379 protein-coding genes, 7 pseudogenes and 5 riboswitches (2 of these 391 only partly in view) are annotated in these 427,500 nt (G+C 54.8%); of the genes and pseudogenes, 326 read left to right on the top strand and 60 right to left on the bottom strand.

The annotated features are described in order from the left end of the window. The 9 genes and pseudogenes from gyrA to dnaA all read right to left on the bottom strand — a co-directional run. Positions 1-2,023: the 5' portion of a DNA gyrase subunit A gene (gyrA, locus tag IRT44_RS05335; protein ID WP_171563884.1), read on the bottom strand. The gene continues 476 nt to the left of window position 1, outside the view; the window shows 2,023 of its 2,499 coding nt (coding positions 1-2,023); the start codon lies at positions 2,021-2,023; the stop codon falls past the left edge of the window. A 105-nt stretch (positions 2,024-2,128) separates the two neighbouring features. Further along, positions 2,129-2,671 carry a YdbC family protein gene (locus tag IRT44_RS05330; protein WP_171563885.1) on the bottom strand — a complete coding sequence of 181 codons (543 nt, stop codon included), beginning with the start codon at positions 2,669-2,671 and terminating at the stop codon, positions 2,129-2,131. Positions 2,672-2,772: 101 nt separating this feature from the next. Beyond that, positions 2,773-3,960 (bottom strand): MFS transporter, encoded by a 1,188-nt coding sequence (locus tag IRT44_RS05325; RefSeq protein ID WP_212133343.1) that lies wholly within the window; start codon positions 3,958-3,960, stop codon positions 2,773-2,775. Positions 3,961-4,175: 215 nt separating this feature from the next. Further along, positions 4,176-6,101 (bottom strand): DNA topoisomerase (ATP-hydrolyzing) subunit B, encoded by a 1,926-nt coding sequence (gene gyrB, locus IRT44_RS05320; protein ID WP_171563887.1) that lies wholly within the window; start codon positions 6,099-6,101, stop codon positions 4,176-4,178. Then, positions 6,101-6,385, bottom strand: a complete 285-nt coding sequence (gene remB / locus IRT44_RS05315; RefSeq protein ID WP_171563888.1) for an extracellular matrix regulator RemB — start codon at positions 6,383-6,385, stop codon at positions 6,101-6,103. The genes gyrB and remB overlap by 1 nt, the downstream gene beginning before the upstream one ends. Before the next feature lie 12 nt (positions 6,386-6,397). After that, positions 6,398-7,516 (bottom strand): DNA replication/repair protein RecF, encoded by a 1,119-nt coding sequence (gene recF / locus IRT44_RS05310; RefSeq protein ID WP_171563889.1) that lies wholly within the window; start codon positions 7,514-7,516, stop codon positions 6,398-6,400. A 16-nt stretch (positions 7,517-7,532) separates the two neighbouring features. Beyond that, entirely contained in the window at positions 7,533-7,748 is a 216-nt protein-coding gene (yaaA, locus tag IRT44_RS05305; protein WP_029100576.1) for a S4 domain-containing protein YaaA, read from the bottom strand. Between the two features lie 31 nt (positions 7,749-7,779). Further along, positions 7,780-8,919 carry a DNA polymerase III subunit beta gene (gene dnaN, locus IRT44_RS05300; RefSeq protein ID WP_171563890.1) on the bottom strand — a complete coding sequence of 380 codons (1,140 nt, stop codon included), beginning with the start codon at positions 8,917-8,919 and terminating at the stop codon, positions 7,780-7,782. A gap of 214 nt (positions 8,920-9,133) precedes the next feature. Next, positions 9,134-10,494: pseudogene (gene dnaA, locus IRT44_RS05295) on the bottom strand (chromosomal replication initiator protein DnaA). Positions 10,495-11,062: 568 nt separating this feature from the next. On the opposite strand from dnaA, the gene rpmH reads away from it, so the two are divergent. The 15 genes from rpmH to IRT44_RS05220 all read left to right on the top strand — a co-directional run bounded on the left by rpmH (position 11,063) and on the right by IRT44_RS05220 (position 26,040). Further along, on the top strand, positions 11,063-11,197 hold the full coding sequence (rpmH, locus tag IRT44_RS05290; RefSeq protein WP_081656608.1) for a 50S ribosomal protein L34: 135 nt from the start codon (positions 11,063-11,065) through the stop codon (positions 11,195-11,197). Between the two features lie 399 nt (positions 11,198-11,596). After that, positions 11,597-11,965 (top strand): ribonuclease P protein component, encoded by a 369-nt coding sequence (rnpA, locus tag IRT44_RS05285; RefSeq protein WP_171563892.1) that lies wholly within the window; start codon positions 11,597-11,599, stop codon positions 11,963-11,965. A 7-nt stretch (positions 11,966-11,972) separates the two neighbouring features. Further along, positions 11,973-12,197, top strand: coding sequence for a membrane protein insertion efficiency factor YidD (yidD, locus tag IRT44_RS05280; RefSeq protein ID WP_171563893.1), 225 nt, complete (start codon positions 11,973-11,975; stop codon positions 12,195-12,197). A gap of 40 nt (positions 12,198-12,237) precedes the next feature. Beyond that, entirely contained in the window at positions 12,238-13,005 is a 768-nt protein-coding gene (gene yidC / locus IRT44_RS05275; protein ID WP_171563894.1) for a membrane protein insertase YidC, read from the top strand. After that, positions 13,002-13,631: an RNA-binding cell elongation regulator Jag/EloR gene (gene jag / locus IRT44_RS05270; RefSeq protein WP_230077582.1), complete on the top strand. Its 630-nt coding sequence runs from the start codon at positions 13,002-13,004 to the stop codon at positions 13,629-13,631. The genes yidC and jag overlap by 4 nt, the downstream gene beginning before the upstream one ends. A 234-nt stretch (positions 13,632-13,865) precedes the next feature. Continuing rightward, a complete protein-coding gene (locus tag IRT44_RS05265) occupies positions 13,866-15,212 on the top strand; it encodes a helix-turn-helix domain-containing protein (RefSeq protein WP_230077581.1) in 1,347 nt (448 codons plus the stop codon). Between the two features lie 331 nt (positions 15,213-15,543). Next, positions 15,544-16,920, top strand: coding sequence for a tRNA uridine-5-carboxymethylaminomethyl(34) synthesis GTPase MnmE (gene mnmE / locus IRT44_RS05260; RefSeq protein ID WP_171563897.1), 1,377 nt, complete (start codon positions 15,544-15,546; stop codon positions 16,918-16,920). A gap of 45 nt (positions 16,921-16,965) precedes the next feature. Beyond that, positions 16,966-18,861: a tRNA uridine-5-carboxymethylaminomethyl(34) synthesis enzyme MnmG gene (gene mnmG / locus IRT44_RS05255; RefSeq protein ID WP_171563898.1), complete on the top strand. Its 1,896-nt coding sequence runs from the start codon at positions 16,966-16,968 to the stop codon at positions 18,859-18,861. Between the two features lie 12 nt (positions 18,862-18,873). Further along, positions 18,874-19,590 (top strand): 16S rRNA (guanine(527)-N(7))-methyltransferase RsmG, encoded by a 717-nt coding sequence (rsmG, locus tag IRT44_RS05250; RefSeq protein WP_171563899.1) that lies wholly within the window; start codon positions 18,874-18,876, stop codon positions 19,588-19,590. Between the two features lie 360 nt (positions 19,591-19,950). Next, positions 19,951-20,496, top strand: a complete 546-nt coding sequence (locus tag IRT44_RS05245) for an MgtC/SapB family protein (RefSeq protein WP_230077580.1) — start codon at positions 19,951-19,953, stop codon at positions 20,494-20,496. Positions 20,497-21,088: 592 nt separating this feature from the next. Next, positions 21,089-21,940, top strand: a complete 852-nt coding sequence (noc, locus tag IRT44_RS05240; RefSeq protein ID WP_171563901.1) for a nucleoid occlusion protein — start codon at positions 21,089-21,091, stop codon at positions 21,938-21,940. Positions 21,941-22,195: 255 nt separating this feature from the next. Then, positions 22,196-22,954, top strand: a complete 759-nt coding sequence (locus tag IRT44_RS05235; protein WP_171563902.1) for a ParA family protein — start codon at positions 22,196-22,198, stop codon at positions 22,952-22,954. Further along, positions 22,951-23,793, top strand: coding sequence for a ParB/RepB/Spo0J family partition protein (locus tag IRT44_RS05230; RefSeq protein WP_171563903.1), 843 nt, complete (start codon positions 22,951-22,953; stop codon positions 23,791-23,793). Before IRT44_RS05235 ends, IRT44_RS05230 begins: the two co-directional genes overlap by 4 nt. Positions 23,794-23,811: 18 nt before the next feature. Next, positions 23,812-24,972: an aminotransferase class V-fold PLP-dependent enzyme gene (locus IRT44_RS05225; protein ID WP_171563904.1), complete on the top strand. Its 1,161-nt coding sequence runs from the start codon at positions 23,812-23,814 to the stop codon at positions 24,970-24,972. Positions 24,973-25,323: 351 nt separating this feature from the next. Continuing rightward, a complete protein-coding gene (locus IRT44_RS05220; RefSeq protein WP_171563905.1) occupies positions 25,324-26,040 on the top strand; it encodes a DUF554 domain-containing protein in 717 nt (238 codons plus the stop codon). 164 nt (positions 26,041-26,204) lie between these two features. On the opposite strand, the gene IRT44_RS05215 is transcribed toward IRT44_RS05220, so the two are convergent. The 4 genes from IRT44_RS05215 to IRT44_RS05200 are packed head-to-tail and all read right to left on the bottom strand — an operon-like array spanning position 26,205 to position 28,640. Continuing rightward, the gene (locus IRT44_RS05215) at positions 26,205-27,068 is read right to left on the bottom strand and encodes an arylamine N-acetyltransferase family protein (protein ID WP_171563906.1); all 864 of its coding nucleotides are present in this window, start codon (positions 27,066-27,068) and stop codon (positions 26,205-26,207) included. Next, positions 27,065-27,451 (bottom strand): NADPH-dependent FMN reductase, encoded by a 387-nt coding sequence (locus IRT44_RS05210; RefSeq protein ID WP_230077579.1) that lies wholly within the window; start codon positions 27,449-27,451, stop codon positions 27,065-27,067. The genes IRT44_RS05215 and IRT44_RS05210 overlap by 4 nt, the downstream gene beginning before the upstream one ends. Beyond that, on the bottom strand, positions 27,448-27,633 hold the full coding sequence (locus IRT44_RS05205) for an NADPH-dependent FMN reductase (protein ID WP_230077578.1): 186 nt from the start codon (positions 27,631-27,633) through the stop codon (positions 27,448-27,450). The genes IRT44_RS05210 and IRT44_RS05205 overlap by 4 nt, the downstream gene beginning before the upstream one ends. Continuing rightward, positions 27,633-28,640, bottom strand: coding sequence for a DMT family transporter (locus IRT44_RS05200; protein ID WP_230077577.1), 1,008 nt, complete (start codon positions 28,638-28,640; stop codon positions 27,633-27,635). Before IRT44_RS05200 ends, IRT44_RS05205 begins: the two co-directional genes overlap by 1 nt. 100 nt (positions 28,641-28,740) lie before the next feature. On the opposite strand from IRT44_RS05200, the gene IRT44_RS05195 reads away from it, so the two are divergent. Together IRT44_RS05195 and IRT44_RS05190 are read left to right on the top strand one after the other, a co-directional pair. Further along, complete coding sequence (locus tag IRT44_RS05195; protein ID WP_171563908.1) at positions 28,741-29,502, top strand: ArsR/SmtB family transcription factor; 762 nt, start codon at positions 28,741-28,743, stop codon at positions 29,500-29,502. 131 nt (positions 29,503-29,633) lie between these two features. Beyond that, positions 29,634-30,533 carry a diacylglycerol/lipid kinase family protein gene (locus tag IRT44_RS05190; protein WP_171563909.1) on the top strand — a complete coding sequence of 300 codons (900 nt, stop codon included), beginning with the start codon at positions 29,634-29,636 and terminating at the stop codon, positions 30,531-30,533. A 67-nt stretch (positions 30,534-30,600) separates the two neighbouring features. Here IRT44_RS05190 and yyaC read toward each other — a convergent pair whose 3' ends face one another. Further along, entirely contained in the window at positions 30,601-31,212 is a 612-nt protein-coding gene (gene yyaC / locus IRT44_RS05185) for a spore protease YyaC (protein ID WP_171563910.1), read from the bottom strand. Between the two features lie 294 nt (positions 31,213-31,506). On the opposite strand from yyaC, the gene IRT44_RS05180 reads away from it, so the two are divergent. Genes IRT44_RS05180 through IRT44_RS05170 form a run of 3 tightly spaced genes read left to right on the top strand, consistent with a single transcriptional unit; the run spans position 31,507 to position 32,912 of the window. Continuing rightward, complete coding sequence (locus IRT44_RS05180) at positions 31,507-31,782, top strand: putative Se/S carrier protein (protein ID WP_171563911.1); 276 nt, start codon at positions 31,507-31,509, stop codon at positions 31,780-31,782. 2 nt (positions 31,783-31,784) lie between these two features. After that, on the top strand, positions 31,785-32,672 hold the full coding sequence (locus IRT44_RS05175) for a mechanosensitive ion channel family protein (protein ID WP_171563912.1): 888 nt from the start codon (positions 31,785-31,787) through the stop codon (positions 32,670-32,672). 30 nt (positions 32,673-32,702) lie between these two features. Further along, entirely contained in the window at positions 32,703-32,912 is a 210-nt protein-coding gene (locus IRT44_RS05170) for a DUF951 domain-containing protein (protein ID WP_171563913.1), read from the top strand. A gap of 290 nt (positions 32,913-33,202) precedes the next feature. Here the strand turns inward: IRT44_RS05170 and IRT44_RS19455 are convergent, their stop codons facing one another. Further along, positions 33,203-33,292, bottom strand: coding sequence for a YjcZ family sporulation protein (locus IRT44_RS19455; RefSeq protein WP_171563914.1), 90 nt, complete (start codon positions 33,290-33,292; stop codon positions 33,203-33,205). 340 nt (positions 33,293-33,632) lie between these two features. On the opposite strand from IRT44_RS19455, the gene pepF reads away from it, so the two are divergent. The 11 genes and pseudogenes from pepF (at position 33,633) to IRT44_RS05110 (ending at position 45,507) form a co-directional block, all read left to right on the top strand. Next, a complete protein-coding gene (gene pepF, locus IRT44_RS05160; RefSeq protein WP_171563915.1) occupies positions 33,633-35,546 on the top strand; it encodes an oligoendopeptidase F in 1,914 nt (637 codons plus the stop codon). A 772-nt stretch (positions 35,547-36,318) separates the two neighbouring features. After that, positions 36,319-37,419, top strand: coding sequence for a redox-regulated ATPase YchF (gene ychF / locus IRT44_RS05155; protein ID WP_171563917.1), 1,101 nt, complete (start codon positions 36,319-36,321; stop codon positions 37,417-37,419). Between the two features lie 139 nt (positions 37,420-37,558). Continuing rightward, on the top strand, positions 37,559-37,846 hold the full coding sequence (gene rpsF / locus IRT44_RS05150) for a 30S ribosomal protein S6 (RefSeq protein WP_171563918.1): 288 nt from the start codon (positions 37,559-37,561) through the stop codon (positions 37,844-37,846). A 29-nt stretch (positions 37,847-37,875) separates the two neighbouring features. Further along, positions 37,876-38,334 carry a single-stranded DNA-binding protein gene (locus IRT44_RS05145; RefSeq protein WP_171563919.1) on the top strand — a complete coding sequence of 153 codons (459 nt, stop codon included), beginning with the start codon at positions 37,876-37,878 and terminating at the stop codon, positions 38,332-38,334. Positions 38,335-38,391: 57 nt separating this feature from the next. Further along, entirely contained in the window at positions 38,392-38,622 is a 231-nt protein-coding gene (gene rpsR, locus IRT44_RS05140; RefSeq protein ID WP_171563920.1) for a 30S ribosomal protein S18, read from the top strand. 88 nt (positions 38,623-38,710) lie between these two features. Continuing rightward, positions 38,711-39,619 carry a DUF2232 domain-containing protein gene (locus tag IRT44_RS05135; RefSeq protein WP_171563921.1) on the top strand — a complete coding sequence of 303 codons (909 nt, stop codon included), beginning with the start codon at positions 38,711-38,713 and terminating at the stop codon, positions 39,617-39,619. A 4-nt stretch (positions 39,620-39,623) separates the two neighbouring features. After that, on the top strand, positions 39,624-41,561 hold the full coding sequence (locus IRT44_RS05130; RefSeq protein WP_171563922.1) for a DHH family phosphoesterase: 1,938 nt from the start codon (positions 39,624-39,626) through the stop codon (positions 41,559-41,561). A gap of 67 nt (positions 41,562-41,628) precedes the next feature. After that, positions 41,629-42,072: a 50S ribosomal protein L9 gene (rplI, locus tag IRT44_RS05125; RefSeq protein WP_171563923.1), complete on the top strand. Its 444-nt coding sequence runs from the start codon at positions 41,629-41,631 to the stop codon at positions 42,070-42,072. A gap of 24 nt (positions 42,073-42,096) precedes the next feature. Beyond that, positions 42,097-43,445, top strand: a pseudogene (gene dnaB / locus IRT44_RS05120) (replicative DNA helicase). Positions 43,446-43,703: 258 nt separating this feature from the next. Further along, on the top strand, positions 43,704-44,990 hold the full coding sequence (locus IRT44_RS05115; protein ID WP_171563925.1) for an adenylosuccinate synthase: 1,287 nt from the start codon (positions 43,704-43,706) through the stop codon (positions 44,988-44,990). 313 nt (positions 44,991-45,303) lie between these two features. Beyond that, positions 45,304-45,507 carry a hypothetical protein gene (locus IRT44_RS05110; protein ID WP_371808859.1) on the top strand — a complete coding sequence of 68 codons (204 nt, stop codon included), beginning with the start codon at positions 45,304-45,306 and terminating at the stop codon, positions 45,505-45,507. Between the two features lie 71 nt (positions 45,508-45,578). On the opposite strand, the gene IRT44_RS05105 is transcribed toward IRT44_RS05110, so the two are convergent. After that, on the bottom strand, positions 45,579-45,950 hold the full coding sequence (locus tag IRT44_RS05105) for a hypothetical protein (RefSeq protein ID WP_171563927.1): 372 nt from the start codon (positions 45,948-45,950) through the stop codon (positions 45,579-45,581). Between the two features lie 268 nt (positions 45,951-46,218). On the opposite strand from IRT44_RS05105, the gene IRT44_RS05100 reads away from it, so the two are divergent. The 6 genes from IRT44_RS05100 to IRT44_RS05075 all read left to right on the top strand — a co-directional run bounded on the left by IRT44_RS05100 (position 46,219) and on the right by IRT44_RS05075 (position 53,393). Next, positions 46,219-47,715, top strand: a complete 1,497-nt coding sequence (locus IRT44_RS05100; protein ID WP_171563928.1) for a peptidoglycan DD-metalloendopeptidase family protein — start codon at positions 46,219-46,221, stop codon at positions 47,713-47,715. 160 nt (positions 47,716-47,875) lie between these two features. After that, positions 47,876-48,583, top strand: a complete 708-nt coding sequence (gene yycF / locus IRT44_RS05095) for a response regulator YycF (RefSeq protein ID WP_171563929.1) — start codon at positions 47,876-47,878, stop codon at positions 48,581-48,583. Then, complete coding sequence (gene walK, locus IRT44_RS05090) at positions 48,580-50,409, top strand: cell wall metabolism sensor histidine kinase WalK (RefSeq protein WP_212133336.1); 1,830 nt, start codon at positions 48,580-48,582, stop codon at positions 50,407-50,409. The genes yycF and walK overlap by 4 nt, the downstream gene beginning before the upstream one ends. Then, positions 50,406-51,788 (top strand): YycH family regulatory protein, encoded by a 1,383-nt coding sequence (locus IRT44_RS05085; RefSeq protein ID WP_230077576.1) that lies wholly within the window; start codon positions 50,406-50,408, stop codon positions 51,786-51,788. Before walK ends, IRT44_RS05085 begins: the two co-directional genes overlap by 4 nt. After that, complete coding sequence (locus IRT44_RS05080) at positions 51,775-52,551, top strand: two-component system regulatory protein YycI (protein ID WP_230077575.1); 777 nt, start codon at positions 51,775-51,777, stop codon at positions 52,549-52,551. Before IRT44_RS05085 ends, IRT44_RS05080 begins: the two co-directional genes overlap by 14 nt. A 53-nt stretch (positions 52,552-52,604) precedes the next feature. Next, positions 52,605-53,393, top strand: coding sequence for an MBL fold metallo-hydrolase (locus IRT44_RS05075; RefSeq protein ID WP_171563933.1), 789 nt, complete (start codon positions 52,605-52,607; stop codon positions 53,391-53,393). Positions 53,394-53,430: 37 nt separating this feature from the next. Here the strand turns inward: IRT44_RS05075 and IRT44_RS05070 are convergent, their stop codons facing one another. Further along, positions 53,431-53,643 carry a hypothetical protein gene (locus IRT44_RS05070; protein ID WP_230077574.1) on the bottom strand — a complete coding sequence of 71 codons (213 nt, stop codon included), beginning with the start codon at positions 53,641-53,643 and terminating at the stop codon, positions 53,431-53,433. Positions 53,644-53,874: 231 nt separating this feature from the next. Between IRT44_RS05070 and IRT44_RS05065 the strand changes: the two genes are divergently transcribed. From IRT44_RS05065 to IRT44_RS05030, 8 genes are all read left to right on the top strand, one after another. Then, on the top strand, positions 53,875-55,095 hold the full coding sequence (locus IRT44_RS05065; RefSeq protein ID WP_171563935.1) for a S1C family serine protease: 1,221 nt from the start codon (positions 53,875-53,877) through the stop codon (positions 55,093-55,095). Between the two features lie 253 nt (positions 55,096-55,348). Further along, a complete protein-coding gene (cls, locus tag IRT44_RS05060; protein WP_212133349.1) occupies positions 55,349-56,791 on the top strand; it encodes a cardiolipin synthase in 1,443 nt (480 codons plus the stop codon). Between the two features lie 165 nt (positions 56,792-56,956). Beyond that, positions 56,957-57,226, top strand: a complete 270-nt coding sequence (locus IRT44_RS05055) for a CxxH/CxxC protein (protein ID WP_171563937.1) — start codon at positions 56,957-56,959, stop codon at positions 57,224-57,226. Positions 57,227-57,229: 3 nt separating this feature from the next. Further along, on the top strand, positions 57,230-57,709 hold the full coding sequence (gene rlmH, locus IRT44_RS05050; protein ID WP_171563938.1) for a 23S rRNA (pseudouridine(1915)-N(3))-methyltransferase RlmH: 480 nt from the start codon (positions 57,230-57,232) through the stop codon (positions 57,707-57,709). Between the two features lie 52 nt (positions 57,710-57,761). Next, positions 57,762-58,754: a sigma-70 family RNA polymerase sigma factor gene (locus IRT44_RS05045; protein ID WP_326838948.1), complete on the top strand. Its 993-nt coding sequence runs from the start codon at positions 57,762-57,764 to the stop codon at positions 58,752-58,754. A 74-nt stretch (positions 58,755-58,828) separates the two neighbouring features. After that, complete coding sequence (locus IRT44_RS05040; protein WP_212133333.1) at positions 58,829-59,254, top strand: SRPBCC family protein; 426 nt, start codon at positions 58,829-58,831, stop codon at positions 59,252-59,254. 149 nt (positions 59,255-59,403) lie between these two features. Then, positions 59,404-60,351 carry a helix-turn-helix transcriptional regulator gene (locus IRT44_RS05035; RefSeq protein WP_212133332.1) on the top strand — a complete coding sequence of 316 codons (948 nt, stop codon included), beginning with the start codon at positions 59,404-59,406 and terminating at the stop codon, positions 60,349-60,351. A gap of 67 nt (positions 60,352-60,418) precedes the next feature. Beyond that, positions 60,419-61,000: a DinB family protein gene (locus IRT44_RS05030; protein WP_212133331.1), complete on the top strand. Its 582-nt coding sequence runs from the start codon at positions 60,419-60,421 to the stop codon at positions 60,998-61,000. Between the two features lie 225 nt (positions 61,001-61,225). Here the strand turns inward: IRT44_RS05030 and IRT44_RS05025 are convergent, their stop codons facing one another. From IRT44_RS05025 to IRT44_RS05010, 4 genes are all read right to left on the bottom strand, one after another. After that, positions 61,226-61,894 (bottom strand): YncE family protein, encoded by a 669-nt coding sequence (locus IRT44_RS05025; protein WP_230077572.1) that lies wholly within the window; start codon positions 61,892-61,894, stop codon positions 61,226-61,228. Between the two features lie 65 nt (positions 61,895-61,959). Then, entirely contained in the window at positions 61,960-62,727 is a 768-nt protein-coding gene (istB, locus tag IRT44_RS05020) for an IS21-like element helper ATPase IstB (RefSeq protein WP_230076768.1), read from the bottom strand. Further along, entirely contained in the window at positions 62,724-63,947 is a 1,224-nt protein-coding gene (gene istA / locus IRT44_RS05015) for an IS21 family transposase (protein ID WP_230076769.1), read from the bottom strand. The genes istB (IRT44_RS05020) and istA (IRT44_RS05015) overlap by 4 nt, the downstream gene beginning before the upstream one ends. Before the next feature lie 93 nt (positions 63,948-64,040). Further along, positions 64,041-64,397: a hypothetical protein gene (locus IRT44_RS05010; RefSeq protein WP_230077571.1), complete on the bottom strand. Its 357-nt coding sequence runs from the start codon at positions 64,395-64,397 to the stop codon at positions 64,041-64,043. Between the two features lie 372 nt (positions 64,398-64,769). Here IRT44_RS05010 and IRT44_RS05005 point away from each other — a divergent pair, with 372 nt between their 5' ends. From IRT44_RS05005 to IRT44_RS04925, 17 genes and pseudogenes are all read left to right on the top strand, one after another. Further along, on the top strand, positions 64,770-65,342 hold the full coding sequence (locus IRT44_RS05005) for a delta-aminolevulinic acid dehydratase (RefSeq protein WP_171563941.1): 573 nt from the start codon (positions 64,770-64,772) through the stop codon (positions 65,340-65,342). Between the two features lie 258 nt (positions 65,343-65,600). Further along, a complete protein-coding gene (locus IRT44_RS05000; RefSeq protein ID WP_230077570.1) occupies positions 65,601-66,554 on the top strand; it encodes a quinone oxidoreductase family protein in 954 nt (317 codons plus the stop codon). A gap of 8 nt (positions 66,555-66,562) precedes the next feature. Continuing rightward, positions 66,563-66,997, top strand: coding sequence for a MarR family winged helix-turn-helix transcriptional regulator (locus tag IRT44_RS04995; RefSeq protein WP_230077569.1), 435 nt, complete (start codon positions 66,563-66,565; stop codon positions 66,995-66,997). Positions 66,998-67,145: 148 nt separating this feature from the next. Next, positions 67,146-67,448 (top strand): ArsR/SmtB family transcription factor, encoded by a 303-nt coding sequence (locus IRT44_RS04990; protein ID WP_171563944.1) that lies wholly within the window; start codon positions 67,146-67,148, stop codon positions 67,446-67,448. A gap of 128 nt (positions 67,449-67,576) precedes the next feature. Continuing rightward, positions 67,577-68,763: pseudogene (locus IRT44_RS04985) on the top strand (MFS transporter). A gap of 623 nt (positions 68,764-69,386) precedes the next feature. Continuing rightward, a complete protein-coding gene (locus IRT44_RS04980; RefSeq protein WP_171563946.1) occupies positions 69,387-69,968 on the top strand; it encodes a TetR/AcrR family transcriptional regulator in 582 nt (193 codons plus the stop codon). Between the two features lie 112 nt (positions 69,969-70,080). Continuing rightward, positions 70,081-70,986 (top strand): NAD(P)-dependent oxidoreductase, encoded by a 906-nt coding sequence (locus tag IRT44_RS04975; protein ID WP_326838941.1) that lies wholly within the window; start codon positions 70,081-70,083, stop codon positions 70,984-70,986. Between the two features lie 8 nt (positions 70,987-70,994). Further along, positions 70,995-72,218 (top strand): MFS transporter, encoded by a 1,224-nt coding sequence (locus IRT44_RS04970; protein WP_171563947.1) that lies wholly within the window; start codon positions 70,995-70,997, stop codon positions 72,216-72,218. A gap of 226 nt (positions 72,219-72,444) precedes the next feature. Next, complete coding sequence (locus IRT44_RS04965; protein WP_212133146.1) at positions 72,445-74,067, top strand: MFS transporter; 1,623 nt, start codon at positions 72,445-72,447, stop codon at positions 74,065-74,067. A gap of 137 nt (positions 74,068-74,204) precedes the next feature. Further along, complete coding sequence (locus tag IRT44_RS04960; protein ID WP_230077567.1) at positions 74,205-74,660, top strand: ferritin-like domain-containing protein; 456 nt, start codon at positions 74,205-74,207, stop codon at positions 74,658-74,660. 168 nt (positions 74,661-74,828) lie between these two features. Then, the gene (locus IRT44_RS04955) at positions 74,829-75,758 is read left to right on the top strand and encodes a helix-turn-helix domain-containing protein (protein ID WP_230077566.1); all 930 of its coding nucleotides are present in this window, start codon (positions 74,829-74,831) and stop codon (positions 75,756-75,758) included. Beyond that, positions 75,745-76,197 carry a VOC family protein gene (locus IRT44_RS04950; RefSeq protein WP_230077565.1) on the top strand — a complete coding sequence of 151 codons (453 nt, stop codon included), beginning with the start codon at positions 75,745-75,747 and terminating at the stop codon, positions 76,195-76,197. Before IRT44_RS04955 ends, IRT44_RS04950 begins: the two co-directional genes overlap by 14 nt. A 166-nt stretch (positions 76,198-76,363) precedes the next feature. After that, positions 76,364-77,629 carry an MFS transporter gene (locus tag IRT44_RS04945; RefSeq protein WP_230077564.1) on the top strand — a complete coding sequence of 422 codons (1,266 nt, stop codon included), beginning with the start codon at positions 76,364-76,366 and terminating at the stop codon, positions 77,627-77,629. Positions 77,630-78,047: 418 nt separating this feature from the next. Then, entirely contained in the window at positions 78,048-79,550 is a 1,503-nt protein-coding gene (locus IRT44_RS04940; RefSeq protein ID WP_230077563.1) for a malate:quinone oxidoreductase, read from the top strand. A gap of 261 nt (positions 79,551-79,811) precedes the next feature. Further along, entirely contained in the window at positions 79,812-81,884 is a 2,073-nt protein-coding gene (locus IRT44_RS04935; RefSeq protein WP_230077562.1) for a BglG family transcription antiterminator, read from the top strand. Then, positions 81,881-82,156 (top strand): PTS sugar transporter subunit IIB, encoded by a 276-nt coding sequence (locus tag IRT44_RS04930; protein WP_171563954.1) that lies wholly within the window; start codon positions 81,881-81,883, stop codon positions 82,154-82,156. Before IRT44_RS04935 ends, IRT44_RS04930 begins: the two co-directional genes overlap by 4 nt. A gap of 7 nt (positions 82,157-82,163) precedes the next feature. Then, a complete protein-coding gene (locus tag IRT44_RS04925) occupies positions 82,164-83,426 on the top strand; it encodes a PTS ascorbate transporter subunit IIC (RefSeq protein WP_171563955.1) in 1,263 nt (420 codons plus the stop codon). Between the two features lie 79 nt (positions 83,427-83,505). Here IRT44_RS04925 and IRT44_RS04920 read toward each other — a convergent pair whose 3' ends face one another. Next, entirely contained in the window at positions 83,506-83,967 is a 462-nt protein-coding gene (locus IRT44_RS04920) for a hypothetical protein (protein ID WP_230077561.1), read from the bottom strand. Beyond that, a complete protein-coding gene (locus IRT44_RS04915; RefSeq protein ID WP_171563882.1) occupies positions 83,964-84,185 on the bottom strand; it encodes a hypothetical protein in 222 nt (73 codons plus the stop codon). Before IRT44_RS04915 ends, IRT44_RS04920 begins: the two co-directional genes overlap by 4 nt. Between IRT44_RS04915 and IRT44_RS04910 the strand changes: the two genes are divergently transcribed. The 5 genes from IRT44_RS04910 (at position 84,173) to IRT44_RS04890 (ending at position 91,478) form a co-directional block, all read left to right on the top strand. Next, the gene (locus IRT44_RS04910; protein WP_230077560.1) at positions 84,173-85,207 is read left to right on the top strand and encodes a FecCD family ABC transporter permease; all 1,035 of its coding nucleotides are present in this window, start codon (positions 84,173-84,175) and stop codon (positions 85,205-85,207) included. The two genes, IRT44_RS04915 and IRT44_RS04910, sit on opposite strands and share 13 nt — an antisense overlap. Next, positions 85,204-86,229 (top strand): FecCD family ABC transporter permease, encoded by a 1,026-nt coding sequence (locus IRT44_RS04905; protein ID WP_230077559.1) that lies wholly within the window; start codon positions 85,204-85,206, stop codon positions 86,227-86,229. Before IRT44_RS04910 ends, IRT44_RS04905 begins: the two co-directional genes overlap by 4 nt. Before the next feature lie 21 nt (positions 86,230-86,250). Continuing rightward, the gene (locus IRT44_RS04900; protein WP_230077558.1) at positions 86,251-87,075 is read left to right on the top strand and encodes an ABC transporter ATP-binding protein; all 825 of its coding nucleotides are present in this window, start codon (positions 86,251-86,253) and stop codon (positions 87,073-87,075) included. A 528-nt stretch (positions 87,076-87,603) separates the two neighbouring features. After that, positions 87,604-89,367: an ABC transporter ATP-binding protein gene (locus tag IRT44_RS04895; RefSeq protein ID WP_230077557.1), complete on the top strand. Its 1,764-nt coding sequence runs from the start codon at positions 87,604-87,606 to the stop codon at positions 89,365-89,367. Between the two features lie 2 nt (positions 89,368-89,369). Beyond that, a complete protein-coding gene (locus IRT44_RS04890) occupies positions 89,370-91,478 on the top strand; it encodes an ABC transporter ATP-binding protein (RefSeq protein WP_230077858.1) in 2,109 nt (702 codons plus the stop codon). A gap of 41 nt (positions 91,479-91,519) precedes the next feature. Here IRT44_RS04890 and IRT44_RS04885 read toward each other — a convergent pair whose 3' ends face one another. Further along, a complete protein-coding gene (locus IRT44_RS04885; RefSeq protein ID WP_171563961.1) occupies positions 91,520-91,699 on the bottom strand; it encodes a small acid-soluble spore protein H in 180 nt (59 codons plus the stop codon). Positions 91,700-91,867: 168 nt separating this feature from the next. Between IRT44_RS04885 and IRT44_RS04880 the strand changes: the two genes are divergently transcribed. After that, positions 91,868-93,229, top strand: coding sequence for an MATE family efflux transporter (locus IRT44_RS04880; protein ID WP_212133125.1), 1,362 nt, complete (start codon positions 91,868-91,870; stop codon positions 93,227-93,229). 62 nt (positions 93,230-93,291) lie between these two features. Here IRT44_RS04880 and lplT read toward each other — a convergent pair whose 3' ends face one another. From lplT to IRT44_RS04860, 4 genes are all read right to left on the bottom strand, one after another. Beyond that, positions 93,292-94,509, bottom strand: coding sequence for a lysophospholipid transporter LplT (gene lplT / locus IRT44_RS04875; protein WP_230077556.1), 1,218 nt, complete (start codon positions 94,507-94,509; stop codon positions 93,292-93,294). Beyond that, positions 94,506-96,620, bottom strand: coding sequence for an AMP-binding protein (locus IRT44_RS04870; protein ID WP_230077555.1), 2,115 nt, complete (start codon positions 96,618-96,620; stop codon positions 94,506-94,508). Before IRT44_RS04870 ends, lplT begins: the two co-directional genes overlap by 4 nt. Positions 96,621-96,748: 128 nt before the next feature. After that, a complete protein-coding gene (locus IRT44_RS04865) occupies positions 96,749-97,387 on the bottom strand; it encodes a response regulator (protein WP_171563965.1) in 639 nt (212 codons plus the stop codon). A 14-nt stretch (positions 97,388-97,401) separates the two neighbouring features. After that, on the bottom strand, positions 97,402-98,790 hold the full coding sequence (locus IRT44_RS04860) for a sensor histidine kinase (protein WP_230077554.1): 1,389 nt from the start codon (positions 98,788-98,790) through the stop codon (positions 97,402-97,404). A gap of 155 nt (positions 98,791-98,945) precedes the next feature. Between IRT44_RS04860 and fumC the strand changes: the two genes are divergently transcribed. Continuing rightward, entirely contained in the window at positions 98,946-100,334 is a 1,389-nt protein-coding gene (gene fumC / locus IRT44_RS04855; protein WP_230077553.1) for a class II fumarate hydratase, read from the top strand. Between the two features lie 31 nt (positions 100,335-100,365). On the opposite strand, the gene IRT44_RS04850 is transcribed toward fumC, so the two are convergent. Beyond that, on the bottom strand, positions 100,366-102,546 hold the full coding sequence (locus IRT44_RS04850; protein ID WP_230077552.1) for a histidine kinase dimerization/phospho-acceptor domain-containing protein: 2,181 nt from the start codon (positions 102,544-102,546) through the stop codon (positions 100,366-100,368). Then, entirely contained in the window at positions 102,524-103,216 is a 693-nt protein-coding gene (locus IRT44_RS04845) for a response regulator transcription factor (protein WP_171563969.1), read from the bottom strand. The genes IRT44_RS04850 and IRT44_RS04845 overlap by 23 nt, the downstream gene beginning before the upstream one ends. A 299-nt stretch (positions 103,217-103,515) precedes the next feature. Here IRT44_RS04845 and IRT44_RS19315 point away from each other — a divergent pair, with 299 nt between their 5' ends. Then, positions 103,516-103,644: a hypothetical protein gene (locus tag IRT44_RS19315; protein WP_268255211.1), complete on the top strand. Its 129-nt coding sequence runs from the start codon at positions 103,516-103,518 to the stop codon at positions 103,642-103,644. Beyond that, positions 103,604-104,382 (top strand): annotated as a pseudogene (locus IRT44_RS04835) (transporter substrate-binding domain-containing protein). The gene IRT44_RS19315 and the pseudogene IRT44_RS04835 overlap by 41 nt, the downstream one beginning before the upstream one ends. Positions 104,383-104,514: 132 nt before the next feature. On the opposite strand, the gene IRT44_RS04830 reads toward IRT44_RS04835, so the two are convergent. The 3 genes from IRT44_RS04830 to glpQ all read right to left on the bottom strand — a co-directional run bounded on the left by IRT44_RS04830 (position 104,515) and on the right by glpQ (position 107,683). Continuing rightward, complete coding sequence (locus IRT44_RS04830) at positions 104,515-105,393, bottom strand: putative RNA methyltransferase (protein WP_230077549.1); 879 nt, start codon at positions 105,391-105,393, stop codon at positions 104,515-104,517. Further along, the gene (locus IRT44_RS04825; protein ID WP_230077548.1) at positions 105,390-106,268 is read right to left on the bottom strand and encodes a 23S ribosomal RNA methyltransferase Erm; all 879 of its coding nucleotides are present in this window, start codon (positions 106,266-106,268) and stop codon (positions 105,390-105,392) included. The genes IRT44_RS04830 and IRT44_RS04825 overlap by 4 nt, the downstream gene beginning before the upstream one ends. Before the next feature lie 308 nt (positions 106,269-106,576). Continuing rightward, on the bottom strand, positions 106,577-107,683 hold the full coding sequence (gene glpQ, locus IRT44_RS04820; RefSeq protein ID WP_171563973.1) for a glycerophosphodiester phosphodiesterase: 1,107 nt from the start codon (positions 107,681-107,683) through the stop codon (positions 106,577-106,579). A gap of 339 nt (positions 107,684-108,022) precedes the next feature. Here glpQ and IRT44_RS04815 point away from each other — a divergent pair, with 339 nt between their 5' ends. The 13 genes from IRT44_RS04815 to IRT44_RS04755 all read left to right on the top strand — a co-directional run bounded on the left by IRT44_RS04815 (position 108,023) and on the right by IRT44_RS04755 (position 124,338). Beyond that, positions 108,023-109,417: a PTS mannitol transporter subunit IIBC gene (locus IRT44_RS04815; protein WP_171563974.1), complete on the top strand. Its 1,395-nt coding sequence runs from the start codon at positions 108,023-108,025 to the stop codon at positions 109,415-109,417. Between the two features lie 60 nt (positions 109,418-109,477). Further along, positions 109,478-111,586 carry a BglG family transcription antiterminator gene (locus IRT44_RS04810; protein WP_230077547.1) on the top strand — a complete coding sequence of 703 codons (2,109 nt, stop codon included), beginning with the start codon at positions 109,478-109,480 and terminating at the stop codon, positions 111,584-111,586. Positions 111,587-111,588: 2 nt separating this feature from the next. Next, entirely contained in the window at positions 111,589-112,026 is a 438-nt protein-coding gene (locus IRT44_RS04805) for a PTS mannitol transporter subunit IIA (RefSeq protein WP_171564192.1), read from the top strand. A 2-nt stretch (positions 112,027-112,028) separates the two neighbouring features. Next, on the top strand, positions 112,029-113,189 hold the full coding sequence (locus IRT44_RS04800) for a mannitol-1-phosphate 5-dehydrogenase (RefSeq protein WP_230077546.1): 1,161 nt from the start codon (positions 112,029-112,031) through the stop codon (positions 113,187-113,189). Positions 113,190-113,207: 18 nt separating this feature from the next. Further along, the gene (gene ptsP, locus IRT44_RS04795) at positions 113,208-114,935 is read left to right on the top strand and encodes a phosphoenolpyruvate--protein phosphotransferase (protein WP_230077545.1); all 1,728 of its coding nucleotides are present in this window, start codon (positions 113,208-113,210) and stop codon (positions 114,933-114,935) included. Between the two features lie 15 nt (positions 114,936-114,950). Next, positions 114,951-115,208, top strand: a complete 258-nt coding sequence (locus IRT44_RS04790) for an HPr family phosphocarrier protein (RefSeq protein WP_171563978.1) — start codon at positions 114,951-114,953, stop codon at positions 115,206-115,208. Positions 115,209-115,434: 226 nt separating this feature from the next. Beyond that, on the top strand, positions 115,435-116,838 hold the full coding sequence (locus IRT44_RS04785) for an alanine/glycine:cation symporter family protein (protein WP_171564193.1): 1,404 nt from the start codon (positions 115,435-115,437) through the stop codon (positions 116,836-116,838). A gap of 186 nt (positions 116,839-117,024) precedes the next feature. Then, positions 117,025-117,387 carry a hypothetical protein gene (locus IRT44_RS04780; protein WP_230077544.1) on the top strand — a complete coding sequence of 121 codons (363 nt, stop codon included), beginning with the start codon at positions 117,025-117,027 and terminating at the stop codon, positions 117,385-117,387. A 71-nt stretch (positions 117,388-117,458) separates the two neighbouring features. Continuing rightward, positions 117,459-119,483: a hypothetical protein gene (locus IRT44_RS04775; RefSeq protein WP_230077543.1), complete on the top strand. Its 2,025-nt coding sequence runs from the start codon at positions 117,459-117,461 to the stop codon at positions 119,481-119,483. Positions 119,484-119,494: 11 nt separating this feature from the next. Next, entirely contained in the window at positions 119,495-120,361 is an 867-nt protein-coding gene (locus IRT44_RS04770) for an ABC transporter ATP-binding protein (protein ID WP_230077542.1), read from the top strand. Further along, positions 120,346-121,014 carry a hypothetical protein gene (locus IRT44_RS04765; RefSeq protein WP_230077541.1) on the top strand — a complete coding sequence of 223 codons (669 nt, stop codon included), beginning with the start codon at positions 120,346-120,348 and terminating at the stop codon, positions 121,012-121,014. Before IRT44_RS04770 ends, IRT44_RS04765 begins: the two co-directional genes overlap by 16 nt. Positions 121,015-121,163: 149 nt before the next feature. Then, positions 121,164-121,263, top strand: a riboswitch (purine riboswitch). Positions 121,264-121,351: 88 nt separating this feature from the next. After that, positions 121,352-122,785, top strand: coding sequence for an NAD(P)/FAD-dependent oxidoreductase (locus IRT44_RS04760; RefSeq protein WP_171563983.1), 1,434 nt, complete (start codon positions 121,352-121,354; stop codon positions 122,783-122,785). 206 nt (positions 122,786-122,991) lie between these two features. Then, positions 122,992-124,338, top strand: a complete 1,347-nt coding sequence (locus IRT44_RS04755) for a sigma-54 interaction domain-containing protein (RefSeq protein WP_212133137.1) — start codon at positions 122,992-122,994, stop codon at positions 124,336-124,338. Positions 124,339-124,443: 105 nt separating this feature from the next. Here the strand turns inward: IRT44_RS04755 and IRT44_RS04750 are convergent, their stop codons facing one another. Further along, positions 124,444-124,782 carry a winged helix-turn-helix transcriptional regulator gene (locus IRT44_RS04750; RefSeq protein ID WP_171563985.1) on the bottom strand — a complete coding sequence of 113 codons (339 nt, stop codon included), beginning with the start codon at positions 124,780-124,782 and terminating at the stop codon, positions 124,444-124,446. Between the two features lie 265 nt (positions 124,783-125,047). On the opposite strand from IRT44_RS04750, the gene IRT44_RS04745 reads away from it, so the two are divergent. The 7 genes from IRT44_RS04745 to IRT44_RS04715 all read left to right on the top strand — a co-directional run bounded on the left by IRT44_RS04745 (position 125,048) and on the right by IRT44_RS04715 (position 132,215). Continuing rightward, on the top strand, positions 125,048-126,277 hold the full coding sequence (locus IRT44_RS04745; RefSeq protein ID WP_230077540.1) for an MFS transporter: 1,230 nt from the start codon (positions 125,048-125,050) through the stop codon (positions 126,275-126,277). 34 nt (positions 126,278-126,311) lie between these two features. After that, positions 126,312-127,280: a TIGR03571 family LLM class oxidoreductase gene (locus IRT44_RS04740; RefSeq protein ID WP_230077857.1), complete on the top strand. Its 969-nt coding sequence runs from the start codon at positions 126,312-126,314 to the stop codon at positions 127,278-127,280. 12 nt (positions 127,281-127,292) lie between these two features. Beyond that, positions 127,293-128,225, top strand: a complete 933-nt coding sequence (locus IRT44_RS04735) for an aldo/keto reductase (protein ID WP_171563987.1) — start codon at positions 127,293-127,295, stop codon at positions 128,223-128,225. 336 nt (positions 128,226-128,561) lie between these two features. Continuing rightward, positions 128,562-129,251: a CoA transferase subunit A gene (locus IRT44_RS04730; protein ID WP_171563988.1), complete on the top strand. Its 690-nt coding sequence runs from the start codon at positions 128,562-128,564 to the stop codon at positions 129,249-129,251. Positions 129,252-129,263: 12 nt separating this feature from the next. Further along, entirely contained in the window at positions 129,264-129,929 is a 666-nt protein-coding gene (locus tag IRT44_RS04725) for a CoA transferase subunit B (RefSeq protein WP_304415507.1), read from the top strand. A 51-nt stretch (positions 129,930-129,980) separates the two neighbouring features. Next, positions 129,981-131,366 (top strand): GntP family permease, encoded by a 1,386-nt coding sequence (locus IRT44_RS04720; RefSeq protein WP_171563990.1) that lies wholly within the window; start codon positions 129,981-129,983, stop codon positions 131,364-131,366. Between the two features lie 63 nt (positions 131,367-131,429). Then, on the top strand, positions 131,430-132,215 hold the full coding sequence (locus IRT44_RS04715) for a 3-hydroxybutyrate dehydrogenase (protein WP_212133140.1): 786 nt from the start codon (positions 131,430-131,432) through the stop codon (positions 132,213-132,215). 123 nt (positions 132,216-132,338) lie between these two features. Here the strand turns inward: IRT44_RS04715 and IRT44_RS04710 are convergent, their stop codons facing one another. Beyond that, positions 132,339-132,959 carry a DUF3298 and DUF4163 domain-containing protein gene (locus IRT44_RS04710; RefSeq protein ID WP_212133141.1) on the bottom strand — a complete coding sequence of 207 codons (621 nt, stop codon included), beginning with the start codon at positions 132,957-132,959 and terminating at the stop codon, positions 132,339-132,341. Positions 132,960-133,190: 231 nt separating this feature from the next. Here IRT44_RS04710 and IRT44_RS04705 point away from each other — a divergent pair, with 231 nt between their 5' ends. From IRT44_RS04705 to IRT44_RS04640, 14 genes are all read left to right on the top strand, one after another. Next, positions 133,191-134,672: a methyl-accepting chemotaxis protein gene (locus IRT44_RS04705; RefSeq protein WP_171564195.1), complete on the top strand. Its 1,482-nt coding sequence runs from the start codon at positions 133,191-133,193 to the stop codon at positions 134,670-134,672. An 87-nt stretch (positions 134,673-134,759) separates the two neighbouring features. After that, positions 134,760-134,870: riboswitch (SAM riboswitch) on the top strand. Positions 134,871-135,084: 214 nt separating this feature from the next. Continuing rightward, positions 135,085-136,107, top strand: coding sequence for a BMP family lipoprotein (locus tag IRT44_RS04700; protein WP_230077538.1), 1,023 nt, complete (start codon positions 135,085-135,087; stop codon positions 136,105-136,107). A 77-nt stretch (positions 136,108-136,184) separates the two neighbouring features. Further along, positions 136,185-137,714 carry an ABC transporter ATP-binding protein gene (locus IRT44_RS04695; protein ID WP_212133142.1) on the top strand — a complete coding sequence of 510 codons (1,530 nt, stop codon included), beginning with the start codon at positions 136,185-136,187 and terminating at the stop codon, positions 137,712-137,714. Further along, the gene (locus IRT44_RS04690; RefSeq protein ID WP_230077537.1) at positions 137,689-138,759 is read left to right on the top strand and encodes an ABC transporter permease; all 1,071 of its coding nucleotides are present in this window, start codon (positions 137,689-137,691) and stop codon (positions 138,757-138,759) included. Before IRT44_RS04695 ends, IRT44_RS04690 begins: the two co-directional genes overlap by 26 nt. Continuing rightward, positions 138,746-139,663 (top strand): ABC transporter permease, encoded by a 918-nt coding sequence (locus IRT44_RS04685; RefSeq protein WP_171563996.1) that lies wholly within the window; start codon positions 138,746-138,748, stop codon positions 139,661-139,663. Before IRT44_RS04690 ends, IRT44_RS04685 begins: the two co-directional genes overlap by 14 nt. Before the next feature lie 35 nt (positions 139,664-139,698). Beyond that, positions 139,699-140,361, top strand: a complete 663-nt coding sequence (locus IRT44_RS04680) for a sulfite oxidase-like oxidoreductase (protein ID WP_230077536.1) — start codon at positions 139,699-139,701, stop codon at positions 140,359-140,361. Positions 140,362-140,363: 2 nt separating this feature from the next. Next, positions 140,364-141,089, top strand: coding sequence for a nucleoside phosphorylase (locus tag IRT44_RS04675; RefSeq protein ID WP_230077855.1), 726 nt, complete (start codon positions 140,364-140,366; stop codon positions 141,087-141,089). Positions 141,090-141,191: 102 nt separating this feature from the next. After that, positions 141,192-141,488, top strand: coding sequence for a helix-turn-helix domain-containing protein (locus tag IRT44_RS04670; RefSeq protein WP_171566349.1), 297 nt, complete (start codon positions 141,192-141,194; stop codon positions 141,486-141,488). Between the two features lie 17 nt (positions 141,489-141,505). Next, the gene (locus IRT44_RS04665) at positions 141,506-142,351 is read left to right on the top strand and encodes an IS3 family transposase (RefSeq protein ID WP_230077258.1); all 846 of its coding nucleotides are present in this window, start codon (positions 141,506-141,508) and stop codon (positions 142,349-142,351) included. A gap of 585 nt (positions 142,352-142,936) precedes the next feature. Then, positions 142,937-144,004: an ABC transporter ATP-binding protein gene (locus IRT44_RS04660; protein WP_212133634.1), complete on the top strand. Its 1,068-nt coding sequence runs from the start codon at positions 142,937-142,939 to the stop codon at positions 144,002-144,004. Next, positions 144,004-144,948 (top strand): carbohydrate ABC transporter permease, encoded by a 945-nt coding sequence (locus tag IRT44_RS04655; protein WP_212133636.1) that lies wholly within the window; start codon positions 144,004-144,006, stop codon positions 144,946-144,948. Before IRT44_RS04660 ends, IRT44_RS04655 begins: the two co-directional genes overlap by 1 nt. Before the next feature lie 70 nt (positions 144,949-145,018). Next, positions 145,019-145,846, top strand: a complete 828-nt coding sequence (locus IRT44_RS04650) for a carbohydrate ABC transporter permease (RefSeq protein ID WP_212133638.1) — start codon at positions 145,019-145,021, stop codon at positions 145,844-145,846. Positions 145,847-145,895: 49 nt separating this feature from the next. Then, positions 145,896-147,221: an ABC transporter substrate-binding protein gene (locus IRT44_RS04645; protein WP_212133641.1), complete on the top strand. Its 1,326-nt coding sequence runs from the start codon at positions 145,896-145,898 to the stop codon at positions 147,219-147,221. 14 nt (positions 147,222-147,235) lie between these two features. Beyond that, positions 147,236-147,955, top strand: coding sequence for a glycerophosphodiester phosphodiesterase (locus IRT44_RS04640; RefSeq protein ID WP_212133643.1), 720 nt, complete (start codon positions 147,236-147,238; stop codon positions 147,953-147,955). Between the two features lie 113 nt (positions 147,956-148,068). On the opposite strand, the gene IRT44_RS04635 is transcribed toward IRT44_RS04640, so the two are convergent. Together IRT44_RS04635 and ggt are read right to left on the bottom strand one after the other, a co-directional pair. Further along, entirely contained in the window at positions 148,069-150,057 is a 1,989-nt protein-coding gene (locus tag IRT44_RS04635) for a methyl-accepting chemotaxis protein (RefSeq protein ID WP_171563999.1), read from the bottom strand. 95 nt (positions 150,058-150,152) lie between these two features. After that, positions 150,153-151,775, bottom strand: coding sequence for a gamma-glutamyltransferase (gene ggt / locus IRT44_RS04630; RefSeq protein WP_230077854.1), 1,623 nt, complete (start codon positions 151,773-151,775; stop codon positions 150,153-150,155). Between the two features lie 252 nt (positions 151,776-152,027). Next, positions 152,028-152,117: riboswitch (cyclic di-GMP riboswitch) on the bottom strand. Between the two features lie 393 nt (positions 152,118-152,510). On the opposite strand from ggt, the gene IRT44_RS04625 reads away from it, so the two are divergent. The 6 genes from IRT44_RS04625 (at position 152,511) to IRT44_RS04600 (ending at position 158,684) form a co-directional block, all read left to right on the top strand. After that, entirely contained in the window at positions 152,511-154,172 is a 1,662-nt protein-coding gene (locus IRT44_RS04625) for a glutamine--tRNA ligase/YqeY domain fusion protein (protein WP_171564197.1), read from the top strand. Between the two features lie 255 nt (positions 154,173-154,427). Next, positions 154,428-155,021, top strand: a complete 594-nt coding sequence (locus IRT44_RS04620) for a TetR/AcrR family transcriptional regulator (protein WP_171564001.1) — start codon at positions 154,428-154,430, stop codon at positions 155,019-155,021. 107 nt (positions 155,022-155,128) lie between these two features. Continuing rightward, positions 155,129-155,587 (top strand): hypothetical protein, encoded by a 459-nt coding sequence (locus IRT44_RS04615; protein WP_171564002.1) that lies wholly within the window; start codon positions 155,129-155,131, stop codon positions 155,585-155,587. A gap of 13 nt (positions 155,588-155,600) precedes the next feature. Further along, positions 155,601-156,188 carry an NAD(P)H-dependent oxidoreductase gene (locus IRT44_RS04610; RefSeq protein ID WP_171564003.1) on the top strand — a complete coding sequence of 196 codons (588 nt, stop codon included), beginning with the start codon at positions 155,601-155,603 and terminating at the stop codon, positions 156,186-156,188. A gap of 287 nt (positions 156,189-156,475) precedes the next feature. Beyond that, a complete protein-coding gene (locus IRT44_RS04605; RefSeq protein WP_171564004.1) occupies positions 156,476-157,759 on the top strand; it encodes an MDR family MFS transporter in 1,284 nt (427 codons plus the stop codon). Between the two features lie 223 nt (positions 157,760-157,982). After that, positions 157,983-158,684 (top strand): uracil-DNA glycosylase, encoded by a 702-nt coding sequence (locus IRT44_RS04600; RefSeq protein ID WP_230077535.1) that lies wholly within the window; start codon positions 157,983-157,985, stop codon positions 158,682-158,684. A 16-nt stretch (positions 158,685-158,700) separates the two neighbouring features. Here IRT44_RS04600 and IRT44_RS04595 read toward each other — a convergent pair whose 3' ends face one another. Next, the gene (locus IRT44_RS04595; RefSeq protein WP_212133648.1) at positions 158,701-159,345 is read right to left on the bottom strand and encodes a thiamine diphosphokinase; all 645 of its coding nucleotides are present in this window, start codon (positions 159,343-159,345) and stop codon (positions 158,701-158,703) included. Positions 159,346-159,643: 298 nt separating this feature from the next. Here IRT44_RS04595 and IRT44_RS04590 point away from each other — a divergent pair, with 298 nt between their 5' ends. The 5 genes from IRT44_RS04590 (at position 159,644) to IRT44_RS04570 (ending at position 166,630) form a co-directional block, all read left to right on the top strand. Then, complete coding sequence (locus IRT44_RS04590; protein WP_212133650.1) at positions 159,644-160,540, top strand: GNAT family N-acetyltransferase; 897 nt, start codon at positions 159,644-159,646, stop codon at positions 160,538-160,540. Positions 160,541-160,687: 147 nt separating this feature from the next. Continuing rightward, positions 160,688-161,845: a THUMP domain-containing class I SAM-dependent RNA methyltransferase gene (locus IRT44_RS04585; RefSeq protein ID WP_212133651.1), complete on the top strand. Its 1,158-nt coding sequence runs from the start codon at positions 160,688-160,690 to the stop codon at positions 161,843-161,845. A 31-nt stretch (positions 161,846-161,876) separates the two neighbouring features. Next, positions 161,877-164,639 carry a DUF4855 domain-containing protein gene (locus IRT44_RS04580; RefSeq protein ID WP_230077534.1) on the top strand — a complete coding sequence of 921 codons (2,763 nt, stop codon included), beginning with the start codon at positions 161,877-161,879 and terminating at the stop codon, positions 164,637-164,639. A gap of 458 nt (positions 164,640-165,097) precedes the next feature. Then, positions 165,098-165,958: a leucine-rich repeat domain-containing protein gene (locus IRT44_RS04575; RefSeq protein WP_212133652.1), complete on the top strand. Its 861-nt coding sequence runs from the start codon at positions 165,098-165,100 to the stop codon at positions 165,956-165,958. A 135-nt stretch (positions 165,959-166,093) separates the two neighbouring features. Next, complete coding sequence (locus tag IRT44_RS04570) at positions 166,094-166,630, top strand: C39 family peptidase (protein ID WP_230077533.1); 537 nt, start codon at positions 166,094-166,096, stop codon at positions 166,628-166,630. Between the two features lie 254 nt (positions 166,631-166,884). On the opposite strand, the gene IRT44_RS04565 is transcribed toward IRT44_RS04570, so the two are convergent. Beyond that, entirely contained in the window at positions 166,885-168,141 is a 1,257-nt protein-coding gene (locus IRT44_RS04565) for an MDR family MFS transporter (protein ID WP_171564011.1), read from the bottom strand. Positions 168,142-168,773: 632 nt separating this feature from the next. On the opposite strand from IRT44_RS04565, the gene IRT44_RS04560 reads away from it, so the two are divergent. The 5 genes from IRT44_RS04560 (at position 168,774) to IRT44_RS04545 (ending at position 172,866) form a co-directional block, all read left to right on the top strand. Next, positions 168,774-169,886, top strand: a complete 1,113-nt coding sequence (locus IRT44_RS04560; RefSeq protein WP_171564012.1) for an aminopeptidase — start codon at positions 168,774-168,776, stop codon at positions 169,884-169,886. A 164-nt stretch (positions 169,887-170,050) separates the two neighbouring features. Further along, the gene (locus IRT44_RS04555) at positions 170,051-171,304 is read left to right on the top strand and encodes a helix-turn-helix domain-containing protein (RefSeq protein ID WP_230077532.1); all 1,254 of its coding nucleotides are present in this window, start codon (positions 170,051-170,053) and stop codon (positions 171,302-171,304) included. Between the two features lie 14 nt (positions 171,305-171,318). After that, complete coding sequence (locus IRT44_RS19310) at positions 171,319-171,447, top strand: hypothetical protein (RefSeq protein WP_256379840.1); 129 nt, start codon at positions 171,319-171,321, stop codon at positions 171,445-171,447. Positions 171,448-171,658: 211 nt separating this feature from the next. Continuing rightward, positions 171,659-171,829, top strand: coding sequence for a hypothetical protein (locus tag IRT44_RS04550; protein ID WP_230077531.1), 171 nt, complete (start codon positions 171,659-171,661; stop codon positions 171,827-171,829). 104 nt (positions 171,830-171,933) lie between these two features. Further along, positions 171,934-172,866 (top strand): RluA family pseudouridine synthase, encoded by a 933-nt coding sequence (locus IRT44_RS04545; RefSeq protein WP_212133706.1) that lies wholly within the window; start codon positions 171,934-171,936, stop codon positions 172,864-172,866. A 73-nt stretch (positions 172,867-172,939) separates the two neighbouring features. Here the strand turns inward: IRT44_RS04545 and IRT44_RS04540 are convergent, their stop codons facing one another. Beyond that, positions 172,940-173,680 carry a YncE family protein gene (locus IRT44_RS04540; protein WP_230077530.1) on the bottom strand — a complete coding sequence of 247 codons (741 nt, stop codon included), beginning with the start codon at positions 173,678-173,680 and terminating at the stop codon, positions 172,940-172,942. A 192-nt stretch (positions 173,681-173,872) separates the two neighbouring features. Here IRT44_RS04540 and istA (IRT44_RS04535) point away from each other — a divergent pair, with 192 nt between their 5' ends. Both istA (IRT44_RS04535) and istB (IRT44_RS04530) read left to right on the top strand, forming a co-directional pair. Beyond that, complete coding sequence (istA, locus tag IRT44_RS04535) at positions 173,873-175,096, top strand: IS21 family transposase (protein ID WP_008409807.1); 1,224 nt, start codon at positions 173,873-173,875, stop codon at positions 175,094-175,096. Beyond that, complete coding sequence (istB, locus tag IRT44_RS04530) at positions 175,093-175,860, top strand: IS21-like element helper ATPase IstB (protein ID WP_008409491.1); 768 nt, start codon at positions 175,093-175,095, stop codon at positions 175,858-175,860. The genes istA (IRT44_RS04535) and istB (IRT44_RS04530) overlap by 4 nt, the downstream gene beginning before the upstream one ends. 381 nt (positions 175,861-176,241) lie before the next feature. Here istB (IRT44_RS04530) and IRT44_RS04525 read toward each other — a convergent pair whose 3' ends face one another. After that, on the bottom strand, positions 176,242-176,628 hold the full coding sequence (locus IRT44_RS04525; protein WP_230077529.1) for a YiiX/YebB-like N1pC/P60 family cysteine hydrolase: 387 nt from the start codon (positions 176,626-176,628) through the stop codon (positions 176,242-176,244). A 57-nt stretch (positions 176,629-176,685) separates the two neighbouring features. After that, positions 176,686-176,952 (bottom strand): hypothetical protein, encoded by a 267-nt coding sequence (locus tag IRT44_RS04520; RefSeq protein ID WP_230077528.1) that lies wholly within the window; start codon positions 176,950-176,952, stop codon positions 176,686-176,688. Between the two features lie 170 nt (positions 176,953-177,122). Here IRT44_RS04520 and IRT44_RS04515 point away from each other — a divergent pair, with 170 nt between their 5' ends. From IRT44_RS04515 to IRT44_RS04455, 13 genes are all read left to right on the top strand, one after another. Next, a complete protein-coding gene (locus IRT44_RS04515) occupies positions 177,123-177,719 on the top strand; it encodes a TetR/AcrR family transcriptional regulator (RefSeq protein ID WP_212132586.1) in 597 nt (198 codons plus the stop codon). A gap of 2 nt (positions 177,720-177,721) precedes the next feature. Then, positions 177,722-178,021 carry a hypothetical protein gene (locus tag IRT44_RS04510; RefSeq protein ID WP_212132585.1) on the top strand — a complete coding sequence of 100 codons (300 nt, stop codon included), beginning with the start codon at positions 177,722-177,724 and terminating at the stop codon, positions 178,019-178,021. Between the two features lie 189 nt (positions 178,022-178,210). Continuing rightward, the gene (locus tag IRT44_RS04505) at positions 178,211-179,440 is read left to right on the top strand and encodes an efflux RND transporter periplasmic adaptor subunit (protein ID WP_230077527.1); all 1,230 of its coding nucleotides are present in this window, start codon (positions 178,211-178,213) and stop codon (positions 179,438-179,440) included. After that, positions 179,437-182,550, top strand: a complete 3,114-nt coding sequence (locus IRT44_RS04500; protein WP_212132583.1) for an efflux RND transporter permease subunit — start codon at positions 179,437-179,439, stop codon at positions 182,548-182,550. The genes IRT44_RS04505 and IRT44_RS04500 overlap by 4 nt, the downstream gene beginning before the upstream one ends. Positions 182,551-182,752: 202 nt before the next feature. Further along, complete coding sequence (locus IRT44_RS04495; RefSeq protein WP_230077526.1) at positions 182,753-184,048, top strand: HD domain-containing protein; 1,296 nt, start codon at positions 182,753-182,755, stop codon at positions 184,046-184,048. Beyond that, positions 184,041-184,568 (top strand): YwgA family protein, encoded by a 528-nt coding sequence (locus tag IRT44_RS04490; protein ID WP_171564019.1) that lies wholly within the window; start codon positions 184,041-184,043, stop codon positions 184,566-184,568. The genes IRT44_RS04495 and IRT44_RS04490 overlap by 8 nt, the downstream gene beginning before the upstream one ends. A 189-nt stretch (positions 184,569-184,757) precedes the next feature. Further along, positions 184,758-185,153: a thioredoxin family protein gene (locus IRT44_RS04485; protein WP_171564020.1), complete on the top strand. Its 396-nt coding sequence runs from the start codon at positions 184,758-184,760 to the stop codon at positions 185,151-185,153. A gap of 149 nt (positions 185,154-185,302) precedes the next feature. Beyond that, positions 185,303-186,208, top strand: a complete 906-nt coding sequence (locus tag IRT44_RS04480) for an S-layer homology domain-containing protein (RefSeq protein ID WP_230077853.1) — start codon at positions 185,303-185,305, stop codon at positions 186,206-186,208. Positions 186,209-186,423: 215 nt separating this feature from the next. Further along, positions 186,424-190,212: an ABC transporter permease gene (locus IRT44_RS04475; RefSeq protein ID WP_230077525.1), complete on the top strand. Its 3,789-nt coding sequence runs from the start codon at positions 186,424-186,426 to the stop codon at positions 190,210-190,212. Between the two features lie 66 nt (positions 190,213-190,278). Beyond that, positions 190,279-192,870, top strand: a complete 2,592-nt coding sequence (locus IRT44_RS04470; RefSeq protein WP_230077524.1) for a lipase/acyltransferase domain-containing protein — start codon at positions 190,279-190,281, stop codon at positions 192,868-192,870. Further along, positions 192,860-193,171, top strand: coding sequence for a hypothetical protein (locus IRT44_RS04465; protein WP_171564026.1), 312 nt, complete (start codon positions 192,860-192,862; stop codon positions 193,169-193,171). Before IRT44_RS04470 ends, IRT44_RS04465 begins: the two co-directional genes overlap by 11 nt. Before the next feature lie 155 nt (positions 193,172-193,326). Further along, the gene (locus tag IRT44_RS04460; protein ID WP_212132589.1) at positions 193,327-193,824 is read left to right on the top strand and encodes a YwhD family protein; all 498 of its coding nucleotides are present in this window, start codon (positions 193,327-193,329) and stop codon (positions 193,822-193,824) included. A 696-nt stretch (positions 193,825-194,520) separates the two neighbouring features. Further along, positions 194,521-194,793: a hypothetical protein gene (locus IRT44_RS04455; protein ID WP_212132578.1), complete on the top strand. Its 273-nt coding sequence runs from the start codon at positions 194,521-194,523 to the stop codon at positions 194,791-194,793. An 86-nt stretch (positions 194,794-194,879) separates the two neighbouring features. Here IRT44_RS04455 and IRT44_RS04450 read toward each other — a convergent pair whose 3' ends face one another. Continuing rightward, positions 194,880-196,931 (bottom strand): transglycosylase domain-containing protein, encoded by a 2,052-nt coding sequence (locus tag IRT44_RS04450; protein ID WP_171564031.1) that lies wholly within the window; start codon positions 196,929-196,931, stop codon positions 194,880-194,882. A 302-nt stretch (positions 196,932-197,233) separates the two neighbouring features. Here IRT44_RS04450 and speE point away from each other — a divergent pair, with 302 nt between their 5' ends. The 4 genes from speE to IRT44_RS04430 all read left to right on the top strand — a co-directional run bounded on the left by speE (position 197,234) and on the right by IRT44_RS04430 (position 200,863). Next, complete coding sequence (gene speE, locus IRT44_RS04445; RefSeq protein WP_171564199.1) at positions 197,234-198,067, top strand: polyamine aminopropyltransferase; 834 nt, start codon at positions 197,234-197,236, stop codon at positions 198,065-198,067. Positions 198,068-198,088: 21 nt separating this feature from the next. After that, on the top strand, positions 198,089-198,961 hold the full coding sequence (gene speB, locus IRT44_RS04440; protein ID WP_171564032.1) for an agmatinase: 873 nt from the start codon (positions 198,089-198,091) through the stop codon (positions 198,959-198,961). Positions 198,962-199,142: 181 nt separating this feature from the next. Beyond that, positions 199,143-200,387: an MFS transporter gene (locus tag IRT44_RS04435; protein ID WP_171564033.1), complete on the top strand. Its 1,245-nt coding sequence runs from the start codon at positions 199,143-199,145 to the stop codon at positions 200,385-200,387. 47 nt (positions 200,388-200,434) lie between these two features. Next, positions 200,435-200,863, top strand: a complete 429-nt coding sequence (locus IRT44_RS04430) for a YwiB family protein (protein WP_171564034.1) — start codon at positions 200,435-200,437, stop codon at positions 200,861-200,863. A gap of 333 nt (positions 200,864-201,196) precedes the next feature. Here the strand turns inward: IRT44_RS04430 and IRT44_RS04425 are convergent, their stop codons facing one another. Next, positions 201,197-201,307, bottom strand: coding sequence for a putative holin-like toxin (locus IRT44_RS04425; RefSeq protein WP_230077523.1), 111 nt, complete (start codon positions 201,305-201,307; stop codon positions 201,197-201,199). 223 nt (positions 201,308-201,530) lie between these two features. Between IRT44_RS04425 and IRT44_RS04420 the strand changes: the two genes are divergently transcribed. The 5 genes from IRT44_RS04420 (at position 201,531) to IRT44_RS04400 (ending at position 208,037) form a co-directional block, all read left to right on the top strand. Next, a complete protein-coding gene (locus IRT44_RS04420) occupies positions 201,531-201,926 on the top strand; it encodes a hypothetical protein (RefSeq protein ID WP_230077522.1) in 396 nt (131 codons plus the stop codon). Between the two features lie 65 nt (positions 201,927-201,991). Then, positions 201,992-203,446: a sigma-54 interaction domain-containing protein gene (locus IRT44_RS04415; protein WP_171564036.1), complete on the top strand. Its 1,455-nt coding sequence runs from the start codon at positions 201,992-201,994 to the stop codon at positions 203,444-203,446. 169 nt (positions 203,447-203,615) lie between these two features. Next, entirely contained in the window at positions 203,616-204,974 is a 1,359-nt protein-coding gene (gene ablA, locus IRT44_RS04410) for a lysine 2,3-aminomutase (protein WP_171564037.1), read from the top strand. A 283-nt stretch (positions 204,975-205,257) separates the two neighbouring features. Beyond that, complete coding sequence (locus tag IRT44_RS04405; RefSeq protein ID WP_171564039.1) at positions 205,258-207,330, top strand: (Fe-S)-binding protein; 2,073 nt, start codon at positions 205,258-205,260, stop codon at positions 207,328-207,330. Between the two features lie 167 nt (positions 207,331-207,497). Continuing rightward, the gene (locus tag IRT44_RS04400; protein WP_230077521.1) at positions 207,498-208,037 is read left to right on the top strand and encodes a glucosaminidase domain-containing protein; all 540 of its coding nucleotides are present in this window, start codon (positions 207,498-207,500) and stop codon (positions 208,035-208,037) included. Positions 208,038-208,073: 36 nt separating this feature from the next. Here the strand turns inward: IRT44_RS04400 and IRT44_RS04395 are convergent, their stop codons facing one another. After that, positions 208,074-208,625: a hypothetical protein gene (locus IRT44_RS04395; protein WP_171564041.1), complete on the bottom strand. Its 552-nt coding sequence runs from the start codon at positions 208,623-208,625 to the stop codon at positions 208,074-208,076. 168 nt (positions 208,626-208,793) lie between these two features. On the opposite strand from IRT44_RS04395, the gene IRT44_RS04390 reads away from it, so the two are divergent. From IRT44_RS04390 to icmF, 8 genes are all read left to right on the top strand, one after another. Continuing rightward, entirely contained in the window at positions 208,794-209,126 is a 333-nt protein-coding gene (locus tag IRT44_RS04390) for a sigma factor-like helix-turn-helix DNA-binding protein (protein ID WP_230077520.1), read from the top strand. Between the two features lie 239 nt (positions 209,127-209,365). Further along, the gene (locus tag IRT44_RS04385) at positions 209,366-210,544 is read left to right on the top strand and encodes an acetyl-CoA C-acetyltransferase (protein WP_230077519.1); all 1,179 of its coding nucleotides are present in this window, start codon (positions 209,366-209,368) and stop codon (positions 210,542-210,544) included. A 69-nt stretch (positions 210,545-210,613) separates the two neighbouring features. Further along, complete coding sequence (locus tag IRT44_RS04380) at positions 210,614-211,465, top strand: 3-hydroxybutyryl-CoA dehydrogenase (RefSeq protein WP_171564044.1); 852 nt, start codon at positions 210,614-210,616, stop codon at positions 211,463-211,465. 30 nt (positions 211,466-211,495) lie between these two features. Next, on the top strand, positions 211,496-212,638 hold the full coding sequence (locus tag IRT44_RS04375) for an acyl-CoA dehydrogenase (protein ID WP_230077518.1): 1,143 nt from the start codon (positions 211,496-211,498) through the stop codon (positions 212,636-212,638). Positions 212,639-212,682: 44 nt separating this feature from the next. Then, a complete protein-coding gene (locus IRT44_RS04370) occupies positions 212,683-213,825 on the top strand; it encodes an acyl-CoA dehydrogenase (RefSeq protein ID WP_171564046.1) in 1,143 nt (380 codons plus the stop codon). Positions 213,826-213,861: 36 nt separating this feature from the next. Further along, entirely contained in the window at positions 213,862-214,809 is a 948-nt protein-coding gene (gene meaB, locus IRT44_RS04365) for a methylmalonyl Co-A mutase-associated GTPase MeaB (RefSeq protein WP_171564048.1), read from the top strand. A gap of 143 nt (positions 214,810-214,952) precedes the next feature. Further along, positions 214,953-215,585 carry a TetR/AcrR family transcriptional regulator gene (locus tag IRT44_RS04360; RefSeq protein ID WP_171564049.1) on the top strand — a complete coding sequence of 211 codons (633 nt, stop codon included), beginning with the start codon at positions 214,953-214,955 and terminating at the stop codon, positions 215,583-215,585. Between the two features lie 33 nt (positions 215,586-215,618). After that, the gene (gene icmF / locus IRT44_RS04355; RefSeq protein WP_230077517.1) at positions 215,619-218,870 is read left to right on the top strand and encodes a fused isobutyryl-CoA mutase/GTPase IcmF; all 3,252 of its coding nucleotides are present in this window, start codon (positions 215,619-215,621) and stop codon (positions 218,868-218,870) included. A gap of 133 nt (positions 218,871-219,003) precedes the next feature. Here the strand turns inward: icmF and IRT44_RS04350 are convergent, their stop codons facing one another. Next, positions 219,004-220,701 carry a b(o/a)3-type cytochrome-c oxidase subunit 1 gene (locus IRT44_RS04350; protein ID WP_230077516.1) on the bottom strand — a complete coding sequence of 566 codons (1,698 nt, stop codon included), beginning with the start codon at positions 220,699-220,701 and terminating at the stop codon, positions 219,004-219,006. 20 nt (positions 220,702-220,721) lie between these two features. After that, positions 220,722-221,192, bottom strand: a complete 471-nt coding sequence (locus tag IRT44_RS04345; RefSeq protein WP_171564201.1) for a cytochrome c oxidase subunit II — start codon at positions 221,190-221,192, stop codon at positions 220,722-220,724. Between the two features lie 400 nt (positions 221,193-221,592). Between IRT44_RS04345 and rpoE the strand changes: the two genes are divergently transcribed. After that, positions 221,593-222,144 (top strand): DNA-directed RNA polymerase subunit delta, encoded by a 552-nt coding sequence (rpoE, locus tag IRT44_RS04340; RefSeq protein ID WP_230077515.1) that lies wholly within the window; start codon positions 221,593-221,595, stop codon positions 222,142-222,144. Positions 222,145-222,354: 210 nt separating this feature from the next. Beyond that, entirely contained in the window at positions 222,355-223,956 is a 1,602-nt protein-coding gene (locus tag IRT44_RS04335; protein ID WP_171564053.1) for a CTP synthase, read from the top strand. Between the two features lie 177 nt (positions 223,957-224,133). Here the strand turns inward: IRT44_RS04335 and IRT44_RS04330 are convergent, their stop codons facing one another. After that, positions 224,134-224,928 (bottom strand): lipid II flippase Amj family protein, encoded by a 795-nt coding sequence (locus IRT44_RS04330; protein ID WP_171564055.1) that lies wholly within the window; start codon positions 224,926-224,928, stop codon positions 224,134-224,136. 164 nt (positions 224,929-225,092) lie between these two features. On the opposite strand from IRT44_RS04330, the gene IRT44_RS04325 reads away from it, so the two are divergent. The 20 genes from IRT44_RS04325 to glyA all read left to right on the top strand — a co-directional run bounded on the left by IRT44_RS04325 (position 225,093) and on the right by glyA (position 243,117). Further along, positions 225,093-225,467 (top strand): response regulator, encoded by a 375-nt coding sequence (locus IRT44_RS04325; protein ID WP_029100404.1) that lies wholly within the window; start codon positions 225,093-225,095, stop codon positions 225,465-225,467. Between the two features lie 108 nt (positions 225,468-225,575). Next, positions 225,576-226,430 (top strand): class II fructose-1,6-bisphosphate aldolase, encoded by an 855-nt coding sequence (fba, locus tag IRT44_RS04320; RefSeq protein ID WP_171564056.1) that lies wholly within the window; start codon positions 225,576-225,578, stop codon positions 226,428-226,430. A gap of 17 nt (positions 226,431-226,447) precedes the next feature. Beyond that, a complete protein-coding gene (gene fsa / locus IRT44_RS04315) occupies positions 226,448-227,101 on the top strand; it encodes a fructose-6-phosphate aldolase (RefSeq protein ID WP_171564057.1) in 654 nt (217 codons plus the stop codon). 67 nt (positions 227,102-227,168) lie between these two features. Beyond that, positions 227,169-228,452 carry a UDP-N-acetylglucosamine 1-carboxyvinyltransferase gene (locus IRT44_RS04310; RefSeq protein ID WP_171564058.1) on the top strand — a complete coding sequence of 428 codons (1,284 nt, stop codon included), beginning with the start codon at positions 227,169-227,171 and terminating at the stop codon, positions 228,450-228,452. 33 nt (positions 228,453-228,485) lie between these two features. Continuing rightward, positions 228,486-229,448 (top strand): class II fructose-bisphosphatase, encoded by a 963-nt coding sequence (glpX, locus tag IRT44_RS04305; RefSeq protein ID WP_171564059.1) that lies wholly within the window; start codon positions 228,486-228,488, stop codon positions 229,446-229,448. Between the two features lie 51 nt (positions 229,449-229,499). Beyond that, entirely contained in the window at positions 229,500-230,774 is a 1,275-nt protein-coding gene (rho, locus tag IRT44_RS04300; protein WP_171564060.1) for a transcription termination factor Rho, read from the top strand. A 115-nt stretch (positions 230,775-230,889) separates the two neighbouring features. Beyond that, positions 230,890-231,786, top strand: coding sequence for a peptidoglycan DD-metalloendopeptidase family protein (locus tag IRT44_RS04295; protein WP_171564061.1), 897 nt, complete (start codon positions 230,890-230,892; stop codon positions 231,784-231,786). Between the two features lie 70 nt (positions 231,787-231,856). Further along, positions 231,857-233,122 carry a radical SAM family protein gene (locus IRT44_RS04290; protein WP_171564062.1) on the top strand — a complete coding sequence of 422 codons (1,266 nt, stop codon included), beginning with the start codon at positions 231,857-231,859 and terminating at the stop codon, positions 233,120-233,122. A gap of 108 nt (positions 233,123-233,230) precedes the next feature. After that, a complete protein-coding gene (gene rpmE, locus IRT44_RS04285) occupies positions 233,231-233,431 on the top strand; it encodes a 50S ribosomal protein L31 (RefSeq protein WP_171564063.1) in 201 nt (66 codons plus the stop codon). A 180-nt stretch (positions 233,432-233,611) separates the two neighbouring features. Next, entirely contained in the window at positions 233,612-234,187 is a 576-nt protein-coding gene (locus IRT44_RS04280) for a thymidine kinase (protein WP_171564064.1), read from the top strand. Positions 234,188-234,295: 108 nt separating this feature from the next. Beyond that, the gene (locus tag IRT44_RS04275; RefSeq protein WP_171564065.1) at positions 234,296-234,793 is read left to right on the top strand and encodes a sporulation protein; all 498 of its coding nucleotides are present in this window, start codon (positions 234,296-234,298) and stop codon (positions 234,791-234,793) included. Between the two features lie 297 nt (positions 234,794-235,090). Next, positions 235,091-236,167, top strand: a complete 1,077-nt coding sequence (prfA, locus tag IRT44_RS04270) for a peptide chain release factor 1 (RefSeq protein WP_171564066.1) — start codon at positions 235,091-235,093, stop codon at positions 236,165-236,167. Then, entirely contained in the window at positions 236,151-237,059 is a 909-nt protein-coding gene (gene prmC / locus IRT44_RS04265; RefSeq protein WP_230077514.1) for a peptide chain release factor N(5)-glutamine methyltransferase, read from the top strand. The genes prfA and prmC overlap by 17 nt, the downstream gene beginning before the upstream one ends. A 250-nt stretch (positions 237,060-237,309) precedes the next feature. Next, positions 237,310-238,176, top strand: coding sequence for a stage II sporulation protein R (gene spoIIR, locus IRT44_RS04260; RefSeq protein WP_171564070.1), 867 nt, complete (start codon positions 237,310-237,312; stop codon positions 238,174-238,176). A 182-nt stretch (positions 238,177-238,358) separates the two neighbouring features. Further along, positions 238,359-239,450, top strand: a complete 1,092-nt coding sequence (locus IRT44_RS04255) for an L-threonylcarbamoyladenylate synthase (protein WP_171564072.1) — start codon at positions 238,359-238,361, stop codon at positions 239,448-239,450. 54 nt (positions 239,451-239,504) lie between these two features. Then, entirely contained in the window at positions 239,505-240,065 is a 561-nt protein-coding gene (locus tag IRT44_RS04250) for a manganese efflux pump MntP (protein ID WP_171564073.1), read from the top strand. A gap of 105 nt (positions 240,066-240,170) precedes the next feature. Next, the gene (locus tag IRT44_RS04245) at positions 240,171-240,614 is read left to right on the top strand and encodes a low molecular weight protein arginine phosphatase (RefSeq protein ID WP_171564075.1); all 444 of its coding nucleotides are present in this window, start codon (positions 240,171-240,173) and stop codon (positions 240,612-240,614) included. Between the two features lie 169 nt (positions 240,615-240,783). Further along, a complete protein-coding gene (gene rpiB / locus IRT44_RS04240; RefSeq protein WP_171564077.1) occupies positions 240,784-241,239 on the top strand; it encodes a ribose 5-phosphate isomerase B in 456 nt (151 codons plus the stop codon). 1 nt (position 241,240) lies between these two features. After that, positions 241,241-241,810, top strand: coding sequence for a TIGR01440 family protein (locus IRT44_RS04235; protein ID WP_171564079.1), 570 nt, complete (start codon positions 241,241-241,243; stop codon positions 241,808-241,810). A 56-nt stretch (positions 241,811-241,866) separates the two neighbouring features. Continuing rightward, positions 241,867-243,117: a serine hydroxymethyltransferase gene (gene glyA / locus IRT44_RS04230; RefSeq protein ID WP_171564080.1), complete on the top strand. Its 1,251-nt coding sequence runs from the start codon at positions 241,867-241,869 to the stop codon at positions 243,115-243,117. An 813-nt stretch (positions 243,118-243,930) separates the two neighbouring features. Here glyA and IRT44_RS04225 read toward each other — a convergent pair. Together IRT44_RS04225 and IRT44_RS04220 are read right to left on the bottom strand one after the other, a co-directional pair. Beyond that, positions 243,931-244,776 (bottom strand): IS3 family transposase, encoded by an 846-nt coding sequence (locus IRT44_RS04225; RefSeq protein ID WP_230077168.1) that lies wholly within the window; start codon positions 244,774-244,776, stop codon positions 243,931-243,933. A 17-nt stretch (positions 244,777-244,793) separates the two neighbouring features. Continuing rightward, positions 244,794-245,090, bottom strand: a complete 297-nt coding sequence (locus IRT44_RS04220) for a helix-turn-helix domain-containing protein (RefSeq protein WP_171566349.1) — start codon at positions 245,088-245,090, stop codon at positions 244,794-244,796. A 519-nt stretch (positions 245,091-245,609) separates the two neighbouring features. On the opposite strand from IRT44_RS04220, the gene upp reads away from it, so the two are divergent. From upp to IRT44_RS03980, 48 genes and pseudogenes are all read left to right on the top strand, one after another. Next, positions 245,610-246,239, top strand: a complete 630-nt coding sequence (gene upp, locus IRT44_RS04215) for a uracil phosphoribosyltransferase (protein ID WP_171564081.1) — start codon at positions 245,610-245,612, stop codon at positions 246,237-246,239. 13 nt (positions 246,240-246,252) lie between these two features. Beyond that, positions 246,253-247,401: a non-hydrolyzing UDP-N-acetylglucosamine 2-epimerase gene (wecB, locus tag IRT44_RS04210; protein ID WP_171564082.1), complete on the top strand. Its 1,149-nt coding sequence runs from the start codon at positions 246,253-246,255 to the stop codon at positions 247,399-247,401. A gap of 200 nt (positions 247,402-247,601) precedes the next feature. Beyond that, positions 247,602-250,751: a phosphodiester glycosidase family protein gene (locus IRT44_RS04205; protein ID WP_230077513.1), complete on the top strand. Its 3,150-nt coding sequence runs from the start codon at positions 247,602-247,604 to the stop codon at positions 250,749-250,751. A gap of 146 nt (positions 250,752-250,897) precedes the next feature. Beyond that, positions 250,898-252,289 carry an adenosylmethionine--8-amino-7-oxononanoate transaminase gene (gene bioA, locus IRT44_RS04200; RefSeq protein ID WP_376717859.1) on the top strand — a complete coding sequence of 464 codons (1,392 nt, stop codon included), beginning with the start codon at positions 250,898-250,900 and terminating at the stop codon, positions 252,287-252,289. A gap of 5 nt (positions 252,290-252,294) precedes the next feature. Continuing rightward, complete coding sequence (bioD, locus tag IRT44_RS04195) at positions 252,295-253,038, top strand: dethiobiotin synthase (RefSeq protein ID WP_230077511.1); 744 nt, start codon at positions 252,295-252,297, stop codon at positions 253,036-253,038. Then, on the top strand, positions 253,035-254,039 hold the full coding sequence (bioB, locus tag IRT44_RS04190; protein ID WP_230077510.1) for a biotin synthase BioB: 1,005 nt from the start codon (positions 253,035-253,037) through the stop codon (positions 254,037-254,039). Before bioD ends, bioB begins: the two co-directional genes overlap by 4 nt. Positions 254,040-254,044: 5 nt before the next feature. Next, positions 254,045-255,243: pseudogene (gene bioF / locus IRT44_RS04185) on the top strand (8-amino-7-oxononanoate synthase). After that, complete coding sequence (locus tag IRT44_RS04180; protein ID WP_212132564.1) at positions 255,240-255,977, top strand: alpha/beta fold hydrolase; 738 nt, start codon at positions 255,240-255,242, stop codon at positions 255,975-255,977. Before bioF ends, IRT44_RS04180 begins: the two are co-directional and overlap by 4 nt. Then, entirely contained in the window at positions 255,943-256,827 is an 885-nt protein-coding gene (gene bioC, locus IRT44_RS04175; RefSeq protein ID WP_230077509.1) for a malonyl-ACP O-methyltransferase BioC, read from the top strand. The genes IRT44_RS04180 and bioC overlap by 35 nt, the downstream gene beginning before the upstream one ends. A 37-nt stretch (positions 256,828-256,864) precedes the next feature. Then, positions 256,865-258,055, top strand: coding sequence for an acetyl-CoA C-acetyltransferase (locus IRT44_RS04170; protein ID WP_230077508.1), 1,191 nt, complete (start codon positions 256,865-256,867; stop codon positions 258,053-258,055). A 203-nt stretch (positions 258,056-258,258) separates the two neighbouring features. Then, positions 258,259-258,468, top strand: coding sequence for an AtpZ/AtpI family protein (locus tag IRT44_RS04165; RefSeq protein WP_230077507.1), 210 nt, complete (start codon positions 258,259-258,261; stop codon positions 258,466-258,468). Between the two features lie 11 nt (positions 258,469-258,479). Next, entirely contained in the window at positions 258,480-258,848 is a 369-nt protein-coding gene (locus IRT44_RS04160) for an ATP synthase subunit I (RefSeq protein ID WP_230077506.1), read from the top strand. A gap of 74 nt (positions 258,849-258,922) precedes the next feature. Beyond that, positions 258,923-259,738 carry a F0F1 ATP synthase subunit A gene (gene atpB, locus IRT44_RS04155; RefSeq protein WP_230077505.1) on the top strand — a complete coding sequence of 272 codons (816 nt, stop codon included), beginning with the start codon at positions 258,923-258,925 and terminating at the stop codon, positions 259,736-259,738. A 48-nt stretch (positions 259,739-259,786) separates the two neighbouring features. Continuing rightward, complete coding sequence (gene atpE, locus IRT44_RS04150; protein ID WP_015893623.1) at positions 259,787-260,008, top strand: F0F1 ATP synthase subunit C; 222 nt, start codon at positions 259,787-259,789, stop codon at positions 260,006-260,008. A gap of 261 nt (positions 260,009-260,269) precedes the next feature. Then, positions 260,270-260,773: a F0F1 ATP synthase subunit B gene (gene atpF, locus IRT44_RS04145; protein ID WP_171564097.1), complete on the top strand. Its 504-nt coding sequence runs from the start codon at positions 260,270-260,272 to the stop codon at positions 260,771-260,773. Next, entirely contained in the window at positions 260,770-261,297 is a 528-nt protein-coding gene (locus IRT44_RS04140) for a F0F1 ATP synthase subunit delta (protein WP_171564099.1), read from the top strand. The genes atpF and IRT44_RS04140 overlap by 4 nt, the downstream gene beginning before the upstream one ends. Before the next feature lie 30 nt (positions 261,298-261,327). Beyond that, entirely contained in the window at positions 261,328-262,839 is a 1,512-nt protein-coding gene (gene atpA, locus IRT44_RS04135; protein ID WP_171564100.1) for a F0F1 ATP synthase subunit alpha, read from the top strand. A gap of 75 nt (positions 262,840-262,914) precedes the next feature. Then, complete coding sequence (gene atpG, locus IRT44_RS04130; RefSeq protein ID WP_171564102.1) at positions 262,915-263,778, top strand: ATP synthase F1 subunit gamma; 864 nt, start codon at positions 262,915-262,917, stop codon at positions 263,776-263,778. Positions 263,779-263,824: 46 nt separating this feature from the next. Beyond that, positions 263,825-265,234: a F0F1 ATP synthase subunit beta gene (atpD, locus tag IRT44_RS04125; RefSeq protein ID WP_029100366.1), complete on the top strand. Its 1,410-nt coding sequence runs from the start codon at positions 263,825-263,827 to the stop codon at positions 265,232-265,234. Positions 265,235-265,261: 27 nt separating this feature from the next. Beyond that, positions 265,262-265,666 carry a F0F1 ATP synthase subunit epsilon gene (locus IRT44_RS04120; RefSeq protein ID WP_065067430.1) on the top strand — a complete coding sequence of 135 codons (405 nt, stop codon included), beginning with the start codon at positions 265,262-265,264 and terminating at the stop codon, positions 265,664-265,666. Positions 265,667-265,854: 188 nt separating this feature from the next. After that, positions 265,855-266,595 carry a DUF6042 family protein gene (locus tag IRT44_RS04115; RefSeq protein WP_171564103.1) on the top strand — a complete coding sequence of 247 codons (741 nt, stop codon included), beginning with the start codon at positions 265,855-265,857 and terminating at the stop codon, positions 266,593-266,595. A gap of 255 nt (positions 266,596-266,850) precedes the next feature. Beyond that, positions 266,851-267,222 (top strand): NADH-quinone oxidoreductase subunit A, encoded by a 372-nt coding sequence (locus IRT44_RS04110; RefSeq protein ID WP_171564105.1) that lies wholly within the window; start codon positions 266,851-266,853, stop codon positions 267,220-267,222. Then, positions 267,213-267,731 carry a NuoB/complex I 20 kDa subunit family protein gene (locus IRT44_RS04105; protein WP_171564107.1) on the top strand — a complete coding sequence of 173 codons (519 nt, stop codon included), beginning with the start codon at positions 267,213-267,215 and terminating at the stop codon, positions 267,729-267,731. The genes IRT44_RS04110 and IRT44_RS04105 overlap by 10 nt, the downstream gene beginning before the upstream one ends. After that, the gene (locus tag IRT44_RS04100) at positions 267,728-269,032 is read left to right on the top strand and encodes an NADH-quinone oxidoreductase subunit C (RefSeq protein ID WP_171564108.1); all 1,305 of its coding nucleotides are present in this window, start codon (positions 267,728-267,730) and stop codon (positions 269,030-269,032) included. The genes IRT44_RS04105 and IRT44_RS04100 overlap by 4 nt, the downstream gene beginning before the upstream one ends. A gap of 3 nt (positions 269,033-269,035) precedes the next feature. Then, positions 269,036-270,184 (top strand): NADH-quinone oxidoreductase subunit D, encoded by a 1,149-nt coding sequence (locus IRT44_RS04095; protein WP_171564110.1) that lies wholly within the window; start codon positions 269,036-269,038, stop codon positions 270,182-270,184. Next, a complete protein-coding gene (gene nuoH / locus IRT44_RS04090) occupies positions 270,181-271,194 on the top strand; it encodes an NADH-quinone oxidoreductase subunit NuoH (protein WP_171564203.1) in 1,014 nt (337 codons plus the stop codon). The genes IRT44_RS04095 and nuoH overlap by 4 nt, the downstream gene beginning before the upstream one ends. A 42-nt stretch (positions 271,195-271,236) precedes the next feature. Then, positions 271,237-271,650 carry an NADH-quinone oxidoreductase subunit NuoI gene (gene nuoI, locus IRT44_RS04085; RefSeq protein WP_171564111.1) on the top strand — a complete coding sequence of 138 codons (414 nt, stop codon included), beginning with the start codon at positions 271,237-271,239 and terminating at the stop codon, positions 271,648-271,650. A gap of 2 nt (positions 271,651-271,652) precedes the next feature. Beyond that, complete coding sequence (locus tag IRT44_RS04080; protein WP_171564113.1) at positions 271,653-272,159, top strand: NADH-quinone oxidoreductase subunit J; 507 nt, start codon at positions 271,653-271,655, stop codon at positions 272,157-272,159. Beyond that, the gene (gene nuoK / locus IRT44_RS04075; RefSeq protein ID WP_171564115.1) at positions 272,156-272,467 is read left to right on the top strand and encodes an NADH-quinone oxidoreductase subunit NuoK; all 312 of its coding nucleotides are present in this window, start codon (positions 272,156-272,158) and stop codon (positions 272,465-272,467) included. The genes IRT44_RS04080 and nuoK overlap by 4 nt, the downstream gene beginning before the upstream one ends. An 18-nt stretch (positions 272,468-272,485) precedes the next feature. Further along, positions 272,486-274,402: an NADH-quinone oxidoreductase subunit L gene (gene nuoL, locus IRT44_RS04070; protein ID WP_230077504.1), complete on the top strand. Its 1,917-nt coding sequence runs from the start codon at positions 272,486-272,488 to the stop codon at positions 274,400-274,402. Next, positions 274,392-275,926 (top strand): annotated as a pseudogene (locus tag IRT44_RS04065) (NuoM family protein). Before nuoL ends, IRT44_RS04065 begins: the two are co-directional and overlap by 11 nt. Positions 275,927-275,929: 3 nt before the next feature. Next, a complete protein-coding gene (gene nuoN / locus IRT44_RS04060) occupies positions 275,930-277,456 on the top strand; it encodes an NADH-quinone oxidoreductase subunit NuoN (protein ID WP_171564120.1) in 1,527 nt (508 codons plus the stop codon). A 123-nt stretch (positions 277,457-277,579) separates the two neighbouring features. Further along, on the top strand, positions 277,580-277,810 hold the full coding sequence (locus IRT44_RS04055; protein WP_171564121.1) for a DUF1146 family protein: 231 nt from the start codon (positions 277,580-277,582) through the stop codon (positions 277,808-277,810). 140 nt (positions 277,811-277,950) lie between these two features. Continuing rightward, positions 277,951-278,697 carry a YwmB family TATA-box binding protein gene (locus IRT44_RS04050; RefSeq protein WP_212132559.1) on the top strand — a complete coding sequence of 249 codons (747 nt, stop codon included), beginning with the start codon at positions 277,951-277,953 and terminating at the stop codon, positions 278,695-278,697. Positions 278,698-278,715: 18 nt separating this feature from the next. Further along, positions 278,716-280,041: a UDP-N-acetylglucosamine 1-carboxyvinyltransferase gene (gene murA / locus IRT44_RS04045; protein WP_171564124.1), complete on the top strand. Its 1,326-nt coding sequence runs from the start codon at positions 278,716-278,718 to the stop codon at positions 280,039-280,041. Positions 280,042-280,214: 173 nt separating this feature from the next. Continuing rightward, positions 280,215-281,219 (top strand): stage II sporulation protein D, encoded by a 1,005-nt coding sequence (gene spoIID, locus IRT44_RS04040; protein ID WP_171564126.1) that lies wholly within the window; start codon positions 280,215-280,217, stop codon positions 281,217-281,219. Between the two features lie 94 nt (positions 281,220-281,313). Then, entirely contained in the window at positions 281,314-282,054 is a 741-nt protein-coding gene (locus IRT44_RS04035) for a M23 family metallopeptidase (protein ID WP_230077503.1), read from the top strand. 257 nt (positions 282,055-282,311) lie between these two features. Next, positions 282,312-282,596 carry a sporulation transcriptional regulator SpoIIID gene (gene spoIIID, locus IRT44_RS04030; protein WP_003388385.1) on the top strand — a complete coding sequence of 95 codons (285 nt, stop codon included), beginning with the start codon at positions 282,312-282,314 and terminating at the stop codon, positions 282,594-282,596. Positions 282,597-282,711: 115 nt separating this feature from the next. Beyond that, on the top strand, positions 282,712-283,728 hold the full coding sequence (locus IRT44_RS04025) for a rod shape-determining protein (protein WP_171564130.1): 1,017 nt from the start codon (positions 282,712-282,714) through the stop codon (positions 283,726-283,728). 6 nt (positions 283,729-283,734) lie between these two features. Further along, the gene (locus IRT44_RS04020; RefSeq protein WP_212132556.1) at positions 283,735-284,706 is read left to right on the top strand and encodes a flagellar hook-basal body protein; all 972 of its coding nucleotides are present in this window, start codon (positions 283,735-283,737) and stop codon (positions 284,704-284,706) included. 17 nt (positions 284,707-284,723) lie between these two features. Beyond that, positions 284,724-285,308 carry a flagellar hook-basal body complex protein gene (locus tag IRT44_RS04015; protein ID WP_230077502.1) on the top strand — a complete coding sequence of 195 codons (585 nt, stop codon included), beginning with the start codon at positions 284,724-284,726 and terminating at the stop codon, positions 285,306-285,308. Further along, positions 285,278-285,544, top strand: a complete 267-nt coding sequence (locus tag IRT44_RS04010; protein ID WP_230077501.1) for a flagellar basal body rod C-terminal domain-containing protein — start codon at positions 285,278-285,280, stop codon at positions 285,542-285,544. The genes IRT44_RS04015 and IRT44_RS04010 overlap by 31 nt, the downstream gene beginning before the upstream one ends. 28 nt (positions 285,545-285,572) lie before the next feature. Further along, on the top strand, positions 285,573-285,821 hold the full coding sequence (locus tag IRT44_RS04005; protein ID WP_171564135.1) for a DNA-directed RNA polymerase subunit beta: 249 nt from the start codon (positions 285,573-285,575) through the stop codon (positions 285,819-285,821). Positions 285,822-286,015: 194 nt separating this feature from the next. Continuing rightward, positions 286,016-286,534: a CDP-alcohol phosphatidyltransferase family protein gene (locus tag IRT44_RS04000; protein ID WP_171564136.1), complete on the top strand. Its 519-nt coding sequence runs from the start codon at positions 286,016-286,018 to the stop codon at positions 286,532-286,534. 164 nt (positions 286,535-286,698) lie between these two features. Continuing rightward, entirely contained in the window at positions 286,699-287,154 is a 456-nt protein-coding gene (gene fabZ / locus IRT44_RS03995; protein WP_171564137.1) for a 3-hydroxyacyl-ACP dehydratase FabZ, read from the top strand. Positions 287,155-287,244: 90 nt separating this feature from the next. Then, positions 287,245-287,994 carry a WecB/TagA/CpsF family glycosyltransferase gene (locus IRT44_RS03990; RefSeq protein WP_230077500.1) on the top strand — a complete coding sequence of 250 codons (750 nt, stop codon included), beginning with the start codon at positions 287,245-287,247 and terminating at the stop codon, positions 287,992-287,994. A 16-nt stretch (positions 287,995-288,010) separates the two neighbouring features. After that, a complete protein-coding gene (locus IRT44_RS03985) occupies positions 288,011-289,111 on the top strand; it encodes a glycosyltransferase family 4 protein (RefSeq protein ID WP_171564139.1) in 1,101 nt (366 codons plus the stop codon). 172 nt (positions 289,112-289,283) lie between these two features. Then, positions 289,284-293,813: an S-layer homology domain-containing protein gene (locus IRT44_RS03980; protein ID WP_230077499.1), complete on the top strand. Its 4,530-nt coding sequence runs from the start codon at positions 289,284-289,286 to the stop codon at positions 293,811-293,813. Positions 293,814-293,844: 31 nt separating this feature from the next. Here the strand turns inward: IRT44_RS03980 and IRT44_RS03975 are convergent, their stop codons facing one another. Together IRT44_RS03975 and IRT44_RS03970 are read right to left on the bottom strand one after the other, a co-directional pair. Beyond that, positions 293,845-294,429, bottom strand: a complete 585-nt coding sequence (locus IRT44_RS03975) for a hypothetical protein (protein ID WP_230077498.1) — start codon at positions 294,427-294,429, stop codon at positions 293,845-293,847. A 90-nt stretch (positions 294,430-294,519) separates the two neighbouring features. Then, on the bottom strand, positions 294,520-295,173 hold the full coding sequence (locus IRT44_RS03970) for a YigZ family protein (RefSeq protein WP_171564144.1): 654 nt from the start codon (positions 295,171-295,173) through the stop codon (positions 294,520-294,522). 282 nt (positions 295,174-295,455) lie between these two features. Between IRT44_RS03970 and IRT44_RS03965 the strand changes: the two genes are divergently transcribed. From IRT44_RS03965 to IRT44_RS03955, 3 genes are all read left to right on the top strand, one after another. Further along, positions 295,456-296,658: a TolC family protein gene (locus IRT44_RS03965; RefSeq protein WP_171564146.1), complete on the top strand. Its 1,203-nt coding sequence runs from the start codon at positions 295,456-295,458 to the stop codon at positions 296,656-296,658. 347 nt (positions 296,659-297,005) lie between these two features. After that, positions 297,006-300,287: an S-layer homology domain-containing protein gene (locus IRT44_RS03960; RefSeq protein ID WP_171564147.1), complete on the top strand. Its 3,282-nt coding sequence runs from the start codon at positions 297,006-297,008 to the stop codon at positions 300,285-300,287. A gap of 233 nt (positions 300,288-300,520) precedes the next feature. Then, positions 300,521-303,892 (top strand): Ig-like domain-containing protein, encoded by a 3,372-nt coding sequence (locus IRT44_RS03955; RefSeq protein WP_230077497.1) that lies wholly within the window; start codon positions 300,521-300,523, stop codon positions 303,890-303,892. A gap of 394 nt (positions 303,893-304,286) precedes the next feature. On the opposite strand, the gene IRT44_RS03950 is transcribed toward IRT44_RS03955, so the two are convergent. Both IRT44_RS03950 and IRT44_RS03945 read right to left on the bottom strand, forming a co-directional pair. Further along, positions 304,287-304,805 carry a DUF3231 family protein gene (locus IRT44_RS03950; protein WP_230077496.1) on the bottom strand — a complete coding sequence of 173 codons (519 nt, stop codon included), beginning with the start codon at positions 304,803-304,805 and terminating at the stop codon, positions 304,287-304,289. Positions 304,806-304,944: 139 nt separating this feature from the next. Then, a complete protein-coding gene (locus IRT44_RS03945; RefSeq protein ID WP_268255220.1) occupies positions 304,945-305,085 on the bottom strand; it encodes a DUF2243 domain-containing protein in 141 nt (46 codons plus the stop codon). Between the two features lie 122 nt (positions 305,086-305,207). Here IRT44_RS03945 and istA (IRT44_RS03940) point away from each other — a divergent pair, with 122 nt between their 5' ends. Both istA (IRT44_RS03940) and istB (IRT44_RS03935) read left to right on the top strand, forming a co-directional pair. Further along, a complete protein-coding gene (istA, locus tag IRT44_RS03940) occupies positions 305,208-306,431 on the top strand; it encodes an IS21 family transposase (protein WP_008409807.1) in 1,224 nt (407 codons plus the stop codon). Then, positions 306,428-307,195, top strand: a complete 768-nt coding sequence (istB, locus tag IRT44_RS03935; RefSeq protein ID WP_008409491.1) for an IS21-like element helper ATPase IstB — start codon at positions 306,428-306,430, stop codon at positions 307,193-307,195. Before istA (IRT44_RS03940) ends, istB (IRT44_RS03935) begins: the two co-directional genes overlap by 4 nt. 48 nt (positions 307,196-307,243) lie before the next feature. Here the strand turns inward: istB (IRT44_RS03935) and IRT44_RS03930 are convergent, their stop codons facing one another. Further along, the gene (locus IRT44_RS03930; RefSeq protein ID WP_230077494.1) at positions 307,244-307,537 is read right to left on the bottom strand and encodes a DUF2243 domain-containing protein; all 294 of its coding nucleotides are present in this window, start codon (positions 307,535-307,537) and stop codon (positions 307,244-307,246) included. Positions 307,538-307,772: 235 nt separating this feature from the next. Between IRT44_RS03930 and IRT44_RS03925 the strand changes: the two genes are divergently transcribed. The 50 genes and pseudogenes from IRT44_RS03925 to IRT44_RS03680 all read left to right on the top strand — a co-directional run bounded on the left by IRT44_RS03925 (position 307,773) and on the right by IRT44_RS03680 (position 365,033). Next, complete coding sequence (locus tag IRT44_RS03925; protein ID WP_230077493.1) at positions 307,773-308,117, top strand: hypothetical protein; 345 nt, start codon at positions 307,773-307,775, stop codon at positions 308,115-308,117. 19 nt (positions 308,118-308,136) lie between these two features. Then, a complete protein-coding gene (locus IRT44_RS03920) occupies positions 308,137-312,726 on the top strand; it encodes an RHS repeat domain-containing protein (protein ID WP_230077492.1) in 4,590 nt (1,529 codons plus the stop codon). A gap of 50 nt (positions 312,727-312,776) precedes the next feature. Next, positions 312,777-313,601 carry an RHS repeat-associated core domain-containing protein gene (locus tag IRT44_RS03915; protein WP_409978434.1) on the top strand — a complete coding sequence of 275 codons (825 nt, stop codon included), beginning with the start codon at positions 312,777-312,779 and terminating at the stop codon, positions 313,599-313,601. Between the two features lie 24 nt (positions 313,602-313,625). After that, positions 313,626-313,919: a magnesium and cobalt transport protein CorA gene (locus IRT44_RS03910; protein ID WP_230077490.1), complete on the top strand. Its 294-nt coding sequence runs from the start codon at positions 313,626-313,628 to the stop codon at positions 313,917-313,919. A gap of 167 nt (positions 313,920-314,086) precedes the next feature. Continuing rightward, a complete protein-coding gene (locus tag IRT44_RS19450) occupies positions 314,087-315,298 on the top strand; it encodes an RHS repeat-associated core domain-containing protein (RefSeq protein ID WP_409978428.1) in 1,212 nt (403 codons plus the stop codon). Between the two features lie 9 nt (positions 315,299-315,307). Beyond that, positions 315,308-315,670, top strand: coding sequence for a hypothetical protein (locus IRT44_RS03900; RefSeq protein ID WP_212133766.1), 363 nt, complete (start codon positions 315,308-315,310; stop codon positions 315,668-315,670). A 141-nt stretch (positions 315,671-315,811) separates the two neighbouring features. After that, a pseudogene (locus IRT44_RS19445) lies at positions 315,812-316,147 on the top strand (RHS repeat-associated core domain-containing protein); the annotation flags it as partial. 592 nt (positions 316,148-316,739) lie between these two features. Continuing rightward, a complete protein-coding gene (locus IRT44_RS03890) occupies positions 316,740-316,997 on the top strand; it encodes an Imm32 family immunity protein (RefSeq protein ID WP_230077488.1) in 258 nt (85 codons plus the stop codon). Positions 316,998-317,271: 274 nt separating this feature from the next. Beyond that, positions 317,272-317,736: a hypothetical protein gene (locus IRT44_RS03885; RefSeq protein ID WP_230077487.1), complete on the top strand. Its 465-nt coding sequence runs from the start codon at positions 317,272-317,274 to the stop codon at positions 317,734-317,736. Between the two features lie 567 nt (positions 317,737-318,303). Further along, positions 318,304-319,497: an RHS repeat-associated core domain-containing protein gene (locus IRT44_RS03875; protein WP_230077852.1), complete on the top strand. Its 1,194-nt coding sequence runs from the start codon at positions 318,304-318,306 to the stop codon at positions 319,495-319,497. 16 nt (positions 319,498-319,513) lie between these two features. Beyond that, the gene (locus IRT44_RS03870; protein ID WP_230077486.1) at positions 319,514-320,071 is read left to right on the top strand and encodes a hypothetical protein; all 558 of its coding nucleotides are present in this window, start codon (positions 319,514-319,516) and stop codon (positions 320,069-320,071) included. A gap of 510 nt (positions 320,072-320,581) precedes the next feature. After that, complete coding sequence (locus tag IRT44_RS03865) at positions 320,582-320,788, top strand: hypothetical protein (RefSeq protein WP_171564157.1); 207 nt, start codon at positions 320,582-320,584, stop codon at positions 320,786-320,788. Positions 320,789-321,009: 221 nt separating this feature from the next. Then, a complete protein-coding gene (locus tag IRT44_RS03860) occupies positions 321,010-323,127 on the top strand; it encodes a bifunctional diguanylate cyclase/phosphodiesterase (RefSeq protein ID WP_230077485.1) in 2,118 nt (705 codons plus the stop codon). Positions 323,128-323,196: 69 nt separating this feature from the next. Further along, entirely contained in the window at positions 323,197-323,532 is a 336-nt protein-coding gene (locus IRT44_RS03855) for a hypothetical protein (protein WP_230077484.1), read from the top strand. 648 nt (positions 323,533-324,180) lie between these two features. Further along, a complete protein-coding gene (locus IRT44_RS03850; RefSeq protein WP_230077483.1) occupies positions 324,181-325,032 on the top strand; it encodes a GGDEF domain-containing protein in 852 nt (283 codons plus the stop codon). Further along, a complete protein-coding gene (locus IRT44_RS19440) occupies positions 325,023-325,376 on the top strand; it encodes a glycosyltransferase family 2 protein (protein ID WP_409978427.1) in 354 nt (117 codons plus the stop codon). The genes IRT44_RS03850 and IRT44_RS19440 overlap by 10 nt, the downstream gene beginning before the upstream one ends. Then, the gene (locus tag IRT44_RS03845) at positions 325,370-326,236 is read left to right on the top strand and encodes a glycosyltransferase family 2 protein (protein WP_409978426.1); all 867 of its coding nucleotides are present in this window, start codon (positions 325,370-325,372) and stop codon (positions 326,234-326,236) included. The genes IRT44_RS19440 and IRT44_RS03845 overlap by 7 nt, the downstream gene beginning before the upstream one ends. 214 nt (positions 326,237-326,450) lie before the next feature. After that, positions 326,451-328,130 carry a methyl-accepting chemotaxis protein gene (locus tag IRT44_RS03840; protein ID WP_230077482.1) on the top strand — a complete coding sequence of 560 codons (1,680 nt, stop codon included), beginning with the start codon at positions 326,451-326,453 and terminating at the stop codon, positions 328,128-328,130. Positions 328,131-328,287: 157 nt separating this feature from the next. Further along, a complete protein-coding gene (locus IRT44_RS03835) occupies positions 328,288-329,241 on the top strand; it encodes an aldo/keto reductase family protein (protein ID WP_171564163.1) in 954 nt (317 codons plus the stop codon). Positions 329,242-329,381: 140 nt separating this feature from the next. After that, the gene (locus IRT44_RS03830; RefSeq protein ID WP_230077481.1) at positions 329,382-330,386 is read left to right on the top strand and encodes a copper amine oxidase N-terminal domain-containing protein; all 1,005 of its coding nucleotides are present in this window, start codon (positions 329,382-329,384) and stop codon (positions 330,384-330,386) included. Between the two features lie 215 nt (positions 330,387-330,601). Continuing rightward, a complete protein-coding gene (locus IRT44_RS03825; RefSeq protein ID WP_230077480.1) occupies positions 330,602-331,552 on the top strand; it encodes an accessory Sec system S-layer assembly protein in 951 nt (316 codons plus the stop codon). A gap of 102 nt (positions 331,553-331,654) precedes the next feature. After that, complete coding sequence (locus tag IRT44_RS03820; protein WP_171564166.1) at positions 331,655-332,620, top strand: SLAP domain-containing protein; 966 nt, start codon at positions 331,655-331,657, stop codon at positions 332,618-332,620. A gap of 55 nt (positions 332,621-332,675) precedes the next feature. Continuing rightward, complete coding sequence (locus IRT44_RS03815; RefSeq protein WP_230077479.1) at positions 332,676-333,659, top strand: SLAP domain-containing protein; 984 nt, start codon at positions 332,676-332,678, stop codon at positions 333,657-333,659. A 234-nt stretch (positions 333,660-333,893) separates the two neighbouring features. Further along, a complete protein-coding gene (locus IRT44_RS03810; RefSeq protein WP_171564168.1) occupies positions 333,894-336,449 on the top strand; it encodes a S8 family peptidase in 2,556 nt (851 codons plus the stop codon). A gap of 27 nt (positions 336,450-336,476) precedes the next feature. Then, on the top strand, positions 336,477-336,938 hold the full coding sequence (locus IRT44_RS03805) for a hypothetical protein (RefSeq protein ID WP_171564169.1): 462 nt from the start codon (positions 336,477-336,479) through the stop codon (positions 336,936-336,938). 52 nt (positions 336,939-336,990) lie between these two features. After that, a riboswitch (SAM riboswitch) is annotated at positions 336,991-337,091 on the top strand. Positions 337,092-337,226: 135 nt separating this feature from the next. Then, positions 337,227-338,432 carry a methionine adenosyltransferase gene (gene metK, locus IRT44_RS03800; protein WP_171564204.1) on the top strand — a complete coding sequence of 402 codons (1,206 nt, stop codon included), beginning with the start codon at positions 337,227-337,229 and terminating at the stop codon, positions 338,430-338,432. Positions 338,433-338,557: 125 nt separating this feature from the next. Then, on the top strand, positions 338,558-339,577 hold the full coding sequence (locus IRT44_RS03795) for a polysaccharide deacetylase family protein (protein WP_230077478.1): 1,020 nt from the start codon (positions 338,558-338,560) through the stop codon (positions 339,575-339,577). Then, positions 339,574-340,716, top strand: coding sequence for a sensor histidine kinase (locus tag IRT44_RS03790; protein ID WP_171564170.1), 1,143 nt, complete (start codon positions 339,574-339,576; stop codon positions 340,714-340,716). Before IRT44_RS03795 ends, IRT44_RS03790 begins: the two co-directional genes overlap by 4 nt. Before the next feature lie 29 nt (positions 340,717-340,745). Next, positions 340,746-341,453, top strand: a complete 708-nt coding sequence (locus IRT44_RS03785; protein WP_171564171.1) for a response regulator — start codon at positions 340,746-340,748, stop codon at positions 341,451-341,453. Positions 341,454-341,523: 70 nt separating this feature from the next. Continuing rightward, positions 341,524-341,895, top strand: coding sequence for a glycosyltransferase family 2 protein (locus IRT44_RS03780; RefSeq protein WP_171564206.1), 372 nt, complete (start codon positions 341,524-341,526; stop codon positions 341,893-341,895). Between the two features lie 109 nt (positions 341,896-342,004). Beyond that, a complete protein-coding gene (locus IRT44_RS03775; RefSeq protein ID WP_230077477.1) occupies positions 342,005-343,951 on the top strand; it encodes a DEAD/DEAH box helicase in 1,947 nt (648 codons plus the stop codon). Next, complete coding sequence (locus tag IRT44_RS03770; RefSeq protein ID WP_230077476.1) at positions 343,930-344,829, top strand: ComF family protein; 900 nt, start codon at positions 343,930-343,932, stop codon at positions 344,827-344,829. Before IRT44_RS03775 ends, IRT44_RS03770 begins: the two co-directional genes overlap by 22 nt. Positions 344,830-345,079: 250 nt before the next feature. Further along, complete coding sequence (locus IRT44_RS03765; RefSeq protein ID WP_171564173.1) at positions 345,080-345,508, top strand: TIGR03826 family flagellar region protein; 429 nt, start codon at positions 345,080-345,082, stop codon at positions 345,506-345,508. A gap of 148 nt (positions 345,509-345,656) precedes the next feature. Continuing rightward, positions 345,657-345,932 carry a flagellar biosynthesis anti-sigma factor FlgM gene (gene flgM / locus IRT44_RS03760; protein WP_171564174.1) on the top strand — a complete coding sequence of 92 codons (276 nt, stop codon included), beginning with the start codon at positions 345,657-345,659 and terminating at the stop codon, positions 345,930-345,932. Positions 345,933-345,975: 43 nt separating this feature from the next. Continuing rightward, positions 345,976-346,476, top strand: coding sequence for a flagellar protein FlgN (locus IRT44_RS03755; RefSeq protein ID WP_171564175.1), 501 nt, complete (start codon positions 345,976-345,978; stop codon positions 346,474-346,476). 13 nt (positions 346,477-346,489) lie between these two features. Next, positions 346,490-347,968 (top strand): flagellar hook-associated protein FlgK, encoded by a 1,479-nt coding sequence (gene flgK, locus IRT44_RS03750; protein WP_230077475.1) that lies wholly within the window; start codon positions 346,490-346,492, stop codon positions 347,966-347,968. Positions 347,969-347,989: 21 nt separating this feature from the next. Further along, on the top strand, positions 347,990-348,877 hold the full coding sequence (gene flgL / locus IRT44_RS03745; RefSeq protein WP_230077474.1) for a flagellar hook-associated protein FlgL: 888 nt from the start codon (positions 347,990-347,992) through the stop codon (positions 348,875-348,877). A 19-nt stretch (positions 348,878-348,896) separates the two neighbouring features. After that, entirely contained in the window at positions 348,897-349,469 is a 573-nt protein-coding gene (locus IRT44_RS03740) for a DUF6470 family protein (protein WP_230077473.1), read from the top strand. 15 nt (positions 349,470-349,484) lie between these two features. Continuing rightward, positions 349,485-349,901, top strand: coding sequence for a flagellar assembly protein FliW (locus IRT44_RS03735; protein ID WP_171564179.1), 417 nt, complete (start codon positions 349,485-349,487; stop codon positions 349,899-349,901). Positions 349,902-349,906: 5 nt separating this feature from the next. Then, on the top strand, positions 349,907-350,149 hold the full coding sequence (csrA, locus tag IRT44_RS03730) for a carbon storage regulator CsrA (protein WP_171564180.1): 243 nt from the start codon (positions 349,907-349,909) through the stop codon (positions 350,147-350,149). Positions 350,150-350,320: 171 nt separating this feature from the next. Next, positions 350,321-351,145, top strand: coding sequence for a flagellin N-terminal helical domain-containing protein (locus tag IRT44_RS03725; RefSeq protein WP_230077472.1), 825 nt, complete (start codon positions 350,321-350,323; stop codon positions 351,143-351,145). A gap of 65 nt (positions 351,146-351,210) precedes the next feature. Then, on the top strand, positions 351,211-353,121 hold the full coding sequence (locus IRT44_RS03720; RefSeq protein WP_230077471.1) for a tetratricopeptide repeat-containing glycosyltransferase family 2 protein: 1,911 nt from the start codon (positions 351,211-351,213) through the stop codon (positions 353,119-353,121). Positions 353,122-353,136: 15 nt separating this feature from the next. Then, on the top strand, positions 353,137-354,213 hold the full coding sequence (locus tag IRT44_RS03715) for a glycosyltransferase family 2 protein (protein ID WP_230077470.1): 1,077 nt from the start codon (positions 353,137-353,139) through the stop codon (positions 354,211-354,213). A 68-nt stretch (positions 354,214-354,281) separates the two neighbouring features. Next, positions 354,282-354,623 carry a flagellar protein FlaG gene (gene flaG / locus IRT44_RS03710; RefSeq protein WP_230077469.1) on the top strand — a complete coding sequence of 114 codons (342 nt, stop codon included), beginning with the start codon at positions 354,282-354,284 and terminating at the stop codon, positions 354,621-354,623. Positions 354,624-354,635: 12 nt separating this feature from the next. After that, entirely contained in the window at positions 354,636-356,120 is a 1,485-nt protein-coding gene (gene fliD, locus IRT44_RS03705; protein WP_230077468.1) for a flagellar filament capping protein FliD, read from the top strand. Between the two features lie 12 nt (positions 356,121-356,132). Next, positions 356,133-356,516 (top strand): flagellar export chaperone FliS, encoded by a 384-nt coding sequence (gene fliS / locus IRT44_RS03700; protein WP_230077467.1) that lies wholly within the window; start codon positions 356,133-356,135, stop codon positions 356,514-356,516. 6 nt (positions 356,517-356,522) lie between these two features. Then, positions 356,523-356,885: a hypothetical protein gene (locus tag IRT44_RS03695; RefSeq protein ID WP_230077466.1), complete on the top strand. Its 363-nt coding sequence runs from the start codon at positions 356,523-356,525 to the stop codon at positions 356,883-356,885. A 178-nt stretch (positions 356,886-357,063) separates the two neighbouring features. Beyond that, the gene (locus tag IRT44_RS03690) at positions 357,064-360,807 is read left to right on the top strand and encodes an IPT/TIG domain-containing protein (protein WP_230077465.1); all 3,744 of its coding nucleotides are present in this window, start codon (positions 357,064-357,066) and stop codon (positions 360,805-360,807) included. A gap of 622 nt (positions 360,808-361,429) precedes the next feature. Next, a complete protein-coding gene (ltrA, locus tag IRT44_RS03685) occupies positions 361,430-362,689 on the top strand; it encodes a group II intron reverse transcriptase/maturase (protein WP_230077222.1) in 1,260 nt (419 codons plus the stop codon). Between the two features lie 160 nt (positions 362,690-362,849). Then, on the top strand, positions 362,850-365,033 hold the full coding sequence (locus tag IRT44_RS03680) for an IPT/TIG domain-containing protein (protein WP_171567260.1): 2,184 nt from the start codon (positions 362,850-362,852) through the stop codon (positions 365,031-365,033). A gap of 115 nt (positions 365,034-365,148) precedes the next feature. Here the strand turns inward: IRT44_RS03680 and IRT44_RS03675 are convergent, their stop codons facing one another. Beyond that, a complete protein-coding gene (locus IRT44_RS03675; RefSeq protein ID WP_171567261.1) occupies positions 365,149-365,328 on the bottom strand; it encodes a hypothetical protein in 180 nt (59 codons plus the stop codon). A 190-nt stretch (positions 365,329-365,518) separates the two neighbouring features. Here IRT44_RS03675 and IRT44_RS03670 point away from each other — a divergent pair, with 190 nt between their 5' ends. The 23 genes from IRT44_RS03670 (at position 365,519) to ltrA (IRT44_RS03560) (ending at position 392,425) form a co-directional block, all read left to right on the top strand. Continuing rightward, positions 365,519-366,328 carry a motility protein A gene (locus tag IRT44_RS03670; RefSeq protein ID WP_171567262.1) on the top strand — a complete coding sequence of 270 codons (810 nt, stop codon included), beginning with the start codon at positions 365,519-365,521 and terminating at the stop codon, positions 366,326-366,328. Next, entirely contained in the window at positions 366,321-367,106 is a 786-nt protein-coding gene (locus IRT44_RS03665) for an OmpA/MotB family protein (protein WP_230077464.1), read from the top strand. Before IRT44_RS03670 ends, IRT44_RS03665 begins: the two co-directional genes overlap by 8 nt. 309 nt (positions 367,107-367,415) lie before the next feature. After that, entirely contained in the window at positions 367,416-368,225 is an 810-nt protein-coding gene (locus tag IRT44_RS03660) for a basic amino acid ABC transporter substrate-binding protein (protein WP_212133379.1), read from the top strand. Positions 368,226-368,314: 89 nt separating this feature from the next. Beyond that, positions 368,315-368,989 carry an amino acid ABC transporter permease gene (locus IRT44_RS03655; protein WP_212133415.1) on the top strand — a complete coding sequence of 225 codons (675 nt, stop codon included), beginning with the start codon at positions 368,315-368,317 and terminating at the stop codon, positions 368,987-368,989. A gap of 94 nt (positions 368,990-369,083) precedes the next feature. Then, entirely contained in the window at positions 369,084-369,281 is a 198-nt protein-coding gene (locus IRT44_RS03650; RefSeq protein ID WP_171567265.1) for a cold shock domain-containing protein, read from the top strand. Between the two features lie 310 nt (positions 369,282-369,591). Further along, positions 369,592-370,146: a ribosome hibernation-promoting factor, HPF/YfiA family gene (gene hpf, locus IRT44_RS03645; RefSeq protein WP_230077463.1), complete on the top strand. Its 555-nt coding sequence runs from the start codon at positions 369,592-369,594 to the stop codon at positions 370,144-370,146. 224 nt (positions 370,147-370,370) lie between these two features. After that, positions 370,371-372,881 (top strand): accessory Sec system translocase SecA2, encoded by a 2,511-nt coding sequence (gene secA2, locus IRT44_RS03640; protein WP_230077462.1) that lies wholly within the window; start codon positions 370,371-370,373, stop codon positions 372,879-372,881. A 256-nt stretch (positions 372,882-373,137) separates the two neighbouring features. Further along, a complete protein-coding gene (locus IRT44_RS03635) occupies positions 373,138-373,656 on the top strand; it encodes a hypothetical protein (protein ID WP_171567268.1) in 519 nt (172 codons plus the stop codon). Between the two features lie 96 nt (positions 373,657-373,752). Continuing rightward, positions 373,753-374,866 (top strand): peptide chain release factor 2 gene (gene prfB, locus IRT44_RS03630; RefSeq protein ID WP_212133381.1). Its coding sequence is split into 2 segments (ribosomal slippage): positions 373,753-373,833 and positions 373,835-374,866, totalling 1,113 coding nucleotides; the frame shifts between segments, so codons are not numbered across the junction. Between the two features lie 256 nt (positions 374,867-375,122). Then, positions 375,123-375,392 (top strand): YciI family protein, encoded by a 270-nt coding sequence (locus IRT44_RS03625; protein ID WP_171567270.1) that lies wholly within the window; start codon positions 375,123-375,125, stop codon positions 375,390-375,392. A gap of 83 nt (positions 375,393-375,475) precedes the next feature. Continuing rightward, entirely contained in the window at positions 375,476-375,835 is a 360-nt protein-coding gene (gene cccB, locus IRT44_RS03620) for a cytochrome c551 (RefSeq protein WP_171567271.1), read from the top strand. Positions 375,836-376,021: 186 nt separating this feature from the next. After that, complete coding sequence (gene argC / locus IRT44_RS03615) at positions 376,022-377,062, top strand: N-acetyl-gamma-glutamyl-phosphate reductase (RefSeq protein ID WP_230077461.1); 1,041 nt, start codon at positions 376,022-376,024, stop codon at positions 377,060-377,062. Positions 377,063-377,075: 13 nt separating this feature from the next. Beyond that, on the top strand, positions 377,076-377,876 hold the full coding sequence (argB, locus tag IRT44_RS03610) for an acetylglutamate kinase (protein ID WP_212133382.1): 801 nt from the start codon (positions 377,076-377,078) through the stop codon (positions 377,874-377,876). Between the two features lie 61 nt (positions 377,877-377,937). Further along, positions 377,938-379,119, top strand: a complete 1,182-nt coding sequence (locus tag IRT44_RS03605; protein ID WP_171567274.1) for an aspartate aminotransferase family protein — start codon at positions 377,938-377,940, stop codon at positions 379,117-379,119. Positions 379,120-379,366: 247 nt separating this feature from the next. Next, positions 379,367-380,473 (top strand): carbamoyl phosphate synthase small subunit, encoded by a 1,107-nt coding sequence (locus IRT44_RS03600; RefSeq protein ID WP_171567275.1) that lies wholly within the window; start codon positions 379,367-379,369, stop codon positions 380,471-380,473. Next, positions 380,466-383,702 carry a carbamoyl-phosphate synthase (glutamine-hydrolyzing) large subunit gene (carB, locus tag IRT44_RS03595; protein WP_212133384.1) on the top strand — a complete coding sequence of 1,079 codons (3,237 nt, stop codon included), beginning with the start codon at positions 380,466-380,468 and terminating at the stop codon, positions 383,700-383,702. Before IRT44_RS03600 ends, carB begins: the two co-directional genes overlap by 8 nt. Beyond that, positions 383,647-384,618 (top strand): ornithine carbamoyltransferase, encoded by a 972-nt coding sequence (argF, locus tag IRT44_RS03590; RefSeq protein ID WP_212133385.1) that lies wholly within the window; start codon positions 383,647-383,649, stop codon positions 384,616-384,618. The genes carB and argF overlap by 56 nt, the downstream gene beginning before the upstream one ends. A 99-nt stretch (positions 384,619-384,717) precedes the next feature. Continuing rightward, positions 384,718-384,800: riboswitch (cyclic di-GMP riboswitch) on the top strand. 257 nt (positions 384,801-385,057) lie between these two features. After that, positions 385,058-385,612 carry a DUF5317 domain-containing protein gene (locus IRT44_RS03585; protein ID WP_171567278.1) on the top strand — a complete coding sequence of 185 codons (555 nt, stop codon included), beginning with the start codon at positions 385,058-385,060 and terminating at the stop codon, positions 385,610-385,612. Positions 385,613-386,156: 544 nt separating this feature from the next. After that, positions 386,157-386,924: an HD-GYP domain-containing protein gene (locus tag IRT44_RS03580; RefSeq protein ID WP_230077460.1), complete on the top strand. Its 768-nt coding sequence runs from the start codon at positions 386,157-386,159 to the stop codon at positions 386,922-386,924. Between the two features lie 171 nt (positions 386,925-387,095). Continuing rightward, positions 387,096-387,524, top strand: coding sequence for a DUF4760 domain-containing protein (locus IRT44_RS03575; protein WP_230077459.1), 429 nt, complete (start codon positions 387,096-387,098; stop codon positions 387,522-387,524). A 188-nt stretch (positions 387,525-387,712) separates the two neighbouring features. Beyond that, entirely contained in the window at positions 387,713-388,972 is a 1,260-nt protein-coding gene (locus tag IRT44_RS03570) for an argininosuccinate synthase (protein ID WP_171567281.1), read from the top strand. Continuing rightward, the gene (gene argH / locus IRT44_RS03565) at positions 388,969-390,414 is read left to right on the top strand and encodes an argininosuccinate lyase (RefSeq protein ID WP_230077458.1); all 1,446 of its coding nucleotides are present in this window, start codon (positions 388,969-388,971) and stop codon (positions 390,412-390,414) included. The genes IRT44_RS03570 and argH overlap by 4 nt, the downstream gene beginning before the upstream one ends. Before the next feature lie 751 nt (positions 390,415-391,165). Further along, positions 391,166-392,425 carry a group II intron reverse transcriptase/maturase gene (gene ltrA, locus IRT44_RS03560; protein ID WP_212133750.1) on the top strand — a complete coding sequence of 420 codons (1,260 nt, stop codon included), beginning with the start codon at positions 391,166-391,168 and terminating at the stop codon, positions 392,423-392,425. Positions 392,426-392,507: 82 nt separating this feature from the next. Here the strand turns inward: ltrA (IRT44_RS03560) and IRT44_RS03555 are convergent, their stop codons facing one another. After that, entirely contained in the window at positions 392,508-393,665 is a 1,158-nt protein-coding gene (locus IRT44_RS03555; protein ID WP_171567283.1) for an iron-containing alcohol dehydrogenase, read from the bottom strand. A 346-nt stretch (positions 393,666-394,011) separates the two neighbouring features. Between IRT44_RS03555 and ftsE the strand changes: the two genes are divergently transcribed. The 6 genes from ftsE to IRT44_RS03525 all read left to right on the top strand — a co-directional run bounded on the left by ftsE (position 394,012) and on the right by IRT44_RS03525 (position 402,118). Continuing rightward, a complete protein-coding gene (ftsE, locus tag IRT44_RS03550; RefSeq protein ID WP_171567284.1) occupies positions 394,012-394,698 on the top strand; it encodes a cell division ATP-binding protein FtsE in 687 nt (228 codons plus the stop codon). Further along, positions 394,688-395,584, top strand: a complete 897-nt coding sequence (ftsX, locus tag IRT44_RS03545) for a permease-like cell division protein FtsX (RefSeq protein ID WP_171567285.1) — start codon at positions 394,688-394,690, stop codon at positions 395,582-395,584. Before ftsE ends, ftsX begins: the two co-directional genes overlap by 11 nt. A 43-nt stretch (positions 395,585-395,627) precedes the next feature. Further along, positions 395,628-396,830, top strand: a complete 1,203-nt coding sequence (locus tag IRT44_RS03540) for a murein hydrolase activator EnvC family protein (protein WP_171567286.1) — start codon at positions 395,628-395,630, stop codon at positions 396,828-396,830. 579 nt (positions 396,831-397,409) lie between these two features. Continuing rightward, positions 397,410-398,885 (top strand): S41 family peptidase, encoded by a 1,476-nt coding sequence (locus tag IRT44_RS03535; protein ID WP_230077457.1) that lies wholly within the window; start codon positions 397,410-397,412, stop codon positions 398,883-398,885. Positions 398,886-398,982: 97 nt separating this feature from the next. Then, complete coding sequence (locus tag IRT44_RS03530; protein ID WP_230077456.1) at positions 398,983-400,251, top strand: PDZ domain-containing protein; 1,269 nt, start codon at positions 398,983-398,985, stop codon at positions 400,249-400,251. 151 nt (positions 400,252-400,402) lie between these two features. After that, complete coding sequence (locus tag IRT44_RS03525; protein WP_212133404.1) at positions 400,403-402,118, top strand: YcdB/YcdC domain-containing protein; 1,716 nt, start codon at positions 400,403-400,405, stop codon at positions 402,116-402,118. Positions 402,119-402,206: 88 nt separating this feature from the next. On the opposite strand, the gene IRT44_RS03520 is transcribed toward IRT44_RS03525, so the two are convergent. Further along, on the bottom strand, positions 402,207-403,139 hold the full coding sequence (locus tag IRT44_RS03520) for a flagellar hook assembly protein FlgD (protein WP_171567290.1): 933 nt from the start codon (positions 403,137-403,139) through the stop codon (positions 402,207-402,209). Positions 403,140-403,313: 174 nt separating this feature from the next. Between IRT44_RS03520 and uvrB the strand changes: the two genes are divergently transcribed. Genes uvrB through IRT44_RS03505 form a run of 3 tightly spaced genes read left to right on the top strand, consistent with a single transcriptional unit; the run spans position 403,314 to position 408,859 of the window. Next, positions 403,314-405,290 carry an excinuclease ABC subunit UvrB gene (uvrB, locus tag IRT44_RS03515; RefSeq protein ID WP_171567291.1) on the top strand — a complete coding sequence of 659 codons (1,977 nt, stop codon included), beginning with the start codon at positions 403,314-403,316 and terminating at the stop codon, positions 405,288-405,290. Between the two features lie 16 nt (positions 405,291-405,306). Beyond that, on the top strand, positions 405,307-408,174 hold the full coding sequence (gene uvrA, locus IRT44_RS03510) for an excinuclease ABC subunit UvrA (protein ID WP_171567292.1): 2,868 nt from the start codon (positions 405,307-405,309) through the stop codon (positions 408,172-408,174). A 31-nt stretch (positions 408,175-408,205) separates the two neighbouring features. After that, the gene (locus tag IRT44_RS03505) at positions 408,206-408,859 is read left to right on the top strand and encodes an HD domain-containing protein (protein ID WP_376717864.1); all 654 of its coding nucleotides are present in this window, start codon (positions 408,206-408,208) and stop codon (positions 408,857-408,859) included. Between the two features lie 239 nt (positions 408,860-409,098). On the opposite strand, the gene IRT44_RS03500 is transcribed toward IRT44_RS03505, so the two are convergent. Further along, positions 409,099-409,710, bottom strand: a complete 612-nt coding sequence (locus IRT44_RS03500) for an accessory gene regulator ArgB-like protein (protein WP_230077455.1) — start codon at positions 409,708-409,710, stop codon at positions 409,099-409,101. A 17-nt stretch (positions 409,711-409,727) separates the two neighbouring features. Beyond that, on the bottom strand, positions 409,728-411,071 hold the full coding sequence (locus IRT44_RS03495) for a sensor histidine kinase (protein ID WP_171567294.1): 1,344 nt from the start codon (positions 411,069-411,071) through the stop codon (positions 409,728-409,730). A 227-nt stretch (positions 411,072-411,298) separates the two neighbouring features. Between IRT44_RS03495 and hprK the strand changes: the two genes are divergently transcribed. From hprK to IRT44_RS03415, 16 genes are all read left to right on the top strand, one after another. Then, a complete protein-coding gene (gene hprK / locus IRT44_RS03490; protein ID WP_171567295.1) occupies positions 411,299-412,234 on the top strand; it encodes an HPr(Ser) kinase/phosphatase in 936 nt (311 codons plus the stop codon). A gap of 24 nt (positions 412,235-412,258) precedes the next feature. Then, positions 412,259-412,759, top strand: a complete 501-nt coding sequence (locus IRT44_RS03485; RefSeq protein ID WP_171567296.1) for an acyltransferase — start codon at positions 412,259-412,261, stop codon at positions 412,757-412,759. A 236-nt stretch (positions 412,760-412,995) separates the two neighbouring features. Further along, positions 412,996-414,171, top strand: a complete 1,176-nt coding sequence (locus IRT44_RS03480) for an ATP phosphoribosyltransferase regulatory subunit (protein WP_230077454.1) — start codon at positions 412,996-412,998, stop codon at positions 414,169-414,171. Positions 414,172-414,174: 3 nt separating this feature from the next. Continuing rightward, complete coding sequence (hisG, locus tag IRT44_RS03475) at positions 414,175-414,816, top strand: ATP phosphoribosyltransferase (protein WP_171567298.1); 642 nt, start codon at positions 414,175-414,177, stop codon at positions 414,814-414,816. Positions 414,817-414,855: 39 nt separating this feature from the next. Continuing rightward, entirely contained in the window at positions 414,856-416,154 is a 1,299-nt protein-coding gene (gene hisD / locus IRT44_RS03470; RefSeq protein WP_171567310.1) for a histidinol dehydrogenase, read from the top strand. Beyond that, on the top strand, positions 416,151-416,747 hold the full coding sequence (gene hisB / locus IRT44_RS03465; protein ID WP_171567299.1) for an imidazoleglycerol-phosphate dehydratase HisB: 597 nt from the start codon (positions 416,151-416,153) through the stop codon (positions 416,745-416,747). Before hisD ends, hisB begins: the two co-directional genes overlap by 4 nt. A 2-nt stretch (positions 416,748-416,749) precedes the next feature. Beyond that, on the top strand, positions 416,750-417,367 hold the full coding sequence (gene hisH, locus IRT44_RS03460; protein WP_171567300.1) for an imidazole glycerol phosphate synthase subunit HisH: 618 nt from the start codon (positions 416,750-416,752) through the stop codon (positions 417,365-417,367). After that, positions 417,364-418,101, top strand: coding sequence for a 1-(5-phosphoribosyl)-5-[(5-phosphoribosylamino)methylideneamino]imidazole-4-carboxamide isomerase (gene hisA, locus IRT44_RS03455; RefSeq protein WP_171567301.1), 738 nt, complete (start codon positions 417,364-417,366; stop codon positions 418,099-418,101). Before hisH ends, hisA begins: the two co-directional genes overlap by 4 nt. A 1-nt stretch (position 418,102) precedes the next feature. Beyond that, on the top strand, positions 418,103-418,861 hold the full coding sequence (gene hisF, locus IRT44_RS03450; RefSeq protein ID WP_171567302.1) for an imidazole glycerol phosphate synthase subunit HisF: 759 nt from the start codon (positions 418,103-418,105) through the stop codon (positions 418,859-418,861). Then, positions 418,858-419,523 (top strand): bifunctional phosphoribosyl-AMP cyclohydrolase/phosphoribosyl-ATP diphosphatase HisIE, encoded by a 666-nt coding sequence (gene hisIE, locus IRT44_RS03445; RefSeq protein WP_230077453.1) that lies wholly within the window; start codon positions 418,858-418,860, stop codon positions 419,521-419,523. The genes hisF and hisIE overlap by 4 nt, the downstream gene beginning before the upstream one ends. A gap of 459 nt (positions 419,524-419,982) precedes the next feature. Next, positions 419,983-420,375 carry a GNAT family N-acetyltransferase gene (locus IRT44_RS03440; RefSeq protein ID WP_230077452.1) on the top strand — a complete coding sequence of 131 codons (393 nt, stop codon included), beginning with the start codon at positions 419,983-419,985 and terminating at the stop codon, positions 420,373-420,375. Between the two features lie 140 nt (positions 420,376-420,515). Further along, entirely contained in the window at positions 420,516-422,456 is a 1,941-nt protein-coding gene (locus tag IRT44_RS03435; RefSeq protein WP_230077451.1) for a transporter substrate-binding domain-containing protein, read from the top strand. Next, the gene (locus IRT44_RS03430) at positions 422,431-423,807 is read left to right on the top strand and encodes a sigma-54-dependent transcriptional regulator (protein ID WP_171567306.1); all 1,377 of its coding nucleotides are present in this window, start codon (positions 422,431-422,433) and stop codon (positions 423,805-423,807) included. The genes IRT44_RS03435 and IRT44_RS03430 overlap by 26 nt, the downstream gene beginning before the upstream one ends. A gap of 191 nt (positions 423,808-423,998) precedes the next feature. After that, positions 423,999-424,997 (top strand): TAXI family TRAP transporter solute-binding subunit, encoded by a 999-nt coding sequence (locus IRT44_RS03425; RefSeq protein WP_326838940.1) that lies wholly within the window; start codon positions 423,999-424,001, stop codon positions 424,995-424,997. A gap of 51 nt (positions 424,998-425,048) precedes the next feature. Beyond that, complete coding sequence (locus tag IRT44_RS03420) at positions 425,049-425,552, top strand: DUF1850 domain-containing protein (protein WP_230077450.1); 504 nt, start codon at positions 425,049-425,051, stop codon at positions 425,550-425,552. Next, positions 425,553-427,500, top strand: the 5' portion of a protein-coding gene (locus IRT44_RS03415) for a TRAP transporter permease (protein WP_230077449.1). Its footprint extends 20 nt past the window's final position; only the first 1,948 of its 1,968 coding nucleotides appear in the window; its start codon is at positions 425,553-425,555; its stop codon lies off the right edge, out of view.

The following is a 427,500-nucleotide window of genomic DNA, read 5'->3' as shown; positions in this document are numbered from 1 at the left end:
CATCGCTTTCCTTGAAGCGAACAGACATGCCGTTGCGGGTCCCCATGATGATCTCCTGGTGGCCGTCGGTGAGGCGAACGCCGATCAGTTCGTCGTCTTCCCGCAGGTTGACGGCAAACAGGCCGCCTTTGCGAATATGCTCAAACGCCGACAGCTCGGTCCGTTTGATAATTCCCTTTTTCGTGGCGAAGAACAGGTAGGCGTCTCCGCCCAGTTCCTTGACGGGGATGACCGCGTTGACCCGCTCGCCTTTTTCGATCTGGATCAGGTTGATCACCGGAGTGCCCTTGGCTGTGCGGCTCAGGTCCGGAATCTCGTACCCCATCAGGCGGTAGACCTTGCCCTTGTTGGTAAAGAACAAGATGTGGTCGTGCGAATTGGTGATGTACAGGTGTTCGACAAAGTCGTCGTCCTTGGTGCCGATGCCCTGTACACCACGGCCGCCCCGTTTCTGCGCACGATAGGTGGAGACGGGCAGGCGCTTGATGTAGCCGTCATGGGTCAGCGTGATGACCACGTCTTCTTCTGGAATCAGATCGGCATCCTCAATGTGCTCTTCGTCATATGTGATGACGGTCCTGCGCTCGTCGCCAAACTTCTCCTTGATCTCCAGAAGCTCTCCACGGACGATCGCGTAAATCTTGCCTTCATCGGCCAGAATGGAGCGCAGTTCGGCGATTTTCGCCAGCAATTCCTGGTACTCGTTTTCGATCTTTTCCCGCTCCAAACCGGTCAGGCGCTGCAGGCGCATGTCGAGAATCGCCTGAGCCTGTTCCAAGCTCAATCCGTAACGGGACATCAGTCCGTCGCGGGCCTCTTCTGCCGTTTGCGATCCACGGATCAGGCTGATGATCTCGTCGATGTGGTCCAGCGCAATTCGCAGCCCTTCCAAGATGTGAGCGCGGGCTTCCGCCTGCTTCAACTCGTACTCGGTCCGTCTGCGGACGATCTCCCGTTGATGCTGGAGGTAGTAGTACAACATGTCCCGCAGATTCAACACGCGTGGACGGTTGTCCACCAGCGCGAGCATGTTGACCCCGAAAGTGCTCTGCATCTGGGTATGCTTGAACAGGTTGTTCAAAACGACTTTGGGGACCACGTCCCGGCGCAGCTCGATGACGATCCGCATCCCTTTGCGGTCCGACTCGTCGCGCAGGTCGGTGATGCCGTCGATTTTCTTTTCCCGTACCAGCTCGGCAATTTTTTCGATCAGTTTGGCCTTGTTGACCTGGAAAGGTATTTCCGTCACGATGATGCGCGGTTTCCCTTTGTCTTCTTCGATCGTCGTTTTGGCTCGCATGATGATCGAGCCACGGCCCGTTTCGTACGCCCGGCGAATGCCGCTGTAGCCGAGGATTTCCCCGGCAGTCGGAAAATCGGGCCCCTTGATGATCTTCATCAGTTCCTGAACCGTTATGTTCGGATTGTCGATCATGGCCACGACGCCGTCAATCACTTCGCTCAGGTTGTGCGGAGGAATGTTGGTCGCCATGCCCACGGCAATCCCCGCCGAACCGTTTACCAGCAGATTGGGAAAACGGGACGGCAGTACGACCGGCTCCTCTTTTCGGCCGTCGTAGTTGGGTGTAAAGTTGACAGTCTCTTTATCGATATCGCGCAGCAGTTCGAGAGCAATCTTGGACAGGCGGGATTCGGTGTACCGCATCGCCGCTGCCGGGTCACCGTCCACGGAACCAAAGTTGCCCTGTCCCTCGACCAGCATGTAGCGCATGTTGAAGTCCTGCGCCATCCGAACCATCGTTTCGTAGATGGCAGAATCCCCGTGCGGATGGTAGTTGGCCATTACTTCACCAACGACGTTGGCCGACTTCCGGAACGCTTTGTCCGGCGTCAATCCCATGTCGTGCATGGCATACAAAATACGCCGGTGAACCGGCTTCAGCCCGTCGCGGACGTCTGGCAACGCCCGGCTGACAATTACGCTCATCGCATAGCTGATGAACGACTCTTTCATTTCCTGGCTAATATCAACTTTGGGAAACCGAGCTGTTTCTTCTGCCATAAAGGGTAAACCTCCAACTGGTTATCGCAATACGTAATTATACCATACAGAAAGAGGTCACGTCCAAAATCTCTCGCAAACGCATTGCGTCACCAGTCTCCTGTCTTACGGCAGCACCAGCCAGGCATCCTCCAACGGGGCGATGATCGCCCCGGATGTCCCCTCCCGGTCCGGTTGGGCAGCATCCCACACCGTCGCGATGAGAAAACGCCCCCCATCCTTCACGGCTTTTCCCGCCACACCGGCGGCAGCCCCCGGCCAACCCGCCAGGCAGTCCGCTTCTGGCAAAACAGGCCGCTGTTCCAGCCGCAGCCATTTCCCAACCGCCAACGCGTCGAGCACGTTTTCCATCGTCCCCGGCATGTCGAGAACGCGTTCATAGAGCTCCACGCGGATGCGCTCATACGTCTGCTGCTGCCTGGTTTTGGCAAAAATCGGGTCGTGGTGGTTCGCCATAAACGCCCGGTAAGCTGCTTCATCCCGCCAACAAGCGAGAATGACAGCCTCGGCCGGGTCGCTGACATTCCACCCGCCGGCCTGGCCGAGAAAGCCGTCAACCTCCCTGACGGCTCTCCACTGCTCCTGCCCCCGGGAAAAGAACTGCTGTTGGCCCTCCCTCACCTGACACGCAATCCATTTGATGAGCATGACACACCCCCCGCTTCTTTTGTGTCCTGTCACACAGGCCAATCACCTACAGACGGCCGTCTGTTCATAATACCGGTGCTTGCAAAAAAACCCGGACCATCTCAGGACGAACCGGGTTGCAGATGGGAATGTCGACGCCGCTCCTTGATCACGTACGCCAGATAGATGATCAGATAGAGTAAAATTACGATGACGGAGCAGCGATACATCAGGGCAAAACCGATTGCTTTGGCGACTGCGCCCAAAAGCATCGCCCCCGCTCCGATCCCCAGGTCAAACGCGGAAAAAAAGGTGCCATTTGCCGCCCCTCGCCGTTCAGGCGAAACGCGGTGGATGGTCCAGGCCTGCAGCGACGGCTGAACCGCGCCAAACCCGCTGCCAAACAGGATGGCCGCTGCAATCAGCCCAAAGGACGTCGTGCTGTACGACAAAATCAACAGACCCGCAGCCATCACAATACCGCCGGGCAGCAGCACCCAGAGGTGCCCTTTTCGGTCAAACAGTTTCCCGGCAACCGGCCGAATCAGCATCAGCGACAGCGCGTTGAACAGGAAGAACAGACCGACATTGCCGATCCCCGCTTCCTGGCCGAACAAGGTGATAAAACTGACAATGCCGCCGTACGTGACGCCCAGAAACAGCACCAGCAGCGACGGAAACAGCGCTTTTTGCTCCACCAGTCCACTTCGTTTTGTCTCAGGCTGCCGCCGACCGGCGCCGGCCGGTGCTGCCATTTTCACCGGTTTGGACAGGAGCATGGCCAATGCGGTCAAAACCGACGAGATCAAAAACAGCCAGCCAAATCCGAACGATTGCGCCAGCCACAGCCCCACCAACGGTCCAAGCGCCATCGCCAGGCTGCTGAACATCCCGAAATACCCCATTCCTTCTCCTCGCCGCGCAGCCGGAATCAGATCGGAAGCGATTGTGCCGAACGTGGTCGTGGCAATTCCCCAGCCTATGCCATGCACAAACCGAAGCCCCAACACGAGAGCGACCGTCGCCATCCAGTAATAACCGGCCACGCACAGCAGAAACAAGGCAAGCCCCACCAGCAAGACCGGCCGCCGTCCGACCGAATCCAGCGCTTTCCCGGCAAACGGACGAACGATCAGGGCGGACACCGTAAACAGGCTGACGACCAGACCTACAGCCAACTGGTCCCCGCCCCGTTCGGTCACAAACAGCGGAAGCGTCGGAATCAGCATCTGAAACCCGACGAAAAGAAAAAAATTGGAGAACGCCAACAGCACAAAATCTTTCGTCCAAAGCGGTTCCGTTTGGTTCATGGTTTCCCCTCCAGCGAGTAGGATATATCACTTACAATACATTATTATTTTGTAAGTTTAAAAATGTCAACGTACGAAGTGCAGCGTCATCGCTGTCGTCTCTGCCCAACAAAAAAAGCCTGCCCCATTTGGGACAAGCTTTTTCGGTTTGCTAAACATACGCATGCCGGCCTTACAAAACAGGTTCCATCTATCCGGCATGGTAAATCGTCTCCTTAAATGTCCAGATCCCGCACCGTGGCAGCATACTGCTCGATAAACTCGCGCCGCGGCTCCACATCGTCGCCCATCAGGGTTTCGAAGACCATGTCGGCTTCCATCGCATCTTCCAGACTGACCTGCAGCAGAGTGCGCACCTCGGGGTCCATTGTCGTCTCCCAGAGCTGGTCCGCATTCATCTCGCCCAATCCCTTGTAGCGCTGAATGCTTGGTTTGGGGGTGCTCTTCAACGTGGCCAGAATTTCGTCCCGCTGCTTGTCGTTGTACGCGTAGTAAATCTGCTTGCCCTGCTTGATGCTGTACAGCGGCGGTTGAGCGATGTAGATGTAGCCCGCCTCGATCAGCGGCCGCATATAGCGGTAAAACAGCGTCAAGAGCAGCGTCCGGATGTGCGAACCGTCGACGTCTGCGTCCGTCATGATCACGACTTTGTGGTAGCGGGCCTTGGAGATGTCAAAATCTTCGCCGACACCCGTGCCGAGCGCCGTGATGATCGCGCGAATCTCGTTGTTGGCGAGAATCTTGTCAAGACGGGATTTCTCCACGTTCAACACCTTGCCGCGCAGCGGCAGAATCGCCTGGAAGTGGCGATCCCGCCCCGCTTTGGCCGAACCGCCCGCGGAGTCCCCCTCCACGATAAACAATTCGGACTCGGACGCGTCCTTGGACGAACAATCGGCCAATTTGCCCGGCAACGCGCTTACCTCCAGTGCGCTTTTCCGCCTGGTCAGCTCGCGCGCCTTGCGCGCCGCTTCCCGCGCCCGCGCCGCCATCAGCGCTTTTTCCACAATCCGCTTGGCTACCGCCGGATTTTCCTCCATAAAGGTGGCAAAACGGTCGCCGAATACGGACTCGGTCACACTGCGCGCCTCGGAATTGCCCAGCTTCGTCTTGGTCTGCCCCTCAAACTGCGGCTCCGGGATCTTCACGGAAATGATCGCCGTAATCCCTTCGCGCACGTCATCACCGGACAGGTTGGGGTCCTTTTCCTTCAGGAAGTTGAACTTGCGGCAGTAGTCGTTGATGACGCGGGTAAGCGCCGTCTTGAAGCCGGACTCGTGCGTCCCGCCCTCGTGCGTGTTGATGTTGTTGGCAAAGGAGTAGATGTTGCTTATATAGCTGTCGTTGTACTGGATGGCTACTTCTACGTGCAGCCCGTCTTTTTCCCCTTCACAGTAAATGACTTCTTCGTGCAGCGGTTCGCGGTTCTTGTTCAAGTACTCGACAAACTGCACGATCCCGCCCTCGTAGTGGAACGACTCTTCCCGCTCCTGGCCGGGCCGCTCGTCTTTCAACGTGATGCGCAGCCCTTTGTTCAAAAAGGCCAGCTCGCGGATGCGCTTCTGCAGCACCTCGTAATCAAAAACGGTCGTTTCGGTAAAAATAGTCGGGTCAGGTTTGAAGGTGACCTTGGTACCGGTTTCTGTGGTTTCTCCGACAACCGCCAGATCTGCCTCCGGGACCCCGACGTTAAAGCGCATGAAGTGGACCTTGCCGTTCTGTTTCACTTCCACTTCCAACCACTCGGAGAGCGCGTTCACCACCGAGCTGCCCACGCCGTGCAGACCGCCTGACACCTTGTACCCGCCGCCGCCGAATTTCCCCCCGGCGTGCAGGACGGTCAAAACGGTCTCTACGGTCGATTTCCCGGTCTTTTCGTGGATGCCCGTAGGAATCCCCCGTCCGTTGTCCGTCACGGAGACAGAATTGTCCGGGTGAATCACCACTTCGATATTGTCGCAGTATCCGGCGAGCGCTTCGTCGATGGAATTGTCGACAATCTCCCACACCAGATGATGCAGACCGCGGCTGCTGGTTGACCCGATGTACATCCCGGGCCGCTTGCGCACCGCCTCCAAGCCCTCCAGCACCTGGATCTGACTGGCGTCGTAATTCGTATCCTTTGTCGTTACCTGGTCCACTACTCTGTCAACTCCTCCACTTCAGCTTGTACGGGAACCTGCTCCAAGCTGTCCACGAACTGAGCGCGTCGCTTTAGCGTCAGGGAAGATATGGGCGAACAGTAGACGGCATCCTTGGTGATGACATACGATTTCGTCTCCTCCACACCCTGGTCCACCACCATGTTGCGACGTGCCTGCAAAAACGCCTGGTTCACTTTTGACGATTTGACAGACTGGTGGTCGAGAATCGAAATTACGTCCTTGGTGCTCACCACAGTATCGCCACCAATGTGTATAAACATAACCTGTTCTCCCTACCTTTCCCCGGAGATTTTCCCTTCCCGCACGTAAAAACGCGAGGCTTGCTGGAGAACCTGATGTTTTAAGCCTTCCACACCCGTGGTGCTTACAAACGTCTGAACGCGATCTTGTATGGTTTCCAACAGCAGCGTCTGCCGATGTTCATCCAATTCAGACAGCACGTCATCCAACAGAAGAACGGGGTACTCGCCCACTTCTTCCTTGATCAGCTCGATTTCGGCCAGTTTGATCGACAGCGCGCTGGTCCGCTGCTGTCCCTGAGAACCGTACGTTTGTACGTCCATGCCGTTTACTTTCAGACTGAAATCGTCCCGGTGCGGCCCGATCAGCGTGCTGCCCCGGGCCATTTCCCGGTCAAACACCTCTTCGTAGGCGGCCAGCATCGCTTCAACCGCCTGCTCCACGGCCATCTCTTCCGTCACCGGCGAACTGTTCTCATAATGCAAAGAGAGCGTTTCCTTGCCGTCGGTAATGCCGGCGTGGATCGAGCGAGCCCACGTTTCCAGCTTCCGAATGAACGAAAAACGCTTCCGTAACAATTTTACCGCTAATTCTGCCAATTGGGTATTCCAAATTGCCAGCATTTCCAGCGAGTTACTTTTCTTCATCGCCAGGTCTTTCAGCAGTTGATTGCGCTGGGCCAGCACCTTGTTGTAATTGCTCAAATAGTACAGATACGTCGGAGACACCTGGCCGATTTCCATGTCGATAAACCGGCGCCGTTGGGCAGGCGCCCCCTTGACCACTCCCAGATCTTCGGGGGCGAACATGACCACGTTGAGTGCTCCGACGTATTCGCTTAATTTTTGCTGTTCCATCCCGTTGATTTTGGCCCGTTTTCCCTTGGCGGTCAACTGCAGCTCCAGCCGAACAGGTCCGGTGCGGCGCTCGACGTCGCTGCGGATGGCGGCAAAATCGGCATCCCAAGCGATCAGTTCCTTGTCCCGGGACGTCCGGTGGGATTTGGCCAGCGCAAGAACGTAGATGGACTCCAACACGTTGGTCTTGCCTTGCGCGTTGTTGCCGATAAACAGCTGAATGGGGCCGTCAAACGTGAGGGACAGCGCGTCGTAATTGCGAAAATGAGTTAGCGACAGGTTCTTGAGAAACAAGAATCAGGCTCTCCTCTCAGCGGCGCACTACTTTGAACCGGCCGTGCCCTTCGACCGTCACCTCATCGCCGGGATACAGCTTGCGGCCGCGCCGGTTTTCCTCTTCGCCGTTGACCAAGATCGGCACTTCGGCGAGAAACGCTTTGGCCATCCCGCCGGTGTCGATGATGTCGGCCAGCTTGAGGAACTGGCCCAGGGCGATGTACTCGGTTTGAATGGACACCTCTCGCATGGATGGGCTCCTTTCCTTTTCCAAATACTACCTAGTAGGTCCGGACCGGCAGGATCAGGTGAAGCATCCAGTCATGATCGGTCGGACAGATGACAAACGGGCTCATCGGGCCGGTAAAGCTGGCTTTGATCTCGCTGCTGTCGATGGAACGAAGCGCGTCAATCATGTACTTGGCGTTAAAGGAGATTTTCAGATCCTCGCCGTTGAGCGACTTAGGCGCGACAATCTCCGTCACCTTCCCGATCTCCGGCGCGTTGGAGGTGATCTCCACGCTGCCGTCCGGCAGTGTCATCAGGCGCACCACGTTGGATTTGCCCTCGCGGCTCAACAGGGATGCGCGCTCGATCGACTGCAGGAATTCCTTTGTGCTGACCGTGATTTCCGTCTTGCAGCCTTGCGGGATGATCCGGGACGTGTCCGGATACGTCCCTTCCAGCAGACGGGAGTAGAACAAAATGTGCTTCGACTTCACCAGGATCTGGTTGTCAGCCACGACGATGTCGACCGGATGTTGGTCATCATCCAATATTTTGACCAATTCGTTGCAGCTTTTACCCGGTACGACCACATTGTGGAAGGAAAGCTCTTCCGGGCACTCCACCATCGCCGTGCGGCTGGCCAGCCGGTGGCTGTCAGTCGCGACAAATTTCAATTGGCCGCGGTCCAGCGACCACATCAATCCGGTCAGAATCGGCCGCATTTCAGACGTGGACACGGCAAACACAGTCTGGCGAATCATCGCTTTCAACAAATCGCCCGGCACGCTGAACACCTTGTCCTCTTCCAGCTGCGGCAGCTGCGGAAATTCGTTTGCGTCCATCCCGTTGATCGTGAATTCCGCTTGGCCGGAACGGATTTGCGTCACCAGACGGTCATCCACCATGATGTGAATTTCATTGCTCGGCAGTTTTCGTACAATTTCGCTGAAAATGCGAGCAGTCAGCACAATGCTTCCCGGCTGGTGAACAGTTACCCCCCATTCGTCTCCTTCCTCCGTGGGGATGAGCACTTCAATGGAGACGTCGGAATCACTTGCGGTCAGCGTCAGTCCCTCTTCATCCGCTCTCATCTTGATCCCGGTCAGGATCGGAATCGTCGTCCGACTGGATACTGCCTTGCTGACGTGCGAAACGGCGTTCACCAGTCTGTCGCGTTGAACGGTAATGTGCATCACCGTAAACCTCCCTTTTTCCTGCCATCTCGTTTTGGGCCTGCTGTGCATAATGCCCGTGTCTCTTTCATATCTTATTAGGATCTATCTTTTTAACAGGAGTAGTACTAGGCCCTGTGGGTTTGTGGATATCCCCAATTCTGACGTAAAAGATAGCCTATACACATGTGGGTAAGTTGTGTATAGGCTTTTGGCGTTATTCACAATTCACAGGTTAGTGGTTGGCTTTCAGCTTTTCGATCAACGATTGGATCGTCGTCTGGAGCTGCGGATCGGTCGCAAGCGCTCTGGAAATCTTTTCGTGCGCGTGAATGACCGTCGTATGGTCGCGGCCGCCAAACTCGTCGCCGATTTTGGGCAGCGAGGCGTCCGTCAGCTCGCGGGACAGATACATCGCGATCTGTCGTGGAAACGCTACCGATTTGGTCCGCTTTTTCGCCTTGAAGTCTTCCAGCTTGAGGTTGAACGCTTCGCCGACTGCGCGCTGGATGTCCATGATCGTGATCACCCGCGGACGGGAAGACGGGATGATGTCTTTCAGCGCTTCCGCCGCCAGATGGGTGTCGATGTCGCGGTTGATCAGGGACGAGTACGCCACGACGCGAATCAGTGCGCCTTCCAGCTCGCGGATGTTGCTGTCGATCTGGTTGGCGATGTAAATCATGACTTCGTTGGGGATGTCCAGGTTTTCCGCTTTGGCCTTTTTTCGCAGGATGGCAATCCGCGTTTCCAAATCAGGAGGCTGGATGTCCGTGATCAGTCCCCATTCGAAGCGGGAGCGAAGGCGATCCTCCAGCGTGGGGATCTCTTTCGGCGGACGGTCGGAGGAGATGACAATCTGCTTGCTCTCCTCGTGCAGCGCGTTAAACGTATGGAAGAACTCTTCCTGCGTCTGCTCCTTGCCGGCCAAAAACTGAATGTCGTCGATCAACAGCACGTCGACGCTGCGGTATTTGTTGCGAAATTCAACAGTCTTGTTGTCCCGGATCGAGTTGATAAACTCATTGGTAAACTTTTCCGACGATAGATACACCACTTTGGCTGAGGGATTGTGCTGAATCACGTAATGGCCAATGGCGTGCATCAAGTGAGTCTTCCCCAATCCGACTCCTCCGTAGATGAACAGCGGGTTGTACGCCTTGGCCGGCGCTTCTGCCACGGCGAGCGATGCAGCGTGGGCAAACCGGTTTCCGGAACCGATGACGAACGTGTCAAACGTGTACTTGGGATTCAGGATGCTGGGAGGCTGGTCATCGGTGTTGGCTGGAGGAGCGGATACTTTCACTCGGGGGCCGGCTGTTCTTCGGCAAAGGCGCCGTCCGTATTTTGCTGGACGACGAAAATCACTTTCATATTTACGCCGGTAACCTCATAGAGTGTATCGGTGATCAATTGAGAGTAGCGAGTTTCCAGCCAGTCCCTGGCGAAGTCGTTGGGCGCTATGACAATCAGCGCGTCCTCCTCCAGTGTGCTCGCTTTGGTCGCCTTGAGCCAGGTATCAAAACTTGGTTTGCTGAGCGATTTTTCTATTTTGGCGAGTACCTTTCGCCAGAGCTCGCTAATCGCTGCATCCAACCGGAATCCCTCCTTTCAGGCAAACGAATATGAAATGATGAATGAAAAGATTCAGAATGGCGGATGACCAATAGGATAAATGTTCAACACAAGTACAGCGTGTCGACTGTGGATAAAATATAGTCGAAAAATAGGGATTTCGCGCAGAGAAGCGAAAAAAAGTAGACGTTATTCGCATCATTGTGAATACAATCATTCACAACTGAGGAAAGCTGTCCACAAACTTATCCACATGCTGTGGAAAATCTGATTGTCCCAATGGAGTTATACACGTTCCAAAACAAAAACATAATAACAGATAAAAGGCACGGTATCAATGGTTTTTTCGCACTTATCCACAAACACAACCACTGGTATTGGGGACATATTCACACCCCTATATTTTGTGTACAAGCTGTAGATAACCTTGTCGAAATCTGCGAGTGTGGATAAAATGATATCCACAGGACGGGAAATAGTTTTGTGGGGATAATTTCCCTTTTGACGGCGCTGGCCGGTCTGCTTGACTTTTTAGGCAAATCTCTTTATAATGCGAAAGAATGCCTTTTGAGGACGGAGGTGTATAGGAATGAAACCAACGTTTAATCCAAATAATCGCAAACGCAAAAAGGACCACGGGTTCCGCAAGCGTATGAGCACGAAAAACGGCCGTAAGGTCTTGGCAGCCCGTCGTCGTAAAGGTAGAAAAGTGCTTTCCGCATAGGCCACAGCTACAGTGGCCTTTTTTGTATTGTGATGAGTATCAGTCGGGACATCACTTGACCGCAGGACCTGTGTCCGCAACTGGCGCCGATCGGTGCCGCTCCTTGAGAGGAACTGCCCGGAGAGAACGCGCTCGACCGGATCACCGCTGGTATGGCCGAGCGGGAGAGGGTTTTAGGGACGACCGGGAGGAGTACGGACATTGAAACGCGAGAGGGATGGGACCGGCTTTTTTCTTGGGCCTGTCTGGACGATGTATCTGCGCGGGGGCTGGACGCAAAACATCTGTGCGCGCGCGGGAGGATCGGCCGGACGGGGAAAAAAGTGGGCGAAACCAGGATATACTGGTAGATGCTGCATACGTTTTCTACTATAATTATGATGTTAGGGGATGTTTACCTTGCATCGTTCGCATCGGCTCAGAAAAAATGAGCACTTCCAGGCAGTGTTTCAAAAGGGAAACTCGGCGGCAAACAAACAGTTTGTCCTGTATTGTGCCAAACAGGAGGGACAAGCCGTGTTTCGTGCCGGGATTTCCGTCAGCAAAAAAATCGGCAACGCCGTGATCCGGAACCGGGTCAAGCGGTTGATCCGCGAAGCGGTGCGCCGATTGGAAGGCGTCATCCCGCCGGACGTGGATCTGGTCATCATCGCTCGACCCGGCGTGGAAGCGATGACACTGGACGCGATTGAACAATCGCTCCTGCACGTGATGAAACGAGCCAAGGTGATCAGACATACACCCGTACATAACCAAAAAAGAGGGTGAAACGGTAATGGCGCGCTTAATGATATGGCTGATCCGCGGATACCAACTGTTTCTGTCCCCGTTGAAACCGCCTACATGCCGGTTTGCGCCCACCTGCTCGCACTACGCGATCGAGGCCATTCGCCGCTTCGGGGCGTGGAAGGGGGGCTGGTTGGCTCTGCGCCGCCTGTTGAAGTGCCACCCGTTTCATCCGGGCGGATTTGATCCTGTGCCGGATCAACGCCATTCGTAACTACGTGAACAACCGAATCAGGGAAAAGGAGGACCATCCTTTGAGAAGACGCATCCTCAGCATATCCATGCTGGCCCTGCTGGTACTGATTCTGTCGGGCTGCAACCCTCAGGCCGCTGCGCCGATCGGTCCTGACGCCACCGGCATATGGGACAAGTATTTTGTTTGGCCGCTGTCCTGGCTCATCAAAGAGAGTGCGGTGGTACTGGGGGGCAGTTACGGTTTGGGGATTTTGGTGGCCACCATCATCATCCGCCTGCTCGTGCTGCCGCTGATGGTCAAACAGATCAAGAGTTCCAAGAAAATGCAGGAGCTTCAGCCGGAACTGCAAAAAATCCGCGAGAAGTACAAAAACGATCCGCAAAAGGCCCAGCAGGAAACGCTTGTGCTGTTCCAGAAGCACAACGTAAATCCGCTGGCCGGATGTCTGCCGCTGTTGGTGCAGATGCCGATTCTGATTGCGTTTTACCACGCGATTATCCGTACGGAAGAAATCAAGAACCACACCTTCCTGTGGATGTCGCTGGGGGAAAAGGACCCGTACTACATCCTGCCGATCGTGGCGGCGATTACCACGTATCTGCAGTCCAAGATGATGGGATCGGCGGTGCAGAACAATCCGCAGATGCAGCTGATGACCATCATGATGCCGCTGATGATTCTGGCGATCGCCGTGACGTTGCCGTCCGCGCTCTCCCTGTACTGGGTGTACGGCAACCTGTTTACGATTGTGCAGACGTATTTCCTGTATCGCGATACAAACAAAGCGCCCAAAGCGCCGCGTCCTAAGGAGGGAACCTCCAAGTGAAAAAGGTGGTAGCTGCGGCAAAAACCATTGACGATGCTGTGCGTAAGGCCTTGGAAGAACTGGGCGTCACACGCGACAAGGTGAGCGTGCGCGTCCTGGAGGAGCCGAGCAGGGGATTGTTTGGACTGTTCGGTTCGCGGGACGCCAAGGTGGAAGTGGAGGTCAATGTCGATCCGGTGGATCAGGGCCTCGCATTTCTGCAGGATGTGCTGGCCAACATGAACGTGGACGCCCGTGTGGAAACGCGTCCCGGGGAAGACGGCGTCCTGTTTGACATACAGGGGACCAACCTGGGAATCATTATCGGCCGCAGGGGACAGACCTTAGACTCTCTACAGTATCTCGTAAATGTCGTAGCAAACCGCCATGCGGACAAGCACGTCCGCATCATTCTCGATGCTGAAAACTACCGCACGCGCCGCAAGGAAACGCTGGAGCAGCTGGCCGAGCGGGTGGCCAGGAAGGCTGTCGCCACCAAGCGCTCCGTCCGGCTGGAACCGATGTCGGCTGCGGACCGGAAAGTGATTCACTCGTTTTTGCAAAAGCGAGCGGATGTGGTCACCTACAGCGAAGGGGACGAACCCAACCGCTGCATCGTGATCGCGCCTAAAGAAGCCTCCCGGTAGGCTTCTTTTTTTATGCCCGGCAGTCGCCCGGGTGACAGACCGCATGGTAGCAGCATTGGCTTACCTTTGTTCGCCGTGACTCCCTTTTCACTTTTTTTGCGTAAAACATTAGAAGACGAAGGATGATAACCGATAAGGAAAGTAGAGAACGTTTCCCGCCAGTAAGTATGGGAGTACACGCTTGTAAGCAATGCATGGGAAAAATTCCTAACGTTTAACTAGGGGGCTTCTGCCATGGGGTTTGGAGACTTTGCAGATGTGCTTCTCAGATACAGGTATCAGGAAAATATCACGGTTGATGAACTGGCGGAACGGGCAGGAGTCGGCAGGAGCGTCCTGTCTCGGATTGAATCCGGGGAAACAAAACGGCCCAGCTTTGCCACCTGGAAAAAGATCGGGAACGCATTACATATTCCCTACGGATTGGTAATCAGTACGTATCTGGATGTAACCGAACGGGCGGAAACATTGAAGTTCCTGCTCCAAGAAGCCATCGCACATAATAACAAAACCGTCATCGAAAAGGCAGCCCAAAAATTGCTGGACACCCCCAAAATGCAAACATTTCTTGCTCTCGACCACCTTTTCCAAACGGCAAATGGTACGGACGACCCTGCCATAAAACTGGTATTGTACGATGTGCTCATTGAATATACCAGAAAGAATGGGATTCCCTATTACTTGGCGAAGGGGCTTTATGAGCGGTACTTACTTGAGCGGGACGAATTCGCTCGCTTGGAAGAAACGTATCAAAGAGGAAAAGAAATGCTGCATTACCTTGAATGGCTTCAGCCGGCAGAGCGGATTGCGGCGTATTTTCGACTGGGCGTACATGCCTACGTTTTGGACCATTATTACGATTGCATTGAATTGTGCAGCAAATGCATTCGGGAAGATCACGAAGACAGCAGGCAAAAAGCCTCCGCTTTGATCGCCATCGTCAATTCATATCTTGACCTGGGTGATCTCGTACTTGCCGAGGTGTACTTGAAAGAGTATGAAAACAGCAAATTTGCGGACTTCCGCAAAAAACATCTTCGGGCTCTGCTTTACGCAAAAAAAGGACAGCACGAAGAAGCGATTGCGCTTTATCAAGAGTGCCTGCAGGAAGCGGAACGCGACGGGCGCATCAACGTTGTCACCGATCTTCTGGACGTCTGCCTGGAGACCGGCAGAAACGACTTGATGAAAGAACTTATCGCTGCTGAAGATCAGTTTTTTCCTGCCGACATCACCTCTCACCCGCAACGGATCAAACAAACAGCCAAGTATCATTTGCAAAAAGGAAAATGTCAGATCTCGATCGGACAGATTACGGAAGGATTCGATACCCTGTTGAAAAGCATCAGCTATTATCGGCAATTAGGCTCCTTCGCGAAGGTGGCCGCCTGTATCGGTCTTTTTATTGAATATCATCGCATGAATGAAAGAAATTTATCATTTGAACATATGGAAATCATTGTGAAAGAGTTGAGTCCATATCGGGGAAGCCAAGCTGTTGAAGTGTTGCAGGCTCAAGCTGCGGAACAACTGTCGGCGGAACCGCACGAACGTACAGATGAAAAGCGGTGTCCAACGTAGAACTCGTATTGGCTGATGTATTACTCTATCCCCTTGCAATAAGAATGCAGATTCTTGTTGTGAGGGTCTTTTTTTTGTTTTCTCGATTTCATGAAGGATGATGCGCCTGTGGATAGTGCGATTGGATGCCGTTTCAGTCGACCATACTGTGGATAACGTGCCGGGCAGGAAATCTCGCGTGTAGTACAGAACAGGGGAACGGCATGTCCAGATGTGGATGATTCTTCGAAAAGGGTGAGCAAAGCGTTTCGTGCTTGGATTTTTGCAGGTGGTTCTGCTATGCTAAGAAGTTAGTACTGATTCGTCAGCGGAAAGCTTGAGGTGAAACAGCGTGGAATTTGACACCATCGCAGCGGTTGCGACCCCCATGGGGGAGGGCGGGATTGCGGTGATTCGCGTCAGTGGCCCGGACGCAATCGAAGTTGTGGATAAGATATACCGGGGCAAGCGGAAGTTGTCCACTGTGGACAGCCACACGATTCATTACGGACATCTGTACGATCCACAGACCGGCGAGCGAGTGGAAGAAGTGCTGGTCTCGGTGATGCGTGCACCGCGGACGTTTACGCGAGAGGACGTGGTGGAGGTGAACTGCCACGGCGGGATCGTGTCCGTGGAACGGGTACTGGAGCTGATACTGGACAACGGTGCTCGCCTGGCGGAGCCCGGGGAGTTTACGAAGCGTGCGTTTTTGAACGGACGCATCGATTTGTCCCAGGCCGAAGCGGTGATTGACCTGATCCGCGCCAAGACGGACAAGGCAATGAAAGTAGCGCTCAACCAGGTGGAGGGGAAACTGTCCCAGCTGATTCGCAAGCTGCGGCAAAACCTGATTGAGGCCATGGCCCACATCGAGGTGACACTGGACTACCCGGAGCACGATGTGGAAGAAGTAACGCAGAACTTTTTGCGCGAAAAATGCACAGAGGTCAAACAGGAGATCGGCCGACTGCTGCAGACGGCCCGACAAGGAAAGATCCTGCGCGAGGGGCTGTCCACAGCGATTATCGGCCGGCCCAATGTCGGCAAATCGTCGCTCTTGAACAGCCTGGTGCAGGAGGAAAAGGCGATCGTCACCGACGTGGCGGGCACGACCCGGGACGTCATCGAGGAATACGTGAATGTGCGCGGCGTGCCGCTGCGCTTGATTGATACAGCCGGCATTCGCGAGACGGAGGACATCGTGGAAAAGATCGGCGTGGAAAAGTCGCGGCAACTGCTGCAGCAAGCCGATCTCGTGCTGCTGGTGCTCAATTACAACGAGTCGCTCACGCCTGACGACTACGCCATTTTTGACGCGGCCAAAGGATTCCAGGTGATCGTCATCATCAACAAGGTGGACCTGCCGCAACGCATCGACCTGGATGAAGTGAGACGGCACTTCCCCAATCGGCCGCTCATCCTGACCTCGGCCAGGGAGGAGACAGGCATTGATCAGCTTGAGCAGGCGATTGCCGATCTCTTTTTTAGCGGCCGCGTACAGCAGGACGACCTGACCTACGTGAGCAACGCCCGTCATATTCAGCTGCTGCGCCAGGCGGAACAGGCCATTGACGATGCGATCAGCGGCATCGACAACCTGATGCCGATCGATATGGTGCAGATCGACATCAAAAAGGCGTGGGAATTGCTCGGCGAAGTGATCGGAGAGAGTGTGGGCGAAGATTTGATCGACCAGATATTCTCCCAGTTTTGTCTGGGCAAGTGAAAAAATAAGAGAGTGCGCCCATACTGGAGAGTAAGGAGGAAAACCATGAACGCAACCTACGAAGCGGAATCGTATGACGTCATAGTAATTGGTGCGGGTCATGCCGGCTGCGAGGCAGCGTTGGCGGCGGCGCGCATGGGATGCAGCACGCTGCTGTTGACCATTAACCTGGATGCGGTTGCCTTTATGCCGTGCAACCCGTCTGTCGGCGGGCCGGCCAAGGGGCATGTCGTACGCGAAATCGACGCCTTGGGCGGAGAGATGGGCAAAAATACAGACAAAACGCACATTCAGATGCGGATGCTGAACACGGGCAAAGGTCCGGCTGTTCACGCCCTGCGCGCGCAGGCAGACAAATTTGCCTATCAGCATCAGATGAAACACACGATTGAGCAGACTCCCAACCTGGTCCTGCGTCAGGCGATGGTGGATGAGCTGATCGTCAACAACGGCGTCTGCGAAGGGGTGATTACGCAGACGGGAGCCCGCTATTCGGCGAAAGCGGTTGTCCTGACCACCGGAACGTATCTGCGCGGGAAAATCATTCTGGGCGATCTCCAGTACGAAAGCGGTCCAAACAACATGCGGCCGTCGATCCGTCTCGCCTATCATCTGCAGGAATTGGGCTTTGAGATGGTTCGCTTCAAGACCGGGACGCCGCCGCGTGTGCACAAGAGCAGCGTCGACTTCTCCAAGATGGAGATTCAGCCCGGCGACACCGTGCCGCGCGCGTTTTCGTACGAGACCACCGAGTTTATCATGGATCAACTGCCGTGCTGGCTGACCTATACCAATGAAGAAACACACCGGATGATCAACAACAACCTGCATCGCGCGCCGATGTACTCCGGCATCATCGAGGGAACGGGGCCGCGCTATTGTCCGTCCATCGAGGACAAGGTGGTGCGTTTCAGCGACAAGCCGCGGCACCAGGTGTTCCTGGAGCCGGAGGGACGTCACACCGAAGAGATGTACGTGCAGGGGATGTCCACCAGCTTGCCGGAAGACGTGCAGTTGGCCATGCTGCGTTCCATGGCCGGCCTGGAAAATGTAAAAATGATGCGGCCGGGGTACGCCATCGAGTACGACGCGATTGTGCCGACACAGCTGTGGCCGTCGTTGGAAACCAAACTGGTGGAAGGGCTGTTCACAGCCGGTCAGATCAACGGTACGTCCGGCTATGAAGAGGCAGCCGGCCAAGGCTTGATGGCCGGGATTAACGCAGCGCGAAAAGTACAGGGAAAACCGCCGATCATTTTGGGGCGGGAACAGGCGTACATCGGGGTGTTGATCGACGACCTGGTGACCAAAGGAACCAATGAACCGTACCGGCTGCTCACTTCCCGGGCAGAATACCGGCTGCTGCTGCGACACGACAACGCTGACCTGCGCCTGACCGACATCGGTTACGAGATCGGCCTGATCAGCGAAGAGCGCTATCGCAAGTTCTGCCGCAAACGGGAACTGATCGAGAAGGAAAAGGAACGAATCATGAACACCCGCGTCCGTCCGGATATGCCGCACGTGCAGGAAGTGCTGCGCGCGGCCGGTACACCGGAATTGACGGAAGTGACCGATCTGGCCCAACTGCTCCGCCGTCCGGAAATCACCTATCAGCACATCATCCAAATGGTGCCGACTTCGGAACCAGTGCCGGAAGATGTGGCAGAGCAGGTGGAAATCCAAATCAAGTACGACGGCTACATCCGCAAGTCGCTGCAGCAGGTGGAACGGATGAAAAAGATGGAGGAACGCCGTATTCCGGACGACATTGATTACCATCAAATCTCCGGCTTGTCCAAAGAAGCGCAGGAAAAAATGAGCAAAGTCCGTCCGCTGAATATCGGGCAGGCATCCCGCATATCCGGCGTAAACCCGGCAGACATCTCCGTATTGATGATATATCTGGAGCAGTACAATCGCGTGAGAACGGCCGAGTAAGGAGACGAAGGCATGAACAAGGAGCAATTTGCCGAGGCGCTGGCAGCAAAGGGCATCGTGCTGTCCGCCCGCCAGTTGGAGCAGTTTGACGCGTACTACCGCCTGCTGGTGGAGTGGAATGAAAAAATGAACCTGACTGCGATTACCGAAGAAGGACAGGTGTACGTGAAGCATTTTTACGACTCGATTACGCCTGCCTTCTACTTTTCCTTTGATCAGGTGGAGTCTGTGGCAGACATCGGCGGAGGGGCGGGATTTCCCAGCATCCCGTTGAAAATCTGCTTTCCTCATCTCAAGATGACCATCATTGACTCGCTGAACAAACGGATGACCTTTTTGAATCACGTTGCCGCCGAACTTGGTCTGGAAGACGTATATCCGGTCCACGGCCGGGCGGAGGAGCGCGGACAGGAAGCGGCGTATCGGGAGTCGTTTGATCTCGTGGTGGCCCGCGCGGTCGCTCGTCTGAACGTGCTGGCCGAGTATTGCCTGCCGTTCGCCCGCGTCGGCGGTCATTTCATCGCGTTGAAGGGAGCCGATATCTCGCCGGAACTGAACGAGGCGAAAAAGGCAATCAAGACCCTGGGCGGCAAGACGAAAAAAGTAGAGACGTTTCAACTGGTGGAGGAAGCGGGGGAGCGCAACATCGTCATCATTGAAAAACTGGGCGCCACCCCGAAAGGTTATCCGCGCAAGCCGGGCACCCCTGCCAAAAAACCGCTGCTGTAGAAGCAGGCGGCAGCGGGGCGGCTGCGGGATCACCGACGTTATTGGAGACCAGAGGGCTATGGCACAACGCTGTGGCCCTTTTTTGGCAGAGGGGAATGATTGCAAGCTGCCCAAGCGGCAAACGCATGGTGAAGAATCAGCCGAATCGAATCTGTCTGCTGGCAGGCTTGGGAACACCGTTGGGGACACCGGAATCGCCTCCGCCTGTACTGAAAAAAACATGTTTGGCCCAGTGAGCCGCCAGTGCTTTTTTAAAGCGGACAGCCGTTCATTGATAAAAGCCGATTAGTCCGCATACTTTCAAAGAAAGCAGTCTTTTTTCGCAAGAGACGATAGCATGAACGGGAGGTTGAGAGGGAAATGGATACGCTTCATGCAACTTTTTTCCCGCCGGAACTGCCTACGATTTTGCTTCGACTGTTTTTGGCGTTTGTGACCGGAGCCATTATGGGATTGGAACGAGAGCGTTTCATCAGAGGAGCCAATCGGCAGCGGGGAGCAGGATTCCGCACGTACAGTCTCGTCTGCTTCGGTTCATGCCTGTTTGGACTTGCTTCCATCTACGGCTTTTCGAGCAGTGGTGTAAACAACGATCCAGGCCGCGTAGCCGCCCAGGTGGTTACCGGCATGGGCTTTTTGGGCGCAGGGGCGATTATCAAGTTTAACGGTACGGTTAAAGGGCTGACGACGGCGGCGGGCATGTGGGTGGCTTCGGCCATCGGTTTGATGTTCAGTGCCGGCATGTACATCACGGCAATCATTGCGGCATTTTTTGCTTATCTGACGCTTGATTTCCACCGCTTGTTCCCCCATTTGTTCAACTTCCGGAGCCGGCAGGAGCCAGGAGATGACGATTATGAATACGAACATCAGGAACAGGAAGGTAACAAGCAAGACAGTAATTGATGTTTCACGTGAAACACGTTTCCGCAGCAGGAATTAAACGGACCGTGCAGAATAATTAGGAAAGAAGAAGACTGTAAGACAGATACGCATGTGCCACGGCGTCAACGATTTGGTAAAAAATCCGCAGGAAAAGCACTCGACTGCATCACAGAGACGACGTCGACTGTTTTGCTGTTTCAGAAAAAAGATAAACACACGTCACGATGATTTGCCTGGAGCAGTAGATATACGCTTGGCTGATGAAGCATGATCATTCTTGGAAGGACTACTCCAGCAGGTGTTCTTCCTGTTTCAACACGCAAATGCTTCAGTGATGCGCAGCCTGAAACAGCAGGATGAACCATTCACAATAGAAGGATCGACAGCTTTAAAAAGCGACGATCAGACGATCAAAAGTTTTTCTTTCGACCGTATCACCCAACCCAGCAACGTGTGAGCTCGCCAGACCGATACGGGAAGAAAATGTTCCGAAATCCAATAATGATGACGGCTGCGTCGAACGGCTCAGGCGGAAGTTTTGTCAACCAGGGAATCGTCACGTCTTGTTTAGCACAGCGGCTGATGGAACGGTTGGAAGTGGGGGATGCAAACCATGGCAGTTAAAGATTCATTTTCTCGCATTTTCGGGTTGACGGACAAAACAGACAATGAAGAAATACGACAAATACCCGTTGATGAAATCGTACCCAATCCATATCAGCCTCGGACGGTATTTGATGACGAAAAAATCGATGAACTGTGCCAAACCATCCGCACGCATGGATTGATTCAACCGATTGTCGTTCGCTTGCGAAACAACCGATACGAGTTGATCGCTGGGGAGCGGCGTTGGCGTGCGACGAAAAAGCTGGGGATGGAGCGTATTCCGGCAATTATCAAGGATTTTAACGATACCCAGACAGCTTCGATCGCCTTGATTGAAAACCTGCAGCGCGAAGGCTTGACGGCCATTGAAGAAGCCATCGCGTATCAGAAGCTGATTGACCTGCACAACCTGACGCAGGAAAGCCTGGCGCAGCGTTTGGGCAAAGGGCAGTCCACCATCGCCAACAAGCTGCGGCTGCTCCATTTGCCGCAGGAGATTCAGGATGCCCTGCTCACCCGAAAAGTGACGGAGAGACACGCGCGCGCTTTGATTCCGTTGAAGAATGCCGATTTGCAGCGCAAAGTCCTGCAGGAAATTCTGGAGCGGGAATGGAACGTCAAGCAGACGGAGACGCGGGTAAAGCAGCTCCTGGAGGCAGCAGAACAACCCAAACAGGAAAAAGAGGCAAAGCCCAAGTGGAAAGCTTTTTCCCGGGATGCGCGCATCGCTATCAACACGGTGCGTCAGTCCATTGACATGGTGCTGCAGACCGGTCTGGCAGTCGAGACGAATGAAGAGGACCACGAGGAATACTATCAATTTACTATTCGCATTCCCAAACGGATGGAAGGGAAATAGACCTAATAGAGGTACACACGGATTTCCAATGGGGAAAGGACACGATGATCGAATCGTTCCGTAAAGCAGGAACACGGTGGCGGACAACAGCCGCCTTTCTTTTTGGCTCTCGTCCCATTTTGATGATTTGGGAGGACGAAGAGGCACTTCGGGCCCTTGGGTGGAAAAATGTTTCAATTCTAAATTCCAGCGTACGACTCTGGATTAAATCTGGTAACATGGTTAGTAGAATGGTGTAAAAATGAGGTGGAGAAGTTGGGTAAAATCATTGCGGTAGCAAACCAGAAAGGTGGCGTAGGAAAGACGACCACGTCCGTCAACCTCAGCGCTTGTTTGGCTACGTTGGGAAAGAAAGTGCTGCTGGTGGACATTGATCCGCAGGGGAACGCAACCAGCGGGATTGGTGTGAACAAAGCGGATGTGCGCTACTGTATCTACGACGTGCTCATCAATGATGTCAGCCCCGTAGATGCCACGTTGCCCACTGACATCAATGGTCTGATGATCATCCCTGCTACCATTCAATTGGCCGGTGCGGAAATTGAGCTCGTCCCAACCATCTCGCGTGAGGTTCGGTTAAAAAAGGCACTGGAAGTCGTCAAAGACAAATACGATTACGTCATTATCGATTGTCCGCCTTCGCTCGGAATCCTGACGGTGAATTCCCTGACGGCGGCGGATTCGGTGCTGATTCCGATCCAGTGTGAGTACTATGCGCTGGAAGGATTGAGCCAACTGCTGAACACGATCCGCCTGGTTCAGAAACATTTGAACTCTCAGCTGACGATCGAAGGCGTCGTTCTGACCATGCTGGATGCGCGTACCAACCTGGGACTGCAGGTAATTGAAGAAGTGAAGAAGTACTTTCAGGAAAAGGTGTACAAGACGATTATTCCCCGCAATGTGCGCTTGAGTGAAGCGCCGTCGCACGGACAGGCGATTATCACGTATGATCCGCGCTCTCGCGGAGCGGAAGTGTATACCGACTTGGCGAAGGAAGTGGTAGGGGTATGAGCAGGGGCTTAGGGAAAGGTTTGAACGCGTTGATCACGTCCAATCTCATTGAAGAGGGTGAGAGCGTAACGGAGATCGCCGTCGGAGATATTCGTCCCAACCCGTATCAACCACGGAAAGAGTTTGAACCGACAGCGATCGAAGAACTGGCTCAGTCGATCAAGGAACACGGTATCATTCAGCCGCTGATTGTGCGAAAAAGCATCAAAGGCTATGAATTGGTGGCGGGAGAACGGCGATTGCGGGCAGCCAAATCGGTCGGATTGAAAAAAGTGCCCGCCGTGGTCAAGGCGTACTCCGACCAACAGTTGATGGAGATTGCCCTGATCGAAAACCTTCAGCGGGAAGACCTGAATCCGCTCGAAGAAGCGGAAGCGTACGAAAAGCTGATCGCTCATCATTCGTATACGCAGGAACAGTTGGCCCAAAAGATCGGCAAGAGCAGACCGCACGTGGCCAATATGCTGCGCCTGCTGCAGCTGCCCAAAAAGATTCGCGAAATGGTGTCAGCGTCAGAGCTGTCGATGGGACATGCCCGTGCATTGTTGTCCGTGGAAAAGGAAACGGTACAACTCCAGCTTGCCAATGATGTCGTCAAAAAGGGATTGAGTGTGCGGCAGTTGGAGGAAATGGTGAAACAACTGAATGTTTCACGTGAAACACCGAAGAAGAAAAAGCCCAAAAAGGAACCCCAGCTCATGGAACTGGAGGAACGTTTGCGCAGCCGTCTTGGCACATCGGTGAAGATTAAAAAGGGAACCAAACGGGGGAAAATCGAGATCGACTTCTACTCGCAGGAAGACTTGCAGCGCATATTGGACATTTTGTATGTGGAGTAACCCCATAAGGAGGAAGCAATGCGGATCATTTACCTGGACAATGCTGCTTCTACCTGGCCCAAACCGCCCGGGGTAAAGGAAATGATGGCTGAGGTGCTTGATGAGTTTGCGGCCAATCCGGGCAGAGGCGGGCACGCGTTGGCGATGAAGGCGAGCAAGACCGTGTTTCGGACGCGGGTGCAATTGGCTCGGTTGTTTGGGATTCAAAACCCGAATAACCTCTTTTTTTATCTCAATGCGACCCAGGCGCTGAATCAAGCGATCAAAGGGTTTTTGAAAGAAGGGGACCATGTCGTCACATCGTCGATTGAGCACAACTCCGTGCGCCGTCCGCTGGAGTACATGCGTCGGACCAAACAGGTGGAAATAACCTATGTGGAACCGAGAGACGACCAACGGTTTCACGCGGAAGATTTTGATCGGGCGATCACGCCTAAAACGAAACTATTGGTGGTCAGCCACGCTTCCAATTTGACCGGGGTGATTCTGCCGGTCGCCGAATTGGGGGAAGTGGCGAAGCGGCACGGTGTCGTATTGCTTGTGGACGCGTCCCAATCGGCAGGGGTCTTGCCGATCGACGTGGAGCAAATGAACATCGGCATGCTGGCATTCCCCGGACACAAGGGACTTTACGGGCCCCAGGGGACCGGCGGCCTGTACGTTCACGAGTCAATAGATCTGGAGCCGCTGATCCACGGAGGGACAGGCAGTCAATCAGAAGCAATCGAACAGCCGACGACCAGGCCGGACCGCTATGAGAGCGGAACAGTCAACACGACGGGATTGGCTGGTCTGTTGGCCGGAGTGACGTTTGTCATGGAAAAAGGCGTGGAAGCCATTCGTGCACATGAGTGGGAACTGACGAAGCGGACGATATCGGGACTGCAGGAGATTCCGGGAGTGGAATGGTACGGACCGGGCATTGAAACGGAAAGAGTCGGCGTCGTTTCCTTTAACATCGCAGGCGTTGATGCTGCGGAGGCGTCTTTTATCCTGGATCAGCAGTACGGGATTGCGACGCGGGCCGGCTACCACTGCTCGCCGCTGGGACACCAGACCGCAGGAACGGAACAGCGAGGAGCCGTGCGGGTCAGCTTTGGCGTCTTTAATACGGAGGAAGACGTAGACGCGCTGCTGGAAGCGGTCCGCGAGATTGCGTCCGCGTTCAACCCGGCGTAGGCGGAAGAGGCCACGTTGCCTGCTCAGGTGATGACCGGCAGAGTCCCTGGTGAGACAGAGATTCTGACATGATTGCACCGGCAACAACCAGATGGAAATTCCGCGAACGGCATGAAACAGCAAGGAGAGAACGCTTGAGGAGGAACATAAGAAGGCGGCTGTGCCTTCGCGGCAGCGCTTTGCAGGGAAAGGCGAAAGAGGGAATAACGGCAGAGTGAAAACAGCTTTGTACATATGTGCAGAAGAGGCTGTTTCGAATGCCCTGTGTAAAAGCCCCCGGTAAAAGCACCGCGTACAGAAATGGCAAAACGGAGTTCTTCCAAAAGCTGCGATCACAGAGGAGTGGAGAACGTGTTTTTGTTGGGGACACTGGTAAATACGCTTGCCATTGCGGCGGGAGCATTGCTGGGGCGCTTGTTGTCCGGCATCCCGGAATCAATCCGGCAGACGGTGATGCAGGGGATTGCTCTTGCCGTTATCGTGCTGGGAGTGAAAATGAGCCTGGATACGAACAACATTTTGATCATGATTGTCAGCATCGTGCTGGGCTCGATCATCGGAGAACTGATGGGCATCGATAAAAACCTGAATCGCTTGGGCCAATGGCTGGAGAAAAAGATGGGGGGAAACCGACAGGGGACAATCGCTACCGGGTTTGTAACGGCAACGCTGGTGTACTGCATCGGTGCCATGGGCGTGTTGGGTTCGTTGGACAGCGGTTTGCGCAACAACCACGACATTTTGTACACGAAATCTATGCTGGATGGCTTGTCGGCGATCATCTTTTCATCGACATTGGGCATAGGCGTCATCTTCTCCGCGATTCCCGTCTTTCTCTATCAGGGAACGATTGCCCTGTTGGCCACACAAATCAACAGTCTGGTCAGCCCGGCGATGCTGGAGGCCATCCTGGCGGAGGTAACGGCGGTAGGGGGATTGATGATTATCGCGATCGGCATCAACATTTTGGAATTGCGGAAAATCAATGTCGCCAATATGCTGCCTGCACTGGTAATTGCGGCAGTGAGTGTTCCGCTTGTGGAGTGGTTGGACACCTTCTTCAAATAACGTGGACGAATTATTCCTTTGGCCGCAAATAAATGCAGAGTCAATATGTGTGTAGAAAACCGTGCGGGCAATTGCATGGCAACCATGACCACAAATAGAGGACCGTCAGGGAACGAAACATATCCCTGACGGTTTTTTTGCAACGAAACTGGATTGGTCCCCGTTTATTTTTGATTCGCTTTTTTCCATTCCTCATGGTAGTTCCATACCCGATTCCATAGATCGTCACGCTCCAGCTTGCTATAATTGACCAAATGCTCCTGAAACACATCTCCCAGCACTTCCAGCCATTGCGATTTTGTACGGAGTTCGATTTTCTCAATCCCATCGATTCCCCGCTTGTTCCATATACAGCCTCTCAATTCATTACTGCCCGTGGCGTGTCTGTGCCGAACAAGAAACAGCTTATACCAGGGTGACTCCGGCGACGTGCTGTAAAATTCGTGTTTGGGTTTGAACTCTTCCAGGTCCTCCAAGTCATCAGGAGCAAAATCTACACCGACAAACGATGCGTTCGGGTCATGAACAAGCCGCCAACCGCCTTGAACGACGCCGGAGCTCTCAACCTGGTAGCGCAGCGGCCCTTGTTCGTAAGTGCCGATCTGCAGCGGGATTGGTTCATAGGGCATATCGCCCAATCCCACATCGACGATGTATCGCTGTTCTTGTTGCTCTTCATTCGGCAGGCTGACGGTTAACCCGAGGTGAAAGGAATTGATCCGAGGTTCCTGCCCCAGAGGCTGGACGCCGGCTCTATGCCAAAAAACCCGGAAGCCAAGCGAACGAAGAAGCACACTGAATGCGCCGTTCAAGTGAAAGCAATAACCGCTGCGGTTACTCAGCATGAGCCGGACGCACTCATCCAGATCGATCGGAGCCGGTCTGCCGGCGACGATATCAATGGTTTGCCAGGAGATGGATGCCACATGCGCTCTGTGAAGCTGCGTGAGGTAAGACAAGGTTGGCGGCTGTATGTCCTCAATGCCGATTCTTTTCAAGTATGTTTTGATTTCAGCGGGGGTCATCATGATTCCATCATCACTTTCCTAGGTTGTGTGTCGTTTCCCAACTTCCTCACGAGTTCGATAAATTGTTCAACGGCTTGATCAATGCGCTGTAATATCTCCGGATCTCGAGGAGCCCCATCCCGATCAAAGAGGGGGTGACCGTCCCCGATCGAGATCCATTCCGGACTTAGAATACCGTGAAGATTCCGGATGATGCTTTGCAAATGGACAAGTGAACTCACACCGAGACGCCCGCCTGCCGAGCTTACGGTCAATACCGGCTTGCCCGCTACGTGGCTGTTATCCAAATAATCCAGCGCATTCTTCAACGAACCGGAGATGGAACCATGGTATTCGGGAGTTGCCAGGATGAGGCCGTCAGCTTGTTTGACTGATCTGATCATAAAATCTGCTTCCGGGTGAACATCTTCCGCATCGGGGAAAAGAGCGGCAGCCGCACAACCGCCAGATCGATAAAGGAGACCTGGATGTTTCGGGCTTTCAGAATGGTTTCGATATAACGAAGCACACTTGTACTTGTCGCGTTTTGCCGGTTGCTCCCGGCGATCATGGCAATGTGCATCATTATGACCTCGCTTTGCTTGTTTTTTTCAGCTGCTTTGCTGATGTGCTAGAAACATTCCACGGCATATTCACTCCAATGACCCCTGAGATAATCAGGACAGCGCCGCATAGATGACTCCAAGTAACGCTCTCCTCCAAGATCAACGCACCCGCTCCGATGGCGATAATCGTGGACAAGTGGGAGAATACGCTCATCTTGGCGGCTTCCATCCGGGATAAGACAAAATTGGCCATATAGGCAGTTGCCACTTGAATCAAGCCAAGACAGCTGATCAAGGCGATAAAGACACCGCTGGAAAGAGGAGCGACAAAGGTATCAATCGTTCCTGCCGCAGCATGGATGCCAAGGGATGCAGTCAAAAATGAGACGAATGCGATCCCCACCATAAAAAAACTGATTTCCATAGCACTGAAATGTCTGGTGACCAATCGGGCCAGCACGTTGTACCCGGCTAATGTGACACATGCGAGAACGAGCAAGGCGATGCCGGTGGTCCGCGACCAGTCGCTTGCGCCATTCATGGTATAAATGAACACAATGCCGCTCGCAGACAGAAGAAGAGAGAGCTTCTGCATCAAGGTGGTCGTTTCTTTTAAAAAGACGGAAGCAAATATCATCGTGACGGCTGGCGTCATGGCGCTGATGATGCCGCCTTCCGCAGACGCAGCATGCTGGAGCCCATATGTTTGCAGCACGAAGTAAGCGATTGGGTATAAGGAGGCCAGCAGCAGCAAGGAAAACAGCGGTTTGCCGCGGTAGCCCAGTTTGAAGAATCCAAAGATCGCCGGGACAATCATGACCGCAAAAGCGACGGCGAAACGGTAGGTCAACGTATCGAGAGGAGTAGCGAAGGTCAACGTCAGTTTGACAAGCAGAAACGTTACGCCAATCACCGCCGCATTCAGAATGGCAACGAAATAAGCAAGTTTCAGCTGCCAAATCACCCCCAGGAGTTGCAACGTGATGGTTGCCGGCAGAACATCCCGTGCGTCATAATATGTGACCAAATGGTCACTTTTAATATATGTTACTATATGGTAACATGTCAATGGTTATTGATATGTTTTACCATTGCCTAGTTCGTGGACATCATGGAGGCATTTCCATATGGACGATATATTTAAAGCACTGGCCGATCCCAGCAGGCGAACACTGTTGGACCTGTTGTATGAAAAGGATGGCCGAACATTACATGATCTCTGCACTCATCTGCAGATGTCCCGATTCGGCGTTATGAAGCATCTTCGCATTCTGGAGGAAGCGGGCCTGCTTACTACGTGTAAGGTAGGGCGGGAGAAGTACCACTACTTGAACCCTGTAGCCATTCGCCAAATCTACGACAGGTGGGTAAGCAAGTACGCCGAACCGTGGGTGTCGGGATTAAGCCTGCTAAAAAAAGAGATGGAGAGTGGACCCGCCATGGAACAAAAGCCCAGGCATATTAACCGCATTGCGATCAAAACAAATCCGGAACAGGTCTGGAACGCGCTGACCAATCCTTCGCTGACTTCTCAATATTGGTATAATGGAATGATTAAAGGTGAATTCAAAGCAGGCTGTCCGTATGAGATATGGAATCCCCAAGGGCAGCTGCAGGCAAAAGGGGAGTTTCTTGTCGTGGAGCCGCCCCGTCGGCTGGTGATGACATGGCAACTGCTTGTGCAAGCCGACACCGCGGAGGAGAAGCCATCACGTTTGACTTGGGAGATCGAGCCGCATGCTGAGTTTGCCGGAGTGACATTGGTGACTGTCGTGCACGACGAGTTTGAGGAAGCACCAAATACATCCCGTGTATTGGAAGAGGGATTGCCGATCGTTCTGTCCGGTATGAAAACATTGATCGAGACAGGCAGGTCATTAACTTCCTAATCCAGCTAAAGCCGAGCGGTGTCAGGGTGAATCCCTGATAACATGCTCGGTTTTTGTTTTATGATGATGATGAACGGGATCATATGATAATACAGTCATAAACTCAAGTAACTTCGCGGGGAGAGGGCAGAATGCTTGGATTCATTGTGAATCCCGTTTCGGGGAACGGCAGGGGAGCAATGGTATGGAAGCAGCTGGAGGAGGAATTGAGGCAGAGGAACGTCGCGTACTTGGTGCGTAAGACGTCCATGGCGGGCGAAGCGAAGCAGCTTGCCGTGGACGTGCTGCAAAACGGAAGCGTAACCGGAATTGTGGCAGTGGGCGGTGACGGAACGGTCAATGAAGTGGTAAACGGAATTCACGAATCGCAGGTTGCCTGTGCGTTTGGCCATATTCCGGCGGGATCGGGGAACGACTTTGCCCGCGGACACAATTTGCCGCGCGATCCGCTCCAGGCGTTGGAGAAGATTTTGCAAGGAAATGTAACCAAAACGATTGATGTGCTCCAGCTCAACGGAATGGTGGCGATAAATTCCGTTGGCGCCGGATTGGACGGTCAGGTGGCAGTAACGGCAAACCGGGCGCGCTATAAACGGTGGCTGAACAAGATCAAGCTGGGAGTCCTGGCTTATTTCCTTGCAGTTGTGCGCGTTCTGCTCACATACAAGCCCTGCTCGGTGACGGTTGTGATCGACGACCGTCAGGAGACGCTGGAAAACGTCTGGCTGATCGCTGTTGCAAACATATCCAGTTACGGTGGAGGGATGCAGATTTGTCCAGATGCGGTTCCGGACGACGGCCGAGCAGACATCTGTGTGGTCAGCCACGCCAGCCGCTGGAGCCTGCTTCGGGCCTTTCCGCTGATTTATACGGGCAAACATGTACATCATCCGGCGGCTCGCTTTTTTCGCGGCGCTACCATCACCATTCAATCGGAACGACCAATGGTGGTGCATGCCGACGGCGAAATGGCGGGCGTTACGCCGATCACCGTGAATGTGGCCAGGCGGCGATTGACCATCTTGTCATAACAGCAAAAAGACTTGTATTCCCCGTAAGGAAACAAGTCTTTTTTTATCAGAATGGTTGAAGCGTTTCTTACTCTTGCAGCGCCGTGCCCAGTTTGTTTTGATCCCCGGAAACAATCAGCGCGGCCTGAAACAGGGCATTGGCGATAATCTCCGCCATGCGCATGACCACGTAGAGCCGGGTGTTTTGCAGGACGAAATACTCCATGAAACCACCGACGTTGACGATGCCGGTAATGTGAAAGGTACCGACCGAGGGCAGGTCCTTTTTTACGCCGGCGCCTGGCTTCAGGGGCCCGTCCGCCACGTTGATATTGCCCACATTGCTAAACTGGCCGAGACAGGCGTCGATGGCGATGAGCAGTGCCTGTGGATGGGTCCGGTTAATTTCATCCAGTTTTTCGCGGAGATTCATGGCGTGCACGGGTTCTTCCAGGGTTCCGTATACGTGCAACAGGTGGTGCGTGCGGGCTTTCAATTTGCTGCCGACCAACGGCCCAAGCGCGTCGCCGGTAGAACGGTCGGTTCCGATGCAGAGGATGACGATGTCGTCGCGTTGCGTTTTCAGGAGGATGCGCTGCGCCAGGTGTTGAGCCAACTGATCTGCGGCGGTTTCATTTCGATACTCGACGGTAAACGGTGGCAAGGAGCTGTCCTTGCGCTGGCTATCAAACAGGTTCATGACTACCCCCAAGTCTCGCGTCGTTCAAGGCCGATAACACCGAATGCGGTTCACACCAAAAGTATTCACAGTATAGTACCGGACGGGTTTTTTTATACCAGCTAATACAAAGGTTGCGGCTGTTTTGAACGCTCTGGATAGTGAAACAACGACAGGCAAAGCGTGATGGGCCTGTTTCATTTCTATGCCTTGACGCATTACCCGCAGAAGCAATTCTTTACAACCGGGGAAACTGGCGCGGTTGTATCCGAACAGGTACAATGGGAACAGAAAAAGTGGAGGGAGGGGCTCGATGTGGAAGGCGAGACTGTACTGATCGCGTTCGATTCCACCCAGCAGGCACTGCGGGCGGAGATGCTGCTGGAGTATGCCGATATCGACATTGACACTCGTCCGACCCCGAAAGAAATCACGGCCGGCTGCGCCTTGTCCATTGAGTTCCCGCTGGCTGATTACCGGCAGGCCAGAGAAATCATCGAAGGGCAGCATGTAGAAATTCGCGGCTACTTTCGCTTGTTTTCCGACTGCTACCACGAAATCGACGAACACGGAAACAGGAAGGAGCAGTAAACGTGACAGAGGAAATTGCCAAACAGGAGCGATGGTTTGAGACGTTGTATGCGCAAGCGAGCGCTTACCTGACCAATCCCGACACATGGATCACAATCGGAGCGATCGTCCTGAAAATCCTGCTGATTATCATCTTGTCCCGCATCGTGGTGGCGCTCGTCCAGGCGGCGGTAAACCGGGTGTTTCAACATCGGCGGGGGAGCAAGCTGCAGATCGAGCAGCGGCGGGTCGACACGCTGCGGGTGCTGGTGAACAACGTCGCTCGTTACTCGATCTATTTTTTGGCCATCTTGCTGACACTGCAGCAGTTGGGCGTCGACCTGCGTCCCGTGCTGGTCAGCGCAGGGGTGCTGGGGCTGGCAGTCGGGTTTGGCGCGCAAAGCCTGGTGCGCGACGTGATCACCGGCTTCTTCATCATTTTTGAAGATCAGTTCGCCGTGGGCGATGTGGTCACGATCAACAACATGACGGGTACGGTGCAGGAGATCGGCCTGCGGATCACCCGGATTCGCAGTTGGACGGGGGAGGTTCACATTTTCCCCAACGGGAGCATCACGCAGGTGACCAACTATTCGCTGCAAAACACGTTGGCGGTCGTGGACGTATCGGTTGCCTATGAAGAGGATCTGGACAACGTCGAACGCGTCCTGAAAGAGATCATCAAAAAGGCGCAGGACGAAGTGCCGGATATCGTCGCGGAACCGCAATTGCTTGGCGTTCACGCCTTCGGTCCGATGGAAGTGATCATGCGCGTGACGGCGGAATGCAAACCGAACACCCATCACGGTGTGAGCCGCAAGCTGCGGGCGATGATCAAGCGGGAGTTCGACGCCCGCGGCATCGAGATTCCGTATCCGCGGTTGGTGTTCCAGCCAAAAGGACAAGCCTGACAAGAGGGAAGAGGAAAAGGAGGGAGAAGCATGGAACGTAAGCAGTTTGCCCTGGGGGACATCGTGCAGATGAAAAAGCCCCATCCATGTGGGACAAACGCCTGGAAAGTAATCCGCATGGGTATGGACATCCGCATTAAATGCACCGGGTGCGAACACAGCGTGATGATCCCGCGTCTGGAATTTGAGCGGAAAATGAAAAAAGTGCTGGTTCGGGCAGAGGAACAGCCGGAATCGTAACCGTTCACGGCTGGAATGCCGGGTCGGCGAAAACGATGGCAAGCACAGCAAAATCGAACAAGCGAGCACAAGGAAAGAGGATGCGACGCGTCACAGGTTGCATCCTCTTTCGTTTGGTCAATGATGGCAAAAGGCAAGGGACCCGGTCGGTTGCCGTCTGGCCTTGCGCAACACCTCGTGTGGTTACCCTCTCGATATTCAGGCAAAGCCGCTGTCGAAGCGATGCCGGGGATGGATATGCTCGCTTCAAACGGTTGTACACCTTATATAGCTTGGATAGCGCGGGAACGTTACTCGCAGTCACAACCAACGATAACAAGCAGGATGAAGAGAACCAGCACAAGCGCGAAACCGTCGAAGCGGCCGTTGAAGATACCCACTAGCTAACACCTCCTACCCTGGATTCATTACCTATGCTATGTCAGAGGAGAGGAGGCGGTATGGGCGTTTGTCACGCTGCGCGGAAATTAAGTTATACACAACACTATCCACAAAAATGTGGACAACCAGGTCGTTTTTCCGGGAATTTGCCGCTAAAACTGTGGATAACCATACGATTCGCCAAATATTATTCACAGTTTTATTCACAAACAATGCAAATCTTTGGATAAATAGTATTAAATATTTTAAATATTTTTATTAGTAAGAAGGAATTTAGGGGGAGGGATATAATTACAGTATTTAGCAAAGATATAACATAAAGAAAAGGGGCGATTCTGTGTGAAAAAGCATGCGTTGGCATCTTTGACGGCGCTGGCAATCGCGTTGACGACCGTATCTTCCCCGTTTATCCCGTACAGCACGGCGGCGGTGGCGGCTGCGGCTGAAGCGCCCGTTTACAAATCCCGCGCCGAAATTCCCGACAAATACAAATGGAAGTTGGATCATATCTACCCGACTGTTCAGGACTGGGAGAAGGACGTCGCCAAGGTGGAAGCGCTGGCAAATGCGTTTACCAAGCATCAGGGCAAACTGGGCCAATCGGTGCAATCGCTGCTGCAGGCATTGGACGACTACAGTGCGCTGATGCGCTTGAACGACAAGGCGTACGTCTACGCCAACATGGCCCTGGACGTCAACTCGGCAAATCCCGAACTGCAAAAGCTGGCCGACCGGGCGGAAAAAATGAACACGCTGGTCTCCGAAAAGACCTCGTGGATGCAGCCGGAGATCGTCGCCATTCCGGACAGCAAGATGAAGAGCTTCCTGGAAGCCAAGGAATTGGCGCCGTACAAAATGATGCTGGAGGACATGATCCGCACCAAACCGTACTCGCTGCCCAAAGAGATGGAGGAATTGCTGGCCAAATCGTCGCCGCTGGGCAACTCGCCGACCAACATCTACAGCATGCTCTCCAAGGACGTGAAATTTCCAAAAATCAAGGACGAAAAGGGGAATGAAGTGCAGTTGACGCGGGCCAACTTCGTCTCCTATCTGGAGAGCAAGGACCCGCGGGTGCGGAAAGATGCGTTCAAGGCATACTATCAGGCGCTGACAGACTTCCAGGACACTTTTGCCCAGACGCTGGCAGCCAAAGTAAAAGCGGACAACTTTTACGCCCAGGCGCGCAATTACGGCTCTGCGCTGGAGGCCAGCCTGACGCCCAACAACATCCCTACGAAAGTGTACGACGAACTGATCGAAACCGTGAACAAAAACCTGCCGCTGTTGCACCGCTACATCGCGCTCAAGAAGAAAATGCTCGGCGTCAAGGAATTGCACATGTACGACATTTACGTGCCGATCGTGCCGTCTGACGACAAGTACATTCCGTACGAGGAAGGCAAGAAGATGGTCATCGACGGACTGCAGGCGCTGGGGGACGACTACGTGAAGGTGCTGGCCGAGGGCCTGGAAGGCGGCTGGGTGGACGTCTACTCCACCGACGACAAGCGCAGCGGGGCGTACCAGTGGGGAGCGTATGACACGCACCCGTACGTGCTGCTCAACTACCAGGGCACGCTGGACGACGTGTTTACGATTGCCCACGAAATGGGCCACGCGATGCAGTCGTACTACACCAACAAGACGCAGCCGTACATCACGTCGAACTATCCGATCTTTACGGCGGAAGTGGCGTCCACGATGAACGAAACGCTGCTGTTCAAGAGCATGTACGAAAAGGCCAAGACCAAGGAAGAGAAAATGTACCTGCTCAATCACTACCTGGAGAACTTCCGCTCCACGCTTTTCAGACAGACCCAGTTTGCCGAGTTTGAGCGGTTGATTCACGAGAAGGAACAGGCGGGTGAATCGCTCAACGCCGAAGCGCTCAAGCAGATTTATCTGGACCTCAACAAGAAGTACTACGGCAAGGACATGGTCTCGGACGAGGAAATCGCCATGGAATGGGCGCGTGTACCGCATTTCTTCAACTACCGCTACTACGTCTACCAATACTCCACCAGCTTCGCCGCTTCCCAGGCTCTGGCCAAACAGGTGCTGGACGAAGGCAAACCGGCAGTCGACCGCATTCGCAAAAACTTCCTCGAAGCAGGAAACTCCGCGCCGCCGATCGAGGTGTTGAAAGCGGCAGGCGTGGACATGTCCACTTCCAAGCCGATCGAACAGGCGATGGAGATCTTCGAGGAGACGCTCAACGAGCTGGAAAAGCTGGTCAACGAAAAGAATTAGTGCAGGAGAAACTCCCTTCGGCAGTGAAGGGAGTTTCCGTGTGTAGACAAAGTTGGTGGCGCATGGGTGATCGGGCCCGCTGGCTCTCTTGACGCCCAGCAAAGAAGTAGATGATGTCCGCTTCAAAACGCGACGCGGGCAGGGGGCAAACATCTGGGTGTTTCGACGAAAGGAAACTTGTGCCCCCTGTTTTTCCCTGCGTCTAGCGTTTTTCCGCTGAGCAGGTCGTCAAAGGAGCTCGCTTGGCCCATCACTCCATGCCATGTACTTTGTCTTCAGCTTCGGTTGATGAAGGTGAAACAAATGAGTGTAATCCCGTTGTTGTTTACCTTCGTCAGGATTACTGTGGTTGATTTATAAGTCGATTAAAAAAAACAAGCTGCCAAGCAGGACAGATTATACCCCTTTTGACGATATGATGTCCGGTCGAGTTGGCAAAGATCCATTGAGTTCTTTTATGCAGCAAAAGGATGAAAATGAAAAACAGTAAATGATGACGTAACGTGCGCCCTCGTATTCAGCGGAGGCGTTTCATTTTTGTGTTGTGTTCGGGACTAGTTTTATCAAACAGGACAAGTATAAATAGCCCCTGTCCCGCAAGAAAGGGAGCTTTTTTTTGTCCCAGCACAGGATGCTAACGTAAGTAGCGTAAAAGACGCTCACAGACGCAACCGCATGCAGGGATATGCTGCCACAAGGAGACAATTGTATTCTTTCAGCCAAATCTATATACTGAAAAGGATATGAGGATGAAAACAAGGAGTGTATATAGATGGGTGCATCTTGTGGCATTGTAGGCCTTCCCAACGTAGGCAAGTCGACTTTGTTCAACGCGATCACGCAGGCGGGCGCCGAATCGGCCAACTATCCGTTCTGTACCATCGACCCCAACGTGGGTATTGTCGAGGTGCCGGACCCGCGCCTGACCAAGCTGACGGAGATCGTGGTGCCGAACAAGGTGGTTCCGACGGCATTTGAGTTTGTGGACATTGCCGGTCTGGTCAAAGGGGCCAGCAAGGGCGAAGGGTTGGGCAACCAATTCCTGGGACACATTCGCGAGGTGGATGCGATCGCTCACGTGGTGCGCTGCTTTGAGGACGAAAACATCACGCACGTGGCCGGGCGCGTCGATCCGCTGAGCGACATGGAGACGATCAACCTGGAGCTGATCTTTGCCGACCTGGAGTCGGTCGAACGGCGCATCGACCGGATCGGCCGCAAGGTAAAAGCGGGCGACAAAGAGGCGAAGCAGGAGCTGGACGTGCTGGAACGCCTGAAGGCGGCATTTGAAGAAGGCAAGCCGGCGCGCAGCGTGGAGCTGGACGAGGATGAACGCAAACTGATCCGCGATCTGCATCTGTTGACCATCAAGCCGGTGCTGTACGTGTGCAACGTGGCGGAGGACGGCATTCTTGACGCCGACAACAATCCGCACGTGCAGGCGGTGCGCAAGCAGGCAGCAGAGGAAGGGGCGCAGGTGGTCGTGATCAGCGCCAAGGTGGAGGCGGAGATCGCCGAGCTGGAAGGCGAAGACAAGCAGATGTTCCTCGAAGAGCTGGGGCTGAAGGAGTCCGGTCTCGACCGTCTGATTCGCGCCGCCTACGACCTGCTGGGACTGATCACCTACTTCACTGCCGGCGTGCAGGAAGTGCGTGCGTGGACCATCCGCAAGGGCACCAAGGCCCCGCAGGCAGCGGGAGTGATCCACAGCGACTTTGAACGGGGCTTTATCCGCGCCGAGGTGATCTCCTACGACGACCTGGTGGAAGCCGGTTCCGTGGCGGCCGCCCGGGAAAAGGGCAAGTACCGTCTGGAAGGGAAAGAGTACGTCGTCCAGGACGGCGATGTCATGCATTTCCGGTTCAACGTATAGAACTCAACCTTGCCTCTCAGAAGGCGCTTTGCTATAATACAAAAATGCGAGTATTTATGGAGTGCATGTCCCATGCTTATCTATCTGCACTCGCTCCTTGCCCGTACAGGGCCGCTAAGTCCATAAGGAGGTGAAAGGTATGCGTCAATACGAAGTAATGTACGTATTGCGTCCAGACCTTGAAGAGGAGAAAGTAAAAGCCAACGTTGCTCGTTACCAGGAAGTTGTCACCAACTTCGGCGGCGAAGTGACCAATCTTCAAGAGATGGGCAAGCGTCGTCTTGCGTATGAGATCAAAAAGTTCCGTGAGGGTTACTACGTTTTGATGAACTTCAAGGCGAATCCCGATGCTGTTGCGGAAGCAGAGCGTCTCATGAAAATTAACGACGACGTGATTCGCTACTTGTTTGTTCGTGAAGAGAAGTAATCGTCGTCGCGGGCAGAGGGGGACCCAAGATGAATAAAGTCATTCTCATCGGAAACCTGACGAAAGATCCGGAGTTGCGCTATACGCCAAACGGTGTCGCTGTTGCCACCTTTACCCTCGCGGTGAACCGTCCGCGCCCCAATCAGGCGGGCGAGCGGGAAGCCGACTTCATTAACATTGTCGCCTGGCAGAAACTGGCCGATTTGTGCGCCACGTATCTGCGCAAAGGCAGACAAGCGGCTGTCGAAGGGCGCATTCAGACGCGTTCCTACGACAACAAGGAAGGCAAACGGGTGTACGTGACGGAAGTTGTGGCGGAAAACGTCCAGTTTTTGGGCGGGCGTGGCAGTGAAGGCGCAGGTTACGATCCCGGCTTTGGCGGCGGGAAACCGACCGGCGGCCAACGTGACGACTTTGATCCATTTGGAGATCCCTTTGCCAATGCTGGCAAGCCGATCAACATTTCGGATGATGACTTGCCGTTCTGATTTGAGGTTGCGTTCAATCGTAGAACTTCACATTTCCTGCAAAAGGAGGGACTTTTCATGGCGCGCAAAGGACGTCCGAACAAGCGTCGCAAAGTGTGCTACTTCAAGGTAAACAAAATCAAGCACATCGACTACAAAGACACCGATCTGCTGAAGAAGTTTATCAGCGAGCGCGGCAAAATCCTGCCTCGTCGCGTAACCGGCACTTCTGCGAAGTATCAGCGCATGCTGACCGTAGCCATCAAACGTGCACGTCAAGTGGCACTGCTGCAGTACACGGCTGAATAATTGACACAATGCAAAAGGGGGACACAATTGTGTGGCCCTCTTTTTTCCATATTTGTTGTCATTGCCAGATTTTCAGTGAGGTGTCGCCATGCCTTCAAAAACCAAACAACTGGCGGAGAACGCCGTGCTGTTGGCCATCGCGCTGGTGCTGCTGTTTGTCAGCCTCTACACGGTGCTCGGCGTCGTAACCAGCTTATTGCTTCCGCTGCCGTTCGTGCTGTTGGGCATGAGACGAACGGTCCCGAACATGATTTGGATCGTGACAGGCTTTGCCTTGTTGAGCGGAGTGCTGATCGGGCCGACGACCGGCTTTATCGCGCTTTTGTCCGGGCTGTGGGGCGGCGTCATGGGCGTGATGTACGCCAAGCGCGGGACGGCGCTGTCTGCGATTACGGCGGGAGCCGGCGTGGTGTTTCTCGGATTCGTTTCCTTTTTGGCTCTCGCAACGTTTGTCCTGCATGTCGACTTCCAGGCGGTCATGCGGGAGGCGGCAGCCTTCAAGCCGTCGTTTATGACCAAAGAGCAGTTTGAACAGTCCCTTGCGCTTGGCAAAATGGTATTGCCGGCGTTTCTGGTCATGTTCAGCTACCTGCAGAGCGGCATCACACACGGGCTGGCGCGCTTGATTGGCAAGCGGCTGGGGTACCCCGTGCCCGCCCTGAAGCCGGTGCGCGAGTGGAGCTTTCCCCGCTCCCTGCTGTACTACTATTTTGCTGCCCTGATCGGTCTGTTCGTGGTAGGACAGGAGATGGAGGAAACGTTCTGGTCAAGCGCCGTTCTCAACGTAAAGGTGATGCTGGACGGCGTCTTTGTCCTGCAGGGATTGGCTTTCGTTCTGTTTGCCTGTCATCTGTACGGATGGAAGCGATTAGCCCCGGCGCTTGTTGTCTCTCTATTTATTTTTCCGTTCCTAACTACTATACTTAGCTTATTAGGCATTTTAGATCTGGGGCTGCAATTGCGCAAAAAACTGGAAACAAGAGTGAAGAGGGGCTGAGGAAATGCCCAAATTCCTGTTAAAGCGTTGGTACGGGCTGCATATGGTCCTGGCTCTCAGCTTTAGCTTGTTGCTGTTGGGGATTTTGACGCTGCATCACTGGATGTACGGGGCGATCGGGATTATCTGTCTGATTGGCCTGGTTCTTTATGCCCTGCAAGCGGAAAAAGGCTTTCAACGGGATCTGCGCCTATACCTGGCTACAGTGACGCACCGCGTGAAAAAAGCGGGAGAAGGCGTCATCCAGGAACTGCCGATCGGCATATTGTTGTACAACGAAGATAAGGTAATCGAGTGGGTAAACCCGTTCATGACGAACATGTCGGGAGACGAAATGATGATCGGGAAAAGTCTCCAGGACGTTTTTCCGCATCTGAGCTGGAAACCGGAGCAGAAGCGACTGGAGTTTACCTACAACGAACGTACCTATGAAGTGCTGATCCGGCCCGATGAGCGGCTGCTCTACTTTACGGACATTACCGACATGAAAGAGCTGTCGCTTCGCTACCATCGCGAAAAGGCCGTGCTCGCCATCATTCACCTCGACAATCTGGACGAAGTGGGACAGGTCATGGACGAACAAAGCCGCACTCTGTTATCCACCAGCGTGTCCGGGGTCATTACGGAGTGGGCCAACAAGCACGGCATCTACCTGCGTCGACTCACGGCCGACAAGTTTTTGGGACTAATGGAGCGAGAGACGCTGGACAAATTGGAAGAAAGCCGTTTCGACATTTTGGACGTCGTGCGGGAGATGACGGCCGACAACAAGATACCGCTGACACTCAGTATCGGGGTGGGGGCGGCAGCCGACACGTACATCGAACTGGGACAAATGGCCCAATCCAGCCTGGATATCGCGTTGGGTCGAGGCGGCGACCAGGCCGCGGTCAAAGTGGGCAACAAATTGACGTTTTACGGCGGCAAATCCAACGCCGTGGAGAAGCGCACGCGCGTCCGTGCCCGCGTGATCGCGCACGCGCTGCGCGACCTGATCCACGAAGCAGAGCACGTCATTGTCATGGGACACAAGCAGCCGGACATGGACTCGATCGGCGCGTCGCTCGGGGTGTTAAAGGCGGTGCAGGTCCACAACAAAGAGGCCTACATCGTCATGGACGAAGGCAACTCGTCCGTGGAGCGGCTGATGAAGGAGATCTACGCCCATCCGGAGCTGGCCGACTCGTTCATTACACCGGAGCAGGCGATTCGTCTTGTCACCGGCAGGACGCTGCTCGTCGTCGTCGACACACACCGGCCGTCGCTGGTCATCGAACCGCAGCTATTGCAGGAGACCAGCCGGATCGTGGTGATCGACCACCATCGCCGCTCCGAAGAGTTCATCGAGCCGGTGCTTTTGTACCTGGAACCGTACGCCTCCTCCACATCGGAGCTGGTGACGGAACTGTTGCAGTACCAGAGCGAACGGTTAAACATCGACAACCTGATCGCGACGGCCCTGTTGGCCGGGATCGTGGTGGATACCAAGAGTTTTGCATTCCGCACCGGTTCGCGCACCTTTGAAGCGGCATCGTTTTTGCGCCGGAACGGGGCAGACACGGCGGCTGTTCAGCGCTTGCTGAAGGAAGACTTGCAGCAGTACGTAAAGCGGGCGCGCGTCATCATGAACACGGAGACGTACCGCGACAACATGGCGATTGCCGTGGGCGATCCGAGCGAGGACTTTACACAGGTACAGGTGGCCCAGGCGGCGGAGCAACTGCTGTCGCTGTCCGGGATTGCCGCGTCGTTTGTCGTCGCCAGACGCGCCGATGACACCGTGCTGATCAGCGCCCGATCCCTGGGGGACATCAACGTCCAATCCATCATGGAGCGATTGGGCGGCGGCGGCCACTTGAACGGCGCGGCCACCCAGATCGAGGGCATTTCCCTGCGAGAGGCGGTCAAACGCTTGAAAGAAGCAATCGATGAGGTCGTCTAGGCGCGCGTAAGGCACTGTTGTTACGCTCTGCCCTCGACCAGTATTCGATGAAAAGGGGGAAACGACGATGAAAGTCATTTTTCTGCAAGATGTGAAAGGACAAGGCAAAAAAGGCGAAGTGAAAGACCTGTCGGAAGGCTATGTGCGCAACTTCCTGCTGCCGCGCGGACTGGTCAAGGAAGCGACAGAGGCCAACCTGAAGACGCTGGAAGCGCAGAAGCGCAGCGAGGCAAAACGCAAGGAGCAGGAGAAGCTGGAAGCTCAGGAACTGGCAAAACGGCTGAACGAACTGACCGTGAAAGTAGCGGGAAAAGCGGGAGAGGGCGGCCGCCTGTTCGGCGCCATTTCGAGCAAACAGGTGGCGCAAGCCTTGGAAGAGCAGTTCAACATCAAGGTAGACAAGCGCAAACTGGAGATGGAAGCGATTCGTTCGCTGGGTGTGACGCAAATCAAGGTTAAGCTGCACAACGAAGTGACGGCAACGCTCAAAGTGCACGTGGTGGAAGAATAATCGAGGCAAGCGAGGGGGTGTGACGTGAGCGACCTGTTTTTGGACCGTGTGCCGCCGCAAAACAACGAGGCCGAGCAGTCTGTTCTGGGGGCAGTGTTCTTATCCAAGGAAGCTCTCATCACGGCCATCGAGATTCTTCGACCGGAAGATTTCTACAAGACGGCGCATCAGCGGATTTTTAAAACGATGCAGGACCTCTACGAAAGAGGGGAACCGGTCGACCTCGTCACGGTGACGGCGGAACTGCAGGACCACAAGCTGCTGGACGAAGTGGGCGGCGTCACCTATCTGACGGAAATCGCCAGATCCGTGCCGACGGCGGCCAACATCGAATACTACGCCCGCATCGTCGAGGAAAAGTCGCTGCTGCGCAGGTTGATTCTCACGGCGACCAAAATTGCCAATGACGGTTATTCGCGCGAAGACGACGTCACGCAGATTCTCGCGGATGCCGAGAGATACATCCTGGAAATTGCCCAGAATCGCAACAGCGGGGGCTTTGTCCCGATTCGCGACGTGCTGTTGGAAACCTACGAACGGATTGAATTTCTCAGCCAGAGACGGGGGACGTGACCGGCATTCCGTCCGGTTACCCGGACCTGGACAAAATGACCTCCGGCTTTCAGCGCAGCGACCTGATCATCCTGGCCGCCCGTCCGTCCGTGGGGAAAACTGCGTTTGCGCTGAACGTGGCGCAAAACGTGGCGGCCCGCGCGGGAGAGACCGTGGCGATCTTTTCGCTGGAGATGGCGGCATCGCAGCTCGTACAGCGGATGATCTGCGCGGAAGGCAACCTGGATGCATCCCGGATGCGGACGGGTTGGCTGGAAGAGGACGATTGGCAGAAGCTGACGATGGCGATCGGAACGCTGGCCAAGGCCCCCATCTACATCGACGATACGCCGGGGATTACCGTGCAGGACATACGGGCCAAATGCCGGCGGCTGCAGGCGGAAAAAGGATTGGGGCTGATCGTGATCGACTATCTGCAGCTCATTCAGGGACGCGGGCGCGGAGAAAACCGGCAGCAAGAGGTATCGGAAATCTCCCGTACGCTGAAAGGGATCGCCCGCGAGCTGAACGTGCCGATCATCGCGCTCTCCCAGCTGAGCCGTTCCGTGGAGCAGCGCCAGGACAAGCGGCCAATGATGTCCGACATCCGCGAATCCGGCTCCATCGAGCAGGACGCGGATATCGTGGCGTTTTTGTACCGGGACGACTACTACGACAAGGAAACCGAGAACAAAAACGTGATCGAAGTCATTATCGCCAAGCAGCGGAACGGCCCGACCGGAACCGTGGAGCTGGCGTTTTTAAAGGAATACAACAAGTTTGTCAGCCTGGACAACCGCTTTCGCGACATGGCGGGTTGAGCAGCGCACCGCGGTCAGCGAAGGCGGCACAGGCAGGTGCAAGGCCGGACAGCTGTCCGGCTTTTTTGCTGTGTCCGCATGATAGCGGCAAAAGAGGGATCAGCGGCTGTTTTTCTGAATAAGATAAAAATACCGAACGTATAAACTAACCAAACTCCTAACGTTCGTATTTTCGTTGACAAGGTATGAATTGGTTTAGTACACTTAGGGTGTTTCAGGCCCAATCAAGGATATGACGAATGCAGGAGGTGTTTTTCGATGTCAACGGTCGTTGTCGTCGGAACCCAGTGGGGCGATGAAGGTAAAGGAAAGATTACAGACTATCTGGCAGAAAGCGCAGAGGTCGTGGCCCGTTACCAAGGGGGTAACAATGCGGGGCACACGATTATTTTTGATGGAAACAAGTATAAGCTGCATTTGATTCCTTCCGGGATTTTCTATAAAGATAAAATTTGCGTGATCGGCAACGGGATGGTGATCGATCCGAAGGCGCTGGTGGCGGAGCTGGATTACCTGCACGGTTTCGGGTTCTCCACGAAAAACCTGAAAATCAGCGACCGCGCGCACGTCATCATGCCGTACCACATCAAGCTGGACAGCGTGGAAGAAGAGAGCCGCGGCCAAAACAAGATCGGCACCACGCGCAAGGGAATCGGTCCGGCGTACATGGACAAGGCGGCGAGAATCGGCATTCGCATCGCCGATCTCCTGGACAAGGATGAGTTTGCGCGCAAACTGGAGCGCAATTTGGCCGAGAAGAACCGCCTGCTGGAGAAAATGTACAATACCAGCGGCTTTGACCTGAACGAAATACTGGAAGAGTACCTGGGGTATGCGGAGATCATCCGTCCGTACGTCACCGATACCTCCGTGGTGCTGAACGACGCGATCGACCGCGGCAACCGCGTATTGTTTGAAGGCGCGCAAGGGGTACTTCTGGACATCGATCAGGGCACCTATCCGTACGTCACCTCCTCCAACCCGATTGCCGGCGGGGTCACGATCGGTTCCGGCGTCGGTCCGACCAAGATCAACCAGGTGATTGGTGTCGCCAAAGCCTATACCACCCGCGTAGGTGACGGCCCGTTCCTGACCGAGCTGACCGACGCAACCGGCGACTACATTCGCGAAGCGGGATTCGAGTACGGCACAACCACCGGACGTCCGCGCCGCGTCGGCTGGTTTGACAGCGTGGTAGTCCGCCATGCCCGCCGCGTCAGCGGGATCACCGGACTGGCCGTGACCAAGCTGGATACGCTCACCGGCATCGACACCCTGCGCATCTGCACGGCGTACGAGTACAACGGGCAAATTATCGAGTCGTTCCCGGCAAGTCTGAATATGCTGGCCAAATGCAAACCGATCTACGAAGAGCTGCCGGGGTGGAAGGAAGACATTACCGGAGTGCGCAGTCTCAACGATCTGCCGGAAAATGCCCGCCACTACGTGGAGCGCATCACCCAGCTCACCGGCATTCCGCTCTCCATTTTCTCCGTGGGTCCTGACCGCGAACAGACCGTGGTTGTCCGCGGCATCTACGGATAATCAATTTTGTATCAGGCAAATTGCATACGAAAAAGCTGCCGTTTCGGGCAGCTTTTTTATTTTCATTTGTCACCTGATATTTCTGTGACCGGTTTCGCAGTGCGGAGGAAGGGATTTTGCCCCCGTTTGACCAAAACGTCCTGGTCTGTTTGTCCCATTCAGGTCGGAAAGAAGGAGCACTCTTGTCCTGTCGTCTTCGTTTGTGCCCAGGAGGATAAGCAGGGGAAAATTTTTTTGTGGCGGACAGACACAAACCGACTTTGTCTGGGCATATGGTATGGCATACCAAGGGAAAAATGAGGTGGTCGCGATGATGGGATTTGATCAAAAGGCAATGAAACTCCTGGGCAAGAACGTCCAGGTGAAAATGTTCAACGGCTGCGTCATCAAAGGAACCATGACTCATTTTGACAACGGGTATCTCTGCTTCATCACCACATACAAACAGCGGGATGAAGGGAAAACGACGATTCGCCGCCTGGCGCTGAAGGACATCACGTCGATGGTCGAGGTGTGACGTCCCGATGCGTATAAACATACAGCCACCTGCCCAATGAGAGGGAAGGTGGCTTCATTTGCGTTATACGGCTAGACCATGCCGCCGCAGGCGCGGATGATGTCGGTCGCTTCGTCGCCCCGTTCTTCCGGCACGACAGCAGTGAGCAGGATGCTGGCTTCCAGATCGTCGTCGCCGCGGTCGGCCATACCGCTCGCATCCGGGTTGGCCGCTGCCAGAATGCTGGCGTCACGGCCGCTGGGAAAATCGCCTGCCATGGTCATCTTTGCCAGACTGGGGATTTCTCCGGTAATCGGATTGAGAACGTTTTCCACGCCATCGCCGGGAAACTGACCGATCCTGTCGATCTGAACGATGTCGAAACCAGCCTGACGAAGTTTGTCGCGTGCCTGAACAGCCGCTTCCTCGGTCTTGAAACCGGCCAAAATGTTGCGTTCCTTCACGTGTGCTGCTCCTCTCAACGTTTTCTAAGTGAGCACTGCCGCTCTGGTATCCATATGATTCCTGTTAGTCGGTGCGTTTATTCGACAATATTTTACACTTGATGTTGTCGTTATTTTTGTGGTAAAGTCGACATAGTTGGTTTCTTTAGGCAATTTGACAGGCAACTGGAAACATGAGGATAGGCTTTTTGACCTGGTCGGTATTTTTCAAATATTCGGCAAGTACCGGTGCTTGGAAAAGCTGCACTGTTTTCAGGAGGGACAAGGTATGCAATGGGCCGAATGGAAGGCCAAGCTGCTGAAGCGGATGAGCGGCCTCATCCAGAACGGCAGTAAACTGGCAAAGAGCGCGGCGACACGCACAAACGCGTATCTCCGCACCCATAAAAAGCAAACCCTGTCCATCGCGGCAGGATTGCTCCTTACAACTACAATTGGATTATCAGCCTACGGTTACTATACGAGCAACGTCATCACGCTCTATCACGTGAGTGTAGACGGACAGGAAATCGGCGTGGTGAACAGTCCGGACGTGGTGAACAACTGGCTCAAGGCCAAGCTGGCGGAAGAAGAGGACAAGCATGGCCTGAACCTAAAACTTTCCAATTACATAACGTTTACGGAAGAAAAGGTATTCAAAGGCACATACGACAATGCCGCGGCGATTGAGAAACTGGCCGATGTTGCCGGCGTCCAGGTGGAAGCGGTCAAGCTGGTCGTTGACGGCAAAGTGGTCGGCTACGCCGCTGATCGCGAATCGGCGGAGGAAGCGCTGGCCAAGGTGAAGGAAAAGTTCTCCGGCATTCCCGCCTTGAGAGGAAAGCAAGCGATGGTTGCGGCCGCGTCCATGCCGTTGGCGGCGCCTGAAAAGGTCAAGGAAGTGACGTTCAAGGAAGACGTGAAGCTGGAAAGCGACTCGGTGGCGGCGGCGCAGGTGCTTCCGGTGGACGAGCTGGAAGTACTGCTCTCCAAAGGCACGTTGAAAACCGTCACCCATACCGTTGTGCCGGGTGATTGCATCGGCTGCATCGCGCAGAAGTACGGCATCACTTCCAAGGACATTTACGCCAACAACCCGGGGATTACGGAAGACACCGTGCTCCAGTTGGGGCAAAAGATCAACGTGACAGCACTCCGTCCCCTGGTCACCGTACAGGTAAAGGAGGAAGTCTCGCAAAAAGAGGCGATCCCCTTCACTACGCAGATCAAAAACAACGACAAGCTGCCCAAAGGGGAAACCAGAGTGGTCCAGGCAGGACGCGACGGCAGCAAGCTGGTCAGCTACGAAGTGATCAAGGAGAACGGACAGGTGGTTAACCGCAGGGTGCTCAACCAGCAGGTGCTGGTCCAGCCCGTGGCCAAAATTGTGGAACGGGGCACCAAGGTGATACCGTCACGTGGGACAGGCCGTTTTACCTGGCCGGCCAGAGGCCGTATCAGCAGCGGCTTTGGCATGCGCTGGGGCAAACTGCACAAAGGTATCGACATCGCAGGTTCCGGTACGATCCGGGCGGCCGACAACGGCCGAGTCGTATTTGCCGGATGGGATGGCGATTACGGCAAATGCATTCTGATCGACCACGGAAACGGGATGAAGACCCGCTACGGCCACTTGAGCTCCATCAGTGTAAAGGTGGGCCAAGTGGTAGAACAGGGCAAAGCGATCGGCGTTATGGGCTCTACCGGAGATTCCACCGGGGTACACCTCCATTTCGAGGTGATAAAAGGTGGACAAGTTCAAAACCCGTTGCGTTTCCTGAATTAGCACATCCATTGCAAAAAAGGGCGTTCCTCCGAAAATGGAGGAGCCCTTTTCTTGTTGTGAAGGGGCATCCGTAAACAGCGGGTGACAACGATTACCAGGCGCTTGTGGAGGAAAAACGCGAGATCGAGTGGAATCCAATAGAAAGAAGGGGGGAGCGGAAATGGCAAAACTCCTGGTTGTGGACGATGAAAAACCGATTGCCGATATATTGAAGTTTACGTTTGAAAAAGAAGGTTATCAGGTGGTCTGCGCCTATGACGGCGAAGAAGCGCTGTTGCAGGTGGAAAACGAAAAGCCGGACCTGATCCTTTTGGATGTGATGCTCCCCGGCCGGGACGGGATGGACGTCTGCAGGGTGGTGCGGCAAACCTGCGACGTGCCAATTATCATGCTCACGGCCAAAGATTCAGAGCTGGACAAGGTGCTGGGATTGGAGCTGGGGGCGGACGATTACGTGACCAAGCCGTTCAGCGCGCGGGAACTGGTCGCCCGCGTCAAGGCCCACCTCCGCCGGCAGAAACCAAAAAACGAGGAGCAGGAAATCCGCCAGATCCGCGTGCACGAGCTGGAGATCGACCTGTATTCGTACACGGTGGAGAAGGCAGGAGAGCCGCTGGACCTGACGCATCGCGAGTTCGAACTGCTCGCATACCTGGCGCGCCATCAGGGACAGGTCTTGACGAGGGAGCACCTGCTGCAGTCGGTATGGGGATTTGACTACTTTGGCGATGTGCGCACCGTCGACGTGACGATTCGCCGGCTGCGCGAAAAAATTGAGGACGATCCCAGCCAACCGAAGTACATCATTACGCGGCGCGGTCTGGGGTACACCATGCGCAATCCGGGTCTGGGAGGAACGGCCGGATGAGACCGCTCCGGCTGTTTACCACGGTCCAGTGGAAAGTGGTCGTCATCTACATGCTGTTGATCTTGATGGCCATGCAGTTTATCGGCGCCTATTTTGCGCGGCAAGTGGAAAGCTACTACCTCAACAACTTCTCGGAGACGGTAAATGCCCAGGCCAGTTTGCTGGCCACCCATCTGGAGGGCTACCTGCGCCCGCGCGACGCCAAGGAACAAAGCGCCGAAGAAGTCAGGCAGGGCATCGACAATTTGATCAACAACCTGGTGAAACTGAACGGAACCAACGTCCAGGTCATCGACTCCAGCGGCACGGTGATCAGCACGACGGAAGACAAGCGCATCCTCGGTCGGCGCACGTCCCAGCCGGAAGTGACGATCGCGCTGTTGGGCACGCGCAGCGAGTCGATGCGGATCGACCCGCGGACCGGAGACCGGGTAAAGATGCTGGTGCTTCCGGTCAAGGGAGACAACATCGTGTACGGGGCCGTGTACATGGTCGCTTCCATGGAAGGCACGTACATGACGATTCGCAAGATGAACGGGATTCTCGCCTCGGGGACGATGATCGCGCTGCTTTTGACGGCCGGATTGGGCGTGGTACTGGCTCGGACGATAACGACGCCGGTCAAGGAGATGACTCGCCAGGCGCGAGCCGTCGCGGATGGAGATTTTAACAGAAACGTACGCGTGTACAGTGAAGATGAAATTGGTCAGCTGGGCATGGCCTTTAACCACATGACCCGGCGGCTGAAGGAGGCCATCCTGCAGCAGGAAGAAGAGCGCGAAAAGCTGGCCAGCATTCTCACCAACATGTCAGACGGTGTGATCGCGGCCAACAGGGATGGGCAGATCATTCTGCTAAACCGATCGGCCGAAGAAATGCTGCAGGTGACGATGAACGAGTGCGTGCAAAAAGGGACGACCCTGCACAACCTTCTGCGGCTGCCGCCGGAGGAAGAGATGCCGCTGTACGCTCAAAACGAACCGCTGTTTATTGAGATGGTGCTGCCCAACAAGGATGTGCTGATTCTGCGCGTGACGTTTACCCCGCTGCAGCATGACAGCGGCAAAAAGGGCGGGATTATCGCCGTGCTGCAGGACGTGACCGAACAGCAGCGGTTGGAGCAGCAGCGCCGGGAATTTGTGGCCAACGTGTCGCACGAACTGCGCACGCCGTTGACCACGATCAAAAGCTACGTGGAAGCGCTCTTGGACGGAGCGGTCGAGGAGCCGGAGCTGTCCAACCGCTTTTTGCGGGTCACGATGTCGGAGACGGAACGGATGATCCGGCTCGTCAACGATTTGCTTCAGCTTTCCCGCTTTGATTCGCAGGGCGTCCGTCTGCACTGCAAGGATGTGGATGCCAACCAACTGCTGCGCTACGCGGTGGACCGTATTTCCCTGTTTGGCGAGCAGCAGGGTGTGCAGCTCAGCCTGGAGATCCAGGAAACGCTGCCCGAGGTACACATCGACAAGGACGCGATCAATCAGGTGCTGGACAACCTGCTGTCCAATGCGATCAAGTACACGCCCGCAGGCGGCTCGGTGGTGCTGCGGGCATACGCCAACCGGCATCAAAAACGGGTGTACATCTCAATCGCTGACACCGGCATCGGCATTCCCAGCCGGGATTTGAAGCGCATTTTTGAGCGGTTTTACCGCGTCGACAAGGCGCGTTCGCGCGGACAGGGCGGAACCGGGCTCGGCCTTGCGATCGCCCGCGAACTGGTGCAGGCGCACGGAGCTGAGATTGAGATAACGAGCGAATTGAATCAAGGAACCACGGTGACGTTCTGGGTGCCATATGCCAAAGGGGGGAAGGCGGGATGAAAAAGTGGAAGGAACCCGCCAAAACCGTGCTGCTCAACCTCCTGGTGCTGACCAGCTTTTGTTTGACCGCGCTGTTGTGGAGCAATCAGCCCAAGTTACAATTTATCGAGCCGGCCCAGTACAAGGAGTCAAAGCCGGTCCGGGAAAAACAATTGGAAGAGCTGGTGACGCCGGAGTCAGTCATTTTCCACTACGGGCAGAACCGGCACACAAAGGCGAACGCGACGGACGGGCAGTATCGCATCATCGTTCAAATGGAAATGCCCAAGTGGATCTTCCTCGACTTCGCTTCGTATCCACTCACGGCAGACAAATGGGGCACAATTGCCCGGGAAAAGCAGGGCGTGGAGATTCGCTTTCGAAGCAGCGTTCCCATGTCCGTCGTAGGCCGTTTGGTGACGATCCGCGATGAGAACGAAACCAGGCTGAAAAGCATCGACCGTTTGTGGCTGTATTACGAGGAACTGGAAGATGTCGTGTACGCCCTGTTCATTTCCACGGAAGAAGAGCGGGTGATGCGGGCGCGCACGTCAATCAGTCCCAAGGATTTGCGCCAGTCTTACCTGCCGACCGGCAACGCGATGCCGGAACAGATCATGAAAATGGTCGGGCCGCCGCGCAACTTGCCTGCGGTGGAGCAGCAATATGCTCTCGGTGACATGTACTATCTGCCCAAAAACCGGACGAGGATGCAGGCGTTTCGCTACAGCTACCATACGTTGACCAACGACCAGCTGATTGACGCCTACTTCCTCGACCGGACGCTGGTCCGCCAAATCATGGAGCGGGACAAAACACTGATTTTTACCGACGGCAGCCGCTCGATCCAGCTGCGTTCCGAACAGCAGGCAATCACCTTTACCGACCCTGTCTTTCAACCGAGCGATCAGGAACTGTCGGATGAGGAAAAGGTCAAAGGGGCGGTTTCATTTATCAACAAACACGTGGGCTGGACAGGCGACTTTCACTTCGAGACAATCAAAAGGAGCTACAACGAAAAAGACGTGATCACGTTCCGGCAGTACGTCGGCGCCTATCCGCTGGTCAGTCAGGACGGTTATCCAATCGACGTGATCCGCATCACCTCGGAGGCGGGGCAGGTGGTGACGCTGGATCGTTCGCTGCTCGGCCTGGAGCGCTACATCGACAACCACGAGTGGATTGTGATGTCCGGACCGGAGATGTTTCAGTATATCCGCGACAAACAGCTGGCGGATACCGAACAGATTACCAACGCGTACCTGGCGTACGAGACCCGAACGACTCCCGATTACGTCGAATTGACGCCAATCTGGGTCGTGGAGATCGCCAATCGGGCCAATCTGTACATTCCCGCCCGGGTGCAGCGGGGAGGAGGACAGGTACATGGATTGGAGTAGAGCCAAAACCATTTTGATTTGGGCCTTTCTTCTCCTCGATCTGTTTCTCGGCTACCAGGTGTACCAGACCCGGTTCAGCCATTGGCAGAGCCCGTTGGCGGTGCAGGCGGACAGATGGGACATCGAGATCTATTTGAATCAGCAAAATATCTCGCTGGAAGCGGACGTGCCGCAGGAGACGCCGGCGATGACATATCTTAACGCAGAGTACGCTGGCATCAATGCAATCGGTTTGCAGGAAATACCTGGAATACAGGTGACGATGGAAAAAATGGCGCTGGCTGCTCGTCTGGACCCGCCGCTGCAGATCCGCGGACAGTTCACGCCGGGCGAGTTGCTGCGTCAGCTCGGCCCGCGCATGCTGTACGCCGACCAATACACGGCCGATCTGTATCAATCCAGCCAGGGACGGCTGTTGTACTGGCAGACCTACAAGAAGCTGCCGCTCTTTGTGGCTCCGTTGGAAATCTACCTGGAGGACGGCGCGGTCCTCGGGTACCGGCAAACTTACTTAAACCTGCGCAGCCAGGGGGCGTCCCGGCAGGTCATATCGCCGTACACAGCCATCCGCTCACTGGTGGACAAGCGGATCATTACGCCGGGTGAGCGGATCGAGAGCGTCCGTCTTGGATACTACGGTTCGTACGATGCGGACGTCCAGGTGCTCGCCCCGGTGTGGCGCATCATCCACGACGGCAAGCAGCATTTTGTCAATGCGTTTACCGGCGCGCTGGAACGGCCGCTGGTGACGTCCAAATCGTGAGTGACAGCTTTTGCATTTTTGCAACGTGACGTGTGAAGGAAGAGGGATATGCAGTGAGATTCAGTGTTTTGGCAAGCGGCAGCACGGGCAACGCCATCTACGTGGCGACCGACCGTGTTTCCGTGTTGATTGATGTGGGCATTACCGGAAAACAGACAGAGGCGGCCTTGCGGGAGATCGGGGTCAATCCGGGTGAGCTGGATGCCATTCTGGTTACCCATGAGCATGTGGACCATATCAAAGGCATTGGCGTGATGGCCCGCCGCTACAATCTGCCCATTTATGCCAACCAAAAGACGTGGGCCGAACTGGACAAACAGATCGGCACCATCCGGGAAGACCAAAGGTGCTACTTTGAAGTAGGGGAAAAGAAGGAACTGGAGGATTTGGGGATCGAGTCGTTCGGCATTTCCCACGACGCCGCCGAACCGATGGGGTTTTGCTTTTACCACGGCGGAAAAAAACTGAGTATCGCCACTGACCTGGGCTATGTCAGTGATCGGATCAAGCAGACGATTCGCGACGCGGACGCTTACATCTTTGAAGCGAACCACGATGTGGAGATGCTGCGCATGTCGCAGTATCCGTGGAGCATCAAACAGCGGATTTTAAGCGACGTGGGGCATCTCTCCAACGAGGCGGCCGGCGAGGCGCTGGGAGACTTTTTGAGCGGCCGTGCGGAGCGAGTCTACCTCGCCCACCTGAGCAAGGAAAACAACATGATCGATCTGGCGCGGCTCACGGTGAAAAGCGTCCTGGAGGAGCGGGGACTGAAAGTGGGCGACGACGTCCATCTGCGGGAGACCTACCCCGACCGGCCGACCCGATTGGAAGTGCTGTAGACACGCATAGTAACGAATGAGCCGATATTGGCGTGACTCACGGTTCTTGAGGAGCGGGGGAGAGCCGGACGATTTGTTGGATGCGGTGGTGCAGTTTGGCGTCCAACTCGTGCATGCTGCCGATCAGCTCGTCCTTGTTCAGCAGTCCCTTGGCCGCCAGCAGGTCCACCAACGCGTGCAGCAATAGCGCGTTCTGGTATCCTACATCCTGCAGGTCAGCCAGTTTGGCGATGACGTTTACGTCTTTCATGCCTATCAATCCTTTCTCGCAGCTCTGGGATTTCTCTGTGGAAAGTGTTACCTCCAGCATATCCGCGCCGCTTGCGATTTATGCCGGTTTTACGGTGTCGTTCCACAATCTTTCCATAATTCTCACGCGACTTTGCCGAAAACAGATCGTATACTGAAAGTGTCGCAATCGTATGTATACGTAGGCAAAAAAGCCGCTAAGCTAGTAAGTAGAGAAAGGAGAGCGAGAACCATGGGTTTTTATGATGATATAGCGCATGTGGAGCGTAAAAAGCGGAAGCCGGCGGGGCTCGGGCGGCTGATCATGACGTCGATCACCTCGGCTGTGATCGGCGGGATGGTCGTCCTCTTGATGCTCCCGACCCTCTCCAAATCGGGATACCTCTCCACAGTGGAGAAAGGCACGGCCAATGCCATGACCAATTCAGCGGCCAATCTGTTTACGCAGCCAATTTCCGTCGAGGTCAACACGGCGACGGTGCAGGCCGTGGAAAAAGTGGAAGATGCGGTCGTCGGCGTGATCAACGTCCGCCGGGTGGTCAACTGGTTCAACCAGGAGTCGCTGAAGCGCGATGAAGGATCTGGCGTTGTTTTTGAGAAAAAAGACGGCAAAGCGCACATCATTACCAACAACCACGTGATTGCCAATGCAGAAAGAGTGGAGGTCGTCCTCCCGTCCGGGGACAAGGTGGACGCAAAAGTATTGGGAGCCGACGCGTTTACAGACTTAGCCGTGCTGGAAATCGACGGCTCCAAGGTGACGAAGGTGGCGGAACTGGGCAACTCCAGCACGCTGAAAGTGGGCGAACCGGCGATCGCCATCGGCAACCCGCTTGGCATGGAGTTCTCCCGCACCGTTACACAGGGCATTATCAGTTCGCTGCAGCGCTCCATGCCGATTGACGTGGACAAGGACGGGCAGGATGACTGGGAGCTGGACGTCCTGCAGACGGACGCGGCGATCAACCCGGGGAACAGCGGCGGTGCGCTGGTCAACATCTACGGACAGGTAATCGGAATCAATACGCTGAAGATTTCCCAGGAAGGCATTGAGGGTCTGGGCTTTGCCATCCCGATCAACGACGTGAAGACGATTGTCGCCCAACTGATGCAGTACGGCCAATTGAAACGACCGTATCTGGGCATTGCGCCTTACGATTTGACCAACGTTCCCCGTTATCACTGGAAAGAGACGCTGAATCTGCCGGACAGCGTGAAAGCAGGCGTCGTCATTCGCGACGAAGTGACCAGATTCTCGCCGGCCGGTCAAGCTGGCCTGCGCATGTATGACGTCATCGTCAAGCTGGACGGCAAGGAAATCAACAACGCCGCCCAACTGCGCAAATACCTGACCCTGAACAAGAAGCCGGGTGACAAGATCGAAATCACCTACTACCGGGACGGCTTCCTGAAAACAACGACCGCCACTCTGGGCAATACGCCGGAGCGGTGACGTAGTTCCAACCGGACTGCTCAAGCAACTGCTTCCCAAAAAAACCAACAGCACGTTCTTCCCTAACGGGTGTCGACCGGATCGGCACCCGTTTTGCGTGACCATCCGCTCTCCGTAGCCTGCTGCTTGTGACCAAGTGCATGCAGTACCGTACATCGTGTTACAATGAAAGAAATGTGGAGCGAAAAGGAGACACCTTGTGCCCGGTCCCCCGCAGATGGGAGCGTCCGAGGCAAAGGGACGGATGTGGGATATGGAACTGTTTCAACAAATCGTTTCCCTCTTGACGATAGCCAACCTGCTGCTGGCGGCGATTCTCATCTTTATGGAGAGGCGCAACATTGCCGCCACCTGGGCGTGGCTGATGGTGTTGTTGTTTTTGCCCGGCCTGGGATTCGTGTTTTACCTGCTGTTTGGACAGAAATTGACGAGGCGGAAGCTGTACAGGCTGCGCGAAGGCGAGTTTTCCCGGTTTCAGGAGGCGGTGGAGCAGCAGATGCGGCAGCTGGAAAACGGAACGCTGTCCTTTCGCGATCCGGCCATGCGCGATCATCGGGATATGATCCTGATGAATGCGGCCAGTGACGCCGCGCTGCTGTCCCAGGACAACGCGGTCGAGGTGTTTACCGACGGCAGCAGCCTGTTTGACGCGCTGTTTCAGAGTATCGGCGAAGCGCGTGACCATATCCATATCACGACCTACATCCTTCGCAATGACGAACTGGGCAGACGGCTCATCCGGGCCCTGGCCGACAAGGCGCGGCAGGGAGTGGAGGTTCGACTGCTGTACGACGCGATCGGCTCCCACTTGTCTACCCGCTTCTTCCGCCCGCTGGTGAAGGAGGGCGGACAGGTGGCCGCGTTCTTCCCGTCGCGGATTCCCTACGTGAATATCTGGGTCAACTTCCGCAACCATCGGAAAATCGCCGTCATCGACGGCAGGACCGGCTTCATCGGCGGATTCAACATCGGCGACGAGTACCTGGGACTGCACAAACGGCTCGGCTACTGGCGGGACACCCATCTGAAGCTGACCGGCGGTGCCGTTCCCATGCTGCAGGCCCGCTTTTTCCTCGATTGGAACCTGTCCGCGACGCGGCGGATGGAGGAGCGACCGCGGTACTTCCCCGAACCGATCCCGGCCGGCAGCGTGGGCGTCCAGATCGTGTCCAGCGGTCCCAATTCGGAAAAGCAGCAAATCAAGCACGGCTACCTGAAAATGATCTACAAGGCAAAAAAGCGCATCTATGTGCAGACACCTTACCTGATCCCGGACGACAGCTTGCTGACGGCCTTGAAGATGGCAGCCATGTCCGGGGTCGACGTCCGGGTCATGATCCCCGGCCGCGCCGACCACAAACTGGTTTACTGGGCGTCCCAATCCTACATCGGCGAACTGTTGAAGAGCGGCGTCCGCTGCTTCCGGTACGACAAGGGCTTCCTGCACGCCAAAATGATGGTCGTCGACGGTGAAATCGCCTCGGTCGGCAGTGCCAACCTGGACATTCGCAGCTTCAAGATCAATTTTGAGACGAATGCCTTTCTGTTTGATACGGATTTGGCCACCCATCTTGAACAGATTTTCCGTCAGGACCTGGCCGTCTGTACGGAAGTGACCTTGGAGGCGTACGAGCAGCGGCCGGTTGTCGTCCGGCTGAAAGAGTCGCTGACGCGGCTGCTGTCGCCGATTCTGTAGGAAAGGCGGGCGGGATTCCGGACCATACCTGGCGATCCGGTCGGCCCGCCTCCTTTCGCGGGGAATGGCAGAGGCGTTTTTCCGGAACGGACAGCGTCAATTGACCTTTCCTGGAACTGGGGTAGAATAAGGACGGGTAACGAACAGGAAAAGGAGCGGAAACACATGGAGCAGAAGACCAGAAACACAAACGAACAGCCTACCGCACAAACGATCCGCATCGCGGGAACAGAGGTGGAACTGCATCCGGCACACCCGGTGCGGTTTGCCTGCATGGAGCACGTCGACCAGGAGATCGACGAGTACGTGGATCAATTTGAGGCGGCGCCGGATACGTATCGGGCCGAGGAAGTGGAAGGCGGCCCCCTGGACAAGCGCTGCCGGGTGTGCGGTGCCGAGGGCAAAATTGCTCTCCTGCGCGTGAAAGGAATGTAGCCCATGAACATTACCGTGGTCGCCGTGGGCAAGCTGAAAGAAAAATACCTGCGTGAAGGAATCAATGAATACAGCAAGCGCCTCTCCGCCTACTGCAAGCTGCAGGTGGTGGAGGTGGCCGACGAAAAAGCGCCGGAAGTGCTCAGCGAAGTCGAGATGGAGCAGGTGAAGCGCAAGGAGGGCGAGCGCATCCTCGCCCAGCTCAAACCAGATCAGTACGTGATCGCGCTCGCCATCGAAGGGCAGATGTGGTCGTCCGAGAAGCTGGCCAGCGAGCTGGACCGCCTGGCCACGTACGGCAAAAGCCAGGTGGCGTTTGTCATCGGCGGCTCGCTGGGCCTCTCGCCGGAGGTGCTGAAGCGGGCGGACGTGCTGCTGTCGTTTTCCAAGATGACGTTTCCCCATCAACTGGTGCGGTTGATCCTGCTGGAGCAGGTGTATCGGGCGTATCGGATCAACCGGGGAGAGCCTTACCACAAGTAACGGAAGCGGTTACGATGAAGTAACCAGATTATCGAATGTAGCATGGACCTAGATCGTCATCAGGCAATCACTCAAAAGGAGGCCTAAGATGAACGAATCCTCACTTGATCTTGAACTCTTTGAGAAGTTAAAGCCGGAGTTGACATCGTTCTGCTATAGGATGTTGGGATCGATCGTAGACGCGGATGATGCAGTTCAGGAAACCTACATTCGCGCTTGGCGGAGTTGGGATTCATTCAGACAACAATCTTCGCGCAAAACGTGGATCTACCGCATCGCGTCAAACGTATGTATAGACAAGCTGAGGCAAGCCAAACGCCGTGCCCTTCCTGTTGACATATTTGACCCGGCTGTTTCGATCATCGAGCCTCGCGAGACGTTGCCTGAATCGTCATGGATCTGGCCTGCTCCAGATTTTGCAGGTGACCCGGAACATGTTGTGCTGCGGAAAGATACGCTTCAACTTTGCTTTCTTGCCCTTCTGCAAACACTACCTCCCCGTCAACGTGCAGTACTTATTTTGAAGGATGTATTCGAGTGGTCTGCAAGGCAGATTGTAGAGGCGCTAGGGATAACACCTGCAGCCGTTAACAGTGCCTTGCAAAGAGCGAGAGAGACGATGGACCGGGCCGAGCTTCGCTCCGAAGAGCTCTGCATGATGGATGCTGAACCGGACCAAGAGCTGCTCTCGCGGTATGTGGATGCTTTTGAACAATTTGATATTGATGCGCTGGTGGCGTTGTTTCATGAAGACGGGTGCCTGTCCATGCCGCCTTTCGAGATGTGGGTCCGCGGCAAGGACAATCTGTTCAAGTTTTTTACCGCAACTCGTTGGCATTGCGAAGGCTCCCGACTATTGCCGATTACGGTGAATGGCGGTTATCCTGCATTTGCGCAATATATGCCAAGTGACAATAAGTCCGTCCTGGTTCCCTGGGGCATTCATGTTCTGGTAATAAAAGAGGGTAAAATTTTGCACACCCAAAATTTTATTCACGCAAAATTATTTACTCGCTTTGGGCTTCCCGAACAAATACACCGATGAATTTCAGAAGCTTATTTCGTCTAATGATATGAGAAACAAAAATCCGATTCTGATGAAATGAGGTGTACGTTAAAATGGGAACCAGCAAACCAAAGAAAGCAACCGTACGGGCAGTCATTCAGGCGCCGGTGGAAAAGGTCTGGAAGTATTGGACCGAGCCGGAACACATCACGAAGTGGAATCAGGCTTCGGATGATTGGCATGCGCCAAGAGCGGAAAATGATTTGCGGGTCGGCGGCAAGTTTGTTACCAGGATGGAAGCGAAAGATGGCAGTATGGGCTTTGATTTTGGGGGAACATACGATGTCGTGAAATTACATGAGGAAATCTCATACACAATGGGGGATGGGAGAAAAGTTGAGATCATCTTCACTGCCCGAGGAAACGAAACCGAGGTCGTCGAAACGTTCGATGCGGAAGACATTCACCCCGTTGAGTATCAGCAAGCAGGCTGGCAATCGATTCTGGACAATTTTAAAAAATATACGGAAACTCACTAATATCTGCTGGCGTCCAATCGGGCGCCATTCTTATTTGCTTTGGTGTGACACGCTGAGGCATATCACAAGTGATTGTAAAGCGGAAAATGGAACCGGCTCAACCTGTATTTGATGCCCTATTGAAATTTGAAAAAAAGGAAGCGGTCGATGTGAAGAAAACTGATCGGATGTTGGCCATCGTGATTGAGCTGCAGCGTAAAGGCGTGCTGCGCGCTGAGGATTTGGCTTGCAAGTTCGAGACGAGTATCCGCACGATTTACCGTGACATTCAGGCGCTAAGCGAAGCGGGTGTTCCGGTAGCCGGTGCGCCGGGAATAGGCTACTCCTTAATGGAGGGCTATTTTCTTCCTCCTGTCAGCTTTACAGAGGAAGAAGCGGTAGCGCTGCTCATCGGAGCTGATTTCGTAAAAATGGGGCTGGATGCTGAGTACGCCGCGAAGGCCCGCAGTGCGAAAGAGAAGATCGAGGCGATTTTACCGGAGAAAGTACGAAAGGAGACCGAACGGATCAGATCGACGATTCGACTGCTGAATGAAAAAGGGTCGAAAGTGCGCGGGCAGGAAAAGGAGACGTTCGAACAGTTGCGCCAGGCGATTCTGCGGAAGCGCAAGATCCGTTTCCGCTACTCCAAAAACTTGCCGGGTCCGGACGGAAATCGCCATAGCGAACGAACGGTTGATCCTTACGGGCTTGTTTTTTCCAAAGGGGTGTGGATCCTTGTTGCGTTCTGTGAGCTGAGGCAGGACATCCGGCACTTTCGGCTGTCTCGCATAAAAGAGCTTGTTGTACTGGAAGACTCGTTCAGAATCGTTCCGGGTTTTAGCTTTCAGGATCATCGGCCGATAGACGATCGAAATGTGACGGTCCGCATGTTGGTGGACCATGCCATCGCGGATCGGGTTCAGGAATCGGACAATTTCTACATGGAGTCGTTCGAGCCGGGAGAAGAAGGCTGGCTGGCGACGTTTCGCGTCCGGCGGGTGGAGGACCTCCTTCAATGGACGCTCGGATGGGGTGCAGCGGTGCGTGTGCTGGAACCGGAATCGCTGCGCGAACAGGTGCGCGAAGAAATCAAAAAAATGATCGAACGCTACTGACAAACTGTTGTCAGTAGCGTTTTTGTATGCTGGATTCAACTAAAGCTGAAAGGAGCCGGGTTTGGCGATGGATACGAAAGAGACGTTGAGCAAATTTGAGGAGACTGTCAGCGGTTATATGCGAGAATTGGATGGCTTGACTCTTGAACAACTGCTTTGGAAGCCGGCGGAGGACGAATGGTCGCTTGGTCAGATGTACATGCACCTGATCCGTTCCGCGCAATTGCATTTGAGGAACGTCGCATTGTGCCTTGAACCGGGAGGCAGCCCGGAAGTCTCACAGGCGGGAAAGACGAAGTGGGGAGAGGATCTGTTCAAGGGGGAGAGCTTCCCGCCTGAGCGAATCCAACTCCCCCCGTCCCCGCAATATACGCCGCCGCAACCGGAGAGCAAGGAACAACTTGTCGCCGGATTGCAGGATACGCTGCGTCGAATGGTCGAGATTGAACCCATAGTAGCGTCGGTGTTTGATCCGGTTGCCCAGAGGCAATCAGAACCGGGTAAGGAGATCGTTCGAAATACGGTTCTCCATCCGCGATTTGGCGGATTAAACGCGTTGGAATGGTTTCGGCTTATCGAGATGCATTATCGCCATCATTTACTCCAAAAGCAGCACCTGTGCGACGCTTGGAGGGAAGCTCATGGATGAGCCCGGAATGGAAAGCGGAAAGCCTTCTTACTGGATAGGCGTAGCTTCGAAGTCGCATGTGCAGCGGGCGGTTAGTGTGGCAAACGGAATTGGGGCTACTCGTTCCGTATCAGCCACTTTGCGATAAGCGTGAAGCTTTCTTGATGATCGCGAAAGCAATGCAAGCGGCCATCCAATAAAGGATGGCCATGCCTTTTAAAATGACATTTAGGTACGATCCCGGAACTAATTTTTCACCCCATTTTCTGTTACAACAGTATTTGAAAGTAATCCGTTAAAAGGTTTCTTTTCTTTGATTTCCAGAGAATCCGACGATAACACAAATAATGAATCCTCTACGGAGGAGGATAAGATTAATTCATGGTTCGTTATATGAAAATCGTCGGCAAGCAGCGGAATGGAATGACTAGTTACAGATTTCGTATTTGTATCAACGATAGTTAGTATCCTTCCAAAGAAGCTGGTGATGTCAAAATGAAGAATATACAATTTGTCTTTGAATAACTTCAGTTTATATGGAGCTGGAGGCACTTTTACATGTGATAATTTTTCCAGTGTATCCGCTCTGTAAATTACCAAATTTGTATGCCTTGGATTAAATAATCCAACGTACACGTTTTTATCATCGGCGTCAAGGGAGCGTGCCGCTTGCCCATCCAGATTGATTGTGAGTGTTTTATATGTTATCAAATCAATTTTGTGGAGATAGCTATCCTGTTCGTTTAACATTTCATTTGCTGTAACATATAAACGATCGTTGTGAAACACTGCGTTTGTTATTAATCCCTTTAGACTTATTGTTTTGATGATGTTCATTGATTCATTATTGATGATAACAACTTTTCCGTTTACCCCATCCTCAACACAAAGAACAGCAGTGAAATTGTTTGTCAACGCCGACTTTATTTTGACCCACCATCGCCGGTTTAGAATTGACCCACCCGGCGATTTTTTGTTGGTTAGGTGGTAGAGGGGGAGCCGTAGGCTCCAGTCCTCATCTTCTCACGAAGTCGGTAACTATTCCCCCTAATATTGACGATGTGGGAATGGTGTAAGAGCCGATCCAGGATAGCCGTAGCAAGTATCGGATCGCCCATCAGTTCCCCCCATTCACCGAAACTCTTGTTGCTGGTCAACAGAATACTCCCTCTCTCGTATCTTGCACTTACTACCTGGAAAAAGAGGTTAGCTGCCAAACTGTCAAACGGTAAGTAACCAATTTCGTCAATAATCAGGAGCTTTGGTCGAATATAGATGCGTAGGCGTTTATCCAGCCTGTTTTCCGTGTAAGCTTTTCGCAGATCTTCGATGAGTTGCGAGAGACTGACAAAGTAAACGGATATCCCTTGCGAGATGGCTTCTACAGCCAACGCCACCGCCAGATGACTTTTTCCTACTCCGGGAGGCCCTAAGAACAAGACATTCTCGTGTCGGGTTACAAAAGTCATCGTGGCCAGCTCTCGAATCAACCGTTCGTCAATGCTGGGTTGGAAAGCAAAATCGAACTCCTCTAGTGTTTTTCGGTAAGGCAAGTGTGCAAGTTTGGTGCGTACCTCCATATTCCGTTTTTGACGTTCCGCTATCTCGGCATCAAGGAGCGTGTTAAGAAAGGACAGATAGGTGGGCTGTCCATGACTTGCCGCTTCCAAGTGAGCATCCAAGAGGAGAGCTGCTTGCTGAAGCCCAAGTTCCTCGAGGCGTAGCCGTGCTTGTTCCAGTTCAATCATGCTCCCACCCCTGTTAGCTGCTCATAGACATCCAGCGAACGTACTTCCACTTGCTGCGATGAAATCTGTCGGGCTTGCGGACGTGGATAGGCATATCCTTGAGCGGTCGAAAGACCTGCATACTGGTTTTCGCAAAAAACAGTTGTGCGGGATCGATAGACCTTTTGGTGTCGAGCAATACATGTGCCGTCGGCCCAGATTTCCACCCACCCATTCACTTCTCGAACGGTTACCTCACGTCCACTGTACCTCCATGGAACTCCATATCGTACACCATCGTAGCTAACAAATCCGTCTCGGCTGACCTGTCTTGGTTCATGCAAGTATTTTTCCCACCGTTCAGCTGAAGGGATGGGCGACAGTTTTTCCTCACGGAGTCGGTCAAAGGGACGTTCGCCGGTTGTTCCATGAATACGGCGGTTAATCCGCTCGCACCAGTGTAGGGCTTGTTGATTGAGATCCTGTAAATCAACGAAGCGTTTGCCAGGAAGAAAGTTGTTTTTTACGTATTGAACGCCTCGTTCCACTTTTCCCTTTGTTTCGGGGCGTCGAACTTTGCATACTTTTGGAACAAGCCCAATCGCTGCAGCAAAGTCGGCAAAAAGCGGATGCCAGCGAGGTTTTCGATCATCTTCCATGCCCAGTACGACGGTTTTCATCTGGTCGGTCAGCATTACCTTTGGGATGCCCCCAAAATATTCAAAAGCATGAATCAAGCAACGAAGAAAGCTGTGAATGTCACAACGCTTAGTGAACTCTATATAGGTGGAACGAGAGTACCCCAATACCATGACAAATACCGGCACTTTTCGGACTGTACCGTCCAAATCTACGTAATCACACAGTCCCCAGTCGACCTGTGCGTATTCACCAGGTTTCGTCTCGTAACGAAGAACAGCGGGAACTTGTTTGGGAGGACGGAAGTCCTTCACATAGTCTTTCAAGATGGTACGTCCCCCGGTATACCCCTTTTCTCGTAGAAGATCGAATAAAACCTCGCAGTTATAGATACCTTCTTGAAGACGTTCCTGCAGGAACGGTTTATACGGATCAAGCTTGGAACCACGAGATTTACGGGTTCCCTTTTCGGGGGAGAATTCACCCCGGAGATATCGGCGAACTGTATTTCGAGAATGCCCCGTTAGACGGGCAATTTCACGAATACTCTTGCCTTCTGCCCTCATGGTATGTAACGATATCACTATCCCACTCCTTAGCATGTGTCTCCCTCCGAAGATTAACTTGGCCGTTAATTACGAAGGGGATATATTCGCTATGGGTGGGTCATTTTCTTTCCGGCGAACCTGGGTCAATTATATCCCGGCGGTGACATTGTTATCCGAATGAACTACTCTGATTGGAGAAGGTAGGTCATTATACGTATAGACGATTTTGTTCCCCTGAAGCACATATACTTGGTTTCCACCTTCTTCTATGGGCACCCACATCCGACTATTTTTATCAATTGATAAATGGGTTGACAGCCCACGGATTTTCTTTTGAACATGATTTGACATGGAAGAGACAATAACATTGTTTCCATATTTCTTTAGCCCGTAAATCTTTTCTTCTGCAGGATTGATGGCGTAATCTTTGTTTGTATCATTTAGCCATAAATAGAAAATCACCACCCCCAGTATCAAAATGATCATATTCTTACATTTCTTCACGTCGAACTCATCCTTTCAACAAATAAAGGCAAAAAGAAGGATAACATCTGTTTGTTTCCTTCTTTTTGCTGTGGGGGTTTTTACCTCAATTGTCTTGTTATAAATATTTTTCCGTTTCCTTCGCTTATTCTTTTGTAATTTTACCACCTGCTGGATTTCTGTCAATTTCAGTAAACAGTCCTTATCGATAATTGCACTTATGTATCGCCTATAGGTAAAATATAAGAAATGTTAAAAAAGGAGATTTCTTCAATGAGTTTGATTCGGGATCAGATGTAACGAATAGCCTTTCGCCCCAAAGCCCGAGGACCTCCATATGATTCTACTCTATATCTTAATGCAAAAAATTGAGAGCATATGGAGGATGAAAAGATGAGTAAGCCTGTAATGAACGTAGCATTGGTATGCGGACCTGATTGCGATATGGAAGTCCACGCAATCCGAGCTACTCTGGAGTATTTTGGTGCAAGAGTGTTTACGTATTGGGTCGGCAGACCATATGATCTGATTGATATTCTGTCCGGTAAGGATCTGTATCCGAATACGGATACGATCGTTCTTTGCTTTCATGGCGAGGAAGGCCAATTGATTATGCCAGAGCTGGAAGAAAGCGTCTATGAACCAGGAGAACCCAAGGGTAACTTTGGGCCGGAGGAGATCAGACGATTTGCCAGACTGGCAGGGAAAACAGTAATCAGCACAGGGTGCTCAGCAGGAAACGTAGAGACGGCACAAGCATTTCTCGACAGCGGTTGCGAAATCTATATTGGGCCCAATGATTATCCGGATGGAAATGACGCGCTCATGTTTGTGCTGAGGCTTTTCTACGATCTCATTCAGAACAATCGAAGCGTAAAGGAAGCTTTCCAAAACGCCAAGTCTCTGGACGCGGAGATGGATATGTTTCAGCTATATGAAAACGCGCAGCAATCTGGTAGAAAATGAGACGTGTGTAGATCAATAGCTTGCCGAAGATTGCAGATAAACTCCCTCGCCGAACAATTGGCGGGGGAGTTTTATCTTGTGCCACGGGTGTAAGCAGCGCAGGTGTCGCTCGCATACATGGTTAAAATTGTACGGCCCCTTGCCCAGGAGCTGTCTTCACATTGGGCAGAAAAATATGTGCATCATGCACATATTTCGTGCTATACTCAATTATGTGCAAAACGCACATAATTTGAGCGAAAGAAGGGTGAAATTACGATGAGGGCAGCGATCGTGAAGGAGAAGGGAACACCTCCTGTACTGGGCCATTTTGATCCCCCCGTTGTGACAGAGGGGCACGTTGTCGTTAACGTTTCGGCAGCAGCCTTGAGTCGAGTGAGTAAGTTCCGTTCACTCGGCATGCATTACTCCTCTGAAGGTAACTTTCCAATGGTGGCCGGTATGGATGGCGTTGGGACCTTGGAAGATGGGACTCGTGTCTACTTTGCAATGCCTGCATGGCCTTATGGCAGTTTGGCTGAACAAACCATGGTGAGTGAAAAGCTGATTGTCCATTTGCCGGACGGTGTTGATGACGTAACTGCGGCCGCGATAGCCAACCCGGCGATGTCATCATGGGCGGCGTTGGTATTTCGAGCGGGCTTCAAGTCCGGGCAAACGGTTTTGATTAATGGAGCCACGGGGGCATCAGGCAGCTTGGCGGTTCAGATAGCCAAGGGGCTGGGAGCCAGGAAGATTATTGCAACCGGGCGCAGTGAAGCGAAATTACAAGCGCTTGAAGCCGATACAGTCATTTCATTTGATATGACAGCAGAGAACGGACAAACCAGCTTTGAACATGCTCTCATGCCCGTTATGGCTGAAGGCGTTGATGTTGTATTGGATTACCTTTGGGGCGACAGTGCAATCGCCATCATGTCAGCTGTTGCCAAGGTAAATACGGATCGTGCAACCCGCTTCGTGAGCATTGGCACTGCATCTGGTCAAGAAAGCATACCGTTGCCTTCATCAATTCTGCGTGCATCAACCATTGAACTGGCAGGCAGCGGGGGCAAGAGCGTTTCAAAAGCAGATATGTTGTCTGCGGTAAAAGGGGTTTTTGAGATGGCCGCCAAGGGCAAATTAACCATTTCCACAACGGAGTTTGCTTTGGAAGATATCGAAGCTGCTTGGAACGCTCCATTGACGCCCCGCCCGGTGGTTACGGTATAATAAATGGCATGGAACGTGAAATTTTCAAAGCGCTAATCGATATCGTTTCCCTTCTCAATCGGCCGGATCGTGATCTGGAAATGATTGCCAAGACGGGTATGAATCTGGAGGCAGCTGCCTTCCGCGTCCTGGTGGGGATCGCCCATCTCCAATCAACGAGTGTTGGAGAATTGGCTGCCATGATGGGGAAAAGTTATTCGAGTGTCAGTCGGCAAATTGACAAGTTGGAGAATGCCGGGTTGGTTCATACGTATCCGTCACGTTCGGATTCGCGCATACGCGTGTCTGAATTGACAAAACACGGGGAGGAAATCATTGCAATCATCAACCGTACCCGTGAGCGCATGATGCAAGAGGCTTTGGCTGAATGGACTCCGGAGGATAAAGAAAGCTTGTTGATGAATTTAAGACGTCTATACCAAACGATGAAGCGGCTAGACTAGCTCCTCTTGTGCAAATCGTGATGCAAGACAGCCCTTGTTGCGGATGAAGGTCCGTTACAGGGGCTGTTTTTTTGCTGCCGGCTTTGTTGACCCGCCTGTGTGCTTGAGTGATATTGACATATCGAAAAATGTAGATATAATAAAAGCCATGGATCCAATTGAAGTATTCAAGGCGTTGTCGAACGAGTCGAGGTTACAGATTTTACAGTGGCTGAAGGAGCCCGAAAAACATTTTGTGCCCCACGAAGGAGTGGATATGAGGGAAGTCGGGGTGTGTGTCAGTCAAGTGACGGAGAAGTTGAACATGACACAGTCGACGGTTTCGCAGTATTTGTCCATTCTGCAGCGGGCCGGACTGATTCGAACCAATCGGATCGGCAAATACACGTACTACAAACGAAACGAAGAGAAAATAAAAGAAATAGCTGATTACTTACATCAGACGCTCTAGTCTGAACTGAATACCTCAACCGTATTCAGTTTTTATTTGGCCAAACAAATCGACATATCGCGATATGTATATTCGATAAAAGTTGTTGCATTGGTACCTATTCGAACAAAAAAGGAGAAGTGAACGCAATGTCTAACACGTGGAGAGTCTATTTATTGGCGTTGGTTACTTTTTTGGTGGGTACATCCGAGTATGTTATTTCCGGCATCCTGGATAAGATCTCGAATACGATGGGGATTTCCGTTACTTCTGCGGGGCAGTTGGTCACGATCTTTTCACTTGTGTACGCCATCGGCACCCCGATCCTGATGGCGTTGACGGCGAAGGTGGAAAGGCAAAAACTGCTGGTTTGGGCGATGGGTGCCTTCGTAATCGGGAACATTCTCTCTTTCGTTTTGTCTGGCTATGCATCGTTTCTCGCGGCTCGCGTCATCATGGCTCTGGGCGCGGGAATGGTCGTGGTAACCGCTTTGGACATCGCCGCGAAAATTGCTGTCCCAGGCAAACAAGCCAGCGCGATTGCTACCGTGGTCATGGGCTTTACCGCTTCCCTGATTATCGGCGTGCCTCTTGGACGTATCGTTGCAGCACAATTCGGATGGCAGTCTGTTTTTGGCATATTGGCACTGGCCGGTCTGGTGGCGATGTTCATCCTGTATGCCATCCTCCCCGAGTTCAGGGAGATAAACCGATGCCGCTGTCCAAGCAACTGGCCTTCCTGAAAAACGGAAACGTAGCGCTGGGGCTTACGATTACCTTTTTCTGGCTCGGCGGATACTCGGTCGCCTACACCTACATTTCACCGTATCTGCTGGATGTGGCTGGATTGAAAGAAGGAATGCTGAGCGGAGTGCTGTTGGCGTTCGGCATCGCTAGCCTGGTCGGTTCCAAATTCGGCGGCTTCAGTGCGGACAAATGGGGGGTATTCCCGACGCTGTCAGGGGGAATGCTCTTGCATGTCATAGCGCTGCTTCTCCTCTCGCTAACCGTTACCTACACGCACTCGTGGCTGCCGATTGTCATCCTTCTGATCTTGTGGTCGTTTTCGGCATGGTCTTCCGGTCCAACGCAACAAGTCAATCTGGTGCGGATTGAACCGAATTATTCGGGAATCATGCTGAGCCTGAACCAATCCATGATGCAGCTGTCCATGGCTGCGGGTGCTGCAATCGGAGGCGTTATGGTCGACCGGGTGTCTCTGTCGTCCATTACATGGGCGGGGATGGTCGGAGTCGCGATTGCGATCGTGGTGGTGTCGTTCTTAAGGATGCGAATGAGTGCCGGCAGTCAAGGTGCCGGACAGTATCCTGGATGAAGTCTAAATGACTGTAGTGCATCATCTTCTGGTTTTCGGAAGATGATGCATTTTAACTACATGACGCGAGGATGCGGATAAGTGGTGGTGGAAGCAAAATAGTTTACAACATTTATTCGCATGGTTCGTCTCTGATCCCGGAACATTCGTTTTATACAATTGATAAGGGATTCAAAATTATTAATATAATAATCGCAGTATTTGGACCAGATGATGAAAATACCGTTCGTCATGGTTCATGGATTTATCACCTGGATATGTTTGATATGGGGATTTATGAAATGGAGCGACGAGCCTTATCAGTGGTCATGAGATAGTGCGGTAAATTGGTGAAAACCAATAAAATGTGACCACCCTCAACATAATACCAATAATTTACATGATTTACTACTTTTTTTGCGCCTGCTTTACTTACGTTAAATGTATCCAAGCCATCTCTAGCACTTTTGAGATTCAGTTAAACGAATTGACCGCCCGATAAAGACGCCGCCCAATCCACCACTGGATAGCCGAGCTTCAAAGTGAGACCACACAGGAGATCCTGCACAATCTTGACAGAAAGACGATAAAGATTTATGTTTGTTTTGGAATGAACGTTTCAAAACAGAACAGGAGGTGAGCATTTGCGCCCAAAAGAGTTTGATCCAGATGATGTAGTGGATGCAGCCATGCAAGTTTTTTGGCAACGAGGCTATACTGCGACCTCGATTCAAGATTTGGTGGAAGGCACTGAACTGGGACGAAGCAGTATTTATAATGCCTTTGGCAGCAAACACGAACTTTATAAGCATACGCTTCGCCGATATCAGGAGTTGAAGGCATCGCAAATTGCGGTGCTGTCCGGACCCGGTTCAGTAAAAGAGCGCGTTAGGCTGCTATTGATGGATGTCGTCGAGGAAGAGCTTGGCAAAGAAAAAGGACTCGGATGCATGACTGCCAACGCAGCACTAGAGCTTGCAAGTCATGATTCCGAAATCGCTGCTATTGTGGCGCAAAACTTTAAAGAATTGGAATCCGCATTATACGAGGCATTTTCTCGTGCCCAAGAAAACGGTGAAATTGCTTCAGACAAGAATGCTCGCGCACTGTCTCGCTTCATACTGAATACGATTCAAGGGTTGCGCGTATTAAGCAAAGGATATATTGGGCATAACCGGCGTCAACTGTTGCTTGATGTGGTGGATGTTGCAATTCAGGCGCTTTAAAGGCGGATTGAGCAGAGCATCTCTGCATCCAACTGGAAAAACCTGCATTACCTTGCAGGAATTTTTTTGCAACGTTTTGTAATGATCGTTCCAAAACATAATGGCGTGAAGCATGTTCGACATGCGGAGCCCTTTTTCCCAAAAGGAGGTTTTTAAAATGAAATTACATCGAAAAACGATCACCGTACTTGGCACCGGCATCATTGGTGCACCAGTGGCTCGTAATTTACAGAAGCATGGTTTTTCCGTGCGTGTATGGAATCGGACACGTGGCAAGGCAGAGGCGCTTGCATCATCCGGTGTGGATGTATTTGAATCGCCACGGGAAGCTGTGCAGGATGCGGATATTATCATTACGCTGCTTAAGGATGGAGCGTCCGTGCTGGATGTGATGGAAAGCGCTGCTTCCGGTTTGTCCAAAGGAGCTATCTGGATTCAGATGAGTACGGTCGGCATCAAAGCGATCGATGAATTGGCGGTCTTCGCCGAGCAGCGCGGGCTCAGGTTGTTTGACGCCCCCATTCAGGGCACCCGTCAACCAGCGGAACAGGGACAACTTGTCATCATGGCATCCGGACCAACTGAAGATCGGGATACCGTACAGCCGGTGTTTGACGCGATCGGCAAACGGACAGTGTGGGTGTCAGAGCGGATTGGAGCGGCCAGCCGTCTCAAGCTGGCATTGAACAGCTGGGCGTTTGCGTTGACGCATGGTGTCGCTGAAAGCTTGGCAATAGCCAAGGGGCTTGGCGTCGATCCGGCGTTGGTAGTGGATGTCGTGAAAGGCGGACCTATGGACAGCGCATTTTTTCAGTCGAAAGCTGCTTTAATACTTGCAGATGATTACCCTGTCAGTTTTTCGATTGCGAATGCGCTCAAAGACGCCCAACTGGTTATGGAAGCTGTTGAGCAGGCTGGCATCACTGCGGATGTTGCCGCTGCCGGGCTAGAGAGATTCCGACGCGCGTTCGAAGCGGGCCATTCAGAGAAGGATATGGCTGCATCCGGATTGGTGTGAGTAGAGCTATGAACAATGTCAAAAATAATGAATGTACTGGCATTGACTTTCAGGATGCACCTGCTGCAGATCAGCTTCCCGTTTTGCGACTTCTGGCGTTTACAATGGCCGGTTTTATCGCCATATTGACCGAAACGATGCCGGCGGGGTTGCTGCCGCAAATCGGCAGGGACTTTGGCATCTCAGAGGCGTTGTCGGGTCAACTTGTGTCGCTCTATGCTTTTGGCTCGGTGGTGGCGGCAATTCCGATTATAGCCGCGACACGCAGCTGGCGCAGAAAACATGCATTGTTACTGGCAGTCGGAGGCTTGTTTCTTTTCAACGCTGTAACTGCATTGGCCACTGACTATTTCGTGACATTAGGAGCTCGATTCGTTGCGGGCATGGCCGCAGCGTTGACCTGGGGACTGCTTGCCGGTTACGCGCGAAGAATGGTGCCGTATCATCTACAGGGGCGTGCATTGGCGATTGTGGGAGTCGGTCAGCCTATCGCCTTATCTCTAGGCGTGCCGCTTGGTACCTGGCTTGGTACGTTACTCGATTGGCGGGTTATCTTTGGAATGATTTCAATGCTTACGCTTGCCCTTTTCGTATGGATACTTGCTGCAGTGCCCGATTATCCAGGGCAAGCGTACCAACAACGGCAGCCCATTCGCAAAGTTTTCATGCTTCCTGGGATCCGCTCGGTATTGTTTGTCGTTTTTGTATGGATTTTGGCTCACAACATCCTCTATACCTACATTGCGCCATTTATGGCTCACGTCGGGCTCGTGGATCGTTTGGACCTCATCCTGCTAATCTTTGGCTGCTCATCTATAATCGGGATTTGGATTATCGGCCTGTTTATAGACGTACGGCTTCGTTTCCTGACACTTATTAGCCTTGCTGGGTTCGCATTGGTATCAACCATAATGGGGATTGCTGGCGAAGCACATGCGATAACCTATCTAGGCGTATCTATTTGGGGCTTGACTTTCGGGGGCGCACCGACGTTACTGCAGACGGCCATAGCGGATGCAGCAGGGGAGGGAGCTGATGTGGCGCAATCCATGCTGGTGACCATCTTTAACCTTGCAGTGGCCGGAGGTGGCGTCATTGGCGGTCTCCTGCTGGATCACACAGGAGCGGGATCAATTCCTTGGGCCGTTGCACTGCTTAGCCTGATCACCTTGTTCACGGTATGGAAAGGCAAGACTTACGCTTTTAAGCCTGAACGCCGTTCATTCGGATAGCTTCAAATTGATGAATGTTTCCCTTCTCGCCAAGGGGTTAGAGGGCAAGGGATTTGAGGGCTGCGACAGGTTTAGCCGCAAGCAACCTGTGGCAGCCATTGTTTTTCTCGTTTCACGGTAATGTGATATGGACGGAAAGAAATAGAATAAATATCAGCCTTTCCGGACAAGCTGAATGTAGTCTGTCACCAAAATCAAAACAACATGAAATCATTAGTAGGTGATCCTGTTGGCAAAACAATCCTCCCAATATTGGGCGCTGATTTTATTTTCAATCGGCGTATTTATGGCACAGCTTGATAACGGGATTATCAGTTCAGCGCTTACCACCATTAATCGTCATTTCGATGTGAGCGATAACTGGGGCGCCTGGGGGATTACCATTTACACGCTGGGTTTAGCGATCAGCTTGCCGATTGTGGGCAAACTTTCCGACAGGTATGGCAGAAAAAAACTATTTATTATCGAAATCGCCTTGTTCGGCATCGGTTCGTTGTTGGTAGCGCTTAGCCCCTCGTTTAGCTTTTATTTGGCTGCACGCTTCATTCAAGCTCTTGGCGGCGGCGGCATCTTCATTATCGGCAACTCGCATATTTTAAGCACGGTTGAGCCGGCGAAGCAGGCCAAATATTTGGGGCTGTTAGGCGCGATGAACGGGGTGGCCGCTATATTGGGACCGAACATCGGTTCATTCTTGCTTGACGTAACAGGGAATTGGCATATTTTATTTCTCATCAACGTGCCGATTGCCATTGGATTGTTCATTTTGGCAATCATGCGGCTGGTGGAATCGTCTGATCCCAGTCCTGGCCGTTTGGATCTGGTGGGAACCGTCATTTTATCGTTTGCCATCTTGTCGCTTATGTATGGCTTGACAAACATCGAAATCGATTTCTGGACAAGCCTTGCCCAACCGGAAGTGTTCGGTTTTCTCGGTGCCGGAATCGGATTGTTTGTCGTTTTGTTCATGTATGAGGCCGCATTCGCGCGCAAGCAAAATGGCGATCCGATCTTACCATTGTATTTAATCAAGCAGCCCCGCTTCTTGCTGGTCCTTGTCATTGGTGCATTATCTGGCGGAATTTTGGCAGCGATGATTTTCATCCCTGGTTTCACAGAAAATGTACTGGGCATTCCGGCGGAAAAATCGGGTTACTGGATGACGCCGCTGGCACTGGCATCAGGTGTAGGTGCCGGATTGGGGGGTGCACTCGTATCGAAACGAGGTCCTGTATTTACGGTGATCATCTCTGGACTCCTCGCATCGGTCGGGTTTGCCTTGTTTCCTTTCTGGATTGAAACGAAATGGCAGTTTGTCATATCCAGCATGGTTGCCGGTATCGGAATCGGTGTCATCTTAGGCGCACCGTTAAACATTCTGGCGACAGAAGGGTTACGATCCAATAAAGGTTCGGCCCTTGCGTCCTTATCACTGCTTCGCCAGGTTGGCATGACCATAGCGCCAACCGTTTACGCAGGCTTTATTGCCCGCGGCTACAACAATATGGGGGAACTGTTCAAGACGGATTTTCCCGATATCCTGCAAGACAACATCGCCAAGGCCAACTTGTCACAGCAGGCACTTGGCGAGTTGGCGCAAATTGGACAGCGGATGGCTTCCGAAGCGGATTCATTCGACGCCAATCAATTGAATGAAATCATTCGCTCCATCCAAGATCCAGCATTAAAGGAAGTGATCCTGGCCAGTGTGTCGGAAGTGACAAAAAGGGCTGCAGAAATCGGTTACGGTGGGCTGTACGGGTCTGCGGCAGTGTTAAGTGTGCTCGTCATCCTCGTTTCGCTTATCTTGGCACCCTTGCGCAAAAAGGTTTCCGCATCAAGTCAATAAAACTACGATGGTACGCAGGCACTGCATATCAGCCTGAAAAGAGGCACCGCGATTGGATGCCTCTTCTTTTTTGTTTCTTTTCGAGGAGGCAGTTGAGCAGCTGTTGGACATACTATTCCCAAAAAGGGGGATAACGTATGGACGAGAAACAGCGACAGCGCGTCATCCGGGAATTGAACAGGTTTTTGCAAGGAAGGTATATGGGCATCCATCAATACGAGTACCTGATTTCACATGCCAAGGAGCCGAAAGTAAGGGAGCTGCTGCAAGAGTTCCAGCAACATGCCAAACTGGGCGCGCAGAAAATTGCCAAACGCATTCAGGATTTGGGCGGTCAGGCAGTAGATGGTGTGGGCGTTATGGGCGAGTTGAGGGAATGGATGCAAACATTTCGGGAGCCGCCGCAGAATTCAAGGGACATTCTGCATGACGCGCTGCTCGGTGAGAACAAATACGGCATTCACTTCTCGCACAGAATGGTAGCCGGTGACCTGGATGAGGAAAGCAAGCGAATTGTGGATACGGTGCTGGAGGAAGACCAAAAGCGCGTCGATCAGCTGAAGAAACATCTGCAGTTGTTACCAACTCCCTGACGTCAACATAAGCGGAGCAACCCCTATCACCGCGTCGATATCACCAGATGAACGAGGACTTCCACAAAGGAGGCGCCTTCCAAGGGGCGGCTCTTTTTTCTGCTTTCATTTGTCAAAAAATTTTGGATAGAATGAAGAAGAGTGGGACGTGAGGAGGATGGAGAGAAAATGCATGAACACCTGGTGAAATGGTTTACTCCATCGCAAGGACTGCCGGTATCCGGCCGGAGTTCCGTCCAGTACCGGGAGTATTCGCCGAGTCCGTCTTTACGGCCGCATATTGCCTGCTACTGGAGTGTGACAACACGTGCTGAAGATGACACAGGTGAATTCGACGACATTCTCGTCATCCCTGACGGATGTTTTGACTTCGTGTTTACCGTATCCCGTCATCGTACGGTTTCCGGACATCTGTCCGGGGTGATGGAGTCCGCCTTCACCATCTATCCGGGTCCTGACACCGCATGGTTTGGGGTCCGCTTTCGTCCGGGAGGAGCCGTGCCATTTCTTCGCTCGCCGCTGTCCCTGTATCGCGGCGGGAGCTCCCCGTCCCTGACCGAACTGTTCGGAGACGGTGCGCTGCGTCTGTTGGATCGGCTGGCGGACGCGGAGGACCTGCCGACACGGATTCGGGTGTTGGACGCGGCTTTGCAGCAGCGGCTTTCGGTTTCCCCTGACGAACCGTTCGATCCGCTCGTCGCCAACGTGTTGCATGAGATGTACCGCCATTCCGGGAATGTTCGGATTCATGAACTGGCCGCCCGCGAAGCGGTGAGCCCCCGGCAATTGTTGCGGCGGTTTGAAATGTGGACAGGCTGCAGCCCCAAACAGTTTTGTCGCGTCGTACGGTTTCAACGAGCCGTTGATTTGATCGCCAAAAGCACAGGCCAGATCCAGGGGGCTGACTTGGCGTATCAATGCGGGTATGCCGATCAGGCGCACTTTGTCCGGGATTTCAGCGCACTCGCGGGCATGTCTCCCGGACATTACATCAGGCGAGCGAGCATGTCCGATTTGTTCAATACGGACAGGTCATATCCGGCCTATCATCGTATTGAAACGAGTGAGGAGGCTGAGTTTGCCAATGAAACTGGATAACGTACGATTGCTGGTAACCCGTTTTGATGAGTGCTTTACCTTTTATCACGAAAAGCTGGGTTTCCCGGTCCTGTGGGGCGAATTGGGCGGGGGATATGCCAGTTTTGGCACGGCGGAAAGCCAATTCGCGATCTTCTCTCGCAGCGAAATGGCTGAGGCTGTAGGTACAGACCATCTCCCGGCCGCTTCGGATGCCCAGGATCAATTTGCGTTGATTGTGAGGGTGAACGATCTTGACGCAACCGCAGCCCGCTTAAAAGCGGAAGGCATCTCCATGATTACAGACGTTCAGGACCGTCCAGGCTGGGGAATTCGCACCGCACACCTGCGGGACCCGGATGGAAACCTGATTGAACTGATAGAATCGCTTCCCGCTGAATCGTGGGATGAAGGGCTTCGGAAAGCTGACGAAAAATACCAAAAACAGCAAACGTCATAAGGCGGTTGGGCTCAAATCCGGGAGGGTTTCGAAAGCCGAGACCGTCAGGAAAGAGGTGTCTCGCAGGGGGCACCTCTTTCCAATGTCATAGGGATTTGGGTAGAATAAAATTATAAGGAAAAAATAGGAATACAGTCGGCAATTAGATTATAAGGAGACTCCTTTCATGAGTGCAGTTAAACAAGGGCATCTATTTAAAAATAAATGGTTTGCGATATATTTTATCGCCTCATTTTTTTCCAAGATCGGAAGTCAAATCTACCTGTTTGCGTTGCCCTGGCTGTTGTTTGAAATGACCGGTTCCGTAGGTTGGATGAGTACGATGTGGGCAGTTGAAATGCTGCCTTTTGTCCTGGTCGGTCCATTCTTGGGGGTTTTCGTTGATCGATGGGATCGTCGAAAAGTATTGATCTGGTCCGATTTTGCCAGGATGATTTTGGTCTGCTTGATTCCCTTGTTGTATAAGGTGGGATTGCTGAATGTTATCTGGCTCTTTGTAATTGGGTTTTGTCTGTCGATCTTCATGATCATGTTTGATTTGGTGTCAGACTTTTCAGTCATTCCGCAATTGGTAGCAAGAGAACAACTTACCGCTGCAAACTCCTTGTATCGGTCAATGGACAATATCACGACCATGTTGGGACCGGTTATCGCAGGCGCGCTCGTGGGATTGGTCGGAACGGTCGAGTCGCTGTATATTGATGGTCTCTCGTATTTATTCACATTGATTGTCGTGACCATCCTGCCCATCACGCTGCAGAACGAAAAAGCCAGGACACGCATGACATGGCAAACCGTTTTCCTTGACATTAAGGAAGGGATCACGTTTTTATTCCGCTCGGAGATTCTTTGGGTGTTGGCCTTCATTGGAGGGCTCAGCAATTTGGCTGTCGGAGCACTGCACACGGTGATGAGATTTTATTTGGCAAACGAACTGCATAACGCTTTGTTGGTGGGAACGATGTATTCGGTTATTGGCATTATGACGACAATCGGGTCTGTTTGCGCGCCGCTGATATTAAAACGCATGCCGATCGGCCGAGCGATTATCCACGTCTCGAATGCAATGTTTATCGGCGGCTGCATCATGGTAATCCCGACAGGATGGTTCATGCCTTTGATCGGCTACGGCATTATTACCATGGCTGCAACGATTCGCGTCGTCTATACTTTTACGATCCGTCAGTTGGAAATACCAAATGAATTTATGGGACGGATTAATGCTGCATTTCGCATGATTTTAACGGTATCTTTCCCGTTATCGGCCTTGCTGCTTGGCGGGTTGGCCGATGCATACGGGACGAGGATCGCGTTCATGTGCACTGCCTTTATCTTGCTAATCGTGTCCATTTGTCTTGCACGTTCCAACGTTCGTGCGTATGAGATCAAAAGCAGTGAGGAAAGGAACACGACCTTAGAGAACACAATCTAAAGGTATAACTGGATGACAAATGGTTCTGTACTTGTCCAGCTTAAATGGGGGATGATTGCATTCAAAAAACACCGGAAGCAACATATTCATGGGTCAGGATGCATCACTGTTTATTCTTGATGCTCAAAAGTAGTTGGCAGGCAAAACAACATTCGCAAACAAACATACTCGCCTTACCCCTTGTCAGAAGCCGGGGTAAGGCTAGTTTTTTTGGGTGTTTTCAGCCTCTCGCAAGCAACTACCCATCATTACCAGCCCCCAAATGGAGAATCCCCATCAGTTTATAGTAGATATTTGCAACCATAGGTATCATAATAGAGTATGATGGTCGAATTTTGACGGTGTGTTCCGAGGTGGGGGGCCTTCCTTTTGTAATGTCTATGCAGGAGCGCCTACTCTTTTAAAAGGAAGGGGTATCATGAGCAATATCCAGAAGAAAACAGACGTTATCTTGATTGGTGCCGGAATCATGAGCGCGACTTTGGGAACATTGCTGAAAGAGTTAGCACCGGATTGGGAGATCAAAGTGTTTGAGAAACTCCCGGTCGCAGGTAATGAGAGCTCGAATGAATGGAATAATGCAGGGACGGGCCATGCTGCTCTTTGTGAGCTTAACTATACACCGGAAAAATCGGACGGGTCTGTCGATATTACCAAAGCGATTAAAATCAACGAACAATTTCATCTTTCCAAACAGTTTTGGTCTTATCTCGTCAAACGTAATCTGATTCGGAATCCGAAAGATTTTATCATGCCCATTCCCCATATGAGTTTCGTACAAGGGGAAAAAAATGTCGCGTTCTTGAAAAAACGTTTTGAAGCGCTGTCGAACATCCCGCTGTTTGAAGGAATGGAGTTTTCTGATGACCCGGCTACATTGCAGGAATGGTTCCCGCTGATCATGGAAGGCCGTACCGTGAATGAACCGATCGCGGCCACGAAAATTGACTCAGGAACGGATGTCAACTTTGGTGCGTTGACGCGCATGCTGTTTGAGCACTTGCAGAAGCAGCACGTCGAGATTCACTACAAGCATCACGTAAAGGATATTACACGTGCGAGCGACGGTTCGTGGAGTGTGAAGGTGCACGATCTCGACAGCGGTCAGATCGAAACCCATACGGCAAAATTCGTGTTTATCGGCGCAGGGGGCGGAAGCCTGCCGCTGCTGCAAAAAACGGGGATTCCGGAGGCAAAACACATTGGCGGTTTCCCGGTAAGCGGACTGTTCATGGTATGTAAAAATCCGGACGTGATCGCAAAGCACCATGCAAAAGTATACGGCAAGGCCAAGGTTGGCGCTCCACCGATGTCTGTTCCGCATCTGGATACCAGATATATTGAGACTCAAAAAACGCTGCTGTTTGGACCGTTTGCCGGCTTCTCACCCAAGTTTTTGAAAACGGGTTCTTATTTTGATCTGATCCGATCCGTAAAACCGGACAACGTCCTGACGATGCTGGCAGCAGGCGTAAAAGAAATGGCACTGACCAAGTATCTGATCCAGCAGGTTCTGTTGTCGAATGAACAGCGCATGGAAGAACTGCGCGAGTTTATTCCGACTGCCAACAGCGCAGATTGGGATATCGTGGTAGCGGGTCAACGTGTGCAGGTGATCAAGGACACCAAGGAAGGCGGCAAAGGCACCCTTCAATTCGGTACGGAAGTGGTTACGGCTGCTGACGGCTCGGTAGCTGCGCTGCTCGGGGCTTCTCCTGGTGCTTCTACGGTTGTTCATGTGATGCTGGAGGTATTGGAAAAATGCTTCCCGCAGCAAATGAATGAGTGGAGACGGAAAATAACCGAAATGATTCCGTCTTATGGGGTGTCGCTTGCAGATAACCCGCAACTGCTGCAAGAAATTCAAAAGTCGACCGAGCAGACGCTGGGTCTGGTCGAAAAAGAACTGGTCTACAGCTGAAAGTAGACGCAACAGACAAGCCATTGCCTATCTTCGAACTTTTAATCTGCTAAATTTCGCGCGGATTAAAGGTTCTTTTTTTTGTCGTCCGCCGCGACAGGCGGGCTTTTTTGTGCTGTGAGCACAATTTTTGCACATTCACGTGGGGTAAATTCGGTCTAACTGTACAAGCAGATTTGATGTAAAGTAGAACCATAGAGACGTACAATCAATCAGTAAGTGCAGCAATTTGTGCATGATTTTGTGCTAAAGGTGGCCGCCATGTTAGACAAAAGAACGATGCAAATGTTGCAACTTCTTGTGCAGTCTCGTCATTCCCTGTCCGTCAAGGAATTGATGGAGCATTTCTCGATCTCGCGACGAACGTTGTACTACGACATCCATAAAATCAATGAATGGCTTACAGAAGCAGGTCTGCCGCGAGTCCAGTACATCTATGCAAAAGGCTACTATTTGGATGAAAGCAGCAGACAGGCAGCAGCCCGGATCATCGGGGACAAGAAGCCGAATGTGTATGCCCTGCGACCGGAAGACAGGCAAATCTATTTGCTGTTGTATATACTTCTGGCAAATCAACGCATTACCACGCACGAGTGCATGGAGAAGACAGGTGTCAGCCGCAATACGATTCTGAACGATCTCAAAAAGGTCAGAGCAGAAGTGAAAAAGCACGGTTTGCGCCTCTCGTACTCCTACGCTTGCGGGTATAAAATTTCCGGCGATGAATTGACGATTCGCAATCTGATCAGTCACCATGTTCATTCCCTGCTGCATGAAGGTCAGGACTTGCTTTTGCAGGATCTCCATGATGATGATCACGACGTCCCGATTCCCGACATCATCATGCAGTGGTTGAACGATTGCGAAAAGCATTTGCAGGTCCAATTTGCCGAAGATACGGTGAAGTCACTTAGCTACCTTTTTACGTATTGCGTGCAGCGGGTGATGGGCGGAAATGCGATTGCTTTTCCGCAGAGGCGGATCAAGCGCATCATGGATACCATACATTACCAGGTTGTGCAGACTTTGGAGAAGGTCTTGCCGCTGCGGCTCCCGCAGGATGAAAAGTGTTATCTGGCCACACTGCTGTTAAGCGCAAAGGTGCACCGCTTCGGGAAATTGGCGGAAGCGTATGAAATCCCCGCGTTAAGACAGGCGATTACCGATATGGTTGATCTGTTTGAGATGCGGGCTTGTGTTGTATTTGATCAGCGTGTTCAGTTGGAACACAATTTGTATATTCACCTGCAGCCAGCCTATTATCGGTTTCTTTACGACATGGACGTCACCAACCCGTTGAAGGACGTGATCCTGCGCCAATACCGTGATATTTACGAACTTACGAAAAAAAGCATTTCCCCTTTGGAGAAGTTGGTCGGCAAATCCATCAGCGAAGATGAGATTGCCTATATCACGGTCCATTTTGGGGGATGGATGCGCCGGCAAGGTATCGCCGCAACCACCCTGAGGCGGGTGCTGCTGGTATGCGCAAACGGGGTCGGCACGTCGCGCATACTGGTACAGCAGTTGGACGGGTTGTTTTCCAACATCGATCTGCTCGGGCCGATCACTCTCAGGGAGTATGATGACTTTCGGGGAGACGTGGATTTGGTTGTGTCCACAACCAAAATTGCGAACCCGCGTCATCGGATCATCTTGGTGAACCCGATCTTAACAGATCGCGACAAGTTGCAGTTACTAAATGAGATGGAAGCGGTTACCCATCGTGCGCCCTCGCATATAACGGCGCAAACGATCGTCGATATTGTGAAAAAATATGCGGTCGTGGAAAACGAAGAACAGTTGGCAGAGGAAATCAGGCAAGTACTGCACCAGCAGAAACAGATCATGAGGGAGAGAAAGCCGATGCTCGACGAGTTGTTGCAAGAAGAATACATCCAGCTAAAAGACTCCGTGAGCGATTGGAAGGAAGCGATTCGTCTGGCAGCCGAGCCGCTCCTGAAAAGCCAGTCCATCACAGAAGCGTATGTGCAAGCGATGATTGCCAATGTAGAAGAAAATGGTCCCTATATCGTGATCGCACCCAGGGTGGCGCTGCCGCACGCGAGACCGGAGCAGGGGGTAAATCGAATCGGCATGAGTCTGCTTCGGTTGAAACAGCCGGTTTCATTTTCAAACACGCAGGAGCGTGATGCACAGCTCATCATCGTCCTGGCTGCCGTCGATAATGAGACCCATCTCAAAGCATTGGCCCAACTGTCGATGATGCTGTCGGAAGAAGACAATATCGACAGGATCATTCGTGCGCAAGACAAGGAAACCATTCTTCACTATATCTCAATGTATTCCAACAACAGGGGGACAGAAGCATGACAAAGATTCTGGTTGTATGCGGAAATGGATTGGGCAGCAGCTTTATCGTGGAGATGAATGTAAAGAAAATTCTGGGAGAAATGGGCATTCAGGCGGAAGTATCCCATACCGATCTGGCTACGAGCAAAACGGAACAGGCTGATGTGTATATGGGTTCAAAAGATATTGTCAGTCAATTGGAAAACGGCAAACGTTACGTGATTGGCCTGAAAAACATTCTGGACCAGAACGAAATCAAGGAAGCTTTACAACAATACTTCGCAAAGGAATGATGTATGGATGCTCGACTTGATCATGAAAGACATCCTGGGCTCACCGTCCATATTGGTAGGCTTGTTTGCCCTGATCGGGTTGCTGCTGCAGCGTAAAGGCGTGGCAGACGTCGTATCGGGAACCTTGAAAACCGTCATGGGCTTTTTGATCCTGTCAGGCGGTGCAGGAATCTTGGTTGGTGCACTGGGTTCTTTCGGGAGTATGTTCGACGAAGCGTTTCACATCCAGGGGGTTATTCCCAACAATGAGGCTATCGTAGCCCTGGCGCAGCAAACATTTGGCGCGGAAACGGCGTTGATCATGCTGTTTGGGATGATCGTCAACATCTTGCTTGCCCGCTTGACTCCTTTTAAATACATATTCTTAACCGGTCATCATACCATGTTTATGGCTTGTCTGATTGCCGTCATTTTATCTACGGGCGGTGTCAAAGGAGTCCCGTTGGTGGTCATTGGATCGCTGATTCTTGGCTCCGTGATGGTCCTGTCTCCTGCCATGCTGCAGCCGTTTATGCGGAAAATCACGGGGAACAATGACATTGCGATGGGGCACTTCGGTTCCATTGGTTACCTGGTGGCAGGCTATATCGGAAAAGTCGTCGGGAACCCGGAAAAATCGACAGAAGATATCAAAGTGCCAAAATCGCTCGGTTTCTTGCGGGATACATCGGTGTCCGTCTCGTTAACCATGACGGTCCTGTTTGTCGTCGTGGCCATTGCAGCGGGGCCGGCTTTTGTGGAAGAGAATTTGAGCGCTGGCCAGAACTATGTGGTGTATGCCATCATGCAGGCGATTACGTTTGCAGCAGGTGTGTACATTGTCATGGCAGGGGTGCGGATTTTGCTCGCGGAAATTGTGCCCGCATTTAAAGGGATCGCGGAAAAACTGGTGCCCAATGCCATTCCGGCACTGGATTGCCCAACGGTCTTTCCGTTCGCATCCAATGCGGTTGTCATCGGATTTTTCGTAAGCTTTATTGCGGGACTGATCTCCATGTTCCTGCTGCCCCTGTTCGGATTGAAAATCATTGTGCCGGGTCTTGTCCCGCACTTCTTTACAGGGGCTGCGGCCGGCGTGTTTGGCAATGCGACAGGCGGACGGCGCGGCGCCATCGCCGGGGCATTCGTCAACGGCCTCTTGATCAGCTTTTTGCCGGCGATGCTGCTGCCGGTGCTCGGCTCGCTGGGGGTTGAAGGAACCACGTTTGGTGATGCCGACTTCGGGTTTGTCGGGATTATCCTGGGCAAAGTAATGGCTCTGTTCAATTAATAAGATTTGACAAAACCCCTTTCCACCGTATGGAAGCGAACGTACGGCGGGAAGGGGTTTTCCATTCTGCTGATGCTCTCTAGTCTTGGGAGAAGAAGGTGAAGTTCAGTTCATCTTGCGAATGAGAGGTGATTGCTGATAGAAGCGTTTTTGTTACGTGTTCCACACGTTGATTTTCATAGAATTCAATATTCCAACTGCAATGGGCTTGTGCCACGTGAGACAGAAACACACCAATGATGGAACAGAGCTCATCTTTTTCCGCAGCATCAAGTGAATGCGGTGTTACAATATGGCATTTGATGTGGTTCTCTCGACTCTCTATGTCTTCATTCAGGTATGGATAATCCTCTTGAGAAGGGGGTCTGCGCAGATCCATAATCATTAATCTGCAGCGCTTCTCGTTGATTGTCAGGTCCCAGGCTTCTGCATCCTTGAATCGAAACACGCGCTCCATATCCCAGAAATTCACGATTGTGCATTCCGCCCCTTTCAGTGAGTCCGTACAAATCGTACTCTCCTCTGAAATTAACCTTTTCATTCGGCATGGCTCCAGTTGAGTAAACCATACGGCTTCACCCGTGCGAGATCCTCCAAAGGTCTCGCTGTATTTTTTTCGGAAAGAAAGGTACTGGCAAGTAACGGCTTGATTATTGACAGATGCAAATGAAAACCATTATCATTAACCTGTCTAAATGTGGCAGCGACAATCATGATTACGGAATGAATGGAAGTGGGTTTCACAAATGTCAGCAGCATCCAAACCAAAACCCCCCATGCAAACTCGGCCCGTTTTGGCTTTGTTCATTCTCTTCGGCGGGTTGATACTGCTTGTGCTTGGTTTGACCCTTTCGATTTCCGTTGGGACAGCTGACATTCACCTGCTGACAGTATGGGAAGCGCTCTTTCATTTTCAGTCAGATGTGACACAGCACCAAATCATTCAGGAGTTGCGATTGCCTCGGGCGTTGTGCGGAGCGCTGGTTGGCGCCGGTTTTGCCGTGGCGGGCGCGATCATGCAGGGGATGACCCGCAACCCGTTGGCAGACCCCGGCCTTCTCGGCGTGAATGCCGGTTCGGGCTTCGTGTTGGCGCTTTGTTTTGCATTGTGGCCCAGCCTGCCTTTTCCGTACGTGATCCTGTTCTCCTTCCTCGGCGCCGGTCTGGGGGCGGGGCTGGTGTATGGGATCGGTTCCCTGGCCAAAGGAGGATTGACTCCGGTCAGGCTGGCTTTGGCTGGCGCAGCCGTCAGCGCTCTGCTCGTGGCCCTCAGCGAAGGCGTGGCGATCTACTACCAGGTGGGGCAGGAACTGGCCTACTGGTACGCAGGCGGTGTAGCGGGAGCCACGTGGCTTCACATCAGGATCATGTTCCCGTGGATTGTGGCTGGTTTGGTCGCGGCCCTGATGCTTTCCCGTTCCATCACGGTGTTTAGTCTGGGAGAAGAAATGGCAGCCGGTTTGGGGCAGCGAACAGGTCGCGTCAAGCTTGCCGGTGCCGTGATCGTTTTAATCCTGGCGGGGGCGGCGGTGTCTACGGTCGGCATGATTGGCTTTATCGGTTTGGTTATCCCGCATGTGGCTCGTTTTTTGGTAGGCGTAGACTACCGGTGGATCATTCCGTGCTCTGCCGTGCTGGGCAGTGTGCTCATGGTGTTTGCCGATATTGGCGCGAGAATGATCAATCCGCCTTACGAAACGCCGGTAGGCGCCCTGATTGCCCTGCTCGGCGTGCCCTTTTTCCTCTGCTTGGCCCGCAGGGAAAGGAGGGAATTGGGATGAAAGCGATGGCAGGGTCCGTGGAAAACCGGCGAAAAATCCGTGCAGCCAAGGTTATGGCCGTGCTGGGCGTATTGATGTTTGCGTCGTTTCTCATCAGCATGAACACGGGGTTTATCAAACTCTCGCCGTGGGATGTCATGAAGACGCTGGCAGGCGCAGGCACCGAGAAACAGGAGCTTGTCTTGTTTGACTTTCGGCTGCCTCGTATCGTTCTTTCTGTGCTGGTGGGAGCGGGGTTGGCTGTCTCCGGGGCGATATTGCAGGGCGTTTCCCGGAATGCACTGGCTGATCCGGGCTTGTTGGGAATCAGCGCAGGGGCAGGCCTCGCGGTGATCCTGGTTATTTCCTTTTATCCGATGACGGAAGGCGCGCCTGTTTACCTGCTGCCGTTGTGTGCATTTGCAGGCGCTTCCCTGACTGCCGCACTCATCTACTCCCTGGCCTTCCGAAAGGGACAGGGTGTTGCGCCGACGCGGCTCATTCTGGTGGGGATTGCCGTTTCTGCGGGCATTAGCGCCGCCATGATCGTGCTTACGATCAAGCTGAATCCCGAAAAATTTCAGTTTGTTTCCGTGTGGCTGGCGGGCAGCATCTGGGGAGCGAACTGGCACTTTGTCCTGGCTTTGCTGCCCTGGCTCATCATCCTGCTTCCCTATGTCATGGTGAAAGCGCGGGTAATGGATATCCTGCGCTTGGGAGAACCGCTCGCGATTGGTCTTGGCACGTCCACGGAACGGGAACGGATCAGACTGCTTGCCGCAGCGGTCGGGTTAGCGGGCGCAAGCGTGTCGGTCGGAGGCGGCATCGGCTTTGTCGGTCTGATTGCGCCTCACCTGGCGCGGCGGCTGGTCGGTCCCCATCACCAGTATCTGATTCCTGCTTCCGCACTGACGGGAGGACTGCTGTTAATCGTGGCGGACACACTGGCTCGCTGGATTCTGCAGCCCTCGGAGATTCCCGTCGGCATTGTCGTGGCCGTTATTGGCGCACCGTACTTCATCTATTTGCTGATGAAGACCTGATGAATGGAGGCGTAAGTGTTTATGGGACGTCTGTATGCACAGCAGGTAGATATCGCCTATGGTGATCGCATCATTGTGGAACAGTTGAATCTGAGCATCCCTACGGGGAAAATCACGGCCCTGGTGGGTGCCAACGGTTCCGGGAAGTCTACGATCCTCAAGACGCTGGCGCGGATCATGAAGCCGAAAAACGGGGCTGTTTTCCTCGACGGCAAAGCGATTCACAGCCAGTCGACCAAGGAAGTGGCCAAACAGCTTGCCATTTTGCCGCAAAATCCAACGGCCCCCGACGGGCTTACCGTCTCCGAACTGGTTGGCTACGGGCGGTTTCCTCACCAGAGAGGATTGGGTTCGTTGACGCAGGAGGACAAGCGAATCATACAGTGGGCGATTGAGGTCACCGGCATCGTGGATTTTCATGACCGTCCGGTCGAACAACTGTCCGGCGGGCAGCGGCAGCGGGCATGGATCGCCATGGCGCTGGCCCAGCAGACCGATTTCTTGTTTCTCGATGAGCCGACGACGTTCCTGGACATGGCTCACCAGTTGGAAGTGCTCGAACTGCTGCACAAGCTGAATCAAGAGGAACAGCGCACGATTGTCATGGTGGTGCATGACCTGAACCATGCGGCGCGTTACGCCCAGCACATGATCGCGATCAAAAAGGGTAAGGTCGTATGCGAAGGCGCCCCCGATCAGGTGATGACGCATGACGTGCTGCGTGAAGTATTCGGGATCGAAGCGGATATTGTGCCCGACCCGCGAACAGGGGTGCCGCTGTGTCTGCCGTATGGGTTGGCGCATGCAGCGGTTGAACGAGCCCGTACGCATGAAAAAGGGGCATGAACCTGATTTTCAATCAAAACGAACACGGTACAAGCGATGGAGAACGGTTGGTCGCACCGTGTTTTTCTTTTTTGCTGCGGCTTGCCAGAACAGATGGTTCTGTCAAATGCTGACATCGGAAGGATCGGCGAGCACGCATTAACCGTCTGACGGCTTCCCCTGGACGAACCAGGGAGGACAGTGGCGATGGCCCGTCGCGGGAAAAGGAATTGACAGTGGTATCCATTCATGTTACCGTACCAGTATACGCAACGATAAAATTTTCTGAAAAGGAGGGGTGTCTGTCATGATCCGGAATTGGATTTCGTTTGATGCCGGTCACAATTCCATAGCTCATGATGTGACCTCCCTTCTGACGCCAAGAGCAGTACAGTGCACACGTATCATTTTTGCTGCATATGCGTAAGCAGGCGCAGGTCACGCACCCTCGTGGCATGCGATTTTCTTAACTTCAATCGTTGTGACAAGCACACCGCTCCCGAGTGGTGTGCTTTTTCGTCTTGACATGAGAAGAGGAGGGGAAACCACATGCTGTCGGTCATACAAAAGCTGGGATGGTTTTTCAGGCGCGAGTGGAAACGGTATACGCTTGCCGTGTCGCTGCTCATCTTTGCCGGCATCCTGGAGGTGATGCCGCCGATGATGGTGGGCCGTTCGATTGACGCCATTCAGCACGGGACGCTGACGTGGGAAGGGTTGACACGGACGCTGATCTTGCTGGGTGTAATCGCAGTGGCTGTTTACCTAATCACCTACGTGTGGATGTATCATCTGTTTGGAGGGGCCTTTGTGGTGGAGCGGCTGATGCGGTCCCGGCTGATGCGCCATTTTCTCAAGATGAGCCCGCCCTTTTTTGAACGGAACCGTACAGGTGACTTGATGGCCCGGGCAACGAACGACCTGCAGGCGATTTCGCAGACGGCCGGCTTTGGGATTTTGACGTTCATTGACTCCACGGTGTGGATGGCGACGCTCCTGGTGACGATGGTTTCGTTTGTCTCCTGGAAGCTGACGCTGGCGGCTGTATTGCCGATGCCGATCATGGCGGTGCTGATCAGTTTTTACGGGAAATGGATGCATGCGCGGTTTACGGCGGCGCAGGATGCGTTTGGCGAGATGAATGACGGCGTACTGGAGACGATCTCGGGCATTCGCGTAATCCGGGCGTACGTGCAGGAGCGGGCGGTAGAGAGGCATTTTGCCGATGTGACCCGGAACGTGCTGGAGAAGAATCTGGCCGTGGCCAGGATCGACGCCCTGTTCGAGCCGACGATCAAGATATTTGTCGGGGCCAGTTACCTGATCGGGCTTGGGTACGGGGCCTCCCTGGTCTTTCACAACGAATTGACGATCGGCGGTCTGGTGGCCTTCAACGTTTACCTGGGCATGCTGATTTGGCCGATGTTCGCGATCGGCGAGATGATTAACATCATGCAGCGCGGCAATGCCTCTCTGGATCGGGTCAGTGAGACGCTCAACTGTCCTCCTGACGTTCCCGAACCAAAGGAGACGATCGCGGTGGAACGTCCCGAACGAATCGAATTTAAGCACGTGACATTTCGGTATCCGACGTCTGCCGTCAACAATTTGGAGGACGTGACCTTTACCCTGGAAAAAGGACAGACGCTGGGGCTGGTGGGACGCACCGGCAGCGGCAAAACGACGCTCATCAAGCAATTGCTGCGGGAATATCCGCCGGGAGAAGGATTCATCACCATCTCCGGCATCCCGATCGAGCGGATTGACATGGATCAGCTGAAATCGTGGTACGGGTATGTGCCGCAGGAGCAGTTTTTGTTCTCAAGATCGGTGAGAAACAATATTCTTTTTGGCAGTGGCGGTGCGACAGCGGAGCAGTTGGACGAGGCGATCGCGGCGTCGGCGTTTCAAAAGGACTTGGCTTACCTGCCGCACGGGTTGGAAACGCTTGTCGGGGAAAAAGGCGTCGCGCTCTCGGGCGGACAGAAACAGCGGGTCTCCATCGCACGGGCGCTGATTAGCGATCCGCCCATTCTCATCCTGGACGATGCGATGTCGGCGGTGGACGCGCGGACAGAGGCGGAGATCATCGCCAACATCCGCCGGGCGCGTGCCGGCAAAACCACGATCATCGCGGCGCACCGGCTCTCCGCTGTTCAACACGCCGATCTCATCCTGGTGCTCGACGAAGGACGGATTGTGGAGCGGGGGACGCACGATCAGCTTATGAAACAAGACGGCTGGTACAAAGAGCAGTTTGAACGCCAGCAGGTGGAAGCAATACTGACCGGAAGCAGGGTGAACCAAACGTGAGTATGGAGAGGAAAACGTTTGATTTGGAGATGGACCGGACTGCTGGCAGCCTGGCCAAAACAGGCAGGCGGCTGATTCGATACGCACTGCATTTCAAGACCTCGCTGATCCTGGCGCTGCTCATGCTCGCCGTGGCCGTGGGCACGGATCTGGCCGGGCCGCTGATCGCCAAGCGGATGATCGATGTGCACATTTCCGGCATCGAGCAGCCCTGGTACGAAACGAAAGCGGAAGGGGCGTATGCGGTCGCGTACGGCGAAAAGCTGTACAAACGGGCGGACCGCTTTGCAGCAGACGAGCCGCGCGGTGCGGAGGTCAGGGTCCTGCAGGTGAACCGGGACTACTATTTTGTCGAAAGCCCGCTTGCTTTTGACGGTGATCGATCCATCACGGAAGACGGGCGCTTGCTGATTACAAATGGGGAGCAAAGGCAGACCTACGAAGCACGCAGGCTGACGGTCGGAGAGATGTATATGTTTTTCCGACCGGAGATGAACGGGCTGCTTCACCTCTGCCAGATCTATTTCGGGTTGGTCGTCTTGTCAGCGCTGTTCAGCTACGGTCAGCGATACCTGCTGCAGGCCACGGCCAACCGCATCATCCGCAAAATGCGGACGGACGTGTTTGCTCACATTCACCGGCTGCCGATCCGCTATTTTGACAATCTGCCGGCGGGGAAGGTCGTGTCGCGGATCACCAACGACACCGAGTCAATACGAGAGCTGTACGTGTCGGTATTGGCCAACTTTTTCACCGGTTCAATTTACATGATCGGGGTGTTTGCCGCGCTATTCGTGCTGGATGTCCGGTTGGCGGCAATCTGCCTGTTCATCGTGCCCGTGCTGGCGGTGTGGATGTATGTCTACCGGCTGTATGCCAAGCGGTACAACCGTGTCATTCGCTCCACCCTCAGCGAAATCAACGCCATGATCAACGAATCGATCCAGGGCATTGCGGTGATTAAGGCGTTTCGCCGGGAAAAACAGACAGAGCGGGAGTTTGAGGAGCACAATACCCGCCACTTCACGTACCGCAGCAAGCTGCTCAGCTTAAACGCCCTGACCGGCCACAATCTTGTCGGGTTGATTCGGACGATCGCCTTTGTGGCGCTGATCTGGTATTTTGGCGGTGTCTCCATCTCCGGAGTGGAGGGAGCGATCTCGCTTGGCGTGCTGTATGCGTTTGTCGATTATCTGAACCGGCTGTTTCAGCCGATTGTCGGTATTGTGAATCAGCTGCCCAACCTGGAGACCGCGCTTGTCTCCGCAGAGCGGGTATTCGTCTTGCTGGACGAGAAGGGCGAAGATGTCTCGGACGACAGGATGGAGCGGTTCAAGGGGAAAGTGACCTTCGAGGACGTCTGGTTTGCCTACAAGGATGACGAGTACGTGCTCAAGGGCATTTCGTTTGAGGCGATGCCGGGACAGACGGTGGCGCTGGTCGGACATACGGGGTCCGGGAAAAGCTCCATCCTGAACCTGCTTTTTCGTTTTTACGACGCTAGCCGCGGACGCATTGCCATCGACGATCGGGACATTTGCGAGATACCCCGTCAGACCCTGCGGGAGCACATGGGTATCGTACTGCAGGACCCGTTCCTGTTTACGGGAACGATCGCGTCCAACGTGTCGCTTGGTGATCCTGCCATCTCCCGGGAGCGGGTGGAACAGGTGCTGAGCGAGATTGGAGCGGATCGCCTGCTCAAGCATTTGCCCAACGGCATCGACGAGCCCGTAGTGGAAAAAGGCAGCACCCTGTCGGCGGGACAGCGGCAGCTCATCTCGTTTGCCCGCGCGCTTGCATTTGATCCCGCCATCCTGATCCTTGACGAAGCCACTTCCAACATTGACACGGAGACAGAAGCGATTATTCAAGAGGCGCTGGACGTGGTGAAACAGGGGCGGACGACGTTTATCATCGCCCATCGGCTGTCGACGATCAAACATGCCGATCTGATTCTCGTCCTGGACCGGGGCGAAATCGTGGAGCGGGGAGACCACGAGACGCTGATGAAGCTGGGCGGCCGCTATTATCACATGTATCAGCTGCAGCAGGGAGAGCGGGTGTCAATGGGCGAGAAGACAGGGACACTGTCTCCGGGCACGGTGTAAAAAACCTCCTTTATCAGGAGGTTTCTTGATCGTTTCTTGTCTTAGTGCTCGATCAGGCTATCCAACGGCACTGTCCGTTCTTTCTCCGGCTCACCCAGGGGATAGATGCGGGCCGTTTCGTTTTGCTCATCGACATGTTGGATGTAGACGGGAATGCCGTCGCAGGTCACGTTTGCCATGACGGGGGAAGCGGCAATTTCTTTTGCCCGTTGTACGTTCATCGTTTGCCCTCCTTGTCGTTGTTTCCAGTGATATTGTGTGCTCGCGAAGTTATCCATATGCGGACGCAAACGAGATCACATGGTAGAATAGACGGAGCATCTCTTGGGTGAAAGCGGGACGAATCATTCACATTCGCTGTATTTGCCGTATTCGGAGGAGAACAAATCATGTATCAAACGCACACGCTCCAAGAAAAATTGCGTCAGTTCCTGTCCGTGCTGCTGCCGATTCTGGTCTCGCAGTTGGCCCTGTTTTCCATGACCTTTTTTGATACGATCATGTCCGGCCACGCCGGTCCCGTCGACCTGGCGGGCGTGGCGATCGGATCGAGCATCTGGGTCCCGATCCAGTCAGGGCTGACCGGCATCCTGCTGGCGGTGACGCCGATGGTGGCCCAACTGGTGGGGGCGATGCGGAAGGATCAGGTGCCGTTTACAGTCATACAGGCGCTCTATTTGTCCGTCGTGATCGGCGTCGCTGTCATCCTGTGCGGTGCGCTGGTTCTTGAGCCGATTTTGAACAGCATGAGCCTGGAGACGGACGTACGCGAGATTGCCAGGCGATACCTGATTGCGCTGTCGTTTGGCATCGTCCCCATGTTTGTCTACACGGTGCTGCGCTGTTTTATCGACGCGCTCGGCATGACGCGGGTGACGATGATCATTACGCTGATTTCCCTGCCAATCAACGTCGCGTTGAACTACCTGCTCATTTTCGGGAAGTTCGGTTTTCCCCGGCTCGGGGGCGTCGGTGCGGGGGTGGCATCGGCCATCACCTATTGGTGCATCACCCTGATCAGCTTGTACGTGGTGCATCGCGTTCAGCCGTTTACCGAATACAGGATGTTTTCGCGGATGTTCCGCTTGTCCTTGCCGGCGTGGAAAGAACTGCTCCGGCTTGGCGTGCCGATCGGCTTCTCGATCTTTTTCGAGGTGAGCATTTTTGCCGCCGTCACGCTGCTGATGAGCCAATTCAACACGGTTACGATCGCGGCGCACCAGGCGGCGATGAACTTCGCTTCGTTTATTTACATGGTGCCGCTGAGCATCTCCATGTCGCTCACGATCGTGGTCGGGTTTGAAGTGGGGGCCAAACGATTCCGGGACGCCCGCCAGTACAGCTTTTTGGGCATCGGCATCGCCCTGATGATGGCGAGTTTGTTCGCCGTCGGGCTGTTCCTGTTTAGCCAACAGGTGGCCGGTTTTTACACGACCGACCCGGACGTGCTTCAGCTTACACAGCATTTCTTGATGTACTCCATTTTGTTTCTCTTGTCGGACGCAGTGGCTGCACCGATCCAGGGCATTCTGCGCGGGTACAAGGACGTGACGGTCCCGTTCGTCGCCGCGCTTGTCTCCTACTGGGTGATTGGCCTGCCGCTGGGCTATCTCTTGGCCAACTACACCTCCCTGGCCGCGTTCGGGTATTGGATTGGCCTGATCGCCGGACTGGCCGCAGGCGCCGTGTTTTTGTTCGGCCGGCTGCTCCTGATGCAGCGGCGGACGGTCAAAGCCGACGCAGCTGCTTGAGCGGCTGCGGCAGTTCAACACAGCAAGAAGCCGTGACACGAAGCGCGTCACGGCTTCTTTCATCACAGGCCCGGGCTGCTTTCCACCCGGCCGCGGGCAAACTGCCTGGTCTGTGCGTAGAGATAGAGCAAAAAGATCAGCAGCAGGCCCCCCTGTGCTACGATTGCAGCGGATACGCTGGCGCCGAAGTAGACGATGACGTAGTAGATGCCGGAGCCGACCAGCATCAGGATGTTTTCGACGAAATTTTGGATCGCAATCGTCTGCCCTGTACCGACGACCTTTTTGCCTTCTTCCTGCAGCACGGTGTTCATCGGGACGATAAACACCCCGCCCATGAAGCCGACCATTAGCAGGAACAGGATGGCGATCGCCGTGACGTGAAACCAGGGGAACAGCAGAATCCACAGGAACATGCCGAATCCGTAGACAACTGAACGGTAGAACCGGTTCAGCGGGATCAGCCGGGGCGCGAGAAACGCGCCAAAGATGATCCCGATCGAAGTGGTGGCCAGGATCAGCGAGACGGAAAAGCTCTCCGGATGGATGCCGAGCGCGGCGGGAATCCAGGCCAGCACCGCGACCCGCAGCACGGCTGAGCTCATCCAGAACGCGCCGGTGCCGATCAGGGAGAAGCTGGTCTTAGGCCGTCCCATCAACTGGCGAAAGTTGTGGAAGAACCGCCGCGCCTCCGTGCCGTAGCGAATCCGGGGATTGCCGTGGAGGCGCGGGATGAAAAACGTCAGCGCCACGGAACAGACGTACAGGACCATGCAGATCAGCGAGGAGATCAATGGGGGCGTCATTGAGGCGATCGCCCCTCCGCCGCCAATCCCGGTCAATATGGCGAAGATCGTGTACGCTTCGATTCGTGCGTTGGCGCGAAACAGCTCGTCTTCGCTATGCGTCAGCTCCGGCAGAATCCCGTACTTGGCCGGAGAGTAGACGACAGCGCCCACCCCGACCGTGAAGTAGCTGAGCATCAGCATCAGGATGCTGGTGTGGTCGGTCACCAGCAAGAGCAGGACGCCAAACGCCTTGATCAGGTTGCCGATCACCAGCACCACTGATTTGGGGTGCTTGTCGGCAAACGGTCCGACGACCGGGGCGAGGACGATGTACGGCAGGAAAAACGACATCGAGACAAGTGCGAGCATCGCGGGAGAAAAGCCGTTCTCCCGCAGCAGATTGGCGATCACGAACAAAATCATGTTGTCGGCAAATGCGGACAAAAACTGTGTGAAATACAGGGCTTGAAGCGGCTGCCATCTCGTCTTCACGACGCGTTCCTCCCTTGTTCGGCCAACTGTTTCAGCGCGACGTAATCGGTTTTGCCGCTGCCCAGGAGCGGCAGCTGTTTGATGACGTGCACGGCGGACGGCAGCAGCAGGGGAGAAAACTGCTTCTCCGCCAGGTACGCCCGCAGCCGGTCCGTGCGCACGGATTCGTCGGTCGTGTACAGCACGATTTTTTCGCCCCTGCGCGGGTCGCTGACGGCGATGGCGGCCAGCTCGGAGTGGCCGAAACACTGGGCGGCCAATTCTTCCACCAGGTTGAGCGAGACCATCTCGCCGGCGATTTTGGCGAAGCGTTTCAACCGCGACTGGATCGTGAGAAAGCCGTCGGCATCCTGTTCCACCAGATCGCCTGTCGGGTACCACTCGTCTGCCGGGACGAAGCCCTTGCCGTGGATCAGGTACCCTTTCATCACATTGGGCCCTTTGACCAGCAGATGACCGCCGCGGGCGATGCCCTCCACCGGCTCCAGACGGGATTGGATGCCAGGCAGCAGCCGTCCGACGGTGCCCGGCCTGTTGGCCAGCGGCGTATTGAGCGACAGGATCGGAGACGTCTCCGTCGCGCCGTAGCCTTCAAAAATCCGCACTCCGAATTTCTCCATCCACAATTGCCGTACATCCGGTTTCAGCTTCTCCGCACCGGCAAAGACGTAGCGGAGCGAATAGAAGTTGTAGGGATGGGCGGCTTTGCCGTACCCGGCCAGGAAGGTGGAAGTGCCGAACAGGATCGTCGCATTCTGGTCGTAGCACAGTTCGGAGATCACCTTGTAATGCAGCGGGCTGGGGTACAGGAAGACGGGGACCCCGGCGACGACTGGCAGCAGGGTGCCCGCCGTCAGCCCAAAGCTGTGAAACATCGGCAGCGCGTTGAAAATCTTGTCGCGGGCGGTGATGTCGATCACGCTGGTCACCTGTTTGATATTGGCGTACACATTGGTGTGTGTCAGGACAACGCCTTTCGGTTTGCTTTCGCTGCCGGAGGTGAACAGGATCAGTTCGTTGGCGCCTGCCTGCGACCGCTGGCGGGTCAGGTAGCGGTAAAGGGCAGTGAGCTTGTTGCCGGTGGTCGCGGAGGCTTTCACATCCTCCAGGTAGATGATCGCGACGCGCTCGGAAAGGCCCTGGATCAAATGCTCCAGTTTCCCTTTTTCGATAAACACGCGGGAGGTCAGGACGGTGTCGATGCCTGCCGTCTCGCAGCAGTCTACAAGCGACCGGATGCCGAGCGAGAAGTTCAGGATGGCGGGAGTGATCCCGACCCGGAACAGGGAGAGCAGGGTGACCAGATGACCGACCGAGTTGGGCAGGAGCACGCCGACGGACTGTTTGCCGGCCAGGAGCGTCTTCCACTTGTCGCCGAGCAGGTAGCTGGCGACCAGCAAGGTGCGATAGCTGACGGAGGTGGTCAGATCCTTGGCGATCACCTGCCGGGCACCGTGGATGCGGGATGCCTCCAGCGCCTCGTCGAACAGGTTGATGTCCTGCTTCATCCGCGCCTGGAACAGCTCAGTCTGCAGCGTGCGCAGGATAAAGTCGCTGGCCGCTGCCTTTTGCTCGCGCATCGATTCGTGTTCGTTTTTGTGCAAGGTGAACGGCGTGCCGACAGTAATGGTCACTTTGGGGAACCAGGCGATCCGCACTTTGCCTTTCAGATAGGAGAAGACCGACCGTTCCAGCCCCTGGATGATGACGGGATAGACGGGAGCACCGGTGCGCATGGCCAGGTAGCCGACGCCGCTGTAGATTTTCATCAGGCCGCCGGTGGTGGTAATCCGGCCTTCGGGGAAAATCACCAGCGATTCCCCGTTTTTGAGCACCCGCAGCATGTGACGGATCGAGTAGGGATTAAGCGGGTCGACTGTGACATGCTTGCGGAATCGAAGGAAAAATGAGAATCTTTTGGCAATTTCTGTGTTGGCGACAAATGTGGTGCTGGACGGCAAGACAAAGGCCAGCAGAACCGCGTCCAGGAGCGAGACGTGGTTGGGGATGATAATGCATGGCCGCGAGACGTCCAGTTTGTCGAGGCCCCGGAAGCGGGGGCGGAACCAGAGAACCAGGATCCACTTGACCAAATGATACATGAGTGCCATTTCGGACCACACCTTTACGAAAAAATAAGTGCTGTTAGCTTTCATTCTAAGGAGTGGCCCCGGCAAAAAAAGTACCAACTTTCATTGGTACCTGGTCATAACACCTGCTGGGGCATTGTGGAAACGCCTCAGATCATCTTTTTCTGTTTCGCTTTGGCGGCCGCTTCCTTGCTGGTTTTGACGCCCATTTTTTTTAAAATCCGGTTGATGTGATTTTTGATCGTCCGTCTGGTAATGTGCAGGGTTTGTTCAATCTGGGACTGGGTGCGGCCCTGGTCGATCAGCCGCAGGATGTCTTTCTCCGCCGGGGAGAGCAGCTTTTGGGCCTCATCCTGTTTCAAGCGCAGAAACTCGCTGCGCAATGCGGCGGCAGCGGTGGGGTGGATCGCCGATTGGCGGTGGTGGGCCGCCCGGATGGCATCGGGGATCTCGTCAAAGTTTGCCTTGCTGATGTAATTGACGGCACCTGCGGAAAAGGATTCCACAATCACGTCCTGCGCCGTCAGGGACGTCAGCATGATGATGCAGCAGTCTTCCCGCATGTCGGCGAAGGCAAGTGCGGTGTCGATGCCGTCGAGATTGTTGTCGCTCAAATTGATGTCCATCAGGACCACGTCGGCTTCGCAGTTTTTAAAGTGCTCGATCGCCTCTTCCCTGGACCCGGCTTCGCCGACGACAGTGATGTCGTCCTGCCGGTTGAGATAATCAGCCAGGCCTGTTCGCCAGGCCGGGTCGTCTTCCACGAGAAACACGCGAATTTTTTCCATGGTTGTTTACCCCCCTAGTGAGCCTCCGCTCTTCCGGCTCGCGCGACACGTCTGCGCGGGAAGAACAAAAACACGGTCGTACCTTGGTCCTTGACGCTGTATATCTCCATCATGCCCTGGAGCTTCTGCATTACGTTGTAGCAGTAGGACAGCCCCAGGCCGAAGTTTTGGCCGGTCTTCTTGGTGGAAAAAAACGGGTCAAACACGTAGGGCAGGTGCTCCTGGGCAATTCCCACGCCCGTGTCGGCCACCGCGATGACCAAATGTTTGTTGGACAAGAACAATTGCAGCGTGAGTGTGCCGCCCGCTTTCATCGCCTCCAGGGCATTCATGCAGAGGTTGGTGAGAATCTCCCGAAGCTGTACGCGATCACAAGTGAGCCGCAGTGTTTCGTCCAGCTCGGTGACGATCTGGACGTGCTGCTCGTCGGCACCAGGCTTTAGCGTGTGCAGCACCTGGGCAATCACTTCGCTGGGGTTCACCGTTTCCTCGCGCAGCACGATGTCCTGCAGTTGTCCCTGAATCCGGTTGGCCATATTTAATATATGCTGGGCCGATTGGGACAAAATCCGCGCGTCTTCCATCAGAGCCGGCTGGTTGGTCTCGGCGGCGCGGGTTTGGATCCGGTCGGCGTAGAGCAGAATTTTGCCCACTTCGTTCTTGATCGTGTGGTTGACGATCTGCGCCCCGGAGGTCATCGCCCGCAGCGTGCTGTCCAGGCGGCGCTTCTCCACGCGCAGCTTCACGCCGAGAAACCCGTACTTTATGCTGATGAACAGTATCAGAAAAAACTGAATTCCAACGACCAGGGTGTTGTACCGCCAGGCGTCGTACAGGTTTTGCGTCCGCATCACGTAGATCAGGATGAACACGAGCAGCAGGGGAATGATGACGAGTATGTTGGTAAACAGACGGCTCTTTTTGACGAGCGGGTCTTTTTCCTTTAGGTACAGCAGCACGAGCATCAGACTCGCTGCGATGAAATAGGGAAAGACCCAGGCGACCATGATCCAGTAGTTAAACGCCAGCACCGGGTAGATCGGCGTGATCGCCCACATGACCAGCGGGGGCACGAGGGCGGCGTACTGAATCAGCCGCTTCGTCTTGCGCGTGAACCAATCACCGGAGTGGACGGCAAACATGAGGTACGTGTACGGCAGCCCCACCTGACAGAGAAAGGAGGCACTTCGGCTGGTGAACAGCAGCAAAGCTGCCAGTGCCGGATAGCGGGCCGCATAGTCCTGCAACAGGGGAAACAGCGTCTCGTCGATCACGGCGGAGAAAAAGCCGCCTCCCCCGACAAACGCTGTAGCGCTCCCCCAGCGGGCGTAAGTGCTTTTCGGATCGGTGAAGAGGACAAATAACCCGAAGGCCCAGATGGCCAGCAAAATCAAGATCATCATTGCGAAAGTCTCCTGTCATTCGTCTATGCTTATTATACTGTAATGAAGTAGCGGGGGAGACGGAAGATTTCGGGCAGGCATGAAGAACAGAAACATGTGAAAAGGGGCGCGTTGGACATCATATACTGTGCATATTCCATAAAGGGGGAAGCGGCATGGCGTACAGAATCGAAAGGGATACCCTGGGAGAAATGAGAGTGCCTGCGGACAAACTGTGGGGGGCGCAGACGCAGCGCAGTTACCAGAACTTCCGAATCGGCACGGAACGGATGCCCCGGGAAATAATTCGGATGTTGGCCGTCTTGAAGAAAAGCGCTGCTTTGGTCAATCAGCGGCTGGGCAAACTGGACATCGAAAAGGCGAAGGCCATCGCGGCGGCGGCCGATGAGGTGCTGCAGGGGAGATGGGACGAGCATTTTCCCCTGGTGGTGTGGCAGACCGGCAGCGGCACGCAGTCCAACATGAACGTAAACGAAGTGATTGCCAACCGGGCCAACCAGCTGCTGGAGCAGCAGGGAAGTGCACTGCGGGTCCATCCCAATGACGATGTCAACATGTCGCAAAGCTCCAATGACACGTTTCCGACGGCGATGCACGTCGCCGCGCTGATTGCTGTCGAAGACCAGGTGCTGCCCGCCCTGGCCGCCCTTAAGGAAACGCTGCGCCAAAAGAGCGAGGCGTACCGGGACGTGATCAAGATTGGCCGCACCCATCTGCAGGATGCTACTCCGCTGACGTTGGGACAGGAGATCAGCGGCTGGCACCGCATGCTGGAAAAAAGCGAACGGATGATCACAGAGAGCGCGGAGTACCTCCGGGAGCTGGCGATCGGCGGTACGGCCGTCGGCACCGGCATCAACGCTCATCCCAGGTTCGGCGAAATGGTGGCGGAAGAGATCAGCAGGCTGACGGGGAAGCGATTTGTCTCCGCGGTCAACAAGTTCCACGCCTTGACCAGTCACGATGAGCTGGTTCATGTCCACGGCGCATTCAAGGCACTTGCCGCCGATTTGATGAAAATTGCCAATGACGTCAGATGGCTGGCCAGCGGTCCGCGCTCCGGCATCGGCGAGATCACGATTCCGGCCAATGAGCCGGGCAGTTCCATCATGCCCGGCAAGGTGAATCCGACGCAGAGCGAAGCGCTCACGATGGTCGTCTGCCAGGTGATGGGCAACGATGCGGCGATAGGGTTTGCCGCCAGCCAGGGGAACTTTGAACTGAACGTGTTCAAGCCGATGATCATATACAATTTCCTGCAATCGGCCCGGCTGCTGGCTGACGCCATGCGTTCGTTTGGAGACAACTGTGCAGTCGGCATCAAACCGAACCGGCCGGTGATTGAACGGAATCTGGAACGCTCGCTCATGCTGGTCACCGCGCTGAATCCGCACATCGGCTACGAAAAGGCGGCGACAATCGCAAAGCTGGCTCATCAGGAAGGGATCACGCTGCGGGAGGCGGCGGTTAAAAGCGGGCTGTTGTCGGCGGAGGAGTTCGACCGGATCGTTCGGCCGGAGAACATGATTCATCCGAAAGAATAGCAAGCAGGGGGCATTCCAGGTGCCCCCTTCGTTACGCCTTTTGAAACTCGACGATCACTTTGAACAGATCGCCGTCCAGCTCGATGGCCAGCCGCCCTCCCTGCAGTTCCATGATGCTTTTGGCGATGGCCAGTCCCAGACCGGAGCCCTCCGTGTGGCGCGATTGGTCGCCTCGTTTGAAGCGTTCAAACAGTTCGTCCGGGTCAAAATCAATCTCGTAGGCGGAAATGTTTTTCATCGTCAGCACGACGCTGTTCTCCTGTTCGGTCAGCGAAATGTAGACCCTGGTGTGGGGCAGCGCGTACTTCAGGACGTTGGTGATGAGATTTTCAAAGACTCGCCAGGTTTTTTTCCCGTCGGCCAGCGCGTGGATGTGCGGCTTTTCCGTCTGGACCCGGAATGTCAACGAGGATTCGGTAATGGCATCGTTAAACTCCGCCAGGGCCTGATTGAGCAGGGCGGCCACATTGACGCGCTCCATATGCAGCTCGACGGACCCGCTTGCCATTTTGGATGCTTCAAAGAGGTCGTCGATCAGCACCTTCAGCCTGTGGGTTTTGCGTTCCAGCACATCGATGTAGCTGCTGACCTCTTCCGGCGACAGATCGGGGCGTTTCAGCAGATTCACGTAGTTGATGATGGAAGTGAGCGGCGTTTTCAAATCGTGCGAAACGTTGCTGATCAGCTCCGTTTTGAGGCGCTCGCTCTTCATCTGACTTTCCAGGGCGTGGCGCAGTCCCAGCTTGATGTTGTTCAGGCAGCGGGCCAGATGGGCGAGATTCCCTTTGCCGCGCTCTGCGATGAGAGAATCCAGATTGCCGGCGGCCATTTCGTCCGCTCCCCGGAGAATGTTGTTCAGCAGGGCGACCCGGCTGAGGATGTACGGCAGCACGAATAGAAGGCACAGCAGCGTACAGCTTGCCCCCATCAAAAACAGCCGCTTCGATCCATAATAAAGGCTTGTCAGAACAAAACCCATGCCCGTCCCCAGGCCGATCGTCAGCACAAAGATGAGGCTGGCCTTGAAAAATACGGATCGATTGGCGAAGCTCCCAGCCAGTAGCGTGCGGAATTTGCGATACAAGCTGGACTCCCACTGCTGCCGAATGAGCGTGTGGTCGTTGATTAAACGCCATGCCTCGCTTGCGTTGATCCCCAGATAGGCGATGCATGCCGCCGTAAAGGAAAGCGTTGTCACATGTTTCAGGCCGATGGGAAAATAGAAGAACGATTCGTCCCTGACCCAGCTCAGTGTGACCAGCCCGACCGTGAGAACTGTCGCAACTCTTGCATCGAGGGGAACCCGCCGCAACAAGGAGGCGCATCTGTCGACAAGCGGGAAATCCCACGGACTGCGCTTCCGCAGATAAACGAAGAGTCCAACTGCCGCGATAACACTTACGACCAACAGGATACATTCGTTCAGCAGTCGCTCCCGTATGCCGAGCGCATAGGTGTAATCGTCTTGAAAACGTGAGTACCCCGCGGCTGCCTGGGGGATAATGAAATACCCTTCGAGATTGTTGGTGAGAAAGAATTCATTCGCCTGCTGTATCGACCAATTTTTCGGCGAAGCCAGCGGGAAATGAATCGAGTAAGCCGCCTTTTTTTGCAGGTCCCGGATGATGTTGAGGTCGGAGGAATGGTTGGTGTAGACTTTGCCCGTATTCCGATCCTTGATGTAGTATTTGATCGTGTCGCCTTGTGCGGCCAACGCGTTTTTCGCCTGTTCATATGCTCGATCCCGGGCCGCTTCCCATGACTTGATCTGCTCATCCATCTGCTGTTGAAGTTCCTGCTTCACTCGGGCCAGTTCCTGATCGCGCGCCTGCGCGAGTCTGCCGGCTTCGGCGTGATTGCCGCTGCGCTCTGCCTCCATGATGTCGGCTGCATATCGTCCTGCAATTTCCGCTTCTTTCTCCCGGAGATCGGCCGCAAACGTCTCGCGGATTTGCTCCGGCGTTTTGGTGCCCGCCTCTTCCGTTTCGATCAGATAGGGATCATTCTTCTCCTTGAAATGAACCATGATGGCCAGGTGAACGACCTCCGCCAGTTCCTGGTGAAAAGACGGGCTGCGAAAGTAGTAATCCTTGTCCAGGTATTCGCGGTGCCGAATCACATCTGCGGTCGCCAGCAAGGCCAGAGCCGACAGGTGGACAAGCAGGACCAGCGCGATGACCGGCCCGTATTTATTTTTCAATCTTGTAGCCAATGCCCCACACCACCTTGAGATATTGAGGTTCTTTCGGATTGATCTCGATTTTTTCGCGAATTCTTCTCACGTGCACGGCTACCGTGTTATCCGCGTTCAGGCACGGCTCCTTCCACACTTTTTCGTAAATCTCTTCGATCGAAAAGACCCTGCCCCGATTCTCCATCAATAGCTCCAAAATCTTGTATTCCGTAGGGGTAAGCCTTGTTTCCTCGCCGTCCACGTACACGGTTTTTTCCCGCTTGTTCAAGACGAGTCCCCGCACCCGGATTTCATCTTCACTGGCGATGTAGTTGCCCAGTTGGGTGTAACGCCTCAACTGCGATTTCACCCGGGCGACAAGCTCCAGCGGATTGAACGGTTTGGTCACGTAATCGTCGGCACCGACGGTCAGCCCCAGAATCTTGTCGGTGTCTTCCGATTTGGCCGACAGCATGATGATCGGGATGTTTTTGCTCTCCCGAATGGCAAACGTCGTTTTGATCCCGTCCATCTCCGGCATCATGATGTCCAGGATGATCAGATGAACCTCTTCCTGCTCCAAAACCGCCAGGGCCTCCTGCCCGTTTCCTGCTTTCAGCACACGGATGTCTTCGTTTTTCAGATAGATTTCGATTGCGTCCCGGATTTCCGCTTCGTCGTCCACGACCAGGACATTGTACGTTGGCATGATCATCACCCGTCTTGCTTGGTTAAATGTGTCGTGTACCTGAGCCACTTCTATCTTACCGAGAATGTTTTACAAATCACCTTGGGAAATCCTTACAAAATTCTTACGAAATGGTCCCAACCTTCCGCGTCGGCGGGGAGGCTGGCCTTCATTTTTCAATTTGTGTTAATCTTTTCGCATATTTTAACACGGAAAAAAGTAACAAAACATGTAGGGAGGGGAGAGCCCCTGCTTGACAGCCCGCAAAGCAAGATCGACAAGAGAAACTGACAAAACGGCTACAAGGGAGGAGAACGACAATGAAAAAATGGAAAAGCATGCTGATTGCAGGAACAGTGGCGGTTTCCCTGGCGGGAACGGGCTTGGCCGCTTATGTGACCGCCGCAGGTGCCCAACAGGCCCAACCAAGCGGCGACCGTCGCGGATAGCGCCGCAAAGCAGGAAGCCAAGAAAAAATTCGAATCCCGGCTGGATGAAATCATCGCGAGAGGGTACATCCGCATCGGAACCACCGGAGATTACAAGCCGTTTACATATCTCAACCCGAAAACAGGCCAATACGAAGGGTACGACATCGACGCGATGAAAGAGTTAGCAAAAGCCTGGGCGTGGAAGCCCGCTTTGTGCAAACTTCCTGGCCGACACTGATGAACGATCTGCTCGCCGACAAGTTTGACATTGCCGTGGGCGGCGTGACCCGCAACACCGACAGACAGAAAACTGCCCACTTGAGCGAGGGGTACGTGCAGTTCGGCAAAGTGCCGCTCATCCGCGCGGAAGACAAGGACAAGTACAAAACCATCGAGGACATCAACAAACCGAACATCCGCATCGGCGTCAACCCGGGTGGAACCAACGAAAGTTTCGTGCGTGAATATCTGCCGAATGCAAATGTAACCGTGGTGCAAAACAACCTCGACATCCCGGGTCTGGTGGCCAACGGCACCTACGACGTCATGATCACCGACACCTTTGAAGCGATTGTGTACGCGAAAAACGATGCGCGTCTGTACGCCGCCCGCGTGAACGATCCGTTCACCAAAAGCGAAAAAGCTTATATGATCCGGCGCGGCGACTTCATCTTCGCCAGCTACCTGGACGTATGGCTCGACGAAATGAAGCTGCAGGGCAAATTTGACGAGCTGTACAAAAAATGGGTCGAGTAGCACCCGGCTCCCATTACCATGACACGAAGAAAAGAGGGCATGTTCCATCGCGAGGAACATGCCCTCTTTTGTATGAAAAAACGGCCCGGATGATCGTGCCATCCGGGCCGTTTCTTTATCACATGCCTAGGGTTATTGTTTTTTACCCACCAGCACCGCGATATCGACGGTCACATAGGAAATGCCTGCATGAAGCGCCTTTTCCAGATTTTCTTCCGCCGTGCCCCAGGAGAGGGGCGTCATGTGAATCAGGTGCGTCAGGCTTGTTTGATCCAGCCGTTTGCCGCAGCGAATGTGAAAGGTCTGAACCAGGGGGAAGTGCGACCGGAAATGGCTGACCACATGGTCGTTGGAATAGGCATGCCGGTCTGTCTGCTCGTAGAACAGCGCTCGCAATTCCTGGAGGTAGTCGGGGCCGGGAACCACCTTGATCAGGAGACCGTCATCGCGAAGCATCCGGGTAAATTCCGTATAGTTGGACGGGGAGAGGATGTTCAGGATGACGTCGAACTGCTTGTCCGCGAAGGGACTACGCGCCAGATCGGCCACGCACCAGATCAGGCCGGGATACTCCTTCGCAGCGAGATGTATCCCGTCTTTGGAAAGATCCATGCCGACCCCCACGATCGCTCGTTCCGCCGTCATACCCAGGCTTGTTGTCAAACCAGCCAGGTGAGAGCCTTCCCCGCACCCGACCTCCAGTATGCGGAGGGTGCGGGTGTCTTTGGTTTCACGGCTGACGATGTCCCGGATCTGCTCGATTACTTCGTCAAAGAAACCGTTTCGGCACATCGCCTGTCTGGATTCGAACACTGCTTTGCCGTATTTCGACGGTCTTGCCGTTCGTGACAGCAAGTGAATATATCCGTGTTTGGAGAGGTCAAAGCAGTGACGGTTCGTACAGATCAAACTGTTGGACTCGTTCATATTCATGCCGGCGCTGCACAGGGGACACCTGAACATCTCACTGTGCTGCCGAAAGAGGCGGGCGGCCCGCTCGATTTTTTTCATGTGGTCCACCCCGCTTTAGGCACCCTCGGCCAGCGGTGCGGGTCCACATAATGTCGCATGGCATCATACGTGAGGGCCCACTGCGTTTCATTCAACGAGCAGATCGGCTCGTTCCGATCGATTCCCAGATTTCTCGTCAAACGCGTGATTTGGGGAACCGTGAATATGCCGCTCAAGGCCTCGCGCACGGGCATGTACGGAGAGCGCAGGGCATGCAGGGCCAGCCCCATAAAGCGGCGATGTTCCCCGATCGCCACAGGCGGCCTGCTTTTTCTGCTGATCAGCAAAATGGCCGCATTCACCCGAGGCGGAGGTGAAAAATGAACGGAAGAAACGGTTTGCACGAAGGTGATATCAAACCACATGCGCCAACCCAGAATCCGCGGGTTGGTGATCGGATCAGCCGTAAACCGGCGAGCCGCCCCGTATTCGACGATCGGCACGGCACGTTGGAACGGCATTGCCGGCTGATCCATCAGTTTTCCGAGAATGGGAGTCGTAATGGAAAAGGGGATGTTGGAAACCACCACGAACGGCTCCCTGGGCAGCGTACACTTCAGCACATCGTTTTCAATGATCCGTATATGGTCGGCTTCACCGCATTTCTTCCGCAGCTTTTCTGCGAATGCCGGGTCGTTCTCAATTGCCAGTACCCGCAACCCTTCCTGTGCCAGCGGCATCGTAATGGCACCGGTTCCGGCGCCAATGTCCAGCACAAGGGAGTGCGGCTTGGTTTCAGCGAGCTGGATCATGCGGCGAACCAGTCGTTTGCTGCAAATCAAATGTTGGCCGGAACTGTTGGGACCGTATTTGCCTGTCCCTTGCGTTCCTCGGCTCCCGTTTTTTTTGCGATATTCGGCTGTTTTTGGACACAAAAAAGCACCTCATTCATTCGTAATCGGGAATGAATAAAGGTACAGCACAAATAAACCCGACCCATTGTCAAATGTTGGCCGAGCCTACATGTTCTGTACCTTCCATTACCGAATCCGAATGAAATAGATGCCTGTGTAACGCAACATGTATGAGTGTCCTCCATCTTGGTTTTATCAGCCGCCAGGACAATTTGAATTATATCATTGCTTGAGTGTGCGGTTCAATCGTTGCCCGATTTTTCCGATACGGGCGGTCAGGGGGAAGCGCCACGGGAATCGCAACGCTCCCCGCATTTCGCCGGGCCTGGTCAGTTTTGGCTGTACCCGTTTGCCCGGAATTCAGCCCTGCGTAAAAACTGGACGGCCCGGTCAGGGAAGTCGGTAAAGACGCCGTCGACATCGGCAGTAAAGTAGAACAGGTCGAGCAGTTCTTCAAAGCTGGCCGCAAAGGCGGGGATTTGCCCGTCGTCCAGGCGGAACGTGTAGGGATGCACCTCCAGTCCGGCGGCGTGGGCTTCTTTGACCAGATTGGTGATGTTCAGGCGATCCCTCGTTGAATCTTCCCGGATGACCATCGGCCACCACGGCCCGACGCCGTCCGCGTACTCGGCGATCTTCTTCATTGCCCCTGGTTGAAACATCCAGTCGTAATCATAAGGGACGGCCTTGCCGTTTTGATAAACCATCGTTTCGTTCCAGTCGTTCACGGCCATCAACTGCACCAGCTTTACGTCCATCTGCAGCTTGGGGAGGAGCTCGTCGTGAATGCGCTTGGTTTCATTCGGGTCAAAACACTGCACGTAGACCTTGTCGTCGCGGCTGTCGTATCCGTACGATTTCAGCACCTTCAGCACGGCGAGACTGATGTCCTTGCCTTCATGCCGGTGGAACCACGGGGCTTTGATTTCCGGGTAAATACCGACGTTTCTGCCCGTGCTCTTGTTCAATCCCTGGATCAGCTCGATTTCTTCTTCCAGCGTACTGATCTGAAACGAGGATTTCCACATCGGAAAGCGCCCTTCGTAATTGGGAACCTGTGCACCGTTTTTGAGGTCGAAGCCTTCCGTCACACGCAGACGCTTGATTTCGTCCAGCGTAAAATCAATGACGTAATACCGTCCGTCCGCCCGCTTTCTGTCCGGATAGACCTCAGCCACGTTGGTCACCCTGTCCAGATAGTGGTCGTGCAGGATGACGAGCCTGTCATCCTTTGTCATGACGACGTCCTGTTCGATGTAATCAGCCCCCATGGCATATGCCATCGCCTTCGCTTCCAGCGTGTGCTCCGGCAGATAGCCGCTGGCGCCGCGATGGGCGATCACCAGCTTTTGTTCCTGGGCATGGCTGGTGCTGGTGTACCCCAGTCCGCAGCTCAACGTAAGAAGCAGCACGAGAGACGACAATACCTTTTTCATTCGCATTCCCCCTGTTTCAGTGTGTGTTGCCGGCAGCGGAGCATAAAAAAGATTCACATACTCCAACAAGCGTTTGACACGCAAGGGAATATTGTGAATCTCCGTCATCTCCGCCACAAATATTCAAAATATTTTGTTATTTAAAATATACAGGCGTAACCCCATGTTGTCAACCAGAAAATGCCAAGTCAGACTATTAACTTTTGTCAACAACTTAATGGACAAATGCCCACTTTCATTTTGTTGAGACCGGAATGTAAACGCTTTATATTTGTATTAGGAGTCGTACAATTAAATTTTGTCAACAATATAGAGAAAAAAGAAGGGGGATGCAGCAAGATGGAGAGCGGACTTCGCGTCTCTGTGCAGAAGTTTGGGCGTTTTTTAAGCGGCATGGTCATGCCCAACATTGGCGCGTTTATCGCCTGGGGCTTGATTACGGCGCTGTTTATTCCGACGGGCTGGCTGCCCAATGAACATATGGCCAAACTGGTTGGCCCGATGATTACCTATCTGCTGCCGCTGTTGATCGGTTACACGGGCGGCAAGATGATTCACGACGTGCGTGGTGGCGTCGTTGGTGCGGTCGCTACCATGGGTGTCGTCGTGGGTGCCGACATCCCGATGTTTCTGGGTGCCATGATCATGGGGCCGCTTGGCGGCTGGGTCATGAAAAAGCTGGACCAGTTGATCGAAGGGAAAGTGCGCTCCGGCTTTGAGATGCTGGTCAACAACTTCTCTGCCGGTATCGTCGGCGGGTTGTTGACGCTGCTGGCGTTCAACGCGATCGGGCCGGTCGTGGCCAGCTTGAGCAAAGCGCTTGCTTCCGGCGTACAAGCGATTGTGGATGCCGGACTGCTGCCCTTGGCCAGCATCCTGATCGAACCGGCCAAGATCCTGTTCCTGAACAACGCGATTAACCACGGCATTCTCAGCCCGATCGGACTGGATCAGGCGGCGAAGGCCGGACAGTCGATTTTCTTCCTGCTGGAGACCAACCCGGGACCGGGGCTTGGCATCCTGCTGGCCTACTGGCTGGTGGGCAGGGGCACGGCGAAACAATCGGCACCCGGTGCGGCGATCATCCACTTCCTGGGCGGCATTCACGAGATTTACTTCCCGTACATCCTGATGAATCCACGCCTGCTGCTGGCCGTCATCGGCGGCGGAATGACCGGAGTCTTTACCTTTACACTGTTAAATGCGGGCCTTGTGGCGCCGCCATCGCCGGGCAGCGTATTCGCCCTGAGCGCCATGGCACCCAAGGGCGGGCTGCTGCCGGTCCTGACCGGGGTCGTCGCGGCAACCGTCGTCTCCTTCCTCATCGCAGCGTTCCTGCTGAAAATGGGCGGGCAAGCTGAGAGTGAAGAAGAGCTGGAAAAAGCGACGGAAAAAATGCATCAGCTCAAAGGAAAAAAGCAAGAGGAAGCTCAAGCCGACACGGCGGTGGCGGAGAAAAAAGAAATCAAGAAGGTCGTCTTTTCCTGCGATGCCGGCATGGGTTCCAGCGCGATGGGGGCAGCGTCCCTGCGCAAGAAGTTCAAAGATGCAGGCATCGACATCACCGTCATCAATACGGCGATCAACGACATCCCGGACGACGCAGACATTGTCATCACGCACAAATCGCTGACGGAACGGGCCAAGTTGAAGGCACCAAATGCAGAACACATTTCCATCGACAACTTCCTGAACAGTCCGGAGTACGAGAAATTGGTCAAACGTTTAGGGTAAACGGAATCAACGCTAGTGCAAACTAGCGTTTTCCGGCTTTTTACAAAAGGGGATGGAACGATGAGTGTTTCCTCGAGACAACGGACGATCCTCGAGATGCTGCTGCAGGGCGGACCGGGGCTCACCGTGGGCGCGATCGCCGAGCGGATCGGGGTCAGCGCCCGGACGATCCACCGGGAACTGGACGCTCTGGAAGAGACGGTCCGCGAGCACGGCCTGCAGCTGGTGAGAAAGTCGGGGTTGGGCGTGGAGCTGCAAGGTTCGCCGGAGCAAAAGGAAGCGCTGCGCCTGGCGCTGTTTGACCTGACGACGACCGAGTACACCGCGGAAGAGCGGAAAGTGATCATTTTGTGCACGCTGCTGGAGGCGACAGAGCCGGTCAAGCTGATCTCGCTGGCGCTCGACCTGAAAGTGACGACGGCCACGATCAGTCATGACCTGGACGATCTGGAGGACGTGCTGGACAAATACGGTCTGTCGCTGGTGCGCAAGCGGGGCTATGGCGTGGAAATCCGAGGCTCCGAGTCGGCCAAGCGGCAGGCGATCAGCCGGCTGATCCTGGACCATTTGAATGAACACGAACTGATCGGGCTGATCAAGGAAAACATCCAGAACAAATCGCTGCGCGACATCGACTCCATCTCGGAGCGCCTGTTGGGGCTCGTCGACAAGGAAAAGCTGATCAAGGTGGAAAACGCCTTGAAGCGCCTGGATGACGACCTGCCGTACCCACTGGCGGACAGCGCCTACATCGGTCTGGTGATTCACCTCGCGCTCGCCGTCGAGCGGATCGAAAAGGGAGAGAACATCCACTTTGACGAACACACCTTGCACGAACTGCAGGGCACGCCGGAGTATGAGGCAGCGCAGAGAATCATGGAGCGGATGACGCACATCTTCCAGATGGACATTCCTGCCGCAGAAATCGGGTACATCACCATGCATCTGAGGGGAGCCAAACTGCGCAGCTCCCATGAGGACATCTACTGGCCGGGAAATGTGGAGCTGATGGCCAAGACACAGCGGTTTATCCGGCTCTGCGAAGATCGGCTCCAGATTCCTCTGCGGTATGACTCCTCCCTGTTTCACGGTCTGCTTACGCACATGGAGCCGGCGCTGTACCGGCTCAAGCGCCAGATGGAAATCCGCAATCCGATACTGGAGCAGATCCGGGACAATTACCCGGAATTGTTCCAGGTTGTCCGGGAGGCAGTCTCGAAGGTGTTTCCCGAGCTGCATGTGCCGGATGAAGAGATCGGCTACCTGGTGATGCACATTGGCGCGGCCGTGGAACGGACGTCACAGACGCATCGGCGCTATCGGGCGCTGGTCGTCTGCTCCAGCGGGATCGGCTCTTCCAAGATTCTGGCCACCCGGATCAAAAAAGAGATTCCGGAGATCGTCAGCCTGCAGAATCTTTCGTTGTTCGAGGTGGGGCGCATCCCCAAAAGCGAATATGACGTCATCATTTCCACCATCCCCTTGCCGATGGACCCAAGCGAGTACGTGGTGGTCAGCCCGCTGCTGCCAAAGGAGGACATCCAGAAGATCGCCTACCATCTGCACAACCTTAGTCGCTCGCGCGCATCGCGCGCCGCAGTGGCCGTTCGTGCGGACGGGGAAGGACCAAAGCAGCGCTTGAATGCGATGCACCAGTACGCCGGACATGCCGTTCAACTCCTCGACGGGTTTCAACTGCGGCGGCTGGAAGATCACAGCGATGACATCCGGGTGCTTCTGGATCAAATTTGCGGTGATTTGGTCCAGCTTGGCGTGATCCGGGAAGCCGAGCCGGTCGTCCGGCAGCTCCTGCAGCGGGAAAGACTGGGCGGTTTGGGCATTCCGGGCACGACGCTGGCGCTGTTTCACGGCAAATACGAACAGGTCGTCCGGCCGTCGTTTACCGTGCATGTGCTTCGCCAGCCGATCCTGCTGAAGTCGATGGACGAGCGGGAGATGCCGATCCATACCCTGCTGATGCTCCTGGGGCCAAGGGATGTGGCAAAAGAAGGGTTGGAAGTGCTGAGCGAGGTCAGCTCTCTTTTGATCGAGGACGAGATGATCGACGCGCTGGAAGCGGGCGACCGGCAGCGGATCGCCGACTGTCTGGCAGAAGGACTCTATCAGTTTTGTCGAAAAAAAACAGGAATGGAGAGAACGCAATCATGAGTATGGCAACCAAAGTAGTATCCAAAGAAAAAATCATGCTGAATGCAAAAGTGGCTGACAAGACGGAAGCCATCCGCCTGGCTGGCGAGCTGCTGGTGAAGGCGGGTCACGTCACGCCGGACTATGTGGACAAGATGCTCGAGCGGGAAGAGATTGTGACCACCTATATCGGAAGCGGCGTGGCCATCCCGCACGGCACCAACGAATCCAAAGAGTCCATTCGCTCGACCGGCATCTCCGTCGTGCAGATTCCGGACGGCGTCGATTTTGGGGAAGGAAACACGGCGTATCTGCTGATCGGGATTGCCGCAGTCGGTGACGAACACCTGGAACTTCTGTCCAACATCGCGGTAATTTGCTCCGACGAGGCCAATGTCAACCGTGTTGTTCACGCGAAAACGGCAGAAGAGATTATCACGCTGTTTGAAGAGGGGATGTAATCATGCTGGCTGTTCATTTTGGAGCGGGGAACATCGGAAGAGGCTTTATCGGTCAACTGCTGCACCAGGCTGGGTACGAGGTCTGCTTCATTGATGTCAATCAGGAGCTGGTCGATGAGATCAACAGCCGCAAAGCGTACTCGGTGCAACTGGCGATGGAAGGAACACCGGTTTCCGTCGTGGAAGGTGTCCGCGCCATTCACGGCCAGGATACGGAGGCTGTCGCCGAGGCGATCGCAAAGGCCGATCTGGTCACCACGGCTGTGGGGCCCAATGTGCTGCCCCATATCGCTCCTGTCATCGCGGCGGGCATTACCCGGCGGATCGCACAATCCGATCGGCCGCTGAACGTCATCGCGTGCGAAAACATGATCGGCGGCAGTGAGCAGCTGAAAACCCACGTGTTCGCAAAGCTGGATGAAATAACCCGGGAAAAGGCACAGGAGCTGGTCGGCTTCCCCAACGCTGCCGTCGACCGCATCGTGCCGCTGCAAAAACACGAAGACAAGCTGCTGGTGACAGTGGAGCCGTTTTTCGAATGGGCTGTCGATCAATCGCGCATCATCGGGGACATCCCGCAAATCGAAGGTGTCACGTATGTAAATGACTTGACCCCCTACATTGAGAGAAAGTTGTATACTGTAAATACGGGGCATGCAGTAATTGCCTATCTGGGCTATCAAATGGGGTATGCCGCCATTGATGAAGCGATTCGGGACGACGAGATTCTTCGCGCGACGCGGCAGGCCCTGCAGGAGACAGGAGCGCTTCTGGTCGCCAAACACGGCTTTGACAAGGGTCAGCATGAGGCGTACGTGGAAAAGATTCTTGGCCGTTTTGCCAACCCGTACATCACCGACCAGGTGACGCGCGTGGGACGTTCGCCCATTCGCAAACTGGCGCCGCAAGACCGGCTGGTTGGTCCGGCAATGCAGTGCTTCGATTACGGAATCGTGCCGGAGCACCTGGGGCTGGGGATCGCAGCCGCGCTGCTGTTTGATTTCCGGGAAGATCCCGAGGCGGTCCAATTGACGGAAGAGATCAAGCAGTTCGGACTGGAACACGTTCTCAAGACGTATACCGGCATTCGCGTGAATCACGCCCTCTTTTCCATCGTGATGAACCACGCCCGGGAGTTGCAGGCCAGAAGAAAGACAAACTAAGAGAGGAGGAGAGGGCAAGTGTCCAAAACAATTGTAGGCGTTGCCGCATCGTCCGGTGTGGCGATTGGCAAGGCGTTTGTGCTCACCAATCCCCACCTGCAAATCGAAACGGTCTCGATCGAGGACCCGTCGAGCGAAATCAAACGGTTGACGGATGCTCTGGAACAGGCGAAGGCAGAACTGCAGGAGATCAGCGAGCGCGCAGAAAGGGAAATGGGGCCGGACAAGGCGGCCATTTTCCAAGCCCATCTCCTGGTCCTGGAAGATCCAGAACTGGTGGAGACGGTGAAGGGAAAAATTGCTGCGGAAAAAGTAAATGCGGAGAGCGCGCTGCATGAGACGGCGCAGATGTTCATCGAGCTGTTTGAGCAGATGGACAACGAGTACATGAAAGAGCGGGCGGCGGATATTCGCGACGTGACCAAGCGAGTACTCAGCCATTTGCTGGGCGTAAAGTTTGCGGCGCCGAGCGATCTGGCGGAAGAGGTAATTATCGTGGCGGAGGACCTGACGCCGTCGGATACCGCCCAATTGGATCGCCGCTATGTCAAAGGCTTTGTCACGGACATCGGAGGCCGTACCTCCCACTCCGCCATCATGGCCCGCTCGTTGGAAATCCCTGCGGTGGTAGGGACGAAGGACGTAACCAAGGAAGCAGCAGCCGGGGTGACGATCATTCTGGACGGGCATGAAGGACTTGTCATCATCGACCCCACGCCGGAAGAGATCGAAACATACCGGAAGAAACAGGCTGAGTACGAGCGGCAAAAGAGCGAGCTGGCCAAACTGGTTCATACCGCTACCACCAGCCAGGACGGCGTTCACGTCGAGCTGGCCGCCAACATCGGCAGTGTGCAGGATCTGGCCGGTGCTCTGGAGAACGGAGCGGAAGGCGTCGGGCTGTTCCGCACGGAATTCCTCTACATGGGGCGGGATGATTTCCCGTCGGAGGACGAGCAGTTCCAGGCCTACAAGCAGGTGCTGGAGCAAATGGGTGAAAAGCCCGTCGTGATCCGCACCCTTGACATCGGCGGGGACAAGCATTTGTCCTACATGAACCTGCCGCAAGAGATGAACCCGTTCCTGGGATTCCGCGCCATTCGCCTCTGCCTGGAGCAGCAGGACCTGTTCCGGACACAGCTTCGCGCTCTGCTGCGGGCAAGCGCTTACGGCAATCTGAAAATCATGTTCCCGATGATTGCCACCCTGGAAGAGTTCCGGCAGGCCAAAGCGGTGCTGGAAGAAGAGAAACAAGCCCTGCTTGAAAAGGGCATCGCCGTATCGGAACAGCTGGAAGTGGGCATCATGATCGAGATTCCGGCGGCAGCGATGATCGCCGATCTGTTTGCCAAGGAAGTGGACTTTTTCAGCATCGGCACCAACGATCTGATTCAGTACACGATGGCGGCCGACCGGATGAACGAGCGCGTCTCCTACCTGTACCAGCCCTATCATCCCGCTGTGCTGCGCCTGATCCACCGCGTCATCCAGGCAGCTCATGCGGAAGGCAAGTGGGTCGGCATGTGCGGCGAAATGGCCGGCGATCCAGTGGCCATCCCGATTCTGCTGGGCATGGGACTGGACGAGTTCAGCATGAGCGCCGGCAGCATCCTGCCCGCACGCTATCAGATCAGCCGCTTGTCCAAGGAGGCAGCGGCGGCTTACACGGACACCATCTTGTCGATGAGCACGTCGCAAGAAGTGGAAGCATTTGTTCGCAAAACCTTTGCAGGAAACAGCATGTAAGGAAGGTGTACATTCATGATCGAAAAGAAAGTGGTCGTCGAGCTGCCGCACGGTCTGCACGCGAGACCGGCAGCCAATTTTGTGCGTCTGGCATCGTCCTTTGCCAGTGAGATCAAGATTGTCAAAAACGAAAAAACAGCCAACGGAAAAAGCATCATGGGCATTATGTCCATGGCGGTCGCCAAAGGCGAGGAAATTACGCTGATTGCCGACGGTGCCGACGAAGCGGAAGCTATCGCGGCTCTGGAGAAGGCGCTGAAGGAAGAGGCGTAACTGCATCTGCCGGTTACGGCCTAGCGAACACTCTGTCCGGTGAGGACAGGGTGTTCTTTTGTTGTCGTGGTGGGAGTAATTTCCTTGCCGCGACATATATGTTGGCAGGGTTTCATTTTGAAAGTTTTGTGATAAACTATCTTTTGTATTAACTTTTGATATATTCATATATTCAGGCTGTGGGGTGATTGGTCTAGTGTCGTTCCTTTTTGAATTATCAGAAAAAATGATTGCGGTAACAAACGATTTGCTCTGGTCCAAGATTTTGATCGCCTTGTTGATTGTGGTAGGCATCTATTTTACTTTACGTACAAAGTTTGTACAGTTCCGATTGGCGGGCGAAATGTTCCGTCTCCTCGGAGAAGGCGCAACGGACAAGAAAAAGGGGAGCATCTCGTCCTTTCAAGCATTCTGTATCAGCACCGCATCCCGGGTCGGGACCGGGAATCTCGCTGGTGTGGCCATGGCGATTTCCGTCGGCGGCCCCGGTGCGGTGTTCTGGATGTGGCTGATCGCCCTGATCGGTTCGGCGTCCGCCTTTGTGGAAAGCACGTTGGCGCAAATTTATAAAGTGAAAGATAAAGACGGCTTCCGCGGCGGCCCTGCCTACTACATGGAAAAAGGGCTGAAAAAGCGCTGGATGGGCATTCTGTTCGCCATACTGATCACGTTCTGCTTTGGTCTCGTCTTCAATGCCGTGCAGGCCAACACGATTTCGCAGGCGTTTCAGACGGCGTATGGCGTTCCTCCTGTCGTGATGGGGCTGATTCTGGCGGCCATTACGGGCTTCATCGTCTTTGGCGGTGTCAAGCGTGTGGCAAAAGTCGCCGAATTCCTCGTCCCGTTCATGGCGGGCGCGTACGTCCTGGTGGCGCTGTACGTGGTCGTGACCAACATCACCCAACTGCCGGGCGTTCTGCTCCTGATCGTCAAATCTGCGTTCGGCCTGGAACAGGTTGCCGGCGGCGGAATGGGCGCTGCGCTGATGCAGGGAATCAAGCGCGGTCTCTTCTCCAATGAGGCGGGGATGGGGAGCGCGGCCAATGCTGCGGCCACCGCTGATGTGACCCACCCGGCCAAACAAGGGCTGATTCAAGCGCTGGGCGTGTTTGTCGACACGCTGGTGGTTTGCAGCGCGACGGCGTTTATCGTGCTTCTGTCCGGCATGTACACGACAGAGGGGCTGGACGGCATCGCTCTGACGCAAGCGGCGCTCAGTACGCATGTGGGCGCATGGGCGAGTGTGTTTGTCGCTTTAATCGTATTCCTGTTTGCCTTCAGTTCGGTCATCGGCAACTACTATTACGGGGAGACCAACATCGAGTTCATCAAGACCGACAAAACCTGGTTGACACTCTACCGCCTGGCTGTGGTCGGCATGGTGATGTTTGGGGCCGTGGCGAAAATCAGCATCGTCTGGGATCTGGCCGACCTGTTTATGGCGTTCATGGCGCTGTTGAATCTCGTTGCGATCGCGTTGTTGGGAAAAGTCGCGTTCGCCGCATTGAACGATTATACGAAACAATTGAAGTCCGGTCAAAATCCGGTTTTCCGTGCCAGCAACATTCCTGGGCTGTCTGAGGTGGAATGCTGGCAGGAAGACAAGGCAAAGAACACGATGGCGTCGTAACAGCCGGATAAGTGAAAGAAAAAAGCGGGAGCAATCCCGCTTTTTTCGTGTTCATACAGCTTGTTTATTTACAGAAAAATAAATATATTTTAACTTTGTTGCTTTCTATTTACTCCAAAAAATGGTATGTGATAATTTAAGTGTAACCATTTTACAAAATTTATAAATTTATGGAGGGGATTGAAAATGAGAAAAAAATTGGTTAGTACTGTGTTTTTGTGTGCTGTCATGGCTACCGGTGCTGTATCTGCAGCAACTTCTTCTACGACGCTCAGCAACACTCAAGATGTTGCCACAGGAAGCCTAATTTACCAAGGAAGCGGTAATGGAAAACTTAAAGGAAATCTCACTAAAGGTTCAGATATGTACTCCAAAGCAAGAATGGTACACAAGATGTGGCCAGATGAGACAATAGCATCTCTTAAACTCACTTCTTCTGCACCGAGTAAAAGTATAAACGTAACTTTGTCTAGTGCAGATAATGCTTACTATGTGCAATTGGAGCAAATCAGTGGCGGCGCAGAAGGAAACGGAAGTTTGACAAACTAACAGTTACGGAAAAAAATGGAGGTATCTCTTTCATATAGAGATACCTCCATAGTTGTAAGAGGAAGGCGGTTGTGGGTGTGCGATTATTCACGGCAATAGTCCGGATGGAAGTAAGGCTTTTTTTGCGAGGATTCTGGTTGTGGGCTGTGATTGCAGCGTTACTGGCGTATCTTTCATTCGGATACCATGTTTTTTTTGAAAAGGATATGCTGGGGGCGGGACAGCTTCTCCAGGCATCCTCGTTTATCGTGATGGGATGTGCGCTGGTGGGAATGATTTCGGGGATCATCATGGCCCAGCGCGAACAGGCAGCCCGGTTTGAAGAGGTGCTGGAGGCATTGCCGGGCAATACGGTGCGCGCCTTTGGCAAAATGACAGCGTGGGCAATCATTGTGAGTATGGTCATGTGCATGGCGATTGCCTATGTGCTTGCTTTATACATCATGTCAGGCAGCCAGCTGATTTTGTATTGGAAGATGACGGTCAGCTACATGCTGCTTTATTGGGGGGTTACGTTACTGTCAGGAGGAATCCTGGGCTATGCCTTGGAAAGATTGATCGGCTCGTATTGGACATATCCGGTCGTATTTGTCATTTGGATCCTGACCAGCCCCTATAACACCTTATTGCTGCCCAGGCGCATTGCTCCTGTGTTTAATCAGGGAGAGCTTGATCCGAACGCGACGTATAATGACTTCCAGGGTCTTGCTGTCACCAGTGAAGCGTTTTTTCGGCATCTCCTATTGCTGCTGCTGGCCGGTGCGCTGTTTTTCCTGGCGGCCCTGTATCGTCGCTTACGGGAACTGCCGCATCTGGAAAAGCGGATCTATCAGGGAATGGCGGTGGTGCTGCTCATTTCCGGCTTGAGTGTGATCCCGCTTGCCAATCAACAGTCCATGCTAGATGTAGACAAGCTGTTTGAATTAAACGAAAAGGATTGGGATTTCTATAAAAATCAAAAGCGGCATCTGGATAGTCCGGCAGCGTTTCAGGTACAGAAATACAAGATCGCGCTTACTCATGATCAGGACAGGATTACATATGTTGCTGACGTGCTGCTTGACCTCTCTGATTATCGTCAGGAATGGATGGACTTTACCCTGTATCACGGCTTGCAGGTGAAGCGGGTGACGGCAGGCGGGCACGATGTGGAGTGGCGGCAGGCAGGAGACCAGGTCTTGGTACGTCAAAATCCCGCAGTACAATCGCTTGCGCTTACGTTTGAGATTAGCGGAAATACGGGATACAAAAATCCGATTGACCACCATACGTTTTATCTCAGTTCATCTTTCCCCTGGTATCCGATTCCCGGGAACTATACCATTGGGGAAATCAATCCTGAGCGGAACCTCCAGATGAAAAACCTGGAGCTTCCGTATGAAGTTCATTTTGAAGTGACCGTAACCGAAACCCAGCAAGTGTACAGCAACCTGCCGCAGAAGAAGCACAACCAGTTTGCAGGGACGGCACGGGGCGCAACCTTGGTGCTGGGAAGGATGCTGGAGACATATGCAGATGGGTATCGCATCGTGGGTCCTCCTGATTTGCTCATGCAGGCGCCGCGGGTGATTCCTGCCCTCAGAAAAGAGGTAGCGAAGATGAGTCACGCTCTGGGACAACAAGAGCCCGTCCTGCCCAAGCAGATTTTTCTGGTTCCCATTTCTTGGGAGGTAAATGTTCATGCTATGGAGGTCACATCGGATCAGCTGTTGTTGGATGCAAAAGCCTTTCGAGTATTTATTGACTCGCCAGAAGCGCACTTTGCCTCTGCACGAGAGGTCTTTCTAGCCTTTTTTTGGCACAATCAGTATCGGGAAGTGGATGGGATCGCCCCCATTTTTCTTGCTGCATTATATGACCACCTCCATTCAGTGGATAAAAAAAGGTCGCATCTGACCTGGATAGCCGAGCTCGATTACCCACCTGAATACAGCGAGATGGTGAAGGCGAAAGAACTGGCCAAACAATATATCCAGCTGGCTGAGAAGCAGCGGGATGAACTGATGGACAAGCTGCCTGACTGGTACGATGCGGTCACCAAAGGCAATGTCGGATTGGATCTGTTTCATGATTACCTAAAACATGCCAAAAAGTGAGGATGCTTTTTATGGGAACATTGGTGATTGACCAGGTAACGAAGTCTTTTCACAGACAAAAGGCGTTGCACAACGTTGAGCTGCAAATACCGCCCGGCTTGTTCGGCTTGTTGGGTCCCAACGGTGCAGGCAAGACAACGCTCATGCGGATTATCGCCACGATCTTGCAGCCGGATTCGGGAACGATCCAGTATAACGGGATCGACTGGCGGCATAATTCGCGGGAGGTTCGCCGCATTCTCGGATATCTGCCGCAGCACTTTGGGGCTTTTCGCAATATCAGTGCAATAGAGTGCCTGGACTACATCGGAATCCTGAAGGGGCTTGATGAGAAAACGGAGCGGAAACGGCAGATTGAAGCTGTGCTGGCTGATGTAAACCTGACCGAGCATGCCAAAAAGAAAGTAGGCACGTTATCCGGCGGGATGCTTAGAAGGTTGGGGATTGCCCAAGCACTCCTCGGGAACCCACAAATTGTCATGGTCGATGAGCCGACAGCAGGATTGGACCCGGAGGAGCGGATTCGGTTTCGCATGTTATTACGCAGGTGTGCGCAAAACAGAACCGTTATCTTATCGACGCACATATTGGAAGATATTCAGACTACCTGTGATGGTCTGGCAGTTCTGAAACAGGGGAATGCTCATCAATTTTCCGATATGCAGGACTTGGCTGCAAAGGCAAGAGGACGCGTATGGAAGCTGACTGTGAAAGCGGAAGACTACGATAAGTTTGCCAGTACGTATAAAATCATCTCCACGCTGGGGACGGCATCGGGGATGGACATTCGCCTGCTGTCCGATCAGCGCCCAAGCCAGGATGCCGAGCCGGTAGAGCCTACGGTAGAAGAGGGGTATCTGACTTGGATAAACACCTGAGAATGCCGACGTTGCGGTCAGATATACAGGGAATGGGATGGATGTTTGCCTTGCCGATTGTGGTCTTGTTCGTGGCTGCGCTCTACATCTACATCACAGATGCGGGATATGAGAAACCGCTGATCCTTACAGAAGTGAAACAGGCATTGGGGATTTTACCTCTTCCCCTCGTTTCGCTTTGGGTTATCGGCCTGTTTCGTGACCTCGTGAAGCCAAATAGCAAGGAATTGCTTTTATCCTTGCCGGTGAATGAACTCACCTTTGGTTTGCTGCGCGTGTTCAGGGTGCTCGCTCTCTATCTGTTGGTATTTTGGGTGCCCACCTCGTATCTGATGGCGCACACGCGGGAAACAATCACGGCGGCAGACATTTACTTGCCAATGGTGGCAATCTTGTTTCTGGTTTCGTTATCCTTTGCGCTGATCTTGTTGGTCAAAAGCGTGGAGGTATGCCTGACGATCATCGGCGTCTATTGTACCATGTCGTATATGATGAGAGGGGGAGGAATGGGCACTCTCTATGTGTTTCACTGGTCGCTTCCCAAACCATATGCCGCTTCTGCATCAGTGGCATGGACACTGGCGGTCGGCAGCATTTGTTTGCTGATCGTGGGACAATGGCTCCTGTACAGACGGGAATACTTGATGAAATGAGCATCTGATAATGTTCGGATTTTGGTTGTCTGACGACTGTGTTTGTACATGTTATTCGCCTGTTTTTCGTGAAACACGAATAAAATTAACCGAAGTGGTTGACATGATTAACATCGTGCGTTATTATGCAAAGTGTTGTCAAACCGCATACGCATACATTTCGCACGATTCGTATATCCTCAATAATAGGGTTTGGGGGTCTCTACAAGGAACCGTAAATTCCTGGCTACGAATGGGTGTCATTGACATACCCGTTCGTCGGTCAGGATTTTTTTGTGCAGCGGTTCTGCGAACGGGATTCTTCAAGGGATTGTCCGATACGGAGGAGGTTGCGATCATGAACAAATACGATGTCATCATCGTAGGGGCGGGCCCTGCGGGAATTTTCGCCAGCTATGAGTTCACACTGAAGGCGCCGGGCGCCAAAGTGCTGTTGATTGATAAAGGGCACGACATCTACTCCAGGCGTTGCCCGATCCTGGAGGAAAAGATCAAGCTGTGTCCGCCGCCGGCCGGTAAAAAGGAGTACGCCGGCTGTCTGCCCGCCTGCTCCATTACCAGCGGATTTGGCGGAGCGGGTGCATACAGCGACGGGAAATTCAACATTACCACCGAGTTTGGCGGCTGGATGACCGATTACCTCAGTCCGTCCCAGGTGCTGGAACTGATCAAGTACGTGGACCAGATCAACCTGAAGCACGGGGCGACGACGACGATCACCGACCCGACCACGGAGACGATCAAGAGCATCGAGCAGCGCGCGTACGCTGCCGGGTTGAAACTGCTGCGTGCGCAGGTGCGCCATCTGGGCACGGAACAAAACCTGCAGATTCTGCAGTCCATCTACGAGTACCTGAACGAGCGAATCGACATGATGTTCAAGACGGAAGTAGAGGATATCCTGACGGTGAAGGAAGAGGACGGGTATCGCGTCACCGGCGTGGTATTGAAGAACGGGGACGAGTATCACAGCGACCACGTGATCATCGGACCGGGGCGGGACGGTTCCGCCTGGCTGACCAGCATCCTGAAAAAACGCCGCCTGAAAATGTACAACAACCAGGTGGACGTGGGCGTGCGCGTTGAGACGTCCGATGTGGTGATGCGGGAGATCAACGAGCATCTGTACGAGGGAAAATTCATCTTCAACACGTCGGTGGGGACGCGGGTCCGCACGTTTTGCAGCAACCCGTCCGGCCACGTGGTGGTGGAAAACCACAGCGGGGTGATGGCGGCCAACGGCCACTCCTACAAGGATCCGGCGCTCGGCTCCAACAACACCAACTTTGCGCTGCTGGTGTCCCACAAGTTTACCGAGCCGTTTGACAAACCGAACGAGTACGCCCGCGAAATCTGCAAACGGGCCAACGATCTGTCCAACGGCGGCGTCATCGTGCAAAAGTACGGGGACATCCTGCGCGGCAGACGCTCCACGGAAACGCGCATCAAGGAAGGTTTTCTGGAGCCGACCTTGAAAGAGGCGGTGCCGGGCGACCTCGGTCTGGTCCTGCCGTACAACACGATGAAAAGCCTGATCGAAATGGTGGAAGCACTGGACAAGGTAACGCCGGGGATCGCGTCGGAACACACGCTGTTCTACGGGGTGGAGGCGAAGTTTTACTCGGCCCGTCCCAAGCTGACGGTCGAATTTGAGACGGAAATCAAGGGGCTGTTCTGCGGCGGCGACGGCGCGGGCATCACCCGCGGATTGGCCCAGGCCGGTGCGGCCGGCGTGTGGATGGCCCGCAATATCATAAAGCGGCTGTCGTAATCCGTCTGCTGCCTGAGCATCGCAGCGCATTGAGCCTGCCTCGACAAAAACGAGGCAGGCTCTGTTCATTGGGGCCCCGATCAACAGCGGCCGGGGTTTCTCAGAAAAAGGAGTACCTACCTTGCCGTTACCTGCTTTATAATGGCTGGTAGTACACACGTATCGGGAGAAGGGAGGGCTCTTTTACGGAACAGAATCCCTCAACCATGGGCGAACTGCTGGAAGCTGTTTTCGAGAATGCGTATGAAGCCATAGTTGTGACGGATCCAGACGGGAAGATCCTTCTCATGAACCGAAGTTATCGTGAGTTTTTGGGCGTGGACAACGTGGTCGGCCGCCACGTCACCGAGGTGATCGAGAACACGCGGATGCACATCGTGGCGCAGCAGGGCAAGCCTGAAATTGCGGAAATTCATCGAATAAAAGGACAAAACATGATTGCCACCCGCATTCCGATCATGAAGGACGGGAAGGTCATCGCCGCGCTGGGCACCGTGATGTTTCAGGACGTGCAGGAATTGTCGGGATTGGCTGCGGTGGTGGATCAGCTGCGGGACGAGCTGAGTTACTACAAACGGGAGCTGCAGCGGCGGCTGGGGGCGATTTACCACTTTGACGAGATCGTGGAGCGCAGCCCCCGGATGAAAGAGCTGAAAGCTTTTTGCCAGAAGGTGGCGAAGAGCGATTCCACCGTGTTGATCACCGGGGAGAGCGGAACGGGGAAAGAGCTGTTTGCCCACGCCATTCACGCGGGGAGCCGGCGGAAAATGGGGCCGTTTATCCGGGTCAACTGCGCCGCAATTCCCGATACGCTGCTGGAGTCCGAACTGTTTGGATACGAAGAGGGCGCGTTCACCGGGGCGGCGCGCAAAGGGAAAAAAGGAAAGTTTGAATTGGCCAACCACGGCACGATTTTGCTGGACGAGATTGGCGACATGCCGCTGCCGCTGCAGGCAAAATTGCTGCGTGTGCTCCAGGAAAAAGAAGTGGAGCGGGTAGGCGGGGTCCGGCCGATTCCCATCGATGTGCGGGTAATCGCCTGCACCAATCAGGATTTGCCCAGCCGCATTCGCGAGGGGGCATTCCGGGTGGACCTGTACTATCGGCTAAACGTGGTGTCCCTGAACATTCCGCCGCTGCGGGAACGGCTGGAGGATCTGCCGGAGCTCGTTTCCACCCTGCTCAAGCAGATCGTCGAGACAACCGGCGTCCACGTGCGGGAGATTGACGATGCGGTGTGGGACGTGCTGCGCAGCCACTCCTGGCCGGGAAACGTGCGGGAACTGCGCAATGTCCTGGAGCGGGCGGTCCATCTGATGGATGGGGACGTGCTGAAAAAGGAGCACATCTGGCTGCCCGGATCGGGAAAGCCTCTCCCTGTTTCACCGGTTCGTCCCTTGAAGGAGACGTTAATCGCGGCGGAAAGGGAGGCGATCATGCGGGCGATGGAGGCGGCTTCCGGAAACAAGCTGGAAGCAGCGAGACTCCTCGGGATCAGCAAGTCCAGCTTCTATCAAAAATGGGAGAAATACAACCGGGACAAATTGGTGTAAGCGGTCCGGACAACGGATACGCACATCTGACGCCCGGCGGAACGATAAGGCAAATTAAAAAGCAGAGGTCGGGAACGCCTGTTTTCCGACACCTCTGCTTTTTTCTTATTTCTTGATGGCTTGTCCCTTTTTGATGTACTCCTCCCCCCATGCGCACAACTGATCCAGGACAGGCTTCAATGTCCACCCGAATTCATTCAGTTCATAGACCACTTTCGGCGGAACCTGGTTGTACACAATGCGGTTGATGACGCCATCTTCCTCCAGTTCGCGGAGCTGCTGAGTCAGCATTTTTTGCGTGATGGCAGGCATGGCTTTTTTCAGTTCGCTCGTGCGCATCGGCCCATGGGTCAAATGGCAGAGAATCACCGTTTTCCACTTGCCGCCGATGACTTCCAATGTCGCTTCTACCGGAATGTTGTACGTTTTTTCCGCCTTTTTCATGCGCTATCACCTCTCCTTGTATCAGCTCAGTTACAATTTGTTGCTTATATTACTGAAAGGTGCCTATAGCACTAAACAGTAACAATGGCACAAAAAAGTACGTACTTTCTATGCTGTCCTATATGTTACATAATACGATATGTCGTTGTCGATAAGAAATCCTGACAACAGACAGGAGGGATGACTCCGGGTTCACTGTTTGTCAGCGTAATACCTATTTTTCCTATCGACATACAATTATTTAAGTTCAAGGAGGTTGCCATTTATGGCTGTACTCAATCATTCTCACGCCAATGGCAACGGGACAAAGCACCATGGTTTCTTTGCCCTGCTTGCGCTGGCAATCAGCGCCTTTGCCATTGGGACAACAGAATTTATCAGCGTGGGCTTGCTTCCATCCATCTCGGAGGATATGCACGTTTCCGTCACCACCGCTGGGCTCACCGTTTCTCTCTATGCCCTGGGAGTGGCGTTTGGCGCCCCGATATTGACGTCCCTGACCTCAGCGATGTCCAGAAAGACGCTGCTGATGTGGATCATGATTGTATTTGTAATCGGGAACAGTATCGCCGCCACTGCCACGAGCTTTGAGATTCTGCTCCTCGCCCGAGTCATTTGCTCCTTTTCCCACGGGGTGTTTATGTCCATCGGTTCAACGATTGCGGCTGATCTGGTGCCGGAGGATCGGCGGGCGAGCGCCATCGCGTTCATGTTCACCGGCCTGACGGTGGCCATGGTGACAGGTGTGCCGTTTGGAACCTTTATCGGGCAAACGTTTGGCTGGCGCTATTCCTTTGCGGGGATTGCCGCGATTGGCCTGCTTGCACTGGTGGCCAACACCATTTTGGTTCCGGCGCGTCTTCGTCAGGGTGCACCCACCACATTCGCGGATCAATGGAAACTGATTACAAACGGCCGCTTGCTTCTTGTCTTCATTATCACGGCGTTGGGTTATGGCGGGACGTTTGTCGTCTTTACGTATCTCTCTGTGATTCTGCAGGAGATTACGGGATTTCAAGCCGGCACGGTAAGCATCATCCTGCTTGTCTACGGGGGCGCGATCGCAATCGGCAACATCATAGGCGGCAAAGCATCCAATCGCAATCCCATCCGATCGCTGTTCTACATGTTTATTATCCAGGCGATTGTGCTGCTGCTGCTGCTGCTGTTTACCGCACCGTACATGGGGGTGGGACTTGTCACGATCATTTTGATGGGACTGTTTGCCTTCATGAACGTTCCGGGACTGCAGTTGTACGTGGTCCAGCTGGCTGAGAAGTACGTGCCGTCTGCAGTTGATGTGGCTTCTGCTATTAATATTGCCGCATTCAATGCCGGCATTGCGATCGGGTCTTACCTGGGTGGCATCGTCACCGATTCACTGGGGCTCCTCCATACTTCTTGGGTAGGTGCCTTGATGGTGGCGGGAGCCGTGGTTCTCTCCCGGTGGAGCATGGTTCTGGAGCGAAGCAGCCGCGTTGATTCCATCGCATGAGAAACGTATGAGAAAGGAGGTGGTGCACTTGGGTATGACGGCATTGAAGAAAATGATTCCGTCGCGGCGCATGACATTTGGCGTTGAGCTTCCCCTGGATACCGACTGGTCACCGGCGGGACTCAAACAAGCGGAACAAGAGGGACGTCCCTTCGGTGTTCCGAACATGGAGCGTCATGCGGAGTATGCCCGATTGGTGGATCGGCTTGGCTTTACATCGATGTGGCTGCGGGATGTGCCCATTTTTGATCCCCATCGTTTTGGCGATGCCGCTCAATTGTTTGACCCCTTTGCGTATTTGGGATATCTCGCTGCCATTACGAATGAGGTCATCCTGGCCACGGGGGCGATTGTGCTCCCGCTGCGCCATCCGTATCATGTCGCCAAAGCCGCTGCCACTGTTGACCAGCTGTCCGGAGGGCGTTTCGTGATGGGGATTGCTACCGGAGACCGCCCGGTGGAGTTTCCGCTGTTCGGGGTGGAAGCTGAGCGGAAAGGGGAAATCTTCCGCCAAAGCGTCCGCATGATCAGGCATGCGTGGAACCGGGATCAGATGTTGGTAGACAACGAGCTCGATCTGCTCCCCAAGCCGGTTCAAGCAACGATCCCGCTCGTCATGGCGGGGCGGGGGACGCAAACACTGGACTGGATCGTTCAGCATCTGGATGCGTGGTTCAACTATCCCCGAGGAATCGCAGCGACTGAACAGCAGATGGCCGAGTGGATCAAAGCGCATGAGGACCATGGCATAACAGAGCGGAAACCGTATATTTCCGCGTATCATCTGGATCTCCACGAGGATCCGGACCACCCGGCAGAGCCGTTTAAGTTCGGGGCCACGATTGGCAGAAACGAACTCATTCGCCATTTGCAAAAGCTTGAGGAGATTGGGGTTGCGCACATCGCGTTTCATTTTCGCCACTCGCAGCGCCCGATTCCGGAAGTCCTGCACGAGTTGGCCGAATACGTACTGCCAGCGTTTCAGCAGCAAACAGCAAAATGAGGAGGAAGAATCATGGAAAAAAGACGATTGGGAGACAGTGAACTGTTTACGTCGGTGATTGGATTTGGCGCCTGGGCCGCTGGAAAAACAGGGTGGGGCGATGTTGAGGAACGGTCGATCGTGGAAGCGATCCAGACCGCGTACGATCTGGGCGTGAACTTCTTTGACACGGCACCTTTCTATGGATACGGTGAATCGGAACGCATCCTGGGAAAAACGCTCAAACCGGTGCGCGACAAGGTCATCATCGCCACGAAGTTTGGTCTTGTCTGGGATGACAAGGGCGGTTTGGTGAAGGATGTCAGCCGCAAAAACATCCTGCGCGAGATTGATGAAAGCCTGAAAAACCTGGACACCGACTACATTGACCTGTATCAGGTGCACTGGCCGGATGACAGGACACCGATCCAGGAAACGATGGAAACGCTGAACGAACTGGTCCAAAGCGGCAAAGTACGTTACATCGGCGTATCCAACTTCTCTATGGAACAAATGGAGGAAGCCCGCAAATACGCTCATGTCGTTTCGCTACAGTCCCAATACAACCTGCTCCAGCGCAGCGTGGAGAAAGCCGAGTATCCGTACGTGGAGCGTGTCGGCATGGGATTCATTCCGTACAGCCCCCTGGCGCAAGGGCTGCTGACAGGGAAGTTCACCAAAGAAACGAAGATTTCCGAACAAGATGTACGGCGTCAGTTTAATCCGCTGTTCAAAGACGGTGAATTTGAAGCAAACGTGGAGAAAGTGGAGAAAATGCGCGCCGTCGCAGATCGTTATGGCAAGCCGCTGGCGCAAGTCGCCGTCAACTGGCTGCTGGCTAAGCCGGCTGTAGCCACGGTCATTACCGGTGCCAAAAACAAGGAGCAGGTGATTGAGAACGTGAAAGCGGCAGAATGGAAGCTGCTTCCTGAAGATGTCGAGGCATTGGCTGGCATGACCAAGTAACGATTCGCAAAAAAATAACGAGAACTGCTTGTGCGAAATGGCTTCTGTGTCCTGCAGAAGCCATTTCGTGTAGTCGCAGAAAACGCAGATGTTGATGCCATCACACTTCCGCCGGGATTGCGTTGTATTTTTTCGAAAGGGCGTTTTCCAAAAATATGGACGACACTTTCCGAAATTTCGGAATGATCCCGCCAATACGAGTGTGTCGGTCACGACCGCGGAACACGTAGAATCCTGCTTGCGACAAGTTTTTGCAAAAAGTTCGACAGTTTGGCACAATCCCTGCATTAATGATGAAAGCGATTTCATCCATTTGTCTTGGGAGGAGTGCGAAACGTGAGCGTATGTGAATCGATTGAACAGGCCCTGGCTGGCATCACAGACGGGGCGACCATCATGGTGGGCGGTTTTGGCCTGGTCGGCATCCCGGAACATTTGATCATGGGCCTGTACGAAAAAGGGGTGAAGAATCTCACCGTCATCTCGAACAACTGCGGCGTGGATGACTGGGGTCTGGGGATTCTCCTGCGGAACAGGCAGATCAAAAAAATGATTTCGTCCTATGTGGGAGAAAACAAGGAGTTTGAGAGGCAGTTTTTGTCCGGAGAGCTGGAAGTGGAACTGGTTCCCCAAGGGACGCTGGCGGAGCGAATTCGCGCAGGGGGCGCCGGCATTCCGGCCTTTTACACCCCGGCTGGCGTCGGCACCCCCATCCAGGAGGGCAAGGAAGTCCGCACGTTCAACGGCAAGGAATACGTGCTGGAAACGGGGCTTCGGGCTGATTTTGCCCTGGTGAAAGCCTGGAAGGGAGATACGCTGGGCAATCTCATCTACAACAAGACAGCCCGCAACTTCAATCCGATCATGGCCGCTGCCGGGGCGATCACCATCGCCGAGGTGGAAGAGTTGGTGGACGTGGGCCAACTGGACCCGGACGCCGTTCATACCCCCAGCATTTACGTGCAGCGGATCATTCGCTGTGAGAACTATCAGAAACGCATCGAAAAACGTACGGTGAGAAGCTAGGAGGGAGCTGTCCTGATGTTAACGCGAGAACAGATTGCCAAAAGGGCCGCGCAGGAAATTGAAAACGGTTTCTACGTCAACCTGGGAATCGGGATTCCCACACTGGTCGCCAACTACATTCCGGCGGACAAACAGGTCGTGCTGCAGTCAGAAAACGGGCTGCTCGGAATCGGACCGTATCCGACGGAAGACGAGGTGGACCCGGACTGCATCAACGCCGGCAAGGAGACGATCACGATGATTCCCGGCGCTTGTCTGTTTGACAGCGCGGAATCGTTCGCGATGATTCGCGGCGGCCACATCGACGTCGCCATCCTGGGCGCGATGGAAGTCTCCGAGCGGGGGGACCTGGCCAACTGGATGATCCCGGGCAAGATGGTCAAGGGAATGGGCGGCGCCATGGACCTGGTGCATGGAGCCAAGAAGATCGTCGTGATCATGGAGCATGTAAACAAGTACGGCGAGCCGAAAATCCTGAAAAACTGCCGCCTGCCGCTGACCGGCAAAGAGGTGGTTCACCGCATCATTACGGATCGTGCCGTCCTTGACGTCACGCCGCAGGGGTTGGAACTGGTAGAGGTAGTTGAAGGCTATTCCCCGGCTGATATTCAAGCGCGTACCGAGCCTGAGCTGATTGTCTCCCCCAATCTGCGCGTCCTGTCATCCGCTGCGTTGTAACGTAGCGGACGGGACTCGGCGTTTGGGTGAGGGGCAGGAAAGGAGAATGGTATGGTTATCGAAGTGTTGGCGATTCTCGTCTCGTTGGGACTCTTGATGTTTTTTGCCTACCGCGGCTATCCCGTCATCGTATTTGCGCCGATTTTTACCCTGTTGGCCGCTGTTCTGTCGGGACTTGCGCTGATGCCCAGCTACACGGAGACGTTCATGACCAACGCCGCCAACTATGTAAAATCGTTCTTTCCCGTCTTCCTGTTGGGCGCGATCTTTGGCAAGGTGATGGAAATGAACGGAGCGGCCGCATCCATCGCCCAGTCGATCGTCAAGGCGCTCGGTTCCAATCGGGCGATTCTGGCTGTCGTGCTGGCCTGCAGCATTTTGACCTATGGCGGCGTCTCGCTGTTCGTCGTGGCGTTTGCGGTGTACCCGTTTGCCGCCGCCATTTTTCGCGAGGCCAACATCCCAAAACGGCTGATTCCGGGCGCGATTGCCCTCGGCGCGTTTACCTACACGATGGATGCGCTTCCCGGTACGCCGCAGATTCAGAACATCATCCCCACCAACTATTTTGGGACCGATGCGTACGCCGCTCCGCTGGTCGGGATCATCGGTGCCGTCATGGTCTTTAGCGGCGGCCTCTTCTGGCTGGAGCGCAGGCGCAAACAGGCAGCCGCAGCCGGCGAGGGATACGGAGAAGGCCACATCAACGAACCGGAGCTCAACCGGGAGCAAACCTACATGAACATTTGGCTGGCCGTGCTCCCGTTGGTGCTGGTCCTGGTGTCCAACTACCTGTTCAGCAGAGGGTTTCTGAGCGTGGAGACGTGGTACGACCCGCAGCTTTTGAAGGACAACTACAACATTGACAAGGTGAAGAACGTCGCCTCCTCCTGGGCGCTGATCATCGCCTTGAGCATCGGCATCCTGGCTGCGGTGCTGATCAATCTGAACCAGGTGAAAACCAAGCTCGCCTCCGGTTTGACCACCGCCGCGATGGGGGCTCTGCTGGCCATTTTCAACACGGCGTCCGAGGTGGGATTCGGCAACGTGGTTAAAACGCTGCCCGGTTTCAAGCTGATTCAAGAATGGATTCTCGGGGTCAGCAGCCATCCACTGGTTTCCGAAGCCGTGGCCGTCAACGTGCTCGCGGGGATTACCGGATCGGCGTCTGGCGGCATGTCCATTGCGCTGGAAGTGATGGGAAAACAGTACCTGGAGCTGGCGCAGGCGGCCGGCATCAGTCCGGAGCTTCTGCACCGGATCGCCTCGATGGCTTCCGGCGGGATGGATACCTTGCCGCATAACGGAGCCGTCATTACCCTGCTGGCAATCACGGGGCTGACGCACCGCCAGTCCTACAAGGACATTTTTGCGATCACTGTGTTGAAGACGCTGACTGTCTTTATTCTGGCAATCGCCGCTTCGCTTTTCGTCTAGGTCCATCCTGCAACCGGGGCGAAGTCGTTTTGGGTACCAATTGGTAAGAAGGAGTGTGTCATCGTGAACAAGCTGCTGGAAGGAAAAGTCGCACTGGTCACCGGTGCAGCAAGCGGGATCGGATATGAAATCGCCCGGACGTTTGCCCGGGAAGGAGCCAAGGTGCTGCTGCTGGACCTCAACCGGGAGGCCGTGGAAAAAGCGGCCGAGCAGCTCAGGGGCGAAGGGGGGGAAGCCCTGGGAGCAGGCTGTGACGTGACGGATGAAGGCCAGCTCAAGGCGAGCATTGAGAAGAGCGTGGAGACGTTTGGCCGGCTGGACATCCTGGTCAACAATGCGGGGATGCAGTTTGTGTCGCCGATCGAGGATTTCCCGACCGACACATTTGAGAAGCTGCTCTCCATCATGCTCACGGCGCCGTTTATCGCCATCAAGCACGCCTTTCCCGTCATGAAGCGTCAGGGACATGGGCGGATCATCAACATGGCCTCGATCAACGGACTGATCGGGTTTGCCGGGAAAGCGGCCTACAACAGCGCCAAGCACGGGGTGATCGGCCTGACCAAAGTGGCCGCTCTTGAGGGAGCCGCCCACGGCATCACTGTGAACGCGCTGTGTCCGGGGTACGTGGACACGCCGCTTGTGCAAAATCAGTTGGCCGATCTGGCAAAGACCCGCAACGTCCCGCTGGAACGCGTGATGGAAGAAGTCATATACCCGCTCGTCCCGCAGCGGCGGCTGCTGTCTGTGCAGGAAATTGCCGAATATGCCGTCTTTCTGGCAAGTGACAAGGCCAGGGGTGTGACGGGGCAGGCCGTGGTAATTGACGGCGGGTATACGGCACAGTAAGACCGCTCGCCTTCCCGTCTGCTGCCGCCGTCTCCACACCCGGGCCCCGGGTGCCAGGCAATCATTCAGGCTGTCGACATCGTCGGCAGCCTGGTTGTTTTCCCGGAGAAAAAGCCACGCACGCTACGAGTTGGTCGCCATGATGCTGAGCGGCCCCGTTTCGCTGATAATCGGCTCCAGGTCGAACACCGAGATGGGAAACATGGGGAAGCCCACGTAATACGGCGTGATCTCGTACAGTTGAAAATAGATGACGAGCGCCTTGTCGGCCACGTAGAAATCCTGGTCGGGTCTGATCGCCTTGAACGGCTCCAGGGTGGGAATATGCCGATTGGCGATCTGTGTTTTGATGTTGTCTGACAGCACCTTGACATAGTCGCTGCCCGGTTTGAACAGGTCCCGCAGGGAAAAGACTTGCCCGGTCTGCACATCTGCTGTGAGCGACATCATATAGGTCATGCCGTGGGCCATCGGAGGCGTGTAGGCGTAGTTGTTCAGGGTGACGCTGAAGATGCCTCGCTGATTGTTTTTGATTTCGTAGCTTCCCTGCATTTCCGTCGTTCCCGGCACCTGGCTTTCATGCTGCTGGTTGATCAAATCCTGCACGTACCGCGACAAGGTTTGGTTGATGTTCTGTTCGGCCTGTCGATTGGCCAAACCGGCCACCTGCGGGTAATAAATGGTTACGTTCGGGCGGCTGATCGTGTGGGTCAGCACGGTGGTCGGCAGTTGATTCATTTCCATGGCGTTCCCGTTCCCTTCTTGAGAAATGTGATCCTGCTTTAGCCTATTCGTCAGAGGGGCCAAATGGTCATGGCAAACCGCGTTTCTGATTCGGCGGAACTACGGGCGCGTTAGAACTTTTTTCACATGTTCTCCATGATCCCAATAGAACTTGGAAGATTTTTCAGGATATAATGACAAAAGAATGTTGTATTCACCATAGCAGTAAAGGAGGAAATTATGCTTCAGACCATGTTTCAGTTGGTCCGCAACACCTTGACCAACAAAGAGGGCTTCATGATTTTTATTCTCTGGAATCATCTGTGGCTGGCCGGAATCATCGCGTATCAGGAAGACGTGAACTTCTGGAAGCTGACATCACTGGGCCTGCTGATGACACTGATTGTTTCACCGTACTACTTCATCCGCAAAGGCAGTTACGTGATTCGCTACCTGGTCGCGATCGGCTTTATGTATTACTCCATCGCATTCGACCACTTTACGTCTTATCCGGAGACGGCGTTTATTTCCTTTATCGTGCTCGGCTTCCTCGCGGCCTATCTGGACTGGAAGCTGGTCGTCTTCGCCGGGATTGTCCAGATCGCGGCAACATTTGTCGGGTTTTACACCGGTTTCTACGACATGTTCGATGAAGGTCGGACAGAAGTGAATCTGATCCTGCACCTCGTGTCTGTCGCATTGATGATCGTCGGCTTGACCTACCTGTGTCTGGCCGGACAAGCCTCGCTGAACAAAGCGGAGACGGCGAGGCGGGAAGCAGAGGAAAAAGAACAGCGGCTGGCGGAGCTTTTGGGCCACATCCGCATGGTGACGGAACAGTTGGACCGCACGTCGGAGCACGTGCATGAGCACGCGGAGACGACCAAGCGGAACACGGACGAGATGATGGTTGCGTTCCGCGAAGTGGCCACGGGGATGGAGGCGCAGGCCAACTCCACGGTGAAGATCGAGGAGGAAGTCCAGTCGATCGACCACGAGATCGTGGCGGTCAACGAACAGGCCAACGCGATGAAGGCGGAGGCCGATCAGAACAACCGCCGCCTCACCGAGAGCATCGGCATGATGAACGAGCTGTCGCATCAGATGGAGCAGATCGTGCAGGCGGTCAATGTGGCCTCGTCCACCATCCGCGAGCTGAATCGGCAGGCCAACCGGGTGGAGGAGATCGTGCAGACGATCAACCAGATTGCGACCCAGACCAACCTGCTGGCGCTCAACGCGGCGATCGAATCGGCCCGGGCCGGGGAACACGGACGCGGCTTTGCCGTGGTGGCCGACGAGGTGCGAAAACTGGCCGAACAAAGCGCTACCGCTACCCAGGAGATTGCCGAAATCCTGCAGTCGCTGCACAAGGAGAGCGAAAACGCCGTGCGCCACATGAGCAACGGGGAATCGTCGGTGGCCAAGGGACAGGAGCTGGCCGTCCAGACTGTCACCTCGATCGAGACGGTTCGGGCCGGAATGGAATCGTTCCTGCAGGCCGTCGAGCACGTGCGCTCCAGCATGGACAGGGTAAAGCTGCGCTCCGGTGAAGTGGCCGCCGAGATGTCGACGATTACGGCTGTGACGGAACAATCGGTGGCCAATCTGGAAGAGCTGTTTGCCACGGCGGAAAATCAGCATCAAAAGGTGCGGGAAATCACGGAAGAACTGGGCGAACTGAACGCGCTGTCGCGCAGATTGCAGCAGTCGTTTCGAGACCAACAAACATAATGTTTTGAAATGACAAAAAAATCATTTGCAATGTAAGAACCTTTTGCTAGAATTAGAGACATTACAACTGGATAGCGGATTCACCTTACCTTATCAAGAGAGGCGGAGGGACTGGCCCGATGAAGCCCGGCAACCACTGTACCCCGGTACAGAAAGGTGCCAATTCCTGCAAAACCCTCGGGTTTTGACAGATGAGGAAGAGGTTGGCGCAACTTGGCAAACTCTTCCTCTAGGAAGAGTTTTTTTCATACCATCATCAGGTGCGCCTTCCTGGGAAAAGGGGGAATATATCGAACGTTTATGGTGTATGTTTACTAAAATATTCGTGTTTTGCCTTGAAACTTTCGAAAAAAAACCCGTAAATTACCGGTATGGGAGTAAAAAACTTTTTTACTAGATAGGAGAGAACAGCATGAAAAAGTACCTGTTGGCATTGACGACGTTTGCCGTACTGTTGGCCGGATGTGCGGCGGGAGGCGGTGCACCGGAGGGACAAGCCGGCGGCCATGAAGGCGCCGAGAAGAAGCGGGTCGCGCTGATCTTGCCGGAGAAGATCGGGGTCAACCCGTTTTTCCAGCAGATGGACGAGGGTGCCAAGAAAGCGGCGCAGGAATTTGGTGTCGACGTCAAAACCATCGAGTCGACCGACCATTTCGCCATCGAGGAGAACATCCGCGCGGCCGTGTCCGAGCAATACGATTTGATCATTACGTCGTCGTTTGAATCGGAGGATGCGCTGAAAAAAGTGGCGGCGGAAAACCCGGACCGCGTGTTTGCCATCATCGATACTGTCGTGGACTTGCCCAATGTCAGCAGCGTGGTATTTCGCGAACATGAAGCCTCCTATCTGATGGGAGCAGCTGCCGGCCTGGCGACCAAGACCAACAAGGTGGGGATCGTCGCGGCGATGGACATTCCGCTTTTGAAAAAGTGGACGGTCGGCTTCCAGGAGGGACTGAAGGCGACCAATCCGAACGCAGAGGTCTTCGTCAACTACGTCGGCAGCTTTAATGACCCGGCGAAAGCCAAGGAGCTGGCCCTGCTGCAGGCAAACAAGGGAGCAGACTTTGTCTACGGAGCTGCTGCTGTCGGCGACCTTGGCGTGTTTGAAGCAGCCAAGGAAAAGGGCTTCTACACCTCCGGCCAGGACGTCGACCGCACCGGCATCGATCCGGAACACATCGTCCTGTCCCAGTTGAAAGGGACCGACACGGCCGCCTATGAAACGGTAAAGGCGTTTGTAAACGGCAGCTTGAAACCGGGCGTGCAGACGTACGGCCTGAAGGAAGACGGCGTCGGCGTCACCTACGTCACGCGCGAAAGCGAGACACCGCTGCATCCGTTCATCGGTGAGGAGGTCATCAACAAGGTGAAAGCGATCAGGGATGAGATCGTGGCGGGTACGCGCAAGGTGCCCGATCCGCTGCAGCAGTAAACGAGACGGCGACCGACTACTGCGGTAGTCGGTTTCCTGTTGAATGGGACCAACAGGAAAAAGGAGGGAAGAGCGGGATGACGTACCGTCTGGAAATGCGCAACATGACGAAAAGATACGGCGATTTTACGGCCAACGACAACGTATCGTTCACGCTGGGGGCTGGCGAGGTCCACGCCATCGTCGGGGAGAACGGCGCCGGCAAAACCACGTTGATGCGGATGCTGTACGGCATGGAACAGCCGACGTCCGGGGAGATCGTGCTAAACGGCCGCCCGGTGGTCTTTCGCGGCCCCGACGACGCGATCCGACACGGCATCGGGATGGTGCACCAGCACTTCATGCTGTTTCCCGATTTCAGCGTAATGGAGAACATCGTCATCGGCTATGAACCGCAGCGTGCCGGCCTGTTCCGGCGCAAGGATGCGGTGGAGGCGGTGCGGGCCCTCAGTGAGCGCTACCGCATCCCGATTGACGTGACCGCCCGTGTATCGCAATGCTCGGTCGGGGAGCAGCAGCGCGTGGAAATTCTCAAGGTGCTGTACCAGGGAGCGGACATCATCGTACTGGACGAGCCGACCGCTGTCCTGACACCGCTGGAGGTAAAGGAACTGCTGCAGACGATTCGCCACCTGGCGGAGAGCGGCAAGAGCGTCATCCTGATCACGCACAAGCTCAAGGAAGTGATGGAGGTGGCCGACCGAATCACCGTGCTGCGCGGCGGCCGGGTGACCGGGACCGTTTCCCGGCAGGAGACCAGCGTGGACGAACTGGCCCGGCTGATGGTGGGCCGTGACCTGCAGCCGTTGAGTGAGCGGGTGAGCCTGGACGGCAGGCCCCTCCTGCAGGTGGAAAACCTGACCGTTTCCGACCGGCAGACGATCGTGGACAGCGTTACATTTACCGTGCACCACGGGGAAATCGTCGGAATCGCCGGGGTCTCGGGCAACGGCCAGTCGGAGCTGCTGCAAGCCATCACCGGACTGCGGCCGGTCACGGCGGGCAGGGTGCTGCTGGGCGGAAAGGACGTCACCAACCGTCCTGTGGCAGCCATACGTGAAGCGGGAGTGGCCCATGTCCCGGAAGACCGCTACCTGTGGGGAACGGCCAAGCAGGAGAGCGTGGAGGAAAACGCCTTGATGGGCTACCAGCGCAAACCGGCGTTCAGCCGTCGCGGCGTCATTTTGCGGGACGCGTTTCGCCGCGTGGTGGAGCAGTGGGTGGAGCGTTTTGCCATTAAGACCGGTTCCCGGCACCTGCAGGAGCAGGCGGGCAACCTGTCCGGCGGCAATCTGCAAAAACTGATCGTCGCCCGCGAGCTGGGGCAACAGACGCCGCTGTTGGTCGCTGCCGAGCCGACGCGCGGCGTGGACATCGGGGCTATGGAACACATCCACCAGGCGCTGATCGAAAAGCGAAACAGCGGCGATGGAATCCTGCTCGTCTCGTCGGAGCTGTCGGAGATTCTGGCGCTGTCTGACAGAATTCTGGTCATGTACAAGGGACGAATCGTCGGCGAACTGAAGCGGTCGGAGGCGACGGAAGAGAAAATCAGCGTGTTGATGGCAGGAGGAAGCATCCATGGAAGCGGTCAAAAAGCTGTGTAAACCGCTGGTCCAGCCGCTGTTGGCGGTGGTGATCGGCTTGTTGACGGGAGCAGTCGTCATCAGCGCGGTAGGCGAATCGATCCTGGATACCTACCAGCAGATGTGGAAAGGAGCGTTTGGGAGCTACTACTCCTTTGCCTCCACATTGGCCCGGTCCACCCCGATAATGCTGATCGGGCTGGGGCTGTCGCTGGCGTTTCGCGCCGGGGTGTTTAATCTGGGCGCCGAGGGGCAGATGGTGCTGGGGGCGATCTGCGCGACGCTGGTCGGACTGTACCTGCCCGGTCCCGGACTGGTGAAAATGCTGGCCGCGCTGGCGGCCGGTGTGACCGCAGGCGGTCTCTGGTCGCTTTTGGCCGGGTACATGGAGGCGAAGTTTCGCGTCCAACTGCTCATCACCACTCTGCTGCTCAACTACATCGCCGTCCTGTTTGCCGGGTATTTGGTGAGTGAACCGTTTCAGGACAAGACAGGCTCGGCAGCGCTGGCTCAGACGTCCATGCTGGAAAAGAGCGTCTGGCTGCCCAAGCTGTTTGCCGGCATGAGCGTACACGCCGGCTTTCTGATGGCGTTGGCTGCTGCTCTGGCGTTGTTCTGGATCGTCCGGTTCACCCCGTTTGGCTACGAGGTGAAGATGCTCGGACACAATCCGTTGTTTGCCCAATACGGCGGGATTGACAAGGATCGGGTGATGCTTGTGGCGATGTTTGCCAGCGGAGGATTGGCCGGGCTGGCCGGCACCGTGGAAGTGCTGGGGGCGCATTACCGGTACGTCGACGGCGCGTTGACCGTCCCCGGGTATGCCTGGACGGGCCTGATGGCCACGCTGCTGGCCAATTGCCACCCGATCGGCGTCGTGTTTACCTCGATACTGCTGGCCGCCCTGCAGACGGGTGCGATGGGCGTGGAGCGCAACACCGAGGTACCGCTGGAGTTGGCCAGCGTCATCCAGGCCGTGCTGATTCTGTTTATCTCCGCCAAAATCAGTCATGACTGGTGGAAAAACCGCAAGAGCAAGAGGAGGGAGTCGCATGGAGTTGTTTGATGGAGCACTTGTCAGTTCCACCATCCGGATGGTGACTCCGATCCTCCTGGCGGCACTGGGCGGCGCGCTGTGCGCCCGGGTGGGCATCTTCAACGTCGGGCTGGAGGGGCTGGTGCTGGTCGGAGCGTTTTCCGCCATCGTCGGCAATCACTTTACCGGCAGCCTGCCGCTGGCTGTGCTGTTTGCCGCCGCCGTCACCGTGCTGTTTTCGCTGTTGTTTGCCTACATGACGATCGGACTGAAGGCAAATGAAATCATCGTCGGCGTGGCGATCAATTTCCTCGCGCTGGGGTTGACCACGTTTGCGCTGCGCGCCGTCTTCGGCGTGAAAGGGGCGTTTTACGACAAGGACATGGCCGGGCTGCCGCAGTGGCGGATTCCCTGGGTGGCAGACATCCCCGTGCTGGGGGACATCCTGTCGGGGCATTCGCCGCTGGTCTACGCGGCCTTTTTGGCGGCGGTGCTGCTGCACCTGTTCTTTGCCCACACCGTGACCGGCTTCCGTGTGCTGGCGGCCGGGATGAATCCGGTAGCGGCCCGCAGCCTTGGCCTGAAGGTGACTCGCCTGCAGGTGCTGGCCGTGGTGTTGTGCGGCGTTCTCTGCGGCATGGCCGGGGCCCAGTTATCGCTTGGGCAGGTGACCATGTTTACCGAAGGCATGACGGCGGGGCGCGGCTTTATCGCGCTGGTGGCAATGATGTTGGGGCAGTCTCACCCGTTGGGCATTCTCGCCTCCAGCCTGCTGTTCGGATTGATGGACGCGCTCAGTATCCGGCTGCAGGGCTTTTCGCTGCCGACGCAGTTTACCGCGATGCTGCCCTATGTACTGACGATTGCGGCGATGTTCTTCCTCAAGGACAAGGGCACAGCCGCAAGCACCGCCAGCCAGCAGAGTGCCCGCTAGACAAAAGACGGACTGACCTGGGAGGAAACGGGAAGATGAACAAGGCAGAGCGGATCAAACGGATGAGGGTGCCCGCGGTCGATCCGGCCCTGGCTCGGCGGCTGCCGCCGGGACAGGTGCTGACGGAGCGGTTTCCGATCCTGCATGAGGGGGAGGTGCCTGTCTACGACCTGGAGACGTGGACGCTGCGGGTCTTCGGGGAAGTCGATCGGGAGGTAACGCTCTCGTATGCCGACATCATGGCGATGCCGCAGACGACGATCACCTGTGACATTCACTGCGTCACCCGCTGGTCCCGGTTTGACAACCGGTTTACCGGCGTTCGTTTCCGCGACTTCCTGGCAGCAGCCGGTGTCACACCGCGGGGCAGGTATGTGATGCTGCACGGCGATTACGGCTATACGGCAAACGCGGCGCTGGCCGACCTGGAACGAGACGACGTGCTGCTGGCCCACTCCTTTGACGGAGCGCCGCTGACGGACAAGCACGGTTGGCCGCTAAGGCTGATCGTGCCGCACCTCTACTTTTGGAAGAGCGTGAAATGGCTGCGCGGAATCGAATTCTTGAACGAAAACAACCCTGGCTTCTGGGAGCAAAACGGTTTTCATCTGAACGGAGACCCGTTTCGCGAAGAGCGTTTCTCCGGCGAAGCCCTGCCGATTCCGGAAGACGAATGGGAGAAAAAGGAGTTTGATTGATGATGCTGCCCAATCTGAAAGTTGATCCGGAAAACCTGCCAAAGCGCGCGATCGTCTGCGGCGATCCGAAGCGGGCAGCCCGCATTGCCGCCCTGCTGGACGAGAGCAAGGCGATCGGGGAAAACCGGGAATACCACAGTTATGCGGGAACGTGGAACGGCACGGCGGTGGCCGTCGTCAGCCACGGCGTCGGCTCGCCGGGGGCGGCCGTCTGCTTTGAAGAGCTGGCCAAAGGCGGCGTGAAGACCATCATCCGTGTCGGAACGGCCGGTTCCTACCAAAAAACGATCGAACCCGGCAGCCTGGTGATCAGCACGGCGGCTGTCCGCCGGGACGGACTGACCAGCCAATTGGTGCCGCCGGGTTTCCCGGCCGTGGCCGACCGCCGCGTCGTCGATGCGCTGGCCGCCGCAGCCGCGAAGCGCGATACGGGACTCCATGTGGCCGAGGGCGTGACACTGACGATGGACATGTTTTACAGCGGCGTGGTGGAGTTTCCGCACAAGCTGTACCAACAGGCGGGCGTGCTGGCCGTGGAGATGGAGAATGCGGCCCTGTTCGTGATTGCTGCGCTCCGAGGCATGCGTGCCGGTTCCATCCTGGCGATCGATGGGTACGCCGACGCTGATCTGTTGGAAACGTACAACCCTCATACGGAGACCACGGCCAAAGCGATTGAGGCAGAAGCGCGCATCGCGCTGGATGCGATCGTGGCGGTGGAGAATTGAGTGAAATAAACAGCCCCGATATGAAATAGAGTGCACCCCTTAAAGTAGACATTGGAAAAACCCCTTGGGATAACCGATGTTACTTTAAGGGGTGAATTTTTTATGGCTATCAAAGGTCAAAAGTTCAAGCATTATCCTTTGTCGTTGAAAATGGAGGCAATACGATTGCATGTAGAGGAGAAGTGGACATACAGACGTATCACTGAGCATTTAGGAATCCAGGATAAGGATCGAGTAAAAAAATGGATGCGGAAATACAAACAACTTGGGGAGTTCGGTCTTTTGGATCAGCGTGGACGACGTCCAGAGTACATCGATCAAGATCGACATGTGAAAAAATTGAAACGGGAGAACGAAATTCTAAAAAAGTGTTTGGAAATCTGGATGCGGGAGGTGTAAGAAAAAAGTATCGTGTGATGGAGAATGTGGCAGCATTGTACCCGATTACCGAACTCTCCAAACTTCTTGGTGTATCGAGGAGTGGGTATTATCGATATCTTGCACAGAAGGAGTGGGATAGAGACGGAGAACTGAAACAGCAGATTCAAACCATCTATGATGAACGAAAAGGAATATATGGGTATCGAAGAATTCAAGCGGAACTCCTTCGTCAATACGGCAAGGTTGTGAATCATAAGAAGGTGTTACGGCTCATGCAAATTCTTGGGCTGAAAGCCATTATTCGTGGCAAACGAGCGTATCGGAGCACGTATCGAGCGGCTGAATCAGATGGTCGTGTTGCCGAAAATTTGTTGAAGCGTGACTTCACAGCCGAGAAACCGAACCAGAAGTGGGTCACCGATGTTACCCAGTTTCGTGTAGGAGATCAACGTATCTTCTTATCTACGATTAAAGACTTGTTTCACAACGAAATCGTGGCGCACCATGTGAGCTTACACAATGACAATGTCCTTGTCCTAGAGACGTTTCGGAAAGCATTTGAAAAGCATAAGGACGTGACTGGACTGATCGTACACAGCGATCAAGGCTTCCAGTACACGTCCCATGCATACCACGACATGCTGCAAAAGGTTGGCGCCCGAATCAGCATGTCCCGAAGGGGCAATTGTTTAGACAATTCCCCTATGGAGAGTTTCTTCTCGCACTTAAAGGCAGAAGCTCTCTATCCTTATGATATTCGAAGTTTGGATGAGGCGCAAAGACGAATTGAGGAGTACATTCGTTTTTACAATGAGGAGCGTTTGCAAATCAAATTAAATAAGCTGACGCCAGTCGAGTACAGGCGTCAGCATGCGGCCTAACGGCCGGGGGTTTTTTAAGTGTCTACAAAATGGGGTCTTGACCAGAAACGCCCGAATGCGAGATTCGGGCGTTTCAGACTGAAGACAAACTGCTTTTATTATGATGTAGTTTCCCAAGGAACCGATCTTCCCATCGTTTCCAGGCCGCAAGGCCTGCACATTAATCAACCGAAGGTGGAGAAAAAGTACATGGCATGGGGTGATGGGGCAAAGCGAGCTCCTTTGACGACCTGCAAAGCGAAAAGACGCAAGACGCGGGGAATACAGGGGGCACAAGTCTCACTTCGTCGAAATACCCAGATGTTTGCCCCCTGCCCGCGTCGCGTTTTGGAGCGGACTCTATCGACTTCGTTGCTGGTCGTCAAGAGAGCGAGTGGGCCCCATTACCCATGCACCACGGACTTTGTCTACACGCTGAAACGCCCGAATGCGAGATTCGGGCGTTTTTTTTACATCGGGCACTCCTTTACAAAACCCTGGCCCAACGTTAATACGTGCTTCACGTTTCCTTAACTCTCCAACGGTACCATCGAAATTGTCAAGTGAACGACGGGAGTTGAGGGCACTGGGAGGGAATGGAGCCAGATGGCACGAGTGATATTGAGGCAGGTAACGAAAACATTTCACGGCCAGACGGTGGTCAAAGGGCTGAACCTGTTGATACCGGACGGTTCCTTTACCGTGCTGGTCGGACCGTCAGGGTGCGGAAAATCGACCACGCTGCGGATGATTGCCGGGCTGGAGAGCGTCACGGACGGGGACATCCTGATCGGCGACCAGCCGGTCAATCATCTGCCGCCCGGTAAACGGGACGTGGCGATGGTGTTTCAAAACTACGCGCTCTATCCGACGATGAACGTCTACGACAACATCGCGTTTGGCCTACGCAACCAGGGGTGCTCGAAAAATGACTGCCGGACGATGGTAGAAGAAATCGCGGACGTAGTCGGACTGAGACCGTATCTCAAGCGGAAGCCCTCGGAGCTCTCCGGCGGACAGCGGCAGCGCGTCGCACTGGCCCGTGCGATGGTGAAAAAACCGCAGGTGTTTCTGATGGATGAACCGCTGTCCAACCTGGACGCCAAGCTGCGCAACCAGATGCGGGTGGAGCTGACCAGCCTGCACAAACGGCTCGGCACCACCTTTATCTACGTCACCCACGACCAGGTGGAAGGGATGACGATGGGCGATCAGATCGTCGTCATGAGCGAGGGTGCGATCATGCAGGTGGCGCCGCCGATGGAGCTGTATCGGGAACCAGCCAACCTGTTCGTCGCCCAGTTTATCGGCTCACCCGCGATGAACGTCGTCCCGGCGGACGGGAGGGCGGAATACTTGTGGGGGTTTCGCCCGGAAATGGCCGTCCTCCTGCCGGGCAGCGTGTCGGCGGTCCCGGCGGAAACGGCATGGTCGCTCGACGGCATTATCATGTCACGGGAAATCCTCGGTTCGGACGCGCTGTACCACGTGGAAACGACGAGAGGACGCGTCGTGGTCAAGGCGGAAACGGAGCGGATGGCGGAGATCGGCGAAGCGGTGCTGGTGTCGGTGCCGCTGGCGCACATTCACGTGTTTGACCGCGCGACCGGGAAACGGCTGGGGCGGCTGGAGGGACGGACGCAGAACCATTCGCTGGCGGGAGGAGTGGTCTGATGCGCAAAACGGTCGCTGTCCAAGAAGTGGCGAACGCGCAATCGGCGGGGACGCTGCCGGCAGCCCGATTTTTCTTCGCTGAGCGGATTCGTCCGTACCTGTACATCGCGCCGGCCCTGCTGTTTTTTTTCGCCTTTTTCTTCTTTCCGATCGCGTATGTAATCTACTTGTCCTTTCACGACTGGTCGCTGCTCAACCTGGAGGAGATCGAATGGGTGGGGCTGGACAACTTTGCCGAGCTGTGGAAGGACGCCGATTTTCGTCAGGTGCTGGCCAATACATTGATGTACACATTCGCCACAGTGGGGCTCGGCATTGTGATTTCGTTTTTTCTCGCGCTGTGGCTCAACCGCAAGGCCAGGGTGTACGGTCTGGTGCAGGCGGCGGTGTTCAGCCCTCACATCGTCTCGCTCGTCTCGATTTCGATGCTCTGGATGTGGCTGATGGACCCGCAGTACGGTCTGCTCAACGCCCTGTTGGAATTCGCCGGACTGCCGGCGTACACCTGGCTGTCTGACACGAAAAGCGCGCTGGTGTCGCTGATCGTGGTCAGCCTCTGGAAAGGGATCGGCTACAACACGGTGGTCTTCATCGCGGGGCTGCAAAGCATTCCCCGTGACATCTACGAGGCGGCCGCCCTGGACCGCTCTCCGTGGTGGCGCACCCTGTTCCGCATTACGGTTCCGATGCTGTCGCCCACGCTGTTCTTTTTGTTGGTGATCAATACGATCTCATCGTTTCAGGTGTTTGACACGATCTACATCATGACCCAGGGCGGTCCGGTCAACAGCACCAACATGCTGGTTTTCTACATTTACGAGCAGGGCATGGATTTCTACAACGGCGGCATCGCTTCCGCTGCGTCCGTCGTCCTGCTGGGGATGGTCGGATTGTTGACACTGCTGCATTTCCGCCTGATGGGAAAACGGGTCCACTACCGCTGACGGGCCCCTGATCCGGCCAAGTGTGGCAGCGAATTCGCCCCAGGATCGCCGAGAGGGAGGAGGAGGTTGTATGAGACATGCGGGACGTGCGGCGTGGAAAGCGGTGGAGTGGGCGCTTCTCGCCGTCGTTTCCCTGATCTTTGTGTTTCCGTTTCTCTGGATGTTTTTGACCGCGTTCAAGACGATGCCGGAGGTGTACCGGTTCCCGCCTACCTGGTGGCCGGAGTCGTGGCATTTGGAGAACTTCCGCATCGCGTGGGAATCGGGACCGTTTCTCACCTACGTCTGGAACAGTTTTCTCGTGGCGGCGGGGATTCTCGTCCTGCAGCTGTTGACGGGTGTGCCGGCCGCGTACGCCTTTGCCCGCTACCGGTTTCGCGGGCGGAACCTGCTGTTTGGCCTGACCCTGATCGCCTTGATGATTCCCCCTCAGGTGGTCTTCTTGCCGGTCTATGTGGAAATGAGTCACTGGGGGCTGGTGAATACGCTGTGGGCGCTGATTCTGCCGTACGGGGCGAGCGCCTTTGGGATTTTTTTGCTCCGCCAGTGTTTCATGCAGGTGCCCGATGAGGTGATCGAAGCCGCCCGGCTGGACAATGCCTCCGAGTGGACGATCATGTGGACGATCATGGTGCCGATGGCCAAGCCGGTGCTGGTCACGTTCGGGCTGTTTAGCTTCATCTATCACTGGAACGACTACTTTTGGCCGCTGATCATGACCAACAGCGACACCGTGCGGACGCTGCCAATCGGCATCTCCATGCTGAAGGCGGCGGAAGGCGGCAAACTCTGGAACGTCATCATGGCGGGCAACATGATCCTCGTGCTGCCGGTCCTGGCGATCTTTTTCATCGCCCAGCGGCACATCATCAGCGCGTTTGTCTATTCATCCAAATAAAAAAGGAAAACCCGCGTTCCTTCCTGAAAAGAAAGAGGAGGCATGCATTGTGAAAAAGATCCGCGTATCCTTATTGGCTTGTGTATTGAGCGTGACGGCCGTACTGGCCGGGTGCAGCGGCAAGCAGGAGGCGGCTGGCGGCCAGCAGTCCGGTACCGGAAGCGGCGGCCAGCAGCAGACAGCCGATGCCGGAAAGCCCGTGGAAATCGACTTTTGGTACGCGCTGGGCGGCCGCAACGGTGAAGTGATCGAAGAGATGGTCAAACAATTCAACGACACGCACAAAGACATCGTCGTCAAGCCGTCCTATCAAGGCAGCTACTATGAAAACCACGCCAAGGTGCTGGCTGCCGTCTCAGCCGGAAACCAGCCCGACGTGACGATGGTGGAGATCGCATCGGTGGGCGCGTTTGCCGATGCCAAGGTGCTGCAGGACCTGGGGGCCTACGTGAACGGGGAGGAAAACAAATACATTCCCGGCCTGATGGGCAACTCCTACTGGAACGACAAACTGTACGCCGTGCCGTTCAACCGTTCGACCCCGCTCTTGTACGTCAACCGGGACATGCTGAAAGCGGCCGGATTGAATCCCGACGGTCCAAAGACATGGGAGGAACTGCGCCAGTACGCCAAGGCCCTGACCAAAAAAGAGGGGGGCAAGACGAAGACCTACGGCTTCTCCACGCCGATCGACATCTGGTTCTACGAAGCGCTGGTCTTTGAGAGCGGCGGAAATATCCTGAGCGAAGACGGCAAGAGCGTGGCGCTCGACAACGAAGCGGGAAAGGCGCCGTTGGAGTTCTGGATCAGCCTGCTGAAGGAAGGGGTGATGAAGGCTCCGCCGGGCGAAAAATACAACGCCTGGGACGTGGCCAAGCAGGATTTCCTCAACCAGCAGGTGGCCATGATTTTTACATCGACCGGAGACCTGCACGCGCTCAAGGAGAGCGCCGCGTTTGAAGTAGGGGCGGCGTTTCTGCCGGCCAATAAGGATTATGGGGTGCCGACTGGCGGCGCCAACCTGGTGATGCTGGCCAAGTCTTCGGATCAGGAGAAAAAGGCGGCATGGGAATTTATCAAATGGATGACGGATACGCCGCAGACAATACGTTGGTCGCTGGAAACCGGGTACATGCCGGTGACGAAGGAAGCGGTCGAGTCGGACGAGATGAAAGCAGCATACCAGAAAGAGCCAAACTTTCAGGTGGCGGTCAAACAATTGGAGTATGCCCAACCGCGTCCGATGGTTCCCGGCTATAAGGAACTGCAGGAAGTCATCATGACGGAGATTCAGCGGGCGGTGCTGAACCAGGCGACCGTGGGCGAGGCGATTGCCAAGGTTGTGGAAAAAGGCGAGAAACTACTGAAAAAGTAATGAGGTGATGTTGCATGAACGTTTGCATGGCGCATCGCGGCTGGTCGGGCAAGGCGCCCGAAAACACCATGAAGGCGATTGAGCTTGCGCTGGCGGAACCGGCCATTGGCGCGATTGAGGTGGACGTGCAGCTTTCCAGGGATGGCGTGCCGGTTCTGTTCCACGATTTTTCACTGGAGCGGACGACGAACGGCAGCGGACGGGTGCAGGATCTGACGCTGGCGGAACTGCGGGAGCTTAATGCAGGGAGCTGGTTTGATGAGCGCTTTGCCGGCGAACCGATTCCCACGCTGGAAGAGGTGCTGGCTGCCGTGAAGGGACGATGCACACTGAACATTGAGCTGAAAACGGCGGCCGACATGCATCCCGGACTGGCGGAACGCGTGCTGACGCTGCTGGATCGGCACGGGATGAAGCAGGATGTGTACCTCACCTCGTTTGACCACGAGCTCATCCGGCAGGTGCGGCAGCTGGACACTGACGTCAAGACCGGGCTGATCGTCTACGGACGGCCGATCATGATCCTGGAACAACTGCGGCAGGCGGGAGCAGATGTGCTCTCCATGTCCTATCCGTTTCTCACCCGGGAATTGGCCTGCGAGGCAATCAATGAGGGGGTTGGCGTCATCGCCTGGACGGTGGACGACCCGGACGCTATCCGCAGAATCATGGAGTGGCATCCGCAGGTGCAAATCTGCACCAACCATCCGGACCGCATGCTGGCCCTTCGCTGAGCGCACTATAACTAACAACAGCGGCTGTGAGGACACTCCCTCGTGGCCGCTGTTTCATTCGGTACAGCCGGCAGCAAAAAAGGCACCGCAAAACGGGTGCCTTTTTGTTGTGCTTATATCTTGAAGCGTTTGACGTGAGCCTGCAGCTCTTCGGCGATTCTCGCCAGCGAGCTGGCAGAAGACGTGACTTCCTCCATGGAGGCCAACTGCTCCTCGGTGGCGGCGGAGACGCTTTGCGTTCCTTCTGCGGAGCTTTCCGCCACTTCGGCAATTTGCGTGACCAACTGAACCACCTGTTCCGTACCTGCGGTCATCTGGCGGGAGTGGTCTTTTACCTTCTGAATCTGGTCGGCCGTGTGGGTCACCGAATACTGAATCTGTTCAAACGATTTGCCGGCATCGTTGACGACCTCGAGGCCGAGCGCCACTTCTTTTGTCCCTTTTTCCATGGACTGTACGGCCAGGTCCGATTCCTGCTGGATGGCCAGAATGAGCTGTTCGATCTGTTGAGCGGATTGGGCCGATTGTTCCGCCAGTTTGCGGACTTCGTTGGCCACGACGGCAAATCCCCGTCCCTGTTCCCCGGCACGCGCTGCTTCGATGGCGGCATTAAGCGACAACAGGTTGGTCTGCTCGGCAATGTCGGTGATGACCTGGACAATTTGACCGATCTCCTGGGAACTTTCGCCCAGCCGTTTGACGATAAGGGCGATCTGGTTGACCGTCTCGTTGATGGACTGCATTTGTTTCGCGACGGTTTGGATGGTCTGGTTGCCGTCGATCGCGATTTGCGAAGCCCTGAGGGCAGAATCTGCGGCGTTTTCCGCATTGGTGGCAATTTGCTGAACACCGGAGGACACGTCCTGGATCGCACGGACGCTTTCCTCCACGCTTTGCACTTGCCGTTCTGCGCCGTACGCCACTTCCTGGATGGTCGTTGCAATCTGCTCGGTGGCCTTGCTTGTGTGCTCGGCGTTTACGGTCAGCTGCTCTGCGGACGCTGCCAAATTTTCGGCGCTGGCGTTCATCTGCTGGATGATGGTGCGCAGATTATCCACCATGGCGTTTACGGCCTGGGACAGTTGGCCAATTTCATCCTGCGTGCGGATGCGGAGCGGCTCCACCGTCAGTTCTCCATCGGAGATGCGTTTGGTCACGCTGGCCACTTCCATGATCGGTCGCGTGATCCGCAGCGACACGGCGAATGCAAGTGCGATTACGAGAACGCTGACGATGAGAACGATGACAGCGATGTTGGTGTTGAGAGCGGACACAGCCGACGTAATGGATTGGACCGGGATATGCAGGAACAATCCGTAGTTTGTCGTTGCAATGGGCGCATAGGCAACCATGTACTCGCTGCCGGCGTCCGTGTAGGTATAGGAGGCTGTCTCGCTGCCGCCGTGTTTGAGGAACTCGGCCAACCCCTGCGGCAGGCCGGCTTCTTCCACTGCTTTGCCGATCAGCTCTTCGTTGGGATGGGCTTGAATCAGCCCTTTGTTGTCTACGAGAATGGCGTATCCGCCGTTGCCAAGGTTGAGATGTTGCAGAAAGGTTTCGGTAAACTGGTCAACGTTGACGAGACCGGTCAGTACGCCAAGAATTTGGCCGTTTTGGTTTTTGACGGGAGAGGCGACGACAATGGAGCGTTTGCCAGTCGTCTTGGCAATCACGATGTCGGAGTAACTGGCTTTTCCGGCCATTCCTTCCTTGAAAAACGGCCGTTCGGACAAGTCGATGCCGACGCTTGTCGGAAACGTGTCGGCCGAAACTTTTCCGTCTGGAGAGATGAAGGTGTTGCCGTCAAATATCTTCATTTCCTCGGTAAACGAGCGGATGAACAGGTTTTTCGCGGCAGCGTCCGTCGATTGAATATCCGATGAACGGGCCAGCACCTGAATCTCCGTCATCCGTCTGTCCAGGTATTGATCCATCGCGACGGCGGTGCTTTTGGCAAGGTCGATGTAGGACTGCCGCTGTTTGTCCGTGATGATTTCCGAGCTGCTGGTGGTGATATACAGGGAGGTGCCGATGAGTGGTATGATCGCTACGACAAGAAACCAAACAATCAGTTTGTTTCGAAGTTTGCCGAAGACAAACACGAGGGAATTCCTCCTTTTGTAATCAGGCCTATATGCACGCCTGAAGCGTAACAGCATTCAGACTGCCGGGAATGCTCCCGGCAGTCTGGAGTGAATCAATATCCCATTGCTGCACCTTCGCCGCGCGGATCGGCGCCGCCAAACTTCACGTTGGTGACGGGATCGATCAGAATCGCTCCGGATTGGCCCATTTGATCGGTGTAGGCGTCTTCCAGTTTTTCAACCGGGTGACCGCGTTTGATCAGTTCGTCCAAAACAGCTTGCGGAATTCGGCTTTCTACCTTGAGGTTGTTGGAAGAAGCACCCCAGTTGCGTCCGTGCAGCCATCTTGGCGCTTCGATCGCGTCCTGTACGCTGAAGCCAAAATCGACAATGCGGGTCACCAGAGCGGCCTGGGTCTGAGGCTGTCCTTCTCCGCCTTGGGTTCCGTAGAGGAGGTAAGGCTTGTCTCCCTTAAACAGCATCGCCGGATTGATGGTGTTGAAGGAGCGTTTGCCCGGCTCCAGGTGGTTGATGTGGTTCGGATCCAGGGAGAAGTAGCTGCCGCGGTTTTGCAGCAGGATGCCGGTGCCTTTGGCCACGATGCCGGAGCCCCAGTCGAAGTAGTGGCTTTGAATCATCGAAACGGCGTTGCCATCCTTGTCGACGACGCCGAGCCATACAGTGTCCCCTTTCGGATCGAGCGGCTCCACCGTTTGGGCTGCCTGTTTCATGTCGATCCGCTTGGCCAGTTCTTGACCGTGCTCTTTGGACAGCAGGTAGTCTACCGGAATGTCGGCAAACTCGGGGTCGGTCAGCCATTTGTCACGGTCGGCAAAGGCTTGCTTGGTGGCTTCCACAATCACATGGTAGTAATCGGGAGTGCCTTCGCCCAAGCTCTTCACATCGAAGTTGTTCAGGATGTTGAGAATGGAGAGCGAGGCCATTCCTTGCGAGTTGGGCGGTACGTTGTACGCCTTGTACCCGCGATAGTCAACGGAAATCGGTTTTGCCCACGTAGCGGTGTGTTTTTCAAAGTCTTTCAGGGTGAGCAAGCCGCCGTTTTTCTGCATGTCTTCGACGATTTTCTTGGCGATTTCGCCTTTGTAGAATCCGTCGGCCCCTTTTTTGGCGATGATTTTCAAGGATTCCGCCAGGTCTTTCTGCTTCAGGATTTCGCCAGCCTGATACGGTTCGCCGTTGGGTTTCAGGTAGATTTTGCGGAACTCTTCAAAGCGCTGCAGATTTTTCAGATCGTTGTCGGTCGGATCGGTCGCGTACTTGGTCCAGTACACCTGGTTGGGGGAGACGGGATAGCCTTTTTCCGCGTACTCGATCGCCGGCTCCAGCAGTTTGCTCCACGGAATCTTGCTGCCGCTCATTTCCTTGCGAGCGTAGTTGTACGCTTCCCACCAGCCGGAAACGACTCCGGGGACGGTGTTGGCGGCCAGATAACCGCGGGACGGGATTTTCTCGTATCCTTTGCTCTTGTAGAACTCAATGGTCGCTTTCTCCCCGGCACGGCCGCTGCCGTTCAGGGCGCGCAGTTCTTTCGTTTTTGCGTTGTAGATCAGCCAGAAGTTGTCCCCGCCGATGCTGGTGTAATGAGGATAGACGACGGTCAGTGTGGAAGCCGCAGCGATCGCGGCATCGACCGCGTTACCGCCTTCCTGCAGCGTCTTCAGTGCAGCGGCGGTAGCCAGGTAGTGCGGAGTGGTAACCATGCCATTCGGCGACATGGAAGTTGGACGGTGTGCAGCATTGCCCGCAGGTGTGAAGGCGGACAGGCTTAAAACGCCGGCAAGTCCCAGGGCGCCTAGTTTTTTCCAGAACCTTTTCACAGTCGTTCCTCCTTTGGTCTAGTTGTAAAAGCAAGTTGTGCTGGATGGTACGTAGCTCTGGCGCCTCACCTCCCCCCTATGGACTGCAACCGCCTGCTTACACAAAAAAGACCGATGACATAGGATCATCGGTTTGTCCTACATCAATACTTCGGTAACTGGCTGGCGTGTCCGCTCATGGCGGAGGTAGCCCCTGTAGCTTTGCGTCGCCGGGTTTCCCCGGGTTTGCCGTTTCGATATCAATGCGTGGTCGTAAATTTTCAAAATGCGTAAAATGAGACCATCTTCATTCGTCTCGCGGTGCAGGCAGTCCAATGGACTTGGGAAAATCACATTTCTATTTCATTAGATCGGTAAATTCGTCCCGATGTTTAAGGGGAAATTAAAAAAATCTGCGGATTTTGTGACTATGGTCCGATGTCCCTGCACTTGGCGGAGGATGTTTTTCGTGCGCGCACCTTTCTGCGCACATCCAAGCTGCTGAATTCAATAATGAACATCGGCTGCGGCCGTCAACAGCGACGGCATGTGCCCCATTGTGGTAAGGCGGGACGAGGCACGGCCCGATTTGTTGAACTCTCGATGCGGAATCAGTATTATTGATTGTAAAGGTGAAGTGAAAGGTTGATTCAATTGGAAAACAAGTCGGCAACATCCAATTTTATCCGCAGCATCGTCATTGAGGATTTGCAGGCGGGACGAGTGAAAGAAGTCGTGACCCGTTTCCCTCCGGAACCGAACGGGTATCTCCATATCGGTCATGCCAAATCCATCTGCCTGAATTTTGAGCTGGCTGACGAATTCAATGGCAGAACCAACCTGCGCTTTGACGACACCAATCCGCTGAAAGAAGACACCGAGTACGTGGAAGCGATCAAGGAAGACGTCAAATGGCTGGGCTTTGAGTGGGATGGTCTTCATTTCGCATCCGACTACTTTGAGGAAATGTACAATCGCGCGGTGTTGCTGATCAAAAAAGGCAAGGCGTACGTCGACGACCTCTCCGCGGAGGAGATCCGCAAAACGCGGGGGACGCTGACAGAGCCGGGCACGGAGAGTCCGTACCGCAACCGTTCGGTGGAGGAAAACCTGGACCTGTTCCAGCGGATGCGCAACGGCGAGTTCAAGGACGGCGAAAAAGTATTGCGCGCCAAAATCGACATGAGTTCGCCGAACATCAACCTGCGCGACCCGGTGCTCTATCGGATCGCCCATGCCACCCATCACAACACCGGAGACAAGTGGTGCATCTACCCGATGTACGACTTTGCCCACCCGCTGGAAGACGCCATCGAGGGCGTGACCCACTCGCTGTGCTCGCTCGAGTTTGAAGATCACCGTCCGCTTTACGACTGGGTCGTACGCGAATGCGAGATGGAGCACGTGCCGCGGCAGTATGAATTTGCCCGTTTGAACATGACCAATACGGTGATGAGCAAACGCAAGCTGAAATTGCTGGTGGACGAAAAAATCGTGGACGGTTGGGACGACCCGCGGATGCCCACCATCGCCGGACTGCGCCGCCGCGGCTACACGCCGGAAGCGATTCGGGCGTTTGCGCGGGAAATCGGCGTCTCCCGCAGCAACAGCGTGGTGGATGCGAAGATGCTGGAGCATTTCATCCGCGAAGACCTGAAGCTGAAGGCGCCGCGCACGATGGCCGTGCTGCGCCCGCTGAAAGTGGTCATTACCAACTATCCGGAAGGCCAAGTGGAGATGCTGGACGCGGAAAACAACCCGGAAAATCCCGAGATGGGCATCAGGCAAATCCCGTTTTCCCGCGAGATTTACATCGAGCAGGATGATTTCATGGAAAATCCGCCGAGCAAGTACTTCCGCCTGTTCCCGGGCAACGAAGTGCGGCTGAAGCACGCCTACTTCATCAAGTGCCACGACGTGATCAAGGACGAACAGGGGAACGTGGTGGAACTGCACTGTACGTACGACCCGGAAACGAAGAGCGGCACCGGGTTCACCGGCCGGAAAGTGAAGGGGACGATCCACTGGGTGGACGCCAAACACGCCGTTCCGGCGGAGTTCCGCCTGTATGAACCGCTCATTCTGGACGGGCAGGAAGACGGCGATTCGTTCTTGGACAACATCAATCCCAATTCGCTGGAAACGCTGCACGGTTTTGTCGAGCCCAACCTGAAGGACTGCAAGCCGCACGACAAGTTCCAGTTCTTCCGCCACGGCTACTTCAACGTCGATCCAAAGTATACGACTCCGGACAAACTGGTGTTCAACCGGATTGTCTCGCTGAAAAGTTCGTTTGAACTGCCGAAGAAGGGATAAATTCGCGCATACATGGAAAAGCTGTTAACACGGTTAACAGCTTTTTTCATATTCTTGGGGACCCCCGCCGGGTGCTGCATGAGCACACCTGAGCGGGGGATTTTTTTGAGAGGGGCGGCCGGATATGCTCGATTCCGGTCACAATTTTAAAGAAAAAATGTCATTTGGACGGCAGGATTTCCCATGGAATATATTGAAAAATTACACAGATGATATATTGGTTGTACAACCAATCAAAATGAATGGTGATCTGGAATGAAACCAAAAGCAGGTAATACGCGAGCCCAATTAATTGAAGCGGCTTACAAGGTTCTTGCCGAAAAGGGATACGAAAACAGTTCCGTTAAGGACATTGCTCGTGAGGCAGGCGTGTCGCCCGGCTTGGTGCACTACCATTTTGCAAACAAGGAAGACCTTTTGGTGTCTGTTGTCAAAGAAGCAGCCAATGAGTACTGCCAACAGATGAGAAAGTTACGGAAGACAGTTGCGGAAGACAAACTTGCCGACGCTGCGCTGGCGGAGTCTTTGGAGCGAATAAAGAGCAATGCCGATTGGTACAAGCTGCGATATGAATTGTATGTGCTTGGCTTGCGAAATCCCGCGATTCAGTCCGGGGTGAAAGAGCTTATCGCAAGGGGAAGGGAGGGAATCGAAGAAACAATCCAAGCGGTGGCAGGAAAAACGCTGCCAAATGGGGCTGAGATGTCCGCCATTTTGTTCGCCTGTTTCGAAGGGCTCGCCTTGCAGTCTTTCGTTGATTCGGAGTTTGACCTGGAAGGCGCTTACCAATTCCTTGGTCAAATGGTCGAACAATTCTTGCAATCGCAATCGGAACGTGAGCGGACGTGACAGTGCGCGTACCGCGCGAGGATTGAAAGGTATGTGTGTGGTGTCAATAGAGCCGTTGTTATCTGTATTGGTTGGTCATACAACCAAAAAATTATGGGGGTGTTTTCATGTTGAATCTGGTTCTGGCCGCAATGGAACGATTGGCACTGACAGTGATCGTGGGCGGAGGCGTTGTCATGGCCGCCGGTGTCCGTCCTCTCTTACTGTCCATTTTGGCAAAGCCGGGACAACCCGATTTGGCTGAAACCGTTGAGGGGCTCTCAATCAACGCGTGGAACCGATACAACCGATTTGCCTTGTGGGCGGCCATTGTCGTGGCGGTCGTTGATCTCGTGCGTATTGTTACGGGGCTGGCTTTTTCCTGGTGGCATGTTGGCCTGATCCTTACAATCTTTGTGGCTTTGCTTGGAAAGTTATTGATCGATCAGACACTGAAAACGCGGCTTAATGAGGCTGGCGCTGAAGCTGTCGGCAGTGCCGAGCAGCGTGCCGGACACCGGCGGGTTGAGTTTCTCTCGGTCGTCATTCTTGTTTTGGCTGTGTTGTTGGTCATCCTGCCGTTCTGACGGAGGTATCCAGATGAATGTGTTGATTGTCTACGCACACCCGAACCCGAAGAGTTTGAATGCCGCCATTTTGAAGGAAGTGGAGCGCGGCCTGCAAGAGGCCGGCTACCAGTATACGGTTATCGATCTATACCAGGACAACTTTCAGCCGGTTCTGGTGTACAATGACAGCATCCGGCGCAGCGAACTCAAGAACGATCCGGAAACGGCGCGTTATCGTGAGCTGGTGCGGCAGGCCGATCATCTCATCTTCATTTATCCCGTTTGGTGGTATGGTGTCCCGGCGATTCTTAAGGGCTTCTTTGATCGCTTGTTTGTTTCGGGATTCGCCTATCACTACGAGGGGATGGTGCCAAAGGGATTGCTCAGCGGAAAATCGGCATGGGTGTTCTATACGATTGACTCTCCCGGATGGTATGTCAGACTGGTTCGCCGCAGTGTCGAATGGAAGATTATGAGAGATGCGATCCTCGCGTTTTGCGGAATACGAAAGGTCAAGAGATTCATGTTTGCCGGCGTCAAGAGGAGCAGCCAAAAGCGGCGTCAAAAATGGCTGGAATCCGTCTATCATCAGGTGCGTTTTGGACTCAGGGAATCATGATGAAGATTCGGTTATCCCGTTGGGTCGATACCCGGGCGAATGGCAAGGAAAACAGGTGGCACAAGTCTCACTTCTTCGAAACACCCAGATGTTTACCCCTCCCCTTAGCGTTTTGAAGCGGACGCTATCGACTTATTGCTGGTCGTCAAGAGAGCGAGCGGGCACCATCACACATGACACCACGGGCTTTGATTGCAATGCGTCGCCAAAATGAAAATGCAGGTGAAATTGCCATAAATTAGTGTATAATGTGTGTATAAAATTTTGACAAAAGGGGGTGGGGAACCATGAGATTTCGCGACCTTCACATCAACATCAAGGTGCGCCTGCTGACAAGGTTTTTAAGCATTTTGGTCGGTGCGACGATTTTTCCGTTTATGTCGATATACTTTACGGAAAAACTGGGGCAGGCGATCGCCGGGGTTCTCATGCTGTCAACGGTCATAACCACGGTGATTATTAGCTTCTACGGCGGATTTTTGGCCGACAGGATCGGGCGGCGAAAAGTGATGATCATGTCGCAATCGGTACTGCTAGGGGCGTACTCCGTCATGACCATCGCCAACTCCGAGTGGCTCGATTCAGCCTGGCTCACCTATGCGATGCTGCTGGTGCAAAGCGTCGGCACCGGCATGCTGTTTCCCGCCGTGGACGCCATGATCATCGACGTGACGAATCAGGAGAATCGCCGGTATGTCTACAGCTTGAACTACTGGTCGATCAACCTGGCCATGTCGATCGGTGCGCTGGGGGGCGGCTTTCTGTTTCAAACGCACCGGTTTGAATTGTTTCTGCTGTTCACCTGTGTTCATGTGTTAACGCTGATCATGTTTGTCTTGTTTATGACCGAATCGCACCAAACGAAGCGGAATGAACAGGTAAGAAACAAGGCGGTGTGGAAGGATCTGCTGCAAAGCTATCGGCTCGTGGCCAAGGATCGCACTTTTCTCTTTTTTTGTCTCGCAGTGTTGTTGGGCAACGCCCTGCTCAATCAGAAAACCTATTACATAGCTGTTCGTCTTCAGCAGGAGTTTGGCAGCCAGCTTCTGAACGTGGCGAATTGGTTTTCGCTCAAGATCGACGGGATCAGAATGGTTGGCATCATGCAGACGGAGAACACTATTTTGGTTGCCATGGGCATGTTGTTCGTGACGAAGTGGATCAAACGGTTCTCGGACAGCCTTGTGCTGCGAACAGGCGTGTTCTTGTACATGATTGGCTTCGCCGCCTTGGGAAGCAGCAACGGGCTGTGGATTCTGCTCCTGGCGGTGTTTGTCGTGACATGCGGCGAATTGTTGTTGACGCCGGTAAGCCAGTCCGTAATCGCTGATCTGGTGAACGATGAAGCGAGGGGGTCCTATATGGCGGTGTACGGACTGGTTGGTCATGGGGGAAGACTTCTGGGCGCTGGCGGCATCCTGGTCGGGGTGCTTGTGCCATCCTGGATGATGAGCGGACTCTATGTTCTGATCGGAATCTTCATGCTCTGCTTGTTTCACTACGTGTTAAAACAGCGTCAGCAAAAAAACGAGACCGACGCTGCTTCTCACAATACACCGCTCCCTGTGTAGTGCCGTAGATATGTCGGGGGAGCGCAACAGGGCGCCCTTGATTGTCCAGGGGTGCCCTGTTGCGTTTGATTGTTCCGCTGGCTGGATGTCCGGTACCCCTGCGTCGTTCGCGTGTATTCGCGCACTGGGAGAAGGGAGCGGCCAGCTCGGGGAAAGTTATCGCCGGACCCGTCTCTTTTTGATACAGTAGACAAAGGAGAAGAAAAAGCAAGGTGTGAAGGATATGGCAATTTTGCACAACGATTGGGCCGAACTGCTGGCGGACGAATTTGAAAAACAGTACTACCGGCAGTTGCGGCAGTTCCTGAAGGCGGAATACCAAAGCCGCACCGTGTATCCCGACATGTACGACATTTTCAACGCGCTTCATCTGACGCCGTACCGGGAAACCAAAGTGGTGATTCTCGGTCAGGACCCGTATCACGGACCGGGACAAGCCCACGGCCTCAGCTTTTCCGTCAAACCGGGGGTTGCGCCTCCGCCATCACTGCAAAACATCTTCAAGGAACTGCAGAGCGATCTGGGCTGTGCCATCCCCAATCACGGCTATCTGGTTAGCTGGGCAAAACAGGGGGTCCTGCTGCTCAACTCAGTGCTGACCGTGCGCGCGGGCAGCCCCAACTCGCACAAGGGGATGGGCTGGGAGCAGTTTACCGACCGGGTCATTGCCGTCCTAAACGAGCGGGAAACGCCGATGGTCTTTATTCTCTGGGGGCGTCACGCGCAGGAAAAAGCAGCGTTTATTGACAAGCAAAAGCATTGTGTCATTCAATCCCCGCATCCAAGCCCGTTTTCGGCCAACCGGGGCTTTTTCGGCAGCCGGCCGTTTTCCAGGGCCAACCGCTTTTTGCGGGAGCAGGGCTTGGGCGAAATCGACTGGCAGCTTCCCCTACAGGTGGAACTAACCGCCGCAGGAGAGCAGTAAGCGAGGCGCGTTTTCGTTAATCCTTGCTGCGGATGACAAGCAGGCACCCGCTTGCGACGGAGATTGTCCCGCTGTCGGCCGTCAGCACGTTGCTGATGCCCAGCGTGTCACCGAGGCGCAGCGTCGCATGTTCCAGCGGATATTGAAATCCGGACAGGGTAATGCCGGTCACTTCCGGGGTGAGCGGCAGCAGCGAGATGTGGGGAAAGCGGCTGGGGCCGAGGGTCAGCTCGCGGTCGACGAGCATGATGTCATTGGCAGCATCGACGATCCGGCAGCGTACGCCGCTGCGCAGCCCTTTCCACAACAGGTGAACGTTGGCCAGCGTGTGATCGAAACGGGACCCCAGTGCCCCCGTCAGGACAATCTCCTGCGCGCCCTGATCCAGTGCCCAGACGAAGCCCATCTCCGTGTCGGTCATATCTTTCAAGACCGGGTCGCAGGAGCGCACTTCTTCGCTGTGCGCGCTGATCTCCGCCCACTCCTCAGGCGTGACCGAGTCAAAATCGCCGATGGACAGGCGGGGCCGAAGACCGTGGCGGATGAGAAACAGCGCTCCCCGGTCGACACCGACCAGACAGTCACCCGCCTCTACTTCCTCAAGCGCCCAGTCACCCAGATTGCCTCCTGCAAACAGGATGATTCGTGTTGGATTGCTCATGATTTTTTCCTCATTCCGTGTCGATTGCGTTTGTCATCCCCAGATCGTTTTTCCTGGGAGCAGGCCCGTCCTACCCAATCAGGGGCTCCGGGCCCGAAAACGGTTCTCTTCCACAATATCATGGACCCGCCCTGATGTGCCAATGAAGATGAGCCCATCCGCTTCACCTGCCCATAGACGGTCCTCGCGAAAGATCTAGCCGGCGGTCATCGCCTGTCATGCAATACCAGTGAAAATAATTGAATGTTTTGGATTTTGTCGATTAAAATCATTTTATCAACTGCAGGAAGGTGAAGCGATGATTGTCGTCAAGCGCATGAATCAATGCACGCTGGCTGAGGTCACACTGGCGTGGAACCGGGGGTTTGAGGGCTATTTTGTTCCGGTGACGATGACGGAAAAAAGTCTGCTGCAGCGGCTGGGACGGGAGGATTACGCACCATCCCTGTCTGTGATTGCGTTTGCGGACGGGGAACCGATCGGTCTGGTCGCCAGCGGCGTTCGCACCATCAACGGGAAAAAAGCGGCCTGGAACGGAGGCACCGGCGTTGCTGCGGCGTACCGTCGGCAGGGCGTTGGACGCCGATTGATGGAGGAGACGCTGGCCCTGTACCGCAAAGCGGGCGTCGAGCTGGCGACGCTGGAAGCGTTCCGGCAAAACGAGCAGGCGATCGCCCTCTACCGGCAGTTCGGTTATGAGGTGACGGACCGGCTGCTGTTCTTGCAGCGTACCGACGCGCTGACGGATCGGCCGTTTGGCGATGTCACTTCCGCCCCCTACCGGCTGCGGCATGGCATTCCCCAGGAGGCGGCGGCGCTTTCCTTTTACGAGGCGGACGTGCCGTGGCAAAACCAGTGGCCCAGCCTTTGCGATGGAGAGGCGGTCTTCGTGGAAGACGAGAACGGCGAGACAGTCGGTTACGCCTTTTACAAACGGACGCTGGACGAGGCGGGCAAACCGACCGCTATCGTATTGCGGCAGTGTGCGTACCTGCCCGGACGGGCTGATGCGGAGGCGATCGTTCGTTTTGCGCTTGCCCATGTGTGGGGATCGCCGGAACTGGCCTGCACGCGTTCTACCTTCAACCTGCCGGCCTCCTGCAAGCTGGTGGTGAGCGTGCTGGAACAGGCCGGGTTTCAGCCCTCCGGCATCGAACAGGTATACATGATCCGTCAGATGGAGCAGGGCGGCTAGGTGATTGAGCTTCTTGTCGACATGTGAAGCGTCACCCGTCTCGATACAGGACTTTTGTTTGACAAACATGACCAACGCATCTGTCAAATCGGGTAATATAGTAGAGGGGTTTCACCCTGCCATATCCGAACGACAGGAGATTGTATCATGCAGAAAGTAGAATTAATTGCCACGGCGACATTTGGCCTGGAAGCCGTGGTCGCCCAGGAAGTAAGGGCGCTGGGCTACGAAGACGTCAAGGTGGACAACGGCAAGGTGACGTTTACGGCAGACATTTCCGCGATACCGCGGGCAAATTTGTGGTTACGAACGGCGGATCGCGTGCGTCTTAAAATGGGAGAGTTTCGGGCGACGACGTTTGACGAGCTGTTTGAGAAGACCAAGGCGCTGCCCTGGTCGGACTGGCTCCCGGAAAACGCAACGTTTCCGGTGGAAGGCAAATCCGTGAAATCGACGTTGTTCAGCGTGCCCGACTGTCAGGCGATCGTGAAAAAAGCGGTGGTGGAAAGCCTGAAAAAAACGTACAAGCGGGACTGGTTCGAGGAGCAGGGGCCGATGTACAAAATCGAGGTGGCCTTGTTGAAGGACGTCGCCACTTTGACCATCGACACGTCGGGACCGGGGCTGCACAAGCGGGGATACCGCGGATTGATCGGCGCGGCGCCGTTGAAAGAGACGATGGCGGCGGCGATGATTCTCTTGTCCCGTTGGAAGCCGGACCGCGTCCTGATGGACCCGTTTTGCGGTTCTGGAACCATTCCGATTGAGGCCGCCCTGATCGGGCAGAACATCGCCCCGGGAATGAACCGCGAATTCGTCTCCGAGAGCTGGCCGAATATCCCGAAGACCGTGTGGCGGCAAGCCCGCGCGGAGACACACGATCTGGCCCGCTACGACCAGAAGCTGGAGATCATCGGCACGGACATCGATGACGAGATTCTGCGGGTCGCGCGGCGCAATGCGGCCGAAGCGGGCGTGGAGGACCAGATTCACTTCCAGCGCATGGACGTGCGCGACGTCCGTACCAAACGCAAGTACGGTTATCTGATCTGCAATCCGCCGTACGGCGAACGGCTGGGCGACTGGAAGCAGGTAGCACGGTTGTATCGCGACATGGGTGAGGTTTTTTCCGCGCTGGACACGTGGTCGTTTTACGTGCTGACGTCGGACGAGCAGTTTGAGAAGCATTTCGGCCGGACGGCCAGCAAGAAGCGAAAATTGTACAACGGCAACATCAAGGTGGACTACTACCAGTTTTTCGGCCCGAAACCGCCTCGTCCGGCAGTGGTTGTGCCGGATGCGTAATACAGAGAAGCAATATGTTGGAGGAGGAAACATGGTGTTGAAGCGTATGGCAGCCAGGGCAATGACCGTTTGTCTGGCGCTGTCGATGCTGTTTACTCAGGCCGCAGCGGCCGCTGGTTCCGCGACGGCAGCGGAGCAGCAGGGTGGGGAACTGCCCTACGAGCAGAACGTGAGCTTTTCCGATTTGCAAAACAGCTACGCCCGGGAGGCTGTCAACCGGCTGGCTGCGGTTCAGCTGATCAGCGGCCAGGGCGGGGACCGCTTTTATCCGCAAAAGCCGATGACCCGGCAGGATGTGGCGGTGCTGCTGGCCAAGGTGATGGGCGTGCAGCCGAAACTGCCGAAACAGGCGGTGTTTGCCGACGTGCCGGCGGACAGCCCGTACGCTCCGTACGTCTACGCACTGGCGGAGCTGGGGGTGATGCAGGGACGAAGCGATGGCAAGCTGGGAGCAGCCGACCCGTTAACCCGGCAGGAGATGGCCGTTCTGCTGACACGGCTGTGGAAAGCGGGCGGCGGCCAGATGCAGAGCGCAGACGCAGCACCGTATGCAGATGAGGAGGAAATTGCCGACTACGCCCGGCAAGCAGTGACTGCTGTTACCGCCCAGCGCTGGATGCAGGGAGCTGGCGGCAAATTCCGCCCGCAGGGGACGGTGACCCGGGGCGATGCCGCGATCATCGCCGAGCGCGTGCTGAACGCTCGCTCCCAGCAGGCGGAACAGGCCGATTTTACGCTCAATGCGGCCAAGCTGTCGGTCATGACGGGCACCAGCACACGGGTGGAAGTGGCGCCAACCGTCGGGACTTTGCCGTTTTCCCCCGTCTTTGCCTTTGACCGGCCGGAATTGGGCACCGTGCTGCCGGACGGCACGTTTGTCGCCGGACCCACACCCGGAAAGGGCACGCTGACCGTGACAGTGGGGTATCGCACGAAGGAGATTCCCGTGGAAATTACCGCTGCGCCAGCGCCACAGGCGCAGGATGCAGTGGAGCCAGATAAACAGCTGGAGGAAACCGGAGGGGAAGTGAAGGCGGACACGGCGGCTGCGGGTGCGGAGAAAAAGGCTGAAGCTGGCGCGAGCGAGACTGACAAACTGGCTGCGGGCGAAGCCAACAAACCGGCCGAAACCGCCCAATCCGACGATGGCGTAGATGGCGATCAGACCGGATCGGACACAACACCGGCCGCAGCTGATCAGGACGGGGATGGATCAGAGCCTGTCTCACAACCTGCAGAGGAAGATGGCCTGATCAACTTCGCGCCGGGCAGCTTTACCTCTGTCCAGACGATGGGCAAGCCCGATGCCTATTTCGCCCAGGTGGAAAAACAGTACCCCGGCCCGGTAGGCGGATTGGTGACCCCGTCGGAGACCTGGACCGGTTACTACCGTCTGTTTGGGCGAAAAGTGACCGTCGCCCTGGATGAGGTAAAGCGGCTGGAGCGGGTAACCCTGACGTTCCAGCAGCAAAAAGGCTCGGGCATCACCATGCCGGAATGGATGGACGTGGAAGTTTCCCGAGACGGCAGGGCCTGGTATTACGCCGGTAAAGCGAAGCATGACGTATCGCCGGCGGAGGAAGCGGTGGTGGTGCGCACGCTTGCTGTGACGCTGCCGAAAGTGGAGGCACGATACGTCCGCGTCTCGTTCCCGGTAAAAGTGTTTGCCTTTGCCCGCCAGTTGGAAGTGTGGGGGACCAATCTGAGCAGGGGTGAGAGCCCGTCCGTCCTGCTGCCGCCGGAAAATCAAAAGCAGACCGTTGTCGAGGATAAAACGGTCCGCCGCGTGGAAAACATGCTGCTGGCCTATTCCGGTGCATACGGTGAGCGGGGCATCTGGCGGAAGGAAGATTTCCTGCCGATGGTCGGCTATCTGACCAAGGACGGGTACATGGTCGACCAGATGTTTGACACGGTGCTCTTTTTGCCGTATCAAATCCTGCCTTCAACCAAAGAGGGTTGGAAGGAATACATGAATGACCTGTTCCGCACCGGCCAGCAGCTGGAAGCGCTGAACGACGCGATGCGCGAGTTCAACCGCCTGCGGGGGACGTTGTACGGCACACCGACGGTGGAAAACGTCGTGCTCGCCCTGCCTTATCCCAATCCATCCCAGATGGACTTCGGCAGTCTGGACGACAAGCAGCCGTCCCTCTCCTTTAACGCCCGCCAGGTGGGCGAAGAGCAGGCGTATGAAAACCGCAAGCAGGCGCTGGAGTGGTACTACCGGGAGCTGAAAAAGCGCTGGGACAAAGCCGGTTTTGCCTATCTGAGGCTGGAGGGCATCTACTGGTTCCACGAGCTGATTGATGACAGCGCGCCCAAGGAGCGGGAGCTGATTCGTCACATGGCCGGCATCGTGCACGACGACGCGCTCCGCTTCTACTGGATTCCGTACTTTGGTGCGCCGGGGCTGGCCGAGTGGAAATCGCTCTACTTCGACTACGCGTTCCTCCAGCCCAACTACTACAGCGACAAGCCGGTGCAGCTCGACCGCCTGGAAGGCACCCTGGACGTAGTGAACAAGTACGACATGGGCGTGGAAATCGAAGGGGACGAGCGGATGTACCGCGATCCTAAGTTTTACCAGCTCTACTACAACCAACTGGTGGCAACGCACAAGCTGGGCCTGGATAAAAACCGGATTCACGCCTACTACTTTGGCTCCAAAACGCTCTTGGAAGCGGCCAACAGCGACGATCCGGTGATCCGGGGCATCTACGACGATACCTACAAGTGGATGCGCGGCCGTTTTGACCGGAATGAGTATTTTCTGCCGGAAGTGATGCCGTAGGGCATTGCCGCGCTGGAAACGGGAAACAACAAACCTCCGTGGTGATGACAGCCGCGGAGGTTTGTCGTAGTGGACGTGCATGTAGGAGGTGGTCACGATTAAAGAAAATTTTGTACCTTTCCTGCTTTTGCTGATCCTTGTCACTTCCCTGTATGACATTTTTAAAAAGAAGTGGATTTTTCGGCCGATCAATGGAGGGGCGATGTGCGTTATACTCTATCAGATTAGCCCTGATCATTGGTGGACAAGTCTGATCGTGCTGGTTTTCTTCTATGTGTTTGAATGGTGGAGACACCATCGAGCCTGACAACGCCGGAGAGGGAGTATTCGTTGGCCAGCAACAAGCGTTTCCGTGAATTCTCTCTTAATACATTAAATGCGCAAGCTATAGAGAAATGGGTTAATTTACCATTCAGGGAAATTATGTTAGACTCAGGGAACAGAAAGGAGTGATAACATTGAAGAAATTCGGAACCCTTCTGTTAATCATTGGCATTTCAACCTATTTGACAGGATGTGCGCCAACTGATTCAAATCCTTCTGCCTCTCGCCAAACTTCTGTCAGTCAAACAACTATAGAAGAAAACGTTCCATCATTTGTTTTAGAAGCCGTTGCTCAAATGTTACGTAAACCAGTGAATGCCATTGAAAAAGAGGACTTTACAAAAGTAAAAGAGTTGCATTTGAATGTTGGAGAATTGGGAGAAGATCAAAAAAACAATGTTTATGATCTTTCAGTCATCGCCGGTATGAAAAATCTAAAAGATCTGTACATCGATCACATCAAAATTAAAGACTATAATTTTTTAGCAGAATTGCCGCAACTTGAAACGCTCAACTTATCCGGTGTTCAAATGAACCAATTGCCGTCATTTGATCAATTTAACAACTTACGAAGTCTCTCTTTAGAAGATGGAGACATTTCTGATTTGCACTTTCTCCAAGATGTGACTTCACTCCAATACCTCAACTTGAGGAATAACAAGATTACAGACATTGCTCCCATTCAGTCACTAAGCACATTAACCTTCTTGGATGTTTCAGATAATCCGATTACCAGCATTGATTCAATAAAGAGCTTTTCTAACTTAGAACGCTTTCAAATGCGAAATACATCGGTTGATAATCTTGAATCGCTAAGTCAATCACAAAACCTAAAATATCTTGATATACGTGGGTCAAAAGTGACTTCTATAAAACCATTGTTGAATTTAGCTAAACTCGAATTTTTATTAGCGGATCTTGAAAATATCGATGACATAAATCTTTTACCGAAAAAAGTGCAACGTTCTCAAGAGTCGATATTAGAGAAAGAATAGTGTTAGATTCTTTAAGAAACATCAAGTTTTTTAATTTTTTTCCGAACGGTTGTTTTTTTACCATTATTTTTCCTTAATAGGTGAGCGGTAAGGAGCCGCGGCATTTACAAAACCTATTGAGGAGGATTGAATCTTATGGCTACTAAAACTTTTTCCCGTGATTTGGGCACCACGAGTTTCAAGCAGTTCGACAGTAAGTGGGCAAGTAAAACTACATCATGCGGTGGAACAATGCGTTCCGAAGGTTGCTACATCACGTCAATCGCTATGATTTTCAACAGCTTTGGCGACAATGTTGATCCTGGTACTCTGCTGGACAATTTGAAAAACACCGGTAAAGATTGTCCGATTGACTGGAATGCTGCTGCCTCTCGGTATTCCCATACCTATCATGGAAAAATGTCTGGTACATTTGACAAATTGAAGGCAGACATTTTTGACTTAATTGTAAATGAAAGAATCCCAGTAATGATCCACGTACCTAATCATCTTGTTGTTGCAAAAGGATTTAAAGGGACGCTCTCAGTTGACGTAGACGGCTCTCCATACTACAGCCAAATCACTCCAGAGATGATTTTGGTTAACGATCCAGGTAGCAGTTCTAACCAAACGTTGCAGGACGTTATTAACCAACGAGGGGCAGTCGATTATTACACTTACTACACGGACTAAGTCTAAATGTATAAGTCTCCCTAATAAGACGGGAGACTCTTCTTTGTTGACATACGCTGGCTGGAGTACCAGTGTCCTTAGGCAATATCATTAACCCCTTGTATGCCTTCGAGAGCTTGCTCCAAGTGGAAGCTTGTAAAAACGTACACCCCTTAGTCATGGGAAGCCCCTCGGGAAACCGATGATGACGTGAAGGGGTGTGTTGTGTGCAGGAAACGTGACTTGTCCGGGCCGGCGGCTGACGAAGCGTCTGCCTATGGCTGTCGGACATGCGCGTCAGTTTTCTTGGCTTGTGGAATCAGCCGGAACATGTACACGTAGAGCAGCGCACTCACCAGCGTGAGCCCGAGAATGACCGCGAAAACGCCGACGGGGGAGAGTCGCTCTGACAAGCCGATGGTCAGCGGCGCGAGGAACCGGCCGATCGAAAACTGCAGCGAGGACGCCCCCATGTACTGGCCGCGTGCGTCCTCCGGCGCGTATTTGCTGATGAAGCTTTGGGCCACGGGGGTGCGAATCAGTTCGCCCAGCGTCATGATGACGATGCAGCCGAACAACAACCAGATGTTGACCGTAAAGCCCATCAGGAACAGGCCGAGACCGCACAGAACGGACGACAGCACGAGACTGTTGCGGTCACTCCAGTTTTCAAACCGGCGCGTGACCGGCAGCGTGAACAGCACGACCAACAAGCCGTTCAAGCCGATCAGCCAGCCGAACGCGGAGGTGCCCCCAATCGAAAACGACCAGTCACCCCACCAGACGAGCGGCTGGATGGGCACGTGTTCCTTGACGTACAGCGCCATGAACAAATCGAGCTGCATGAAGGCGATCGCGATCAGGACACCCGCTCCGATGTAGATGGCAAACGGCTTGTCGCGAAAAATCACGACATAGCTTTGGAACTGCTCCTTCAATGAGAACGCTTGGCGAGCACTTCCTGCCTGGTGCGACGGCAGTGTCTCCTTGATCCAGACGTATATAGCAAGGCCGAACAACAGTTCGACGATCATGCAGATAAGCAGCAGTTCAAACCGGTGGTGCACGAAAAAGAAGGAGCCAAGAACAGGCCCGGCAACGACGCCAATGTTCATCGCGGTGTAAAAGGTGGCAAATATCAGGCGCCGATCCTCTTCCGATGTCAGGTCGGCCACCATCGCCGAACTGGCCGGCCAGTACAGGGAGCCGGCAATCCCGATGCCGATAAAGGCGATGTAATCAACCCAGGGCGAGGGAGAAAAGGCAAACAGCCCGAACATCGTCGAAGACAACGCGATGGACATCAGCATCGTCGTACGTCGGCCGATCCGGTCGGCCAGGTATCCTCCGGCCAGGTTGGCGAACATCCCCAGCAGCGGAGGTACGGTCAGCAGCAGTCCAGCCTCCTTTTTGCCGAACGCGTCGCTGAAATGAATCGCCATAAAGGGAAAGTACATCCAGAAAAACGTATGCGTAATCAGCTCGCCGAAAAGCCTGATTTTCAAATTTAGGTCCCAAGAACGCCAATGCATGACAAGAATCCCTCCGATTTCTCGATGGTTTGCTGTCTGCAGGCGCCCTTCCCACGGCGTTTTCCATCCGCGCGCAAATGCAAAAGGAGGAACGAAAAAAAGCGCAATCGGGAGAAGCGAGACCTCTACCTCTTCCGCATGCGCTTGCTCGACAAGGTCGGGATACGGGCACGGGGAAACGGACGAGTGCGAAAACGGCGCGTTTTCACCTGCCCATGCCAGGAAGCCAATGGTGACAGCTGTCCGGCCCGGCCCCTTATCGAAAAGGACGGAAGTGGTTCAGGCGTCCTGCAGCTTTCTTGCAAGACAGGGATGTGAAAGGGGCGGAGACCCCTCGCACAAGGTCCCCGTCCTATGCCAGAAAAACTGCAGCAATCGCCATGAACCAACACTCCCATCCTTTGACTGTTCATTCAAAAGATTTGTACAGATAAACACTCTTTGATGACTAGAATACTCCATAGATGTGAAAACATGCAAGAAAAATTTTTTATCCACCAGCGGTTCCGCTGTTCGCCGATTGTGTGCGGGTGGGCGCTCCGAATACCGGTAATGAGCAGTCTCATAATTGAAAAGTATCTGTCCATTCGGTAAAATAATTTTTATCTATTGCACCCTGGGGAGGAGTTAGGATGTTGGATCCACGTATCGGCAAGCTGGCGGAAACTCTGCTGAATCACTCCGTTCGTTTGCAGGCACAGGAATGTTTGTTGATTGAAGTACGCGGAGAAGGACAGGCGCTTGCCAAGGAACTGATCAGGCAGGCGTACGCCAGGGGAGCGTATCCGTTTGTGCGGTTCATCAATCCGGCCATACAGCGTGAATTGATGATGGGCGCTGACGAAAGGCGGGCGTCCTACCAGCTCAAGTGGGAACAGGCGATGTTTCAAGACATCCAGGCGTTTATCGTGATCAACGGGCCCACCAACACCAGCGAGGCAGCCGACGTGCCCATCGAGCGCAGCCGTGCCCATCAGGCGGTGATGCAGCCCCTTTCCGACTACATCATCACCCAGATGCGCTGGGCGCTGCTCAACTACCCGACGCCGGCGATGGCCCAAAGCGCCAACATGTCCACCGAGGCGTTCGCAGACTTTTACTTCGACGTCTGCTCACTGGACTATCAGAAGATGCACGAGGCGTTTTTGCCGCTGAAAGCACTGATGGAGCGGACGGACAACGTGCGCCTGGTCGGGCCGGGTACCGACCTGACCTTTTCCATCAAAGGCATGCCCAGCGTGATTTGTTCCGGCGAGGCGAACATTCCGGATGGAGAGATATATACGGCGCCGGTGCGCGACTCTGTGAACGGCACGATTACGTTCAACACGGCCACCACGTATCAGGGTACCCGGTTTGAAAACGTGCGGCTCACGTTTGAAAACGGCAAGATTGTAGAGGCGACAGCCAACAACACCCAGAAGCTGAACGAGATTCTCGACAGCGATGAAGGAGCCCGCTACATCGGCGAGTTTGCCATCGGCGTCAACCCGTACATCCTGCACCCGATGAACGACATTTTGTTTGATGAAAAAATCGCCGGCAGCTTTCACTTCACTCCCGGGCGCGCCCTAGAAAATGCGGACAACGGCAACCGCAGCCAGGTGCACTGGGACATGGTGAATATCCAACGTCCGGAGTACGGCGGCGGCGAAATCTGGTTTGACGACGTGCTGATCCGCAAAGACGGCCTGTTCGTCCTGCCGGAGCTGGAGGCGCTCAATCCGGACAAGTTGAAAGGCTGAACAACTGAAATTGGACGTCTGGCCCGTTTATCCAAGCGGGTCTTTTTTTGTCGCAGCGGTCATTACCGGGAAAGATAGTAAAATATTTACAGTAAATTGAATCTTGTGATAATCTATATAAAAAAGTTAAAAAGGATAAACAACTTTCGTAGGGGGCTTCTGCTATGGTAGAGGACGTTCGAGAGATGCTTCTGAGGTATCGACTCCAGGAGAACATCACGCTCAGTGAGTTGGCGGAGCGGACAGGTGTCAGCAAAAGCGTCCTGTCACGGATCGAATCCGGGGAAACGAAACGGCCCGGATTTGCCACCTGCAAAAAAATATCGCAGGCGCTGCAGATTCCCTACGCATCGCTAATCAGCGCGTACCTGGACATGACCGAACAGGCTGAAATGCTGAAGTTTCTGCTGGAAGAGGCTGTTTCCCTGAATAACAGGTCGCTGGTTCGGAAAGCGGCGCAAAAGTTGCTGGAGACCCCTAAATTGGACCCCTTTCTTGCCCTGGATACGTTGCTGCATGTCGCAAAAGAAAAAGAAGAGGCGGAAATCAAACTGGCCCTGTATGACGTATTGATAGACTATACCAGAAGACGCGGCATTCCTTACTACCTGGCAAAAGGGTTACTGGAACGGTATGAAATCGAACGCGACCACTTTACCCAATTCGAGGAGATTTACCGAAGAGGAAAGGAAATGCTGCATTACATCGAATACCTGCACCCGATGGAGCGAATCACAGCCTATTATCGTTTGGGCGTACATGCGTACATTCTGGATTACTATCAGGAATGCATTGATCTGTGCAGCAAGGGGATTCGTGAAGACCAAACCGACAACAAACATAAAGCCTCCGCTCTGATTGCCATAGTCAACGCGTATCTGCGCCTGGACGATCTCATTTTGGCCGAGCTTTACCTGAAAAAGTATGAAAAAAGCGAATATGCGGACTACCGCAAACACCACCTCCGGGCACTGCTGTATGCAAAGAAAAGGGAATATGACGAAGCAATTCGTCTCTATAAAGAATGTCTTAATGAAGCTAAGCAGGATGCTCGAATTTCAATTGTCAGTGATCTTCTGGAAGTATATCTGGAAACCGGAAGAAATGACTTGATCAACGAGTTGATTGATTCTGAAGATCATTTTTTACCTGTTGACTGTCATCCACACAGGATCAAAAATGCCGCTATATATTACCAACGAAAGAGCATGTGCCAGTTCTCAATGGGACAGATTGACGAGGCGAACGACAGTCTTCTGAAAAGTATTGAATACTATCGGCAGCTTGGCGATTCTGAAAAGGTGATCGAGTGTTTCGGCCTGCTCGTAAAGCACCATCGACTAAGCAGCAGAAAATTGTCAAACAAGCATATGGAAATAATTGAAAAAATATGCTATATTAATGAAATAATGGCATAAGGAGGTGTGTTCCTGTGAAAACTTTGCTGTCGCTGCTTGCGTTTGCATTCCTCTTCACCGCAACCGCTGTCCCCGCAGCACTGCCACATCAAAATGGACAAGGTTCTATTGTCGTAACGGGTGCTGACCCGGACTGGGACTAAATCAATTGAGGATCTGAAATCAGCTTCCCCCACATTGAGATGCACACTCTCAATATGGGGGTAATTTTTTTGGCAAAGATCATGAGCGTGCGCGGAACAACTCCTGATAAGCACAGTTTCACTACTTTCTAAACAAATATGTTTACAAACACCCTCGTCGCATATTATACTTATCATACAGAAAAGTATGGTAAGTGAGGTGGATGTAGCCATGATCCGTTTGGGATGGAAACGTCGGCTGCATGTGATGTTTGCCGGGAAACTGCTGGGACGGGAATTGTACGCTGATGAGGGGTATGTGACACAACTGCTGGAGATGGGCCAGCAGGAAGCGATCACAGAGTTTGACCGCGACTTGCAGGCGGTGATTGTTCGCCCCTGACACGGCTCGAGGTCGTTCCCTCTTTTCACGGCAGAGGGAGCGCTGGCACAGCAGCCTGCTTTTTCAGTACAATGGGGAGAAAAGCGTGAAACAGAGGGATTAACGTGAGTCGCAAGGGATGGTTAGAATACGTCGTGACACAGGAGGATGCGGGGCTAACCGTCGAGCAGATTGCCCGGCAAAAACTGAGCGTATCGGGGCGAATGCTGCAGCGGTTGACGCGGAGCAAAGGGATATTGCTGAACCGCAAGTCTCCATTTTTGCAGCGGCAGGTAAAGGCCGGCGACAAGATAGCGGTACGGGTGCAAGACAACAGACTGGGGCAGGATAAGGGGCCGGCGATGAAGGCATCTTCCCTTCCGATGCCACCTGTTGTGCAGGTAGATGTGCTGTTTGAAGACGATCACCTCTTGGTCGTATGCAAACCGGCGGGGATGATGGTTCACCCGACCCGCCGAGAGCAAGGAAACACGCTGGTGCACATTCTGGCCGATCAGTACCGGTACAAGGGAGAGAACATCCAAATCCATACGGTACATCGTCTGGACAAGGAAACGTCCGGTGTCATTTTGCTCGCCAAAAGCAGCTACGGTCATCTACTGGCTGACCGGCTGCTGCGGGAAGGGAGCATCAAGCGGGAGTACCTGGCTGTCGCCTCCGGTGTGGTGGAGAACGATGCAGACACGATTCATGCCCCGATCGGCCGCGACCCGCGCCACCCGACCAGACGGCGTGTCATGGACAGCGGTGATCCGGCTGTCACCCACTATGAAGTGATTGCCCGGTCAGAGGAGGCCACATTGGTGCGTGTATGGCTGGAGACGGGACGCACGCACCAGATACGCGTCCACTTTCAGCACATCGGACATCCCCTGGTGGGCGATGCCATGTACGGAGGAAACAGTGGGCTCATACGGCGGCAGGCCCTGCACGCCTGGAGGCTTTCGTTTGTGCATCCGGTGAGCGGCGAAGAGATTGTGTGCACTGCCCCCATGCCGGAAGACATGACAAGCCTGATCACCCGGCTCCGGTTGTAGGCTGGGGACCCGCACCCGTCGGGAAAGCTGGGACACGTAAGTCCGGCAGCTTTCCCGGTTGTATGACAAGGCTTCATTGTACAAGAAAGTCCTGGACCTTCACATCTTCGTTGGGCAAATGGATGACCTGTTCGATCTTAAACGATTTGCCATCAATAATTGCCATTTGTCCTCCGATTTGAGGGTGATTCTCTGTTTGAGACAATACATACAACCTGCCATGTTTCATCTGGGCAGTCATATAAGGCACCTCAAATGTGACGTTCTTCTTGATGGAAAATTGATCGTCCAGGACGAACAGACCAGTATTGCCGCTAGAGGTGATATAGGTGATGTAAATGGTATTCGGATCAACCAAGAATATTTTGTCTGCTTCCGCTGCCTCGTCAGGATAGGCGATATGGGAGATTTCTCCGGTATCTGCATGAATGCGGGTCAGACTGCCATCGGTGTTTAGCAGCAAGTAATCATGTACCTTCAGCATCTCTGTAGCGCCATCCTTCACCTGATAACTGCGGATAACGTTTCCGTCCTTTCTGTTAATGACATGGACCTCGTTTACTTCTTTTTCGGCGTTGTAGTTTAACACGTATATACGGGATTCATCATACGTGGCGCTGCTTAGATACGATGGCAGGCGGATGCTTGATTGCGTGCCGAAGATTGAGTCAGTGATGTACAGTGTATTCTCCTGGAGGCTGGTGTTCAGGCTTTCGATTCGGATGTGTTTATCCCGGATCATAAACGTATAGGGGGCGGCTAAGGCGTGTTCCGTTTTGTGAAAGTCATCGTCGATCGTGTAATACTTTGACATGTGTTCTGCAGGCAGGATCAGATTGTTATTGGTGTCTTTGATGAGATAAGGGGTGTCACTGAATGAATAGGTAACCTTCTTGTCACCGCCGGGATATAATTGACCCAGGTTCGCCGGAAAGAAAATGACCCACCCATAGCGAATATATCCCCTTCGTAATTAACGGCCAAGTTAATCTTCGGAGGGAGACACATGCTAAGGAGTGGGATAGTGATATCGTTACATACCATGAGGGCAGAAGGCAAGAGTATTCGTGAAATTGCCCGTCTAACGGGGCATTCTCGAAATACAGTTCGCCGATATCTCCGGGGTGAATTCTCCCCCGAAAAGGGAACCCGTAAATCTCGTGGTTCCAAGCTTGATCCGTATAAACCGTTCCTGCAGGAACGTCTTCAAGAAGGTATCTATAACTGCGAGGTTTTATTCGATCTTCTACGAGAAAAGGGGTATACCGGGGGACGTACCATCTTGAAAGACTATGTGAAGGACTTCCGTCCTCCCAAACAAGTTCCCGCTGTTCTTCGTTACGAGACGAAACCTGGTGAATATGCACAGGTCGACTGGGGACTGTGTGATTACGTAGATTTGGACGGTACAGTCCGAAAAGTGCCGGTATTTGTCATGGTATTGGGGTACTCTCGTTCCACCTATATAGAGTTCACTAAGCGTTGTGACATTCACAGCTTTCTTCGTTGCTTGATTCATGCTTTTGAATATTTTGGGGGCATCCCAAAGGTAATGCTGACCGACCAGATGAAAACCGTCGTACTGGGCATGGGAGATGATCGAAAACCTCGCTGGCATCCGCTTTTTGCCGACTTTGCTGCAGCGATTGGGCTTGTTCCAAAAGTATGCAAAGTTCGACGCCCCGAAACAAAGGGAAAAGTGGAACGAGGCGTTCAATACGTAAAAAACAACTTTCTTCCTGGCAAACGCTTCGTTGATTTACAGGATCTCAATCAACAAGCCCTACACTGGTGCGAGCGGATTAACCGCCGTATTCATGGAACAACCGGCGAACGTCCCATCGACCGACTCCGTGAGGAAAATCTGTCGCCTATCCCTTCAGCTGAACGATGGGAAAAATACTTGCATGAACCGAGACAGGTCAGCCGAGACGGATTTGTTAGCTACGATGGTGTACGATATGGGGTTCCATGGAGGTACAGTGGACGTGAGGGTACCGTGCGAGAAGTGAATGGGTGGGTGGAAATCTGGGCCGACGGCACATGTATTGCTCGACACCAAAAGGTCTATCGATCCCGTGCAACTGTTTTTTGTGAAAACCAGTATGCAGGTCTTACGACTGCTCAAGGATATGCCTATCCACGTCCGCAAGCCCGACAGATTTCATCGCAGCAAGTGGAAGTGCGTTCGCTGGATGTCTATGAGCAGCTGACGGGGGTGGGAGCATGATTGAACTGGAACAGGCACGGCTACGTCTTGAGGAACTTGGGCTTCAGCAAGCGGCTCTACTCTTGGATGCCCATTTGGAAGCGGCAAGTCATGGACAGCCCACCTATCTGTCCTTTCTCAACATGCTTCTAGATGCAGAGATAGCGGAACGTCAAAAACGGAATATGGAGGTACGCACCAAACTCGCACACTTGCCTTACCGAAAAACGCTGGAGGAGTTCGATTTTGCTTTCCAACCCAGCATTGACGAACGGTTGATTCGAGAGCTGGCCACGATGACTTTTGTAACCCGACACGAGAATGTCTTGTTCTTAGGGCCTCCCGGAGTAGGAAAAAGTCATCTGGCGGTGGCGTTGGCTGTAGAAGCCATCTCGCAAGGGATATCCGTTTACTTTGTCAGTCTCTCGCAACTCATCGAAGATCTGCGAAAAGCTTACACGGAAAACAGGCTGGATAAACGCCTACGCATCTATATTCGACCAAAGCTCCTGATTATTGACGAAATTGGTTACTTACCGTTTGACAGTTTGGCAGCTAACCTCTTTTTCCAGGTAGTAAGTGCAAGATACGAGAGAGGGAGTATTCTGTTGACCAGCAACAAGAGTTTCGGTGAATGGGGGGAACTGATGGGCGATCCGATACTTGCTACGGCTATCCTGGATCGGCTCTTACACCATTCCCACATCGTCAATATTAGGGGGAATAGTTACCGACTTCGTGAGAAGATGAGGACTGGAGCCTACGGCTCCCCCTCTACCACCTAACCAACAAAAAATCGCCGGGTGGGTCAATTCTAAACCGGCGATGGTGGGTCAAAATAAAGTCGGCGTTGACACTTCTCAAATGATTGACCGTCATTTGTGGCCACAATATAGGTGCGGCCCATAAACGGGTGTGAATACAAAAACAGGTATTTGTATTCGCTCGCTTTTTTGCTCACCGAAGTGGGCTCTTGAAACGAAAGTATTGCCGCGATGACCAGAACCGCGAGAGAGAAACATCCCCCGAAGAAGAAAAATCCCCAGATGATCCTTTTCAGATTGTTCGCAACCATTAGTTTTCACCTACAGTAAGGAATTTATCGATTTTCGATGCTGAAACCTTAAAAGGGAAGAGTGTGCGCGAACCACACTCTCCCAGTTCCATTAATATTCAACGGTGAGCTTCGACTCGGCAATATCTGCTGGCGTTACGATAAATCCTCCATCGGCATCTACGTCAAAGCCTTGTTCATACCATGCTTTCCACACTAGTTGCGAGCAATAAAAGCCTTTTGTAAAATGTTTTTCAACATTTAGTTTGTATGGTTTGCCTAGCTGGCTGTAAGCGTATTTCTGAGCGTTAACGTAATCTTCTTCATCCGCTCCCTTGACATAATACTTATAGGCAGTCTTGAACCTTTTTCCCCAGTTGTTTTTATACACCCTTACTCCATCATCGGGCCAAGCTTCCACAATGTAATCGTTGTTTTTCCTTACGATCGCAGCGTGGCCATGATTCCAGCCTGAGGTCCTGTTATCAAATGTAATCAAGATATCCCCTACTGTCCCCATTTTGCCGTTGGAGCTTCGTGATTTTTTTGTGTTTTGCTATTCTACAACAAGTTTATATTTTTCAGGCGCATGTTTTTTCAACTCCTCAAGAGCAGTTGCACTTTTCGTAGTTCGGAGTGTTAACTGTTTTCTTGCATTTTCGGTTTCCAGTTCTTCTTTTGCCAATTCCGCTTGAACCTCTGGGGAAGATAAATCCAGGTAACCGTTTTGGCTAGTGGAGGAAGCCTGGGCCAGCAATGGCAAAGCTGAAATACTCAAGGTTGCAGCGAAAGAAAAGGCTAACAACAAGTTTTTCATTTTCATATAAGGTTGACTCCTTTCCAGAAAAAATTAATACTATCCGGATAGTATTCGTGATATACTATAATTTGGGAAAATTCCCTTGTCAATGACAAAATTGCAAAAAGAGGGTGAATTCCAAAATGACAGAAAACAAGCACAAGATCAAAAGTCAGGAGTCATACAGAAGACTGATGGAAGCATCCAACAAAGTCTTTGCACGGCACGGCTACGTAAACGCGTCGATTGATATGTTGACAAAGGAAGCCGGGTATACAAAGGGAACATTTTACCTGCATTTTGCCAACAAGGAAGAGTTTTTTTTAACATTGATGGAAGCTAAGCTGGAAGCATTCAAGGAGCACTTTCTGCCGCTGCTGCACATCGACGAGCCCATGGAGAAGTGGATCGATCGGGGCATTGCTCTGTTTTATGAGATCAGTACCGAAGAAAACTGGATTCCGATCTATTTTGAGTTCTGCGCAAACGCGATCCGAAATGAAAGCGTGAAGGAGCGAATGTCTGCGTATTATCGGGAATGGATCGACATGATCAGCATGGTGCTGCAAAAAGGTGTACACATGAAGCAATTGCCGGAAGACCTTGACACCAACAAAATGGCCGCTTCCATCGTGGCCATCCTGGACGGGTACAATTTGCAGCGCAGTATCGCGGGCAGCAGCATTGACCCCAAAGCACTGGCTCAGATCATAAAAGGGCTGCTTGGATTGCCTGTGAGAAAAAACGAAACGGAAGAGATCGAGGGAAGAAAGGCAGGGGAGGATGAGTGATCATGGCTGACTGGCTGCTCTATTCTTATTTTTTCTTTATCTGTTTAACGATTGTGCTTGCGATTGTCTGTCTGATCAGGAAAAAGAACACGTTTTTTTCCGCTCTAACCCTGGTGCTTGCCATCACTGCTCCGCTTGTTTTCTTCCTTCATGCACTGGCAAGAGGGGCGGGTACCGAACTGGAGCATTTTGTCCGTGAACTGCGTGCAGGTGAACTGTGGGCCATCTTTGTATTGTGTGCGTTTGCGGAAATCGTATGGTGGTACGGAAAAACCCTGTGGGAATTCCGAGGTAAAAGGTAACCGGAGGCAGATGTCCAATGGCGACGATTGTACGGCTCGCTGTCTTTTGAACGTTCAACTGTTTCGAAATGCCGCCCGATCATTTTGCTGAGGGGTAAATCCAGTCTGTGAAATTTGCTCAATTGCTGCATCGTATGATACAGATGGATTAATCTTCTCATAATGAAAGGAACTGAAGCGGAGGGTGGCATGAACAGCAAACAGTTGATGATTGCACTCATAGTTGGACTCTTGTTCACGACTGCCTGCAGCGGACAGGAGCAGGCAAATGATCCGGCCGAGGTCAAGAAAGTAGAAATCACCGCGGTCAAAAAGGAACAGGCGACCCAAGTGTCAGAATTGTCTGGCACACTGCAGCCGTTGGAAGAGGCGCTTGTTTCGTTTGAAGTGGGCGGCCGGGTGGTCGAACTGGCCAAGGAAGAAGGGGACAACGTCACGGCAGGCGAACTGCTCGCCCGGTTGGACAGCAGCGACTACTCGCTGCAGGTGGCGTCTGCCGCCGCAGCCGTCCAGCAGACTGCCGCCAATTTGGAAAAGGTGAACAACGGGGCGCGCGATCAGGAGGTTACGCAGGCGCGGCTGCAGGTGGAAAAAGCGACGATCGCCTACCGGAAGGCGCAAGACGACTTCAAACGAATCGAGCGGCTGTATCAGGAAAAAGCGATTTCCCAAAATGAGTACGAAAATGCCAAAAACTATCTGGCCGTTGCGGAAAAAGACCTGCAAAACGCGCAGCAGGCGTACTCGTTGGTCACGCAGGGGGCGCGCGCGGAGGATCGGGAGCTCACCCGGGCCAGTTACAACCAGGCGGTGGTTTCCAAGGAGCTCGCCGCCAGCACGTTGGCCAAGACGCAGCTGCGCGCGCCCATCAGCGGGACGGTGATCGCCAAGCTGTCCTCCACCGGTTCGCTGGTCAGCGTGGGCACGCCTGTCTACCGTGTGGGCAACATTGACACGCTGAAAGTGGTGCTGCCTGTCCCCGACCGGGAGATTTTTGCCTGGAAGGAGGGAGAGATCGTCACCATGGAGCTGTATGGCCAAACGCGCAACGGCAAGGTGGTGAAAATCTATCCGGCGACCAACCAGGGAACGGGGACGATCGGGGTGGAGGTTCATATCGGCAATCCCAGACATGACTGGTTTGCCGGCCAAGTGGTGAAAGCAAGAAAAACGATCCAGGGCAAGGAAGGCATCTATGTGCCGGTCGAGGCCGTCATCAGCCGCGGCCAGGGAGATGCGCACGTCTTTGTCAATGTCGGCGGAAAGGCAGTAAAAACGGCCGTGTCCATCGGCGAGATCAACGGCAACCGACTGGAGATCGTGGGCGGTCTGAAAGAGGGCGACCAGCTGATCGTCAAAGGTGTGGACCGGTTGTTTGACGGCGACCCAATCGAAGCGGCAGGGGGTCAGCCACAGTGATCGAATACATCGTCCGCAAACGGAAAATCACGCTGATGTTTTTCGTGATGGTCGTGGTTGTTGGCTTTCTCAGTTTTCTTCAGCTCCCCAAGCAGGAGTCGCCGGACATCATCGTCAATATTGCGACCGTGACAACCATCTACCCGGGTGCTTCACCGGAAAAAGTGGAGCAGACCGTCACGAAAAAGCTGGAAGAAAAAATCAACGAACTGCAGGGACTCAGCTACATTTCGTCCCATTCCAGACTGGGTGTGTCGACGATCATCGTGGAGACGAAGAGCGACGTCGACCCCAAGCAGAAATGGGATGAACTGCGCAAGAAAGTGAAAGACGCGGAAGCAGATCTGCCCGCCGACGCACAACAGCCCATCATCAACGACGATCTGAACCGCACGTTTGTGCAGACGATGGCGATTACCGCCGACACGCGGGAACAGCTCTACAGTCTGCGCTCGCTGTTGAAGTCGTGGAAGGATCAGCTGCGTACCATTCCCAATGTGGCCGATGTTACCATCGAAGGACTGCCCGAAGAGGAAGTACGCATTGAGGTGGATACGCAGAAGCTGAGCCAGTACGGCCTTACCTGGGGTCAGGTCATGATGGCGGTGAAAAAGGAGAACGAACGCGTCCCGCTGGGGGATTTGACCACCGACAGCCGGACGTACCAGCTCAAGTTGGCAGAGAATTACGATGTGAATGCGCTGAACAAGGTGATCATCTCGCGCACGCCGGAAGGCTACCCCGTATATCTGAAAGATATCGGTACGGTGAAGCTGACCACAGAAACGGTCAAATCGTATTCGTACTACAACGGGAAACCGTCCGTCTCCCTGAGCATCAACGCCGAGACGGGCAGCGACGTCCCCTCGTTGCAGCGGCGAGTGGACGAGATGATGGCGACGCTGGAAAAATCGCTGCCGGCGTGGGCAAAAAAACACTCCATCTACTCGCAGAACGAACGCGTGGATGAGCTGTTTGGAGACCTGTCGCGGGAGATGTGGATTGCCATCGCCGCCGTTTTGCTCGTGTGTACGCTGGGGCTGAACCTGATCACCTCGGTAGTCGTCGCCCTGGCCATTCCCATCTCGCTGGCCGTGGGCTTGCTGTTTTTGCCCTCGCTGGGTATCACGTTAAACATGATCTCCATCGTATCGTTGATCATCGTGTTGGGCATTTTGGTGGATGACGCCGTGGTCGTCAACGACAACATCGAACGGCGCCTCTCGGTGCTGGGCGAAAGGCCGTTGCAGGCAGCCATCAACGGCGCCAACGAAGTGTCCATCTCCATTGTCACGGCCACGTTGGCGACAATTGCCTCATTTGGTCCGCTCATGTTTTTGAACGGCAATGCAGGCCAATTCATCCGTCCCGTGCCGGTGATCATATCGCTGACCATGCTGGCGTCGATGATCATGTCGCTGACGATCATTCCGATTTTCCGCCAATGGTATGAGCAGCGCCGCCGCTCGGGAGTGGAAGACTATCGCAAGCCGGCGGGCTTGTTGGGCAAACAGTTGCAGCAGTTGACCAAATGGTACGCCAAGCGGCTGATGCCGAGGATTTTGAAGCGCCCGCTGCTGGCCGGAATGGTCGGCGTGCTGATCGGCACACTCGCCTACGGATTGATTCCATTCACCCCGGTTCAACTGTTCCCCAACGATGATCGCCCGCAGTTTTTGGTGGATATCCGTCTGCCGGTTGGCAGCAGCATCGACGAGACGGATCGCGTCGTCAGAGGGGTGTCCGACTGGATCATGAAGCAGCCGGGCATCGAATCTGTCGCTTCATACGCCGGCGGCAGCGCACCGAAAATGTTCGGCGGCGACACCAGTGCCGGCGAAGGCATCACGGTCGGGCAGTTGGTCGTCCGTTTTGACAAAGCGAAAGTAAAAATCGACGATATGATGGAACCGTGGCAGGAGGAGTTCAAGAAGCTGTACCCGGAAGCAACCATCCTGCCCAAGCAGTTGGAAGCAGGTCCGCCTGTCGGCAAACCGGTGGTGATCCGGCTGTACGGGGAGGATGTGGCGACGCTGCGCACCCTGTCCGAGCAGGTCAAGAGCAAGGTGGCGAAAATTCCGGGAACGTACGATGTGCAGGACGACTTCGGCATCGACAGCTACACGCTGGAGTTTGTCGTCAACAAGGAACTGATGGAACAAAAGCTGGTCAACTACAACGATCTTTCCCAGACGCTGCGCCTCGTCAGCGAAGGGATTACGGTCAGTCAGTTTGACAACGGGACTGATCTGCTCGACATCAAACTGTTCCTGCAAAAAGGAGAGGAGGACCCGTCCCTGCTTTTCCAACGGCTGACCGTGGCCAACGCCCGGGGCGAACAGATACCGCTGACCCAGTTGGCGGAAGTAAAGCCCACTTTCAGCACGCAGGCGATTCCGCACCGCGACCTGTCCCGCTGCGTCACCGTCTCCAGTGACGTCAGAGGACGCACGGCAACGGAGGTCATGCAGGAGATAAAGCCGATGCTGCAGACATTGCCCCTGCCGGACGGCTATCGCTGGGAGATCGGCGGAGAGACGTCGGAGCAGACGGAAATTTTCATCGACATGGGCAAACTGTCTGTCGTGGTGGTGTTCCTCATCCTGATCATGATCGCGATGCAGTTCTATTCGCTCAGCATTCCGGTGCTGGTGTTAAGCACGGTTTACCTCGCGTTTGCGGGCAGCCTGATCGGGCTGTTTGTCACCCAGACCCCGCTCGGCTTCATGACGATGATGGGCGTGATTTCGCTCTCTGGGATCGTCGTCCGCAACGGGATCGTCCTGATCGAATTTATCGAGGAAGCGCGGCGTGACGGCGTGGAACTGAAGCAGGCGGTGATCCAGGCGGGAGAAGCGCGCTTGAGGCCGATTTTGCTGACCTCGTTTACGGCCGTGGCCGGCTTGATGCCGCTTGCCCTCTCCGGAGACGTGCTGTTCCAGCCGCTGGCGGTCACGATTATATTCGGGCTGCTCTTTTCCACCATGCTGACGCTGATCGTCGTACCGTCCTTCTACACGGTGCTGGCGGAGGGCAAACGGAAGCGGCAGGCGAAAAAGGCAGCCAAGCGCCCCGACCTGTTTGGTCCGGAGGCGGAGATGAAGGCGTAACGCACTGACATAACGCGAACACTGCAACAATAGGCAGGTCCCCTCCGTGCCAAGCCGGAAAGCCGGGTGTTTTTAAGCGTGCGCGGAGGGGGTTTTTGCTTCATGCCGTCGTTTTCCAGCTGGTTGCCGTTATGGTATGATGGACCCAAAAGCCCGATCGGGACATGACGACGGGACGCAATCCAGGAAAGGAGTGTCCAGGATGCAACAGCCCCAGCTTCTTCATGAAGAAAAGGTGTTTAAGGACCCCGTGCACCGTTATGTACACGTCCGGGAGAAAATGATCTGGGACTTGATCAACTCGCCGGAATTTCAGCGGTTGCGACGGATCAGGCAACTGGGCACCAGCTTTTTTACCTTCCACGGCGGGGAACACAGCCGGTTTAACCACTCGCTTGGCGTATACGAGATCATGCGGCGCATTCTGGAGACGTTTGAAGGTCGGATTCAACTGTCGTACGAGGAAAAACTGCTCTGCCTGTGCGCTGCGCTGCTGCACGACGTGGGCCACGGACCGTTTTCCCATTCGTTTGAAAAGGTGTTTCGTTACCATCATGAAGATTGGACGCGCGCGATTTTGCTCGGCGACACGCAGATTAACCGGATTCTGCGCCGGATGGGCGACGATTTCCCCAAACGGGTGGCAGAGGTAATCGCCAAAACGTACGACAACAAACTGATCGTCAGCCTCATCTCCAGCCAGATCGACGCAGACCGGATGGATTATTTGCTGCGCGACGCCTACTATACCGGCGTCAATTACGGTAACTTTGAAATTGAACGGATTCTGCGGGTGATGCGCCCCCATGATGAGGGCATCGTGTTTAAATTCAGCGGGATGCACGCCGTCGAGGACTACATCATGTCCCGCTACCAGATGTACTGGCAGGTGTATTTCCACCCGGTAACGCGCAGTGCGGAAGTGGTGCTCCGCAAGATTTTCCAGCGGGCCAAGGAGCTGTTTGCCAAAGGCTACTCGTTCGCGCAGGAGCCGGTGCTGCTGCTGCCGTTCTTGACGGACAAGGTGAACCTGTCCGATTACCTGTCCCTGGACGAATCGGTAATTCTCTTTTACATGCAGATGTGGCGCAAGGAGAGCGATCCCATTTTGAAAGATTTGTGCTCCCGTTTTCTGGACAGGAATCTCTTTAAATACGTCGAATACAATCCGAGAGATTACCGCTTGCTGCAAGAGTTGAAACAGGAGTTTCAAGCGGCGGGAATCGACCCGATGTATTATTTGGAAGTAGACACCACCTCCGATCTTCCGTATGATTTTTATCGTGCCGGCGAGGAAGAGGAGCGAATTCCCATCATGCTTCTGATGCCATCCGGAGAACTGGTGGAGCTGTCGCAGAAATCGGAAATTGTGGAGGCGATCAGCGGCAAGCGCCGGTTTGACTACAAGCTGTACTTTCCAATGGATAAGGTGCTGGCTTTGCCGGAGGACGTCTCCGGAAAGTTACGAGAACGTCTGGGAGTGATGGAAGATGCTTAATCGTCACGCCAAAATCATACGCTTGATCGAAATTGCCGGCGAAGTGAGCGGACGAAAAAAGTTGCAAAAGATGGTATACATAGCGAAACAACTGAACATGGACTTCGACGAGCGGTTCGAATTTCACATGTACGGCCCCTATTCCGAGGAACTGACGTTGCGAGTGGACGAGCTGTGCAACATGGGCTTGTTGGACGAGCAGATGGAGAGCAAAGGGGCCATTCAGTTGTATCGGTACACCCTGAACGAAGCGGGCCGCGATTTTCTGCGTTTCCACGAAGTGGATTTTGGCCTTGGCGAGCGGCTGATCCAACGGATGAACGAGGAAAACTCCCGCTTTCTCGAATTGGTCTCCACCATCCTGTATTTCAACAATCTTCCCTATGATGAAATGAAGGCCAAAATTTTTACCTTTAAAAGCAAACAGCGTTATACCGAAGCGGAGATTCAAAAGGGCATGACGTTTATCGAGGAGCTGCGTGCGCTGATGAATGCCGACAGCGACGCACTCGCGCACTGATTTGTAATGGTATTGTCATCATAAAAAATGATAGAGCGGGCATGCAAGTAAAGACCGGCAATGGTGCCGGTCCTTTTTTTGTCTCAAGAGGGAGCGGCATAATGAAGCCACCGTTCCTTGACAACTCCATAAAGGATACACCTGATCTGCCTACATACGCGTCGGGGAAGGACATAAGGAGGTACGGAAATGCAGGATGGCTTCAAACGCCGTTGGAAGTGGATTGTGTCGCTGATTAGCTGCGCGGTCGCGGCGATCGTATTCTGGGCCGGTGCCAGTGCCAATCAGACGAAAGTGGTGTACGTGTTTAGCGAAAGCTGCGGGTACTGCACCACGTTTACGCCTACGTTTGAGCAGGTGATTAGGGAGTTTCCGCAATGGCAGGTGGAGCGGTTGGACGTACACGACAAACGGGACCTGGCCGAAGCGGAACGGCTGGGAGCAGAAGTGACACCTACTGTCTTTGTTGTGCAAGGTGGGGAGGTAGCAGGCAAGCTGGAAGGAGCTGTGTCGGCATCGGCTTTTCGCAGATTTTTGCAGAAACATCTAACAAAACCTCTTTCTGGAAAAAGTAACGGTGAGTAAAATGGTCGTAGGAGAAAAGAAGGGGCAAAAGGGCGAAAGTGTCAATGGACGACCAGACACACGTGATTGCGCCGATGCGGCGGTATCAGTTCCATGCAAATGGCAATAGAAAAAATGATGATGTTGGAGGAGGCAGCCACTTGAAACGAATGCATGTTTTTCTCGCCAGTCTATTGGGAACCGTGCTTTCATTAAGCGGTCTTTTCACTGCACCCCATCCCTCTGTTGCGCAAGCACAAACGGTTCAGAAAGACTATGAAAACCACCCGAACCGTGCAGCGATCGAATATGTGGTGAAACACAAACTTATGTGGCTTTTCCCGGATGGGAATTTCCGTCCCGAGCAGCCGATTACGCAAGCTGATCTGGTGGCTGGGTTGGTGAACGTAAAGGGGTTGACCCAAGGTGTTTCCGTTCCCGGTTTTCCGCAGAATCACTGGGCGAAGGTGTACTATGAGCGGGCGATGAAGGATGGGATTTTGGATGATGTTTCGATTAATCCCAATAAGGTTTTGAACCGGGAAGAAGGAGCTTTTCTGATCATTAATGCGTGGGAGAGTGTGAGAAATTCCCGAACACAGAAGACAACTGGATTTTATGAGCAATCGTCTAATGTTAAATATGCTGTAGATAGTGCGTGGCTCCCAAAGAAGGCTGGTAAATTTCCGAATGGTGTAGCTACCTCAATATATGATTCTGAAACCAGTGTCACCCGATCAGAACAGGCCTTTGTCTTGGCTACTCTACACAAGGATTTTGTAGGCATTAAGGAAGCTGAAATAATCGCCAATAAAATCCATAGCTCCTTGAGACTTTCTAACGGGATTTTAAGGGGGACTATATTTACTAGTAATAAATATAACGTGAGCCTTTTTATCCTCCATAAGAACGGTAATTTTAATGAGTACAATTCCCCCGGTGCATTTTCTGTAAATGTCTCTCAAGCTAAGGCTATGCAACTTACCATAAAATACAGAGGAGAGGCTGTTCCTTTAGTTTTTTATATGTATACTAAATTACCTGTAAGTCTGGAGTACGAAAACGTTCGGCGGTGATGGTAATGATGAGAAGTATAAAGACATTGCTGCTTTTCATTACCATTTTGTCACTATTAAATCCTTTTATGATCTCCCCTGAACACGCTCAAGCTAGCCCTATTAACCCTAAAACGTATGGGAGAACGCCGGGATATCTGAACCAGAATAAAGAAGTTGTAGGGAGTCTAGATCACTTTGTTGAGGGACTAGCTGGTCTTAGTAGAAGTGATAACATGCGACTGACCGTAGCCGACGTACAAGTCACGGGGGCTGTCAGCGGCAGCGGAAAAGTTTTAAATTACTCCAAAGCCTCCGAATCGGCGAACAACGGCTATCCAATTGTGGATATAGAGGAGGCCAGAGCTTGGGCTGCTATCTTTAACGGGAACCCCGCGTTTATGACAAACGAGAACGGTCTTTATGGGGGATTATTGACCAGTAGTGAGCCTGGTGCGGAACCATACACCGGGTATTTGCTGGCAAAAGTAGCTGAAATGTCCGGGGGAAAAGGCTTGCCATTCACTTTCAGACCTGCGAATAGTGGAGAACAAGGCTCTTGGGTGGGTGTCGTAAAATTCTTGACCACCCAGCGACCGGATGGTTCGATTCGCACCGATAAAAGCCAGTATCAAGTCGGAGACACCGTCAGGATTGATGCTTACGGGAAGGACTACAGTATTTACAATCGCGGATTAAAAGTCCTCAACTATTATATCTACAATGTCGATACCGGAAAGACGGAATATACGTTTACTTCGTTAATCAAAGAATACCCGATCAGCGGCGAGGGGGACGGAAGCGGTGCAACGATAAACTTCCCGCAACAAACGTGGGTGCCCGCGAAAGCCGGAAACTACGAAGCAAGAATCCTGTTCACCGATACACATGCCCGAAATACCAAAAATGCCCCTGCAGTGGGAGGTCAAGGTGTTGCGTATGCAGCACCTTTTGTTGTTGGCAACCCTCCTTCGCCGGAGCCTCCGGATGATGATGACGATGATGAACCGCCAGCACCCGAGAAGTGCAGCATTTCTTCCACGCAAACCAAGATGGAGATTCGCATTGAGGAAGAAAAAAGCGACCGGGAATTAAAGAACGTTCCCAGCGGCGGGGAAACCATCTATGTCGAACCAGGCAGCCGGATTATCATTACGGCCGCTAAGTCGGGAAGATTCACGGCCAACGGCATTCCCATGCAGAAAGGGTCCGGCAACAACGCCAAGGTTGGTGTGCTGGATGCCCCATTCGATGAAGGGGCAATTCAGATCAAGTATGAAAGCGACGATGGGGCTGACTGTTGGGTAAAAACGATGTATGTGCGAAAGAAAGGTGACCGCCTCGATAATTGTCCCATTGTAAAACTGTCGGGAAGTACGGTTAGAAACGGCGAAACCATCGAAGTGATGCCGGGAGAGGAGCTGCACTTCCGTGTCCAGTACACGGATCGGTATGGGGATGTACAACCCTTGGACGTGTATTGGGAAGTAACGCTGCCGGATGGCAAAATTGAGAAAGTGCCGAAGATGACGGATGACAATGGAAAGCTAAAACCGACCAGATCAGACGATCTTACATTGCCCTACACATACGGCAAGAAAGAGATCGTCCCTTTGGAACCAGGAAAGACATACCAACTGAGGCTCGACCTGGAGAGTACAAACTTTGATTCTACCAAACGACCGGAATGCGCCTGGTCCATTACGATCAAAGTCCGGGATGTGAGCTGCACAATCTACGAGCAGGACCGGATCAAGTTTTACGCGTACGGGGAACCGCCTGTCGGTTATTCGCCTGGCGGCCAACTGCTGGACGACACACTGCTTGATGACGGGCTGTACTTCCGCCACTTAACGAATACCGGCAGTGAATACGATACCCACTTGGGATTGGCTGCAGACGTGCCGGGCACGTGGTACTTGAAATTCAACGGCCAGCAAACCCCATTGACGGGCAAATTGGCAGCAAAAGAAAAGTTTCACCTGTACTTGCCGCTCGATGTAGAAGCAGGGGATACTGTTACGCTGGTCTTTATTTCCGAGACGGGCTGCATTCGGGAGTTGGAACTGCCCATCTGGTCGGATCGTGTGTGCTACTCACTAACCGCCTCCATCGAACGCACGACGGGACAAGTGGTGTGGAGAAAGGATGTCGAACGCGGTGAAATCCTTGAGTTTAAGCCGGAAGATTGGATCGACGAGTATCACGGCTTCCGCCTCTTTACCAGCGACGAGACACATTTTTCGCTGAGATGGCTTGACCCTGCAACGAACACCTGGGAAAAGGAACGTGACGGCGAATGGCTGTCCTCATCCAAACAAGCGCAGAATCATCATAGAATTGGGTTCCCTCGTGATGACGCAACGGGGTTACCGTTACCCGGATTCTACAGGGTTCAGTTTTATAACCCAAAAAGTGGTACCACCCAATGTGACGGCGAATTCTTTGTTCGCATTGGAGACGCTGGCATTCCCAACGATGGGGAGAACCTGCTGATCATCAAGAGCAGCTTCACGATCACGCCAAACGATCCGCAGGCTCCGGGGACGACCGCAACCATTACGTTTGACGTGAAGAACGCCGGGAAACTGGAACACGATACCAAACTGGCGGTGCGCTGGGAAAGCTCCCCGACGGCCACCATGCTGGACGTGAACAACTTCAAGCCGGGGGAAGTCCGCAAAATTACCGTGCCGACGCAGTATCCGCAGCAGTCGGAGGATTTTATTGCCAACATCAACCCGCATAAAGACAGGCCGGCTGACGAAACCATTTGGCCGGACAACCGCGCTGAGTGGCCGGTCAAGGTGATCGGCGGCGGGGGAGGAACTATTCCCAATCCGCCAGGTGGCGGAGGAAACTTTGACGGCGGCGAGATCGGCCTCAAGATATTCGACAGCGACGGCCGCGAGCTGCAGAAGCTGCAGGCGAATGCGGACGGTGTATGGGAACGGGAGCCGGCCAAGATCCGCGTTGAGATCGACCAAACGAAAATCAACGATGGCTTTGCTCGCGTAAAGCAGGAGATCAACCAAAACATCACCTCGTACAAGTCACAGCTGGAGCAGGCTATCAAGGGTGACGGGATCAAAGGCGTGTCTGTGACGGCGACTCCGGGATGGATCGCGGACGCGAAAAGCATGGCCGTGTACAGCCCGGCCATGCTGGACTTGAAGGTAACCGGTCCCGGCACGCCCCAACAGTGGCAGGTGAGCAGCGCGGGAACCGGCGGCGATTATGTTTACACCGGAACGGTTGTCCCGACGCAAACAACGTGGCGGCAGGTGCTAAACGCGCAGGAATACAAGGTCGAGATCAACGGGTTTGTGATCACGATGGATTACAACATCCGGTTTGACGTGTCGTATGAAAGCTGCACAGAGGACGACGACGGCAACGAAACATGCGTTCCGCACAGCCTGACCCGAAACATGACGGGGCGTTACACGATCACGGTAAAAGGCGGGGAGCGCGAGTTTGAAGTATTTGAACCAAACGCCAAAGGGCTGCTGCGCCACACCGCAGAATGGACGGAATACCACGGGCGCGACCGATATCCGGACAGTCGTCCCAATGATTTTTACGCTGGTGAGCGCATACTGACCAGTCTTGTCCTGGAAACGCGTCACCGCCATCCGGTCAGCGGCAAATATCCGGAGATTACGGCGGCACAGGCATGGATTTCCGAAACCGGGAGGCGAAACACGCCGCTTCAGTCCACCCTGGAGTTACAGCGGTCGTCACAGACGGCATGGCAGGGGGCGTCCTATATGGTGCCCAAACTGGGCTTGAGGGAAATGGGCGTCGATACGCCCCTGATGGGAGACAAACAGCGCGGCTTTCAAAAGGATGCCAGCTACGCCGTATACTTTCACGTGCATTTTCGGTTTGGAGCGGTGAAGGGCTTTGCCTTCCCGAACAAACAGCAGTTCACCGGGCATGATCAGGCGGATTATCGGGCGCCGTTCCGCATTATCGCCAACGCCTGGGAACGCCAGGGCATTCGCAACCATACCACTCGGTAAATTTACTTGCTCCCCCTTGCTGTCTTTTTCTACCGTATAGGAAGAAACAGGCAAGGGGGTATTTTTATGGGTGGCATGTTGCGCCGGATGGCACATTTGCTGCTGCTGGCTGTTCTGATGTTGAGCAGCGTGGTTCCGTCCGGTTGGGCCAAACAGAGCACTGCGCTTTCCCATGAGGCGGGGGATAAGCCTCGCGGGAGCGAATGGATCACGCTTGCACACCAGGAGGGCGAAGGTGGAGAAGAGACGACAGCGGAGGAAGCAAAGGAAGCGGACCACTCCGATTCAGTGACGGGAGAGGAGGAGTTGGGCGCGGGTGACGTGGGAGAAGAGGGCGAAGAGGCAGAAGAAGTCGAAGACGGGATTCATGAGTCGGACGAGCAGGCGGACCGCAACCTGCAGGAACAGGAAGAGGAGTTTACCCGGCGCTTTTCCGGCAGGAAGAAGCCGTCGGAAGTGGAACTGCGGGCGCTGCCCGCGACGTACGAACTGGAGCCCAATGACACCTTTTCCAAAGCGGATTGGATGTTTGCCGGAAAGGACGCGTATGGCCGGATTGGAAAAAGCGGTGACGTGGATGTGTGGAAAATGAAAGCTCCCACAAACGGGACGATCACGTTTACGCTTTTTGATATTCCCAGCAAGACAGATTATTTTCTGTACGTGTTCGACAGCGAAGGGCGTGAGCTGGGGCGTTCTGACCAACCGCGAAGTGACAGGCAGCGGGTGGAAGACGTCGCTGTCGAAAAAAACAATTGGTACTACGTGAAAGTGGAGGGCAGCCAGTGGGCCTTTAACAAGAAAGTGTACTATCGCCTGAGGGCGGATGCCGTGGCGCAAAATGAAGGCAAGCAGGATGAGTACGAACCAAATGACACGATCAAAAACGCTCGCGAACCGGAGGACCGCGAAAACATCGTGGCCAATTTGCATCACCTTGACGATGTCGATTTCTACCGCGTGACGGTCAACCTGTCTTCCACGATCCGGGCAACGCTCAGCAATATTCCCGAGGGGATGGACCTTGACTTGTACCTGTACAACAAGGAAAACAAGCTGGTTGCCAGATCGGAAAAGGCCAAGAATGCCGACGAGCTGATTGTGTACAACGGCGACCCCGGCACCTATTTCGTAAAAGTATCGGCCAGCCGCAGCTCTGCGCTCAAGCCGCATGCCTACAAGCTGTCGATTACGACTGCGACGATTCCGGTCATTCTGATTCCGGGTATCGGCGGTTCCCGGCTGGAGGTTGAAGAGAACGGGAAAACATCGGAAATATGGCTGGGCCTGTGGGAGATGAGCGTGGGTATCAAAGATCCGCGGCACCGCAAAATCTTGTCGCTGGAACCCGTCAAGAATGGAAGCATAAACGTACAGCCCCGCCAACCAGGGATCAAAGTGTTTCCGGAGCGGGCGGATGGCGGGTTTCGCGCCATCGAATATCTGTCGTATGCTTCACTGGATGTCATCAAGAAAAAAGCGGAGCAGTATGCAAGCATGGTCAAGCATCTGGAGAAAATGGGGTACGAGAAAAACCGGACGCTTTTTGCCATGCCTTACGATTGGCGGTACAGCAACGCCGATAACGCCACTTTTTTAAAACAGAAAATAGACGAGGCTCTAAAGCGATCTGGAGCCAGTCAGGTACAGTTGGTGGCCCACAGCATGGGCGGATTGCTGGTGCGGGAGACGCTTCTGTCCAACGTGTCCTACCAGCAGAAAACAAAGCGTATCATTTACATGGGCACCCCGTTTTTGGGATCGCCCCGTGCATACCAGGCGATCAAATACGGCTACAACTTCGACATCCCTGCACTGCACGAGGAAACGGGGAAAGTCATCTCTGCATACGCTCCGGCTGTATACGAACTGCTTCCTTCCCGAAAGTACTTCGACACGGAAGCGTTTCTCAAAAAAGATGCCGTGCATTCGTACTCCTATAAAGAGTTCTTGCAAGATCGGCAGATCCGCCTGGACTATGACCCGTTGGTCAAACAAGCGGGGGAATTGCATGAAAAGTGGGACAACAAGATCATCTATGTGCCGCAGTATTCGATCATCGGAATAGGGCAAACGACGCTGTTGGGATATGTCATGAACCCGGTATCCCGTCAGTTAGAACCGTTTTTTGACAAAGGTTTTGGAGATGGGACAGTACCCTATGTGAGTGCCACCTATGCCCAAAAAGACATCAAGAAACAGTATTTCATCCTCGAGGAGCATGCCAAGCTGCCGGTTAATCCGTACGTCATCCAGCAGGTGGGCCATCTGCTGATTGGTATCGAGGATGTGCAGAAAGGAATGCGGCGGACTCCCAAGCAAACATCCTCTTACCTGTATTACATCCTGTCCCGCGAAGACGGTGAATTTCCCGAAGTGATCGTCTCCAAGTCCGGCAGGTCCATGCGGATTGATCCTGAGAAAAAAGAGGTGTGGGACGATGTGCGCGTCGAATACCACGGCAATATCGTGGTGATTCACGTGCTGGACGGCCAGCCGCTTCACTTTCAGGAAATGCCGCGTTCCAAGCACAGTTCCTCGGCCAAGTTGCTGATCCGGCGGTTTTCATCAGATGATCAGCAGGAATCGGGACGACTGTTCCGGCTTGTAGAAAACCGAATGGAACACGTGAAAGGAATAGAAATTGATGAGCGCTGACGTCATCCTCTACATCATCATGTGGATCGTTCCCGCCTGGGAATTCGGCGGACCTTTGATCGGTCTGGTAATTTCCGGATACTTGAGCCTTATTTTCGGCATCCGCATCTGGCTGATCATGGCGGTTACCTTTCTTGTGACCTTTTGTTATTTCGAATTGCGTCTCGCCGAGTATACCATGTTCAATTCCTGGGAATTTAACGCACTCATGGCGTTTCACAGCGCCTGGAACGTGGCTCTGCTGATCTGGCTGATTGGTAAAGCGGTGCGAGCAATAAGAGGAAAGCGACCGAGGAACTGACGAGTGGCTGGGCGTCAGGCACACTGTCCTCAGGATGATTCTGCTGAGCGTTGAGCGTAGCTGCAAATGGCCAGACACGCCGAAAAATTGCGCCTCACACTGTTTCCAGGTAGAATATGCTGTAAGAAACAACGGGTCAAAAGAGGGTGGATCACGTGGACATTTTTGACAGCAAATCTGGCGGTTTTACGATCGTGAGCGGAAAAACGAACGTGCACGGCGGTTATGGGCAGGGGGTGCTTGACCTGAGCGCTGTCTCCTCCGTTATCATTGACGGGGACAAGGCTTACATCGACATGGGTGCTATGCATGCAAAAAGCGCCGTGGAAAAAGGCGTCAAGTGGACGACCAACAAGGAAGAGGTGCCCAACGGCAAGCCGTATTGGGTGGTTTGGGTAACGGTTGACCGCAACGATTCGGGGCCGTATTACGCCGGGGTAACCGCCTGCTACATGGAGATTGACCGGGAGGCTCGGCGCGGATACAAAATTTTGGCCGACCATGTCAACCGAATGGACTACTCGATGAAACGGCGCATCATGGTGTCAGAGCTAAACGACACGGAAAAAGCGGCGCTGAAAAAGCTGTTGATGGAACACAACCCGGCGATGTGGGAGAATTCCAGCGAGGAACTGAAGCAGGCGTTGGCGTAAAGTTGGCGTTATAAAGCAGGACGTGCACGTGCACGGTTGAGCCTTTCGTTCGGTCCATCCTGTTGTCTGGTTGGGCGAAGCTCAGCGTGTAGACAAAGTCCGCGGCGCATGGGAGATCGGGCCCGCTCGCTCGCTTGACGCCCAGCACAGAAGCGGATGAAGGCCGCTCCAAAACGAGACGCGGGCAGGGGACAAACATCTGGGTATTTCGAGGAAGTGAGACTTGTGTCCTTGTTGATTCCCGCGTCTTCGTTTTTCCGCTGAGTCGGTCGTCAAAGGAGCTCGCTTGGCCCAACCCTTCATGCGACGCACATTGTCTTCCGCTTCGGTTGATGAACAGGCAGGCCTTTCGGCCTGGAAATCATTTTTTGTGGACGCTAACTCAATGAACCGTTTGTCTTCAGTATGGAAGCTGTAAATCTTGAACGGAATGTGAACAAATTGTGAAATCAATTGTTAGTCGTATTGAAGTCAGGTAAACTTATTTCCATAGCTGTATACATGTACACTAGGTCAGCAAACAGGAAAAGAGCCCGTCTCTCTTTTCCTGTTTGTCTTTTTTTACGAAAACGTTTGCTTCGCTGTGTTTGCTGCTGATCCGTGATGTTGTTGGAGCATTTTTCAGCGCATGTCCTGTCCGCAGATGCGTGAAACTAGGAAAGCACGGCCACACTGTTGACGGAAGGGGCGTTGAAGATGACCGACCGTATACAAGGGGGAGAGCTGCCGGGGAACGACGCTCAGGCAGGTCACGACCATTTCGTGCGGCACGGCGGCGTCCATTTTCGCACGCACGTGTCTCCCCAGGAAATCAACAACTTTGTCCGCAAGTTGCCGGCCGGAAAACGGGAGAGCCTGTTTGAAGTGCTGGATGAGCTTGACCGCGCCGGGCTGATCACCATTTGCAATGACCACGTGTTTGCCGATGGCAACGGCGTCGTGGGGGGCGGCGAAGAAGCGGCCCGCTGACGACAAAGAAGAATCAGCCCCCTGACGGAAAAGAGGGCTGTCCCCGGCAGTTTCGTTCTGCCGTGCAGGACAGCCTTTTTTTGTGCCTACTCGGTCGGTTTCCACCAACTGCCCATGCGCTGCCAGAACGACGGGGTGTCCGGAGGCGGGAGCGGCGTGGGCGTTTCATGGTTGGGGAGGTGATCGGTGCAGTACTCCTGCGGCTCGGTACCTTTGGCAAAGTAGAACAACTGCGGGTTGGGGCAGTGCTCCGTCGCCAGCTTGCCCGATGCCGGATCGATGTACACCGACACCACCCCTGCCGGCATGTCAAACAAGGCGGGAGGCTGGTCTTTCAGCGCACTTTCCATGAACTGCGCCCAGATTTTTTTGGAGAGGTAGCCTTCGGTGACATCGTCCACTTTTTGGTTTTTGTCGTATCCCACCCAGACGGTGGTGACCAACTGCGGCGTAAATCCGCTGAGCCAGGCGTCGTAATCGGTGGAGCCGGTTTTGCCTGCGACGGGCCTGTTCAATTCGCCCGCCACCCGGTGGCCTGTGCCGCCCGGTTCAAACACGCTCTGCATCAGATTGATCAGCAGTGCCGAGGCCACCGGATCGGCCACTCTGGTTTTCTCCGGTTTTTCCTCGACGAGCACGTTTCCCTGGCTGTCCTCAATCCGCGTGATGGCAATGGGCTTCACCCGCTCCCCTTTGTTGGCGATGGTGACGTAGGCGGTGTTCAATTCAAGCGGGGAGACGAGCGACGTGCCCAGGGCCAGCGAGGGTACAGCCTGCAGCTTGCTGGTGATCCCCAGCTCGCGGGCCTGATCCACCACTTTTTGCGGGGTGAGATGGTCGATTGTCTTGACCGCGTAGATGTTGTCCGAAGTCTTGATCGCCTCCCGCATGTTGATATAGGCATGGGCATAGCGCTCCCCAAAGTTTTTCGGGATGTAGGTCTTGCCGTTGTCGTAGGTGAACACGGTCGGTTCGCTTTTCATCTGCGTCAGCGGCGTAAAGCCGTTTTGCAGGGCGGCCAGGTACAAGATCGGCTTGAACGCAGAGCCCGGCTGCCGCATGCTCAATGCCCGGTTGTACTGGCTTTTGGTGTAGTCACGTCCGCCCACCATCGCCTTGATGTGGCCGGTGGCCGGGTCCATGGCAACCAGCGCCACCTGCAGATCGGGTTTGTCTTTCGGCAGCACTTTGGCGATGATGTCTTCCGCTTTTTTCTGCATCACCGGGTCCAGGGTCGTGTGGATTTTCAGTCCTCCGTGGATAAAGGTCTCTTCGTCGATGCCGTATTTGTTCTTCACCAGGTTGGCAATGTAATCGCGAAAATAAGGGGCTTGTTCAGCCGCGGCTTCGGTGTTGCGCTCCTTTAGCTTGATCGGTTCGGCATACGCCTGCTCCGCCTGTTCCGGCGTAATGTAGCCGGAGCGGACCATGGCCTGGAGAATCACCTGCTGCCGCGATTTGGCCTTGTCAAAGTCCACGTAGGGAGAGTAGTACGACGGCCCTTTGGGGATGCCGGCCAACAAGGCGCTTTCTGCCAGCGTCAGATCCTTGGCGTCTTTGCCGAAGTACGTTTGCGCGGCGGCCTGGGCGCCGTAAGCGGAATGGCCGTAGTAGATCTGGTTCATGTACATCTCCAGGATTTCGTCCTTACTGTAATTTAGTTCCAACTGGATGGCCAACAGCGCTTCCTTTATCTTGCGCTCCCAGGTCTTGTCCATCGAGAGATACAGGTTTCGCGCCAATTGCTGCGTGATCGTGCTGGCTCCCTGCCGCTTTTCCATGTGGATCACGTCCACGTAGGCGGCCCGAGCCAGACGCAGCCAGTCGATGCCGTAGTGCTTGTGGAAGGAACGGTCTTCGATGGCGATCGTCGCCTGCACCAGGAAAGGGGAGATGTCCTTCAGCGGGACGACAAACCGGTTCTGGCCGCGGTGCAGCGTATCCAGCACCTCACCGTTGCTGGCGTAAATGGTCGTCGTCTGATTGATCGAGACTGCCGGCAGCGGCTGTGAACGGAGGTAGAGAATCAGCAGCAGGGCGGCAAACGAACAGCACAATAGGCTGAGTATGAATAATTTTATGAATTTCTTCGCCCAACGCAGATAGCGGAGGAGCGGGGCTTCCCGGATTACTTCCATGTCCTCTCTAGTCCTTTCCCCTCATATTTTTTCGAATCGGGACATACTAACCAAACGATAGGGTTACTGTCTAGTATGGGACAAACTCCGGTTGGATAAACTTAACGGCCGCGCCGGGCAGCGCGTCTCGCAAAAATTGCTTGCATTTTGGGAGGCAGCCACTATAATTTTCTTGGCAGATACGAATGGCAGCGGTCTGGACTAATTTGGCAGGGACTGGCCGCTATCTCCTGCCAAACCGGCGTCGGCCGGGGTCTTTCAATACCAATGCGGTTAGTTAAGGAGGGTACATAATCATGAACATGGAACTGTGGTACACCGAAAAACAAACGGAAAATCACGGTATTACGACAAAGATTACCGAGACGTTGTACAGCGAGAAAACCGAATTTCAACAATTGGATATCATCAACACCAAGCAGTTCGGCCGCATGCTCGTTCTCGACGGCATGGTCATGACCACTGATGTGGACGAGTTTGTCTACCACGAAATGATCGCCCACGTTGCCCTCAACACCCACCCGAACCCGAAAAAGGTGCTCGTCGTGGGCGGTGGCGACGGCGGTGCCATTCGCGAAATCGTCAAACACCCCTCCGTGGAAAAAGCCGTATTGGCGGAAATTGACGGTGGCGTGATCGAGGCCAGCAAAAAGTTTTTCCCGGCCATCGCCAGTGAGCTGTCCGGTAATCCGAAAGTGGACGTGCAGGTGATCGACGGCATCAAGCACATTCACGACCACAAAGGCGAGTACGACGTGATCATGGTCGACTCCACCGAGCCGGTCGGACCGGCAGTGGGCCTGTTTGAGAAAGGATTTTACCAAGGCATTTACGACGCGTTGAAACCGGATGGCATCATGGTGGCGCAGACCGAGTCCCCGTGGTTCAACCGCGACTTGATCAAACGCGTGTTCAAGGATATTAAATCGATTTTCCCGATCACCCGTCTGTATACGTGCAGCATCCCGACCTATCCGTCCGGCCTGTGGAGCTTTACGATCGGCTCCAAACAGTACGATCCGCTGGAAGTGGATGCGAGCAAGATCAAGGATTTGAACACCAAGTACTACAATGCGGAGGTTCACTACGCCGCGTTCAAGCTGCCCAACTTCGTGGCCGAGCTGACCCGCGACTAAGGATTGGGAGGAAGAAACAAGATGCGTTTTGACGAAGCGTATTCCGGCAACGTCTTTATCCGCAGCCATGGCAGCTACGAGGAGAGCCAGGCGGTCATCTACGGTATGCCGATGGACTGGACGGTCAGTTTCCGTCCCGGTTCCCGTTTCGGCCCGGCCCGCATCCGCGAGGTCTCGATCGGTCTGGAAGAGTACAGCCCGTATCTGGACAGACTGCTGGAAGACGTAAAGTATTTCGATGCGGGGGATATTCCCCTGCCGTTTGGCAACGTGGAGGGCAGCCTGGATGCGATCCGTACGTTTGTCAGCAAAATTTTGGCGGACGGCAAGTTTCCGATCGGTCTGGGCGGCGAACACCTGGTGACCTGGCCGGTAATTCAGGCTGTGTACGAAAAGTACAAGAGCGACCTGGTCATCTTCCACTTTGACGCCCACACCGACCTGCGCGACCATTACGAGGGGTATGAGTACTCCCACTCCACGCCGATCAAAAAGGCGTGCGATCTGATCGGCGGCAAAAACGTCTATTCGTTTGGCATCCGCAGCGGGATGAAGGAAGAGTTTGAGTGGGCGAAAGAAAACATGCACCTGTACAAGTACGACGTGCTGGAGCCGGTCAAACAGGTGCTGCCGACGATTGGCAACCGCCCGATCTACCTGACGATCGACATCGACGTGCTTGACCCTGCATACGCGCCGGGTACCGGCACGACCGAGGCGGGCGGCATCACCTCCCGCGAACTGCTGGAGACCATCCACTACATGGCGAAAAACGGCGCCAACGTGATCGGCTGTGACCTGGTGGAAGTGGCACCGGTCTACGATCACAGCGAGATGACCCAGATTGTGGCGTCCAAGATCGTGCGCGAGCTGATTCTGGGCTTTGTAAAATAACAGACGGTACCACAAGCGTCCCCGGTTTCACACTGGGGGCGTTTTTTTGTCGGGTGGGGCGGAAGCACACGTGATGACGGGCGTTTGGGGGTCTATTATAAAACTTTTTTATTTACAAAATTAAAAATATTGCGTATGATGGTGGCAAATCCTTCCACATGCAGTTCAGGGGGCGCATTCCATGAGAGAAGTGTTTGCCAACCGTCAGTTTCGCAAGCTGTTTTTTTCCAACCTGTTTTCCGGCTTTGGCCAGGGAATGACCATGATCGGCATTGCCTGGTACTTGGTGGAAACGACCGGATCAGCCGAGCTGCTCGGCTCCACGATGTTTGTCTCGGCTGTGCTGATGTTTGTGGTCGGCCCGTATATCGGCACGTTGATCGACCGTTTTTCCCGCAAACGGATGCTGCTGACGGAGCATGTGATCGGCTTTGCCGTGCTGGCCGCCCTCGCGATGTGGGGCTTTTTCGGTCCGTATACCAAGTGGATGCTGGTCGCTGTCTACCTGGTGACGACCCTGATGTTTCAGATTCATTACCCGTCGCAGTCGGCGCTTGTCCAGGAAATGTTTGAGCCGCGGCACTACAACGACATCAACAGCCTGCTGGAGATTGAGGGACAGACGTCGTCCGTGCTGGCCGGGGGGATCGCAGGGTTTCTCCTGGAGGCATACGGGCTGCATGTCGTTTTGCTGATTAACGCCTGTACGTATCTGGCAGCCTTCGGTCTCATGGCCACCATGGCCTACACCTTTACCCTGGAGCGGGAAGTCCGGAACAACAGCGGGGTCAACTGGGTGGGCCAACTGCTCCAAAGCTGGCATTACATACGGGAAAAACGGGGCTTTCTCCTGTTTGGCATCGCGGCGTTGATGCCGTTTATTGCGGTGATGGCCGGCAACTTGTTGAAGCCTGTTTACGTGAATCAGACCTTGAAAGCGGACGTGACGGTGTTTTCGCTCGGAGAAACGGCATACGCCATCGGCGCGGTGGCGGCCGGATTCCTGGTTGCTGCCGTGACAAGGAAGTACGGCCAGGTTCCGGCGATGGTTGGCAACACGCTGCTGTTTGCTGTCGTCATGGCAGTCATGGTGGCGCTGCCCTACGGATGGGCCCTGATTGGCGCCTACATGGTGTTCGGCTGGTGCAATGCTTCTGTCCGGCTGATCCGGCAGTCGCTGTACATGACGGTCGTGCCGAAGCCGTTCATGGGACGGGTCATGAGCTTTTTCAATTCACTCGGGATGATGATGCGCTTGCTCCTGATCGGCGTGTTTACGTGGATGATTGACCGGACCGGGGCCGGGATGGGGTACCTCGTGCTCGCCGGACTGCTGCTGCTCGCCGCCGTCGGGATTGTGGGAACGATGCGCCATCTGCTGGATGAGCAGTCCGGTCAGTCGGCGGTTGCAACAAAAGAGCGATGAGGCGTACAATGGACGGGTACAAGCAGAACGGGAAGTGAGGACGATCCATGCAAGACGTGCTGATCACCCTGACCGCCAGACAGCGCACGGGAGGAGATTGGGAGGAAACAATCTATCGCTATGCCGGCCGATGCGTGGAAAAGACAGGCGGCTGGTATCTGACGTACAAGGAGCAGCTGGAAGGGGCCGGCGAGGTGAGCACGACGCTGAAGCTGGCAGACGGGACGGTCACCCTGCTGAGACAGGGCGACGTGCAGACGAAACAGCAGTTTCAGCAGGGCATGAGCCACCAGACGACCTACCGCAGTCCCTACGGGCTGTTTTCGATGGAGACCCATACACGCAAGCTGCGCATCCGGCATGAGCAGGGAAGGCCGGTCCAGGTAAGAGTAGCTTACCAGCTGTGGCTGAACAGCCAGTATATCGGCGAGCACGAACTGACGCTGAATGTGGAGTGGCCCTCCGCGACACACTGAACAAATCAAGCGGTCATAACCAACCATTGGCGATAATCTTGTGCAAACTGGTGTACTTGGAGTAAAATGATGCTAGAAAACACAAGCAGCAGAAAGGTTGCAAGCAATCGCCTGCGACCAGGCTGGTACCGTTGGTGGAAAAGAATCACAAAGGTCGGCAAACCGATGCGATTCTTTTTGGGCCAAGCGTGGTATGATAGGAACAGCAGATGCATATGGTAAAAAAGGCTACAGATGCGGGAACATCTGCAGCCTTGTACAATAGCTGCTCCCTTTACGGGATCGGCTCAGAATTTGACCGAAGTGACCTCCGGTTCTCAACTCAAGGGGAGGTCACTTCTTTTTTTGCGTCAAAGCAACAATCGCCACGACGAGACTCAGCAGGCCGACAATAAAGCCGCCGAACTGAATCATCAGGCTCATGGTTTCGTGCGTAATTGCCATACTCTCACCTCCCCCGTTTTCGACGTGGGAGATGAGCCGACCACCCTTGAGGAGCCGATGTCTATGAGTATAGCATAATTTTCCGCTGCGGAGCATGGATCAACAGAAGGGGGAAATAACGTGCACGGCATGGAGTGATGGGCCAGGCTCGTTCGCTATAGCCGGTCGGGGCGGTTTTTTCGTACAATAAGGGTAATTCACACAAGGAAAGGGGAGGGGCATCGTGGGGTTTGCACTCGCAACCGGTGGCATGGCCGGCCTCGTTCTGGCCGCGTTTCTGGCTTTGGGAGACGGACTGTTTCAAACGTCGACGCTCTCCGTCCTGATTGACGTCAGCTATGTCCCCGGCCTGGAGGGACTGCCGTCCGTGGTCGAGCTGTTGGTCCACCTGTTGGTCAGTGCAATCGTTGCGTTTTTCATGATGTACTTCTATCCCCGAACCCGTGGCGAGCGGAGAATCAAATATCTGTCGTACTGGGTGCTCGCCTTTGCTGCGGCCTATCTGCCATTTAGTCTGCTCAGCGGCGCGGCCGTGTCGTGGGCCGATTTTTTCCTTTGGCTGCTGGGCCATCTGCTTTACACGCTGATCATCGCGGTGCAGGCGGAACGGCAGCGGTGACTGCCGAAAATTCGGCACAGTGATGATTTTTTGGCAGTTTGTTCGAAAGGAGGCTGTTACACTCCATGCCGATGTCGGAAACGGTGGAAATGCTGCAGGCCATCCTGGGAACGATCGATGAGGGAATCCACGTCGTTGATGCGAACGGCATTACCATTTATTACAATCACGTGGCGGCCAGACTGGACGGGCTGACGCCTGACGAAGTGCTGGGTAAGCCGCTGCTGGAGGTGTTTCCCTCGCTGGACCGTCACTCCAGCACACTGCTGAGGGTCATTGCGAGCGGCGAACCGATCTACGACCAGCCGCAGACCTACACCAACTGGAGAGGGATGCGGGTGGAGACGATCAATACGACGCTGCCCGTGCGGGTGGGCAATCGGCTGGTCGGGGCGGTCGAGGTGGCCAAGGATATCCGCAAGCTGAAAGAGCTGTCAGAGCGGCTGCTCGACCTGCAGGCGCAGATCAGCAAGCCGAAGCGGGCCAAGCGGAGCAAGCTGGACGGGGACGGGCTTTCCTTTCAGTTTGCCGATATCCTGACACAAAACGAACAGATGATGCGGTTAAAAGACCGCGCGAGAAAGGCGGCCCGCACTTCATCTCCGGTATTGATCTACGGAGAGACGGGGACGGGGAAGGAACTGTTCGTCCAGTCGATCCACCAGGCGTCGTCCCGCTGCGGCAAGCCGTTTATTGCGCAAAACTGCGCGGCCCTGCCGGCTTCGCTGCTGGAAAGCCTGCTGTTTGGCACGACCAAGGGCAGCTTTACCGGAGCAGACGACAGACCGGGACTGTTTGAACTGGCGGATGGCGGGACGCTGTTTCTCGACGAGTTGAACAGCATGCCGCTGGACCTGCAGGCAAAACTGCTGCGCGTGCTGCAGGACGGGCAAATCCGGCGGATCGGCAGCAGCAGCGCCGTACGTGTCGACGTGCGGGTGATCGCTGCCGTCAATGAACCGCCGCTGGAGTTGGTTCGGCGCGGCGCGCTGCGATTGGACCTGTACTACCGCATCAACGTGGTCTCCTTTGAGCTGCCGCCACTGCGGGAGCGCAGGGAGGACGTGGACCTGCTCGTCCGCCATTTCCTCGACAAATACAATCGCCGTTTTCACATGCAGGTGCAAAACATCAGTCCGGAGGTGGCCGACCTGTTCAGGCAGTACGACTGGCCCGGCAACGTTCGCGAACTGGAGCACGTGATCGAGGCGGCGATGAACATGGTGGAGGGAGCAGTGATTGAACGGGAACACCTGCCGCCGTACTTGGCGGAGCGTTCGCTGGTGAACGGTCCGGGCGAGACCGGACCAGGGGAGATCGGATCGGCCATCCCTCCTATCGAGGCGTGGGCGGCAAAACAGCGCACGCTGCCGGAGGTGCTGCGGGAGGTGGAGGAACGGTGCATTGCCGATGCGCTGAAATCCACTGGCGGCAACGTGCTCAGAGCGGCACGGCTGTTGGGCATCCCCCGGCAGACGCTGCAGTACAAACTCTCGCAGCGGGGAGCAGGCGAACGGTAAGTGCCGAATTTTCGGCAGTCCAAAAACTCCTACAGATGGAAAATCTGCTTGCCAATGCTTTATTTTCTATATTCAAAATCTTTTGATTTGATTGGCACGACTGTTGCATTCCCTTTGTTGTTGAGGAATACACGCGTATCTTCACACAACGCAAAGGGGGATGACAAGGATGACGGTTACAGCCAAACGTGACTGGCGCCAGATCGAAATGTGGAAAGACGTCACCGAAGAACAATGGAACGACTGGATGTGGCAGCTCACCCACACCATTCGGACTGTAGATGAATTGAAACAGGTGATCAACCTGACACCGGAGGAGGAAGAGGGTGTACGCATTTCCAACCAGACCATCCCGCTCAACATCACGCCCTATTACGCCATGCTGATGGACCCGGACGATCCGAAAGATCCGGTCCGCATGCAGTCCGTTCCGCTTTCCTCCGAGATGGTTCGGACCAAATACGACATGGAAGACCCGCTGCACGAGGACACTGATTCACCGGTGCCGGGCCTGACGCACCGGTATCCGGACAGGGTGCTGTTTTTGGTCACCAACCAGTGTTCGATGTACTGTCGTTACTGTACGCGCCGCCGCTTCTCCGGCCAGATCGGCATGGGCGTGCCGAAAAAGCAGCTGGACGCCTGTATCGACTACATCCGCCGTACGCCGGAAGTGCGCGACGTGCTCCTCTCCGGGGGCGACGGTCTGCTGATCAACGACCGCATCCTGGAGTACATTTTGAGCAATTTGCGGGCCATCCCGCACGTGGAGATCATCCGCATCGGCACGCGCGCTCCGGTGGTGTTCCCGCAGCGGATCACGGAAAACCTGTGCAACATCCTGAAAAAATACCATCCCATATGGCTCAACACGCACTTTAACCACCCGAAGGAGATTACCCCGGAAGCGAAGCGGGCCTGCGAAATGCTGGCCAACGCCGGCGTGCCGCTCGGCAACCAGTCGGTTATCCTGGCGGGCATCAACGATTGTCCGAATACGATGAAAAAGCTGGTGCACGAGCTGGTCAAGATTCGCGTCCGGCCGTACTACATCTACCAGTGCGACCTGTCCGAGGGGATCGGCCACTTCCGCGCGCCGGTCAGCAAAGGGATCGAGATCATCGAACACCTGCGAGGCCATACCTCCGGCTATGCAGTGCCGACGTTCGTGGTGGACGCGCCGCATGGCGGCGGCAAAATTCCCGTCATGCCCAACTACATCATTTCGCAGTCGGCCGACAAAGTGGTGCTGCGCAACTTTGAGGGCGTGATTACCTCGTATCCCGAGCCGAAAAACTACCACGCCCACGACGAGGAGAATTGCGAGTACTGTCAGGCTGCCAAGGGCAAAGCCGTCGGCATCGCCGCGCTGATGAGAGACGAAGCCGACAACCTGGAGCCGGCTGACCTGCCGCGCAACAAGCGGATTCAGGCGACCAAGATCAAATCGCTGGCAGACATCCGGCAGGAACAAAAAGAAAAGAAATTGCAGAAAGAACAAGAACACAAAGAGGTGTCCGGCAAATAGGCCGGATGGACCGCATAGGCTGACAAGGCCGCCAGGGAAGCCAGGGTTGCTGGCATTCTCTGGCGGCTGTTTGCGTGGAGGAGATTTGCAGGTGACGAATGGGAGCAATCTGTGTTAATATCAGGGCAGACGATTCTGAACGAACGCTCAGTCTGGACAGGCTGCCGCGGTTTGACAAGCGTTTGTGTAGGAATCAACATAATGAGTGAATAGTCATTCATTTTTTCTTGCGATTCTGATAAGATAGAAAAAAACGGACGAACATGAAAAGGGGGAGAAGACCTTGCTGGCCTTGCTCAATCTGATCGCGTTTTTCCTGGTGCTCGCTTACGGTCTGTACCTGGTCTGCCACGTCCTGTACAGCCGGTATCTGTTTATCAAACTGGGCAAAAAGCCGGACGTCAAGGACGACTTCGGCACGCGCTTGAATTTGCTGCTGGAAAACGTCGTCTTTCACAAAAAGCTGTTGAAGGACAAAAAGAGCGGCATCATGCACGTCGTCATGTTTTACGGCTTCATTATCCTGCAGTTTGGCGCCATTGAACTGATCGTGAAAGGTCTGGTGAAGGGCTTTGAACTGCCATTTGGCAGCGCTCACAAGTACTTCAGCCTGATGCAGGAGATCACTGTCTTCCTGATTCTCGCGGCAGTCAGCTACGCGTTCTACCGCCGGTATATCGAAAAGCTGAAGCGGCTGAAGCGCGGATTCAAATCGGGACTGGTGCTGCTGTTCATTTCCACGCTGATGGCAACAGTTTTGTTCTCACTCGCGTTTGAGCAGCTCTGGTTGGGGCACGAACCGTCCGGCTACGCGCCGTTTTCCTCGCTGATCGCGATGGCGTTCGCCGGCATCCCCAATACCGCGGCGGCCGCGCTGTTCTACGTGTTCTGGTGGCTGCACCTGCTGATCCTTTTGGCCTTCGCCGTATACGTGCCGCAGTCCAAGCACGCTCACCTGATTTTTGCGCCGATCAACGTCTGGTTCAAAAAACTGGACCCGCCCGGCAAACTGTCCAAAATCGACTTTGAAGACGAGACGCAGGAAGTGTTTGGGGTCGGCCGGATTGAGGACTTCACCCAGACGCAGCTGATCGACCTGTACGCCTGTGTGGAGTGCGGTCGCTGCACCAGCATGTGTCCCGCCTCCGGCACCGGCAAGATGCTCTCCCCGATGGAATTGATCACCAAGATGCGGGATCATTTGACGGAAAAAGGAGCGGCGATCACCTCCCGCACGCCGTGGATGCCGAGCTTCGCCTTTACCGGCTCGACCGCCAACCAACTGGCGCTGCAGGCGTCGGAAGTGGCGGCGGCGTCCGAGGGAGCGACCGCAGTCGCCTACGAGAAAAACCTGATCGGCGACGTGATTACCGAGCAGGAGCTGTGGGCCTGCACCACCTGCCGCAACTGTGAGGATCAGTGCCCGGTGATGAACGAGCACGTGGAAAAAATCATCGACATGCGCCGCTACCTGGTGATGACTGAGGGCAGCATGCCGCAAGAGGCGCAGCGGGCGCTGAACAACATCGAGCGGCAGGGCAACCCGTGGGGCATCAACCGCAAGGACCGACTGAAGTGGATCGAAGGGCTGAACGGCCAATACGACGTGCCGACCGTGCAGCAGGTGGAGGAATTCGAGTATCTGTTCTGGGTCGGCTCGATGGGCTCGTTTGACAACCGCAGCCAGAAGATTACGCAGGCGTTTGTCAAGCTGATGCACGAAGCCGGGGTCAGCTTTGCCATTCTCGGCAACGAGGAGAAAAACTCCGGTGACACCGCTCGCCGCATCGGCAACGAGTTTCTGTTCCAGCAGCTCGCCCAGGAGAACATCGCGCTGTTCCAGGCTTACGGCGTGAAGAAGATCGTCACCTGCGACCCGCACGCCTACAACACCTTTAAAAACGAGTACCCCGAGTTCGGCCTGGAGGCGGAGGTGTATCACCACTCCGAGCTGCTCGCCCAGTGGGTCAAGGAAGGGCGTCTGAAGCCGACCAAGGAAGTAAAGGAGCGCATCACCTACCACGACTCCTGTTACCTGGGCCGCTACAACGAGATTTACGACAAGCCGCGTGAGATCCTCTCGGCGATTCCAGGCGTGGAGATTGTGGAAATGAAGCGGAGCGGCTGCGACAGCATGTGCTGCGGTGCCGGCGGCGGCCTGATGTGGATGGAGGAGCACGAAGGCACCCGCATCAACGTGGCGCGCACCGAGCAGGCGCTGGAAGTAAATCCGACGGCCATCGCCAGCGCGTGTCCGTACTGTTTGACAATGATGAACGACGGCATCAAGATGAAAGAAATGGAGGATCAGGTCAAAACCCGCGACATTGCCGAGATTCTCGCCGATGCCTTGTGATTTTGAAGAGTGTTTTTGGTGTGCTAATCCCTGCCCTGCCAAAGGGTGGGGATTTTTTTGCATAAAACGCATAATAGGGGGTATCAATCGTTTCTCTTTTTTACCTAGTAAGTGAAAACGACAATGACCGGTCTAAAGTCGTTTATCTACTAGCTAAAGGAGAGAATATGATGGCGTTGATACCAATTCCAACAGAACCTGTTAAAGTTGATGGTGTTCGAGATACTTATGTAGACTTGAATCCAAATACCGATCCCAATGATAAAGTACAAGCTTTCGTTGATGCGTTCAAACGAGTTGCCGAAGATGCTAGCGATGAATGTTATGGCTTGCCTGTTGAGGTAATCCTCGCTATGTGGGGAGGAGAATCAGGATGGGGTGCAAGTAAAACACAACGAAACAATCAAAATTGGTCAAACATGAAATATGTAAGTAGTTCCAATCCACCAGGAAACTATGGCAAAGGAGAAGGCGGATGGGCTGCTTATATCGGTCGCAGTACCCATGCTAACTCCTTTGCGCGGTTCTTTAAAGAAAATAGCCGATACTCTGCGTTAATCAATTATTTGAAAAGCACAAACAACCCCAGTTCAGAAAAATGCATACGATACATCGCAGATGCCGGGTATGGCGGCTCCGACCATGATCAATACTATGATGAAGTAATGGGGTATCTGGAAACACTCCGCAGACGAAGCAATCTGTAGTTTGGAAAGAAGCACCATGTATATGGTGCTTCTTTGTTATAGTCCCGTGTGCAGAGCTAAATGTAGATCGATTTCTTTTTTCACCCAGCCGCCATAATCTTTAACCTGATAGATCTTCCATTCATCCAGATTATGCGGGTTCTGCACACCGACAAAGGCGTCATTTGGATTCTGCGGATCAAGATAAATCACGATATCCTTTCGAGGGAATTCATTTACCCCGCTTTCCGGAATGAAGGGCTTTTGGACAATTCTTATGTACACTTTGTCATATTGACTTGTTCCTTCTTCCAGTTTTTCTTGCAGGAATGGCAGTTTTTGCTCGTCCCCCAATTCCTCGCCGTCTCTTCGATAAGCAAACCTGTACAAATCTTTGGCATTCACAAGAATCCCCATGCAGCGCGAAGGATTCTCGAAAACAAAACGATCATGCCCTCTTTGCACCACAAGCTTTTCCACTTCTTCAGCCTGTGAATCCACTGAATGTGGCGCTGATACCTGCTCATGATTATGTTCTCCCTGGGAAGAAACGGCACTGCACCCGCTTGCGATTCCGAGCAATATGAGGAAAAGAATACATTTTTTCATGTATGCCGCACACCTTTCCATCGCCCTTTGTTTAGATACTATATTGGACGAGTGAAATTCCAATAAGTTTCATATTTTGGAAAACCGTGCATCTATCAAGCGAAAACATTCGAAAAAAAACGGATGTTTTACTAACAGGAAATTTACCTAGAGAACAGGGGGGATTCGATGGAAAATCAGTCAATGTTTGATTACTATCGCCAAATGTTAAAACGGATCGCATGGAGATTACAGTATCAAGCAAATAAAGTATATCGCCATGAAAGCGTGCTTGAGGATGTATGGACAAAAGAACACATGGGATTGGTAGTATCAGATCTATTTGTTAAGGAGTTGCTCAGTAGCCTTCCTGATAGAGGACGTTTCATCCTTCAAAAGGTGGTGATTGAAGGCATACCTGAAAGAGAAGTGGCGAAGCAACTTAATATTTCACAGAAACGAGTAAATGTTTGCAAAACAAAGTATTTACAGCAGCTACGTCAAAAACTCATTTCTGATTGACAGCGGGACTATACGGAACCAACAGCCCTTTGGATTTTGCGATCCCATACAGCGTCAGAAAGGCAAGCGGGATGCCCGTCCGGCAACGAATGGCTGCCGGACTGACAAGAAAAGTCAGGCGTCCTTTTTTTCGTATTACATTGACTATTCAGACGGGAGACGGCAAAATGAAAGTAAGCAAAAATGAGCGATCGCTCGATCATTTTGTAATGAATGCCATGCAGCGAGGAGGAGCCGAGATGAAAACAGTAATTGCGGGGGCGGCACGCACCCCGTTTGGCAAGTTCGGCGGCGCGCTGAAAGACGTTTCCGCAGTTGATCTGGGGGCCATTGCGATCAAGGAAGCACTCAAGCGGGCCGGCGTGTCCGGCGAGCAGGTGGACGAAGTGATCATGGGCATGGTCGTACAGGCGGGAGCGGGGCAGGTGCCCTCCCGTCAGGCGGCCCGCAAGGCGGGACTGCCGTGGAACGTGGCCAGCCAGACCATCAACAAGGTGTGCGCTTCCGGGATGAGGGCGGTCACCATGGCCGACCAGATCATCCGCGCCGGAGACGGGCAGATCATCGTGGCTGGCGGCATGGAGAGCATGAGCGGTGCGCCGTATGCACTGCCCAACGCGCGGTACGGCCTGCGCATGGGCGATGCGGTTGTGCGCGACCTGATGATGTACGACGGGCTGACCTGCCCGTTTGATCAAGTGCCGATGGCCGTCCACGGCAGCAACGTGGCGGAGGAGTACGGCATCACCCGCGAGGAGCAGGACCGTTGGGCGCTGCGCAGCCAGCAGCGAGCGGCCAGGGCGATGGCGGCCGGTCTGTTCGACGAGGAAATCGTGCCCGTGCCGGTACCGCAGAAAAAGGGCGATCCAATCCTCGTCACCAAAGACGAGGCGCCGCGTCCCGACACCACGCTGGAGGTGCTGGCCAAACTGCCGCCGGTGTACAAAAAGGACGGCACGATTACCGCCGGCAACGCGCCTGGCATCAACGACGGCGCGGCAGCGATGGTGCTGATGGCGGAGGACAAGGCGGCCGAATTGGGGATTCGCCCGCTGGCAGTCATTCTGGGTCACGCGCAGGTGGGCGCGGAGGCGCCGTACATCGCCACCACGCCGGGACTGGCGATCCAAAAGCTGCTGGAAAAGACCGGCACGCGGCTGGACGAGATCGATCTGTTTGAAGTGAACGAGGCGTTTGCCGCCGTCATCCTGACCAGCGGCAAGATCGTCGGTTGGGACGAAGAAAAGGTAAACGTCAACGGCGGGGCGATCGCGCTCGGCCATCCGATCGGGGCGAGCGGGGCGCGAATTATCATGCACCTCGTGTACGAACTGCGGCGCCGCGGGGGCGGGTTGGGCGTTGCCGCCATTTGCAGCGGAGCGGCCCAGGGAGACGCGGTTCTGATCAAGGTGTTCTAGTCTCTGCGGGGACCGGTTGCGTTTGGACGGGTGAATAAATGGCATTGTTGCGAGGAAGGGGACGTGTTTATGAACATTCAAACGATCATGGTCGTAGGTGCGGGACAGATGGGCAGCGGCATCGCCCAGGTGGCGGCGCAGGCCGGTTTTCGGGTGATTCTCCACGACATCCGGCAGGAATTTGTGGACCGCGGCCGGCAGACGATTGAGAAAAATCTGGCCCGCAGCGTAGAAAAAGGCAAAATGAGTGCGGAAGACAAAGAGGCGGTGCTGGCCCGCCTGACCCTCTCCGTCGATCTGACCGATGGCCGTGACGCAGACTTTGTGGTGGAAGCGGTTACGGAAAACATGGGCGTGAAAGCGGAGATTTTCCGCCAGCTGGACGAGATCTGCCCGGCGCACACGGTGCTGGCCAGCAACACCTCCTCGCTGCCGATTACGGAAATCGCTGCCGTGACCAAACGGCCGGAAAAAGTAATCGGCATGCATTTCATGAACCCGGTGCCGGTGATGAAGCTGGTCGAGATCATCCGCGGCCTGCAGACGGCGGACGAGGTGTATCAGTTGACGGAGGACTTGGCCAAACAGATGGGCAAAGTACCGGTCAGCGTCAACGACTTTCCCGGATTCGTCTCCAACCGCGTGCTGATGCCGATGATCAACGAGGCGATCTACTGCGTGTACGAAGGCGTGGCCGAGCCGGAAGCAATTGATGAGGTCATGAAGCTGGGCATGAACCATCCGATGGGGCCGTTGACGCTGGCCGACTTCATCGGGCTGGATACCTGCCTGTACATCATGGAAGTGCTGTACGAAGGTTTCGGCGACTCCAAATACAGGCCGTGCCCGCTGCTGCGCAAGTACGTCAAGGCTGGCTGGCTCGGCCGTAAATCGGGACGAGGCTTCTACGTCTACAACTAGAATCTGTACGCGGCAAAGAGGGAGGACGCGATGGATTTCCGATTTAGCGAAGAGCATGAGATGATGCGCCGGATGGTGCAAGATTTTGCCCAAAAGGAGATCGCTCCGTTCGTACCCATCATGGAAGAGACGGAACAGTTTCCCCGCCACATCGTGAAAAAAATGGGGGAAACCGGTTTGATGGGCATTCCGGTACCGGAAGAATGGGGCGGAGCTGGCGCTGACTTCATCTCGTACATTCTGGCCATTCACGAGATTTCCAAAGTAAGCGCCACCGTGGGCGTGATTCTCTCCGTGCACACCTCTGTCGGCACCAATCCGATCCTGTATTTCGGAAGCGACGAGCAAAAGCGAAAGTACCTGCCCAAGCTGGCCAGCGGCGAATACCTCGGTGCGTTTGCGCTGACCGAGCCGCAGGCGGGATCGGATGCGGGCAATATCCGCACGACGGCCGTCCGCAAAGGGGATGAATACATCCTCAACGGCAACAAGGTGTTCATCACCAACGGCGGCGAGGCGGACGTATACATCACGTTTGCCGTGACCGACCCGTCCCAGGGGCGAAGGGGCATCTCCGCGTTTATCGTGGAAAAGGATACGCCAGGCTTTATTGTCGGCAAAAAGGAAAAGAAGATGGGGCTGTTTGGTTCCAATACGACGGAACTGATTTTCGACAACGCGCGGGTGCCGGCCGAAAACCTGCTCGGGCAGGAAGGCATTGGATTCAAGATTGCCATGGCCAACCTCGACTATGGCCGGATCGGCATCGCCGCGCAGGCGCTGGGCATCGCGGAAGCAGCCGTTCAGTACGCGACCGATTACGCCAAGGAACGGAAGCAATTCGGCCAGCCGATTATCAAGCAGCAGGCGGTCGCCTTCAAGCTGGCCGACATGGCGACGCGGGCGGAAGCGGCGCGGCTGCTGGTCTACCGGGCCGCCTTCCTGCGCAGCCGCGGGCTTGCGTGCGGCATGGAAGCGTCCATGGCCAAAAAGTTTGCCTCCGACGCGGCGATGATAAACGCCACTGAGGCGGTGCAGATCTTCGGCGGATACGGGTACACCCGGGAGTACCCGGTGGAGCGGCTGTTCCGCGACGCCAAGGTGACGCAAATCTATGAGGGCACCACCCAGATTCAGCACATTGTGATCGCCAAACATCTGCTGTCCACTTGAGAAACGGGACGCACGAATAACCATGACGCAGGGGAGTGGGGAACATGAATTTTCATCTGACGGAAGAGCAGGAAATGCTCCGAAAAATGATTCGCGACTTCGCGGAGAACCAGGTGGCGCCGACAGCGGCGGAGCGCGATGAGGAAGAGCGCTTTGACCGGTCCATTTTTGAACAGATGGCGGAGCTGGGGCTGACCGGCATTCCCTGGCCGGAGAAGTACGGCGGCGCGGGAGCCGACTACCTCAGCTACGTGCTCGCCGTGGAGGAGCTGTCCCGCGTGGACGCGTCCATCGGTGTCACGCTGTCCGCCCACGTTTCGCTGGCGAGCTGGCCGATTTACAAGTTCGGCACGGAAGAACAGAAGCAGAAGTACCTGCGGCCGCTGGCGGAAGGCAAAAAGCTGGGCGCTTACTGCCTGACCGAGCCCGGCTCCGGGTCCGACGCTGCCGGGATGCGCACCACTGCCGTGCGCGACGGCGATCACTACGTGCTAAACGGCTCCAAGATTTTTATCACCAACGCGGGCGAGGCGGAGATTTACATCGTCTTTGCCTTGACCAATCCGGAGCTGAAGCACAAGGGAATCACCGCCTTTATCGTGGAAAAAGGCATGCCCGGCTTTACGATGGGCAAAAAGGAAAAGAAGCTGGGGATTCGCTCGTCGCCGACGCTCGCCGTCAACTTTGAGGACGTCCGCGTTCCCGTGGAAAACGTGCTCGGTGAAGAAGGACAGGGCTTCAAGATCGCGATGATGACGCTGGATGGCGGGCGCAACGGCATCGCCGCCCAGGCGCTGGGCATCGCGCAGGGGGCGTTTGATCACGCGCTGGCGTACGCCAAGGAACGGCACCAGTTCGGCAAACCGATCGCGTCGCTGCAGGCGATTCAATTCAAGCTGGCCGACATGGCGACGAAAATCGAGGCGGCTCGACTGCTCACCTACCAGGCGGCATGGCTGGAAGACCAGGGGCTGCCCTACGGCAAGGCATCGGCGATGTCCAAGGTATTTGCCGGCGATATCGCCATGGAAGTGACGACGGAGGCGGTGCAGATCTTCGGCGGCTACGGGTACACCCGCGAGTATCCGGTGGAACGCTTCATGCGCGACGCCAAGATCACCCAGATTTACGAAGGAACCAACGAGATTCAGCGAGTTGTCATCAGCAACTACCTGCTGAAAGAGTAAGATGCAGCACAGTACAGGGCGAGAAGAGGGCTTTTCATGCACGAGATCACACGGCGCATCCTGGCGGGCGACGCGCGCGGGGCAGCCCGCGCCATCACCTGCATCGAAAACGATTATCCGGAGCGGTCGCAGATCCTGCGGGAACTGTTTCCTCACACCGGCCGGGCGAAGCTGATCGGCATTACCGGGACGCCGGGCGCGGGCAAAAGCTCGCTGGTGGACTGTCTGATCAGCTACCTGCGCACATTGGGGTTGAAAATCGGCGTGGTGGCGGTTGATCCGACCAGCCCGTTTACCGGCGGCGCGCTTCTGGGCGACCGCGTGCGGATGCAGAACCACGCGCTGGACAGCGGTGTGTTTATCCGCAGCATGGGGACGCGGGGCAGTCTCGGCGGCCTTTCCCGCAACACGCGGGACGCCGTGCGGGTGCTGGACGCGTACGGCTGTGACGTCATCCTGATCGAGACGGTCGGGGTAGGGCAGTCGGAGCTGGACGTGATGACCATCGCTGATACGACGGTGGTGGTGCTCACCCCCGGCGGAGGCGATTCGGTCCAAGCGTTCAAGGCGGGCATCATGGAGATTGCCGATCTGTTCGTGATCAACAAAGCCGATCTGCCGGGCGTGGAAAAGCTGCGGATCGAAGTGGAACAGATGCTGGATCTGGCCAAGCATGACGCGCCTTGGCGTCCGCCGATCGTCCAGACGGTCTCCACGCGCGGCCAGGGAATGGCTGAGCTGTGGGAGCAGGTGGGACTGCATCAGCGCTTTTTGCAGGAGAGCGGAGAGGGGCAGATACGCCGCTCCCGCCACCTGCAGGAGGAAGTGCTGGACATCGTTCGCGATTCTCTCTACCAGCGGCTGCTGGGCAGCATCGAAGCGGGCCGGTACCGGGACGAACTGGAGCGAGTGGCAGCGCGGGAAGCCGACCCGTACTCCACTGCCGACCGAATTGTCCGCGAGTGGTGGGGACAGACTCCCTGAGCGGAGGAATAAAGAAAGATTGGCGTTAGGCGCTCTCTCGACGTATAATATACGGGATATAATAGAAAGAGAGCGTTGCGGTCTTTCTTTTTCCAAATGTTGCCTGACCAAACGCTCAGTCGGTTGGAGAGGTGTAAGAAATCATGTCTGAAAGACGAAAAACCATACCGTCCCTGGTAAAGGACCCCAAGCTGATCGAAAAGCGGCGGGAGCAGATTATTGAAGCGGCTGTCGATCTGTTCATCAACAAAGGGTTTCACAAGACGACCACGCGGGAGATCGCCCGTGCGTCCGGATTCAGCATCGGCACCCTGTACGAATACATCGAATCCAAGGAAGACGTCCTCTATCTGGTGTGCGACGCCATCCACGCGGAAGTGGAAAGCCGCCTGCGCGAGGCGATCACGTTCAACGGCACCGGCTTGAAAATCCTGAAGCTGGCGCTGAAGAGCTTTTTCCGCGTGATGGACCAAATGAGCGACCGCGTCCTGTTGATCTATCAGGAGTCCAAGTCGCTGCCGAAAGAGACGCTGCGCTACGTGCTGCAGCGCGAGGAAGAAATTACGCAGATTTTCGAGGAGATTCTGCGCAAAGGCATTGCCGACGGGTCCATCGGTATTGACGAGAAGCACGTCAAGCTGATGGCTGACAACATCATGGTGCTGGGTGAAATGTGGGTATTCCGCCGCTGGGCGTTAAAGCGGCACTACACACTGGAGGAGTTCACCGAGAAGCAGACGGCTTTGCTTTTGCGGGAGGTCAGCGTCTCCGAGTAAACGAGTAACTTGATATTCGGGGAGAGTGGAACGATGGAAACGGAAGTGTATCGTCCGCAACACAAGGTTCGCTTTGTCACGGCTGCCAGTCTCTTCGACGGGCACGACGCGTCGATCAACATCATGCGCCGCATCCTGCAGGCATCAGGGGCGGAAGTGATTCACCTGGGGCACAACCGCTCCGTCGATGAGATCGTTACCGCTGCCATCCAGGAAGATGTGCAGGGGATTGCCGTCAGTTCCTACCAAGGCGGTCACGTCGAGTTTTTTAAATACATGGTGGACCTGCTGCGTGAGAGAGGAGCGGGACACATCCGCGTCTTTGGCGGCGGAGGCGGGGTCATCGTTCCACGGGAAATCCGCGAGCTGGAAGCGTACGGCGTCTGCAAGATCTTTTCCCCTGACGACGGCCGCCGCCTCGGGCTGCAGGGGATGATCAACTACATGCTGCGAGAGACTGACTTCCCCACAGTCACGGAATTGACGAGTGAGGTGGAGGAACTGCGTCGGCAGCAGCACCAGGCGATCGGCCGGCTGATTTCCGTAGCGGAGTACGCCGTGGAAAAGCCGGAGTGGAAGGAGCGGCTCACGGACGGACTGCCGGAGCCGGAGCGCACGGTGCCGGTGCTGGGGATCACCGGCACAGGCGGCGCGGGAAAAAGTTCGCTGACTGATGAGCTGGTTCGCCGCTTTTTGCGCACCTATGCCGACAAGACCGTCGCGATCCTGTCCGTCGACCCGTCCAAGCAAAAGACGGGCGGAGCACTGCTTGGCGACCGCATCCGCATGAATGCCAACAACACGCCGCGCGTCTACATGCGCAGCTTGGCCACGCGCCGGTCCGGCTCGGAACTGTCGGCCGCCGTCAAGGATGCGATCCGGGTGGCCCGGGCCGCCAACTTTGACCTGATCATCGTGGAAACCAGCGGCATCGGACAGGGAGATGCCCAGGTGAAGGATGTGTGCGACGTTGCGCTGTACGTGATGACCAGCGAATTTGGCGCCCCATCCCAGCTGGAAAAGATCGACATGCTCGACTTTGCCGATCTGGTGGCAATCAACAAGTTCGAACGAAAAGGATCGGAGGACGCGCTGAGAGAGGTGCGCAAGCAGTACCGGCGCAACCACAACCTGTTTGATGTGCCGGATGAGCAGATTCCCGTGTACGGCACGATCGCCAGCCAGTTCAACGATCCGGGCACCAATGTGCTGTTTGCCGCCCTGATGCGCAAGATCGTGGAAAAAACAGGTGTCGACTGGCCGGTGGATCATCTTGACGCGACGCCGGTCAAGACGCACAAGACGGCACTGATCCCGGCGGAGCGCGTCAACTATCTGCAGGAGATCGCCAACACGGTGCGGGCGTATCGGGGATTCGTCACCGAGCAGTCGGCGATTGCCCGCAAGCTGTATCAACTGCACGGCGCCAAGGAGACGCTGCTGGCGTCGGGCGAACCTGATGCGGCCCAGGTGGTCCGTGTGCTGGATCAGCAGATTGCCCATTTTGAAGGCAAGCTGCATCCCGAGTGCCGCCGCATCCTGGACAACTGGCCGAAGCTCAAGGAACAGTACCGGCAGGATCAATTTGTCACCAAGGTGCGCGACAAGGAGATCGTCACCCGGCTGTACACGGAGTCGCTCTCTGGCACCCGCATCCCGAAAGTGTGCCTGCCTGAATTTGAAGACTGGGGCGAAATTTTGAAATGGTCGCTCAAAGAAAACGTGCCGGGACAATTCCCGTTCACAGCGGGCGTCTTCCCGTTCAAGCGGGAAGGGGAGGACCCGAAGCGGCAGTTTGCCGGGGAAGGCACACCGGAGCGGACCAACCGGCGCTTTCACTTCCTGTCGCAAAACGACGAGGCGAAGCGGCTCAGCACGGCGTTTGACTCGGTAACGCTGTACGGCGAAGACCCTGATTACCGCCCCGACATTTACGGAAAGATCGGCAACAGCGGTGTCAGCGTCTGTACGCTCGACGACATGAAGAAGCTGTACGCCGGGTTTGACCTGTGCGCGCCTACCACCTCCGTATCCATGACCATCAACGGTCCGGCGCCGATCATACTGGCCATGTTCATGAACACGGCGATCGATCAGCAGGTGGAAAAATTCGTGGAGCGGGAAGGGCGACAGCCGACGCCGGACGAGTACGAGCAGATCAAGGCGTACACGCTGTCTACAGTGCGCGGCACGGTGCAGGCGGACATCCTGAAGGAAGACCAGGGACAAAATACCTGCATCTTCTCCACCGAGTTCGCCTTGCGGATGATGGGCGACATCCAGCAGTACTTCATCGACCACAAGGTGCGCAACTACTACTCCGTCTCCATCTCCGGCTACCACATCGCCGAGGCGGGGGCCAACCCGATCACGCAATTGGCGTTTACGCTGGCCAACGGCTTTACCTACGTGGAATACTACCTGAGCCGGGGCATGCATATCGACGACTTTGCGCCCAATCTGTCGTTCTTCTTTTCCAACGGACTGGACCCCGAGTACACGGTGATCGGCCGGGTGGCGCGCCGCATCTGGGCGACGGTGATGAAAAACCGCTACGGCGCCAACGAGCGCAGCCAAAAGTTGAAGTATCACATTCAGACGTCCGGGCGCTCCCTCCACGCGCAGGAGATGGACTTCAACGACATCCGGACCACGCTGCAGGCGCTGATCGCCATCTACGACAACTGCAATTCGCTGCACACCAACGCCTACGACGAAGCGATCACCACGCCGACGGAAAACTCCGTCCGCCGCGCCATGGCGATCCAGATGATCATCAACAAGGAGTTGGGCCTGGCGAAAAACGAGAATCCGTTGCAAGGCTCGTTTATCATCGAGGAACTGACCGATCTGGTGGAGGAAGCGGTGCTGCAGGAATTTGAGCGGTTGAACGCGCGCGGCGGCGTGCTCGGCGCGATGGAGACGCAGTATCAGCGGGGCAAGATCCAGGACGAATCGATGTACTACGAGATGAAAAAGCACAGCGGCGAGCTGCCGATCATCGGGGTGAACACCTTTATCAACCCGAACGCCTCGGAAGAGGACTACGAGATCGAGCTGGCGCGTGCGACGGAAGAGGAGAAAGAACAACAGATCCGCAACCTGCGCGCCTTCCACGAGCGGCATCGCGAGCAGGCGCCGGCTGCACTCAAGCGGCTGCAGGAAGTGGCGATGTCCGGCGGCAATATCTTCGCCGAGCTGATGGAGACGGTGAAGGTGGCTTCGCTGGGACAGATCAGCGCCGCGCTGTACGAAGTGGGCGGACAGTATCGACGGAATATGTAGACGCAATATGTAAAAACGAATGCCCGCTGTGCGAAAGCAGGCTGCTTCCGCAAGGCGGGCCTTTTTTCGTTCCGCTGTCAGGGAGTGTGTCGAAACGGATGCAAGACGGCCGATGTAAATGGGGACAAGGCTGTCACCACGTTCGCATCGGCAGTGCGCCGGGAGCCGGGTGGATGAACAGCTGCACGAAGGGCATCGTGTAGGCAAACAGGATCAAGCCAATGGCCACACCGATCCAGATGGACCAGCGTTCCAGAAACAACGGCGGTTTGGGCTGATCAGGGGTGACCTCGCCGATGGGGTATTCGTTGGGCGTTTCCGTTTTCGGCGCAAAGAACCACAGGTATGCGGCGATAATCAGAAACAGCACAATTCCCGTGAACAGGATGCCCCCGCCCCACGCCATCGCTTGACGGTAGGGGAACCACATCTGGGCAACAGGATGGTCGTTGTACGTCGTGTAGCTGATTCGCCGCGGCTCCCCCAGGAGCCCGACAGCGTGCATCCCGCCCGACATGAGCGCCATCCCGATCACCCAGGTAAACGCCTGGACGATCCCCAGACGATTCATCGCCGGGGTCAGTGTCCGGCCGCGCAGCACCGGAATCAGCATGTAAGATATTCCGAAAAATGTAAGGATGACGCTGGTGGCCAGGGTAAGGTGAAAGTGGCCGGTTACCCATAACGTGTTGTGAACCACCTGGTTTAACTGATAGCTGGCATTGATAATCCCGCCGATGCCGGCCGGTACAAACAGGACCATGCCAAGAAACGGCGCGAGAAAGCGAACGTCCTTGTACGGCAGCTTGGTGATCCACCCCAGCAGCCCTTTTCCCCCTTGGGAACGGCCGGCCAATTCAAACGTGGCCAAAATGGAAAACGCCGTTAAAAACGAGGGAATGACCACGAAAAAGGTGAGAACGGTCTGCACAAACTTCCAGACCGAGTCAATGCCCGGCTCGTTAAACTGGTGGTGCAGCCCGACCGGTATGGAGTAGAGGATAAACAGAATAAACGTCAACCGAGGCAGCGAATTGCTAAAGATGCGCCCTTTTATTAGCCGAGGGATGTTGACGTACCAGTAAATGTAGGCCGGCAGCAGCCAGAAGTAGACCAGGGCGTGACCGAAATACCAGAACAACGTCCGGCTCAGGCTGACATCCACCCGTTCTGTCCACCCCATTGACCAGGGAATCAGCAGGAACAGCATTTCGATCGCGACACCGAGGGTGCAGATGACCCATAATATCATCGTCGCGACAGCCATGTAGGCAAACAGCGGGGACGATTCGCCGGGATGAGCGCGCCTCCATCTGCGGAAGGCGGAAAAGATGGTGACGCTGCTGCACCAGCTTCCGACCACGACGGCAGTCAGGCCGAAGTAGAACAGCGGAGAGGCTTTGAGCGGTGCGTAAAAGGTGTAGAGCACGGACGCGTCATTTGTGAGGATGGGAATGAGTGCAAGCGCGGTACCCGCCGCCATCAGGACGAAACCCGTCCATCCCCATGCCCGTTCCCGTGGTGTCAGCTCGCCTCCCGTTGTTTTGGCCACACCCGAAAAGAGAAACCCGATGATGAAAAAGGTGGTGAACACCAGGGCCAGACTTACTCCGTGCAGGGTGAGCAGCTGATAGTAACCGAGTGCCGATGGCAAGCTAATGACGCCCGTCCGCTGCAGGGTCTGCAGTACTCCCGCCAACGCTCCAAGCAGCAGGGCCAGATAGGCAAATCCGATGTGGGCCTGAATAAGCAGTTGGTCATCGCGCTGAAAGCGAAAGTCGCTTTTGCCGACTGTGGCACCGCCGAAGCCGGTGTTTTGCAAGTCACTCATCTTCAACAACTCCACCCGTTTTATTGAACCACCATTTTGGCCATCATGACCTGATGGCCGATGCCGCAGTATTCGTTGCACAAGAGCAAATACTCTCCCGGCTTCTTGAAGGTATAGGTAAATTCCGTGACATGTCCCGGCAGAACCATCATGTTTACGTTGGTTCCCGGTATGGCAACGCCGTGTATGACATCAGGGCTGGTCACGCGAAAATGAACGGTCGATCCTGCGGGAACGGTCGGGGCGGCCGGCAGGAAGTTGAAGGCCTGGGCCACCATGACGACCTGATACTCCTTGTCGCCGACAGGATAGACACCCGGTTTGTCAAACGGCGCCGTGCTCAATACCTGCTCCGGGGCGACCGTCCGCTCGTGACCGGCGGCCGGGTGCAGGTTCATCGCGAATGCCATGATCCCGGTGACGAGAAGAAAGATAATGAGGGTGATGACGCCGAACCACAGCCAGATCTTTTCGTAACGAGGCAAATCAATTCCCAGCACCGCCATTCCTCCTAACCTACTGCCGACTGAGATACAGGTCGAAAATGCTGACCCAGCCGAGAATCATCAGGACGCCCAAGACCATCACCAAAAAAAAGCTGCCGGCCAGTTGTCTGTCGTTTTTCATTGTCACCCTCCGCTGCGTGTGAGTTACAATATTAGACATTTCCCACATACTGGGTGGTTATGCACTCCTCTGCGTCCTGTTCTACCACATCACAGTTTGACGCCTCGGGATGCTAGAAAAACCGTTTGAATTCCTTGCATTTTTGTCTAAAATAATGAATACTGTAAGGTAGCCTATTTACCGTTGATCAGAGACCAAGGTCTCGGCCGAACGGCGAGAGCCTTGACGGAACGCCAAGTTTTCCAATGAAAGGACGTGCCCTGGGTGAGTCAATTGCTTGCACATATGGACCGTGAAAAAATGAACGAAATGGCATTGGTTGACATCGCGTACGAGATTTTGCGCGAAACCAATCGGCCGTACAATTTCCGCGAGCTGATGGACGAATTGGCTGCCCTGCGCGGAATGACAGAAGAGCAAAAGATGGCCATTATTGCCCAAGTATATACGGAAATCAACATCGACGGCCGTTTTGTCTGCCTGGGAGACAACACCTGGGGATTGAAGCGGTGGTACCCGACAGATGCCGTGGAAGAAACCCAGGAGGGCGGCAAGAAGAAGAAGGTGCTCCTCGACGACGACTTCGACGATTACGAGATCGAGGAAGACATCGTCGAAGAGTACGAAGAGGACGAAATCGCTATCTTCGAAGACGACGAAGAGTTCCTGGACGATGCGGCGTTGGATGACGAACTGGACCCTGAAATTGACGATGAGGAAGAAATTGTGGAAGACGATGAGCTGTTTGACGACGAAGACGCAGACAGCGAGGATGCGGAAGTTGACGAGGATAACGAGGATAACGAGGATTTTTAGATTCTTGACTTCCGCCTAAGAGACAGATAAAATACTCCTTGGGCTTCACATGAAGAAGGATTTAATATGGGAAACTACAAAACAAAAGTGCCCCCTGCCCGAGCTGGATCGGGGTGGGAACCGCTTTTGTTTTTTCTTTTTTTGGAGCCGTCTTCATCGTTGTTTATCTGTACAATCATCACGCAACAGGGGAAAGAGGGGACGTAAATCATGACCAAGTACATTTTTGTGACAGGCGGGGTTGTATCCTCGTTGGGAAAAGGAATTACTGCCGCTTCCTTGGGCCGACTGCTGAAAAACAGGGGCCTAAAGGTAACGATCCAAAAATTTGACCCGTACATCAACGTCGACCCGGGTACGATGAGCCCGTATCAGCACGGCGAAGTGTTCGTCACCGATGACGGGGCGGAAACGGACCTGGACCTGGGGCACTACGAGCGCTTCATCGACATCAACCTGAGCGCCAACTCCAACGTGACCACCGGGAAAATCTACTCCGCCGTCATCGCCAAGGAGCGCCGCGGCGACTATCTGGGCGGCACCGTTCAGGTCATTCCGCACATTACCAACGAGATCAAGGAGCGCGTCTTCCGTGCGGGACGTGAAACCGGCGCCGACGTGGTCATCACCGAAATCGGCGGCACCGTGGGCGACATCGAGAGCCTGCCGTTCCTGGAGGCGATCCGCCAGATCAAGAGCGACATCGGTCGCGAAAATGTCATGTACATTCACGTCACCCTGATCCCGTATATCAAGGCTGCCGGCGAGATGAAAACCAAGCCGACACAGCACAGCGTCAAGGAACTGCGCAGTCTGGGCATCCAGCCCAATGTCATCGTCACCCGTACCGAACACCCGCTGTCCCAGGAGATGAAGGACAAGCTGGCGCTGTTCTGTGACATCGACAAAAACGCGGTGATCGAATGCGTGGACGCCGAGACCTTGTACGACGTGCCGCTGCAGCTTCAGGCACAGGGTCTGGACGATTACGTCTGCCGCCACCTGGGGCTCACCTGTCAGGAAGCAGACATGACCGAATGGAAAGCACTGGTCAACAAGATCAAAAATCTGTCTCGCACCACCCGCATCGCCATTGTCGGCAAGTACGTGGAGCTGCACGACGCCTACCTCTCCGTCGCGGAGGCGCTCTATCACGGCGGCTACGCAAACGACAGCAACGTGGAGATCAAGTGGGTGAGCGCCGAAGAAGTGACGCCGGAAAACGTGCATGAACTGCTGGGCGACGTAAACGGCATTCTCGTGCCGGGCGGATTCGGCGACCGCGGCATTGAAGGAAAGATTACCGCCACCCGTTACGCCCGCGAAAACAAGGTGCCGTTTTTGGGCATCTGTCTGGGCATGCAGATCGCCGTCATCGAATTTGCCCGCCATGTGGCCGGTCTGGAGGGCGCTAACAGCTCGGAAATCAATCCGAATACGAAATACCCGGTCATCGACCTTCTGCCGGAACAAAAAGAGATCGAAGACATGGGCGGCACCATGCGGCTTGGTCTGGGACCGACCAAAGTGGAGCCGGGCAGCCTGGCCGAAAAGGCGTACCAGAGCACACTGGTGTACGAACGCCACCGTCACCGCTACGAAGTGAACAACGAGTACCGCGAGCAGTTGGCCAAGCTGGGCATGCGCTTTGTAGGTACTTCCCCGGACGGCCGTCTGGTGGAGATTGTGGAGATTCCGGACCATCCGTGGTTCCTGGCTACGCAGTTCCATCCGGAATTTACCTCCCGTCCAAACCGTCCGCAGCCGCTGTTCCGCGAATTTGTAAAGGCTTCGCTGGCGTACAAGGGCTAAGCGGCGCGGGTCGTACCCAAACAAAAAAGACGCACCTTCGGATCTCCGGTGGTGCGTCTTTTTGTCCAGGATTTTTGGCCCGGGATGGAAACAGGGCGTCAGCGCCGTCCCGTCTGTGATCCGTTCGCCGGACGGTTTTCGTCTGATGCCAGTCTTGTCTCACCAATCAGGCGATCGCTAATGGAACAGCGGGGCCAGCCAGGCCACCCAGTGGGCCGCCGGCACGAGCAGGAACTGAGCCAGGATCGTGCCGAAGAAGCGGGACACCATCAGCGACAGGTACGTGTCCCGGATCGTCTCGGTCGGGGCTTGTCCCTGCAGGGCCTTGTCCGTCAGCAGCGCCACCTGCGGATCGATCAGCACGGTCATGATGATGGTGGCAAAGCCGTTGACCAGACCCGAGGACATCAGCACCGTCGCCTTGAAAGCAGGGGCGAGCAGCGACGCGTACAGGACGGACAGGATGCTTGTCGTGTAGATGCCGGTGACGACGCAGTTGAGCAGCAGCAGCCGTTTGGGGATGCCCCGGAAACGAAACCGCGACAGCGCCCGCCAGCGGGGCAAGCGGATGTGATGCCGGACGTGGCGAATGCTGTGGACCGTGACGGATGTCCGCAGCATCTGCGGGATGGAGCCGGCCAGTTCCAGGTGGGCGATCAGCCGCTTTGAGAGCTGGACGCAGGTGGGAAACAGGAGGATGGCCGCCAGCGTGCCCAGCGATGCGGCACCGATGATCATGTGCAGATCGGGGGCCACATCCGCATGAGTGACGGTCGCCCGGTCAATCAGTCCGCCGGTAAACGGACTTTGCATCAGGTTGGCGGTGCGGGAGACGAGCAGAACCATGCCAGTCAGAGACAGCGCGACGGCCAGCCGCGCTGTCTGCACGCCGGCCAGGCGAATGGCGAACGAAAGCGTCTCCGTGGCGTGGATCACAAATGTAAACAGGCAAATCAACCAGACTGTATTCATACGGGTTCAGTCACCTTGCATGTGTCGAAAATGGTTATCCTTCATTATACTTCAAAGGTGCTGCCGGGGAAATTTTCCACTAGCCGTTGCAGGATTTTCCTGATTTTAGGCGAATCAAGGTAATTTAAGTAAAACGGTCTATTGAGCAGGGGGATAGGAAAACCATGCAGGATAAACGGGAGAAAAAAGTGTTGGTTGTGGACGATCAGTACGGCATTCGCATCCTGCTGTACGAGGTGCTTGGCAAGGAAGGCTACAAAACGTTCCAGGCGGCCAACGGCAAAATGGCCCTGGAGATCGTGGAAAAGGAGTCGCCTGATCTGGTGATCCTCGATATGAAAATCCCCGGCATGGACGGCATTGAGATTTTAAAACACATCAAAAAGATCAACCAGGACATCAAGGTCATCATGATGACCGCGTACGGCGAGCTGGACATGATCAAGGAAGCGACACAACTGGGAGCGTTGACTCACTTCACGAAGCCGTTTGACATTGATGAGCTGCGCATGGCTGTGCATCAGCAGTTGGCTTGTTAACGACACCAGGGTCCCGGGACCCGGGCCCCGGACAAGCGTACCTGTTAACACGCAAATTCATGTGGTATAATAGGCCACGTTACAGAGTCTGCTAAGGAGGATATATCAATGCCACTGGTACCTATGACCGCTTTTACTGAAGACGTCAAGAAGCATAAATACGCTGTCGGACAGTTCAACCTCAACAACCTGGAGTTTACGCAAGCGATTACGGAGGCAGCGATCGAAGAGAAATCCCCGGTAATTTTTGGCGTATCCGAAGGCGCGCTGAAGTACATGGGGCTTGAGTTTACCGTTGCGATGGCCAAAGCGGCGGCAGAGCGCGCAGGTGTTCCGGTTGCCCTGCACCTGGACCACGGCAGCAACTTTGACATCGTAATGAAATGTATCCGTGCCGGTTTTTCTTCCGTGATGTTCGACGGGTCTCACCATCCGTATGAAGAGAACATTCGCCTGACCAAAAAGGTTGTCGAGGCTGCCCATGCGGTCGGCGTTTCCGTGGAAGGCGAGCTGGGTACCATCGGCGGGGTAGAGGACGACCTGTCCGTGGATGAAGAAGACGCTACCCTGGCAAATCCGGAAGAAGCAATCCGCTTCTGGGAAGAAACCAAAGTAGACTATCTGGCCATTGCTGTCGGAACGGCACACGGCATGTACAAAGGGGAGCCGAAAATCCGCTTTGACATCATCGAAAAAGTGGCAAACAACATCGGCGCTCCGATCGTGCTGCACGGCGGCTCCGGCGTACCGGATGAAGCGATCAAGAAATCGATCAGCCTGGGCGTCGGCAAAATCAACGTGAATACCGAAAGCCAAGTCGCATGCACCGAAACGGTGCGCAAAATCCTCGCTGCCAAGCCGAACGAAATTGACCCGCGCAAATACCTGGGACCGGCCCGCGAGGCGATCAAGGAAGTCGTTAAAGGGAAAATGCGCCTGTTCGGAAGCAGCAACCGTGCGTAACCAAGGAGGTACACATCGTGCGTTTTTTGATAGATACCGCTAACGTCGAAGAAATCCGCGAGATTCACGAGTGGGGCGTGGTGTCCGGCGTGACGACCAACCCGTCCCTCGTTGCCAAGGAAGGGCGCGATTTCATCGAGACGTTGAAAGAGATCATCGACATCGTGGACGGCCCGATCAGTGCGGAAGTGATCAGCACGGACGCCAAGGGCATGATTGAAGAAGGGGAGAAGCTGGCTTCCCTGTCCAAGAACATCGTGATCAAGGTGCCGATGACGGCAGAAGGCCTGAAGGCTGTCAAGCACTTCGCCAAGCGGAAAATTCGCACCAACGTTACGTTGGTATTTACTGCCAACCAGGCACTGCTGGCCGCACGGGCTGGCGCCACCTACGTTTCCCCGTTCCTGGGCCGTCTGGACGACATCGGCCACGACGGCATGCAATTGATCGAAGACATCGCCGAAATCTTTTCCGTTCACGGTCTGGAGACGGAAATCATCGCCGCCTCTGTCCGCCACCCTGTTCACGTGACGGAAGCGGCACGCCGCGGCGCTCATTTCGCTACAATCCCCTATAAAGTGTTCAAACAACTGATTGCTCATCCGCTGACCGACAGCGGTCTGGAGAAGTTTCTCGCGGACTGGGCAAGCATGAAACAGACGAGTGTGTAAAAGGCCTAAGCACCTTTTCCGTTGGGGAAGGTGCTTCTTTCCCGATTACGCCTGAGGAGAGCTACGCATGGAAAAGCTGATCATCAATGGTGGGAAGCGACTCGAGGGTTCGGTTTCCATCAGTGGAGCCAAAAACAGCGCCGTTGCCCTGATTCCTGCCGCGCTCCTGGCAGACGGGCCGGTCGTAATAGAAAATCTGCCGCATATTCAGGACGTGGAGATTTACTGTGAGCTGCTGAAGGAAATGGGAGCGGATGTCCTGTTCGAGGACGACTGGATGGAAGTGGACGGCCGTCCGATGCAGCTGAAGCTGATGCCCAACGGACGCATCAAGAAGCTGCGGGCTTCCTACTACCTGTGGGGAGCGCTTCTGGCCAAATTCGGCGAGGCCCATGTCGGTTTGCCGGGCGGCTGCGACCTCGGTCCGCGCCCGGTCGATTTGCACATCAAGGGCTTTGAAGCGCTGGGAGCCCGGGTGGAAAACCAAAACGGCGTCATGACCCTTCGCGCCAAAAACGGCCGCCTAAAAGGCGCGCGCATCTACCTGGACCTGGTCAGCGTCGGAGCGACGATCAACATCATGCTGGCTGCGTCCAAGGCGGAGGGTGTGACGATTATTGAAAACGCTGCCCGCGAGCCGGAAATCGTCGACGTCGCCACATTGCTGAACAACATGGGCGCCAAAATCAAGGGGGCCGGCACAGACATCATCCGGATCGAGGGAGTGGAACGCCTGCGGGGCTGCCGTCACACGATCATCCCGGACCGGATCGAGGCGGGCACCTACATGATCGCGGCAGCCGCGACGCGGGGTAGCGTTACCTTGGAAAACGTCATCCCCAAACACCTGGAGTCCGTCACGGCCAAGCTGCGGGAGATCGGGGCGGAAGTGCTGGAAATGGACGACTGCATTCAGGTGAACGGGCGGGAGGTTTACCGCGCCATCGACGTGAAAACCAGCCCGTATCCTGGCTTTCCGACCGATTTGCAGCAGCCGATCACGACCCTGCTGACGCTGGCCACAGGCACCAGCGTCGTGACGGACAACATTTACAGCGCCCGTTTCCGCCACGTGGACGAGCTGCGCCGCATGGGGGCCAACCTGAAAGTGGAAGGGCGTTCGGCGGTCATCGAAGGCACAAGACAGTTGAACGGGGCCAAAGTGGTCGCCTCCGACCTGCGCGCAGGCGCAGCGCTGGTCATTGCCGGGCTGGCCACGCCGGGCACGACGGAGTTGGAAGGATTGGAACACATTGATCGCGGTTACGAAAATCTGGTGAGCAAGCTGCAAAGCCTGGGAGCCGATGTGAAACGGATCGGTCTGCCCCGCATGGAGCGCCATCCGCGGTAACCGCAGCAAATGCCAGGAGAGGAGTCTTCCGATATGGAACGCAGTCTTACACTAGAACTGGTACGTGTTACAGAAGCGGCAGCGCTGGCATCCGCCCGCTGGATGGGCCTCGGCAAAAAAGACGAGGCCGATGACGCGGCAACGACGGCGATGCGCAAGGAGTTTGAAAACGTGCCGATGGACGGGATTGTTGTCATCGGTGAGGGAGAAATGGACGAAGCACCGATGCTGTACATCGGGGAGCAGCTGGGCCAGGGGGTGGCGCCGGCCGTGGATGTAGCCGTCGACCCGCTGGAGGGCACCAACATCGTTGCCAAAGGGACCTGGGGAGCCATCTCGGTCATCGCCATCGCCGACCGCGGCAACCTGCTGCACGCTCCTGACATGTACATGGAGAAAATCGCCGTCGGTCCGAAAGCGGTGGGCAAAGTGGACATCAACGCGCCGATCAAGGATAACCTGAAGGCAGTCGCCCAGGCCCAGGGCAAGGACATCAGCGACCTGGTGGCAATCGTGCTGGATCGCGACCGCCATCAACGGATCATCCACGAGATCAGGGAAGCCGGCGCGCGGATTCGGCTGATTTCCGACGGGGACGTGGCTGCGGCGATCAACACGGCGTTTCCCGACACGGGCGTGGACATCCTGTTCGGGTCCGGAGGGGCTCCTGAAGGCGTGTTGGCAGCGGTCGCCCTCAAATGCCTTGGCGGCGAGATTCAGGGCAAGCTGCTGCCGCAAAACGAAGAAGAGCTCGAACGCTGCAAGCGAATGGGATTGGCCAATCCGCATCAGGTCCTGTACATGGACGACCTGGTGAAAGGGGATGACGCCATCTTTGCCGCCACCGGCGTTACCGACGGTGAACTGCTCAGGGGCGTGCGTTTCCAAGGCATGCGCGCCACGACCCATTCCGTCGTCATGCGCGCCAAAACGGGAACCGTGCGCTTTATCGAAGGAAACCACCGCTTGGAGCGCAAACCCCGCCTGGTATTGTAAGCCGGCGATCGGACGAGAATAGAGAAAGAGAATACAAAGAGTGGTGGAATCATGTTACTTTCCGAACTAGAAGAAAAGAAGCTGACCGAACTGTACAAGCTGGCAAAGGAATACCAGATTCCGTACTATTCCCAGTTGAAGAAAAAGGAACTGATCTTTGCCATCCTGAAAGCCAGGGCAGAACGGGACGGTCTGATGTTTATGGAAGGGGTGCTGGAAATCCTCCCCGAGGGCTACGGATTCCTGCGCCCCATCAACTACCTCCCCAGCTCGGAGGACATTTACATCTCCCAGTCGCAGATTCGCCGGTTTGATCTGCGGATGGGGGACCTGGTATCCGGCAAGGTGCGGCCGCCCAAGGAAAACGAACGGTATTTTGGGTTGCTGCAGGTGGAAGCCGTAAACGGAGAAGACCCCGAATTAGCCGCCGAACGCCTTCACTTCCCCGCCTTGACACCGTTATACCCTCAAAACAAACTCGTATTGGAAACCGTTCCGGAGCGCATTTCCGCACGCCTGATGGACCTTATCGCCCCTGTCGGGCTTGGCCAGCGCGGCCTGATCGTCGCGCCGCCCAAAGCGGGAAAAACCATGCTCCTCAAAGAGATTGCCAACAGCATTACGGAAAACCGGCCGGACATTCACCTGTTTGTCCTGTTGATCGATGAACGGCCGGAAGAGGTAACCGACATGCAGCGCTCCGTCAAGGGGGAGGTCGTCGCTTCCACGTTTGACGAGCTGCCGGAAAACCACATCAAAGTGGCGGAACTGGTGTTGGAGCGGGCAAAACGATTGGTGGAACACAAAAAGGACGTCGTCATTCTGCTCGACTCCATTACCCGTCTGGCGCGCGCCTACAACCTGGTGATTCCGCCCAGCGGACGGACGCTGTCCGGCGGGATTGACCCGGCCGCGTTTCACCGGCCCAAGCGCTTTTTCGGATCGGCCCGCAATATCGAGGAAGGCGGCAGCCTGACCATCCTGGCGACCGCTCTGGTGGAGACGGGCTCCCGCATGGACGATGTGATTTACGAAGAATTCAAAGGGACAGGCAACATGGAGCTGCACCTGGACCGCAAACTGGCGGAACGCCGCATCTTTCCGGCGATCGACATTCGCCGCTCGGGCACCCGCCGCGAAGAACTGCTGCTTTCCAGAGAAGAGTTGGAGAAGCTGTGGGCGATTCGCAAAAGCATGAACGAAACGCCGGAATTCGTCGATTCGTTCATCAAGCGACTGGCGGAGACCAAGACCAACGAAGAATTTTTGCAGACGTTTGAATCGCATAAAACGCGCGGAAAACAAGCAAACGTGACGGCAGGGTAATTTACTTGCCGTCATTTTTTTTTGGGCCCCCGCATACGGTAAAAGCAGAGTTTCTGGAACGTGCGGCGGCTGCTGGGCCCGTGGCGAAGCGGCACCGCAGAAAGGAGGAGCGGCTGTGGAGTTCGCGCAAATGTCCGCTGATTGGGGCGGGAAGCAACAGATCATGCAGGATGTGGCCGGACAGGTGCTGTTTCAAGCGTTTAATCCTTACGCCTCGCTGACCAAACCGGCCCCGGCCAAGCGGAGCGATGTGATGACCTATACGGTTCAGCGGGGCGACACGCTGTCTGGCATTGCTCATCGGTACGGGTTGTCCCTGAAGCAACTGGTGGAACTGAACAGGCTGGCCAACCCCAACCTCGTGGGAATCGGCATGAAGCTGAAACTGAGTCAGGGCGACGTGACCCATACCGTCCGCCGCGGCGAAACCTTGGACGATATTGCCCGCCGGTACGGCGTAAGCAAGGAACTGCTGCAGGAGCGCAATCCGCTGCTTCGACTCATGTCGGACAACCTCTACATTGGACAAACCATCCAGATCCCTGTCACCAACCCGCAATCGGTGACTACCAAGGAGTGGCAGAAGCGGCGCGGCGCCGTACAGGTGGCCAGCCGCCAGTCAAGCCGTTCCCGCGTGCTGGATTGGCCGGTCAAACAGGCGACCGTAACCAGCGGCTTCGGCACACGCTGGGGAAAGATGCACAAGGGCATTGACATGTGGAATCAGGACGAGGGGCGGACCCCCATTCATGCCGCCAAGGAAGGCGTCGTCGTGGAAGCCGGGAGCGGCCGTTCCGGTTATGGTTATTTGGTTGTTCTCGATCACGGAGAAGGACTGCAAACCTACTACGCCCACATGCGCAAGATTCTCGTTTCCCCGGGCCAGTACGTGGAGCGGGGGGAAGTTCTCGGCTACATGGGGCGGACCGGCGATTCCACCGGGTACCATCTGCACTTCGAGGTGCGGCAGGACGACGTGCCGATCAATCCGCTGCGTTACTTGAGCAGGTAACCCTTCACATTTACATTGACATGCCGTTGCGTTACAATGGGCTGAGCGAATAAAGCGAGGCGATTTTTCAATGTATGTGGTATACGCAGACGAAAACGGCAACGTCTACGACCACCCGGGACTGCTCGCGGTGGCGCGTAACGGCGATATCCTGACGGAGATTTTGGAGGACGAACTGATTCCCCTGCCGGAGGGAGCGACGCTGGTCAGTTTGCCCAATACGGTGGCGATCGGCATGGACCCGGACACGGGTGAGATGGTGAAGCTGGACGGGTGCATGGCGGTCGGCGCCCTGATCCCCCAGGGTTATACCCGGCTGCTTCTGCCGGGCTACATCAAGACCGACAAAAACAGCAAGCTCCCTCTGTTCGGCTACACGGCCGTGGTGTGGAAAGACGGCGGCTTCTGGGTGGCCGGTCGGCAGAGCGATGATCCGTACCAATGGAATCCGCTCAACTTTCCGATGGACGAGCTTCGCCAGCGGGTTGAGCAGACACTGGAGCTGTTTCCCAACAACCGGATTTTGCGCCACCTCTCCCACTGTGCGCTGGAATACGAATGCCTGACTGCCTCCAATAACTTTTTCAACCGCTGGGAGGGCAGTCTGCCGGTATCCTACACCTGTAACGCCGGTTGTTACGGCTGTATTTCCGAACAGCCGGAGGACAGCGGTTTCCCGTCTCCGCAGACGCGGATGAACTTCAAGCCGACGGAAGACGAGCTGGTCGAGGTGATGCTCCATCACCTGCGGACGCCGGAGAGCATCATCAGCTTTGGCCAAGGCTGCGAAGGGGAACCGTCCACGATGGCTTCCATTATCATTCCGGCGATGCGCCGCGTCCGTGAACAGACCGACATGGGGTACATCAACATCAACACCAACGCCGGGCTGACCGATCACATCAAAGGCATCGTGGACGCCGGATTGGACCTGATGCGGATCAGCATCATCAGCGCGATTGACGAACACTACAACGCCTACTACCGGCCGCGCCACTACACGCTGGAAAACGTGGCCCGCTCGGCGGAGTACGCCGCATCCAAGGGCGTGTACACGTCGATCAATTACCTCTGTTTCCCGGGCGTTTTTGACCGCGAAGAGGAGATGGAGGCAATGATTAACTTCATCCGCCGGACCGGGATCAAGCTGATCCAGCTGCGCAATCTCAACATCGATCCGGAGAGTTACCTGGCGATGATCCCGCCGGCCAAGGGGGAAGTGTTCGGGATGAAGCAGGCGATCGAGATCTATCAGCAGGAGCTGCCTGATGTCGTGATCGGCTCGTTTACGCACGTGCCCCCGGCTGAGCTGCGCCGCCGGAAAAACATGGCGTAGCGGACAGTCTGTTGCATTTCGCTTCGAACCGTGCTACTATCTTGTATGTGCATTTGTATATAACTCTGTTTCGGCAAACGATTCAGGGCGGAAAAGAGGTGTATGAGGATGAAACAAGGTATTCACCCGGACTATCACATTGTGAAAGTAACATGTGCATGCGGCAATGAATTCGAATCCGGCTCCGTGAAGCAAGCGCTGCGCGTGGAGATTTGCTCCAACTGCCACCCGTTCTTCACCGGCAAACAAAAGTTTGTCGATGCCGGCGGCCGCGTAGACCGTTTCAAACGCAAATACAATCTTTCCTAATCGGGAAGAAGAACCAGGCAGGGATCACTGCCTGGTTTTTGCTTTTTTTGCGCAAAAAACGTTCCGTTTCGCGGCATGTACCCCTACAATAGAGCCAGAAGCCCTGACGAATGACCTTGACGGGGGAGCCCGGAGCGGCATCGTTCGGAAGGGAAAATGATCGTAAAGGGAGACAGACAGGTGGCACAACTGTATTTTCGCTTTGGGGCGATGAATGCTTCCAAATCCATCCAGTTATTGACGGTGGCTCACAACTACGAACAGTCAGGCAAAAAAGTGCTGGTGTTTACCCCGGCCATCGACGACCGGTACGGTGTCGGCAAGGTAGCCTCACGTGTGGGGATCAGCCGGGAAGCGATTCCGATCAGCGACGATACGGACATCTTTGCGATCGTCGCCGGTGAGGAGGGCCGCCCGCACTGCGTCCTGGTGGATGAAGGACAGTTTCTCGGCAAGCAGCATGTGGAACAGTTGGTCAAAATTGTCGATGAACTGGACATCCCGGTGATCGTGTACGGGCTGTTGAAAGACTTCAAAAACCAGTTGTTCCCGGGCAGTGCCCATTTGCTGTGCGAAGCGGACAAGATCGAGGAGATCAAGACCGTGTGTGTGTACTGCAACAAAAAAGCGACCCACATCCTCAAGTTCAAGGACGGTCGACCCGTTTACACCGGAGAGACGATCGAGATCGGCGGAAATGACACGTACAGCAGCGTATGCCGCCGCCACTACTACCACCCGCCGGTTGCATACTGAAGGCGGCCCTCGCTTGAGGGATTCTGCTCGTGAAGGCCTCCCCTGTTTGCCTGTGAATGGCCGTCGCCTGCGATGCGCACAATAAGGCAAACAGGAGGTGGCTTTTTTATGCGATGCCAGTCCTTTTGGAAAAGTACTCTGGGCGTGCTGGCCGCCGTTGTGCTGGCATCTCCCCTGACGGCCGGGTGCGGCCGGACGATGCCCCAGGAGCAAAGCTACGGCGCGCAAAGTTACGATCCACAGCAGCACGCGACCATCAAAAGCGATCGGAATGATGACGCCATTGACCGGGGGGCGTCTCCGCTGGAAGATCGGGACAGCTTGATGGGGCGCAACCAAAACCCCAACATGATTATCGGTCACAGCAACGTGCGTTCCACACAGATCGATATGGACAACATGGAAGCCATGGCCAAATCGGTGCCGGGCGTGGAAAACGCACGAATCACACTGAGCGGCGGAAATGCATATGTTACGTTGGATTTGATCCCCAACGTCACGGCAGCGCAGGCCCGGTCCATCGAACAGCAGGTGATCGCCGCCCTGCGTAAAAAAGTGCCGCGCTACGATTTTCACATCACCTCAAACGACGGGTACCATCGCTGATTCCCCGCCCGATGCTTTTGTCAGGCTGGACTGATGCCAGCCCTGCCTGCCAGCACCGGCTGCGGGGTACAGCCGCATGGCGATCCTCCTCCCCGTCACTCGCTGTTCGGCTCGGTCGGGCTTGTTTGCCGCACTGTTTGAAAACCAAGCTTCTTCGATGCAATCGCTTGTCTTAAGTCCAAAGGCTCGGCCATGCCGGGCCTGTTTGCCTGCTTGTGCCGTTTTGACTTTTTCCACATCTCCCTCTATAATTTATCTGTTATAGTCGACAGTATTTTAACGGTGGGGTGAAATGCAGTGTTCGAGCGCTTATCTGCGGTTGAAGAGCGTTATGAAGAAGTGACCAATCTCCTATGTGACCCCGACGTCATCAACGATACGAAACGACTGCGCGAACTGTCCAAGGAGCAGGCTTCTTTGGAAGAGACAGTGGTCGTCTACCGTGAATATAAATCGGTCGTAAGCCAGCTTGAGGATGCCAAGGCGATGCTGGAGGAAAAGCTGGACGACGAGATGCGCGAAATGGTAAAGATGGAAATTTCCGACCTGAGCAAGCGCAAGGAACAGCTTGAGGGCCGTTTGAAAATTCTGCTGCTGCCGAAAGATCCCAACGACGAGAAGAACGTCATCATGGAAATCCGCGGCGCGGCAGGTGGCGACGAAGCTGCGCTGTTTGCAGCCGATTTGTTCCGCATGTACACCCGCTACGCCGAGCGGCACGGCTTCAAGGTGGAAGTGCTGGAAGCCAACCCGACGGACATCGGCGGCTACAAGGAAATTGTCTTTTCCGTCAGCGGGCGCGGTGCGTACAGCAAGCTGAAATTTGAAAGCGGCGCACACCGTGTGCAGCGCATTCCGGCCACGGAGTCGGGCGGACGGATTCACACCTCCACGTCGACGGTCCTCGTGCTGCCGGAAGCGGAAGAAGTGGAAGTAGAGCTGAACGAAAAAGACATCCGCATCGATACGTTCTGTTCCAGCGGCGCCGGCGGGCAGAGCGTCAACACCACGAAGTCGGCCGTGCGGGTGACCCACATTCCGACCGGCATCGTGGTTTCCTGTCAGGATGAAAAGTCGCAGAACTCCAACAAGGAAAAGGCGCTGCGCGTACTGCGCGCCCGCCTGCTGGACTATTATCAGCAGCAGCAGATGGCGGAGCAGGACGCCACCCGCAAAAGCCTGGTGGGGACAGGCGACCGCAGCGAGCGGATTCGCACCTACAACTTTCCGCAGAGCCGCGTCACCGATCACCGCATCGGTCTGACGCTGCACCGTCTGGAAGCGATTCTGGAAGGCGAATTGGACGAAGTCATCGACAACCTGATCATGCACGAGCAGACGGAGCTGTTGAAGAGTCATGCAAGCACAGCGTGAATGGCCGGATGTGACGACAGTACGGGAAGCCCTGGCACGGGCTTCTTCCTTTTTACGCGAGGCGGGCGTGGCCGATCCGCCGTTTGAAGCGGAACTGCTGCTCCGTCACTGCCTTGGGTGGGACCGGACCCGCTATTTGATTTCCTTGGGCGAACCGATGCCCGCTGACGCCCTGGCGTGCCTGATCGACCTGTGTCAGCGCCGGGCACGTCGCGAACCGATCCAGTACATGATCGGCACTCAGGAGTTTTACGGCCGTCCCTTTCGCGTCCGTCCCGGCGTGCTGATTCCCCGGCCGGAGACGGAGATTCTGGTGGAACAGGTGCTGCGGCACGCAGCTGACATCTGGCCGTCGGAGCAGCCGCTCGTCGTCGCAGACATCGGCACGGGCAGCGGAGCCATCTGTGTCACGCTGGCCTGCGAACGGCCGCATTGGCAGGTGAGCACGGTAGATCTTTCGCCGGATGCTACCGTGATCGCGCGCGAAAACGCGGAGCAGTTGGGCGCACGTGTCCGCTTTTTGCAGGGAGACCTCACCCAGCCGCTGGTGGAGGAAGGTCTGCAGGTGGACATTCTGGTCTCCAACCCGCCGTATATTCCGAGTGCCGTGGTCGACACGCTGGACGCAGAAGTGCGGGCGTACGAACCCCGGCTGGCGTTGGATGGAGGGGCGGACGGACTGGACTGCTACCGCCGCCTGTGCGAGGCGCTGCCTGCAGTGCTGAAACGGCCGGGGCTGGTCGCGTTTGAAGTGGGCATTCATCAGTCCCGTGACGTTGCCGGTCTGATGAAGGAAAGCGGCGTGATCGACGAGGTGGAGATCATCCCCGATCTGGCGGGGATCGAGCGGGTCGTCGTCGGGCGTGCGGGGACACCCTCCTCTCAGCGCTGAAGAAGCGTGGTCGTGTGCGCAGCACGATCGTTTGCCGTACGTCACGCAGACGTCTTGAACCGCTGTGTTTATCGCGGAAGCTCCGCATACGTTACGCTAGAGTCGGATCGTTTTGCCAGAGTCGCATACGTTTCGCTAGAATCGCGTAATGTTTTTGCGAGAGTGCGTATGTTTTCGCTGGATTCCGTCCATACTGGTTGCTAGAAAAAGAGATTCGCAGCAACTGTATGAGAAAGGGAGTAGGATAAACATGAAGCGGTTCTGGTTGGCGGCATTCTGTGTGTTGATGTTAATGATGAGCTGGGAGGGACAGCTTACGGCGGCCAATGTGCTTGACAACGGGCCGATCCCTCAAGAGTCGATCCGGCTGCGGATTATCGCCAACAGTGATTCCTTGCAGGATCAATGGCTGAAACGGGAAGTGCGTGACGCGATCGTCGCACGGATGAACGAGTGGGTCACGGAGATCCGCTCTTACGAGGAAGCCCGCCAGGTGGTGGCTGCCCGGCTGCCGGAATTGCAGCAGCTTGTGGACCAGACGATCCGGGAGCGGGGGTTTTCCTACCCGGCCGAGGTTGATTTCGGTCGTGTTCCGTTCCCGACCAAATTGTACGGGACGTATGTGTACCCCGCCGGGGACTATGAGGCGCTGCGCGTCCGCATTGGAGAAGCCAAGGGGCAAAATTGGTGGTGTGTCCTGTTTCCGCCGCTTTGCTTTATCGACATGTCCAACGGCGACGCGGTCCAGGCGGCGTCCGTCGAGCCCGATACCGAGTCTGAGCCGTCAGGCCAAGACGACGGACAAATGGAGGCGGCAGCGCAGCAGACGCTGCCGGCCGTGATGGCTGACGTTGATTCCGAATGGGAAGCATTCGCGGAACGGCGCCTGGCTCACCTGGAAGCCCGCTGGTTGGGCGACGTGGAAATGGCAGCAGATCAACCGCCTGCCGAGCGAGAGGGCAATCCGTACAAAGCTGCCGATCGCGACGCGAAGCAGGAGCAGCAGCCAGCCGGCAAAAACCCGCAGGGAACAGACGTCAAGGAGACGACGGCTGTTCAGCCGAATATGGAAGTACGCTTCTTCTTCTGGGAAAAACTGACCGCCTTCTTCTCCTGATTTTCAAGATAACGACACCCGGTTACGCCGTGGTGTCGTTTTGCATATCGCTTGGGAACGTTCTGAAAAAAGTGAAACTTATTCACAAGTTACCCACAGCCTGTTGAAAACTTGTATCATCACCTCTATACTAAAGGCACGAATTGTTGTGAAACGAGCATACGGAAAGGATATTCGCCAAGATGGAAGAGCATCGGGAAACAAAGCTATGGACTGTGAATAACACTGTGGATAACGCTGTGGAAAATTGGCAGGGTTGTCCACAGATTGTGGATGCCGCCCAACTGCTCCGCGACGGGGAGGTCGTCGCCTTTCCCACGGAAACCGTGTACGGGTTGGGGGCAAATGCATTGTCGGACGACGCTGTGGAAAAAATATTTTTGGCAAAAGGCAGACCTGCCGACAATCCACTGATTGTCCATGTAGCCGACGAAGCACAACTGCAAACGGTTGCCGAAGCGGTGTCGGATAAGGCCCGCCGGCTGATGGAGGCGTTTTGGCCCGGACCGTTGACGCTGATCCTTCCCAAGACGGACCGGGTGGCCTCGTTGGTGACGGCCGGGCTGAACACGGTCGGCGTGCGGATGCCGGACCATCCCGCTGCGCTGGCGCTCATCCGCCAGGCTGGTGTGCCGGTGGCCGCGCCCAGCGCCAATCGCTCGGGCCGCCCCAGCCCCACGACGGCTGCCCACGTCCTGACTGACCTGGACGGCCGCATCGCCGGCGTGCTGGACGGCGGTCCCACTGGTGTCGGGGTGGAATCGACGGTCATCGACGTGACGGTGGAGCCGCCGATCATCCTGCGGCCGGGAGGCGTCACCCGCGAGCAGTTGGAAGCGGTGATCGGCCCCGTGGAGCTGGACCCCGCCTTCTCCGCCGGTTCGGCGGAAACTCCGCGCTCGCCCGGCATGAAGTATGCCCACTACGCTCCAGAGGGCGAGATGTGGCTCGTCGAAGGTGAGGAGCCGCGCGTCCGGGAAAAAATGAACGGCATGCTTGCCGAGGCCAAACGCCGCGGACTGCGCACCGGGGTGCTGGCCAGTGCGGAGACGGCATCGTATTGGCAGGCACATCCCGAAGCCGATGTCGTGCTCTCCGTCGGGTCGCGGGCAGAACCGGGTGAAGTGGCGCAGCGCCTGTACGCGGTGCTGCGGCAGTTCGACGAGCGACAGGTGCAGTTTATCGTCGGGGAAACATTTCCCCGCTCCGGTCTGGGAATGGCGGTCATGAACCGTCTGGAAAAGGCAGCAGGCGGACGCATTCTGTCCGTGTGAATGTCTAAACGCCCTCTTGTCCGCATATGGTGAAGAGACAGGAGGGGGAGCGGTGTGGACCTGACCATATTTCATTGGGGACAATTTTTAACCCTGCTGGTGATTGCCTTTGCCCTGAGCATGGACGCGTTTTCACTGGGAGTGGGCGTGGGGATGGTGGGCATGCGCCTCAGAGAAATCATCAAAGTCAGCATCACCATCGGGTTGTTTCACGTAGCCATGCCCTTCGTGGGGATTGCCATCGGGGTGTACTTGTCCGGGCTGGTCGGGGATATTGCAGTGTTTATCGGCGGTGCGGTACTGATGGTCATCGGTGCGAATATGCTGTGGAACGGGTTCGTGCAGAGCGAGGAAAAGAGCATCCTGTGCACGAAAGGACTGGGACTGTTGCTGTTTGCCGTCAGCGTCAGCCTGGACGCGATGACGGTCGGCTTTTCCTTTGGCTTGATAGAGGTAAACAAACTGCTGGCGGTCACCCTGTTTGGCATCATGGGCGGTGTGATGGCCTACTGCGGCCTGATGATCGGACAAAGGGTGGGAGGATGGCTGGGCGAGTACAGCGAAGTATTAGGTGGACTGATTTTGCTGGGATTTGGTCTGAAATTCATGCTGTGACACTGCTGGCTGACGGCAGCGGCAAAACGGGCCCGAAATATTTGAAAGATCGCTTGCTTGGAAGATGGTTCTGACAGCAGCTTCGCCGGAAAGGGGGAGAGACACGTGAAGCGAATCTTGTTCGTCTGTACGGGAAACACCTGCCGCAGCCCGATGGCAGAGGCGCTGTTTAAAGCGAAGGCAACGGACGGCCAGTGGGAAGTCCGTTCGGCGGGAGTGGCCGCGTTCGACGGTCAGCCTGCTTCCCTGCACGCCATGCAGGTGCTGGCGGAACGGGGTATCGATCACGATCATCAGGCACGTCGGCTGAACGACGACTTGGTCGCCTGGGCCGATCTGATCCTGACCATGACGCAGGGCCACAAGACGATGATCCAGAGCATGTTTCCCGGTGCAGCAGAAAAAGTGTTCACACTGCGGGAATATGTCGGCGTGGAAGGGATGAGCGACATCGCCGACCCGTTTGGCGGTACGGTGGAGGACTACCGGCGCTGCGCAGAGGAAATCGAAGAGTCGCTGGACTACCTGATTAACAAATTCACAGGCTGACGTTGCGGCGCATATCGTGAAGAGATGAGGTGCTGGCAGTCGGCCAGGGCCTGCTTTTGTATAATATGGCGAACATTTTTTTGCAACTCACTTAAAAATGTTCACTTTTTACATTGCCGATTCTGATGTATAATGGCAGAAGATCACGACACAAGCGAGGGATGGCAGGATGAAAGTGGCGATTGGCGCCGATCACGGCGGGTACAACCTGAAGGAGGAGATCAAGAGGCTGTTGACCTCGATGAACATTTCCTTTGAAGACTTCGGCTGCACCTGCAATGATTCGGTCGATTATCCCGACTACGCATTGCCGGTGGCGGAAAAAGTGGCGGCAGGGGAGTTTGACCGCGGCATCCTGGTATGCGGGACAGGCATTGGCATGTCAATCGCAGCCAACAAGGTGCCCGGCATCCGCTGCGCACTGGTGCACGACACGTTTTCCGCGCGGGCGACCCGCGAACACAACGACTCCAACGTACTGGCCTTGGGCGAACGGGTGATTGGTCCGGGGCTGGCGCTGGACATCGTGAAAATCTGGCTGGAGACGGAGTTCCAGGGAGGGCGTCACGCGCGCCGCGTGGAAAAAATTGCAGCGATTGAAGCCAAACATGCGGGAGTGAAGTAAGGTGGACATGCTCGCAATCGAACGGCAGGTGAGCGCGCTCGTCTCTGAAGTGGCAGAGTTGGCCGAGCTGCGGCCGGGGCAGATTCTCGTCATCGGCTGCAGCACCAGTGAGGTGCTGGGCAAGCAGATCGGCAAAGCGGGCAGCCGGGAGGTGGCGGCCGCCATTTACCGGGGGATTGCCGCCGTTCAGGAACAACGCGGTTTTGCGCTGGCTTTTCAATGTTGTGAACATTTGAACAGGGCGCTGGTCGTGGAGCGAGAGACACAGGAACGTTACGGTCTGGATGAAGTGACGGTCGTCCCCGTGCCGCAGGCGGGCGGTTCAATGGCCGCACACGCATACGCCCACATGGCCGATCCCGTCGTGGTGGAGCACGTTCGCGCACATGCCGGCATCGACATTGGCGACACGCTCATCGGGATGCACCTAAGGCACGTCGCCGTCCCCATTCGCCCCTCCTGCCGGACAGTGGGGGACGCACATGTCACCGCAGCGCGGACGCGTCCCAAGCTGATCGGCGGAGCCCGGGCGGTCTACGACCGAACACCGTCGTCGGAGAGTTGTACCTAGGTCGGACAAGCGGTATTCCTACCAAGATCCCTGAGTGTAAAGAGGAGGAGACAAGCATGCTAGAGTTTTTGCGCAAGCAGGATCCGCAGGTGGCGGAAGCAATTCGACTGGAACTGGGCAGGCAGCGCGACAAGATTGAACTGATCGCGTCTGAAAACTTTGTCAGCCGCGCCGTTATGGAAGCGATGGGCACGGTTCTGACCAACAAGTACGCGGAAGGCTACCCGGGCCGCCGCTACTACGGCGGCTGCGAGTATGTGGACGTCGCCGAAAACATCGCCCGTGACCGCGTCAAGGAGCTGTTCGGGGCGGAGCACGCCAACGTGCAGCCTCACTCCGGGGCTCAGGCCAACATGGCGGTCTACTTTGCCGTACTGAAGCCTGGTGACACCGTGCTCGGCATGAACCTCTCCCACGGCGGACACCTGACGCACGGCAGCCCGGTCAACTTCTCCGGCACGCTGTACAACTTTGTGGAGTATGGTGTGGACAAGGATACCCACCGGATCAACTACGACGATGTGCGTGCAAAAGCTCTGGAGCACAAGCCGAAGCTGATCGTCGCTGGCGCCAGCGCGTACCCGCGCACGATCGACTTTGCCAAGTTCCGCGAAATTGCCGACGAAGTCGGTGCGTATTTCATGGTGGACATGGCCCATATCGCCGGTCTCGTGGCGGCGGGACTCCACCCCAATCCGGTGCCGCATGCGCACTTTGTCACCTCCACCACCCACAAAACCCTGCGCGGTCCCCGCGGCGGCCTGATTCTCTGCAAGGAAGAGTTCGCCAAGGCGATCGACAAGTCGGTTTTCCCGGGCGTGCAAGGCGGTCCGCTGATGCACGTGATCGCAGCCAAGGCGGTCGCGTTCGGCGAAGCGCTGCAGCCTGAATTCAAGACGTACGCGCAGCAGATCGTCAACAACGCTCAGGCATTTGCCGAAGCGCTGAAAGCTGAAGGGCTGACGCTGGTTTCCGGCGGCACCGACAACCACCTGGTGCTGGTAGACGTGCGCAACCTCGGCTTGACCGGAAAAGTGGCGGAGCACCTGCTGGACGAAGTGAACATCACCACCAACAAAAACACGATTCCGTACGATCCGGAAAGCCCGTTTGTCACCAGCGGCATCCGCATGGGTACCCCGGCAGTGACCAGCCGCGGCTTTGACGAAGAAGCGATGAAAGAAGTGGCAGCCATCATCGCCCTGACCTTGAAAAACCCGGAAGACGCAGCCAAACACGAAGAAGCTCGCCAACGCGTAGCGGCGCTGTGCCAACGCTTCCCGATGTATGAAGGCCTGACAATTTAATTTCAGAACGTGCATGCTGTGGCAAACAGACCCCGTGAATAACTCCGGGGTCTCAGCATGTAGACAAAGTCCGTGGCGCATGGGTGATCGGGCCCGCTCGCTCTCTTGACGCCCGGCAAAGAAGTGAATGATGTCCGCTCCAAAACGCGACGCGGGCAGGGGGCAAACATCTGGGTGTTTCGACGAAGTGAGACTTGTGCCCCCTGTTTTTCCCCGCGTCTTTCGTTTTTCCGCTGAGCAGGTCGTCAAAGGAGCTCGCTTGGCCCATCCCTCCATGCGATGTACGTTGTCTTTAGCTTCGGTTGATGAATGTGCAGGCCTTCCGGCCTGGAAATTATGGAAATCGTTTTCTGGTGGACGCTTACTAAATAAACAGTTTGTCTTCAATCTGAGACCCCGTGAATAACTCCGGGGTCTCAGCATGTAGACAAAGTCCGTGGCGCATGGGTGATCGGGCCCGCTCGCTCTCTTGACGCCCAGCAAAGAAGTGAATGATGTCCGCTCCAAAACGCGACGCGGGCAGGGGGCAAACATCTGGGTGTTTCGACGAAGTGAGACTTGTGCCCCCTGTTTTTCCCCGCGTCTTTCGTTTTTCCGCTGAGCAGGTCGTCAAAGGAGCTCGCTTGGCCCATCCCTCCATGCGATGTACGTTGTCTTCAGCTTCGGTTGATGAATGTGCAGGCCTTCCGGCCTGGAAATTATGGAAATCGATTTCTGAGGACGTTTACTAAATAAACAGTTTGTCTTCAATTTAAGACCCCGTGAATAATGGTCAAGACCCCATTTTGTAGACACTTAAAAAACCCCCGGCCGTTAGGCCGCATGCTGACGCCTGTACTCGACTGGCGTCAGCTTATTTAATTTGATTTGCAAACGCTCCTCATTGTAAAAACGAATGTACTCCTCAATTCGTCTTTGCGCCTCATCCAAACTTCGAATATCATAAGGATAGAGAGCTTCTGCCTTTAAGTGCGAGAAGAAACTCTCCATAGGGGAATTGTCTAAACAATTGCCCCTTCGGGACATGCTGATTCGGGCGCCAACCTTTTGCAGCATGTCGTGGTATGCATGGGACGTGTACTGGAAGCCTTGATCGCTGTGTACGATCAGTCCAGTCACGTCCTTATGCTTTTCAAATGCTTTCCGAAACGTCTCCAGGACAAGGACATTGTCATTGTGTAAGCTCACATGGTGCGCCACGATTTCGTTGTGAAACAAGTCTTTAATCGCAGATAAGAAGATACGTTGATCTCCTACACGAAACTGGGTAACATCGGTGACCCACTTCTGGTTCGGTTTCTCGGCTGTGAAGTCACGCTTCAACAAATTTTCGGCAACACGACCATCTGATTCAGCCGCTCGATACGTGCTCCGATACGCTCGTTTGCCACGAATAATGGCTTTCAGTCCAAGAATTTGCATGAGCCGTAACACCTTCTTATGATTCACAACCTTGCCGTATTGACGAAGGAGTTCCGCTTGAATTCTTCGATACCCATATATTCCTTTTCGTTCATCATAGATGGTTTGAATCTGCTGTTTCAGTTCTCCGTCTCTATCCCACTCCTTCTGTGCAAGATATCGATAATACCCACTCCTCGATACACCAAGAAGTTTGGAGAGTTCGGTAATCGGGTACAATGCTGCCACATTCTCCATCACACGATACTTTTTTCTTACACCTCCCGCATCCAGATTTCCAAACACTTTTTTAGAATTTCGTTCTCCCGTTTCAATTTTTTCACATGTCGATCTTGATCGATGTACTCTGGACGTCGTCCACGCTGATCCAAAAGACCGAACTCCCCAAGTTGTTTGTATTTCCGCATCCATTTTTTTACTCGATCCTTATCCTGGATTCCTAAATGCTCAGTGATACGTCTGTATGTCCACTTCTCCTCTACATGCAATCGTATTGCCTCCATTTTCAACGACAAAGGATAATGCTTGAACTTTTGACCTTTGATAGCCATAAAAAATTCACCCCTTAAAGTAACATCGGTTATCCCAAGGGGTTTTTCCAATGTCTACTTTAAGGGGTGCACTCTATAACTCCGGGGTCTGTTTTTTGTTTGTAAAACACGATGTATGGTTTGATTTTTATGCATATTGTTCCGGACATAATCGAATTCGGCACTCGCCTTTGTTGGAAATCATGTGAAAAAATGTTAGGATATGCTTGTGTTTTTACAAATGAGGTTTGCTCGTAATCTAATCAACACGGGGGAATTCCCAATGAATAATCATCGGAAATTTGATATTGCTGAAAGCCATGTTAGTGAGCTGAGAGAATTTTTCTTGGAAAAATACAAGGAATAGACAAACGGTAAATGTGGTGCCCCGTGTAAGCAACAAGGAAGGGCCATCATATAAAAAAAGCCCCCACTCAGGCAGGGAAAGAGAAAAAAGTACGAAGATTGGGCAAATTGACGGCGCCTCTCTCCTTCGCTATGATGGAAAAGATGCATTGATACGGAAACGGAGGAACATGCATGAGCCGCGTATACGTATTTGACCACCCGCTGATCCAGCACAAGCTGACCTATATCCGTGACAAAAACACGGGAACCAAGGAATTTCGTGAACTGGTAGACGAAGTGGCAACCTTGATGGGGTACGAGATTACCCGCGACATGCCTTTGGAGGAGACGACCATCGAAACACCGGTGGCGACCTGTAAAGCGCGCGTCATTTCCGGCAAAAAGGTGGGACTGGTGCCGATTTTGCGGGCCGGTCTGGGCATGGTGGACGGTTTGCTGAAACTGATTCCCGCTGCCAAGGTGGGCCACGTCGGCCTGTACCGCGACCCGGAGACGCTGCAGCCGGTGGAATACTACGTGAAACTTCCGTCCGACATTGCCGAACGTGAACTGATCGTCATCGACCCGATGCTCGCAACCGGGGGTTCTGCGGCAGCGGCCATTACCGCCTTGAAAAAGCGCGGGGCCAAAAACATGAAGCTGATGTGTCTGATCGCCGCGCCGGAAGGCATCAAGATGGTGCAGGACGAGCATCCGGACGTGGACATCTACGTCGCCGCCATCGACGAGTACCTGAACGACCACGGCTATATTGTGCCGGGCCTGGGCGACGCCGGCGACCGTCTGTTTGGGACGAAGTAGGAGAGGAAGTCCGATGAAAAAGCTGAAAGTGATGACTGTGTTTGGGACGCGGCCGGAAGCCATCAAGATGGCGCCGCTCGTGCACGAATTGAACAGGCACGAAGACCAGATCGAGTCGATTGTTTGCGTGACCGCCCAGCACCGTCAGATGCTGGACCAGGTATTGGACATCTTTGACATCCGACCGGACATTGATTTGAACATCATGAAAGACCGGCAGACGCTGGTGCAGATTACCACCCGCGCCCTGGACGAACTGGATGGCGTGATGAAGGAAGTAAAGCCGGACATCGTTCTGGTGCATGGCGACACGACCACCACCTTTGTCGCCAGCCTGGCGGCGTTTTACAACCAGGTGGCGATTGGACACGTGGAAGCGGGCCTGCGCACATGGGACAAGTACTCCCCCTTCCCGGAGGAGATGAACCGGCAGCTCACCGGCGTGATGGCCGATCTGCACTTTGCCCCGACCGAGGGAGCGGCAGAAAACCTGCGGCGTGAAAACAAGCCGGAAGAGGCGATCTACATCACCGGCAACACCGCCATTGACGCGCTGAAAACAACCGTCCGCAGCGATTACACCCATCCCGTGTTGGAGCGCGTGGCAGGCCGGAAAATGGTGCTGATGACCGCTCACCGGCGGGAAAATCTGGGTGAGCCGATGCGGCAGATTTTCCGCGCGGTCCGACGGCTGGTCGACGAACATGATGACATCGCCGTCGTATATCCGGTGCACCTCAACCCGGCTGTGCAGGAAGTGGCGCAGGACGTGCTGGGCGGACACGAGCGCATTCACCTGATCGAACCGCTCGACGCCTTTGACTTCCACAACTTTGCCCGCCGCGCCCACCTGATTCTGACAGACTCCGGCGGCGTCCAGGAAGAAGCGCCGTCGCTGGGTGTGCCGGTGCTGGTGCTGCGCGACACGACGGAGCGGCCGGAAGGAATCGCAGCCGGCACGCTCAAGCTGGCCGGCACCGACGAGGATCAGGTGTACTTCATGGCCGATCATCTGCTGCGCGATGCCGACGCGTACGATGCCATGGCCCGCGCTGCCAATCCGTACGGAGACGGGGAGGCTTCCCGCCGGATCGTCGAGGCGATTTTGCACCATTTCGGACGCAGAGCGGAGCGGCCGGAACCGTTCCGTCCCGGCTTGTAATACTGGGCACTGTTCAACGAGGAGGCGTTGGTCAAACGCCTCCTTTTTGCTGCCCGCAAAACGGCGGTGCAAACGGTCCCCGATGGTCGGTATTTCCAGCAAAGAAAGTGCCCCAAACGATGAAACTATCACCTTGCTCGTGCGTCTATTATGTTGCTGAGACAGTATGAAACAAGAGATATAGGAGAGGAGTTACCAACATGAGAGGGCGGAAGGTTGTCTCGCTTCTCACGGCTGCTGCGGTAGCGTGGGGAGCTTTTGTTCCGTTTGCGCCGGTTGCGGTCCAAGCGGCGCAGGCGAGAGCGGAAACAAGCCCCTTGCAGATGATGTGGGAGACCCCGATCGGGGAAGGGACTATGTTGCAGAAATACACGAAGTCGTTCGGAGGTCAGCAGATCACCATCATGGTGACCAAGGTGGACCTGAACAATCCCTACGTGGAGGTCAAGCCGGTCTACGGCACCAACGGCAAGCTGACCGAGCGGCAGACGGTTACCCAGATGGCTCGGGAGACCGGTGCTGTTGCCGCCATCAACGCCGACTTTTTCAACATGACCAAACGGGGGGCGCCGTTTGGCATCGTCATGAAGGACAAGCAGTTGATCTCGTCGATGGGGCACATCTCCTACTGGTACAGTCTGGGGATTACCAGCGACAAAAACGCGGCTATCGAAAAGTTCGGTTTTACCGGAAAAGTGACGGCACAAAACGGCAATTCGTTTCCGCTGCAGGGACTCAACAAGGAAGAATACAATCCCAGCGAAGGACGGAAAAGTCACGAGAACCAGTTGAACCTGTATACGCCGGCGTTCGGCAAGACCAGCCTCGGAGCGATTGCCGGCTACAAGGACGTCGTCGAAGTGCTGTTTGTGGACAACGTGGCCAAGGAAGTGCGCATCAACCAACCCGGCTTTTACATACCGTACAACGGCTACGTGCTGTGGGGACACGGCGCGGCTGCCAACTTCCTGAAGCAAAACTTCCCGGTGGGGTCAAGGGCGACTGTCGAGTACCAGACGACGCCGCTCAATCAGGACTGGGTGCAGGCGGTGGGCGGAAACGTGCTGCTGGTCGATCAGGGCAAAGCGCTGTCCTCGTTCCCGGCCGACAAATCGATTCTCTCGATCAACGCCCGCACCGCTGTCGGCGTCTCCCGCGACGGCAAGACGCTGTACATGGTGACCGTGGACGCGAGCAAAGGCGTCTATCTGGATGAATTGGCCAAAATCATGGCCGAACTGGGGTCCTGGCGGGCGGTGAACTTCGATGGCGGCGGTTCGACCACGATGGCCGTGCGCATGTTGGGCGAAACGCACGCCAGCCTGGCCAACCAGCCAAAAGACGGCGCGGAACGGCGGGTTCCGACCGGACTGGCCGTGTACAACACGGCGCCGCCGGGAGAACTGGCAGGTTTCCGGATCTTCGGCCCGACAGAAATGCTGATCGGTCAAACGGCGGAGTTTACGACCAAGGCGTACGACTCGCACTACCAGCCGTACGCAGTCAACCCGTCCACCATCGTCTGGGAGGCCGGGGACGCGGGCACGTTTAACGGACAGTACTTCACCCCGACCCGTTCGGGACAGGTATCGGTTACGGCGCGTGTGGGCAGCGTGGCCTCGAGCAGTGCGGTGCACGTCATTTCCGGCAGCGAGGTGCAGCAGATCGTCGTCTCGCCCAATCCGATCACCATCGCGCCCGGACAGACGCTTACCCTGGACGTGAAGATCAAGACGAAAAAGGGACAGCTGATCCAGGCGACCCCGCTCAGCGTCCAGACCAGCGTCAATTCGGCAGCGGCGACGGTCAACGACAAGCTGCAGCTCGTCGCGGGACAGGAACCGGGCAGCGGGACGCTGACCGTAACCTACGATGGCGTCACCACCAGTGTGCCGTTCGTCGTCGGGCAGTTTGAACAGCCGTGGCTTACCTTTGACAATCAAACAGGCATGCACCATGCGGCCGTGCCGGCTTCGATCAACAACAGCGGATCGTTTACCGCGGTATCCGATCCGGTCTTCCGCACCCGCAAGGCAGCCAAGCTGCTCTACAACTTCTCCGGTGCGCCGGCGACCGACCTGCGCATCGCCTACGGCCGCGTTGCATCCCAGCCGGTGACCATACCGGGCAAACCGATCGGCCTGGGGCTGTGGGTGTATGGAGACAACAGCAAGCACTGGCTGCGTGCAGAGGTCATCGACGCCAACGGCAAGACCGTCTACGTCGATTTGGCCCAGTCAATCGACTGGAGCGGATGGAAGCAGGTCAAGGGGTACTTCCCGGCCAACGCAGCTTACCCGCTGAAGCTGAAGAGCATCTACGTCGTCGATCGCCCCGATGACGGCAACCGTCACGACCAAGGAACGCTGTACTTTGACGAGGTCTCCCTGCTCCTGCCGAGCACGGCCGGCAATCAGCCGACCGGCAGAGACATCGTGCCGGAGACGCCGGGCACCCTTTCCCTGGGCGCTGAACTGGACCTCGGCTATTCGTTCGTGCGCACGGCGTCTTTCCTGCAGTCGGCTTCGATCAAGGTCAATTCGATCGTGCAGCAGCAGCTCCCCGGTTACGTGCCGGCCGACTACTCGTTTACCATCAATCCGGGCGCTCTGAAGGAAGGTCAAGAGGACCAAATCTCCACGTCGCCGGTGACGTTGACGCTGACGCCGAAACAGTGGCTGCCGGGCAAAGGCGTGGGCCTGCTGTACGTAAACGAGGCAAACAAGACGTTTGACCAGATCCCTGGCGCCGTCAATGCAAAGGGGCAGTGGGTGTACGAAGTGAACGCCTACGGCACGTACATCCCGTACTACATGGACGGCGGCGGCGTCGCCTTCACGGACATCGCCAACCACCCGGCCAAGGCGGAAATCACCTATATGGCACAAAGGGGCCTGGTGAAGGGATTGACGGAAACCACGTTTGGCCCCGAAGTCCCGCTGACCCGCGCCCAGTATGTCACACTGCTGGCTCGGACGTTCGAATGGGAGCTGCCGTCCTCGCCGAAGCTTGGCTTCAAGGACAAAATCCCGGCGTACGCACAAGGGGCGGTGCAGGTGGCAGTCTCCAAAGGGCTGGTCAAAGGGTATCCGGACAATACCTTCCGTCCTGATCAACCGGTGACCCGGGCGGAAGCGGCTGTGATCCTCGACCGCGTGCTGAAACAAAAGGGGACGACGTCCAAGGCGATCACCGACAAGCAGGCATGGCCCGCCTGGGCTGCCTCGTCGATTACCAACATCGTCGGGCTGGGGCTGATCGACCCGATCGGCAGCAGGTATGAGCCGAACAAGGCGACCACCCGTGCAGTTTGCGTCGTGGCGCTGTACCGGATTTTGCAGAAAAAATAATTGATCGGAATGTCGACGAAAGACCGAGTTCTTCCCGAGGGAAGACTCGGTCTTTTGTTCTGTTTTTGGCCGGGTCTTCAAAAATCCTTTGCAGAAATTTGTTAACTAAAATACAATTTTGGTTGACAAATTGTTTTCCAAATATTGTGCCGAAGGAGGGGACCCGGTTGTCACATCCACATACCTACGAAGAATTGGCACGAAAAAACAAACAGTACCTCTGGCATCCCTTCACGCAAATGAAGGACTACGTGGCGGAAGATCCGCTGATCATCGCGCGGGGCGAGGGGATCAAGCTGATTGACGTAAACGGCAAGGCCTATTACGACGGGTTTTCGTCCGTCTGGCTGAACGTTCACGGCCACAACGTGCCGGAGCTGAACCGGGCGATTGTCGAGCAGTTGGAGCAGGTGGCGCACTCCACCCTGCTGGGCATGGCCAATGTACCGTCCATTCTGCTGGCGGAGCAGCTTGTCGGCATTGCGCCTGACGGCTTGACCAAGGTGTTCTACTCCGACAGCGGAGCGACCGCCGTGGAGATCGCCTTGAAAATGGCGTTTCAGTACTGGCAGAACATTGGCGTCACCGGCAAGCGTTCCTTTATTACCATGAACAACGCCTACCACGGGGATACGATCGGCGCCGTCAGCGTCGGGGCGATTCCGCTGTACCACGAGGTGTACCGGCCGCTGCTCTTTTCCTCGTATACGATCCCGTACCCCTATCCATATCGTCACGAGGGAGAGCGGTCCGCCGTCGAAGAGACGCTCGCCAGTCTGGAGCGGCTGCTTATTGAGAAGGCGGACGAGATCGCCGCGCTGATCGTGGAGCCGATCGTCCAGGGGGCGGGCGGGATGATCATCATGCCCGACGGCTGCCTGAAGCAGATAGCCGATATGGCCCGGGCGTATGACGTGCTGCTGATCGCCGACGAAGTGGCTACCGGTTTTGGCCGCACCGGCAGGATGTTCGCCTGCGAGCACGAAGGCGTGACGCCGGACATCATGGCGGTGGCGAAAGGGATTACCGGCGGCTATTTGCCGGTAGCCGCGACGCTGACAACGGACCGGGTATACGACGCCTTTTACGCCGACTACGAGGAGCAGAAGACGTTTTTCCACGGTCATTCCTACACCGGCAATCCGCTCGGCTGCGCCGTCGCCCTGGCCAACTTGCGTCTGCTTAAAGAGCGGCGGATCGTCGAGGGAGTGGCGGAAAAATCGCGCCGTCTGGCGAAGCTGCTGGCGCCGCTGGCCGATTTTGACCACGTGGGAGAGGTGCGGCAAAAAGGCTTTATGGTCGGCATCGAACTGGTGCGGGACAAGCAGACCAAAGAGCCGTATCACTGGGATGAGCGGATCGGCGTCCGGGTCTGCCGACGGGCGCGGGAAAACGGGCTGCTGACCCGGCCGCTGGGCAACGTCGTCGTGCTGATTCCGCCGCTGGTCAGCACGGAGGACGAACTGGCGGAGATGGTGGGCATTCTGGCGGAAGCGATCGAGGACGTAACCGCGTCAGCCGCGGTCAAAGGAGCGTGACACGGATGGGAGACGAGTGCTTCGCCGGCTTGTTCGTCGCCGGCACCGACACCGGGGTGGGGAAAACAGTCGTGACGGGCGGACTGGCCGCTGCCCTGCGCGAGGACGGCCTGAATCTGGGGGTCTGGAAGCCGGTCCAATCGGGGGGAGAAACGGAAGAAGAGCGGGATTCGTACCGCCTGCGCACGCTTTCGGGTGTAGCCGACGCCTGCGAGGAGATCGCCCCGTTTTCCTTTGCTGCTCCGCTGACCCCGCTGCTTGCCGCCGAGGCGGAGGGCGTCAGCCTTTCCCTGGAGACGATCATTGCGTCCGGCCGGCTGCTCAAGCGCCGGCACGATGCGCTGCTGGTGGAAGGAGCGGGCGGATTGGCGGTTCCCTTGACCGCAAGCGAGCTGATGATTGATCTGGCCGCCCGCCTCGGCATGCCGCTGCTGCTCGTGGGGCGCGCCGGTCTGGGGACGATCAACCACACCCTGCTGTCGGTGGAGTACGCCAGGCAGCGGGGCATCACGGTAGCGGGGGTCATCCTGAACGGCAGCCGTGCGGACAATGGCGACCAAAGCGTGGTAAGCAACGCGGCGATGATTGAACGGTTCGGCAATGTGCCCGTGCTCGGGCAGATACCCTGGTTGGAAGGGAACATGACCCGTGCCGGTGTGATCGAAGCGATACGCCGCCATGCCGATCTGGAGCGCATCCGCGGCTGGGTGGTAAAAAGCATGCTGCAAAAAGGAGAGGATTGCCGATGAATCGAATGGTGACGGCCGTAAACTGGGCGGATTACGCGGAAAAAGCGCTGGCCGGGGAGGGACTGACGCGGGAGGAGGCGCTGTCCGTGCTGCGGGCGGACGACGACGACATCCTGCCGCTCATGCACGCCGCTTTTCGCGTTCGAAAGCGCTACTACGGGAAAAAGGTAAAGCTGAACATGATCATCAACGCCAAGAGCGGGCTGTGTCCCGAAGACTGCGGCTACTGTTCGCAGTCGATCGTCTCCAGCGCGCCGATCCAAAAGTACACGCTGTTGGACAAGGAGACCCTCCTGGCAGGAGCGCGTGAGGCGCTGAACCGCATGGCCGGCACCTACTGCATCGTCGCCTCCGGACGGGGCCCCACGGACAAGGAGCTGGAGCAGGTGATCGAGGCGGTCAGGGAGATTCGCGCCACCATGCCGCTGAAAATCTGTGCGTGTCTCGGCCTGTTGAGTGAGGAACAAGCGGCCCGGCTGGCGGAGGCGGGCGTCCACCGCTACAACCACAACCTGAATACCAGCCGCGCCAACTACAGCAACATCACGTCGACCCATACCTACGATCAGCGCGTGGAAACGGTGGAAACCGTGAAGCAGTCGGGGATGTCCCCCTGCTCCGGGGTGATCATCGGCATGGGAGAAAGCGATGAGGAGGTCGTCGAGATGGCGTATGCGCTGCGCGAACTGGACGCCGATTCCATCCCGGTCAATTTCCTTAACGCGATTCCCGGCACACCGCTGGAAGGATACGGGCGGACGCCGGCCCTGCGTGCGCTCAAAGTGCTGGCGCTGTTCCGGTTTGTCTGTCCGACCAAGGAAATCCGCGTCGCAGGCGGGCGCGAGGTCAACCTGCGGACCCTGCAGCCGCTGGCCCTGTACGCGGCCAACTCCATTTTCGTCGGCGATTACCTGACCACGCCCGGCCAGGAGGTTGCGACCGACCATCAGATGATAGAAGATCTCGGCTTCGAGATTGAGCGCTGCGCGCTGCAGGAGTGAGGCGGATGAACGGAACCGTCTATTGCGACTGGATGGAAGCGGAGCTGGACGCGCTCCGGCAGCAGTCCCTGCACAGGTGCCTGCGCATCGTGGACGACCGCGGCGAGGAAGGGGGCAAATGGCTGACAGTTGGCGGCAGGAGGCTGTTTAACCTCTCCTCCAACGACTATCTGGGCCTGGCGGGCGATCCTCGGATCGCCGATGCTGCCCGTCAGGCGGCGGAACAATGGGGAGCGGGAGCAGCCGCCTCCCGGTTGATTTGCGGCAATCACCGCTGGTATGCCGATCTGGAAGAACGTCTGGCCGAATGGAAGCAGCGGGAAGCGGCGCTGGTCTTCGCCAATGGCTACATGGCCAATCTGGGGGTAATCGCCGCGCTGGTCGGGCGGGCGGACGCCGTGTTCAGCGACCGGCTGAACCACGCCAGCATTGTCGACGGCATCATTCTCAGCCGCGCCCGCCACTACCGCTACCGCCACAACGATCCGGAACACCTGGAGCACCTGTTGAAAAAGCACGCCGGACACCGCCGCGCCCTGATCGTCACCGATGCCGTCTTTTCCATGGACGGAGATGCGGCGCCGCTAAGTGAACTGGTGGAGCTCAAAGCGCGCTGCGGCGCGATGCTGATGGTGGACGAGGCGCATGCCGGCGGCGTGAGAGGCAGCAGGGGGCAGGGGCTGTGTCACGAACTGGGACTGCACGAGCAGGTGGATGTGATCATGGGCACCTTCAGCAAGGCGTTTGGCGTGTACGGCGCCTACGTCTGCGCCGACCGCGTGCTGATTGACTACCTGGTCACGAAGACGCGCCCGCTGATCTACTCCACCGCGCTGCCGCCGATGGTGGTGGCTGCCGTCCGCAAAGCGCTGGAAGTGGTGCAGGAGGAAGGCTGGCGCCGCACCCGGCTCAGGGAAAACAGCGCCTGGTTTCGCCGGCGGCTGCGGGCGTGCGGTTTTGCGATCGGAGAGGGCGACTCGCCGATCATCCCGTGGATCGTCGGCGACAACAGGCAGGCGCTCCGGTTGAGTCAACGTCTGGAGGAGCGGGGGATCGCCGCCGTCGCCATCCGCCCCCGACCGTACCGGAAGGCACTGCCCGCATTCGTTTTTCTCTGATGGCGACGCATACGCGTGAGGAATTGGAGGAGGTTATTCGGCAGATGCAGTTGGCGGCGGGAGCAGGGGAGGTGGAGACGGGATGAAGGCGGCGATGCTGTGGTTGAACGGGTGGGGGATGTCCGACGAGGTGTGGTGCAGCATGCAGAGCCAGTTTCCGGAGTGTGCGCACACCGTCCCTGACCTGTCCGTGGCGGACCAGCCTGAAGCGTTTTACGAGATCGCCCGTCAGGCGGCATTATCGACTGCTTCCCTGCCGCTGATCGCGGTCGGCTGGTCGCTGGGCGGGATGCTGGCACAGCGGCTGGCAGCTGAGGGGTTGGCCGCAGGGCTGGTCTTGATCGGCACGACGGCCCGGTTTGTGCGTCCCCGCGAGGAGCGGCGGCTCGGCTGGCTGGACGCGCAGGTGCGGCGGATGGAGCGGGCGCTGTACGCGGATCGGACGGGCGTGATGCGGACGTTTTGGCAATCGATGTTTACGGCAGAGGAGCGGCAGCAGGCCGATTCGTCCGTCTCTGTATGCGACGCATGGCCCCTGTCGGCACTCGCGGCCGGATTGTCTTACATGCGGGAGGAAGACCTCCGTCCGCATCTCGGAAGCATCACCTGCCCGACGCTGGTGATTCACGGGACGGCCGACGGGATCTGCCCGTTTTCGGCAGGGGAGGAATTGGCCGCGAGCATACCGGCGGCCCGGCTGGAGGCAATCGTCGGGGGAGGTCACGCGCTGCCGCTCGTCCATTGTAATGCTGTAGCGGACGCAATCAAAAGGATGGTGGAACACAGTGTGGAAAGCAGCAGTCAGCAGACGGTTCAGTGAAAAGGCCGACACCTATGACCGGTACGCCCTGGTGCAGCGGGAGATGGCGGCGGAACTGGCGGCAGCGCTGGAGGCTGAGATGCCGCTGACGAACGAGGTTCGCCGGGTGGTGGAAGTAGGCTGCGGTACGGGCGGTTTGACCAGCCTGCTCCGCGATCGCTGCGGCAGTGCGGAGTACCTGGCGCTGGACATCGCGCCGGGCATGCTGGAAGCGGCGCGGCGGCGCCTTGGCCCGACCGGGCGGACGTGCCGGTTTGTGCTGGCCGACGTCGAGGAGTGGATCTGGAAGCAGGCGGAGCAGTGGGCCGATCTGATCGTCTCCAGCGCCTGTTTTCAATGGCTGCGGCAGCCGGAGAGGACGGCGGAGGGACTGTATCGGCTGCTGCGGCCGGGTGGCTCGCTGCTATTTGCCACCTTTGGGCCGCGGACGTTTTGGGAACTGCACGACTCGTTTTCATCGGCCTACCGCAACCTCCGGCGGGAGCCGCAGCGGCACGGGCTGTCATTTTGCACGCCGGACGAATGGCGGGCGATGCTGGATCGGGCCGGTTTTGCCGGCGTGCGGATACGTACCCGGGAGGTGCGGCTCCACTATCCGGACGTGCGTTCGTTTTTGCACGCGGTCAAGGGAATCGGCGCCAGCACCGGTCCGGCGTCGGACAGCGCCGGGTTGGGGCAGCGGCGGTTGCTGACGGAAATGATGGAGGCGTACCGGAGCCGTTTTGGCGGAGCGGAGGGCATTCCCGTCACGTACGAACTTGTCTATGTGGCGGCCGAACGGCAGGAGGGAAGGGAAAAATCGGTTGGTCCCGACCGGCAGGATATTTTGCGAAAAAAGGGAATTGTATGATGAAGACCTTCATGCTGTTTTCCAAGGAGTGATCCAGATGAGTCAGAAAGAGGTAGTGATTGTCAGCGCAGTGCGCACGGCCATCGGCAGTTTTCAGGGCTCGCTGTCCGGTGTCAGCGCGCCGCAGTTGGGAGCTGTCGTGCTGGAGGCGGCTTTGCAGCGGGCAGGCGTTGCGAAGGAAGCAGTGGACGAAGTAATCATGGGCAACGTGCTGCAGGCTGGACTGGGACAAAATCCGGCGCGCCAGGCGGCGATCCGCGCAGGACTGCCGCAGGAGACGCCGTCAATGACGATCAACAAGGTATGCGGCTCAGGATTGAAAGCGCTTCACCTGGCTACCCAGGCGATTCTCTGCGGCGATGCAGACGTGGTGCTGGCCGGTGGCATGGAGAACATGAGCCAGGCACCCTACCTGCTGGAAGGGGCCCGCAACGGCTACCGCATGGGCGACCAGAAAGTCGTCGACTCGATGATCCGCGACGGCTTGTGGTGTGCGTTCAACGATTATCACATGGGCATCACGGCGGAAAATCTTTGCGTCGAGTACGGGATTAGCCGGGAAGAGCAGGATGAATTTGCCGCCTGGAGTCAGGAAAAGGCGCAGCGCGCCCTGGCAGAGGGGCGTTTTTGCGACGAGATCGTGCCCGTGCCGATTCCGCAGAAAAAGGGAGACCCGGTCCTGTTTGAGGTGGATGAATTTCCTCGCGCCGGCGTGACGGTGGAATCGCTCGGCAAGCTGCGGCCGGCATTCAAAAAGGACGGAACGGTGACCGCGGGCAACGCGTCGGGTATCAACGACGGAGCGGCGGCCCTGTTGGTCATGTCCGGCGAAAAGGCGGCCGAGCTGGGTGTCAAGCCGCTGGCCCGGATCGTCGCCAACGCCAGCGCCGGTGTCAACCCGGGCATCATGGGCATCGGACCAGTGCCGGCGACGCAGCGGGTGCTGAAAAAGGCAGGTCTCTCGCTGGACGAGATCGATTTGATCGAGGCCAACGAGGCGTTCGCCGTCCAGTCGCTGGCAGTCGGAAAGGCGCTGGGCATCCCGCGCGACAAACTGAACGTAAACGGCGGTGCAATCGCCCTCGGACACCCGATCGGCGCCAGCGGAGCGCGCGTGCTGGTCACGCTGATTCACGAATTGCACAAGCGTTCAGGGGTAAAATATGGATTGGCGACGCTGTGCATCGGAGGCGGACAAGGAGTGGCCACAGTCGTCGAGAAACTGTAAGCGGACAGGCTACAGTTTCATGCGCAAGGAGACGTACAACTTGTCGGTTTTTGTAAGAAATGGTTCGCCATTTTCAAATGTGAACGCTTTGTGTACAGAATAAACCGCACGTTGACAAAGGGAATAAATCTTCGTTAATATGGATGAGGGCAAAGGGGCACTTGACACCTGCCCTCTCCTTGTGTATGAAAGGGGGCGGTCCAGTGCCGAAAATTGATAATCCGTGGCGGGCCATCACGCTGGTCAGCCTGATCGGTGTCGATCTGGCCGTCTGCGTTATCGCAGGCGTCTATCTGGGCAGGTACGTCGACAACCTGCTTGCCACCAAACCGTGGTTTATGATGATCGGATTGCTCGCCGGATTGGGTATAGGCGTGTACAGTGTCTACCGCATAGTCCGCGGTTACCTGTAGGGAGATTGAACATGCATACGTTTACTTCGGCTATGCGAGCGGCTTTCCGCTATGCTTTTGTTTGTATGGCCCTGGTTGTGATACTCTGGGCCCTGTTGCCTCAGCATCGATTGTTTTTGCAAAGCCTCCTGCTCGGTATGGGCGGGAGTGTCCTCAGCGGCACGCTGCTGGTCAGCAAAACCTGGCGGATCGGCCGGATGGCTGTCGATCCGAATGTGCGGCCGAAAGGAACTGGCATGCTGCAGCGCCTTCTCGTGGCCGGATTTGCCGTCTTTATGACAATCCGCTTTCCCCATCTGTTTGTGCTTTCCGGCGTGCTGATCGGCCTTTTCCTCTTTCAAGTTCTAGGCTTCTTTTTTGTTTATCGCTCCTTCAAATAGATTGGATTGACAAGCATTTTTTCGTTCTGATTTGCTGGTGCAACAGATTCGCGCGGAAGAAAGGGGTGAAATACATGCATTACTCTCTGCGATTCGAATGGTTGGGCATGGTGTTTGACATCTCGACCATCATTGCGATTGTGGTAACAGCCTTGATTGTGCTGTTCTTCTGCATCGGGATGACCCGCAACCTCACCTCTGGCGTTCCCGGAGGCAGGCAAAACGTGATGGAGTGGATTGTCGACTTCGTCACCGGTATCACCAAAAGCTACATCGAGCCGAAAAAGGCAGCCGGTTTTGTCTCGCTGGCGCTGACGCTGTTCCTCTACATCTTCTTCGGGAACCAGCTTGGCCTTCTGTTCAACGTAAACACAGCGATTCACAACAATCCTGCAGAGAATCAGTATGTGAGCGATACCGTCAAAGACATGCTGACGGTCGCTACGACGGAAGAAGCCAAAAAGGAAAAGCTGGCGAAGCTGGAAGAGGAGATCAACGATCCTCACGGCCACGGCGCCTCCATCGGCTGGTGGAAATCGCCGACCGCCACTCCGAGCGTAACCTTTGCGCTGGCATTGGTGGTTCTTCTGTACGCCCACTACCTGGGGATGAAGAAAAGCTTTGGCGGCTGGCTCAAGCACACGTTCCTGAACCCGATTCACATCCTCGAAGAGTTCATCATCAAGCCGCTGACGCTTCCGTTGCGTCTATTCGGTAACATCTTCGCGGGCGAGGTTCTCATTGCGTTCCTGCTTGGCGTGGGGATCTTCGGCAGCATTCCGCTGTTCCTGTGGCTGGGCTACTCCGTATTCGTCGGCTCGGTCCAAGCCTTTATCTTCACCACGCTGGCGATGGTATACATTTCCCAACAAGTGAATGACCAACATTAATTCGCAGTAGATGTTTATTTTTCACAACACTAAGGAGGTATTTTTACAATGGAAGGTTTGGCTCTTGCAATCGGTATCGTATTTGGTCTGGCTGCTCTGGGTGCAGCGATCGGCAACTCCCTGGTAATTTCTCGTACAATTGAAGGCGTCGCTCGCCAACCGGAAGCACGCGGTAGCCTGATGGGTCTGATGTTCCTCGGTCTCGGTCTCGTCGAGGCGGTTCCGATTATCGCGGTTGCGATTGGTTTCATCCTCTTCGGTCGTCTGTAAGCGAGCGAACAATCGAAACGATAGGCGGGGGCTTGACCTTCGCCTCTATTTTGGTCAGTGGACGGTGTACACGTTTCCATTGACACCGGTGTCGGCTGAGTGTGGCGTCCCGTACGGCGCACCGCCGACACTCGCACATCTTGTGCGTAACATAGTGGCTTGCCTCGCCTGGTGCGCGGCGATGCCACGTTATTCTTGCGGAAACAAACGGCTGTACCCGTAGAGATACATTCTCCTGTGTGCAAGGAAGGAGTGAAACGAATGCTCGACTTTGGTGCCGTAGCCCTCGAATGGGGCTCGCTTTTAACCCAAGCTATCGTATTCCTGCTGCTGCTGCTGGCGGTTCGCAAGTTTGCCATGGGCCCGATCGTGGCAGTGATGGAAAAGCGTCGTCAGCATATTGAAAACGAAATCACCACGGCTGAGCGCAGCCGCAAAGAAGCGGAAGCACTGCTGGCCGAACAGCGCCGCGTGCTGGACGAAGCTCGCCTCGAAGCCAAATCGATCATCGACCGCGCGACGAAGCAAGCGTCCGATGAAGCAGCCAAAATCGTGGCTGACGCCCAAGCTGCTGCTGAACGCATGAAAGCGGACGCAAGCGCGGAACTGGCGCGTGAAGTGGAGAAAGCGAAGGCAGAACTGCGCGACCAAATGACCGGTCTGTCCGTACTGCTCGCATCCAAGATCATCGAGAAAGAACTGGATGAAGCGACGCAAAAAGCGACGATTGACAAATTCCTCGCTCAAGTGGGAGATCGCCTATGAGCGGCGCGGTAAGCAAGCGCTACGCTCGCGCGTTGTTTGAAGTAGCCAGCGAGCGTGGGAAGCTCGACCAGATTGAAGCGGATCTGAAAGCGGTCGTGGAAGCGATTGAACAGAACGCCGATCTGAGCAAGATTCTGCTCCACCCGCACATCGCGCGTGCGGCGAAAAAATCCCTGGCCGACGACCTGTTCAAACGCCATGTGAGCGAAGAAACGCACAACTTCCTCAATGTCCTGATCGACAACGGACGCGAGGGACAACTGTTGGAGGTCTACCGCTCCTTTGTGCGGATGGCCAACGAAGCCCGCGGCATCGCCGAAGCGACCGTGACCAGTGCCAAGCCGCTCAGTGACGAAGAACAGGCGGAGCTGGCGGAAAAGCTCGGACAAAAGCTGAACAAGAAGCTGCGCGTGCAAACCGTCGTGGACCCGTCCATTCTGGGCGGCATCGTCATCAAGATCGGCGACCGTCTGTACGACGGCAGCATCAAGACAAAACTGGAACACTTCGCGCATCAGCAATAAGATCGTTTGGATGAATGGGGTGAATATATAGTGAGTGCAATCAGACCAGAAGAAATTAGCTCCCTCATCAAAGAGCGGATTGCTAATTTTACATCTGAAATCGAAGTTGTGGACGTAGGCACGGTCATTCAGATCGGTGACGGTATCGCTCGCGTTCACGGTTTGGAAAAAGCCATGGCGGGGGAACTGCTCGAGTTCCAAAACGGCGTCATGGGTATGGTACTCAACTTGGAAGAAGACAACGTGGGTGTCGTTATTCTCGGTCCGTTCCGCGACATTAAAGAAGGCGACACGGTAAAACGCACCGGCCGCATCATGGAGGTGCCGGTGGGCGAAGCGCTGCTCGGCCGTGTGGTAAACCCGCTCGGTCAACCGCTCGACGGACTGGGCCCGATCAACACGACGGAATTCCGTCCGGTTGAAAGCCCGGCTCCTGGTGTTATGGCGCGTAAATCCGTTCACGAGCCGCTGCAAACCGGTATCAAGGCAATCGACGCGATGATTCCGATCGGTCGCGGTCAGCGCGAGCTGATCATCGGTGACCGTCAAACCGGTAAAACGGCTGTGGCGCTGGACACCATCATCAACCAAAAAGGCCAAAACATGATTTGTATCTACGTGGCAATCGGCCAAAAGCAATCGACCGTTGCCAACATCGTGGAAACCCTGCGCAAGCACGGTGCCCTGGAGTACACCATCGTGGTGTCCGCGACGGCGTCCGACCCGGCTCCGCTCCTGTTCCTGGCCCCGTACGCAGGCGTGTCCATGGGTGAATACTTCATGTACAAAGGACAGCACGTCCTCTGCGTGTACGACGACCTGTCCAAGCAAGCAGCGGCATACCGCGAAATGTCCCTCCTGCTCCGTCGTCCTCCGGGCCGCGAAGCGTATCCGGGTGACGTCTTCTACCTGCACTCCCGTCTGCTGGAGCGTGCTGCGAAGCTCTCCGACGAAATGGGTGCCGGTTCCCTGACTGCACTGCCGTTCATCGAAACGCAAGCGGGTGACATTTCCGCGTACATTCCGACCAACGTAATCTCCATCACCGACGGTCAGATCTTCCTGGAGACCGACCTGTTCAACTCCGGTCAACGCCCTGCGGTTAACACGGGTCTTTCCGTATCCCGCGTAGGTGGTGCGGCGCAAATCAAGGCAATGAAAAAAGTTGCCGGTCCGCTCAAGCTGGAGCTGGCCCAATACCGCGAGCTGGCAGCGTTTGCGCAGTTCGGTTCCGACCTGGACAAGGCGACGCAAGCCCGTCTGACCCGCGGTCAGCGCCTGATGGAAGTCATGAAGCAAAACCAATTCGATCCGATGCCGGTGGAGAAGCAGGTTGCCATCATCTACGCCGCAACCAAAGGCTATCTCGACGATATTCCGGTAGAGGATGTGCGCCGTTTCGAGAAGGAATTCCTCTCCTACCTCGATTCCAACAAGCCGCAACTGCTCGAACACATTCGCACGACCAAAGAGCTTCCGGATGAAAAAGACCTGAACGCAGCGATCGAAGAGTTCAAAAAAGGCTTTTCGGTTAGCCGCTAAGCGGATATAGATTGACATCTGTTGCATGCCGGCCGACTGCGGTTCGGCATGCACCCCCAAGGTGGTGAAAAGAGAGTGGCTAAAGGAATTCGCGAAATTCGAAGCCGTATCAAGAGCTTTAAGAATACGCGCCAAATCACCAAGGCGATGAAGATGATGGCGGCAGCGAGACTTCGCCGCGCCCAGGAGAGAGCGGAAGCGGCACGTCCGTATGCTCACAAGATCCGGGAGGTTATTGCCAGCATCGCGAGCGGCACGACTGCGGTAAAACATCCGATGCTGGAATCCCGGCCGGTGAAAAAGACCGGGTACATCGTCATCACCTCGGACCGCGGCATGGCTGGCGGCTATAACGGAAACGTCATTCGGAAAGTGCTCCAGGCCATCAAGGAGAAGCACAAGTCGCAGGACGAATACGCCATCTTTGTGCTGGGGCGCAAAGGGCGCGATTTTTTCCGCAAGCGCAACTACCCGATTATTGATGAGGTCGTGGGACTGCCCGGCAACCCGACGTTTGCCGACATCAAGAAAATCGCCAGCGCGGCGGTTCAGATGTTTGCCGACGAAAAAATCGACGAGCTGTACCTTTGCTACAATGAATTCCGCAGTGCCATTTCGCAGGTGCCGACGATTACCCGTCTGCTCCCGCTGAACGCTGTGGAGAGCGGTGAACAGCGCCAGATGAACTACGAATACGAACCGTCCGCTGAAGAAGTGCTGTCGGTGCTGCTGCCGAAATATGCAGAAACGCTCGTGTACAGCGCGCTCCTGGATGCAAAGGCGTCTGAGGAAGGAGCCCGCATGACCGCGATGGGCAACGCAACGGACAATGCAACCGCCATGATCGACAAGCTGACACTGGAGTACAACCGTGCCCGTCAGGCAGCCATTACCCAAGAGATCTCCGAAATTGTCGCAGGTGCGAATGCGCAAGCGTAATGGCTAGGTAACGCCCAAATCAGTTTCACAGGAGGGAAGAAGTAAGATGGCGAAAGGACGCGTGGTTCAGGTAATGGGTCCCGTTGTAGACATCGAGTTTGAACGCGGACACCTGCCTGCCATTTACAATGCGATCAAGATTCAACATAAAGCGCAAAACGCGGGGGAGCGCGACATTGATTTGACCGTTGAGGTTGCGGTTCACCTGGGCGACAATCGCGTACGTACCGTTGCGATGGCATCCACCGACGGTCTGGTGCGCGGCATGGAAGCGATTGACACAGGTGCTCCGATCTCCGTACCGGTTGGTCAAGTAACCCTGGGCCGTGTATTTAACGTGCTGGGTGAACCGATCGACCTGAAGGAACTGGGCGAAGTGGAGCGCCGCGACCCGATCCACCGCAAAGCGCCGGAGTTTGTAGAACAAGCAACGACCGTAGAAATTCTCGAAACCGGTATTAAGGTAATCGACCTGCTCGCGCCGTACATCAAGGGTGGTAAAATCGGTCTGTTCGGCGGTGCGGGCGTAGGAAAAACCGTTACCATCCAAGAGCTGATCAACAACATTGCGCAAGAGCACGGCGGTATCTCCGTATTCGCCGGCGTAGGCGAGCGCACGCGTGAAGGTAACGACCTGTATCACGAGATGAAAGACGCAGGCGTTCTGCCGAAAACCGCGATGGTGTTCGGTCAGATGAACGAACCGCCGGGTGCGCGTCTGCGCGTGGCGCTGACCGGTCTGACCATGGCGGAGTACTTCCGTGACGAAGAGGGCCGCGACGTACTCTTGTTCATCGACAACATCTTCCGCTTTACCCAAGCGGGTTCCGAGGTATCCGCGCTGCTGGGCCGCATGCCGTCTGCGGTAGGTTATCAGCCGACGCTGGCAACCGAGATGGGTCAGCTGCAAGAGCGCATTACCTCTACGAAAAAAGGTTCCGTAACGTCCATCCAAGCGATCTACGTACCGGCGGACGACTACACCGACCCGGCTCCGGCTACGACCTTCGCACACTTGGACGCTACCACCAACCTGGAGCGTTCTATCGCCGAGCTGGGTATCTTCCCTGCGGTTGACCCGCTCGCATCCACATCCCGTGCGCTGTCCCCGGACATCGTCGGACAAGAGCACTACGAAGTGGCGCGTGGCGTGCAAAAAATCCTGCAGCGCTACAAAGAGCTCCAGGACATCATCGCGATCCTGGGTATGGACGAGCTGAGCGACGAAGACAAGCTGATCGTAGCTCGTGCACGCCGCATTCAGCGCTTCCTGTCCCAACCGTTCCACGTGGCCGAGCAGTTTACCGGCTTCCCGGGCAAATACGTCCCGCTCAAGGAAACGGTCCGCAGCTTCAAAGAAATCCTGGAAGGCAAGCACGACGATCTGCCTGAGGCGGCATTCCTCTACGTAGGTACGATTGAGGAAGCGGTTGAGAAAGCGAAGACCATGGCGTAAGACACCCTGGAAAGGGGAGACCAGTAAGTGAGCAAGATGACAGTGGAAGTCGTAACTCCTGAACGGGTTGTCTACAGCGGCGAAGCCAGCATGGTCATTGCCCGAGGCGTGCAGGGGGATCTCGGTATTTTGCCGAACCACATGCCGCTGGTAACCCCGCTGAAAATAGCGCCTGTTCGGATCAAGACGGAAGGCGAGAAAGAGATTCGCATGGCCGTAAGCGGCGGGTTCATGGAAGTTCGCGGCGACAAGGTGACGATTCTGGCCGAGACGGCAGAACTTCCGGAGGACATTGACGTAGAACGCGCCAAGGCGGCAAAAGAACGCGCCGAAAAGCGTTTGATCGACAAGCATCCGGACCTCGACATTCGCCGTGCCGAACGCGCCCTGCAGCGCGCCATGGCTCGTCTCGATGTGACCAACAATCTGTAAGCAAATATCCCCGCGCCACCCGGTTGCGGGGATTTTTCCTGTAGCGGGACGATTTTTTTCCAGTTGGTACTGACCTGCTGTTTCCGTTATAATAAACCTAATGCTCTGTGCCGAGGCGTGCTGTGTGCCCTATAACAGCGAAGGGGGCTGGACGGCACCGGCGATCGGAAAGAAGGAGAGTGTAAGTCATGCAAACGATTCGCGATATTCGCAATAACCAGCAAGGTGTAGTCATTCCCAGCGGATATACGGCTAACGGCTGGTACAACGTGTTGTCTCATGACATGAACGTCCTGTTTCAGGCGTTGTGCTACGTGGTAACCAAATGCGAAAGCAAGGAAGAAATGAAGCAGCAATTGGACAGCTTCAAAGGATTGCAGCATGTGTTTTCCACGCTGAATAAGGAAAAATTCAAGTCGGAACAGGACTACAATGCCTATGTGGAGCACGTGGAGAAACACAAGGAGTTCCTGGAGCGCTCCGGTTATCAGTACCCGACCTCCCGGGATGAGGCCATCGAACTGCTGACCAAGTGGGGGCTGGTACTGGACAAGGGCGACGTGTGGGACATCCCCGTTCATCCGTTCCCGGACACGGTCGATCTGTTCCAACTGACCGATGCGGAGAAATTTGCCCTGACCCACATCAAGCTGGAGGTATTGGTTCATCCGATCTTCAGCCGTTTGGTGTTGAAACTGCATGAGCACGAGGAAAACACCTTTACCTACACCAAGGCTGAACTGAAAGAGATGCTGAACACCAACGATGCGATGCTGAACGAAGTGCTGATCAAGCTGACGCCTTATATGGAAGAGCCGATTGAAAACATGTTTGAGATTCCGGATGACCAACCGATGACCTTTACGGTTGTATGGGAGCGCATTTACGAGGATTTCCTCGGACAAGAGTTCTCCGCGAATGTTCAATAATAAAGGATATTTGTAATTGGAAAAACTTAGGGACTTTTCTCTAAGTTTTTCCTTTTATTGTCAGAGGAGGGGGCTTTGGTTAGACACTCGTTTGGCGATTTGCTATAATGATGTAGGTATTTTTTTCTAACAGTGTCAGGTTGGATCAGCAGCTTGTCCTGAGTCCGCATGATGCACGAAAAAATTACCAGTGTCAATTGTATCGGGATTGCGTTCAAAATTTTTCATATTTTTCACAGAGCGGAGGGAACGTCGGTGAGTGAGGTTTACACCAACAATTACGTGATTGTGGCGATTTTCCTGATCCTTGGGATACTGCTGCCGGTGGCAACCGTGAGCATCATCGGACCACTGCTGCGTCCCAGGAAGCCGACGCCGGAAAAGCAAACCACCTATGAAAGCGGTAACATTCCTGTGGGGGACAGTTGGGTGCGCTTCAACGTCAAGTACTACATTTTCGCCCTGCTGTTTGTCATTTTTGATGTAGAAACCCTCTTTCTCTATCCATGGGCGGTCGCCTATAACCAGTTGGGCCTGTTTGCCCTGATAGAGATGGTGATTTTTATCACGTTGCTGGTGGTTGGTTTGATCTACGCTTGGAGAAAGAAGGTGCTGGAATGGAACTAGATCTCACGAGCATCGCGCCTGAACTGCAGGAAGAACTGAATCGCAACGTCATGTTTACGACGCTGGAAACGCTCAAGGGGTGGGTGAGGAGCAATTCCCTCTGGCCGCTGACGTTCGGGTTGGCCTGCTGTGCCATCGAGATGATGGGTACCGGCGGCTCCCGATTCGACCTTGACCGCTTTGGCGTCATTTTCCGTGCCTCCCCGCGGCAATCCGACGTGATGATTGTGGCTGGCACGGTCACGAAAAAAATGGCGCCGCTCTTGCGCAGATTGTACGACCAAATGCCGGAACCCAAATGGGTCATCGCCATGGGCTCCTGTGCCACGGCCGGCGGGCCGTACGTGAGGTCGTACAGCGTGGTGAAAGGTGTAGACCAGATTGTGCCCGTCGATGTCTACATTCCGGGCTGTCCTCCCAACCCGGCAGCATTGATTTACGGCATAAACAAGCTGCAGGAGAAAATTCGCTACGAGGCGAAGACCGGAAAGCGGGTGACCAGCCAATGAGCGACGAAAAGCGCAAACCGACGCCGGAAGAAAAGGCGAAGGCTGCGGCAGAGGCCCGGGCCAAGGCTGAGGCGTTGCGTAAAGCGAAAGAACAGCAGGCGAAAGGGACAGAGCAATCTGCGGCATCCCCTTCGAATGCACAGGCTGCAGGCGGCGACACGTCTGAAGTCCAGCCAACTGCGGCCAAGCCTGTTTCGGAAATGACACCGGAAGAGAAGGCGAAAGCAAAAGCAGCGGCAGCAGCAGCTGCGGCGGCGAAGGCAAAGGCCGCGCGAGAAGCGGCAGAAGCTGGCGGAGCAGAGTCGGGCGGAGACGCCGACGCGAAGGCAAAAGCGGCAGCGGCGGCCAAGGCTAAAGCAGCGGCAGCAGCAGCTGCGGCGGCGAAGGCAAAGGCCGCGCGAGAAGCGGCGGAAGCTGGCGGGGCAGAGTCGGGCGGAGACGCCGACGCGAAGGCAAAAGCGGCAGCGGCGGCCAAGGCTAAAGCAGCGGCAGCAGCAGCTGCGGCGGCAAAGGCAAAGGCCGCGCGAGAAGCGGCGGAAGCTGGCGGGGCAGAGTCGGGCGGAGACGCCGACGCGAAGGCAAAAGCGGCAGCGGCGGCCAAGGCTAAAGCAGCGGCAGCAGCAGCTGCGGCGGCAAAGGCAAAGGCCGCGCGAGAAGCGGCGGAAGCTGGCGGGGCAGAGTCGGGCGGAGACGCCGACGCGAAGGCAAAAGCGGCAGCGGCGGCCAAGGCTAAAGCAGCGGCAGCAGCAGCTGCGGCGGCAAAGGCAAAGGCCGGCGGGGCAGCAGGAGCTGACGAGGCAGCCGAAGCGCCCAAACAGCCATCTCCCAATCAGCCGTATTTGGACAAATACGTGACCCGTATTTCCGAAGCGTTTGGTGCGGATGTGCTGGAAGCAGCCTATATCAACGAGCTGTCCAAAGACGTTCCGACGCTGGTGGTGAAAAATGAGCGCTGGCATGATGTGGCCCGGTTTCTGAAAGAAGACGAGGCGCTGGCGTTCGACTACCTGTCCGATTTGCACGGCGTCGATTACGAAGACCGCATGGAAGTCTACTATCATTTCTATTCCTACAAAAATCGGCAGAGCCTGGCGGTAAAGGTCAAAACCAACCGCGAACAACCCAGTGTCTCGTCGGTTATGGACATTTGGCGCGGTGCCGATTGGTGTGAACGGGAAACATTCGACTTGTTGGGTATTTATTTCCCGGGACATACCGAATTGCGTCGAATTTTGCTGCCGGACGAGTGGATCGGCTATCCGCTGAGAAAAGATTACGTGCAGTACGACGAGGAGGTGTAGCAGATGAACCGCGACATCCTATTGACGAATGCCACGACATCTCCTGAGTCGGGTATCCGGACGGAAGAAATGCTCCTCAACGTCGGACCGCAGCACCCCAGTACCCACGGTGTATTGCGTCTGGTCGTCAAAATTGACGGGGAGACCATCAAGGAAGCAACTCCCGTGATAGGTTATCTCCACCGGGGGACGGAAAAGCTGGCGGAAAACCTGACGTACACGCAGATCATTCCCTATACTGACCGGATGGATTACGTCGCTGCCATGACCAACAACTACGTCTTTTGCCACGCCGTCGAGACGATGATGGGCGTGGAAGTGCCGGAGAGGGCGCAATTCCTGCGGCTGATCGCAATGGAGCTGAACCGCGTGGCCAGCCACCTGGTATGGTGGGGGACGTACCTGTTGGACCTCGGGGCGATGGGACCGTTCCTGTACGCCTTCCGCGACCGGGAAAGCATCCTGGATTTGTTCAATGAGCTGTGCGGAGCGCGTATGACATTCAACTACATGCGCGTCGGCGGCGTGAAGTGGGATGCGCCGCCAGGCTGGATCGACAAGGTAAAAGAGTTCGTCCAATACATGAAAAAGGAATTGAACAACTACCACAGACTGGTGACCGGCAACGAAATATTCATCAACCGGCTGCGGGGGATCGGCAAGTTTGATCAGAAGACTGCGCTGGATTACTCGCTCTCCGGCGTAATGCTGCGGTCCACCGGGGTGAAGTGGGATTTGCGCAAAGACGAGCCGTACTGCATTTACGACCGTTTCGAGTTTGACGTGCCGACGGCTACCGAAGGCGACTGCCTGGCGCGTTACCATTTGCGGGTGGCGGAGATCGAACAGTCGTTGCGCATTCTTGAGCAGGCGCTCGATCAATTTCCCAGCGAGGGAGAAATCATGGGCAAAGTGCCTCGCGTCATTCGTCCGCCAGCAGGCGAGGCGTTCGTGCGGATCGAGGCGCCGCGCGGGGAGATCGGCTGCTACATCGCCAGCAACGGCAAGGATAAGCCGTGGCGCGTGAAGTTCCGCCGCCCGTCGTTCCACAATCTGCAGATCCTGCCCAAACTGTTGGAGGGCGAAAACATCGCCAACATGGTGGCCGTCCTGGGCAGCATCGACATTGTGCTCGGGGAGGTTGACTGCTGATGAGCGATCTGTTGCAACAAACGCCCTCATGGAGCACCACACTCTGGTTTGCTCTGGCGGCGGTGGCACTGCTGCTCGTCGTGCTGTTTTTCGTCACCTACGCGATCTATTTTGAACGCAAGGTGATCGGCTGGATGCAGCTGCGGATTGGTCCCAACCGCGTCGGTCCTCTCGGTCTGTTGCAGACGGTGGCGGACGTGGCGAAGCTGCTGCTGAAGGAAGATACGAGGCCGCAGCATGCCGACAAGGCACTGTTTACGCTGGCCCCCATTCTGGCGTATGCGCCCGCGTTTGGCGTCCTCGCCGTCATGCCGTTTACGGACAGCATTCGCTTTGCCGATCTGGGCATTGGCCTGCTCTATTACATCGCCTTGTCCGGCATCACCGTTCTGGGCGTGATTACGGCTGGCTGGGCTTCCAACAACAAGTATTCGCTGATCGGCGGATTGCGCTCCGCCGCGCAGATGATCAGCTACGAAGTGCCGCTGGTCATGTCTGTGGTCGGGGTCGTGCTGATGACCGGCAGCATGAACCTGCGGGAGATTGTATTGGCGCAGCAGGATGTGTGGAATATCGTGCCGCAGTTTCTCGGCTTTGCCGTCTTCATCGTGGCGGCACAGGCGGAGCTGAACCGCACGCCGTTCGACCTGCCGGAGGCCGAATCGGAACTGGTGGCCGGCTACCACGTAGAGTACTCCGGGTTCCGCTTTGCCATGTTCATGCTGGCGGAATACGTCTACATGTTCGGCATGGGCGCCCTGGTGACCATCCTTTTTTTGGGCGGCTGGCTGCCGATCCATCCCAGCCTTTCCTTCATTCCAGGTATTGTCTGGTTTGTTCTCAAATTCTTGCTCTACGTCTTTTTCCAGTTCTGGGTGCGTGCGACGTTCCCCCGTCTGCGCGTCGACCAGTTGATGTCGTTTGCCTGGAAAGTACTTCTGCCGCTGGCGCTCTTGAACATCCTGCTGACCGCCGTGGTGATTTCCTTCCAGAACGGCATGATCTCCTAGACGCCGAGCCGTATCACGATCTTGACCAGAGGGGTGACACACATGCTAGGACTGGCCAAAGGCCTGGGGTATACATTTAAAAAGCTGACCGAGAAAAAAGTGACCCATTTCTACCCGGACGTGCCCTTTCCGATGCCGCCCCGGTTTCGCGGCATTCAGCACTTCTCGCCGGAACGATGCATCGTCTGCAACCAGTGCGCGCGCATCTGCCCGACGCAGTGCATCCAATTGACGGGCAAGCCTCATCCCGATCCGGAGAAAAAAGGGAAAATCATTGACACCTACGACATTAACTTTGAAATCTGCATCCTGTGCGACCTCTGTACGGAGGTGTGCCCAACGGAAGCGATCGTGATGACCAACAACTTCGAGTTGGCCGTGTACAGCCGGGACGAGTTGTACAAGGACCTGAAGTGGCTGGACGACAACAATACCAACGTCAGGGAGGAGAATTAATCATGACCGGCGAATTTCTGGCCTTTTTCATCCTCTCCCTTCTGACGATCGGCGGCGCGGTCTTCATGATCAGCTTCACCCGGGTGGTGCACATGGTCATTTCGCTCGGGATCACGTTTATCAGCATCGCCGGCTTGTTCATACTGCTGGACGCCGAGTTCATTGGCGTGGCCCAGGTGCTGGTATACTCGGGCGCCATATCCATCCTGATGCTGTTCGGGATCATGCTCACCAAGCACGACGCTTCCGACGAAGGGACGGGACGATCCTGGAAGAACATCTTCAGCCTGGTGTTTGTCGCTGGCCTGTTCGGCCTGATGTTCTGGGGCATCCAAAAGACCACATGGACGGCGCCGCCGGAGGGGGCCGCGCAGGCAGTCAGCGTCAAGCAGCTTGGCGTGGAGATTTTCACGAAGTATGTCATTCCGTTTGAACTGGCATCCGTTCTGCTGCTGGTGGCGCTGGTGGGCGCGATCATCATGGCGAAAAAGGAGGGGGACAGCGAATGAGTGTAAACATTACCTCCTATTTGCTGGTGGCCCTGATTTTGTTTTGCGTCGGACTGTACGGGGCACTGACCAAGCGAAACGCGGTGGTTGTCCTGCTGTCCATCGAACTGATGCTGAATGCGGTCAACATCAACCTCGTGGCGTTCGCCAAGTACGGGCTGTTCCCGGCCGTGACGGGGCAGATTTTCACCCTGTTCACGATGACGGTGGCGGCAGCCGAAGTGGCGGTGGGACTGGCAATCCTCATCGCGCTGTACCGCAACAAAGTGACCGTCAACGTGGATGAGATGGATTCGATGAAACGCTAGACGAAAAGGAGGACAAAGATGGATACCCTGATGCAATACGCGTGGCTGATTCCTCTGTTTCCGCTTCTTGCTTTCATCGTGATCGTCTCGTTTGGCCGTCAGTTGAAAGAAGGAGCTGCCGCCGTCGGTATCCTGTTGACTGCCGTGTCGTTTGGGTTGGCGGCGCTGACGTTTTGGCAGAGGTTTCAGGAGGGAGCGTCCGATTACGCGTTCTCCCTCGACTGGCTGCAGGTGGGCGACATCGTCATCACCATGGGCTTTGAAGTAAACCAACTGAATGCCATGATGCTGGTGATTGTCACGCTGGTCAGCCTGCTCGTGCAAATCTACTCCAAGGGATACATGCACGGAGACGAGCGCTTCCCCGTGTTTTACCAATACCTGGCCTTGTTCACCTTTTCCATGCTGGGTCTGGTGATCTCGCCAAACCTCTTGCAGGTCTACATCTTCTGGGAACTGGTAGGGGTCTGCTCGTTCCTGTTGGTGGGCTACTACTACTTCAAGCCGGAGGCCAAGGCGGCTGCGAAAAAGGCGTTTATCGTCACGCGGATCGGCGACCTGGGCTTGTTCATCGGCATCTGCCTCCTGTTCTGGTGGACCGGCAGTTTTGAGTTCGCGCAAATTTTTGACAGCATCGCGCTCGGCAAACTGGAGCCGTGGATGATTACGCTGGCGGCGATCCTGATCTTCGTCGGCGCAGTCGGCAAATCCGGCCAGTTCCCGCTGCACACCTGGCTGCCGGACGCGATGGAAGGGCCGACGCCGGTGTCCGCCCTGATTCACGCAGCGACGATGGTGGCGGCCGGCGTGTACCTGGTGGCGGTCACGTATCCGCTGTTTGTCGCGTCTGATATCGCACTTAATGTGGTGGCCTACGTCGGTGGGTTTACGGCCATTTTTGCCGCGTCCATCGGCCTGACGCAGCGCGACATCAAACGTGTGCTCGCCTACTCGACGGTCAGCCAGTTGGGCTACATGATGCTGGCGCTCGGAGTGGCCGGAGCGGCCGGCTATGTGGCGGGGACGTTCCACCTGATGACGCACGCGTTTTTCAAGGCGCTGCTGTTCCTCGCGGCCGGCAGTGTTATCCACGCGGTACATACGCAGGACGTGTTTGAGATGGGCGGCCTGTGGAAAAAGATGCCGGTAACCGCGCTGACGTTCTTGATCGGCTGTCTGGCGATTGCGGGGATTTTCCCGTTTGCCGGCTTCTGGTCCAAAGAGGCGATTCTCAGTGCCGTGTACGAGGCGCACCGCTTTGACCTCTTGTGGCTGGCGATCATCGCCGCGTTCTTCACTGCGTTTTACATGTTCCGGCTGTTCTTCCTGACGTTTGCCGGGGAGCCGCGGGGCAGACATGACGGCCACGAATCGCCGGGGGTCATGACCGGTCCGCTGCTGATCCTGGCCGTGCTGGCGATCGGGGCCGGCTTTGTCAATACGCCGTACGCCCCGTATCTGACGGAATGGTTGCTGTCCGGTGAAACGGGCGAGGTCATTACCGCCGCATTCGGCGAGAGAACGGGCCACGCCGCCGCCTGGCTGCAGGTCGTGGCGCTGTTGGTCTCGCTTTTGGGCATTGTGCTGGCCTATCTGATGTACGGCAAGCGCTACATTCCGGCGGACGCCATCCCGGAAACGATGCCGTGGCTGTATCAATTGTCCTACCGCAAATACTTTATTGACGAACTGTATCACCACGTCATTGTCCGTCCGCTCAACTGGCTCGGACTGCTGCTTGATTTGTTCGACCGGTACGTGGTGGACGGTCTTGTGGCCCTGACCGCGAGCATCACCAGAGGCATCGGCTCGCTGCATGCCCGGGCACAAAACGGCCAGGTGCAGTCGTACGGGGCCGTGGTGCTGTTCGGATTGCTGCTGTTGGTTGTCGCGATCAGCCTGACGGCGCAGGGAGGTGGATTCTTTGGTCAATAGTATCCTGCTGAGTTTGATCGTCTTTTCGCCGCTGCTGGCCATCCTGATCCTGGCGTTCGTCCCGCGTCATCAGGGCGGTGTGATCAAACAGATTGGGGTGCTGGGCACGCTGCTGCCGCTGGCGCTGTCCCTGATGTTGTTCGCCGCCTTCAACTACGAGACGGCGGAGCCGCAATTTGTCGAAAGCGTCAAGTGGATTTCCATCCCGATCGGGTTTGCCCAAGGGGGGAAATGTTCACGTTTGACCTGGACTATGAGCTGGGAGTGGACGGCGTCTCCATGCCGCTGATCGTTCTCACGGCGATTGTCGGCACGCTTGCTGCTGTCGCCTCCTGGCAGATCAAAAAACGGCTGAAGGAATACTTCATCCTGTTTCACCTGCTGCTGATCGGCATGCTGGGCGTATTCGCCTCGCAAAACCTGTTTCTGTTCTTTATCTTCTTTGAACTGACGCTGGTGCCGACCTTTTTCCTGATCGGCATCTGGGGCTACGGAGAACGCGAACGGGCGGCCAACAAGTTTTTGCTGTACAACGGGATCGGCTCTGCGGTCATGCTGATCGCCTTCATCGTGCTGTTTGTCTTCCTGCAAACGTTGAACATGGAGAAGATCGCGACGATTTTGGCAGCGGCCGACCATCCGGCTGCCGCTGCGATGACGCCGGCGTTCCGCTTCGGCCTGTTTCTCGCCTTGTTCATCGCGTTTGCGGTCAAACTGCCTGTGTTTCCGTTCCACACCTGGATGTTGAAGGTGCACGTGCAGGCGCCGCCGGCGATTGTGATGATCCACTCCGGTATTCTGCTGAAAATGGGGGCATACGGGCTGTTGCGCATGGGCATCGGCTTTTTCCCCGAACAGGCGTATCAGTTTGCCGGGTGGATGGCGGTGCTGGGGCTGATCAACATTTTGTACGGAGCCGTGCTCGCCTTTGTCCAAAAGGACTTGAAAATGGTGCTGGCCTACTCCAGTATCAGCCACATGGGCATCGTCTTGCTGGGATTTGCCGCGATGAACACGATCGGGTTTCAGGGAGCGATGTTCCAGGTAGTCTCTCACGGCTTCATCTCTGCGCTGCTGTTTTTCCTGATCGGCGTGATCTGGGAACGGACGCAAACGTCGATGATCAGCGAACTGGGCGGCCTGGCCAAATCGATGCCGTTTGTGAGCGGCATCCTGCTGGCGGCGGGGATGGCCTCCCTGGGACTGCCGGGCATGTCCGGCTTCATCAGCGAATTCTTCGCCTTCCTGGGTTTGTTCGGCGACATGCCGGTTCACGCCGCAATCGGCACGCTGGGCATCGTGTTGACGGCCGCCTACCTGCTGCGGGCGATCCTGCGCACGACGTTTGGCCCAACGCCGGAACGGTTGAAGGGGTTGGCCGACGCTCAGCCGATGGAAGTGGTGCCGATGGTGGTGCTGCTCGGCTTCATCATCCTGATCGGGGTCTATCCCGCCGTGCTCGGCAATCCGATGCAGCAGACTCTGAAAACGCTCGTACCCATCGTGACGGGGATAGGAGGGTAATCCATGGACGTAAACACTATCTTCTCGTATGACTGGAGCTACCTTCTGCCCGAATGGATCATTCTCGGCTTTGCCACCGTCCTGACCCTGTTGGATGTGTTTGCCGGAAAACGGTTGAGCAAAACGGTGACAGGCTGGCTGACCCTGGTCGGCGTCGTGCTGGCCGGCGTGTTTGTCTTCGTCAATCTGAACACGCTTGACAAACCCTACAGCTACATGGCAGACATGCTCAGGATTGACGACTACGGCAATGCGTTCAAGCTGCTGTTTTTGGCGGGGGCAGCCTTTACCCTGCTGCTGTCGATTCCCTACATGAAGCAGGGGGAAGTGAAGCACAGCGGCGAATACTACTACCTGCTGCTGACCGGCCTGCTCGGTGCGATGGTGATGGCGTCGTCGGCCGACCTGATCACGCTGTTTGTCGGGCTGGAACTGCTGTCGCTCTCCTCGTACGTGCTGGTCGGACTGCGCAAAACGTCGCTGCATTCCAACGAATCAGCATTCAAGTACGTCGTGTCCGGCGGCATCGCCAGTGCAGTCACGCTGTTCGGGATGTCGTACCTGTACGGTTTGACGGGAACCACCAACATTTACGAGATTTCCTCCCGTCTGGTTCACGCGTCCTTGGCAGGTTACCAGTTCCTCATCTACGCCGCGTTTGCTTTTCTCGCGGTGGGGCTGGCCTTTAAAATTTCCGCTGCGCCCAACCACATGTGGGCACCGGATGTCTACCAAGGAGCGCCAACGCCGGTCACTGCCTTTTTGGCGGTCGTCTCCAAGGCGGCTGGGTTCGCGCTGGTGTTCCGCCTGTTGATGATCGCGTTCTTCCAGGTTCCTGGTGAGGAAGGCCGGTTCTTTTTCCAGGAGGGCAGCCTCTATCTGGCCGTGATGGCGGCAGCGTCGATGATTATCGGGAACACCATGGCGCTGCGCCAGACCAACGTCAAGCGGATGATGGCTTACTCCGGAATCGCTCAGGCGGGGTACCTGCTGGTGCCGTTTGTTCCGCCGACGACCCTGTTCTTTAGTGAAATTGTGTTTTACCTGTTTGCCTACCTGCTCGTCACGTTCGGCGCGTTTGCCGTGATCATGGTCGTCACGCGCGACCAGCAGACCGAAGAATTGAAGGCATTCGCCGGGTTGTACCACCGCTCGCCGCTGCTTGCGGTGGCGATGAGCATCTTCCTGCTGTCGCTGGCAGGGATTCCGATTACTGCCGGGTTCTTCGGCAAGTTCTACCTGTTCATGGGCGCCATCGCGCAGGAAAACTACTGGCTGGCAGCAATCATGATTGCGACCAGTGTGGTATCCTACTACTACTATTTCGGGATCATTCGGCAGATGTACATGCGGTCAGGCACGACCGAAGCGCCGCTGGCGGTGCCAAAGAGCATCGGCGCCCTCGTCCTGGTCCTCGCCGTTGCCACCGTATTCTTCGGTGCGCTTCCGGGTGTCGCCACCGACTATCTGCAGGCCCAGTTCAATCCGTCGTTTAACTTTGGCGACATGCTGCCGCCAGAGTTTCAGTGAAGGACGGGCAAACATCAGGTACAATAAAGGGGACGGCTGTCACGACAGGCCGCCCCTTTTTTTGCACATTCTGTACTTATGGAACAAGGCGGGTTTGCCGATACAGGAGAAGGAGGAAACACCATGCAGCAAGAAATTTACGGAGTTGTCAGCATCATTTTGACTGTGTTTTTCATCGCTTTGAGCTGGTGGGCGCTGCAGGCCATACGCTTCGATCTGTTTCTGAAAAAACCGGACGGCGCGCAGGCCAAGCTGCTGCAGATCCTGCTGTCGCTCGTCATCGGATACGAAGTGGCCCGCTTTTTCCTTGACTATCTGAGCTGGTCGCTGATAATTGGACAAGTATTCTCCTGACCGCATCCACACGCAGGCGATCTGGTTACGCATCGCGGCTAGCGGATGAAGTCTCTCCATGCGCAACTGGTATATCCCTCCAATTTTCCGTGCAAACTAAAAAGTACAAAGAGAAGCGCGTGAAAAGGGAGAGGAAGACGATGGGGAAATGGTCGGGGTGGTGGCTTCTGCTGCTGTTGGCTGCGGCGGTGACGGTTTGGCGGATGCCCGCAGAGGCAAAGCTGGAACGACCGGCAGCGGCGCAGCTGCTCGCCGCAGTGGAAGGCTCCGGAGCAAAAGGTGTATCAATCCAGGTGCGAATGCGCGCCGAATTGGGCCAGGCATCTGGTCCCGCGCAAGTAAAAGCGTTGGCCGAAGCATGGGCACATCGGCTTGACATTCCGGTACCACAAGCCGATCGGACGCGGAAATCCAATCTCCATGTGTACCAAGTCCTGTTTGAACGGCAAGGGGTTCAAGGACAGTTCCAGGTCACAGGGGTCCCTCGGCAGGGGGCCTATGATGTATATCTTGTGCTGTCTCTGACCGGCTCACCTGATACCCTACAATATATAGGGGTGATACAGGACTCTTTCGACAAAGCCCTGACAAAAGCCGACATGATTCCGCAAATTAGCACTTGTGTTCGCGGAATGTACAGTGTTAAACTGAGTGTTGATCAACAGGAGGGTAAAATTTTGGCGATTTTTCGCGCCCTCCACGCGATGGAACTGGAGCGTTTGCGGGACGATACGGTTGTCAGCATCTCCGGGTATACACCGGCATGGAAACCGTTTATCGCGTTAAATGACAAAACGAAGATGAATCTGCAGGTGGCTACTCATCGAGACAGCCAATCTGGAACGTGGATTACCGTAGGTACACCGATAATCACAGCGGAATATTAGCACGCGGAGGGGTACACATTGGATAAAATCATTGTCCGCGGTGGTAAGGCATTGGCCGGGAAGGTCAAGGTTTCCGGCGCCAAGAATGCCGTACTCCCTATTATTGCAGCATCCATTCTGGCAGAATCGGGCACATGCGTCCTTCACGACGTACCCGCTCTGGACGATGTCAGAACCATATGCGACCTCTTGAGATCGTTGGGAATTTCCCTTACATATGATCGTGAAGTGCTGACGATTCAGGCTTCCCGGTTGACGAGTGTGGAAGCCTCCTATGATTTGGTTCGCAAAATGCGTGCGTCCTTCCTGGTGATGGGGCCGCTGCTCGCCCGTCAAGGAAAGGCGCGCGTTGCACTTCCCGGGGGATGTGCGATCGGCACCCGTCCGATCGACCAGCACCTCAAGGGCTTTGAGGCGATGGGCGCCAAAATCGAAATTGGACAAGGCTTTATTGAAGCCAGTGTCGAGGGTCGGCTGAAGGGCGCGAAAATCTACCTGGATATTCCGAGCGTGGGCGCTACGGAAAACATCATGATGGCCGCGGCCCTGGCCGAGGGAACGACCGTGATTGAGAATGCCGCGGAAGAGCCGGAGATTGTGGATCTGGCCAACTTCCTCAACGGCATGGGCGCCAAAATCCGCGGCGCCGGCACCGGATCGATCCGCATCGAAGGCGTGGAATCGCTCAAGGGCTGCACCCACTGTGTCATTCCCGACCGGATCGAAGCCGGAACGTTCATGGTGGCGGCGGCGATTACCGGCGGCGATGTCTTCATCGAAGGCGCAATTTGTGATCACCTGAAATCCGTCACTGCCAAGCTGCGGGAAATGGGAGTGACGGTGGACGAGCAGGAAAACGGCATTCGCGTCCGCCGCAGCGGCCCGATCAAGGCGGTTGACGTTAAAACCTTGCCGTATCCCGGCTTCCCGACAGACATGCAGTCGCAGATGATGGCACTCCTGCTGGTATCGGAAGGCACCAGCATCGTGACGGAAACGGTGTTTGAAAACCGCTTCATGCACGTCGAAGAATTTCGCCGGATGAACGCCAACATCAAGATCGAAGGGCGCAGCGCCATTGTAGAAGGCGGTGTCAAGCTGACCGGCAGCAAGGTCACGGCCACCGACCTGCGGGCTGGAGCAGCTCTGGTGCTGGCCGGCCTGGTGGCGGAAGGCGAGACCGAGGTCTCGGGTCTGCACCACATCGACCGGGGCTACGTCAACTTTACGGAAAAGCTGCGCCAACTGGGCGCCGACGTCGAACGGGTGTCCCCGGAAGCGGAAGTTCGGGAAGCGGCGTCGTCCGAGAAAGTGAAAGTCAGCTTCTCTCCCAATTTTGCTTAATGAATGACTGCAAAAACGAATAGACAAGAGAGACTTCCCTGTGCGGGAAGTCTCTTTTTTTGTGCCATGCAGGCAAATAGGACGTTTCCCGTCTCTCTGACTCTCTCGTTCTAGCTATTGCTGCTTGTACATAGACTGAAATTGTCCAGCACAAATCGGGGAGGAGCTGTCGCATGAAACGTTACCTGATCGTTTGGTTTATCGGTTTGCCGATACTGCTCGTGTTGATGCCTGCCGCACTGGTGACACTGTTTTCTCCCCTGTCAGACGGCGGCACCGACGTGGCAGCCGTCGCACCGCACACTCCGTCGTCAAACCGTCCGAAGATCGAAGTCAAGGTGTACCGCACCAACAAGAAGACAGTGGAGACCGTCCCGCTGGAGACGTATGTCGAAGGCGTAGTCGCGGCGGAAATGCCGGCCGAATTCGAGATCGAGGCGCTCAAGGCGCAGGCCATGGCGGCACGCACCTACATCGTCAGACGGCTGAGTGAAAAGGCGTTCGGCGACGTTCCGGAAGGGGCGCACGTATTGGATACGGTCAAACACCAGGCGTACCTGGACGAGCAGCAGCGCAGGGAGCTGTGGAAGGAGCAGTTTGACTGGAAAAACGGGCGCATTCGGCAGGCGGTGCAGGCCACGGCGGGAGTGGTTCTCACCTATCAGGGGGAACCGATCGACGCCACATTTTTTTCCACCAGCAACGGCTTTACCGAAAACGCCAGCGAGTATTTTGAAAAGCCGGTGCCCTACTTGAAAAGCGTCGCCAGTCCCTGGGACATCCAGTCGCCCAGCTATGAGAAAACACAGGTGATGACCGTGGCCGATCTGGAGCAAAAACTGGGGGTGCGCATCGCGCAGGAGGCGGCTTCCGGGGGCAGCTGGTATCGGATCGTGGAGCGGACCACGGGCAATCGCGTGGGCAAGATCAGCATCGGCGGCAAGGAATTCAGCGGCCGCGAGTTTCGCGAACGGCTGGGGCTCAACTCCTCCGCCTTTACCATGGAACTGCAAGACGGCAAAGTGTACATCACGACCAAAGGGTACGGGCACGGCGTCGGCATGAGTCAGTGGGGCGCCAACGGGATGGCCAAAGCGGGCAAAAACGCGGAGCAGATCGTCAAATACTTTTACCAGGGCATCTCGCTGGAGGACTGCGGCAGCGTCCTGAAAAGCTAGACGGGCCGCTTTGCGCAAATTTTCAAGATTTCCCTCACTCTCAGGTTTATCCGCCAAAAAACTGGCGATACTGAGGGATGAGGTGATGAATACAATGGAAGATCAAAAAAATCAAAATCAACCGATTCCATTTAAAAAGGCTGGCTCCTGGAGAAACATCCTGGGCAAGAAGTGGGCGTTTCCGGCAATCTACATCGGCACCGCAGCAATCATTCTCGCTATTGTGATGTGGTACCAGAGTGGCGTCACCGATACGGAGCCGGGACAAACCGCAAACAACGGCGGCGTAGCAGTCTCGACACCGCAGGACGGCACCGCCATTCCGGCCGATGAATCCAACAGCAAGGACGGCGCGGTACCGGTGGCGGGCAATCCGCAGCAGCTCGCATGGCCGGTCGGCAAAGGCGTGAAGTACGAGCAGGGCATGGGCTTCTTTGACGAACAGGCGTCCAAGGAAGAACAGCAAAAGGCGCTCGTCACGTACAAGGACACCTTTATTCCGCATACCGGGATTGACCTGAAGGCGACCGACGGCAATAGCTTCGATGTCACCGCTGCGTTCGCCGGCAAGGTGACCAAGGTGGAAAACGACCCGCTTGTCGGCTTCAAGGTGGAAATTGAGCACGACGACAAGCTGACCACGGTCTACCAAAGCCTGGAGAACGTTACCGTAAAACCGGGCGACCAGGTCACCCAGGGACAGGTGCTGGGGAAAGCCGGACGCAACGTCTATGAAAAGGACGCCGGCGTTCACCTCCACTTCGAGGTGCATGTGGACGGGGAACCCGTCAATCCGGAGCAGCACCTCGTCAAGCCGGAAGCGGAAAATCAGTAAGTCGACCGCTGACGCAAACGCCCAATCCGGGAGCAAACACAAACACATGCAAAATAACCTGCAGAGACGGGTCTCTGCAGGTTTCTTTTTTCGCCTTTCTTTCATTTTCGCCAAAATAACGTGCGGGCGGCCCGGGTGTACACGCCCTTGAAAAAAGATGCGGAAGTGCCGGCTTGTCAGGCTTGGAAACGTAGAATATGTGTCCGCACCCCCCCATATATTGTAACAGACAATGTTGATACAGGGAGGCGAGTAGCGTGCACGACTACATCAAAGAGCGAACCATAAAGATCGGTCGATACATTGTGGAGACGCGCAATACGGTTCGCATGATCGCCAAAGAGTTCGGTGTTTCCAAAAGCACGGTGCACAAAGACCTGACAGAGCGGCTGCCTGAGATAAATCCGGAATTGGCGAATCAGGTAAAGGAAATTTTGGAGTACCACAAGGCAATCAGACACCTCCGCGGAGGGGAAGCGACCAAGATCAAATACAAACGGAGAAGTAAAAAAGTCCGGGTGGAACAGGAAGAAAGCGTGTAGCAGTACCGGGTTGCGTTGAAAATATTTCCTTCCGGATAGGAAGAATTTCCTTGTCCTCTCACGTGCAACCGCCTATGATAAGTGATAGGAATGAACTGGAACAGGGAGGACTTTCATGTTTAGCAAAGATATCGGAATTGACCTGGGCACGGCCAATGTCTTGATTTTTGCGAAAGGCAAGGGCGTTGTCCTGGATGAACCGTCTGTCGTAGCAATCGAAAATCAGACAAATAAAGTGCTGGCCGTGGGGAACGAGGCGCGCCGCATGGTGGGGCGCACCCCGGGCAACATCGTGGCGATTCGGCCTTTGCGGGACGGCGTGATCGCGGACTTTGAGATCACGGAAGCCATGCTGAAACACTTTTTGGCCAAAATCGGCGGAAAAAGCATGTTTGCTCGCCCGCGCATTTTGATCTGCTGTCCGACCAACATCACCTCGGTGGAGCAGAAAGCCATCCGCGAAGCGGCTGAGCGCAGCGGCGGGGCACGCGAGGTGTTTATCGAGGAAGAGCCGAAAGTGGCGGCGGTTGGAGCGGGCATGGACATCTTTCAACCTTCCGGCAACATGGTGGTGGATATCGGCGGAGGTACGACGGACGTAGCAGTCCTGTCCATGGGGGACATTGTTACGTCTTCCTCCATCAAAGTAGCGGGCGACAAATTTGACCTGGCCATTATGCGGTACATAAAAACCAAATACAAGCTGCTGATCGGGGAGCGTACGGCCGAGGACATCAAGATGCAGATCGGAACGGTTTCCGGCGGGCGCCAGGACGAAATGGACATTCGCGGCAGGGATATGGTGAGCGGGCTACCGCAGACGATTACCATCCGCTCGTACGAAGTCCAGGAAGCCCTGGCCGAGTCGGTTAGTGCGATTGTACAAGCCTCCAAATCCGTTTTGGAACGAACACCTCCGGAGCTTTCTGCCGATATTATTGATAAGGGCGTTTTTCTGACCGGCGGCGGCGCACTGCTGCACGGGATCGACCAACTGCTGGCCGACGAACTGAAGGTGCCTGTGCTGGTGGCGGAAGACCCGATGATGTGCGTGGCCAAAGGGACGGGGATCATGCTGGACTATCTGGACAAGGCGCCCACGTATCGGAAAAAGAAGTTTTTCGGGAGGTAATACCGCGTGATCAGAGGCTTGTATACGGCTGCTGCGGGCATGCTGGCAATGCAGCAGCGTCAGGAAGTGCTGGCCAACAACCTGGCCAACATCAACACACCGGGCTACAAGCAGGACGTAGGCGTCATGCGCGCCTTTCCGGAACAGTTGATCGCGCGCATCCGCGATCAGGAAGGACCAAATATTCAAGGACTGCCCGTCATGAGCGGTCAGCCTGCCGTGATCGGCCGGCTGCATTCCGGCGTCTACATGTCGGAGGCGCTGCCGATTTTCCGCCAGGGCGATATTGCGGAGACGCGCAATCCGTACGATGTCGCATTGTTGGACAACCTGCAGCCGGATCAGGACGGAAATGAGCGTCGGCTGTTTTTTAGCGTGGCCAGACTGGACAACCCCGGACAGGCTGCCCAGCCCGATCAGATCCGCTACACGCGCAACGGCAACTGGAGCGTCAATGCAGACGGCTACCTGGTCACGTCGGACGGCTACTACGTGCTGGATAACCAGAACCGGGCCATCCGGGTGAACGATCCGGCCGATCCGGCAAACAGCGCCGGCCAACAGCTGAAGATCGGTGACGACGGCGCCTTGTACCGTGTGGACGAGGCGGGCAATGCTCTCATGCTGCCCGGCGGCAGTGAGCGGCTTGGCCTGAAAGTGGTGACCAATCCGCTGCAGCTCGTGCGGGAGGGTACCAACATCTACCGCTGGGAAGGCGGCGGACAGCCGGAGGATCTGGTGCAGGCCCTGCAGAATGACCGGACGGCGAGAGCGCTGGGCCAATATACCGATCCGGCGGTGGAAGGGCGTTACGGTTTGAAGCAGGGCTGGCTGGAGCGAGCCAACGTGGACCCTGCCCAGACGATGACCGACATGATGACGGCGCTGCGGGCGTATGAAGCCAATCAGCGCGTGATTACCACAGTGGACGGCACGCTGGAAAAAGCGGCCAATGAAATTGGCCGGGTAAACGGGTAAGATAGGAGGTAGAATGGATGCAGTCACTGAACATCTCGAGCGCGGCGCTGCGCAGCGTCCAGCAGGCATTGGACACGACTGCCAATAACCTGGCCAACATCGATACGGTCGGTTTCAAGCGGCGCACGGCGTCGTTTTCCGAACTGCTGTCCGATTCGCTGAACGAACAGCCGGCTGCGGACAGGCAGCAGCGTTCGACTCCGCCCGGACTGCGCATCGGCAGCGGGGCGCGGATCGGCTTGACCAAACTGGACATGGCTCCGGGCAGCGCCAGGATCACCGATGTCCCCACCGATTTGATGATCGAGGGAGAAGGGTTTTTTCTGGTAAGCCGGCCTCTCTACGACAACAACGGGACGATGGTGGGCGAATCGTACCGCTTTACGCGAAACGGTGCCTTTCAGGTGCGTTTCGAAGCCAAACTGGGCGCGTATGTCCTGCATAATGCAGCGGGAGACCTGCTGACAGACACAGACGGGGTTCCGATTATGATCAACGGCCCTGTACGCAATCTGCAGGTATCCCCGAGGGAGTCGTCACCAACGACGGAACCGCGGTGGGACAGATTGGCGTGTGGAAGGTGCTCAACCCCGATCAATTGACACAGGTTGGGGAAAATGAATACGACGCCGAGCTTGCGTCCGGCATGACGCCGTACTCCAAGTATGAGCTGTCTGCCGCCAAGATCCGTCAGGGAGCGCTGGAAGCTTCCAACGTCAATCTGCAGGAAGAGATGTCCCAGTTGGTCAACGTTCAGCGGGCCTACCAGCTCAACGCCCGTGCGATTGCGATTGCCGATCAGATGATGGGTATCGCCAACTCCCTGCGCAGCCGCTAATTCACTCGGAATGTCGGAGGAGACATCAATGGACCAAGGAAAGGGAAAACGTATCCCGCGTGACGGACAGATGGCCCGGGATAGAGAGCAGCGCCGGGGCGGCCAGGCGTGGCCGTTTCGACTGGCCCAAATCCTGTTTATCCCGTTTCTGATGTTTTTCTCGCTGGTCATCGGTCTGGTCATCGGATACAGCGTGCTGGGAGACAAACCGGCTTCCGAAGTGTTTGATCTGAACACCTACAAGCACATGTACGATCTGATTTTTCAGGGCACATGATCACACACTGACATGTGGCAGCAGAAGACGGCCCCAACCGACGCAGGGTGAGGGGCCTCTTCTTATGCTTGGAAACCGGAAAAAGATGACGCTGCTTGCTCATTCTTCCAGACCTTGTTGCGTCTGCTGTCCTAAGAGTATAATAATGGAGTGGCGAAAACAGGGAGTGACGATCTTCATACGGAGGGATATCCGTGAATCTTCCCAATGCGCTTACCGTCTTTCGCATCGTTCTCATCCCTTTGTACCTATACGTCTTTTTTCAGTCGTTTCCGTACCATGTGGAGATCGCCCTAGGCATCCTCATCCTGGCGGGAATTACCGATATATTGGACGGGTACATTGCGCGGAAGCACAAACTGGTGACCACGTTTGGCATCATGATGGACCCGCTGGCAGACAAGTTGATGATGATGGCAGTGATCGCCTCGTTGTTTCTGACAGAGCGGATCAGTATTTGGGCCGCCCTGTTTTTCTTTGCGCGGGATGCGGGCATGATCATCGCCGCCGGCTTTTTCCATTTTCGCGGGAAAAAGACAGTCCCGGCCAACGCCTTTGGCAAGCTGACAACGGTCTTGTTTTACATCGCTTTTCCGTTGGTCATGTACCGGTACCAGTACGGCGAATTGATTCTCTGGAGCGTGATCGCGTTTTCCTTTGTGACCACAGCCATTTACCTGGTGAAGTTTCGGTTGCTGAACCGCGCGATGTGATGCGAGGCGGATGGAAAAGAGCACTTCCGCCGCATGGAGGAAGTGCCCCTTTATCTTAACCCCGGTCTGACGTCGGAGACGGGGGGGTTGTCTTTATTCTCAGTTTGCGGTATGTTCTTCATACACGGATGCAACGTATAAAGTATGGAAATGGAGCGGTGTTTATGGAATTGCGGACCCCTTTGGACGCAGTTGACATTCAAGCGATCCTTCCCCATCGTTACCCGTTTTTGCTGGTGGACAAGATTGTCGAGCTGGAACCGGGCAAACGGGCCGTGGGGATCAAAAACGTTACAATCAATGAACCGTTTTTCCAAGGCCATTTTCCCGGCTACCCGGTCATGCCCGGTGTGCTGATCGTCGAGGCACTGGCCCAAGTGGGCGGAGTGGCGATGCACACGGAGGAAACCAAAGGAAAACTGGGGCTGTTTGCCGGCATTGACGGCGTCCGGTTCAAGGAGCAGGTAAAACCGGGCGACACACTCGTCCTGGAAGTGGAAATGACGCGCTTGCGCGGCTCCATCGGCAAATGTCACGCGATTGCGAGGGTGAACGACAAGGTCGCGGTCGAGGGCGATCTGATGTTTGCTCTGGTTGACGTGAAGCAGGCACATTCATGAATTTCTTGAATGTGCCTTTCTTTTCGGGTAGAATGGCTAATGTGCAACTTTTTATAGGCGCATAGCGTCTCTACAATGAAGGTGAAACTATTGACCAAACAGGTCGCAACCATATTGGGAGTGCCGTTTTCCACGCGCGGTTTTGCCGGAACGGTCGATGATCTTGTCGAACGCATCGAAAACGGACGCAAAACGCACGTCGTCACCGCCAATCCGGAGATCGTCATGCTGGCGCGGGAAAAGCGTTCGCTGCGCGCCATCCTGGAACAAGCCTACGTCGTTCCCGACGGCATCGGGATCGTGTACGCGGCCAGGTGGACGAAGCAGCCGATCAACGAGCGCGTCACGGGCATCGATTTGCTCGAAGCGTTGATGGCGGCGGCGGACAGGCACCAGTGGAAAGTATATCTGTTGGGGGCGTCCCCGGAAGTGAATCGGCTGGCGGCGGAAAAGCTGGCGGCACGATATCCGGGGGCGCGCATCGTCGGGTATCGGGACGGATATTTTCAACAAGGCGAAGAGCCGGCAATCGTGGAGGAGATTGCGGAAAAAGCGCCCCATCTGCTCTTTGTGGCGATGGGCTCTCCCAAGCAGGACGAGTGGATCGCCAAATATCGCGATCAACTGCAGGCAATCCTGATGATGGGAGTGGGCGGCAGCTTTGACGTCATTGCCGGGAAAGTAAAGCGAGCGCCAAAGCTGTGGCAGCGGCTGCATCTGGAGTGGCTGTACCGGTTGCTTGCTCAGCCGTCGCGCTGGAAGCGGCAGTTGGCCATTCCGCGCTTTGTGTGGACTGTCTTGAAGGAAAAAGGGGAAAACCGCTCCGGAAGGTGCCCGTAGAGAGGAGAAACTGCCGATGTCAACGATGATTTTCGGGTTTCTGACTTCACTGATCGTGGCTTTTGCGGCCACACCCTATGTGAAAAAACTGGCTGAATCCATCGGCGCCGTAGATAAGCCCAACCAGCGCAAGGTGCATACGCGAATCATGCCGCGCATGGGCGGGTTGGCCATCTACGCGGGCTATCTCGTTTCGTTTTTGCTGTTTGTTCCATTTTCCGGTTTCAAGGAAATGTTGGGGATTTTCATCGGCGGAACGATCGTCATGACAGTGGGGATACTGGACGACAAACTGCAGCTATCGCCCAAGTGGAAGCTGTTTGGCCAATTGTTGGCGGCAGCCGTGGTCGTCATTCCGTTTGGCCTGAAAATCGGCATTGTCAACCTGCCGTACGAAGGCAGCATTGACTTTACCAGCGGCTGGCTGCTGTGGCTGGCGGCCCCGATCACGATCATTTGGATCGTCGGTGTCACCAACGCGGTCAACCTGATCGACGGTCTGGACGGGCTGTCCGCCGGCGTATCGGCCATTGCCACTGCCACCATGGCGATCGTGGCGCTGCTCAACGGTCCCGGCTACGAACACGTGGCCATCTACTGTTTCGTGCTGCTGGGGGCCATCCTGGGTTTTCTGTACTTTAATTTCCATCCGGCCCGCATTTTTATGGGGGACACCGGTTCGCTGTTTTTGGGCTTCAACCTGGCGGCGCTGTCCATCATGGGCTTTAAGGAAGCGCTGTTCGTCTCGTTCATCATCCCGATTGTGGTGCTGGGCGTTCCGCTCTGGGATACGTTCTTTGCGATTGTTCGCCGAATCGTGAACAAAAAGCCGATTTCCAGCCCGGACAAAGGGCATCTGCACCACTGTCTGCTGAACATGGGCCTGTCGCATCGGGCCACGGTTCTGACCATCTATACGATCAGCATCTTCTTCGGCACGATGGCGATTGTGCTGACGAAAACGACCAAATGGACAACCATCATCGTGATGGCAGCGCTGCTGTTCGCGATGCATCTCGCCACCGAGGTGGTCGGTCTCGTCGGCCGCCGTCACCGCCCGCTGATCAACGCGGTCCGACGGTTAAAAATCAAGTATACGGAACGGCGAAGCCACTAGTCGGGCAAACCCCTGCTGGATGACCAGCAGGGGTTTTTTCCGCTTTTTAACATAAAGAAGTAAAGCAAAACCGATGATTTTCCGATAAAAGAAAAAGACGAGAATGGCGTCTCTTACGCTCTCGGGCAGGGGACAAAATCCGAGAACAAAAACATGTGGAGAGGTGAAGACCTTGCAAACGACGTATCAGCAATTTCGGCGTTGGCTCGCAGTATGTCTGACGATGCTGCTGCTGGTGACCGGCCTGGTTCCGGCGATGCCTGCGTCAGCCGCGGGAACCTGGACGATTACCAACCCGTCGTCCATCGTGGTGGACAGCTCCGAGACTAATGCCTTCGGTACTTTTGCCAATCCGGTTGAGGTCAAGAACAGAACGATTGACGGCATCGTCCTGACCAATACGGCCGCCTCCGGCAACACGGTCGCCGTGGCCGTAGACGGCACGCAGGTAATCTATAATCCTGCCCCTGCCTTTGTCGGACAGACGCTGACGCTCCCGCCGATCACGATTGATCGGAACGGCGCAGTGACCAAAGTGGAAGTATGGTTTGGCTCCGAAAAAGCCACCATGTACTACAAGCTGGAAAAACAGCAGACCGGGGCGACACTGCAGATCGTGCCTCCGTCTGATCTGATCCCGCCGGTCAATCCGAACCAGCCGGGCACCGGGAACAGTGCCAGTGATGCGCTTGTTACCCATTCCGGCAAACTGACCAATCTCAAGATCAAATACTCGGATCCCGGCAATCTGGACCCCAGCCCCGTACTGGAAGTGCAGGTGGACGGGAAAGCGGTTCAGACCATTACGGCTCCGACAGCGAAAAACGACGGCTCTGAGATTCCTGTCGGCACCATCGATCTGAAAAACGGGATCAACGTTATCAAGGTGGTGTCGGTCAACACCGGCTATGAAAGCCTGCAATATTACGATTACCGACCGCAGAACAGCCCGATTGTCCTGATCGATTACCCCAATCAGGGGACAAGCGTCACCAATCCGTTGCTGCATGCGGAAAACAAAATTACGCTGCGCGGGATTTACGGATCGGGTGTGACAGGCGCCAACCTGCGTCTGAAAATTACCACCAACAACGGGCAGACGATTGAGGATCTCAGTTCCACGACGCCGACCCTGAGCGGCACCAACACCTTTACGTTCTGGGACATCCCCCTGAAGCCGGGATTGAACGTCATCTCGTTCTATGAACGGGTGGGAAGCGTCACCAAGGAACACTTTCAATTCTACGTGCAGTACAACAACACGCCCTATATTGACAGCATCAGCGTAAATGACACGCCGCTCACGTCGGCTACCACGCTGATTACGGTGGCATCGACCAACCGTTTGACCCTGAATGTGGACGGTAAGGTGAAGAACGCCGAGAAAGTCATCGTGAAAAACGTGACCACCGGCGACGAAGTGGAGGCGAGGGTCACGTCCGGCGCATTCGCCGCCAACCTGCCGTCGCAGTTGGGTGAAAACCGGCTGGAGTTTACCGTTTACAACGACAACAAGAAAGTGGGCGTCATCAGCCGGACGATCCATGTGGTGTCCCGTTCCCAGGATACCGCCAACCAGTTCTATAACGTGACCATTCAAAAACAGGGAACACCGCCGACACCTGTGACCAATCTGGTGCAGGGCCAGGTGGCAACCCTGCCGGGAACCAACAGTCCCAACAGCGAAGCGTATCAAATCACTGGTACGGCTCTGCTGCAATTTGAAGAGACCGACAAACAAACGATCAAGCAGTTTAAACTGGAGTACAAAAACGAAAAAACCGGGGGAACGTTCTCGGTAGACAACATCTCGCCCTCTTCCCGGACGTACAAGGGCAACGGCTTTACCGAGTATGTCCTCACCGCGCCGATTGCAAGCGGCGGTGCTGATATCGGCATTTTGGATGACGGCGTCACCTACCGGGTAACCTTGAGCTACGAGTACACCACCACCGATCCGACCACGGGCCTGCAGACGGACTCCGGGTTCTTCCAGGTGAACGGGTACGACTACAGGTTTACCTATGTGGACGGTTCCAAACCGCGATTTGTCGAAGCGTACATCGACTCGACCTTGCTGTCCGAGTACACGGTCAACCCGGTGGGGAAATCCACCTTTACGGTAGACCTGAAGACGGTGAACATGGGCGGTACGCAGTCCAATTACACCGTAACGTACAACGGCAGCCCGATTAACTATACGCTCGACGCGCTTTCTGCAACGCAGTTCAGGTTTACCCTGTCCAACCTGCCGGCGGGTACCGGGGATCTGGAGATCAGGTATTCCGACGGCACGACGTCCCTGTCCGTCACGTACAAACTGAACATCCAGATTGCGCCGTATCTGCAGCTGACGTACATTGACGGTTCGGGGCAGGTCCGCAGCTTTGAGAGCGGGTATCAGATCAAGAGTGACGACGACTTCGTTTCGCTGAGCGGGAAGGTGTACAACTACGACCTGACGTCCAGCAACATCGAAGTCAAGCTGAACGGAACGACGCTTACTCCGACAGTGGGGTCCAACAACACCTTTACGATCAGCAAGGCATCCCTGCAGAACAACATCAAGTCCAAAGGCGAACACACGCTGGAAATCACGCTGACCACGCAGCCGTCCGTCAGCTTCACGTACAAGATCCTGTACATCACGTCCAAAGCACCGACGATTGAAGACGTCAAGCTGGAAATCAGCGAAAACGGCAAGGACAACGAACTGGTCAAACAGCCGACAGACACCGCTTACCGGACAGGCGCCAAGTTCCTGAGCCAGTTTACGTTTACGGTAAAAGACGCAGAGCACGTCTACATTGAGAAAAACGGCAGACGCATTGCCGATTTCCGCTACGAAAACGGCGACTGGGAACAAAAGGAAGACAACCAGGATTACAACGACACGCTGAGCCAGATTCCTTCCGGGCTGCGCCGGGAGTTCCAGGAGTACAACTTCGATGCTCAAACGAAGACGTCGTTTAGGGCCAGAATGCGCAGCAGCGACTACGGCGACCTGCTGGAGCAAATTCAGGATGAGATCACCAAAAGCGAGGAGCAGGAGCAAAAACTGGCGCTCTTCCCGCTTACCCTGAAGAAGAACGGCACCACCACCTACACGATCGTGGCCGAGGACGGCAACGGCGCGGTGGTTCGTTACGATGTGAAGATTGACCAGACCACCAACAGCTGGGAAGTCATCTCCCCGGTCAAAGCCAAGGAGAGCGACCCGTACATCATCGTCAATGCCAACAGCGTGCCGATCAAAATCTTTGCGGAAAATGCGACCAAGGTGATGTTCGGCAAAACGGAAGCGAAGGTAACCAACACCACGGAGCGGGATTTCGAGTACAATGAAGACCTGGGCAGACCAGTCCCGAAATCCTACTATGTGTTTACCGCTACCGTTGCGTTGAAAGCGGGCCTGAACAAGATCAAGTACACCGTTTATGTCGGCAACACGTCCTACAACGACGAGATTCAGATTTTCAATGCCAACTCGTCCGTAAACGGTGCCGAGTATCGCGAAGTATTGGGCAAGAAAACGTCGTTCAGTGTCTTTGACAAGAGCCTGGAGCTGAAGTTCCCTTCCGGAACCGTACTGGTGTCGCCGCCCAACAAACGGGAGGGCAAAGAAGTCACCAATCCGACCAAGGACATCTTTGTCGATGTGGAGCTGTACTTCGGCATTGCCGACCGGACGACCGGACAAGTGTCGATTCCGGACGATGACATGAAGTCCAAACTGGCGCTGAATGAAAACTTCAACTACGCCAGCCCGCTCTACTACATTGATGCCGGTGACAAAAACGCGCCGGGCGGACGCGATCCGTACTACACCGACGGGGACGAAATCGATACCTTCAAGGATCGCTACGAAGACAACCTGGTGCCGAGCAAACAAGGCACATTGACGATCAAGTACGATCAGTCGATTGTCAACGCGGCCAACAACATCCTGACCGTGTACTATCACAATGGGGATGAATGGCAAAACCTTGGCGGAGTCGTCAATACCAGCAAGAAAACCATAACGGTGCCGTTTGCCGGATTTGGGTACTACATGGTCATGAAGACCAGAGAGTCGTTTGACGACGTGGTCAATCACGATTTTGCGCGTGACGCGATGGAGACGCTGTACGCCAAAGGGATCATGCCCAACTACAGCGCCATCTCGTTTGGAGCCAACCGTGACATCACGCGCGGCGAGTTTGCCACCATGCTGGTGAAGGCGCTCGACCTGCCGATCAATGACGGTCCGTACGCCGACAGCCGCACGCCGTCTTCGCCGACGTTCAACGACGTGCGTCCGACACGGGACACGTGGGACTACCAGTACAAATACATTGAAACGGCAGCCCGCGCCGGCATCGTTCGCGGCAAGGAGCCGGGCTACTTCCGTCCGGACGATCCGCTGACCCGCGAAGAAGCGGCAATTATGATCGCCCGCGCGCTCAACCTGAAACTGGGCACGCCGGATGCGGCAAAAACGGCCCTGGCCAAGATGTTTACCGACGCCAAGGATGTCGGCTACTATGCGCAGCCTTCCGTACTGGCGGTGGCCAAAGCGAAGATCATGAATGGCGAACCGAACGATCCGACAGCCAAAAAGCCGACGTACCGCTTCCTGCCGAAGTCTTATCTGACCCGCGCAGAGATGGCGGTCATCACCATCCGCGTCATGGTCCAACTGAAAAAACTGCCGAAGCAGTAACAATGAAAGAAGCTGAAGAGGAATTTCCTCTTCAGCTTCTGTTTTTGTCGTCCAGATACTTGTCAAATCTCTCGCGCAGCAGGAACAGCTGCTTTTCCTGTTCCCACACCTTTTTGTCCAAAAAGGTCACGGTTTCGTTGGTTTGTTTGAACGCCGCGTGGAGATCGTGGACGTCCGCCTGCACCTCTTCCAAGCGGGCGTTGGTATGACCGACCATCTGGATGAGAGAGGCCGTCATCTCCTCCACGCTGATTAAGCGGCGCTCGTGTTTGTCCAAGCGCTCCTCGATCCGCTCAAACCGTTTGTCAATATGTTCAAAACGCTTGTCAATCTGTTCAAAACGTTTGTCAATCTGTTCAAAACGTTTGTCAATCTGTTCAAACCGATTGTCAATCTGTTCAAACCGATTGTCAATCTGTTCAAACCGATTGTCAATCTGTTCAAACCGTTTGTCGATCTGCTCAAAACGCTTGTCAATCTGTTCAAAACGTTTGTCAATTTGCTCAAACCGCCTGTCCACGTTCTGAAACCGCTTGTCGATCTCCCGAAACCCCTGCTCCATCCGCTCGGCAACAGCATCCAGCTTGTCAAACAGCTCGTCCAGCGTTTTCCCCACTGCGCTCCCCGCCTTTACGAATTGTTGGTTTCTTGCTTACCTCTCCATCCTAGACAATCTTAGTGCGGGACACAAGTTTTTCGATTCGGGTTATTCGTCTCCGCCAACGGCCTCCACCGGCACTTCCACGTACTCGCGATCCCCCAGCACAATGTCGGCCTGTCCGTTGGTCAAATTGGTCATCTGCTCCACAAAGGCATCCTGTTGGCCATCGGGAATCAGCAGGTGTACCGTCACCTTGTCCGTGTAGTCGGTGGCGGTGACCCGGTGCTGGCCGAGGCGCAGTTCGTTTTCCACCTTGCCCCACCAGTGATAGTCGACGGTAACCGATATCTGCTGGTGCAGGGTGTGGACGACGATGCCCGCAGCCTTTAGCGCCGTGACACAGCCGGCCGTGTAGGCGCGCACCAGGCCGCCCGCGCCCAGCTTGATCCCGCCGAAATAACGGGTGACTACGACCACGGTGTCCTTGAGGCCGTTCTTTTTGATGCACTCCAGGATCGGCTTGCCGGCTGTGCCGCTCGGTTCTCCGTCGTCGCTGGAGCGCTGAATCTGGTCGTTTTCGCCGATGACAAAGGCGGAACAGTTGTGCGTTGCGTCCCAGTGCTTCTTTTTAATCATGGCGATGAAGGCGGCAGCCTCTTCTTCCGTTGTGACGCGTTGGGCATATCCGATAAACCGGGAACGCTCGATGACAATTTCGTCTTCACCATACCCGGCGACTGTTTTGTACTGCTGCAGCATGTTACACATCACCTCAAGGGTTAGCATAGCACGTTCCGGTGCGCTGCGCGAATGGTGAAATTTTTTCGCCGCTCATTCGTACTAACACGGGACAGTTTTCATGTGCTAACAGGGAGAGCGGAGGTGTATACATGGTAAAGTATGAACGGTAGGAGGATAAACCTGGAAGTGCGAGATTCTTCGTGTACGAAACATTTAACTGTGATATAGTGAATCTTGGGACAAACCACCAAGTTTCCGTACTGTCGGAACCGACAAAAATGCGAAAAGGAGTGCAGAAACATGAACCTTCCATATTCGCCGAAGAAATGGCTGGCCATCTCGCTGGCTGCGCTTGTCGCCACCTCGATTGGCGCAGGGGCCATGGCCCAGTCTGCCAACGATGGGACCGCATCTCAGGCGACCAATCAGACACAAACCACTCCCTCGAACCAGAACAATCAAGCGGACACAGCCGCTAAACCTGTCGCGCAAGATGCCGCAGAGACACTGACGCTGGAAAAAGCGGTGGAACAGGCGCTGAAGACAAATCCCAAGCTGCAGCAGGCCCGCCTGGACGAAAAGAATGCAAGCGTCAACGCCGAGCTTACATACAGATCGGTAGCGGAGATCCCTTCCGAATTCGTCCGTTCGCTGGACGCCGCCAAGCAAAAATACGTGACCAGCGCGCAGGCGAAAATGACGGAAAAGCTGAACAAGCTGGCGGTACAGGCAACGGAGAACCAAATCAAGCTGGGAGCTCAACAACTGTATTACGCCCTGCTGCATGCACAAGCCGACCTGGATCTGAAGAAACAAAGCCTGGAGCGTGCCCAGACCCAGCTCAAGGTGGCCAAAGCCCATTTTGACGTTGGCACCAAGGCGAAGACGGACATCCTGCAGGCGGAAATGGGCGTAGCCGGTGCGCAGGCAGCGCTGGCGGCGGCGGAAAACAACGTGGAGATTGCCCGCATGAAGCTGAACGAATTCCTCGGGGTGGATTTGGACAAGAAATGGAAGCTGTCCAACGAAAACAAACAGGTGGCCGCCCCGTCGATGACGCTGCAACAGGCACAGGAAAAGGCGCTGCAGCAGCGTATCGAAATCACGCAAAAGCAGGAAGAGTTGAGTCTGGCCGAACTGAATGTGAAGCTGATTGAGGAGTATTCCGCCCTGTCCACGTACCCGGGCAAAATCGCCCGCTACAACGTGGAAAAGGCAAAGCTGGCGATCGAGGAACAAAAGCGCACCGTCTCCCGCGAAGTAGCAGAAGCCTACTACAGCCTGAATGCGGCGAAACTGAGCGTTGAATTCCAGAAAAAGGCCAAGGAAGCGGCGGCAGAGAGCTATCGCCTGACCAGCCTGCGCTATGAAAACGGCCTGGCGACCACGCTGGAAGTGATTCAGGCAGCAGAAGCGCTTGCTGATCAGGAGAACCAGTACGAACAGGCCGTGCAAAACTACAACCTGGCTGTCGTAAACTTCGAGACAGCTACAGGAAGGTAACGGAAGAACAGTAAATTTTCTTGGCAATTTGGAAAAAGATTCATGAGTGACAGTCCGTCCCGCCTGTCCTATAATACGAGGTGTGGCGGATGTCACTGCATACATAATACGTGAAAGAAACGGCCACAAAAAAATTAAAAAACTTTTTCGGAGGCACCGCAACTTTTTGAGGTCTGAGGCGTTTAATAGGATGTCACACGAAAAACGGGGAATTGTGTAAAAAAGATTCACGAAATCTAGCAACTGTGTTACACTAGGGATTGCCGCGTTTACACAATACTGAAAATACTAGAGATTTATGTGAGCAAGAATGTCAATGCAGTCCTGCGAAAGGAGGTGACACGCGCTTGCAGGATTCGGGCTTTAAAAAGAGAGATAGATCGAAAACAAATATTCCCCAAGAACAATTTGTTTATACCAGAGGAGGAGAACCCAAGGTTATGAAAAAGGTTGTTAACAGCGTACTGGCAAGTGCACTCGCACTTACTGTAGCACCGATGGCATTCGCTGCCGAGGAGACCACCAACACCGAAGCTCCTAAAATGGATAGCGATCTGCAGAAAGTAGTAGGACGCCTGGCAGCACTGAACCTGGTTTCCGGTTATGGCAACGGCGAATACGGTGTGGATCGTCCGATCAACCGTGCCGAGTTCGCTACCCTGATGGTTCGTCTGAAAAACATGTCGGAAGGTGCAAAACTGGCACAATACCAGTCCATCTTCACTGACGTAAAACCGAGCGACTGGTTCTCTGGCTATGTTAACCTGGCTTCCGGTCAAGAAATCGTAAAAGGTTACCCGGACAAAACCTTCCGTCCTGGCAACAACGTTACTTACGCAGAAGCTGTAACCATGATCGTTCGCGTTCTGGGTTACGAGCCGGCTGTTAAAGGCGTATGGCCGAACAACATGATCGCAGAAGCTGCGAAGCTGAACATTGCGAAAAACATCGCAGCTCCGAACAACGCGGCTACTCGCGGTGACATCTTCAAAATGATGGACAACGCGCTCCGCGTAAAACTGATGGAGCAAGTTGAGTTCGGTACTGACATTCGTTTTGAAGTGAAAGACGAAACCCTGCTGACCAAGTACCTGGACGTTGACGTATACGACATGCAATGGGCTCGCGACAGCAAAGGCGAACTGCCGCTCGTAACCAACGTACCGGTTATCGGTCTGGGTTCCCTGAAAGCCAACGAAATCATCCTGAGCGGCAAAGACGCCGGCATGGGCTCCAAAGGCACCACGTTCAAAGTGGCTGACGGCATCAACCCGAACGAGTTCGCTGGTCAACACGTACAAGTGTGGATCAAGGACGACAAGGAAAACACCGTTGTATGGATGGAAGGTTCCGAGGACGAAGACGTGGTTATGGACCGTCTGGGCACCTTCTACCTGAACGACAAGTCCAAGTTCAAAGTGGATGACATCAGCAAAACTTCCGATCTGAACGATCTGGAAATCGAACTGGACGGCAGCGGCAAAACCTATCGTTTCACCGAAGATACCAAAGTTACGTTCAACTTCCAACCGTACGACAGCAACGTAAAAGGTATCAAGGAAATCATCAAGGCAAACGATGGTTACACCTTCTCCGCCAAAGTTGTTCTGGATAAAGACAACAAAATCAGCTACATCCACGTAATCGACGACCAAACGCTGGACCAAAACAAAGAAGGTTACAAATACGGTTCCGAAGTTATCAAGAAAGTAGACGCTGACAAGAAAAAAATCGAGAACCTGGATGGCGGCAACTTCAACGCGCTGAAAGATCTGGAAGAAGGCGTAGACTTCCTGGTATTCCGCGACAACAAACCGGCGAAACTGGCCGACCTGAAAGAAATGGACGTGTACAGCGTTTACTACGCAAACGGCAACAAGAAAAAGCTGCTGGTATTCGCGAACAGCACTGTAGTTGAAGGTAAAGTGGAACGCGTAATTGTACGAAACGACGGCGACAACCGTCTGGAAATCGACGGTAAAACCTATCGTTTCCGTACGGGCTCCACTTACTCCGACAACGCCAACAAAGATGTGAAAGAGCTGGGCAAGGGCAACTGGGATCTGGTTCGCGACCTGCGTGGCGAAGAAGTTAAACTGTACCTGGATGCATCTGGCCGTATCCGCCATATCGAAACCAAGGACAGCGTAGACGATCGCCGCTTCAAAGCGATCCTGACTCGCAAAGCCGAGTACAGCAAAGGTAAATACGAATTCGGCATCATCAACGAGAAAGGCAAAGAGCTGGATATCACGATCGATCCGGAAGACGTTTACGATGCAGATGGCAAGTCGTACGAAAAAGATCCGGATAAAATCGAAAAAGACTTTATTCCGGATAAGAAAGACATCCTGCTGCTGGAAGTAACGCTGAATTCCAAAGGCGATGCAGAGAAAGTTAAAGTTCTCCCGATCAAGCTGAAACACCTGCAAGACAAAGCTTGGAATGACGCAGCTGACGAAGATGATGAAACCATCAAGGACAAAGACGGTCTCTATGTCGTTACTTCCGACACGGCCATCTTCGACATGACCGGCGAAATCACCGGTAAACGTTCCGAGCTGAAAAACCCGGGTGTAGTGAAGTTCTCCGACATCGCTGACAAGAATGACCTGGATGTATACTATGCTGTAGATGAAGAAGAAGAAGAAGTAGATGCAATCTTCGTTGTAGCTGGTAAAGGCCTGGGCAGCAAAACGATGTACGGTCTGGTTACCCAACTGGGCGGTCGCAGCGACAACGACGAGATCGAGGTTATTACCAAAGACGGCGAAACCGGCAAGGTAACGACCAAAACCTTCAAACTGGACAACGATTTCGAAGATCTGCTGGATAAAAACATCGACCGCGGCGACTTCATCGCGTTCCGCCTGAACTCCAGCGACGAAGTTATCGTGAAGGATGTTGTCGAAGTTGTTGACGGAGCCAAAGACTTTGATGTCGCAGACTTCTTTGGCGATGGCAAATACGCACCGGCAACTAAAGCTCAACTGGAAGAAGCAGATCTGGATGCTTTGACGGTTGCTCGCGTTGACAAGAAAGACGGCAGCAACAAGTTCTACTTCGAGTACAAAGAAAATGGCGAGAAGAAAAAAGCTACCTTCACGCTGAACTCCAAAACTGCCTTCATCAACGCGTATGACATGGAAGAAGGCGACGGCATCGACGAAGGCGACTACGTAATCCTCGTAGAAACCAACGACGATGGTAACATCTGGGACTACGTCATCAAAGTATCTTCCGTAGATGACGCGAAGAGAGACTACGATGACGATGAACTCGAAGAATTCACCACCAACTTCTTCAAACAGTTCGCTGGCGGCAAAGTTGGCGACGATGAAGATGATGATGATAATGAAATGCCGGCTGACCTGCTTGACGAAGAATCTGTAGAAGTGGTTGTAACAGATGTACTCCCTGGCGTCCTGTCTTCGTACAAAGTTTCCGGTACTGCTGCACCAGGCGCAACTGTGAAGGTGAAAGTTGGTACTCGTGAAGGCCAGGCAACTGCAGACGACAACGGTGACTTCGAAGTAACCGTTCTGGGCAAAGTGGGCGAGACTGAAGTAGTTATCACCTCGACCAAAGACGGTAAATCCGAAGAGTACACCCATAAAATCTCCAAGTAAGTCGGGTCTACTCATCTAGGTTTGATTGAGGGCATGGAATGAACAGGGGCAGAGGGAATCCCCTCTGCTCCCTGATTCAATGCCTCGTAATCGTAACAGATGCTCAGTTAATAAGGAGAAACACATACATCACGATTGCCAGCCTAGAAGTGTCTCTCCATCTATGATAAACAGATAAACAGATAAACAGACAGAAAAGACAAAATTCCTATCTAGATCTGGAGGGGTAGTACGTGAACAAAAAGCTTGTGCTTTCTGTACTCTCGACAGCTGTTGTAGCAAGCATGGCTGCTTCCGCTATGGCGAAGCCGGACGCTGGCTTTTACGTTGGCGGCCAAGTAGATAAATACTATAACATCGATGCTTTCTTTAATCACTTTGACGAGGCGCTTGACGAAATTGTGGATAATCTGGACAGCACCACCTATGTTGACGCTGATGGTAATGCTGCTTCGTTCCAGGACATCCTGACGGCAAACGGCGATCTGAGCAAAGTGATGGAACCGGCTCGTCTGGATCACTTTGAAAAGAATCCGTACGCTATCGTAGACGGTACTGGTTCCTACAATCCTGAAGAGGATGAAGACCTGCTGCCGCCGGTAGATGGTGGCGAGCTGAAAGTTGAGAGCGTAACTGCAATTACCAAAACTGAACTGAAAGTAACTTTCAATCACGCTATCGACGCAGCAGCTGCTGAAAACTTCAAAATTCCTGGCCTGAATGTTGAATCTGCGAGCCTGGATGAAACTAAAAAGGTAGTAACCCTGAAAGTTTCTGGTGCAGAAGCTCACAAAACCTACGAGTTGACTGCTACAGGCCTCAAGGTAAATGGCACTACAATTGCCGACATCAAGAAAACTTTTGAAATGCCGGATGCTACTGAGCTGTTCAAACTCAGCGTAAAAGCAGCCGACCCGGTATTGAAAGCAGACGGAGCATCCAAAACTTTGGTAACCTTTGAAGTGAAAGATGCTGCTGGCAATCCGATTACTGCTGGCGATATCGAGGTTGCATTCTCCACCACTTACGGTTCTTTTGCTGAAAAACGTGTGACCGTACAAAACGGTGTCGCAACGGTTCTGTTGACTTCCGAGTTCTTGACTTCGGATGTAAATGCTAATATCATTGCTCAAATTGTAGAGGCTGCTGACAAAGATCTGATTGGTTTGAAAGCTGAAACCACTGTAGTATTCAGCCCGAATCCTGATGATGTGGTCATTGGCGAAAAGCCGGTGATTGCTAGTGCGGGTGCCAGCCAGGCTGATCGTGTAGTTGTATACTTCAACAAAGATATCGATCTGAAATACTTCATTGATGAAAAGGGTAAACTCAAAGACGATATTAAGTTCGAAGTATACGGAAACGTACCGAACAGCGGCGATGTATCTGCGCTCACTCCGCTGAAAGTAGCAGGGGTGCTGCCAGTAGCAGGCAACAGCAAGGGTCTCACTTTGGTACTGGATAAGAGTGAGTTCCTGACCGATAACGCTAACGTGTTTGTTAAATTTGTTGACAGCACTAATGGTGTAAGCCAAGAAAGCAAGGCGTCGCTCTTCAAGCTGACTGATGCACGTCAGCCTGCAATGCTCAGCGTACAAGTTCAAGACCTGAGAACGCTGAAGGTAACGTTCTCTGAAGCGCTTGATGAGAATAGCGTAAAAACATATGGTAACTGGTCCATTGATGGTGTGAAACTCAACAACACTGACTACGAGATCAGCGTTGGCGACTTCATTCCGAATGCTCAGGGTGGAGAAGATACTCGCCATGTAGTCACCATTAAGAAGAAAACTGGCTACTTTGGTGCCGGTACGCATTCTCTCCAAGCTGCAAAAATTGGTGACTGGGCGGCCAAGAGCGATAGTAATAATATCGCAAACACGCAAACCCTTGATTTCAACATTCCTGTTGATGAAACTGTTCCGACCGCAACGGTTGAAGTCCAATCTCCTGAGCAATGGCTGGTTGACTTCAACGTAGCAGTTGATGAGGATGCTGCTTCTGCAGCAAACACGTTCGAACTGCAGGTTTACAACGAAGACAGTAAAGAGTGGGATACTATAACTGATCCTGCGCTGAAAGTAACCAAAGTCGATGATGACAAGTTCCTCATCGAAACCAAAAAAGACTGGACAAAAGTTCACAACACTTCTACCAGCGGTAAGAACTACTTCAACTTCAAATATCGTTTGCATGTAGCAGCAAGTTCCTTTACCAATGCTGGCAACGGCAAACAAAATGCAGAGTTGAACCTGCTGCTGGAAGGTAAAATGCTGAAACCTGATGTGGTATCTCCTGAGATCAAGGACATCGTAGAAGTAACAGCAGGCACGGAATTTAAAGCGATTATGAGCGAGCCGGTAAAATTGATTGATTCCGATGAGGATGAGACCTTGGCTGAGAATCAATCTGCGCTGCCTGAGCCGAAAGCAGAATTTATTGCTGCTGATAATAGCGAAACCATTCCTGCAACGGTTGTTGGTTACGCAGATGCTTATGACCAAGAGATTATCATTACTCCAGCGAAGCAACTGAAAGCCGGCGAATGGACGCTTGTTCTGCGCTCTATCTCTGATGACATCGGAAACACAGCAGCTTCCTTGACCAAAACATTCACTGTTGCTGGAGAACCGGATCAAGCTGAAGAGTTTAAAGTTTTGTGGGCATTTGCTGATGTTGACGCTGACCTTGTAGTGGAAGATGTAGATAGTGATGGTGATGGTGATAACGAGAATGACTACATCTTCCTGACATTTAGCGCACCGTTCAGCACGACTGGCGACTTTAAGAACGTGCTGAAAACTGCCAACTACACCCTGGATGGTAAAGACCTGCCAGTTGGTTCTCAAGTTGTTGCTAACATCGAAGGTTACAATGGAACCAATGCGATTACCATCATCTTGCCGGATGGTACACTGAAAGGTAAGAATGCACCGCACGTGCTGAACATTTCTAAGTACCTCGAAAGTGCCAAAGGTACGAAGATTTCCGGCGCTCTTCAGTTGAAGCTTGCTTATAATATTGACAACGGTTCGTTGATTCCTAACAACGCACCGGAAGCTAAAACTGGCCTCGACCAAACAGTAGTTGTAGGTGCTCCGGCCATCGTACTGGCTGCTGGTGATCTCGCAACTGATGCGGATGGAGATACGCTGACCTTGGCGAATCCTGAATCTGACGATACAGCAGTAGCAACAGTGGCATTGAACGGAAACGGTGAACTGGAAATTACCCCGGTATCTGCAGGTACGGCTAACATCTCTGTTGAGGTGACAGATGGAACGGATACAATTACGGTAACGTTCGCTGTGACCGTTAACGCAGCAAACAACGCACCAACAGTTGCTAACCCGATTGCTGACCAAACCGCAACTGTAGGTGGTGGGGATGTCACTGTAGACGCATCCAGCACGTTTGCAGATGCAGATGGAGATACGCTGACTCTGACTGCAGATTCTGACGATGCAAACGTAGCAACCGTTACGGTTAATGGTACTGACATTGTGATTACGCCTGTATCTGCAGGTACGACAACCATCACAGTAACGGCCGATGACGGTAAAGGTGGAACTGTATCTACCACCTTTGACGTAACTGTTAGCTAATCGAGTTTGATATACTTCTTTTATTCATCCGAGTAAAAGAAGCGAGAAAGCCCCGTGTGGCTCAGTAGAGTCCACCGGGGCTTTTCTCTTATCCTTATTGCTATTGCCATGCTTCTACAATACTCCATACCCCCGTCACGATTAAAAATATCTTTCCTCCCACTAAAATACGAAATGTTTCGTTTATCTTGTCCACCGGATCTTTATGGAATCCAGTATCATCAATTGACCACTTGAATAGGGTAACGTGTGTCAATGTCGGACTCATTAAGTTGCAGTACCTGGGCAACCAGGCTCCGCAAATACATCGGCAGCAGACGCACTTCTCGCTGTGTCTGTGAGCTGGGGAAAAAACAATCGGCCACCCCAAGGTAGGGCAGCCTTCTTGAACTTCTTATACATGGGCAGGTTCGGGCGTTTGCTGATGAAGTGGGGGAGGAACCAACCATCCCTTTTCCTTGTTAATGCGCAGCAGGCGGGCGCCGTATGCGGCTTTCGTCGTATGGAATTGACCAAACATCATCGCGATATCTTCACGAATTGCCTGCCCGATAATTTGGCTGCAAGATACCAACCCGGCAGCCAAGTCCAACGATACACGAGCGGCAATTTCCGGATCGTTGAACCGTGCTCCCACCGGGATGCTTTCCAACGTAGCAGTTGGCCGTTCTGGTGGAGCGGGTGGCAGCCCAATTCCGTTGACCTTGAGCAGCTCTTCAATCTGCTCGATCTCCTGCTTCATATTTTTCGTCAGGTCTTCAAGAAATGTTCGCAAATCCTTGTCGCCCGTATGGTTGATGAACGTTTGATAACCAGCCAACATCCCTTTGGTTACGGTAAGGTAACTCCAAACACCAAAGACTTCCCCATAGTGCATTGGCTCGTTCTGTGGATTTCCGCTTAAAATACCCATAACCGTCCTCCCAGCATTGATTTGCGTTGTAACATTCAAATGGGTTCTCCTGACAACATAGGTAACCCACTGTTATTGTTACCGGGAGTTTGAGGTTTATCATGGAAATGTTTGGCGGATTTGCCTATCGTGTATGATGTTACGCAGAGGTTGTTCGGCGCCGCACGATCCAGCCTGTGACAAGCAGCAGCAGGGCAACTACATCATATGAAAGATCGAACAGGAATTGTTGCGCCCCTGGCTTGACGTGGTGAAGCTGCAAGAGGTGGTGATTTACGATACCCTCCAGCTGTCACCGCCGGGATATAATTGACCCAGGTTCGCCGGAAAGAAAATGACCCACCCATAGCGAATATATCCCCTTCGTAATTAACGGCCAAGTTAATCTTCGGAGGGAGACACATGCTAAGGAGTGGGATAGTGATATCGTTACATACCATGAGGGCAGAAGGCAAGAGTATTCGTGAAATTGCCCGTCTAACGGGGCATTCTCGAAATACAGTTCGCCGATATCTCCGGGGTGAATTCTCCCCCGAAAAGGGAACCCGTAAATCTCGTGGTTCCAAGCTTGATCCGTATAAACCGTTCCTGCAGGAACGTCTTCAAGAAGGTATCTATAACTGCGAGGTTTTATTCGATCTTCTACGAGAAAAGGGGTATACCGGGGGACGTACCATCTTGAAAGACTATGTGAAGGACTTCCGTCCTCCCAAACAAGTTCCCGCTGTTCTTCGTTACGAGACGAAACCTGGTGAATATGCACAGGTCGACTGGGGACTGTGTGATTACGTAGATTTGGACGGTACAGTCCGAAAAGTGCCGGTATTTGTCATGGTATTGGGGTACTCTCGTTCCACCTATATAGAGTTCACTAAGCGTTGTGACATTCACAGCTTTCTTCGTTGCTTGATTCATGCTTTTGAATATTTTGGGGGCATCCCAAAGGTAATGCTGACCGACCAGATGAAAACCGTCGTACTGGGCATGGGAGATGATCGAAAACCTCGCTGGCATCCGCTTTTTGCCGACTTTGCTGCAGCGATTGGGCTTGTTCCAAAAGTATGCAAAGTTCGACGCCCCGAAACAAAGGGAAAAGTGGAACGAGGCGTTCAATACGTAAAAAACAACTTTCTTCCTGGCAAACGCTTCGTTGATTTACAGGATCTCAATCAACAAGCCCTACACTGGTGCGAGCGGATTAACCGCCGTATTCATGGAACAACCGGCGAACGTCCCATCGACCGACTCCGTGAGGAAAATCTGTCGCCTATCCCTTCAGCTGAACGATGGGAAAAATACTTGCATGAACCGAGACAGGTCAGCCGAGACGGATTTGTTAGCTACGATGGTGTACGATATGGGGTTCCATGGAGGTACAGTGGACGTGAGGGTACCGTGCGAGAAGTGAATGGGTGGGTGGAAATCTGGGCCGACGGCACATGTATTGCTCGACACCAAAAGGTCTATCGATCCCGTGCAACTGTTTTTTGTGAAAACCAGTATGCAGGTCTTACGACTGCTCAAGGATATGCCTATCCACGTCCGCAAGCCCGACAGATTTCATCGCAGCAAGTGGAAGTGCGTTCGCTGGATGTCTATGAGCAGCTGACGGGGGTGGGAGCATGATTGAACTGGAACAGGCACGGCTACGTCTTGAGGAACTTGGGCTTCAGCAAGCGGCTCTCCTCTTGGATGCCCATTTGGAAGCGGCAAGTCATGGACAGCCCACCTATCTGTCCTTTCTCAACATGCTTCTAGATGCAGAGATAGCGGAACGTCAAAAACGGAATATGGAGGTACGCACCAAACTCGCACACTTGCCTTACCGAAAAACGCTGGAGGAGTTCGATTTTGCTTTCCAACCCAGCATTGACGAACGGTTGATTCGAGAGCTGGCCACGATGACTTTTGTAACCCGACACGAGAATGTCTTGTTCTTAGGGCCTCCCGGAGTAGGAAAAAGTCATCTGGCGGTGGCGTTGGCTGTAGAAGCCATCTCGCAAGGGATATCCGTTTACTTTGTCAGTCTCTCGCAACTCATCGAAGATCTGCGAAAAGCTTACACGGAAAACAGGCTGGATAAACGCCTACGCATCTATATTCGACCAAAGCTCCTGATTATTGACGAAATTGGTTACTTACCGTTTGACAGTTTGGCAGCTAACCTCTTTTTCCAGGTAGTAAGTGCAAGATACGAGAGAGGGAGTATTCTGTTGACCAGCAACAAGAGTTTCGGTGAATGGGGGGAACTGATGGGCGATCCGATACTTGCTACGGCTATCCTGGATCGGCTCTTACACCATTCCCACATCGTCAATATTAGGGGGAATAGTTACCGACTTCGTGAGAAGATGAGGACTGGAGCCTACGGCTCCCCCTCTACCACCTAACCAACAAAAAATCGCCGGGTGGGTCAATTCTAAACCGGCGATGGTGGGTCAAAATAAAGTCGGCGTTGACACCAGCAAATTAAATGAGCCGGCACCCAGTAAAAAGCTGCCCCAGAATGTACGTGGCGAGTCTTGGGGATTCCCTTTCCATAACAGGATGCCTGCCACAAAGATGATCAAGGTCACGAATAAATGAAAAACGCCGTCGCTGATGATTTGGTGTACGCGATCCGTATGCATGTTTACACTGTGCCACTGCAGGATTTGATGAAAGACAATGCCATCCAGCATTCCAATCATACCGACACCAAACAAAAACGCTCCCATTGTTGTTGTCTTCACGTTTTGCTGCCCACCTCCTTTTCCTTCACTAGCATTATGGCCAGTTCAAGGTAAAAAAAGCCCTGCTTTGTCTACAAACGGGAACCACTCGGCAATTCGAGTGGTTTTTTTATGCCTAACTTTACCTATTCGGGTAGAGGAGAGTGTTCATGAACATCGACTGCCTCACATCTGCATGGTCAGTCTCTAATTAAAACTTTACAGAAAGGGAGCAGAGAACATGGGAAGACAAGTGATGAATCTGGTGTTGCTATTTGTTCTGGGTCTTACCGTACTGATTTCACCTGGAGCCACAATGGCCAATTCACCCCCGGCAACTGCCCGTGAAAAACCGCCAGGTATGGGTGATGAGCAACGAGACATTGTACGGGCGGCGACTGACACTCCGTCAGGTAACAAGACGAGTGAGCCGTTCACCTCAGATGGTATCGTGTCTTCTTCTGGCGCTTCGCGCAATTTCACGTACACGTATAATGCCAGAAACCAACTGCAGTACCTGTACGAAAACGGTGTATTGAAAATTGAATTCATCTATGACAACAACGGCAACCTGATCCGGAAAAAAGTATATGAAAACTGACAGTAATAAGGAGGTAGCAATGAGTGTGAAAAAATGGATGCGCAGGTTCATCTCTTCTGTTCTTGCCATATCCCTGCTGGTGCCTTCTGTTACATTTGCCAGGGTGGATGAACGTTTATCTGCGACACCCGTATCTGACGACAGCAACGAACAACCAGCAGACACAAAAGCATGGTTGTCTGCATACAAAGAAGTCTTACAGGCTGCGATAGAGCTGCAACAAAAAAAATCGGACGAAATCCCTTCCTTTACAAAAGATGAAGTGATGGCGATGACATGGGATTCGTTGCCGGCAGATGTCGTCTGGGGCATGTATCAATCGTTTGATCGGAAAACCTTGCAGATTGCTGCCTATTTTTATCCGCTGTTGGACCGCTTCTTGTCCCAGGACGAAAAAGTGGAAAAATACCAGTGGACGGACGAGGCGGTCATGTCCGAAATGGGTCGACTTGGCCAGATACAGTACACATTGCTCAAACAGGCGCTGCCAGTCATCGAGCAGCATTACCAGCGCTGGAAGGAAACCAAGGGAAACAAGGCAAAAGCGCCGCTTTCGTCTCTCGCCGATTCAGGTCTCACTTCCAGCCCGCCAGATGAAGAGTACGAACCTGAAGGGCTAACCTACCGGTATAAGCGCAATACCGAGAACCTTGTCGATGAACTGTACCGCACAGCCAATATTAAAGAGACGGATGTGCATCTGGAAGGAAAACACGGGATGGATCTCAAGCTGGAACGGCAGTATTCCTCTCTGGATGCGATGTTAGGGCGGATTTACTACAAGAGCAAGTGGGGTGAAAACATATGGGTAGGGAATGGAGGATACCACGAAAAGTATCACCTGCCTGTGGGATGGAAATGGAATATCCCCATGATTGAGGAGATCGACAGAGAGAACATCCGCTGCACCTACGATGAAGATTTATCCAAGTATTTTTGCAACCGTACTAATGAAAAGGATAGTAAGCGTTATGTGTTTACGCTGGACGACGGCACAGTGCTTGAGTCTAAATCCAAAGAAGGAGACTGGGTAAACTATCCCTATCTCGGCGCCTCTATGGAGTACAAAAGGTGGGAAATCAATGGCGTGGAACACATTGCCTGGTTGAGGTACAACGGCTACTTGTACAATTTTTCCATAGAGAAGTCATACAATAGTGATGGTGATACGTATGTGGTCACCAAAACCAATGCGTATGGAGATGAAATCGTCTACCGCATTCCGGAAAAGAAGGATAAGCCGATTGAAATCATCGACAGCGTCGGTCGCTGCATCGTCATGGACAAACACATTGGCAACTTGGTTAGCGATCTCAAGGTGTATGCCGATGCGTCCAAAAGCCGCCTGTTGAAGCATATAAAGTACAACTGGAATGAGACCCCTAGCAGGGTCATTGAACATGACGTCAATGGCAATGGCAGCAAGATAATCGCGGAGTATACCTATCACGATTCGGGGGTATTCGGCGAGGCAGAGTTTAACCTGAAACCCGGGTATTCCTTTCCGGCGAACATTCCACTGGACTACAACGGAATGGAGTCGACGGTCTACACCACCGATGACTACCAGAGACGCGGCACCACAAAGTACAATTTGCTGCGTGAGGTGTCGTACCCGGTGGAAGGCCTGCAGATTACCTATACGTACAGCCCGTATCAGCCGGACGAACCTGATTTTCTCAGCCGCGGCGTGGTCAGGTTGTACCACGATGACGAAAAGCTGACCTATACGTCGTATCATCCGGTGACAGCAGTTGACATTCGCTTTGCCAAGACGCCCCACCCGGAGCGTCAGAAGCAGGGATGGTACTCGCATACAATTTACTATCCGCTGACGAATAAGGAAATCTGGAAGTCGTCCAAGGATTTGTCTGTCCGGCTGAAAAATCAGACCCTGCGGGAAGGGGCGATCGTCAAAACGCAAATTGTACAGTACGGGAGCCCGAACCAGGAAAAAGTCTTCACACCCAATCCGGACAAAACATTTTTGCCGCAATCAGTCAAGACGTACATCGGCACTGGAGCGGATACAGACACCATTCTTCTTCCTCTGACGTTAACGGAAGGTGACAAAGAATACCGCTACCATCCCGTCAGCTATGTAAGTTATCTGTACAGCGGCCGAGAGACGAAGCCACGGTACGAGTACCGCTTTTTGGGGCGTCCCGCTTCGTTTACCGACGATGCGGATGTGTACCAATTTCTGTTGGCACCCGACGTCAATCGTTTGGGCAGTGTTGCAAGCAGGCTGGGCAAGTACGCCCAGGTCACAGCGTACAGCTACAACAGTTACGGTGATTTGACCAAATTGGTGGACCCGCAAGGCAACGAAACGACGTGGAACTACACATCGACGACCTATTACCTGCGGTTGCTAACGAAGATGAAGCGGACAGCAGCCGGAAATCCCAATCATTTTCACGAGGAAACGTATACCTATAATGCTGACAAATTGCTGGAAACGGAGCACATCGTCGATTCGTATCCGGATGGAACGACGACGAAACGGGAAGAAATTGGCCGCGTGTACAAGTACAACAGCCAGAAGCTGGTTTCCACTATAGTGGAAGCGACGAAAGGATCGGATGAGAAATTTTTTGATAAAAAAATTGAATCCTACGACCGCTATGGCTTGTATCCGACGGTCATCAAGCTGGAAGTGGAGACGTCTCCGGAAACGGAGGAGACCCTTACGTACCAGTTTGACTACGACGAATTGGGCAGGGTGGTAAAACGAATCTACCCCGATCAAAGCCAGGCTATGTATCAATACGATTTGCTTGGACGGCTTACCATTGAACTATTTGCGAATGAGGGCCAGTTCCGGACGATTTTCTACGACTATGATGACACACAGCGCAAAGTGACGATGACGCTGCCGGACGGCACGGAGGAATTTACTCATTTCACGCCATTTGGCGAGGTGGAATACAAGGGACAGCGGGGGACCAATGGAGAAGTAAGACTGCTTCTGTACAACACGTACACCTCGGACGGCCGGTTGGAATCCAGTGCTCCGTATGCCGACGACAGCCGGGCAACAAGTTACTTCTATAATGAAGACGGCAGTCTGCTGGGCAAGCAAGATCCCAAAGGGTACACCATGTACTACCGCGCCAATGCCTATCGCGACAAAGACAGCTATTTGCCGGTCGAGACTGTTCGGAGCGTTGAGTCCAATGGCCTCACCGTCACGCACTTTGCCAACCGGCACGGCCAACTGCAAGAGGAAATTCGCGAGACTGGTGACGCGGCACAACGACTGGCGATACGTTACGAGTACAATCCCTTTGATCAAATGACGCGAAAAACGGAACGTGACCAGACGGGCAAGACACGCTCCTGGACCTATCATTACAACATAAACGGCAACCTGGTACGTCTCGTTGATCCGGAACAAAATGTCTACGGATACAGCTATGATGCCTACGGCAACCTGGTATCCGTACAGGAGAATAATACGCTGACGACAGAGTATCACTACAATCCGCTGTCCTGGAAGATCAGCGAAAAAGATGTACCGTCCGGGGCGACAGAATCGTTTCACTACTATCCGAACGGAAAGACGCGCATCTTTACCGATAAGGCAGGAAACCGCCATGAGTATGCGTATACGCCGTTTTATGAGGTGTCCAGCATCACGACAAAAGATGCAGCGGGTGTTGTGAAAAACAAGGAAACCTGGGAGTATTACCCGAATACTTCACTCGTGAAGAAAGAGACCAACAGCAATGGTCCCGACACCCGTCCGACCAGCAGCAATTATCGGGAGGTCCAGTACAGCTACGATCCGTTCCATCGGTTGAATCGCCAGACGGTATTTGACCGTGTCTATCAGATTCGCTATACAGACCATGACGATTTGATGGACCAACTGGTGTATCCGGATAACACGGTGGTATCGTATCGCTACGACGATGCGGAGCGCCTGCTGGAAGTATCCAGCAATGTGACGGGGACAATCCGCTATGCGTATCATACGACAAACACGGGAGAAACGTATACGCTCACGTACCCGAACGGCCTGGAGATGGAGCGGAAGCTGGATTCTTTTGGTCAGGTGAAGGAGCTGACGCACAGGAAGCGTACTACGCCGATCTGGACGGAGACGAATCAGTATTCGTTTGGAAACGTGGTCTCCATCACCCGCAATGGAACGACGTTTGCCTATGAGTATGACAAGATTGACCGTCTGACAAAAGAAACACTGCCGAGTGGCACGAATCGTTATGCGTATGACACCCGTGGGAACAGGAAATCCTTTGAGGGCGTCTTGCCGATCGACACCGACACGGTGACGTACACCTTTGACGAGCGGAACCGCCTGCGCAGCTATGCCAATGAACGGACAGGTGATGAGGGAAGCTACACCTACTACGGGAACGGACTACGTGCGACAAAGGAAGAGAACGGCAACCAGACGAAGTACGTCTACCTGAACGGAAACGTCATCGAAGAGCTGGACAACGCCGGAAACGTGAAGGCCCGCAACATCTGGGGAACGAACTGCTGTTCCGCAAAGATGTGGGGGCAAACAAACAAGGGTACTATCTGTACAACAGCCACGGCGATGTTGTATCCATCACGGACAGCAGCGGTACAGAGCTAAACCGGTACGACTACGATTCGTGGGGCAACCTTGTTGCGCAAACGGAAACCATGTCCAACCCGTTCAAGTACAGCGGTGAGATCTTCGACGAAAAAAAAGGTTACTACTACCTGCGTGCACGCTACTACGACCCGAAAATCGGACGGTTTATCTCGGAGGATACGTATAAGGGGCAAGTGGATAATCCGCTGAGCCTCAACCGGTATACGTATGTGCATAATAATCCGTTGAGGTTTGTTGATCCGAGTGGGCATTGGAATCAAGCGATTGGGGCTAACTGGGTTATCAATGAAGCCAAAAATAAATGGACATTAGCACAAACCGAAGGAGAAAAAAGGTATTGGCAAAATTACGCTAATGACATAAGAGCAAAAATGATCAAAGCAGGATATTCCCAGTCAGATATAATGCAATCCACAGATGCTATGATTCCAGATTCGGAAGTAATGAAAATGGCACGAGAATCTGCTCCAGGGCTTACGTTAATTGCAGATTTTAATAAAGCATTATGGGATTACCCAGGAGAAGCAGCTGCAGTAAAAGGTGCGTTCTTTGTCGGTAGTCTATTTAATAAGGGGAAAGGCTTTAGTAAGTTAGAGGAAGGATTAAACTTTACTGGTACAGCTGCAAAACACATGAATGAAGCAGGTAGGTTTATACCTGTTCAAATCCAACAGTCAGTTATTAAATACGGAAAAGGATTTCCTGACCCTAGAGGTACAAATGCTACAATGTATTATGATGTAATGTATAAAAACGGGAAGAAGTACAATGTTGAGGTACTGTATGATGCGGAAACGAATACTGTATTCCACTTCAAGTATACTGACAGAGAAATAAGGAACGGTAATTTTGTCTTGCCTGCTACAAAGTAATCCTTGTAAAATGAGGTGGGGAAATTGAAGGAGCGTACTCCTAGAGAACGGTTATATTGGTTAATTAACCTTTATCTCAAAAAGCAAATTGAACCAGATAGGTTTTGCAATGAGTTTCATATAACTTTTGACCATGATGCTGACCCCAGTGAATTTTCAGTATTGGAAAATAAGGAGTTTAGTGAATTAGCTGAAATGGCGGCTAGATTTTCTCCTCTTGAAGAAGATCTAAAGTTGTACCCAAATGTTTACTACAGTGAAAGAGATATTGAGGACAAGATAATTCATATTGTTCAAGCCTTAAATTTCAAAGTATAACCTACTATTGACCCCAAACGAGTTGCTGATGCTTGTTTGGGGTTTCTTTTTTCTCTTGTTGTTACTGAGTGGCAATTGAAATAGCTCCCAGTGTCGAATGAGTCCATATAATTGCGTAAAAACGGAGTCCTTATAAAATTAGAAGAGCCATTACAAAAACTGTCGGCTTGATTGAAGTTGATAAGAACACATTCACCTTTGACGAGCAGAACCGCCTGCGCAGCTATGCCAATGAACGGACAGGCGATGAGGGTAGCTACACCTACTACGGGAACGGACTGCGTGCGACAAAGGCAGAGAACGGGAACCAGACAAAGTACGTCTACCTGAACGGAAACGTCATCGAAGAGCTGGACAACGCCGGAAACGTGAAGGCCCGCAACATCTGGGGGAACGAACTGTTGTTCCGCAAAGATGTGGGGGCAAACAAACAAGGGTACTATCTGTACAACAGCCACGGCGATGTCGTATCGATCACGGACAGCAGCGGTGTGGAGCTAAACCGGTACGACTACGATTCGTGGGGCAACCTTGTTGCGCAAACGGAAACCATGTCCAACCCGTTCAAGTACAGCGGTGAGATCTTCGACGAAAAAACCGGTTACTACTACCTGCGTGCCCGCTACTACGACCCGAAAATCGGACGGTTTATCTCGGAGGATACGTATAAGGGGCAAGTGGATAATCCGCTGAGCCTCAACCGGTATACGTATGTGCATAATAATCCGTTGAGGTTTGTTGATCGGAGCGGGAACGCTGTGGAAGCAGGAACTGGAGGAGTCGGCGGCTTTTCATCACGAGAAGAAGAGTACCTGCATTGGGGAAGGATTGCTGCAAAGAAGGCATACGAAGAAGGGATAGAACCAGAGGATGCAGTAAGAAAATATGTACCAACGCAGTATCAGGAGGAAGTTCTTCCGACGGCTATCGTCACATTTAACAATACGGTTGGCATGAATCATGGGGATGTTCTCGATTTGGGATTTGCAGTTCCTGCCACCGGTGCAATAGCTGGGACGTTGAAAAATACATCTAAGGGGATGCCACCTATCGTTCAGTCTCGAATCAATATAACTAACGATGGATGGAAGCATATTGTAGACAGACATTTTTCAAATAAGAATGCTTCAACGTTCACAATTTCTCAGGACGAACTCCGTTCACTATTATCCAGTAAAGATATAGTAAAATCTCCTGTCGTAAGGAGTATTGATAGCGCAGACGGGGTGAGATACGTAAGAGTGGTCACTTTAGATAAGCCAATTGGCCTTGATAAGTTTAATGGGTTCAAGCCTACATCTACAATGACAATTTTAACTGACAGGCATGGTAATTTGGTTACAGCATTCCCCGGTTTACTAAAATCGATAAAGAAATGAGGGTGAAACATGAAACTAATAGGGAGCAGAGTGGAACAAGAAATAAGAGAGCAATTAAAAAAATCTAATCAATCACTATTTAAGAGTGAAGAGAAACGAAGACTACTTGAAGTGATTAGAAGTTCATATCCGGACATGCGTACAGCTTATATCGTTCATTGGATACCTGAGCAGGGTGAGGACATTTATAAGATTCTCATTAACGATAGTATTATCGCAGAAATTGAATTAGGACGCTTTAACGCTGAAATTGAACCAATTGTTGTAACTAAAACGATTTCACAATATTTACAAGGACTCAGTAAACGACATCAAATTACATTAGCGGTTGCTCTTGATTTAGCAAGACAAGACTTGAAGAATATGGACTGACATTGAATAAGTTACTGGATTTGCTTAAAGCCTTTTAAAGAGTTTTTTAAAAAACATGATTATGTTACTTGATTAATTTGAAAAGGCTTGTTCCTACTTAAACGATAAGGAGGAATGAGCCTTTTTCATGCCCAAAAATTAAAACAAGGGTACTATCTGTACAACAGCCACGGCGATGTTGTATCCATCACGGACAGCAGCGGTACAGAGCTAAACCGGTACGACTACGATTCGTGGGGCAACCTTGTTGCGCAAACGGAAACCATGTCCAACCCGTTCAAGTACAGCGGTGAGATCTTCGACGAGAAAACGGGTTACTACTACCTGCGTGCCCGCTACTATGATCCGAAAATCGGACGGTTTATCTCGGAGGATACGTATAAGGGGCAAGTGGATAATCCGCTGAGCCTCAACCGGTATACGTATGTGCATAATAATCCGTTGCGATACTGGGATCCAACCGGACATAATGTGTGGGAGGATTTCAGAAAGGGATGGGAGAAGTTCACGGACCCCAATGCTTGGAGTCGCGGTTGGGCTAAGGCGAAAACGGACCTGCCTGCAGGGGTAAAAAAGGCTGCAAGTGAACTTCCGGGAGCGCTCAAGACTGCTGGAAAAGTGTTGATTGTGGATCCGATTAAGGAAGACTACGCGGTTTTGACAGATGGGAAAATATCCTTACAAGATGTAGGAGCAGCGACATCACTCGGATTATCAATTTTTTCACTTGGAAATTCAAAAAGGGCTACTGGAGTAATCAAAGCAGCGAATAAGGGGACGGCTAAACCTGTTAGTCTTAATCAACTTGGTCTTAAAGATGGAATGAAGATGAAAATTAATGATGCTCTTGAAGCAGCAGAAAAGTTTTTAGGACCGGGGTATAAAGATATGGGGAATGGACGCTTCGTATCCGCGGACGGAACACGAGTTGTAAGAATGGGAGATAGTGATATACTGGGTAAACATGGGGGAGGACCACACATGAATTTTGAGACTCTAGTTCCTAACCCTAGTAAGCCTGGCAAGATGAAAGTAGACCAAAATCTTCATATTTATTTGGAGGACTAAAATGGATATTCAGATTAAAATTCCAAAGTATACGAATGATTCAGGCTTCCAATTCGTATGGGAGGATAATTTCATAATTGAGACCGAAATAAATGGAAACACAATCATAATACGAGCCAATAAAGATGGTTTGATATCCATGGCTAAACATTTACTTACACTAGCACAAAATGAAGTACCGACAGGTACCCATATCCATTATGATGAACTGAACTCTTTAGAAGAGGGATCCTGCGAAATCGTAATTCAAAAAATATAGGTAATAATAAATTTCAATACCTTGATTGGCTGCTTGCCTTTCAAGGTTTCTTTTTTGTGGGGGCTATCAGTACCGAAAAAACGAAGCTTCGCGAGCAGGGAAAATATTGTCGGGTTTACATCTTAGAAGCAGGGTCGTACAATACAACCAACAAACCATACACTTACACACTTGACAAACACGCCTAATAAACTTAGAAGGCTTATTCCAACTTGCAATGTGAGGGGGAGTGAGCCTTTTTTTCATTCTAAAAAACGAAAGGGGAAGAAAAACGATGGCAAAACGTGTACAAGCAGTAGAAGAAAAGGTTGGCTTAATTGCCCAGGCACAAGAAGAGTATGAGGAAAGCGTGGAGGAAGTACAAGGGTACTGCCAGAAGGCGCGAGAGTTGCGGAAACAAGCGGATGAGTTGAGACACTCCGGTAGTACCGACCCGAAAATGGCAACACAAATCAGGCAGCTACTAGAACAGGCCAATTATTTTGACCAGTTAGCTGACCAAAAAGACGGACACCCAAGGCTGGAAGCACTTCGCCGGATTAATGATTTACAACGGGAAGCATTTGCTGTGAAGGCTACGATCAGCCATAACGAAAGTGTGCTTATCCGCCAGCGGAGGGAACTGGAGCAAACAAGGGAAGAAGCGGCGGCGATGATACGGCGAGCAGAAGAACGAGTACAGGAAACGGAACAGCTACTAGCTTCTCAAATGGCGAAACTGGAAGAATTGGAGGGATAGATGAATGAAGCAATTACGCAAAGGAGCATTGGAAGCACGCCGCCAGTACGAAAGAGAATACAGACGGAAGTGGCGGCAAAAACCTGAGAACAGAGAGAAGCAAAGAGAGTACGAGCGCAGGTATTGGGAACGTAAGGCAAGACAGTCTGTACAGTAACACACGCAGCCCAACGATCTCGTAAAGCAAACCGTATCAACAATCAAGGCAAGGATATTTTACCCAACAAGGAACGAAACCACGATACATGTCACCGCCGGGATATAATTGACCCAGGCTCGCCGGAATGAAAATGACCCACCCTTAGCGAATATATTCCCTTGGAAAATAGTATGCCAAGACAACTTATCGCGAGGTCCAGTACAGCTACGATCCGTTCCATCGGTTGAATCGCCAGACGGTATTTGACCGTGTCTATCAGATTCGCTATACAGACCATGACGCGCAATGGAACGACGTTTGCCTATGAGTACGACAAGATTGACCGTCTGACAAAAGAAACACTGCCGAGTGGCACGAATCGTTATGCGTATGACACCCGGGGGAACAGGAAATCCTTTGAGGGCGTCTTGCCGATCGACACCGACACGGTGACGTACACCTTTGACGAGCAGAACCGCCTGCGCAGCTATGCCAATGAACGGACAGGCGATGAGGGTAGCTACACCTACTACGGGAACGGACTGCGTGCGACAAAGGCAGAGAACGGGAACCAGACAAAGTACGTCTACATGAACGGAAACGTCATCGAAGAGCTGGACAACGCCGGAAACGTGAAGGCCCGCAACATCTGGGGGAACGAACTGCTGTTCCGCAAAGATGTGGGGGCAAACAAACAAGGGTACTATCTGTACAACAGCCACGGCGATGTTGTATCCATCACGGACAGCAGCGGTGCGGAGCTAAACCGGTACGACTACGATTCGTGGGGCAACCTTGTTGCGCAAACGGAAACCATGTCCAACCCGTTCAAGTACAGCGGTGAGATCTTCGACGAAAAAACCGGTTACTACTACCTGCGTGCCCGCTACTATGATCCGAAAATCGGACGGTTTATTTCAGAGGATACGTATAAGGGGCAAGTGGATAATCCGCTAAGCCTCAACCGGTATACGTATGTGCATAATAATCCGTTGAGGTTTGTTGACCCGACTGGGCATTGGTGCGAATCGGCCGATGGTAAATGGGCACATGCAGGTTCATGCAACGACAGAAGTAATATGAGTAGATATGAACCTGATTACAAGCATGATAACGATTTCATTGTGGAAAATGGTGTAATTAAAGGAGTTTATGAGCATGTAGAAGGCGCAAGAGAAGATATAGCATTAGAGGTTAATACTTTCATGTTGTTTGCCCCAATTCCAAAATTCTTATGGGGAGCTAAGGCGGCAGGAGCAGGAAAAACGGCAGTAACTGTCTGGGATACTATAAAGGTTACACAAGCAGCAGTCAAAGGAACAAACATCCCTAAATCATTTGTACTGAGCGGTTTAAAAGCAGGTGGACACGAGATATGGGTACATCCTATTGCTACAAAACATATGATTGATTACATGTTGAAAAATGAGAGAGTAATCAATTTAAGTACGCAGAGTAAACAGATGATTGAACAGGCAATGCTAACCAGTTTTAGGTCTGCAGTTGAGAAAGCCATGCCCAATCTTAAACCGGGTAGGAACTTCATGACTGTAGGACAATGGGAAATAGGGATTAATATAACTGAGGCTGAGGCAGTTATTTACCATGCATTGTTCAGGTAAATTGGAGGAATACATTATGAAATTACTTTGTAAGTCTGCCACTGAAAATTTTATATCGGTTTCACGTAGTATCGAATATATGGGTGATAAATTTGTGCTTGTAACAGTTTCTGTAGATGTACCTGCACCTGCGAAGCCTTACTTATTTCAGGGCGGCGTTCAATGGAGGCTGTATGGTGAAGCAGAACCATTAACGGTATCCTTGGATGTCAGGGATGATATCTCTCCTAACGATGGTATTCTGAGAGAAATAAGATTCTTTATAAGTGAAACAGTTACTCAGGAGTCTAATTCATTTTGCAACCATGAAAAGTTAAGAGGTTTACCTGTATTTAGTTTCGATCGTAAGGAAACTACGGATGGGTTTTACCATGACGTAAAAGGAAAATTCAACTTCCAACTTGTTAACAACACCTTGTATTGTTTATTTTATGGTTTTGAAGTAGCAGCTATGGTGGAAGTAAGTAACCAGTTAAGTTGCTTACTTGACAACCAAAGGATACTTGCAGGTCTGGCTTTACAAGACCTTAGCGATGATGAGATTGATGTACTGAAGGAAGCAAACCTAATGTGATTCAATAGCACACTTACCCCAAACGAGTAATCAATTACTCGTCTGGGGTTTCTTTTTGTTTTTCGGGACTTTCCCCGCTTGTAAGGGACAATGCCAAACGCAACACGCACCGCAAAAATTTATGCTCCTGATGAAGTGATGCTAGGTTTCTGAAAATATGGGAGACGTGGGATACAAGAATTCTTCCCGTTCCCGCCGCAAACAAGCGTGTTAAGGTGCAGTAGAGAGGCAGGTATGACGCTAGTATTGCATAAGGATTTGCAGAATTGCGGTTCACGCTTGCATAGCCGTGATGTGACAAAACCAAGAATGATTTACTGTATGCTCTCAGGATGGTGGTGGGTTTACATATGTGTTAGCTTTTGGCGATAGGATCAAGTCCATATTTGTGTGTAAATTCTCTTCCGTTAGAGAAATGAATTAGCCAATGCGGGACACTTTAGACACCGCCTTCGTTTTCTGAGTTTCTCGCCATTCCAAATAATCTGAGAGCTCGCTGACCTGGAAGTATTGCTGGAGCTGGGTCTGCGGGAAGCTGTTTCGTCTGTATTTGTTTTTGAAAAGATGCAGGTATGCATCTGGTCAAATTATGAGTTGAACATGCCGATGTTCATCGGAAATCCAGAAAGTATGGAGCTGCTTGGAACCATCGTAACAACAGAAGGTTTGTACCTGCGCGATTCGCATGGAGAATCGCGCTGGACTGTCAGCAAATGAACCGGCGTCCGCGGCCGCATGTGGTCCCATACGCCGGTTTTCCTTTTGCGGACATGCTTTTTTCGGCTGAGATGCCGGCTCCGACGAACAGGACGCGTTCAAAGAAATGACAAGGAATGCATGGTGAGATGTGCGCCATATAAGTGGACAATCATGTATAATGATCGTAAAAAATTTCCGTTTTTTGGAGTTTTGTAACTTCGATTCGTGGGTGAGAACAGATGAAAACGTTGACTGACCATCAACTGGAGTACCTTCTGTCTAAAACAGACGAGAAGCTGACACGTGTTGTCAAAGAGCTGGCAGATATCAAATATGCGTTGGACCAATCTTCCATTTTGGCCATTACCGATCATCGCGGCATCATTATGCACGCCAATGATCAGTTTTGTACCATCTCGAAATATACACGGGAAGAACTGATCGGCCAGGATCATCGCATTTTGAATTCGGGGTACCATTCGAAAGAGTTCTTCAAGGAGATGTGGGCGACCATTGGAGCGGGGCAAGTCTGGCGCGGCGAAATACGCAATCGGGCAAAGGACGGTTCCTTTTACTGGGTGGACACCACCATTGTGCCGTTTGTAAACGAACAGGGGAAACCGTATCAGTACGTCTCGATCCGAAATGATATCAGTCTGCGCAAGAAAGCCGAAGAAGAGGCGAGGCAAAGTGAAGAAAAGTATCGCGTGATTGCGGAAAACTGCTCCGATTTAATTGCCATCATTGATTGCAAAGGCACGTTTGTGTACCTTTCTCCATCGCATCAGACCTTTTTCGGCGATGATGCAGGCGAGCTGGGGACAAGTCATTTGCTGCAATGGGTGCATGAAGAAGATCGCGAACTGGTGACGAATTATCTCAAGGAAATCTGTGCAGCGAGAAAAACGTCTTCTCTGCTGGAATTTCGTGTCCGCACCAACAGCGGACGGGTCCTCTATCTGGAAACAAAAGGGAACCCGATCCTGGACTCGTGCGGCGATGTAAAGAACCTGGTGCTCGTCATGCGGGACGTAACGGAAAGAAAACAATGGGAACAAACCATTTTCCATTTGGCCTACCATGATACGTTGACGGATCTGCCCAACCGCAGGCTCTTTGTTGATCGCTTGCGAAAAGAAGTGTACCAGGCGAAGCGATTCCAGTCCCAATTGGCGGTCATGTTTCTCGACGTGGACCGGTTTAAGCAAATCAACGATTCGTGGGGACATGAAGTGGGCGATGTCATCCTCGCAGAGATTGCGAAAAGAATCAAGCAGTGCCTCGGGGAAAACGATGTGGTCGCTCGTTTGGGAGGAGACGAGTTTACCATCTTGCTGCCCCACATATCGGGCAGAGACCAGGTGGATCAAATCGCCCAGAGAATTCGCGAGCGGCTGGAAGAACCGCTGGAGGTCAATGGCCGACAGCACAATCTTTCCTGCAGCATGGGCATTGCTGTCTTTCCTGCAGATGGACGAGAGGCCGACGAGCTGCTGAAACGGGCGGATATGGCGCTGTATTTTGTGAAAGAACGCGGAAGGAATGGATTTGAATTTTTCCATCCGTCCATTGAAGAGAAATCGTTGGAACGCATCCTGTTGGAAAATGAACTGCGTAAAGCGATGGAGCACGAGCATTTCCACATTGATTATCAACCCAAATATGAGCTGCTGACCGGAAAGCTGGTGGGAGCGGAGGCGCTTGTCCGCTGGAATCATCCGGAATTGGGAAGAATCCCGCCCAACAAGTTTATTCCGATCGCAGAAGAGACAGGGCTGATCGTCCCGATCGGGGAATGGATTCTGCGCCGTGCTTGCGAGCAAAATCGAGCCTGGCAGGCAGAAGGGTACGCCCCTTTTCGCGTATCGGTCAATCTGTCCGTACGGCAGTTTTTTCAACCCGATCTGGTGGAGAGAGTCAGGGAGATTCTGGAGGATACCGGACTGGAACCGCAGTGGCTGGAGCTTGAGATTACGGAGAGCATCTTCGCGGAAACGGACAATGCGGTCCCGATCCTGCAATCGATTCGCGATCTGGGCGTCCATATTTCGATCGACGACTTTGGAACGGGCTACAGCTCGTTCAGCTACGTCAAACATCTCCCGGTCGACACGATAAAAATTGACGCTTCCTTTATTCGGGATGTGCACACGAACAAGGAAAGTCAGGCGATTGTCCGGGCGATCTTGACCATTGCCCAAACTCTGCACCTGAATGTGATTGCCGAGGGTGTGGAAAGGGAAGAGCAGTTGGCTTTCCTGCATGCAGAAGGCTGCCGCGAAGGACAAGGCTATCTGTTCAGCAAACCAATCCCGCGTCAGGAAATAGAAACCTTGCTGAAAGCGGCTGAGGCGTGACCACACACGTCGAACTCGTCAGGTTTATTTTCCGAACGATCAGGGTATCTGCAGGAGAGAGGTGAAATCATGGAACTGCATATACCCAATTTCAAAACGTTGCAGAAGGAACGTGCCAAACAATTAATTGAAGAAGTCCTGGCGCTGAACAATTCAGCCGACAGAGTGACTGTGAAACAGTTCATTTTCATCCTGAACGAACTGTTGCGAATAAAGGGGATCGTCTCGCCGGTGTCGGAAGTGATGATTGTCGTTTCACAGAAAAAGCCCGATCTGTATCATGCGGCACGACTGTCGATCTCGCAAGCCAGCCATTTGAAAATGCTGTTTGAAATTAGAGGAGATGCAGCGTTGGCTGAAGAACGGTTGCTGGCATTTTGTTCAGGCATCGCAAAAGTGACATGACAGCAGTCACTCGGAAATCGAGTGGCTGTCAGCGTGTAGACAAAGTCCACGGCGCATGGGAGATCGGGCCGGCTCGCTCGCTTGACGCCCAGCACAGAAGCGAATGATGTCCGCTCCAAAACGAGACGCGGGCAGGGACAAACATCTGGGTATTTCGAGGAAGTGAGACTTGTGTCCCCTGTTGATTCCCGCGTCTGGCGTTTTTCCGCTGAGTCGGTCGTCAAAGGAGCTCGCTTGGCCCATCCCTCCATGCGATGCCCATTGTCTTCCGCTTCGGTTGATGAATGGGCAGGCCTTTCGGCCTGGAAATCATTTTTTGTGGACGCTAACTCAATGAACCGTTTGTCTTCAGTCTGGCAGTCACTCGGAAATCGAGTGGCTGTTTCTTTTGCAGCGGCCACGTACTCTCAATCACTTATCCACAGTTTGTGAATAACTCTGTTGGTAAATGTGTGAATACTTTTATTTCATGCACAATCAAGTCGTTGGAATCGAGCGGAACGGTTTTCTTGTGCCTGTTGTTGGTCTGTCACTGACCGAAAGCAGCCCAGAGCGTATGTGGTATAAATTGTTGATGGCCAATATAATTGACTGGTGCCATAATACGAGACAGCATGATATCAAAGTCATAGAATCGGGAAAAGAGTCATGAAACGAAGCATTGGTATTGCCGCATTAACGCTGATTCAAATTGCGATGACAGTCTGGCTGGTCATGCAGGTGCCTGTGAGCGTCGCCTGGCTTGTATTGGTAGCCGCTGCCCTGCTGTACGGTCTGTTCCTGTACTTGTCCCCACTCGGCTCCTTCACCTTGCTGGTCGCCGTCATTTTGCTACACGCCTTTTTTGCTGTGGCACAGGGGTGGAAATTGGGGTGGGACATTGGTACGCAATCCCAATCCATCGTATATCAGCTTGCGGTGTTGGTGCTGATGGCTGCGTCATGGGCGCAGGCGACTGAGCTGCGCAGGTGGGCACGTCAATATGAGGAAGCGCAGCGGCAGATTGCCGCGCTGCGCAAAATGGACGAGGCGGTGTCTGTGCTCAGTGCAAATGAGTTTAAGGACCGCTTGAAAGCGATCATGGTCTCCCTGCGCCGGCGAAACGAACCGGGCATGATTGTGTTTGTGCCCGTTCCTTCATACGTTGACGGGTTTGGCGGTCAGCGCTACACGCCGGAAACGGTGCTGCAGGTGGTGGGAGAGGCGGCGCTTAAGTCCGTGCGCGATCAGTTTGACATTGTGGGACGCATTTCGCCCTCGACGATCGCGATTGTGCTGCAGCGCTGCGACCGGGAAGGGGCTCATCGCATGCTGCGGCGGTTTCACCGGCTGCTGCACCAGCAGCGCAGGATTCGCGCAGACCTGGTCATGTCGTGGGTGCGGCTTGAAGACTTGTTCGTGTTCCAGGACTGGTCTGCGGTGGAGGCCCTGCTGGAAGAATGGAGTGCGGATTATGACGCATCCGTGCAGCGGAGAGGAGTTCCTGAACCGTGTCAGTGATCCTGCCTGTTATTGCGGCCTTGTTTTGGCTGCTGCTTCTCTATTATTCGGTGCTGTGTGTCGCCGGTCTTGCGTTCCGGTCAAAAACGGCTCCGTCCCCTCCGCTTGACGAATACCCCAGCGTCGCCATTCTCATCGCCGCCTACAATGAGGAAAAGGTCTTGGCCCAGACGCTGGATGCCATGGCGAGACTAAAGTATGACGGGCCGCTGACGGTGTATGTACTGAACGACAGTTCCTCCGACGCCACCGGGGACATCGCCGACTATTACGCGTCGATGTTTCCCCACATTCGTCATGTCAAAGTCCCCCGGGAACGCCGAAGGGAAAGGGACGGGTGCTGAACTACGGTCTGACGCTGGCGCGGGAACAATACATCGCCGTGTATGACGCCGACAACCAGCCGGAGCCGGACGCCCTGCGGCTGTTGATCGAGGCGGCCGTGCAGACGCCGGGGGCGGCAGGGGCTGTCGGCTACGTGAAAACCCTGAACGCGGAGAAAAACGGGCTGACGCGAATGATCGCCCTGGAGTTTGCCGTCTTCCAACTGCTGATGCAATGCGGACGGTGGTATTTGTTTGGCTTGGGAACGCTGACCGGAACCAATCTGGTGGTGAAGCGCGAGGCGATTGTCGCCGCTGGCGGCTGGGATTCGTCCGCCCTGGCCGAGGATGCCGACCTGTCGATCTCGCTTGCCGCTTTGGGAGGGAAGCTGCCGATTGTACCGCAGGCGCGCTCATGGGAGCAGGAGCCTCAGACATTTGCCGTGTGGCTGAGACAGCGAACGAGATGGATGCAGGGCAACTTGCAGTTGATCGGTAAAATGTTTGAACAGCCGGCGTGGCGCGAGCGGCACGTTGTTTTGCACGCGGTTCACATTTTGTCCATCTACATCGTGTTTGCGGCTGTCTTGTTCATTTCCGATGCGTGGTTTCTGTTGGGCGTGCTGGGGATCGTCCACACGTCGTACACGGTCCCCCTGCTCCTGCTGTGGTTTGAGGCGTGGCTGATCTACGTGATCCAACTCTTGAGCGCGGAAGTGGCGGACGACATGGCAAGTCCCGTCAATCTGGCCGTCTCCTTTATCATGTATGTTACCTATTCGCAGCTGTGGCTGTTCCTGCTGGTGCGCGCCGCTGTCCTGGAGTACAAGCGTCGGCGCGTGAACGTGGAACCGGTATGGGACAAGACCCTCAGATTTTAGTCAGGCGATATTACTGGCCCTTCGTCGTTTACCGGCGAAGGGTATTTTTTTGAAAACAGTGGTGAGCCGGGCGAGCGCATGACAGGGGGCATTGACCATTACGCGTTCTCGTGGTAGTTTGATACTATCTTCTCTTTGGTATTTTTTCCTATCTGACAAGGTCGTGAGCGAACAGTCTGAGACGCAAGTCCCTATCAATCGGAGGAGTAGAGACATGAGATGGACGATTGGCAGAAAAGTAACCGCCGGATTTTTATCAGTCGTACTTCTTTTGGTAATGGTAAGCGGCCTGTCACTTTACTTCCTCAATAAAGTGGACAGTTCGTTCTCTGAAGTCATGAACCGAAGAGCTGTCATTCTCTTGAACGCGAAGAACATTCAAGTGAACGCGACCCAACTGAACAACAGTTTGCGAGACTATTTGCTGACCCACAATGCAGCATCGCTGCAGCGAGTGGAGGATACAAGCAAGACGTTGTCGGAATTGGTCTCAATCTCCATGGAACTGGCCGATACGCAGGAAACCAAAGTGTATCTCAGCCAGATTGAACAACTGAACAAGCAGTTCCAAAAATCGAAAAGTCTGATCGTTTCAGTAGGGAACGAGCAGGCTCTGGCCTTTGCCACGACCTCATTGTTTCCGATTTCACGGGATATGCAAACCATCGCGGAACAGATCAGTGAACGACAGCAGAAGCTCATGACCCAGGCCACTCAGGAAAACGCCGCGATGGTAAACAGCGTGGAGATAACGGTATGGGTGATCAGCGGGATCGCGGTCATCCTGGCGATTGGCATTGGCTACGTGGTATCCCGACTGATTTCGCGGCCCGTTGTGCGGCTCAAGTCCTCGGTCGAAACGATTGCGTCCGGTGACCTGACGGCAGACGATCTTTCTGTAACCAACAAAGACGAGATCGGGGAACTGGTTCATACCTTTACGGTCATGAAAAATAATTTGCGCGGCTTGATTCAGCAGGTGCGCATCAGCGCCGAGCAGGTGGCTGCTTCCGCTGAAGAGCTGACAGCCAGTGCGGAGCAAACAAGTAAAGCTACGGAGCAAATCGCCTCCACTGTGCAGGAAGTCGCCTCAGGCTCCGAGCAGCAGGCCGCCAGCGTGGGGCAAAGCGCCCAGATTGTTCAAGAGATGGCGCAGGGAATCCAACAAATTGCGGCAAACGCCCAGCAGGTATCCGCCTCGTCCATACAGGCAGCCCAGGTGGCAGAGGAAGGGAATCGGGCGATCCAAACCGCCGGCGAACAGATGGGATCGATTCACGACAAGGTGAACGATCTGGCAGCAATCATCAAGGAATTGGGCGAACGTTCCGCAGAAATCGGCCAGATTGTTCAGGTGATCTCCGACATCGCCTCTCAAACCAATCTGTTGGCGCTGAACGCAGCCATCGAAGCGGCAAGAGCGGGTGAGCACGGGCGGGGATTTGCGGTCGTTGCCGATGAAGTGCGCAAACTTGCGGAGCAGTCGGCGGCGTCTGCAAATCAAATCCACGACGTCATTTCGTTGATCCACGGGCAGATGGAGAAGGCGGTCACTTCCATGGATCAGGTAAAAGATGAAGTGAACGAAGGAATGGACGTCGTGACCCAGGCAGGGACGTCTTTCGCGCACATCCAGCGCTCCGTGAATGATGTAGCCGTGCAGATTCAGGAGGTTTCCGCCAGCGCGCAGCAGATGTCGGCGTCTGTGGAAGAAATCGTGCGTTCCATCACCTTGATCCGGGAAGTGGCGAATGAAACAGCCGCTGGAACGCAGAATGTGTCTGCCGCTGCGGAAGAGCAGTTGGCCTCGATGGAAGAAATCTCGTCTTCCGCCCTGGCTCTGGCAAAAATGTCTGAGGACTTGCAGCAACATATTTCGCGTTTTCGGGTATAGAAAAACGTGTTGGAAAAGAACCTCATCGTTATTGATGGGGTCTTTCTGTTGAGTCTGCCTCTTGACATCTTGAAGCACTCGGACAGCTTCGTGATAAAATTGAGAAAGAGTCGCATTAGCTACCCGCTTTCGAATACTTTCTCGGGAGGGAACGAAGATGAATTACCGTCGTCTCGGAAACTCGGGATTGAAAGTGAGCGAAATCAGCCTGGGAAGCTGGCTGACGTACGGAGGCTATGTCGGCAGGGAGGAGGCGATCTCCACCATCGACAAGGCCTATGAACTGGGAATCAACTTCTTCGACACAGCCAACATTTACATGAAGGGGGAAGCGGAGAAGGTGGTCGGTGAGGCCCTGCGGAAGTATCCCCGCGAGTCGTACGTGTTGGCGACCAAAGTCTGGGGACCGATGGGCGATCGACCCAACGACCGGGGATTGTCCCGCAAGCACATCATGGAACAGTGCGAAGCGAGCCTGAAGCGGCTCGGTCTCGATTACATCGACGTGTACTACTGCCACGCCTTTGACAACGACACCCCCATGGAAGAGACGCTGCGGGCGATGGACGATCTCGTCCGGCAGGGCAAGGTGCTGTATGTCGGTATCAGCAACTGGACAGCGGCGCAAATCGCCGAAGCATTATCGATCATGGACAAATACCTGCTGCACCGGATCGTGGCGAATCAACCGCTGTACAACATGTTTGCAAGAGAGATTGAGAAGGAAATCATTCCGCTGTGCGAGCGAAACGGCATCGGACAGGTCGTCTATTCGCCGCTGGCGCAGGGCGTGCTTGCCGGCAAGTACCGAACGGTGAATGAGGCGCCTGCGGGCAGCCGGGCGGCCGACAAACGCGGCAACCAGACAGTGAAATCGTGGTTGAAAGAAGAGAACCTGCACAAGGTGGAGCGTCTGCGTCCCATCGCCGAAGAACTGGGGCTTTCCTTGGCCCAGCTTGCGTTGGCCTGGACGCTGCGCCAACCGAACGTCTCCAGCGCGATCATCGGAGCGAGCGTGCCCGAGCAGGTGGAACACAACGTGAAAGCCTCCGGGATGACGATTCCGGACGAGACGCTGGCCACTATCGACAAGATTCTGGAACAGGCATGATGCCTTTACCCGGCGCCCCATTTCCGTGGGGCTTGCTGTTTTTTAGCCGGCCCTCTTTCCCCTATCAAGTTCCCGCCGATTTGCCGATATGGTAAACAGAGCACGTATTACTTCTGGTGCAAGCGGGAGGGAAATTTTTGATGAAGAAATGGCTGTCTGCAAGTTTGGTGCTCACCCTGCTGGCCTGTACGCCGCTGGCCGCGGTCCATGCGGAAAAACCGGTAAAAGAAGCCCAAAAAGGGAACGGTGGCGGTCAAGTGGACAAAGACGCCAAGGGAAAGGGCAAGGACAAGGGAAAACCGGATAAGGACAAGCCTTCCGGTTCGACCGCAGGAGGCGTGTCTCCAAAAGAAGCCGTCCAGCAAGCTGTCAAGACCAAGAAGGAACTGATCGAACTGCGTCAGCAGTTGAAGCAAGTCAAAGAGGCAACGGAAGAACTGAAAGCGAAATACGAAGAGCTGACCAGGATGCTGGAGCAGCAGTCCGAACAGAAGCAGGCGCTGGACGTTCAAAAAGAACTGCTCAACCGCTTCTATAAACCAGGCGATCAGAAACTGTTCGACAAGCTGGGCGAACTGTACGAGAAAACGGGCGACACGTCGCTGAAGACGTTTGTCAATGGAAAAGAAGTCGTGATGGACACCGCCCCGTTCGTGGAAAAGGGACGCGCCCTGGTGCCTGTGCGTGCCATCGGCGCTGCGCTGAAGGCCGAGGTGAAGTGGAACGGGGAGACCCGCACCGTCGAAGTGGTGCGCGGCGACAACAAGATCACGCTGTATCTCGATTCCGGCGAAGCGGAAGTGAACGGGGAGAAGATCAAGCTGGAGACCCCGCCGGTGATCAAAAAAGGCCGCCTCTTTTTGCCGCTCCGTTTTATCGGGGAAACGCTGAAGGCAAAAGTCGGTTATCAGGAGAAAGGGGATCTGATCATCATCGAGGATGGCAGCCTGACGGGAACCGACGATATTGACACCACACCGGAGACACCGGCACCAAGCGGAGAAGGGGAAGAACCAGCGCCCTCACCGGCAGCAGACGCGAGCGAAGCGTCAAACACATCGGAATCCGCTGCCTCAGAAACGGCACCAACCGGCGAGGCTTCCGAATCGGCCGGCTCCGGCACACAGACGGTGACGACGCCGTAAAGACAACACTCTGAGTCGAAACGAGAGGGCGAACCATACGCAGGTTTTGCCCTCTCAATTTGTTTTAGAAGGCACCGTGCCCGCATCCAACACGCGTTCCAACGGATACCAAGTTTTCGATGTTGCATTAAGGGCTCACTGTGCTATAGTTGAGTACGAACAGCATCTCTATAAACCTTTACATATAGATGTAGAGAAAAGTTGGGAGAGACGTTATGTTATCCTTTTTGAAAAACATATTGGGGAAGACGCCGACGCCGGAAGATGTGAAAAATCAGGTGCAGGAGGAGTCGGTATTGCCGGCAGCGGATAACGACGTGTCCGAGAAGGTGCCGGAGCAAAAAGAGACGGAGTCCAAGGCGGCTGGCGTGACCACATCCCTGTCGCTGCACGAGTCGTGGGAAAAGCGGCTGACTACGCAGGAGAAATATGCGTTGTCGTTTATGGCACAGGAACTGCCGCCGCTGCAGGAGGGGAATATTTCCCTGGCCGGCATTTCGCTTGTCCCGCACGAAGACGGTGTTCAGGTGACGGCTTTCCTGCGCAACGGCACCAACCGGCCTCTGCGCCTGGGGGAGATGCCGCTGGTCGTGTTGTTTGGGGATCAGCAGTTGTTCACCCGACAGACGTTTGACCTGGGAGAGCTGGGCGAAATTCCGCCGTTCGCGGCCAGACCGTGGACGTTTGTGTTTAAGCGGGAGTACTTCCTGCAGGTAAACGTTTTGCTCACCAACTGGAAGATTGCGTTTGAGCTGGCACAGAAAAAATTGGTGCTGCCTCAGCAGTTGGAACTGGAAGAGTCGTGGATCAAGGCGCTGACGGACGAGCAGAAACAGTCCCTGATCGAACTGGCCAAACGGCTGCCGCCGCTAAAGGAAGGGGAAGTCAACATTCAGAGTGTACAGCTTCGCCGGGCGGAGGATGGTGCGCTGCACGCGATGCTTTTGATCCGCAATGGGTCGACGCAATCGCTGTCCATCGAAAAGCTGCCGCTCGCCCTTTACGACGCGGCAGGAGACAAGGTGGCGGAAGGGCTGTTTGAACTGGGGGGGTTGACCGTCAACGCCAATACCAGCAAACCGTGGATGTTTATCTACCCCAAAGAAAGTGTGTTGAAGGATGACGCGGACTTCTCTCGCTGGAAGGTAGGCGTGCCGCAGGGGTAAAGCGGGCGTTTAATCGCTTGCGGCCATTTGACCCCGCCCGCCGAAAAGTCTTATCATAGAGAGAAGCTTCATTTGTGCTGCGGTCAGGAGAGGAGGATGCAGATGTTTTCCTTTTTTAAGAATTGGTTGAACAAGGAGCAGGGAAAAACGCGCTCCATGGAAGAGTTGAAACAAGAGATTCAGGAAGATGCGGCTGTCGATTTTGCCGAACTGAGCGAACAGGAGGCGGAGGTTGAAGCAGGGGAGTCCGTGCCGGCTGCGGAGGCCGGGAACCAGAAAGTGCGGACGGACCTGTCCCTTCACCCGGCCTGGGAGCAGCAGTTGGACAACGAGAAAAAGTACACCCTCCGTTTTCTGCAGGCACAACTGCCGGATGTGCCGGCCGGAAGCATCAGCGTGACCGGATTCAGCCTGATTCCGAATCCGGAGGGCCTTACTGTGGCAATGTTTGTCCGCAATGGTCTGGATCAACCAGTGCGGTTTAAAGACATTACCCTGGCGATCTATCTGGATGACAAGCCGTTTGCTCGTCAGCGGGTTGACCTGAGCGGAATGGGATCGATCCCGCCGCGCAGCAGCCGTCCGTGGGAAGTATTTTTTCCGGAGGGCACGTACCTGCATGAGAATTTCAGATTCTCACGCTGGAAAGTGATGATGAAGGCGCAGGCCAACCCTTACGTCTGGCCCAAACATCTCGACCTTGACCCGCAGATGGAAGCACGCATGACCGAACGGCAAAAAGACCGCCTGGAGCTCTTGAGCCATTCGCTACCGCCGATTGAAGCCGAAACCGTTGAGGCTACCGGCTTTGACATCGGCTGGACGAAAAGGGGAGAGCTGGTGGTGGCTGTACTGTTCCGCAATGGCTTGCCGGTAGACTATCGCCCGGGTAAATTGACGATCACCGTATCCGACACGGAGGGCGATGTGGTCGCAACCGGGATCATCGACGGCAGCAGCATTCGGGTCCGTCCGCGGACAAGTCGACCGTGGCTGTTTGTCTTCCCGGAAAATGCGGTGAAAAAGAAAAACGCCAGCCTGAAACGATGGATGCTGGAGGTTACCTGACCGCCCCTGCATTTGTTACCTGTATCCGCTGGTCGGGAAATGAGGAGGTTTTGACATGAGTTGGTTGCTGGAAAACTGGTTTGGCTCCAAAGAGAGCCTGGAGCAAGTGCGCGAAGATGTGCACAATCACCTGCAAAAGGAGTCTTATCTGGGCGTGTCCGGGATCGACAATCCGGAGCAGTCGTCCAATCGCATCCCGTCCAAGGAAATGGTCTTGAACCTGCACGGCCCCTGGGGCGATAAGCTGGATGAGCAAGAAGCCGAGCTGATGCAGTACATTCACGACGAGCTGCCGCCCGTGGTGCGGGACGAAGTGGGGATCTTCCCGTTCTTTACTCAGGTGACGCAGGAAGGGTACCTGGTGCTTACCTTTATCCGCAATGCCACCAGCCGCAACATGCTGTTTCAACGGCTGCCGCTGAGACTGGTCACTCCGGATGGAAAAGTCGTCGCCCGCAAAACGTTCCATCTGCTGGAGTTTGGGCCGGTCGGCGACAAGTCGAGCCGTCCGTGTGAGTTCCTGTTCCCGTGGAGCGAGTTTGAGGAGCTGCCGGATAAGGAAGTGCCGCTCACACTGGAATACAAGAAACCTGAGAAAACAGCCGAGCACCCGGAAATGCTGGGCGGAGAGCTGACCGAAGAGGAGCAGCAGCAGTACCAGGACAAGGCAGCTGCTCTGCCGGTTGAAGATGACCTGGTGGACCTGCAGGTGCTGGACATTTTGGATGGAACCAACAACGGCCTGAAGGTGGTCGTGCTGTTCCGCAACGGGCTGAACAAGCGTCTGGAATTTACGGAAGTGCCGATTATCGTGCACGACAAGGCTGGAGATGCAGTGGCCCGCGTCCACTACACGCTGGAAAACCTGAAGGTGGAAGCCAAGGGCAGCCGGATGTGGGCGTTTGAAATCCCGGCAACGTCGATCAAGAAAGAAGGCGTGAAAGCCGCTGATTGCACCGCTTTCATCCCCAAAGCCAAGCAGCAGAAAAAAGGACAGGCTGCGCCTAAAACTTCGCAGCCGAATGGCTTATTGCAATAACGAAACGTTTCAGAACCACCCCCTTTTGCCGCAGTGGCAGAAGGGGGTATTGCTGTTTGGTTGGATGACGTTCCAGGTATTGGATCAACAGGGTTGCGTTTCATCTGTTTGTTCCGCTATGCTAGATAGATAGAAATGGTAGAAAGTACAGAGAAGGGCATGTGACCCGCCACTACCTGATTCCCTGTGTTTCGCCGTCATGGGAAAAACAGGGGAGGAAGGACTGTCATTTTCATGAGGAGAGTTATCATTTTGGGGCTTGTGGTCGCCATCGGATTGGCGGCGGTGATCGCGAATGTCAGAACCGTGTCAGCGGCCGGAATCACGTCGGACCGGTACATCAACAACCAGACCCATCTCAAGCAGATCAAGGCGGACCAGGCGTGGAAAACGGTCAACAGCAACAATTCCATCATCATCGCCGTCCTGGATACAGGGGTGGATGCCAACCATCCCGATTTGAAAGGAAATGTACTGCCGGGGATCAATCTGGTGAATCCGGGAAAGTCTGCGCATGACGACAGCGCAAACGGACACGGCACGGCGGTGGCAGGGATTATCGCGGCCAAGGGGAACAACGGCATCGGGGTGTCCGGGGTGTTGTGGAACGCCCACATCCTGCCGATCAAGGTGCTGGACAAATACGGCCAGCAGGACAATATTGACGTCATCGCCAAGGGGATAAACATGGCGCTGGACCGGGGGGCCAAGGTGATCCTCATGTCGGTCAGCAGCATGTCGTACTCCAAAGCCTTGACGGAGGCGGTCCAGCGGGCGGAAGCGAGCGGAGCGGTGCTGGTGGCGGCCAGCGGCAACGAGAGCGACCGGGTCGCCTATCCGGCTGCGTATCCGACCGTGATCGCTGTCGGGGCGGTCAAAAGCAACAACCAACCGCTGAGCGAGTCCAATTCTGGGCCGGAGTTGAATCTGGTGGCTCCCGGCATGAACGTGTACACCACCAAGCCCGGAGGCAAATACGGCACGTTGAGCGGCACGTCGGCCGCTGCTCCCCAGGTAGCGGGGGCCGCAGCGCTGGTGCTGGCCCGCCGTCCCAACATGTCGCCGTTCGATGTGCGACAACTTCTGTACCAGACCGCCACGGATCTGGGCGAGCGCGGCTGGGACCGGCAGACGGGCTACGGCCTGCTCAATGTCGACCGGGCCGTCCGAAGCAACCCTTCGACGGATTTTCACGAGCCGAACAACAGCATGGGACAAGCCAGTCCGTTTCCCATCGAGTCGCAGATTCGCGGACGGCTCAACCAGTCCGACACGATTGACTGGTACAAGATGGATATTCCCTACGATGGCAAAGTGACGCTGAGGGGTTCTATATCCACTTCGATATCGTCCCCCATGGCCGCCACGTTCTATTCGGAAAATCGTACGCCTGTCACGTATTACATGGGCAACGGCGATACCCTGACGGTTCCGGCCAAGGCCGGACGCATGCTGATCAAACTGGAGCGAACCGGCGGGGTCAACGCGTTTACCTACGTGCTGACCAGCTCGTTTTCGATCAACCCGGACCGCTACGAGCGAAACAACAACATGGATACGGCGCGACCCCTGGTCGGGAATCAGATCAGCGTGACCGGCAATTTTCACGAGGAAGGCGATCAGGACTGGTTTTCCTACTACGTGCGTGAGTATGGCCGGCTGAACATTACGGTTACCCCTGACACCAAGCGAATGGATCTGAACATGCGCATCGGCAAACAGGGGCAGGGATGGGAAGAGTACGACACCTGGGACCGGGACAACCCGGTCGAGCGGGCACAAAAAGATGTGTCGCCGGGCAAGTATTACATACGCATCAGCGAATACTGGGGCAATCAGGTAAACGGGGAGTACCGGCTGGATTTGTCCTTCACGCCGGTTCGCAAGGACGTCAATGAACCAAACGATACGTATCGCCAGGCCTCTCAACTGGCCAACGGCACATTGATGACCGGCACCTTGCCGACCCATACCGATTCAGATTGGTTCCAATTTACCGTGGATTCGGAATCCTACGTCAGCGTTCGTGCGCCGTTTGTCCCCGTGTCCAAGGGGATGCGCATCGAGATCTACGGGTCCCATACCTTTAACTATGCGCTGGCTGCTACCGATCAGGTGGCCCAGTTGTCCGATCAAGGCAAGGAAGTCATCGGATTAAAGCTCAAGCCTGGGAAGTACTACATCCGATTGAGCAGTACGGTCCCGTTCAAATACGATGCCTACCGCCTCACACTGCACAAGGAGAAGCTGGTGGACGGCTATCGGGACATTGCCGGTCACTGGGCTCGCGCCGAAATCGCCCGGCTGACTCGAAAAGGGGTCGTCAAGGGTTTTGACAATGCCACGTTTCAGCCGAATCAGCAGGTGACGCGGGCACAATTTGCCACCATGCTGATCCAAGCCATGCGGGCCAAAGGGCTGCCGGTGGGGGCGTATACGGGCCGCAATCCGTTTGGCGACCTGTCCAGCTCCCATTGGGCCTACCAGCCGCTTCTAATGGCGTATAAACTGGGGATTATGCAGGGGTACCCCAACCGGACGATCAAGCCGAACCAGCCCATCTCCCGGGCGGAGATGGCCCAGATGACCGCCCGCGCCCAGAACTTGCTTTTGACCAAGCACTCAAGGTCGTCATACCGTGACGTACCGATCAGCCACTGGGCGTCTCCGGCGATCGAGGCGCTCACCTCCAGAGGTTGGCTGAAGGGCTACGGGAATCTCTTCAAGCCGCAGGGACGCGCGACCCGAGCCGAAGTAGTCGTTCTGTTGGCCAGAGTCTACAAATTGTGATCAACAATTAAAGGAGAGGACATCGAGATGAACAAAGCGACAAAAGGATTGATTGCAGCTGCAGTTGTCGGCACGGCCATTTTTACTTCCCAAGCGATGGCTGACGGCGGAAGCGCCGGCGTGCCGGGTTCTGCAGACGACCCGGTCGTGACGAAAAGCTACGTCGATCAGCAGATTCAGCGAGCGCTGGGCAGCGCAGGCGGCGGGAACAGCGGATTGACCGTGGTGGAGCTGAATCCGGGCCAGACGCTGTACGGCTTTGAAGGGACGGAATTCATCGTCCGCACCGGACAGGTGCAAGCTGTCGCCGGCAACAATGGAGACGGTCTGACCGACATTACGCAGGGGGCGGATCTCCGTGCCGGTGCACCGGTTTCCCACAATCACCTGCTCCTGATCGCCCGCTCCGACAACCGCGGATTGCGGCTGGATCCGAACTACAGCGGCGTGGCCTACATCATGGTGCGCGGCAAATACGAAATCCGCTAAGTGCATATTGACACCAAAGAGAAAAACCAGTATTCTATTATGCGAATGGATACTCTTATCCAGAGTAGGCGGAGGGACTGGCCCTATGAAGCCCGGCAACCGACTTGAGCGGTGCTAACCAGCAGAACGGAAATCTGTTCTGGCCGATAAGAGGTAAGGAACGCATCAAAACAAGCACCTTTTCCTCAAACGGAAAAGGTTTTTTTTTGCATGTGCCTTCGACTGATAAGAACCTGTTTCGGCCACCACACTATTTGTATGAGTCTAAAGGAGGTCGTACACATGGCATTGCAAAAAGGTCGTCGCCTGTTCACTTCTGAATCTGTCACCGAAGGTCATCCGGATAAGATTTGTGACCAAATTTCCGACGCCATTCTGGATGCGATCCTGGCAAAGGATCCGAACGCTCGCGTTGCTTGCGAAACGTCCGTAACCACCGGTCTCGTGCTCGTGGCGGGTGAAATTACCACCAACACCTATGTGGACATTCAAAAGCTGGTGCGCGACACGATCCGCGAAATCGGTTATGATCGCGCCAAATTTGGCTTCGACGCGGACACCTGCGGCGTCATCACTGCAATCGGCGAGCAGTCTGCCGACATCGCCCTGGGGGTTGACCAGGCCCTGGAAGCGCGCGAAGGCAAAATGACCGACGAGGAAATCGAAGCGATTGGCGCTGGCGACCAAGGGTTGATGTTTGGGTTTGCCTGCAACGAAACGCCTGAACTGATGCCGCTGCCGATCAGCATGGCGCACAAGCTGGCCCGTCGTCTGACCGAGGTGCGCAAAAACGGCACGCTCAGCTATCTGCGTCCGGACGGCAAAACCCAGGTGACTGTGGAATACGACGGCGACAAGCCGGTTCGCATCGACACCATTGTCATTTCCACCCAACACGCTCCGGAAGTGACGTTGGAACAAATCAAAAAAGACCTGATGGAACACGTCATTAAGCCAATCGTTCCTGCAGAACTGCTGGATGACGAGACCAAGTATTTCATCAACCCGACCGGCCGTTTCGTGATCGGCGGTCCGCAGGGCGACGCCGGCTTGACCGGACGCAAAATCATCGTGGATACTTACGGCGGCTACGCTCGTCACGGCGGCGGCGCGTTTTCCGGCAAAGACCCGACCAAGGTGGACCGTTCCGGTGCATACGCTGCTCGTTACGTAGCGAAGAACATCGTCGCAGCAGGCCTGGCGGACAAGTGCGAAGTGCAGGTAGCGTACGCCATTGGTGTGGCACAGCCTGTGTCCATCAGCGTGGATACGTTTGGCACCGGCAAGATCGCCGAGGAGGAGCTGGTGAAGCTCATCCGCAAGCACTTTGACCTGCGCCCGGCAGGTATCATCAAACAGCTTGACCTGCGTCGTCCGATCTACAAACAGACTGCGGCATACGGTCACTTTGGGCGTAATGACCTGAATGTGCCGTGGGAGAAGACAGACAAGGCAGAAGCGCTGAAACAGGACGCTGCCGGTCTGTTGAAATAACAACCGAGTAGGGAGAGCCTAGTGCACGCACTAGGCTTTTTTTCTTGGATAGGAATGGTAATCTGGTCATAAAGGAATCCGTTCTCTGGTGTCGAATCACTATGTAGGCTTAAGGAGGGATTTTGTTGCCGAAAAGGTGGCCCTTCTTCCTTGTCATTCTGGTGTCGTTCGGTCTGGTCGTGACTGCCGGACTGCTCGGGGGTGTGCATCTTCCAAATACCTACATGCCGAAAGTGCAACATTTTCCCCCGGTTCCTACGTCTATAAGCACAAGCGGGGATGATACTGCTGCAGCGCGGGAACGAACGGTAGAAAAAGAGGATGCCGTCGTACCCAGGCAGTGGTATCGAAATCGGGTGGTGGTGCTGACTTACCACCATGTGTCGAATCAATCGAACCAACGCTATGTGATTGACCCGGACCAATTTGCCCGGCATATGGCGTTTTTGCGCGAGAATGACCTGCATCCGATTTCGTTGTCGGAGTTTTTGCGTTTTGTCGACACTGGTGTGCTGTCTACCGACAACGCCGTGCTGATTACGTTTGACGATGGATACGAGAGTTACTACACGCATGCGTTTCCCGTGCTGCGGCAGTACCAGTTTCCATCCGTCAATTTTGCTATTGCAGGTCGGCTGCGGGACACCGCGGAGCGCAAGCGAGAAAATATGACGACACCGTTGACTCGCCAACAGATAAACGAAATGCTCGTTTCCGGGCTGGTGGATATCGGCTCACACACATACAGTCTGCATGAACAAGCCGCCAGCAACGAATGGGGAGAATGGGGGCCCGAGACTGCTCCCGTTTACATGGAGGATCTGCAGCGCTTGGAAAACGAGCAGGAATACCGGAACCGATTGTACGTTGACTTTACCATGTCCCGTGTCGGCCTGAGCGATCTGGTGGGCCGACCGGTGGAAACCATATCCTTGCCGTTCGGCTTTTTTAATGACATCGTTCTGCAGACCGCCCAACAAGCAGGCTACCGTTACGTGTTCAACTCCAATCCGGGAGTGGTGACACCCGGCGTCAATCCGCTTAAGATCCCGCGTTTTGACGTCGGCTCGCGCGAGATGGATACTGCCCAACTCCACCAGCTGTTTACGAAAGCGAAAAACGGATTTGAAGGAGAGCAGGAATGAACCAGGCAATCAGCATCAGCATGTTGGATGGAGTAATTAAACGAACGATTGAGACGGTGGAGGCAAGCAAGGCGCAAATCTTTGAGATTTCCGAACATGCACGCCAGCAGGGTAACACGTTAAAGCTGGAATTGCATGAATTGCGACAAGAAATTTCCAAAGTGATTCAGAAGGTGGATGCGCTGGAGCTCGCCTACCGCAAGTCGCGCAACCGGCTGGTGCTGGTGAGCCGCAACTTCCACACCTATACGGAAGAAGACATCCGCATCGCGTACGAGGAAGCGAGCCGGATCCAGGTAGAGTTGTCCATATTTCGGGAACGGGAAAACAACCTGAAGCGCAGGCGCAATGATCTGGAGCGGCAGCTTCGCAACCTGGAGGAGACGATCGAGCGGGCAGAAAAGCTTGTCACGCAGATGGGCGTTGTGCTTGGATATCTGACTGGCGACTTGAGCAAGGTCGACGAAGCACTGGAGACGGCCAAACAGCATCAGATGATGGGATTGAAAATTATTCAGGCCCAAGAGGAAGAACGGAAGCGCGTCGCGCGTGAAATTCACGACGGTCCAGCCCAATCGATGGCAAACGTGGTGCTGCGCTCGGAAATTGTAGAGAAGATGCTGAAAAATGACCGCATTCTGGAAGCGCAGATGGAACTGCACGAACTGAAAGAAATGGTCCGCATGAGTTTGGCCGATGTGAGGCGGATCATTTTTGACTTGCGGCCAATGGCGCTGGACGATTTGGGGCTGGTGCCCACGCTGCAGAAATACATTCAAACTTACGAGGAGCGAACGCAGGTTACCGTCGACTTGGTTGTGTTTGGAGTAGAGCAGCCGCTCAAAAGCTCCGTCAAAGCCGCCATCTTCCGTCTGGTACAGGAATGCCTGAACAACGTGGAAAAGCATGCGGGGGCCAACAAGGTCCAGGTGAAACTGGAGTTTTTGGAGGATGCACTGGTTCTCGTTGTCAAAGATGACGGGATCGGCTTTGATGTAGACCAGCTCACAGCCAAAGGAGGGTCTTTTGGGCTGTTGGGCATGAAGGAGCGGGCGCAACTGCTCGAAGGTACGATGGAGCTGCAGTCGTCGCCTGGAGAAGGAACGAAAGTGATGTTTCAAATACCGGTTAAATATTGAGTGCGAAATCGTACATAGGGAGGATGAACATGGAGAAAAGGCAGCAAGAAATCCGGATTGTAATTGTGGACGATCACCAATTGTTCCGTGAAGGCGTCAAACGAATTTTGGAAATGGAGAGCGACTTTCGGGTAATCGGCGAAGGCTCCGACGGGGAAGAGGCGTATCGCCTCGCTGAGGAGCACAAGCCGGATGTGATCCTGATGGACATCAACATGCCCAATGTCAACGGTGTCTCCGCCGCGGAACACGTCATTTCCGTAAGCCCGGATACCCGTGTGATCATCCTGTCCATTCATGACGACGAAGGTTACGTGTACCGTACGCTGCGTTCCGGCGCGTCCGGCTATCTGTTGAAAGAGATGGGGACGAACGATCTGGTGGAAGCCGTTCGCGTGGTGGCCGGAGGCGGCGCATATATCCATCCGAAAGTAACAGGCAAGCTGATTGAAGAATTTCGCCGCTTAAGCGAACAGGAAGGAGTGGCGGAACGGACGTTTGCGGCAGAGGATTCGGAGCCGGTCGATCCGAAGGTGATCGAGTCGCTGACCCGCCGCGAGCGCGAGGTGCTGCAGCTGATGGCAGAAGGGAAAAGCAACCGGGCCATCGGGGAGTTTTTGTTTATCAGTGAGAAGACGGTGAAAAACCACGTCAGCAGCATTTTGCAAAAGCTGAGCGTGCAAGACAGGACACAGGCTGTAGTCATTTCCATTAAAAACGGCTGGGTGAAACTGTAAAGAGGGAAGGCGGCTGCACCATATACAAGCCATCTGGCATACCTTGATTGCAAGAGGAGGTATGACCGTGATGGAAGAGTTGGTGGTGTGGCTGTTGGCGGCATATGGCTGCTCCTCTCTGCTGGTGACACTTGCAAACCGCTGGATCAGCCGCATGGCAGTGCGAGCGGACCAATCATGCGTGCATTACCGGCTGCTGCTCGGCAACTCTGAGCAGGTGCTGGAATACGCAGTCCGGCGGCTGCATGCCCGTTCGTATTGGAGCGGTACACCGATTCGCATCTCGTATGTCGATTACGGATCGACTGATGATACATGTGGGATCACGGCTGTGTTGAAACGGGCCGGCTGCCTCTGCGCCGACGAGGAGGAAGAGGTGGCCGACGCCCCGGCCGTGATCGTAGACCTTCGCCATACAGACGAGTGGGAGCGCGTGATATAACGCGCTTTTTTCTTTTGTCGTGCTGCTTCACGGTCCCGAAATATTTGCAGACAGCTGCTGTCTTTTTGCACACTGGTCTTGTGGAGACAAGGAGGACGGAGGCGGTAGTGTGCGAGAGTACCTGCTCTATGTAAAAGTGGGGGACGAGGCGGCGCACGTGTATGTGACGCCGTGTTTTACGGTGGATCAGATGTATTGGCGGGAGCGGGACGGCTGCAGGCTCCACGTCATTGGCAAAAGCCCATCGCTGGCGCTGGCCTTTTACCTGAGAGGGATGCTGAACGCGCGACTGCAGGGTCGGGATGTCGGGGAAGAGGAGATTGCCGCCATGCGGGAATGGGCGCTGGCACACGTCAGGGAAACCAACGCCTTGTACGGCCGGGAAGCCGGGGACATGCAGCCGCTCAGGGGAGAGTGGTTTTCGATTGAGGTGACCGGGGAAGACACGGAGGATTCCGATGGCCGGCAAACTGATGAGCGAGCAGATGCCGAAGGAAAGGCTCCGCCAAGTCCTGGAGCATCTCTGTCCGCCGGTGCCCTTCCCGATCTGCGCGCAGACAGTGAGCGGCTGCATCTGCTCTTGCAGGGGCGCGCTTTGCTGTTGGAAGAGCTGGACGGCTTTCTGCATCGGCGCGGCTGGACGGGAAGTCTGCGCACGGAATGCTTGCAGTGGCTGGTACTCGACGGGAAAGCGGAGTGGCGGCCGGGCATTGAGCTGTTCGTGAGACGCGACATATGGCGCCGGCGTTTGGCGATGCGGTGCGGACGCTGCGGCAGCGAGCGGGGGATCGCGCTCACGCTCTGCCACTCCTGCGGGCAGGGCTGCGCATACTGCACGACATGTTTGGACATGGGCAAAAGCAAATGCTGCACGCCGTATCTCTGCGTTCCCGGCAGACGCACCCGCTTTCGCCAGGACGGCGCGGCGGCTGCTCTCCAGTGGGAGGGGCGGTATTCGCAGATGCAGGCGGCTGCGGCGGAACGGGCCAGACGCTTCGTAGCGGCCAGCAGACCGGGGCCCGCGGCGTTTTTGATGTGGGCGGTCTGCGGAGCGGGGAAAACCGAGCTGTTGTTTCCTGCCATCCGGGAGACGCTGGCGGATGGCGGACAGGTATTGATCGCCACGCCGCGCAAGGATGTGGTGCTGGAGTTGGCCCCCCGCCTGCAGCGCGTTTTCCCGGCAGCGCGCGTGATCGCCGTTCACGGGTCCAGCCGGGAAAAATGGGAGGACGCTGACATTACTGTTGCCACCACCCACCAGGTGATGCGCTACTATCAGCGCTTTCCCCTGGTCGTTTTGGATGAGGCAGACGCGTTTCCGTACCACAACAACCCTGTCTTGTACCGGGCAGTTTCCCGCGCCGTTCAGCCCGGCGGGAAAACCCTGTATTTGAGCGCCACGCCGCCCCGCTATCTGCGGAAGCGGCTGGTCCCATCCGCCTTTCGGTTCCCGACCCACTCCGCTACTCACGTGCTGCTGCCGGGGCGGTATCACGGATATCCCCTGCCGGTGCCCAGGGTGTGCACGGTAGCTGCCCTGGACAAGCGGATGCGTCTGGGGCGTGCTGTACCGCCGCTGCTCGATGGCGTCAAGGCTTCCCTCGCGGCCGGCCGTCAGGTGTTCGTCTTTGTCCCGCGGGTGGAGGACGTTCCCCGGGTCCTGCAGTATTTGCAGGCCCGGCTGCCGGATCACGCAAACGCGCTGGCGGGCGTCCATGCCGCCGATCCGGAGCGGGAGCAGAAGGTACGCCTCTTTCGGGACAGGCGTTTTGCGGTGATGGTGACCACTACCATTCTGGAACGGGGAGTCACCATTCCGCGCAGTGACGTGATTGTCGTCGGGGCGGATGCCCCCGTTTTTGACGAGGCTTCCCTCGTCCAGATTGCCGGACGCGTGGGCCGTTCCGCTGACGCGCCGGAGGGAACCATACTGTTTATCCAGTCTCATCGTTCCACCGCCCCCTATGCTGCCATCAGGCAGATTTGCAGGATGAACCGTTTGGCGGAGCGGCTGCGGGAAAAGGAGGCGCGTTCATGCTGCGAGAGCCGTGTGTAAGCTGCGGCGGCCGGGTGACCTCGCGGGAGCGGGAGGAGACAGTCCGGCGCTTGTCTCTGGCCATAGCGCGCAGCGGCCGCTACCCGGCGGTCTACCGGCTGCTGGACGGACTGGGTCTGTGTGCCGATTGTCTTCGGCTCCTGCCGATCGTGGGCGAGCAGATTTGCGTCCAGTGCGGAAGGGAAATGGGCGGCCCAACGCTTCCCCTGCTGTCAAATCAGCAGAAGTGCGGGGACTGCGCATCTGTCGAGGAAGAACCGTTGTCCGGCAACCGTGGGCTGCTGGTCTACAACGAGTGGGGAAAAGAGATGCTCAGCAGGTTCAAATACAGAGGAGACGAACGCATGGCCGGCTTGTTTGCCGCTTTGCTGGCGCTGGCCTTTTACCGCTACTACGGATCAATTCGATTCCGGTGTGCAGCCGCTGTTCCCCTCCATGACAACCGTTTGCAGGAGCGCGGCTTCAACCAGGTGGAGCTGATGGTGCGGGGGCTGAGCAACCACATTGGCGTAGATGCTGTCCCCCTGCTGGCGCGGACGAGGCATACCCCGAAACTGAGCAGGCAGGGCGGGCGTACCGCGCGGCAGGAGAGCATGCGGGGAGCGTTTGAGTGGGTGGGTCCTGTGTCCTGTCGCAGCCGCGAGATGGAGATCACTGCGGATGGCGGCGGATCAGGTGTCCGTGTACGCGGGGATGTGTCGTACTGGCGGCAAAGAGTTGGCCCGGCATTGCTTGGGCGTCTGTTCAAGGCTTCCGACGCCATTCTGCTCGTGGACGATATTTACACCACCGGCACTACGCTGCGTGCCTGCGCAAAGACAATCAGGGATCAGGTGGGGCATGGCTGCCGCGTCTATTCACTGACGGTCTTTCGGTAGCATCGAGCCTGCCTGTTTGCGACTGCCATCAAGGGCATCGACTTTAAAGGAGAAGATTTTCGTTACGGTTTTTCATATGGTTTTTCCATGCACCGCGCAGCCGGCAGCTCCGTTTTATTAATTAAGAGACGGCCAACCCTCTCCATGTTTTTATTCTCTTCATAGCCATCTTGGAAAAAATGCGCTATGATGGAAGTACAACGGGTTGAACATCAAGAGCAAGTACGGGGAGATCAAAGGAGTTGTGCTTATGTCACTGGGCAAACTGTCTAACTGCTCACGCTGCGGTACCCTGTTTGTGCAGGTCGTTCGCGATATTTGCCCTTCATGTCATCAGGTGATAGAAAAAGAATATGAACGGTGCGCCTCTTTTCTGCGCAAGCGGGAGAACCGGGGGGCGACGATCTATCAGCTCAGTGAAGCAACCGGAGTTTCCATTAAACAGATTACCCGATTCATCAAAGAGAGACGAATTTCGATTGCCAACAACCCCAACATGGGCTATCCCTGCGATCGATGCGGGTTTTTGATTCGCAGCGGACAGTATTGTGCCGACTGCACCAAGCATCTGCAGCGGGACATCGTGCTGGATCTCGACGTCGAGCGGCGTCTGGAAGAAGAAAAGCGGGCTCGCTTGATAGAAGCTACATATCGAAGGAAGCAGAATCGTGACGAATAGTTTTCGCGGAAAAAACTAATCGTTTGCCGGTATTTTGCCGATGATACTACTAAAGAAGTATCATCGGTTTTCTTGTTATGATGAGGATGTGGAGCGATCCTGCTCCCAGTCTTTTATGTCTGTTTGGATTGAGAGGATGGTTTTTCAGATGCGTATTCAGGAACCGAACCGCACGGGAATGATAAACGCCTACAATAAAACGGGGCAGACACCGGTTGGCAAAGGGCGCAAGCTGTCTATGGGCAAGGATGAAGTGAACATTTCAGCGGAAGCCCTGGAGATGCTGAAGCAGGTGGAGGACCCCGACTCTCCCGCGCGACGGGAAAAGATACAGCGCTTGAAAAAACAGGTGGAGGAAGGGACGTATCGCGTTCCCAGCGACAAGCTCGCCGACAAAATCCTGTCCTTCTGGCGCAAGCTGTAAGGGACGCGTATGACGACCTCGAGGGGAAAGCTGAGGTGTCCTCATGACGAAGTGGCATGAACTCTACGAACTGCTCGACAACTTGATTCAACTGCACAAGGCGCTGTATACGCTTGCCGTACAAAAAAAGGACGTGCTGATCAAGGGTGACGTCGACGAACTGGTGGCCATCACCAAGCAGGAACAGAAACTGATCCAGGCTGTCGGCAGCGCCGAGGAAGCCCGCCAGGCTGTGGCGGCTCACTTGTTCGCTTCTCTGGGTTTCACCCGGGACAACGGCACGCTTTCTGACCTGATCAAGCTGACGACCAGCGCGGAAGAGAAGATGCGTCTGACCACGTACCGCGACGAACTGATGCGGATTGTCTCTGAACTGCGGGATGCCAACGAGCTCAATCAGCAGTTGTTGGAACAGTCCCTTTCTTTTGTCAACATGACGCTCAACCTGATCACAGATGCGCCGGAGGATGACTTTATCTACGGAAATCCGACGGCGGAGGCGTTCCGCGGAAGCCATCGCAGTTTTTTCAATACCAAAGCGTAAAAGAGGTGCAATCATGCGTTCAACATTTCATGGGTTGGAAGTGAGCAAGCGCGGGCTTATTGCCCAGCAAGCGGCATTGAATACCACCGGCCACAACATCGCCAACGCCAATACGGAAGGCTACACCCGGCAGCGCGTCAATATGGTTGCGACTACTGGCATTCCGTATGTCGGCCTGAACATGAGCAGAGAGGCCGGCTTGTTGGGTACTGGTGTGATGGTGTCAGATATCCAGCGTCTGCGTGAGGATTTTCTCGATCTCCAGTATCGAAACGAAAACAAAATCCTTGGCTATTGGGACGAAAGGGTTGATGCCCTGGCCAAAATAGAGGCGATTTTGCAGGAGCCTTCCGAGACAGGGTTGCAAAAGGTCATGGACCAGATGTGGCAGGCGTGGCAAGATCTGTCCAAAGACCCGATCAACCCGTCTACCCGTGCTGTCGTGCGGGAGCGTTCCATTGCGGTAGCCGAAACATTTGCCAATCTGTACAGGCAGCTTCAGCAAGTACAGCAGGACATGGATCACGTCGTCGGTGTCAAAGCGCTTGAGGTCAATTCGCTGGCCCAGCAAATCGCCGCTGTTAACAAGATGATCAACGACGTCGTGCCGCACGGGTATGTGCCAAACGACCTGTATGACCAACGGGACGTGTTGATCGACAAGCTGTCCAAGCTGGTGCCGGTAAAAGTTAGCTATGTGGAAAACGGCATGGTGGACATTCAGGTAGACGGCCGGGACTTGGTAAACGGGTATACCTCGGTTCCGGTGGCAGCGGTGAGAAATCCGCAGACCGGTCTCAATGAATTTACCATTGGCGGGGTCAGCTTCAAACCGACATCTGGCGCAATCACTGCCATATTGGAATCGCGGGACGTGCTGATTCCCGGCACGATGGAGCGTCTCGATCTCCTCGCCATCAATTTGACCAGGGAAATCAACAATGTGCACAAGTTGGGATACAGCATCAACGACATTAACGCCGGTGGCGGTTCGTCCCAAATCCCGTTCTTTGTTGACAGGATAAGTGGCGGCACTGCGGATCCGACCGGAGCTGCCAACATCGCGATCAACCCTGCCATTTTGGCCAGTCTGGATGCCATCGCCGCAGCCAGACCGGAGCCGGACGGCAGCGTAGTGGCAGGCAATAACGAAAACGCCTTGGCCATCGCTCAGATCAAATTCAAGATCATCCCTGCAGGAGCAGGTCCCACTGACTTCAAAGAAGCGACAACACTGGACGATTATTACCGGTACACCATTGGCGAACTGGGCGTAAAAGGACAGGAAGCCATCCGCAATCAGAAAAACTCGGAAACCATTGTCAACATGGTGGCGGCACAACGCGAATCGGTGTCAGGCGTCTCCATCGACGAAGAGATGTCCAATCTGGTCAAGTACCAACACGCCTACAACGCCGCAGCGCGTTCCATCACAGCTGTTGACGAAATCTTGGACAGGATCATTAACGGCATGGGCCGAGTCGGTCTGTAACGTCGTTAGGGAGGGTAACACATGGCTGTTCGCGTAACGCAAAACATGCTTAACCGCAACATGCTGCGAAATCTGTACAATTCGATGGGCAACATGGATAAACTGCAGGAACAGTTGTCGTCGGGGAAAAAGGTCTCCAAACCTTCTGATGACCCGGTGATTGTGACGAGGGGAATGTTTTACCGCTCCTCGCTGATTGAAAACGACCAGTTCGCCAAAAATACGACGGAAGCGCTCAACTGGCTGGACGCCACAGACCAGGCACTGGATGAGGTGGGGAACGTGTACAAGCGCGTTCAGGAATTGGTGGTAGCCTCCGGCAACGGCACCTTGTCCAAGGACGACTTGAAAATGATGGCCATGGAAATCGCTGAACTGAAAAACCACCTGGGCAATATAGCCAACCAGACGGTGAACGGGCGGTATATTTTTGCCGGGACCGATTCCACCAGACCGCCTTACGATACTGCGTCAGGCCAGTTTACCAACACGAACAGCTCGCTGATTAGACTGGAAATCAGCGAGAATACGTATGTGCCGATCAACATCAACGCGCAGAATGTGTTTAACAATCCGACCGGGAACAACATTTTTACCCTGCTGGACAACATTGTCACGGAGTTGAACAATGGCAACGCTGCGACGGCATACAGTGACCAATTGAAACAGCAGGCCGATTTTGTCTTGACCGAGCGGGCTGCGCTGGGGGCACGAGTCAACCGGCTGGAACTGGTGGAAGACAGGCTGTCCAAAAGCGAGGTCTCCATTACCGGGTTGATGTCCAAAAACGAGGATGCGGACATCGCCGAAGTAATCACCCAACTGAAGGCACAGGAGAATGTTCACCGGGCCGCGCTGTCTGCCGGGGCGAGGATCATCCAGCCGTCTTTGGTTGATTTTCTGCGATAATACCAAGGGGTAGACGCACATGCCCATTGCTTCCTTGCGAATGGAGAGCACGATGGCGCGGATCGGAATCTCCGTTCAAAAACCCGTGCAGGAAATTCAGCAGCCGCATGCTGACCTCCAGCTTCGACAAAGGCCGGCCATCCTGCAGATCAGACAGGACCCCGGCGAGATCACGATCGACTCCAGCCGCGCCCGATACAGTCTCGGGCTGCGAACACCGCTGCAGTTCAGCGACGACAACGCCGCTTTCGGCAAACAGCAGTGGCTGGAGGCGATCGCCCGCATCAGTCAGGAGGGGGACCAACTGCGGGCGATCGAAAACCCGCAGGACCCCATCCCTGAACAGGCGGCTGACAGGTTCGGCATTACCCCCACACCCTTGCCGACCCCGCTCTATCCCGACGAAGGGGTGGACATTGGGTTTCGTCATGGCATTACGTTGATCAATATCCAAAAACAAGGATTTGAGAACCATACCCAAATCCGACCACCCGTGTTAAAATACACGCCGGGAAAAGCGCAGATATACATGCAGCAGTACAATCGGCTGAAGATAGAAGTCGTCGGTCTGCAGGTTGATCGGTTGATGTGAAAAGGAGAAGGTTCCATGATGACTGGCGGTAAGTTTGAGATTGGAAAGGTATTTTTTGAAGAAGGACTCCCTGGTTTTTTGCAACTGCAGTTTTTTAAACTGGTTCAGGAAGAAGAGGGGACGCCCTTTTATTTACTTCAGTCAACAGAGGATGAAAAGGTTGGGTTTTGGCTTATCAATCCGTTTGTATTCTTTGCCGATTATCAGTTCAGACTTCCTGAGCAGAGCAGGGAACTTCTCCGCCTTTCGGATGAGGGTCAGGTCATGGTTTTCAATATTATAACCCCTAGTGAAAAAGGCATTACCGTAAACCTCAAGGCTCCCATCGTCATTAACAAAGAAAATCGAATGGCAAAACAGGTGATTTTGGAAGAAGATTACGATATACGCCATCCGCTGGTACTCAAACATACAGCGCCGGGAGGTGTGTGAAAAGCATGCTGGTGCTCTCCCGGAAAAAAAACGAATCGATCATGATTGGTGAGGAAATAGAAGTCAAGGTAGTCAGTATTGAAGGCGATATCGTACGGATTGGGATTGAAGCCCCTCGTGAAGTGGGAGTATACCGCAAGGAGATTTACATCACGATTAAAGAGGAAAACGAACAGGCCTCTCAACATAAAGTTGATTGGGATGTGCTGAAACGCTTAGTTCATATGGATAAAACGGACGGTGTCTGATCGTCCGTTTTTTTCGTAAAAAAGATCGAAAAAGGTATAAAGTACATGAGATTCTCTACCGATATTACTAGTGTAAGGGTTTCGGCGCAAGCGCGCGATTGTGTCGGAGCCTGAATGATTCAACCAAACGGTCACAAGGACGTGACCGTCAAAATCAAGGAGGAATCACAGATGATTATCAACCACAACCTGTCTGCAATGAATACCCATCGCCAACTGAGCATCAACTCTGGCAATCTCGCAAAAAACGTAGAAAAGCTGTCTTCCGGTTACCGCATCAACCGCGCAGCTGACGACGCTGCTGGTCTCTCCATCTCTGAGCGTATGCGTTCCCAAATTCGTGGTATGGAGCAAGCGGCTCGCAACGCGCAAGACGGCATCTCTTTGATTCAGACAGCAGAAGGTGCTCTGCAAACTGTTAACGATATGCTCGTGCGTATTAAAGAGTTGACCACACAAGCTGCTAACGGCACGTTGGATCAGACCAATGACCGCACTCGCATTAACGAAGAAATTGCTGAATTGGCGAAAGAAATCACCAACATCAGCAATAACACCAAATTCAACGGTATTAAACTGTTGGATGGTTCCTCCAACATTACACTTCAAATCGGTATCGAAGGGACCCAAACACTCACGTTGTCCGCTGCTAGCTTTGGAATTAACGCTGTTGCAGCTCAAATTTCCAGCGGATCCTATCAGTTCACTAGCCAAAACGATGCAAATGCTGTTTTGCAAGATATTGAAGATCAAATCAACATTGTCAGCGCAGCTCGCTCGTACTTGGGTGCAAATCAGAACCGTCTTGAAAACACCATCAACAATCTGAACATCACTGCCGAAAACCTGCAAGCAGCAGAATCCCGTATTCGCGACCTGGATATGGCAAAAGAGCAAATGGCGTTTACGAAAAACAGCATCCTGACCCAGGCTGCTCAAGCTATGCTGGCACAAGCAAACCAACTCCCGCAAGGTGTTCTGCAATTGCTGCGATAATCGAACAAAAAAGAGAGCAAGCGTTTCTTGCTCTCTTTTTTTCTAAATGATGCGAGGGATAGTAAATGAGAATATCAGCTTGCGTAATCACCAAGAATGAAGAAAAGAACCTTCCTTCCTGTTTGGAAAGTGTAAGAAAGATCGTATCCGAGATTATTGTCGTTGATACCGGTTCTACCGACAGGACTATCGAGGTAGCTCGACAATACGGAGCCGCTGTTTTCCATTTTGAGTGGATTGACGATTTTGCTGCGGCAAAAAATTACGCCTTGTCCAAGGCTACAGGGGATTGGATAGTCTTTTTGGATGCTGACGAACAACTTTCTAGAGAGACGATTCCCAACGTATATGATGTTATTAACCATGCTCAGAATGGTAATTACGATTTAATCGCGGGTCTCATAACCGATTACGACCCAGCAACTCACAAAGCATTAAGTACACTTCCTACTATTCGTATATTTCGTAACGATCCCTGTATTCGTTACACCGGGGCTATTCATGAACGGCTTGTAAAAAGTAACGGAACTCCTACCATCTATAATGCAACAGACCGGATTATTATTTTACATAGTGGCTATACACGTTCGGCAATTACAGAAAAGGAAAAATCCAAGCGTAACTTGTCAATATTATTAAAAGAGTGGGGAAAGAATCCTTGCAGCAGTGACTTAGCCTTTTATATTTCTGAAGCTTATTTGATAGGACGTGATTATAAGCAGGCATTGGAGTATGCATCAAAGATGCTAACGTATCAAAATGCCACACTATATGGATTATATGAGAAAAACTATATTAATATCATTCACTGTATGACAGAACTGAATTATCCGCCCCAAAAAATATTGGAAACCATAAAGAAAGCTGTACAGGCTTACCCCGATTTTCCAGATTTCTATTTTTATTTAGGAGATGTTTATCGAAAGGCTAATCGATATCATGATGCAATTGAAGCATTTGAAATCGGTTTAACAAAACTAAACAACGCATTATCTTCACAATCGGGAACCGTGTTTAATACACCGAATGTATTGGCTATAGTAGGTAGTCTTTATTACAGCCTTGGACATATTTCGAAAAGTGTAGAATATTATGTGCAATCGTTACATCTCGACAAATACAATTATCAGGTTTTAATTGAGCTATTGAAAACTTTGTCTCATTTTGAGGAAACAGGAAAAATCATTTCGTTTCTTGAGAAGATCTACAATGCTGATGTGGCTAAAGATACCCTGTTGCTTGTTTCAGCTTCAATTGAAATAAAAAATACGTCCCTTGCTGAACACTACTTAGCTTTTTTAGATCCTTTTCAAGTGGAGGAACTTTCCGCATATCGTGGACAGTTGAAATTACTAAAAGGAAGTTTTGATGAAGCGGCAGCAATATTTCAAGAAAGATACTGTAAACATGGGGATATACAGGATGCAGTTTGCGCGATTACCGGAGTCATTTTGTCTAATGACAGCAGGTGCTTTAAAAATCTAGTTGATATATTACCTCCTTCGTTACAGTCCTTGTTGAACAAGGATATAAATAATATTGATCCCAGTGAACTGTTGTTGCTTGTTAGCACACTTATACGATTGCGTTGCTGGGAAGTGATGATGAAATACGTGGATATAATTGAACATTATGGTCTCCTGATAGAGACAGCAGAGTGTTTTTATCGAAACGAGGAGTATGGTTTGGCCTTTGAATTTTACAAGTATTACTTGGAAAAAGTGAGTGATGTTCCTACAAGTAATGAATGTATAATTTTGATTAAAATGGCCGATTGTTTGTACAATACAGGGGACTTACTAGCTGCTCTTGAATTGTTGAGCCAAGCGCAAGAAATGAATCCGCACGAATATGCCGTCTATGAACGGCAACTTGGTATCTGTATAAAATTGAACGATCAAGAGAAAACAAAACAAGTCGTGCAAACTGCTTTACTGTATTATCCAGACTCGTCTTATCTTTTGTCGCTAGACTGAGAGGAGGTGTAACATGTGACCACTGTGAGTCTTGTCATGATAGTTAAAAATGAGGCGAATAAATTGGCTCGTTGTTTAAATAGCGCAAAAGACTTGGTTAATGAGATCGTAATCGTTGATACAGGATCAACTGACGGTACTAAAGAAATTGCTAAGAAGTTTGGGGCGAAGGTTTATGACTTTGTTTGGAATGACAGTTTTTCTGAAGCACGAAATTTTGCCCTAGATAAATCTCAAGGAGAGTGGAATTTAATACTTGACGCAGATGAGTACATTACAGGAGAATGTAAGGTTCACTTACAAAAATTTATAAACAATTATATGGCAATTGGCCGAATCTCTATTGTAAGTAAATATGAAGAAAACAACGAAGTGCGTTATACACGTCATTTTGCTTCCCGCTTGCTTCCTAGAGGATCTTATTACCGTGGCAGGATTCATGAGCAGGTTGTTTCAGACTTACCTCATATCCGGACAGGTATTGAGGTTTATCATGATGGATATTATTTGACAGATAAAACCGATCGTAATTTACCCCTATTACTAAAAGAATTGGAAGAACATCCTGACGATCCCTATATTCTTTATCATATAGCAATCAATTATAAAAATAAAAAGGATTACGAAACTGCAGATAAATATTTTGCCAGAGCGTATGCCCGTTTTACACGAGAAGAAGGATTTGCCCCCGTTTTGGTTGTTGATTACCTCTACAACATTATGGCTAACGGCAACCTTGAAGATGGTATAGAGATTATTCGCAACGAAAAGGAATTTCTTCGGGACTATCCTGACTATCATTTCGTAACAGGTTTATTTTATATGGATTATATTCAAAAAGATATTGCCGGACGACTTGAAATGATTGACTGGATCGAACACTCATTTCTTACATGTTTGCAATTAGGAGATACAAAGAGATCTGACAGTGTTCTGGGAGTTGGAAGTTTTTTGGCAGCTTACAATTTGGGAGTTGTATACGAAGTATTCGGGTTGAATGAAAAAGCGGCAAGTTATTATGCCGAAGCTGCTGCGCTTGGTTATGCCCCAGCTGCGCATCGGTTGGAACTACTGTCAAAATCAACGTCCTGAAAAATATCAATTTTTGTTGCCGAGGTGCCGATACATACAATGAGTAAACTTTTAGGGGGTGTAAGATCATGGAGATTAGTTCTGTTAGTTATACAAATAAAATTCCACCTAAGGTTGTTGAAACGGGACAAAGCCTGGAAGTAAGTCACCGGTATGAAATTACTGTGGATGGGAATACAACAAGGTCACGTGAACAATTGGAAAAAGAAATTGGAAATCTTAATAAATTTCTGCAGACAAGTAACACACATCTTAAATTTACGCTACACGAAGAGTTGAATGAGTATTACGTTCAGATCATTGATGACCAAACACAAGAAGTCGTACGTGAGGTACCCTCAAAAAAAATCTTAGATTTGGTTGCAAAAATCCACGAAATGATCGGTCTTTTGGTGGATGAAAAAAGGTAGGAGGATTGTAGAATGATTAATCCGATCCGATTCAGTGGGATGGCTTCAGGACTTGATACCGAGAAAATTATAAGGGACTTAATGAAAGTAGAAAGAGAACCACTCAATCGATTAAAGAGAAAGAAGCAACTGGAGGAATGGAAGCGGGACAGCTATCGCGAAATAAATTCTCTTTTGTTAAACTTCCAAAAATCACTTGACGCTCTTCGTTTTTCAAGCAATTTGGAAAAAAAGAAGGCAGTATCAGAAAATGAAGCTGCAGTTTCAGTCAATATTAAAGGCTCACCTAAGCTTAATAATTATACCGTTAAGGTAACTCAGTTGGCTAAACCGGCTGTTCCACCATCTGCTGAGTTTTCCGTAGACAACTCGATTTCTAATTCGTCTGCGTCAATCGGTGCAAATTTTACTTTTGAAATAGATACAGGTGCCGGTTCTCCCGTAACTATTAATGTAGAGTCAACGGATTCCATTGATAGTATAATATCAAAAGTAAATCAGTCTGCAACGGGAATCAAAGCCACATATTTTAATAACAAGATCGTTTTCACAGCGAACGATGGTTCAATTTTTGACGTTACCGTAACAAGTGGGGACGGTTCCTTATTAGGAATGGGAAATAGTGGTACAGTCACAAGTTCCACCAGCGGGCAGCCAGGTTCTCCTGCAATCGTAGAAATTAACGGTGTGGTGCATACTGTTTCCAGTAATACTTTTACCTATGACGGTATTGAGTTTAATCTTAAACAAGTAACGTCGAATGCATTAAGTGTCGCAGTGAAGAATGACGAGGATGCAATATTCAATACCATTAAAAGTTTTGTAGACAAATATAACGAGTTAATTAGTAAAGTTAATGCAAAACTTACAGAAAAAAAGTACAAAGGATACGAACCGTTACTTGATGAAGAAAAGGAACAATTACCTGAGGAAACAGCAAAAAAATTGGAGGAAATGGCGAAAAGCGGTATACTCCAGCGTGATCCAATTCTGTCAAGCGGCTTGGATGCATTACGTTTCGCTCTTTCAGAGCCATTAAAGGGAGCAGACTCGGCCTTTGATACGCTGAGCGAAATTGGTATTTCAGGTGCGGCTAACGGTAAATTTGCCTATCTTGAGAAAGGCAAACTGTATATTGATGAAGCGAAACTGCGGCGAGCTATCAGCGAGAATGGTGACAAGGTGGTTCAACTTTTCAGCCAGTATAGCAGCACAAAGGATCCGAAAGAGACTGGTTTGGCTCAACGTATATACGATGAGCTGGACAAAACAATAAAATTATTAAGTAATAAGGCGGGTAGCGGGACCCAACCTATTGATAACAGTGTAATCGGGAACAGCATTGATAAAATTAATAGAGATATCGATCATTGGGAGGAGAGACTAAAAGCCATCGAAGACCGATATTGGAAAAAGTTCACTGCAATGGAGAAAGCATTAGCTCAATATCAGTCTCAAGGGAATTGGTTTGTTAATCTGTTAGGTGGTCAACAGTAGGAGGGGGGCACAGTGTTACAAAATGTTGCGCAGACTTACCAAACAAATCAAATCACAACCGCTTCTCCGGAGGAATTGACACTTTTGCTTTACAACGGGGCGATCACCTTTATTAAGCAAGCGAAATTGGGGATAGAAACAAAAGATTACGAAAAGGTGAATAAATATTGTATTAAAGTCCAAAATATTTTGTGTGAATTGATTGGTACTTTAAATGATACTTACCCAATCGCAAAACAATTTCGGGTAATGTATGATTATATGCTTCGTCAATTAATAACTGCGAACGTAAAAAAAGACATTTTGATATTAAATGAGGTAGAGGATTTTTTTGTGCAATTTCGTGACACTTGGAGAGAAGCCATTGCGATAACTAAAAAAAATAGCAGGACGTGAAGTCGTATGACTACTCCAATGGAAACATTGGCGGAGGAACTCTTAAAAGTTACGCTCAAACTAGCAAACACAGTTAAACAAGAAGAGTCGGACCCCAATGAATGGATCAATATGTTGGAACAAAGGCAGCAACTCATGAACGATATTAACGCGTGGCTTTTAAAAGGTGAAACCATTGGGCCCCGTCCGCTTAAGTATATTCAAGAGGCGTATGTTTTGGACAATCAGGTGATTTCGGTTATAAAAGAAAAACAAGAGGAACTTCAGACGAACCTACTTAAAATCAACCAATTAAGGGTTGCTGGTGACAGGTATAGTTACAGTTCCGGACCTACAGGATATGGAGCATTTTTTGACACGAAGAAATGAAAGGCCCTTTATTGGGCCTTTTCATTTGTAAGGAATACAGTAAGATCAAGTTTTATAAAAAAATAGAGATGTACCTCCGATATAACAAATAGAAGTCATTTGACACAGAGAAAGGACTTTTCACGAAAAAACAGCGGCGATAGCTGTTGTTTTTATATCAATTCAAGGAGGAGAAAAAATGGAGGTAATCAGGAAGAGTTCAATCTACTTATTGACTCTGCTTCTGGTTTTCCTTGGATGCCAGGTTCCAACACTCCATGCTGCCGTTAATGATTACATGTCGGTAACAAAGAGTGTGGACCCGACCACTATCACCACTGAGGAAGAAGCAGAAGTTACACTAAGCATCAAAGGTACGCCACCGGAAAATATTGTGGTACCAAATGATGTTGTCTTAATAATCGACAAATCAGGCAGTATGAGGCCTGAATCCAACAATGGTGAAGACAAGATTACAGCTGCAAAAGAAGCAGCAAAAGGTTTTATTGATCTAATGGATTTTTCAAAGCATCGAGTAGGAATTGTAGATTTTAGTTCTACCAATTTGACCCGAACTTTTGATCTAACTACTGATGCAACTCAAGCTAAAAACTATGTGGACACAATAACCGCTAATGGTGCAACAGCTACTGGTGACGCTATTGACAAAGCAATTGCTATGCTGGAGAACCATCGACCCGAGGCACGACCAGTTATCGTCATTATGACAGATGGGGATGCTACTGAACCAACTGGAAATCCGTATGGTTATGCCAAGGAAAGAGCACAAGCTGCTAAAGATGCGGGAATCGTATTTTACACGATTGCTCTATTAAAGTCTACGGACAATCCAGATACAAGTGGGCCTAATCTTCTGTTAAAAGAAATGGCAACAACGGCAGATCATCATCATTTTGTTCTGGGATCTCAAGGTTTGAAAGAAATTTACGCAGCAATCGTAAAGGAAATCGGTTTTGCCTCTGCTTATGACGTAACGGTTATTGACAATGTTTCACCTGACTTCACAATTGTTCCAGGCTCGTATGACAATAATATTCCAAAGCCTGAGGTAAATGGTAACACATTGATTTGGAAATTTGCGGAATTAAAGAACAACACTCTCACCTTCAAATATAAAATAAAACCGAAAGACCCGGAAAAAACTGGAATTCTGCCAATAACCTCGTCCGGTTCGGTTATCACTTATAAAGATTATGCAGGTGGAAATAGGAGTAAGGCTGTACCATATAAAGATTTACAGGTAATTTATCCAGCTCCGGTCATTACAGCCGTAGAACCAAGCGAAGGCCATGTAGATGGTGGGGGTAAAGTAACCATCCGGGGTGATAAATTTAGACCCGGCGCAACGGTTAAATTTGGATTAAATGCAGCATCTGATGTACAAGTCATCAGCAAAAACGAGATAACAGCTACAGTACCTGCCGGTAATCAAGGTAAAGTAACTATAACTGTTACAAATCCGGATCATCAGAAGGCAACTGCAGAATATAGATACAAGGCCGATCCTGTAATTACTTCAATTCAACCCAACAACGGTCCGTTGGCAGGGGGAAACACAGTCTACTTTAAAGGTAATTACTTCATGCAAGGTCTATCCGTAAAATTCGGGGAAAAAGAGGCTCCTGTAGCGGTTTACACTGACTCGACCTATTTTAGAGTGATTGCACCGGCAGGAGAGGTCCCTGGTCCTGTTGATGTGGTTTTGACGAATCCAGATGGAACTACGATTACTGTGGCAGGAGGGTATACCTATAATGCTCCTCCGGTAGAAGAATTGACTGTTTCAGAAATTACCCCAAATACCGGTAAACTTTCAGGCGGGGAATTGATTTATCTTCAAGGAAAAAAATTTGATCCTGCTGTGAAGGTGTATTTCGGTGAAAAAGCAGCTGAGCTTGTCACCTATTACTCTGACCAGCGAGTAGCAGTAAAAGCGCCAGCTGGAGATTCTGCTGGCCCGGTTGATGTAAAAGTTGTAAATCCTGATGGGAAATCTGTAACGGTTGCTGATGGCTATACGTACAAACCTGATCCTAAATTGCCTGCTCCTGAGATAACATCAGTTACACCAAACAGTGGTTTAGTGAAGGGAGGAGAGATAGTATCTATTAAAGGTAATAACTTCCAAAATGGAGTAAAGGTTTACTTTGGAGTTAATCAAGCAGAAGTAAGATTTTTCTCTAGTTCTCAATTAAATGTTGTTGCACCTGCGTCGTCAACGGTTGGAGATGTTGATGTAAGAGTGGTAAATCCAGATAATCAGGAAGCAATCAAACCGCAGGGCTACACATACTTGGAAAATCTCCCGGCACCTCCCCCCAGCATTACAAATATCAGTCCAAGCAGCGGCCCCATGGCTGGGGGAACAAACGTCTATATCGACGGGACTGATTTTGTACAAGGGTTGAAGGTGTACTTTGGTGAAGCTGAAGCACAAGTAGCCACCTTCTACAATAGTACTCGTATTTGGGTAAAATCACCGGCAGCCAATGTTGACGGCCCAGTAGATGTAAAAATTGTGAATCCGGATGGCCAAGAGACGATAAAAACAGAGGGCTTTACGTATCTAGCACCGCCGCCGACGAAACCACCGGTCATTACAAACATCAGTCCAAGCAGTGGCCCCATGGCTGGGGGAACAAACGTCTATATCGACGGGACTGATTTTGTACAAGGGTTGAAGGTGTACTTTGGTGAAGCTGAAGCACAAGTAGCCACCTTCTACAATAGTACTCGTATTTGGGTAAAATCACCGGCAGCCAATGTTGACGGCCCAGTAGATGTAAAAATTGTGAATCCGGATGGCCAAGAGACGATAAAAACAGAGGGCTTTACGTATCTAGCACCGCCGCCACCAAAGGCACCAACTATTACAAATATCACACCAATCAGCGGTCCGTTAACGGGAGGAACAAACGTATATATTGACGGTTCAGATTTCGTCCAAGGATTGAAGGTGTATTTTGGAGACGCTGAGGCACAGGTAGCTACTTTCTACAATAGTACGCGACTTTGGGTGAAGTCGCCTGCGGTAAGCACAGGCGGTCCTGTAGATGTAAAGGTTGTTAATCCAGATGGATTAGAGGGTGTTAAGGTTCAAGGGTTTACCTATCTAGTACCAGTTCCACAAATTACGTCGATCTCGCCCAATAGTGGTCCAGTAGCCGGTGGAACGAACGTATATATTGATGGAGCAAATTTTGTCCAAGGATTAAAGGTGTATTTTGGCGAAGCTGAGGCTCAAGTGGCTGCCTTTTACAATAGCACCCGTATTTGGGTTAAATCTCCTGCTTCGGGTGTCGATGGCCCAGTTGATGTGAGAATTGTTAACCCAGAAGGAACCGAGGGAGTAAAAACAAAAGGCTTCACGTATATTGCCCCACCACCCCCCAAGGCCCCAACAATTACCAATATTACACCGGCTAGTGGTCCGATAGCCGGGGGAACAAATGTTTACATTGATGGAACGGATTTTGCTCAAGGGGTAAAGGTGTATTTTGGTGACACAGAAGCTCAAGTAGCCACCTATTACAATAGTACACGACTTTGGGTGAAGTCGCCTGCGGTTAGCACAGGCGGTCCTGTAGATGTAAAGGTTGTTAATCCAGATGGCTTAGAGGGTGTTAAGGTTCAAGGGTTTACCTATATTGCCCCGCCACCTCCCAAGGCACCAACTATCACCAATATCACTCCCAAAAGCGGTCCGTTAACGGGAGGAACAAACGTATATATTGACGGTTCAGATTTCGTTCAAGGATTAAAGGTGTATTTTGGAGACGCTGAGGCACAGGTAGCTACGTTCTACAATAGCACTCGCCTATGGGTGAAATCTCCCTCTGCCAGTGTCGCCGGTCCAGTAGATGTAAAAATTGTGAATCCAGATGGACAAGAAAGTAACACTATACTTTTTGAGTACAAATAATGTCCATTGGAACAAGTTTCTATGTGAGAAGCAGCTGAGTTGAGTCAGCTGCTTCTTTTTTGGTGCGCCCGGCATGGGCGGTAGCTATAGGGTGAAAGTCCCGAACGGGGGTTGGCTGTACCAACCGTTAGCTTAAGGCAAGGGTGTCCGCCGTGAGGCGGAATCTGAAGGAAGCCGGCGGCAAAGTCCTGACCTGAGGTACACGAACCCAATTTGAGGCTGTTGTACTCGGGCGAGCCTGCCGAACAAGGTGAAGCCCCATACAGCCAAGGAGTGCAGCAGTAAATTGGGCAGGTACATGGGACGAAAGTTACCGTCCTTACCCGGGGAGGTCTGCATGATACGCCTACTACCGTTGGCAACCGTCTCCGCGAGGGGGCGCTGAACATGCAGAAGTCAGCAGAGGCCATAGTACTCCGATAGAGGACGCTCGAAGGAGGAAGGGCCGAACATCAAGTCAACACATGTTCTAATCCCTTTCGATACGGTGCGTCGAAGCAGAATTCCGAAATGGAACTTCCTCTGAATAGTAGGGGTGAAGCCCCGAGGGTACAGAGAAGGGCTGAGCATCGTACGGCAAGCTTAGCAACATGTGTGCGAAGAGAGGAGTATCGTCAGGGGCATGCTGGAGAAAGTGCTGTCACGGGACAACCTCATGGCCGCTCTCAAACGAGTGGAGGCCAACAGAGGTGCTGCGGGAATCGACGGTGTTTCAACCGAACAACTGCGCGACTACCTTCGTCAGCACTGGGCGACCATCCGGTCGCAAATCGAGAAGGGAACCTACAAGCCGTCTCCTGTCCGCAGGGTCGAAATCCCGAAACCTGACGGGGGAATACGATTGCTAGGCATCCCTACCGTGGTAGATCGCTTCATCCAGCAGGCCATCCTGCAGGTATTGACTCCCATATTCGACCCAGAGTTCTCCGACTCCAGCTTCGGGTTCCGTCCAGGCCGCCGTGCTCACAGTGCTGTGCGGAAAGCACAACAGTACATCAACGAAGGATTCCGGTATGTGGTCGACATCGACTTGGAGAAGTTCTTCGACCGGGTCAACCATGATATCCTAATGAGCCGGGTTGCCCGCAAGGTGAAGGACAAGCGCCTTCTTAAACTAATTCGCGCTTATCTGCAATCCGGAGTCATGGTCAACGGAGTGTGTGTCACGACGGAAGAGGGCACGCCGCAAGGTGGCCCCTTAAGTCCGCTGTTGGCCAACATTCTGCTAGACGACCTGGACAAGGAGTTGGAGAAAAGGGGACACCGTTTCTGCCGCTATGCGGACGACTGCAACATCTACGTCCGCTCCAAACGTGCGGGTGAACGTGTAAAGGCAAGTGTGGAGCGATACTTGACCAGGGTTCTCAAACTCAAGGTAAATCAACAGAAAAGTGCGGTGGACCGCCCGTGCAACCGGAAGTTCCTCGGCTTTAGCTTTATTCCGGGAAAGGAAGCGCGGATACGTCTGCATCCCAAATCGATCACCCGGTTAAAAGGACGAATTCGCCAATTAACCAACCCACATCGAAGCATGGCCATGCAGGAGAGGATTCAAAAACTCAACCAATACCTCATGGGATGGATCGGGTATTTTGCGCTGGCCGAGGCGAAAACCCATCTTCTGCGAATAGAGGAATGGATTCGCCGAAGGCTCCGGCTCTGTCTATGGACGCAGTGGAAACGAGTTCGTACGAGGTACCGCGAACTTCGTTCGCTTGGATTTTCTCACAACAGAGCACTGGAAATCGCAAACACCCGAAAGGGGGCGTGGCGGACAACAAAATCCCCGCACATGCACAAAGCCCTTGGTATTGCCTACTGGCAACAACAAGGGCTGATGAGTTTGATACAGCGATATTTCACACTTCGTCAAGCTTGGTGAACCGCCGTATACCGGTCGGTACGTACGGTGGTGTGAGAGGACGGGGGTTAACCACCCCCTCCTACTCGATTGGATTAAATTTGATGAAGTGGTATCAGTAACAATCCATGATAATCGTTCCGATAATTATATATATCACCATTCTGGAAGGAGTGTAAAAATGAAGCAAATGTATGGATCACTTTCCAAAAACATCTCGGTACTCCTTGTTCTAATTTTAGTTTTTCTTTTGTCGGGTGTAGGATCTTTTCAAGTACACGCGGCAGATGCTCCTTCGATTACAAAAATTTACCCGACGAGCGGAAAGCTTGAGGGTGGCGAACTCATTTACATTGACGGTAACAACTTTGTCGAAGGATTGAAAGTATACATGGGAGGGAAGGAAGCCCAATTATACACCTATTACGGAACCAAGCGAATAAACGTGAAAGCGCCGCCGGGAGATGCACCGGGAACGGTCGACGTAAAAGTGGTAAATCCGGACGGAACAGAGGCAGTGCTGTCCAATGCTTACACTTATCAGGCACCGCCAGAGATGATACCGGCGATCACCAAGATTTACCCGACAAGCGGAAAGCTTGAGGGTGGCGAACTCATTTACATTGACGGGAAAGATTTTGTCGAAGGTTTGAAAGTATACATGGGAGGGAAGGAAGCCCAACTCAACACCTATTACGGGAAGACCCGAATAAACGTGAAGGCACCGCCGGGAGATGCACCGGGAACGGTCGACGTAAAAGTGGTGAACCCGGACGGAAAAGAAGCGGTGTTGGCCAATGCTTATACCTATCAGGCACCGCCGGAGATGATACCAGCGATCACCAAGATTACCCCGACGAGCGGGAAGCTTGAGGGTGGCGAACTCATTTACATCGACGGAAAAGACTTTGTCGAAGGTTTGAAAGTATACATGGGAGGGAAAGAAGCCCAACTCAACACCTATTACGGGAAGACCCGAATAAACGTGAAGGCACCGCCGGGAGATGCACCGGGAACCGTTGACGTAAAAGTGGTGAACCCGGACGGAAAAGAAGCGGTGCTTTCCAATGCTTATACCTATCAAGCACCGCCGGAGATGATACCGGCGATCACCAAGATTACCCCGACGAGCGGGAAGCTTGAGGGTGGCGAACTCATTTACATCGACGGAAAAGACTTTGTCGAAGGGTTGAAAGTATACATGGGAGGGAAGGAAGCCCAATTATACACCTATTACGGGCCGAAACGAATCAACGTGAAGGCACCGCCGGGAGATGCTCCGGGAACCGTTGACGTAAAAGTGGTAAATCCGGACGGAAAAGAAGCGGTGTTGGCCAATGCTTACACCTACCAGGCACCGCCGGAGATGATACCGGCGATCACCAAGATTTACCCCACGAGCGGAAAGCTTGAGGGTGGCGAACTCATTTACATTGACGGGAAAGACTTTGTCGAAGGTTTGAAAGTATACATGGGAGGGAAGGAAGCCCAACTCAGCACCTATTACGGGACCAAGCGAATAAACGTGAAAGCACCGCCGGGCGATGCTCCAGGAACCGTTGACGTAAAAGTAGTAAATCCGGACGGAAAAGAAGCAACATTAACCGCTGCCTATACCTATTTGGCCGATTCTGCCCCACAGGTAAAAAGTGTGACACCATCCAGTGGATTGTTGACAGAGGAAAAAGAGGTATATGTACTGGGAGCATATCTGCAGCCGGATGTCAAGGTATTCTTCGGGGATATCCAGGCAGATATTCTGGCTTACTATACGGACGGTTACGTAAAAGTAAAAGCTCCTGTGGCAAATACAGAGGGTACGGTTGATATCACGGTTGTCAACCCGGATGGGCAATTCTACACACTGAAATCCGCATTTACGTATCGCAGCACGCCAGATCCAAATGACCGCGTGGACACGCCTGCAGATGTAGGCAGCGTTCAGATCACCAATGTCATTACTCCAAGCGGGGGAGGCCCGATCAACTATGGCTACGGGGACAAGTGGCGGGTGGATGATTTTGTTCCGGTAACGTTTGAAGGCACTGTTACAGACCACAGCGGAAATCCGCTGCCCCATGAAAAGATGACCTTCCGTTTCCTTGGCCATCTCAATTCGGAAGCCGTCAAACAGATGGAGTTCATCACGGACGACAACGGGCGCTTCGCCTTTCAGATGATCTTGCCGGCTGCAAAAGGAGAGCACGTCTACTATTTGCCGCTGGCAACACATTACTACGACATTGTAAATATTGAATTCTATGAGGGCATATACGACGCTGCCCAACCATCGTTGGCCAGAAAAATAGAGAATGTAAGTGACCGTGATGTTTATCACTTCGGCTTTTCGATTTATAACCCTTGATACAAAAGACTAAAGCAAATGGTAGATGGAAAAGGCTGCTGACTGTTGATCAGCGGCCTTTTTTCCGTGTATACAAAAAACAAGCAGGCTGTCCGACAGCCTGCCATGTCCCGGGTTAAACCCGTACGTCAAGCACTTTTCCCAGCGATGGATGCGGAGCTTGTGCCGCCTGCTGGATGGTTTGCTGGGTTTTGGCAAAGTCCTCCAACATTGTAGACGCCAGCGCCTGGGCGGTGGACTGCACCTGTTTCGTCAGACTGATGGCTATGGCTTGCTTCAATTGGACCATGTTCACGATCGGTCACCTTCTTCCGTACAGGTTCATGGGACAAACATGGGGAACTATTTCAGGTATCGGCATTTTGCTTGCGTCGGATTAGAAAAAAAGCATCTCGCACGTACCCATCGCTTCACTATCATTCATCAACCACGGGCGATTAACCGATACACGTAACAGAACTACTTCAACGGGATGGTGACACCTCTTGTCGACAAAACATCGCTCGCTCCTGCTGGTGGGAGCAGTCTTGCTTATGTTTGTGCACGCGATCTACCTCAACGGCAGCGCAGCCGATCTGCTGAACATGACGGCGATTGAGCTGGTGGCGCTGGCCGTGCTGATCGCCTATGCGATCAAGCGCAGGCACCTGGAACTGCGCTCCTTGATCCGGCTTCTGATGCATGGCCGGGAGGGAAACGTGGAAGAGACGATCAAACGATTCTACTACTATGCCTTGGTGCAGAAGGAACGGGGGCATCTGGCGTTGGAAAAAGAACTGGAGAACGAGCAGGATGCGTTCGTCCGCCGCGGCAGCTTGCTGGCGATTGAAGGCGTGCCGGAGGATGAACTGCGCATGATACTGGAAAACGAGCTGAAAGGGGAACAGTATCGGTACCAGCAGGCGGCGGGCTTCTTCCGATTGATCAGTCTGCTGGCGCCGGGCATGGGACTGGTGGGAACGCTTGTGGGGATGACGGGGGTGCTGAAGACGCTTTCCGACTTTACCACGACCGGGTACAGTCTCAGCTCGGCGGTGGTGGCGACGCTGTACGGGGCGCTGCTGGCCAACCTGATTGCCTTGCCGTGCTACTACCGGCTGATGGACATCCACGACCAGGAGATGTTCGAAAAGCGGCTGTACATCGAAGGGTGCGTCGGGCTACAGCGGATGGAGACGCCGCGTCTGCTGTTTGAAAAACTGAATTCGTTCCTGCCCGGGGACCGCAAGCTGGTGCTGATCAAGCAGCCGGGCAGCGTCAGAGGAACGATCGAAAGGCAGGATCGCCATGCATGACGACCGGCTGTACGACGAAAAGGAACTGGAAAAGAGCTGGCTGATCAGCTACAGCGACTTGTTTACCCTGCTGTTTGTGATCGTCGTGATCATCGCGGCGGCCCACGCGGCCAAGATCAAGGTGCAGATGGACGAAGTGGAGCGGCAGCAGGCCAGCTTGAAACAGGTGCACGAAAGCCTCGACCTGCTGAATCTGCAAAAGCTGGAGCTGGAGCGGGAGATTCACCAACTGGAAGCCAGGCGGGAAGCGTTGGCAGCTGCAGTGGAGGGGAAGAGCGCGGAAGAGAGCCCTCCCCGCCCGGATGCGACGTCAGCGGCAGCCGATGCGGCCAAGCGTGACATGGAGCGCATCCGTACGCAGCTCGCCTCCGCGCTGCGGGGGAAGCAAGTCGATTTCACAGAGACCGGGGACGGGCTGCGAGTGCGCCTGCCGGAAACGAGCTTGTTCGGCCGCGGCTCCGCCGAGCTGATGGACGAGGGAAGACAAATGGTGGACGTCGTGGCCCAAGTCTTGCGCCACTATTCGTACCGCGTCCGGATCGAAAGCTGCACGGACGATCTCCCTGTCGCCTCAAGCCCGTACCGCTCCGACTGGGAGGTGTCGTCGGCGCGGGCGCTGGCCGTGATGCGTGAACTGGTGGAGTCCCACGATCTGCCGGCCTCCCGCTTTTCCGTGGCGGGGTGGGAGGAACTCGCCGCGCAGGTGGACACGACCGACACAGGGAACGGCTCTCGCAACCGCGGCGTGGATTTGCTCATCCTGGTCGAAAAGGAATAACAGTTCAAATTTTTCTGTCAATAAAAATGCTTTTTTCGGAAGGATTCCCGTATAGTCAGAGAGAACTATCTCTGACAGGAATCCTTTTTTCATTTTTCGGATTTCTTAAAAAACGAACCTCGTTTTTCCTGTCCCAGGCACCGAGGGCAGCAGGGACGCGGGGCGGGGGGAGTTATTCCCAGCTTGTGCACAACCGTCTGTGGATAATGTGGACAACTTTGTGGAGAACGCGAAGTGACCGTTATCTCGGTGTGGACAGCGCTGGGGAAAAACAAGGCAGAGAGATACAGACGAGGGGGTTATTCAAACATGAGACGCGGAAGCAAATGGTTGTTGTCGTTGATGCTGACGGTTGGGGTCGGTCTCTTGGTAACTGCCTGTGGTGCGGGTGACAAGCAGGCTGCAAGCGGTAGCAGTTCCTCGGGGGGCGGCGGTGCGTCGGAAAAAGTGTATGTGGTCGGTACCGACGCAGCGTATCCGCCGTTTCAAATGATGGAGGCGGACAAGATTAGCGGTCACGACATTGACGTGATGAATGCCATCGCGGAAGCCGCCGGATTCAAGATCGAATGGAAAAACACAGGATGGGACCCGCTCTTTGACGGACTGGACAGGGGGACCGTGGACATCGGGATTTCGTCGATCACGATTCGCGAAGACCGCAAACAAAAGTACGATTTTTCTGAACCCTATTTTGAAGCCAACCAGCTGATTCTCGTGCCGGAGAACTCTCCGGTTACCAAGCTGGCCGACCTGAAAGGCAAGAAGATCGGCGTGCAGGCGGCGACGACGGGCGAATTTGTCGTGCAAAAGGCGTTCGGAAACACCTATGAAGGGCTGAAAGGCTACGACGACATGCCGTCCGCGATCGACGACTTTTACAACGGACGGGTCGACGCCGTAGTGGGCGACGACGGCATGATCAAGTACTACGTCAAGAAATTCAAGGACAAGAAGTTCAAGATGATCAAGGACGATTCCTTTGAAAAAGAGTATTACGGCATCATTGTGAAAAAGGGCAATACAGAGCTGTTGAACAAGATCAACGAGGGCCTGAAAAAGATTAAGGAAAACGGAAAATTGCAGGAAATCTACAACCAGTACTTCGGTAACGAGTAAACAGCGCAACCGGCCGGGTACGTCGTCCACTGGCGTACCCGTTGCTGTTTCCATCCGGCGGAACGCATCATGTGAAAGGAGGAATCCCTCTGGATTGGAGTGTCATCTACGAGTACCGGGAGCTGTTTCTGCGCGGGATCGTGAACACCATCCTGCTCACCACCGTCGCGACGGTGGTCGGGACCTTGCTGGGACTGTTTCTCTGTCTGGGGAAGCTGTCGAAAAACAGGCTGCTGCGCATTCCCAGTGCGGTTTACGTGGAGGTGTTTCGCGGCACACCGATGCTGGTGCAGATCCTGTTGATCCACTTTGCCGTCATTCCTTCAATCTGGGAAGCCTTTTTTCCGGGAGAAAGCAGCCCGGAAGCGATCTACTCCGGCTTTATCGCCCTGTCTCTGAACGCCGCCGCCTATATCGCGGAAATTTTCCGCGCGGGCATTCAGTCCATTGATCCGGGGCAGATGGAAGCGGCCCGTTCGCTCGGCATGACCAAGGGCATGGCGATGCGGCTGATCATCATTCCGCAGGCGTTTACCCGCATGCTGCCGGCGCTGGGCAACGAGTTTATCGCCCTGTTGAAGGATTCTTCGCTGACGGCGGTCATCGCCACCCCGGAGCTCAACTACGCGGCGATGAACGTGGCCAAAAACACTTTTGAGCGGTATCCCCCGTACCTGACGGAGGCGGCTGTGTACCTGGTGCTCACCCTGTTCCTGTCGCGGGTCGTCGTGAGGGGACTGGAGAAGAAATATTCCCCCAAATAAGGGGGAATTTGACTCTGGTCTCTCCGGGTGATATAGTCATTCACAAGGGATGGCCAATCCCAAGTTTTTACAACAGAAAGGGTTGTTTTATTCGATGCATGGCAAGGTAAAGTGGTTCAACGCAGAAAAGGGGTACGGATTTATTGAGCGGGAGGACGGCGGCGACGTATTCGTGCATTACACGGCGATCCAAGCTGACGGTTTCCGGACGCTGGAAGAAGGCGAGTCCGTCGAGTTTGACATCGTTGACGGCGACCGCGGCCCGCAGGCGGCTAACGTTGTGAAGCGCTAATCGCCAATTGCAAACGCTTACCTGACGGGAAAGCGAATCCCCCTGGTTCAAGGACAGGGGGATTATTTATTGTTACGCGATAATGGACTGTATGTGCAGGGTGCGGTGCTGCCGCAGATCGAGATAGTCGTCGCCGCGGCGGACCAGCGGGCGCATCGGTTCGTCCTTCTTATTAGAAATTGTTGGAAGAAAACTTTGTCGGGGTTTGTCGTAATGTAAAAGATTTGTAAAGGTTTTTTGAAGCCGGCAGGGAGGATTTTATCGATGTGTACGGAATAAACATAGGTAAAGACGGAAGGAGGTTGGAACCATGAAATTTAATATTCGTGGAGAAAACATGGAAGTCACCGCAGCACTTCGTGAGTATGTGGTAAAGAAAGTCGGCCGTCTTGAAAAATACTTTGAAACTCTGCAGCCTGCTGAAGCGCAAGTCACCTTGAGGGTACTGCGGAACGAAGCCACCATCGAGGTAACCATTCCGCTGGGCGGAGTGATTATCCGGGCGGAAGAAACCCATGAAGACATGTACGCTGCCATCGACCTGGTGGCCGAAAAGCTGGAACGTCAAATCCGTAAACATAAAACCAAACTGATGCGTAAGCTGCGCGTTGATACCAATAATAAAGCCCTCCTTCGTGATAATGAATCCATCGCTGTCTTGACTGAGGACGAAGAAGATGACGTGGAGATCGACATCGTTCGCACCAAACGGTTTGATTTGAAACCGATGGATGCGTATGAAGCGGTCCTGCAAATGGATATGCTGGGTCACAACTTTTTCGTCTTTCAAAACAGTGAGACCAATAACGTCAACGTGGTGTACCGCCGCAACGACGGACGCTACGGGCTGATCGAGCCGAAATGACGAGACAAAAAATAAACTCCAAGGGGAGTTGCTTTCTTCTGGCAACTCCCCTTTACTTGTATCCACATGTTGTAATTTGATAAAATAGCTTTTTAGAGAACATAAATAGTAGAAATTCTTTTTTCGCTAGGAACGTGTGGGAGAAGACTCCCCTGCAGGGACCTGGATATGGCTGCACAAGAAAGGTATTGGAAGTAGCTTTGCCATTAGGAAGGGGTGTCCTTATGTTAGGACTCGTAAAGAAGATATTTGGCGACAGCAACGAACGCGAAATCAAAAAGATGTTTAAACGCGTGGAAAAGATCAACGCGCTGGAACCGAGCATTTCGGCGTTGACCGACGAGCAACTGCGGGAGAAGACGACGGAGTTCAAAAACCGCCTGGCTCAAGGAGAGACGCTGGACGATATACTCAACGAAGCGTTTGCCGTGGTGCGTGAGGCCTCCAAGCGCGTTCTCGGCATGCGCCATTTTGACGTACAGTTGATCGGCGGTATGGTGCTGCAGGAAGGCCGCATCGCCGAGATGAAGACCGGTGAAGGGAAGACGCTCGTGGCGACGCTGGCGACGTACCTGAACGCGCTCCTGGGCAAGGGCGTGCACGTGGTTACCGTCAACGAATACCTGGCGGAGCGCGATGCGACCATCATGGGCAAGCTGTACAACTTCCTCGGTTTGTCCGTCGGTTTGAACAAGGCCGGGATGAGCGCCGAGGAAAAACGGGCCGCCTACAACTGCGACATCACGTACGGCACCAACAATGAATTCGGCTTTGACTACCTGCGTGACAACATGGTGCTCTACAAGGAACAAATGGTGCAGCGCCCTCTGTTCTTTGCCATCATCGACGAGGTGGACAGCATCCTCATCGACGAAGCGCGGACGCCGCTGATCATCTCCGGGGCGGCCAACCGTTCCACGGAGCTGTACTACATCTGTGCTCATTTTGTAAAGCGGCTGGAGCCGGAAAAGGACTTCACCGTTGATGAAAAGCTGAAAATCGTCACCCTGACCGACGAGGGTGTGGCCAAGGTGGAGCAGGCGTTCAACATCGAGAACCTGTACGACACCGCCCACATGACCCTGAACCACCATATCAACATTGCGCTCAAAGCGCAAGTCCTGTTCAAACGGGACGTGGATTACGTGGTGCAGGACGGCGAAGTGGTGATCGTCGACGAATTCACCGGCCGTCTGATGGTGGGCCGCCGCTACAGCGATGGTCTGCACCAGGCGATCGAGGCGAAGGAAGGACTGCGCGTCCAGAGCGAAAGCATGACGCTGGCGACGATCACGCTGCAAAACTACTTCCGGATGTACGAGAAGCTGTCCGGCATGACCGGTACGGCCAAGACAGAGGAAGAAGAGTTCAAGAAAATTTACGGTCTGGACGTCGTGGTAATTCCGACCAACAAGCCGGTCATCCGCAAAGACCTGCCCGACCTGATCTACAAAACGGAAGCGGCCAAGTACCGCGCCGTCGTCAACGACATCGTCGAGCGGCACAAGAAGGGGCAGCCCGTGCTTGTCGGGACCATCTCGATCGAAAACTCGGAGCGCCTTTCGCAAATGCTGAAGCAAAAAGGCGTGCCGCACAACGTCCTGAACGCCAAGCACCACGCTCGCGAGGCGGAGATCGTCGCCCGTGCCGGCCAGTACGGTGCTGTCACCATCGCCACCAACATGGCGGGCCGCGGTACCGACATCCAGTTGGGTGAAGGCGTGGCGGAGCTGGGCGGCCTGCACATCATCGGCACCGAGCGGCATGAGAGCCGTCGGATTGACAACCAGTTGCGCGGCCGTGCCGGTCGTCAGGGGGACCCGGGTTCCTCCCAGTTCTTCCTCTCCCTGCAGGATGAGCTGATGCGCCGCTTTGGTGCGGACAACATCATGAACATGATGGAACGCCTCGGCATGGAGGAAGACATGCCGATCGAGAGCCGTCTGGTGACGCGTGCCGTCGAGTCCGCCCAGAAACGGGTGGAGGGGGCCAACTTCGACGCGCGGAAAGTGGTGCTCCAGTACGACGACGTGATGAACCAGCAGCGCGCCGTCATCTACAAGCAGCGCCGTGAGATCCTGGAGCAGGACAATCTGGACGAAGTTGTGCTCAAGATGATTTACAGCGTCGTCGACCGCAACGTGGAGGCCTACTGCCCGCAGGAAGAGGTGCCCGAAGACTGGAACCTGCAAGGACTGGTTGAAGTGGCCAACAACACCTTCCTGCACAACGAGACGATTATTGTCTCCATGCTGAAGGGCAAAGAGGCCGAGGAAATTGCCGAGCTGTTGAAAGAAGAAGTGGCGAAGCAGTTTGAGAAGCGCAAAGCGGAAATCGGCGAGTTGATGAACGAGTTTGAGAAAGTGGTCGTGCTGCGTGCCGTGGACAGCAAGTGGATGGACCACATCGACGCGATGGAGCAGCTGCGTCAGGGCATTCACCTGCGCGCGTACGGCCAAAACGATCCGCTACGCGAGTACCAGTTTGAAGGATACCAGATGTTCCAGAACATGATTGCCGCCATCGAGGAAGAAGTGGCGATGTACATCATGAAGGCGGAGGTCAGCCAAAATCTGGAGCGTCAGGAAGTGGTGCGCGGCCAGGCGGTCGATCCGGCCCAGCTGCAAACGTCCGGTCCATCGGAGCGCCCCGCGAGTGAGGCGGAACCGAAAAACCGCGCCCAGCGCCGCGCGGAAGAACAGGAGCGCCGCCGCCAGATGAAGCGAGGCCATTAAAAACCTATAAAGTACGCAGCTTGCAAAACTGCTCTTCCCGTGTCGGGAGGAGCAGTTTTTTTTCTCCCCGTCTCCCTTAGGCTAGACAGCATTCGCCCGTTTTTGGTGCGACTGGCGGAAGAGACTTGGCGGTTTTGTCTAACACTGGAAAAAGGCATCGAACGATTCTCGTGGAAAAACCAGGCAAAATGAATACAATCGTAAGTACACCAACTTGCACTGGAAATCAATCACACGAGAGGCGGGGGAATGAACCATGAGAACGTCGAGTAACGTGATGGGCATACAAGCAAAATTAATGTTGGAGCGTATTGCGGCCACGCTGGATGCGGTACAGGCAGGTCACCAGCAGAAACCGGCCTATTTGCTTGCCGACCGGCCGATACATATGGACAAGCCGGAACCCGACGAGGGCGAGAGAGAGCTGGAGGTGGTGTTTGCCGCGAGGGACGTCGTCTATCTCGATGAAAGGCTGACGCGAGAAATTCCCGAGCCCAATTGGTCAAAAGCGGCGCCGGCCGGATGCGTCATACCGGACGGAGCGGGTGTCGCCCGAATCGGGACGCACGACCGACACAGCGGTGCAGCGGGGAGTGAGGTTGCAGGAAGACAAGCGCCACAGGCGGAACTCCACCAGGAAGCAGCGGCCAGGTGGGCGGTGCCGTTCATTGGAGAAGTGCTCGTACAGGCATATGCAGGGGACATGGGAAACACACCGCAGGACATCCGATCGGCACCCTCCCCACCTGCGTCTGAGCCGCTAACGCTGTGCTGATGCTTCTGCTGTGCCCGAATCGATGCTGTCCGGTTGCGAATCCGCCAATTTGCGGTACAATGTAACATAGCACAAGGAAGAGAAGGTGATTCGCACATGGCATTGATTGATATTGCGGACGTCAAGCAAGAGATGTCCAGCATGGCTAAGCGATTAGCGGATATCAGGGGGTCTCTTTGACCTCCCTGCGAAACAGGAACGTATCGGCGAACTGGAAGAGCGGATGCTCGCTCCCGACTTCTGGGATAACAACGAGGCCGCACAAAAAACCATCAGCGAATTGAATGCGCTCAAAGGCCTGGTGGAAACCATGGCCAAACTGGACGCCCAGTACGAGGACCTGCAGGTAATGCTGGAACTGGTCATCGAAGAAGGCGACGAATCGATGATCCAGGACTTGTACGAGAGTGTCCAGGCGCTGAAAAAAGAATTTGAGAGCTTTGAGCTGGAGCTGCTGCTCAGCGACCAATACGACAAGAACAACGCGATTCTGGAACTGCACCCGGGCGCGGGCGGCACCGAGTCCCAGGATTGGGCGTCGATGCTGCTGCGCATGTACACTCGCTGGGCGGAGTCCAAAGGGTTCAAGGTGGAGACGCTGGACTACCTGCCGGGCGACGAGGCCGGCATCAAGAGCGTCACCCTGCTGATCAAGGGGCACAACGCCTACGGTTACCTGAAATCGGAAAAAGGGGTGCACCGCCTCGTGCGGATTTCCCCGTTTGACGCCTCGGGCCGACGCCACACCTCGTTTGTCTCCTGCAACGTGCTGCCGGAGATTGAAGAAGACACCGATGTGGAGATTCGTTCCGAGGACTTGAAAATCGATACCTACCGCTCCAGCGGCGCCGGCGGTCAGCACATCAACACGACTGATTCCGCCGTTCGCATCACGCACCTGCCGACGGGGATCGTCGTCACCTGCCAGTCGGAGCGTTCCCAGATCAAAAACCGGGAACGAGCGATGAAAATGCTGGCAGCCCGTCTGTTTGAGCTGAAGCGGGAAGAGCAGGAAAAAACGCTGCAGGCCATCCAGGGCGAGCAGAAAGACATCGCCTGGGGAAGCCAGATCCGTTCGTACGTCTTCCACCCGTACAGCCTGGTGAAAGACCACCGCACCAACGTGGAGGTCGGCAATGTACAGGCGGTAATGGACGGGGAGATTGATCCGTTTATCGACGCCTATCTGCGTTCGCAAATCAAGCGATAGGCGGCAAGCGGCGGTATGCTAATCAATAACGGACTGTCCGGTACGGCGGTAATCGGTTCTGCCGTCGCAAACACGGATGAATCCTAGAAAACACAGGCTCTCGCTGATCTCTCCTCGTTTGACCACAAGGTCTAGGCGACGGAGCATCGGCGAGAGCCTGATTTGTGTCTGGGGCAGTTGGACGAAACGATCGAATCAGTTGTCGAAATTGTGCTATACTTCCAGTAACATACTGTTTGTCAAAGGAGAGGACGTCATGCTGTACGTTGCCATACTGACGATTGTTGACCAGGAATTGAACACCAAGTTTCGCCCGGCCCACCTGAGCTACCTCAATGACCTGTACAAGCAGGGGAAAGTGGTCATGGCCGGACCGTTTACGGACAAGCGAGGCGGAATGGTCATCTACAAAGCGGAATCGCCCGAGGAAGCGCGCCTCCTGGCAGAAGCCGATCCGGTCGTGAAGGAGGGCGCCCGAACGCTGGAACTGCGGGAGTGGAGCCCGCTGGAATTTCCGCTGACCTAGACGGATTCTCCGGAGCGGAAGAATGATTTGTTTCGAGCGGAGGAATACTTAGCGAAGAATACTCATACAAAGGAGGGAACAGCATGAAGCGTTTCCCGTTTGCCATCCTTTTCATCGCGCTCGTATTCTTCGCAGGTGCCTGTGCTTCTGGCGGCAATCAAGCAGAACCGCCCGCCGGGCAGCAACCCGATACGGAATCACCCGCTCCATCGGGCAATTACGATGCTGCGGCAGCTGAAACGTTGTATAAAAACAACTGTGCAAGCTGCCACGGTCAAAATCTTGAGGGGGCAGTCGGCCCCAACCTGACACAGGTAGGCGGCAAATACACCCGGGAACAAATCCTGGAAATCCTCAAGAACGGGAAGGGCGGCATGCCAGGCGGACTGGTCAAGAACGATGATGCTGAAAACGTCGCGTCCTGGCTGGCCGACAAGAAATAGCAGGTACGTAAAGCGTCCGGCAAATCGCCGGGCGTTTTCTTTTTTGACAACGGATACAAGGAGCGTCGGCTGCGGGGCAGAAGGCGGAAGCTGCAAGCAGGGGCTTGATTTTTGGGGAGAAGGGTTGCCATTCGATTGAATTTTTATTATGATTCATGTATAAAAATGCAAAAGAGGGAGAGAACCATGATTCGGGTCGGGATTGTCGGGGCGACCGGTTACAGCGGGGTGGAGTTGATCCGTCTGCTTGCCGGCCATCCCCACGTGCAGGTGGCTAATCTGTATTCCAGTTCGGCGGAGGGAGAAGCGCTGGACAGCGTTCTTCCCCATGTGCAGCATGTTTCCTTGCCCCAGCTGTCGGCGATAGACGCGGAGCAAATGAGCGCCGCAAACGACGTGGTGTTTCTGGCCACGCCGGCCGGCGTCAGCGCGGAACTGTCGCCGGAACTGCTCAAGCGCGGCGCCAGGGTGATCGATTTGTCGGGCGATTTTCGCCTGGAGAGCGGGAAGGTGTACCGGCAGTGGTACAAACGAGAGCCCGCTCCCGGTGAGTGGCTGGATCGGGCGGTGTACGGCCTGGCGGAGTGGAACGCGGCGCAGGTGGCCGGCGCACAGTTGGTGGCCAATCCGGGCTGCTATCCGACGGCGGCGCTCTTGGCGCTGATTCCGTTGGCACAAAGCGGCTGGGTCAACCCCCGCAGTTGGATTGTAGATGCCAAGTCAGGGGTGTCGGGAGCAGGTCGCGGCGTCTCCCTGGGCGTTCATTTCAGCGAGATCAACGACAGCATTCATGCGTACAAGGTGGCCCAGCATCAGCACACGCCGGAGATTGAACAAGAGTTGAGCAAAAAGGGCGGCGTGGAGCATGTGGTCCAGTTTACGCCCCATCTGGTGCCGATGACGCGGGGAATACTCGTCACTGCCTACGGCCAGTTGGAGCGGGCGGTGACAACAGACGAGGTGCATCAGCTCTACCGGTCGGCGTATGAAGGCAAGCCATTTGTAAGGCTGCGAAAACCGGGGAGCCATCCGCGGACCAAAGAGGTGTACGGTTCGAACTATTGCGATATCTCCGTCCATGTGGATGAGCGGACGGGGCGGGTCATCGTGCTTTCCGTGATCGACAACATGGTCAAAGGAGCGGCAGGTCAGGCAGTCCAAAACATGAACCTGATGTTCGGCTGGCCGGAGGCGACAGGATTGCCGCTGGTGCCGCTGTTTCCGTAGAGGAGGATGTGACATGCAAGACGCAGTGGTCATCAAGTGCGGAGGCAGCACCATGGATCAGCTGCCCGACGCGTTTTTCCAGGCGATCGCCGAACTGCAGCAGGCCGGACGGCAGATTGTGATCGTGCACGGCGGCGGTCCGGCAATCAACGGCATGCTGGAGAAACTGTCCATTACGCCCGCGTTTGTGGACGGATTGCGCGTCACCTGCGAAGAGACGCTGCAGGTGGTGGAGATGGTATTGTGCGGACAGATCAACAAGCGGCTGGTTCGCAGGCTGACGCAGGCGGGAGCCAGGGCGTGGGGCGTCAGCGGGATTGACGGCGCAATGCTGACGGCAGAGCGGACGGCAAAACCGCTTGGCCAGGTCGGCGAGGTGAAAGGGGTGGACACATCCATTCCGACCGCCATCCTCCAACGCGGCTACGTGCCGGTGATTGCGCCGCTGGCCGTAAGCGCAGACGGCGCGGAGACGTACAACGTAAATGCAGACGTGGCGGCGGGGGCGATCGCTGCCGCCCTGGCGGCGGAGCGTCTGGTAATGGTGACCGACGTGCCGGGCATCCTGCGCCCCGGTCAGGACGGCACCAAGACGCTGGTGGCACAGACGGACGCGGAAGAGATCGGCCAGATGATTGCCGACGGGGTGATTACCGGCGGGATGATTCCGAAAGTACAGGCCGCGCTGGACGCCCTCTCGCAAGGCGTGCCCCGGGTCGTCATCTGCCGGGGAACGGCGGAGGAATTGCGGTCGGTATGCGCCGGGCAATCGGCGGGAACCGTGATCCAGGCAGGCGTCCCCAAAGGCGCGTAATGTGGACACCGCGTACAGCACTCCCCCCTATCAAGGAGCGTAAACAAGGAGGCATTGTAACATGAGCACAATGGCTGCCCCTATGCATTTGATGAATACTTATTCAAAATGGCCGATCCGGCTGGTCAAGGGAGAGGGAAACCGCGTTTGGGACGATCAGGGCAACGAGTATCTCGACTTTGTCTCGGGAATCGCCGTCACCTCGCTGGGACACGTACACCCCAAAGTGACGAAACGGCTGCACGAACAGCTGGACACGTTGTGGCACTGCTCCAATCTGATGCACGTTCCCCAGCAGGAGGTGCTGGCACAGAAGCTGTGCGGCCTGTCCGGCCTCGACCGCGCGTTTTTCTGCAACAGCGGCGCGGAAGCCAACGAGGGAATGATCAAGCTGGCCCGGCGTTACGCCCAAAAAGTGCAAGGCACCGGACGATATGAGATCATTACGTTTCAGCAGTCGTTCCACGGGCGAACGCTGGCTACCCTGACAGCCACGGGGCAGGACAAGGTGAAAGACGGATTCGGCCCCCTGCCGGACGGGTTTGTCACCGTGCCCTACAACGATTTGGAAGCGGTGCGCGCCGCCGTTACGGAGAAGACCTGCGCCATCATGCTCGAACTGGTGCAGGGGGAAGGGGGCGTACATCCGGCAGAGGAGCCGTTTGTAAAGGGATTGCGCCAACTGTGCGACGAACACGGTCTGCTGCTGCTGATCGATGAAATCCAGACCGGCATTGGACGCACGGGCACCTGGTTTGCCTTCCAGCAGTACGGGATCAAGCCGGACGTGATCTCGCTGGCCAAAGCGCTGGGCAATGGGTTCCCGATCGGCGCGGTGGTGGCGACCGAAGCGGCGGCCGAGGCGTTTGCCCCCGGCACCCACGGCACCACATTTGGCGGCAACCCGCTGGCGATGACCGCTGCCATCGCCACGCTGGAGACGATGGAAGAGGAGAACGTGCTGAACCGCGTAGGCATCCTGCATCGGCATCTGGTAAGCGGACTGGAAAAATTGCGGGCAGAATATCCCGGCAAAGTATTGGCCGTGCGCGGCAAAGGACTGCTCTTGGGCGTGGAAGTGACGGTGCCGGCGTCGTCCATCGTCGATTACGCCCGCGAAAAAGGCGTACTCGTCCTGCTGGCCGGTCCTCAGGTCGTCCGCCTGCTGCCCTCGTTTGTCACAACTGAGGAAGAAGTGAACCGGGTGATCGAGGTGATCGGCGAGGCGGTGGAGAACTTGTAAGAAAAAAGCGCTCCAATGCCGGGGACACGGCCGACAGGGAAAGGCAGTGTGAGCGGAACGGCAGTGTGACCCGGCTTGGCCGCTGATGCAGGGGAATCGGGCACATCCATGCAGCGAGTCGGAACGCGGCTTTCAGATCCCGTTGAAAAAACTCGTTGCATTTTTATAATTCAAAATGTATATTAATACATGACGTTGCATAAATTTTCGTGAGAGAGTGCCCTTTGGAGAGGAGTGGCTTTCATAGATGAATGGTGAGAGAAAAGGGTTGGGCCCGGGATATTTGACACTGGAGAGCGGAGAAGTATTTGCCGGGACGCTGTACGGCGCTCCGCTCACAGGATATGGCGAAGTGGTTTTTCATACAGGGATGACGGGATACCAGGAAGTGATGACCGATCCGTCCTTTGCGGGGCAGATCGTCACCTTTACGTATCCGCTGATCGGTAATTACGGGATAAACGACACCGATTACGAAGCGGCAAAGCCCGCCCTGGCGGGAATGGTCGTCAGCGAGCTGTGCAGTGCGCCGAGCCACTACCAATCCCGCCGCACGCTGGCGGAAGCTGCGGAGGCGTTTGGCTTCCCGATCCTGGCCGGGATCGATACGCGGACGATCACCAAGCGGGTGCGTCAGTCGGGTCCGCTGTACGGTGCGATTGCTGACCGGCCGTTGAGCGTGGAGGAGGTGGCGGCGCTTGGCTCCGCGCATCGGAAAAAATCGCTGGTCGCCGACGTCTCCAGCCGTCACATTCAGCGCTACCCCGGGAATCAGGAACACGTGGTGATCATCGATCTGGGCATGAAACAGTCGATTTTGGAATCGCTGTTGGAACTTGGCTGCCGCGTGACGGTTGTGCCGTTTGACACCCCGTTTTCACAGATTCAGGCGCTGCAGCCGGACGGCCTGCTCTTTTCCAACGGGCCCGGCGACCCGGCCGACCTGCTCGCCTACTGCGGCGAGTGGCGGAAGGCGGCGGAACAGTATCCGACGCTGGGTATCTGCCTGGGACACCAGGTGCTGGCGCTGATGTTTGGCGCCAAGACGGAAAAGCTGACTTACGGACACCGGGGGAGCAATCATCCGGTCAAGGAACTGGCCACCGGGAAAGTCTACATGACCTCGCAAAACCACGGGTACGTGGTGAGGGAAGAAACCCTGGACAAACGGCTGTTGACCGTGACGTACCGCAATGTCAACGACCGGTCGGTGGAAGGGCTGAGCCACACCTCTCTGCCGATCATGAGCGTACAGTTTCACCCGGAAGCGCATCCGGGTCCAAACGACACAACGCACGTTTTTTACCAATTCCTGCAGTCGATGCGCGTAGTGGGAGCGAAGAGATATGCCTAAATTGCCGCACATTCACAAAGTATTGGTCATCGGGTCGGGGCCGATTGTCATCGGCCAGGCGGCGGAATTTGACTACGCCGGGGCGCAGGCCTGCCTCTCGTTGAAAGAAGCCGGGGTGCAGGTCGTGTTGGTGAACAACAACCCGGCCACGATCATGACGGACGAACACGTAGCTGACAAAGTGTATCTGGAGCCGCTCACGGTAGAGTCCCTGACGGCGATCATCGCCAAAGAGCGGCCCGACGGTCTCCTGCCCACCCTGGGCGGTCAGACAGGGCTCAATCTGGCGGTCGCCCTGGCCGAAGCGGGAGTGCTCGCCCAATACGGGGTGGAACTGTTGGGCACGCCGCTGTCCGCCATCCAGAACGGGGAAGACCGGGAGCTGTTCAAGCAGTTGATGAAGCAAATCGGCGAACCGGTGCCTGAGAGCACGACCGTGGAGTCGGTGGAAGCGGCCGTCGCGTTTGCCGATTCAATCGGGTATCCGGTCATCGTGCGCCCCGCCTATACACTGGGGGGCGCCGGGGGCGGCATCGCCGAAGACGAACAGTCACTGCGCACGGTGGCGGCTCAAGGCATCGCTGCCAGCCCGATCGGCCAGGTGCTGATCGAGCGCAGCGTCAAGGGCTGGAAGGAAATCGAGTATGAAGTGATGCGGGACGCGAACGATACCTGCATCATCGTTTGTAACATGGAAAATCTGGACCCGGTGGGCATCCACACGGGGGACAGCATCGTCGTCGCCCCGTCGCAGACGCTGACCGACCGGCAGTACCAGATGCTGCGCAGCGTCTCCACCAAGGTCATCCGCGCGCTGGGTGTAGTCGGCGGCTGCAACATCCAGTTTGCGCTTGATCCGAAGTCGGATCGCTACTATCTGATCGAAGTGAACCCGCGGGTGAGCCGCTCCAGCGCGCTGGCTTCCAAAGCGACGGGCTATCCGATCGCCCGGATCGCCGCCAAGCTGGCGCTGGGCTACAACCTGGACGAAGTGCTCAACCCGATTACCGGTTACACATACGCCAGCTTTGAGCCGACGCTGGATTACGTCGTGGTGAAAATTCCTCGCTGGCCGTTTGACAAATTCCCGCTGGCCGACCGTCAGTTGGGCACGCAGATGAAGGCGACCGGCGAAGTGATGTCGATTGCCCGCAACCTGGAAGCGGCGTTGCTCAAGGCGGTCCGCTCGCTGGAGCAGGGCTGCACCCACCTCGTCCGTCCGGAGCTGGCTGCATGCAGCCGGGACGAGCTGGCGGGGCTGCTGCGGGATGCGACCGATGTCCGCCTGTTTGCACTGGCTGAGGCGATCCGCCAAGGGTTCAGCGAGGACGAATTGCACGCCCTGACTGGCATCGATCCGTTTTTCCTGCGCAGCGTGGGCCGGATCGTGGCGCTGGAGCAGCAGTTGGCCCAGAGCGATACGCTGGCCCCCGAGCTGCTGGCGGAAGCAAAGCGGCGCGGATTTGCGGACGAGACGATTGCCGCCCTGATCGGACGCACGACGGCCGAAGTCAAAGCGCTGCGGGATCAGGCCGGCATCCGGCCGTCGTACAAGATCGTGGACACCTGCGCGGCCGAGTTTGACGCGCAGACGCCGTACTATTACTCCGATTGGCAGGGGGACGACGAAGTAGAGGAGCTGACCGGGCGCAAAGTGCTGGTGCTCGGCTCCGGCCCGATCCGCATCGGACAGGGGATCGAGTTTGACTACTGCTCCGTTCACGCGGCCAAGGCGCTCCAGGCCAAGGGCATCGCCGCTGTCGTCGTCAACAACAACCCGGAGACGGTCAGCACCGATTACGAGACGGCCAACCATCTGTATTTTGAGCCGCTGCACGTGGAGGACGTGCTGCACGTGGCGGAGTGTGAGGGTGTGGATGGCGTCATGGTCCAGTTCGGCGGCCAGACGGCGATCAACCTGGCGGCCAAGCTGGCTGCGGCCGGCCTGACCGTGCTCGGCACGTCGCTGGATGCGATCGAACGGGCGGAGGATCGTGAACGGTTCTACGCGATGCTGCGCAAGCTGGAGATACCGCACATCCCGGGCAAAGGGGTGTCTTCCCTGGAGGAAGCGGCGGAGGTGGCGGCAACGATCGGCTATCCGGTGCTGCTGCGCCCGTCCTACGTGATCGGCGGTCAGGGCATGGTGGTCGCCCATAACGTCGAGGAGCTGTCGGCCACGATCGCGGAGTGGCTCAACCACCCTGACAGCCAGGTCTTTTTCCCGCTCCTGGTGGACAAATTCGTTCCCGGCCGGGAAGCAGAAGTGGACGCTGTGTGCGATGGCGAGTCCGTGCTCATCCCAGGCATTTTTCAGCATGTGGAGAAGGCGGGCATCCACTCGGGCGACAGCGTGGCGCTTTTCCCGGCGCCGGATCTGTCCGATAGTGTCAAACAGACGATCGCACGGTACACAGAGGCGATCGCCCGCGAGATGGGGGCGGTCGGTCTGATCAACATTCAGTTCGTGATTCACGACGAGACGGTCTACGTCCTGGAAGTAAACCCGCGCGCGTCGCGGACCGTGCCGATTACCAGCAAAGTGACCGGCATCCCCATGGTGGAGCTGGCCGTGCGCGCCCAACTGGGTGAAAAACTGGCCGGCATGGGCTATGGGACAGGGCTGCTGCCGGACATTCCGTTCGCCGTCGTCAAGGCACCCGTCTTTTCCACCGTGAAATTGAGCGGCGTCGATCCGGCCCTGGGACCGGAGATGAAATCGACCGGGGAAGTGCTGGGGCTGGGCCGTTCCTTCCCGGAAGCGGCGCGCAAGGCGTTCGCCTTTAAAGACAGCGTGCACCGCCCGTGGCAAAGGGGGCAGATCTGCTTCCTCTCCCTGGCCGATGCCGATAAGACGGACGGCGTGCTGCCCGTCATTCGGAAGCTGCAGGAACAGGGCGCAGTCTGGGCGGCCACAGCGGGAACGGCAGCCTGGCTGGGGGCAATCGGCTTTACCGTTACGCACGTGGTCGCGGACGAACAGGATCTGGCCGCGCTGCTGCAGAGGGAAGTCGTAGCTTTTTCGCTCATCACTGCCACCAAGGGGAACCGGCGGGGACGCAGCGGCTTTACCCTGCGGAGCCGGCTGGTCCAGCAGGGAGTTCCGCTGTTTACTGCTGTAGAGACGTTTGCGCTGTACGTGGAATCCATTACGGAGAATAGAGGTGAAGGGCATGCAGCCTGTGAAGATATTGGGTCACTTTGCAAGCGAGCAATTGGCCAGTTGTAAAGGAAAAGATTTGCTTCGCGTCGATGAATTTAGCGCAGAAGAGTTGACCTGGCTCCTGCAGTTTGCCGCCGAGCTCAAACAGCGGCAAAAAAGCGGTCAGCCGTATCAACCGCTCAAAGGGAAGACACTGGGGATGATTTTCGACAAATCGTCGACGCGCACCCGCGTTTCCTTTGAAGTAGGCATGTACCAATTGGGTGGCATGAGCATGTTTTTGAGCGGCAAGGAACTGCAGCTCGGACGCGGCGAGCCGATCAGCGATACGGCCAAGGTGATGTCCCGCTACGTCGACGCCATCATGATCCGCACGTTTTCCCACACAAGGGTGGAGGAGCTGGCCGAACACGCCAGCATTCCGATCATCAACGGCCTGACCGACCAGTTCCACCCGTGTCAGGCGCTGGCCGACATGCTGACGATCTGGGAGCACAAGGGAACACTGCAGGGCGTCAAACTGGCCTATGTGGGCGATGGCAACAACGTCGCCAACTCGCTCGTGCTGGCGGCAGCACTGCTGGGTCTGGACGTGCGCGTCGCCACGCCGCCGGGTTACGAGATGGACGGAGCCATCGTGAACAAGGCTGTCGCGTACGCACAGGCCAGCGGCGGCCAGGTGGTCGTCACGCACGATCCCGTCGAAGCGGTGCACGGCGCCGACGTCATCTACACGGATGTGTGGACCAGCATGGGCTTTGAAGCGGAAAACGAGCAGCGCCTCAAGGATTTTGCATCCTATCAGGTAAACGAGCAGCTTGTCCAACACGCCGATCCCGCTTACCTGTTCATGCACTGCCTGCCTGCGCACCGCGGAGAAGAAGTGTCGTCCGGCGTGATTGACGGTCCCCACTCCGTCATCTTTGACCAGGCGGAAAATCGTCTCCACGCGCAGAAGGCAGTCTTGGCAACCTTGTTGTAATGTTGTCAGAGAGTAATAGGAATTTCTTACCAGCAGGAAATTGAAGCTAATAGACTATGAATCTATCATTGCCGAAATTTGTCATCAACGTGTAAAATATAGGTAGGAAGCGCGATGAGGTACAGACTGTATTTGGTCGCTTGGTCTGTACGGAGCCAGTAGCGAATCCGCCCTCTTTTCGAACGGAAAGAGGAAAGCCGGGCACAGGCTGTATGTGGTCGCTTGGCCTGTGTCTTCCCAAGTAGCGAAACCAGCTTTCTCCACTATGGAAAAGGGGGGAATGGGAATGAAAAAATGGTTCGTTGCTGTCCTGCTGGTAGCCGGTATTGTTGCTGCAACTTCTGCAAACTGGACGTCTTGGTAATAGACATAATAGCGTTGTTCGCGGAAAAACACCGCTTTTTAGTGGTGTTTTTTCACTGTGTTGGGAGGGGCTTACATGCTTGATGTCGTCGCTCTTTCTTTTGCGATTGGATTTTTCCGAGGCGGCCGGATAAAAGAGTTGCCAAAGTTTGCAGCATTGTGGAGTCTCATTGCCAGTATTGGATTGCAAATCATGTCACAGTTTGTTCCCCAGTGGTCGGGGTGGCTGGTCAGCATATCCTATGTGTTTGTGCTGTATTTCTTCTTTAGTAACCGTCAGCATGAGGATATGCGTGTATTCATGATTGGCTGGTTGTTAAACGCGTTGGTCATTTGGGCGAACATGGGGAAAATGCCGGTTGATCTGGAGCAGGCGCAGCGATTGTCCTACCCCATTGATGCGCTGGTGAATGGGACAGACTTCAAACACATTGCGTTAACTGTGGATACAAACCTGCCTTTTCTAGCGGACACCATCTACAAGCCTCTCATTATTCCTCGAGTGATCAGCATCGGTGATCTGTTCATCATGTTGGGAGCCTTCTTATTAGTGCAGCGACTTATGAGTAAGCCGGTATCTTTAATAAGGCTGAGAGAAGGAAAAAATTATGCAGGTAAACACTCAAGGTGATAAACTGTTGCAGCGTCTGATTATCCATGCAGTTTTTCCTGCGGTAGTTATTTTCATGGTCTTGTTGGCGCTGCCGTATTGGGAGCCAAAAAGCCACTTGCCTGTTTTGGTTGCTTTTACACTGCTTACCATTATCTGTTCGTTTGCTCCGTTCCGGACGCCTGATGCGACGTTAACGCTTAATAATGCCGTGATCCTGTCGGGCCTTTTACTGTGGGGAGAATGGGTAGCCGTTTGGTCTTGTTTGCTGGAGGTTATCATCCTTGGGTTCTTGTTTCGATCTTCCGTTGCTCGTACAATGGCCAACGCGGGTCAAATGCTGTCGACGGTCTGGATTGTTGGCTGGGTGCATACCTGCTTGCAAACACTTCATGTTCCTTGGGCGATTTCCGACCTGTTGCTGATCCTTGCATATTGGCTTGTAAACACTCTGCTATGTGCCATTTTGATCGCTTTCTACAGCGGTGTTCTCTGGACGACTGCTGTGAAAAACATGTTGACACGCGGTTCCGCTACCTACATTATGCTTTTGATAATAGGGGGTATGGGAGCAAGACTGGTTGATCACTACGGAGTACTTGCACTCATCCCTTTGGTAGCGGCTTTTGTCATTATTAGTATCGTCTTACGGCAATATTATGAAAGCATTCACAAACTCGCTCAAAAAATGGACGAGATCAAATCCTTCAATCACAAGTTCCTCACTGCCATGGCTGCTTCCATCGATGCCCGTGACCATTACACGAGCGGCCATTCCCAGCGGGTGGCTCACTGGGGACGGGAGATTGCCCGGGCGATCGGGCTGTCGGAGGAGAAGGCGGCGGAGGTGTATTTTGGCGGGATTTTGCACGACATCGGCAAAATCGGCATTGAGGATCAGATTCTCAACAAACGTGGAAAATTAACACCGGAGGAGTACGACAAGATCAAGCAGCACACGGTGATTGGATATGATATCATCCTGCAGGCGGGCATGTTTCACGAACTGCTGCCGGCCATCCGTTCGCACCATGAGCGAATCGACGGCAAGGGCTATCCGGACGGATTGGCTGGCGAAGAGATTCCGCTGATGGCCCGCATTCTGGCCATCTCTGACGCCTTCGACGCGATGGTGGCGGACAGGCCGTACCGCAAAGGACTGCCGGTGGAGGAGGCCCTGCAGGAGATCAGCCGCGGGGCGGGGACGCAGTTCGACGCCGAACTGGCCTATCATTTCATTCGCATCATCAGGGAGTTGCCCCGCGATGAATTGGAAACGATTATTCGGCAGAACGCGCAGCCGCAGCGGCATCTGCAGGAGGTGGCCCGATAGGGTAGCCTCCTGCTTACTTTTTCATCAGCAAGGCCCCGGAGCTCGGACGAGACGGGGATTTTGCTGTTCACATGCCGGTCATTTGTGGAAAAATACCAACCAATGCTTGTCATTTTACCTGGACTGGGACATACTGGAATCGAATTGCAGCTTTTTGTGAGGTGATGGCGCTTGATTCCTACGTACAAAGATGCGGACATTATTCTGAAATTGTATGATCAGTTTGAATCGGAACGGCTGCGGGCCGCGAGACAGTGGTTCGACACCTCGCTGGCGGAAGAGGGGCTGGATTACGACGCGTTTTTGCGCCACTTTCCGCGCGGCAGCGAAGGCTATAACCACTTTGTGACGCTGTACGGCTTTTTTGAGATGGTAGGTGTGCTGCATAAAAACGGCCTCGTTCATCCCGACCTGCTGTTTGACATGTGGTTTATCAACGGCTTTTACCGCCGGATGTATCCGATTTTCGTCGGATGGAGGGCGCAGGGCGACATTCACGTGGCGGAAAATTTTGAACGGCTGGCCGTGGCCGAATTGAAGTGGATCGGCACGCACAAAGGAAAAGAATACGTTCCCGAGGTACCTTACGCCCGCAAGTAAGGAAGCGCCGGACAACCATCAGGGGGGTCCGGCTTTTTGCATGGCAGAACAGCTTTACGCCCTCGCAGCCTGATGCAGGTAAGCAGGTAATAGGCAGTGAAAAGGACAGCATAGAAAAGTGGTTGTATTTTTATAAGTTAGTTTGTATAATTACTCATGAACAAATTTTCACACAGGGAGAGGGAACGATGGCTAGAGAGAAAATCGTATTGGCCTATTCGGGCGGTTTAGATACATCGGTAGCAATCAAGTGGCTGCAGGAAACGTACAACTACGACGTGATCGCAGTCGCGCTGGACGTGGGTGAGGGCAAGGACCTGGAGTTCGTGCAGAAAAAGGCGCTGCAGGTGGGGGCGCTGAAATCGATCGTGGTGGATGCAAAGGATGCGTTCGCCCAGGAGTACGTGCTGCCGGCACTGCAAGCGAACGCCATGTACGAAGGGAAGTATCCGCTGGTGTCAGCGCTGTCCCGTTACCTGATCTCCCGCGTGCTGGTGGAGATCGCGGAAAAAGAGGGAGCGGTGGCGGTCGCCCACGGCTGCACCGGGAAAGGGAACGACCAGGTGCGCTTCGACGTGTCGTTTACGGCATTGAACCCCAATCTGAAAATCGTCGCGCCCGTTCGCGAATGGGGATGGTCCCGTGACGAAGAGATCGAGTACGCGAAAAAGCACAACATTCCGATTCCGATCGATCTGGACAATCCGTACAGCATCGACCAAAACCTTTGGGGCAGAAGCTGCGAGTGCGGCATTCTGGAAGATCCCTGGGCGGCCCCGCCAGAGGGTGCGTACGAGCTGACCAAATCGATCGCTGATGCTCCGGACCAGCCGGAGGAGATTGAGATCACCTTTGTCAAAGGAGTGCCGACCGCGCTGAACGGGGAAGAGCTGCCGCTGGCCGAGCTGATTCTCAAGCTGAACAAAATCGCCGGCAACCACGGCGTCGGCCGAATCGACCACGTGGAAAACCGCCTGGTCGGCATCAAGTCCCGCGAAGTGTACGAAACGCCGGCGGCAACCACGCTGATTCTGGCGCACCGCGAGTTGGAGTTCTTGACGCAGCCGCGCGAAGTAGCTCAGTTTAAGCCGATCATCGAGCAAAAGATGGCCCAGGTGATCTACGAAGGTCTCTGGTATTCGCCGATCCGCAGCGCGCTGCAGGCGTTTATCGAGGAAACACAGCAGTATGTTACCGGTGTCGTGCGCGTCAAGCTGCACAAGGGACACGCCATCGTCGTCGGACGCAAATCGACGTCGTCGCTCTACAGCCACGAGTTGGCCACCTATGCGGCGGGCGATCAGTTTGACCACAAGGCGGCACTTGGCTTCATCAAGCTGTGGGGCCTGCCGACCAAGGTGTACGCCCAGGTGAATGAAGGCGTGCTCCGCGAAAATGCGAAAACGGCAATTAAGATCTTGGACGAAAAGGATGCGATCGTGCAATGAAACTCTGGGGAGGACGCTTCACGAAGCCGACGAACCAGCTCGTGGAGGAATATACCGCTTCCATTACCTTCGACAAGCAGATGTGGCGGCAAGACATCGTCGGCAGCCTGGCACACGTGGCGATGCTGGGCAAGTGCGGCATCCTGCCGATGGAGGAAGTCAGACAAATCATCGCCGGTCTGAAAAAGGTAAAGGAGAAGATCGAGCGGGGACAGGTGCAGTTTCTCGTCGAGCACGAGGATGTGCACATGAACATCGAAAAGCTGCTGATCGAGGAAATCGGCCCGGTGGGGGGCAAACTGCACACGGGGCGCAGCCGCAATGACCAGGTGGTGCTCGACATGCACCTCTATCTGCGGGAGAAGCTGATGGAGATCATCCAGCTGGCCACGTACCTGCAGGAGGCACTGCTGGAACAGGCCAACCGCCATCTCGACACGGTCATGCCCGGCTACACTCATCTGCAGCGGGCCCAGCCAGTCCTGTTCGGCTACCATCTGATGGCGTACGTCTCGATGCTGCAGCGCGACATCGAGCGGATGCGCGACTGCTGGAAACGGGTCAACATCCTGCCGCTCGGCGCTGGCGCCCTGGCCGGCACGACATTCCCGATCGACCGGACGTTTGTAGCCGAATTGCTTCAGTTTGACGGCATCTACCTGAACAGCATGGACGCTGTCAGCGACCGGGACTTCATCGTCGAATTTCTGGCGGACGCTTCCCTCCTGATGGCCCATCTCTCGCGCCTCTGCGAAGAATTGGTCATGTGGAGCAGCCAGGAGTTTTCGTTTGTGGAACTGGATGACGCGTTTTGCACCGGCTCCAGCATCATGCCGCAGAAGAAAAATCCCGACGTGGCCGAGCTGGTGCGCGGCAAAACCGGACGCGTCTACGGGAACTTAATCGGCCTGTTGACCGTGCTGAAAGGGCTGCCGCTCGCCTACAACAAAGACATGCAGGAAGACAAGGAAGGCATGTTTGACACGGTGGCAACGCTGCACGGGGCGCTCGCCCTGTTGACGCCGATGATCCAGACGATGCAGGTGAAAGCTGACCGGATGCGCCAGGCAGTGACGCAGGACTTTTCCAACGCCACCGATCTGGCCGACTACCTGGTTCGCCAAGGCATGCCGTTCCGTCAGGCGCATGAAGTGGTGGGCCGCACGGTGCTCTACTGCATTGAGCATCAAAAATACCTGCTGGACCTGAGCCTGGATGAGTTTCGGCAGTTCTCCGAGGCAATCGGGGAGGACGTGTACGAGGCGCTGGCCGTGGAAACGGTCGTCAATGCGCGCAACGTGCTGGGCGGCACCGCCCGCAGCCAGGTGGAGGCGCAGATCGCCGCGTATCGCAGCCTGCTGGCTGAGACGCACGCGTGGGTGGAGAAAAACAGCCAAAAAGTGATGATTGAATCGCTGATTGACGTCGGTTCGCCGGTGTGAGCAGGATTGCGCGGGAGTGGGAGTACGTCCCGTACCTTGACGCTCACCTGATCGCCAAGACGGGCCGGCAACGGTGGACTTCGGCCATAATCGTTGCCGGCCGGCAGCGACAGATTCGTGCCAGCCGATCGGCAGCCACAGACAAAAAAAACGGATAGAAGCCTTGATGAGGCTCCTATCCGTTTTTTTCGGTGCGCCCGGCATGGGCGGTAGCTATAGGGTGAAAGTCCCGAACGGGGGTTGGCTGTACCAACCGTTAGCTTAAGGCAAGGGTGTCCGCCGTGAGGCGGAATCTGAAGGAAGCCGGCGGCAAAGTCCTGACCTGAGGTACACGAACCCAATTTGAGGCTGTTGTACTCGGGCGAGCCTGCCGAACAAGGTGAAGCCCCATACAGCCAAGGAGTGCAGCAGTAAATTGGGCAGGTACATGGGACGAAAGTTACCGTCCTTACCCGGGGAGGTCTGCATGATACGCCTACTACCGTTGGCAACCGTCTCCGCGAGGGGGCGCTGAACATGCAGAAGTCAGCAGAGGCCATAGTACTCCGATAGAGGACGCTCGAAGGAGGAAGGGCCGAACATCAAGTCAACACATGTTCTAATCCCTTTCGATACGGTGCGTCGAAGCAGAATTCCGAAATGGAACTTCCTCTGAATAGTAGGGGTGAAGCCCCGAGGGTACAGAGAAGGGCTGAGCATCGTACGGCAAGCTTAGCAACATGTGTGCGAAGAGAGGAGTATCGTCAGGGGCATGCTGGAGAAAGTGCTGTCACGGGACAACCTCATGGCCGCTCTCAAACGAGTGGAGGCCAACAGAGGTGCTGCGGGAATCGACGGTGTTTCAACCGAACAACTGCGCGACTACCTTCGTCAGCACTGGGCGACCATCCGGTCGCAAATCGAGAAGGGAACCTACAAGCCGTCTCCTGTCCGCAGGGTCGAAATCCCGAAACCTGACGGGGGAATACGATTGCTAGGCATCCCTACCGTGGTAGATCGCTTCATCCAGCAGGCCATCCTGCAGGTATTGACTCCCATATTCGACCCAGAGTTCTCCGACTCCAGCTTCGGGTTCCGTCCAGGCCGCCGTGCTCACAGTGCTGTGCGGAAAGCACAACAGTACATCAACGAAGGATTCCGGTATGTGGTCGACATCGACTTGGAGAAGTTCTTCGACCGGGTCAACCATGATATCCTAATGAGCCGGGTTGCCCGCAAGGTGAAGGACAAGCGCCTTCTTAAACTAATTCGCGCTTATCTGCAATCCGGAGTCATGGTCAACGGAGTGTGTGTCACGACGGAAGAGGGCACGCCGCAAGGTGGCCCCTTAAGTCCGCTGTTGGCCAACATTCTGCTAGACGACCTGGACAAGGAGTTGGAGAAAAGGGGACACCGTTTCTGCCGCTATGCGGACGACTGCAACATCTACGTCCGCTCCAAACGTGCGGGTGAACGTGTAAAGGCAAGTGTGGAGCGATACTTGACTAGGGTTCTCAAACTCAAGGTAAATCAACAGAAAAGTGCGGTGGACCGCCCGTGCAACCGGAAGTTCCTCGGCTTTAGCTTTATTCCGGGAAAGGAAGCGCGGATACGTCTGCATCCCAAATCGATCACCCGGTTAAAAGGACGAATTCGCCAATTAACCAACCCACATCGAAGCATGACCATGCAGGAGAGGATTCAAAAACTCAACCAATACCTCATGGGATGGATCGGGTATTTTGCGCTGGCCGAGGCGAAAACCCATCTTCTGCGAATAGAGGAATGGATTCGCCGAAGGCTCCGGCTCTGTCTATGGACGCAGTGGAAACGAGTTCGTACGAGGTACCGCGAACTTCGTTCGCTTGGATTTTCTCACAACAGAGCACTGGAAATCGCAAACACCCGAAAGGGGGCGTGGCGGACAACAAAATCCCCGCACATGCACAAAGCCCTTGGTATTGCCTACTGGCAACAACAAGGGCTGATGAGTTTGATACAGCGATATTTCACACTTCGTCAAGCTTGGTGAACCGCCGTATACCGGTCGGTACGTACGGTGGTGTGAGAGGACGGGGGTTAACCACCCCCTCCTACTCGATTTTGTTCTGACGTTACAGGCACATCCGCAAAATGGCGGCCACGTCGTCGCTGGTCAGCTTTTTGAAACGGCCGATCGGGCCGAACGGCGTTGCTTTTTCCGCCATCAGCTCCAGATGTTCGTCGCCGATCTGGTAGTCGGCCAGACGGGTCGGGGCTCCGATGCGGGCGAAGAACGCTTCTGTGGCGGCGATGCCCTCCAGCGCCACTTCGTCGTCCGTCTTGCCGGACGGGTCGACGCCCCATACTTCCACGGCGAAGCGCTTGAAGCGCTCCACGTTTTCGCGGTAGACGTAGCGCATCCATTTCGGGAAAATGATGGCCAGTCCGCCGCCGTGCGGGATGTCGTAGACGGCGCTCACCGCGTGCTCGATGGAGTGGGTGGCCCAGTCCGTCTCCACGCCGACCGGCAGGGTGCCGTTCAGGGCCATCGTGCCGCAGTAGAGAATGGTGGCCCGAGCGTCGTAGTCTTCCGGATTGGCCAGCACCCGTTCGGCGTATTCGATTACAGTTTTCATAATCGACTCGGCAAAGCGGGTCTGCAGCGGAATCTCCTGCGTGTGGGTGAAATACTGTTCAAACACGTGCGACAACATGTCGCAGATTCCGTATACCGTTTGGTCGCGGGGGACGCTGAAGGTATTCTCCGGATCGAGGATGGAGAAGGTGGGGAAGGTTGTGCCAGCGCCAAATTTTTCTTTCGTCTCCCAGTTGGTGACGACGCTGCCCCGGTTCATCTCCGAGCCGGTCGCTGCCAGCGTCAGTACGGTGCCCAGCGGCAGTGCTGCCTGTGGTTGGGCTTTGCGAGTGTAGAAGTCCCAGACGTCTCCCTCGTACGGCACGCCAACCGCGATTGCTTTGGAGGCGTCAATCACGCTGCCGCCGCCCACCGCGAGAATCCAGTCCACCCGTTCGCGGCGGCACAGTTCAATCCCTTTCTTCACTGTGGACAGCCGCGGGTTGGGCTCCACGCCGGGCAGTTCGTGGATGGTGCAGCCCGCCGCCTGCAGCAGGGCGATGACCTTGTCGTACAGGCCGTTACGCTTGATGCTGCCGCCGCCGTAGACCAGAAGGACGGTGGAGCCGAGTTGGGCGGCTTTTTCCTTCAGCTTTTCCAGCTGCCCGCGTCCAAAGATCAATTCGGTGGGATTATGATAGACAAAATTGTCCATGGAAAACGTCTCCTTTCCGAGCGGATTCCCTTATATTGTAGACCATCATCGTAGATGGAACCAGTTTGCAAGTGCAGGGCCGAATCTGTCGGATTGGTGCCAAAGTTTTTGGAAATCGACAGGAAATGAGAGATTTTGTGGATTCCCACATCGAAATCGGGTGGTATAATAGGAGAGATAGCGGTCGCCGCTGTGTTTTGGCACCAAGCGTCAGCGGACGACGGATCCGTGCGAGCTTTGTCGGAAAGAGAAACATAGAGAAACAATCAACCAACAGATACATGGATGGATGCGGACTGATTTTGTACTACATAACAAGGAACTGACAAGGTAGGATGTGATTGGCTTGATCGAGATGTTTGACGTGTGGAAGACCTACCCCAACGGGACCAATGCGTTGAAAGGGATCAATGTTCGCATCGAAAAGGGCGAATTTGTCTACGTGGTGGGACCAAGCGGTGCAGGTAAGTCCACGTTTATCAAATTGATGTACCGGGAAGAAAAACCGACCAAAGGCCAGATTTTCCTGGGCGGTTTTAATGTCAGCCGGATCAAGGAGCGGCAGATTCCCATGGTGCGCCGCAGCATCGGCGTGGTGTTTCAGGATTTCAAACTGCTGCCGACGCTCAGCGTCTACGAGAACGTGGCGTTTGCCATGGAAGTGATCGAGACGCCCCCCAAGCAAATCAGGCCGCGGGTGATGGATGTGCTGGGCCTGGTCAAATTGAAGCACAAGGCCAAAATGCTGCCGAACGAACTGTCCGGCGGCGAACAGCAGCGCGTCGCTCTGGCGCGGGCGCTGGTCAACAATCCAGGGATCATCATTGCCGATGAGCCGACAGGCAACCTGGACCCGGACACCTCCTGGGAGATCATGAATCTGTTTGAAGAGATCAACCAGCGCGGCACCACAGTGGTCATGGCTACGCATAACCGCGAAATTGTCAACACGATGAGAAAACGGGTAATTGCCATTGAAGCGGGACAGATTGTCCGTGACGAGCAGAGAGGGGAATACGGTTATGAAGATTAGAACGCTGGGACGCCACGTCCGCGAAGGGGTCAAAAACCTCGGTCGGAACGGCTGGATGACGTTCGCTTCGATCAGTGCCGTGACCATTACCCTGCTGATTCTCGGCGTCTTTCTCATTCTGGCAATGAACGTCAACCATCTGGCCCAAACAGTGGAAAAGCAGGTGGAGATTCGCGTCTTTTTGGATACGCTGGCCACTCCGGAAAACGTCAAGGAAGTGGAACAAAACATTCGCGCGATTCCCAAAGTGGAATCAGTTGTGTTTATTCCCAAAGCCGAGGGGCTCAAGCAGCTAAAGGAGAGCATGGGCGAGAAGGCGTACCTGTTTGACGGACTGGAAAAGGAAAACCCGCTCCCCGACTCGTACGTCGTCAAGACCAAACTGCCGCAGGACACCGCCGACGTGGCCGGGCAGATCAAAAAGCTGGAGTTCGTCGAAAGCGTCAACTACGGCCAAGGCACAGTCGAAAAGCTGTTTGCCGCTACCAGTACGATTCGTAACGTGGGCATCGCCTTTATCGTCGGTCTGGGCTTTACCGCGATGTTTTTGATTGCCAACACGATCAAGCTGACCATCGTGGCCCGCCGACGGGAGATTGAGATCATGAAGCTGGTGGGCGCGACCAACTGGTTTATCCGCTGGCCGTTTTTTGTCGAAGGTCTGCTGATGGGACTGCTGGGTGCGCTGATCCCGATCGTGCTGCTCACCGTCAGCTACTACTATTTGCTGGACGCCGTCTACGGCAGCATGCCGGCTGTCCAACTCTTCAAACTGCTGCCGTTGTTCCCGCTCGCCTACCAGGTGGCGCTAATCCTGGCCGCCATTGGCGCGTTTATCGGCATTTGGGGCAGCCTCGTGTCTGTCCGCCGCTTCCTGCGCATCTAGGGCGTGTGAAAAGAGACAACACATTTCACTAGGGAGGAGTACCATGAGGAAGAAGAAGATTCTGCTATCACTCTTGGTGACGGGCCTGTTGAGTGCGGCAGCCGTACCGGCGACCGTGGGCCTGGCAGCGAGTAAGGCATCCCTAGACAAGATCAACCAGGAATTGAATGAGATCAAGAAAAAGAAAAAAGCACAGCAAAACCAGGTAAAAGCGATCGAAGGGGAGATTTCGTCGCTTCAGCGCAAGCAGGCTGACCTGGAGAACGAGCTGATGCACATCGACCTGAAGCGCAACGAGACGCAAAAAAAGCTGAACAAGCTGGAAAAGCAGATGGAAGAGACCAAGGTAAAGGCGGCCGAGGCGCAGGATCAGTTGGATGAGGCCAAGGAGCGCGTGGCCAAACGTGATGCCCTGCTCAAGACGCGCGTCAAATCCATGTACGAACGCGGCAACGTCTCGTATCTGGACGTGCTGCTCGGCGCCTCCGACTTCGGCGATTTCCTCACCCGGATGCAGGGGCTCAGGCTGATTGCCGAACAGGACACCCGCATTCTGGAGGACAATATCCGCGACAAGGAAACCATCGAAAAGAAAAAGAAAGAGATCGACCATCAACTGGCCGTCTACGCTGACATGTACGAAGAGGCGGAGAGGCTCAAGGCTGAACTGGACAAGCAGTACAAGCGGAGCGTCGCGGTCAAGGCAGAGCTGAAAAAGAAAGAAAGCGAGCTCCACGAAATTCTCGAAGAAGAGGAACAAAGCTTGCTCGCCCTGATGAAGCAGGAAGAGGCCAAATTGGCGGAACGGCTCCGCGCCATGACTTCCAGCGGCAGCGGCTACAAGGGCGGACGCCTGGCGCTGCCGATCGATGACGGACTGTTCCGCTTCTCGTCCGGTTTCGGCGTGCGCCGCGACCCGTTCACCGGCCGCTCGGCGGGACACAACGGCGTGGATATGGCCGCGCCCAAAGGGACACCGATCAAGGCGGCAGCACCTGGCATCGTAATGTTTGCCGGTTATGCCCGCGGATTCGGCAACACGGTGATGATCAAGCACAACAATGAGCTGACCACGCTCTACGGCCACATCATGGAAGGCGGTATCCTGGTGTCAGTGGGACAACGAGTCGAAACCGGTCAGGTGATTGCCAAAGTCGGCTCCACGGGACGCTCCACCGGCAACCATCTGCACTTTACCGTCTATCGCAATGACGTTGCCGTTGACCCGATGCCGTATCTCAGATAACCATACGCGTTCTCGCAGAAACGGGAAGCACGGAAAGAAGGAATCACGGTCACTTTCCGGGCTTCCCGATTGTTCAATCGGCTGCTGTTTGCGGTGGGGTACCGCCTGACGCTCATCCCTTTTCTCCTCCCCACACAGTCGGTGATTGGAAGTTTCCGTCAACTCTCTGCCGCCCCCTGCGCGTGTGGTACAATGAGAGAGGTGTGCCATTATACCGCAGTTTTTCGCCGGCTTATGCAGGAGGAAGGCGGCCGCAGACAGCAACAGATGAGCAAGCGCAACGGAACAAGCAGGAGAACAGGCTTTGCGGCCATAAAATTTAAAGAAGAAAAGTTTGCTGTTTCTTGCATCAATCAACCAAGAAGCGGCCAGACTGGCAGATATGAACAGGGTGAATGGGTCAGCGGTCCGAGAAAACGCATAATCGGGCAGACGTCTTCATTTGTTCGGTACGTAAGCAGCTGTCGACCTTGCTCCCCTGCATGCGGTAACGGTTTTTCGGCAAATATTGCCATGCGCAGTTGCATACACTAGCTGCATACCTTTTCTTACGGGAGCACAAAGGATGGTGTCGTGACGATGAAATGGAATGGACGTTCCGTGCTTGCGCTTGTGCTTGTCTCCATGGTCGCCAGCAGTTTTCTCACCATGGGTCTGATGAAAAACTGGTCTGGCGGGAGCAGCAACGGGACGATAACTGCTTCGGCAAGCTCGCTGTTCAGAGGCAGCCAGGAGTATCCGCAAGAGTTTAAAAAGCTGCTGGAAGCCTATTCGGCCATCAAGCAGGAGTACATTGAAAACGTGTCAACCGGCCAACTGGTCGAAGGGGCGATCAGCGGCATGGTCGGTTCGCTGAAAGATCCGTACAGCGACTACATGGACCCCGCGACAGCGGAAGAGTTCAACTCGACGCTTCACTCCACCTTTCAGGGAATCGGGACGGAAGTGACGATGCAAAACGGACGCGTGACCGTCGTCTCCCCGTTCAAAAATTCCCCGGCGGAAAAGGCGGGGCTTAAGCCAAACGACCAGATTATCAGCGTCAACGGCGAGTCGCTGGAAGGGTTGGACCTGCATCAGGCGGTCACCAAAATCCGCGGGCCCAAAGGCACCAAAGCAGTGCTCAAGATCATGCGGCCGGGCGTGCCGGAGCCGCTGACCATCGTCTGCATTCGGGACGACATCCCGATTGAGACGGTCACCAGTCAGATCATTGAGAAGAACGGGGTCAAGATCGGCGTAATCAGCCTGACCCAATTCTCCAGCGATACGGCGGACCACTTCAAGGAACAACTGGCCGACCTGGAGAAAAAGGGGATCGGCGGCCTGGTCATCGACGTGCGCGGCAACCCCGGCGGGTATCTGCTGGCCGTCAAAGAGATCGGCGAAGTGCTCATCCCGAATCGGGGCAAGATTGTCCAGATCGAATACGGATCGAACAGCAAGGAGAAGGAAGAATACTTCTCCAAGGCCGACGAGGCCAAACCATATCCGATCGCCGTACTGATCAACGCAGGCAGCGCCAGTGCTTCCGAGATTCTTGCCAGCGCGATGCGCGAGAGCGGCGGCTATAAACTGATCGGGGAGAAGTCGTTTGGCAAAGGCACGGTGCAAAGCACGATGGAGATGGCGGACAAGAGCCAGCTCAAGCTGACCATCGCCAAGTGGCTGACACCCAAAGGCAACTGGATTCACGAAAAGGGCATCGAACCGGACGTGAAGGTCTCCCAGCCTGACTACTTCAACGCCACCCAACTGCCGACGGACAAGGTGCTGGCCCGCGACATGGCCGGCAGCGACGTGAAAAACCTGCAGTTGATTCTCAGCGGCCTGAAGCTGTCGCCGGGCCGAAACGACGGCTATTTCGACGAAAAGACAGAGCAGGCGGTGAAGCAGTTCCAGGCGGCGCACAAACTGCCGGTCACCGGCAAGGTGGATGCGGCGACGCGAACGGCTCTGGAGGACAGCCTGCGGGAAGAAATCAGAAAGCCGGACAACGACCTCCAGCTGCAAAAGGCGCTGGACGTCGTCAGCCGCGATGCGAAGGCAAAATAATCCAGCCCAGCCAGGCAGGGAATCCCTTGCCAGTCGTAGAAATGGTAACCACGGCAGAGAAAGCCGTGGTTCCTTTTTTGCGACAGAGGTGAGGCAATTGGCATTACATGGCGATCTCCTATCGATTGCATACGGGTTTGGGCAGTTTTTTCTCCACCCGTTTTTCTATCTGTTTCTGTTCGTCATTTACCTGCACTATCGCAAGCAGATGAACCTGGAACGGCAGTTGTTTGCCGTGCGCATCCAGACGCCCTTTCTCCAGACGATGCGTTCCCTGGGCATGGGAGCAGCGGGAGGGCTGCTGGTCTCCCTGTTGGCCGTGGGGCTGGGTATCGTGGTCCAGGTGCAGGACCTCTGGCTGCTGTGGGGGCTGGCGCTGCTGCTCGCCCTGATTCGACTGCGCTTTCTGTGTTTTGCCTACGCAGCCGGCTTGCTGACCCTGCTCCATATGATTGTCCAGGTGGCTCCGGGGGCGGTGGACATCCCGGTGATCGGCCCGGTGTGGAATGCGATCGGACAGGCAAAGCCGCTGCCGCTTCTGGCGCTGGTCGCCGTGATGCATCTGATCGAAGCCATGCTCGTCAGCTGGAATGGGGGACGGGACGCCTCGCCCCTGTTTGTCGAAGGAAAGCGGGGGCGGATTGTGGGCGCGTACCTGCTGCATTCGTTTTGGCTGACACCGCTGGCCCTGTTTGTGCAGGTGGAGCCGGGCAGTCTGAGCGGAGCGCTTTATCCGGGCTGGCCGTTCTTTTCGCCCGAGACCGCATCGTACGGCCTCCTGCTGCTGCCGACAGTGACGGGTTACTCCGACTGGACGCAGACGCAGACGCCGGAAGGGAAGGCGCGTCAAATCGCCAGGCAGTTGGCGCTGTACGCGGTGGGGCTGCTCGGACTGGCTGCGCTGGCCGTCTTGTGGGCTCCGTTGACGCTGCTGGCCGCGCTGTTTGCCCTCCTGGGGCATGAAGGACTGTTCCTGTTGAGCCAATGGCAGGAACGGCAGCGGGCGCCGTATTTTGTCCCTTCGTCCCGAGGGGTCAAGGTGATGGCGATCATACCGGGAACGCCGGCGGAAGAGATCGGCATTCGGCCGGGAGAGGTCATCGTCAAGGTAAACGGGCTAAACGTTCGCGACAAAGAGGACCTGTACCCGGCGCTGCAGGTGAATCCGGCTTTTTGCAAAATGGAGGTGCTCACCCGCGACGGTGAGATCAAGTTTGTGCAGTGCGCCGTCTACGCGGGCAACCACCACCAGCTCGGCATCATCGTCGTTCCCGACGCCTCTACCCGGGTGTACGTGGACATGCAGCGGGTCGGCGTGGTGGAGTTGATCAAACAAAAATTGGAAAAGTTACATATTGGTGCGTAACCTGCCGCCTGAACCCGTACCCTGCCGCTTACGCGCGGCCGTCCGGGTTTCGGGCGGTTTTTTATTGCCGGCGGGCTTGACAGCCCGCAACGAATCAACCGGTTTTTGCGTCAAATGGGTGTGAACTGGAAAGAGAGAAAGGATGAACCAGATGGGAGCATATCGAAAGTATGCGGCGGTGTTCTGGACAGGGGCGCTTACGGCGGCAAGCCTGCTTGTTTCGCAAATGGCGGCGGCCACCCCTCTTTCGAAGCCGCATGCAGATGTTGCGCCGCATGCAGAGTCTGCACAGACGCAGAAGGCACCCGATCCCATCCCCGCGCCGGTCTCCAAAGGCATACAGCATCTGGTCAGGCTCGTTCCGGAGCTGGCCAGCCGCGTTGTCGTCTACTCCGGACCTGTCGACGGACCCGGCATCAGCGGCGATAGGGTCACGTTTGGGATCCGTGGCGATGCGGAGGAGAGCAGGGACTGGGCCGTTTTTCATCCGCAGACGGGCGATCTGCTGAGCCTGGAGATTGCGCCGGAGCAGCCCAATACGGGACCCGCGCTTGAAGATCAGCAGGTGATCGAAAAGGCATCGGCATTTTTGTCCCGCTTGCATCCGAACGGTTTGTCGTACCGTCCCCGCGGCGTGACGCGCCAGGGCGAACTCAGGACGATCCGTTTCGTTCGCACCATCCACGACATCCCGCTTGATGATGGCTACGATTGCTTCGTCACGGCAGACAAGTCCGGCCGGATTGTCGGGTTTCGCACCTTTGACGGCGCCCTTTATCAAGAATGGAGCCCGGCGTCGTTTCCTTCCGCGCAGCGGGCGATGTCCCCCGAGACAGCCAAGCAGCGCTACGTCCAGAGTCATCCGCTGGAGCCCGTCTATCTGCTGCCGAGTCGATCCGACAGCCGCACACCGGTCGAGGCCCGGCTGGTCTACGCGATCAGGGATGGCGTGGTGCACGGCCCGCACTCCGGCAGCGCGCTGGATGCCGTGAAGGGGAGCCGACTGGCAGCATCCCGTCAACAAGCAGAGGTTCGCACGCTGACCGTGACGGGAACAGGCGAAGCATGGACAGCGCGGACAGAAGCGGAAGCGCAGGCACTGGTCAAGCGGGCACTGGGGGCGGATGTGCAAAAGCTGCCGGTGACCATCTATACGGACATGCTGGACAACGGCGAGCAGCACCGCTTTTTTATCTGGGGGTTTTTTGAAGAGGGCGTGGGCGACCGGGACAAGGTATATGCCCTGGGCCAGTTTCCCAGCGGTCTGAGTCCGGCATTGCGCACCCACGTCCTGCTGAAGACGGACGCCGCAACAGGCCGGCTCATCAACGTCGTGCTGGACGATGGATTGCATGGGGGGCCCCCAACGGACAAAAAGCGGGATTGGGCGGCTGCCACCGCCCTGCTGGAGCGCTTGCTGCCCGCTGGTACGCACAAGCTGCGCGTACAGGATACGGGAGGGGAAAACTGGACCACGATCACAGCCGATCCGATCGTCAATGGCATTCCCGTCGTTTGGGAGGACGAAATGGAGGAAGAGGGGGCGTACACCATTTCCGTCAATCCGCTGGACGGTTCGATCAAGCAAGTGTGGCTCGCTCAACCAGACTGGGCCGACGTCCGCTATCCCTCGCCCGCAGCGGCTGTCTCTGAACAGCAGGCGGTGTCGGCCCTGCTCGATGCGTACCCGCTGGAACTGATGTACGTCCGCGGTGATTGGCTGCATACGGAAGGGCAGACCTGGCAGCTTGCCTATGATCTCTCGTTCCGGCAGTCGCGTTCCTACTGCTATTGCGGCGTGAAACCGAAGGTGGACCTGACCGTTTATGTGGATGGACATACCGGGAGCGTCGTCGTCCGTGAATGAAACGGGCCAGCGAAAGTCAAACAGCCGCACCAGCCTGTTCGGCCGGTACGGCTGTTTTTTTTGTCTTGTGTGAGGGGAGGCACCCGGATTATGGCGCGGTGGCCTCGAACCCGACAATTTGACTCAGCTTCACTTTTTTGTCGCCTTCCAGGACGAACTCCACGACGCCGTTCTTCATGCTGACCGCTTTGATTACGCCGGTGTTCTCGGTGGTGGACGTGGTGCCGTCCGGGTTGGTGGACGTCTCGGTGTAGGTGATCGTGTAGCCGATCATCTGCGCGTACTGGAGCGTGTTGTTCATCGGCAGATTGTCCGGCTTCACCGACATGCCGACCACGTCTTCCAGCTTGATGGTCTTGCCGTTGTCCAACTGGAATTCCACTTTGCCGTTTTTCATCGCAAAGCCGACAATCACGCCGTCCTTGATCTCTTCAATGGTGGTGATGTCGTCTGTCGTATCCGGATTGCCGTCTCTGTCCACCTGCCGCGTCTCCTTGTAGGAGATCTGCTTGCCGATCATGTCCGCGTACTTCAGACTGTTGTCCAGTTCGGCTCCGGTCAAGCCTTTGGACTCCAGGCCCTTCACCCATTCGCGCGGGATTGGTGTCTGTTCGCCCGCGATCCGGAAGTAGATTTTGCCGTTATCCATGGAGACCGATTCGATGACGCCCGACTTTTTCTCGTGGATCACTTCGCCGGTCAGCTCGTCCACCAGCTGCAAATCGTAGGTGGCTGTCTTTCCGATCAGGCCCTCATACTCGCGCAGGGTGAGCATGCTGTTGTTGGACTGCTCCATCAGGTTGGCCATTTTCGTGATCTTTTCCACCATGGTCATCATGCTGGTCTGCTGGATAAATTGCGTGTTGTCCATCGGAGAGAGCGGGTCCTGGTTTTTCAACTGCTCCAGCAGCAGTTTCATAAAGGCGTTCTGGTCCATCTCGGTGGTAAACTCTTTTTTGCCTTTGTAGCTCCAACTGGGCTGTATGTATGGATTGTTGTTAACGCTTCCTGTACCTGCCATGACGATCCTCCCTGACATGTCGGGTGTGTCGCTTACACATACGTAGAGACTCATTATCAGTATCGGCAGAAGCTGACTGCGGGTGAAGACAAACATTTGTTCGAATTTCCGCTTATTTTTTGAACGATTGTGCTATAATGGGAAATGACATGTGACAAGGAGATGAACGAGGGAATGGACCGTTTTGAATTGGTATCGGAGTATCAGCCGTCCGGTGACCAGCCAACCGCCATTGCCCAACTGGTGGAGGGCGTAAAAGCGGGCAAGCGTCACCAGACGCTGCTGGGGGCGACCGGTACGGGAAAAACCTATACGGCGGCGCAGGTGATCGCCCAGGTGAACAAACCGACGCTGGTGATCGCCCACAATAAGACCTTGGCTGCACAGTTGTGCGCCGAGTTCAAGGAGTTTTTCCCCCATAACGCCGTCGAATACTTCGTCAGCTACTACGACTACTACCAACCGGAAGCGTACATTCCCCAAACAGATACCTATATTGAAAAAGACTCCAGCATCAACGACGAGATCGACAAGCTGCGCCACTCGGCCACCAGCGCCTTGTTCGAGCGGCGGGACGTGATCATCGTCGCGTCCGTCTCGTGCATTTACGGGTTGGGTTCTCCGGAAGAGTACCGGGAGCTTGTGCTGTCGCTGCGCGTCGGGATGGAGAAAAGCCGGGACGAGGTGCTGCACCGGCTGGTGGACATCCAGTACGACCGCAACGACATCAACTTCGTCCGCGGGACCTTCCGCGTCCGCGGCGACGTCGTGGAGATTTTCCCCGCGTCCCACGGCGAACATGCGATCCGCGTGGAGTTTTTCGGAGACGAAATCGAACGGATCACGGAGATTGACGTGGTGACCGGAGAGATTATCGGCCAGCGCGACCACGTCGCCATCTTTCCGGCATCCCACTACGTGACCCGCGACGAGAAAATGAAGCGGGCCATCCAGAGCATTGGAGCGGAGCTGGAAGAGCGGCTGGCCGAACTGCGCGCCGCAGGCAAGCTGCTGGAGGCGCAGCGCCTGGAGCAGCGCACCCGCTACGACATGGAAATGCTGGCGGAGATGGGCTTCTGCTCCGGCATCGAAAACTACTCCCGCCACCTGACGGGGCTGCCGCCGGGACATCCGCCATACACGCTGCTCGACTATTTCCCCAAGGACTTCCTCGTCATCATCGACGAGTCGCACATGACCCTGCCGCAGATTCGCGGGATGTACAACGGGGACCGGGCGCGCAAGGACGTCCTGGTCGAACACGGCTTCCGTCTGCCGTCGGCGCGGGACAACCGTCCGCTCACCTTCGAAGAGTTTGAGTCAAAGGTGAATCAGGCCATCTACATTTCTGCCACGCCTGGCCCGTATGAGCTGGAGCACTGCCCGGTCCTGGTGCAGCAGGTGATTCGTCCCACCGGCCTGGTTGACCCGACCATTTCCGTGCGGCCGATCAAGGGGCAGATCGACGACCTGATCGGCGAGATCCGGGCCACGATCGCCAAGGATGAGCGCGTGCTGGTCACGACGCTGACGAAAAAGATGGCCGAGGACTTAACCGACTATCTGAAGGAAATCGGGATCAAAGTACGCTACCTGCACTCCGACATCAAGACGATCGAGCGGATGCAGATATTGCGCTCCCTGCGACTTGGGGAATTTGACGTGCTGATCGGGATCAACCTCCTGCGGGAGGGGCTTGACCTTCCCGAAGTGTCGCTGGTGGCGATTCTCGACGCGGACAAGGAAGGCTTCCTCCGCAACGAACGCTCGCTGATCCAGACGATCGGCCGGGCGGCCCGCAACGCCGAGGGACGCGTCATCATGTACGCCGACCGGATCACCGACTCCATGGCGGCAGCCATCCGGGAGACGGAGCGGCGCCGTTCCATCCAGATCGCGTACAATGAAAAGCACGGCATTACGCCGCAGACCGTGAAGAAAGCCATCCGCGAAGTGATCGAGGCGACGCGGGTGGCAGAAGAAAAAGCGGAATACCTGCCGCATGCAGACTTCAAGAAGATGCCGAAGAAAGACCGCCTGGCCGTGATTGAACGGATGGAAGAAGAAATGAAGGAAGCAGCACGAAATCTGATGTTTGAACGCGCGGCCGAACTGCGAGACTTGATACTGGAGCTGAAGGCAGAGCTCTAAGAAAAGAGGTATGTACATGCCATTGGAAAACATCGTAGTAAAAGGCGCTCGCGCCCACAACCTAAAAAATATCGACGTCGTCATCCCCCGGGACAAGTTCGTCGTACTGACGGGACTCTCCGGTTCCGGGAAGTCGTCGCTTGCGTTTGACACGATTTACGCCGAAGGTCAGCGGCGCTACGTGGAATCCCTCTCTGCGTACGCCCGCCAGTTCCTCGGACAGATGGACAAACCGGACGTGGACTCAATCGAAGGGCTGTCCCCGGCCATCTCCATCGACCAGAAGACGACCAGCCGCAACCCGCGCTCCACAGTGGGCACCGTGACGGAAATCTACGATTATCTGCGGCTGCTGTATGCCCGCGTGGGGCGGGCGATTTGTCCGGAACACGGAATTGAGATCAAGTCGCAGACGATCGAGCAGATGGTGGACCGGGTGATGGAGTATCCGGAACGCACCCGTCTGCAGATTCTCGCCCCGATGGTGCAGGGGCGGAAAGGAGAGCATGCCAAGCTCCTGGAGGACATCCGCAAGCAGGGATTTGTCCGTGTACGGGTGGACGGGGAGATTCGTGACCTGTCCGAAGAGATCAAGCTTGAGAAAAACAAAAAGCACAACATCGAGGTCGTTGTCGACCGGATCGTGGTCAAGCCCGACGTACAGGCCCGGCTGGCCGACTCGCTGGAGACAGCGCTGCGCCTGGCGGACGGCAAGGTAATCGTCGACGTGATCGAGCAGGAAGAGCTCCTGTTCAGCGAAAAGCATGCATGCCCCGTGTGCGGCTTTTCCATCGGAGAGCTTGAGCCGCGCATGTTTTCATTCAACAGCCCATTTGGCGCATGCCCGGAGTGTGACGGGCTGGGCGTCAAGCTGGAAGTGGACCCGGACCTGGTCGTGCCGGACGTGACCAAGACGCTGGCCGAGGGCGCCATTGAAGCGTGGGAGCCGAAGTCGTCCACCTACTATCAGCAGCTGCTGGAATCCGCCTGCCGCCACTTTGGCATCAGCATGGACATTCCGTACGAGGAATTGCCCGACGAGCATCGGCAAATCCTGATGTACGGCAGCCAGGGGGAAAAAATCCAGTTCCGCTACGAAAACGAGTTTGGCCAGGTGCGGGAAGCAACGATCGCCTTTGAAGGGGTCATCCCCAACCTGCAGCGGCGCCACCTGGAGACCAGCTCCGACCACATCCGCGAGCAGATTGAGGGCTATATGAGCCAGAAGTCCTGCCCTGTCTGCAAAGGGCATCGGCTGCGGCCGGAGAGCCTGGCGGTGCGCGTCGGCGGCAAAAGCATATCCGAGCTGACCGACCTGTCGATTACGGAGGCGTACCAGTACATCGAAAACCTGGAGCTGAGTGAAAAAGAGGCCAAGATCGCCAACCTGATTATCAAGGAGATCAAGTCCCGGCTCAGCTTTTTGATCGACGTGGGACTGGATTACCTGACGCTCAGCCGGGCGGCGGGGTCGCTTTCCGGCGGAGAGGCGCAGCGCATTCGCCTGGCGACCCAGATCGGCTCCAGCCTGATGGGTGTGCTCTACATCCTGGACGAGCCGAGCATCGGTCTGCATCAGCGGGACAACGCCCGCTTGATCCGGACGCTGGAGCACATGACCAAGCTGGGCAACACGCTGATTGTGGTGGAGCACGACGAAGACACGATGCTCGCCTGCGATTACATTATCGACATCGGCCCTGGGGCGGGGATTCACGGCGGCCAAGTGGTCGCTGCCGGCACGCCGGAAGAAGTGATGAATGACCCCAACTCGCTGACAGGCGCCTACCTGAGCGGGCGCAAGTTCATCGCGGTGCCGCTGGAGCGCCGCAAGCCCAACGGCAAGTGGCTGACGGTGGAAGGAGCCAAGGAAAACAACCTGAAAAATATCTCCGTGAAAATTCCGCTGGGAATGTTTGTTGCGGTGACAGGCGTCTCCGGCTCGGGAAAAAGCACGCTGGTCAACGAGATCCTGCACAAGGCGCTGGCACGCGAGCTCAACGGGGCCAAGGCGAAGCCGGGCGAACATCGACGCATCACCGGTCTGGAACACCTGGACAAGGTAATTGACATCGACCAGTCGCCGATCGGCCGCACGCCGCGCTCCAACCCGGCCACCTACACCGGGGTGTTTGACGACATCCGCGACTTGTTCGCCTCCACCAACGAGGCAAAGGTGCGCGGCTACAAAAAGGGACGGTTCAGCTTTAACGTCAAGGGCGGCCGCTGTGAAGCGTGCAGCGGCGACGGGATCATCAAGATTGAGATGCACTTTCTGCCTGATGTGTACGTGCCGTGCGAGGTGTGCCACGGCAAGCGGTACAACCGCGAGACGCTGGAAGTGAAGTACAAGGGCAAGAGCATCGCTGACGTGTTGGAGATGACGATCGAGGACGCGTTGGAGTTTTTCCGCAACCAGCCGCGGATTGAGCGCAAGCTGCAAACGCTGGTGGACGTGGGGCTTGGCTACATGAAGCTGGGACAGCCGGCCACGACGCTCTCCGGCGGGGAAGCGCAGCGCGTCAAGCTGGCGTCGGAACTCTATCGCCGCAGTTCCGGACGGACGCTGTACATTCTCGACGAACCGACGACCGGGCTGCATACGGACGACATCGACCGGCTGCTGAAAGTGCTGCAGCGGCTGGTGGAGAATGGCGATACCGTGCTTGTGATCGAACACAACCTGGACGTGATCAAGACGGTGGATTACATTATCGACCTGGGGCCGGAGGGCGGCACGCGCGGCGGTCAGATCGTCGCCACGGGGACGCCGGAGGAAGTGGCGGAAGTGCCGGAATCGTACACGGGTCAGTTCCTCAAGCCGATCCTGGAGCGGGACCGCGCCCGGACGCTGGCCAAGCTGGAGCAGTTGGTTACCAAATAAGAGCGGTGCAGTCCGGGCGGAACTGGATCGCATGAACCAAAGGGGCGAGGAGAGCATGGAGTACGCGGCAGAGGCGTTGGCTTCGCTGCCGCCGCGGCTGGTGGAAACGGCGCGGCGCTATTTTGACGGACAGGACCCGGCCCACGACTGGCAGCACAATCTGCGGGTGGTCGCCTTGTGCGAGCGAATCGGACGGGAGGAAGGAGCGGACATGACCGTCCTTCGTCTCGCCGCGCTCCTGCACGACATTGGCCGTGCCGAGGAGAAGCGGACCGGAGAGTGCCACGCGGAAATCAGCGCGCGTGAAGCAGCTGTACTGTTGCGCGACGAAGGGATGGACGAGGGTGTGATTGCCCGCATCCAGAGCGCGATTCTCGCTCACCGCTATCGCAAGGACAGACCGCCAGTGACGAGGGAAGAGCAGATTTTGTTTGATGCCGACAAACTGGATTCCATCGGTGCGATCGGCGTGGCTCGAGCATTTGCTTATTCCGGGGTAATCGGTCAGCCGATCCATTCCGACGACCCTGACCAGCACACACCGGCAAAGGAATTCGAGTGGAAGTTGAGCCGCTTGAAGGACAAGCTGATGACACCGGCTGCCCGGCGGATTGCCGAAGAGCGGCACCGCTTCATGGTGCAATTTTTTGAGCGATGGGAGCAGGAATTGCGCGGGAAGCGGTGAACAACGGACAGCCGGTCCGTAGATGCTTTCTCAACCTGCGAACAAGATAACGCGAATGAAAAAACAGGTCCACTCGTGCAGCGAGTGGACCTGCTTCTGTATATGAACTATACCAGTTTTTCTCGTTGTTCCGGGGGAAGCGGTTCATAAAAGACGCCAACTTTCAGAATGCCAGCAAGATTCAGTGCTGACAGGGAAGCAAAAAAAACCACACGTCAGCTTTACGAGTTTCTTCATCACTACCACCCTTTCAAAATGGTTGTTTCCAGGCGGGCTACCAACCGGAATGCTACCGGATGGAGCAACAAGGACTGAAGAAATACAGCCAGTGTGTAGGTCATTGCTAGTCTATAGGATAATTCTACCAGTACAAACGATATAATGCAAGCGCATCCCAGCAGACTGAATGCAACTTTTCTGCTTGTTTGCTTAAAGCTTGGCTGATAGTTGACGTAGCTGTGCGCAGCGGGTGCGTGTCGATAGTAGATGACAAACGCCGTGCCAAACCCGAGCAGGATCAGCGCATAGGCCGCTGGTAGGGGGAGCAGCGGGAAGTGTTTGACCAGATAGCCGCCCCCCAGCATTATCAGCAGGCCGACGATCAGGCATGTCCACGGATTTTTCAAGTGGACGCCCCCGGTAATCACGCGATGCAGGAAAAGAACCAGGGAAAAACACAGGGTTTCCAGGAAGATTCCCAACAGCCAGGCTGCGAGCAGCAGCACGGCGGCATTGATCAGATTGAGCAGAAAAATCTCGATGCCGTGGGAAATTTGGCCCGCCGTATAAGGCGAACCTTCCATGGTCAGGCGTTTGGCGATGCGATTGGATACGTTTCGGGTCCAACCCATCAGCACCCCTCCTTGATTTATCTGGAGAGAAAGGAAATGCGGAAACTGGTCACGCCATTCTCAGACTTCACTGCAATCTTGCCGCCGTAGCGTTCGGTCACTGATTTGACCACCGCCAGACCGACTCCGCCCTCACCGTCCTTTTTCGTGGTATAGCCCAGTTGAAAGATTTCCTGCAGTTTTTCTTTTGGGATTGTCGGACCGCTGTTTTCGATGTACAGGTATTGTTCCCGTTTGGTCTGCCCCCACTCGAAATGTATGTAACGATCCTCCTCCAACTCGTGGGAGGTGGCCCGAATGGCATTGTCAAACAGATTGCCCAGGATCTTGATCAAGTCGTAGGTCTTGATAAACGAAAACTGACCGGAGCCGGAGATGGTAATGGTACACGAGATCCGTTCGGCCAGACAGACTGCCATTTTGGACTGAAGCAGGGAACAGACTGCGGGATTTTTGATGCCTTTCAGCACCTGAACGCTCGCCTCCGCCGCCTGTTCGATGGAGACGGTCTCCTTCAGGATGTGCTGTACATATTCGCGAGCGTGATCGAACAATCCTTCTTTGATAAAACCGTTGATCGCCGTGTAATGGTTGAGTGAATCGTGTTTGAGCGAACGGATGGCCGTCAGCAGGTCGTTTATGTTTTGCAAATAGGGCGTTTCCGTCTCTTCTTCCACACGGTTGATCGTCAAATTGATATAAATTCGGAACAAAATCACGATGACGATAAAAAAGGCCAAAATAAAAAGCTGAAAGACCAATTGAAATTGGGGCGTGTAAAATTGGAAGAGCGGCGAGTTGTTGTCCCGGATGAAAAAGGACGTATTCATAAACAGGATCAGCAAAAACTCGACGCTGCCCATCAGAATCAGCATGAACAGGTAGCGGTTGTGCCGATGTCGGGGGATGAGCCGTCCCAGGTCTACTTTTAGCACGCGCATGATACTGCAAAACAGGAACAGGACGAGCAAATAGAGTAAACTGCCGACGTACTGCAACCACTTTCCTTCCAGGATGTCGATCCAGTAGATTTGTTGACTGTTAAAGATCAAGATGAGAACAAATTCCGCCACGATCGTGCTGCCCAAGGCGATCGTCGCCATCGCTACGGACGGCAGCAGCTTCGTGTGGTAAACAACACGCAGCAAGAGAATGAAAAAAAGAAACATCAACAAGATTTTCGGTTGATACGCGACCTGCAACAAGCCCAGCATTTCGCCGAGAGCGGAAAACGGCATGCTGAATAACAAGGCTTTTTTCCAATCTTCGAAGACAGAGCGATTGAAGATGGCAAAACCTATGGCCAGCAATAGGAAGGCTTCGGGTACGTCAATAAGTACGAATCGCAAGAGGAACTCCAAGGTCTTGCCTCCTTTCAATCTTGACCAGGGTATGTAACTGAATGTATTGCTTCTATAATAATATATATAACACGCCAGAGCGGCATCATTTCTATCTTATGAAATAAGTCGAAAAATGTAAATGATCGGACAATTCCGTCTTTGGTCAAGAGTTGTCGTGTCGGCGGCGGTTTCGCTACAATGAACTTACAAGAACAGGACGAGGATTTGCCCAAGGGGGATCAAACGTGCGCAAGACTAAAGTGAGTCATCTCGCAGAGCATTTCCAAATGAAAGTATTAAGCGGTGAGGAAGGGCTGGGCCGGGAGATTACCGTGACGGATTTAAGCCGGCCGGGACTGCAACTCGCCGGCTACTATTCCTATTACGCGGACGAGCGGATCCAACTCCTCGGCTTGACGGAAATCAATTTTTTTCAGACGTTGAGCCGGGAAGAACGGCTGGAACGGATGCGCTTTTTGATGCAGGAGCGGACACCCTGTTTTTGTGTGACGCGCAACCAGCCGGTCCCGGAAGAAGTGCTGATGGTCTCCAACGAACGCGGCGTTCCCGTGCTGCAATCCCCGCTGGCGACGACCACTCTGGTCGGAAAAGTGACCAATTACCTGGAAAACCGGCTGGCGCCGACGACGACAATCCATGGCGTGCTCACCGATATTTACGGGGTGGGCGTGCTGATTATCGGTTCCAGCGGGATTGGCAAAAGCGAGGCGGCGCTGGAGCTGGTGAAGCGGGGGCACCGCTTGGTGGCGGATGACGCCGTGGAGATTCGCCAGACCCAGGGCGGCCAACTGGTCGGCAGTGCCCCCGAGCTGATTCAGCATCTGCTGGAGATCCGCGGGGTCGGGATCATCAACGTGATGACGATGTTTGGTGCCGGGGCTGTGCGCAATGTCAAGAACATTGCCATGGTGGTCCAGCTGGAACTGTGGGAACCGCACAAGCAGTACGAGCGGTTGGGACTGGATGAGGAAAAGATCAAGATCATGGACACGGAAATCCCGATCATCACCGTGCCTGTCCGCCCTGGACGCAACCTGGCCGTCATCATCGAGGTGGCGGCGATGAATTTCCGTTTGAAGCGGATGGGCTACAATGCTGCCGTCCACTTTTCCAAGAAGCAGTCTGACATGATTTTGGAAGACAGCGATTCCGACTTGTAGAAGGCGAGGCAAAAGGACAAGCAGATGAGACAGACCAGGCGTTTTCCCGTCCACGGGGCCAACTCGTTGTGGCAGTTGTATCGGACTGTGAGTTTTTGGAAAGTGGTCAAAAACTTTCTCGTGATTCAGATTGCCCGCTATACGCCGTTTCTCTCCTGGAAAAACTGGCTCTATCGGACCTTTTTGCGCATGGAGGTGGGGGAGCAAACAGCTGTGGCCCTGATGGTGATGATGGACATCATGTTTCCTGAGCTGATCAAAATCGGCCGCAACTGTGTCATCGGCTATAACACCACGATCCTTGCCCACGAATACCTGGTGGATGAATACCGGCTGGGCGAAGTGCGCATCGGTGACCGCGTGCTGGTGGGAGCCAACTCCACCATTCTGCCGGGCGTGACGATCGGCGATGGAGCAATTGTCGCCGCAGGTACCGTCGTGCACAAGGACGTTCCCCCCGGTGCGTTTGTCGGCGGCAATCCGATGCAGATCATTCGGGAAGCAAGCACCGATCGGCCGGAGTAGTCGCGGAATAATTGTTTCGTCTGAAGCCCCGAACGCTGTGTCGTGAACAGAGCGTCCGGGGCTTTTTGTGCTGTTTTTTTCGGAAGATGCGCACGTTGCGGGGTAAGATGACTGAATTGCTTGATAATTCCTGTTGCGGTTGACGGTCAGGGGGTTCCGTGATAATCTTCTACATAACACTTTAGTTTGCTACCATATTATCAGAGTAAAGCAAAATCGGTGTGGAGGGAAGAGCGATGACAAAGCCGTTGGGATTTGAAAAACCGCTGGGGATGCGGGACATACTGCCGGAATCACTGGCGAGACAACGGCATTTGGAGCGGGCGCTGCGGCAGTGCATTGAACGGTGGGGATACCGGGAGATCGTCACCCCGTCGCTGGAATATTTCGACACAGTGGGGATGGCGAGCGCGACGCTGACCGATCGGATGTTTCGGCTGCTGGACAAACAGGGCCACACGGTCGTGCTGCGGCCGGACATGACGACGCCGATTGCCCGCGTCGTGTCTTCCTTGTACAAGGACGTGCCGCTGCCGATTCGCCTGTACTACCAGACGAATGTATTTCGCGCCCAGGAAAAGGAAGCGGGCCGCAACGCGGAGTTTTTCCAGACGGGCATCGAACTGGTCGGAGACGGGAGCGTGGACGCTGACGCGGAGGCGATTGCCCTCGCCGTGTTCTGTATGCGTGCGGCCGGGGTGGAGACGTTCCGGATCGCAATCGGCCATGTTGATTTTGTCGAGGGACTGCTGGAGGAGACGGTGCCGGACGAGACGGTGCGCGACCAGTTCCGCCGGTTCCTGTACGAACGGGATTTTGTCGGATTCCGGCAGTTGGCCGACGAATTGGACATCGCGGCGGAAGACCGTCGCCGCCTGCATGCGCTGCTGCGGCTGCGCGGGGGCAAAGGCAAGATTGACGAAGCCCGCGAGCTGACGACAAACGGCAAAGCGCGCCGGGCGGTCGAGAATATCTCGGCACTGTGGGAGGCGTTGGAGGCGTACGGCGTGACCGATGCGCTGCTGCTTGATTTCAACCTGATCAGCAATCTGGACTACTACACGGGTGTCGTGTTTGAGGGATATGCTGCCGATCTGGGCTCGCCGCTGGTGGGAGGCGGACGCTATGACCGCCTGCTGGCCCAGTTTGGACGACCTGCGCCGGCGACCGGGTTTGCCATTAAAATGGACCGGCTGATGCAGGTGACGTCGCTGGCCCCGTCGCCGGAACAGCCGCCCGTGCTGCTCTGCTACACGGAAGGACGGCGCAAGGACGGGCTTGCCGAGGCGCAGCGGCTGCGTCAGGAGGGGCGGGTCGTCGTGACGCGGTTGGTGCGCGACCAGGCGGAGGCGGCGTTGTGCCGGGAGCAGGCCGACGGCGAGTTTATCTGCCTTACGGAACAGGGGGAGTAGGAGATGAGTTTTTCCGACAATGCGCAAAAATTGACGATTGCCATGCCGAAAGGGCGGATCTTTGAGGAAGCGGTTCACTTTTTGCAGCAGGCCGGCTTGCAGGTGACGGGGGAACTGCAGGATTCCCGCAAACTGATCATCCCGGTCGAAAACACCAGTCTGGAGTTTATCCTGGCCAAGCCGACAGATGTGCCCACCTACGTGGAATACGGCGTGGCCGATGTCGGGGTGGTGGGCAAAGACGTGCTGCTGGAAGAGGAGCGGGACGTGTACGAACTTCTTAATTTGCGCATTGGCCGCTGCCGCATGGTGGTGGCCGGCCTGCCCGGCTGGAGACAGACGGAGGCGCCCCGCGTTGCCACCAAGTACCCGCGTATCGCCTCCCGCTATTTTCGCGAGCAGGGGCAGCAGGTCGAGGTGATCAAGCTGAACGGTTCCGTCGAACTGGCCCCGCTGATCGGGTTGGCGGACAGGATCGTGGACATCGTCTCCACCGGCCGGACGCTAAAAGAAAACGGGCTGGTGGAACTGGAACACATCTGCGACATCACCACTCGTCTGATCGCCAACCGGGCCAGCTACCGGATGAAGAGCGAGGCCGTGGACGACATCGCGCAAAAATTCTGGGAGGCGATCCCCCGCTAAAGCCCCCCAACAACAGGAAAGGAGAGGTAACCGGCAATGATGCGAATTGTGCAAGCCAATCAGTTCGACGCGAAACGATCGGTGGAAGCGGGAACACGCGAACAGCAGGAAGCGGTGCGGACCATTTTGGCCGATGTACGGGAGCGGGGAGACGAGGCTGTCCGGGCGTATACGGAGCAGTTTGATAAGGTCCGGCTGGAGAACTTTCGGGTAAGCGAGGCGGAATTCGCCGAGGCGGAGGCGTTGGTGGCCCCTGCGGTGAAAGCTGCGCTGACGGAAGCGGCGGCCAACATCCGCGATTTTCACCAGCGGCAGGTGCGCCAGTCGTGGTTTACCGCCAAGGAAAGCGGCACCGTGCTGGGGCAGATTGTCCGGCCGCTGAAGCGCGTCGGTCTGTACGTACCCGGCGGAACAGCCGCCTATCCGTCCAGCGTGCTGATGAACGCCATTCCCGCCAAGATCGCCGGCGTCCCGGAAGTGGTCATCGTCACTCCGCCGGGAGCGGATGGCCGGATCAATCCGGCGATTCTGGTCGCTGCCAGTATCGCCGGCGTACACGAAATCTACAAGGTGGGCGGCGCGCAGGCGATCGCTGCGCTTACCTACGGCACCGCGCAAATCAAGCCGGTGGACAAAATCGTCGGGCCGGGAAACATTTTTGTGGCGCTGGCGAAACGGGAGGTGTTTGGCCTGGTCAGCATCGACATGGTGGCCGGCCCGAGCGAGATCGTCGTATTGGCTGACGAGACGGCCAACCCGCGTTACGTGGCTGCTGACCTGCTGTCCCAGGCAGAGCACGATCCAATGGCGGCCGCCGTGCTGGTGACGCCGTCCCGCACGCTGGCAGAAGCAGTGGCGCAGGAAGTGGAGCGGCAGCTGGCCGAGCTGCCCCGCCGTCACATCGCCGAAGCGGCGCTGCGCGATTATGGCGCCATTTTGCTGGTGAACGATCTGGACGAGGGCTTTGCGGTGGTGAACCGGCTCGCCCCCGAGCACCTGGAGATGTTGATCGACAACCCGTTTGACCAGTTGGGCAAGGTGGAAAACGCCGGGGCTATTTTCCTCGGACCGTACAGCTCGGAGCCGGTCGGGGACTATTTTGCCGGCACCAACCACGTCATCCCCACCAACGGCACGGCCCGTTTCTCCTCACCGCTGTCGGTGGACGACTTTGTGAAAAAATCGAGCGTGGTGTCCTACAGCAAACGGGACCTGCGCGAGCACGGCCATAAAATCGTCACCCTCGCGGAACAGGAAGGGCTGGCCGCTCACGCACGGGCCATTCTGGAGCGGCTCAACGACTTTACCAAAGAAAAGCAGGAGCGTGACCAATCATGAGTGAAAACAGACGGGCGGCGCAGATCGCGCGCACGACCAACGAAACGGACATCGCCCTTTCCTTTGCCGTTGACGGCACGGGAGAAAGCAGACAGGATTCCGGCGTGCCGTTTCTCGACCACATGCTGGACCTGTTTACCCGCCACGGTCACTTTGATCTGACCGTGAAGGCAAAAGGTGACATCGAGATCGACTACCACCACACCGTCGAAGACATCGGCATCTGCCTCGGCCAGGCGCTGCGCGAAGCGTTGGGCGACAAAAAGGGCATCAAGCGCTACGGCAACGCCTTCGTGCCGATGGATGACGCGCTGGCGCAGGTGGTCATCGACATCAGCAACCGGCCGCACCTGGAGTACCGGGCGGCGTACCCGTCGCCTGTGGTCGGGCAGTTTCCCACCGAGCTGGTGCACGAGTTTCTCTGGAAGTTCGCCCTGGAGGCGCGCATCAACCTGCACGTCATTTTGCACTACGGCCACAATACGCACCACATGATTGAAGCCATTTTCAAAGCGCTCGGCCGCGCCCTGGACGAAGCGACGACGATCGATCCGCGCGTCAAAGGCGTACCGTCCACCAAAGGGGTTTTGTGACGATGATCGGCATTATCGACTACGGCATGGGCAATTTGTACAGCTTGAGCAAAGCGCTGGAACGGCTTGGGTACGCCTATGAGTTTGTCTCACGCCCGGAGCGGCTGAACGACTTTGCCGGCGTAATCCTGCCGGGGGTGGGAGCGTTTGGCGACGCGATGACCAACATCCGCCGGCTTGGACTGGAGGAGGGCATTCGCACGTACGCGGCGTCCGGTCGGCCGGTTCTCGGCATCTGCCTTGGCATGCAGCTGTTGTTTGAAAAAAGCGAAGAGCACGGCACGCACGCCGGTCTCTCTCTGTTGGGCGGGGAGGCCGTCCGTTTTCGCGGCGACTACAAGGTGCCGCACATGGGCTGGAACCAGCTGCAGGTAAAGCAGGAGCATCCCCTCCTGGAAGGCGTGAACAGCGGGGATTACGTCTACTTCGTGCACTCCTACCACGTGCGGGTGAGCGATCCGGCTGTGCTGTTGGCGACCAGCGACTACCATCAGGACGTCACCGCCATTGTCGGGCGGGACAACGTGTTCGGCATGCAGTTTCATCCGGAAAAGAGCGGCGACACCGGCATGCGGTTGCTGCGCAACTTTGCCGGACAGTGCGAGGGGGGAAAAGCATGACATTTACAATCTACCCGGCGATTGATATTCGCGGCGGCAAATGCGTACGGCTGTTCCAGGGCGATTACGCGCAGGAGACGGTGTACGCTGATTCGCCGCTGGAGATGGCCCGCCAGTGGGTGTCTCAGGGAGCGTCCTGGCTGCACCTGGTCGACCTGGACGGGGCCAAGGCGGGGCAGCCGGTCAACGGCGAACTGATCAAGGAGATCGCACGCGCCGTGCCGGTACCGGTGCAGGTGGGCGGCGGCATCCGCACGGAAGAGCAGATTGCCGACTATCTTGAGGCGGGGGTCGCACGCGTGATTCTCGGCACGGCGGCCATTGAGGACGAGCCGTTTACACAGCGGATTTTGAGTCGGTACCAAAACAGCGTGGCGATCGGACTGGACTGCCGCAACGGCATGGTAGCCACCCGCGGCTGGCTGACCACGACGGACGTGTCTGCGGTGGAACTGGCAAAGCGGCTCGTCTCGTACGGAGCGGAGACGTTCATCTACACGGACATCGCCCGGGACGGCACGCTGACTGGACCCAACGTGGAGGAGATCGCCGGGCTGGCGAAAGCCACCGGCAAATCGGTCATCGCTTCGGGCGGCGTAAGCGCGCTCGACGATCTGCTGACGCTCGCAGCCTGCGCGGCGGACGGCGTCTCTGGGGCGATCGTCGGCAAAGCCCTCTACACGGGCGCGTTCACCTTGGCGGAAGCGGTATCCCGGATGGAGGAGCGTGAGTAGCATGCTGGCCAAACGCATCATTCCCTGCTTGGACGTAAAAGACGGCCGCGTCGTCAAAGGCGTGCAGTTCGTCGGTCTGCGGGACGCCGGGGACCCGGTGGAGCTGGCGAAAAAGTACAGCGAAGAAGGGGCGGACGAGCTGGTTTTTCTCGACATCTCCGCTTCTCATGAAGGGCGCAAGACGATGGTGGACGTGATCGAACGGACGGCTGCCAACATCACGATTCCCTTTACCGTCGGCGGCGGGATCAACAGCGTGGAGGACATGAAGCGCATCCTGCGCGCCGGAGCCGACAAAATCTCGCTCAACACAGCAGCCGTGCTGCGGCCGGAGCTGATCCGCGAAGGGGCGACCGTGTTCGGCTCGCAGTGCATCGTGGTCGCCATCGACGCCCGGCGTGTCGGCCCTGACCGCTGGGAAGTGTACACCCACGGCGGACGCAACGCTGCGGGCCGGGACGTGATCGAATGGGCGCGGGAGGCGGAAGCGCTCGGTGCCGGCGAGATCCTGCTCACCAGCATGGACGACGACGGTGAAAAGAAAGGCTTTGGCGTGCAGCTGACACGGCTGGTCTCGGAGGCGGTCGGCATTCCGGTGATCGCGTCCGGCGGCGCGGGCGCGCGGGAGCATTTCTACGACGTGCTGACGGAGGGCAAGGCAGACGCCGCCCTGGCCGCGTCCATCTTCCACTACGAAGAGACATCGATTCAGGCGGTCAAAGAGTACCTGCTTGCGAAAGGAGTTGTCGTGCGGCCATGACCCAAACCGTTTCCTTTGAGCAACTGCTTGGGCAGCTGCGCTTTGATGAAAACGGGCTGATTCCCGCCATCGTGCAGGACGCCGTGAGCAAAGAGGTGCTGACGCTCGCCTACATGAACAAAGAGTCGCTGGCAAAGTCGCTTCAGACAGGAGAGACGTGGTTCTGGAGCCGTTCGCGGCAAGAGCTGTGGCACAAAGGAGCTACGTCCGGCCACACCCAGCGGATTATGTCCATGCGGTACGACTGTGACGGAGACGCCCTGGTCGTGCAGGTCATACCCAACGGCCCCGCCTGCCACACCGGTTCGTACACCTGCTTTGGCCAAACGATTGCGTCCGGAGGGGAAGCGGCGGAGGGGGCAGATCAGACGACTGTCCCTGACCGGTTTGCCATCCTGAACGAACTGGAGCAGCTGATTGCCTCCCGCGAGGCGGAACGGCCGGAAGGGGCGTACACCACCTATCTGTTTGAAAAGGGCGTCGACAAGATTTTGAAAAAAGTGGGCGAGGAAGCGGCGGAAGTGATCATCGCCGCCAAGAACCGCAGCCACGACGAACTGCGCTACGAGGCGGCCGACCTGATCTACCATCTGCTGGTTCTCTTGCGGGAGCAAAAGCTGCCGCTGGACGACGTGCTGGCCGAACTGCGAAGAAGACGTTGACGCCACATCACCACTCCCTTTGCCGGGGAGTGGTCAGACTGAAGACAAACGGTTCATTGAGTAAGCGTCCACAAAAAATGATTCCCAGGCCGAAAGGCCTGCCCATTCATCAACCGAAGCGAAAAGACAATCTGCATCGCATGGCGGGATGGGCCAAGCGAGCTCCTTTGACGACCTGCTCAGCGGAAAAACGAAGACGCGGGACTCAACAGGGGACACAAGTCTCACTTCCTTGAAATACCCAGATGTTTGTCCCCTGCCCGCGTCTCGTTTTGGAGCGGACTTCATCCGCTTCTGTGCTGGGCGTCAAGCGAGCGAGCGGGCCCGATCTCCCATGCGCCGCGGACTTTGTCTACACGCCGACCACTCACTTTGCCGGGGAGTGGTTTTTTGCTAGAATGAAAACATCCTCCGAATGGAAAGGTGTGGTGATCATGCAGCATATCGGAAATATCGCAAATGGATTTGCAAACGCTTTCGCAAAACATCTTTTCAAAAGGCGGGGGCCAATTGATCAAAGGAGAGCGAGTGGAACTGCGGCCGGTCACGGAAGCGGACCTGGTGCGGCAGTTTGAATGGCGATACGACGAGGAAGTGGCCAAGTGGGCGGTCGGATCGGAGGCGGTCGAGTACAGCAACCTGCTGCTGGAATCGCTGCGGGCGATGTACGCAGAGGCCGTGCGCAGCACACTTCCGTCTGATAATTTGCGCGGGTACGTATTTTCTGTCTACACCCTGGACGGCGTGCATATCGGCATTTTTTTCGGCAAACGCAAACGGCCGGCCAGATCCACGGAAACGAACGACAGGATCGATAGATCGGACAGGCGTCGGACTTGGTGGATGAGATGACAAACAACGGACCGATCAAGCACCAGCACGAAGGACACCTACAGGAGAACACGCCGCTGCGATGGGGGCTTCTGCCAGGCAGGGGCCTTTTTCGATTGGCGGCCGTGGAAACGACGACGCGACGGAAGGAGGACAGCACTGTGAACCGACGATGGTGGGCCATCGCCCTGCTGGCTGTGCTCTGGCTGTACCCCGCGAATGCGTCAGCCGGAGACGTGCTGAGGGTCGTCTTTGACAAGGAGCTGCCTCCGTTTTCCTACACGGACGAACACGGCGACGTCTCCGGATTTAACATCGAGTTGATCCAGGCCATCGCCGAGCAAAACGGCTTTGAGCTGGAGTTCGTGCCGCTGGAGTGGGAGGATGCTGTCTCCTACCTGCTGCACGGCAAAGCGGATGTCCTGCTGGGGATGAAATACACCAGCCGGTACGATCAGGTCGTCGACTTCAGCGAATCGTTTTTCACCATGTCGGAGGTGCTGCTGGTTCCAAAGGACGACAACGAGATCTACACCCTGAACCACTTGAAGGACAAGGTGGTGGCGGTGCAGCGGGGGAATACCGGCATGGATCTGGTGCAGGACATCCGCAGAGTGAAGCTGCTCGTCTCCTTCAACCAGCGGGACGCCCTGGACAATCTGATGCGGGGGAGAGCCGACGCGTTTATCGGAAACCGCTGGACCGCCGCCTACTTTCTCGACAAGGCGGGCAGAAGCGACGACTTTGAGATGCGTTCCGGTCTGATCAACCCGACCGACTACGCCTTCGCCGTGCGGGAGGGCAACTACGCGCTGCTGGACAAGCTGAACAAAGGACTGAACCAGCTGTATCGGGACGGCACCTATACGCGGTTGTACAGCCAGTACTTCGAACCGTATTCGTTGCATGTCACCGACTGGTGGCGAAAACTGGTCATCGCCCTGGTGATCGCGATGGCGATCGTGGTTGTGACGCTGGTGACCATTTTTACCTGGAACAAACGGCTGCAGCAGGAAGTGCGGCGGCAGACGGCTGCACTGGCCGACTTGCTGGCGTTTCAACGCAAGGTGCTGGACAACACGGAGAGCGCCATCCTCGCGCTGGACGTGAGCGGCCACGTGACGCTGGTCAATCAGGTGGCCCGCGGGATGCTGTCCCTGTCCGACAGCGTGTTGGGCCGCCACATCTCCTCCCTCTTACCGCAATTGCCGTTGGAGGCGCCGCTGGAGCAGTTATCCCCTCGTCAGTACGAAGGGGAGTTTCAGTGGGAGCCCGGCTCCATCCGCGTCTTTCACTACTACATGGCGCCGTTTGTCAACGCCTCCCATGAGCACGTGGGCTGGATCGTCAGCTTGCAGGACCGAACGGAGCAGAAGCGGCTGCAGGCCCAACTGGTCGCGCAGGAAAAGATGCGGGCGCTCGGCCAGTTGGTGGCAGGCATCGCCCACGAACTGCGCAATCCGCTGACCGCGATCAAGACATTTGTCGAGCTGCTTCCCAAAAAGCTGGACGACGAGCGCTTCCGGGCGGAACTGCTGCGGTACGTGCCGGAAGAAATGGAGCGGATGAACCGCATTTTGGAGGACCTGCTGGACTACTCCCTTGCCAAACCGCTGCAAATGCAAAACGTCGATCTGCGGGAGTTGGTCGGCTCCGTACTGGGCCTGTTTGCCAGACGGTTGGAGCGCGAGCAGGTGGAGGTGGTCGTGGACGTGCCTGGCGAACTGGTGATCCGGGCCGACCGGGCTCGCGTGAAGCAGGTGCTGATCAACCTGGTGATGAATGCGCTGGAAGCGATGGCATCCAGTCCCCGCAAGCACTTGACCATCCGCGCTGACAGCAGGGCGGGCGGCGTGGAACTGGCAGTGGGCGACACCGGGGAAGGAATGGACACGGAGGAGCTGTCCCGCCTGTTCCAGCCGTTTTATACGACCAAAGCCCAGGGAATCGGCCTGGGGCTCTACCTGAGCGACAGGCTTATGCAGGAGCACGGCGGCCGGATCGAGGCAAGCAGTGCGAAGGGAAAGGGAACCACGTTTACGCTGTGGTTTGAACGACAGGAAAAGGAGGAGAGCCATGCCCAACTTGCTCATCGTGGATGATGAACCGGCCATCTGCGCCTCGCTGTCGTTTGCGCTGGAAGACGACTACACGGTCTGGACAGCCGGAGACGAGCCGAGCGCGCTGGCCGTCGTCCGGCAGGAAGCGATCGACTGCGTCCTGCTGGATTTGAACCTGGGGCACACGTCCGGTTTGGATTTGCTCGCCAAGCTGAAAAGCGTCAAACCGGATGTAACCGTGATCATAATGACGGCGTACGGCACGATCGAATCTTCCGTCGCCGCCATGAAGGCTGGTGCCTACCACTACCTGACCAAGCCGCTGCACCTGGACGAGGTCAGGCTGCTGTTGAACAAGGCGCTGGAATATCAACATCTGCACCGACAGGTAAAGGTGCTGAGCGAAGCGGTCAAACAGCAGCAGTCGTATGCCGGGATCATCGGCAAAAGCCAGCCGATGCTGAAGCTCTACCAGTTGATCGAAAAAGTGAAGGACATCACCTCCAGCATCCTGATCACCGGTGAAAGCGGAACGGGCAAGGAACTGGTGGCCCGGGCCATCCACTTCCAGGGCATACGCAGCCACGCGCCGTTTTCGGTGGTCAACTGCGCCGCCATTCCGGAGCAGCTCCTGGAAAGCGAGCTGTTCGGCTACGAGAAGGGAGCCTTTACCGGAGCGTTTCAGCGCAAAGCCGGATTGTTTGAGCGCTCACACGGCGGCACGGTGTTTCTCGACGAGATCGGGGAAATGCCGCTTGCCCTGCAGGCCAAGCTGCTGCGCGTCATTCAGGAGCGAACGGTGACGCCGCTCGGCGGTTTCGAGGCAAAAGAGGTGGACATTCGCATTATCGCCGCCACCAACCGCAATCTGGAGGAGGAAGTGGCCCGGGGAGCGTTTCGCGAAGACCTGTTTTACCGTCTCAACGTCATTCCCATCCGCACTCCGGCGCTGCGGGAGCGGCGCGAGGACATCCCGCTTTTGATCGAGCACTTTCTCGACCTGTACGCCGTCCATTTGGGCAAGGGGAAAAAAGTGTGCAGCCCGGAGGCGCTCAAACGGTTGTACGCCTATTCGTATCCGGGCAATGTGCGGGAACTGGCCAACATCGTCGAGTACGCGGTCGCCCTTTCGCAGGGGGAGATCATCACGACAGAAGACCTGCCGTTTTCCGTCAGTGAGCGGCCATCAGGCAGCCGGACGGTCCCTGCCGGACAAGAGGGCGTCCTGATCCCGGCCGGCATGTCTCTGGAGGAGGCGGAGCGGCGGATCATTTTATACACCCTGGAGCAAAACGGCGGCCACCGGAAAAAGACGGCGGATCAGTTGGGCATCAGCGAGCGGGGGCTGCGGCAAAAACTGAAACAGTACCTGGAATCGGAGGCAACCTCGTAATTTATCAGAAACCCGGAAAAATTGGCGAACCGGCAAAAAATTCCGCATGGACGGGATTTTTTTGCCGTTTTTTATAGGCGGCGGCAGGAAAACGGCAAAATTTCGCCGTGTTTCGGCATGAGTGTCGGTTGGCACGCCATTTGCTTTTAAAAAATTGTAAACGGTTGCAAAACGCGTAAGGGGGAATATTCGTGTTGAAAAAAATGCTGACCATTTTGTCTTCCGCGCTGCTGGTGCTCTCCGTGGCGGCCTGCAGCAGCCCATCTTCGCCTGCGCCGGGAGGAGACAATGCATCCGGCGGCGGTTCCGAGCAGAAGTTTTTGACCATCGCCACCGGCGGAAGCTCCGGTCCGTACTATACGCTCGGCGGTGCGATGGCCAAGATTTACAAGGACAAGCTGGGCTACAACGCCTCTGTCCAATCCACCGGCGCATCCGTGGAAAACATCAACCTGTTGAAGACCAAAAAAGCGGACATGGCGTTTGTCATGTCAGACGTAGCATCGTTTGCCTACAATGGCCAGGAAAACTTCAAGGATGCCGGCGCCATCAAGGACCTGAAGGCCATGGCCGGCCTGTATCTCAACTACGTGCAGATCGTCACGCTGAAAGACCGCAACATCAAATCCGTGGCTGACCTGAAAGGCAAGCGCGTCGGCGTGGGTGCTCCCAACTCCGGGGTGGAGGTAAACGCGCGGATGGTGCTGGCCGGGCACGGCCTCACTTACAACGACATCAAGGCGGACTACCTCTCGTACGCCGAGGCGGTCGAGCAGTTGAAGAACAACACGATTGATGCCGCCTTCGTTACATCCGGGCTGCCGAACTCCACGGTGATCGACCTGATGACCACCAAGGACGTGGAGATCGTGCCGATCAACAAGGAAGACGTGGAGAAAATGGCGCAGCAGTTCCCGTTCTTCGTGTCGGCGGAAATTCCGGCGGGCCTGTACAAGAACGACCAGCCGGTGCCGACCGCTGCAATTCGCAACCTGATGCTGGTGCGCAGCGACTTGTCTGACGATCAGGTGTACAAGCTGACCAAGACGTTCTTTGAAAACCTCGACACGCTGAAGGGCGCCCACAGTGCGGCCAAGGAGATCGAACCGAAGGAAGCGGGCAGCAATCTGGTGGTGCCGCTCCATCCGGGGGCCGAAAAATACTTCAAGGAGATTGGCGCACTCAACTAATCCCGATAATGTTGTGAACCGATTCGCCAGGGAGCAGGGAGGGATGACGGCATGAAGAGATGGGCGATGCGCGTGTTCCTCCTCGTTGTGGGGCTCGTCCTGACAGGGCCCCACCCCTTTTTGCTGCTGAAGGACTTTCATCGGCAGGAGATCATCGGGGCGGTACCGCTCGGGATGGACGACTGCTTTGAAATCGAATGGGTTCATTCGGTGGAGCTGACCCCGTGGCGGGAAACGTACCGTGTCCATGGTCTGCGCGGCATGGAGCTGGCCGAAACCTCGTTTCAATCGTTTGGAGCGGGCGTTCCGGCCGCGTTTGCCGACGCGGTTGTCGCAGTCCGCGACGGATGGATCACGGTATCCGGTTTGCACGAACAGCGGGATCGTGTCCTGTATGTCATCTCACGGAAAGATTACAAGCTGACTGCAGGAGGCCAACAGTGGAACTTGGCGGACGTATTGCCGCTGGGTACGTCGTTGGAACTGTCCGTCAGGTGGTTTCCGTGGTGGTACCGGTATTTATACAGCTTGAAGCAGAAAGGAAGTGACGTGTAGGTGAGCACGCAGGCAAACATGCCCAGCCAGGAGGAAATCCGCTTGAACGAGAGCAAGGCCCAGGCTGTCCTGGAGGAGTACGACATGGAAGCACGCTACCGCGTGTTTGAGAAAAAGTGGCTGCGTCTCCTGGTCTCCGGCGTGGCGATCGCTTTTGCCCTGTATCACTTGTACGCCGCGTACGCGATTCCGTTTGTGACCTTGAAGCATCGGTCGCTGCATGTGGCCATTGTGTTATGCCTTATTTTTTTGTTGTATCCAGGCCGAAAAAAGGCGTCCCGCAAACATCTGTCGCTGCTGGATGCGGTGTTTGCCGTAGTGTCGCTGGGCACGGCCGGCTATATTTTTATCTATTACCTGGACATCGTCAACCGCGGAGGGATTCCATCTGCGCTTGACGTGACCTTTGCTACGATCACTTGTCTGTTGGTGCTGGAAGCGTCCCGCCGCGTGGCCGGTTGGGAGCTGACGGCGATGGCCGCCATTTTTGTCGCGTACGCCTATCTTGGTCCGTACCTGCCGGGCGAATTTGGTCACCGGGGGTATACGCTGAGCGATATTTTCAACTACATGTACGTGACGACGGAAGGGATTTTTGGCGACGCCATCTCGGTATCCGCGTCGTTTATCATTTTGTTCATCATCTTTGGTGCGTTTCTCTCCAAATCCGGCATGGGCACGCTGTTTAACGATCTGTCGCTGGCTCTGGCCGGCAGCAGCAAGGGCGGTCCGGCAAAAGTAGGGGTGATTGCCAGCGCGGTTCACGGATCGATCAACGGCTCGGCTGTAGCCAGTGTGGTGACGACCGGTTCGTTTACCATTCCGATGATGAAACGCGTCGGCTACAAGCCGGAGTTTGCTGCGGCAGTGGAGGCAACAGCTGCCGTGGGCGGGCAAATCCTCCCGCCGGTCATGGGAGCTGCTGCTTTTATCATGGCCGAGACGCTGGGAGTGCCGTACGTCTCGATTGCCATCGCGGCGCTGATTCCGGCGATCATGTATTACTTTGGCCTGCTCGTCCAGGTGCACCTGCGCGCGGACCGCGACAACCTGCAAGGACTGAGCAAGGACGAACTGCCAAAGGTAAAGGACGTCCTGCGCGAGCGCGGACATCTGCTGCTGCCCCTGATCCTGCTGGTGGTGCTGCTGATGATGGGCTACACGCCCACGCTCGTAGCGGTAGTGACGATCGTGGCTACCGTGATCATCGCTGCGTTGCGTCCGTCCAGCCGGATGGGGTTCCGCGACATTCTGGCAGCGCTGGAAACCGGTGTGCGCGATACGCTGGGCGTGGCCGCTGCCTGCGCGGCCGTCGGGATTACCGTAGGCGTGTTCAGCCTCACCGGACTGGGCCTGAAACTGGCCAACATCATCCTGATGATGGGCTCGGGCAGCCTGTTCATGACGCTGTTTTTCACGATGATTGCCTCGATCATTCTGGGGCTTGGCCTGCCGTCCATCCCCTGCTACATCATCACCGCGACGATGGCCGCACCGGCACTGTCCACGTTTGGCGTCGATCCGCTGGCGTCCCATCTGTTTGTTTTCTACTTTGGGGCGATTGCCAATCTGACGCCGCCCATTGCGCTGGCCGCTTTTGCCGGAGCGGGCATTGCCGGTTCCGATCCGCAGCGGACTGGCTGGATTTCCTGCAAGCTGGCCCTGGCCGGGTTTATCGTTCCGTTTATTTTCATCTACAAACCGGGCCTGATGATTCTCAACTCCAGCGTGTTGGACATCACCGTTGCTGCCGTCACCACCATTCTGGCCGTTCTGGCGCTGGCTGCTGCCACCGAAGGGTATCTCTTCACCAGAATGAACTGGGCGATACGCTTCGTCTTGATCGGTGCCGGCGTTCTGCTGATCTTCCCGGAAGCGGTCTACATGGTCGCTGGACTGGTTGCGCTGGCCGCCGTATTGATGTATCAATTTTTCAAAATGCGCGGCG

Source organism: Brevibacillus sedimenti, assembly GCF_020923495.1.
Taxonomy (GTDB): domain Bacteria; phylum Bacillota; class Bacilli; order Brevibacillales; family Brevibacillaceae; genus Brevibacillus; species Brevibacillus aydinogluensis.
The sequence above is the reverse complement of the archived record's forward strand: the minus strand, read 5'-3'. Positions and strand labels throughout refer to the sequence as shown.

Bases quoted from the DNA above. Each gene is read 5' to 3' on its own strand.
- IRT44_RS05330 (WP_171563885.1), bottom strand. From the start codon at position 2,671: ATGCTCATCAAATGGATTGCGTGTCAGGTGAGGGAGGGCCAACAGCAG.
- IRT44_RS05325 (WP_212133343.1), bottom strand. From the start codon at position 3,960: ATGAACCAAACGGAACCGCTTTGGACGAAAGATTTTGTGCTGTTGGCG.
- remB (WP_171563888.1), bottom strand. From the start codon at position 6,385: ATGTTTATACACATTGGTGGCGATACTGTGGTGAGCACCAAGGACGTA.
- yaaA (WP_029100576.1), bottom strand. From the start codon at position 7,748: ATGCGAGAGGTGTCCATTCAAACCGAGTACATCGCCCTGGGCCAGTTC.
- dnaN (WP_171563890.1), bottom strand. From the start codon at position 8,919: ATGCACATTACCGTTCAACGCGACAGACTGGTGAACGCCGTTTCGCAC.
- rpmH (WP_081656608.1), top strand. From the start codon at position 11,063: ATGAAACCAACGTTTAATCCAAATAATCGCAAACGCAAAAAGGACCAC.
- yidD (WP_171563893.1), top strand. From the start codon at position 11,973: ATGGCGCGCTTAATGATATGGCTGATCCGCGGATACCAACTGTTTCTG.
- IRT44_RS05265 (WP_230077581.1), top strand. From the start codon at position 13,866: ATGGGGTTTGGAGACTTTGCAGATGTGCTTCTCAGATACAGGTATCAG.
- mnmG (WP_171563898.1), top strand. From the start codon at position 16,966: ATGAACGCAACCTACGAAGCGGAATCGTATGACGTCATAGTAATTGGT.
- rsmG (WP_171563899.1), top strand. From the start codon at position 18,874: ATGAACAAGGAGCAATTTGCCGAGGCGCTGGCAGCAAAGGGCATCGTG.
- IRT44_RS05245 (WP_230077580.1), top strand. From the start codon at position 19,951: ATGGATACGCTTCATGCAACTTTTTTCCCGCCGGAACTGCCTACGATT.
- noc (WP_171563901.1), top strand. From the start codon at position 21,089: ATGGCAGTTAAAGATTCATTTTCTCGCATTTTCGGGTTGACGGACAAA.
- IRT44_RS05230 (WP_171563903.1), top strand. From the start codon at position 22,951: ATGAGCAGGGGCTTAGGGAAAGGTTTGAACGCGTTGATCACGTCCAAT.
- IRT44_RS05225 (WP_171563904.1), top strand. From the start codon at position 23,812: ATGCGGATCATTTACCTGGACAATGCTGCTTCTACCTGGCCCAAACCG.
- IRT44_RS05215 (WP_171563906.1), bottom strand. From the start codon at position 27,068: ATGATGACCCCCGCTGAAATCAAAACATACTTGAAAAGAATCGGCATT.
- IRT44_RS05210 (WP_230077579.1), bottom strand. From the start codon at position 27,451: ATGATCAGATCAGTCAAACAAGCTGACGGCCTCATCCTGGCAACTCCC.
- IRT44_RS05205 (WP_230077578.1), bottom strand. From the start codon at position 27,633: ATGATGCACATTGCCATGATCGCCGGGAGCAACCGGCAAAACGCGACA.
- IRT44_RS05195 (WP_171563908.1), top strand. From the start codon at position 28,741: ATGGACGATATATTTAAAGCACTGGCCGATCCCAGCAGGCGAACACTG.
- IRT44_RS05190 (WP_171563909.1), top strand. From the start codon at position 29,634: ATGCTTGGATTCATTGTGAATCCCGTTTCGGGGAACGGCAGGGGAGCA.
- yyaC (WP_171563910.1), bottom strand. From the start codon at position 31,212: ATGAACCTGTTTGATAGCCAGCGCAAGGACAGCTCCTTGCCACCGTTT.
- IRT44_RS05170 (WP_171563913.1), top strand. From the start codon at position 32,703: ATGGAACGTAAGCAGTTTGCCCTGGGGGACATCGTGCAGATGAAAAAG.
- ychF (WP_171563917.1), top strand. From the start codon at position 36,319: ATGGGTGCATCTTGTGGCATTGTAGGCCTTCCCAACGTAGGCAAGTCG.
- rpsF (WP_171563918.1), top strand. From the start codon at position 37,559: ATGCGTCAATACGAAGTAATGTACGTATTGCGTCCAGACCTTGAAGAG.
- IRT44_RS05145 (WP_171563919.1), top strand. From the start codon at position 37,876: ATGAATAAAGTCATTCTCATCGGAAACCTGACGAAAGATCCGGAGTTG.
- rpsR (WP_171563920.1), top strand. From the start codon at position 38,392: ATGGCGCGCAAAGGACGTCCGAACAAGCGTCGCAAAGTGTGCTACTTC.
- IRT44_RS05135 (WP_171563921.1), top strand. From the start codon at position 38,711: ATGCCTTCAAAAACCAAACAACTGGCGGAGAACGCCGTGCTGTTGGCC.
- IRT44_RS05130 (WP_171563922.1), top strand. From the start codon at position 39,624: ATGCCCAAATTCCTGTTAAAGCGTTGGTACGGGCTGCATATGGTCCTG.
- rplI (WP_171563923.1), top strand. From the start codon at position 41,629: ATGAAAGTCATTTTTCTGCAAGATGTGAAAGGACAAGGCAAAAAAGGC.
- IRT44_RS05115 (WP_171563925.1), top strand. From the start codon at position 43,704: ATGTCAACGGTCGTTGTCGTCGGAACCCAGTGGGGCGATGAAGGTAAA.
- IRT44_RS05110 (WP_371808859.1), top strand. From the start codon at position 45,304: ATGGGATTTGATCAAAAGGCAATGAAACTCCTGGGCAAGAACGTCCAG.
- IRT44_RS05100 (WP_171563928.1), top strand. From the start codon at position 46,219: ATGCAATGGGCCGAATGGAAGGCCAAGCTGCTGAAGCGGATGAGCGGC.
- yycF (WP_171563929.1), top strand. From the start codon at position 47,876: ATGGCAAAACTCCTGGTTGTGGACGATGAAAAACCGATTGCCGATATA.
- walK (WP_212133336.1), top strand. From the start codon at position 48,580: ATGAGACCGCTCCGGCTGTTTACCACGGTCCAGTGGAAAGTGGTCGTC.
- IRT44_RS05085 (WP_230077576.1), top strand. From the start codon at position 50,406: ATGAAAAAGTGGAAGGAACCCGCCAAAACCGTGCTGCTCAACCTCCTG.
- IRT44_RS05080 (WP_230077575.1), top strand. From the start codon at position 51,775: ATGGATTGGAGTAGAGCCAAAACCATTTTGATTTGGGCCTTTCTTCTC.
- IRT44_RS05070 (WP_230077574.1), bottom strand. From the start codon at position 53,643: ATGAAAGACGTAAACGTCATCGCCAAACTGGCTGACCTGCAGGATGTA.
- IRT44_RS05065 (WP_171563935.1), top strand. From the start codon at position 53,875: ATGGGTTTTTATGATGATATAGCGCATGTGGAGCGTAAAAAGCGGAAG.
- cls (WP_212133349.1), top strand. From the start codon at position 55,349: ATGGAACTGTTTCAACAAATCGTTTCCCTCTTGACGATAGCCAACCTG.
- IRT44_RS05055 (WP_171563937.1), top strand. From the start codon at position 56,957: ATGGAGCAGAAGACCAGAAACACAAACGAACAGCCTACCGCACAAACG.
- rlmH (WP_171563938.1), top strand. From the start codon at position 57,230: ATGAACATTACCGTGGTCGCCGTGGGCAAGCTGAAAGAAAAATACCTG.
- IRT44_RS05040 (WP_212133333.1), top strand. From the start codon at position 58,829: ATGGGAACCAGCAAACCAAAGAAAGCAACCGTACGGGCAGTCATTCAG.
- IRT44_RS05030 (WP_212133331.1), top strand. From the start codon at position 60,419: ATGGATACGAAAGAGACGTTGAGCAAATTTGAGGAGACTGTCAGCGGT.
- istB (WP_230076768.1), bottom strand. From the start codon at position 62,727: ATGATTGAACTGGAACAAGCACGGCTACGCCTCGAGGAACTTGGGCTT.
- istA (WP_230076769.1), bottom strand. From the start codon at position 63,947: ATGCTAAGGAGTGGGATAGTGATATCGTTACATACCATGAGGGCAGAA.
- IRT44_RS05005 (WP_171563941.1), top strand. From the start codon at position 64,770: ATGAGTAAGCCTGTAATGAACGTAGCATTGGTATGCGGACCTGATTGC.
- IRT44_RS05000 (WP_230077570.1), top strand. From the start codon at position 65,601: ATGAGGGCAGCGATCGTGAAGGAGAAGGGAACACCTCCTGTACTGGGC.
- IRT44_RS04995 (WP_230077569.1), top strand. From the start codon at position 66,563: ATGGAACGTGAAATTTTCAAAGCGCTAATCGATATCGTTTCCCTTCTC.
- IRT44_RS04990 (WP_171563944.1), top strand. From the start codon at position 67,146: ATGGATCCAATTGAAGTATTCAAGGCGTTGTCGAACGAGTCGAGGTTA.
- IRT44_RS04975 (WP_326838941.1), top strand. From the start codon at position 70,081: ATGTTCGACATGCGGAGCCCTTTTTCCCAAAAGGAGGTTTTTAAAATG.
- IRT44_RS04970 (WP_171563947.1), top strand. From the start codon at position 70,995: ATGAACAATGTCAAAAATAATGAATGTACTGGCATTGACTTTCAGGAT.
- IRT44_RS04960 (WP_230077567.1), top strand. From the start codon at position 74,205: ATGGACGAGAAACAGCGACAGCGCGTCATCCGGGAATTGAACAGGTTT.
- IRT44_RS04955 (WP_230077566.1), top strand. From the start codon at position 74,829: ATGCATGAACACCTGGTGAAATGGTTTACTCCATCGCAAGGACTGCCG.
- IRT44_RS04950 (WP_230077565.1), top strand. From the start codon at position 75,745: ATGAAACTGGATAACGTACGATTGCTGGTAACCCGTTTTGATGAGTGC.
- IRT44_RS04945 (WP_230077564.1), top strand. From the start codon at position 76,364: ATGAGTGCAGTTAAACAAGGGCATCTATTTAAAAATAAATGGTTTGCG.
- IRT44_RS04940 (WP_230077563.1), top strand. From the start codon at position 78,048: ATGAGCAATATCCAGAAGAAAACAGACGTTATCTTGATTGGTGCCGGA.
- IRT44_RS04935 (WP_230077562.1), top strand. From the start codon at position 79,812: ATGTTAGACAAAAGAACGATGCAAATGTTGCAACTTCTTGTGCAGTCT.
- IRT44_RS04930 (WP_171563954.1), top strand. From the start codon at position 81,881: ATGACAAAGATTCTGGTTGTATGCGGAAATGGATTGGGCAGCAGCTTT.
- IRT44_RS04925 (WP_171563955.1), top strand. From the start codon at position 82,164: ATGCTCGACTTGATCATGAAAGACATCCTGGGCTCACCGTCCATATTG.
- IRT44_RS04920 (WP_230077561.1), bottom strand. From the start codon at position 83,967: ATGAAAAGGTTAATTTCAGAGGAGAGTACGATTTGTACGGACTCACTG.
- IRT44_RS04910 (WP_230077560.1), top strand. From the start codon at position 84,173: ATGTCAGCAGCATCCAAACCAAAACCCCCCATGCAAACTCGGCCCGTT.
- IRT44_RS04915 (WP_171563882.1), bottom strand. From the start codon at position 84,185: ATGCTGCTGACATTTGTGAAACCCACTTCCATTCATTCCGTAATCATG.
- IRT44_RS04905 (WP_230077559.1), top strand. From the start codon at position 85,204: ATGAAAGCGATGGCAGGGTCCGTGGAAAACCGGCGAAAAATCCGTGCA.
- IRT44_RS04900 (WP_230077558.1), top strand. From the start codon at position 86,251: ATGGGACGTCTGTATGCACAGCAGGTAGATATCGCCTATGGTGATCGC.
- IRT44_RS04895 (WP_230077557.1), top strand. From the start codon at position 87,604: ATGCTGTCGGTCATACAAAAGCTGGGATGGTTTTTCAGGCGCGAGTGG.
- IRT44_RS04890 (WP_230077858.1), top strand. From the start codon at position 89,370: ATGGAGAGGAAAACGTTTGATTTGGAGATGGACCGGACTGCTGGCAGC.
- IRT44_RS04885 (WP_171563961.1), bottom strand. From the start codon at position 91,699: ATGAACGTACAACGGGCAAAAGAAATTGCCGCTTCCCCCGTCATGGCA.
- IRT44_RS04880 (WP_212133125.1), top strand. From the start codon at position 91,868: ATGTATCAAACGCACACGCTCCAAGAAAAATTGCGTCAGTTCCTGTCC.
- IRT44_RS04870 (WP_230077555.1), bottom strand. From the start codon at position 96,620: ATGGCACTCATGTATCATTTGGTCAAGTGGATCCTGGTTCTCTGGTTC.
- IRT44_RS04865 (WP_171563965.1), bottom strand. From the start codon at position 97,387: ATGGAAAAAATTCGCGTGTTTCTCGTGGAAGACGACCCGGCCTGGCGA.
- IRT44_RS04860 (WP_230077554.1), bottom strand. From the start codon at position 98,790: ATGATGATCTTGATTTTGCTGGCCATCTGGGCCTTCGGGTTATTTGTC.
- fumC (WP_230077553.1), top strand. From the start codon at position 98,946: ATGGCGTACAGAATCGAAAGGGATACCCTGGGAGAAATGAGAGTGCCT.
- IRT44_RS04845 (WP_171563969.1), bottom strand. From the start codon at position 103,216: ATGCCAACGTACAATGTCCTGGTCGTGGACGACGAAGCGGAAATCCGG.
- IRT44_RS19315 (WP_268255211.1), top strand. From the start codon at position 103,516: ATGAAAAAATGGAAAAGCATGCTGATTGCAGGAACAGTGGCGGTTTCC.
- IRT44_RS04830 (WP_230077549.1), bottom strand. From the start codon at position 105,393: ATGAAAAAAATCGAGCGGGCCGCCCGCCTCTTTCGGCAGCACAGTGAG.
- glpQ (WP_171563973.1), bottom strand. From the start codon at position 107,683: ATGAAAAAGGTATTGTCGTCTCTCGTGCTGCTTCTTACGTTGAGCTGC.
- IRT44_RS04815 (WP_171563974.1), top strand. From the start codon at position 108,023: ATGGAGAGCGGACTTCGCGTCTCTGTGCAGAAGTTTGGGCGTTTTTTA.
- IRT44_RS04810 (WP_230077547.1), top strand. From the start codon at position 109,478: ATGAGTGTTTCCTCGAGACAACGGACGATCCTCGAGATGCTGCTGCAG.
- IRT44_RS04805 (WP_171564192.1), top strand. From the start codon at position 111,589: ATGGCAACCAAAGTAGTATCCAAAGAAAAAATCATGCTGAATGCAAAA.
- IRT44_RS04800 (WP_230077546.1), top strand. From the start codon at position 112,029: ATGCTGGCTGTTCATTTTGGAGCGGGGAACATCGGAAGAGGCTTTATC.
- IRT44_RS04790 (WP_171563978.1), top strand. From the start codon at position 114,951: ATGATCGAAAAGAAAGTGGTCGTCGAGCTGCCGCACGGTCTGCACGCG.
- IRT44_RS04785 (WP_171564193.1), top strand. From the start codon at position 115,435: ATGATTGCGGTAACAAACGATTTGCTCTGGTCCAAGATTTTGATCGCC.
- IRT44_RS04780 (WP_230077544.1), top strand. From the start codon at position 117,025: ATGAGAAAAAAATTGGTTAGTACTGTGTTTTTGTGTGCTGTCATGGCT.
- IRT44_RS04770 (WP_230077542.1), top strand. From the start codon at position 119,495: ATGGGAACATTGGTGATTGACCAGGTAACGAAGTCTTTTCACAGACAA.
- IRT44_RS04760 (WP_171563983.1), top strand. From the start codon at position 121,352: ATGAACAAATACGATGTCATCATCGTAGGGGCGGGCCCTGCGGGAATT.
- IRT44_RS04755 (WP_212133137.1), top strand. From the start codon at position 122,992: ATGGGCGAACTGCTGGAAGCTGTTTTCGAGAATGCGTATGAAGCCATA.
- IRT44_RS04750 (WP_171563985.1), bottom strand. From the start codon at position 124,782: ATGAAAAAGGCGGAAAAAACGTACAACATTCCGGTAGAAGCGACATTG.
- IRT44_RS04745 (WP_230077540.1), top strand. From the start codon at position 125,048: ATGGCTGTACTCAATCATTCTCACGCCAATGGCAACGGGACAAAGCAC.
- IRT44_RS04740 (WP_230077857.1), top strand. From the start codon at position 126,312: ATGACGGCATTGAAGAAAATGATTCCGTCGCGGCGCATGACATTTGGC.
- IRT44_RS04735 (WP_171563987.1), top strand. From the start codon at position 127,293: ATGGAAAAAAGACGATTGGGAGACAGTGAACTGTTTACGTCGGTGATT.
- IRT44_RS04720 (WP_171563990.1), top strand. From the start codon at position 129,981: ATGGTTATCGAAGTGTTGGCGATTCTCGTCTCGTTGGGACTCTTGATG.
- IRT44_RS04710 (WP_212133141.1), bottom strand. From the start codon at position 132,959: ATGGAAATGAATCAACTGCCGACCACCGTGCTGACCCACACGATCAGC.
- IRT44_RS04705 (WP_171564195.1), top strand. From the start codon at position 133,191: ATGTTTCAGTTGGTCCGCAACACCTTGACCAACAAAGAGGGCTTCATG.
- IRT44_RS04700 (WP_230077538.1), top strand. From the start codon at position 135,085: ATGAAAAAGTACCTGTTGGCATTGACGACGTTTGCCGTACTGTTGGCC.
- IRT44_RS04695 (WP_212133142.1), top strand. From the start codon at position 136,185: ATGACGTACCGTCTGGAAATGCGCAACATGACGAAAAGATACGGCGAT.
- IRT44_RS04690 (WP_230077537.1), top strand. From the start codon at position 137,689: ATGGAAGCGGTCAAAAAGCTGTGTAAACCGCTGGTCCAGCCGCTGTTG.
- IRT44_RS04685 (WP_171563996.1), top strand. From the start codon at position 138,746: ATGGAGTTGTTTGATGGAGCACTTGTCAGTTCCACCATCCGGATGGTG.
- IRT44_RS04680 (WP_230077536.1), top strand. From the start codon at position 139,699: ATGAACAAGGCAGAGCGGATCAAACGGATGAGGGTGCCCGCGGTCGAT.
- IRT44_RS04675 (WP_230077855.1), top strand. From the start codon at position 140,364: ATGCTGCCCAATCTGAAAGTTGATCCGGAAAACCTGCCAAAGCGCGCG.
- IRT44_RS04670 (WP_171566349.1), top strand. From the start codon at position 141,192: ATGGCTATCAAAGGTCAAAAGTTCAAGCATTATCCTTTGTCGTTGAAA.
- IRT44_RS04665 (WP_230077258.1), top strand. From the start codon at position 141,506: ATGGAGAATGTGGCAGCATTGTACCCGATTACCGAACTCTCCAAACTT.
- IRT44_RS04660 (WP_212133634.1), top strand. From the start codon at position 142,937: ATGGCACGAGTGATATTGAGGCAGGTAACGAAAACATTTCACGGCCAG.
- IRT44_RS04655 (WP_212133636.1), top strand. From the start codon at position 144,004: ATGCGCAAAACGGTCGCTGTCCAAGAAGTGGCGAACGCGCAATCGGCG.
- IRT44_RS04650 (WP_212133638.1), top strand. From the start codon at position 145,019: ATGAGACATGCGGGACGTGCGGCGTGGAAAGCGGTGGAGTGGGCGCTT.
- IRT44_RS04640 (WP_212133643.1), top strand. From the start codon at position 147,236: ATGAACGTTTGCATGGCGCATCGCGGCTGGTCGGGCAAGGCGCCCGAA.
- ggt (WP_230077854.1), bottom strand. From the start codon at position 151,775: ATGTCGCCGAATGGCATGGTTACCACTCCGCACTACCTGGCTACCGCC.
- IRT44_RS04620 (WP_171564001.1), top strand. From the start codon at position 154,428: ATGAAACCAAAAGCAGGTAATACGCGAGCCCAATTAATTGAAGCGGCT.
- IRT44_RS04615 (WP_171564002.1), top strand. From the start codon at position 155,129: ATGTTGAATCTGGTTCTGGCCGCAATGGAACGATTGGCACTGACAGTG.
- IRT44_RS04610 (WP_171564003.1), top strand. From the start codon at position 155,601: ATGAATGTGTTGATTGTCTACGCACACCCGAACCCGAAGAGTTTGAAT.
- IRT44_RS04605 (WP_171564004.1), top strand. From the start codon at position 156,476: ATGAGATTTCGCGACCTTCACATCAACATCAAGGTGCGCCTGCTGACA.
- IRT44_RS04600 (WP_230077535.1), top strand. From the start codon at position 157,983: ATGGCAATTTTGCACAACGATTGGGCCGAACTGCTGGCGGACGAATTT.
- IRT44_RS04595 (WP_212133648.1), bottom strand. From the start codon at position 159,345: ATGAGCAATCCAACACGAATCATCCTGTTTGCAGGAGGCAATCTGGGT.
- IRT44_RS04590 (WP_212133650.1), top strand. From the start codon at position 159,644: ATGATTGTCGTCAAGCGCATGAATCAATGCACGCTGGCTGAGGTCACA.
- IRT44_RS04585 (WP_212133651.1), top strand. From the start codon at position 160,688: ATGCAGAAAGTAGAATTAATTGCCACGGCGACATTTGGCCTGGAAGCC.
- IRT44_RS04580 (WP_230077534.1), top strand. From the start codon at position 161,877: ATGGTGTTGAAGCGTATGGCAGCCAGGGCAATGACCGTTTGTCTGGCG.
- IRT44_RS04570 (WP_230077533.1), top strand. From the start codon at position 166,094: ATGGCTACTAAAACTTTTTCCCGTGATTTGGGCACCACGAGTTTCAAG.
- IRT44_RS04565 (WP_171564011.1), bottom strand. From the start codon at position 168,141: ATGCATTGGCGTTCTTGGGACCTAAATTTGAAAATCAGGCTTTTCGGC.
- IRT44_RS04560 (WP_171564012.1), top strand. From the start codon at position 168,774: ATGTTGGATCCACGTATCGGCAAGCTGGCGGAAACTCTGCTGAATCAC.
- IRT44_RS04555 (WP_230077532.1), top strand. From the start codon at position 170,051: ATGGTAGAGGACGTTCGAGAGATGCTTCTGAGGTATCGACTCCAGGAG.
- IRT44_RS04550 (WP_230077531.1), top strand. From the start codon at position 171,659: ATGATCCGTTTGGGATGGAAACGTCGGCTGCATGTGATGTTTGCCGGG.
- IRT44_RS04540 (WP_230077530.1), bottom strand. From the start codon at position 173,680: ATGTCAAAGTATTACACGATCGACGATGACTTTCACAAAACGGAACAC.
- istA (WP_008409807.1), top strand. From the start codon at position 173,873: ATGCTAAGGAGTGGGATAGTGATATCGTTACATACCATGAGGGCAGAA.
- istB (WP_008409491.1), top strand. From the start codon at position 175,093: ATGATTGAACTGGAACAGGCACGGCTACGTCTTGAGGAACTTGGGCTT.
- IRT44_RS04520 (WP_230077528.1), bottom strand. From the start codon at position 176,952: ATGAAAATGAAAAACTTGTTGTTAGCCTTTTCTTTCGCTGCAACCTTG.
- IRT44_RS04515 (WP_212132586.1), top strand. From the start codon at position 177,123: ATGGAAGCATCCAACAAAGTCTTTGCACGGCACGGCTACGTAAACGCG.
- IRT44_RS04510 (WP_212132585.1), top strand. From the start codon at position 177,722: ATGGCTGACTGGCTGCTCTATTCTTATTTTTTCTTTATCTGTTTAACG.
- IRT44_RS04505 (WP_230077527.1), top strand. From the start codon at position 178,211: ATGAACAGCAAACAGTTGATGATTGCACTCATAGTTGGACTCTTGTTC.
- IRT44_RS04495 (WP_230077526.1), top strand. From the start codon at position 182,753: ATGCAACAGCCCCAGCTTCTTCATGAAGAAAAGGTGTTTAAGGACCCC.
- IRT44_RS04490 (WP_171564019.1), top strand. From the start codon at position 184,041: ATGCTTAATCGTCACGCCAAAATCATACGCTTGATCGAAATTGCCGGC.
- IRT44_RS04485 (WP_171564020.1), top strand. From the start codon at position 184,758: ATGCAGGATGGCTTCAAACGCCGTTGGAAGTGGATTGTGTCGCTGATT.
- IRT44_RS04480 (WP_230077853.1), top strand. From the start codon at position 185,303: ATGCATGTTTTTCTCGCCAGTCTATTGGGAACCGTGCTTTCATTAAGC.
- IRT44_RS04475 (WP_230077525.1), top strand. From the start codon at position 186,424: ATGCGACTGACCGTAGCCGACGTACAAGTCACGGGGGCTGTCAGCGGC.
- IRT44_RS04470 (WP_230077524.1), top strand. From the start codon at position 190,279: ATGGGTGGCATGTTGCGCCGGATGGCACATTTGCTGCTGCTGGCTGTT.
- IRT44_RS04465 (WP_171564026.1), top strand. From the start codon at position 192,860: ATGAGCGCTGACGTCATCCTCTACATCATCATGTGGATCGTTCCCGCC.
- IRT44_RS04455 (WP_212132578.1), top strand. From the start codon at position 194,521: ATGACCGACCGTATACAAGGGGGAGAGCTGCCGGGGAACGACGCTCAG.
- IRT44_RS04450 (WP_171564031.1), bottom strand. From the start codon at position 196,931: ATGGAAGTAATCCGGGAAGCCCCGCTCCTCCGCTATCTGCGTTGGGCG.
- speE (WP_171564199.1), top strand. From the start codon at position 197,234: ATGGAACTGTGGTACACCGAAAAACAAACGGAAAATCACGGTATTACG.
- speB (WP_171564032.1), top strand. From the start codon at position 198,089: ATGCGTTTTGACGAAGCGTATTCCGGCAACGTCTTTATCCGCAGCCAT.
- IRT44_RS04435 (WP_171564033.1), top strand. From the start codon at position 199,143: ATGAGAGAAGTGTTTGCCAACCGTCAGTTTCGCAAGCTGTTTTTTTCC.
- IRT44_RS04430 (WP_171564034.1), top strand. From the start codon at position 200,435: ATGCAAGACGTGCTGATCACCCTGACCGCCAGACAGCGCACGGGAGGA.
- IRT44_RS04425 (WP_230077523.1), bottom strand. From the start codon at position 201,307: ATGGCAATTACGCACGAAACCATGAGCCTGATGATTCAGTTCGGCGGC.
- IRT44_RS04415 (WP_171564036.1), top strand. From the start codon at position 201,992: ATGCCGATGTCGGAAACGGTGGAAATGCTGCAGGCCATCCTGGGAACG.
- ablA (WP_171564037.1), top strand. From the start codon at position 203,616: ATGACGGTTACAGCCAAACGTGACTGGCGCCAGATCGAAATGTGGAAA.
- IRT44_RS04400 (WP_230077521.1), top strand. From the start codon at position 207,498: ATGATGGCGTTGATACCAATTCCAACAGAACCTGTTAAAGTTGATGGT.
- IRT44_RS04395 (WP_171564041.1), bottom strand. From the start codon at position 208,625: ATGAAAAAATGTATTCTTTTCCTCATATTGCTCGGAATCGCAAGCGGG.
- IRT44_RS04390 (WP_230077520.1), top strand. From the start codon at position 208,794: ATGGAAAATCAGTCAATGTTTGATTACTATCGCCAAATGTTAAAACGG.
- IRT44_RS04385 (WP_230077519.1), top strand. From the start codon at position 209,366: ATGAAAACAGTAATTGCGGGGGCGGCACGCACCCCGTTTGGCAAGTTC.
- IRT44_RS04380 (WP_171564044.1), top strand. From the start codon at position 210,614: ATGAACATTCAAACGATCATGGTCGTAGGTGCGGGACAGATGGGCAGC.
- IRT44_RS04375 (WP_230077518.1), top strand. From the start codon at position 211,496: ATGGATTTCCGATTTAGCGAAGAGCATGAGATGATGCGCCGGATGGTG.
- IRT44_RS04370 (WP_171564046.1), top strand. From the start codon at position 212,683: ATGAATTTTCATCTGACGGAAGAGCAGGAAATGCTCCGAAAAATGATT.
- meaB (WP_171564048.1), top strand. From the start codon at position 213,862: ATGCACGAGATCACACGGCGCATCCTGGCGGGCGACGCGCGCGGGGCA.
- IRT44_RS04360 (WP_171564049.1), top strand. From the start codon at position 214,953: ATGTCTGAAAGACGAAAAACCATACCGTCCCTGGTAAAGGACCCCAAG.
- icmF (WP_230077517.1), top strand. From the start codon at position 215,619: ATGGAAACGGAAGTGTATCGTCCGCAACACAAGGTTCGCTTTGTCACG.
- IRT44_RS04350 (WP_230077516.1), bottom strand. From the start codon at position 220,701: ATGAGTGACTTGCAAAACACCGGCTTCGGCGGTGCCACAGTCGGCAAA.
- IRT44_RS04335 (WP_171564053.1), top strand. From the start codon at position 222,355: ATGACCAAGTACATTTTTGTGACAGGCGGGGTTGTATCCTCGTTGGGA.
- IRT44_RS04330 (WP_171564055.1), bottom strand. From the start codon at position 224,928: ATGAATACAGTCTGGTTGATTTGCCTGTTTACATTTGTGATCCACGCC.
- IRT44_RS04325 (WP_029100404.1), top strand. From the start codon at position 225,093: ATGCAGGATAAACGGGAGAAAAAAGTGTTGGTTGTGGACGATCAGTAC.
- fba (WP_171564056.1), top strand. From the start codon at position 225,576: ATGCCACTGGTACCTATGACCGCTTTTACTGAAGACGTCAAGAAGCAT.
- IRT44_RS04310 (WP_171564058.1), top strand. From the start codon at position 227,169: ATGGAAAAGCTGATCATCAATGGTGGGAAGCGACTCGAGGGTTCGGTT.
- glpX (WP_171564059.1), top strand. From the start codon at position 228,486: ATGGAACGCAGTCTTACACTAGAACTGGTACGTGTTACAGAAGCGGCA.
- rho (WP_171564060.1), top strand. From the start codon at position 229,500: ATGTTACTTTCCGAACTAGAAGAAAAGAAGCTGACCGAACTGTACAAG.
- IRT44_RS04290 (WP_171564062.1), top strand. From the start codon at position 231,857: ATGTATGTGGTATACGCAGACGAAAACGGCAACGTCTACGACCACCCG.
- rpmE (WP_171564063.1), top strand. From the start codon at position 233,231: ATGAAACAAGGTATTCACCCGGACTATCACATTGTGAAAGTAACATGT.
- IRT44_RS04275 (WP_171564065.1), top strand. From the start codon at position 234,296: ATGCGATGCCAGTCCTTTTGGAAAAGTACTCTGGGCGTGCTGGCCGCC.
- prmC (WP_230077514.1), top strand. From the start codon at position 236,151: ATGCAAGCACAGCGTGAATGGCCGGATGTGACGACAGTACGGGAAGCC.
- spoIIR (WP_171564070.1), top strand. From the start codon at position 237,310: ATGAAGCGGTTCTGGTTGGCGGCATTCTGTGTGTTGATGTTAATGATG.
- IRT44_RS04255 (WP_171564072.1), top strand. From the start codon at position 238,359: ATGGAAGAGCATCGGGAAACAAAGCTATGGACTGTGAATAACACTGTG.
- rpiB (WP_171564077.1), top strand. From the start codon at position 240,784: ATGAAAGTGGCGATTGGCGCCGATCACGGCGGGTACAACCTGAAGGAG.
- glyA (WP_171564080.1), top strand. From the start codon at position 241,867: ATGCTAGAGTTTTTGCGCAAGCAGGATCCGCAGGTGGCGGAAGCAATT.
- IRT44_RS04225 (WP_230077168.1), bottom strand. From the start codon at position 244,776: ATGGAGAATGTGGCAGCATTGTACCCGATTACCGAACTCTCCAAACTT.
- IRT44_RS04220 (WP_171566349.1), bottom strand. From the start codon at position 245,090: ATGGCTATCAAAGGTCAAAAGTTCAAGCATTATCCTTTGTCGTTGAAA.
- upp (WP_171564081.1), top strand. From the start codon at position 245,610: ATGAGCCGCGTATACGTATTTGACCACCCGCTGATCCAGCACAAGCTG.
- wecB (WP_171564082.1), top strand. From the start codon at position 246,253: ATGAAAAAGCTGAAAGTGATGACTGTGTTTGGGACGCGGCCGGAAGCC.
- IRT44_RS04205 (WP_230077513.1), top strand. From the start codon at position 247,602: ATGAGAGGGCGGAAGGTTGTCTCGCTTCTCACGGCTGCTGCGGTAGCG.
- bioD (WP_230077511.1), top strand. From the start codon at position 252,295: ATGGGAGACGAGTGCTTCGCCGGCTTGTTCGTCGCCGGCACCGACACC.
- bioB (WP_230077510.1), top strand. From the start codon at position 253,035: ATGAATCGAATGGTGACGGCCGTAAACTGGGCGGATTACGCGGAAAAA.
- IRT44_RS04180 (WP_212132564.1), top strand. From the start codon at position 255,240: ATGAAGGCGGCGATGCTGTGGTTGAACGGGTGGGGGATGTCCGACGAG.
- IRT44_RS04170 (WP_230077508.1), top strand. From the start codon at position 256,865: ATGAGTCAGAAAGAGGTAGTGATTGTCAGCGCAGTGCGCACGGCCATC.
- IRT44_RS04160 (WP_230077506.1), top strand. From the start codon at position 258,480: ATGCATACGTTTACTTCGGCTATGCGAGCGGCTTTCCGCTATGCTTTT.
- atpB (WP_230077505.1), top strand. From the start codon at position 258,923: ATGCATTACTCTCTGCGATTCGAATGGTTGGGCATGGTGTTTGACATC.
- atpE (WP_015893623.1), top strand. From the start codon at position 259,787: ATGGAAGGTTTGGCTCTTGCAATCGGTATCGTATTTGGTCTGGCTGCT.
- atpF (WP_171564097.1), top strand. From the start codon at position 260,270: ATGCTCGACTTTGGTGCCGTAGCCCTCGAATGGGGCTCGCTTTTAACC.
- IRT44_RS04140 (WP_171564099.1), top strand. From the start codon at position 260,770: ATGAGCGGCGCGGTAAGCAAGCGCTACGCTCGCGCGTTGTTTGAAGTA.
- atpD (WP_029100366.1), top strand. From the start codon at position 263,825: ATGGCGAAAGGACGCGTGGTTCAGGTAATGGGTCCCGTTGTAGACATC.
- IRT44_RS04115 (WP_171564103.1), top strand. From the start codon at position 265,855: ATGCAAACGATTCGCGATATTCGCAATAACCAGCAAGGTGTAGTCATT.
- IRT44_RS04105 (WP_171564107.1), top strand. From the start codon at position 267,213: ATGGAACTAGATCTCACGAGCATCGCGCCTGAACTGCAGGAAGAACTG.
- IRT44_RS04100 (WP_171564108.1), top strand. From the start codon at position 267,728: ATGAGCGACGAAAAGCGCAAACCGACGCCGGAAGAAAAGGCGAAGGCT.
- IRT44_RS04095 (WP_171564110.1), top strand. From the start codon at position 269,036: ATGAACCGCGACATCCTATTGACGAATGCCACGACATCTCCTGAGTCG.
- nuoI (WP_171564111.1), top strand. From the start codon at position 271,237: ATGCTAGGACTGGCCAAAGGCCTGGGGTATACATTTAAAAAGCTGACC.
- IRT44_RS04080 (WP_171564113.1), top strand. From the start codon at position 271,653: ATGACCGGCGAATTTCTGGCCTTTTTCATCCTCTCCCTTCTGACGATC.
- nuoK (WP_171564115.1), top strand. From the start codon at position 272,156: ATGAGTGTAAACATTACCTCCTATTTGCTGGTGGCCCTGATTTTGTTT.
- nuoL (WP_230077504.1), top strand. From the start codon at position 272,486: ATGGATACCCTGATGCAATACGCGTGGCTGATTCCTCTGTTTCCGCTT.
- nuoN (WP_171564120.1), top strand. From the start codon at position 275,930: ATGGACGTAAACACTATCTTCTCGTATGACTGGAGCTACCTTCTGCCC.
- IRT44_RS04055 (WP_171564121.1), top strand. From the start codon at position 277,580: ATGCAGCAAGAAATTTACGGAGTTGTCAGCATCATTTTGACTGTGTTT.
- IRT44_RS04050 (WP_212132559.1), top strand. From the start codon at position 277,951: ATGGGGAAATGGTCGGGGTGGTGGCTTCTGCTGCTGTTGGCTGCGGCG.
- spoIID (WP_171564126.1), top strand. From the start codon at position 280,215: ATGAAACGTTACCTGATCGTTTGGTTTATCGGTTTGCCGATACTGCTC.
- IRT44_RS04035 (WP_230077503.1), top strand. From the start codon at position 281,314: ATGGAAGATCAAAAAAATCAAAATCAACCGATTCCATTTAAAAAGGCT.
- IRT44_RS04025 (WP_171564130.1), top strand. From the start codon at position 282,712: ATGTTTAGCAAAGATATCGGAATTGACCTGGGCACGGCCAATGTCTTG.
- IRT44_RS04015 (WP_230077502.1), top strand. From the start codon at position 284,724: ATGCAGTCACTGAACATCTCGAGCGCGGCGCTGCGCAGCGTCCAGCAG.
- IRT44_RS04005 (WP_171564135.1), top strand. From the start codon at position 285,573: ATGGACCAAGGAAAGGGAAAACGTATCCCGCGTGACGGACAGATGGCC.
- fabZ (WP_171564137.1), top strand. From the start codon at position 286,699: ATGGAATTGCGGACCCCTTTGGACGCAGTTGACATTCAAGCGATCCTT.
- IRT44_RS03985 (WP_171564139.1), top strand. From the start codon at position 288,011: ATGTCAACGATGATTTTCGGGTTTCTGACTTCACTGATCGTGGCTTTT.
- IRT44_RS03970 (WP_171564144.1), bottom strand. From the start codon at position 295,173: ATGCTGCAGCAGTACAAAACAGTCGCCGGGTATGGTGAAGACGAAATT.
- IRT44_RS03965 (WP_171564146.1), top strand. From the start codon at position 295,456: ATGAACCTTCCATATTCGCCGAAGAAATGGCTGGCCATCTCGCTGGCT.
- IRT44_RS03950 (WP_230077496.1), bottom strand. From the start codon at position 304,805: ATGGGTATTTTAAGCGGAAATCCACAGAACGAGCCAATGCACTATGGG.
- istA (WP_008409807.1), top strand. From the start codon at position 305,208: ATGCTAAGGAGTGGGATAGTGATATCGTTACATACCATGAGGGCAGAA.
- istB (WP_008409491.1), top strand. From the start codon at position 306,428: ATGATTGAACTGGAACAGGCACGGCTACGTCTTGAGGAACTTGGGCTT.
- IRT44_RS03925 (WP_230077493.1), top strand. From the start codon at position 307,773: ATGAATCTGGTGTTGCTATTTGTTCTGGGTCTTACCGTACTGATTTCA.
- IRT44_RS03920 (WP_230077492.1), top strand. From the start codon at position 308,137: ATGAGTGTGAAAAAATGGATGCGCAGGTTCATCTCTTCTGTTCTTGCC.
- IRT44_RS03915 (WP_409978434.1), top strand. From the start codon at position 312,777: ATGTCCAACCCGTTCAAGTACAGCGGTGAGATCTTCGACGAAAAAAAA.
- IRT44_RS03900 (WP_212133766.1), top strand. From the start codon at position 315,308: ATGAAACTAATAGGGAGCAGAGTGGAACAAGAAATAAGAGAGCAATTA.
- IRT44_RS03890 (WP_230077488.1), top strand. From the start codon at position 316,740: ATGGATATTCAGATTAAAATTCCAAAGTATACGAATGATTCAGGCTTC.
- IRT44_RS03885 (WP_230077487.1), top strand. From the start codon at position 317,272: ATGGCAAAACGTGTACAAGCAGTAGAAGAAAAGGTTGGCTTAATTGCC.
- IRT44_RS03870 (WP_230077486.1), top strand. From the start codon at position 319,514: ATGAAATTACTTTGTAAGTCTGCCACTGAAAATTTTATATCGGTTTCA.
- IRT44_RS03860 (WP_230077485.1), top strand. From the start codon at position 321,010: ATGAAAACGTTGACTGACCATCAACTGGAGTACCTTCTGTCTAAAACA.
- IRT44_RS03855 (WP_230077484.1), top strand. From the start codon at position 323,197: ATGGAACTGCATATACCCAATTTCAAAACGTTGCAGAAGGAACGTGCC.
- IRT44_RS03850 (WP_230077483.1), top strand. From the start codon at position 324,181: ATGAAACGAAGCATTGGTATTGCCGCATTAACGCTGATTCAAATTGCG.
- IRT44_RS03840 (WP_230077482.1), top strand. From the start codon at position 326,451: ATGAGATGGACGATTGGCAGAAAAGTAACCGCCGGATTTTTATCAGTC.
- IRT44_RS03835 (WP_171564163.1), top strand. From the start codon at position 328,288: ATGAATTACCGTCGTCTCGGAAACTCGGGATTGAAAGTGAGCGAAATC.
- IRT44_RS03830 (WP_230077481.1), top strand. From the start codon at position 329,382: ATGAAGAAATGGCTGTCTGCAAGTTTGGTGCTCACCCTGCTGGCCTGT.
- IRT44_RS03825 (WP_230077480.1), top strand. From the start codon at position 330,602: ATGTTATCCTTTTTGAAAAACATATTGGGGAAGACGCCGACGCCGGAA.
- IRT44_RS03820 (WP_171564166.1), top strand. From the start codon at position 331,655: ATGTTTTCCTTTTTTAAGAATTGGTTGAACAAGGAGCAGGGAAAAACG.
- IRT44_RS03815 (WP_230077479.1), top strand. From the start codon at position 332,676: ATGAGTTGGTTGCTGGAAAACTGGTTTGGCTCCAAAGAGAGCCTGGAG.
- IRT44_RS03810 (WP_171564168.1), top strand. From the start codon at position 333,894: ATGAGGAGAGTTATCATTTTGGGGCTTGTGGTCGCCATCGGATTGGCG.
- IRT44_RS03805 (WP_171564169.1), top strand. From the start codon at position 336,477: ATGAACAAAGCGACAAAAGGATTGATTGCAGCTGCAGTTGTCGGCACG.
- IRT44_RS03790 (WP_171564170.1), top strand. From the start codon at position 339,574: ATGAACCAGGCAATCAGCATCAGCATGTTGGATGGAGTAATTAAACGA.
- IRT44_RS03785 (WP_171564171.1), top strand. From the start codon at position 340,746: ATGGAGAAAAGGCAGCAAGAAATCCGGATTGTAATTGTGGACGATCAC.
- IRT44_RS03780 (WP_171564206.1), top strand. From the start codon at position 341,524: ATGGAAGAGTTGGTGGTGTGGCTGTTGGCGGCATATGGCTGCTCCTCT.
- IRT44_RS03770 (WP_230077476.1), top strand. From the start codon at position 343,930: ATGCTGCGAGAGCCGTGTGTAAGCTGCGGCGGCCGGGTGACCTCGCGG.
- IRT44_RS03765 (WP_171564173.1), top strand. From the start codon at position 345,080: ATGTCACTGGGCAAACTGTCTAACTGCTCACGCTGCGGTACCCTGTTT.
- flgM (WP_171564174.1), top strand. From the start codon at position 345,657: ATGCGTATTCAGGAACCGAACCGCACGGGAATGATAAACGCCTACAAT.
- IRT44_RS03755 (WP_171564175.1), top strand. From the start codon at position 345,976: ATGACGAAGTGGCATGAACTCTACGAACTGCTCGACAACTTGATTCAA.
- flgK (WP_230077475.1), top strand. From the start codon at position 346,490: ATGCGTTCAACATTTCATGGGTTGGAAGTGAGCAAGCGCGGGCTTATT.
- flgL (WP_230077474.1), top strand. From the start codon at position 347,990: ATGGCTGTTCGCGTAACGCAAAACATGCTTAACCGCAACATGCTGCGA.
- IRT44_RS03740 (WP_230077473.1), top strand. From the start codon at position 348,897: ATGCCCATTGCTTCCTTGCGAATGGAGAGCACGATGGCGCGGATCGGA.
- IRT44_RS03735 (WP_171564179.1), top strand. From the start codon at position 349,485: ATGATGACTGGCGGTAAGTTTGAGATTGGAAAGGTATTTTTTGAAGAA.
- csrA (WP_171564180.1), top strand. From the start codon at position 349,907: ATGCTGGTGCTCTCCCGGAAAAAAAACGAATCGATCATGATTGGTGAG.
- IRT44_RS03725 (WP_230077472.1), top strand. From the start codon at position 350,321: ATGATTATCAACCACAACCTGTCTGCAATGAATACCCATCGCCAACTG.
- IRT44_RS03720 (WP_230077471.1), top strand. From the start codon at position 351,211: ATGAGAATATCAGCTTGCGTAATCACCAAGAATGAAGAAAAGAACCTT.
- flaG (WP_230077469.1), top strand. From the start codon at position 354,282: ATGGAGATTAGTTCTGTTAGTTATACAAATAAAATTCCACCTAAGGTT.
- fliD (WP_230077468.1), top strand. From the start codon at position 354,636: ATGATTAATCCGATCCGATTCAGTGGGATGGCTTCAGGACTTGATACC.
- IRT44_RS03695 (WP_230077466.1), top strand. From the start codon at position 356,523: ATGACTACTCCAATGGAAACATTGGCGGAGGAACTCTTAAAAGTTACG.
- IRT44_RS03690 (WP_230077465.1), top strand. From the start codon at position 357,064: ATGGAGGTAATCAGGAAGAGTTCAATCTACTTATTGACTCTGCTTCTG.
- ltrA (WP_230077222.1), top strand. From the start codon at position 361,430: ATGCTGGAGAAAGTGCTGTCACGGGACAACCTCATGGCCGCTCTCAAA.
- IRT44_RS03680 (WP_171567260.1), top strand. From the start codon at position 362,850: ATGAAGCAAATGTATGGATCACTTTCCAAAAACATCTCGGTACTCCTT.
- IRT44_RS03665 (WP_230077464.1), top strand. From the start codon at position 366,321: ATGCATGACGACCGGCTGTACGACGAAAAGGAACTGGAAAAGAGCTGG.
- IRT44_RS03660 (WP_212133379.1), top strand. From the start codon at position 367,416: ATGAGACGCGGAAGCAAATGGTTGTTGTCGTTGATGCTGACGGTTGGG.
- IRT44_RS03650 (WP_171567265.1), top strand. From the start codon at position 369,084: ATGCATGGCAAGGTAAAGTGGTTCAACGCAGAAAAGGGGTACGGATTT.
- hpf (WP_230077463.1), top strand. From the start codon at position 369,592: ATGAAATTTAATATTCGTGGAGAAAACATGGAAGTCACCGCAGCACTT.
- secA2 (WP_230077462.1), top strand. From the start codon at position 370,371: ATGTTAGGACTCGTAAAGAAGATATTTGGCGACAGCAACGAACGCGAA.
- IRT44_RS03635 (WP_171567268.1), top strand. From the start codon at position 373,138: ATGAGAACGTCGAGTAACGTGATGGGCATACAAGCAAAATTAATGTTG.
- IRT44_RS03625 (WP_171567270.1), top strand. From the start codon at position 375,123: ATGCTGTACGTTGCCATACTGACGATTGTTGACCAGGAATTGAACACC.
- cccB (WP_171567271.1), top strand. From the start codon at position 375,476: ATGAAGCGTTTCCCGTTTGCCATCCTTTTCATCGCGCTCGTATTCTTC.
- argC (WP_230077461.1), top strand. From the start codon at position 376,022: ATGATTCGGGTCGGGATTGTCGGGGCGACCGGTTACAGCGGGGTGGAG.
- argB (WP_212133382.1), top strand. From the start codon at position 377,076: ATGCAAGACGCAGTGGTCATCAAGTGCGGAGGCAGCACCATGGATCAG.
- IRT44_RS03605 (WP_171567274.1), top strand. From the start codon at position 377,938: ATGAGCACAATGGCTGCCCCTATGCATTTGATGAATACTTATTCAAAA.
- IRT44_RS03600 (WP_171567275.1), top strand. From the start codon at position 379,367: ATGAATGGTGAGAGAAAAGGGTTGGGCCCGGGATATTTGACACTGGAG.
- carB (WP_212133384.1), top strand. From the start codon at position 380,466: ATGCCTAAATTGCCGCACATTCACAAAGTATTGGTCATCGGGTCGGGG.
- argF (WP_212133385.1), top strand. From the start codon at position 383,647: ATGCAGCCTGTGAAGATATTGGGTCACTTTGCAAGCGAGCAATTGGCC.
- IRT44_RS03585 (WP_171567278.1), top strand. From the start codon at position 385,058: ATGCTTGATGTCGTCGCTCTTTCTTTTGCGATTGGATTTTTCCGAGGC.
- IRT44_RS03580 (WP_230077460.1), top strand. From the start codon at position 386,157: ATGGGAGCAAGACTGGTTGATCACTACGGAGTACTTGCACTCATCCCT.
- IRT44_RS03570 (WP_171567281.1), top strand. From the start codon at position 387,713: ATGGCTAGAGAGAAAATCGTATTGGCCTATTCGGGCGGTTTAGATACA.
- argH (WP_230077458.1), top strand. From the start codon at position 388,969: ATGAAACTCTGGGGAGGACGCTTCACGAAGCCGACGAACCAGCTCGTG.
- ltrA (WP_212133750.1), top strand. From the start codon at position 391,166: ATGCTGGAGAAAGTGCTGTCACGGGACAACCTCATGGCCGCTCTCAAA.
- IRT44_RS03555 (WP_171567283.1), bottom strand. From the start codon at position 393,665: ATGGACAATTTTGTCTATCATAATCCCACCGAATTGATCTTTGGACGC.
- ftsX (WP_171567285.1), top strand. From the start codon at position 394,688: ATGAAGATTAGAACGCTGGGACGCCACGTCCGCGAAGGGGTCAAAAAC.
- IRT44_RS03540 (WP_171567286.1), top strand. From the start codon at position 395,628: ATGAGGAAGAAGAAGATTCTGCTATCACTCTTGGTGACGGGCCTGTTG.
- IRT44_RS03535 (WP_230077457.1), top strand. From the start codon at position 397,410: ATGAAATGGAATGGACGTTCCGTGCTTGCGCTTGTGCTTGTCTCCATG.
- IRT44_RS03525 (WP_212133404.1), top strand. From the start codon at position 400,403: ATGGGAGCATATCGAAAGTATGCGGCGGTGTTCTGGACAGGGGCGCTT.
- IRT44_RS03520 (WP_171567290.1), bottom strand. From the start codon at position 403,139: ATGGCAGGTACAGGAAGCGTTAACAACAATCCATACATACAGCCCAGT.
- uvrB (WP_171567291.1), top strand. From the start codon at position 403,314: ATGGACCGTTTTGAATTGGTATCGGAGTATCAGCCGTCCGGTGACCAG.
- uvrA (WP_171567292.1), top strand. From the start codon at position 405,307: ATGCCATTGGAAAACATCGTAGTAAAAGGCGCTCGCGCCCACAACCTA.
- IRT44_RS03505 (WP_376717864.1), top strand. From the start codon at position 408,206: ATGAACCAAAGGGGCGAGGAGAGCATGGAGTACGCGGCAGAGGCGTTG.
- IRT44_RS03500 (WP_230077455.1), bottom strand. From the start codon at position 409,710: ATGGGTTGGACCCGAAACGTATCCAATCGCATCGCCAAACGCCTGACC.
- IRT44_RS03485 (WP_171567296.1), top strand. From the start codon at position 412,259: ATGAGACAGACCAGGCGTTTTCCCGTCCACGGGGCCAACTCGTTGTGG.
- IRT44_RS03480 (WP_230077454.1), top strand. From the start codon at position 412,996: ATGACAAAGCCGTTGGGATTTGAAAAACCGCTGGGGATGCGGGACATA.
- hisG (WP_171567298.1), top strand. From the start codon at position 414,175: ATGAGTTTTTCCGACAATGCGCAAAAATTGACGATTGCCATGCCGAAA.
- hisD (WP_171567310.1), top strand. From the start codon at position 414,856: ATGCGAATTGTGCAAGCCAATCAGTTCGACGCGAAACGATCGGTGGAA.
- hisB (WP_171567299.1), top strand. From the start codon at position 416,151: ATGAGTGAAAACAGACGGGCGGCGCAGATCGCGCGCACGACCAACGAA.
- hisH (WP_171567300.1), top strand. From the start codon at position 416,750: ATGATCGGCATTATCGACTACGGCATGGGCAATTTGTACAGCTTGAGC.
- hisA (WP_171567301.1), top strand. From the start codon at position 417,364: ATGACATTTACAATCTACCCGGCGATTGATATTCGCGGCGGCAAATGC.
- hisF (WP_171567302.1), top strand. From the start codon at position 418,103: ATGCTGGCCAAACGCATCATTCCCTGCTTGGACGTAAAAGACGGCCGC.
- hisIE (WP_230077453.1), top strand. From the start codon at position 418,858: ATGACCCAAACCGTTTCCTTTGAGCAACTGCTTGGGCAGCTGCGCTTT.
- IRT44_RS03440 (WP_230077452.1), top strand. From the start codon at position 419,983: ATGGATTTGCAAACGCTTTCGCAAAACATCTTTTCAAAAGGCGGGGGC.
- IRT44_RS03430 (WP_171567306.1), top strand. From the start codon at position 422,431: ATGCCCAACTTGCTCATCGTGGATGATGAACCGGCCATCTGCGCCTCG.
- IRT44_RS03420 (WP_230077450.1), top strand. From the start codon at position 425,049: ATGAAGAGATGGGCGATGCGCGTGTTCCTCCTCGTTGTGGGGCTCGTC.